The following is a 461,373-nucleotide window of genomic DNA, read 5'->3' on the forward strand; positions in this document are numbered from 1 at the left end:
CAGGCCTGCCCGGGATTGCAGTGTGACACGGTTATTCTGCGCTTTTAACGCTGCAGCCGCCTCGAGCCCCAGGGCGCCGGCACCGATTACGCAGATATGCTGGTTTCCCTCGCGCAGCCGGATCAGGTCTTCGGTATTTCGCAGGCTGCGGAACGGGTAGACGTTTGGGAAATCGGTCCCGGGAATCTGTGGAATAGCCGGGTTGGAGCCCGTGGCAAGGATTAACTTATCGTAAGGCTGGATGTTTCCGGCTGCATCCGTGATGGTCTTGCCTGCCCGGTCGATGGCGACAACCCGCCGGTCGATAAACTCGGCCAGTCTGCTGTCGTATTGGCCCCAAATGGGGTTGCTCAGATCTTCCAGGGACACCTGGTCGGAGAGGTATTGCGAGAGCTTTACCCGGTTATAGGGGGATTCGGCCTCTGCACCGTAGATGACCACCTGTGCATCGTCACTGAGTTCAAGCAGTTTCTGTGCGCAGCGCACACCCACCGGGCCGGTACCCACCACCACATAAATCGGGTAGTCACTCTCAGCCGAACCGGTGCGCTCCCGCAATTGTTGCCGTAGAGGTGCATCCTCGAGTTCAGCCATACCTTCCCCCATATAGCCCGTTCCCCATGCGCAATCCTGTCTTGTACTTCATTATTATTCTGGAGCCCCGCGCCCCTCTTGAGATCTATTGTTCTAATTATTTTGTTTATTGGAGAATTTTAGTGCCACTATATTTAAACAAAATCCAGTGAAGGTCCATAGCCGGCCTGTTTTATAAAACACTGTGAAATAATTTACCCGGGGCTTGTGATGGGGGTATCAACGCAGCCCGTCCGGAGGGGCAGGACGGGCCGGATTGAATGGGAGTCTGAAAGGCAGCTGGGATGTGACACAGCCCGCGCGGCGTGCTGCGGAATTTGCCCGGGCCACTACAGCCCGCGGCGCCGTGCAGGTGCGCCGGGGTGCTGTAGTGTTCCCAGCGAATTCAGGAGGGTTGGTACAGCGTGTAGAGTTCTTTTTCCTCCAGTGTGACCCGTCGGGTCAGGGCCTCGCCGATTTTTTCATAATCGCGTTTGAAGTCCCGCACCATCTCCTGGGTGAAAGCCTCGTGCGAGTAGCGTTTACAGAACTGCACTACTGCGTTGGCGATGTCATTCATGTCCGTGCGGAAATCCTTGACGATCTGGCGCGTGTGGAGGTCCTCTGACAGCGATTGCTCGAGGTATACGTAAAAGCTCACATTTTCCTTGATCAGGTGGGCCTGGAACCTGGACTTGAATGTGGTCAGGTGTTGCGCCAGCTTGCGGAAGTCCTGCCGTTCATACCCCTCTGACCAGATTCGCTGGAAGATGCTGATCAATTCATGATGGTCACCCTTCAGTCTATTGATCAGTGCGGGGTCATAGTTGATTGTCCGTCCCTGCCTGGTCCCGCCAGTGCTGTTCTTTGAATAGCGGTCATCCCGAGTAGCTGACTCGTTGCGGGATTTGCCGGAAAAGATGCGAAACATGAGTCTGGGCCTTTTTTGGTCTTTTTGGAGTGTTGTTGAACCGGAGTGCCACTGATGGCTGTGGACAGCGGATTTTGCCGTGACGGCGTATAGATGAAACAGTTTTTTAGAACAGAGTTCCACTTTTCTGCCTCACATGAGAACCAAGTCACAGAATTTTGGTGCTGTGCCTGATTATGGTGCACTTTTCTGAGTGCCTTCACTCTTAACAGTTGAGAAAGGAGCTTCAGCGGGCCAGTTCGCGACTGGTGGGATCGGGGGGCTGGAAGGTAAGTTGATCAGGGTCGGAGGAGATGGTTGGTACAGTGCTGGCAGCGAGCCTGGCGCCAGCTCTTGCCGCCATAAAAAAACCCGGCCAGGGGCCGGGTTTTTCAATCGTTGCCTGTCGCTATCAGCGCTGGTCCAGCGGCACGTAGTCGCGCTCGGTGTAGCCGGTATACAGCTGGCGCGGACGACCGATCTTGTAGGGATTGGAGATCATCTCGTTCCAGTGTGCGATCCAGCCGGCGGTGCGGCCGGTGGCAAAGATCACGGTAAACATGTCGGTGGGGATACCGATAGCCTTCATGATGATGCCGGAGTAAAAGTCCACGTTCGGGTAGAGCTTCTTCTCGACGAAGTACTCGTCTTCCAGGGCGATCTTCTCCAGCTTCTTGGCGATCCGCAGCAGCGGGTCGTTTTCGGCACCCATTGCACTCAGGACCTCGTCGCAGATTCCCTGCATCACACGGGAACGCGGGTCGAAGTTCTTATAGACGCGGTGGCCAAAGCCCATCAGGCGGAAGGGGTCATTCTTGTCCTTGGCCTTTTTCACGTACTCGTCGATGCGGCTCTCGTCACCAATCTCCTGCAGCATGTTCAGTACCGCCTCGTTGGCGCCACCGTGTGCCGGGCCCCACAGGGCGGCAATGCCGGAGGAGATGCAGGCGAACGGGTTGGCACCGGAAGAGCCGGCCAGGCGCACCGTGGAGGTGGAGGCGTTCTGCTCGTGATCGGCGTGCAGCAGGAAGATCACGTCCATGGCCTTGGCCACAATCGGGTCCACCTTGCTCGGCTCGCACGGGTTGCCGAACATCATATGCAGGAAGTTCTCGGCATAGCCGAGGCTGTTATCCGGGTACATGAAGGGTTGGCCCTTGGAGTGCTTGTAGCACATGGCGGCCAGGGTCGGCATCTTGGCGATCAGGCGATGGGCCGAGATGCGACGGTGTTCGGGGTCATTGATGTCCAGAGAGTCGTGGTAGAAGGAGGCGAGGGCACCGACCACTCCACACATCATGGCCATCGGGTGGGCATCGTAACGGAAGCCCTTGAAGAAGCTGACGATCGACTCGTGCACCATGGTGTGGTTCATGATGGTGTCGACGTACTTCTTCTTCTCTTCTGCTGAGGGGAGCTCGCCGTTCATCAGCAGGTAGCAGGTCTCCAGGTAGTCGGACTGGTCTGCCAGCTGCTCGATGGGATATCCGCGATGCAGCAGCTGACCCTTGGCACCATCAATGTAGGTGATCTTGGACTCGCAGGCGGCGGTCGAGACAAAGCCCGGGTCATAGGTGAACAAGCCCTTGCCGGTCAGGCTGCTGACGTCAACAACATCGGGGCCGAGGGTGCCGGAAAGGACCGGCATATCGATACTGCCGTCGATACCGTCGACCGTGAGATGCGCTTTTTTATCGGACATTGCGGACTCCTAAAACTGTTCTTATGCCGCCTTATTCCCTGTTGCACAGAGGCCTAGCGGTCATTTCGGCGGGGCCAAACTTAAGTGGCGGCCCCCCATTTGTCAAACCAAAACGTGTGGACGGCTGGTCGCTTAACGGCAGGATATTCGGTCTTTCACTGACTAAAGAGAGAATTCGGCTGCTTTTGCAGCGCTGTTTTCCCAGTATCTTCGGTTAGAATGGCGCCGGCTCCCCGGGCATGCTGGCGGGGGATGCTTCCGGCCGGGCCGGTGGGTGCCGCCGGGGCCGGGGCGCAGTTTCATTGTGTTTTGACCATCAAATGCCTATAATCCGCGCGGCTTGCGCCATGGTAAGGCCGTTCTGGACAAGGCTTCACCAGTTTGGATGTGAAACGTCCAGCAAGCAGTTCGCCCCTCCATTGAAAAGCTAACGGGCGCCCGGTCGTTCAGGGCAACAAGGTGTTTTTCCTGTGAACAAAGACAGACCTGTCAATTTAGATATCTCCACTATCAAGCTTCCCGCTGCCGCACTGGTTTCCATTTTGCATCGTGTCTCCGGCGTGGTTCTCTTCGCTGTGGTTGCGCTGCTCCTCTATATGCTGGATGCCAGCCTGGCCTCTGAGCAGGGCTTTGCCGATACGGCAGCGCTGTTCAGCAGTGTTCCCGCCAAGCTCCTGCTGTGGGCATCCCTGGCGGCACTGATCTACCACTCACTGGCGGGTGCGCGTCACCTGCTGATGGACCTGGGGATCGGCGAGAGCCTTGAAGGTGGCCGTCGCGGCGCCGTAGCGGTGCTGGTACTCAGTGTAATCCTTATTCTGCTCACGGGAGTATGGTTATGGTAACTACGGTTACAAGCTTTGGCCGCAGCGGCGTCTTTGACTGGCTGTACCAGCGCGTCACGGCAGTGGTGCTGCTGGCTTATACCCTCTTTATTGTGGGTTTCATCTTTCTCAGCGACGACTTCGGCTACGAGAGCTGGTCGGCGCTCTTCGACCAGCGCTGGATGCGGATCTTCAGTCTGGTCGCGCTTCTCTCCACCGTCGCGCACGCCTGGATCGGCCTCTGGTCCGTGGTTACCGACTACATTACCAACCGCATGATGGGCCCCAAGGCCACCACTCTGCGGGTGCTGGCACAGGTAGTCCTGGGCGCGCTGGCCGTGATCTACGCGGTGTGGGGCATTGAAATTTTGTGGGGTGTGTAATTTATGGCGAACATGCGAACCATTTCCTTTGACGGGATCGTAATCGGCGGTGGCGGCGCGGGTATGCGCGCGGCCCTGCAAATGGCCCAGTCCGGATTCAAGACCGCGGTCATCACCAAGGTGTTCCCGACCCGTTCGCACACTGTATCCGCCCAGGGGGGGATTACCTGCGCGATTGCCAGTGCTGACCCGCAGGACGACTGGCGCTGGCACATGTACGACACCGTGAAGGGGTCTGACTACATCGGCGACCAGGATGCCATCGAGTACATGTGCTCCACCGGTCCCGAGGCCGTGTTTGAGCTCGAGCACATGGGCCTGCCGTTCTCCCGTACCGAGAACGGCCGCATCTACCAGCGTCCCTTCGGCGGCCAGTCCAAGGACTTCGGTCGCGGCGGCCAGGCTGCCCGTACCTGTGCGGCGGCTGACCGTACCGGTCACGCGCTGCTGCACACCCTTTACCAGAACAACGTCAAGAACAACACCGTGTTCCTGAATGAGTGGTTCGCGGTGGACCTGGTGAAGAACCAGGACGGCGTGGTTGTAGGTGTGATCGCCCTGTCCATCGAGGATGGCGAGGTGGTCTTCATCAAGTCCAAGGCTACTGTATTTGCCACCGGTGGCGCCGGCCGCATTTACGCCTCCACCACCAACGCCCACATCAACACCGGCGACGGTGTCGGCATGGCCCTGCGCGCCGGTTTCCCGGTTCAGGACATGGAAATGTGGCAGTTCCACCCCACCGGTATCGCCGGTGCCGGCGTACTGGTGACCGAGGGTTGCCGCGGTGAAGGCGGCTATCTCATTAATAAGGATGGCGAGCGCTTTATGGAGCGTTACGCTCCCAACGCCAAGGACCTCGCTTCCCGTGACGTGGTGGCCCGCTCCATGGTGCTGGAGATCCTGGAGGGTCGTGGTGCCGGTCCCAACAGCGATCACGTATTCCTGAAGCTCGACCACCTGGGCGAGGAAGTGCTGAACAGCCGCCTGCCGGGTATCTGCGAGCTGGCCAAGACCTTTGCCCACGTGGATCCGGTCAAGGCACCGATCCCGGTGGTACCCACCTGTCACTACATGATGGGCGGTATCCCCACCAATGTGCACGGCCAGGCCCTGACCCAGGATGCCGCCGGCAACGACCAGGTGATTGACGGTTTCTTTGCCTGCGGCGAAGTCGCCTGTGTATCCGTGCACGGCGCCAACCGCCTGGGCGGTAACTCCCTGCTCGACCTGGTGGTCTTCGGTCGCGCTTCCGGCCTGTTTATCGAGAAGGCCCTGCGTGAGGGTATCGAGGCACGCGAAGCGTCCGATTCCGATATCGAGGCAGCTATGTCGCGCCTGAATCGCCTGGAAAATACCAACGATGGCGAAAAGGCAGCCGACCTGCGCAATGAGTTGCAGGGCGTCATGCAGAACCACTTCGGTGTATTCCGCCGTGGCGACTACATGGCGGAGGGTGTGGAAAAGCTCAAGGACCTGCGTGAGCGCATCGAGAATGTGCGCCTCGAGGACAAGAGCCACGCCTTCAACACTGCCCGTGTCGAAGCGCTGGAACTGCAAAACCTGCTGGAAGTGGCCGAGGCCACCGCAATCCCGGCAGAAGTGCGCACCGAGAGCCGCGGCGCCCACGCCCGCGAGGACTACCAGGAGCGCGACGACGAAAACTGGCTGTGCCACTCCATGTTCTTCCCGGCGGAAAAACGTGTCGGCAAGCGCGCGGTCAACTTTGCGCCGAACACCATGGAAGCTTTCGAGCCGAAGGCTCGGACTTACTGATTCGGGAGCGGAATAGAGTATGTTGAAAGTAAGCATTTACCGTTACAACCCGGAGACCGACAAAGCTCCCTACATGCAGGACTACGAGTTCGACACCCAGGGCAAGGACCTGATGGTGCTGGACGTACTGGAACTGCTGAAGGCGGAGGACCCGACCCTGGCATTCCGTCGCTCCTGCCGCGAAGGCGTGTGCGGTTCCGACGGCATGAATATCTCCGGTCGCAATGGCCTCGCCTGTACCACCCCGCTGTCAGAGGCGGCGCCCAAGGGCAAGCTGGTACTGCGCCCGCTGCCGGGCCTGCCGGTGATCCGCGACCTGGTGGTGGACATGGAGCAGTTCTACGAGCAGTACAAGAAGATCGAGCCGTACCTGCAGAACGACACCCCGGCACCGGCGATCGAGCGCCTGCAGAGCCCGGAAGACCGCGAAAAGCTCGACGGCCTTTACGAATGCATCCTGTGCGCCTGCTGCTCCTCGGCCTGTCCGTCCTTCTGGTGGAACCCGGACAAGTTCATCGGCCCGGCGGGCCTGCTGCAGGCCTACCGCTTCCTGGCGGACAGCCGCGATACCGCCACCGACGAGCGCCTGGCCGGCCTGGATGACCCGTTCAGTGTATTCCGCTGCCACGGTATCCAGAACTGCGTCAATGTCTGTCCCAAGGGGCTGAACCCGACGCGGGCGATCGGGCATATCCGCAATATGCTGCTGGCCCGCGCTGTGTAAGCGCGGGTGGCCGGCCCGACCGGTTGCCCCCGTACGGGGCTGGCGCCAGAGCAGGCGCCCATCCACTACAAGAAAATCGGCCAGCGAGCCGGTACCAAGATGAAAAGGGGAGGTGACTTTTTGGCGCCTCCCCTTTTGTGAGTGAAAGGAACGCGCAGTGCAAAGGCCCATGCTGAGGCCCCGCTGCAATCGAGGTAGGCATCAACATGCACGAAAGCACCATGGAGCAGCTGTGGCGCACTTCCCATATATCGGGGGGGAACGCCGCTTATGTGGAGGAACTGTACGAGACCTATCTGCACGACCCCAGTGCCGTGCCGGAGGAGTGGCGCAGTTACTTCGACAGCCTGCCCCGGGTCCAGAGCGGTGGCGACGTGTCCCACGCAGCGGTACGCGCCCACTTTGAGCTCCTGGCCAAAAACCGTACCCGCCCGCTGGCCGCACCCGGTGCCGGCGCCGTCAATATCGAACACGAGCGCAAGCAGGTTAAAGTCCTGCAATTGATCAGTTCCTATCGCCACCGCGGCCACAAGAAGGCCACCCTGGACCCGCTGGGACTGATGGCGCGCGAGCAGGTGCCCGACCTGCAGCTGAACTACCACGGCCTGACCGAAGGGGATTTCGATACCACCTTCCAGACTGGCGGCCTGTTCTTCGGCAGCGGCGAGGCGACCCTGCGTGAAATTGTCGAGGGCCTCGAGCGCACCTACTGTGGCAACCTTGGCGCCGAGATCATGCATCTCTCCAACCTGGATGAGCAGCAGTGGTTCCAGCAGCGCCTCGAGCGTAGCCAGAGCAAGCCCAATTTCGGTGCTGAAATCCAGACTGAGATACTGCAGCGCCTGTCCGCCGCTGAGGGCCTGGAGCGCCACCTGGATTCCAAGTACCCGGGCACCAAGCGCTTCGGTGTCGAGGGGGGCGAGAGCCTGATCCCGATGCTGGACGCCCTGATCCGCCGCTCCGGTACCTACGGTGTGAAGGAAGTGGTGATGGGCATGGCCCACCGCGGCCGCCTGAACACCCTGGTCAACATCCTGGGTAAGAACCCGGCCGACCTGTTCGAGGAGTTCGAGGGCAAGAAGACCCTGGACACCTCCGGTGATGTTAAGTACCACCAGGGCTTCTCTTCCAACGTGATGACCCCGGGTGGAGAGGTTCACCTGGCGCTGGCATTTAACCCGTCGCACCTGGAAATCTGTGCACCGGTTGTGGTCGGCTCCGTGCGCGCCCGCCAGGACCGCCGCAGCGACGGTACCGGTGAGAAGGTGATGCCGATCAATATCCATGGTGACGCCGCCTTTGCCGGCCAGGGTGTGGTGCAGGAAACCCTGCAGATGTCCCAGACCCGCGGTTATTACACCGGCGGCAGCATCCATATCGTGCTGAACAACCAGGTGGGCTTCACCACCAGCAAGCGCGAGGATGCCCGCTCCACTGAATACTGTACCGACGTGGCCAAGATGATCGACGCCCCGGTACTGCATGTGAACGGCGACGATCCCGAGGCGGTGGTGCTGGCGGCACTGCTGGCCGTCGATTACCGCTACGAGTTCAAGAAAGATATCGTCATCGACCTGGTGTGCTACCGCCGCCGCGGCCACAACGAGACTGACGACCCGTCCGGCACCCAGCCGCTGATGTACCAGACTATCCGCAAGCACAAGACCACCCGCACCCTGTATGCGGAGAAGCTGGTCAATGAGGGTGTGCTGGACAAATCTGCCGCCGACAAGCTTGCCAGTGATTACCGCGACAAGCTGGACAAGGGTGAGGACGTGGCCACCGGCCTGGTGAAGCAGCCGGATGAAACCATGTTCGTGGACTGGAGCCCTTACCTGAACCACGACTGGACCACCCCGGGTGACACGTCTTTCGAGCTGCCCAAGCTGAAGGACGTGGCCCGTCGCATGACGGATATCCCCGACGGTGTTGTGCTGCAGCGCCAGGTATCCAAGATCTACGAAGACCGCCGCAAGATGGCTGGCGGCGCATCCCCGCTTAACTGGGGCATGGCCGAGACCCTGGCCTACGGCACCCTCCTGGAGCAGGGCTATATGGTCCGGCTGACCGGCGAGGATGTGCGTCGCGGTACCTTCTCCCATCGCCACGCGGTGGTGCACAGCCAGAAAGATGGCTCCTGCTATGTGCCGTTGCAGAATATGTACGACGGCCAGCCGGAGTTCTACATCTATGACTCGCTGCTGTCCGAGGAGGGCGTGCTGGCGTTTGAATACGGCTATGCCACTACCACGCCCAAGTCGCTGATTGTCTGGGAAGCCCAGTTCGGTGACTTTGCCAATGGTGCGCAGGTGGTGATCGACCAGTTCATCACTTCCGGTGAGCACAAGTGGGGCCGGATGTGTGGCCTGGTGATGCTGCTGCCCCACGGCTATGAGGGCCAGGGACCGGAGCACTCCTCCGCGCGCCTCGAGCGCTTTATGCAGCTGTGCGCCGAGCACAATATCCAGGTGTGTAACGCCACCACCCCGGCACAGATCTTCCACCTGCTGCGTCGCCAGGCAATCCGCCCCATGCGCCGCCCGCTGGTGATCATGAGCCCGAAGTGGATCCTGCGCCACAAGCTTGCGACCTCCACCCTGGATGAGCTGGCCAACGGCAAGTTCCACAATGTCATCCAGGATGACAATGTCGACCCGGCCAAGGTCAAGCGCCTGGTCCTGTGCTCCGGCAAGGTCTACTACCATCTGCTGGAAGCGCGCATGGAGCGCGAGCAGGAGGACGTGGCGCTGGTGCGCATCGAGCAGCTGTATCCGTTCCCGGACGAGGAGTTTGTCGACGCGGTGTCCGCGTACAAAAACCTCGAGAGCGTGGCCTGGTGCCAGGAAGAGCCGATGAACCAGGGCGCCTGGTATCACAGCCAGCATCACCTGCGCCGGCTGCTGGCGGAAGAGCATCCCAAGCTGGAACTGGAATACGTGGGCCGTGCGGCTTCCGCCGCGCCGGCTGCGGGCTATATGTCCACGCACCTGGAAGAACAGAACCAGTTCATCAATGAGGCGCTGACCGTCAAGTAAAGGGCGGCAGTAATTAGCAAATAATGGGCGTTCCCCGAAAGGGGCGCCCAAGAGTCAATCTCAGGAAACAGGACCAATGACGATCGAGATTAAAGCGCCAACGTTCCCGGAATCCGTTCAGGATGGCACCGTTGCCACCTGGCATAAAAAGCCCGGCGAGGCTGTATCCCGCGATGAACTGATCGTGGACATCGAAACCGACAAGGTGGTGCTGGAAGTGGTTGCACCCGCGGACGGCGCCCTCAGCGAAATCATCAAGGACGAGGGCGATACCGTCGAGTCCAACGAGGTGATCGCCAAGTTCGAGGAAGGTGCTGGCGGCAGCGCCGGCGGTGAGGCCAAGGAAGAGAAAGCCGAGGAAAAAGCTGAGGAGAAGGAAGAAGAGCCTTCCTCCAAGGGCGGCGACCAGCTGGTAAACCCTGCCGCGCGCAAGCTGGCTGACGAAAAGGGCGTCGACCTGGGCTCCGTCAAGGGCACCGGCAAGGGCGGGCGCATTACCAAGGAAGACGTGCAGAAAGCAGAGAAGGCCCCGGCCGCGGCACCGGCGGCAGCCGCTGCCGAGGCTCCGGTTGCCGAGGGCGAGCGCGTCGAGAAGCGCGTTCCCATGACCCGCATGCGCAAGCGTATCGCCGAGCGCCTGCTGGATGCCTCCCAGTCCACGGCCATGCTCACCACCTTCAACGAGGTGAACATGAAGCCGATCATGGACCTGCGCAAGAACTACAAGGACCTGTTCGAGAAGACCCACAACGGCACCCGCCTGGGCTTTATGGGCTTCTTCGTCAAGGCCGCAGTCGAGGCCCTGAAGCGCTACTCCGCGGTAAACGCCTCCATCGATGGTGACGACATCGTCTACCACGGTTACCAGGATATCGGCGTGGCCGTGTCCTCGCCCAAGGGCCTGGTGGTGCCGATCCTGCGCAATGCCGAGAACATGGGCCTGGCGGATATGGAAAACAATATCCGCGACCTGGGCCTGCGTGCCCGCGACGGCAAGCTGTCCATCGAGGAAATGACCGGCGGTACCTTTACCATCACCAACGGTGGCGTATTCGGATCCCTGCTGTCCACGCCGATCCTGAACCCGCCGCAGACCGCGATCCTGGGCATGCACAAGATCCAGGAGCGCCCGATGGCAGTCGATGGCAAGGTGGAAATCCTGCCGATGATGTACCTGGCGCTGTCCTACGACCACCGCCTGATCGATGGCAAGGAAGCAGTGGGCTTCCTGGTGGCAATCAAGGAAATGATTGAGGATCCGGCGCGCATCCTGCTGGAAGTATAAGAACCGCCTTTGACTGTAGGGGCCTGCAAGCAGGCTCCAACTCATTCACGAATATTTGGAACTGATCATGTCGGACAAATTTGACGTAATCGTAATTGGCTCCGGTCCGGGGGGATACGTAGCTGCAATCCGCGCCGCACAACTGGGCCTGAAAACCGCCTGTGTGGAAAAGTGGACCAACAAGGACGGTAAGGTCGTCAATGGCGGCACCTGCCTGAACGTTGGCTGTATTCCCTCCAAGGCCCTGCTGGACAGCTCCTGGAAGTATCACGAGGCAAAAGACTCCCTCGACGTTCACGGTATCGAGACCAGCAAGGTCAAGATTGACGTGCCGAAAATGCTCGGCCGCAAGGACGATATCGTCAAGAAGCTGACCGGCGGCGTCGCAGGCCTGTTTACTGCCAACAAGGTGACCTCTATTGAAGGTACCGGCAAGCTGCTGGCCAACAAGAAAGTGGAAGTGACCGACAACGATGGCAAGGCCACCACTTACGAAGCCGACAATATCATCCTGGCTTCCGGTTCCGTGCCCATCAATATTCCGCCGGCCCCGGTCGACAACAAGATTATCGTTGACTCCACCGGTGCGCTGGAGTTTGACAAGGTGCCGAAGCGCCTGGGCGTGATTGGCGCCGGTGTTATCGGCCTGGAGCTCGGTTCCGTATGGAGCCGCCTGGGTTCCGATGTGGTGGTTCTGGAAGCGCTGGACAAGTTCCTGTCGGTGATGGACCAGCAGATCGCCAAGGAATCCCAGAAGATCTTCAAGAAGCAGGGCCTGGACATCCGTCTTTCCTGCCGTGTGACCGGCTCCGAGGTTAAGGGCGACGAGGTTGTCGTTACCTACGAGGACAAGGACGGCAATGAACAGCAGGAAACCTTCGACAAGCTGATCGTGTGCGTGGGCCGTCGCCCCTACACCGAGGGCCTGCTGTCCGAAGATGCCGATGTGAAGCTGGACGAGCGCGGCTTCATCTACGTTAATGACCTGTGCATGACTTCTGCACCGGGTGTGTGGGCGGTAGGTGACGTGGTTCGCGGCCCGATGCTGGCACACAAGGCCTCTGAAGAGGGCGTGGTTGTCGCCGAGCGCATCGCCGGCCAGAAGCCGATGATGAACTACGACGTCATCCCCAACGTGATTTACACCCATCCGGAAGTGGCCGCAGTGGGCATGACCGAAGAACAGGTGAAATCCGAGGGCGAGCCCTACAATGTGGGTGTCTTCCCGTTTGCCGCCTCCGGCCGTGCCATGGCTGCCAACGACACCAGCGGCATGGTCAAGATCATCGCCCACGCCGAGACCGACCGTGTCCTCGGCGCGCACATCGTTGGCCCGTCTGCGGCGGACCTGGTGCAGCAGGTGGCAATTGCTATGGAGTTCGGCTCCAGCGCCGAGGACATCGGTATGACCGTATTCGGTCACCCGACCCTGTCCGAGGCGGTGAAGGAAGCGGCACTGGCGGCGAATGGCCACGCCATTCATATCGCCAACCGCAAGAAGCGCAAGTAAGAGCGGCCTCCGGTCGCGAAGGGTGGGGCGGTTTTACCGCCCCACCGTTTTTCTGCCGGGAATATATCTTCCCGGCGGTGCGCGGCAACTCCCGCCGCGCAACATTGCCCCGGCAATGGACCCAGAATTTGAAATTTGCAACGACGGGAATTTCGAATTTTGTTCTTAGGTGCAGAGTGATCTGCAATTGGTAAACACATTTCAAATGTGAATTGGTATTGACTATGAACTTGCATGAGTATCAGGGCAAACAACTGTTTGCGGAATACGGATTGCCGGTTTCCAAAGGTATTGCAGCGGAAACCCCGGCAGAAGCAGTGGCGGCAGCGAAGGAAATTGGCGGCGACAAGTGGGTGGTAAAAGCCCAGGTACACGCCGGTGGCCGCGGCAAGGCCGGCGGTGTAAAGCTGGTGGACTCCACTGCCGAGATCGAGGAGTTTTCCCGCAAGTGGCTGGGTAACAACCTGGTTACCTACCAGACAGACGAGAACGGCCAGCCGGTTTCCCGCATCCTGGTCGAGAGCTGCACAGATATCGACCAGGAACTGTACCTGGGCGCGGTAGTCGATCGCTCCACCCGTCGCATCGTTTTCATGGCCTCCACCGAGGGCGGCGTTGAAATCGAGAAGGTAGCGGAAGAGACTCCGGAAAAAATCCTCAAGGCCACCGTCGACCCGCTGACCGGCGCGCAGCCCTACCAGGCGCGCGAGCTGGCGTTCAAGCTGGGCCTGGAAGGTAACCAGATCAAGCAGTTCACCAAGATTTTCCTGGGCCTCGCCAAGATGTTCGAGGAAAAGGACCTGGCGCTGCTGGAAATCAACCCGCTGGTAATCACTCCCGAGAAGAACCTGCACTGCCTGGACGCCAAGGTTGTGATCGACAGCAACGCGCTGTACCGCCATGCGGACCTGCGCGAAATGCACGATCCGTCCCAGGAAGACGCCCGTGAAGCTCACGCTGCCAAGTGGGACCTGAACTACGTGGCCCTGGACGGCAACATCGGCTGCATGGTGAACGGTGCCGGCCTGGCCATGGGTACCATGGATATCGTTAACCTGCACGGCGGCAGCCCGGCCAACTTCCTCGACGTTGGTGGCGGCGCTACCAAGGAGCGTGTGGTTGAAGCTTTCAAGATCATCCTGTCCGACGAGAACGTCAAGGCCGTCCTGATCAATATCTTCGGCGGTATCGTGCGTTGCGACCTGATCGCCGAAGGCGTGATCGGTGCAGTGGAAGAAGTTGGCGTGAAGGTGCCGGTTGTCGTGCGCCTGGAAGGTAATAACGCCGAGCTGGGCGCCAAGGTTCTGGCGGACAGCGGACTGAACATTATTGCAGCCAAGAGCCTGACTGACGCTGCCGAGCAGGTTGTTAAAGCTGCGGAGGGTAAATAATCATGTCAGTACTGATTAACAAAGACACCAAGGTAATCTGCCAGGGCTTCACCGGCTCCCAGGGCACTTTCCACTCCGAGCAGGCGATCGAGTACGGCACGAAGATGGTCGGCGGCGTGACCCCGGGCAAGGGCGGCCAGGAGCACCTGGGCCTGCCGGTCTTCAACACCGTAAAAGAAGCGGTTGAAGCCACCGGTGCAGAAGCGTCCGTAATCTACGTACCGGCGCCTTTCTGTAAGGACTCCATCCTGGAAGCAGCCAACGGCGGCATCAAGCTGATCGTGTGCATCACCGAAGGCATTCCTACCATGGACATGCTGGATGCCAAGGTTAAGTGCGACGAGCTGGGCGTGCGCCTGATCGGCCCGAACTGCCCGGGTGTGATCACTCCGGGTGAGTGCAAGATCGGCATCATGCCGGGCCATATCCACAAGCCGGGCAAAGTGGGCATCGTGTCCCGTTCCGGTACCCTGACCTACGAAGCGGTCAAGCAGACCACCGACCACGGCTTCGGCCAGTCCACCTGCGTGGGCATCGGTGGCGACCCCATCCCGGGCTCCAACTTTATCGACATCCTGGAGATGTTCGAGAAGGACCCGGCTACCGAGGCTATCGTGATGATCGGTGAGATCGGCGGTACCGCGGAAGAAGAGGCTGCCGCTTACATCAAGGAAAATGTCACCAAGCCGGTGGTTTCCTACATTGCCGGTGTTACTGCTCCTCCCGGCAAGCGCATGGGCCACGCTGGTGCGATCATCTCCGGTGGTAAAGGCACTGCCGACGAGAAGTTCGCCGCCCTGGAAGACGCCGGTGTCAAAACCGTGCGCTCCCTGGCGCAGATCGGTGACGCACTGAAGGAAGTAACCGGCTGGTAACCAGTCGCTGCTTTCGAGCAAAAAAGCCGCCCTCGGGCGGCTTTTTTTATGCCTGTGCAGCATGCTATAAAGTTCTGGATAAAAACTAAGCCGCTGCATAAAGCAGCCAAGAGGACGCCATGAAAACCTTCACTCGTGCCTTACTGCTACTGGGTATCCTGTCATCACAGGCCTTCGCGGGCCCGTTTACTGACGAAATGTCCAAGTGTCTGGTCCATGAAACCAGTGACTCGGATAAGACGCTGTTTATCCAGTGGCTGTATGCGGCCATGTCATCCCATCCGGATGTAAAAAACCTTGCAAACATTTCCCCGGCACAGGCGTCGCAGATGAACAAGGATGCCGCCGGTCTGGTAATGGATCTGCTCGCTGACCGCTGTAAGGACGAGACCGCCCAGGCAATCAAGTACGAGGGAAAGAATGCCTTCGAAACGAGCTTTGCTGTTTTAGGCCAGGTCGCGATGCAGGGCTTGATGGCTAATCCGGATGTACAGGGCTATCTCAGTGGACTGGAGAAGCATTTTGATGGTGAACGCCTTGCCAGTGCCCTCGCTGTCGAGTGACTCGCCGACCTGGAAAATGAAACCGTATTTCTACTGTTCGTAGAGCTCCAGCGGCAGGCCGTCGGGATCACTGAAAAACGTGAAGCGCCTGCCGGTATATTCGTCTGTCCGCACCGGCTCGACCGCGATGCCGCCCCTTTCCAGTTGCGCGATCGCCGGTTCCAGCTCTGACACCCGGAATGCCAGGTGCCTCAGGCCCTGTGCTTCCGGATAGCTTGGGCGCGGGGGCGCGCCCGGGAATGAGAAGAGCTCAACCTGGCTTCCGTCAGGCAGAGCCAGGTCGAGTTTCCAGGAATCACGCTCTGACCGGTAGTTCTCTGCGCGTATTTTGAGGCCCAGGACCTCGGTGTAGAAATGGCGGGACACGCTGTAATCCGAGCAGATAATGGCAGCGTGGTGTATACCTTCCAGCATCTTCCTGTTCCAAGCTTTTGGGATTTTTATTGGTGCCGGGTTCTATCGGCACTTACCCTGAACTGTAAGAATTCCAGAAACCCGGCGACAGATGCAAATCCGGTCCTGTTATGGAAGGATGCCCTGGTGTCGGAAAGGGAAGGGTAATCCCCCTGACTCGATACGACGTACAAGTATTCCTGGCTTTTGATCCCGGTTGGGGAAGCATATTTTGACCAAGAAAATTGTCCTGATTGCATTGCTGCTGCTCCTGGGCATTGGCTTTTTCGCCTTTGACCTGAACCAGTACCTGACGCTGGAAAGCCTGAAACAGGGGCAGGCCCAGTTTGCCCAGTGGCAGCGCCAGTCGCCGCTGCTGGTGGCGCTACTCTTCGCAGCGCTCTACATCCTGGTTACCGCACTTTCCCTGCCCGGGGCGGCTATCATGTCGCTGGCGGCGGGGGCACTGTTTGGCTTGCTGTGGGGCTCTGTCATTACTTCCTTTGCGTCCACGATCGGCGCTACCCTGGCATTCCTGGTCTCCCGTTACCTGCTGCACGACTGGGTGCAGGCACGTTTTGGCGATCGCCTGGAGGCTATCCATCGAGGGATGGCGCGGGAGGGGGCTTTTTACCTGTTTGCCCTGCGCCTGGTGCCGGTGTTTCCTTTCTTCATCATCAATATCGTCATGGGGCTCACGCGGATCCCCACCTGGACTTTCTACTGGGTCAGCCAGCTGGGGATGCTGCCTGCGACGTTCGTATACGTGAATGCCGGTACCCAGCTGGCGCAGGTGGACAGTCCCGGCGATATCCTGTCCCCGGGGCTGGTACTGTCCTTTGTCCTGCTGGGAGTGTTCCCGCTGCTGGCGAAGAAAGTCCTGAACGCAATCGAGCGTTACCGCGCCCGTGAATCCTGAAGCAACCCACTGACAAGTGAGGCAGATGTGGCCAAGCCCAAGAAGTTCGACCGCAACCTGATCGTGATTGGCGCCGGTTCTGCCGGGCTGGTGAGTGCCTACATCGCTGCAGCGATCAAGGCCAGTGTAACCCTGGTGGAGGCCGGTCCCATGGGCGGTGACTGCCTGAATACCGGCTGTGTGCCCAGTAAGGCGCTGATCAAGTGCGCGCGAGTGGCCCATGGTGCCCGGCAGGCAGCGGACTTCGGGGTAAAACTGGCAGAGCCGGAGATCGATTTTCCAGCGGTCATGCGCCATGTACGTTCGTCCATCGAAAGCATCGAGCCCCACGACAGTGTGGAGCGCTACACCGGGCTGGGTGTGGATGTGGTGCAGGGCAGGGCGCAGCTGGTGGACCCCTGGACGGTGAAAATCCGCCTCAATAGTGGTGGTGAGCGAGTACTTACTGCACGTGCGATCGTACTCGCCACTGGTGCCGAACCGCTGGTGCCGCCACTGCCCGGCCTGGACCAGGTGGACTACGTTACCAGCGAGACGCTGTGGCAGCGGTTTGCCAGCCTGGAGCGGGCCCCGGAAAAGCTCGTGGTGCTGGGGGGCGGGGCCATTGGTTGCGAGCTGGCCCAGTCCTTTGCAAGGCTCGGGTCCAGTGTCACCCTGGTGGAGATGGCCCCGCGATTGCTGCCGGCGGAAGACGCGGAGGTCTCCGAGGCGGTAGAGGAATCCCTGTCAACAGAGGGGGTCCGGGTACTGACCGGCTGTGAGGCAACCGGCTTCGCGCCGCTCGAGGGCGGTGGTGGCCGAGTGATGGTCTCAGACCGCAGCGGTGAAACCGGGCTGGAGTTCGACCAGTTGCTGCTGGCGCTGGGGCGCCGGCCAAGGGTCACCGGCCTGGGGCTGGAGGAGCTGGGCCTGGTGAAGGACGGCCATATGCTTACCGATGATTTCCTGCGTACGGAGATCGGCCATATTCTCGCCGCAGGTGACCTGGTGGGCCCCTACCAGTTTACCCATATGGCATCGCACCAGGCCTGGTACGCGGCGGTGAACGGCCTGTTTGGCGACTTGAAGAAATTCCGTGTGGATTACTCCCTGGTACCGCGGGCGGTCTTTGTCGACCCGGAGGTGGCCAGCGTGGGCCTCAGTGAACACCAGGCCAGCGCCGATGGTGTCCCCTACACCGTGACCCGCTACGACCTCAACGACCTGGACCGGGCTATCGTCGACGGTTCCGCCCGGGGCTTTGTCAAAGTCCTCACGGTACCGGGCAAGGACAGGATCCTCGGGGCAACCATCGTGGGTGAAAACGCCGGTGAGCTGATTGCGGAGTTCGTGCTGGCGATGAAGCACGGCCTGGGCCTCAACAAGCTGCTGGGCACTATCCATATCTATCCCACCATGATGGAGGCCAACCGCTTCGTGGCCGGCAACTGGAAACGCGCCCACGCGCCACAGACGATACTGGGCTTGCTGGAGCGATTCCACCGCTGGCGGCGTGGCTAGGAAGAGGGTGAGGCTGGGCGGGCATAGCCCGCCGCCTCGGGTACTGCTTCGGACAGGGGAGGGGATTCAGAAGGCCGGTATGGCACCGCTCTCGAGCGGCCCGTTGTCAGCCAGGGCCTCTTCATTGGCCGCATCATTGGCGGCCTCGGCCAGGCGCTGTTCCTCGATACGGCTGTTCCAGGTCAGCAGTGCCTGGTAGTGGCGGATATTCTGTACGTAGGTCACCGGTTCCCAGCCGCGGGCGTAGCCGTGCCTGGTGCCCTTGTAATACTGGCGCTTGGCCAGCAGCGGCAGGCGCTCGCGGACATCGGTCCACAGGTCCGGGTTGCCGCCCATCTTCTCGGTCAGCACCCGCGCATCCTCCAGGTGGCCGTAGCCCACATTGTAGGCGGCCAGGGCCATCCAGGTGCGGTCCGGTTCGCGGATACGCTCGGGAATCTTGTTGCGAAGCTCGACGATATAGCGGGCGCCACCCTCGATACTCTCGACCGGGTCCATCCGGTCGACGCCCAGCTCCCGCGCGGTGCCGCGGGTCAGCATCATCAGTCCGCGGACGCCGGTGCGGGACCGAGCCTTGGGATTCCAGTGGGATTCCTGGTAGCTGAGGGCGGCCAGCAGGTGCCAGTCCAGCTCGTACTGGTCAGCGACTTTTTCCATGGTCTCGCGCCACTGGGGCAGGCGCTCGCGGGTGCTCTTGGCAAAGGCCTGGGCGCCGCCCACGTTCATCTCGCTGACATGGCCGAAGAACTTCTCCCGCAGCTCCGCCACCGTACCGTTGGTGTTGGCGCGTAGCATGAAATTGCGGGCTGCCCGGTAGAGGCTGTCATCCTCGCCGCGGGGGAATGCCCAGGCCACAGGCTGGAACTGCGTCAGGTTGAAGCCGATATGGGTGTTGGGGTAGAGGCCACGGTGCACGGCATAGGCATTGGAGTCCACCACCGCGTAGGGGTATTTGCCCTCATCGACCATTTCCACCAGTTCCATGGCGTCGACATCGGAGATCTCGTCCCACTGCAGGTCGGGGTAGCGGCCGGATAGCTGGCGCAGTTGCTCGGCGTGGGCGCTGCCGGCGATCACCGCCACCTGCTTGCCCTGCAGGTCGCCCACTGAGCGCGGGCGTTTCTCGCCCAGGCGATAGATCACCTGCTGGCGGATCTCAAAATAGGAGGGGGTAAAGCGCACCTGGTCCCGGCGCATGGGGGTGACAGTCAGGCCTGCCGCCGCCATGTGGGCGCCCTCTGCCGGGGAGTCGAGGCGGGTGAAGATCTCATCCAGGTCGTGAACGTCGCGAATCTCCAGGTCCACGCCCAGGTCTTCGGCGAAGGCCCGCAGCAGGCCATACTCGAACCCGGTATGGGTGCCGGAGGCATCCTCGTAATAAGTAGTGGGACCATTCTGGGACAGGACCACCAGCTTGCCGGCCGCTTTGACCTGCTCGAGCGTGTCCGGGGCCTTGCTCGCCACGATCAGCGAGGCACAGCAGGCCAGCGCCAGGCCCTTGGCCAGGCGGCGGCTGTATCGCAACATGCGGCTTTTCATGATCATAAACAGTCCCCTCTAGTCCCTTAGTTCTTATCGCTTTCATCGGTGCGCTTTCGCGCCAGCGGTTGCCGGTGGAGCTCATCCTGAGCATGGCCGGTCCGGCAAAAGGTCCGCGATTCTAACCCATATGGCGAGAAATTGCTCGCTGGCGGGTTTTTGCTTTGTGATCTGGCTACTTGTACTTACCCAGCAAGTCTAGTAGGGCCAACTGGGTCCCAGCGGCGCGGAGAACCACATCACGTTGAACCCGCCGCCTTTTTCCTGCCCGGCTGCAGCCGGGTGCTTTGGGCGTCCGGGAGCTGGCTCTCGCCGGGCGGATAACCATACTTGGACAGTGTTGGAGTCGCCGCGGTTCGGGTACAATTGCGCCCTTCCCAACCCCGGGCGCTCTCCCGGGGGCGCGGTGCGACACCTGGCGCGCCGATTCTCACATTCAGACAAGAGGCAAACTCCCGCGATGCTAGTTCTGCGTGGTGCTCCCGCACTGTCGAAATTCCGCCACCAAAAGTTACTCAGCCAGCTGCGTTCCCTGCAGCCCGCGATCGAAGATGTCTACGCCGAGTTCGTGCATTTTGCCGATACCGACAAGCTGGACAAAAAGGAAGAGGCGCTGCTGGAGCGCCTGTTGCAGTACGGCCCCACCGAGGAAAAGCACAAGCCCGAAGGCGAGCTGCTGCTGGTGGTGCCGCGCCCCGGCACTATCTCTCCCTGGTCCTCCAAGGCCACCGATATCGCCCATAACGCCGGCCTCGAGCAGATCCACCGGCTGGAACGTGGTGTTGCCTACTACCTTACCGGTATCCAGTTAACCGGCGCTGAACGGGAGGCGCTGGCTGCCCAGTTGCACGACCGTATGGTCGAGAGTGTGCTGTCCGACTTCGACCAGGCCGAGCAGCTGTTCCAGGTCGAGAAGCCGCGCCGGTTGGGCACCGTGGACCTGCTGGACGGCGGTCGCAATGCCCTGGAGGAGGCCAACGTGAGCCTGGGCCTGGCGCTGGCGGACGACGAGATCGATTACCTGCTGAAGAGCTTCGAGGAGCTGGAGCGCAATCCCACCGACGTGGAGCTGATGATGTTCGCCCAGGCGAACTCGGAGCACTGCCGCCACAAGATCTTCAACGCCAGCTGGACCATTGACGGCGAGGACCAGGACCTCTCCCTGTTCGGCATGATCCGCAATACCTACCAGAAGGGGGGTGACAACGTGCTGTCCGCCTACGCGGACAACGCGGCGGTGGTCACCGGCTCTGAAGCCGGCCGCTTCTACCCGGACCCGGAGTCCCGCGAGTACGGCTTCAGCCAGGAGCCGATCCATATGCTGATGAAGGTGGAGACCCACAACCACCCGACTGCCATCGCACCCTTCCCGGGCGCCGGTACCGGTGCCGGTGGCGAGATCCGCGATGAGGGTGCCGTGGGCCGCGGCTCCAAGCCCAAGGTGGGGCTGACCGGCTTTACTGTCTCCAACCTGCAGATCCCCGGTTACCTGCAGCCGTGGGAAGTGGACTATGGCAAGCCCGAGCGCATCGTTACCGCGCTGGACATCATGATTGAGGGGCCCATTGGTGGCGCTGCGTTCAACAATGAGTTCGGCCGCCCGAATATCTGCGGTTACTTCCGTACCTTCGAGGATGATTTCGACGGCGAGCGCCGCGGCTACCACAAGCCCATCATGATCGCCGGCGGCTACGGCAATATCCGCGAAGAGCACATCGACAAGCCGGAATTCGCTCCCGGCGCCAAACTGGTGGTGCTCGGGGGCCCGGCCATGCTGATCGGCCTGGGCGGCGGTGCAGCTTCCAGTATGGCCAGTGGCACCAGTTCCGAGGACCTGGACTTTGCCTCGGTGCAGCGCCAGAACCCGGAAATCGAGCGCCGCTGCCAGGAAGTGATCGACCAGTGCTGGCAGCTGGGCGACAAAAACCCGATTGCATTTATCCACGACGTGGGTGCCGGCGGTCTGTCCAATGCCTTCCCCGAGCTGGTGAAGGACGGCGGCACCGGCGGCAGGTTCGAGCTGCGTAACGTCCCCTGTGATGAACCGGGCATGAGCCCGCTGGAGATCTGGTGTAACGAATCCCAGGAGCGCTACGTGCTGGCGGTGATGCCGGACGACCTGGAGCGTTTTGAGAGTATCTGTGCACGTGAGCGCGCCCCTTACGCGGTGGTGGGCGAAGCCACCGAGGACAAGCACCTGCTGCTCAACGACAAGAAATTCGAGGCCAGGCCCGTCGACCTGCCCATGTCGGTACTGTTCGGCAAGCCGCCGAAGATGCACCGCAAGGCCGACAAGCGCACCGTCAGCACCACCCCGTTCGAGACCGATGGTATTGAGCTGGGCGATGCGGTGGACCGCGTGCTGCGCCTGCCTACCGTGGCCAGCAAGAGCTTCCTGATCACCATCGGCGACCGCACCGTAACCGGGCAGGTGGCCCGCGACCAGATGGTGGGCCCCTGGCAGGTGCCGGTGGCGGATTGCGCCGTTACCACCGTGGCCTATGACAGCTATGCCGGCGAGGCCATGGCCATGGGTGAGCGCACGCCGGTGGCCCTGCTGGATGCACCGGCATCCGGCCGCCTGGCCGTGGGTGAGGCGATCACCAATATCGCCGCCACCCGCATCGAAAAGCTGTCCGATATCAAGCTGTCGGCCAACTGGATGTGCGCCGCCGGCCACCCCGGAGAGGAAGAGAAGCTCTTCCGTACCGTGGAAGCGGTGGGCATGGAACTGTGCCCGGAGCTGGGTATCACCATCCCGGTGGGCAAGGACTCCATGTCCATGCGCACGGCCTGGAACGATGCCGGCCTGGACAAGGCGGTCACCGCACCGCTGTCCCTGGTGATCTCCGCATTCTCGCCGGTAGCGGACGTGCGCAAGACCGTGACCCCGCAGCTCAAGGTCGGGCGCGACAGCGAGTTGGTATTTGTCGACCTGGGAGCGGGCAAGAACCGCCTGGGTGGCTCCTGCCTGGCGCAGGTTTTCAACCAGCTGGGTGACAAGCCCGCGGACCTGGATGACGCGCGGCGCCTGAAAGGTTTCTTTGAAGTGGTCCAGCAGGCGCTGGAAGAAGACATGATCCTCGCCTATCACGACCGTTCTGATGGCGGCCTGTTCGTGACCCTGGCGGAGATGTGCTTCGCGGGCCGCACCGGTGTGGACGTGGATATCTACGAGCTGGGCGAGGACGTGATCGCGGCACTGTTCAGCGAGGAGCTGGGTGCGGTGCTGCAGGTGCCTGCCAACGATGCGGAAATGCTGGTGCAGCGCTTTGGCGCCGTGGGCGTCCCGGCGCACCAGATCGGCTACCTGAACCGCGACGACAAGGTGCGTTTCACCCGCGGTGGCCGTGAGTTTTTCAGCCGCTCCCGCACTGAGCTGCAACAGGCCTGGTCCGAAACCAGCTACCGGATCCAGTCCCTGCGCGACAATGCCGAGTGCGCGGAACAGGAATTTGCCGCGATTGGTAAGGACGATCCCGGCCTGTCCGTGAACCTGACCTATGACATCAACGAGGATATCAGCGCGCCCTATATCAAGAAGGGGGAGCGGCCGCGGGTGGCAATCCTGCGGGAGCAGGGCGTCAACAGCCAGGTGGAGATGGCGCACTCATTCCATCGCGCCGGCTTCAGCGCCGTGGACGTCCACATGAGCGATATCCTCGCCGGTCGGGTCACCCTGGATGACTTCAAGGGCCTGGTGGGCTGTGGCGGTTTCTCTTATGGCGACGTGCTGGGTGCCGGTGAGGGCTGGGCCAAGACCATCCTCTTCAACGACCGCGCCCGCGACCAGTTCGAGGCATTCTTCAATCGCCAGGATACCTTCGGCCTGGGCGTCTGTAACGGCTGCCAGATGTTCTCCGTGATTAAGGAGCTGATCCCGGGCGCCGACCACTGGCCGCGTTTCGTGCGTAATCTCTCCGAGCAGTACGAGGCGCGCTTTGCGCTGGTGGGCATCGAGGACTCCCCGTCGGTACTGTTCAATGGCATGGCCGGCTCCTACATGCCTGTTGCCGTTGCCCACGGTGAGGGACGGGTGGAATTCCCGGACCAGGAGGCGCTGGAAGCCTGCGAAAAATCCGGCACCATCGCCATGCGTTACCTGAACAACCACCGCCAGATCACCGAGACCTACCCGGCCAACCCGAACGGTTCGGCCAACGGTATCACCTCCCTGTGCTCCGAGGATGGCCGCGTCACCATCATGATGCCGCACCCGGAGCGTGTCGCCCGCGCCGTCAGCAACAGCTGGCACCCGGATGACTGGGAAGAGGACTCCGGCTGGATGCGACTGTTCCGCAATGCGCGCGTGTTTGTCGATTAAAACGATCGCCGCATTGGCAACCCGAAAGCCCGCTCAACGAGCGGGCTTTTTTGTGCCCGGCACATGGTTTGTGGATTATTGCGCCGCATGGCCTGGGCCGGAAAGGGTGCAGGTTGTGGGTCGGTTGCCGTCTTCTGGCCAGAAAGTCCCGCGTTGACCGGAAAAATCCATATTTCCTGCTACACTTAGACTGTCACTCCAAAATAATTTTTTACATATGGTGCAATTTCTGCAATCAGTCGCTGAATTCACCAGCCTGCGCTCACCGCCCCGGGAGCCTTGTTGCAGGCAGATATTTCCACTTTTTATCGCTAACCACTGCCTGCTGCAGGTGCCAGCGGGGCATTTACGTGTTGGCGCGGGACCACCGGTGTCCCACCACCTACTAAATCGTTGATTCCGCTTGCGGCAAGAAACTCCGAGGAGGTTGCTATGGCTTACAACGAAGAGCTTGCAGAAAAGGTGCGTGAGCTTTTACAGGAAAACGACGGGCTTACCGAAAAGCAGATGTTTGGTGGCCTGGCATTCATGCTGAACGGCAATATGGCCTGCGGTGTGGTCGGCGAGGAGCTGATGGTGCGTGTGGGCCCCGATAATTACCAGGAGGCCCTGGGCGAGCGCTATACCCGTCCGATGGATTACACCGGTCGGCCGCTGAAAGGCATGGTATACGTGGAGGAAGACGCGATCCTTGCGGACCTGGATGACTGGGTTACCCGCGGTGCCGAGTTCGCCGGCTCCCTGCCTCCGAAATAAATTAGCCGGCTGGGTGAGTAGCGAAATTTGGCCTCGTTACTATTTTCGCTGGCACTGATGGCGGGCAATGCATTTATCATTATTGATGCGGAAGTGCTCGACCAGAGCGGCCGGCAACCTACCTGGATAGGCCTTTGCACAATGGGCCTCTGCACTCATGTCCCAACTGGCCATACCTTGGTGCCAGTGGAGCCGGGAAGCTACTCGGTGGAGCATTTCGATTTCCAGCAATCACCAAAACTTTCGACGGGGACGCTGGTCGCGTCTGGCAAATTTATCCAGGTCAGCCCTGAGGAAGGTAAAATTCTGTTTGTTGGCAGGGTTGAGATTTCCTCAACGTCATCACGCACAACGGCGAGCCTGTCTCCATCCAGTGATCCGCTCGTTCGGGCGTGTCGCGCGAATCCCGCACTGTTTTCAAAGTACCCGGTTCGTTTCCTGTCTGGCCCGCTCGCGGGCAGGGATGTCCGTATTACCTGCTGAATTGGTCGGGGCACATTGCGGAAAGAGGCGGCCCCATGCCATTTCGAGGGCAGCCCGGGGAGCCCTGGCAAGCAAGGCTCCGACCGGGCCTGGACGTCAGCCGATACTGAGGTGCTTTTTCAGTGGCAACTCACGGTAGCGCTTACCGGTGGCCGCAAAAACCGCATTGGCAATACTGGGTGCCACCGGTGGCACGCCTGGCTCACCCACGCCGGCCGGAGCCTCCTGCGAATCCACCAGCTCCACTTCCAGTGGCGGGCTCTGGTGCATCCGCAGCAGCTGGTAGTCATGGAAATTGCTGTTGCTTACCGCACCGTCTTCCATGCGGATTTCCCCCAGCAGGGCCAGGCTCATGCCGAAAATCATCGAGCCTTCCATCTGCGATTTCACCCGGTCCGGGTTCACTGCCAGCCCCACATCGGCGACGGCGTGCATCTCCATTATCTCCAGCCTGTTGTCCTGCACGCGCACTCTGGTGGCAATGCCCACATAGGAGAGGAAGCTGCGGTGCACGGCGATGCCCCAGCCCTCGCCATTACCGCTTTGCTGGTCACCGCGCAGGGTGAGGTCGGCACGGGCCGCCGTACGGCGCAGGACTTCCTTGAGGCGGCCGGTATCGAGCGGGAACTTTTCCAGCGGCTCGCCGTAATTGCCGTACTTGTAGTCGCCCTGGCTGGGATCGACCAGGCGATCGGGGCCGATCAGTTCCAGCAGGAAGCGGTCTGCCGGTTTCCCCGCGGCATGGGCGAGTTCGTCGGCAAAGCTGCAGCGCCCGAAGGCGTTCTGGATATTGGCAACCGAGCGCAGCCAGCCGATACGGGCATGGTATTCCGCCTGCTGGGTTTCCGAGCGGTGGTTATCGACGGCAAAGGGCAGGTCGGCAAACCCCAGGTCCAGTTCGAACCCGGCCGGATGGTCCACGCCTGCGGAAAAGGTACCGCCAATGGAGGGGAAGGCGGCCCGCTGCAGCCAGCCGGTTACCCGGCCATCACTGTCCAGCCCGGCCCGGTAGTACTCGGCACTGGCCGCGTGGTAGTAGTCGTGGCGTATATCATCCTCGCGGCTCCAGACCACTTTTACCGGCCGCTTCATTTTCCGTGATAGCAGCGCCGCCTCAATCACGAAATCCGGCTTGGACTTACGCCCGAAGCCTCCACCCAGCAGGGTCACATTCACCCTTACCTGTTCCGGCTCCAGGCCCAGTGCGTTCCCGACATGCTGCTGCACAGACTGGGGGTCCTGTACGCAGGCCCAGATTTCACAGCTGCTGTCGGTGGTCATGGCAGTGGCACTGGGTGGCTCCATGGTGGCGTGGGCAAGGTACGGCACGGTGTAGACGGCTTCGTGGTCCCGGCTTGCCGAGGCCAGTGCCTTTTGTACGTCACCATGATCGGTGATTGTCTTGCCGGGCTCCCGCACCCGTTGTTGCAGTTTTTCGAGGTAGGCATCGCTGTTGTGCCCCAGGTGGTCGCTGTCACTCCAGTCAATCTGCAGCTTCCTGCGCGCCTTGAGTGCGGTCCAGGTATTGGTGGCCAGTACCGCCACGCCACTCAGGGGGTGGAACAGTGGTGGCTCGGCGCCGCCGTCGAGGCGCTCGATGGCCACCACTCCCCTGACCTTGCGTGCGGCACTGTCATCGAGCTTTTTGATACTGCTGCCGAGGACGGGCGCCCGTTCGATACTGGCGATTAGCATATTGTCGATGCTGACATCCTGGCCAAAGTCCGCGGCGCCGGTGACCATCGCGGGTGTATCGACGGTATTGACCGGCTTGCCGATGTAACGGAAATCGTCGCTGCCTTTCAGTTGCAGGTCCTTGTCACCCGGGACCGGTTGTGAGGCGGCGGGCGCCGCCAGTTCGCCGAACCGGAAGCTGCGTCCAGTGGGGGTATGTACAACCCGGTGGCTGGTCGCCTTGCACTCACCGGCGGGAACCTGCCACTGCTGTGCCGCGGCATTCTCCAGCATGGTGCGGGCGCTGGCGCCCATCCGGCGCATGGTGTCATAGAAGCGCCGGATACTGCGTGAGCCGTCGGTATTCTGGCTGCCGTAGCGCTTGTCGCCGAGTCCCTGCACTACCTGCACTTTCTGCCAGTCGGCCTCCAGTTCATCGGCCACCACCTGGGGCAGTCCGGTGCGAATACCCTGGCCCATCTCAGAGCGGTGGCAGATGATCGATACCGTATCGTCCGGGGCGATGCTGATAAACAGGTTGAGTTCGCTGTTGCCACCGGTCGGCGACGCCCAGGGACGTTGCCAGCCGGGCAGGGCACTGCCAAGCACCAGGCCCCCGGCGGCGAGGCCGGTAAGCTTGAGGAAACTGCGGCGGCTGACATTCCGGATTTGCTTGCTGGAATCAGGCATCCTCGTTTCCTCCGGCTGCATTGACGAACTGGCCGGCGGACTTGATAGCCGCCTTGATCCGGGGGTAGGTGCCGCACCGGCACAGGTTACCGGTCATGGCGCGGTCAATTTCGCTGTCGGTGGGGTTCGGATTGTCCTGCAGTAAAGCTGCGGCGGACATCAACTGGCCACTCTGGCAGTAACCGCATTGGGGCACATTGTGTTTGATCCAGGCCTGTTGCAACGGGTGGTCGCTGTTCTTCGACAGACCCTCGATGGTGGTCACTGCCTTGCCCCGTGCGGCGCTTGCCGGCGTCAGGCAGGCGCGCACCGGCCGCCCGTCCAGGTGTATTGTGCAGGCGCCGCAGAGGCCGCGACCGCAGCCGAACTTGGTGCCGGTCATTTGCAGTTCGTCCCGCAATAGCCACAGCAGTGGCATATCCTCGTCCACGTCTGTTTCGTGCGTTGCGCCGTTAATGATCAGCTGCATTATTCTTCTCCGTACGCTTGCCAGTCTTCCGGGGTATCGATATCGATGGCGCCATTGGCGATGGGTACGCTGACGACATCGGCCTGTTGGTCGCGGAGCAGTCCGCGGGCACCGCGGTCATTGTCCAGGCCTTCCAGGTGGTGGAAGACCCGTCGCGGGAAAATAGCCGGAACGCCGCGGCGACCGGCGTAAAAACTGCAGACGATGCGCCGGTGCTTCCGCCATTCCTCCAGCAGGCACGCAATATCCGCCCCGCTGACGGCAAGCTGGTCCGCCAGTAATACCAGTGCCGCTTCGCATTGCGCCGGCAGCTGGCGTATGCCGAATGCCAGGGAGCTACCCATGCCACCGCGCCAGCCGCGATGCTCGCGCAAGTCCAGCTGCGGGTGAGTCTCTTCCAGTTGTCGGTGCCATGCGCCGCTGACAATAATCGGCTCTGGCAATTGCAGTGAGGCGGCTGTATCGACGCAGTGCTGTAGCAGGCTTTTATTCCGGTACCGCAGGAGGAGCTTGCAGGCCCCGAAACGGTTGGCGGCGCCTGCAGCGAGGATAATGGGCTGGACGTGCTGCATATGTGCGCCCCTGTCTCAGGCCGGGATCCGGGCCCGGTTGGTGCCAGCCACCTGCTCGTCTTCCTCGTCGAGGGTGGTGATAAATTTCCCGCTGCCACCGTGAAGGACGGCGTGTAGCTCGGCGCAGGTGGACAGGGCGATGCTCTCCGGTAGTTCGCCACCAATATCCAGCCCGATCGGAGCCCGCAGGGGAGTGCCCAGGCTGCGGTTCAACTGGTTGAGCGTAGTGCCGGCCAGCTCCAGTACGCGGTCGCGGCGACTGACAGGACCGAGCAGCCCCAGGTAGCGCAGTGGTTGCCCCTGCAGCAACCGCAGCGCCGCAGCGTCCAGCTCCAGGTTGTGGCTCATGGCGACGGCGGCATCAATGTGGGAAAGGTCCAGGTGTTGCCCGAGTTCATCGGGTGGACAGGCGTAGCAGTGGCAGCCGGGAAAGTAGGCGGGCCGTCCATTGGCCGGTCGCGGGTCGCACAGGCTTACCTGCCATCCCTGGGAGCGAAACAGCTGCGCCATTGGCCGGGCATCGACGCCCGCACCGACAATCAGGATATGGAGCACCGGCGTGACAGGGGTCTGTAGCCAGTTCCCGCCGGCGTGCTCGACGACTGTGGCGCGCTCCGACGGGACGTCTTCCCCTGACAGCTTTACATAGGCGCCGACTTCGCCGGAGACCGGGATTTTCTGCAGGAAATAGCAGGGGCGGCGTTGCTGCAGGCACTCCCGTAACTCACCCAGTTGCAGGTGATTGTTGTCGGTACGCACAGGCTGTAGCAGGATATGAACGGTTCCACCACAGCCGATCCCGAGCTGGAAGGCAAAGTCATCCTCATCGCTGCCGTCGTAACACAGGGTTTTGGCTGCGCCGGAATCGGCGACCTGGCGGGCGTGGCGCTGTATGTCCGCCTCCAGGCAGCCGCCACTAAGCAGCCCGTAGTGGCGGCCCAGGTCATCGAGCAGCATCATCGCTCCGGCCTTGCGGTAGCAGGGGCCGGCGGTGCGGTAAATGCTGCCCAGTACCCAGGTCCGGTCATCGCGGTGCTGGTACCAGAGATCGAGCAGGGCTGTCAGCTGGTTGGCCATGAGGTCGCCTGTTTGTCGTTCTGTTGTCGCCGCCTGCTGCCGATACTACCCGATCCCTTTTGTTGCTGCACCGGCGTTCATCGCATCGGCGCCGTCGGCAGGCCCGCATATGGCCGCCGATCCGGGTAGCGATGCTTCCCAGGGGGATAGTCGGGCAGTTTGGCGCGCATTAGCTCTTTTGTGGTGGTGCTTTGAGGCAAGAGGTACAGTTCCCGGCCTGTCACCGCACAATCATCCTTCTGTGCCGTTGAAACCTGTATGCGGCACATCGCTTCCGGATTAAAGTCGGTGTAATGTGTTGTGGTTTCACCCTGTCGAGCAGGGGCGCTATGATCGTCCGCTGCCTGTCCTCACATGATGTGCATGGGCATGGTCGGGTGCACTGTTGGCGCAGGGGAGCGCCGGGTGCGGTTGCCGGACAGTACGATGCAGTAGAAGCCTCCCGGCAGCTGCGGGATTGTGCGGGGAACCAGCTCAATTACTTAGGGAAGAGTATGACTGATGTTGCGGTGATCATCGTAAATTACAATACGGGTCACCTGGTAGCGGAAAATATCGAGCGGATTTTTTCCTCGGTAATCGATACCAGGCTGGGCCTGCGTCTGTTTATTGTCGATAACGCGTCCACTGACGATTCGTTGTCCATCCTGTCCCGGGCCCGGGCGGCGAGTCCCCATGCCGGGTCGATCAACCTGATCGAGAGCAAGCAGAATGGTGGCTTCTCATACGGCAACAATTTAGCCCTGCAATCCGTATCCCGCAGCGGCCTGAATCCCGATTACTACTACTTCCTCAATCCTGATGCCTATCCGGAAAAAGGCGCCATCGATGCGCTGGTGGCGTTTTCCCGTAACCAGGGCGATCTCTGTATTCTCGGGTCCACGTTACTGGATGAAAACCGGGTGCCCAGGCCCTCGGCTTTTCGTTTCCCGTCCCTGGTCTCCGAGCTGCAGCGGGCTGTCTCGCTTGCACTGATTGATCGTCTGTTTCCCCACCGGCGTGTCAGTATGGGAGTTCCGGAGCAACCGATCGAGGCGGATTGGGTGACCGGTGCCGGTTTCTTTTTAAGCGAGCAGGTATTGAGCCGGCTGGGCCATCTGGATAGCGGTTATTTCCTTTACTTCGAGGAAGTGGATTACATGCGTCGTGCACGGCGCATGGATATTACGATTTACTCCCTGCCCGATTCGAGGATTGTCCATCTGGCCGGTGCGGCCACCAAGATTGTCGGCAGCCAGTCAGCCACCCGGCCCATGCCGGACTACTGGTACGAATCCTGGAATCGTTACTTTTATAAGAACCATTCCCGAGGCTACGCCCTTGCCGCCGGCCTTGCCTGGCTGTCGGGGCGCGTGGCCAATCACCTGCTCGCAATATTTGTCCCGCGGCGCCGTCCCGCCGATGGGCACTCCATGGGACGATTCCTGAAAAAAGCCGTATTGGGGAACTGATATGAAAACAGGTCATTGCACCTCTGCCGCACCGTTGCCAAGAGGAGACCGTAACTGTAATCCGGAGGGCATCGGTTTCTGGGCACTGGTACGGGAGGACTTTGTCACCCACGACCGGGACTGGCTGAGCCAGGGGTTCTGGTCGGTTTTCTGCCACCGCTTCGGAAACTGGCGCATGGGGGTGCGGTCGCGGTTTCTGCGGGCACCACTGTCACTCCTCTACCGGGGCTGGAGGATCCTTTGCCAGTGGCTGTGCGGGATCAAGCTGGACTATACCGTCAGGCTGGGGCGGCGGGTGAAGATCGAGCACTTTGGTGGCATCGTGCTGGGCGCGCGCTCCATCGGCGATGATGTGGTGTTTCGCCAGAATACGACACTGGGAATTGCCAGCGCCAGTGACCGCAACGCCAAGCCCACGATCGGCTCACGCGTCAATGTGGGGGCCGGGGCCGTGATTGTGGGGGATATTGTGGTCGGTGATGATGTCTCCATCGGGGCCAATACTGTGGTCAGTTTTGATGTGCCCGACGGGGCCCGGGTGCGAGCGCCAAGGGCAAAGGTCCTGGTGGATCCGGTTTTGGCCCCGCGGGTGGCGGAGCCTGAAGAAAGCTGATCAATACAAGAGCCGGTTTGGGGCGGTACCTCTTTCCTGCCTGCCTTCAGGAAGGCTGGGTTGTTACCGTTGTTTGTTTTGTACTTGCATGGTGCCAACCTGCAAAACCGATTGTCATTCCTTGTGTTACCTGCGTCTAATAAACGGGTAGTCGGTGTCATTGGATGACGGGACCAACCTTATGGATATGGAACGCATTTCGCTGAACCCGGCCGGTTCGCCGGGGCGGTTTGGCCTGCAGCTGGTAAGACTGACCTGGAGCCAGGCGAGAAAGCTCGGCAAGAGCCTGGCAAAATTGTACCTGCCCGTTTTCCTCGGCCTGGTGGCGCTGGTGCTTTTGTCACGCCTGCTGGAAGTGCCATTGCAGAACCTGACCCGGGATCCGCTGGCAGTAGTCCGCGCCCCCTTCTATACAGGCATTTTGTCCAACCTCGGTATTCTGCTCTGGTGTGCCACCGCCGCAATCTGCCTGTTCAGTGCCGTGTTGCTGGGGCCTCTCGGCGGAGCGGGAGAAAAACGCTTGTTCCTGCTCTGGTCCGGCGCATTCACGACCGTGCTGTTGCTGGATGACCTGTTCCTTCTGCACGAAGTGGTGTTTCCCTATTACCTCAACCTGCGCGAACGCTATGTAATACTGCTTTACGGTTTCTGTATGGTGGTTTTCCTGCTGCGATTCTGGCGGCTGATACTGCAGACAGACTTTCTGATTTTCCTGTGTGCCTGCGGATTTTTCACCCTGTCGCTGGGGGTGGATAAATTGCCGGAAGATATTCTGCCGCTGCACCATATTTTCGAGGACGGCAGCAAGTTTATTGGTATCGTCAGTTGGCTGTTTTACCTGGGGCGAATGTCTTTCCTGTTTCTCCTTGAAGCCGTGCCTGCCACTGCGATGCGCGAAGACAGCTGATGCCTGCCCGTTTCCCCATACTGCTTTTTGCCCCCAATGCCTCTACCTCCTTTGGGGGCGAGGCGGCGCGGCCGTTGCGCTATTTTCTCGAGTTGCATCGCCGGGGTATTGCCGCCCACCTGCTGGTGCATGGGCGCAACCAACGTTGGCTGGAAGCGGGCTACCCGTCACTTTCCTGTTATATCCACTATGTTCCGGAAGCCCCGGTCGAGCGCTGGCTGGCAAAACTGGGGGACCGGCTGCCGGAGCGTATCCATACAATAACCACGGGCATGTTGTTGTGGATGGCCACCCAGTGGCGGGCCCGCCCGCTTATTCGCGATCTGGTGCGCAGAAAAGGCCTGCAGTTGATCCACCAGCCAATACCCATTTCACCCCGGGCGCCATCCCTGGTGTACGGGTTTGGTATCCCGGTGATTGTCGGCCCCCTGAACGGCGCCATCGACTATCCCCCGGCATTCCGGCACCGCGAAGCACTCTTGTCACGGTTGCTGGTAAGCGGTGCGCGAATGCTGGCGCGTCCCCTGGGGGCACTCTGCCGCGGTCTCCCGGAGGCCCGGGTTGTGCTGGTTTGCAATGGGCGGACCCGGGCTGCGTTGCCCCCGCGATTGCGGGGCCGGGTCGTTGAGCTGGTTGCCAACGGGGTGGATACACAGGATTACGCGCCGAGGGCGCCCGGGCAGCGGGCAGGTCCGGTGCGACTTTTGTTTTGCGGCCGCCTGGTGAAATTCAAGGGGATCGACCTGCTGTTGCTGGCGCTGGCGCGATTACCGACTGCCGTACCGGTAGCGCTGGAAATTGTCGGTGATGGTGCCGAGCGCAGGGCACTGGAAGCCCAGGCACGGTCGCTGGGATTGCAGGCGCGGGTCTCTTTCTCCGGTTGGGTGGATGCGTCGCGGCTGGCTGACTGCTATCGACGCGCGGATGTGTTCGTCCTGCCGAGCCTGCGTGAGGCTGGCGGTGCCGTGGTCATGGAGGCGATGGCGGTAGGGCTGCCGGTTGTGGCCGCAGCCTGGGGCGGTCCGGCGGACTACCTGCCCGCCGCTGCCGGAATCCGGGTGCCGGTGGGGAGCGAGAGTGGGTTCGTGGAGGGGCTGGCCGCGGCGATATCGCGGCTCGTGACGGATGACAGGCTGCGTGAGCGGATGGGGGCCGCGGGTCGCCGGGCGGCTGTGACCGGTATGGACTGGCGCGCGCGGGGTGATGCCCTGGAGGGGATTTATCGTGGGGTCGTGGCCGGGAACCGCCGGGCGTCAGTGCCGGCCCGCCGCTGCACGGGGTCACAGATGGGCTAGACTCAGGCCACATCATCACGACCATTGCCTGTCACGGAACACTTCCCCGGCCGGGTCCGCTGACGGCGCATCTGTCTCGCCTGAAAGGTAACTCCATGCGCACACTCACTCTCAATAATGGCGTTGAAATCCCCCAGATTGGCTTCGGTACCGCTGCTATCGGTGCCTGGCAGCAGGATGACAGCCGAGTCACCGATACCATCCTCAAGGCCATGGCGGTGGGCTACCGTCACTTCGATACCGCATCCGTATATGGCAATGAGCGTGCACTTGGGCGCGCCATACTGCAATCCGGTATTCCCCGGGACGAGCTGTTTGTTGTCAGTAAGGTATGGGATACAGAGCAGGGCAGCGAAACCCGGGCGGCATTCGAGCGCAGCCTCGAACGGCTCCAGCTTGAGCACCTGGATTTGTATCTGGTGCACTGGCCGGTACCCGCCTATACCCGGGAAACCTGGGAAAACCTAGAGGCGCTGTACGATGACAAGAAAGTCCGCGCCCTGGGCCTGTCCAATTTTCGCCAGTCCGATATCGAGCAGCTTGCCACTTTTGCCCGTATCAAGCCCACGTATAACCAGCTGGAGCTGCATCCCTACTTCACCCAGAAAAAGCTGGTGGAATATTGCCAGTTCCACCAGATGGCGGTGTCCTGCTGGTCCCCCCTGGGTACCGGGGGCTGGAGTGATGTCAAAGCCGAAGAGAAGCCCGTCAGTGACCCGGTGATCAGGGAAATTGCTGAAAAGCACGGCGTCAACACCGGGCAGGTCATCCTCAAATGGGATATCCAGCAGGGGCGGATAGTCATTCCCAAGGCCGAAAGCATCGAGCACATGACCGGTAACCTGGAACTGTGGGGCTTTGAGCTGAGCGATGAGGAGCTGGCGATGATCGATAACCTCAATCGCGGTCAGCGCTTCGGTGGAGATCCGGATACCGCACATGAGGCCAACCGGAAGGTGCAGGTGCCGGAATAGCAAAATACCGGGGGAATGTGATCGTTAACTTATGCGCCAGCGGTGCTAGCGGCGCAGGGCACCGGTTCCCCGCGCCAGGGTTTCCCCCAGCAGCGCGCCGAGTGCAATGCAGAGTGCCGCCACAACCCCGCAGAGCAGTCCCCACAAATGTGCCTCGTGCACCACGGGCGCCCCGATCCATTGCGAGACCAATGAACCCCCAGTGCCGTATTGCTCCGAGTAAACCTTCAGTGCCAGGATGGTCAGTAGCAGTCCTCCCCGCCACCTTGTTTCGCGCTCCAGGATCTCCAGGGTTGCGCTGAGTGCCAGCAGGCCATGAATAAGCCCGGAGAGACCCATATACCAGTGGACCTGCGGCTCGAACAGCACCAGCGCCAGCCCACATAGTGTTGCCAGTACGGCAACCTCTACCAGCAGGCGGGGCAGAGGCAGGCGGTTCGGGAAGAGGACCCAGTAAAGCAGCAGGGCCGCCAGGTTGAGCAACAGGTGGTTGAGGTTGGTATGGGCGAAGTGTCCGCTGGCAATCCGCCAGTATTCGCCCGAGAGGACCAGGCCCCGGTCGTAGCGCAGCAGCATATCGAGGTCCTGGGGGGAGAAGTGCACCACCAGGGCGAGGCCAACAAGGATTGCCGGACCGGTCCAGAGGCTGAGTTTTTCCAGCACCTTTTGCATGGTGGTTCTCCGGGGGGGCTGTTGTCAGGCCCCGCTGGCTGCGGGCTCCTGCTGCGCCTCCAGTTGGCCGCGACGCGCCTGCTCCACCAGGGAGGGTTCGCGCTCTGCCTTCCTGTTCTGGATTCGCAATGCCTCGCGGTAATCGGTATTGGACACGATAAACTCCTCGGCGCGCTGGTTGATATCGGAGTAGAGCGCATTCAGCTCCGCAATCTTTGCCGACAGGTGTTCCAGGTCGAGGATCCGGTCGAAATAAAGGGCGATCAGTCGCTCACACTCCCGCCCGACGGCCAGGTACTCATTACCGATCTCCCGGTGCCCCTCGTAATTCTTCTTGAAATTGAAAAACGTCTGCACGCCGCCAAGCAGCGCAGTGATCAGCGCCAGGGCTGCGCCCACCCACTTGGTCCAGTCCGGTAGTTCAGCGTTAATGAGTGAGAAAAACAGGGAGCCCAGGAACAGGTTGATGACCACGATGGGCACGCCGCACAGTACATGCAGGTTACGCCCGCGCATGGAGGCGCGGAAGTGACTGTGCTTGCACAGGTGGGCGTTCCAGCGGAGTTTTTCCAGGACTTCGACGGTATTGGGGATCGTGGACATGCCGGGACTTCTTTTACTTATCTGCTGGCAGTGTACAGTCTTTGCCGGCGATTTCGAATCGCCGGGCAGCATCAGATCGGTTTGAGGAAGCGCTCGCGTCGTGGCAGGTGGAAGTTGTCGTAATCGAGGGATAGCAACACCCTGTGTGCCCTGCCGACAATCTCGTTGCGGGGCACCAGGCCGATTACCCGGGAATCAGCACTATTGTCCCGGTTGTCGCCGAGCACCAGGTAAAAACCGGCAGGAACGCTGACCGCTGCAAAGCCGGGGCTGTGGCTGCTGTTGAGCAGGCGGATTGGGTGGTCCTGCCCGGGGAGCATCTCGACCAGCTGCTGTGAGGTACGACTGCCGGACTTGTGCAGGTATTGTACGGGGTGCCCGTTGATGGCCAGGCGATTGCCCTGCAGGGCTACGGTATCCCCCGGCACGCCGATCACGCGTTTGACGAGCCGGTTGCCAGTGACTGCCGAATCAAACACCACAATATCGCCCCGTGCGGGGCCGGCGAAGCGCACCAGGGAGTGGTGGGTGAATGGCACGCGCAGGTCATAGGCCATCTTGTCCACGAGAATATAGTCGCCCACCTGGATAGTGGGGCGCATCGACCCTGTGGGAACATGGTTCCAGTCGGCGAGGGCGCTGCGGAAGATGAGCATCAGCGCCACAAAGAGAAGTATTCCGCGGTGGTCCTTCAGCCTGAACCCCAATCCCTGGTCCATCATGCGATCCTTTTGTTTCCTGACCGCTGTTGGAGGCCTGCCGGCCGCTGGAGTTCCCGGCTACTGCCAGGGGCGGTCCGCCGGGAGCGCGCTCCCCACGCCCACTGGTCGCTGATTCCCTGTCAGCACTATACCGGCGACGGCGGCAATCGCCAGCAGCCAGCAGTACTGCACCTGGCCCACCAGGGCCAGCGGCGACACCGAGGCCAGGGAAGAGGCCAGCAGCAGCTGGGCGCCCCAGGGCAGCAGGCCCTGTACCACACAGGAGAATATATCCAGCAGGCTGGCGCTGCGGCGGGGATCGACGCCGTAGCGGTGGCTGATCTCTTTCGCCAGGTCCCCGTTCAGCAGGATCGCGACCGTATTGTTGGCGACACACAGGTTGGTGGCCGCCACCGCCGTGCCGATACCGAGTGCACCGGTACGGGATGAGGGCGGTGTACGACGTCCCAGCCGGCTCAGCCGGTCGATGGTGCGGGCCAGCCACTCCAGGCCGCCCTGCGACTTCATCAGGGCGCCGAGACCACCGATCAGCAGGGACAGGATCAGGATCTCCTGCATATTGACATAGCCCTGGTTAATGTCCTGCACCAGCACCGCCAGGCTGTAGCCGGGCTGTAGGGCCAGGCCAACAACCCCCGCCAGCAGGATGCCGATAAACAGTACCAGCAGCACATTGACCCCGAACACGGCCATGGCGAGCACCGCCACGTAGGGCAGGACGCGCAACAGTTCATAATCCCCGGGCACCTCCACAGCGGCAGAGTCACCCTGGAAATAGAGCCATGCCATGGTGGCCAGGGCTGCAGGCAGGGCGATGCGAAAATTCATGCGGAACTTGTCCCGCATCTCCACACCCTGGGTGCGGGTGGCGGCGATGGTGGTATCGGAAATAATCGAGAGATTGTCCCCGAACATGGCCCCACCCACCACGGTGCCCACGGTCAGCAGCAGCGGCAGGTCGGTGGCCGTGGCCACGCCGACGGCAATCGGCGCAATGGCCGCGACGGTGCCCATGGAGGTGCCCATGGCGGTGGCGACAAAAGCGGTGATTACAAACAGGCCCGGTAACACCAGTGCGGGCGGGATTACGCTCAGGCCGAAATTGACCGTGGCCTCCACCCCGCCCACGGCCCCGGCCACGCTGGCGAAGCCACCGGCCAGCAGGTAGATCAGCACCATGGTGACAATGGTCTGGTCGCCGACGCCACGTACGAAGATCTCGATGCGCTGGTCCAGCGGACCACGGCCCAGCAGCATGGCGAGCGCAATGGCGGGCAGGATCGCGACCGGTGCGGATACCTGGTAAAAGGCCATCCCCACTCCCTGTGACTGGAACCAGAGGCCGCTGCCGACAAACAGGGCAAGGAACAGGGCCAGGGGAAGGAGGGCAAGCGGGGATGCTTTGGTCATGGATACAACTTTGACGAACAGCAGGAAGGCCAGGAATTCCCCTGGCGCTAGCCGGCAGGAAATCCTGGGGCGCGCAGGACGTGTCCCCGCAGCGCGAATTTAATGGATCGCGAATTATAGCGGGCGGTCGGGAGTTGACCAATAACGGTTCTGTGTGGGGTAGGGCAACCTGGTTATAAGCGACGGCTCACTGGCTCGTGGATTTCCGGCATTGCATCGGCTCGGCGCCGGAGCCCCAGGTAATCGTGGCCTCGCCCCCGTGCTCCCGGAAACTTTCATTGCGACCCCGGTACTTCGTCCCGCTGGCGGCGGGCTGCCGATACATCAGCGAGACGCTGTCACCGCGCTCTGCGATCAGCGTTGGCGGTTGCGTCTTAAAATAGGTGACCACCACTTCATTGGCGGGGTTGTCGTCACAGGTGAATGCAACCGGGCCCTTGCCCGGCACCAGGCGGTAGCGCGCCTGCAACTCGGCGATACGCCGGCGGTAACTGTCCTCCACACACTGCCGCTGGTTGTCGGCTTTCCAGCACTCGTCGCGCCCCTTGATCCAGCCGCGCTGGCCGGCCATTAGCACCGGAGGATGCTCGTTGGAGGCTTTTGCAAGCGCCGCTGCGTAAACCCCGGCGAGTTGGCGATCCAGCGACGCCAGTACCTCATCCGCGCAGACCATCGCCTCGGTGCTGCCCTCGCGCACGCCCTCGCAGTCGAATGATGGGCCCCTCTCAGCGCCGGCGGCGGAGGTGGCCTGTAGTAAAAGAATGGTAATGAACGGGAGGGCTGCAAGTTGCCTGGGCGATAGCCGGTGCATGGAAGCTCCGTGATGCAAAGGTTACCTGTAAGCATAGACCTTGCTTTCCTGTTGTTATCCACCCAAGGGCAGTGGCCGGGCAACTTTTGCCGGAATTTGCGGTACCCTTGTCTTTCTCCAGGGAACCCCTGGCTGGGAGAAGCGCCTGGGGGAAAACTGGAAAAACAACAAAAATCATAACGAGCCGGTACAACCGGTAAGGGAGGGGACTCGCGATGGCATTGACGCGGCAGCACTTTATTATCTTCGGGCCAGTGCTGGCGGTGATTTTCTATGGTGTGCTCACCACGCTGGGCATGGCTTACCTGCCAGCGGTTACCGCTGCCATCACCCTCCTTACCGTTATCTGGTGGGTGACCGAGGCATTGCCGATTCCCGCCACCTCTCTGGCCCCGTTTGTGCTGCTGCCGCTGTTCGGGGTGACCGACCACAAGCTGGTGGCGTCTTCCCTCGGCAGCCATGTGATCCTGCTTTTAATGGGCGCCTTTATCCTGTCCAAGGCGCTGGAAAAGAGTGGTGCACACGAGCGCCTGGCCTTGTACATGCTGCAGGTGGTGGGGGTGTCCAGCGGCCGTCGGCTGGTGCTGGGTTTTATGCTGGCGGCGGGGCTGCTCAGTATGTGGATCTCCAATACCGCCACCACGCTGATGATGCTGCCCATCGCCCTGGCCGTGTTGTCACGGGCGGATAATCGCAAGCTTACCGTGGCGCTGGTACTGGGCATCGCTTACGCCGCCAGCCTGGGTGGGGTGGGCAGTCCCATCGGCACTCCGCCCAATGTGATTTTTATGGGCATCTACGAGGAGGTGACCGGCAGCGGCTTCAGTTTCCTGGAATGGATGTCCATCGGCCTGCCGGTGGTGCTGGTGACGCTGCCGCTGATGGCCCTGTGGCTGACCCGCAGCGTACGGCTGGAAAAACCCATCGAGCCGCCGCAGGTGGGCGAGTGGCGCCCGGAAGAGGTGCGGACACTGGCGGTATTCGGCCTGGCCATCCTGGCCTGGGTGACACGCAGCGAGCCATTTGGCGGCTGGAGCGGGCTGTTCGGGGTGGAAGGTGCCGGGGACAGCACGGTGGCGCTGGCCGCGGTGGTCGTGATGTTCATGGTGCCCAATGGCAAGGGCGGCCGCCTGCTGGACTGGCCCACCGCCGAGACCATCCCCTGGGGAATGCTGCTGCTTTTCGCCGGCGGCATCGCCATCGCCAAGGGTTTCTCGGCCTCCGGCCTGAGTGACATGCTGGGCAATGGCCTGTCGTTCCTGACGACACTCCCACTCTGGTTGATGCTGGTACTGCTGTGCCTGTCGGTGACTTTCCTGACCGAAATCACCAGCAACACTGCGACCGCCACGCTGCTGATGCCCATCCTGGCGGTAGCGGCGGAAACTGCCGGTTTCGATCCCAGGGTGCTGATGATTCCCGCGGCCATGTGTGCCAGCTGTGCCTTTATGCTGCCGGTGGCAACGGCCCCCAACGCCATTGCTTATGGCACTGGGGTGCTGCGGATGCAGGATATGGTGCGGGAGGGGGCGGTGCTGAGTGTATTGGCCTCGCTGATTATCGCGGGCATGAGCTGGTTATTGTTGCCGGGGTAGCAGCTGCCGTTGCTGGCGGATTGTTGGACGAGGGCGCCTGTTCCGGAGCGGCACTGTAATGGCCTGTAAGTGTCCTGCGGTTTGTTGCATAAGAACCTGGTATAGGATATCCAGACCCGCGGTATAACGATAATCACGCATCCGGAGCAACCATGAATACAAGAGTCGCCCTCCTGATCACCCTCGCCAGCCTGGCCACTGTCACCGGATGTGGCAAGCCCGAATCCGGGGAATCGCCGGCTGTTGCCAACGCGCTGTCTCCCGACGCCGTTCCTCCGGTGGCCAGGAAAGAACCCCATAAACTGTCGATCCATGGCCATGAGCGCATCGACGATTATTACTGGATGCGCGATGACGCGCGGCAGGATCCCGAGGTCATCGCCCACCTGGAGGCGGAAAACAAATACACCGAGAGCGTGATGGCGCATACCGAGGCGCTGCAGAAGGTGCTCTACGACGAAATGACCGGGCGGCTCGAGCAGGACAAGTCCACGGTACCGGTCAAGGTGCGGGGATACTGGTACTACAGTCGCTACCAGCCGGGCCAGGAATACCCCGTCCATGCCCGCCGCAAGGGTGACCTGGATGCGCCGGAAGAAATCATGCTGGACGTCAATGCCATGGCGGACGGCAAGTCGTATTTCAATGTGGGGGAGACCGCGGTTTCCCCGGACAATCGCCTGCTGGCCTATGCCGAGGACAGTGTCGGCCGGCGTATTTATACCCTCCGCTTCAAGGACCTGGAGACCGGCAAACTGCTGGACGATCGCCTGGAGAATGCAGAGGCCATGGTGGCATGGGCCAACGATAACCAGACCGTTTTCTATATCAACAAAGACCCCCAGACCCTGCTCGGCTATCAGGTGATGCGCCACAAACTGGGTACGCCACAAAGCGCAGACCAGCTGGTGTACGAAGAAAAAGACAAGTCGTTTTATACCGCGATTTCAAACTCCCGCGACGGTGAGCTGATTTATATCCACCACTACTCCACGCTGGTGAAGGGCGTGTCCGTGCTGGATGCAGACCAGCCGGAGGGAGAGTTTCAACCACTGCACCCCTTGGAAGACAAGCACGAGTACTATGCGAAGAAGCTCGGTGACGAGTTCTATATCAAGACCAACTGGGAAGCAGAGAACTTCCGCCTGATGAAGGCCCCCGTGGCAGATGCGGGCGACAAGTCCCGCTGGCAGGAGGTCATTCCCCACCAGGATAATGTGTTCCTTGCAGACTTCACCACCTTCACGGACAGGCTGGCGGTGATTGAACGCCAGGACGGCCAGAAAGCCCTGCGCATCCTCGGCCTCGAGAGCGATGATGATCTCGAAGTGGGTTTCAATGATCCTGTCTACCAGCTGTCTCTCGGCAATAACCCCGATCCGCAAGCCGGCTCGGTGCGTGTTGCCTACTCCAGCCTGACCACGCCGGATACGATATACGATGCCGACCTGGTCTCCGGCGACCTGCAGTTGATGAAGCAGGACCAGGTGCCCGGTGAGTTCGATTCGGCGCGCTACCAGAGCGAGGGCATTACCATCGCCGCACGTGATGGCGAGGAGATCCCGGTTTCCCTCGTCTACCGCAGGGACCGCTTCAATAAAGACGGTACCAACCCGCTCCTGCAATACGGCTACGGTTCCTACGGTTATACGATTGACCCGGCGTTCCGCGCTGACGTTATTTCGCTGCTGGACCGGGGTTTTGTCTTTGCCATTGCCCATGTCCGCGGCAGCCAGAAGCTGGGCCGGGCCTGGTATGAAGACGGCAAGATGTTCAACAAGATCAACACCTTTACCGACTTTATCGATGTAACAAAGGGGCTGACGAAGAAAAAATACGCCGCGCCTGACAAAGTCTTTGCCGCGGGCGGCAGTGCCGGCGGATTACTGATGGGAGCCGTCGTCAATATGGCGCCGGAACTCTACCGCGGGATCACTGCCCAGGTGCCATTTGTGGATGTGGTCACCACCATGCTCGATGAGTCGATCCCGCTGACGGTTAACGAGTATGACGAGTGGGGCAACCCCAATAACAAGGACAGCTACGAGTACATGCTTTCTTACTCCCCGTACGACCAGGTCAGGGCCCAGGACTACCCCAATATGCTGGTGACCACCGGCCTGCACGATTCCCAGGTGCAGTACTTTGAACCCATGAAGTGGGTTGCCAGGCTCCGGGACCTGAAGACCGATGACAACCGGCTGGTATTCCATGTAAACATGGACGCCGGCCATGGCGGTGCATCCGGCCGCTACCGGCGCTACGAGGAGAGGGCGCTGCAATACGCCTTCTACCTCGACCTGCTCGGCAAGACACCGATGGCCGGCAGCGGCGAATAAGCTGCGGCGGCAAACAATTCCTGCCTGTTGTCCCGGCGCCGGGGTTCACTTTCCGGCGCCGGGAGCATCCCCGGTCCAGGCGGCGACGACTAGGATTAGCGGGTAATCGTTACCTGTGCCCAGCCCGGATTACCATTCCCATGGACCTTTTGCGTCGTGTTGGCCGCAATCAGCGGGGAAGAGATTTTGTTGTCGGCGACCTCCACGGCCACCTGCAGCAACTGAAGCTTCAGCTCGAGAACATCGGGTTCGATGGCAACTGTGACCGGCTCTTCTTCGTCGGCGACCTGGTCGACCGTGGCCCGGACAGCGAGCAGCTGCTGGCTATGGTGGACCAGCGCACCTATATCAGCATTGCCGGCAACCACGAGGCGATGATGCTGGCCGGCTTTGCCGACCCGGCCGAGTCTGCCCTGCACCAACTGAATGGTGGCGACTGGTTCTACAGTCTCCCCGGGGATCGGCAGCAGCGTTGCGTGGAAAAAGTGCAGCAGTGGCCCTGGGCGATCGAGATAGACACCGGGGACGGGCGCATCGGCCTGGTTCACGCCAACCTGCCCGACGGAGACTGGAGAAGAATGGCGCGGTCCCTCGCCGCCATTGACGCTGCCTGGCAGGCCGGAAAATCCCCGGCCCGGGAACCGCTGGCGGGAGTCGCGCGGGGGATACTCTGGGAGCGGACCCTGGTGGAGCAGTTCTACGGAGATTTCCTCGCCAGCGAGACCACCGCGCGGGAAATCGCCGCGTTCAAGGATCGTGAGATGCAACGTGCGGGTGATGCAGGGGCCGGGCAGTGTGCGGAATGGGTTGCCGGGGGCTCAAGCGACCGTTTGGCGCCATTCCGGGTGTCCGGAATCGACGCCGTCTATATGGGCCACAGTTTCGTGCCGGTGCCGATCCAGGTCGGCGACTGCCACTTCCTGGATACCTTCCGGGGGGAACCGGGCCAGGCGCTGGGTATTGTGTGTATCAGTGCACCCTGAAGCCCGCCGGCTCAGGCGCCGATCAATCCCTGGCCGCATACGCGAATGGTATTCCCGGTGATCCCGTAGGCACCCGGTGACGACAGGAAGCACACCAGCTCCGCCACGTCCCGCGGTTGTCCCCCCTGCTTCAGGGAGTTGAGGCGACGGCCCGCCTCGCGGGTGAAAAAGGGCATCCTGTCGGTCATGGCGGTCTCGATAAAGCCGGGCGCCACGGCATTGGCACAGATACCGCGCCCTGCCAGTTCCCGCCCCAGTGCGCCGACGTAGCCGATTAACGCAGCCTTGGTGGTGGCATAGTTGGTCTGCCCGAAATTTCCCGCCACCCCGCTCATGGAGGACAGGTACACCTGCCGGCCGCCGTCACGGACCAGCTGCGCCTCATGCAGTGCCCGGTCGACGGCAATGATAGCCTCCAGGTTCACGGCCATGACCTGTTGCCAGTATTTCTCGGGCATCTTGCCCAGGGTCTTGTCACGGGTGATACCGGCGTTATGCACCAGGATATCCAGGCCGCCAAACTCCTGCTGGATAAATGCTGCCAGTTCTCCCGGTGCGTTTTCCGCTGTGATATCAAGAACCAGCGGCGTCGCCCCGATCTCTTTACAGGCTTGCTCCAGCTCCGCAGATGCGCCCGGGATATCCACGCATACCACGGTGGCGCCCTCCTGGCGCAGGCGCTGCGCTGTTGCCAGCCCGATGCCGCGAGCGGCGCCGGTTACCAGCGCCACTTTGTTTTCCAGCACCTGTTCGGCGGGCAGGGTTTCCGGTGCCTGTACTGAGCCCCGGATGGTGATGGCCTGCCCGGACACATAGGCGGTCTGGCGACCGCAGAAAAAGCGCAGGGGCATGTCGAGCCGGTCGCCGGCATCCCGGCCGGTATAGGCCAGGTTCACGGTGATGCCCCTGGCGCCAAGCTCCTTGCCCAGGGAGCGGCTAAAGCCTTCCAGCCCCCGGGCCACCCCGGTGGCCACCGGGCTTTCTGTTTCCTCCGGCAGGGGGGCCAGCAGGAAGACGCGACCATTGCGGGCGACCCGGCGGACCAGGGGGTGCAGCTGTCCGTGCAGGGATGAGTAATCCGTGGGCGAGTCGATACCGGAGGCATCCACCACGAGAATATCAATCCGTTGGTCCCCGGCCAGGTCATCCGGTGCACAGCGATTCGCTCCCCCGCGCTCCAGGATCCCGGCCAGCGGCTGTTCCAGCGGGCCGTAGCCCAGTGTCACCAGGATGGCGGTTTTGCCGGCAAACGGGCGGGCGGCATAGGGACCGTCCGTGCGCGCCAGCGTGACGGGATTGGGCAGGCCGAGCGATCGCACCAGCCAACCGGACAGGGGGTTGCTGTGCAGCTGTTTCAGCAGGTCGGGCATGGTATAGCTTTCTTGAATGTTATTTTTCCAGGATGGCGGTCACCGCCTGGCCGCCGGCGGCACAGACAGAGATCAGGCCGCGGCCGGAACCTTTCTGGTCGAGCATTTTGGCCAGGGAGGCGACAATGCGTCCTCCAGTAGCCGCGAACGGATGGCCGGTAGCAATGGAGCTGCCGTTGACGTTGAGGCGGCTGCGGTCGATGCTGCCCAGCGCCTCCGGCAGGCCCAGTTTATCGCGGCAGAACTCGCTCGATTCCAGCGCTGCCAGGGTGCAGAGCACCACCGCGGCAAAAGCCTCGTGAATTTCATAGAAATCAAAATCCTGCAGCGACAGGCCACGCTGTTGCAGCATATGGGGAATGGCATAGGCGCCGCCCATCAGCAGTCCCTCACCGCCCTTGACGTAATCCACTGCGGCGGCCTGGCCGGCGGTGATATAGGCCAGTACCGGCAGGCCACGTGCCGCTGCCCATTCCTCACTGGCCAGTAGCACCGCCGATGCACCGTCGGTGAATGGCGTGGCATTGCCGGCGGTAATGGTGCCATTGTCCCGGTCGAAGGCCGGCTTGAGCTTGGCCATTTTCTCCATGGTCGAATCGGGGCGCAGGTTGTTGTCCCGCTCGAGGCCGTGGTAGGGCATCACCAGGTCGTCGAAGAAACCCTCGTCATAGGCCCGGGCCAGGTTCTTGTGGCTGGCCAGGGCCAGCTCGTCCTGTGCCTCACGGGTAATCCCCCACTGGGTGGCGGTAACCTGGGCATGCTGCCCCATGCTCATGCCGGTGCGCGGCTCGGCACCGGTGGGGACTTCCGGCAACAGCTGGCGCGGGTCGAGCAACCCGGCGGCGGCCTTCAGGCGATCAACAGTGGTGCGGGCATTATTGATCTTCAGCAGGGTACGGCGCATGCCGGGATGGGCGCCCATGGGGATATCGGAGGTGGTATCGGTGCCACAGGCAATGGCGCAGTCGATCTGGCCCAGGGCAATCTTGTTGGCCACCAGGATCGTGGCCTCCAGGCTGGTGCCGCAGGCCTGCTGGATATCGTATGCAGGCGTGTGGGGATCCAGCCCGCAACCGAGCACCGATTCCCGCACCAGGTTCCAGTCCTTGGCATGTTTCTGTACGGCGCCCCCAGCCACTTCATCGAGCTTCTCGCCAGCGAGGGAGTATTTGTCGACCAGTCCACGGAGAGTATCTGTCAGCATGACCTGGTTGCTGAGCCCGTCATAAGCCGTATGGGAGCGGGCAAACGGGATACGATTGGCGCCGACGATGGCGACCCGGCGGGGACTGCCGATAAGCATGGGATTCTCCCGGATAGGTTGTCAGAAAGTGGTTGGTTACCGAAAAGAAGGCTAGCTGGCGGTAAGGTTACGTTACAACTCCCGTATTGGGGAGGTTAATGTGAGACAGCAGTTATATTCCCTGCACCGGTCCGCTGAGTGGTCCAGGGCAGAAAGGTCCCCCGCCGGCATAATGCCAGTGGCCGCGGGTTGTCACGGGGCCATTCGGGCAGTCCGGTTCCGTAGCCGGAATGGAAGATGCCCTGGAAGCAATGACTGCCCACTGCCGGCAATCCAGTACCGTAAGAATGTCGTGTCCGGCCTCCTTTATTAGCGTATTGGTTCGCAATATTTGAACAAGTGCCTGCCATTGGTGCACTGAAACGTCAGTGCAAGACAAAATATTTAGAGCAACTTTGTGCACTAAAGCTTTCCTCAAAATGCGCAATCGGGCGTGATTTGACCGAATTATTTCCTGTTCGAAGATAAGGTCGAATTAAAGACAGCTTGGACTGTCCTGTCTGGCGCCGTAAGTCGCCTTGACGACTCTCCAGGTGACTGCAAGGATTCAGGGACCGCCAGCAGTTGGCTGCTCCAGCCAGTATTTGGACCGGTGAATCGCGTCCTGTGGTTTTCCGGACAAGCCGTACGCCCGTGAAGCCCCCAGGCGCAACTTTCTATAGCGGTTTGGAATTCTGGAGAGAATAATGAAAAAGCATTTTCTTGCGGTACTGCTAGCCGCGGGCCTGCCTGTTACGGCCTCGGCAGATCACTCCTGGGCTGACTACCACTGGGCGAGGACAACCAGCTCCTTTGACCTGCAGGTAATCAACAGCACCACCACAGACTGGGACCCCTATGTCACCCAGGCCATTGCCGACTGGTCCAAGTCGACCAAGCTCAACATGATCGAGGACCCCAGTGGTGACACCTCATCCCGGACCCGCCGCAAATGCAGCGCCCCGGACGGTATGGTGCGCATCTGTAACCTGGACTATGGCAACAACGGCTGGCTGGGGATCGCCGGTATTTCCCTGGATGCCCAGGGGCATATCGTGACCGGCTATACCAAGTTGAATGATACCTACTTCACCCAGTCTTATTACAATAACTTCAGCTGGAAGCAGAGTGTCACCTGCCAGGAGCTGGGGCACGATGTGGGACTGGGCCACCAGGACGAGGACTTTAATAACGAATCGCTGTTCTCCTGCATGGATTACCAGGACCCGCCCTACGAGTACCCGGATAACCACGATATGGCGCAACTGGACACCATCTACGGGCATGTCGACAGCTATGATTCCTTCGCCAGTGATGGCTCCGGCGGCGGCGGTGGTGGTGGTGACTGCAACTCCCCGCCCGGAAAAGGCTGCAACAAGTCGGATATCGGCTGGGAAAACAGCAACGCCGGCTGGGGTATGTCCCTCGGTCGCCGCGGCCAGCACGAAACCTTTATCCGCATCGACCCGCAGGGTATGCGCCATATCACCCACGTGACCTGGGCAAAAGGCCACTGAACCGGTTGAGCCCTTGATAGAGAGCCCGGTTCGGCCGCTGGCCGGCCCGCAAACCGAAAGACCCGCCACCTGGTGGGTCTTTTTCATTGCCTGCACACTTCCTTGACCCAAACCCGGCCATAGCCCGATGAATAAAACTCCCGCACGGGTTATATTCCCGGAAAACCTGTTGTGAACGGAGGATAGATGGATAAGGAATTCTGGCACCGGAAATGGGAAGAGCGAGAAATCGGCTTCCATGCGCCAAAACCCAATGAACTGCTGGTGCGCTATTTCGCTGAAGTGGCACCTGCCGGTCGGGTTTTCCTGCCGCTTTGTGGCAAGACGCTGGATATTCACTGGTTACTGGCTCAGGGTTACAGCGTTGCCGGTGCCGAGCTGAATGAAAATGCCGTACGGGAATTGTTTGAAGAGCTGGGTGTTGAACCGATGGTGTCCGGCACTGGCAACCTGCTTTGTTACAGTGCCGGGCAAGCCGGGGAGCGCGGCAGGATTGATATTTTTGTGGGGGATATCTTCGAGCTGTCTCCGGAGCAGCTCGGCCCGGTGGATGCGGTCTACGACCGTGCGGCCCTGGTGGCGCTGCCCGAGTCTATGCGGAATGAATATGCCACCCATATTCTGGCGCTTGCGCCCGGGGCTCCGCAGTTACTGATCACCTTCGAGTACGACCAGCAGCTGATGGCCGGACCGCCTTTTTCCATCGGCCCCGGTGAAGTGGAACGACTTTACAGCCCGAGCCATAACCTCAACCTGGCCGAGCGTCGGCTATTGCCCGGCGGTCTGAAAAGTACCCGGGCGGTGGACGAGCTGGCCTGGATTCTTAACCCCCGATAGCCCCCTGCCATCGAGTGCTTCCATGTCCGCAGGAAAACCGGGCGGACCTGGAAGTACCGACCTTTCTTAACACTGTTTAACCCCGCTTAGCCCTCCATTACACCGGTCGCCGGTACCATGCTCACGTCGATGCAAGCCAGACGACAACAGCGCTCACCAACAGTGAGCAACCCTTTGCAGAAGTGAGGTGCTAACCATGAATTACAGGCAGTGGAAAAACGCGATCACCGGAATTGGCCTGGCTGCAGTGATTGCCGTGCCCACCCTCGGTATGGCCGGGGACTTTGGCCACAGGCACGGGGACAAGTCACACAAGATGCAACAGCGCATCGAACGTCTCGCCGAAAAGCTGGAGCTGACTGAAGGCCAGAAAGCGCAGCTGGTCGAAAATCATGACGCCGTCAGTGACGAACGGCGTGAGCTGATGCGCGAGGCCCATAGCCTGCGGAAGGAATTACGCAACGCACTGGCAGATGAGGCCGGCCGGGCTACCCTGGATGCCCTGGCGATGAAAATAGGCCAGCTCAAGATTCGCCGGATGGAGTTGCACCAGAACAGCCGCCAGCAGTTCCTGGCGGTCCTGACCGACGAGCAGAAAGCCGAACTGCGTGAACTCCGGGAAGAGCGACAGGAACGCCGCGCCGAGCGCCGTGAGCGGAAAGGGGCGTAAGGGGATGGAGGAAAGCGCAAGGGGATAGTGCCAGGCAAAGTAGGGCAGTTGACCCTCTGCCGGGCGGGATATCAGTTCCGCCCGGTTTCCCGGTTTTCCTTTCGCCACTGGCGGGGCGACATCCCTGTCCATTGCTTGAAGTTACGGCTGAATACGGCCACGTCTGCATAGCCCAGGTTGAGGGCGAGATCGGTAATGGACTGGCGGCCGAAGCGCAGGTTCAGCTCGGCAATTTCCATACGTGTCTCCTGCAATAGCTCGCGAAATGTCACTCCCTGGGCCTGCAGCTTTTTCTGCAACACCCGCGGATGCAGATCCAGGGTGGCGGCAACCCGGGTGACATCACACTCGCCGCTGGCCAGCAGGTTACTGACGATATGGCGCACCTGGGCCTGCAGGTTATCGGGGTAGAGGGATTCAAGCTGCCTGATACGCTCGCGGAAATGCTCGCGAATCAATGCTTCATCCGGGCACGGCTTACGGGACAGCCAGCTGGCGGGGAAACTGATGCCACAAAAATGGCTGTTGAAAACCAGTCGATCTGCATATCTCTCTGACTGCCACAGGTCTCCTTCCGGCCTGGATTGCAGGAGGTGGATTTTCAGTGATGTGCCAGCACCCTGCACCATTTGCCATACCGTATTGAACGCCTGCCCGGCACTCAGCTGCATCAGCTGTCGCAATCCACTCGAATTACTGAAGTCAAAGGCCAGGTGTAATTCCAGCTGTTCGCCATTGATATGCTGGCTGACGCTGACACCATGGGCGTGCAGCACAATGTGGTGTTCGGCGTAGGACAGGGAATCCTGCAGGGTCTCCTGCTGCGAGGCGGACAGGGCCATCTCTCCCAGCGCCAGCATGGTTTGCCGGGCAGCCAGGCGCAGCCCGAACAGGGGCTCATTACAGGCGTCAGCGGACAGGTCCAGCAAGTCGGCAAGGCGGGGATAGGCGATATAGCTGTTCGGCTGGCGGACCTGGGCAATGGTCAGGCCCACCTGACCAAGTAACTCATTCGGGTTCTGCCCCATTTCACTGACCAGCTGCTCGTACCTTTCAATAGCGCCACTGCGAATCAGGAACATCCACGACCTCGATCCAGTCAATTCCGGGTGTTCGCAAAATATCAAGCTTTGTTCGTAAATAGTCAAGTTGAGCGGATGTCACTGCCCCTAGACTGACCCTGTTATTAAAGGGGCGTTACAGCTCCCAGTGATGAGAGAGACAAGGCGATGAGTGAAGCAAAGACCCCGGTACTGGAAATGCTGGCTGCCATGCAGTCAGGCGGTGTGGTATCCCGTGATGACGCCCGCGAGGCGGTGCTGTTGCAGGAGACCGACCTACCCTGGGTAACCCTGCCCGATGGCTCACTGCTGCAGGTGCTGCATATCGACCTGAACCAGAACCTGTGGGTAATCCGCAGCCGCTTCAAACCCGGTTTCTGTGTCGATACCCACTACCATACGGGGCCCGTGTTTGCCTTTACCAAATCCGGCGAATGGTTCTATAAGGAATATCCGCAAAAAATTAACAATGCGGGCTCCTACCTGTTCGAGCCGGCCCACTCTGTGCACACCCTCACGGTGGCCGACGATGCAACTGAAGACGCAGACGTCTGGTTTGCCATCTTTGGCAGCAACGTCAATATCGATGACGATGGCAATGTCACCAGTGTGCTCGATGCCAGAACTGTCATGAATCTTTACCGCGCCCTGTGTGAAGCGGAGGGCAAGCGCTGCGACCAGATGATCGTCGTGGGCGAATAAGCAGGGCCGGTTGTGAGTGAGTTGAATTCCGCCTTCGTTACCGGGGCCGGTGGGTTTATCGGTCGCCACCTGGTGCAGGCCCTGCTGGCTGAAAAGGTCTCTGTGGTTGCACTGATGATGCCGGGCGAGCCGGTCCCGGCGGACTGGGGTGACCGGGTACGTATTGTCACCGGTGATGTGCGAGCCCTGGCCGGGTTGAAATGGCAGATCGGCAGGGTTGACGCCATCTTTCACCTGGCGGCGGTAGTCAGTGACTGGGGCACGCGCCATGCGCATGTGGATATCACGGTCGGGGGTACCCGCCAGGCTATCGACCTGGCGCTGGCGTGGAATGCGCACTTTATCGTGACCACCAGCGTCTGTGCCTACGCCAGCACCCTGGCCAGAGGCCCTCTCGACGAAGACAGTCCACTCGGCGAGGCCACGTCCCATTATGAGTACTGCAAGCAGGAGCAGGAGCGCGTTACCCGTGAGGCGGTGCAACGACTGGGGCTCAGGGCAACGATCATACGTCCCGCCAATGTCTTTGGTGTCGGCAGTGGGCCCTGGGTAAACCTGATGGTGGACATGCTGCGCAATCACCAGGCCTGCCTGCTTGGCAGCGGTGACTGGGATGCGGGGCTGGTGCATGTAAGGAACCTGGTGGCAATGCTGCTTGTGGCAGCCCGTTCGGAATCTACCCGGGGCGACATTTTTGTGGCCGCGGATGGATATGGAATTACCTGGAAGCAGTATCTCGGCGACCTGGCCCGACTCGCCGGTGCGCCAGCGCCGGCCTCAGTTCCCAACTGGCTGGCAAGGGCACTGGCACCGGTGCTGGAATGGTTCGGTCACCTGCGTGGGCAGAAAGAGCGCCCGCTGGTCACCCGCCAGTCCTACCGGCTGATGGGAGGCCCCAATGAGTTTTCCGTGGATAAGGCAAGGCGCCAGCTGGGTTACCAGCCGGTGGTGACTTACCAGCAGGCAATGTCGGAACTGGCGGACCACCTCGGTAGCGGCGTGCCGGGGACTGTAGTGCCGGGCTGACCTGGCTGCTTGTGCGGCCGGGAATCCATGCCCCCGGTACAGCACGTCATAATTTTCTGAGGTACAGAGCGATGAGTAACTGGAAACACGGCGCGCCCAGGGTGGCATTTATCTCTGGCGGCGGCAGTGGAATTGGCCTTCGCCTCGCCGGAGCCCTGCTGCAGGAAGGGGCCAGGGTGGCGATCTTCGACCTGCACGTTGATGAGTCCGTGCTGGCTGACCTGCGCGGCAAGCAGGCGCATGCCGGTGGCTGGGTGGAAAGCTACACCGTGGATATTACCGATCCCGTGGCAGTTACCACCAGTATGGACCTGGCCACGGCCGAAGTCGGTGTACCGGACTTTGCCATCAATTGTGCCGGGATCCTGCGCACCGCGGAGTTTTCCGAGCTGGCCTTCGAGACCTTTGAGCAGAGCATCCGAGTCAACCTGATCGGCAGTCGCAACTTCGCGGCCGGTGCCTTGCGGCATATGCAGCCCGGTGGCCACCTGGCACTGGTCGCTTCCCTGGCGGGAATCTGCGGCAGCTATACCCACGCTGCCTACTCCGCCTCCAAGTTTGGGGTGGTGGGCCTGGCCGAGGTACTGCGCACCGAGCTCACCCCGGAGGGCATTGATGTCTCCGTGGTCTGCCCGGGGGAAATCCACACACCCATGCTGGAAGAAGAGCGCCGCACAGGACGCCTGGTGACTGAGGTCATCAACGAGTTTGCTGGTGTCATGCCGGTGGACAAGGCAGTCGACGGAATACTCGCGGGCCTGCGCAAGCGGCAATACATGATTACCCCGGGATTCCGTGCCCGCTTGACCCGGGCCATCGCCCGCAAGGCGCCCGGCCTGTTCCACCGCATCATCGATGGCAAGGTCCGGCAGGGACTGGCGCGGGAGCAGCGCCAGGCTGCGGGCAGCAAAGCGAAGAGTTAATAGCAATGGGCGCTGGCGCCTGGACAATGCCTGCCAGTCAATCCCTGGCAGGCCTGATCACAAAGCCGGAGAGCGATAAAATGAAAAAGTCCGGACTCAATATGCAGTTCAATAACCTCGCCGAATTTATCGAGCATGGCCTGGATAAATTCGCCCACCTGCCCGCCTTCAATTGCCTGGGGCAGACGCTGACATTCGCCGAGGTGGAGGAGAAGTCCCGCCACCTGGCGCAGTGGTTGCAGCACGAGGCTGGCCTGGAGCGCGGCGACCGGATTGCCATCCAGTTGCCCAATATCAGCCAGTACCCGATTGCCGCCTATGCCGCGCTACGGGCCGGCCTGGTAATCGTCAACACCAACCCGCTGTACACACCGCGGGAGATGCAGCACCAGTTCTCCGATTCCGGTGCCCGCGCGCTGGTTATCCTCGCCGACTTCCTGGAAAAGTTTGAGGCCATCAAGGCCGATACCGATATCGAGCGGGTTCTGGTTACCGGCGCGGCCGACTTGCTGGGCAATCCCGTCGATGCACCGGGCGGTTACCATGGCCTGGTCGACGCCATTGGGCGCGGTGGCGAATTACCGTCGATCGAAAAATCCACGGCGGTACGCGAGGATATCTCCGTGCTGCAGTACACCGGTGGCACTACCGGTGTCGCCAAGGGGGCCAGCCTGACCCACGCCAACCTGCTCGCCAACGCGGCACAGATGCTGGAGCGTATTTCGCAGCGCGGTAACGAGGGCGAGGAAATTTTTGTGTGCCCGTTGCCGCTTTACCATATCTATGCGTTTACCGTGAACGTGCTGGCCCTGTTCAGTATGGGCACCATGAACGTGCTGATTCCCAATCCCCGCGACCTGGATGGACTGGTTCGGGCCATCAAGCCGTTCCGGTTTACCGGCATGGCGGGCATCAACACCCTGTTTACCGGCCTGTGCCGTCACCAGGAATTCAAGGCGCTGGATTTCAGCAGCCTGAAGATGACCTTCTCCGGCGGTACCGCACTCACAACATCCGCTGCGGAATTGTGGCAGTCGGTCACCGGCTGCACGGTAACCGAGGGCTGGGGACTTTCAGAGACCTCGCCGGTCATCACCCTGAATGAATTCGATCGCGAGGAAATCGGTACCGTGGGTACGCCGCTGGCCGAAACCGAGGTGCAGGTGTGGGATGAGCAGGGCCGCCAGGTGGCCCCGGGTGAGAGTGGCGAGCTGGTGGTTCGTGGTCCCCAGGTGATGGCCGGCTACTGGCAACGCCCGGAGGCGACGGCAGAAGTGCTGCGCGATGGTTTCTTCCGTACCGGCGACGTTGGCCTGGTACAGGACAATGGCAACGTTCGTATCGTCGACCGCCTCAAGGATATGATCATCGTGTCCGGCTTTAATGTTTACCCGAACGAGGTGGAGGACGTGCTCTGCCGCCACCCGCAAATCATCGAGGCGGCAGTGGTGGGCTCCCCCAGTGAGCAGACCGGCGAGGCCGTCAACGCCCATCTGGTGGTGGAAGGGGAGCTGGACCAGGCGGCGATCGTCGATTTTTGCCGTGAGCAGTTGACCGCCTACAAGGTACCGAAGCACATCCATTTTCACAGCGAGCTGCCCAAATCCACCGTGGGCAAGATCCTGCGCCGGGAGCTGCGAAGCACCCCGGCCTGATGATTCCGGCCTGCCCGGGGGCGCGAGCCCCCGGGTGACAGATAGCCTGGATTAGCGGCGATAGTCCAGCGGCGGCTCGCGGTCGCCCAGCAGCGGCGTATATTCGAAGTCATTGCCGCGCTTGCGTTCAAACTCCTCGGTGGCCTGTTCCACCAGCGCGGGTTCCCGCAGCATCTGGATGCCGGCCAGGGCCAGGGTTTCCGCGGCCAGCATCATGCCCTTGTGGCCGATACTGGTGCCCCCGGCCGCTACTGCCTGCCAGGTGTGGGCGGAAGTGCCCGGTACCCAGGTGGCTGTGCCGAAGCCGCCGGTGGGGACATTCCAGCTGACGTCACCCACATCGGTGGAGCCGGGCATGGGGGCCTCGGAAGGATTGTATTCGGCAATCTTTTCCTGGTCGCCGAGCATGCGCCCCGGCTTGCTGGCCAGGCCGTCCAGGCTGCGGGCAAACTTCTCTTCCGCTTTTGTATATTCGATCCCACCGAACTGGCGCATGCTGGCATCCAGCAGGCGGTTGATGGTCTGGTTGGGCAGCAGGCTGTGGTTGCCGTGGATGATCTCCCATTCCACGCTAGTACCGGTGCCCTGCGCCGCGGCCCGGGCAATTTCCTCAACCCGTTTCCAGACCGGTTCCAGTTCTGCCGCAGTGTTATCGCGCACGTAATAGAAGACCTCCGCGTTGGCCGGTACCACATTGGGGGCCAGGCCACCGTCGGTAATCACATAGTGGATGCGGGTGCTGTCCGGTACATGCTCGCGCAGCATGTTCACCATATAGTTCATCGCCTCCACACCATCGAGGGCCGAGCGGCCCCGCTCCGGGGCGCCGGCGGCATGGCTGGCGATCCCCTTGAAGCGAAATTTCGCGGAGCGGTTGGCGAGGCTGGACGTGGGCAGGGCGGCATTCTGGTCACCGGGGTGCCATTGCAGGACCACATCGGTGCCCTCGAAGGCCCCGGCGCGCACCATATAGACCTTGCCGGAACCGCCTTCCTCGGCGGGGGTGCCGTAGAGGCGGATTTCACCGGGGGTGCCCGTTTCCTTCAGCCAGCGGCTCAGCATGATGGCCGCGGCGGTGGAGCCGGCACCGAACAGGTGGTGACCACAGGCGTGGCCGGCGGCCTGGCCCTCGATCGGGCTGTGTTCCGGGACCGCTTCCTGCGCCACCCCGGGCAGGGCATCCATTTCTGCCAGCAGGCCGATCACCGGCCCGCCGCGACCCTGCCGGTAACTGGCGACAAAAGCCGTGGGGATATCGGCGATACCGGTCTCTACCGAGAAACCGGCCTCCTTCAGGTGGTCCTGGATTGCCCCGCTACTGCGGGTCTCCTGGTAACCCATTTCCGCCCAGTTCCACAGGTCATCGGCCAGGCCGGTGGCCTGGGGGGCAATACGCTTTGACTGGGCTTCGACCCAGTTTGCGTCACTACTGAGGGACTGTTCGTCATAGGCATGGGCCGTTGAAATGGCGCAGGCCAGGGTGAGCGCCGAGGCGGTGGCGAATGTGGCAATAGCGGATGTGGTGCGTCGGATCATGGAGTTTCCCCTTCTTATCATTTTCCCGGCGTTGGTGGTGGTCGCGCCGATCTGTCATTCATTGTGCCGAAACTATAGCCGGCTTGCACTTGGCCGGGTGAGTGTAGCGGGGGCGGGCGCCCCCTGTTATAAACGTGCATCGGTAAGGCTGGCATAGCGAGGAGAGTGGAAGTGCGGGATTTCAGGGATATAGAGGCGGGCGTGATCGAGCGTTTTGGTGGTGAAGCGGAACTGGATAAAGAGCTCACCAGGCCAAGGTCAGCGCGGGCGCTGAAAAAGATCCCGGACAGCGAATGGCTCTCCGCGGCATCGCGGGCCGTGTTCCAGGCCGGCTTCAACTGGACCGTGGTGCGCAACAAGTGGCCGCGCATCGAGGAGATTTTCCACGGCTTCGACCTGCACCACTGCAGCTTTATGCCCGACGACGAGCTGGAGAGTGTCATGAAACAGGATGGCATGATCCGTCACTGGGCCAAGACCAGGGCCATCCGCGACAACGCTACCTTCTTTCTCGAACTCTCCCGTGCCCACAATGGCCTGGGCAATTACTTTGCCGGCTGGCAGGCGGCAGATTACGGTGACAACCTGCGCTACCTGCAGAAGGGAGGCTCCCGCCTGGGTGGTCGTACGGGGCAGATTTTCCTGCGCCGCATGGGGGTGGATACGCTGATCTTCTCCCCCGACATGGTGCAGGCGCTGGTGCGTGAAGGGGTGGTGCAGAAGACGCCCTCGTCGAAAAAGGACTGGGCTGCGCTGCAGAAGGCTGTTGCCGGGTGGCAGGGCCAGACCGGGCGCAGCCTGAATGAAATCAGCCAGATCCTGGCCTATTCGGTGGGCTGATCGCTGTCGCGGATCGTATTCCCGGTGAGGTAGAGCCGGGCCTGGCCCGGTCCACGGCAGTGGCCGATCAAATAAACGCCAGCAGGCGAATTTAACCCAAGGGGGCAGGGCATGTGTGACGAGCAGACGAACAGGGATGTGGACGAGTACATAGATAGCCACGGAGACAGTCGCGGCATCAGCCGGCGGGATTTCGGCAGGATCGGACTTGGCGCGGCGCTGGCAGCGATGTTGCCGGTGTCCGCGCGGGCCATGCAGGTGGTGGAATCGAATGTGACGGTCACGACGCCCGATGGCAAAGCCGATTGTTATTTCGTGCACCCTGCCAGTGGCCGATACCCGGCGGTGATCATGTGGCCCGATATCTTTGGCATACGCCCGGCCTTCCGCGAGATGGGCAAGCGACTGGCAGAGTCCGGCTATACGGTCCTGGTGGTCAATCCCTACTACCGGACCATGCAGGGCCAGCTGGTGCCGGACGGTACCCGGTTGATTGATGCGGAGCTGCGCAAGGCAGTCTGGCCGGAGGCGCGGAAACAGGCCGGCACCCTGTCCCCGGAAACCTGCGTGACTGATGGCCGTGCATTTATGCAGTTCCTGGACCGTCAGGCCGCGGTGGATACCGGGAAAAAGGCGGGCACCATGGGTTACTGCATGACGGGCTCCTATACCTTCCGCCTGGCTGCCGATATGCCGGAACGAATCGGGGCCGGAGCCTCCTTCCACGGCGGCCGGCTGGTAACCGATAAAGAGGACAGTCCCCACCGACTGGTGCCGGAAATCCAGGCCGGTTTCCTGGTGGCCATTGCCGAGAACGACGATGAACGGCAGCCGGAAGCCAAGGCCGTGCTGCGTGAGGCGTTTGACGACGCCGGTGTCCAGGCCGAGGTTGAAGTTTATGAGGGCGCCATGCACGGCTGGTGCCCGCCGGACTCCATGGCCCATAACCCGAAACAGGCAGAGCGTGCCTGGGAAAAGATGCTGGCATTGTTCGAGCATCACCTTACCTGACGTTCACCTGTCGGCGGGCAAACCGGAACCCAGTACTGCCGGGGCAGGGGTGCCTGCCCGCTTCTCTACTCCCCAGGGGGAAATCTGCGCTGGAAACTCTCCGCTGTATTCGGTCACTGAGTCCCTAAAAAGGAAACGCTGCCAATATTTTCCCAAAGGCCCGTTCCGGTCGGCATTGGAATAGATTGCCGGGCCGGCGATTGGCACACTAGGGAAAACTGCCAGTCAGCAGAGACTCAAGACCAGTGATGAGGGGGTACCATGAGCGAGCTCTATGGCCAGCCGGGTGTTTTTGTGGACGAAATCCCGGTGCCGTTTCAGCAGGTGCACGCGGTGGAGACCGCAGTGCCCGTATTCATTGGCTACACAGAAAGAATTTTCCACTTCGGCCAGTCACTGCTCAACCGCGTCGTGGAAATCCGCTCGCTGGCCGAGTTCGCAATGATTTTCGGACAGCCACCGGCCATCGGGAATTTCGAAATCCACCTGGACGCCGATGGCAACCCGATCGACGGCATTGCCGATCCCAATAAGGACACGCTGGCGCGGTTCCGGCTGGCCTATGCCCTGAAGCATTACTTCCTGAACGGGGGTGGCCGTTGCTATGTTGTCAGCGTGGGGAGCTTTGACGGCGCTGGTGTCATGTCGGAAGTGGCCGCCGATCACCTTGGGGCCCTCTCCGCACTGGCCCGGACAGAAGGGCCCACGCTGATGGTGATGCCGGACCTCAGCGGCATCCGCCCGGCGGTGCCGGGCGATTTGTCATTGATTCGCTCGATACAGGCCCGCTATTACGATGTGCTGCGCGTCGCACTCGACCAGTGTGCAGAAACCGGTGATCGCTTCCTGATTGCCGACCCCTGGGACGGGGGCGGCCCGGTGGAGGATTGCCTCTCCGCCTTCCGTGACGGCATCAGCTCACCCAGTCTCGAATACGGTGCCGCTTACTTTCCCTCTATCCATACCACGTTGCCATGGCGCTGGGATGAACAGTCGATCCTGGTAATGCAGGATATGGGGCAGCGAGCCGGCAGAGCCCACACACTTGCCGACCTGAAAGGTCGCGGCAGAAATGCCAGGCCGGAGCTTTACCGGAAAGTTCGTGCCGCCCTCGATCGGCACTCGGTAACCCTGCCGCCATCAGCGGCCATGGCCGGAATCTATTGCGCCGTGGATCGCAGTCGCGGGGTCTGGGAGACCCCGGCCAATATTGCGCTGGCGGGAGTCAGGTCCTTGGCCGTGGAGGTTGACTCACGGATGGGCCAGGGGATGACCGTGCACAGCAGTGGTACGGCCATCAATCCATTGCGTTATTTCACGGATAAAGGTAACCGCGTCTGGGGTGCGCGCACGCTGGCGGGAGATAGTAATGAATGGCGCTATATCAATGTAAGGCGCTACTGCAATATGGTGCGGGTAGCTGTGCGGAGGTTTCTCCGGGGCCTGGGGGAGATTACAGACAGTCGGTATGCACGACATATGGTTGAGTCTGCAATAGGGGAGTTCCTTACGGCGCAGTGGCGCGCCGGTGCCCTGCAGGGCACCAAGCCGGAAGACGCTTTTTTTAGCCGGTGCTATATCTCGGAGACCGCCGAGGATGGTGGGCGGATAGAGCCGGCCCTGAAAGTGTCCATCGGCCTGGCCACAATAAGGCCAGCGGAATTCATCATTATCAATCTGTGAGACTCCCGGGTGACCGCTATTGACGATTTACACGCCCCGGCTTTGTTGCTAATTTTTTAACTGATTTACTCCCGGGTATTTCTTTTCGGCAGGCAGTGAGGGGATGTTGCCCTCCTGTGTCGGGGAGGTCCGGGATGAGAAAGGGATCGCGTTGGCTGCGATGTACCCTGCGACCAGCTGCGAACCTGTACCCTGCGATCCTAATAATAAATAGGGGACCCCCACCATGAAGCCTGTAACTTTCAAGCGGGCCCGGCTGCCGCTGGCCATTGCACTGGTGACACCACTCGCCGGCTTTTCACTCTCCATCTCTGCTGCCGAAAGCGCGCTGGAGGAAATCACCGTAACCGCACAGAAGCGCGAGCAGAACAGCCTCGACGTGCCGATTACCGTCGATACCTTCTCCTCGGATGATATCGTCGATACCGGCGCGCTGACGCTCAACGAAATGGATGCGTACATCCCCGGTTTCGATGCCGGTGATGGCCTGACCCAGGCCTCGCTGTCGATACGGGGTATTTCCAGCCCCAATATCAGTGCCGGTGGTGATCCCTCGGTATCGACTTTTTATGACGATGCCTACCTGCCCTCCGCCGCGACGACCATTGCGTTTTCCGATATGGCGCGGGTGGAGGTCCTGAAAGGCCCGCAGGGCACGCTGTTCGGGCGCAACTCGGCGGCCGGTACCCTGAGCCTGGTGCCGCGCCAGCCCTCGGAGGATTTCGAGGCCTTTGTTTCCACCAAGATCGGCAACTACGGCCTGGTCCGCAACGAGGGCATGGTGAATGCCCCGGTTACCGACAGCCTGTACGTGCGGGCCAACCTGCTGACGAACCAGCGCGACGGATATATCGAGAATGCCAGCGGCCGCGACTCCGGTGAGCAGGATGTGGTGACTGGCCGTATTTCCGCACTGTGGGATGTGAGCGAGGCGACCGACCTGCAGCTCTCCTACGACTGGGACCAGGTGGATAACTCCCCCCGCGCGGCCGTGGGCTTCAGCGATTTTGCCCTGAATACCGAGCCGTATTCCCGCAGGGTTGCCAACGACCTGATTCGCGGCGAGGAAACCCGCGATATGTACGCAATCAATGCCAAGCTGTTCCACGATTTCTCCGACACCCTGAGCGTCAAGGCGGTGCACAGCTATCGCGCCTTCGAAACCACCAACCGGGAAGAGGAAGACGGTACCGCCGAGCCCACCGTATACCTGGATACGAACAATCGCTTCGACAACGATATCAGCTATTCCGAGGTACAGTTCAACTACAACACCGACACCCTCAACGCCGTGTTCGGTGCCAACTATTCCTCCGAATCCATTCGCCAGGACACCACCGTCACGGCGCTGGCAGACTCCGCCATCCGCGTCACCACCACGGCCCTGGTAAACGACCCCACATTGCAGGGCATGATTGAGGCCGGCACCATTGCCGCAGCCAATGCGCAAACCGCACCGGCAGTGCAGGCGGGCCTGATCAGCCAGGCGGAAGCCGACGCGATAGCCAGTGCCGCAGCCGCAGATTCACTGGCTGCGCTGGCATCGATCGATCACCTGTGGGCGCCGGGGGACTGGGCCACATTCACCACCTTGCTGGGGCAGGGAGTGCTGCCACAGGACGGTGTCTATTACGATGCCGTCGCCCAGGCTCTCGGCACCAGTATGCTGTTCGGGCCGGAGTACGCCGGCATGACCTGGCAGGAGTCGGTAATCAATGAAGGTGAGTTTGTTAACTATGGTTTCTACGCCGATGCGGAATATGCTTTTACCGATCGCTTCCGCCTGTCGGCAGGCCTGCGCTACAGCCACGACAACAAGGAGTTCAGCTGGCTGGTGCCCGGGGTGGATTTCTCCCGCCCGACGGTTCCCGGTACCGCGCCAATTGAACCGCTGATCTTCCGCACTGACGACGGTTATGTTGTGGGTGACGGGCAGCTGGAAGCAGAGGACAACTGGAGTAAGGTTACCGGTCGCCTGGTGGGCCAGTACGATATCACCGACCAGGCCATGGTGTTCCTGTCCTATGCCACCGGCTATAAATCCGGGGGCTTTGACAGCCTCGACCAGTCCTCGGCGGCAAACCCGATCAAGCCCGAGGAAGTGGAGAATATCGAACTGGGCCTGAAGGGGGACCTGTTCGACAATCGCGCCAGGGTGCAGCTCAGCTACTTCGATATGACTGTGGATAATCGCCAGCGCAGCGTCGAGACCCTGCCTCCCGGCCAGACCAACGCCCTGCCGCGGGTAATCAACGGTGACCAGAGAATCGACGGTATCGAGGTGACGTTTGACTGGTTGCCCGTGGACACTGTGCGCCTGGGCCTGGTGACCACCCTGCGGGATACCGAGTCCGAGTGGGAAAGCTTTTACAATGCCCGCGGCGAGTTGCAGTCCGATCGCGAGAACGATTCTGCCGATACCGCCTATACCCTCACGTTCAACTGGTCACCTGAGGTGAGCTTTGGCTCGGTGGACCTGTACGCGGACTATATCTATGCCGAGAACAGTGCGGAAAGTGATCCCGCTGCTATCTCATCGGTAATGATCGCCGGCGTGGACACGCCTATCCCGGGTTTCGGTGAGGATACCCGGCTGCTCAACACCCGCCTGTCGTGGATGAGTGATAGCGAGCAGTATGAAGTTGCCCTTTGGGGCCGCAACCTGCTGGAAAACGAGGTGACTGGCAGTGTGGGTGGCCGTACGCTGGATGTTTTCGGCACTGGCTTCCTGGGTATCTCAGCACCGCGTACCTACGGCCTGGACCTGCGCTATAACTTCTGATGTATCCCGGGCACGGCGCCGGTGGCGCCGTGCCCGATTCCCCCCGAGTGATTCAGTGTTGGGTGGATGCCGAACTTGCTCTTTCTGCCGCGCGGCGGGCAGTTTCGATCTCGTCACTGAATAGCTGTCGCAGGCCGAACCGATAGGTCGCCGGGCTATCGGCAGCATGCGTGCCACCCTCGATGGTATTGAAGTGAATTTCCCAGGGCGCGTCCCCTTTTTCCTTCCAGTAGTCGTACCACTGGCGTGCACGTTCCCCCCTGGCCTGGAAGCGGTCGGCTGAGCCACTGGAGATTGCCAACACAAGGTCATCCCGGGTTGAAGGCGCCGGAGTGGCAAAGAATTGCTCCATGTCTGGCAGGAAACTCGGGTTGCCGGCAATGCGGCCCCAGAACAGGTCGGGGTGATTGAAGGCAGAGTAAAGCACCATAAAGCCGCCGCGACTCTGGCCGTAGAGAATACGGCGCTGGGGATCCGCCCGGTAGCGACTCTCCACTGCCGGTAATAACTCCCGTTCCAGGAACTGGTGGAACAGTGCCACACCACCGCTTCTCTCCCGATCTTTCGCCGGAGTGGAAAAATCGATGTCTCGCATGTTGATGGCGGGATCAAACGCGCCATAGGCAATGCCCACCACAATGGCTTCGGGAATTTTGTCGTCGTAGTGCAGGAACAGGTGGTTGGCGGCGAGGATGGGGAACATGGAGTCACCGTCCAGCAGGTAAATAACCGGGTACTGTTGCTCCGGGTTGTCCCGGTATCCCCCGGGGTAGCGCACATAGATATGGTAGGAGCGGCCCACGGTATTCGAGTCAAGGCGGAAATAATCCCCCTTGAGTGCCGGGAGGAAATCCAGGGGAACCTGCTGGTCTTGCTTGCCGGCTGGCCCGGATAAATGGTGGTTGTCGCAGGCAGACAGGCCTGTGGTGAGAATTAACGTGAGCAGTGTGGCCAGTAGTCGGTTGGTCAATGCCTGTTCCCCCTGTTCATTGATGGTCCCCATTACGGAAAATATTTAAGTGTCAAAAAAGGCGCTACAGCGGATCGCCGGTCCATTATTGTATTGGTATGTGATTGATTGTACCCGGGCGTACCTGTATAAAAATTATCGGTACCAATTAAAACATAAATTGCCTTGAACCCTCCCGGGCAACGCCGGTTGCCAGAATTGACGCGCACATTTTGTATCCATTGTGTTGGGGCGGACTGCAGTATTCGCAGGGCATCTACAAATGGAGTGACATCAATGACAAGACTGCATCGTTGTACCCACCAGTTTCTTTTTCCTATCGTCGCCGTTGCCGGCTTCTCCTGTGCCGGCCTGTTCAGTCCTGTCATGGCCAGCGCCGCCGACAAGGTGACTATTGTCCAGCCCGGTGCGCCGGGTGATGCGGTGCGGGAACTGAGCGCGAAAGAGGCGATCCAGGTTGCCGTCACCGCCTATTCCCCCGACGACGTCCGGTTTATGCAGGACATGATCCCGCACCATCACCAGGCGCTGCAGATGGCCGAGCTGGTTGCCGAACGCACCAATAACCCGGAAATCGTCGACCTGGCCGGGCGCATCGATGTGTCGCAGGAGGACGAAATCAGCTTTATGCAGGAATGGCTGCGGGAACGGGGTGAAACTGTGCCCGACCCGGAACACCACCACGCCATGGCAACCGACCACAAGATGGCCGGTATGGCCACGCCCGAAGAGATGGCCGAGCTGACAGCTTCCAAAAGCAAGGCATTCGACCGGCTGTTCCTGGAACTGATGATCGCCCACCACGAGGGGGCGGTGACCATGGTGGAGGAGCTGCAGGACAAAGCCGGCTCTGCCTACGACCCGGTACTGTTCGAATTCACTACAGATATTGTCAATGACCAGTCGGCGGAAGTGGAGCGCATGGGCAAGCTGCTGGCCGGCCTGTCGGAGGACCCCCGGGCGGGGCTGGCGGCCGGATACGCCGATGCCGGTGAGGCCATCCTGAACCTGAAGCACGAGGGACGGCTGCCGAAACCGGCCGGTTTCTACGACCCGGACAACGTGGCTGGCCTGCCACCGGAAAAGCCGGAGAAAGAAGGGGGTAAAAAGGCCGGGGACGAAGAAGACAAAGCCAAGTCCGGCAAGGACAAGGAAGAGCGCTGGCCCTTTATGAGCTTTGCCAACACCGATATCGCTTTCTCCGGCGATATCATGGTGGCCGGCAGCTACCACGGCTTCAATATCTACCGGCTGCCGGAGAGCGGCCTGCCGCAACAGGTGAGCTCGGTGGTGTGTCCCGGCGGGCAGGGGGATGTATCGGTGGTTGGCGACCTGCTGATCATGTCGGTGGAGCAGAACCGCGGCCGGCTCGATTGCGGCCTGCAGGGGATCAGTGAGGATGTCAGCCCCGAGCGCTTCCGCGGCCTGCGTATCTTTGATATCAGTGACCTTGAGCGTCCGAAGCAGGTGGGCGCGGTGCAGACCTGTCGCGGTTCACACACCCATTCCGTGGTATCCGGTCCCGGTGAGGACGGCAGGATCGTGGTCTATAACTCGGGTATTGCCCCGGTACGAGAAGAGGACGAGATGCCGGGCTGTGTCGATGATACCCCCGGGGACAAGCGCACCGCGCTGTTCCGCATCGATGTCATCGAAATACCTGTGGCCGACCCGTCAAAGTCACGCATAGTCGACAGCCCGGCGGTCTTTGCCGATCCCGGCTCCGATACGCTGGCGGGTCTGTGGCGGGGTGGCGATCACGGCGACGATACCCAGGAAACCAACCGTACCGACCACTGCCACGATATTACCGTGTTCCCTGAGCGCAAGATCGCGGCGGGCGCCTGCTCCGGCAATGGAATCCTGTTTGATATCTCCGACCCGCTGCAGCCGAAGCGGATCGATGCGGTGAACGACAAGGGGTTTGCCTACTGGCACTCTGCCACCTTCAACAACGATGGCACCAAGGTAATTTTCACTGATGAGTGGGGTGGCGGCTCCCGGCCGCGCTGTCGCGCATACGACCCACTGGACTGGGGCGCAAACGCCATTTACGACATCGTGGATGGCAAGCTGGAATACCGCAGTCATTACAAGCTGCCCGCCCCCCAGAGCGAGCAGGAAAACTGTGTGGCCCACAACGGTTCCATTGTGCCGGTGCCCGGGCGCGATATCTTCGTGCAGGCCTGGTACCAGGGCGGTATTTCCCTGATGGACTTCACCGACTCTGCCAACCCGGTGGAGATCGCTTATTTTGACCGTGGCCCCATCGACGATGAGGATATCGTGCTGGGCGGCTACTGGTCCGCCTACTGGTACAACGGCAGGATCTACGGCACCGAGATCGCCCGCGGCATCGATGTGTTCTCCCTGTTGCCCAGCCAGTACCTGAGCGCCAATGAGGTGGGCGCGGCCACAGTGGCCGACCAGGATGGCCTGTTCAATCCCCAGCAGCAGTTTCCGGTGGAGTGGCCGGCCCGGCCGGTAGTGGCAAGGGCCTACCTGGACCAGCTGCAGCGCAGCCAGTCTGTGCCTGACACCATGGCTGCCGACCTGGTGAAGGTACTGGAGAATTCGGAGTCACTGCTGCAGAAGCGGGCCAAGGACAGCAAGGTTGCGGGCCGGCTGGTGATGCTGGCCTCGCTGGCATCGGTCAATAATGATGATGAGGACGCGGAGAAGAAAACCCGCGCGCTGACGGAGTCCCTGGAGGGCATTGCCCGGGAGTTGCGCTGACCAGTGTGGTTGTGAATGCGCCGGCACTGGCGGGGCATATCCCGCAAGTGCCGGCGCACCGAAAAGGGCCTGGAGCAGGCCCATTGAAATCGCAGGCGTGAGCGGGTTATTTCAGCTCCCAGCTGCCCTGCATATAACCCAGCACCGACATACGACCCTGGTCCAGGAACTGGACACTGCGGACCTGGTAGGGTGCCTGCAGGCCGGAGGCCGCAAGCCGGGCCGTGTCGATGGGTACGGTCATCTCCCGGGCGCCGGCATCCAGCCACTCGGCCTGGTACGCCAGCATCGCCGGCCGGTACTCGCCATCGCTATCCACTCCGAAAACCAGGGCTCGCGCCTCATAGCGCCCCGCCTCCTGTACGTCCACCGACAGGGTCAGGCTTTGCGCATCGCTGCCTCCGACCGTGGCACTCGCGGTCTCGGTAAAAATATCTGCTGCGATCACGGCCACGCGTTCCACGGGCTCATTGCGGGCATTGCGCAGGGTTGAACGCACTTCGATCCGCCACAGCTCACCGGATACCGAGGGGGCATCCACGTTTACCGGCCAGTCCAGGGTATAGCGGTTGCCGGTACGCTGCCCGCCACCCAGCTCGTAGCGGTCGCCGCGCGGGGCGATCAGGGTGGCGGAGACCGATTCCAGCGACGCGCTTGCCTGGCCGGCCGCCTTTGCCTCCAGGGCCAGGGTGCCGGAGCGGCTGAAGCGCTTGCTCGGGGTCTCTACTGCCAGCTCGATATCGCTGCGCTTGTCCAGTACGTAGAGGATGTACTCGGCGTTCGCACTGGCATTGCCGTTGGCTTTCAGGGTAAATCGGCCGCGTCCCATATCTTCGGGGACCTTCATTACATGGGCACGGCCGTAGAAGCCGGGAAACTCCTGCCGCAGGCCCTCGCTTTTACGGTGCAGGGCGATGCTGTCGTCGCTCACCGGGCGGCGCTCGGTGCCATTGGACAGGGTCATGCCGCGCGGAATGTCGGTGTCTACCACCCGCCTGCCATTGCTGGCACGGTCGAGAGGGGAGACCTGGATCACGGCCTGCTTCCCGTCGACAAAAAATTCCGCACCGCGATTGAGTTCGGCACCGGTGACCTTGCGGTAAAAGGCGCGGCTCTGCTCCCGGGCACCGCTGTCGGCCAGTTGTTGTTCCTTACCCTGTTCCACCAGCTGGGAGAAACTGACCCGCTCGCGGCTGTCATTGAGAATCTGCTGGGCACTTGCCATGGTCGCTACCATCGCGGTGGCAGCCATGGCAAAGAACAGTGGAATTGCTTTGGTCTGTAGGTTTTTCATGGCGGCACCTTAAATATCGTTTCTCAGGATTACGTCGAGGTTGAAGCACTTGCGACGGCTCTGGTTGTGGCTCAGCGGCTCGCCCCCGGCGGTGGCGGAGGTGTCGTAAAACCACAGGCTGCCCGCGGCATTCTGCGAACTGCAATTCAGGAACCCATCGGAGCAGCTGTCCAGCCACTCCTGGGTGATCTCCAGCCCGACATTTTCCGTGTAGCCGCCACAGTAACTGTCGGGGTCCCACACGGCGCTCTCCACATCGCTGCCGACCACATTCCAGAAACCTACCGGGAGGGAGGGTCGACCGGCGGTGCCCAGCAGCCAGGTATCGTTGTAGTAATCCATCCAGCTGGTCTGCTGCATGCGTACCGCGTCGTTCTGGTAACCCAGGAGCCAGCCCACCGAGGCCTCGAATACATTGCCGGCCATCACGGCATCGGCCAGTGGTGTGCCGGCACTGGAGGCTGCCAGTACATTTACCCAGCGGGTACTGTTGATAATGGCGGGGTAGCGGCTGTCCCAGGTGGGGTTGGACAGGATCCAGCGCATCACGTTGCCACCATTGGAGTGGGTGATGACAACCAGGTCGTCAATGTTCATCGAGGTAATAAAATTGTGGAGTTGCGTCGCCAGGCAGCCGGCGGCGGCGTCATCCCACATGTACTCCTCGAAATCACAGTTTACCACCAGCAGGTTGCCGCTACTGGGCAGGCCCTGGCGGATCGATTCCACCATGCCGGATTTCCAGTAATCGTTATAGGCGTCGGACTGGTTGCCGGTGCCATGCACCAGAGCCACGCCGGTCACTGCGAACGCAGAAAGTGGCGCACAGAGCACTGCAAGCAATACTGCCAGCAATGGAATATTTCTCGTCTTCATCGATGATTCACCTTTTTATTGCATTGATTTTTAGCGGTGGAATATGAAGCTGCAGGAGAAACGGAATTGCCTTGTTCGCTTCCTTTCACATTCCGGCGGCAGCGGGCTTTTATTATTCGGGTATCCGCTGTCCGCCCGGTAAGTCGGGCACGGCATCTCGCCTGAGCCCGATTTCATACTACAGCTGCGCCTGTTGCCGAAAAGGCTGTTCCGGTTACAGTCACAGGAAATGTTGGATATTTGTGCGCTAGCGCAAAAAATATTTGCATATGGAGGAACCGTCGAAGAGCGGGACTGACGGCTGTGGCGTATTGTTCATTTTGACTGAATAGTCTGGAATCAAGCGCTGATAAAGTGACTGAAAGGTCGGTACATAATTGTGGATGAGCACCGTCCCTGCCCGGGTTGCGACCCCGCTTTTTAGCCCCGTGGTCAGAATCCTCCCATCAAATTTTCCAACCGGCTGTTGTCGCTCGCTGGAAAAAGAAGCCTGTGGTGCTGTAGCTTGAAAAAATATTCAAGAGGGTGATGCTGGTTGTGCTGGACCGCCGCGTTAATAATGCTTGTCGGCGCAAGAGCCGGATTCCGGCTCCTGTTGTGTCGTGAAGAATCGCCGGTTGTAATGAAGTCGGTGTACCTGCGTTGGAGTGTACCGGCTGTAAAGAAGCTCGCTTGTCCAAGGGGGCAAGCTGCAGATCCAGAGACAAACATACTTATCCCATTGTCCTCGCCGGCATGGTGGCGACTTCCGTTACCACGTTGGCGCAAGATAAAGGTGGGAGCAGTCTGGAGATGGAGGAAGAGGGGGTAGCTACTTCCGGGGAATGACAGTGTTTCCCGGTGTTGTGTGCGGGATACGCAGCCACTGACCCCGCTGGCTGCAGTCACAGGGGGCCCGAACTGCTTTGTGCCGGTACACGGCCAAACGCCGGCCAGGCCCGGCGCCTATTCTTTTTCTTCTAGAAGCGGGACAGTTCCTCGCGCAGGTCCTTTTCCAGGTCGGTGGCTTCCATGACCCACACATCCTTGTCCGGACCCGGGAATACACCCACCTCGATGCCATCCCTGTCCAGTCCCGGTAGCCATTTCTTGAGGAACTGGGGCAGGGCGATGCCCCGGGGGGTAAGGTCGCTGTCGTCGTCGGCGTAGGCAGCGGCAAAATCCTCACTGGGCCACACCGGCAGGTATTCGAAGCCACCCTGGTCCTCGGCGTGCAGCTTCAGGAAGTGCTCGTCACTGTTCACCAGGATCCAGACTTCCCGCTCCTCCCCGACCACATCCAGGAAGTAGTCGTAGCGGTCTTCGGTCTCCAGGCCGAGGATGGCCTCCAGCTCTTCTTTGTTCATACTTTGCATCGATTCCGTTTAAAAAAATTCTGCGCCGACTTTTCGGTTGCGCCGGCCAATTGTTCCTGCAGAGGCGGCCGCTTGCGGGCCTGTCAGTGTTCAATAGCACAGAACCGGTCCGCTGTATTGCCGGGACAGCAAGGCCCGCCATTGAGACATCGCGATCAGCTGCGCCAGATGCCGCTCATGATGCATCAAATTCATTCCGGTACCTAGTACTGCCGGCCTCCGGTATTTCCCGGCAGCGGCTGAAAGCAATGCTTGTTTGTGTCGGCCGGGACCATCGGCCCCTTCCCCTTGCACTACCATAAGCTGAAGCCCACAGCCCAGGGAGGGGACCGCAATGGCAGCAGTTTCGGTAAACGGACAGGACGTGACACTCAATGCGGATCCCCGCACCACACTGCTGGATACCCTGCGGGAGCAGCCCGGGCTGACCGGTACCAAGAAAGGCTGCGACCACGGCCAGTGCGGCGCCTGTACGGTGTTACTGGACGGGCGACGGGTGAATGCCTGCCTGGTCCTGGCAGTGCAGTGTGAGGGCTGCGAGGTGACCACGATCGAGGGGTTGGGGCAGGGGGAGCAGCTGCATCCATTGCAGCAGGCCTTTATCCGCCACGATGGTTTCCAGTGTGGTTACTGCACGCCGGGCCAGGTCTGTTCTGCCTACGCCATGCTGGAGGAAGTCGCCAATGGCGAACCCAGCGACGTTACCGGTGATGGGGAAGTCCGCCTTTGCCCGGCGGAGGTCCGCGAGCGCATGAGTGGCAATCTCTGTCGCTGCGGCGCCTACGCCAACATCGTCGATGCCATCCTCGACAGTGCCGGGGAACTGGGGCAGCGCGGGGAGGCGGGCCAATGAGACCTTTCGATTACCAGCGTATCGGCGCGGTGGAAGAGATCGGGGCGCAGGCCAGTGATCGCGCCAGCTTCCTGGCCGGGGGCACCAACCTGGTCGACCTGATGAAGCATGAGATAGAGACCCCGGAGCAGTTGCTGGATATCTCGCGGCTCGACCTGGCGCGGATTGAGGACGGCGAGGACGGCAGCCTGCAGGTGGGTACACTGGTAACCAACACGGCGCTCGCCAGCGATGCCCGCGTGCGGCAACGCTGGCCCCTGCTCTCCGCCGCGTTGCTGGCCGGCGCCACCGCCCAGTTGCGCAATCGCGCCACCACCGGCGGCAACCTGCTGCAGCGTACCCGCTGCTATTACTTTTACGACACCGCCCGCCCCTGCAACAAACGCAATCCCGGTGAGGGTTGCGGTGCCTTTTCCGGCCACAACCGCATCCACGCCATCCTCGGCGCCAGCGAGCAGTGTATCGCCACCCACCCGTCGGATATGGCGGTGGCGATGGTCGCGCTGGATGCCGGGGTCAGGCTGCGCGCGCCCGACGGCAGCGAGCGGGAGCTGCCGGTGGAAGAGCTGCACCGGTTGCCCGGTGACGAGCCGCAGCGTGACACCGTGCTGGCGCCCGGTGAGCTGATCACTTGGGTACACCTGCCGGCGCCACCCCCGGGCCGGCAGGTCTACCGCAAGGTGCGCGATCGCAGTTCCTATGCCTTCGCCCTCGTGTCGGTAGGCGTGATTCTGGCGCTGAAGGACGGCACGGTATCCAGCGTGCGTATCGCTTTCGGCGGCGTGGCCCACAAGCCCTGGCGCGCGCGCAAGGCCGAGGCAGCACTGCAGGGACGGCCGGCCACGGAGGAGGCGTTCCTCAAGGCTGCCAATGCCGAACTCGCGGATGCGAAAGGCTACGGCGGCAACGACTTCAAAATTCCACTGGCGCGGCGCACACTGGTGGCTGTCCTGCGGGACGCCGCGGGTAAGACAGGGGAGGCCAGGGCATGATGAATCCCGCAGCCATCGGCCAGCCATTTGACCGGGTCGACGGTCCCCTCAAGGTAAGTGGCGCGGCCACCTATGCGGCAGAGCACCCGCTCGATCACCAGCCTCTGGTCGGCTGGATCGTGGAGGCGACCATCCCGGCGGGGCGTATCAAGGCCCTGGAGACCAGCGCGGCGGAAGCCAGTGCGGGCGTGGTGGCAGTCCTCACTCACAGGAACAGCCCATCCCAGGTTCCCTTCGGTGAGCCGGATGATGAGGGGCGTTTCACCCAGTCCCGCGCCATGCTGGGCAGCGATCATATCCGCTATCACGGTTTCCCCGTGGCGCTCGTCATCGCCGACACACTGGCGAATGCCCGTCACGCCGCCGGGCTGGTGGAAGTCACCTGTGAGCCGGCAGACGCGGTGACCGCCGCCGGGGAGGAGGCGGACGAGAAACCCGACGAACTCGACGGAGGCTTGGAGGCGGATATCACCCGCGGTGATTTCGAACAGGCCTACAGTAGCGCCGAGGTCACCCTGGATGTCACCTACAGCACCCCGAACCAGGCCGCCGCCGCCATGGAGCCCCATGCCACCATGGCGGTGTATGACGGCAATGAGCTCTGGGTGTATACCTCGGTGCAGCTGATCGGCCCCGCAGTGCAGGTGCTGGCCAATACCCTGAAACTCAACCCGGACAGGATCCGCGTGCTCAGCCCCTATATCGGCGGCGGTTTCGGTTCCAAGCTGGGCCTGCACAATGAGGCCATCCTGGCCTGCCTGGGCGCGATGTACCTGGAGCGACCGGTGAAAGTGGTCCAGCACCGACGCCAGGTCTTCCACAATGCGCCGCACCGCGGTAACTCAGTGCAGCGCATTCGCCTGGGGGCGAGCCGCGACGGCAAACTGCAGGCCATCAGCCATGAGAGCTTTATGCCTACCGCCAGGGGTTACGCCTTTGCCGAGCCCAGTGGCGCGCCGGCCCGCACCACCTACCGCACCGATGCGCTGGTGAGCCGGCACCGGGTGAAGACTGTCGATATGTCACTGATCGATTCCTGCCGGGCGCCGGGGCACGCCATCGGTTCCCTGGCTTTCGAATCGGCGATCGACGAGATGGCCTATCGCTGTGGCCAGGACCCGGTGGAGTTTCGCCTGGCCAATATGCCGGAGAAAGATCCCGGCAGCGGCAAGCCCTTCTCCAGCCACGACCTGGCGGAGTGCCTGCGGGAGGGGGCGGCCAGATTTGGCTGGGGCAAACGCCAGCCACAGGGTGAAGTCCGCGGTCGCCAGCTGGTGGGCTATGGCGTGGCCAGCACCATCCGCATGAATATCCTGGTGAAGTCGAAAACCAGGATCCGCCTGTCCGCCGACGGCACCCTCACCGCCTGGGCCAACATGACCGATATCGGCACCGGCACCTACACCATCCTCACCCAGGTCGCTGCCGACCTGCTGGGCCTGCCGGCAGAGAGGATCGAGATCGAACTGGGGGACAGCGCCTATCCGGCCAGCTGTGGCTCCGGGGGCTCCTTTGGCGCGGGCAGCTCGGGATCGGCCCTGCGCGACGCCTGCCTGCGCTTGCGGGAAAAACTGGTGGAGATTGCGCGCAAGCAGGAATCCCTTAAGGATGCGGATTTCGACGGCGCCCTCTTCGAGGGCGGCAAGCTGGTACTTGGTAGCAAGCAAGTATCTCTCACCGAACTGGTCCGCCAGGGCGGGCCCGATTATCTGGAGGCCGACGGCAAGGTGGCGCCCGGCGAGGACCGCGGCAAGTACTCCCAGCATTCCTACGGTGCCCAGTTTGCCGAGGTGCATGTCGACCGGGACACCGGCGAGGTGCGGGTCCAGCGTCTGCTGGGGGTGTTTTCCGCCGGGCGCATCCTGAACCGCAAGACGGCCCGGTCGCAGTTGCTGGGCGGCATGGTGTGGGGAGTTTCTTACGCCCTGCTGGAGGAATTGATGCTGGATGAGCGCTACGGTGCCTTTATGAACCGGGATTTCGCGGAATACCACCTGGCGGTCAACCGTGACATCCCCGAAGTGGAGATCCACTTCCGCGAACAGCCGGACATGCGCTCCAACCCACTGGGCTCCAAGGGTATCGGTGAACTCAGTATCAGCGGTGCCGGCGCGGCGGTGGCCAATGCCGTCTACCATGCCACCGGCGTGCGCGTGCGGGATTTCCCCATCACCCTGGACAAGCTGCTGGAGCAGCTGCCCTGAGTTGGCCGGGGCCGGGGCGGTAAGAGGGAGGGGGCCAGTGCCGGGCTGGCGGGGCCCTAGCTGTTCAGGTCCAGCCGCCGCGCATGCCAGTAGCGGTCCCGCCAGTAGTAATCGCTCAGCCTGGAAATCTTCACGCCGTGGGAAGTCGAGGCGTGGAAGAACTTGCCATCCTCGATATAGATGCCCACATGCCGGCTCTTGCGGCCGGTCTTGAAGAACACCAGGTCCCCGGCGCGCAGGTCACTGCGCCGGATAGGTACCCCAATCCGGGCCTGGGTACTGGTGGTCCGTGGCAGCTGCAGGCCGAGTTGGTCCCGGAAGGTGGTATAAACCAGCCCGGAACAGTCGATGCCCCTCTTGCTCATACCGCCCAGGGCATAGCGGGTGCCTTTCCACTCCCGGTGCTGGGAATAAATCTTGTCCTTCACATTTCCGGTCTGCCCCGCGGGCTGCTGTCGCGCGCTGGACACTGCCGGCTGGTCCGGGGAGTGACGGTAAGGGGAGAGGCTACAGCCTGTACTGACGATGGCCAGGAACAGGACGGATATCAGCAGCAGCTTCTTGCTCATGGGGCGCTCGCGGTTATTCCGGATTATTGTGCCCGCCGGTCGCCAGCATCCGGATAGTGCCGGTGGGCAGTATCAGGGCGGTGGTGCGCGGCGACAGCCCCGGACAGGCGGGGTACGTGTAAATGGTATCAGGGTACTACTTATTGGGTTTACCTTATGAAAGCCTGAGCGCCAGAATGTTCCCCACTTACCTTCTGGTTGTTTTTTAACCGTTTTCAGGCCGCTCTAATCGGCTTCCCGCCAGACCGGGCCATGCCCAGCCGGGCCCGAATACCCGGGGCCAGCGCCGGGCTGCTTATTTAACCCGGTACCCATGACGGATTACCCGGCCTGGACGGCTTCCAGTTTTCCCGGTGCATATTTCCAGTAGCAGTAGCCGATGCAGGTCCAGGCAGCCAGCAGTGGGAAGACAACTGTCTGTTCGAGGTTCAGGCCAATATTGATGCCCAGCCTCACCACAGCCATTGCGGTAAAGGTAAATGCCAGGATCATGCGCACCATATGCCGGCGAATCCAGAAGGGCCTTTCCCGATCCCGGTTTTTCCACAGGGCCAGGTCCTGGAACAGGATAAAACCAAAGGTGGTTGCCAGCAGGATGGGGCCAGCCTTGGGTGCCCCATCGATCGACAGGAACCGGACAAATTGAATCGAGGTGAACAGGAACAGGAGCAGGGGAATGATGACCAGTAGCCGGTCCCAGAGAAAGGCAAACCTGCCATCGTTATTGATTGAATTGATGGCACTGGGGATGCAGTACAGCACCGCAACGGTCATCACCAGTGCCAGGGGCAGGAATTTATAGGCCATGAAAATGGCGGTTGATATTGCCACCAGGATCATCAGGTAAGAAAAAACCTTTCCCGATGTGACATGAACGGGTGTCCCCTTTTTGGTGGAAAGCGCCACTATCCCGGCGGTAAAAGCGATAGAACCAAGCACCACGTGGATGAAATAGCTGAAGGGATCGAATGGTTCCCAGATCATCTTGTGCTCTCTACTAGATTTTATTTGAGCACTTAAATTAGCGATCCGGGGGCTGGACGGTCAATTGCATCCTTGCACAAACTTTGCGAGACAGTCAGTAAAGTAAGTTGTGGCGATTAAATGGCGTGAAAATCACTCGGTATGGCTGCGGTTGGTCATGCGCCCGGGTTATTTTCTCAAGTTGCGCGCCCCGAGTTCCTGCTGGATACAATCGATAAACCACCGGTAGCGGGAGGGCAGGGTATAGCGCCTGCGTTTTACCAGGAACAGTTCTTCATAGGTATCGTGTGCCAGCCGTGCGGTGACGATTTTCTCGCGCTCGGGAAAGCTGCGCACGGCGGATTCCGGAAGCACCGTAAAGCCGGTGCCCGCCGCAACGGCCACCAGGATCTGGTTGATCTGGTTGATCGAGCCACTGCGCGGAATACTTTGCAGCCCCTCGAATTCTTCCCCGTACGCGGCGGCCAGGACTTTCTGCGCATACTGGATGCCGTCCGGATGCTCCACAAATCCCAGCGCCTGCAGTTCCCCCAGCCGGGGGCGGGCCGGTGCGTCGAGCCTGGCGCTGGCGGGCAGGGTCAGGCACAGCTGCTGGGTGCCGATCGGGTCCTGGCTCAGCTCCGAGTGCTTGTCGGCAATGGTGGTGATACCGATATCCATCTGGTCGGCGCGTATCAATTCGCGGATACGGCGGTTGGGTGTCGCCTCCAGCAGCACCTGCAGGCCCGGGTGCTGGCGCTGGTACTCCAGGAAGCGGGGATATAGCAATAGTGCCAGGCTGCCGGAACAGGCAATGCGGCACTGGCCGCTGTAGGGATCATCGCGCCCGATATGTTCCAGCAGGTCCCGTTCCTGGCGTGCGGCCCGCTCGGCAAATTCCGCCAGGGTGCGGCCGGCCTCGGTGAGCTCGAACTTCCTGCCGCTGCGCTCCAGCAGCTTCTGGCCCAGCTGGTTTTCCAGCTTGCGGATGTGCTGGCTGACCCCGGGCTGGGTCATATGTAGTTGTTCGGCAGTGCGGGTGAACTGGCCGGTGGCCACCAGGGTGCTGAAGGTCCTGAGCCAGTGGTAGTTGAGCAATTCGGTGTCCCCAAAAGTATAACCTGGTGTTATGTGAGAGATTATAAATCATAATTTTTTGCGCATCCTCATCCCGGTTACCATGGCGCTACTTTGAGTAACCGTCCCAGGAGTTGCAGTGAGCAAGACACCCTATCCCAGGAATTTCTCCCATATTGGTATTTCGGTCCCCGATCTCGAGGCGGCAGTGCGCTTCTACACGGAAGTGCTGGGCTGGTACCTGATCATGCCGCCCACCACGATTACTGAGGATGACAGCGCAGTTGGCGTGATGTGCACCGATGTATTCGGCCCGGGCTGGGGCGAATTCCGGATTGCCCACCTGTCCACTGGTGACCGTATCGGCGTTGAGCTGTTCCAGTTCCGCGGCCAGGAGAACCCGGAGGACAATTTCGAGTACTGGAAGACCGGCATCTTCCACTTCTGCGTACAGGACCCGAACCTGGAAGAGCTGGCAGAGAAGATCGAGGCGGCCGGTGGCAGGCGCCGTATGAAGGAGCCGCGCTATTACTACCCGGGGGAAAAGCCCTACCGCATGATCTATATGGAAGATCCCTTCGGCAATATCCTGGAAATCTACAGCCACAGCTATGAACTGACCTACGGCAGTGGCGCGTACCAGTAATCCACCTGAGCAATAAAGAGAGGACGCTGTATATGAAACTTATCAAGACATTTGCGCTGTTATGCGCAGCCCTGTTCCTGTCCGTCACCGCCCAGGCAGAACAGCCGCGGGTACTGATGGTACTGACAAGCCACAGCGCCATGGGCGACACCGGCGAGAAAACCGGTTACTGGCTGGGGGAGTTTACCCACCCCTATTACGTATTCCGCGACGCGGGGCTGCAGGTGGACGTGGCGAGTATTGAAGGTGGCGAGGCACCGATCGATGCGCGCAGCCTGGAGGAGAGCGATGCGGTCAACCAGCGTTTCCATAAAGACGACGAGGCCCAGAAGCTGGTGGCCAATACCCGCAAGCTGTCCTCGGTGGACCCCGCGGGTTACGACGCTATCGTCTTTGTGGGTGGCCACGGCACGGTGTGGGATTTCCCGGGCAACGATGACATAAGCCGGGTAGCCGGTTCCATTTACGCCAATGACGGCGTGGTGGCCGCAGTCTGCCATGGCCCGGCGGCACTGCTGGACCTGGAACTGCCGGATGGCAGCAGCCTGGTGGCCGGCAAGAAAGTGACCGGCTTTACCAACGAGGAAGAAGCGGCCGTCGAACTGACAGAAGTGGTGCCCTTCCTGCTGGAAGACAAGCTGAAAGAGCAGGGCGCGACCTTTAGCGAGGAACAGCCGTTTAGCAGCCATGTGGTTGTCGACGAGCGGCTGGTGACTGGCCAGAACCCGCAATCCGCCGCCGACCTTGGCAAGGCAGTGGTGAAGCTGCTGAAGTAATCGGGTTGATAGGGGCACGGAGGCCCCTTCCGGCGATACTAGTCCCCGTCCGGGCTCCCTTTCGACAGTTCCTCCAGTCTCTCGAGCGCCTTGCGGACATGTGTTTCACCGGTACTGGCGTCGACCACAGACGACGGTTCCTCTGCACCGTAACCACCCAGTGCCGCATCGGCAGCGGTAGGCACATAGCGCAAGTCACCGTTACTCATACCAACGAAGAGTGTGGTTTCCACCGGGCTGCCGCTCTTCAACTGCCTGCCGAGTGCGTCGAAGTATTCACCGGGGAAACTCACCAGCGAAATATCCGGTGTGAGCATTAGCAATCCCAGTTCGGCCTCGGGGTCCCGCATGCGGATGGTGTCAAACCGGAAATGGCCCCGGCCCTTGAACTGCTGCAGGTTCCGCAGTGCCCGCACAGCGTTGCCCGACAGGACCTCGCCCAGCCGCCGGGCCTGCGCCCCGGCTGCGGAAAAGGGTTTGGTATCCGCGTGGTAGGGGTTTACATCGCCCGCGGCACCCAGGAAAAACATGGAGTGGCCACCAAATTCCCGCTTGAAGGCGCTGCGCAGGTAACCCGGATAGTCCGCGGACACCAGTGCGCGCTGCAGGTCCATGGTCACCACCGGGTGGGCGCTGTAGTTGAAAATTGTCAGGAAGGGGTGCCCGTCCCCGTCACGCAGGTGGACAATCCCCAGCGTGTCATCGACCGGGCGATTGGGAATCCTGCCTGGGTTGGTCCATAACATTTCCACCCCGTCTTCCCGGATAATCCTGCGGTTGTAGGCTTCATCGACCTGAACCCGGGTGGCACCGATGGTAACCGGCTGCATTTGTTCTTCCGCTTGTGCAACGCTGGTGAGGATGCTGTCGCGCACCCGGGCCATCGACTCATCCACCAGGTAGCCGCCGTGGGTGTGGGTGGCGGCGATCATCACATGGTCGAATCCCCGCTCCTGCAGTTGCTGTTTCAGCACACGGAAATCCGGTTCTCCCAGCGCCAGCAGGTCCGCCGAAACCAGTGCGACCCTGTGGCTGCCATCCGACAGCGCGGCAGCCTGGATATAGAGGGGATCGCCAATGGACTGGACCTTCCCGGTCCCGCCGCCGACCAACCCCAGGGTATCGCCTACCTGCGTTGTGATTTCTGATTCGGCAAAGCCCGCCATGTAGCCTGCGGAATAAGCCAGGGGCGCGAAGGCCAGGAGTGCGAGTAGCAACAGAAGTGGAACGGGCATGGCCGTCGAGGCCCCCTTCGAGTGTTTGTCTGGTTTCCGAATGACGACCATCACCTTACCCGGGCACGCTGATCCCGGCCACAGTCTCATTGGCTGCCTGCTACCATGGCAGCGTAGGCCAACCCGTTACCCACCATATGCGCCACGATGGGCGGCCACAGGGAGCCGCTGAACCAGTAGAGCGCGCACAGGGCCAGTGCCATCAGCGCGGCGCTGATGGCCTGGGGTGGGATGATATGCATGGCCCCGAAGATCAGTGAGCTGACCAGCATCGCCAGCCATACCGGCCGGTGCCCTGTCATCCAGGTAAACAGGAAGCCGCGGAAGAATGCCTCCTCGGCTACCGGGGTCAGCACCACCGTGCAGAGGCCCAGCGCAATGCCAACCACCAGGCCGCCATCCGGGGTGCCATAGGGGTTGGCCATAAACACTGCCCAGTCCGGCACCGCCACCGCCATCCAGCGGGCCAGGCCCAGCCGCAACAGTAGCCCGGCAATGGCGACCAGTACCGCGAGGAGTATCCAGCCCCAGGTGGTGGGGCGGAAGCCGAGGGTGGCCCAGCCCAGGCCCCTGGTGCGCAACGCCAGCCAGAGTACCCCCAGCAGCAGGGCGGCCTTGGTGAGCTGCATGGTCAGCAGGAGGTGCTGGGGCAGGCCGGGCCCGTCGCCCAGGTAGGCGTTGAAGCCGATGGTGTGTTTGACCAGCAGCATATGGGCGGCACTGGCGGCGGTATAGAGCAGGGCGAAGCTGCCCAGGACCAACAGGCCACCGGGAAATCGCCAGGGAGAGGTGGGTCGTTGCAGCAGCCGGGCTTGTGCCATTCCATGGTCTCTCGGGCTGGGGTGCGCGGTGTTCGCGGGCACCGGTATCGGGATTACCGCATGCAGGGCCGGTCCTGCAGGGTGCTGCCGGCCGCGTCGGGATAGGTGGACGCAACATGGCTGGTGTCAGGCGGTTACCGCCTCCACATGCCGCTTGAGGTTGTCCAGGATAGCCTGCCAGCCCTCCCGCTGCTGCTCGATGGAGTGGCTGCCCTCGCTGTCGAAGGTTACCCGCACAGTGACGGTGTCCCCGTTCTCGATAAACTCCACCTGCGCCTCGCGATCGCCAAATGTGTATTCGATCAGGCTGTTCTCGACAAGACGGGTATAGGTGCCTGCAAAATCGAACCCGATGCTGCCGTCCTTGGCTTCCATGCGCCAGCAGAAGCTGCCGCCCTCGCGCAGGTCCACGGTGGCGCGGGTCGTGTGCCAGTCGGCGGAGGCGGCATTCCACTGGGTGATGTCCGCCGGTGTTGTGTAGGCCTTCCAGGCCCGGGTAACCGGGCAATTCACCTGGGTTTCTACGGATATTTTCATGCTGATTCGTCCTTGAATGTATTTACCCTGGACCGCCCTGCGCGAGGTTTTTCGCGTCAGGCAACATATGGACTACCACCTGATCCCAATGGTGCCAAATTCCTATTGAAACCAGAATACTGCCGATTGCCCGAAAGCGGTCATTGGGATTACGGCGGCAAACAGAATCAGGGATACGAAATAGGCCGCCGAGCCCCACAGGTAAACCGGATGCACCTTGCGGTACTGCACCAGTTCATAGCAGATTGGCGTCAACAGGAGCACCAGCAGGCACAGGAAAGTAAACGCGCCCTCATGGATTGGCTGGCCATCGAAAGCGGCGATACGGCTGGTGGCCGCGGTCATCATGGCGATGGTGGCGAGCAGGACAAATCGCTTGTGCAGTTGCAACTGTTTGCGAAAGGCCATGCCCAGGACAATGAAGGCCGCAAAACTCAGGACCAGGTGAAAATTGGCCCAGACGCCTGAAGCCTGGAGGATCAGTGGGCCGACCTCGTCCGTGGGAGTGAACTCATTGGCAAAATGCGCCGTCATGATACTGCCATTGATGACAATGGCGATGGCCAGGAACAGGCCGATAAAACCCATGGTGCGGTGTGCCCGAAAGCTGAGGCTTTTTGCCGCAATGGCCTGTGCGCAGAACAGCAGGTACCAGGCGGAGAAGGTGAAGCCGTGGATGATACGTGTGGTATCCAGCTTCGGGTTGGGTTCCGTGAGTGGGGTAAAGAAGAATGTGGGACCGAAGCCAACGAGATTGATCAATAGCAGGGCGAATGCCATGCCCAGAAAGAGTGTGAAACCCTCGTTATTGTAATTGTTGGTTTCCATTGTATTTTCTTCCCATTTCTTGGTTGTTTCTATTCTCTGTTGTTATTTTTCCCATGGGCCGGGGCTGACCCTCCAGGAGGGCCAGTAAATATGCATGGATATATCCCAGAATACTATGAAATATAAATAATGCTCAAAGCAAACTCGGCTCCCGGGCACCGGGTGCTTTACCCAACCCGGCCCCGGTGAGACTTACGAAAACGCCTGCTAGACGTTCAGCAACAGGTGCTCCCGTTCCCACGGCGAGATCTCCCGGTGGAACTGACGCAGCTCCTCCATTTTGACTTCCGCATACAGCTGGCAGAAGTTCCTGCCCAGTGTCTCGTGAATATCCTCCGCATCTTCGAAGATGCGCAGTGCCTCATCGAAGGTGGTGGGGATATACGACTGGGCCTGCTGCTCGTCGTCCAGTTCACCCTCGGCCGGTGCGCTCGGTTCGACCCGGTTCACCATGCCCAGGTAACCGCAGGCCAGGCTCGCGGCAATGGCAAGGTATGGATTGGTATCCACCCCGATCACGCGGTTCTCCAGCCGACGGTCCTGCGCGCCGGAATGGGGTACCCGCAGTCCTGTGGCACGATTGTCATAACCCCAGGCGGTATTGGTAGGCGCGCTGGAATTGGCTTCCGACTCGAATCGCCGGTAGGAATTCACATTCGGGGCAATAAACGGCATTACCTCGATCAGGTGCTTCTGGGTGCCGCCAACGAAATAGCGGAACAGGTCCGTCGCATTGCCCTGCTCATCGGAGAAGATATTCTGCCCGCTGGCGATGTCCACCACGCTCTGGTGCACATGCATGGCACTGCCGGGTTGGTCGCGCATGGGCTTGGCCATAAAGGTGGCGAACATGCCGTTTTTCAGCGCCGCCTCCTTGATGATGCGCTTGAAGTAGAATACCTGGTCCGCGAGCAGCAGCGGGTCGCCATGGGTGAGGTTGAACTCCACCTGGCCGGCGCCGTCCTCCTGGATCACCGAGTCGATATGCAGGCCGGCGGCCTCGGCAAAGTCATAGATGTTATCGATCACCGGGCCGTACTCATCCACGGCACTCATCGAATAGGACTGCAGTGCTGTTCCGGAGCGGCCGCTGCGCCCCACGGGGGGCTGGATCGGCTCGTTGGGATCGACATTCGGCTTGGTCAGGTAAAACTCCAGTTCCGGCGCGATGACCGGTTTCCAGCCGTGTTGTTCATACAAACCGATGATGTGCTTGAGTACATTGCGCGGTGCACAGAAGATCGGCTTGCCGTCGAAGTCCCGCAGGTCGTGGATGATCTGCAGCGTGGGCTGCTTCGCCCAGGGGGCCGCCATTGCGGTGGACATGTCGGGCACCAGCACCATATCGCTCTCGGCCCACTGGTTAGCGATATCCATCTCCACATCCTGGCCGGTAATGGTCTGGTAAAAAATGGAGATCGGCAGGAAGATCGGCTTGTCCGGTGAGAAGTTCTTCTGGGGCATCGCCTTGCCCCGGGACATACCGTTCAGGTCGGGGATGATGCATTCCACCTCATCCAGCCTGCGGCCATTGCGATAGGCCTGGAAGGCTGCGGGTAATTCGTCCAGCCAGGAAGGGCTATCAGACTGACTCATGGTGACTCCGGCGCGGAATGAATTGTGCGCACAGTGTAACCGAATTGCTGTTCACGGGCGCGGCCAGGAGGCACGCTGGAAATACGCGCTGGAGTGTCAAGGTGGGGAGGCTGGATGGTAGGCTGAATGGGAAGGCCTGCCGGGGAGGCGCCACAGGGATTGTTGTGCTACCTCTCAATAGGTTAATTCCCTGAATCGGGGTGTGGTTATGGCGGATAAGGCGCTATGGTCAAATAAACGCCAGGAACTGATAGTTACCCACTGGCCTGTTCCAATTTCCCTGTGTTCATCGGTGTAATCGAGCACCCCGGTAACCAGGAGGAGAGCGGCCAGTCGATATCCCGGGGTATCTATTTCGGGCCATTATATTCTCGCACCCAAATACCGTTCGCGATCGGCTGGTCATCACTATGGAACTAATCACCTCGAACCCAATGGCGCTGCTGGTGATGGTGGGAATTGTCTCGATTGCGTGCCAGTACCTTGCGTTTATGCTCAAGTTGCCCGCGATCCTGCCCCTGCTTCTGGCCGGTATCGCACTTGGGCCGCTCACCGGTGTCCTCGATCCCGATGCCCTGTTTGGCGACCTGTTATTTCCGCTCGTTGCACTGGCGGTGGCGATTATCCTGTTTGAAGGCGCCCTGACCCTCAAGTTTTCCGACCTCGCCGGGCACGGTGTCATGGTGCGCAACCTGTGTACGCTGGGTGCCCTGGTGACCTGGTTGATCGCCACACCCGCCGCCTACTATGTGCTCGGCATGCCCATGCAGCTGGCCGCACTGTTTGGCGCCATTGTCACGGTTACCGGGCCCACCGTCATCGTACCCATGTTGCGTACCGTGCGGCCCAATGCCCGGATCTCCAATATCCTGCGCTGGGAAGGTATTGTTATTGATCCCATCGGCGCACTGCTGGCAGTGCTGGTGTATGAGTACGTTGTCGCCGCGCAGGGTGCGTTCGAGCATACCCTGGTCACCTTCCTGAAAGTGGTGGCGATCGGCTTCGGGCTTGGCTCTTTGATGGGATACCTGCTTGGCACCGTGCTCAAGAAGAACTGGATTCCACACTACCTGCGCAATACCGCTGTACTCACCCTGATGCTCGGTGCCTACGCCGCTTCCGACCTGATGACCCACGAATCCGGCCTGCTTACGGTTACCGTGATGGGTATCTGGATGGCCAACATGAAGGGACTGGATGTTGATGACATCCTCGAGTTCAAGGAAACCCTCAGCGTCCTGCTGATCTCGGCGCTGTTTATCCTCCTGGCCGCGCGGGTGGAATTGAGCGCAGTGGTGCAGTTGGGCTGGGGCGCGGTGCTGGTATTGGTGGCGATCATGTTTATCGCCCGGCCGCTATCCGTGTTCCTGTCCTCCCCCGGCTCAGGCCTGAACTGGTGCGAACTTGCGATGCTTAGCTGGATCGCGCCCCGGGGCATTGTTGCCGCCGCGGTTTCCGCCCTGTTTGCCCTGAAACTGGATACGCTGGGGCTGCCAAAATCCGAGCTGCTGGTACCCATGGTGTTCCTGGTGATTATCGTCACGGTCGTGCTGCAGAGCCTGACTTCCAAGCCTATTGCGAAATTACTCGATGTTCGCGCCCCCTATCCGAATGGTTACCTGCTGTTCGGCGGCGGCAAGTTCGCGCGGTTACTGGCCAAAGACCTGCTGGAAAAGGAAATTCCGGTCATTATCGCGGATACCAACTGGGACGCCATACGCGAGGCACGTATGGAAAATATCCCCACCTACTACGGTAACCCGATCTCGGAGCACGCCAGCACCACCATGGATCTTTCCCCCGTGGGCAAGGTCCTGGTGCTGTCCCCCTACAAGCAGCTCAACCCACTGGTGACCTATCACTTTGAGCATGTCCTGGGCAAAGGCTCGGTACTCGGCCTGGGCCAGGGGACCGAGGAGGGGCGGGCCAGCCACCGGGTATCGGAGGAATACGCAAAAAAACTGGAACTGTTTGCGGAGAACGCAACCTACAGCCGCCTTGCCAGCCTGGTGGCGAAGGGTGCAACCATCAGGACCACCAGGCTGACGGAGTCCTTTACCCTTGACGACTACGGGGAAACCTACGGCAACCGCGCCACGCGACTCTATGTGGTAGACCCGCAGGGGCGTGTGCATATCAATACGGTCTCCCATGAATTTGCCCTCAAGGCTGACTGGCAGGTTGTCAGCCTGATCGCCCCGGAGGAGTCCGAGGACAAGCCAGGGGAGAAGTCACCAGGCGCGGCTGGTATTCCAGGGGGCGATGCTCCGGTGGGGTAGGGTTGCAGTAAAGCTGACTCGTGATGATGCCCGCTCAAGACCTTTTAAAGCTGGAACCGAGGCTCAGGGCGGTCACCGTGGACAGTATCAGTACCATGCCGAAAACCTGCGGGCCGGCCAGGCTCTCGTCCAGGACCGCGACACCGAACAGCGCCGCGGTGACCGGTTCGACCATAGCCACAATCGAGGCCACGGTGGGCGCCACGTGACGCAGGCCAATCACATACAGGGCAAACGACAGGCCGGCACCAAAGACGCCGAGGGTGACGAACAGCTGTAAATCCGCTGTATCCAGGACGGTAGTGGCCCGACCGATACCGGCAGGCCAGATCAGCAGCACGGCAACCACCGCGAATGCCACGGACAGGACAGCCTGTGGGCTGCCGTGCGGCGCGGCATACTTGAAGCCGAAGATGAATACCGCATAGGAAACCCCCGCCAACAGGCCGGCCCCCGCACCCAGCAGGGTGATGCCGCTCGCGCTGGCCTTGTAGACCTGTGTCAGCAGGATGATACCGACCATCGCCAGGACAATCGCCGCCAGCTTGAGTGGGGTCGGCCGTTCGAGCCTGCAGGCGAATGAGACGAGGTAGACGAATACCGGGGCGCTGTACATCAGGGTGGCAGCCACCGCGACACTGCCCTGCGCAATGCTGACAAAATAAAACGTAAAGTTACCCGCCACACCCAGGCCGGCGAGCACCGACCAGGACCACAGGCGCGCGTTGCCCAGGCCACTGCCGCGGGGCCGCATCAGCAGCCAGGCGAACACAAACAGGAAGCCGATCGCGCCCCGGCTGAAGGAAACGACAGAAGGTTCCCAGCCGCCGTCGATAAGGACGCCGGCAACGCCGCCGGATAGGCCCCAGCACAGGGCTGCCAGGGCCACCAGCACTGCACCCGTGCCGGCGGGGTGGCTTTTTGTTGGCAGCAAGCTGATGTGCGGCTCCCTCCTCGGTTGCCTGGCACCCTGGGCCAGGAGTGTGACACTGGCGGCGAGCCCCCGTAAATGAGCCGGGGCAGGGCGGGCCAGTTGTGGAGGCCTACTGTATTGCGGCCTGCTCCCTATACCGGGCAATAGCCTCCTCTACTGACGGTGCATCGGCAACAGAGTTACAGGAACCCTGCCGGTAGCCACCGGCCGCCACGGGGCTCACCTCGGTGCCGCCGTCGCTGAACACGCGTACCAAGAAGCCGCCGCCGGAGTTCCTGGCACTGCATCCCTTATCCCCAGCCAGCTTTTCGACAGTACGCTCACCTCCGGTGAAAATCACCTCGGTATGGCACAGCGACGTGCTCTGCTGCTGTGACGGAATCAGCAGGGTTACAGGGTTTGTCGCCGCCCAGGCAATATCCGCGTCACAGTAGAAGCTGAGATCGGATTCACGCAGTCGCAAATCGCCTTTCTCCGCAGCCCACTCTGTGGACTCCTGTGCCACCCGGAATAGTCTCTCCACATCCACCTCGAAGTAGCCATGTGGATGCGTAATAGTGCCATCGCCCCGGGCGATTTCCTGTTCAGAGAACTCCCGGGCCAGGATGGCTTCATGGTGTTGGGCCAACGCGCCGATTTCATCGGGGCTGACATCAATGTCACAGTCGCCGACCCGGCCGGCATCGAAGTCGAAACCAGGGCGGCGGACCTCCGTGGCACCATCCTGGAAGAAATCCACAATGACCGGGCGATAGGTGGTGTCGAACCGGCAGCGACCATTCCTGAGCGCGGAGACCTGCTGGGTAACGCTTGAGCGGACCATCAGGCGAACCGATGCTTTGCATGGCACTGCAACATAGGGGTGTTCGAGGCACTGGCTAGCGGCCTCATTCTGGCGGAGGCGCTTCCTTCCCGGCATGCAGGAAAAACTGATGGCGTCCCGGGCCACTACCAGCCCGGACTCGGCTATGTCTGGATGTTCGGCGTAGACGGCCTCTTCCGCCTGCCGCAGTAGAGCAGGCGTGTCGACAAAAAAGACCGGATTGGCATTACAGAGGGGAGCCATAAGGATACCGAGGACGGGCAGCCAGCGGATATGCGCAGGATTCATCGGGAACCAGCCTGTTGGTTGCGAGGGGGACATGAGTAGCAATAGTTGCGTGCGAGCCCATTGTCCACCAGCGGCAAGGTGTCAGGCCGGATCAGTGGTCGGGGACCGGGGGATGGTGAGTGCCTTATGGAGAAGGAACGGTCAGGCAAGGCCTGCCAGGGCAGGGCGGCGTGGAGGGGGAACTTAACGGCTGCCGACACCCATAACGACGTCCATACTGCCTTCGCCCGCGTCCATAGAGAACGGCACGCTTACCCTGATCCCAGACAGGCCGGCTTCCCTGAAGGTATGGGCGATCTCATCCCTGGAAAACCCGCTGCCGGCGTCCCCGGCTTCCTTCAGCCAGTCCCACTGGACCAGCTGGCCGTTCTCGTTTAGCAGCTGCGTCAACAGCCGCAGCGTCTCCAGGTAATCGGGAACAAAGGCCAGGGCAGAAGATGCGACAATAAGGTCGAATCCTGCCTGGAGGTGCTTATTCTGCTTGATCAGTTCTTCAGTTAACTCGGACTGGATGGTAATGACATTATCCAGCTGCTTGGCGTTCAGTACGGAGATCATCTTCTCCGACGGATCGAGTGCAATGATACTGCCTGCCTGTGCAGACAGCCGTTCTGTCAGTAACCCGGTTCCACAGCCGAAATCCAGGATGCGGGCACCCTTGAAGTCGATGGTGTCCGCAAGCGATTGAAATGCACGCTCTGAATAGGTGACAACGTCACTGTTGCTGTCCCATCCCTCGGCATAGTCATCCCAGCTGTTTGCGCTCATTTCCGGCAGTTTCCCCAGTGTCTGTGCTCGCCCTGAACAGTCGCTCAACAGGAGGGCCAAGCATCATTTGTGTTAGCGGGGAATATATGGGGAGTGCGCCGAATATGCAATTGTATGCCTGGTACCACGTTTAACCTCTTTGCTGGAGCTCACGCGAGCGAGAGCGAAGGGAGTACAGGGGGCACGGGACTTCCGTCAGGTTATGGATGTCAACAGGCCCTTGCATCCTGTTGGGGTGTCGGGAGCGTCAGTCACTGCAGGTGCCGAATTCGTCGCCAGGGCTATTCCCAGGCTTGCGGGGACATGGCCCCTGAAAGAGGCAGGACAGCCGTTGCCACCTGGGCTGACCCGGGTAATCGGGAACTGGTTAACTTACCTGAAGTATGAGTCGCTAGCCCCATTAGTAATATGGTCCTGACTTTCCCGGTTCCTTCCCCAGGATCACAAGCGTTGCTTTAGGGGGATTTTTCACCTTGCCGAAACTGTATTTCCACCATAAGAGGAGGGCGGGGATGCTTGTGGCTACCAGTGGATTTCAGTGCGCAAAGCTCTCGCAGCCGGAGACCTTATAGCCGAGGGCAACCAGGTTGCCTGACTCGGAGAACTGGGTGATGAGCAGGGGCGATTGCGCATTGTAAGTGCCGGTCTTTGACTGCTCCTTAAAGCAGATCTCCACATCCTTGATCCCATCTCGGTTTATGTCCTTAACCCTCACAATGGAAACCTGGTAGCGCCAGGAGTCAGTCTCAATGGTAAAGGCGTCGTCCTTGATCTCTGTAGGTTTCAATCCCAGGTCGGAAAACAGGCGGTCATCCTCTGATCTCCTGGGGCCGAAGGAGTTGCGGAAGGTGGATAAATCCAGTTTTTCATAGATATAGCGGCCCAGGTTGTCACTCGGAAGGTAATCCTCGCGGGAGAAGGCCGGGCTTGCGAGAAGTAAAACGGCAAGGGTCAGTAATAGTTTTTTCATGGCTTCCTCTTCCAGTTCCCATTTTCTTGTTTAAACAACGGCATGAAGGCGTCGGCAAACCGTTCCCAGTCCTCGAACTGTGGCATATGGCCCAGGCCTTCCAGCTCTATCAGCTGGCCATCCTGTAAGGTGCTGGCCACCTTTTTACCCAGCTTCTGGTATTGCCCCAGTGCATAGGTAACCCCGGGCTTTTTAAAGGCCCTGCCCGGGCCGGTACGGTCCCTGGTGCCGATAAGCAGTGCCACCGGCATTTCCAGTTGTGGCAGGTCATACACAATAGGTTCACTGAATACGGGGTTATAAGTGAGGGCGTTATTCAGCGCAACCAGCGGGTAGTCTTCATGCTTTAGCTGGCCAATATGGGTGGCAATCAGCGCTTCATAAGTGTCATTCCACTTTCCGTCATAGTAGTTCTTCTTCTGGTATTGACGGATGGATTCCGGGGTCTTGTTCATTTCAGCGGCCAGGAAAACATTGGTGTCCTGGTAGTCAACATACTTGAGGTAGTCTTCCAGGCCGATGGGGTTGATCAGTATCAGCTTTTGAGTGGCAGGCGAATAATATTTGCTGAACTTGGTCGCCAGCATACCGCCCATTGAGTGACCGACCACAATAGCCTTGTCAATATTCAGGCTCTGCAGAAGGGCGCGCGTATTGTTTGCAAGGCCGGCAAGGGAGTACTGGTAGTATTCCGGGCGGCTGGATTTGCCAAAGCCGACCTGGTCCGGGATAACGACACGATACCCTTGCCCTACCAATGCCCTGGCGACACGTTCCCAGTAATACCCGGAAAAGTTCTTTCCATGGAGCAGCAGTACCACGCCCTGGGGTTCCCCGGCTGGCATGACGTCCATGTAAGCCATCTTCAATGTCTGGCCCTGCGACTTGACCGTGAAGTAATCAACCGGAAACGGATACTCAAACCCATCCAGGGTGGCATTGTAGGGGGGGATGGTCTCGGGCTTGGATTCAGGGGCGCCGAAAGCCGCTGGCGTCACCAGCAAGGCGAGCATCATGGCCAAAGTTATTCGAAGTGTCATATTGCATCCGGAAGTTAAGCAAGCAAGACTGAGCGGGTAACCAATAAACGTTATCAAGCCAGAAAATCCTGACATATCTACCCGGCACAAGCCAATGACCAGATACTGGTCTGCCCGAGCCACTGGCAGTCCTGGTGTTGCATCGTCTTCTGTAACGAGGTTGGGCGTCGTTCCCCAGTTGCTTCACTACCCAACGGGGCGGCGCTTTATGATACATTGCTTGCCCCACCTCCACCTCCACATAGCGAGCACCTCCATGAAACCCTGGATCGAACTCGGCACCGCCCAGATCCCCAACAACGGCGGCACACTCAAGCTGCGCCAGCGCGATCAGGAGTTCTCCATCTCCCTGTCCGGCCCTCGTGGCGAATTAATGAACAGTCGTCGCTTCAACAGTGAGCGGGAGCTTTCGCTGCTGGGCTGCGCCCACCTGAAGACCAGCGAGAATGCCCGGGTGGTGGTGGGGGGCATGGGCATGGGCTACACCCTGGCCGCCGCCCTGGAGGTACTGCCGCCCAGCGCCGAGGTGATCGTCGCCGACCTGATCCCCGAGGTGGTGGAGTGGAACCGCGGCCCCCTGGGCGACTGTGCCGGCCGGCCCCTGGATGACAGCCGCACCAGGGTGCATATCGGCGATGTGCGGGAGCTGCTGGAGAGGGGTGACAGTGAATACGATGCGGTGTTGCTGGATGTGGACAACGGCCCCGAGGGGCTGACCCAGAGCGACAACAACTGGCTGTACTCCCTTGAGGGCACCAGCTGTATCTACGAGAGCCTGACTGCGGGCGGCATGCTGGCAGTATGGTCGGCGGGGCCTGACAGCATGTATGTCAACCGGTTGAAGAAGGCCGGCTTCAGGGTCGAGGTCAAGACCGTGCGTGAGCGCCCCGGGAAGGGGGCGCGGCATACCATTTTTCTGGCAAAGAAAACGACCGCGTAATACGCAAGAGGCGATGGAACTGAAGAATACTCGTGTGGGATTGCCTGGTTGCTTCAGCGTCAGGACTTTTATCTACCAATAGCAGGGTCATCCAGTATTCTTCGTTGGTTGATGCGGGTTCCGTAATGTCGCCATCCCTGGATTGATCCTCGATACAGGCTTCTCACTCCCGCAGCAACTTTCTGATTTGGCGTGGTAGTCACTGACCAGGCCGCCAGTCGTTTCTATATGGCAGCAGGCCGACAGTCTTCTCTTGAGCATGCCACGCGCACGGCTGGCCCGGCTTTTGATTGCGGAGACTGAGACCTGCATTCTCGCGGCGATCGCAGGCATCGTCTCACCTTCTATATCGCTTGCCAGAATAGTCTCCCGGTATAAGGGGGGGAGGTGGGCAACGAATGACATCATGCACTCTGACAGCTCCGCGTGCAGGCTGATATCCTCCTGTTCCAGGTCGGGATAACCCTCCTTGAGCTCCTGCATGTTCTCGCCCCGACTGCGGTAGTAATCCGCCACCGCAGAGCGGGCAGCGGCGTAGAGCCAGCCCACCAGGTTGTTTATCTCCCTGCCATCCCGGTCTGCGGCTAGGGCCTTGACAAGCAGGTCTTGAAGCAGGTCCTCCACCGGCGCATGATCGGGCAGGCGCCGGCGAAGATAGCGACTCAGGCTGTTACGCAGCCCTGAAGAGGCCACGTCTGCAGTTTCCATGGGCTGTTGCGGCATCAAGGTAAACCTCGCCTACAGCACTCTGCCTCGCCTGTGCCCGCCTCATTGGGAAGGCAGCAGTCAACGTGGCCGTCTGCACTATCTCCCGTGGCGCTTAACGGGATACAGCAGGCTTCCTTCTGGGGGGCGGTGCTTTCAGTAAAAGTCTCGAGATCAGCCATGGTGTAGAAGTGCTCCCAGGCAATCCCCTGGGGGTCAAACGTCCAATGTTTCTCGCTCCGTGCATAGCAGCAGGCCGTGTCGCCCTGATCGACAGCCGAAAAGCCAGAAGCGGAATCGGCGAGGGCCCTGAGTTCCGACAGTTCCTCGGTGGAGTCGGCCTGTATACCGAAGTGGTTGATACCAATGGCATGGCCTCGGGAAGACAAAGCGAAGCTAAGTGGCGGGTCCTCCAGCATCCACTTGGCGTAATCCGGTTTCTCTTTGTCCGGGGCCTGTCCAAATAACTTGCTGTAGAAAGTAATATTTCCGGCGAGATTATTGACCGCGATGTGCACGTGAAAACGCTTCATTTCCTGATCCTGTCAAAATTGAAGATAGCAATGCATCCTCTGCGATGCAGCCTTATAGACGGGAGATCTGGAAAAGGTCGCAAAATTCCAGGCTGAGGGGTCTATATTTGCGCCGGCGGGACTGCCTATCCCGGAATTTCCTGCATGGCGTGGGTGACGCCGGCCCCCGCCCTCCAGCCAGCAGGGTCGGGCAATTTCACCGGTCGTTTGGCCCCATGGCGGTGTGAGCCAGACCGTTATCGACCCTGGCTGCAATCATGTGATGGCGCGGCAAGCCGCTGAACAAATTGAGTCGCGTAACGCAAGCGTGATTTACCCCGCGCTCAGATTTCCGGTTGTTGTTTTGTACGGGAGGCGAAGCGCTCCGCCTCGCTGAGCAGTTGCCCTATTGCCGAGGACCCGTAAATTTCGCCGTTGAACAGGACGGTATGGATGTGGCGGGTGTTGGTAATGCTCTCCAGCGGGTTTGCCTCGAGCAGCACCAGGTCTGCGTATTTGCCTGCCTCTACAGTACCCAATTCACTGGAACGGCCGAAGTAGGCGGCCGGGTTGAGGGTGGCCGCGCGCAGTGCTTCCGCCGGCGACAGTCCCGCATCTGCCAACAGTGCCAGCTCTTCGTGCAAGCTGGACCCGGGGTATATCCCCCACCAGTTGGCATCGGTCCCGGCCAGTATGCCCACACCTGCCGCCTGCATCTCGTCAGTAACTCTTGCCAGTGCCGCCTGGAGCCATGCGGAGTCCGGCGATTCACCGAAGAAAGCCAGTTCCCACGCCTGCCAGTCTTTCCATTCCTTCAGGAGGGGAGCGGCGATATAGCGGTTATCAGGGTTGGCGGGCCAGGAGTGGACCCGCTCATGCCTGTACAGCACCAGGGTCGGCACATGCCAGGTCCCTTGCTCGACAAAGGTTTTGAAGAGCTTACGGCACTGTGAGGAATCATAGCGCCGGGCCATCTCCTTCAATGCGCTGTAAGCGGTATCTCCATTCAGCTGTTGCCGCAGGCGATCGCGGATTGCCGGCGATTGGCCGGCGCACTCCTCCAGTATGCCAAAGAGGTGCTCGATCGACTTCTGGCCGGCCCGGGCCGCTTCGGACGCCGTGATCGAGCGGGGCACGTGGCCGACCAGGTCCAGTTGGTGCTCGCGGGCGGCCTCCGCCAGGGCGAAGTATACCGGCCGCGGGACAAGGTTGTGGACCTTGATCATATCCACACCGCGCCCGGCCTCCATTGCCACGAATGACCGGGCTTCCTCGGCCGTGGCGGGCCTCCATGGATCGTGCTCTTCCTGGTCAGGCGCCGAGGCACCGACGGTAAAGCTTGCCGCCGACAGCCGCGGGCCCACCTGGCGGTTGGCCAGAATATCCGCCTGCCACTGCCGAATGGTCGAGATAGGGGCATCGTATCGGGCACAGGGTTCGGGGCAGTCACCGAGCATGATGCGAATCCCGGTGACACCGTGGGCGATAAATACGGGCAGGATCGACTCTCTGCTGATGGTATCCGAGGCTGTATGGGTGTGCATGTCCCACAGCCCGGGGATCAGGTACTTTCCGCTCCCATCTATTATCTGCGCCCCGCGGGGAGTGGCTTGGCTGGATTTCTCCACCGACGCGATCTTGTCACCCTGAATAACTACATCCTTACCCGGCTCCACGATACCTCTTTCAACATTGACCACGGTAACATCGCGGATGACTACCGGTGCGGGCATTGCAACCGCACACCCCGGGGGCGCGAACAGCAGGAAAGTGCTGAGCAAGCTGTAGAAATTGGCTCTCACACTGGTTCTCCGTTTCGGTGCTTCACACCCTGCCTGTGGCAGGAAGAAATCTGGCACGATCAGATTGTGCTGGTCTGCTGCGTGTGGGTGCTACTAACTTCAGTAAGTAGGCCGTTATCCTGGATAACCTGGGGGCTTGGCCATAAAAACTGCGAAGCCCAGCCCGGGCATCCGGTTCCGGGCGTAACAGTGACTCGACGATTTACTTATGGATCCTCCAGATCCTTCACTGACTTCCCTGGTATTATTGCTCCCAGCACTCTACTAACCGGGACTGGTGGACAATATCTTAACCTGGCCTCAACAGTTCTTTATATCGCCTTCCTCTAGTTAGCCTCGGCTTCGAAAAGTGGTCTTCCTCTCAAATATATGATGCTAGAAATCAGTGTCGATACAAGCGTTAATGCCAGGACAGAAATTACAACCCCTATTTTTGGTATCTCACCCTGAGGATAAAGGTCGCCTGGAATCGACGTGTGGGGCTGAGCTAGTATGATGAATGCCGCTAGAGTGCAGGAAGTCGCATGGACGATGAGGACAAAGAAAAATGCTTCCCTATTTATCCTCAGGTTTTTATGCAAGGAGTTGCAGATTGCGAAAACTACAGGCCAAAATATCGTCATCAGCGCCATGGGTACTTGTATATCGAATAATCGATCAATTGGCACCTGGCTTTGACTTTCATCAAATAAGGCGAGCGGGGTGTCGAACACTAGATAATAGACCGACCGTCCCAGTATTATCAGGGCTACACAGAGGATAAGTAGCCGTGCGTTTTTCGGTTGAAGCAAATCCTTTATATTCATTTCATTTCGTCCTTAATGACGGAGCTTCTACTCTGATGATACGGGGAACACTATTGGATAGCGTGGTGCCCCACTTTTAATCAGGGGGGGGGGTGGTTGCTACGTTATCAGGCTCGCTTGAGTAGCCATAGTAAAACGGTATTGTTAACAGTGAAAATACTACATTGATAACCACAGCGGTTTGAATCCCAGAAGTTAATTCTCCCTCTAGAATCTCTGCGAATACTGCGCCAAGGCATAAAACCAGGAGCGAGACAGTCATACCGTATATTAGTGATGAATTAATCGCCAATTCATTAATTTCTTTGTTGTGTGTAAGTCTGATGGTAAGAGCGATGATGCCATTAAAGAAAATGAATGGAATACTCACTGCAAGGCTAATTAAAATGATTTCCAAAGGTGATGAGGCCTGGAGTAGTTCTATATAAAAAACATATAGTGCAAAGGATGCAGGTGCTACCATCAGGACAATGATTATTGTTAAAAACGCGTAATCGCCACGGTTAAGTGATCTTAACTTCTCTTTGATGTCCATTGTGGTGCAGTGGTCGAGCCGGCCGTCTATAACGGCTGCGCTAAAGATCCTGTCAGGTAAAATTTAAGAAGAGGTGCGATACGCTAAAGATTTTGTGCCGTCTTTTCCCATGCTGATTATTGCTTCAGTCATGTTTAAGCCATGTCTTCCGTTTCGGCCATGCGGGGTTTTGGGCATACGATTTTATAGTGCATGGACCATCTTTTGCCGAGGACTATCACCTCCGGATACCTTTGTAATGCCCATTCATACCGTCCTGGAAGTACTCTACCCTGGTTTGCACAATGTGGTCATGAATGCAGCGCTTGTCCGCCCGAAAAATGAACAGTTTGTTGATAACGTCTAAAGGGGAGAAGACCGCAAAAGCCGTCTTGAGCAAAGGCCGGTAGAAAATGAGCGTATCAAAATCGGGCATCTTGCCCTCCATATCCCGAATGGAGATGCCGAGTATTTTCTTGCCTACTGTTTGTCCCCTTTCTAGCAGCAGTGAACTATTGATCAATAGAAAGGCGAGGTAGCCATATGTGAGCAGGAACAGCGGATACATCACCGGGTTATTCTCCGCGTATTTCGTGCCAACAAGGATGGCCACCGGTATGAAGGCGACCATAATGACAAGTCCGTCAAGAAAGGCAGCCAGCAAACGCTCGGTCCGGCCGGCAGTGCCTACTTTCGGGACCGGCACTTCTTCCGGGTGGGAGCGCTTTCTCTGTTCGATCCTGTGCAGTATCTCCCGGGCCCGTTCCGGGTAGATATCCTTGTTCACACCGGAGTAGGCTTCCTGTAGCTGCTGGAAGTTATATTTTTTGAAATCAGGACAGCTATCCATTTCCATTGCCTGTTTAGCTTTTTATTCTTAATTATTCATTATCGTACAACAGTTTTGATATCGGCTGTATATAAACATGTCCGATAAATAGTCTTATCGCCCAGAGCCAGAATGCTGGCCTGGATCGGCAAACTCTACTGTAAAGTCACGCATGTTCTTCTACCTTGGATGTGCTCGTTCGGCGCTTGGCTTTGGGTTTGGTGCGCTTCACTCGATAGGCGATCTGGTTGCCATTGCCTTCCTTTTTCGTGATTTCCAGCTTTCCTTTCAAATTCTCCAATAGCTGCGAGAACTTGGCGGCCCCGTAGGAGCGCGGGTCGAAATCCGGCATCGAGCGCTTCAGGAAGCTCCCTGCCGCAGAGGCGTTGGCCCAGCCGCTATCGTCCTGGAACTGCTCCCAGGCCTTGGTGAGTAGCGGGATCAGCTCTTCCGGATCACTCTGGCCCTTCCTGGCTGCCGGTGCTTTCTGCTTGTCCGCTGCCTTCGACTCTGCGGGCTCGTCATCGCCGCCCAGATTTTCGGTGAAGATAAAGTCATCACAGGAGTTGCGGAAGGAAATAGGCGTCTTGCGTTCGCCGACGCCGAACACGAACATCTCGTCCTCGCGCAGGCGGGCGGCCAGTTTGGTGAAGTCGCTGTCACTGGAGACCAGGGCGAAGGCATCAAAGCGCTTGGAGTAGAGCAGGTCCATGGCATCGATGATCATCGAGGCATCCGTGGAGTTCTTGCCGGTGGTGTAGGCGAATTGCTGCACCGGCTGGATGGCCAGCTCGTTGAGGGATTTCTTCCAGTTCTTCAGGTTGTCGCTGGACCAGTCGCCATAGGCACGCTTGATGACGATATGGCCGTGTGCGGAAATCTCGTCCAGGATCGCCTTGACCTTGGAATACTGGGCATTGTCCGCATCGATCAAAACAGCGATTTTCTTGTGGTCATCGAGGTCTTTCATTGCCTTCCTTGCTCCTGTTATTCCGGGCGCTCAATCAGTAGGGGTTGGTTAATGATTCCTTACCTGCCAAAATCCAACTCTGACCCCAATTATTTTTCTACTTTGAATCCATGGGTGTATCGAGTTTGGCGGAGCTGTGCACGAATTCTCCTGGCCGTGCCTGGAGTTGATTCAAGCTTCTCCATTGGCCCTGGCAATGATCTCGGGCACCAAATCAGCAGGAAACAGCGATTTGGACAAGTACTGCCGGCCGCCGGATTTGGCCACCAGAATCAGTCCCAAATCGGTTTCAATGACGCGCTCTATATCAGGCCACAATAGCGCTGTTTGCGTATGGGCTGTCTGGGTCTGGATACCGTGATCATCTACAGTTAATTGCACTTCGGCGCCCGCACCCTTGCCCCACATCTGCCGTGTCAACCACCAGGCGCGCCGGAATCGAATATGCAGCAGCTCCAGAATCGCTAAAGCGATCAATATGTAACCGGCGACCTTGGGCTGCTCTGTGAACGACAGTATGCCAGCACCGGCAGCAAACAGTAATAGCGGGAACAGGTAGTTGGGTTTGGCACCTTTACCGTGGGGCAAAGACTGATCGAAACACTCGGCAAGGTATTCGCGGGATAGCGTAAATTGGGTATTAAACGGTTGCACGGGAGCCACGGGTTGTATTTGGTTGCCTGTCATGTCTGAAGTTATACCTTGCCCCAGGGATTGTAGAAAGGTGTTTTGGGACTTCTCCAACCCTGGTGGGCGAGGAACACAGCCGCGAGGGACGACATTCCCAGTACGCCGCCAACACCAGCTCGCTGGTGTGCCCTTGCTTGGCCTCGTCAGGAAGATCTCCAGATGCTACTGGCAGAATAAGCATACTTATATAAGCCCCAGAAATAGGGAATCATCAGAGCAGATACCACCAAATATCCGACCAGGGCTTGCACTACGCTTACCTCTTGCGCTGCAGATGCAATATCTTTGTCTAAAAGCGGCATAGCCAGCACACTAATGACAAGCAACACAAAATAGATCTGCCAGAACCTCTGTGATATGTACCTTTTTCCTCTTGCTCGGCCCCAGATCGCATATAGGCCAAAGTATGTCAGAACAATTAAAGGAAGATCTTTTATAAAATCAACTGGTTGATAGGCCCCCGACAGTCCTAAGATAAGTTTATTGCCAATCCCCAGTGCAACTATCAGTAGGGTATAGATGAAAATTATCATGGAAGTTCCTTTTTTCTTGCCTAACGTCTTGGTGGGCCGGCGGTACGGAGCAGTGCACAGTACCGGTGGGCTCAGGATCGGATTCTGGTTGCCTGTGATTCTTTTGTATGTATTTAAGAGCCCCAGGGTTAGTCACATAAGTGTGGCCAGATCAGGCTTAAGGCACGCTCTTATTCTGAGTAATCCAGTGCCAAAATGTTGATCTGACCCCAATTATTATTGGCTTTAATCTGGCGGGTTAGATTGGGTGTCAAAATTTTACTCTGACCCCAATTATTCCGGAGGGTCGCAGGCCCGGAGCAAATTGCCCGGCCTTGTTATGCATTGCCAGCGGACTCCATTTTAGACTCGATGAATTCAATTAAATCTTCTAGGTTTTCGGTATGAGTAGAGATATATACCTTACCATGCTTTCCAGCGCTCGCTACGACTGCCTCTATCCCGTTATTACTGAATGGGTAAAGTTCTTTAATCTCTGAAAGAGGGATGCTATTTGTAAGAAACCAATAGTTCCGTCCAATTAGATTTTCATTTTCGATTCTTATAGATGCAAATCTGAATGCCGCAGCTATTAAAAAACCGAACACAGCAGAGAATGCAAATATACCTAAGAAAAATAAAGGTAGCTGCCATAGTGCGACATGCTCAAATGTCTTTTCTAAATTGAAACCCGAAGCAAAAAGCCTCGCTATGAAAACGAATGTAACAGGTATGGATATTGCCATACTCATAAACTTCGTAAGCTTCTTGCCCAGCCCTATCCAGTCTACTTGGTACTTCACTAAGCCTCCTTTGATGCATAACGCCGCGGTTTGGGGCTGACATGGAGCGCCAGCGGAATGGCAGTCCCAGCCGAAGGCGACAACACCGCCTTGTTATGTGTGTTTTGCCCGAAACTCTCTCTCATCAATCTCCGCCTGTTTTTCGATCTTGCGAACACCTTCAACTACTGCCTCGATCGATTTGGCCCCTTTTAGCAAAAGGCTAAATTGGGAGCATTTCTCCGCTAGATCATCGACTTCGAATAGTGCACCGCTTTCCCAGAACTCTTCGGGAAGAAAACCTCTTCTATATGGGGCATCTATATCTCGGTTGATTGCTTTATTTATTAGGGAAGAAGCCCGACTTAGTATATTTTTGGCCTCTATATATGAGTCAGAGTATTTGACCAATAATGACTTAAATTCCGAGGCAACTTGAGACAGCTCGTTTTTATTAATCTTCTCGCTAAACATCCTGAACTCTCATAGACACATAACGAGCCTGTAGAAAAACAGGATGACAACCTGATATCCCATCGGCTCTCTTTCTTATAAGTTTAATGATCACGATTTAAACACATCCGTTTTACATAATCACTCATTGCACGTATTAAGGGCCTCTTTTGCGCAGACGAGTGTGGATATCCCTGTGAATCAGTGGATCGCCCCGTATCTCATCAACTTCTCAATGTTATGCACCAGGCAGAACATACGCCATTGCCCCTGGACCTTCTCACGACCACGTAAAGAGAAACGGCCTAGCCGTTTATTGGTACCAATATTACCGAACACCGGCTCTACCACCGACATCCGGTGACTATAGATCGTCTTTCCCGCGATACTGTCGACGCGCTTTTTCATCCAGTCGGTCGCCGTGCGGCCATTGGTCCAGGTGGTGGACACCTGCCGGCCGTGGCCGTCGCGGGTATCGGCAGAACCGGGGTTGCGCATGCACTGGTGTTTGAGGTGACAGTGGCGGCAGTCAGTCAGGCGGCCCTCAAAGAACAGCTTGCGCTTGCCCTCACTGACTTGCTCCTCCCTGTAGAGAAGCAGTTCTTTACCGGCTGGGCAGATACAGGTCTTGCGGCGCTTATCGAAGGTGAATTCCCTGGCAGGAATCACCTGCTTGACGCCCACCAGGGTATCGCGATGACGCTTGCCATACTTTTCTTTTTGTTTGGCGAACGCCTTGTCCCGCGAGCGGAACTGGTTGTCGGGGATATAGGCGTTGATGCCTTCCTCTTTCAGATAGGCATTATTGCCCTCGTTGGAGAAACCAGTATCGGCGGTCACGATGGTGCCATCGGCGAGGATGTCCGGATGGATGCCGGCTTTCCGGTAGTGTGCGGTGAGACCATCCAGCATGGGCTTGAGCGTATGGTATTCCTGGCCCTCGCCGAAAGCCTGCGCCTCGACAATGATCTGGTGTTTCTTGTCCACTGCGGCGACACCGTTGTACCCCTGGATGGTGCCCTTGCTGGTGGTCATCTTGGCCGACTCATTGTCGGTGATATTACTTTTGACTTCTTTCGGGGTCTTGCCTTGCCCCATCCTTGGGGCTTGCGTCTTTAGGAACTTGTCTATCTTCTCGAAGTGCTGCTTGAGCGTATCCGTCGCCTGCGCCAGTCGCTGCTTGCGCTCCCGCTCGGCGGGCTTGCGGCCATCCAGCTTCTTGTGTTCCTTGATGCAGTGCCGGATCTTCTTGCGGATCTTGGCCTGCTTTTGCTCGAGTTCCTTGAATGTACCGGAGTGCTCCTTACTGGCATTCGACGGCATCTTGCAACCATCAATCGCAAACAGCTCGTTGCCCAGCAGTCCCTCCTGGTCACATACCATCAGTACCTGCTCAAAGATCGACTCGATCGCATCCGGGTAACTGCTGACAAAGCTGGCGATACTGGTGAAGTGCGGCACTGAATCGCAGGAAAGCGCCTTGAAGATGATATTGTGCTCACATTGCCACTGGATCTCGCGGCTGGAGGTGATGCCCTTGGAGTATGCGAACAGGATGATCTTTAACAGAATGGCGGGATCGTAAGCCGATCGACCACCGGCGTCATTCTGGTACTTTTCGTAGAAGGCAGACAGGTCGATATGGTCATCGATCAGGTGGTGGAGGGTAAATTCGAAGGTATTCGGCTGCAATTGCTCTTCGAAATTGATCACAACCATCGCGTCCTGGTTGTAATTGTACCGCTTGAAGTTTGGCATGGCGGGATTCCCCTTTTCGACCTGCCAATTCTATCAAAAAACACTATATTTTAAGAGTTTTTCTACAGCCAGAACGCCCACAGCAGGGGCGGCTTACCTTGTGCGCATTTTGCGCGAAAATGGGAGCAAAGCGACCGCGCAATATGTGCACAAGGTAAGCCGTCCCGCGGAGGCCCGAAGGGCCATAGCAAACTGCCTGTGTTTGTTAAGGCTCGCTAGCAACCAGGGCCGAAAAACTCAGAAACACTATTGGGAGCCATGTATAACGCCTGCCCACTGTACCAAGCCATGATAAGCAGCACTATAAACACAGTGGTCGCACCCACTCCGATCTTTAAAGAGTTACCTGAAGCCCGATAACTCGTAGCCACAGACAATACAAAATTTGCTCCAGCTACGGCAGTAACAGTTTGCCGAACCGTAATGTAACCACCACACTGGTAGAAACCAAGGAAAACGACGCAGGCCAAAGCTATAGAAATTGAAATTATTGCGAGTAGTTTCAATGAAGTTCTCGTGGTGCCTTAACGCTGCCATCACCGGTGCCAAAGCCGAAGCACAGCGGAGGTTTTGGCATCCGGTGCATGGCCTGGTTATGCCTTGGAGGACACGGCTATGCGCCACTGCCCATTATCAGGATCTTTGACAAAGCTTGCCTCATCACGAGGAAAGCACTGGCCAGAGAGTTCCGAGAAGTCACCCTGACCTCTTGAATGAACTACATATTCGAGAACCTCATTCCCCGTCGCAAACACGATCACATTGTGTCCGTCTGAGTGCAATACATCTGTATGTTCGCCGACATTCCATTCAAAGCCCAAGGCTTCACTTGACCTTTCGTTGTAAGGCCCGAAAAAGCAAACTTGTGACCAGTTGTCGCCAGCGAGCCCGGCGAAGTCAATAGATCTATATTCGCTTTCCCGTAGCTCCTCCGAGATTGCCTTACTCAAATCACTTGCGACGTAGGCTGGATCAGAGCAAGCCACCAGAATACAGGCCGAAATCAAAACTAGCGTTCTAGTCATAGGCATAACGCCCTAATAACCGGCAGCCGAAGCGCAGCGTAGGCTGTCCGGCGCGTGTCTTTCGCGCGCGAAGTTCATTAGCTTGTTAAGCATGGGCTTACTCTGAATCCGGATTATGAACAATTAGCCCTGGGAGAGATTCACCTACATTAAAATGCTCATGCTCCCAAGAGCTACCTTCTTTCTCGATACCATCCGCACAATCAGCTAAAAAGGCAGCCAAAGACCTCAGAACCTCAGGCCCCGCTGAAATGGTCACTTCAGTCAATTCCAAAAGCTGATTATCTGTCGATTTCGAATAGCCGTAAATTTTCATTAGTGATGCTTAACGCCCCGCACAAGGGCAGACAAATAAGCGCAGCGTTTTGGCTGTCCCAGCGACCAAAGGGAGCGATTGCTGCGGCTTGTTAAGTTTACACTTCATGCTCAGCCAGGTACTCACATTTTGGATTAGGGCCAACCAAAATGGTTTTTAACCAAGAGATTGAAAATCCAATGCACGCTAGAACTGCCATTCCCGCCCCGATTGTTCCCGCAAAACTTGCCACGAGAAAAAATGTATCACCGAAATAGCTATTAAAATAGATTCCAAGAATTGCCAAGAGGGAAAAGTAGGCGATGAATTGTACAAGCCAACTAAAAGCATACCTTATTCTTCTCGCTTTGAAGCTAGATAGAGCTTCCCCTTCTTCTGGAAATGGGCCAAACCAACTAAATGCCACAAAAGTGATAATATTTGGCCTCATAAACCTCAAGGTCACTAAGACAACGAAAACAATAAGATAAAATATTGCGATTTTTTCGATCATAGAAACTTAACGCCCGGCTTTGGGGCGGACTTGGAGCTGCGAAGCAGCGGAAAGGCCGTCCCAGCCCCGAAGGGGCAACAACAGCCGCTTGTTAACGTCCGTACCAATGCCCAAGGCTTTCTCCGGCCTTTAGTAGCTCGTCTAACTGCTGACATGCATATTTTGCATATTCCCAGCCAATTCTGGAAATTGGCATAATGTAGACGCCTATGACTTTATTTTCTTCCTTTTTGTATACAGCCATGAACTTAGAGTCATGGGCTAAAGGTATTGCATCACTACAGATTTCATCAAATTTATACTTGTTGTACGTGGCGCATGACTCTCTACAACCGTAAATTTTGATTCGGACTAACGTATCCGGCCATTCATAGAGCGGGCCATCTGACATATTGAAAATCGATTGTAGATCCAACGGTATATCGACTTTATATGCAGTCTCCCACAAGACAAGCTCTCTTGTTGTAGCAGCACTTGGAGATTCGGGCTCTACTATCTTCATGACATTAACGCCGCCAACAGGCGACCATTTGGAGTGGAGCCAAAGGCGGAACGGAAAATGGGTCGCTCTGCTTGGCCTTGTTAACTTTTTACAGGCTACCAAGCGCCACCTCAATTTCACTTAAGATTGCTGATAGTGAGCGGCCTTTAGGTTGATTTGCTAGCTCAAAAGCTACCTCCATAGGTGCGAAAAGAGCATTTGGGTTGCTGAATGAGGAGAATTCACCAACAACATAATGGCCATAATAGCGAGAGCTAGGAGCTTCACACACGCTCCAGCAACCACCGTATTTCTCGACAAACAGCTCTCCAATGAAATAGCCAATTCGAACAATAATCCAGTTCTTCACATCATCTGAGATATCTTGCTCCGATAGCCAGTTGCTTATTGGTTCAAGAAAAGCAACTGGATTGATCAGGATTTCATGTGGATTTTGGAAGCCTAACTTTTGAGAGAAATCGTGAAGCACAGGCATTCGTTCCTCTCGGAATGAATCGAATCTTTCTTTCTGTTTTTCGATGTCTATGGACATTCTCGATCTCTATTGGAAAGTTAACAGTTTATTCAAAAGACGCATCTATATATCCATTCGTCGTCTATCTACAAATAGTGATGCGTGAGTGTTATCAGATAACTCATATTTTTCAATACATTAGAGCCTTTTCGAGGGTGGCAGCTCAGGCAAAAACGTGATGCGTCTTGCTATCCAGCTGAGCCACTAACCCTTTCTTCTCCGAGAATGCGCTTTAAAATCAATAGATTAGAGGGGCTCCTCGGGCAGATACACGACGCGTCTCGTGATCTGGGTCTTTTTCCTGACGTTCCTGACTAATTTTGGGCTCGGCTCGCTATTGTGGGATACAAAAAAAGCGGGCTTTCGCCCGCTTTCAATACCTCTCTTCCTGTGAGCGACTACTTGTTGTAGTTGTCCCTGTTTATTGCTTCTTGGTTGTTCCTACTACCACTGAAGCGCACCGCCGGTCTGGTATTCGATAACCCGCGTCTCGAAGAAGTTCTTCTCTTTCCGCAGGTCCATGATCTCGGACATCCAGGGGAAGGGGTTCTGGGCACCCGGGAACTGCTCTTTCAGGCCCAGCTGGCTCAACCGGCGGTTGGCGATGAAGTGGAGGTATTCCTCCATCATGTTGGCGTTCATGCCCAGTACGCCGCGGGGCATGGTGTCGCGGGCGTAGGCCACTTCCAGTTCCATGCCTTCCAGGATCATCTGCGCCACTTCCTGCTGGAACTCCGGGGTCCACAGGTGCGGGTTTTCCAGCTTGATCTGGTTGATGACGTCGATGCCGAAGTTCAGGTGCATGGACTCGTCGCGCAGGATGTACTGGAACTGCTCGGCAACGCCGGTCATCTTGTTGCGGCGGCCCATGGACAGGATCTGGGTAAAGCCGCAGTAGAAGAAGATGCCCTCGGTCACGGCGTAGAAGGCGATCAGGTTGCGCAGCAGCTCCTGGTCGGTTTCCACGGTGCCGGTCTTGAAGTTGGGGTCGCCGATGGACTGGGTGTGCTTGAGGCTCCAGGCGGCTTTCTTGGCAACGCTGGGCACCTCGCGGTACATGTTGAATACCTCGCCCTCGTCCATGCCCAGGGACTCCACGCAGTACTGGTAGGCGTGGGTGTGGATGGCTTCCTCGAAGGACTGGCGCAGCAGGTACTGGCGGCACTCCGGGTTGGTGATGTGGCGGTAGATGGCCAGCACCAGGTTATTCGCCACCAGGCTGTCGGCGGTGGAGAAGTAGCCCAGGGAGTATTCCACGATGCGGCGCTCGTCCTCGGTCAGACCCTCGGGGTCTTTCCACATGGACACGTCCTTGTTCATGTTCACTTCCTGCGGCATCCAGTGGTTGGCGCAGCCGTCCAGGTATTTCTGCCAGGCCCAGTCGTACTTGAAGGGCACCAGCTGGTTCAGGTCGGCGCGGCAGTTGATGATGCGCTTCTCGTCCACCTCGATACGGGCGGCGCCCATTTCCAGCTCTTCCAGGCCCGGGGCGGGGTCCATGTCGGCTACGGCGGCCCGTGCCGCTGCCACGGCGTCGGAGGCCGGCGCGGTGGTAACGGTGGATTGGGCCGCGGGCGACGCCGGTGCGGCGTGGCTCTCATAGGAGACAGCCGGTTCGGACACCTGCTGTTGCAGTGTTTCCGGCGCCGGTCGCGGTTCAGTGCTTTTCTTTTCTTGTGACGGTGTTTCGAGATCGTCCCAGCTAAGCATATTGGCCTTTCCGTCTTTTCTGCTGCGTGAATTGCTGCGTGTGTTCGATTCTTGTTGCCCCGGTGTGGCCACCGTTCTGCGGGTTAAGTCAGTGCGCCGGGGGCGGGGTTTCGGAACCGTCCGCGCCAGGGAAGGCGCGGCCGGAGCTACAGGGATGTATGTCTGCGTTTCCGAAATCCCGTCCCCGGTGCGCTGACGCCACAGGGGTGGTCCAGGCACCAGGGCAGTATTTGTGTCCGGGTTATTTTTAACCCGGGCTGGTGCAGGGCTTCCTGCGCCAGATCAAGTTTGCGGTGGAATCGGGTTCCCACCATTCGGGTTTCGAGTGCTGCCACTCCCCGGTCCGTTACTTCCCGCGCTTCCCCCATAGAAGGGCAGGGGACCGGGGGCGCAGCTTATGGTCTTAGCCGCAGTGCGGTTAGACGCTCTCCCCCGAGAGACTTTACGGCACCTTCATAAATCTACTGCGCGTGCGCCTGGCGGCGTCCGGCGGTGCTGGTGCGCCAGCCCGGTCGGCATGCTCATGTATTACCTATACACTCCGCTGCCTCCGCTCCGGCGGCCACCACCAGCCACCCGCTCGCTACGATTTCTGAAAGTGCCTTTAAAGGTGCCTTTCAGGTTTCCCCTTGCGGGGAAACTACTACTTCTTACTGGCAGGCCTCGCAGTCCGGGTCGTCCAGGGAACAGGCCTGGGGTACCGGGGCTGCCTGCGGTTCGGCGGCCGGGGCGGCGGCTGGTGCTGCCGCTGCCGCGCCGTTGGTGGCGCCGGCGCTTACCGCGTTCAGGTTGCCACCGTTCACGGTGGATTTTTCCGTGCTGGTGGCGGCCAGGGCGCGCAGGTAGTAAGTGGTCTTCAGGCCACGGTACCAGGCCATGCGATAGGTCAGGTCCAGCTTGCGGCCGTCGGCGCCGGCGATGTACAGGTTCAGGGACTGGGCCTGGTCGATCCACTTCTGGCGACGGCTGGCGGCGTCCACGATCCAGCGCGGCTCCACCTCGAAGGCGGTGGCGTACTTGGCTTTCAGGTCCGCCGGCACGCGCTCGATCTTCTGTACCGAGCCCTCGTAGTATTTCAGGTCGTTGACCATTACCTGGTCCCACAGGCCGCGGTCTTTCAGGTCGTGCACCAGGTACGGGTTCACCACGGTGAACTCGCCGGACAGGTTCGATTTCACGTACAGGTTCTGGTACGTGGGCTCGATGGACTGGGAAACCCCGGTGATGTTGGCGATGGTCGCGGTGGGGGCGATCGCCATCACGTTGGAGTTGCGCATGCCCTGGGTTTTCACCTTGCTGCGCAGGCTGTCCCAGTCGAGGGTGCTGTTGGTGTCCTGCTCGATGTATTTCTCACCGCGTTGCTCCGCCAGTACCTTGATGGAGTCCAGCGGCAGGATGCCCTGGCTCCACAGGGAGCCGTCGTAGCTCTGGTACTTGCCGCGCTCGGCCGCCAGGTCGCTGGAGGCGGAGATGGCCTCGTAGCTGATGGCTTCCATGGTGATGTCCGCGAACTGCACCGCCTCGTCGCTGGCGTAGGAGATGCCGGCGCGGTACAGCGCGTCCTGGAAGCCCATCAGGCCCAGGCCCACCGGGCGGTGACGGAAGTTGGACTGGCGCGCGGTGTCCACGGAGTAGTAGTTGATGTCGATGACGTTATCGAGCATGCGCACGGCGGTGTTGACGGTCTTGGACAGCTTGGCGCGGTCCAGCTGGCCATCTTCACCAATGTGCTGGGCCAGGTTCACGGAGCCCAGGTTGCACACGGCGATCTCGTCGTTCGCCTTGGTGTTCAGGGTGATCTCGGTGCACAGGTTGGAGCTGTGTACCACACCGGCGTGCTGCTGCGGGCTGCGCAGGTTGCAGCTGTCCTTGAAGGTGATCCACGGGTGGCCGGTCTCGAACAGCATGCCCAGCATCTTGCGCCACAGGTCCAGTGCGCGCACTTTCTTGTGCAGCTTCAGCTTGCCCTCGGCGGCCAGCTGCTCGTAGTGCTTGTAGCGCTCCTCGAAGGCGGTGCCCACCAGGTCGTGCAGGTCGGGGCAGGTGGCCGGGGAGAACAGGGTCCACTCCTCGTCCTCGAACACGCGCTTCATGAACAGGTCCGGTACCCAGTTGGCGGTGTTCATGTCGTGGGTGCGGCGACGGTCGTCACCGGTGTTCTTGCGCAGCTCCAGGAATTCCTCGATATCCAGGTGCCAGGTTTCCAGGTAGGCACACACGGCGCCCTTGCGCTTGCCGCCCTGGTTCACCGCCACGGCGGTGTCGTTGGCCACTTTCAGGAACGGCACCACGCCCTGGGACTTGCCGTTGGTGCCCTTGATGTAGGAACCCAGGGAACGCACCGGCGTCCAGTCGTTACCCAGGCCGCCGGCCCACTTGGACAGCATGGCGTTGTCCTGGATGGCGCCGTAGATGCCGTGCAGGTCGTCCGGCACCGTGGTCAGGTAGCAGGAGGACAGCTGCGGGCGCAGGGTGCCGGCGTTGAACAGGGTGGGCGTGGAGCTCATGTAGTCGAAGGAGCTCAGCAGGTCGTAGAACTCGATCGCGCGCTCGTTCGGGTTTTCTTCATTGATGGCCAGGCCCATGGCGACGCGCATGAAGAAGATCTGCGGCAGCTCGAAACGGATGTCGTCGCTGTGCAGGAAGTAGCGGTCGTACAGGGTCTGCAGGCCCAGGTAGGTGAACTGGTGATCGCGCTCGCCCTTGATGGCGAAGCCCAGTTTCTCCAGGTCGAAGGTGGCCAGGGCCGGGTCCAGCAGCTCCAGCTCGATGCCTTTTTCCACGTAGGCGGCCAGGGTCTGGCTGTACAGGTCTTCCATCTCGTGGGCGGTGGCGTCGTTGGCCACACCCAGGAAACGCAGGGCCTCGGCGCGCAGCTTGTCCAGCAGCAGGCAGGCGGTGGCGTAGGTGTAGTTGGGTTCCTGCTCGACCATGGTGCGGGCGGTGATCACCAGCGCGGTGTTGATGTCTTCCTGGGAGACGCCGTCGTACAGGTTGCGCAGCGCCTCGCTCAGGATGGCCTCGCCGTCCACGTCCTTCAGGCCCTCGCAGGCCTCGGCGACGATGGTGCGCAGGCGGTCCAGGTCCAGCGGCAGCATGCTGCCGTCTTCCTGCTTCACGCGGATGCTGGGGTGGGTCTCAGCGGCCTGGGCGGGGGCTTCTGCCTGCTGGCCCTTCTCGGCACGCAGGCGGGCGTGCTCCTCGCGGTAGAGGACGTAGTCGCGGGCGATCTTGTGCTCACCGGCGCGCATCAGGGCCAGTTCCACCTGGTCCTGGATTTCCTCGATGTGGATGGTGCCACCGGAGGGCATGCGGCGCTTGAAGGTGGCGCTGATCTGGCCCACCAGCTCCTGCACTTTCTCGTGGATGCGGCTGGAGGCTGCGGCGGTGCCGCCCTCTACGGCGAGAAACGCCTTGGTGACAGCGACGGAGATCTTGCTGTCGTCATAGGGCACCACGGTGCCGTTGCGCTTGATGACGCGAACCTGTCCCGGCGCGGTGGCGGCGAGGGTGGTGTCGCTACCGGCCTGATCCCTGGAAGTGCCGTTTTCGGAAGGAACGGCCTGAGAGCGCCCTGTCTCTGTGTGCATGTAGATCTCCGCAAGTATTTACTGAGTTATTTCCGCTTGTTATCCGCGTCACCTGCGCGGCCTGTCGCGGGGTCCCCGTCGCCCCGGTTGCCCGTCCGTCACCGGTGGGTGCGGGCGGGGAGGGCGAACAGGCCGTGCCCCCGTCTGTGTCGTATTACCTGTGGCTCCCGGTCACCGACCTGTTACCTCTGGGCGCGACACATCCGGGTGCCGGTGGCGGAACAATGCCGCCCGGGTACCTCTGGATTCATCTGGAAAACTTCTGACTGACTGAGTGGCGCCAAACCGGTTGGCGCAGAGTCTTGACCGGCCCCTGTCAGCTTGGGGCTGTGTTGGGAGTAAAACCCTATATGTTGGGGTTGCCCCTCGACTGCGCAACAAGATAATGCGGTAGAGGCCGATTTTCAAGGCGGATAACTCGGGGGTTATCTGTGGATAAATTGTGGGTAGGCGGTGAAGGTCAGTAGCTACTCTGCCGCCAGCGCCCGCCGTTGCTGGTGGTGTCTAAAAGGTGACCAGCTGTGAAGAAAAGCCGGTGTTTTTAAGAATTTTTTTTAATAGTTTTGGGCCCCTAAATTAACCTGGGCAATAACTGTTTTGACCTGTGTAGTCAGTGAGCAAAGTGGTACTACGGCGTCCATTTTTGCGTGGCATTATGCGCCGATGAAGGGCGCGCCAGTGGCGTAAAAATCACCAGCTGTTTCGCACTGTTGATCATCTATGCCGGTTGTTTTTTGAGCGCCGGGGCGCGTTGGCCAAGGCGGTGGAAAAATAACCGGCCAGCTTCGGCCCGCCGTGCACAAAAAACGAACACCCGGGAATGCCTGCCCGCCGCCGGGGCGCGGCAAGTTACACGGGGCGGTTCACGCTTTCAAACCATTTCTGGCGCCAACATAAAAAAAGCGCCCGGCCGGTGCAACCGGCGCGGGCGCCCTGGGTTCACTACTGTGAAGGGTTACCGCAAAGGAATGTGACGCGGGAAAATCAGTTGCTGTTTTCCTGCAGGAATTCCATCAGCGCCTTCTGGGCGTGCAGGCGGTTTTCCGCCTCGTCCCACACCACGGAAATGTTTTCGTCTTCCAGCAGTTCGGCGCTCACTTCCTCGCCGCGGTGGGCGGGCAGGCAGTGCATGAAGATCGCCTCGCTGTTGGCGTGGCTCATCAGCTCGTGGTCCACCAGGTAGCCCTCGAATGCCTTGAGGCGCTGGTGCTGTTCGGTCTCCTGGCCCATGGAGGCCCACACATCGGTTGCCACCCAGTCGGCGCCGCGCACGGCATCTTCCGGCTTGCGCACGATGGTGACCCGGTCGCCGGCGCTGGCGACGATGGACTGATCCGGGTCGTAGCCCTCGGGGCAGGCGATGCGCAGCTCGAAATCGTACTGGCGCGCGGCGTTGATATAGGAGTGGCACATATTATTGCCGTCCCCGACCCAGGCCACCACGCGGCCGCTGGGGCTGCCGCGATGTTCTACATAGGTCTGGATATCCGCCAGCAGCTGGCAGGGGTGGAAGCTGTCCGACAGGGCGTTGATCACCGGCACCCGCGAGTGGGCGGCAAAGCGCTCCAGCACGTTGTGGCCGAAGGTGCGGATCATCACCATGTCCACCATGCGCGAGATCACCCGGGCGCTGTCCTCGATCGGCTCGCCGCGGCCCAGCTGGGTGTCGCGGGGGGACAGGAACAGGGCGCTGCCGCCCATCTGCGCCATGCCCGCCTCGAAGGAGACGCGGGTACGGGTGGAGGACTTCTCGAAGATCATCCCCAGTACCTTGTCGCGGAACGGCTCGGTGGTGATGCCCTGGGCGCGCAGCGCCTTCAGTTCAATGGCGCGCTCGATCACCGTGTCGAGTTCTTCCCTGTTCAGGTCCATCAGGCTGAGAAAATGTCTGGTCGCCATGGGTCTTGTCTCCCTTCTTTAATACAGGCGGTTTGTTATGTCTGTGCCGGTTGCGTCCCTCAGGCCGCCTGGCGGGCGAATTGCAGGACCAGTGTGCTGACAGTATCGGCCACCTGGCGGCACTCGCTGTCCGTGAGTGTCAGCGGCGGCAACAGGCGCAGCACGTTGCCGGCGGTGACATTGATCAACAGGTCGTGGGCGCGGGCCTGCTGTACCAGTTCGCCGCAGGGGCGGTCCAGCTCGATACCCACCATCAGGCCCAGCCCGCGGATATCGTGCACGGCCTCACAGCCACCCAGCTGCACCCGCAGCTGTTGCAGCAGGCTGGCCCCCAGGGAAGCGGCGCGCTCTACCAGCGCCTCGTTCTCCAGGGTTTCCAGCACCGCCAGGGCGGCGCGGCAGGCCAGCGGGTTGCCGCCGAAGGTGGAGCCGTGGCTGCCGGCGCCGAACAGCTGCGCCGCCACACCGCTGGCCAGGCAGGCACCGATGGGTACGCCATTGCCCAGTCCCTTGGCCGTGGTGACCACATCAGGGAGTATGCCGGCGTGCTGGTAGGCGAACAACTCGCCGGTGCGGCCGTTGCCGGTCTGGATCTCGTCCAGCATCAGCAGCCAGTGGCGGTCGTTGCACAGGTGGCGCAGGCGCAGCAGGTAGTCGCTGTCGGGGACGCGGATGCCGCCCTCGCCCTGCACCGGCTCCACCAGCACCGCGACGATATCGTCGTGCTGCGCCGCCAGTGCCTCGATGGCGGCGACATCGTTGAAGGGCACCCGCAGGAAGCCCTCCGGCAGCGGGGCGAAGCCCTGCTGGGCGGCGGGGTTGCCGGTGGCGGTGAGGGTGGCCAGGGTGCGGCCGTGGAAGGCGTGCTCCATTACCACGATGCGCGGGCAGGCCAGCCCGCGCGCGTTGCCCAGCTTGCGCGCCAGCTTGATGGCGGCCTCGTTGGCCTCGGCACCGGAGTTGGAGAAGAACACATTGTCCATGCCCGACAGGGCCACCAGCTTTTCCGCCAGCTGTTCCTGGGCGGGAATATTGTAGAGGTTGGACACGTGCAGCAGGGTGTGGGCCTGGTCCTGCAGCGCCGCGGTGACCGCCGGGTGGCAGTGCCCCAGGCCGCAAACGGCGATACCGGAGATGGCGTCCAGGTAGCGTCGGCCGCTGTCGTCCCACACGTAGTTGCCTTCGCCCCTGACCAGGGTCAGGGTCCTTTCGCCGTAATTCTGCATCAGTGCGGGGATGGCCACTTTGCTGTCTCCTCCTGTTGATCTGCCTGTAGGCCTGTCGATCCGGTTTCCGCAGGAAATTCGGCATTGCCGCCTTCAATCCGCAGTTTCCCCGGGTTGGCCGGCAATACTACCACAAGGATAGTGGCGGGATAGTCGCGGAGGCCGGGAATTGGCGTTTTTCGTATGCGACTGCACACTAGGGTACAATGCCGGCCAGCGCGCCACTGCCCCCGGCCGGCGCAGCGCCCAATTTATCGACCGGTACCACTACCCGAGGTTAGTTATCCCTATGGACACAATGGAGAACATCAAGCAGCAGATCGCCGACAACGCCATCCTGCTCTACATGAAAGGCAGCCCCAACGCGCCCCAGTGCGGCTTTTCCATGCGCGCCTCCCAGGCGCTGATGGCCTGTGGCAAGCGTTTTGCCTATGTGGATGTGCTGTCCAACCCGGATATCCGCTCTGAACTGCCCAAGTACGCCAACTGGCCCACCTTCCCGCAGCTGTGGGTGAAGGGCGAGCTGGTCGGCGGCTGTGACATCATCATGGAGATGTACGAGAGCGGCGAGCTGAAGACCCTGGTGGAAGAGGCCTCCGCCGAGAGCGAGGACGGCGAGTAAACCTTGCCGGTCCCCGGGACGAAAAAACCGCGGCAATGCCGCGGTTTTTTTATGCCCGCAGATCGGGCCGTGTGTATGCCGGTGGGGCAGGGCGCACACAAGGTGCGCCCCTACGGGGGGAACGAACCGATCCGGGGAATGATGTAGGGGCGCACCTTGTATGCGCCCGAATACCCGTGTCCACGAGGCCTGGTCCCTGGCGTCAAGCCGGCGGAATGATGGAGGGGGTTGGGGTTGCTGGGGGAGGGCGGACACAAGGTCCGCCCCTACGGCCGGGTTTCCAGGCCCGACGCGGGAGCGCATCCCGTCACCTGATACGGTCTGTCGTTGGTATTGGCAACGGGACCGGGATAATTCGGGAAAAGATCGTAGGGGCGCACCTTGTGTGCGCCCGAATGGCCTGGTGCGTGCAATGCCAGTATCAGGCTGGCTTAACCCATGCCCTCGTCATGGCGATCCACCGGGATGATGGAGGGGGCGGGTTGCTGGGGGAGGGCGGACACAAGGTCCGCCCCTACGGCCGGGTTTCCGGGTCCGGCGCGGGGGCGCATCCCGTCACCCGATACGGTCTGTCGTTGGTATCGGCAATGGATCCGGGTAATTCGGGAAAAGATCGTAGGGGCGCACCTTGTGTGCGCCCGGGAAACAGCCCTTATTCGTCGGAGGCTTTTTCCATCTGGGTCTGCAGGTAGTTTTGCAGGCCTACCATGTCGACCAGCTCCAGCTGCTTTTCCAGCCAGTCCACGTGCTCTTCCTCGGACTCGAGGATTTTCTCCAGCAACTCGCGGCTGCCGTAGTCGCGCACGGATTCACAGTAGGCGATACCGTCGCGCAGGTCGGGGATGGCCTTGGATTCCAGCTTCAGGTCGCACTTGAGCATTTCCTGCGGGTCTTCGCCGATCAGCAGCTTGCCCAGGTGTTGCAGGTTGGGGATGCCCTCCAGGAACAGGATCCGCTCGATGAGCCAGTCGGCATGTTTCATTTCATCGATGGATTCTTCGTATTCCTTTTTGCCCAGCTCTTTCAGGCCCCAGTTGTCATACATGCGGGCATGCAGGAAATACTGGTTGATGGCCACCAGCTCGTTGCCCAGTGCTTTGTTGAGGTGTTCGATGACCTTGGGATCGCCTTTCATAGCTTTTGCTCCTGTGCCCGCGATGCCGGGTGTGCACCCGCGGGAATATCCTGTTGTGAGTTGTGTGCTTCCGCGCCGCCAGTCAGTTATCAGTAATTTTATTGTAGGGTCGGTAGCGCATATGCGGTGGAGTTTGCGGTGCTGTCAGCGGCAAGTCAAGGGAAGCGAAAATTCACGCAGACACTGTATATAAAGGGTGAAACACAAATTTGGCCGAAAAGCGGAACGAAAATGATTCCTCTTTAGATGCCCTTCGAAAACCTTGTCGATAGTCATTTTTATTTACTGTGCGCGGAAAAATGCCGGGCGCAGGTTGGCGGGGCAGGCAGCGGGACTTTTATTTGGTCAGCTGCTAGTTGGTGAGCTGCGCGGCGATTTCCTCCACGCGGGATTTGATCGCCTGCAAATCGTTGCTGCTCTCGATAAAGGTTTCGCAGTCCTCTTCCAGCTGCCGCACATAGGCGAGCATGGCGCGGCGGTCCTGCCCGCGGCCGCAGGCACGGCTCAGGCGCAACAGGGAATTCAACAGGTGCCGCATGAATACACCATTGGCGCGGCCGTGCTCACAGATTTCATCGAGTGAGGCATCCAGCAGGTCGGCGAAGGTCAGCTCCCGCGTTACCAGGCGCAGGCGGCCGAGCTCATCGGTAAAGCAGTTTCCCGGTTCCGGTCGTTGCAGCACCGTGCCCAGTCCCTCCACCAGTCGATCGACACAGGTATAGGCGGTGAACGGATCATTGACGCCCGGCGACAGCGCGCGCACGGCAATCTGCGACAGCTGCCGGATGGAAAAGACAATATCCTGTTCGGCGGTTGGCTGGGAGCCGATTTCCACCGCCGAGTGAATGCCGGTGAGCAGCGAATCCATATCGGCGGGTGAGTCGAAGATGCGCCCGATGACACCCCAGTGATTGACGTAGGCTCCCGCGTGGCAGGTGATCTGCAGGCAGCAATCGTATTTCTCCGCCAGGGCCTGCAGGGCCGGGCGGTTGACCAGTTGCACATAGCCGCCGCTGCCGCTGGGGATATTGATCCAGCCCTGGCCCAGTTCCAGGCGGTCCTCGTCGAATTTCTGCCCTTCCATATCTTTCGGGGACTGCGGGTATTCGCGGTCGATCGCGCGATGGAACTCCTGGTTGATCTGGTGGGTGATGTTGTCCACCTGGATGGTGAGCGCCACGTTATGGATGAAGTACACCAGGAACAGGATGCTGGCCAGGGCCAGCAGCATGGCCACATGCACGGCCAGGTCATAGTTGCTGACGTTGTCTTCCAGCGTATCGATGCTGCGGATGGTGACCAGCGCATAGACAAAGGAGGCGAGAAAGATCCCCAGTGCCACCTGGGTGCTGCGGTCGCGGACAAAATTGCGCACCACGCGCGGGCCGAATTGGTTAGAGGCCAGTGTCAGTGCCACCACCGTAATGGAAAAGACGGTACCGGCCACGGTAATGGTGGAAGAGGCAATAGTGGAGAGCAGGGCGCGGGCGCTGTTGGCGTCGCTGATGCTGAGCCAGTCAATCCCGGTAGCGCCGGCGACATCGACGGCGCTGTCCAGTAGCCGCAGGCCGATGGCGAGAAGTATCGCCAGCACAATCATGCTGGCCGGCACCGTCAGGAAACTGGTGCGCAGTTGTTCACCCAGGTGCTGGAGGGAATGCCGCATGCTGTCCCACTGGTGGCCGTGCAGGTTTCCTTAGCTTAGTGCACCGGCAGCGACTGTTGTCGGGGCCATTATCGGCGGCGGCAACCTGGTGTGATGGCTCGTATGCAGTAAAGGATCAGGGCCGGGGGAGCGAGAGGGGAAGGCCTGGGAGCGGGGGAGGGGGCGGGCGACCACGGGGGGTGGCCGCCGGATTACATCAGCTGGCGGAATAGAACAGGCCGCTGTTGGCGTTGGCGATAACACCGCCACTCATGGTTTCTTCGATGATCTCCTGGGTGAGCTCGGCACAGCGGCCGCACTGCGAGGATACGCCCAGCTGGCGACGCAGGGCCTTGACCGAGGTAGAGCCGTCATACACGGCTTCCTTGATCTGGCGGTCGGTAATGCCTTTACAGATACATACGTACATGGCTGCTTCTACCCTGTGGCGCACAATGCCCAAATAAGAACGATGTGTGGATCGTATTGCAATTGAGAATGAGTGTCAATAAGGTTCCATGAATGCATGGTTTTTATTCTAGTTGGCTAAAACATGACCCACAGGGCAATTGTCGCGAAACCCTGACCGATGGGTCGGGCCCCGCCGGGGAGTCCGTCGGCACACCGGCATGAATTCAGGCCCCGGGCATTGAATCCATTGCTATCGACACCATATAAATTTTCTATGGGACTGGCCGGGGTGGCTGTGTATCATTGCGGCCCACTATCAATTCCATGGCAATTTATTACTCCTGTATATAAATTGACCGTTTCGACATTTTAATTACCAATCCAACACTGGAATGAGGAGGCTCTTATGGCAGTTCTGGTAGGCAAACCTGCTCCGGACTTCACCGCTGCCGCGGTACTGGGTAACGGCGAGATCGTTGAAGACTTCAACCTGGCCGAGACCATCAAGGGCAAGAAGGCTGTGATCTTCTTCTACCCGCTGGACTTCACCTTCGTATGCCCGTCCGAGCTGATCGCTTTCGATCACCGTTTCGAGGAGTTCAAGAAGCGTGGCGTCGAGGTGATCGGTGTTTCCATCGACTCCCAGTTCTCCCACAACGCGTGGCGCAACACCTCCGTCAACGATGGCGGCATCGGCCCGGTCAAGTACTCCCTGGTTGCCGACGTGAAGCACGAGATCTGCCAGGCCTACGACGTAGAGTCCGAGGGCGGTGTAGCCTTCCGCGGCTCCTTCCTGATCGACGAGGAAGGTGTGGTACGTCACCAGGTAGTCAACGACCTGCCGCTGGGCCGTAACGTGGACGAAATGCTGCGTATGGTCGACGCCCTGGCGTTCCACCAGGAGCACGGCGAAGTCTGCCCGGCGGGCTGGCAGGAAGGCGACAAGGGCATGAACGCCTCTCCGGAAGGCGTTGCCGCTTACCTGAGCGAGAACGCTGAGAAGCTGTAAGCCTGATGCGTCCTGGCGCCCCGGGGCATCCCGGGGACGCTGCTGAAGGCCAGAAACCGCCCCCGGGCGGTTTTTTTGTGCCTGGGGCACACTTCAGCAGCGATGCGTCGCACGCGATTTGTGATTACAATGTCGCTGTTTTCGTGACAGGCAGCACAGCCGGAGAATTTTTCTGTTCGCTGCTAGTCTTACACTTAAACACTGTGACCTGCCGCGGCGGCCTGAAGTACGGCAATGAAATCCTTGATCCATACCACAATCTGTCTCTGCTGGCGTCGACCGGGTGCGGTCCGCTGGTGCCTGCTCCTGATGCTGGCCGGTCTCTGGCTGCCCGCCACGGCGGCGGATATCGATGCCAGTGCCCGGCAATTCGATCGCTATTTCCATAGCCTGATGAAAAAGAACGGGATCCCCGGTGCCGCCTACGTGATCGTCAGCGGCAACGAGGTGGTGGCCATGGATACCCATGGCGTGCGGGTCAAGGGCAAGCGGGCGAAGGTGGATAACAACACCGTGTTCCGCCTGGCCTCGGTCTCCAAGACCTTCGCCTCCAGCATGGCCGCGGTGCTGGAGCACGAGCAGAAATTCGACTGGGGCGACAAGGTGGTGCGCTATGTGCCGGAGCTGCGCTTCAAGACCCCGTCCCTGTCCAAGCAGTTGCAGGTGGAGCACCTGCTGAGCCACTCCTCGGGCCTGACCCCGAATGCCTATGACAACTACCTGGAAGATGACCAGCCGCTCAGCAAGATCCTGCCCAAGTTCGCCAATATCGACCCGCGCTGCACCCCGGGCAAGTGTTACGGCTACCAGAATGTCCTCTTCAGCCTGATCGAGGATGTGATCCAGAAGGCCACCGGGGTGTCCTACGAGCGCCAGCTGGACAACCGTTTCTTCTCCCCGCTGAAGATGGACAATGCCTCCCTGGGCTGGGAGCGCTTTATGGCGTCGGACAACCGCGCCGCGCCCCATGTGCAGACCGGCCGCGGCTGGCGCCCGGTAAAAGTCGAGAAGGAGTACTACTACGCCGGGCCGGCGGCGGGCGTGAACGCCAGCATCTCCGATATGGCCCAGTGGCTGAAGGCACAGATGGGCTACTACCCCAAGGTGCTGTCGCCGGAGGTGATCGCCGACATCACCACCGAGCGGGTGGAAACCCGCCGTCACATGCGCCACCGCATCTGGCGTGACTACCTGTCCCATGCCGGTTACGGCCTGGGCTGGCGCCTGTATACCATCGGCGACGACCGCATCATCTACCACGGTGGCTGGGTGGCCGGATTCCGCGCCGCCGTGGCCTATTCGGAGAAGCTCAAGATCGGCATTGTTATCCTGATGAACGCCGAGTCGCGCGTCATCTCCGACCTGACCGCCAATTTCGTGGTGGATATCACCGGTAACGGCAACCTGGCCACCGCCCTGGCCGGCGAGTAGCGACTTCCCGGTCTGCTATTCCCCTCTCTTCCCCGGCCCCGCGGCCCTTGAAACCGCGGGCCGCGGCCCAATATAGCCCCCTGTTCAGAATGAAGTGACAGGGGAGACCTATCCATGACCGTCGAGGCCCAGAAAGAGAGCCACGGTTTCCAGACGGAAGCCAAGCAGCTGCTGCACCTGATGATCCACTCGCTGTACTCCAACAAGGAGATTTTCCTGCGCGAGCTGGTATCCAATGCTTCCGACGCCGCCGACAAGTTGCGCTTTGAGGCGCTGGCGAAGCCGGAGCTGCTGGAAGAAGATCCCGACCTGCATATTCGCATCGAGTTCGACAAGGACGCCGGTACCCTCACCATTTCCGATAACGGCATCGGCATGAGCCGCGACGAGGTGATCGAGAACCTGGGTACCATCGCCCGTTCCGGCACGGCCAGCTTCCTGCAGAACCTCACCGGCGACCAGCAGAAGGACGCCCACCTGATCGGCCAGTTCGGGGTGGGTTTCTACTCCGCCTTTATCGTCGCCGACAAGGTGGAGGTGTTCACCCGTCGCGCCGGCGCCGATACCGCCCAGGGCGTGCACTGGGAGTGCCACGGCGAGGCCGAGTACACCGTCGAGAACGTGGAGTGGCCGCAGCGCGGAACCCGCGTGGTGCTGCACCTGAAAGATGACGCCAGCGAATTTGCCGATGGCTGGCGCCTGCGCTCCATCATCAAGAAATACTCCGACCACATCGCCATCCCGGTGGAGATGCTGAAGGAGGAAGCGCCTGCGGCCGGGGACGAGGAAGAGAAACCGGAAGACAAGGCGCCGGAGTTCGAGGCTGTCAACGCCGCCCAGGCCCTGTGGACCCGTCCGCGCAGCGATATCAAGGCCGAGGAGTACCGCGAGTTTTACAAGCATATCGCGCATGACTTCGACGACCCCCTGACCTGGAGCCACAACCGTGTCGAGGGCACGCTGGATTACACCAGCCTGCTGTATATCCCCGGTCGCGCACCGTTCGACCTGTACCAGCGCGATGCCTCCCGCGGCCTGAAACTCTATGTGCAGCGCACCTTTATCATGGATGACGCCGAGCAGTTCCTGCCGCTGTACCTGCGTTTCGTCAAGGGCGTGCTGGATTCCAACGACCTGCCGCTGAACGTGTCCCGCGAGATCCTGCAGAAGGACCGCAACACCGATGCCATCAAGAGCGCACTGACCAAGCGCGTGCTGGACATGCTGTCCAAGCTGGCGAAGAAGGACGCGGATGAATACCAGAAATTCTGGAACCTGTTCGGCAATGTACTGAAAGAGGGTCCGGCGGAAGACTTCGTCAACAAGGAGAAAATCGCCAAGCTGCTGCGTTTCTCCACCACTCACACCGACGAGCCGAAGCAGGACCAGTCCCTGGAGGATTACACCGGCCGCATGCAGGATGGCCAGAAGTACATCTACTACGTGGCCGCCGACAACTTTGCCACTGCCAAGTCCAGCCCCTACCTGGAAGTATTCCGCAAGAAGGGCATCGAGGTGCTGCTGCTCACCGACCAGGTGGATGAGTGGTTTGTGGGCCATATGACCGAGTTCGATGGCAAGCCGTTCCAGGACGTGGCCAAGGGCGCACTGGACCTGGGCGAGGCGGAGACCGACGAGGACAAGGCCGAGCGTGAGAAGGTGGAGAAAGACGCCGGTGCGCTGGTGGAGCGGGTCAAGGAAGTGCTGGAAAACCGCGTTGAGGACGTGCGCGCAACCACCCGCCTGGTGGATTCACCGGCGTGCCTGGTGGTGAGCGAGCAGGACCTGGGGCCGCAGATGCGCCGCATCCTCGAGCAGGCCGGCCAGTCCCTGCCGGAAGCCAAGCCGATTTTCGAGCTGAACCCCTCACATCCGCTGGTGCAGCGGCTGGACCAGGAACAGGATGAGGACCGCTTCGCCGACCTCACCAATATCCTGCTGGACCAGGCCAACCTGGCAGCGGGCAACCAGCTGACGGACCCGGCCGATTATGTGCGCCGCCTGAACGCGCTGCTGCTGGAGCTGAACACTTAAGGCAGCCGCTTCGCCGCTTGCGACCGCCGGTCCCGACTGAAAGGGCCGGCGGTTTTTATTTTCCCGCACCCGCGCCGGCCTGGCGCCGCGCTCCATGTACCCCCGCCCTGTTTGATTTTTGCTCGATTTGCCCGCCAGGTCACACCGCCTGCGCGGAAACTGACCGATAATCACTTTTTTTTCCCGCCCGCGTTGGGCTGGGCCAGCTCGACCTCTATAATCCGCTCGACGACAACAACTACCATTCCCTTACTCAATTCCATCGGACAGGTATGACACAGACGGAAACTTCTAAGCCCTTTTCCATTGCCGTACTGGGCGGCGGCAGTTTCGGTACCGCGATTGCCAATATTGTCGCCGGCAACGGCCACGATACCCGCCAGTGGATGCGCGACCCAGAGCGTGCGGAGAGCTGCCGCAACCTGCGGGAGAACCGTTATTACCTGCCCGGTGTCACCCTGCACCCGGAGCTGAAAGTCACCAGCGACCTGGAGGAAGCACTGGCCGGTTGCCAGATTGTATTCGTGGCGATTCCCAGCAAGTCTTTCCGTGAGGTGGTGCAGCGCGTTGCCCCCATGCTGGACACCGGCACCATGCTGATTTCCACTACCAAGGGTATCGAGCATGACAGCTTCCACCTGATGAGCGATATCCTGCGCGAGGAAACCACGGATATGCGTGTGGGGGTGCTGAGCGGCCCGAATTTTGCGAAAGAGATTGTCGCGGATCACTACACCGCCACCGTGATCGCGAGTGAGGACGAGGAACTTTGCAGCACCATCCAGAAAGTGCTGCATTCCGAGACGTTCCGGGTCTACTCCAGCAACGACGTGTTCGGCGTGGAGCTGGCGGGGGCACTGAAGAATATTTATGCCATCGTCACCGGCATGGCAGTGGCGCTGGATCGCGGGCAGAACACCATCAGCCTGCTGATCACCCGCGCGCTGGCGGAAATGATGCGCTTTGCCGAGGCGATGGGAGCCGATCCCATGACCTTTATCGGGCTGGCCGGGGTAGGGGACCTGATCCTCACCTGTTCCTCGGACCTGAGCCGCAACTACCGGGTGGGTTACCTGGTGGGACGGGGCCGGGCCCTGGAGGAGGCTGTCGCAGAAATCGGTCAGGTCGCCGAGGGCGTGAACACGGTTCGGCTGATTAAGCACAAAGCGGATGAATTGGGCGTCTACATGCCCTTGGTTTCCGCTATTCACGCCATATTATTTGAAGAGCGCCCGATCCCGGAGGTAATACGCGATTTGATGTCGGGCGCGCAAACGTTCGATGTAGCCTATTCGGCTAAACCCTAGGGGCAAAGACAATATGGATAATGAAGAACTGAAAAAAAACATCACCTCCGGCAACCACTGGATGCGCCTGTTGTACATGGTGCTGTTCGTAGTGCTGCTGGAAATCGCCGGCTTCGTCATGCTGGCGGTGGTGATACTGCAGTTCCTGTTCTCGATTCTTTCCGGCGGCCCCAATGACAACCTGCGCCGCCTGGGGGACCAGATCGCGTCTTTCGTGTACCAGACCCTGCAATTCCTGGTGTACAACACCGAAGAGAAACCTTTCCCGTTTGCCGAGTGGCCCGAGTCCGACATCGAGGACCTGTCCGGCTATGAAAGTGCCGAGGAAGTAAACGGCGAAGTGGTCTCCGAAGACGATGAAGAGCCCCAGGGGCAGAGCGTGTACGATCCCATCTCCCTGGGTGCCGGGAAGGACGAGGGCGAAGACAAACCCGCCGCATCCACCAGCAAGGGGGCGGCCAAAAAGAGCGCCTCCGGCGGCACCGGCAAGGGCAGCTCCAGCAAAAGCAGTTCGTCGAAGTCCAGCTCTTCGAAGTCCAGCTCGACCAAGTCCAGTGGATCCGGCAGTTCCACCAAAAGCAGCGACAAGGCCGGCGCCGACAAGGGCAAGGAGCCGGAGAAGGAGACCGGGAAGGACGACGACAGCGACAAGTAGTCCGTAGCCATCCGGCGGGGCTCAGCCCCCGCCAGTGGCGAAACAGGGAGGTTCAGCGTGCAGCTACTGATATTGCGCCACGGCGAGGCCGAGCCGATGGTGGGCGAGGACAGTGAGCGCCAGCTTACCGATCGCGGCCGGGCACAGGTGGCCTGGATCTGCGACCGACGCGCCGAAGAGCTGGCGCAGGTGCGCGCCATCTGGGCCAGCCCGTTTGTGCGTACCCAGCAGACCGCGCAGATTGTCGCCGGCCGCCTGCGGCAGCCTGTGGACACCCAGCCCCTGCTGGTGGGCGATACCGATCCGCGGGAGGTGCTGGAAGCCCTGGGCCGCGCGGCACTCTTCCCGCTGCTGCTGGTGAGCCACCAGCCGCTGGTGGGCTCCCTGGTCAACGGCCTCTGCGGCAGTCCCGGGGCACATCCCATGGGCACCTCCAGCTTGGCCTGCCTGGAAGCCGAGGTCTGGGCCAACGGCTGCGCCGACCTGTCCTGGCTGCAGCACCCGCAGGTCTAGCCGGGACGCCGCACCATTCGTCCTGTCCCCGCGTCCACTCTCGACACCCATGCTGGCCCCGGAGGTCATTGCCGGTCCCGGTCGGGCCCGGCACTATCTGGTGCTGGTTTCTAACGATGTTGCCCCATGACTGAATCCCCGCGCGAAATCACCCTGGAATTCGATCACAAGACTATTGCCGCCCGACGCTGGGGCGATCCCGATGGCGTGCCGGTGCTGGCCCTGCATGGCTGGCTCGACAACTGTGCAAGCTTTGACCGGCTGGCGCCGCTGCTGGGCGGGATCGACCTGGTGGCGATCGATATGGCCGGCCACGGGCAGAGCTACCATCGCTCCCGGGATGCCAATTACAACATCTGGGAGGAAGTGGAAGACGTGATCGGGGTCAGTGAGGCACTCGGCTGGCGCCGGTTCTCCCTGCTCGGCCATTCGCGCGGGGCGGTATCTTCCATGCTCACCGCCGGCACTTTCCCCAACCGCGTGGAGCGGCTGGCCCTTGTGGATGGGCTGGTGCCGCCGCCGGCCAGGGCGGAGGAGGCACCGGAGAATCTTGCCCGTGCCATCGCCCAGCGCGCCCGTTATGGCGCCGTGCGACCGCGGCAGTTCACCAGCCTGGCCGAGGCCACCGAGGCGCGCCGCAACGGTATGTTCAAGTTGAGCCGGGAAGCTGCCCGCGCCATCGTCGAGCGTGGCACGCGCGCCAGTGCTGACGGTTTCACCTGGAGCAGTGACCCGCGCCTCAAGGCCACTTCCACCGGCAAGCTCACCAGCGACCAGGTGCGCGCTTTCCTGGAGAGTATCCAGCAAGCGGAGATTCCCGTGCGGCTGGTGCTGGCAATGGATGGTATCGAGGGGATGCCCGAGAGGATGCGGCCACTGCTACAGCAGTTTCCCAATATTGCCGTGCGCGAGATGCACGGCGGCCACCACCTGCATATGGAAGAGGGCGCGGAAGAAATCGCCGAGTGGTTCGGCCCCTTCCTGCGCGGCGAATGATCCCGCGCCTGTTCTGCCCCTGCGGTCCGTCCGGTTTTGCGATTCGGTAGGTTTGCTGAGGCTGCAGCGAGATAGTCCGTAGGGGCGAACCTTGTGTTCGCCCTCTCAAGCAAGGGGATTCCTTCCTGCCGTCCCGGGCGCACACAAGGTGCGCCCCTACGGTCCCGGCCGTTCGTCCGGCGTCACCATTTTTGTCATCCCGGATGCCGGCAAGGGGGATAGGGGATGATGTTTACACCGTGGGTGTCGTGGCGCCCGGGCGCATTCAGGGGCCGCCCTTAAATTTTTTCCTGTCGTCATTGCCACGAACTGTGTAGGGGCGCACCTTGTGTGCGCCCAGGGCTCGTCAGGATGCTTTTGCGTTGTCCGATCCGGTTTCGGGTTCTCGAGGTGGCCGGGGTTGGGCGAGGGGATGGGGGGCCACCCGGGCGCATACAAGGTGCGCCCCTACGGGCCTGGTTCGGGCAGGTACCCGTAGGAGCGGCCCCTGGCCGCGAGACCACAGGGTTGGATGGCTAGCAGGCGTCCCGGCTCAGAACGGCAGGCGCTTGGAATAGCAGCCCTGGTCCATCTCCCGCACCTCCACCGTGACCGCCGGCACACCGTCGGCGAACTGGCACAGGGCGTTGAAGACCGCGGAGCTGAGCTCTTCCCGCTCGCGCTCGCTGCGCCCATCCAGCAGGCGCACTTCCGCGTGGATAAAGCTGCCTCCCTTCTCCCCGGCGATAAAGTGCCGGTAGGGCAGCGCCCGGGTCTTGATGGTGTGGGGGGCGAACAGGCCGGAGCGGTTCATGGCCTCCTGCGCGGTGCTGACCAGTGCCGGGATGGAAATATGGTCTTCCAGCTTCTCAGCGTACTCGATCACCAGGTGGGGCATGGTTTCTCTCCGTGAATACTGGGGCCGCGCGATATCTCTGTGCGGCCCCCGTGGCACTCTTTACAGGTTCACTGCGCAGCGGTGAGCGCGACAGCTCCATCGCCGCGCTTCCCTGCGCCGCGTTAACGCATTTTAGCGAATCAGGGACAGGAATTCGGTCCGGGTGGCCTGCTGGCTGCGGAAGGAACCCAGCATGGCGGAGGTCTTCATTACCGAATTCTGTTTCTCCACGCCGCGCATCATCATGCACATATGCTTGGCCTCGATGATCACGCCGACGCCCGCCGCGCCGGTGACATCCTGGATGGTCTCGGCGATCTCCACGGTGAGCTGTTCCTGGATCTGCAGGCGCCGGGCGAACATATCGACGATGCGCGCCACCTTGGACAGGCCCAGCACCTTGCCGTTGGGGATATAGGCCACGTGTGCCTTGCCGATAAACGGCAGCAGGTGGTGCTCGCACAGGGAGTAGAGCTCGATATCCTTGACCAGTACCATCTCACTGCAGTCGGAGGGGAAGATGGCCTCGTTGACGATATCGTCCAGCGATTGCTGGTAGCCCTGGGTCAGGTATTGCATCGCCTTGGCGGCGCGCTTGGGGGTGTCCTTCAGGCCCGGGCGTTGCGGATCTTCGCCGATTGCCTCAATAATTCGCGCGTAGTGTTCGTTCATCTGGTCCAGTTCCAATATCTCAGCCCGAGGGGCGGGTGCGCTACCCTAAGCTTTTGTCATGTTTGAGTAAAGAACCGCCGGGCGGCCAGGGATGTTTTACTCTGCGCCAGGGCCAGTGGATCATTGCCGGGGCGTAATTCCGCCCCGGCCCAGTCAGTAAAAAGGATAGAGTGAATGATCGAGAAGCGTGAGGCCTCCCTGCACGAGCTGCAGACCCTGCTGGACTTTGTGCGTTGGGGCGCCAGCCGATTCGGGGAAGCCGGTCTCTGGTTCGGCCACGGCACCGACAATGCCTGGGACGAGGCCCTGCTGCTGGTGATGCATACGCTGCACCTGCCCATGGACAGCAAGCCCGAGGTGCTGCAGGCGCGGTTGGCCATGGAGGAGCGCCGTGAGGTGATGGCGATTCTCGAGCGGCGCGTGCAGGAGCGCCTGCCGGCCCCCTACCTGACCCATGAAGCGCATTTCTGCGGTATGACCTTCTATGTGGACAGCCGCGTACTGGTGCCGCGCTCGCCCATCGGCGAGCTGATCCGCAGTGGCTTCGAGCCCTGGCTGCAGGTCGAGCCGCTGGCGATCCTCGACCTGTGCTGCGGCAGTGGCTGTATTGGTATTGCCTGCGCCGATGCCTTCCCGGAGGCGCGGGTCGACCTCAGCGATATCTCTTCCGGCGCGGTGGAAGTGGCGCAGGTCAATATCAACCGCCACCAGCTGAACGAGCGCGTGCGCGCCGTGCAGTCTGACCTGTTCGACGGGCTGGAGGGCTGCAGTTATGAGCTGATCGTGTGCAACCCGCCGTATGTGGATGCCCGCGACCTGGCGGAGATGCCGGCGGAATACCGCGCTGAACCGGAGATTGCCCTGGGCTCCGGCGACGACGGGCTGGATTTCACCCGTCGCCTGTTGCTGGAGGCGGCCGACCACCTGCAGCCGGACGGGTTGCTGGTGTGCGAGGTGGGCAACAGCTGGGAGGCGCTGGAGCGGGCCTTCCCCGGGGTGCCGTTTATGTGGCCGGAGTTCGCCGATGGCGGCCATGGCGTGTTCGTCATCAGCCGCGAGGACCTGCTGGCCTACCGCCCTCAGTTCGAGGCCAGCTGAGCCGCAGGGGATTGCGCACCGGCACAAGTCGGCGCAATCCTCTATAATGCCCCGCCTTTGCCCGATAAATGCACGTGGAATGCCCGGGCACCGAACAAATCACTGAAGACTGAGCGGAAGTCACGGAAGCGAATCTATGTCCGGCAATACCTTTGGCAAGCTGTTTTGTGTCACCTCCTTTGGCGAGAGCCACGGCCCGGCGCTGGGCTGTATCGTCGACGGCTGCCCGCCGGGGCTGGAGATCAGTGCCGAGGAGATCCAGCTGGAGCTGGACCGCCGCAAGCCGGGCACTTCCCGCTATACCACCCAGCGCCGCGAGGCGGATGCGGTGAAGATCCTGTCCGGCGTGTTCGAGGGCAAGACCACCGGCACGCCCATCGGCCTGCTGATCGAGAATACCGACCAGCGTTCCAAGGACTACTCCAATATCTCCGAACAGGTGCGTCCCGCCCACGCGGATTACACCTACTGGCAGAAATACGGCATCCGCGACTATCGTGGTGGCGGGCGTTCCTCTGCCCGGGAAACCGCCATGCGGGTGGCCGCCGGTGCCATCGCCAAGAAATGGCTGCGCCAGCAGTACGGTATCGAGGTGCGGGGCTACCTGTCCCAGCTGGGCCCGATCCGGGTGGAGAAGCTGGACTGGGAACAGGTGGGACAGAATCCCTTCTTCTGCCCGGACGCCGACAAGGTGCCGGAAATGGAGGAGTACATGCAGGCGCTGATCAAGGAGGGCAATTCCATCGGGGCGCGCATCTCGGTGCACGCCAGCGGCGTGCCCGCCGGGTTGGGGGAGCCGATCTTTGATCGCCTGGACGCGGACCTGGCCCATGCCCTGATGAGCATCAATGCGGTCAAGGGGGTGGAGATCGGGGCCGGCTTCGACAGCGTGGAGCAGAAGGGCACCGAACACCGCGACGAGATCACCCCGGAGGGTTTCCTGTCCAACAACGCCGGCGGCGTGCTGGGTGGCATAACCAGCGGCCAGGACCTGGTGGCCCATATCGCCCTCAAGCCTACCTCCAGCCTGCGGATTCCGGGCAAGAGTATCGATACGCACGGCAACCCGATCGAGGTGGTGACCAAGGGCCGCCACGATCCCTGCGTGGGTATCCGCGCGACACCGATCGCCGAGGCCATGACGGCACTGGTGCTGATCGACCACGTACTGCGCCAGCGGGCCCAGAACGGGGATGTGAACCCCGGCGTGGTAACGGTGGGCAGCCAGGCGTAACCGGGCCCGAGAGCACAGACCATCGGGCACAAAAAAGGCGGCCAGTTGGCCGCCTTTTTTCGTTTGCCCGCTGCCCGGTTACAGGTGCAGGTTCAGGCCGATATAAGGCCCGCTGATATCCAGGTTGCTCTCCAGTTCGTCCAGCTCCTGCAGGTCCAGGGTCATGCTGCGGTAACCGCCTTCGACGGCAAAGTCCAGGGCCGGCGCGAAATCCCAGCGCACCTTGGCAGTGATGTCCGTGTGGGAGTCACCGTTGTAGCCAGTGGCATTGCCCTGGGCAATCACGGACCAGCCGCTGAACGGCAGGTCGAAGCGGGCCATGCCGTAGGCCATCGGCAGTACGCCGGACAGCTCGATGTTCTCGGACTGGAAGGCGCTGTCCAGCTGCAGCTCGCCGCTGTACTGGCGAGCAGTGAAGCCGATGTCCAGGTTCACCCAGTTGTCGAGGATTTCATAGTAAAGGGTGGCGTCGGTATGGGTCAGGTCGAGATTGGAGGAAACCTCGGTACCGGCGATGAAGGTTTCATCGCCAAACTCGACGAAGTCGCTCAACCGGGTTACGCCATCGGTCTCGATGCCGCTGTGGGACAGCATGATGTTGGGCACCAGGGGAATCGGGTGCTCCAGCGCCGCCTGCAGGAAGGTGACATTGTCCTCGGCCGGGCTGAATTCCTCGATATCGAAGTTGTCCTGGCCAACGTCGCCGCTGTAGGACGGCATCCACACGCCGGCAGTGGCGTCAAAGCCGAGGATGGTGTCGGCGCTGGCGGCGCCACTGGCTAGGGCCATGCAGATGGCCAGGCTGGTTTTTTTCATTGCTGCCTCCTTATTGGAATTGGCGCGCAGTTTACTATTTTTTTCCCCTTGCAAACGTGTCAAGGGCACATTTCTGGGCCAATCTGTGACCTTGCTCAATTTTTGCGCCGGTTATTCCTGCTTGTTCGTCGCGGCGGCCTGCAGCAACAGTTGCTGTAGCGCGCTGGCGGCATTGCTGAGGGTGCGTGCGCGATGGCTGATAACGCCCAGGTTGCGGAGGATATTCAGTTTGTCGACGGGTAGTACCGCCAGGCTGTCGTCCACCAGGGTCTGCGGCAGCACGCTCCAGCCCAGGCCGACACCGGCCATCATCTTGATGGTCTCGAGGAAATTGGTGGCCAGCTTGGCGGTCAGTTTCAGGCCCTGGGCGTCGAACTCGCGCTTGATCAGGCGGCCGGTGTAGGTGTTCAGATCCGGCAGGATGGCCGGGTAGCGGGCCAGGTCGGCCAGGTCCAGGGAGGGCAGTTGCGCCAGTGGATGCTCGGGCGCCGCCACCACCACGCAGGGGTCGGGCCAGATGACACGGGCTTCCAGGTTCGGGTATTCCTTCAGTGCCAGGGTGACCACCGCCAGCTCGTACTCGCCCGCCATCAGTGCCTCGTAGGCCTGCTCGGAATCGACAAAGTCGATATCCAGCGCCACGTCCGGGTAGCGGGTACTGAATGCCTTCAGAACCGGTGGCAGGTGGTGCAGCCCCACGTGGTGGCTGGTGGCGATACGCAGGCTGCCGGCCACCTCGCCACCCAGGGCCCGGAGTTCGCGTTCGGCATCACTGACCTCATTGAGGATATGCCGTGCCCGCGGCAGCAGCGCGCGGCCGGCATCGGTCAGCTGCAGTCGCCGCCCGATGCGGTCGAACAGGGGGGTGCCCAGTTGCTGCTCCAGGGCCGCCAGGCGCTTGGAAACGGCGGGTTGGGTCAGGTGCAGCTCTGCGGCGGCCTCGGACACCGAGCCCTGCTCGGCGATGCTCAGGAAGGCTTTCAGCCACTGGATTTCCAAATTGCTTGCTCCACTCGTTGTGAATATCGATATCCCGGGCCGCAATGGTGTTCCCCAGAATCATTCCATATGCGACTTGTTCTTATAATAAATATAAATTGATGTTATGTAACGCCCCGCCTAGACTGCGCCAATCACAAGAAGAGGAGAGACGGCCATGGCCGGGCAGACGCTTTACGACAAACTCTGGCAGGACCACCTGGTCAAGAGCCGCGAAGACGGCACCGCACTGATCTATATCGACCGCCACCTGATCCACGAGGTGACGTCCCCGCAGGCATTTGAAGGCCTGCGGCTCGCCGGTCGCGGTCTCTGGCGCAAGGACTCCCTGGTGGCGACACCGGACCACAATGTGCCCTCCCACGCGGGTGAGCGCGCCGGGGGTGTTGCCGGTATCCGCGATGAAGTGTCGCGCATCCAGGTGCAAACCCTGGACGAGAACTGCAACGACTTCGAGGTGGTCCAGTTCGGCATCAACGAGCCGGGCCAGGGCATCGTGCACGTTATCGGTCCGGAGACCGGTGCCACGCTGCCGGGCATGACCGTGGTCTGCGGTGACTCCCATACCTCCACCCACGGTGCCCTGGGCGCGCTGGCCCATGGCATCGGCACCTCCGAGGTGGAGCATGTGATGGCCACCCAGTGCCTGATCCAGAAGAAAATGAAGAACATGCTGGTGCGCGTGGACGGCGAGCTGGGCCCGGGTGTCACTGCGAAAGACGTGGTGCTGGCCATTATCGGCAAGATCGGCACTGCCGGTGGCACCGGCTATGCCATCGAGTTTGGCGGCTCGGCGATCCGGGGCCTGTCGATGGAAGGTCGTATGACCATCTGCAACATGGCCATCGAGGCCGGTGCCCGCGCCGGCATGGTGGCGGTGGACCAGGTCACCCTGGACTATGTAAAGGACAAGCCCTACGCACCGAAAGGCGAGCAGTGGGATCGGGCGGTGGAAAACTGGAGCCGCCTGCATTCCGATGACGATGCCGTTTTCGATGCCGTGGTGGAGCTGGCGGCGGAAGAGATCGAGCCGCAGGTAAGCTGGGGTACCTCGCCGGAAATGGTGGCTTCGGTGAATGCGCGGGTCCCGGACCCGGCTGTCGAGGCGGACCAGACTCGCCGCGCGGGTATCGAGCGTGCGCTGGAATACATGGGCCTCAGTGCCGGCCAGGCGATTGGCGATATCCAGCTCGACCGCGTGTTTATCGGCTCCTGCACCAACTCCCGTATCGAGGACCTGCGGGCGGCGGCGGCGGTGGCGAAGGGCCGTCGCAAAGCCGACAGCGTCAAGCAGGTGCTGATTGTCCCGGGATCCCAGGCGGTCAAGGCGCAGGCAGAGAAAGAGGGGCTGCACGAAGTGTTTACCGCAGCAGGTTTTGAATGGCGCGAGCCCTCCTGTTCCATGTGCCTGGCGATGAATGCCGACAAGTTGGGCGCGGGTGAGCACTGCGCCTCCACCTCCAACCGCAATTTCGAGGGGCGCCAGGGTTATGGTGGCCGGACCCACCTGGTGAGCCCGGCCATGGCCGCGGCGGCGGCGATTGCCGGCCACTTTGTCGATGTGCGTGAGTTTGTAGCTGTAGGGGAGACTGCCTGATGAAAGCCTTTACCCAACACCAGGGCCTGGTCGCCCCCATGGACCGCGCCAACGTGGACACTGACCTGATCATTCCCAAGCAGTTTCTCAAGTCGATCAAGCGCACCGGCTTCGGCCCCAACCTGTTTGACGAACTGCGTTACCTTGACGAGGGCGCGCCGGGACAGGACTGCTCGAAGCGGCCGCTGAACCCGGAATTCCCGCTCAACTTCGAGCGCTACCAGGGCGCCTCGGTGCTGCTGGCGCGCAAGAATTTCGGCTGTGGTTCCAGCCGCGAACACGCCCCCTGGGCACTGGATGATTACGGTTTCCGCGCGGTGATTGCGCCGAGCTTTGCCGATATCTTTTTCAACAACTGCTTCAAGAACGGCCTGTTGCCGATCGTGCTGGATGAAGCGGTGGTGGAGCAGCTGTTCGAGGAAATGTACGCGCAGGAAGGCTACGCGCTGACCATCGACCTGGAAAAGCAGCAGGTGGTAAAGCCCGACGGCAGCGCCATCCCGTTCGAGGTGGATGAGTTTCGCAAGCACTGCCTGCTGAACGGCCTCGACGATATCGGCCTGACGCTGGAAGATGCGGATGCAATCCGCGCCTACGAGAAGAAGCGCCGCGAGCAGGCGCCGTGGCTGTTTGACGCAGTGAAGTAAAATCTTAAACCGCCGGGCCGGCCGCGGTCGGAATGGCGAGGGAAAAGGGATGCCGCCGATGGTATCCCACACAAGAAAAGGCAGATTCGTGAGCAAGAACATCATGATCCTCCCGGGCGACGGTATCGGCCCGGAAATCACCGAACAGGCGGTGGCGGTGCTGGAAGCCGCAGACAAGAAATTCGGCCTGGGCCTGAACTTCAAGCAGGGCAAGATCGGCGGTGCCGCCATCGATGAATCCGGTGAGCCGCTCACCGACGCCACCCTGGACGAGGCCGGCGCGTGCGACGCTGTGCTGCTGGGTGCAGTGGGTGGACCCAAGTGGGATACCCTGGACCGCGAGATCCGCCCGGAAAAAGGCCTGCTGAAGATCCGCAGCCGCCTGGGCCTGTACGCCAACCTGCGCCCGGCCATCCTGTACCCGCAGCTGGCCGAGGCCTCGTCGCTGAAGCCGGAAGTGGTGTCCGGGCTGGATATCCTGATCGTGCGCGAACTGACCGGGGGTATCTATTTCGGTGAGCCGCGGGGTATTCGCCTGCTCGCGAACGGCGAGCAGCAGGGCTATAACACCTACGTCTACAGCGAGTCGGAAATCGAGCGCATCGGCCGCACCGCCTTCGAGGCGGCTCAGAAGCGCGGCGGCAAGCTCTGTTCAGTGGACAAGGCCAATGTGCTGGAAGTGACCGTGCTTTGGCGCGAGGTGATGGACCGGCTGGCGCCGGAGTACCCGGACGTGGAACTGACCCATATGTATGTCGACAATGCGGCCATGCAGCTGGTGCGTGCGCCCAAGCAGTTCGACGTGATGGTGACCGGCAATATGTTCGGTGACATCCTCTCGGATGCGGCGGCCATGCTTACCGGCTCCATCGGCATGCTGCCGTCGGCGTCCCTGAACGAGACCGGCTTCGGTCTCTACGAACCCTGCCACGGCTCGGCACCGGATATTGCCGGCCAGGGCATTGCCAACCCGCTGGCGACTATCCTGTCAGCGGCAATGATGCTGCGTTACTCGCTCGGAATGGGCGAGGCCGCAGACGCGATCGAACAGGCCGTGAGCAAGGTACTCGACGACGGACTGCGCACCGCTGATATCTACACTGAGGGAAGCAGGAAGGTATCCACCGCGGAAATGGGCGCAGCAGTGGTGGCCGCTTTCTAATTTCAATAACAAGGTCAATCCATCTTTACAGGAGCCTGGTCGCAGGCGAACCGGACACACAGGAATTACAGGATTATTGAAATGAAAAAAGTAGGTTTTATTGGCTGGCGCGGTATGGTCGGCTCCGTCCTTATGGGCCGTATGCTGGAAGAGAACGATTTCACCCATATCGCCGAGCCGGTATTTTTCTCCACCTCCAATGCCGGCGGCAAGGCGCCAAACATCGGTCGCGAAGTGGCCCCTCTGGGTGACGCCTTTGATATCGACGCGCTGGCGGAGCTGGATGCGATCGTCAGCTGCCAGGGCGGTGACTACACCAAGAAGGTCTACCCGCAGCTGCGTGACAAGGGCTGGGACGGTTACTGGATCGACGCCGCCTCCAGCCTGCGCATGGACGACGACGCCCTGATCGTACTGGACCCGGTGAACCGCGGCGTTATCGACCGCGGTATCGACGCAGGTGTAAAGAATTATATCGGCGGCAACTGCACTGTCAGCCTGATGCTGATGGGCCTCGGCGGCCTGTTCAGGGAAGGCCTGGTGGAGTGGGTTTCCGCCCAGACCTACCAGGCTGCCAGTGGCTCCGGCGCGAAGCACATGCGCGAGCTGATCTCCCAGATGGGGGCCATCCGCGACGGCGTTGCCAGCGAGCTGGCGGACCCGGCCAGCGCCATCCTGGAAATTGACCGCAAGGTGGCCGAGAGCATGCGTTCCAGCGCATTCCCCACCGCCGAGTTCGGCGCGCCGCTGGCGGGCAGCCTGCTGCCGTGGATCGATACGCAGATGGAGAGCGGCCAGAGCCGCGAGGAGTGGAAAGCCCAGGTCGAGGCCAACAAGATCCTCGGTACCGACAGCCCCGTGCCGGTGGACGGTACCTGCGTGCGTATCGGTTCCATGCGCTGCCACAGCCAGGCCTTCACCGTGAAGCTGAAGAAAGATGTTCCCATGGGCGACATCGAGCAGCTGATCGGCGGCGCCAATGACTGGGTCAATGTGGTACCCAATGAGCGCGAGGCTACCCTGGAGCAGCTGACCCCGACCGCGGTGACCGGCAAGCTGGATATCCCGGTGGGCCGCCTGCGCAAGCTGAGTATGGGTCCCGAGTACCTGAACGCCTTTACCGTGGGTGACCAGCTGCTGTGGGGCGCCGCCGAGCCGCTGCGCCGCGTGCTGCTGATCCTGTTGGGTAAGCTGTAAACAACCACTGCGCCACCCGCCCGGGTGGCCAGTGATCCCGAAGGGTCGCCGTGGCATTTGACTGCCGCTGCGGCCCTTCGTAGTTTTAGGGGGAGCGCGCTGGCAATGGCGCTTGCTACCAGGAGAATCCCCAATGAAACGCGTTGCCAGGCTTGTCGCTTACTCCCTCGCAGTCATCTGTGCGATTTATGGCGCATTGATCGTCGTCAATTTACGCGATGTGCCGCCGGGGCCAGAGGCTGAGCGACTGCGTGCGCTGTTGGATGAGCGGCCGGAGATCGCCGATGCAGACAATGCGTTTGTGTTTGCCAGTGGTTTCGAGATAGCCCGCGGTTACTCACCGGTAGAATGGGGGCGCAAGCGGCTCAACTGGATTGCCGCCGCGGGCGAAAGAGGTGCCGCGGGTCCGGACCACCCACCCGGGGAGTATTATTCCCGGTCCCGTGATCGCGCTGCGGCCCACGCCGAGATTGCCCAGAGCCATATGGCGGCGATGACATCGCCGGATAGCGAGCTCGCCAGCTGGATAGACTCGGAGCGCTGGCTCCTGGAGCGCTACCGGTTGCTGGTGGCATTACCTGCATGGCGGGGGGTGGTGCCCGAGAATGCATCGATCCCGTTCGTGCCGTTCCAGTCGATCATGGACGGACAGAAAATGCTGATGTCGGAGGCCCGCTTGGCTGCCGGCCGGGGCGATGCCGCGCGGGTACGGGCCATGCTGCAGCAGGACCTTCGTTTCTGGCGTTTGCTGTTGGGCGAATCGGACCTGCTGATTACCAAGATGATCGCCGCCGCTGCGATCCGCCGGCATTTTGAGTCCGGGAACGTGGTGCTGGCACGCCTGGCCCGGGCCGGTGGGGCTGGCGGTGAGGGGGTTCCCGAAAGCTGGCGTGACCCGTTCGGCGACAGTGAACTTTCCATGTCGCGGGTGATGGCTGGCGAGTGGCGGTATGGATCAAACTTGATCACATTGATGCTCAGTGAGCGGGACCTGGCGGATCCCCTGAAGTTACTTGCCCGCCCACTGTTCCAGGTGCAGGACTCGATGAATCGCCATGCGCGGAAGGTGGTGGCCTGGATCGATTACCTGGATGTCCCCCTGTCCCAGTTACCGGGGCGGGTGGCGGCAGGGCCGCTGGAATTGGCAGGGGACGATGGCCTCCGGGCCTATAACCTGACGGGCTGGCTGCTCGAGCATGACTGGGGCTACCCCAACTACACCGATTACCGGGTTCGCGTCGCGGACCTGGAGGGTGCGCGGCGTGCGGTACTCCGGGCGACCTACCTGCGTGATGGCAATGCTGTCCGGGTACCGGGGCTGCGTGACCCCTACACCGGTGCCGCATTGACCGAGGCCGGGGGAGCGGTGGAGTTCGTTGGCCTGGCAGGGGGAGACCGGGGCCGGTTCCGCTTTCCTATCTGAGTCATCCTGTATCCGCGGGCCGCCAGGGATTGCATCGCCGGACCTGCTTCACTGGTCACAGAAAAGCCAATCGGTATAATCGCGGCCTCTCTCAGTGCAATCCATTTCTGGAAGTAAATCCAATGTCCGAGCAAGCCGCAGAAACCGACCGCGAACTGGTAATCGTCGGGGTGGATAACGCCGCCTTCTCTCCACTGCTGGAAATCCTCGAGGAACGCAAGACGGTGCTGCCCGAGCAGCTGCGCCTGCTCGACGAGGAGGACAGCGAGGTGGATCCGCAGGTTTTCGCCAACCGCAACATCACCGTACAGTCGCTGGAGCAGTTTGCCTTCGGCCCGCAGCAGGTGGTGCTGCTGCTCAAGGGCGGTGCCGCCGGGCAGGCGGCGCTGGCTGCGGCAGAAGACGCCGGGGCCTGGGTGCTGGATGCCTCCGACAATACCCGCGGCGACGAGAGTGTGGCGGTGGTGCACCCGCTGCTCAATGCCAATGCCATTGCCGGCGCGGAACGCCATGTACTGGCGCTGCCGGCCGCCGGCGCGGCCATGGTGGCCGAGGCACTGCTGCCACTGCGGGATCGTGTACAGGCGGTGGAAGTACAGCTCAACCAGCCGGTGTCCGCGCTGGGCAAGGCGGCGGTCGATTCCATGGCGGCGCAGACCGCTCGCATGTTCAACGCGCAGGATGTGGAGATTGATCCGGAAGTCGGCCAGCGGCTGGCGTTCAACCAGCTGAGTTCCAGCGATGCCCTGCTGGAAAGTGGCCACAGCCTGCGGGAGCTGGCGCTGGTACACGACCTGCGGCGCCTGCTGGGTGAGGATATTGCGGTGGATGCCTGTATCAATACCGCATCGGTTTTCCACGGGCAGCTGGCCAACCTGCGGGTGGTGCTGAAGGAAGAGGCGGACCTGGACCAGCTGCGTGCGCTGCTGCGCAACGGCACCGGCCTGAAACTGGAGGAGCGGCCCTCGGCACAGGATTCCGTCGGCGGTGATATCACCCTGGTGGGACGGCTGCGGCAGAGCCTGCTCAGCCGGCGGCAGATTAATTTTTGTGCAGCATCCGACAATTTGCGCAAAGACCTGGCAATCAATTGTGTACAGATTGTCCAGTTGTTGCTAAAAAACCACTGATATTTAATACTTAGCCGTTATAGTGAAGGTGTATTCTCAACATTGCTTTGCTTGGGGGTGGCGATTTAATCGCCAGCGGTGAGAGGCAGTCGAAGCGGCAGCCGCTTCATTGGATATTTACTGTACAGTAAACCGGCGTCGAGCGGAATTTACCCGCTGGCGGGCCGGTGATTCTAACAATAAAGGGAATCGGATATGCGTGTGCGAAAGCTGGCGCTTGCTGTGGGTATGGTCAGCGCACTGAGTGGCAACGCGGCTCTGGCGCTCGGCCTGGGTGAAATCAAACTGAATTCGACGCTCAATGAGCCTCTCGAAGCGCAGATTGCACTACTGCAGACTCGCGGTCTCGCCGATGGCGAGATCAAGGTACGCCTGGCCAACCCCGATGATTTCGAGCGGGCCGGCGTCGACCGCACTTACCTGCTTACCGATCTCAAGTTCGAAGTCGATCACTCCGGTGGCCAACCGGTAATCCGGGTTTCCAGTAACCGCCCGATTCGCGAACCCTTCCTGAACTTCCTGGTGGAAACCCGCTGGCCCAGCGGCAGGCTGCTGCGGGAGTACACACTGCTGATGGACCTGCCGGCTTTCTCCAGCAGCGCCGCACAACAACCCGTGCGCGCCGCCGAGCGCGAGCGCCAGCAGGTGCGTCGCCAGCCCGCAGCCCCGCAACCCGCGCCCGCACCACAGCAGCGTCCCCGGGTTGAGGAGCAGGCCCCGCGGCCGACCCGCGAGGCCCCAGCGGAGCCCCGTCCCGAGCCTGAGCCCCAGTCCCAGCCCCAGCAGCCTGCGGCCGAGGAGCCGATGGAGCTCGAGCGGCAGTCGAGCGGTGCTGAGACCGGCGGCAGCCAGGTTTACGGCCCGGTGGCCGCCAACCAGACCCTGTGGGAAATCGCCCGTGATTCCCGCACCCATGGCGATGTCTCGGTGCAGCAGACCATGCTGGCAATCCAGCGCCTCAATCCAGAAGCGTTTATCGATGGCAATATCAACCTGCTGAAAAAAGGCGCGGTCCTGCGGTTGCCGGAAGTGGCTGAAGTGCGCGCGGTCTCCCGCGGTGACGCAGTGTCGCAGGTGGCATCGCAGAACGATGCCTGGCGCCAGCGTATCGGTGCTGCCGAAGAGGCCACCGGCGCACCGCTGGACGCGCGTGCGGCGAGCGATGATGCCGGTAGCAGCGACACCGTCGAGGGTCGCGTGAGCCTGGCCGCGCCGGGTGACAACGAGTCTGTGCAGTCCGGTTCCGGCAGCGGCGCCGAAGACAGTGCGGCACTGCAGGGTGAACTCGCGGTCAGCGAGGAAGAGCTGGACAAGTCCCAGCTCGAAAATGAAGAACTGAAAGAGCGCATCTCCGAGCTCGACGAGCAGATCGACACCATGGAACGCCTGGTGGAGGTCTCCAACGAGGAGATGGCTGCGGTGCAGGCCGCCGCCGGGGAGTCCGCTGGGGACGCTACTGCGGCGACGGAGCCTGATGGTGTAGAGGCTACCGGTGAGGAGCTGGCAGCCGGGGAAACCACAGGTGACGTTGCCGCCAGCGAGGCCGGGGAAACCGAAGCCGAGCCGGAGGAGGCCGCGCAACCGGAGGATGCCCGCAATCGCGTGGTCAGCGTGCAGACCAAGCCGGAGCCGACCCTGGTTGAGCGCCTGATGGAAAACATCCAGCTGATCGGTATCGGTGCCGGCGTTCTCCTGCTGGGTATCGTCGGTTTCGTCAGCTGGCGTCGCCGCAAGGAAGAAGAGGAGGCCATGCGCCAGGTGGAGGCGGAGATGGCGGCCGAGCGCTCCCTCGCCGACGCACCGGAAATCGACGAGAAAGATGAAAGCCTGGCCGCGGTGGAGTCCTTCGAGACCCAGGATAACTTCGACATGGACCAGTTCGACGATGTCGATACCGGTGATCCCGTGTCCGAGGCCGAGATCCACCTGTCACTGGGCCAGTACGGCGATGCCGAGGGCAAGCTGGTGGCGGGCCTGCAGCAGGACCCGAACAATGTCGATGCCCGCCTGATGCTGCTGGAGGTCTACGCGCACCAGCAGGATATCGGCAAATTTGACGATCACTACCGCCAGCTGTTGAGCGTCAGCGATGGCCCCGCCGCCGACCGTGCCGCGCGCCTGCGTGAGAGCATCGACGGCGCCGGCCCCTTCGAGGGGCCCGAGGATGGCTTTACCAGTGAGTCCCTGGAAGCGATGCAGCTCGACGATATGAGCTCCTCATTCGACGGCGACTTCAACAGTGACTTTGGCAGCGCCGAAAGCTCCGGCGGCCAGGAGTCTGGCGGCAGCGACCTGCTGGACGACCTGACCATGGATCTGGGCGATGACAGTGATTTCGCCAGCGGGCCCGATGCCGGCGGCGACGAGGACTTCTCCCTCGACCTGGATCTGGGCGACGACTTCAGCAGTGACAAGGCTGGCAGTGGTGCAGGTGAGAGCGACGATAGCTTTGATTTCGACGACCTGATGTCGGCGGACCTGGGTTCCGGCGATGCCGGGCAGGATGCACCGGCTGAACAGGAATCCCTGGATTCCCTGTCGCTCGACCTGGACGATGATTTCAGCAGTGCCGATACCACTGCCGGCAGCGATGAATTTGGCAGCGCCGAAATCGCCGGGCAGGACGCGGGCCAGGAAGACGGTGGCCTGGATTTCGACCTCGACCTGTCCCCGATGGAGGAGAGCGAGGAAGCCGGTTCAGGTGACCTGGAGTTTGGCTCCACCTCCTCTGGCGCACCTGCGGCAGGCGATACTGCGGGTGACGATTTCGGAACCCTGGAGTTCGAGAGCCCCTCCACCGACACTGCAAGTGCGGACACAGGTGCTGACCTGTCCACCGAATCCGCTGCTGCCGACGACCTGTCCCTGGACGACCTGGAGGGGTTCGGTGACGACATGGGTTCCGGCCTGGACCTGGACTCCATCGACCTGGACGAGTTTGATGGCGAGCTCTCCGCCGGCGCCGACACTGCGGCGAGTGCGGGCAGTGAAGCTGCAAGCACTGGGGAAGCCTCTACACTCGCATTGGAGCCGGAAGTCGAGACGGCCGGCAGCGGTGCAGCTGCGTCCGCTGCGGGTGCTGAAAGCGGCAGTGCCGGATTCGGCGACCTGAATTTCGACCTGGAAGGCGACCTGGACTCGGAACTCAACCTGCTGGAAGGCAGTGACGAGCTGAGCACCAAGCTGGAGCTGGCCCAGGCGTATGTCGACATGGGCGACAAGGATGGTGCCAGGGATATCCTCGCAGAGGTGGCCGAGGAGGGCGGTGACGAGTACAAGTCGCGGGCCCGCGAGATGCTGGAGCGCCTCTCTTAAGCCGCTGCCAGCGAGGCAAAACCCCGCACTGGCTGCGGGGTTTTTTTATGGCATTTTTTTACCGATTGCAGGCCAGAGCCAATGCCTTCCGAGTACCAGTACAAGCCCAATGGCGAAGTGCCCCCCGGCGAGCAGCTGCCCGCGGGCCTGCGGCGTATCGCCGTGGGCGTGGAATACTGCGGCGCCCACCTGCACGGATTCCAGAAGCAGAAATCCGCCGCTGCCACCGTGCAGGCCTACCTGGAAAAAGCCCTGTCGGCGATCGCGGCCGAACCGGTGACGCTGGTCTGCGCCGGGCGCACCGATGCCGGCGTTCACGCCACCAACCAGGTGATTCACTTCGATACCGCGGCGATCCGGCCCGCGCGCGCCTGGGTCCAGGGCGTGAACACCAAGTTGCCGGATGCGGTGCGGGTACGCTGGGCGCAGGAAGTGCCGCCGCAGTTCCATGCGCGTTTCTCCGCGCGCGCGCGCAGCTATCGCTACCTGATCCACAGTGCGCCGACACGCTCGGCCCAGGCCGCGGCCGAGGTCACCTGGACCCAGCACCCGCTGGACCTCGAAGCCATGCGCACCGGCGCCCGGTACCTGCTGGGGCGGCACGATTTCAACAGTTTCCGCGCCAGCCAGTGCCAGGCCAAGAGCCCGGTACGGGAAGTCACCCGGCTGGACCTGGCCAGGGTGGGGCAGCTGATCGTCATTGAAATCAGCGCCAACGCCTTCCTGCACCATATGGTGCGCAATATCACCGGCGTGCTGATGGCGGTGGGGCGGGGCGAGCGGCCGCCGGAATGGGTGGGCGAAGTGCTGGCGGCGCGGGACCGCACCGCCGGCGGCGTTACCGCGCCGCCGTTTGGACTCTACCTGGTGGACGTGCAGTACCCGGCGGAGTTCGGCCTGCCGGCCAGCGAACCCGGTCCAATGCTGGTGCCGCTGCCCCTGGGCGGCCTGGTTTCCGGCTAGTGGCCGCCGGGGCCGCGTTTCGCGGCCGGTGCCGATCTGCTAACATCGCTTCCTCCCTATTTTTTGAACCACCGGTCGGTTGCGTAACGCGATGCAAGTGAAAGTGTGCGGGATTACCCGCGCGGACGATGCGGAGATGGTTGCCCGGGCGGGTGCGGATGCCCTGGGGCTGGTCTTTTATGAGCGCAGCCCGCGCCATGTTACCGCGCCGCAGGCGGTCTCCATTGCGGCGGTGGTACCGCCGTTCCTTACCCTGGTGGGCCTGTTCGTCAACGCCAGTGCCGATGAAGTGAACCAGGTGCTGGCCAGGGTGCCCCTCAACCTGCTGCAGTTCCACGGCGATGAGACCGCAGACTACTGTGAGCAATTCGGTCGTCCGTATATCAAGGCCCTGCGTATGAAAGACGACCTGGATGTTGTGGCCGCCATGGCCGGGCATCCCGGTGCGCGGGGATTCCTGCTGGACGCCTACCGTCCCGGGGTGCCCGGTGGCACGGGCGAGTCCTTCGACTGGCAGCGGGTGCCACAGGACAGTGGCCAGCAGATTGTCCTCGCCGGTGGACTGACACCGGATAATGTGGCCACGGCCATCCGCACTGCGCGCCCCCAGGGCGTGGACGTGAGCGGCGGCGTCGAGTCGGCGCCGGGCATCAAGGATGCCGACAGGGTTTACACCTTTATCACCGCGGCGCGGCAGGCGTTAAACGATTGAGCGGTCCTTCCGGCAAAGCCATTTGCGGGACCAGCGGTAACAGGAGCAGTGAGAGTGAGCGATAAGAAGTCGGTGGATTATTCAGCCTTTCCGGATGCGCAGGGGCATTTCGGTCCCTTTGGTGGCCGTTTCGTGTCCGAGACACTGATCGGTGCCCTGGATGAACTGCGGGAGATGTACAACAGCCTGAAGGATGACCCGGAATTCCGGGCGGCCTTCGACTACGACCTGGCGCACTATGTTGGCCGGCCTTCGCCGCTGTACCTGGCCGAGCGCCTGACCGCCGAGGCGGGCGGCGCGCGAATCTGGCTCAAGCGCGAGGACCTGAACCACACCGGCGCCCACAAGGTGAACAACACCGTGGGCCAGGCGCTGCTGGCCAAGCACAGCGGCAAGCGCCGCGTGATCGCCGAGACCGGCGCCGGCCAGCACGGCGTGGCCACCGCCACGGTAGCGGCGCGGCTGGGTCTGGAGTGTGCGGTGTATATGGGTGCGGAGGATGTGAAACGCCAGTCCCCCAATGTCTACCGCATGAAGCTGCTGGGTGCCGAGGTGATCCCGGTGGAATCGGGCTCCAAGACCCTGAAGGATGCGATGAACGAGGCCATGCGGGACTGGGTCACCAACGTCGATGACACCTTCTACATCATCGGCACCGTGGCCGGCCCGCACCCGTACCCGCAGCTGGTGCGCGATTTCAATTCGGTGATCGGCCGCGAGGCGCGCGCCCAGAGCCTGGAGGAGTTCGGCCAGTTGCCGGACGCGCTGGTGGCCTGTGTGGGCGGTGGCTCCAACGCCATCGGCCTGTTCCACCCGTTCCTGAACGACAGTGACGTGAAAATGTATGGTGTCGAGGCCGGTGGCGAAGGCCTGGCCAGTGGTCGCCATGCGGCCCCGCTGAACGATGGTGTGCCGGGGATCCTGCACGGCAACCGCACCTACCTGATGGAGGATGACGACGGCCAGATTATCGAGACGCACTCGGTTTCCGCCGGCCTCGATTACCCGGGGGTAGGGCCCGAGCACGCCTGGCTGAAAGATATCGGCCGCGTGGACTATGTGGTGGCGGATGACCAGGAGGCGCTCAATGCCTTCCGCATGCTGACCCGCAAGGAGGGTATCCTGCCGGCGCTGGAGTCCAGCCACGCGGTGGCCTATGCCCTCAAGCTGGCCGCCGGTATGTCGCCGGAGCAGAACATTGTCGTGAACCTGTCCGGGCGCGGCGACAAGGATATTTTCACCGTGGCCGCTATCGACGGCATCGAGGTCTAGGGACCTGTGCGGCGCGGGCCGCGAAAAGAATTGCAGAAGTGGCGCCGCGATGGCGCGGATCAACAGGAATTGAGCGAGTGACACAAGACAACCGAATCGACCGCCGTTTTGCCCGCCTGCGGGAAGAGGGCCGCAAGGCCCTGGTGACCTACCTGGTGGCGGGTGACGGCGGCCCGGAAAACACCGTGCCGCTGATGCACCAGCTGGTGGCCTCGGGCGCCGACCTGATCGAGCTGGGGGTGCCTTTCTCGGATCCCATGGCCGAGGGCCCGGTAATCCAGCGCGGGCACGAGCGCGCCCTTGAGTACAAGACCTCCCTGCGCAAGTGCCTGGAGATGGTGCGGGAATTCCGCCGGGAAGACAGCGACACACCCGTGATCCTGATGGGTTATGCCAACCCGATCGAGAAAATGGGCGCGGAGCCGTTTGCCGACGCGGCGCTGGATGCCGGTGTCGACGGCGCCCTGACGGTGGACCTGCCGGCGGAAGAGGCGGGCCCCCTGAGCGAAATGCTGAGCGCGCGCAACCTGCGCAATATCTTCCTGCTGACCCCCACCACCAGCGAGGAGCGTATTCGTGCGATCACCGGCCTGGCCAGCGGGTTTATTTACTATGTATCGCTGAAGGGCGTCACCGGGGCGGGCAACCTGGACCCGGAAGCGGTGCGTGAGAACCTCGAGCATATCCGCGGCTTCACCGACCTGCCGCTGTGTGTGGGTTTCGGTATCCGCGACGGCGCCTCTGCCCGTGCGGTCAGCGAGGCCGGCGACGGTGCCGTGGTGGGCAGTGTACTGGTCTCGGCCATCGGCGAGGCAGCCGACGGTGCGGCGGCCCGGGATGCCGTGGCACAGCTGGTGGGAGGGATTCGCCGGGCGCTGGACGCCTGACCCCCGGGTGGGCGAGGCGAACTGTGACAGAGGTTTGCACATCGCCCGGCAGTTGTGACCGGCTGGCCAGAAAGCCCCTGTGGGCGGCTGAACTGGCTGCACCCGGAAATGGTGTTAGTGTTTTAATTCTCGTCCTCAAAGCCACCGGCCAAGGACATGACTTTGGCCCTCAGAAGCATCGGGATTTGGAAACAAAATGAGCTGGTTAGAAAAAATCGTTCCTGCGGTCATTCGCACCGAGCGCCGTCCCGGCGCCAGCAAGGTCCCGGAGGGAGTGTGGAAAAAGTGCGTCAAGTGCGACGCCATGCTCTACCGGCCGGAGCTCGAGCGCAACCTGGATGTATGTCCCAAGTGCGACCACCATATGCGTATCGGCGCACGGCGCCGGCTGGACATCTTCCTGGATGAGGAGGGGCGCGAGGAGCTGGCTACCGACGTGGTGCCCGTGGATCGCCTCAAGTTCAAGGATGTAAAGAAATACAAGGACCGCCTGACCCAGGCGCAGAAGAATACCGGCGAAAAGGATGCCCTGATCGCCATGCGCGGTACCCTGGAGGGCAAGCCTGTGGTGGCGGTGGCCTTTGAGTTCGCCTTCCACGGTGGCTCCATGGGCTACGTGGTGGGTGAGCGCTTCACCCGTGCTGCCCAGCTGGCGTTGGAAGAGCGCATCCCGCTGGTGTGTTTCTCGGCTACCGGCGGTGCCCGGATGCAGGAGGCCCTGATCTCGCTGATGCAGATGGCCAAGACCTCCGCCGTGCTGGAAAAAATGAAAATGGCCGGCGTGCCCTATATCTCGGTGATGACAGATCCGGTATATGGTGGTGTGTCCGCCTCCCTGGCCCTGCTGGGCGATATCAATGCCGCCGAGCCTGGCGCGCGGGCGGGTTTTGCCGGGCCCAATATCATTGAGCAGACCATCCGCCAGAAGCTGCCCAAGGGCTTCCAGCGAGCCGAGTTCCTGCTCGATCACGGCGCGATCGACATGATCATTCCCCGCAACGACATGCGGACCACCCTCGCGCGCCTGCTGGGCAAGCTGTCCGGCGCCTGATCCTGATCCCGCGGGTGCGTCCGGTCGCACCCGCGTTCTCCCTCCCTGGCCCTTTCCCTGTTACCGTCGCCGCTCTCGCGGCATACTGGGCCCGGCAATATCGTTACGGGGTTTCCCATGAGTGAACTGCAATCCTGGCTCGAGCGGCTGGAACGGCTGCACCCGACCGAAATTGAACTGGGCCTCACCCGGGTCGCCGCTGTGGCCCGGGAACTGGGTGTGGAGAAGCCGGCGCCGCGGGTGATCTCTGTAGCCGGTACCAACGGCAAGGGTTCCTGCGTGGCGACCCTCGAGGCGCTGTTGCTGGCCGGCAACCGGCGCACCGGGGCCTACAGCTCACCGCACCTGCTGCGATTCAATGAGCGGGTGCGCATCGACGGCCGCGAGGCGACCGACACGGAGCTGGTCGAGGCTTTTGAGCAGGTGGAGGCCGCCCGCGGCGACACCAGCCTGACCTATTTCGAATTCACCACACTGGCGGCCCTGTGGCTGTTCCAGCGCGCCGGGGTCGACGTCGCCCTGCTCGAAGTAGGGCTGGGTGGCCGCCTGGATGCGGTGAACCTGGTGGATGCAGACCTGGCCGTCATCACCAGCGTGGCAGTGGACCACGAGGCCTGGCTGGGCAGCGACCGGGAGGTAATTGGCCGCGAGAAGGCCGGTATCCTGCGCCCCGGCAGCCCCTTTGTCTGTGCCGACCCGGAGCCGCCGCTGTCGGTAGTTTCCGCGGGTGCCAGCATGGGGGCCGAAGGCTACTTCCTGGGCTCCGAATACCACCTCGACGATGACTGCTTCCGCTTCGGTGAGCGGGAGATTCGCATACCTGCGGATATTGCGCTGCCGCGTCTCAGTATTGCTGCCGCGCTGGCGGCGCTACTGGTGCTGGACGCCATGCCGGCGGTGGCGGATGAGGAGGTGACCGGTATCCTGGCCGGCCTGCAGCTGCCCGGCCGCTGCCAGCGCCTGCGGTGGCGGGGCCGGGAACTGTTGCTGGACGTGGGCCACAACCCGGCAGCCGCGGCCTACCTGGCCCGATGGCTGGCGGAGCACCCGGTGGCGGGCCAGACCCGGGCGCTGGTGGCGGCAATGGCCGACAAGGACCTGGTGGGCCTGTTTGCGCCGCTGGCGCAGGTGGTGGACGCCTGGTGCCCGTCCCTGCTGCCGGGCAATGACCGGGCCGCCGGCTGCGAGGCGCTGCTGGCGGGGCTGGAAGCGGCCGGGGTGCCTTCCGCGCGGGTCAGTGCCGACTGCCCCGCCGTGGCGGCGGCAATGGACCGCCTGGTCGCCGATACCGGGAGCGATGACAGGTTGCTTGTTTTCGGTTCTTTCTTTACCGTTGCAGAAGTTTTACAACACGTACGAGATGACATCGATGGCGAGTCGTGATCGCGCCCCGGGTAAGCGGGGGCGCCTGGACGATGGCTTCAAGCAGCGTATCGTGGGCGCGCTGGTATTGGCTGCGCTCGCGGTGATATTCCTGCCGTCCCTCTTCGATCGCGAGGGGGCGCGCTATATCGATGTCACCAGCCAGATCCCGCCGGCCCCGGATATCCAGCCGATCCGGATCGCCGAGCCCGAACCAGTGGCCGATGCCGCCCCGGCACCGCATCCCGATGACGCATTCCAGCCCGCCCTGGCCAGTGAACCCGCTGAGCCCGAGCCGGCCCCGGCGGAGCCCGCCGCCGAAGCGGACCAGCAGGCACAGCCGGGGAAGGTGGCCGATGCACCGGTGCTGGATGCCCGCGGCCTGCCAGTGGCCTGGGTGGTGCAGGTAGCTTCCTACAGTCGCGGTGACCGGGCCGAATCCCTCCGCAACCGCCTGATGGACGAGGGTTACAAGGCTTTTACCCGCGAAGTGAGCACGGACAGGGGGCGCTATACCCGCGTGTTCGTGGGTCCCAAAACCAGCAAGGCCGATGCCGGTGTGGTCAAGCGGGAGCTGGACCAGCTGCTGGACGTGCAGACGCTGGTGCTGCGCTTCAAGGCATGATGCGGGACCACGCGGTCAGCATTGTGAAATCCCATTGCCAAATGCCATATACATTGGGCTGCAGCTCCTAATGATCCATGCTTTTGCGAACAGCTTCACGCGCCGGGTCCGGTAAGTTAGAATGCGCGCTTCTCGCGGCAGCTGCCGAGGCAGGTAGGTTGAATGAATTGGGCTGACTGGACCATCCTGGCTATCGTGGCCATTTCCACGCTGATTGGTCTCAGCCGGGGATTCGTACGCGAAATCCTCTCCCTGCTCACCTGGGTTGCCGCCTTTGTGATCGCCATGATGTTCCGCGATGAGCTCGCCCCACTACTCTCTATGGTAGATACCCCTTCCCTGCGGGCGATAGCAGCCTTTGCCATCCTGTTCCTGTTCACGCTGCTGGCCGGTGCCGGCCTGAATATGACGCTGTCGGCTTTTGTCGAGGCCACCGGCCTGTCGGGGACCGACCGCACCCTGGGAATGGTTTTCGGCCTGCTGCGGGGCACCATCATCGTGCTGGCACTGCTGATACTGGCACCGGCGCTGATTCCGGTGGAGGGGGACACCTGGTGGCAGGAGTCGACGCTGATTCCCCATTTCCTCGAGTTTGAGGATCACGCACGGCGGGCCGCCGAGGCGATCCAGGACTTTTTTGTAGAATTGTTTTAACCGGGCGGCGCAGCTGCCCCAAGACGACCAGTAGGGCTAAGACTATGTGTGGTATTGTCGGTATCGTCGGTAAGAGTGACGTCAACCTGCAGTTGTACGATGCACTCACCCTGTTGCAGCATCGCGGCCAGGACGCAGCCGGCATCATGACCTGTGACAAGGACCGCCTGAACCAGCAGAAGGCCAATGGGCTGGTGCGGGATGTGTTCCGCGCGCGGCATATGCAGCGCCTCACCGGCAACTTCGGCATCGGCCATGTGCGGTACCCCACCGCCGGCAGCTCCGGGCCGGCCCTGGCCCAGCCGTTCTACGTCAACTCCCCCTACGGCATTGCCATGGCCCACAATGGCAACCTGACCAACGTCCGCGACGTGGTGGAAGAGATCTACCTGCAGGACCTGCGCCACATCAATACCGATTCCGATTCCGAAGTGCTGCTCAACGTGTTCGCCCACGAGCTGCACAAGCAGCACAAGCTGCAGCCCAAGGCGGAGGACATCTTCACGGCCATGCGCGCGGTCAACAAGCGCGTCCGTGGCGGCTACGCCTGTGTGGCGATGATCGTCGGCTACGGCATCGTCGCATTCCGCGACCCGCACGGTATCCGCCCGCTGGTGTACGGCAAGCGCGAGACCGACAAGGGCACCGAGTACATGGTGGCCTCCGAATCCGTGGCGCTCGACGTGGGCGGCTACACCCTGGTGCGGGATGTGGCACCGGGAGAGGCCATTTACATCGAGCTGGACGGCACCGTGCACTCGGAGATCTGTGCCGACAACACCTCGCTCAATCCCTGTATCTTCGAGCACGTGTACTTTGCCCGTCCCGATTCCATCATGGATGGTGTGTCCGTACACAAGGCGCGCCTGCGCCAGGGTGAACACCTGGCTGAGAAGATCCTGCGCGAGCGCCCCGACCACGATATCGACGTGGTGATCCCGATTCCGGACTCCGCCCGTACCGCCGGGCAGACTGTCGCCCATAACCTGGGGGTGAAATTCCGCGAGGGGATGGTGAAGAACCGCTATATCGGTCGCACGTTCATCATGCCGGGCCAGAAGCAGCGTAAAAAATCCGTACGCCAGAAGCTCAATGCCATCGAGCTGGAATTTCGCGGCAAGAATGTGTTGTTGGTGGACGACTCCATCGTGCGCGGCACCACCTGCAAGCAGATTATCCAGATGGCCCGTGAGGCGGGCGCCGCCAAGGTTTACTTCGCCTCCGCCGCGCCGGCAGTGAAGTACCCGAATGTCTACGGCATCGATATGCCCTCCGCCCAGGAGCTGGTGGCCCACGGTCGCACCACTGAGGAAATCTGCGAGGAGATCGGTGCTGACTGGCTGATCTACCAGGACCTGGAGGACCTGGTGGAGTGTTCGGCCGAGGGCAACGACAAGATCGACGAGTTCGATTGCTCGGTGTTCAACGGCGACTACATCACCGGCGATGTCGACGATGATTACCTGGAGCAGCTGCACGCTTCCCGCAACGACGAGGCGAAGAACGAGAAGGGCAACCAGAGCGCACTCTGAACCGGCTGCTTGCAGCCGGAACCTGGAAGGAGCGGCCGCTGGCCGCGAAAACACCGGGGCAATTGCCAGCTTCGTATCTCCTCCTCCCCTGGCCCGGCGCAGTCCGGGCCAGTCTCTTCCGCCTTCCTCGTGCCCAAGCCGCCCTTACCGGGGATTGGCAGTTTATTATTCTGCCGCCATCGTTCATCATTGACTGTTCACGACTCATCGGTACCCGGGACGGTTTATGTTCGAAGACGACGATTACTCCCTGGAGACCCTGGCGGTTCGCGCCGGGCAGGTGCGCTCACCGGAGGGCGAGCACTCCGAGGCCATGTTCCTCACCTCCAGTTATGTTTTTCCCTCTGCGGCCGAGGCCGCCGCGCGTTTTTCCGGTGAATCCCCCGGCAACGTCTATTCGCGCTATACCAATCCCACCGTGCGTATGTTCGAGGAACGTATCGCCGCGCTAGAGGGCGGCGAAGCCGCGGTGGCCACTTCCAGTGGCATGGCGGCGATCCTGAGCCTGTGTATGGCACTGCTGAAAAGCGGTGACAAGGTGATCTGCTCGCGCAGCGTATTCGGCACCACCACGGCACTGTTTACCCGCTACATGCAAAAATTTGGCGTGCGCGTGGCATTTGTCGATCTCACCGATATGCAGGCCTGGCGCGAGGCGCTGGACGGCGATACGAAGCTGTTGTTTATGGAGACGCCGTCCAACCCCCTGTGCGAGGTGGCGGACATCCGCGAGCTGGCGGAGCTGGCCCACAGCGCCGGCGCCCAGCTGGTGGTGGATAACTGTTTCTGTACCCCGGCACTGCAGCGCCCGCTGGAGCTGGGTGCGGACATCGTGGTGCATTCCGCCACCAAGTACCTGGATGGGCAGGGCCGCTGCGTCGGCGGCGTCGCCGTGGGCAGCAAGGAAGTCATGGACGAACTGGTGATCTTCCTGCGCACCGCCGGCCCCAGCATGAGTCCATTCAATGCCTGGGTATTCCTGAAGGGCCTGGAAACGCTGGGTCTGCGCATGCAGGCGCATTCCAACAACGCGCTGGCGCTGGCCTGGTGGCTGGACGAGCAGGATGCGGTTGAGAAGGTAAATTACACCGGCCTGCCCAAGCACCCGGGTCACCTGCTGGCAGCCAGCCAGCAGCGCGCCTTCGGCGGTGTGCTGAGCTTCCGCGTGCGCGGTGGTCGGGAAGAGGCCTGGAAGGTGATCGACGCCTGCCGGATCTTTTCTGTTACCGCCAACCTCGGTGATGCCAAGAGCACCATCGTGCACCCGGCCACCACCACCCATGGCCGTCTCAGTGAAGAGGACAAGGCCCGCGCCGGGATTACCGAGAACCTGATCCGGGTCTCGGTGGGTCTGGAGAATGTCGACGACTTGCAGCGCGACCTGGCCCGCGGCCTGGCGACGCTGGCGTAACTGGCACTGCCCCAAGAGGGCGGCGGCGCCATTTGTGCGTTGTCGCGCAGAGTCGCGCAGGCATCAACCTATCATTACAGGTTGTTGCCATCGAAAGTCCTGTGCCCCGCGCTGTAAAGCGGCTGGCGGGATCGGCGGGGATGCCCGCCACATGTAGAAAAACCGAGCTGTAATGGATTAGCCGTGCAAAAAATCATTTCCGCAGTCGTCGCCGATATCGGCAAGGTGTTACTGGGCAAGGACCACCAGGTAAAACTGGCCCTGGCCTGCCTGCTCTCCCGCGGGCACCTGTTGATCGAGGACCTGCCCGGCATGGGCAAAACCACCCTGGCCCATGCCCTGGCGCAGGCACTGGGCCTGTCCTACAAGCGGGTGCAGTTCACCAGCGACATGCTGCCGGCGGATATTGTCGGGGTTTCGATCTTTGAGCGCGACAGCGGCAGTTTCCGTTTCCACGAGGGGCCGGTATTCAGCCAGCTGTTGCTGGCCGACGAAATCAACCGCGCCTCGCCCAAGACCCAGAGCGCCCTGCTGGAGGCCATGGAGGAGCGCCAGGTGAGTGTCGATGGCGAGACCCGCCCATTGCCACAGCCGTTCTTCGTCATCGCCACCCAGAACCCCATGCACCAGTCCGGTACTTTTAGCCTGCCGGAGTCCCAGCTGGATCGTTTCCTGATGCGTATCAGCCTGGGCTACCCGACCCGCGAGGCGGAACGGGCCCTGTTCCAGGGCGTGGATCCCCGCGAGCAGCTGCGGCAGCTGCGGCCGCGGCTGGACCGGGCCGGGCTGGCGAAGCTGCAGGCACTGGTGGGGCAGGTTAAAGCCTCGGCCAGCCTGCTCGATTATCTCGAGCGGCTGGTACTGCACACGCGCCAGAGCCAGGAGTGCCCGGTGGGACTGTCGCCGCGCGGGGCGCTGGCGCTATTGCATGCGGCGCGGGCCTGGGCGCTGATTCACGCCCGTGGGCATGTGGTGCCTGAGGATATCCAGGCAGTGCTGCCGGCAGTGGCGGGACACCGCCTGCAAAGTGAAAGTGGTGACGGCGCGCAACTGGTGGAGCGCCTGATTCGCCAGGTCGACGTCATCGCGGCCTGACCGGCATGGCAATTCCCCCCAACGCGCAGGGCGATACGACCGGTTCCTGGCGCAGGCGCTGGCGCCTGCTGATGTCCGACTGGCTGGACCGGCGTGCGCCGCCAGCCTCGCAGGTAGTGCTGGACCACCGACGGCTGTTTATCCTGCCCACCCGCGCCGGGCTGGCGTTCCTGCTGGTAATCGTCCTGTTGTGGCTGCTGGCCACCAACTACGAGAACAACCTGGTGTTCGCCCTCGCATTCCTGCTCGCCAGCCTGTTCGCAGTGCTGCCGCTGCATACCTTTGCCAACCTGGCCGGCCTGGAGATTCGCCTGCTGGATACCGGCACCGCGTATGCCGGGGACTTTGCCACCGCACGACTGGCGGCGGCACGGGGCAAACAGCGCCCGGGAGAGCATATTTCCATCGGCTGGCGGGAGTCCGAGCCGGTAACCCTGCAACTGGAAGCGGGGCAGGAAACCGAGGTGGAGATCACCCTGCCGGTGGTGCGTCGCGGCCTGGTGCGCGCACCCCGCCTGCTAATCGAGAGCCGTTTCCCGCTGGGACTGTTCCGTTGCTGGAGCTGGGTCGACCTGGATGTTGAGTTCCTGGTCTACCCCCAGCCGAAACCGGCCGGCCCCCTGCCGCTGGGTGAGTCACTGGCAGAAGGGGAGGCGGAGCAGAAGCGCCGCGGTGGCGATGATTTTTCCGGGTTGCGTCCCTACCAGCCCGGCCACTCGTTGCGCCAGGTGGCCTGGAAGCAGTTTGCTGCAGGCCGCGACCTGCACAGCAAGGATCATGAGACCGGTGTGGACAGCCGCCTGTGGCTGGACTGGGACCTGCTCGGGGGCCGGGATGTGGAGACCCGGCTGAGTAACCTGTGTCACTGGGTGCTGGAGGCAGACCGCCAGCAGCTGGCTTATGGCCTGCGACTGCCCGGCCGTGTGATAGAGCCCGGTGGCGGCGATGTCCACCGTCGGCAGCTGCTGGCGGCATTGGCGCGCTTTCCGGTGCAGGGGGTCTGATGGCTTATTCCGGACGACTACCGCGCGAAAGCCTGTTGTGGATATTTGCGGCACAGTTCGCCGTCCTGTTGCCGCACTTCGCGCGCCTGCCACTGTGGATTGTCGCTGGCTGGGTACTGGCGGCCTGGTGGCGGGCCGAGGTTTCCCGCGGGCGCCGAGAGCTGCCGGGCAGAATGATCAAGCTGGTGGCAGTTGCCTTGGTGGTCGGCGGCCTGGTGTTGTCCTACGGGCATTGGTTTGCGCTGGAGCCCATGGTGGCGCTGCTGGCCGTATCGTTTACCCTCAAGAACCTGGAACTGGTAACCCGGCGGGATGCGTTCCTCAGCCTGTTGCTGGCGTATTTTGTCGCCGCGACCCTGTTTATTTTCGACCAGGGAATTCCTCACGCCATATACGGGGTGCTGGCGGTCCTGGTGGTCACCGCCGCGCTGGTGGCGCAGGCGGGGGCGGGCAGTGCGAGGCCGCGGCGTGCGCTCGGGTTGTCTGCGCGCCTGCTGGCGCAGTCAGTACCCCTGATGCTGCTGTTGTTCCTGGTCATGCCGCGCCTGGGGCCGCTGTGGGCGGTGCCGCAGGAGGATGCCTCCGCCACCACCGGGGTTTCGGACAGTATGTCGCCGGGGGACTTCGCCAACCTGTCCAAATCCGACAAGCCGGCGCTGCGGATTACCTTTGACGGGCCGGTGCCGCCACCGGAACAGCGCTACTGGCGCGGCCTGGTGTATGCCGATTTCGATGGACGTCGCTGGAGCCAGGGCTTTGGTGTGGACCCCCGCGAGGGCGGCCAGGTGTTCTGGCGCGATAATGAGGTGGCATTACCCGAGGTCGGTCCCCGTTACCGCTACCAGGTGATCCAGGAACCCACCCGCAGCCAGTGGTTGTTCGCCATGGCGCGCCCGCACTCCGCTACCGACGGGGTGGGGGAGACCCGCGACGATCGCCTGGTGCGGTCGGAGCCGGTGTTCAGTCGCCTTGCCTACGAGGTGCGTTCCTGGCCACGTGACAGCATCAATGAAGTGACGCCAATGGGTGATTTTGACCGGCGGCGCAACCTGCAGCTGCCGGACGGCGGAAATCCCCGTGCCCGGGAGTGGGCCGCTCGCCTGCGGGCGCAGGGACTGTCACCCAGCGAAACCTCCGACGCGGTGCTGTCGTTCTTCAATCAGCAATTTACCTATACCCTCGCGCCACCTTCACTGGGTGCGGATACCGTCGATGGATTCCTCTACGATACCCAGCGGGGCTTCTGTGAGCACTTTGCCGGCAGCTACGTGTTCATGATGCGCGCCGCGGGCATTCCGGCGCGTGTAGTGGCCGGCTACCAGGGCGGTGAGTGGGTCGAGGGGGAAGAGTACCTGCTGGTGCGCCAGTACGACGCCCATGCCTGGGCCGAGATCTGGACCGGTGAGCGCGGCTGGCAGCGGGTGGATCCCACTGCTGCAGTGGCGCCGGAGCGGGTACGCAATGGCCTGCAGACAGCCGCGGCGGATGAGTTTATGCGCGATGCGCTGGTGCCCTTACACCGCTTCCCGGTCCTGAAGCGGTTGCAGTTGCAGTGGGATATGATCAATTACCGCTGGTACCGCACGGTGGTGGGCTTTGACAGCCAGCGCCAGCAGGACCTGCTGCGCGAGCTGCTGGGCCAGGTTACCAGTGCGCGCCTGGCACTGCTGGTGGCGCTGCCCGCGGTGGGGGCGCTGCTGGGTATCTGGGCCTGGTTGTGGTTCAGTGGGCGAGGTCGCAGGGCACCGCCGGCGGCCCGGCTCTACCGGCGATTCTGTCGCCGGCTGGCCCGCTACGGTGTGGAGCGCCGCCCGGGGGAGGCACCGGCGGACTTCGCCGCCCGGGTAGGGCGGGAGTTACCGCACCTGGGCCCTATGGCGCGGAGTATCACCACGGCCTACCAGCGGGCCGCCTATGCTGACGACCCGGCCGCGCTGGTACAGTTGCGCCGCCTGTTACGCGGTTTCTGGCCGCGATTGCGTCGTGGACCGGCCCCGGGGCAGGGGTGAGGTAAACCATGTTCGGATTCAAATAATGTCGCTGATCAGCTTGCCGGCCAGGTTACACGCGTTCCTGGCAGGGTACGGATGTACGTCACTGGCCACCGGGCTGCAGGTAATCCTGTTGCCCTGGATCGCGGTGGCGGTGGTGGAGCTTCCGGCACTGCACCTGGGCTGGGTACAGGCCTCGGTGCTGCTGCCCAACCTGCTGTTCCTGCTGCTGGGCGGAGTACTGGCGGATCGCCGCGATGCGGCCTCGGTGGCGGCCATCGCCTGCCTGGGGCTGGCGGCCTGCCACGGCGCCCTGCTGTGGTATTTCAGCCTGCGACTGCCAGACCTGGCGGTGCTGTTGCTCTACGGTGTGGGCCTGGGGGTGTGCACGGCTTTCCTGCAACCGGCGCGGGATAACCTGGTGCAGCGCAGCGCCCACAATGACACCGCGCCGGTTTCCCACGACCGGGTGCAGGCCACGGTAACCTGGATGATGCTGGCCCAGTATGGCGGCCAGGCGGTGGGAATGCTGTTCGCCAGCCGTTTTGACCAGTGGGGCGTCGTCCCCCTGCTGTCCCTGCAGATCGGGGTGCTGCTGGTGGCCGCTGCGCTGCTGTATTCCCTGCGTTTTCGCACCTCGGCGCGGCCCTTCGAGCGGGTGCTGCCACTGGCACTGATCCGCGAGGGCGTTGAGGAGGCGTGGCGCAGCCCGGCCCTGCGCGAACTGATCGCACTGGTGGCCTTCAATGGCTTTGTCCATATCGGTGTGTTCCTGGTGGTACTGCCCCTGCTGGCGGCTGACTACGGTCGCGGTGCCAGCTATTACGCCACCCTGCAGCTGGCGTTTGTGGCCGGCACGGTGCTGGCGACCATCGTGATGTTGCGGCGGGGACAGGGTGATGCGCCGGGGCGGGGCATCCTGATGTGCCTGCTCTACAGCGCGGTGTTGCTCGTGGGGATCAGCATTGGCCCCACGGCCATCGGCCTGCTGTTGTTATGTCTCTGCTGGGGCGCGGTGGCGGCCGCCTCGGCCGCCCTGGGGCGGGCCATTGTACAGCTGCTGGCACCGGCCGAGGTGCGCAGCCGGATTATTTCCATCTACCAGCTGGCCCTGTTCGGCAGCGCCGCCCTGGGCGCCCTGGGCGCGGGAACCCTGAGCGAGTATGCGGCGCCACTGACCACGCTGCTGTGGGCGGGCATCCTCAGTTTTGTCGCCTTCGCCCTGGCTGCCCTGAACGGTTCCCTGCGCCGCCTGCGGGTATCTGCCGATACCGTGCGCTAGCGGCAGCTAAGGCCCCTGGGGTTGCGTCCCCCTTGTTACCAGCGGTTGGTAATCCATAGCGTCTGGTAGGGCGCCAGGGTCACCGTATCCAGCATATCGTCAAACACCTGGTCACTGATCAGGTCTTTCCAGGCATCGGTGCCGATCAGGTTGATGCTCGACAGGTTAATGGTCTGCTCGGTGTCGGAAATATTGTTGATACAGAAAATGCTCTGGCGGCGGTCCATGCTCTGGCGCCAGAAGGCGAAGAGCTGCTCCCCCAGGTGCAGGGTGAACTGGGTGGCATTGGGGTGGAACGCCGGCTGGTCGCGTCGGATTTTGATCAGCCGGCGCAGGTGGTTGAAGACCTGGTGGTGCTTGGATTCCGGATCCGCAAGTTCCCGGTTCAGGTCTTCTTCCCGCCACTGCCGCCGGTTGATGGCGCGGTTGTGGCCATGCTCCTCGACGCGCTGGTAGTCGTTGGTGCTGCCCACCAGGCTGTGCAGGTAAAAGGCCGGGATTCCCTCCAGGGCCAGCATGATGGCGTGGGCACAGACGAAACGCTCCAGCTGCAGGCCATCCTCACCGGCGGTGGTGCCGCGCATGGCGTCGAACAGCGAGATGTTGATCTCGTAGGGCTTGCGGTTACCGTCATCCAGTGCACGCCAGGAAATCTTGCCGCCGAAGTTCTCCATGGTCTGGATCAGAACCTCCTGCTCTTCCTCGCTCAGCAGCCCCTCTACCGGTCGCAGGCCAATGCCGTCGTGTGAGGCGATGAAGTTCAGGTAGGTGGTGCCATTCTGTGCCGGCGGCATACTCATCAGCCAGTTCTTCAGGTGATGGTTGTTGCCTGATACCAGGGTATTGACCAGCAATGGCGGCAGGGAGAAGTTGTAGATGCAGTGCGCCTCGTTGGCATTGCCGAAATAGGACAGGTTCTCGCGGTTGGGAATATTGGTTTCGGTGATGATGACCGCATTCGGGTCCGCGTGTTCGATCAGGGTTCGCAGGAGCCGCACGATCTCATGGGTCTCCTCCAGGTTGATACAGCTGGTGCCGATTTTCTTCCACAGGAAAGCCACGGCATCCAGCCGGAAAATGCGCACACCCATATCCAGGTAGAGCCGGATGACATCAACCATTTCCAGCAATACTTCCGGGTTGCGAAAATTCAGGTCGATCTGGTCGTGCCCGAAAGTACACCAGACACAGCGCATTTCATCCCCGTTACTCACTGCCCGCAACAGCGGTGTGGTGCGTGGGCGCACGACACCGGACAGGTTCTCGTTCGGGTGTACACAGAAAAAGTATTCGCGGCCGGGGGAGATGTCTTCCTGGAAATTCTTGAACCACTGGTGCTCCGCCGAGCAGTGGTTGATGACCAGGTCGGCCATCAGGTGAAAGTCGGTACTGATGCGCAGGATATCGTTCCAGTCCCCCAGGCCCGGTTCCACCTGCTTGTAGTCGATCACCGCGAAGCCGTCGTCACTGGAGTAGGGGAAGAACGGCAGGATATGCACGCTGTTGATCAGCATGGTGAAGTGGGTCTTGAGAAAGTGGTGCAGCGTTTTCAGCGGATGCTGCCCCTTGCGCTGGATCGTATTGCCGTAAGTAATCACGACAATATCCGTCTGGTCCCACAGGTTCTTGTGGGCAATCGGTGTCTGGCATTCCTCGTCCAGGCGCATGACCCTCATCAGTCGCTGCGCCAGTGTGGCCCCGTCCTGGTCGGGATAGATGACCGCCAGGTGTTCGCAGAGTCGTTTCTGCAATACTTCGCGGATGGGCATGTCTTCAGTCAGTGCGTTCATCGGTGCTTCCCGGCCTGTTATGTTCCGTATTCCTCGTAGTCCATCTCCACCGCGGACTTCAGTTCCTGCAGGAACTCCGGTGCGGCGCTGGTGATGCGGCTCCAGCTGGGGATAAAGGGGGTCTCCATCGGGTTTTCCAGGAAGGTCTGCCCGGCCTTCATCAGGTTGCGCGCAAACAGCTCCACAGTCTGTTCCTCGCGGTGGATATCGAAATCGAGCCCGTTGATGATGGCATCGTTGCGATAGGTCTCGACAAAATCCAGCGCAATGCGGAAGTAGGTGGCCTTGATACTGCGAAAAGTCTCGGTGGAGAACACCGTGCCCTGGGTGGCCAGCTTGCGGAACAGTGACTTGGATATATCGATGGACATCTTCGACAGGCCCGCCTCCTGGTCGTCAAAGGAAACCTTCTGGTGCTTGTGGTCGTAGCGGTGGGCGATATCCACCTGGCACAGGCGGTTGGTGGAATAGTTGCGGTGCATCTCTGACAGCACACCGATTTCCAGCCCCCAGTCACTGGGAATCCGCAGGTCGTTGATCACGTCCCGGCGGAATGAGAACTCGCCGGCCAGGGCATAGCGGAAGCTGTCCATATAATCGAGGTACTCGGTGTGGCCATAGATCTTTTTCAGGGTACGGATCAGCGGCGTTACCAGCAGGCGGCAGACCCGGCCGTTGATCTTTCCCGACGCCACGCGCGAGTAATAGCCCTTGCAGAACTCGTAGTTGAAGTTGGGATTGGCGATGGGGTAGAAGAGCCGCGCCAGCAGCAGCCTGTCGTAGGTGACGATATCGCAGTCGTGCAGGGCGATGGCCTCGCCGCGGTTGGAGGCGAGGATATAGCCCAGGCAGTACCAGACATTGCGCCCCTTGCCCGCCTCCCGGGGCGCCAGGCCGCGGGCCTCCAGCTTGGCGTCCAGCTCGCGCAGGCGCGGGCCGTCATTCCACAGTACCCGCACGTGCTGGGGCAGCACACTGAACTGGCGCAGTGCGTCGCGATACTGGGCTTCGTCGGCACGGTCCAGGCCAATCACGATCTCGGACAGGTAGGGTACCTGCTTCAGCTGCTCGAGGATGGCCGGCAGGGCCTCGCCTTCCAGTTCCGAGTAGAGGGAAGGCAGCAGCAGGGACATGGGACGCTGGCGGGAGAATTCCATCAGTTCCCGTTCCATCTCGTCCTGCGTTCGGTTGGAGAGGTTGTGCAGGGTGGTAATGGAGCCGTTCTGGAAAAAGTCGGTCACGGGCGCCTCCTGTAGGGGCTGGTAGATGGCCATGCTGGTGGCCTGGGTATTCTCGTTTTCTGGCGCTGGGTCAAAGCTGTGGTGGTGCTATTTATTCCGTTCATCAGTTGGAGCGAGCAGTGGTGCGATGCACTCGTGCCAGCCCGCCGGGCCCTCCTGCTCACTGGTGAGTACCAGCCGGGATGCTGTCTCCTCCAGCTCCGGTGGCTGGCGGTGGGGGCCGCGCACAATCACGGCAATATTCGCCACCGCGAGCATATCCAGGTCGTTGGGGCTGTCCCCGGCCGCCACCAGCCCATAGTCACCCGGTTGTGCCCGGCGATAACATTCGAGCAGCTGCAGGGTTGCGCGCCCCTTGTCGGTGTCACCCAGCAGGTGCAGGAAGCGGCCACCCTCCAGGGTGGCGAGCCCGGCTTCGCGGGCACGGGCACAGAAAGCCCGTTTTTCCCGATCCGTGCCGCGCCATAGCAGCGGCTCGGAGTAGTGACGTGTCTGTGCCGCCGCAGCCTGCTGCGGCGCCAGGCCGGTGGCGTCCACGATCTCCTGCAGTGTGGCATTGGCAAAGCCCAGGTAGGGTGAGCCGTGCGTTCGTGTATCGCGGTCCAGGTAATCCAGCAGGTCCCGGCGGGGCTTGCCTGGTTCCAGCACCCAGAAGCCGGCCTCTTCGCGGGCCCCGGGCAGGGGTTCCGGGAAGTAACCGACGGGGATAAAGATGGCCGAGCCATTTTCGACAATAAACGGGTGGTGGTTGCCCAGCTCCCGCCGGATCTCGATCATCTCGTCGCGGGTCTTGCTGCTGTTGAGGATGACCGGGACTTCGCGTTGGTCCAGCTCGCGCAGCAGCCCGTCGACCGGTTCATGGGAATAGGTGAAGTGGTCCAGCAGGGTGCCGTCCAGGTCACTGACCACCAGCCAGTGCTTGTCGTGCGTTTTTTCTTGCGCCATTGCCACGTCGATCCGGGTCACTCTGTTACAGCCTGTACGTAAATAGAATCCAAAAATAGTGCCAGTCTGGGATTATGAGCCAACAAAATGCCCGGCAGGCGCCATCGCGGTGCGCTGTGGCACCTGATTGCTTTTGTGTCTGGAGAGTCGCTGATCTTTACTGATCAGGTGCTGCAGTTTGGTGAAAGTCGGCCGCACACGATCAAGCGGTATGCCTTATATTGGCGCATTTTGGCCTGGATGCCGCTATTTGCACCAACTCAGTGCATAGCGACAGCCGGACCAGGTGGAGGGTGATATGGCGGGTAAGCGCAGGGGAAAAAACGATGACAAGGAGAAATGGTCGGACAAGGTAACCCGCACCAGCGATGCGCTGGACCTCCAAGAGGGTGTATTCACCCTCGATGACCCGGCCGAGATTGCCCGCTCCCTGAAACGCTCGGCAGAGGCCAGTGAGCGACGCAAGTCCGATCCCTACCGTTCTGCCATGTCGATGCTGACCTTCTATATCAACCGGGCGGGGAGCAAACTGCCGGAAGAGAGGCGGGCGGTGCTGGAACAGGCCAAGGAGGAGTTGCGTCGGGTGTTTGGCCGCGAGTGACCGGCCGTCGCGCCTATGTGCAGGCTGTGGCAAGGAAAATCACAGATTATCCTTATCCGCCGCAGTGAAATGCGCCATCTGGTCCGAATATGCTTTCATAAACGCGGGCCGGTCGACAGCGCGCGCGACATAGTCACGGCAGGCAGGGAATCCAGCGAGCCCGTCGAACCTGGCCACAAGACGCAGTACATCCGCCATGGCTATATCGGCGACCGAGAAGGTGCCGGCCAGCCATTCGCACCCTGCCAGCACCTGTTCCATATGCCGGAGCCGCGCATCGAGGAACCCATCCAGGTGTTTCCGTCCCGGCGTTTCAGTGTTGTCACCGGAAAAAATGAATATTGACCACGGCAGGCTGGCCGCCTCAACCGAGTTGAGCGCAGCGAATAGCCATTTAATCACCTCGCTGCGGGCGCCTGGCTCAGTTGGCATTAGCGTGTCACTGTGCTCTCCCAGATGGAACAGGATCGCGCCACTCTCGAAAATTGAGGTCTCGCCGATGGTCAGCCAGGGCACCTGCCCGAAAGGCTGGTTCGAGAAATGCCCGGTATCCCTTGCACGAAAGGGCACACTCTCAACACGGTATGGCAAGCCGGCTTCTTCCAGTGCCCAGCGCACGCGAATGTCACGCACGTATCCCCTGGGCATATCGGGGACCCAGTCGAAAGTGGTGAGGATCAGTTCGGTCATTGGGTATCTCCTTTTGCGAACCCCTCTATCCAGAGCGCTCTGGTACCGCAGGAGAAGTTGAAAACGCCGTGTACCGGGGCAGATTATTCAGGTGCCTCGTACAGGTTAAAAGCTATTCAAATGCAATGTCCAGTCAGGGCTGGAGTTCGAACGGGGCCACCTTTGTGCCCTGGTGGTAAACCATCTTCCAGGATCCGTTCTCCAGTCTCCATATGGATGTTCTGTATGAGAAAGTCCCGGTATCACTTCCTGCCTTCTTGATAAAAGCCCTGTGCACTGTTTGTGTGACGCCATCCCCAAGAATACGAAACTCCCTGTCCTGCGTTTGTGCAGACCAATCGGCATCCTGCGGCAGTTGCTCGAGAAGCTCTGCGAGCCCAAAGCAGGCACCGCTGGCGCCGATCTCCCTGAAGTCGCCAGAAATCAATTCCCTTAATTTCGTGCGAGATCGTCGTACGGAAGTATTCAGTAAAGATTTTTCCTTGCTGATGATCTCTTCTTGGAGGGACATGTGCCTGGAACCTGGTTGTTCGGGGTGCCCAACCGGTGTCAGTGAAGTTTGCCCCCAGCTTCCCGTACCGAGAGCGGACCCCCGCAACCCGAAAATAGAGTTATTGGTTCTACGCATATAGCGAACCGCTAGAGCCAGTGTGTCGGGCTAGGACTTCTGCCGGCTGGTATCGTGAAACTGCCACAGTACGTTGATGATTTTCCAGTCGCCGGCTCTGGTCTTGTACAGGTGCATGTAATCGATCCACTCATCTACTGTGAGCTTTACTGAGGCCGTCCTCTGGTCAATATCAAAAATCTCGATTTCGACTTTCGGTTCCTCGGGAAACCGGTCACCGTCCTTGTTGTAGGCCGCCGCCAGCTCCAGCATGTCCTCGTAATCCGTTTCTAGGATGAACTCCTTGCCCTTGTCGTCCAGCCAGTAGGTTCTCTTGGCCAGGTCCCTGTCGAGCCCTCTCTTTGCCAGGCCCGGCTGAACCTTGTGCTGTGACTCGATATAGTCCAGTACGGCTCTCCTGATACTCTCCTCATCGGTGGGCGTGCCTGCGTGGGAAACTGCTGACACCATGAAAGTCAGGGTCAAAAGTACCAATACCTTGAACATAAAAATCCCTTTCAGTGTAAAAAGCTTTTCTTTGATACAGGGAGGGCCCTGTCATTATTCCCGGGCCCTTCACTCGGGCTTATGGCCGTGTTCAGGGGCAGCCCTCGCCACGAATAAATTGTATCTAGCCATAAATGGCCGGCGATGGCTATGACCGGGTGGCGGGTGCAGGAGTGCCGTGGGAGCAGGTTCGCATTATGCGGGTAGGGCCTGCGGGCACGGGGACGCGTTGGTGTCGGGGAGCGGGTGGTTTGGCGGGAGGTCAGGGTGCGGGGAACCGCAGCCGGGCCCTTCCTGAGGAGGGGCCGGCGGTTGTGGCCGGCCCCACCCAGCGGGGAGATTTACAGGGACTGCACCCAGGTGCCGTCCGGGCGGCGGCAGGCGGAGCCCTGGGTTACCACCGGCTCGCCGGAGCCCATCACCTCGGCGGTGAAGGGGCGGCAGTAGCTGTCGCCGCGCTGGTGGACCGGGCCCGGGGTGACCGCGTAGCGTTCATTGCCCTGCTGGCTGTCCCAGGTGATGCGTTCGCCCTCGGGAGCGAATTCCAGTGCCTGGGCCACGCAGGCCTGGTTGCGCTGGTCCATGCGCTCGCCGATCTTGCCGCCGATCAGTACGCCGGCAATGGCGCCGCCGATGGTGGCGGCTGTCCTGCCGCGGCCGTCACCGATCTGGTTACCGATCACGCCGCCGACTATGCCGCCCAGTACGCTGCCCACTTTATCGCTGTTGCAGCGGGTCGCGGTGGCCTGCGGTGCGGGGCGCCATTCCGGGCGGTACTCCGGTTCCGGCGCGCGCTGGTCGAACCAAGGCGGCAATACGGCCACTGCGACGCGGTCATGGTGGTGGTCGTCGTAGTAACGGTCGCCGCGGCACTTGCGCTCTTCCTTGTAGTCGCCGTCGCGCTCCCATTTGCGCTCCACCTTGCAGTTGCCGTCCCAGTACTCTTCCTTGCGGACATAGTGCTCATGTTTGTGCTTGTGCTTGTGGTGCTTCTTCCAACCGCGGCCCTCCGGTGGCTCGGCGAATACGGCAGCGGAAAGGCTGCCGCACAGGATCAGGGAAGTCATTATCGCGAGCTTTTTCATGGGCCCCTCGTTGCTTGAATTTTGATCTAATGGTTTGTCGTCGGTGTGCCTGGTGCTGGGGCACCCGGGGCGCCGGCGTATTGGTGTGTTTTCAGGCGCCGGTCGTAAGTCGCCAATTTTACCAATTGGTTCCATCGTATTGGAGGGTGGGGGGCAGGGGATGCGACCGGGGTCACCCTTTTGGATGACCGGTCAGGGAGAGCAGTGCGTCCGCCGGGGCTGCATACCCCGGCAGAAGATGGGGATCAGGGAGAGCTACAGGCCAGGCAGCGGGCATACAGGGCCCGCGGGTCGCGGAAGTTGCGCAGCTCGGCGAGGGGCTCCAGGGCTGGTTGCAGGCTGCTCAGCCAGGCGCCCAGGGGCAGGTTGGCCTGGAGGCTCGCCGCCACGCTGGCGTCGATATTCTCCGAGAGTGCCTGCATCAGCCGCTGGCCCGGTGTCAGCTGGCGCTTGATCTCCAGTACCTCATAGTCCTCGAGCTCTGCCAACTGCGCGGCTGAGGCGATGGCGTCGTCCAGGTAGCCCAGCTCATCCACCAGGCCCAGCTGCTGGGCAGCGCGACCGGTCCACACCTGGCCCTGGGCGATCTTGTGGACCTCCTCGGGGGTTGAGCCGCGGGCCTCGGCGACGATGCGCAGGAAGCGGGTATAGGTGTTTTCCACCCCCTGCTGGAGGATGTTGGCGGCGGATTCCGACAGGGGGCGGTCGAGTCGCATGGCGCCCGACAGCTCGGTAGTGCCCACGCCGTCGTTGTATATGCCCAGTGACTCGAGGGATTCCTCGAAAGTGGGGAAGGCACCGAATACGCCGATCGAGCCGGTGATAGTGGACGGTGCGGCCCAGATGCGGTCGGCGCCGGTGGCAATCCAGTAGCCGCCGGAAGCGGCCACGCTGCCCATGGAAAGCACCACCGGGATACCGGCTTCGCGGGTGGCGAGGAGCTCCTGGCGGATGGCCTCGGAGGCAAAGGCGGAGCCGCCACCACTGTCGACCCGCAATACCAGTGCCTTCACTTCCTTTTCGCGGGCCTGGCGGATCAGTTTGCCCAGGGAGGCGCTGCCGATCTGCCCGGCGGGGGCCTCGCCATCGACAATGGAGCCGGTGGCAGCGATCAGGCCCACCTTGTTCGCGGTCGGTGTGGGGATATGGGTGAGTTTCTGGTTGCGCAGGTACTTGTTGGCATCGATACCCTTGTAGCCGATCTCATCCTCGCCTTCGCCGATGGCTTTCCGGAGGGCGTCGATGGCCACCCGGCGACCGGCCAGCTCATCCACCAGCTGCTGTTCCAGCGCGGCCTCGGCCCAGCTGCCGTCATTGGCGGACAGGCGCTGGGGCAGTTCATTGATAAAACCGTCAAGGGTCTCTGGCGGCAGGTTGCGCAGGCCGGTTACCTGCTCGGTGTACTCGGTCCACAGCTCGTTCAGCCAGCGCTGGTTGTTGTCCCGCGAGGCCGGCGACATGTCGTCCCGGGTGTAGGGCTCGATAAAGTCCTTGTAGTCGCCCACGCGGAAGACATGGAAGTTTACCTTGAGCTTGTCCAGCGCGCTCTTGAAGTAGTTGCGGTAGCTGCCGAACCCGGTCAGCAGCACCGAGCCCATGGGGTTCAGGTAGATCTTGTCGGCATGGCTGGCGAGGAAGTACTGCGCCTGGGTGTAGTTGTCACCGATGGCGTAGACGGGCTTGTCGGCGGCCTTGAAGCGCTGCAGGGCCGCGCCGATCTCCTCGAGCTTGCTGAGGTTGGCGCCCATCAAGTAGTCCAGCTCCAGTACCACCGAGGAGATGCGCTTGTCCCTGGCGGCGAAATCAATGGCATCCACCACGTCCTTCACCCGGGTCTCCACCGGTCCCGGCGGTCCGCCGAGCAGGCCCGGGAAGCTGCGCGGTGGCGACATCTCATCCACCAGGAAACCGGTGGGGGCCACACGCAGGGCCGCGCCCTGGGGAATGGTGAGCTGCTCTTCCTTGCCGAAAATCACCATGCCGATGAACAGCAGGACCAGCAGGAACAGCAGGTTGGTGAACACCCGGCGCAGCCAGGTGATGGCACCGCCAATGCCACCGAAGAACCGGCGGATGAATCCTTTGTGGTGGGTTGATTCGGTCAAACCTCTTGTCTCCTTGTCTTGAGAGCGGGCCGCACGCGGGCACCGGGCGGTGTGCGCCAATTACACCATACGCTGCCAGCGACTGGTCATCATGGCAGAGAAGAACAGGGTAAGGCTAAGTGCCAGCAGGGCGCCATCCTGCCAGCCGCGCCCGGCCATCATTACGTCGACAATGCTGGCGCAGATGTAGACCAGCAGGATCAAGCACAGCCACAGGTAGCTGCGGTACCGCTGCTTGAGCATACCCGGCAGCACCAGTAGCAGGGGGGCCGTCTGCAGGATCCAGAGCGCGAGTGAGCCCCCTTCCAGGAACAGGTTCCAGACTGCGAACAGGACCAGCAGGCCGATATAGCAGGCCCAGTTCAGGCGCTGCCCCATTTTCAGTTTGCGGGCGACGGATTCGCTCATTGGCCGCGCTCTCCCAGCTTGTTCACCAGTTCCGCGACCCGCGCGCCCTGGGCGCGACAGAGTGCAATTTCGTCTTCAGTCAGTTGCGCGCCTTCGCTGCCACCAGCCCAGTGCGAGGCGCCGTAGGGCGTGCCGCCACTGGTGGTACGCATCAGCCGCGCCTCGGAGTAGGGAATACCGGCTATCAGCATACCGTGGTGCAGCAGTGGCAGCATCATTGACAGCAGGGTGGTCTCCTGGCCGCCGTGGATACTGCCGGTGGAGGTGAACACACCGGCGGGCTTGCCCGCCAGGCTGCCGTCCAGCCACATATCCCCGGTCTGGTCGAGGAAATAGCGCAGCGGTGCAGCCATGTTGCCAAAGCGGGTGGGGCTGCCCATCAGCAGCCCGGCGCAGTCGCGCAGTTCCTCCGGGCGGCAGTAGGGCGCGCCCTCATCGGGTATTGGGGGCGCGCTGGCCTCGGTGTCCGGTGAAACCGGCGGAACTGTGCGCAGCCGTGCCGGGACACCGGCGGATTCCACGCCGCGGGCGATCTCTGCCGCCATGCGCGCGGTAGAGCCACTGCGGCTGTAGTAGAGTACCAGTATGTAGTCGTCGGAACCCGGCGCCATCAGAGCAGCTCCAGTACGTTTTCCGGCGGACGGCCCAGCACAGCGCGGTCGCCTTTCACCACGATCGGGCGCTGGATCAGCTTGGGATGCTCCACCATCGCCTTAACCAGTTTTTCATCGGGCAGCTCTTTGTCCTTCAGGCCAAGTTCCTTATAGGCGTCCTCTCCGGTACGCAGTAACTGGCGCGCGCCAATGCCCAGCTTCTGCAGCAGCGCATTCAGGGTGTCCGCGTCCGGCGGGGTCTCCAGGTAGAGCACTACCTCCGGTTCGACGCCCTTTTCCTGTAATAACTGCAGGGTCTGGCGAGATTTTGAACAACGTGGGTTGTGGTAAATCGTCCACATGGCTTGGGTATCCTGTTATGGTTTGGCGTATTCTATGGCTTGATAAAAGCCCCTGACAAACAATCCCTGTCACTGGCGGCGCGGAGGTATTCGCCGCAGAACGCGAGAAATGGAAATCCCCATGACCGAACAGGTACACCGCTGGCGTCGCTTCCTGGTTTCCCTGTGGACGCTGTTCAACGAGAAGAACTGCCGCCAGAATGCGGCGGCGCTCACTTACATGACCCTGTTCGCCATTGTACCGCTGGTGACCGTGAGCTACGCCATGCTGTCCCTGTTCCCGGATTTTGCCGGGCTGGAAAACCGGTTGCAGCAGCAGATCTTCGAGCACCTGGTGCCGGCCAGCGGCCGTGAAGTCCAGGAATACATCAGCAGCTTCTCGGCCCAGGCGCAGCGGCTTACAGGGCCCGGTGTGGCAATCCTGATGGTTACTGCTGGCCTGATGCTGCGCAATATCGAGGCCACCTTCAACGCCATCTGGGATATCCCGCGCGGCCGTAGCGGCGTATCCAGCTTCCTGCTTTACTGGGCCATCCTCAGCCTGGGTCCCATCCTGCTGGGTGCCGGGCTGGTTATGTCCACCTACCTGATTTCGCAAAAATTGTTCCTGCCGGAAGAGGGCACCCTGGGACTGGTGCCCATGGTACTGCGCCTGCTGCCTTTCCTTTTTACCACGATCGCATTCACCCTGTTGTTCACTGCCGTGCCTAACTGCCGTGTGCCGCTGCGCCACGGCATCGCGGGGGGCGTCATCACTGCCTTCGCCTTTGAACTGGCCAAAGTCCTGTTCGGAATCATGGTAGCCCGCAGCTCGGTACAGGCCATCTACGGGGCCTTCGCTTTCGTGCCATTGTTCCTGATGTGGATTTTCCTGCTGTGGATGATCGTGCTGGCCGGGTGTGTGCTCGTGCGGATGCTCTCGGCATACGATGCGGCGGCACAGGGCAGGAAATATTCTGACGTGATGGCGACCCTGGTGTTGCTGTGGGAAGCCTTCCGCAAGTACCAGCACGGTCTGCCCCTGCGGGACCAGGATATTTCCCGTGCGGGTATCAAGCCGGCGCAGTGGCGACGGATTCGCGAGGTACTGCAACGCCACAAGGTATTTACCCAGAACGATCGCAATGACTTTGTCCTGCAGCGCGACCTGGATTCCATTTCCCTGATGCAGCTGGCCGGCTGGATGAACCCGGCCCCGCTGACTTCGGCCAGCCATGCGGCCTTGCAGGACCAGCCGTGGTTCGGCGAAGTGGAAAAGCGTTTCAGCGCCGTGCGGGAATTTACCGGTGAACAGCTGGCGATGAGTGTCGCCGAGCTGTTTCGTGGTACCAGCGGCGACAGCGACGCCGACAAGTCCGGCGGGGCGGGCGGGTCGCGTGGCAAAAGCGGCGGCACCACTACGAGAAACAGAAAAACCAGGAGCAAGCGCGGGAGTGACAAGAGTGCGACTGAAAGCAGTAAGTCCGCGGCCGGCAAAGCCGGTAAAACGGGTAAAGAGGAAGCCGGCAGCAGTGAAGCCATGGGCAGCCTGTCTTTTTTTGGCCGCCGCAATAAGCGGGTGTGACCGCGACGACCGGGAACAGGCTCTGGCCACTATCGATGGTGAATCTGTCGATACCGGCGGCAAGGTGCTGCTGGTGAATTACTGGGCCGAGTGGTGCGCTCCCTGCCGCGAGGAAATCCCCGAACTCAACCGTTTCGACCGCGCCCATGACAATGTCCTGGTGCTGGGGGTCAATTACGATGCACCGCCGGCGGAACAAGCCCGCGAACAGGCCGGCAAGCTCGGCATCGAGTTCCCGGTGCTGGCGACGGACCCGGCAGCTACGTGGGGCCAGCAGCGCCCGTCGGTATTGCCCAGCACCCTGGTGATCGGCAGCGATGGCCGCTGGGTGACTACCCTGGTGGGCCCGCAGACAGAGGCGGACCTGGGCCGGGCCGTTGACAACCTGGCCGCGGACGATAACGCGCATTGATCCCGGTTCCGGTAATACAGCACTCGCACTGAAGCCTCGCCCTGCGCAATCCAAGGTGATCTGCTTCTAAGGCTATAACGAAAGTAACTATATGTTGGTGCGTCCGGGTTGTTAGCATCCCGCGCGATTTCCATTGGCTGATGTTACCGGGGTGGCAATGCACCTGACTTCTTTTCTGTTCCTCGCGCTGTTTTTCGTCCTGTTGTGGCCGCTGCATCTCTGGCACCGCCGCCACGACAGCCTGGCGCCGGCCGTGTTCGCCGGCCTGGTTCTGGGCCTGCTGTTTGGCGGCTTGCTGCAGCTGGCGCGGGACTGGGGCGCGGTGCCGGCCGAGGTCCTGCCCTGGATCGCGGTGCTGGGCGATGGTTATGTGAACCTGCTGTACGTCCTGGTGATGCCCCTGGTGCTGGTTTCGATCCTGGCGGCGGTGGTGCGGGTGAGCAATTCCCAGTCGCTGGGCAAGATCAGTGTGTCGGTGCTGGCGGTGTTGCTGGGGACCACCGCGGTGGCGGCGCTGGTTGGCGTTGCCATGGCGCAGTTGTTCGGCCTGTCCGCCGAAGGGCTGGTGGAGGGCTCCCGTGAGGCGGCCCGGGCCGAGGTGCTGGGCGAGCGCATGGGCCGCGTCAGTGAACTGGGTGTCCCGGAAATCCTGGTATCCTTTATTCCCGAGAATATTTTTGCGGACCTGGCCGGTACCCGCGATACGTCGGTGATCGCGGTGGTGGTTTTCGCGGTGTTGCTGGGGCTGGCGGCCCTGGGAGTGCGCCGGGAAAACCCTGAGCAAGGGGCAAAGATTGAATCTGCCGTGGCGGTGGCCCAGGTCTGGGTAATGAAACTGGTGCGCCTGGTGATGGCATTCACACCCTACGGCATCATGGCCCTGGTGGCGGAACTGATTGCCAGCTCCAGCTGGGCGGATATCGTCAACCTGCTCAGTTTTGTGGTGGCCTCGTTCGTGGCCATCGGCCTGATGTTCCTGGTGCATGGCCTGCTGCTGCTGGCCAACGGCATTAGTCCGCTGCACTATTTTGCCAAAGTGTGGCCGGTGCTGGTGTTCGCCTTCAGCTCCCGCTCCAGTGCGGCGACTATTCCGCTGAATGTGGAAACCCAGATTGATGAACTGGGGAATTCGCCTGCGATTGCCAACTTCTCTGCCTCCTTCGGGGCGACCATCGGCCAGAATGGTTGCGCGGGTATCTACCCCGCCATGCTGGCGGTGATGGTGGCGGTGCCCATGGGCATCGATGTGCTGGATCCTCTGTGGCTGGCCAGCCTGGTGGCGGTGGTGGTAATCAGCTCGTTCGGTATCGCCGGTGTCGGTGGCGGCGCGACCTTTGCCGCGCTGGTGGTGTTGCCCACCATGGGGTTGCCGGTAACCATTGCCGCGCTGCTGATCTCGGTGGAGCCGCTGATCGACATGGCGCGCACGGCGCTGAACGTGAACGGTGCCATGACCGCGGGTACCCTGTCCCAGCGCTGGCTGGGCGCCAGCCTGCCTGCGGCAGAAGAGGCCCTGCCGGACTGAGCCGGCAGGGTAGTGCGGGAAACTGCAACGCGGTAATGGCCGAGAGTGGCCGCAGGAAAGCAGGGCAGGGAGCGGGTTAGGGGAAGATGCCATGACGTCACAGCCTCCACTGGTAATGATTCCGGGCACCATGTGCGACGAACGCCTGTGGGGATCGCTGTGGCCGCAACTTGCCCCCCTGCAGCCCCGGCACCAGGCCATCCCCGGCGGTGACAGTGTCGCGACACTGGTTCGGGCGCTGGCCGCGGCGCTACCGGACAAGCCGGTAAACCTGCTGGGCTTCTCACTGGGGGGCTACCTGGCGGCGGCACTGGCCTGCGCCCACCCGGAGCGGGTGGCGCGGCTGTTTATCTGTTCCAACACCCCCTGCGCCCTGCCGGACACCGAGCTGAAGCAGCGCCGGCAGCTGCTGAACTGGGTGTCGCGCAATGGCTACGGTGGTATCAGCGACCGCAAAATAGCCGCCATGCTGGCGCCGGAGAACCGGGGCCGGGACGACATTGCGGCTATCATGCGCGCCATGGACGCCAGCCTGGGCGAGAAAGCCCTGGTGGCACAGCTGGGTGCCACCAGTGAGCGGGCGGACCTGGCGCGCGAGCTGGCCGATGTACCAATCCCCGTGACTTTCTGTTTCGGTGAGCATGACGCACTGGTCACGCGCGGGTGGCTCGATGACCTGCAGGAGCGGCGGCCCGATGTGGCGCTGCGGGAGGTGCCCGGCGCAGGCCATATGCTGCCGCTGGAGCAACCGCGCCCCCTGGCCCTTGAGATCCGGCGCTGGCTGGACGCCTGACCACTTTCCCCGGGCCGGGTTCCGCCGGATTCAGGTTCGATTCAGTGATCCCCGCTTAAAGTGCTCCCATCGATGATCAATGGGAGACCGATCATGCTTCTGAACAAGAAATTCCTGTTTGCGGTAGTGGTAGGTGCGCTGGTGGGCTTCAGTGCCACTGTCAGTGCCGGCGGCAGTGGCTATTACGGCGACCGCGGTGAATACGACTTTGCCCGCGTAACCGATGCTATTCCCGTTTACAACGATATCCAGGTACTGGAACCCCGCACCCAGTGCTGGGAAGAGCAGGTTGCCTATCCGGGCCGCGGCTCCGCGGCCGGCACCCTGATCGGCGGCCTGATTGGCGCGGCCGTGGGCAACAAGGCCGGGCACCACCGGCGCGGCCGCAATGCGCGGACACTCGCCGGTGCCGCCATTGGTGCCACTATCGGCCACGGCATCAGCAGCCGCAACAATGCTCGCTACGTGACCGAGCAGCGCTGCCAGACTGTAGACGAATATGTCACCCGCCGCGAGCTGGTCGGGTACGATGTCCGCTATCGTTATAATGGGCGGGAATATTTGACTCGCACGGATCGCCATCCTGGCGATAGAATCAGGGTTCGCGTCGACGTGGCCCCCGCCTGGTGATGCCTGTGCGCGGGGAGACCGTGACGCCCAGCGAAGAAGTAACCAGTACTGCCAGAGAATTCGGTACTGAATGCAAGTACCGCGAACGTGCTACCAGGAGCTGCACCGTGAAATCCATCTGTGCCCTTTGCCGTCAGGCGCGTGTTGTATTGGCACTCTTTATCGCCCTGTGCGCCGCGCCCCTGCAGGCGTCCGTGCCGCCGGTGGTTGCGCCGCAGGCCGCACAGGCGGACCACCTGCAGGTCAGGATCCTCAAGGTCCAGAAGCGCGAGATATCCCGCGAGCAGGCGGCAGCGCTGGTCAAGCGCCGCTACGGCGGCAAGATACTGGCGGTATCGGAGACCAGCCGCAAGGGTCGCCCGGCCTACCGGGTAAAGGGACTCTCGGATAAAAGCCAGGTTTACGTGGTCTACGTGGATAAGCAGAGCGGCCGCATCATGCGCTGAGCCGCCGGTAAAATGAATTTGAGCAGAGGGGGAAGCCATGCGCGCACTGTTGGTGGAAGATGAGGAGCTGCTGCGCAAGCAGCTGGCGAATTCCCTGCGCGATGCGGGCTATACAGTGGATGAGGCCCCGGACGGCAATGAGGCCCTGTACTACGGCCGCGAATTTCCCTACGACGTGGCGGTGATGGACCTGGGCCTGCCGGGCGTCGACGGTATCCAGGTGATCGAGACCCTGCGCCGCGAGGACAAGCATTTTCCCATCCTGATCCTGACCGCCCGTGGCCACTGGCAGGAGCGGGTCAAGGGGCTGGAAGCCGGTGGCGATGATTACCTGGTCAAGCCTTTCCATACCGAGGAATTGCTGGCGCGGCTGAATGCGCTGGTGCGGCGCTCCGCCGGTTTTTCCTCCCCCAGCATCAAGGCCGGGCCCATTGTGATGGATACCTCGTCGCAGCGGGTGCGGGTGGACGATGCGGAGCTGGACCTCACCTCGTTTGAGTACAAGGTTCTGGAATACCTGATGCTGCACCCGGATGAGGTGGTTTCCAAGACGACCCTGACCGAGCATATTTACGAGCAGGACTGCGACCGCGACAGCAACGTGATCGAGGTGTTTATCGGCCGCCTGCGCAAGAAGCTCGATGCCGCCGGGGCTGCCGGCCCCATCCAGACGCTGCGCGGTCGCGGTTATCGCTTCGTGGCTCCCGAATAAACGCTGTAACCGGTTAGACAATCCGTGCTCTCCTCCTGGCTCAATTCCCTCAAGGGACGGCTCTCGCTGGTCACCACGCTCGTGCTGGTGGCCTTTCTCGTATTGATTTCCACGGTACTCCAGCACGCTTACCGCACCTCCCTGGCCGAGGCCAAGAAGCGCGAGCTGCAGTTGCACGTCTATACCCTGCTGGCGGTGGCGGAGCCGGAGGGCGACAGCCTGCGGCTGCCGCCGGCGCTGCCGGAACAGCGCTTTAACCAGCCGGACTCGGGCCTGGTGGGGGTAGTGGCGGACCAGCGCGGGCGCATCATCTGGCGCTCCGAATCGGCGCTGGCGATGGACCAGCTGCCCTCGCACCCGCTGCCACAGGGGCGCGAGGTCTTTGCGCAGATGAGCCTGGGCAAGAGCGGCCTGTACAGCACTTTCCGCCAGGGCATCGCCTGGGGCCTGGACAACGAGCAGCGCTACACCTTTATCGTGCTCGAGGATGCCGCTCCCATGCAGGCGCAGGTGGAACAGTTCCGCTCCACCATCTGGCGCTGGCTGGGCCTGGGCGCGCTGTTGCTGGTGGTGACCCAGTGGCTGGTCATGCGCTGGGGGCTCGCGCCACTGAGGGCGGTGGCGGAATCCTTGCGGGAGATGCAGCGCGGTGGCAGTGACCGGTTGCAGGGCAACTTCCCACGGGAACTGAAACCGCTGACCGACAACCTGAACCTGCTGATCGAGAACGAGCGGCGCCAGCGTGAGAAGACCCGGCATACCCTGGCCGACCTTGCCCACAGCCTGAAGACGCCGCTGGCGGTGCTGAAGGGCCTGAATTTTTCCCGCGACCCGCGCGAGGCCTACTCCAACCTGATCGAGCAGGTGCAGCGCATGGACAGCATCATCAGTTACCAGCTGCAGCGGGCCGTCGCCAGCTCACCCAAGTCGATCCTGCGCGGGGTGGAGATCAGGCCGCTGCTGGGCAAGATCCTCGACGCGCTGGAGAAGGTGTACCGGGACAAGCCGGCCGAGGTGGAAGTGGATTGCGCGGACGGTGCACTCTTCTACGGTGACGAGGGCGACCTGATGGAACTGCTGGGCAACCTGCTGGACAACGCCTACAAATACGGCGACGGCAAGATTGCCGTGCGGGTGGCCAACGGCGATGACAACCGCAGCCTGCAGCTGACGGTGGGTGACAACGGCCCCGGGATCAGCGCCGATTACTGGGAACGGGTTACCGAGCGGGGCGTGCGCGCCGACCAGCAGCAACAGGGGCAGGGCATCGGCCTCGCGGTGGTGGTCGATATCGTCGAGAGCTACAAGGGCGAGATCTCGGTGGGGGAATCGGCCCTGGGCGGGGCGGAAATCCGCGTGGATCTCTGAACCACTATGCTGGGTGCCAGGTCCGGTTCATGGCGTAATGCGCTGCGCTTATTGCACCCCGGCTTCCGGCATAAACCGTGAAGCAGGCGCAGGGTGCAATGAGCAACGGGAATTGCACCATTCCCGCCGAATTCAGAACCACTCTTCCCGCATCTCGAACGGCACCCCGTTACCAGCGTCCAGCAGCGCCAGCTGCGGCACGATTTCCGGCAGCTCCCACTCCATGTAGTAGCGCGCCGCCTGCAGCTTACCGCGGTAGAAGTTGCGCTCTTCCTCGCGGTTGGTGGTGTCCAGCGCCCGGTCGGCAGCCAGTGCCTGGCGCAGCCAGGTCCAGGCCGCCACCACACGCCCGAAGGCATCCAGGTAGACAGTGGCGTTGGCCAGGCCGCGATCGACATCGGCCTGCAGCTGGCCCATCAGTGCCAGTGTGGTGGCGTCCAGGCGCTGCAGGTGCTGTTCCAGTGCTTCGGCCATCGGTGCCAGCGCCTCGCGGTCGCGCGCCTGCATCACGGTCTGGCGGATCTCCTCCTGCAACAGGCGATAGCCCTCCAGCTGGTCCATGGGCAGCTTGCGTCCCAGCAGGTCGAGGCCGTGGATGCCCTCGGTGCCCTCGTGGATCGGGTTGAGGCGGTTGTCCCGGTAGAGTTGTTCCAGCGGGTATTCCCGCGTGTAGCCGGCGCCGCCGAGTACCTGAATGGCCAGCTCGTTGGCTTTCAGGCCATAGCGGGACGGCCAGCTTTTTACCACCGGGGTCAGCAGGTCCAGCAGTTTCGCCGCCCGCTCGCGCTCCCGGCTGGTTTCTGCGGTGCGCTGGTCCTCGAACAGGGAGGAGGCGTACAGGCACAATGCCAGCCCGCCCTCCACATAGGACTTCTGGGCCAGCAGCATGCGCCGCACATCCGCGTGGCGGATGATCGGCACCTGTTTCGATTGCGGGTCGCGAGTGGAGGGCAGTCGGCCCTGGGGGCGCTCGCGGGCGTACTGCAGGGAATGGTTATAGCCCTGGTAACCCAGCACTGCCGCGCCGACACCCACACCGATGCGGGCCTCGTTCATCATCTGGAACATGTAGGCCAGCCCCTTGTGTGGCTCGCCCACCAGGTAGCCCACGGCTCCATCTTCCTCACCGAAACTGAGCACGGTGGAGGTGGTATTGCGGTAGCCCATCTTGTGCAGCAGGCCCGCCAGTTTCACATCGTTGGGCTGTGCGGGGCGGCCGTCTTGACCGGGAAGCACCTTGGGCACAATAAACAATGAGATGCCCTTTACCCCGGCCGGGGCCCCTTTGATCCTGGCCAGCACCATATGCACGATATTGTCTGTCAGGGACTGGTCGCCGCCGGAGATATACATTTTCTGTCCGCGGATACGGTAGGTGCCGTCACCGGCCTCCTCGGCGGTGGTGCGGATATCCGCCAGGGCCGAGCCCTGGTCCGGTTCCGTCAGTGCCATGGTGCCGGCACAGCGGCCGTCCAGCATCGGCGGCAGGAACTGCGCTTTCAGAGCGTCGCTGGCGAAGGCATGCACCAGGTTCGCGGCGCCAATGGTAAGGAAAGGGTAGGCGGCCGAGGCCACATTGGCGGCGCTGATGGTGGCCAGGCAGGTTCGCAACACCACTTCCGGCAACTGCATGCCGCCATCCCCGAAATCGTGGTGGGCGGCCAGGAAACCCGCCTCGGCAAAGGCATCCCAGGCCTGCTGGGTTTCCTCCACCAGGTGCACCCGCTCGCCGTCGAAAGTGGGTTCGTGGGCATCGCCACGGGCATTGTGGTTGGCGAAAAACTTTTCCGCCACGGTGCGCGCGGTCTGCAGGGTGGCTCGGAAGGTGTCTTCGGAGTGCTCGCTGTAGCGGGGGCGCTGGAGCAGTTTCAGTGTGTCGAGAAACTCGTACAGCAGGAAATCGATATCGCGTTCGTTGAGCAATTGCGCGGTCATGACTACCCCGTTGGTCCGTGACTGTGGATCTTGCCAGTCAGTAGACCGTTGCCGGGGAAACGCTGCAATGACCTTTGCGCTAATCCCGGCGGCCTTTATTTACCAGGGGCGGGGCAGGCAGGGACTGTAAAGACTTATTCTGCCAGGTCACCGACCGGCAGGCGCTCGGTTTCGTTGCCGGGCAGAACCTGTCGCCACAGCTCCCCGACCAGCGCCTCCCGGGATTCGCGCCGGCCCTCCGCCAGCCAGCGTGCAATGCTGGCGGCTACGTCCGGCCACTGGATCTGTGCCCCGGCCGGGTTGCTGTCCAGCCAGGCGCGGATCGTTGCCGCGTCGACCCGCTCAACCACGGTGGCCAGCTGCAGTTGCTCCAGCGCCATGGCGTTGGCCTCCTGCTCGAACTGGCCCGCCAGCGGGCGGGTGAGGATCGGCTTGCCCAGGGTCAGCGTTTCGGCGATCAGCTCAAACCCGCTGTTGCAGATTACGGCGCGGGCGCTGGCCACATCCTGCTGGAATTCCTCGATCGCCGGTGCTTTTAACTGGATATTGTCCGCCACTTTCATATCGGTGGGCAGGCCGTAGGCAATGATCGGGTAGGGCAGGCTGCCCAGCTGCTTCACCAGGGGCTCGTGGTGCTCAAACGGCAGGTAGACAAGGATATGCTCACCGCTTTCTTCCTTGCCGTGGGGGCGGGCGATGGGCGGCAGGATCGGGTGACCGAAATGGTGCCAGTGCATCCCCAGGCTTTGCTGCACCGGTGCAAAGGCACGCATGATGCCGCGGGCCATCCAGCCGAAGCGGGGCGCGGGAATGGGGAAATTGAACGCATACTGGTGCCCCATGCCCAGGCTGGGTACGCCGTGGCGCTTTGCCGCCCAGGCGGTAACCGGCTCGAAGTCGCTGATCACCAGGTCAAAATCCTGCACGGGCAGGCTGGCGATATCCTTCCACAGCCGGCGCGGGTGCAACTGGCGCACCGTAGCCAGCTGGTCGATGCGGCCCTTGCGGTTGACAAAGGTCAGTCCCTCGCGCCACCAGAATTCCCCGAATGCTTCCATGCGGAAGAGTTTCTCCGGGGGGCGGCCGGAAAAGAGCCACTGTATTTCCAGCTCGGGATGATTTTCGAAGGCCCTGGCCATGGCGCGGGCGCGGGAAATATGGCCGTTACCGGTGCCCTGGACACCGTAGAGGATTTTCACAGAACAGCTCCGCAGACTAACAGGCCGACACTGGTGCCGAGGGCGGCACCGGCGCAGACATCAGTTGGAAAGTGCACGCCCAGACCCACGCGGGAAGTCCCGACCCCGGCAGCCCAGAAATAGCCCAGTAACCATAGCGGGTTCACCGCCTGGGACAGCACCGTGATAAACAGGAAGGCTCCGGAGGTGTGCCCGGAGGGCAGGCTGAAACGGTCGTGGGCGACGATCACCGAGCGCATGCCGGGAATCGCCTGCGGCGGTCGCAACCGGCGCGTGGTGTTCTTGATGGTCCAGTACAGCGACCGCTCGAGTGCGTAGGCCGTGCCGCAGACGTAGAAAAACTGCAACGCGGCGGCGGTAGTGTTGAAAAGGGCGACCACCAGCGGCGAGACCAGGTAAAGCCAGCCGTCTGCCGAGCGGGATAACCACAGGTAGTTCCTGCGTGAGGCCGGCCTTGTCGCCCGGTCTGCCATATGCAGCACCAGGGACACGTCGATTGTTTTCAGGGTGACAGGTAAGCTTCGCATGCAGCCAAGTTACGAAGGCTGTATTGCGCGGAATTGACCGATTGATGTCAGGACTGTGAAATATGCCGTGGCAGGACGTGAGCGGGCCCCTCTGCAGGGAGAGGGGCCCCGCAGCCGGGCGCGACAGCGGGGCAGGTGTTGCCGCCGGTGGAATCAGTCGATACCGATCTTGATGGTGCCGGATCCCGGCAGCTTCTCCACCAGTTCTGATCCGCAGAGTTTTGACGGGGTGTAATAGCCGCCCGGGCCGTCATAGGAAAGCAGGTGCTCCATCACCGCCAGGGAACCGTGCACGGTGACATCGTAGCCGTTGGCAGTAACCACCCGGCCGATCTTCCGTTCGCCGCGGCGGTCGTTGCGTACCTCGCCCCAGACCCACGTCTGCTGTTCCGCGCGCTTCTCTTCATCGGGGCCCTGCACCGACTTGTCCACCTTGCCCTTGAGCCAGTCCTGCACCCACTCCATGCGCAGCAGCCAGCGCAGCTTGTTCAGGCGCTTGAGCTTCTTGGCCCGGCGCGGGCTCATGGGAATATAGACTTCGATATTGGGTATCTGGGTGGTGTAGTAAGCCGTTACCACGTCGCCCCAGGGGATGGCGACGGCGAATTTCTCGCCGCGGCCAAAATCAATTTTGCGTGTCAGCTCGGCGTGATCGATGATCTCTACCTTGCCCTGGCGCCGCACGGCGCTGCCCACACCCAGGCTCTCGATGGAGGTTTTGGCGGTGCCCGGGCTCAGGCCGGAATCCGAGTCGAATCCCAGGGTGAGGTGGGTGGCGGTGGGGATGGCATGGTGCAATGCTGCCGCCAGGCAGTCGGTGGGGATAACATCGAAACCGGTGCCGGGGCAGAGAACCACACCGGCGGACCGGGCCTCGCCGTGCAGGTCATTGGCCTGCTGGTAAACCTGCATTTCGCCGGTAATATCCTGGTAGTGGGTGCCGGTGGCAATACAGGCGCGCATCATGGGTTCGGCCGTAGTGGAAAAGGGCCCGGCGCAGTGGATAACCACATCGATATCCTGCAGCATGCGCTCCAGGGTATCGCTGTCCTCCAGGCTGACAGCAATTGCCGGCAGGCCCAGCTCTTCCGACAACGGTTGCAGTTTCTTCGCGTTGCGGCCGGCCAGGATCGGCCGATATCCCTTGGCCACGGCGGCGCGGGCGATCAGTTCCCCCGTATAGCCGTTGGCACCATAGATCATTATTTTTTTGTCGTTCACCGAGTGACCTTATTCACTTGCTGGTTGTGTTGTCGTATCAGTTACTGACCCGGAATCCGTGCCGGGGTACTTCGGGGGCGGGAATTGCGCGCATTGGCGCGTGCTGGTCCGTTGCAACCTGACAGCAAGATTGCCGTCACAATACTCCACGAGAGGAACGCAACATTACTGGCGCGGTAACCGACTAGTCAAATGCCCTGACCAGGGCGAAGCGGGGCTGGGACTCGCCGTTCCGGTCGACAGTCTCGGCAAACATGGCCAATGGCCGCACCCAGACCCCGTAATCACCGTACAGGGCCCGGTATACTGCGAGCCGCTCGCCGGTCTCGCTGTGAGTGCCCACTTCCATCAGTTCGTAGAGATTGCCTTTATAGTGGCGATAGATTCCGCGTTGCATGATTCCGTTCCAGTTACTGCTCAGGCGAGGTGGTGGGGTGACAGTTGCAGTTGCTCCACCCGATTGCCGTGCAGCACGGCGATGCCGCTGTAGCGGCGCTCGCCGGTGGAGGTGAACTCGAATTCATACTGCCGTTGCAGCGCCAGGTGGCCGCGCCGGTTGCGCCGCAGCCGTGTGCGTACCAGCATCACGGTGTCGTCCAGCAACTGCACGCCCAGCTGCCGGCAATGGGAGGCCGCAGCCCGGCGCGCCAGCTCCTTGGCCGCCATCCCGGCCCAGAAGTACCAGCCCACCAGCACCAGCAGGAATACCCAGAGTAGATCGCCCAGTGAGTAATACATTTCCGCAAGCTTGTTATGATTGGCGGGCAAGAATAACACGAAGGAGTCGTTATGCCCGGCACCGTACTAATCACTGGCTGCAATCGCGGTATTGGCCTGGAGATGACCCGCCAGTTCTCCGAGGATGGCTGGCGGGTCTTCGCCACCTGCCGCGATAAGGCCTGTGCCGATGAACTGCGCGCCCTGGAGCAGCAGTACCCGCAGCTGGAGGTCCACTGCCTGGATGTCACCGATTACCGGCAGATGGCGCAGCTGGCGGAGACACTGGGAGACCAGCCGATCGATATCCTGGTCAGCAATGCCGGCTACTACGGGCCCAAGGGGAGCCTGTTCGGCCGTGTCGATCGAGACGAGTGGCGCAAGGTACTGGAGGCCAACACCATCGCCCCCTACATGCTGGCAGAGACCTTCTGCGACAATGTCGCCCGGGGCGAGCGCAAGGTGATTGCGGTGCTGTCCAGCAAAGTGGGCAGTATCGCCGACAACAGCTCCGGGGGCGGGTATATCTATCGGACCTCCAAAACCGCAGTCAACCAGGTGGTCAAGAGTCTCTCCGTTGACCTGCGCGAGCGCGGGATCACTGTGCTCGCCCTGCACCCGGGCTGGGTGCAGACGGATATGGGTGGCCCCAATGCCCTGATTTCAGCGGAGGAAAGCGTTGCCGGGTTGAGAAAGGTAATGCTGGGCGCCGGCCCGGAGCAAAGCGGTCACTTCATCAATTACGATGGTACAGAGATACCCTGGTGACGCCGGCAACTGCGACCAGTGCCGGTGGCGGCGTTTGCGGCCGCAAGGTTTCACCGGGTTGTAACAAATCCACCGGCACCTGCGACAGAGTGGTAACTCCGGGGTTGCAGGGCGCCAGCGCATCAGCGTACCGGGCCACAGATTCGGGAGAGAGCAATTGAGCGAGCAGACGGCGCGAGGTCCCGCTCCGGGACAAGCGGGGGAAGATACCGGACCCCTGACCGATCCGGGATACCTGGAGGAGCTGCGCCACCAGATGCAGCGGTTTGCCACCCTGCAGCTGGGAGACCCGCACCTGGCGGAGGACGCGGTGCAGGAAGCCCTGGTCGGGGCGCTTAAGAATGCCCGTTCCTTCGGTGGCCGCGCGGCACTGAAAACCTGGGTGTTCGCGATCCTGAAGAACAAGATTGCCGATGTGCTGCGCCAGCGTAGCCGCTATGTAGAGGCGGACAGCCTGCTGCGTGCGGATGCCGAGGAGAGCGACCTGGACGAGCTGTTCAACAAGCGGGGGCACTGGCGCGCCGAGGAGCGACCGGCGAAGTGGGCGGACCCGGAAGCCGCCGTGGATGACCGCGAGTTCTGGCGTATCTTCGAGGCCTGCCTGGATCACCTGCCGGGACGCCAGGCGCGGGTCTTCATGATGCGGGAGTTTATCGAGCTGGAGAGCCATGAAATCTGCGCGGCGGTGGAGATCACCGTGAGTAACCTGAATGTCACCCTGCACCGGGCCCGCCTGCGGCTGCGCGAGTGCCTGGAGAATAACTGGTTTGCCCGTGGGCAGGACCGGGGAGGAGAAGCGTGAAGAGCTGTCGAGAAGTCACCAGGCTACTTTCGGAAGCACAGGAGAGGCAGCTTGACGGGGGCGAGCGCCTGGCCCTGCGGCTGCACCTGATGATCTGCGGCGCCTGCCGCAACTTCTCCCACCAGATGACCAGCCTGCGCCATATCGCCCGTGCCTATGCGCGCGGCGCCAGTGGTGATGGTGCCGGTAACAAGTCCGGGCGGGATTCGGGGCAGGGCGAAGACAGCTGACGCACTATCCCGAAAGTCCATCCCCGAAAAAGTTATCCCCCGGTAGTTAAACCCGGGTGCTCAACCACCAGTACCGTCCTCCTCTGTCATCTCCGCGCCGGATTCAATCTCCGGCAGGGAACGGTCGCCGCGGATCAACTCCTCCTTCCAGCGTCGCGGCCACTTCTTGATCCGCGCCTCCAGCCGCAGCGCCGCTGACTTGTCCGCGGCGCCACACTGGAAGGCCAGTGACAGCGGCCCGCGCCCCCGCAGGGCCTTGGCCGCCCTGGCTCCACCGGCGTCGTGCTCGGCAAAGCGTCGCTCCACATCGGTGGTGATCCCTGTGTACAGGGTGCCGGCGGCAGTGCGGATCAGGTAGAGGGACCAGTCACTCAAAATACATTTCCACGGGTTAGCTTGCGGCTATTTTCCATCATCGGCCAGCGGAATGGGAGAGGTGCACTGGCCCGGCGGCAGCACCTTATAACCGCCCGCTACTGGCTAAGAAGCTTTTGCTTGCCACAAACACCATACCCATGGAGTTTCAGGCAATGATCGACCACTTATCTGATATCGACTGCGGGCTGGAATCGGCAGAATAGCCTGCATGGACTGACCCGCTGACAGCGGCGGGGTTAGGGAACCTCTGGATACTTCCATGGCCTCTCTGGCATTCAGGCGGGGTCGCAATCAAGGCGCAGTCGCGATGGCGGGCTGGTTGCCCGTCAAGCGGCTGCAACGCAGAGTGCGGGCTCGCCTGAACGCCCCGTAGGGCAGGCCCTGAAGCGAGCATCTGCGGCGTTGCAGCCCTGGCAAATGACTAGGGCCATTCACTGCGAGTTGCGTCTTGCATCTGCACGCTTCAGGACCTGCAGAGAGGCCATGGAAGTATCCAGAGGTTCCCCGATCTCCCCGGCGGCCGCAAGGTTCAGGCAAGGATGGCTGGCTGTCGCGGCCGGGTCAAGAGGGCCGGTGTAACAACCAGGAGAGCTTTCGGGAGTGTTGCCATGAGTAGATTGAAAAAGACCGCCGGTGAATGGATGCGGTTACCGGCAGCCGGGCTGCGGGCCTTCGTGGTGGATGCCAGCCTACACCGGATCTCAGCCACTTACTCGGGCAGCAAGCGTTGCCTGACGGATGACCAGCCCCGGGGTGTAGTGCCGGGGCGCTGACACAGATTTGCCCGCGACCGGACAGCGACCCGGCCTGACGGTGAGGACACGACTATGTGCAAGCGAGTTTTTTTTGCGACGTGCAAGCGAGCTTTGTTTACGACCTTCATCGCCTTCCTTACGGCGCTGGCCTTCACCGGGCCGGCAGTATCTGAGCCGGAAGGTTTTGGCTACGAGATGAGCCAGTGGCGGTAAGCCACGGCAGTTTACAACCAGTTTTCGCGCAGTGGTTATTTAGATTTTTACCCTGGATTTCCCTGTAACCCCTTGGGCCCCGGTTAATTCCCTGCAGGTTCCCACCCCATGCCTGCAGTGATCGGGGCCGCTTTTTTCCCTTTCCCTTTCCCTTCTCTTTACTCTGCTACCCGGCGCCGCACCCTGTCTTCTCTCCATTTACGCTCGCGAATTCAACGTAGCACGTATGCCCGCTGAGCGGCCTGTGGCGTGAACTTGCAGGAAGAGTTTCCGTAGCTCCCGCGGCGTTTTTCCGTCATGCTGGTGGCGCTACCGATTCCTCGCGGCGTCCTTGATATCCAACAGCTCCGCGAGCACCGGCCCCTGCCCGCCACCCACCAGGTCCTCCAGGGTGTATTCCTCGAGCGTAGCGAAAAAGCTCTCGAGTGCCCGGCCGAGAATTACCTTGAGCTGGCAAGCTGGTGTGATTACGCACTGGTTGTTGCTGCCGAAACATTCCACCATCCGGCTTTCGTCCTCGGTTTCGCGCACCAGCTTGCCGATATTGATCTCCACCGGCTCCTGCTTGAGACGCAGGCCACCATTCTTGCCCCGTACCGCCTGTATGTATCCCCTGGCGTTCAACTCCTGAACAATTTTCATCAGGTGATTCTTGGAGATCCCGTAGCTGTCGGCGATTTCCGAGATGGTACACAGGCCCTCCCTGTGCACTGCCAGGTAAATCAGGATGCGCAGCGAATAGTCGGTGTAGCGGGTGATATTCATGCTTCACTCTCCCGGGTTCCGGTGCCCGGCCGGGCGGTGGGAATGCGCCAGATGATTGCCAGTGCCGCGCAGAAACCGGCGGCGAGCGCTGCCAGCAGGGGCAGGCTGGCGTCCAGGACCCACAGCAGCAGCCAGTTTGCCGTGATCATGGTTGTGGCCAGCCACTTGGTGGAGCGCGCCAGGGTCCGCTCGCTCTGCCAGCGACGGATGGGTGGCCCGAAGCGGCGGTGATTCACGAGCCAGTGGGCCAGGCCGGAATCTGCCTTGACGCTGAGCCACACGCAGCACAGCAGAAACGGTGTCGTTGGCAACAGCGGCAGGAAGGCCCCGGCTACTGCAAGTGCCAGGCAGAGCCAGGCACAGAGCAGGTAGAACCTCTTGCGCACCCCCCGTTCCCGGTAACTCATCAACATGGGCGTCATGCGATCACTCAATTCATAAGATGCATACAGTTTACATCTTAATGAGTGGTGGCTACAATCCGCCTTAAAGATGTATTTAAAATGCTTCTTTGCGGGGTAACCCCGCACCTACCAGAAAGAGTTAATGGGTAATGGGAGACTCTGATGAACTTTCTTGACGTGCCCCTCGAGCAGCTGGCCCGGGACATCCCCGGTGCCAGTGCGGTGTTTAACCGACGGGGGCTGAGTTTCTGCTGCGGGGGTGACAGGCCGCTGGGCCAGGCAATCAGGGCGGAGGGGCTGGATGGGGACGCGATCCTCGCCGAGCTGTCCCGCCTTGCGAGCCGGCAGGAAGAATCCCGGGACTGGGGACAGGCCAGCGATGCGGAACTGATCAGCCACCTGCTCGAGCGCTTTCACCAGGTGCATCGCGAGCAGCTGGCCGAGCTGCAGCGGCTCGCCGACCGGGTGGAGGCGGTCCATGGCGACAAGCCGCAGTGCCCGCGAGGGCTGGCGGCGCACCTGCAGCAGATGTCCCGCGAGCTTGAACAGCACATGGCCAAGGAGGAGCAGATCCTGTTTCCCATGCTGGCCCGGGGGCAGGGCGGTATGGCCGCCGGCCCAATCCAGGTGATGTTGCACGAGCACGACGAGCATGCCGCCTCAATCGGGGAGATCGATCGCCTGACTGATGGCATCACCACGCCGGCGGGCGCATGCAATACCTGGCGCGCCCTCTACCGGGGGTTGGAGGCCTTCAAGGCCGACCTGCAGGAGCATATCCGGCTCGAAAACGACATTCTTTTTGCACGCAATTTACAGAGTACACAGAGCACAAGCCCGCGCGCATAAGGGGCTTAGGGGGAAATCATGAAGCAGTATTACAAGCTGTGGTGGACGCTGATTGCGATCCTCGCAGTGACCTTCGGGATCCTGGGCTATTTCGGTAAGGAGGTCTACCGCGCTGCGCCGCCAATCCCGGACCAGGTGGTGTCCGAAGAGGGCACGGTATTGATGACGCGGGAGAGTATCCTTGACGGCCAGACTGCATGGCAGTCGGTGGGGGGGATGCAGCTGGGCTCGGTGTGGGGCCACGGTGCCTACCAGGCGCCGGACTGGACTGCCGACTGGCTGCACCGGGAGCTGGTGAACTGGCTCGACCTGGCGGCGCAGGACAATTACGGCAAGCCTTACGATGAGCTGGACGGCGCGCAGCAGAATGCCCTGCAGTACGAACTGAAGCGGGCCTACCGCAGCAACAGCTTCGACCCGCAGACCGGTAAGCTGGTGCTCTCCGAAAGGCGGGTTGAGGCCATCCGCGCCACTGCGGGGTACTATCACCGCCTGTTCGGCGATGCGCCGGAGCTGCAGCAGACGCGCAGCAGTTACGCCATGAAGGAGGCCACGCTGCCGAGTGCGGAGCGTCGCGAGCGACTGACAGAGTTCTTCTTCTGGACAGCGTGGGCCGCGGCGACCGAGCGGACCCCGGGTGAGGCAACCTATACCAACAACTGGCCCCACGAGCCGCTGATCGACAATGTGCCGACCGCGGAAAATGTCGTCTGGTCCATTGTCAGCGTGGTGCTGCTGATCGCCGGCATCGGCGGCCTGGTGTGGGCCTGGTCTTTTGCCCGCAGCAAGGACGAGGAGAACCCCGTAGCGCCCGCCACCGATCCCCTCACCAGCTTCGCCCTCACGCCTTCGCAACGGGCACTGGGCAAATACCTGTTTATCGTGGTGGCCCTGTTCACTTTCCAGGTTTTCCTGGGCGGCTTTACTGCCCACTACACGGTAGAGGGGCAGGGCTTTTACGGGATAGATACATCGAAGTGGTTCCCCTATAGCCTGGTGCGCACCTGGCACATCCAGTCGGCGCTGTTCTGGATCGCCACGGGCTTTCTCGCCGCGGGCCTGTTCCTGGCGCCAATCATCAATGGCGGGCGCGACCCGAAATACCAGAAGCTTGGTGTGGATATCCTGTTCTGGGCCCTGGTGGCGGTGGTCGCGGGCTCGTTTATCGGCAACTACCTGGCCATCGCCCAGGTGATGCCGCCCGAGTGGAGTTTCTGGCTGGGACACCAGGGCTACGAGTACGTGGACCTTGGCCGCCTGTGGCAGATCGGCAAGTTCACCGGTGTGGCCTTCTGGCTGGTGCTAATGCTCCGCGCCATCGTGCCGGCGCTGCGCCAGCCGGGTGACAAGCACCTGCTTGCCCTGCTGACGGCGTCGGTAATCGCCATCGGCCTCTTCTACGGTGCCGGCTTCTTCTACGGCGAGAAGACCCATATCTCCATCATGGAGTACTGGCGCTGGTGGATCGTGCACCTGTGGGTAGAGGGTTTCTTCGAGGTCTTTGCCACTGCGGCGCTGGCGTTCATCTTCTGCAGCATGGGGCTGGTGTCCAAGCGCATGGCCACTGTTGCTGCATTGGGTTCCGCCTCGCTGTTCATGCTGGGTGGCATACCGGGCACCTTCCACCACCTGTACTTTTCCGGCACCACCACCCCGGTGATGGCGGTAGGGGCGACTTTCAGTGCGCTCGAGGTGGTACCGCTGATCGTGCTGGGTTACGAAGCCTGGGAGCATTACAGCCTCAAGAGCCGCGCGCCCTGGATGCAGCAGCTGAAGTGGCCGCTGATGTTCTTCGTCGCCGTGGCCTTCTGGAACATGCTGGGTGCCGGCGTGCTGGGCTTCTCCATCAACCCGCCGATCGCGCTCTACTATGTGCAGGGCCTGAATACCACCGCCACCCATGCCCACGCGGCACTGTTCGGGGTCTATGGTTTCCTCGCGCTCGGCTTCACCCTGCTGGTGCTGCGCTATATCCGTCCATCCCTGCTATTTGACGAGAAGCTGATGAAAACCGCCTTCTGGTGGCTGAACGGGGGCCTGGTGCTGATGCTGTTCACCAGCCTGCTGCCGGTCGGCATCATCCAGTTTGTTGCCAGCGCCTCCGAGGGACTCTGGTATGCGCGTAGCGAGGGCTTTATGCAGGGCGGCCTGCTGCAGACGCTGCGCTGGGTGCGCACTATCGGCGACGTGGTATTTATCGTCGGCGCGTTGGCGGTGGCCTGGCAGGTGGTCAAGGGGCTGCTGGTGACTGACACCACGGTGCCCGGCGAGAAGGTAGTTTCCGCTCGCGCCGGATTTCCGGAATATGCGGGGGAGACCTCACCGGGATTCAGTGCCGGTGCCGAGATGACAGCCGGTCAACTGGCTGACAGCGGCGAGACGCGCTAGCGCGGTCCCCCTTTAACCTTAACGGGGGAGTTTGACTCCCCGGCCCGATAGGAAAAAGGCGATGCATTGCATCGCCTTTTTCATTCATGGCGGTCGCGGTGCCCGTCGGGTTGCCTCCCCCCTGTACCCATTCTCTGAGATCCTCTGCCCGCCTAGAGACTGAACAGGTCCCCCTGGTCCCCGGGTGCGGCCGGCGGCTGAAAGCGGTTGCAGTCCAGTTTCAGTCTGCGCCGGTTTAGTCCCAGCCTCTTGATTGCCACGCGAAAGCGCTGTTGCAACAGCTGTGCGAAGACTCCGGTACCGGTCTGGCGCTGGGAAAAGTCACTCTGGTAATCCCGGCCGCCGCGGCTCTGCTGCACGATGCTCATCACGTGTGCAGCACGCTGCGGGTAATGTACCTGCAGCCACTGGCGAAACAGTGGCGCCACTTCGTGGGGCAGCCGCAGCAGGATATAAGCAGCCTGTGAGGCTCCCGCATCGACCGCTGCCTGCAGGATTGCCTCCAGTTCGCTGTCGTTCAGTGCCGGAATCATCGGCGCGGCCATGACCGCGGTGGGGATCCCGGCGGCCGACAGTGCCTCCAGTGTGCGCAGGCGTGCTGTCGGGCCGGCGGTGCGCGGCTCCAGCTTTCGCTTCAGTTCCCTGTCCAGGGTAGTTACGCTGATGGCCACATGGCACAGGTTGTCCTGCGCCATTTCCGCCAGCAGCGGCAGGTCGCGCAGGACCAGCTGGCCCTTGGTGACGATGGTGACCGGCTGCTGGAAGCGCTGCATCACTTCAAGCAGCTGCCGGGTGATGCGCTTCTGTTTTTCCAGCGGCTGGTAGGGATCGGTGTTGGAGCCCAGCGCGATGGGTGAGCACCGGTAACTGGGTTTGCGCAGGGCCTGTTCCAGTAACCCGGCAGCATTGGCCTTGAAGAACAGCCGGCTCTCGAAATCCAGCCCTGGTGACAGGTCCACGTAGGCATGGGCCGGACGCGCATAGCAGTAGACACAGCCATGCTCACAGCCCCGGTAGGGGTTGATCGACTGGCTGAAGGGCAGGTCCGGTGAGTTATTGGTGGCAATGATCGACCTGGCCTTTTCCTCGATGGCCTCTGTCAGCAGTCGCTCCAGCGGTTCCGGTTCTATCTCCCAGCCGTCGCTCTCGCGGGTGCTGGCCTGCGGCACAAAGCGGCCAGCCAGGTTGCTGGCTACGCCGCGGCCGGTGCGGACCTGCAAGGGGTTGGAAGGATCTTCGTTTGCCATCTGGGATTCAGGGTTTTGTTTACTGTATAAATGTACAGTTTATGGCGGGCGGGCAGGTACATGCAAGTGTGACCCGCAAGGCATACAATGAAGCGCAAGACAGTCATAACCGGAAGTGGGCCATGGATCTAGACGTAGTCGATGCTATCCGCGCCTTTGTGGTGCAGGTTTTACAGGTTTTTGCGCTGTTGTTCGCGTTCGCACTGGTGGTCCTGCTGCTCTATGTCATCTACGTCTACCTGTCCGATGTCAGCCAGACCAAGCATGCCATCCGGCGCAATTACCCGGTAATCGGGCACCTGCGGTACAAGTTTGAGCACCTGGGCGAATTCTTTCGCCAGTATTTCTTTGCCCTGGACCGGGAGGAGCTGCCCTTCAATCGCGCCCAGCGCAGCTGGGTCTACCGTGCGGCCAAGAACGTGGACTCCACCCTGGCGTTTGGTTCGACCCGGCCGCTGAACCAGCCCGGTGATGTCCTGTTCCTGAACCATCCCTTTCCCACTCTGGAAAAAGACGCCGTGCCCCCGACGCCGGTGACAGTGGGGGAGGGCTACGCCGCCCAGCCTTACACCACCAGTTCCTTCTTCAATATCTCCGGCATGAGCTTTGGTGCCCTGTCGGTACCTGCGGTGAGGGCGCTGTCCCACGGTGCGGCCAGGGCGGGAATCTGGCTCAACACCGGCGAGGGTGGCCTGGCGCCGGAACACCTGGAAGGCGGTTGTGACGTGGTCTTCCAGATCGGCACGGCAAAATACGGCGTGCGCGATGCCGAGGGCTGCCTGTCAGACGAGAAACTGGCAGCTGTGGCTGCCCACGAGCAGGTGCGCATGTTCGAGCTGAAGCTGTCCCAGGGTGCCAAGCCTGGCAAGGGCGGTATCCTCCCGGGGATCAAGGTCACCGCGGAGATCGCGCACATCCGTGGTATTCCCGAGGGGCAGGACTCCATCAGTCCCAATGCGCACCCGGAGTTCGGGGACGTGGACGGCCTGCTGGATATGCTGGTGCATATTCGCGAGGTGAGCGGCAAGCCCACCGGGTTCAAGTGCGTGATCGGTACCAGTGACTGGCTGCACCAGATGTGCGAGGCGATCCAGCGGCGCGGCCCGGAAAGCGCGCCGGATTTTATTACCGTCGACAGCGCCGATGGCGGCAGCGGCGCGGCGCCGCAGAGCCTGATGGATTACATGGGGCTGCCGCTGAACCGCAGCCTGCCACTGGTGGTGGACCTGCTGGACCAGTACGGGTTGCGCGATCGCATCAAGGTGATCTGTGCCGGCAAGTTACTGACTCCGTCCATGGTGGCCTGGGCCCTGGCGATGGGGGCGGATTTCGTCAACTGCGGGCGCGGCTTTATGTTCTCACTGGGCTGTATCCAGGCGATGCAGTGCAACAAGAACACCTGCCCGACAGGGGTAACCACCCACAACCCGGACCTGCAGCAGGGACTGGATCCGGTGGACAAGGCGGAGCGGGTCTATAACTACGCGCGCAATATGGCCTATGAAGTGGGCTATATCGCCCACTCCTGCGGTGTGGCGGAGCCGCGCCAGTTGCGCCGCCACCATGTGGAGGTGATCAACGAACGTGGCGTGGCGGTACCCCTCAGCGAGCTGGTGCCGGCGGTCAAGCCCAAGTCGGTAATTGCCAGCGACCGGGGGGTGGAATAGTGGACGGCGTAACCACCCTGGTGGGGCAGGGACTGTATATGGCGGTGGCCGCGGTGGTGGGCCTGGGGCTGGCGCGGGTGCTGCGCACGGATAACACACTCGGTTGCCTGGTGGCCGGGGTGTTGGCCGGGATGCTGTTGCCGGTGATTGATTTCGATACCGGTATCCGCGCGGACAACCTGCACCAGCTGGTGTTCTTCGTCATACTGCCGGTGCTGATTTTCGAGGCGGCCTGGCGTATCGAGCCATCGCTGCTGAAACGCTGGATTGGCCCAATCCTGCTGCTCGCCACCCTGGGCGCAGTGATCACAGCCCTGCTGGTCGGCCTGCTCCTCTACTACGGGATCGACCACCCCGGTTTTCCCTGGATCGCGGCTTTCCTGACCGGCGCCATCCTGGCCGCGACCGACCCGGTCGCTGTAATCAACCGCCTGCGCCAGTCCGGTGCGGACGAGGAATTGTTGACGCTGGTGGAAGGCGAGAGCCTGTTCAACGACGCCGCCGCCATCGTACTGTTCTCGCTGGTCCTCGGGGTGGCTTCCCACAGTGTCATGGAGGGCGCGACGGCAACCGGCGAGCCACTTGCCGGTGCGGGTACGGTCGCGTTGTATTTTGCGGTGATTTTTTTTGGTGGCCTGGCGCTGGGATTGCTGTGCGGGCTGGTAACCGCGATTGTGGTGCTGTTCCTGCGCTCTGCCGGCGCAGCACTTGTCACCCTGGTACTTTCCGCCTTCGGTACCTTTTACCTGGCGGAGCATGTGGTCCACGTGTCAGGGATCCTGGCGGTGATGGTCTGCGCCATCGTTGCGCGCACATGCCTGCGTGAACAGGAAGAGACCTACCTGTCCGATGCGGGTCCCACCTGGGAGTGGCTGGCGCTGCTGTTCAGCGCACTCATCTTCGTGATTATGGGGCTGGTAATCACCCCTGGCATGTTTGCCAGCCACTGGCTGTCGATGCTGATCGCAATCGCCGCGGCGGTGGGTGCGCGGGCTCTGGCGATCTTCCTGGTGGCACCTTTGAGCGGCTTTGTGGGGCCCCCGATTCCCAAGCCCTGGCGAGTGCTGCTGAGCTGGGGTGGGCTACGCGGCGTCATTGCCCTGGCGCTGGTGTTGTCCCTGCCCACCAACCTGCCCTACTGGTACACGGTGCAGTCGATGGTTTTCGGGGTGGTGCTGTTTTCACTGCTGCTACAGGGCACCACCAGCAGTTTCCTGATCCGCAAGATGTCGGCGGCAGAGGTGGTGCCACCTAGAGCCCGAGGGTAACCACCAGCTCATTGCCCTCGATATTGATGTCCTTCAGGGCCATGCGCGCCAGCCGCTGGCGAGCACTGTTGTCTTTCAGGCGGTAGATGGGATGGTTGCGGTAGTACTCGGTCAGTGCCACCTGTACGGCGTTGCGGGCCCGTGCCAGTTGCTTGTCGTCCATGCCCTCGATTTCCAGGTTTTCCACGACTATCTGCTGAAGGTAGAACTCCCCGTTTTCCGCTACGAATGACGGCACCCCGGACACATCCGCGGCCCCGCGATAGCCTTTACTTCCCTCCCGGGACTTGATGTCGAGCGTGATATCTAGCCCTGCGTTGACCCTGCCGGTTTCGGCATTCAGGGCGATTCGAGGGTTATCCAGCGTCAGGTCAAAAATCACCAGGTAAGTGCGGGTAAGCGGCAGGTTGCTTTCCAGTGTCTCCAGAATCTGCGCCTCGCTGATCCGCAATTCCACTTCCTTGCCGGAAAAATAGATGTATCCCGCCGCGATGAGTAGCAGCAGGGCGATTCCCAGGGAAACAAGAACGCGAGTCATGCGGGAATTCCTGAAATTGCAGAGGTGTATCGTGACAAAGTACGACCTTGGTCGGGTTCCGTTGCAGCTGCCGACGCCCAGAATTGTAGCAGCGAGGGCCCGGTTCCTCTTGTACACCAGTGGGGAACATTGTCGGGTACTGCTTCAAACCACGGCTGTACCGATAGAGGTCTTATCGGGCTGCCCCAGCGAGAGAGAAAACGATAATGACCAAGGTAAAATTATTGCTGGCCTGCATTCCACTGCTGCTCTTTACGGGCAGGGTTGCAGCAGCCTGCGTGGACAATGTGGTGCTTGTGCACGGCAATACGGGTTCGCCACAGGACTGGGATAATACCTACCAGGAATTGCGACAGCAGGGATACGCCGCCACGCAGATTTTCCGCCCGGACTGGGGTTCCAAGTCCTGTGCGGCCTGTAACAATCACAGTGGTTCCGAGGAGACCCCGGTGCGCAATGCCATCGAGTCCGCGCTGGACAGCTCCTGCACCGGCAGGGTCGACATCATTGGCCATTCCATGGGAGTGACCCTGGCAGCACAGCAGGTAATCGAGCTGGGCGTCCAGGCCGGTGTCGATGCTTTCGTGGGGGTGGCGGGCGCCTACCGGGGCCTGTGGAGTTGCGGTACCTATCCCTTCAATGTGTACAACAGCACCTGCGGCACTTATGGACTGTCGGTATCCAGTCCTTTCCTGGACTGGCTCTATGGCAGGGCCATCGCCAGCCGTGTGTATTCCATCAAGAGCTGGTCCGACCAGATTGTCTGTGCAACCGGTGTATGTACCGTGGGCGGCGTCCACTCCAGCCGGATTGCCGGGGAGCGGGCAAGTTACACCTATCCCTACGGGCATTTCGGCCTGCAGGAGTACACCTATGAACGCCAGGTGGCCCTGATTCGCTAGGGGCCTGTGCGCCGGGCCCCGTGAAGCGGCCCGGCGCTCCGGTTACTGGATCACACCACAGGCGACGCGGGCACCGCCGCCGCCCAGGGCTTTGGGCTCGTCGGAGTAATTGTCACCGCCGGCGTGGATCATCAGTGCGCGGCCCTTGAGGTCTGAAAGCTTCAGGCGTGGCGCCAGTACCGGGCTGGTGGCCTTGCCGTCGGCGCCCACAAACAGTGCCGGCAGGTCACCCAGGTGGCCGGTGCCCCAGGGGAAGCTGTGGCGGTTGGTTTGCTTCGGGTCGAAGTGGCCGCCTGCGGACAGGGCGGGCACCATCTTGCCGTCTTTCTCGGCCGGTTCGCAGCTGGGGTTCTGGTGCACATGGAATCCGTGCAGCGTGCCCCGGGCCGGGAGGTTCTCGAGCATTGGCGTGAAGACCACGCCATATTTGGACTGGGTGGCGACCACCTTGCCCACCGGCTTGCCCACGCCATCCTTGGTTACGGCGTGCATTTCAATAACCACGTCGGCGTGCGCGAAAGCCGCAAGCGACAGCGCAGCGGCGCCCAACAGACAACGACAGCTCAGTTTCATGGTTCTCTCCTGCGTGTGCTCCCGTATTCCCGGGATTGCGGTTCCGGTAGTCCCGGCAATGCCGCAAAATGCATTGGCGTGAAATTCAGTGCCAGGGTCCTGTCACCAGAGTCTAGAACCGATTCGACAGAACTGCTCGGTCGGATCATGCCGGGGGCAATGTTGGCGGTGAAGGTTACACCGGGAAAGTGGTGGGCGGATAAGCGGGCGCGGTGCGAGGGGCAGTACGAGACAGTGGGAAGAGGGCGGCCACGGGAGAGAGCCGGGCCGCGGGGTAGCGGCCCGGCTGCGGCAAAGCTTACTGCCAGTCCAGGATAACCTTGCCGGACTCGCCAGAACCCATGGTATCGAAGCCCTGCTGGAACTCGTCCACGGGGAACTGGTGGGTGATGATCGGGCTCAGGTCCAGGCCGGACTGGATCAGGCTGGCCATCTTGTACCAGGTCTCGAACATCTCGCGTCCGTAGATACCCTTCAGGATCAATCCCTTGAAGATCACCTGGCTCCAGTCGATCGCCATTTCACCGGGGGGGATGCCGAGCATGGCGATCTTGCCGCCGTGGTTCATGGCCTCGAGCATATCGCGGAATGCAACTGCCACACCGGACATCTCCAGGCCCACGTCAAAGCCCTCGCTCATGCCCAGCTCGTTCATGACATCGGTGAGTTTTTCCCGGCTGACGTTGACGGTGCGGGTCGCGCCCATCTTGCCGGCCAGCTCCAGGCGATAATCGTTGATGTCGGTGATAACCACATGGCGCGCACCCACGTGCCGGGCCACTGCCGCCGCCATAATACCAATGGGGCCGGCGCCGGTGATCAGCACGTCCTCGCCCACCAGGTCGAACGACAGGGCGGTGTGCACGGCGTTGCCAAACGGATCGAAGATGGAGGCCAGTTCGTCGGAAATGTTATCGGGGATCTTGAAGGCGTTCAGGGCCGGGATCACCAGGTATTCGGCGAATGCGCCCTGGCGGTCCACGCCCACGCCATAGGTATTGCGGCACAGGTGGCGACGGCCGGCGCGGCAGTTGCGGCAGTGACCGCAGGTGATATGCCCCTCGCCGGAGACCCGGTCGCCGATCTCGAAGCCGGCGACCTCCTGGCCCATGCCGACTACTTCACCCACGTACTCGTGTCCCACCACCATGGGCACGGGGATGGTCTTCTGGGACCATTCATCCCAGTTGTAAATATGCATGTCGGTGCCGCAGATCGCGGTCTTGCGGATCCGGATCAGCAGGTCATTGTGGCCCGGCTCCGGGACTTCCTCTTCGGTGAGCCAGATGCCCGGTTCAGATTTCAGTTTGGAAAGTGCTTTCATTGTTCAGTGCCAGAATATGCATGGACGGCGGCCATGGGCCGCTCCAGCATCGGGTGCAGCAGGTCAGTGCACCGCAGGAGCGGCCCATGGCCGCGATCGTAAACAGTTTTAAATGATATTGAGTTCGCGGCCCACTTCCACGAAGGCATCGATGCAGCGGTCGAGCTGCTCGCGCGTGTGGGCGGCGGACATCTGGGTGCGGATCCGGGCCTGGCCCTTGGGCACGACCGGGTAGAAGAAGCCGATCACATAGATACCGCGTTCCAGCATCTTGTCCGCCATCTGCTGGGCCAGGGCGGCATCGCCGATCATCACCGGGATGATCGGGTGGTCGGCGCCAGCCAGGGTAAAGCCGGCTGCGGTCATGCGCTCGCGGAAGTAGGCGGAGTTTTCACGCAGTTTTTCCCGCAGCTCGCCGCCCTCCATCAGCATGTCCAGTACTTTCAGGGACGCGGTCACGATGGACGGCGCTACCGAGTTGGAGAACAGGTAGGGGCGCGAGCGCTGGCGCAGGATGTCGATGACTTCCTTGCGCCCGGAGGTAAAGCCGCCGGAGGCGCCGCCGAGGGCCTTGCCCAGGGTGCCGGTGATGATATCCACCCGGTCGATCACGTCGCAGTACTCGTGGGTGCCGCGCCCGTGCTCGCCGAGGAAGCCCACCGCGTGGGAGTCATCCACCATTACCAGCGCGTTGTATTTGTCTGCCAGGTCGCACAAGGCCTTCAGGTCGGCGATTACGCCGTCCATGGAGAAGACACCGTCGGTGGCGATCAGCTTGGTGCGTGCGCCGGCCGCATCGGCCTCTTTCAGCTTTGATTCCAGGTCCGCCATGTCGTTGTTGGCATAGCGGTAGCGCATGGCCTTGCACAGGCGCACGCCGTCGATGATGGAGGCATGGTTCAGGGCGTCCGAGATGATTGCATCCTCGGGCCCCAGTAGTGTCTCGAACAGGCCGCCGTTGGCGTCGAAGCAGGAGGTATAGAGGATGGTGTCCTCGGTGCGCAGGAATTCGGACAGGCGCGATTCGAGCGCCTTGTGGATGTCCTGGGTGCCACAGATAAAGCGCACCGATGCCACGCCGAAGCCATACTGGTCCAGGCCCTCTTTGGCGGCCTCGATCAGGTCCGGGTGGTTGGCCAGGCCCAGGTAGTTGTTGGCGCAGAAGTTGAGTACCTCGGCCTCGTTGTTCACCTGGATCTGCGCCGCCTGCTGCGAGGTGATGATGCGCTCGCGCTTGTACAGGCCGTCCGCCTCGATCTGCTTGAGCTCGTCACGCAGGTGCTGGAAGAATTGCTCTGGCTTGGACATGGTGTTCTTGTTAGCTCCTCAAACTGGCGCTTTTGGCGCTTAGTCTAGCTGTTAACCGGCCAGTTCGCAGGCCTTGTGGGCCGTGACAGGGGCGCTGCTGGCGCGGCAATGGGTGGCGAATTGTAGTGCCTCTTCCGCGGTGTCGAACAGTAGTTGCCACAGCAGCTGGCGGTCGGCCCGTCGCAGGGCGCGTACAGCGGTGCGGTTGCGCTGGTTGGCAATCTCGATCTCGATGACTTCAGTGCTGTTGTGCGGTAACTCGGACATGGTCCCTCCATAAAAATACTGGAGGGCTGACGTGGAAGCGGCGAAATCGGGTTCGCGTCTCCGGTTGGATTGCTCTTCAGAGCCCCATCTCTCTCGCATGCTCACTGTCACGGGTGACAGTTTCAGTGCGGTGAGAAAACCACCTTGCCCCGGTCGGCAGGTTGGCGTTGGCGTCAGCCACTCTCTTGATGTCGGGAGCAAAGATAGCGGGGCGGGAATAACCAGTCAACAGCCCGGCCCCCGGGCAGGGGCCGGGCAGAGCTTTATGCGGGTAACTGCACGGATTTCAGTTCGATAAACTCATCCAGCCCGGCGTCGCCGAATTCGCGCCCGTTACCGGAACGCTTGTAGCCGCCGAAGGGCGCGTCGTAGTTGAACTCGCCCCCGTTGACGAAGCACAGGCCGGCCTCGATGCGGCGCACTACCGGCAGCGCGCTTTCCGCGTCCCTGGCCCAGACACCGCTGGACAGGCCGTACTCGGAATCGTTGGCAATGGCGATGGCTTCGTCTATATCCCGGTAGGGGATCAGGCAGGTTACCGGACCGAAGATTTCCTCCCGGGCGATGGCCATGTCATTGGTTACATCGGCGAATACCGTGGGCTTGACGTAAAAGCCCCGTTCGAATCCTTCCGGCTGCTCGGCACCGCCAGCCACCAGCCGCGCACCCTCGGCCACGCCTTTCTCGATATAGCCACGCACGATCTCCCGCTGGCGGGAGGAGGACAGCGGGCCCATAAAGTTCTCCGGACCGGTGCCCAGGGAGGTTTCCTCAGCTACCTGTTTCGCGATCTCCACCGCCTCCTCGTAGCGGTCGGCGGGCACCAGCATGCGGGTCAGGGCGGTGCAGGTCTGGCCGGTGTTGATAAACACATCCTCACAGCCCCAGCGCACCGCGGTTTCCAGGTCCGCATCCGGGGTGATGATCAGTGGGCTCTTGCCGCCCAGTTCCTGGGTCACGCGTTTGACGGTGGGGGCTGCTGCCTTCGCCACCTCGATGCCGGCACGGGTGGAACCGGTGAACGACACCATGTCGACATCCGGGTGGGCCGATAGCGCAGCGCCAACCACCGGGCCGGCACCCGGCAGCAAGTTGAAGACGCCGGCGGGCAGGCCCACGGAGTCGATGATTTCCGCCATCACGTAGTCCTGCAGCGGGGTCATCTCCGAGGGCTTGGTGATCATGGTGCATCCGGCGGCCAGGGCCGGGGCCACCTTGCCCACAAACTGGTGCAGTGGGTAGTTCCACGGGGTAATAAAACCGCATACGCCGATCGGCTCGCGCAGCACCAGGGAGTGGGCCGCCTTCTCGGTCTTTTCCATTAGCGCGGTGCGCTCGGCGTAATAGCGCATGGAGTAAATCGGGCCCTCGACGTGCAGCCATTCACTGATATGGGGCGGGCACCCGAGCGCCAGCGATACCGCCTGCACCAGGTCGTCCTTGCGTGCTTCCATGGCATCGGCGATCGCGTTGAGGTAATCGCGGCGCTCGGCGGCGCTGGTATTGCGCCAGGTCTTGAATGCCTCGCGCGCTGCGGCCACGGCGATATCGACGTCCTCGGTGGTACCCTGTACCACCTTGCAGATTTCCTCCTCGGTGGCCGGGTTGATCACCGGGTGCAGGTCGCCACCGCGGGAGGCCTGCCACTGGCCGTTGAGATACAGTTTGTCCATATGCATTTTGCTGAAATCGATCATGATTGAATGTCTCTGCAATCGCTTGTCCGCACTCTCTGCGGTTTTGCTTGAATAGCCGCACTCAGGGCGCGGTGATTTCGATCAGTGTGGGTGTATTGCGCTTGAGTGCCTGCGTTATTGCCTCTCCCAGCTGCCGGGGCTGCTCGATCCGGCAACCTTCAGCACCGAAGGATTTTGCCAGGGCGACGAAGTCCGGGGTAACCAGGTTGACGCCTTCCTGCGGTACTTTTGCCGCGTCCATGAAGTCGCGGATCTCGCCATAGCCGGAATTGTTCCAGACCAGGATCGGCAGGGGCAACCGCTGCTCGACGGCTACCGCGAGTTCGCCCAGGGTAAACATCAGGCCGCCGTCGCCGATCAGTGCAACCACGTCCCGGTCGCCGCCCAGGCGGGCGCCGATGGCCGCGGGCAGGGCGAAACCCAGGGTGCCGTAACCGGTAGTGCAGGTGATATGGCTGCGGGCGCTGTAGAGCGGCAGGGCATGGTTGGTGTTGTAGGCCAGCTGGGTGGAGTCGGTCACCAGCACACCGTCTTCCGGCAGCGCTGCACGCAGGGCCTCTACCCAGGTAAAGCGCTCCTCGGAACCGGGCCACCACTCATCGCGACAGGCCGCCAGCAGTTGGGCGACTTCCTGTTCCGCAGCCGCGCGGCGGTCCTGCTGGCCCTCCGGCAGGTGGTCAGAAAGCAGGCCCAGGGTGGCATCGGCATCGGCGCAGATGGCCAGGTCCGGGGTGGCGTTGCATACCAGCTGGGCCGGGTCGATATCCACGCGAATCAGTTTGCCCCGGAAGTCATAGTCTTCCCGGACCAGGTTGCGGTCGGTCTCCGCCAGTTCGGTGCCCACGGCGAGGACGACATCGGCATTCTCCACCCGCTCGCGTACACAGTTGAAGCTCAGGTTGGCGCCGCCACAGAGAGGATGGCGTTCGTCGACGATGCCCTTGGCGGCGAGCGACAGGAAAACCGGCGCCGCCAGCTGTTCCGCCAGCCGCGTGGCGCTGTCGGTGCACGCCTGGGCGCCACCGCCCAGCAGGATTACCGGGCGCTCGGCCCCGGCCAGGAGATCTGCGGCACTCGCCAGGGCATCTGGACCCGGTGCCGGTGCAGTGGCCGACGGGCAGGCGCGGTAATCCTCCAGGCTGCCGGCCATGGGCGCCGGGAACAGGTCGATGGGAATTTCGATATGCACCGGTCCGGGCCGGCTGGAAGACATCACCTGGAACGCGCGGGCAATGACCTCGGGGAGTTGGCCGGCGTCGGTAAGCGAGTGCTGCCAGATGCAGTAGCCCCGGCTCACATCGCTCTGGCGCGGCAGCTCGTGCAGCCGCCCGCGGCCCATGCCCAGGTCCTCGCGGCGGTTGACCGCGGAAATCACCAGCATGGGGATGGAATCGGAATAGGCTTGCGCCATCGCCGTGGCGGCATTGGTGAGGCCGGGCCCGGTGATCAGGAAGCAGACGCCGGGCCTGCCGGTGGCACGGGCGTAGCCGTCCGCCATAAAGGCGGCGCCCTGCTCGTGGCGCGGGGTCACGTGTTGCAGGTCACTGCCCGGCAGCCCCCGGTACAATTCGATGGTGTGGACACCGGGGATACCGAAGACTTTTTCTACCTGGTATTGACGCAGCAGGCGCATGAGCACCTGGGCACAGGTTGGCGCGGAGGACATATCTGCTCGATTCCTTATTGGTGATTGGTATATGAAGTGGCAAGCAGACTAGCGGCCCCCACCGGGGGGCGCAAGCGCCCGCAGACTCTGCACAAAGCGGGAGAAAATCACCGGATAATTGGGCTTTGCGCCCCGGCGCGAGAAGGAAAATCGCGCAATCGGGAGCAGCCGGGAAAAGGTGGCGCAGACGTTATAGACTAGCAGGGGAACCGCTGGGCAAGTTCACAGCCACTTTGCAGGCCCTGGAGCGTGCAGATCTGCGGAGCAGTGCGCAATGAATGGCGAGGTCCGTTGCAAGTGCTGCAACGCCGGGGCTTGTTCGGGGGTTCCCTACTTGAAGCACACCGGGAAAGGAAGAAAACTGGATGGAAATTGATCAGTGGCGTCGGGAGTATGTCAGTGGCGGCCTGAGCCGTGGGGATCTGCGGGAAACACCGATAGAGCAGTTCGATAAATGGTTGCAGGAGCTGAGCCCGGCGGGTCTCAAGGATCCCAGCTCCATGAGCCTGGCGACGGTGGATGCCAGCGGCCGGCCATCGCAGCGCATCGTATTGCTGAAGGGTTACGGGGAGCACGGCTTTACCTTCTTTACCAACCTGCAGAGCCACAAGGCAAAGGATATCGCCGCCAATCCCCAGGTGTGCCTGCTGTTTCCCTGGCACGCCCTGGATCGCCAGGTGATTGTTTACGGTCGCGCCGAGCAACTGGGCCGGCCCGAGGCCGAGGCCTATTTCAATACCCGCCCGCGGGACAGCCAACTGGCAGCCTGGGCCTCCCACCAGAGTGAACCGGTAGAGTCCCGCGACAAGCTGGAGAACGCGTTCCTGGAGGCCAGGGAGCGTTACCCGGAAGAGGTGCCGTTGCCGGACTACTGGGGCGGTTACCGGGTGGTGCCGGATACCGTGGAATTCTGGCAGGGCCGGGCCAGTCGCCTGCACGATCGCTTTGTCTATCGCCTGCAGGATGATGGCAGCTGGCAGGTGGAGCGGTTGTCACCGTGAACGGCGAGCCGCCTGATGTAGGCGCGCTGCGCGATGATTGGGCGCGGCGCGGATACTCCTTTGACTTGTGGACGGATCCTCCCGGGCAGCGCTGGGAGGATTTTGTCCACGATGTCGACGAATTACTGGTGCTGGCGGAAGGTCAACTGGAAGTGGAAACCGGCGGGCGCACCTGGCAGCCCGCGATCGGCGAGGAAATCCATATCCCCGCCGGTGCCAGCCATTCAGTGCGCAATATTGGGGATACCACCGCCAGGTGGTATTACGGCTACAGGAATAGCTGATACGTCCCGCCCGCCTCTCGCGCTGTCTCTCTCCGGCCCCCTCCTCTCCGGTTGTTGCCGTCCCGGTGGCGACCAGTGACGCGATAATATACGCTTTAGCCCCTGTGCCCGCCCGTGAACCAGGTTGGCGCGGACGATGGACTGAACAAGCGAAAGAATAAAAACGGAAGATTTATCTATGGCGGTAATCGGTATTGACCTGGGCACCACCAACAGCGCCTGCGGCATCCTTACGGACGATGGCGTGACACTGATTCCCAACCGCCTGGGTGATCTGTTGACGCCCTCGGTGGTGGGTTTTGATGATTCCGGTGAGCTGGTGGTGGGCAGGACAGCGAGGGAGCGCCTGATCAACCATAGCGACCGAACCGTTGCCGCCTTCAAGCGGTTGATGGGCACGGATCACAAGGTCAAGCTGGACCGGCAACTGTTCAGTGCCACCGAACTTTCCGCCGTGGTGTTGCGGGCCCTGAAAGAGGATGCCGAGGCTTACCTGGGTGAGCCTGTCACCGAGGCGGTCATCAGTGTGCCGGCCTACTTTAATGACAACCAGCGCCACGCCACCAAGCAGGCCGGCGAGCTCGCCGGGCTCAAGGTGGAACGACTGATCAATGAGCCCACGGCGGCGGCCATTGCCTACGGCCTGCACGATCGGCGGGAGGGGAATTTCCTGATCCTCGACATGGGTGGCGGTACCTTCGATGTTTCCATCCTGGAGTTCTTCGACGGCATTATGGAAGTGCATGCCAGTGCCGGTGACAATTTCCTCGGTGGTGAGGATTTTGTCGAGGCGATGATCGAGAACGTGCTCACGGAGCAGGGGATCGACCGACAGGCCCTGACGGCCCGGCAGCTGCAGAGCCTGTATATGCAGATGGAAACGGCCAAGCGCCGTATCAGCCAGAAGCCGGAGCAGGTGCTGGAGCTGGAACTCGGCAAGGGCAAGCTGGAATGGGTTGTTACCGCTGAGTGGTTCGAGAAACTGAGCGCGCCGTTGCTGTTGCGCTCCAAGCGCCCGATCGAGCGCGCCATGCGCGATGCCAACCTGCCGCCCCAGAAAATCGACGAGGTGGTGCTGGTGGGTGGCTCCACCCGCATGGCCCAGTTCCGCTCCCTGGTGGGCAGGATGTTCGGGCGACTGCCCTCCTGCCACCTGGATCCCGACACGGTCGTGGCGATGGGGGCGGCAATCCAGGCCGGGCTCAAGTCCCGCAGCGCGGCCCTCGAGGATATCGTGCTTACCGATGTATGCCCGTATACGCTGGGCACGGGGGTGCTTAACGAGGACAGCCCGGACCAGGGCGATTATTTCATGCCGATTATCGACCGCAACACGGTGGTGCCCACCAGCGTGGTGCGACGCGTGTGGACGGCCCATGACAACCAGGCCCAGGTAAATGTGAAGGTTTACCAGGGGGAAAACCGCCTGGTGAACAAAAATGTCTACCTGGGTGAAATGCAGATTCCGGTACCCAGGGCCAGCAAGGGCGAGGAGTCCGTGGATATCCGCTACAGCTACGATATGAACGGGTTGCTGGAGGTGGATATCACCGTCACCTCCACCGGCAAGACACACAATAAACTGATCGAGTTTGCCCCCGGCGCCCTGTCCGAAGACGAAATCCAGCGTTCCCGGCAAAAGCTGGCCGGGCTGAAGTTCCATCCCCGGGAGGACGAGGAGAACCGCGCCCTGATTGCCCGCGGCGAGCGCCTCTATGAGTCCAGCCTGGGTGAAAAGCGCGAGCACTTGGCGCGGGTACTGGGGGAATTTGACCGGGTGCTGGACTCCCAGAACCCGGCGGAAATCCGTAAGGCCCAGTTGCAGTTGCGGGAGGTGCTTGATCGCCTGGACGGCGAGGACTGGATCTGATGAATCCCTGGCAGCTACTGGAAATTGCGCCTACCGGGGAAACCCGCACGATCAAGCGCGCCTATGCCAAAAAGCTCAAGCAAACCCGCCCGGACGAAAAACCCCACGAGTTCCAGCGGCTGCACGCAGCCTACAAGCAGGCACTGAGACTTGCCGCCGAACAAAGCCAGACTGATGCCTCTGACGGCAGCGGCCCTGGCGAAGTGGCTGCGGAAATGCAGCCTGAAGTTTCCGCTCCACTGGAGCCGCTGGCCGAGTCGACTGGTTCCGGAATAAATTCCGCTCCGGTGCCGGCCGCTGCCGAGCCAGGGAATCACGCTGGGACAGAACAGCAGGCATCGCATCAGCAGCCTGAATCGGCATCAGCTCAGGAAGAACCGGTTCCTGCGGCAGGATTGTCGCCATCCGTTGACGAACAGGAAGCGGAACAGCGGCGCAATGCCCGTATCGATGAATTTCACCGGGTGCTCGCGCAGGTTGACGCGGTACTGGCCGATCCCGCGCGCATCAACGCCAGGGCCAGCTGGCAGTTCCTGGCCGACAGCCCGTTTATCCTGGAAGAGGAATATAACTGGAACCTGGGCCTGGGGGTTTTCCAGCGTGTTGCCCGGTACTCGGTGGCCGTTGCCGGCTCGCAGCAGTGGTATACGGACAAACCCGAAATCGCCAGCGGGGTACTCCGGTATTGCGATTCCCTGTTCGCCTGGTCCGAGGATCCCGCCGGCCTGCAGGAACAGTTTGATGCCGAATTGTTGAACGCGGTACTGCCCCGGCTCGATGGGGAAGAGACCGTGGCCGGTGATCCCCAGCGGGGATTGCGGGGCGGGCGCAAGCTGGTGCTGGAGTGGGCGACCCCGGAGGAGGAACGCTTCCCCGAATATTATTTTGGCAGCCTGCTCGCGCGGGCTTTTGCTGTATTGCTGGATGTTTTCCTGGTCTATGTTGCGCTAGGCATTATTACTTCTGCCGTCCTGATCAAGAATGGTGCCAGCGAAGGGGAGGCCAGCAGCGTGGCGTTGCTGGTTTCGGTCGCGGGTTACCTGGTGCTGGCCTGGCTGGCCGAAAGTTCCCGCTGGCAGGCTACACCCGGCAAGTTTCTGCTGGGCTATCGCGTCACCAACCGGCAGTTCCGGCGTATGGGCTATGGCCACGGGCTCTGGCGGGTCCTGAGCTTCTCCCTGACTGTGCCCCTGTACTGGCTCGCCTGGCTGGTGAACTGCTTCCTGAACGGCAATCTCCTGCACGACCGCCTCAGCCGCAGTTATGTAATCAACTGGCGCAAAAGCCGGGAGGAAGCCGGCGGATAACCGGCCGATTACCACCTACCAGTCAAAGGTGAACTGGCTCGTTAAGAGGGTTGACCGGTTGGTCCGGTCAGGGCCCGTAACGGCTCCACTTGTGCACCAAGAGCGCCCAGAAACCCCGCTCATCATAGCTCTCGCAAATAGGCGTTATTCACCATCCTGATGCCCGATTGGCCCGTTGCAGCCGGGCAAGCTCCCATTCCATGCAGACAGGACTTATTGCGTTAAATCGCCGTGATTTCTGGACAAAATTGCTTTCTCATCCGAATGACTGGTTGTAAGCTTTTGTCATCGTACGTTGTTGTCCTGGCGTGCGGTTAAAACAATATGCGGTCACTGGTCGAGTTCTCCGAACAATAAAAATAAAGGAGGCATGCAGTACGGTCGCAGTGCATCCGTTGTGGCGATAAAAATAAGTATTGCAATGGAGAGAGAAAATGGGACGTCAGTTCAATTCGAGGAATGTATCCGCACTCGTTAGCGCATGCTCGGTAGCCACCCTGTGGTTTGCCAGCGGTATGTCCGCGCACGCTGCGGAGGGTGCAGTAGGCACCATCATGGAAGAGGTCCAGGTCACTGCCCGCAAGCGTGCCGAGGCCGAGCGCCTGCAGGAAGTGCCGGTGGCTGCGACAGCCTATTCCGGCGACCAGCTGGAGGCCTTGCAGACCAAGGACCTGCAGAGCCTGTCTTTTAAAATGCCCAACGTCCAGCTGGATGATGTGGGCACGGTCAAGAATACTGCCAACTTCACGGTGCGCGGGCTGGGTGTCAACAGCTCGATTCCCTCCATCGATCCCACGGTCGGTGTCTTTGTCGACGGGATGTACATGGGGGTGAACGCGGGCGTCGTGACCGATATGTTTGACCTCGAGGGCATCGAGGTGCTGCGCGGTCCCCAGGGCCTGTTGTTTGGCCGCAACGTGACCGGTGGTGCGGTGGTGATCCGCACAGCTCGTCCCACCGAAGAATTTTCCAGCAAGTTCAAGTTGTCCACCACCGACAACCTGGACACCATTGCCGCAGCCACTGTGAATGGTGCAATTTCCGAGACGGTCAACGGCCGCTTTACCGCCTACTACAACAATGACCAGGGCTGGTTCGAAAATGTCTACACCGGCAATGACAGTGCCGGTGCCTCGGACAGCTGGTTTATCCGCCCGAGCTTCAGTGTCGATATTTCGGAAACTGCCGAGTTGCTGGTGCGTATGGAGCACGGCAAGATGGATTCCGACGGTGTAGTGGCGCAAAACCGGGGTGCACTGGCAACCAATTTCCCGCTCTACCCGCTGTTCGGCGTGGATGTATCCGGCTGGGACAACAGTGATGACTCCTTTGAAGTGGCGCAGAACGAGGAGGGCTTCCAGGAGGATGAGTGGAGCCATGTGATCACCGAGTTCAACCAGGATGTGGCGTTCGGTAACGGCACCATCACCAATATCCTTGCCTGGCGCGAATACGATGCCAACGGCACCGGCGATATCGACTCCCTGCCGATTACCGCCTTCCACGCCAACACCCGTGTCGACCAGAGCCAGCTGAGTAACGAACTGCGCTATGCCGGCCGTTTCGGTGCAACCTCCCTGACCACCGGCCTGTACTGGTTCAACCAGGACCTGGAGTACTACGAAAACCGACTGCTGCCCCTTTCCGGACCTCCGGGGTCCGGCGGCTTCGACTGGACCGGCGGCGGTATCCAGGACCACGAAGCCCTGGGTATCTTTGCCCAGGCGGATGTTGACCTGAACGAGTCCTGGGTCCTGACCCTTGGTGGACGCTACTCGACCGAGGACAAGGACGCGAAGATCGCAACCATTCCCGTGGATCTCTGTAGCCTCGACGGTTGTGTCGCCTACGATTTCGAGGATTCGGAAAGCTGGGATGCCTTTACCCCGAAAGTGGGCCTGCAGTGGAACCTGTCGGACGATGCGCAGATTTACAGCTTCTGGACCAAGGGATTCCGCAGCGGTGGTTACAACATGCGTAACACCGGGCCGGGGGAACTTCCGGGGCCCACGGACCAGGAAGAGCAGACCAGCTTCGAAATCGGCGGCAAGGCCGAGTGGTTCGATGGTCGCCTGCGCACCAATATGGCCCTGTTCCACAACACCATCGATGAGATGCAACGGGAAGAAAACCTGAGCAACCCGGTCGTGGGTGTGGTGCAGATTATCCGCAATACTGCTGATGCCACCATTCGCGGTGCGGAACTGGAGGCGATGGCGGCGGCGACTGATACGCTGCTGTTTACCTTCAATGTCGGTTACGTGGATGGTGATTACGACAGTGTCCGCGGCGATATCAGTGGTGACGGCCAGGTGAACAATGTGGACCTGGGGCTGGATATTCCGCGCCTGGCACCCTGGACCTACGGTATTGGCCTGGTCCACGACCTGGACCTGGGGGCTGCCGGCACGCTGACCTCGCGAGTCAACTTCAACCACCGCGATGAAGCGCCCTACACCGACAATAACCTGGGCATGCTGTCGGCTGCGGATATGCTGGACTTCAGCTTCGGCTACACCCCGGATAGCGGTAACTACCGCCTGGCATTCTTCGGCAAGAATATGCTCGACGAGGTCACCGAGGGTAACAATACCCAGCTGCCCATCAACCTGGGCGGCCCGGGTGCCAGCTTTACCCCGCTGAACAAGGGCCGTGTGATGGGCGTGGAGTTGACCTACGACCTGTAACTTCACCCATCCGCCCCGGATGGCATAAACTGAAAGCCCGGCACCTTGCCGGGCTTTTTTATCGGTGCAATGTTGTTACCGTCATTTCCACCAGAAACATACGGAAAACAGAGGTTCTGATGCGCTATATCGATCTGCCCGAAACCGGTGATCCCGAAGTGATGCAGCTGGCGCAAGGGGAGCGGCCGGAAGCCGGCGCGGGCGAGGTGTTGATCCGGGTGGTGGCAGCGGGCGTCAACCGGCCCGATGTGGCGCAACGCCAGGGGCTCTACCCACCCCCGCCCGGCGCCTCGCCGGTCCTGGGCCTGGAGGTGGCGGGTGAAGTGGTGGCTGTGGGCAGTGGTGTGTCGCGCTGGCAGCCGGGTGACCGGGTCTGTGCACTCACCAACGGTGGCGGGTATGCTGAATACGCAGTGGCTCCGGCGGGGCAGTGCCTGCCGGTGCCAGAGTCGTTGTCGATGACCGAGGCGGCAGCGTTGCCCGAGACTTTTTTTACCGTCTGGAGCAATGTGTTTGACCGCGGCGGCCTGCAGGCCGGCGAGGTACTGCTGGTGCATGGGGGTTCATCGGGCATAGGTACCACCGCCATCCAGCTTGCCAGCAACCTGGGCGCGCGCGTCTTTGCCACCGCCGGCTCGGCGGAAAAATGCAACGTCTGTGAAAAACTCGGTGCCGAGCGGTGTATCAATTACCGCGAGGAAGATTTTGTAGAGGTCGTCCGCGAACTCACCGATGACTACGGCGCTGATGTGATCCTCGATATGGTGGGCGGGGACTATGTAAACCGCAATATTCGCCTGGCAGCGCCCGACGGCCGTATTGTCAATATCGCCTTCCTGCAGGGCGCCGAAGTGAAGCTCAACCTGTGGCCGGTGGCGGCAAAGCGCCTGGTCCTCACCGGCTCCACCCTGCGGCCCCGTTCAGCGGAAACGAAGGCTGCCATTGCCCGTGCCCTGGAAAAAACGGTATGGCCGCTGATCCATGCGGGCAAGGTGCGCCCAGTGGTTGAGGCAACTTTCGCATTGGAGGATGCGGCCCGGGCACACAACCTGATGGAGTCGAGCAAGCATATCGGCAAAATTGTGCTGGAGCTGTAAATGACGGCGCGGTTGCCCCGCCGGAACTGCCCCGGCTGGCGACATCGCCGGTAGCCACGCCCGTGTAGGCCTTGTAAAGCCTGCTGATTTTGCGCACATAGGCAACCGGCTCGGAGCCACGCGCATAACCGTAGCGGGCTTTCTCAAAATAGCGTGGCTCCTCCAGCTTGAGCATTGCCACTTCCACGTTGTCAAACCACTTTTCCGGATCCAGCCCCAGTTCCTCGGCCAGCTTCTGGGCGTCCAGCACATGGCCGAGGCCCGCATTGTAGGAGGCGAGGGAAAACCACAGCTTCTCATCCGTGGGCAGGGGATCCTTGAATCGGTTGCGGATCCATTCCATATATTTGACGCCGGCCTGCAGGTTGCGGTCCGGTTCAAACAGCGGCGGCGGGTAACCCATATCTTCGCCGGTGCGCGGCATCACCTGCAGCAGGCCCTGGGCCCCGACCGGGGAAACGGCCTTGGGGTTGAAGTTGCTCTCCTGCCACATCTGCGCGGTGACCAGGCGCCAGTCGAAGTCGTGATCGAGGGCGGATTTTTTTACCAGCTTGTCATAGGGTGACAGGTCCTCCCCGGGGACTACCCGGGCACTGATCTTCTGCACCAGGTTTTTATTGGGCTTGAAGTAGGCCGCAAACATTCTTTTGTATTCGTCGCTGCCACTAAATTTTTTCATAAAGCGGTTAACCTGTTTCAGCAGGTCCTTGTTGCCCTGCTTGACCATCCAGCCCTGGGGCAGGGGGTCACTGACCTGCAGGCCAATTACCAGGTTCGGGCGCAGGGCTGCCTGGATGTCGGCAATATAGGTGTCCTCGATGGTTGCATCGAACTCGCCTTCCGCGACCTTGTTCAGGATGGTGGCAAACGACATTTCCGGTGGAGCTACCTCGACCTCCACATCGATGCCGTTTTCCTGCAGGGTCCTGGCGGTCCCAATAAAGGCCGAGTAGGCACGCAGTGTCAGGGTCCGCCCGGCGAGGTCGCCGAGTGTCTTGATCGGCGGGCGACTGTTATTGCTGATGACATTCTGTGGGGTCTCCAGGAAAGGCACGCTGAACTCCACGCCCTTGGCGATACGCTCCCGGGTGATGGTTGTGGAGGCGCCGGCGATATCAGCCCGGCCATCGGCCACCCATTCCACCAGGTCCTCTTCATCGGGGACCACAACAATCTTCAGCTGCAGGTCGTGCTTGTCGGCAAAGGCCTTCGCCATTTCATAGTCGAATCCCCGCAGTACCCCTTTCCACAGGTAGTAACTGATGGGGCCGTTGTAGGTGGCGAAACGCAAAACCCGCGACTGCTTGATGGCAAACCAGTGGGAGGTACGCTCCGGGATCTCGGTGACCAGCGTACGAGTCAGGAAATTGTTGACCCGGGTTTTCAGGCGCTTGGCGTCCTTGCGCATGGCCCAGGCGATATCCTCTGGCTCGCCGACGGATGCGCCGATCTTCAGGTCATCGCGGTACTGCAGTGTATCCTCGGCAATGGTCCTGTGCAGGATGGTCACCGCGTTGTCGACCTTGCTGACCATATCAAACAGCGTATCCCGCTCGTCGTTCAGGTAAACCTCCCGCACATGGAGATTGGCATCCGGATGTTCCTCCGCCAGCTGGTAAGCCCGGTCGGCGTAGGTGCTGCCCGCGAGGACTATCAGTTCCGCCCCGCGCAGGTTTTTGATGTCGCTGATATCCGGCCCGTTGACACCGCTTACCAGGACGTCAGAGGCTTGCGCCAGAGGTTGGGTAAAACTGACGATTTCCCTTCTGGCCTCGTTGTCAGTGAAATTATCGACGGCCAGGTCGGCCCGGCCATCACTGACCATCTCCATGGCCTGCTGGGGGGTCTCCGCAATAAGCCAGCGGGCCTGCAGTTTCATTCGCTCGGCCAGCTGGTTGGCGAGCTGGCGGTGGGTCTGGGTGACAATGGCCTTGCGGGGCAGGTAGCTCTGGTTGTCCCCGGTGAGGCTGACAAAACGGATAATGCCGCGCTTCCTCAGCGCCTGCAGGTCGCCGGTTTCAATGTACTCCGGCTGGTTGACTCGCTCGGCTTCCCGGGTTTCCTTTTTTTGTTTCGGTGCGGCCCCGCTGTCGGCCGGTGCCAGCCCGGGTCTCTCGCTGATGGGGGCCGCCCGGTCGCTCCTGGCGGGGGACTCCTGGCGCTCCTCGCAAGCGGTGAGGACCACGCATGCGAACAGGGCGGCCAGGAGAATGGCCCAGTAACGCAACGAGCACTGTGATTTAGCCTTCTCAGTCACCATCGCGGACTCCGATAGACTTCACTGGCCCAAGTTTAGGGTCGTAGCCAGCACGAGACATTTTCCACTCGCTCCCTGCGATCGCGGGGCCGTTGCGTTGTCTGCTGCAGCCCGTTGCAGGCGCCCGGAAACGGCACCATCAACAGGCACTGGGCCACGGGGCCCAATGTGCCAATCGAGCCACGGCTGGGGGGTATCCATTGGCATGGTTCTGCTCCGGCAGCTTGCACTGGCGGAAATGGTAGGGTCGGCCTGGTCTCCTTCACCGCGACCGGCGGGCGCCCGGGCTCGGGCGCATGGGGGGAAATTGGGGAAGCCGGAGAGTCAGAGGATTTCGTCGACAGTGGCGGTGAATTCGCCCTCCGCCAGGCGCGTGTGTACACGCTGGCCCGGCGACAGGGTGCGGGTGCTCTTCTGCACCTGGCCCTGCTCGTCGCGCACAATGGCGTAGCCGCGTTGCAGCACGGCCAGCGGGCTGACGTTGTGCAGCAGCTGGCCGCTGTGCGCCAGTCGCTCCCCGCGCTTTTGCAGCAGGGCCTGCATGGCCTTGCGCAGTCGCTCCGCCGCCGTGTCGGTGAGCTGGCGGCGATGCTCCAGCGCACGCTCAGGGTGATAGTGTGCGAACGCCCGTGAGGCCAGCTGCAACTCACGGTGCCGGTTGTGCAGGTGCTGGCGCACTGCGCCCTGCAGGCGCAGTTCCAGGTGATCCAGTCGCTGGGCGCGATTCTGCAGTTGTTCGCGCGGGTGGCGGATGCGATTGCAGGTGGCCTCCACGCGCTGTTGCAGGTGGCGCAGCTGTATCTGCGTGGCTCGCAGCAGGCGCTGGCGGAGCGCGACCAATCCCTGCCACATCTCCACTGCATTGGCACTGGCGATCTCCGCCGCCGCAGAAGGGGTTGGGGCGCGCAGGTCGGCAACCAGGTCGGAGACGGTGGTGTCGGTCTCGTGGCCGACGGCGGAGATGACCGGGATCGGGCAGGCGGCGATGGCGCGGGCAACGATCTCCTCATTGAATGGCCACAGGTCCTCGATGGAGCCGCCGCCGCGTCCCACGATCAGCAGGTCGTGCCTGCCCGAGTGACCGGCCCGGGCAATAGCATCGGCAATCTGGCCGGCGGCCTCGCGGCCCTGCACCTGGACCGGCCACAAGCCGATCTCCGCCGCCGGGTGGCGCCGGCCGAGCACGTGGATCATGTCGCGCACGGCGGCACCGGTAGGGGAAGTGACAATGCCGATACGCCCGGGCAGGAGGGGCAGGGGTTTCTTGCGCTCCGGGGCAAACAGGCCCTCGGCCTGCAGGCGTGCCTTCAGTTCCTCCAGCTGGCGCATCAGGGCACCCAGTCCGGCCTCCTCCATATGCTCAACGACCAGCTGGTACTCGCCGCGGCCCTCGTAGAGGCCGACCCGCACCCGCAGCAGGACCTCGCGCCCGTTTTCCGGCCGGAAGCGCACCGCCCGGTTGCGACCGCGGAACATGGCGCAGCGCACCTGGGCGCGGGCATCCTTGAGGGTGAAGTACCAGTGCCCGGAGCTCGGGGCGGCGAAATTGGAGATCTCACCACTGACCCACAGCAGCGGTATGCTGCTCTCCAGCAGGTGTTTTACCTCCCGGTTGAGGTCGCTGACTGTCAGGACACTGCGGTTGGGGCGGTTGCCGGATGGGGTGGGGGGGTTGCCTGTGAGCATGAAAATCTCGCCAAAGTCCTCGGGGCGGGCCAATATTGCAGTAAGCTGGTGACAGGTAAAGGTATTTGCCAAAAAAAGCAAATTGTCTTTTGACGTGAGCGATCTTGCCGCTATAATCGCGCCGATACCCAATCCCGCTATCTCGAGGTTTGAGTGTCCATGTCTGATTCTGGTCTGCGCATCGCGCGCGAAGCTCTCACTTTTGACGACGTCCTACTTGTGCCCGGCTATTCCGAGGTCACTGCCAAGGACGTTTCTCTTAAGACCAAACTGTCCCGCAATATCTCCCTGAACATCCCGCTGGTCTCCGCGGCGATGGATACGGTCACGGAATCGCGCCTGGCGATTGCCCTGGCCCAGGAAGGGGGCATTGGTATCATCCATAAAAGTATGTCCATCGAGGACCAGGCGCTGGCAGTGCGCGCGGTCAAGAAGTTCGAGGCCGGCGTGGTCAAGGACCCGATCACTATCGAGTCCAGTGCCACCGTGCGCGAGCTGATCGCGCTGACCACCCACCACAACATCTCCGGCGTGCCGGTGATGGAGAAGGGCAACCTGGTGGGCATTGTCACCAGTCGGGACGTGCGTTTCCAGACTGACCTGGATGCCACTGTCGCCAGCATCATGACCCCCAGCGAGCGCCTGGTGACCGTTCCCGAAGGCGCTGCCCCGGGCAAGGTGCAGGAGCTGCTGCACAAGCACCGCATCGAGAAGGTGCTGGTGGTCAACAACGATTTCGAGCTGCGCGGCCTGATTACCGTCAAGGATTTCAACAAGGCCGAGCAGTATCCCAACTCCTGTAAGGATGCCGATGGCCGCCTGCGTGTCGGTGCCTCAGTGGGTACCAGCCCGGATACCGACGACCGTGTCGCCGCGCTGGTGGAGGCCGGGGTGGACGTGCTGGTGGTGGATACCGCCCACGGGCATTCCCGCAACGTGATCGATCGCGTGCGCCGCATCAAGGAGATGCACCCGCAGGTGGATGTCATCGGCGGCAATATCGCCTCGGCCGAGGCCGCCAGGGCACTGGCGGAGGCCGGTGCCGATGCGGTCAAGGTGGGCATCGGCCCCGGTTCTATCTGTACCACCCGTATCGTTACCGGTATCGGCGTGCCGCAGATTACCGCCATCGCCGAGGTTGCGAAGGCGCTCGAGGGCACCGAGGTGCCGCTGATTGCCGACGGCGGTATCCGCTTCTCCGGTGATATCTCCAAGGCCATCGTTGCCGGTGCCCACTCGGTGATGATGGGCTCCATGCTGGCCGGTACCGAGGAGGCGCCCGGTGAAGTGGAACTGTTCCAGGGGCGCACCTACAAGTCCTACCGCGGCATGGGCTCCATGGGGGCCATGTCCCGCACCCAGGGTTCCTCTGACCGCTACTTCCAGGATGCCAGCAAGGGCGCCGAGAAGCTGGTGCCGGAGGGTATCGAGGGCCGGGTTCCCTACAAGGGGCCGCTGTCCGTAATCGTGCACCAGATGATGGGCGGACTGCGCTCTGCCATGGGCTATACCGGCAGTGTGGATATAGAGACCATGCGCACCCGTCCCGAATTCGTGCGGGTGACCGCGGCGGGCATGGGCGAGTCCCATGTACACGACGTGCAGATCACCAAAGAAGCGCCCAACTATCCCGTCGGTGGTCGTTAATAGCGCTTTGAATTGACCAATTATCATGTTTGATGGCGAGCGGACCCTTGGGAACAAGCGGTCCGTTCGCAGTTTCTGGGCCACCGCCCCGCAACAATCGAGTAAGCCATGTCCCAAGATATCCACGCCAGCCGAATCCTGATTCTCGACTTCGGTTCCCAGTACACCCAGCTGATCGCCCGCCGTGTGCGCGAGCTGGGCGTCTTCTCGGAAATCCGCGCCTTCGATATGACCGAGGAAGAGATCCGCGACTACAACCCGCAGGGCATCATCCTCGCCGGCGGCCCGGAATCCGTGCCGGAGGCCGGCTCGCCCCGCGCGCCGCAAGTGGTGTTCGAGCTGGGCGTGCCGGTACTGGGTATCTGTTACGGCATGCAGACCATGGCCCACCAGCTGGGCGGTGCCGTGCAGGGCAGCGATATCCGCGAATTCGGTTATGCGCAGGTGAAAGTGGAGGGCAGCTCCGCCCTGCTCGACGGCATCAAGGATCACCTCGACGGCGACGGCCACGCACTGCTGGACGTGTGGATGAGCCATGGCGACAAGGTGGTGGAGATGCCCGAGGGGTTCGAGCTGATGGCTTCCACCGGTTCCTGCCCGATTGCCGGCATGTACCACCCGGAGAAGAACTTCTTTGGTGTCCAGTTCCACCCGGAAGTGACCCATACCCTGCAGGGCATGCGGATCTATGAGCACTTCGTGATGGAGCTGTGTGGCTGCGAAAAGCTCTGGACCCCGGCCAATATCATCGAGGACTCGATTGAGAAGGTGCGTGCCCAGGTAGGCAAGGGCAAGGTGCTGCTGGGCCTCTCCGGTGGTGTCGACAGCTCGGTGGTGGCGGCACTGCTGCACAAGGCGATCGGTGACCAGCTTACCTGTGTGTTCGTGGACAACGGCCTGCTGCGCAAGCAGGAGGGCGACCAGGTAATGGAAATGTTCGCCGACAATATGGGCGTCAAAGTGATCCGCGCCGACGCCGAGGATATGTTCCTGTCGCGCCTGGCGGGCGAGGACGATCCCGAGGTGAAGCGCAAGATAATCGGCAACACCTTTATCGAAGTGTTCGACCAGGAGGCGGCCAGGCTGAAGGACGTGAATTTCCTGGCCCAGGGCACTATCTACCCGGATGTGATTGAATCCGCCGCCGCCAAGACCGGCAAGGCACACGTGATCAAGTCACACCACAATGTGGGCGGCCTGCCGGAAGAAATGAAAATGGAGCTGGTGGAGCCCCTGCGCGAGCTGTTCAAGGATGAAGTGCGCAAGATCGGCCTGGAGCTGGGCCTGCCGTACGATATGGTCTATCGCCACCCCTTCCCGGGACCGGGCCTGGGAGTGCGTATCCTCGGTGAAGTCAAAAAGGAATACGCTGAGATCCTGCGTGAAGCTGACGCCATCTTTATCGAGGAGCTGCGCAACGCGGACTGGTACCACAAGACCAGCCAGGCCTTTGTCGTGTTCCTGCCGGTCAAGTCGGTGGGAGTGGTGGGCGATGGTCGCCGCTACGAATATGTGGTGGCACTGCGCGCCGTCGAGACCATCGATTTCATGACTGCGCGCTGGGCGCACCTGCCTTACGAGCTGATCGAGAAGGTGTCCAACCGCATCATCAACGAGATCGAACATATCTCGCGGGTGGTGTACGACGTGTCCAGCAAGCCGCCCGCGACCATCGAGTGGGAATAACCCGGTCAGCCTGGACAGGGCCGGCGATCTTTCGCCGGCCTCATTATCCTCTGGTCGCGGGTGACCGCTGCCATTCTGGCCCAGCTTGCCGCCAGGTGAGGGCGGGCAGGCCGCTCGGTCTCGTTCCTGCTCCCCTCCCTTCTTCTGTAGAGCCGCGGATCCTACTGGTTGGCTGCTTTAAAGCTTTTCACTGCCTGGTTGAACTGGTTGCCGACATTGTGCATGGCGTCCACGGTGGCATTGTGCTCCTGAACCCGCGCTTCGCTCTCGGCTTGTAGCTGCCGGGCTGCCTCGCTGTCCGGTTCGACCCCGGATTCTTTCGCTGTGGCCAGCGCCGCCTTGTTTTCCTGCTCCAGGCATTTCAGGTACGCATCGCCCTCCTGCAGGTACTGCTTGACCGCCTTCTGGCCCTGCAGCATGGATTCCTGGCTGGCTGTGCTGCCATCGGGGATTTCCGGCAACTGGGGTTTATCGCAATCGGCGAATGCGCTGCCGGCGATGAACAAGGCGGTTGCCGCGATGAGAGATTGCTGGAATAGGCGCATGAAAAAAGCTCCTGTTGCAGAGTGTTGGTTCACGGGGCAGGTTCTGGGCGGCGCCGTGCCCGTCCCGGCGGAAGGCTGTCGCCTCCGGGCTGCGGGCAGGCCCCTCAAGATCTGACCGCCGTTCTTATCGGAGACCCAATGAGAGCATCGCAGGGGGGGCGGGTGCAAACCGGATCGGTCCGGGTGGGCACTGAGTCCCGGGATCCCCCTCCTGGCCAGCCTGCATCTGACGGGAGCGACAGGCGGCGGAATGAAACCTTACCGCAATGTGGGCGGCATACCGGAAGTGGTGCCACCTGAGCCTCTGGAGTCGCTGGGCAAGCTGCCACATGGCCGGCGCGCGTTGTGTAATGGTGCTTTATCTCTTCTTTGATAATGAGTATCATTTCCTGAGAGTCACAGAGTGGAAAACTGGAAATTGGGAGTTTCTATGCAGCCTTTATCTGGAGTGCGGAAGTATCGTGGACTGGGCCTGGCACTGGCCTTTTTGACCATGCTGGCCACCAGCCAGGCATCCGCCAACGGTGAGATCGGGGCGCACGTCAACAACCTGAAAGAACACCTGGACCAGTACACCGAAGAAGTGAGCTGGCTGGTGGGCAAGTTCGGGGGCGTCGTCGATACCTATGAGAAGCAGGGGAAGGAGGCCGCGCACTCGGACTCGATGATCGAGTACTGGGAGGAAGTGGATTTCCACGCGGCTATTGAAACCCACTATGTGCCTGTTTATGCCAAAATCTGGCAGGGAATTTTCGGCGTCAAACAGGCGATTGATAACGGCGCATCGATAGCCAAAGTGCGCGAGGAGCAGGCGAAGCTGGACCGGGCTTTGTGGCAGGCGCTGGGTGCTGTGAAGCTGGCGGCCCAGTACCAGCAGAAAGGCTTGCTGGCAAAAGTACAGACCACCGCAGCTGAGCCAACCACCGCGCCGGAAACGTTGGAAGACATCAAGCATCGCCTGGACCGTGTGGTGGCCAAGTACGCCGAGCAGCTCCCGGAGGCCGCAACCACGATCGTCCACGATACCTACCTGCAGCGTTTCGAGGGCGTTGAGGGAGCCCTGATCGAACAGGACGCCGACCTGGTCGAGGACCTGGAGAAAGATTTCAATGTGACCCTGCCCAAGGCGCTGGAGGGGCAAGCCTCTGTCGATGACGTGCGCAAGGTAGTTGAAGCCATGCAGGCCAAGCTGGACCGGGCCAAGGCCCTGCTGGTAAAAGCCGAAAACAATCGCAAGGATGTCTTCTGAGGCAGTAAGGACACCAAGTGCAGCGCAGAACCTTTTTACAGAGCCTGGCCGCGGCCGGCGCGCTCGGTACCTTGCCCCTGGCGGCCAGTGCCGTGGCGAATGGTGGAGTCTCCGTGGAGCAGCTGCCGCCGCTGGAAGGGGATATTACCCTCTACCTGGGCCGCGGTGAGGGGGGGCTCTACGAGAACGTCCTCGATGCCATCCGCAAGCGTAACCCCGGGCTGGACCTGAAGGTGCGACGGGGCTCCACCGCGGCCCTGGCCAACTCGATCGTGGCGGAGGCCAAAGCCGGGGTGCGCCGGGCCGATATTTTCTGGGCGGTGGATTCCGGTGCGATCGGCCTGGTGACGGAGGCTGGCCTGGCGCGGACACTGCCAGCGGACCTGACCGGGCAACTGAAAGCCGGGTTCCAGTATCCGCAGTGGGCGCCGGTCACCGGTCGTATTCGTACCCTCCCGTATAACACCAAGCGACTCAGCCCCGGGCAGATTCCCGACAGTATCATGGCGCTGGCAGACAGCGACCTTTCCATTGGCTGGGCGCCCGCCTATGCCTCTTTCCAGTCGTTCGTGACCGCCATGCGCCTGCTGGAAGGGGAAAGGGCCACCGCCGACTGGTTGCGCGCTGTCAGCAAGCACGCAAAGGGTTACGCCGGAGAGCTGGGCGTGGTCATGGCGGTCGAGCGGGGCGAGGTGGACCTGGGGTTCGCCAACCACTATTACACCCTGCGACTGAAATCCGGCAAGCCCGATGCCAATGTCGACCTGGCGTTTACCCGCAATGATGCCGGCTGCCTGGTCAATGCCTCCGGGATCATGGCGTTGAGCGAAGGGGACCTGCCGATCAATTTCATCCGCTACCTGCTGACCCGGGAAGTACAGTCTTACCTGGCGTCGGAGGCCTACGAGGTTCCCCTGGTCGATGGCGTGGCGCCGCCGCGGGGGCTGCCGTCCCTGGATACGATTTCGCCACCGAAAATTGACCTGACCCAGCTGGCCGATATGCGCCCGACGCTCGACCTGATGCGTAGTGTCGGGGTGCTATGACCCGCTGGCTCCCTGTCCGCTGGCCAACCGTGCGCTGGCCGGTGTCCTACCCACTGGCGCTGGTGATAGCGCTGCTGGCGCTCGCGCCGGTGGGTGTCCTGTTCGGGCTGGCGTCTGACAGTGCGCAGCTGTTTGATGCCCACAACCTGAGGGTCCTGAGCAATACGCTGCTGTTGATGGTGTTTACGGTGCTCGGGTCGATAGTGATCGGTGTGCCACTGGCCCTTGTCACTGCCTATATGCATCTGCGCTGGCGGCGGCTGTGGCTGATCCTGCTGGCAGCGCCACTGGCCATTCCCAGTTATATCGGTGCCTTTACCCTCTACGCCGCCTTTGGTCCCGGGGGGGAAATCGACAGGTTGCTGGGGCTGCCGATGCCGGCCGTGGACGGACTGGCGGGCGCTACCCTGGTGATGACCCTTTATTCCTACCCTTTCGTGATGCTCACCACCCGGGCTTCCCTGTTGAGCCTGGACGCCAGCCTGGTAAACGCTGCCCGCACCCTGGGCATGTCGCTCGGCGCCAGTCTCTGGAGGGTGGTGCTGCCGCGGGCGATTACCGGCATTGCTGCCGGCGCACTGCTGGTGGCCCTGTATACCCTGTCGGACTTTGGTACGCCGGCGATCATGCGCCTGGATACCTTTACCCGGGTTATTTTTGTCGAGTACAACGCTTTCGGCCTGAGCCAGGCGGCAATGCTGTCGCTGCAGCTACTGGTTATTGTTGGCCTGGTGCTGTTCCTGGAATCCCGCATCCGCGGAAGTGTGGAAAAGCCGGGCCGGCACCTGCTGTTATGGCCCGGTCCGGGAATGAAGCTGGGGATTGTGCTGGCGGCTGCACCGGTGACTCTGCTGGCCATTGTCCTGCCGCTCGCGGTTTTCGGGAGCTGGCTGGTGCGCGAGGGGACGGGTGGCTTTGAATTCAGTTACGCCTGGAACTCTGCCCGCGCGTCCTTCCTGGCTGCACTGGTTGCAGTGATACTGGCAGTACCGGTCGCCCATGCAGCCATTGCCGGAAAGGCAGGGCGCTTGATGGAGCGCGTTACCTATTTTGGTTTCGGGGTGCCGGGTATTGTGATGGGGACGGCACTGGTTTACGTGGGCCTGCGATTGCCCTTCCTCTACCAGACCCTGGGCCTGCTGGTGCTTGCCTATGTGCTGCGCTTCCTGCCGCTGGCAGTCGGCTCGGTCCGTTCCACCGCCGAGGGGCTGGACCCGAGCCTGGTGCAGGCGGCGCGGCTGCTTGGTGCCAGTCCGCGGGAAGCCTTCCAGCGCATCACCCTGCCGCTGACGGTACGCGGCATGGTGGCCGGCGCGGCCCTGGTTTTCCTCGAGGCGATGCGCGAGCTCCCGGCAACACTGATGCTGGGTCCCACCGGGTTTGAAACCCTGGCCACCTATTTGTGGCGGGTGTACGAGGCGGGGTACTTTGGCCGGGCAGCCATTCCCGGCCTGCTGCTGGTGCTGATTTCGGCACTGGGGCTGGCCCTGATGTTGTCCGGCGAGCGCCGGACAGAATTCGCAACTGAGACTCATCAAGGATAATGCTGAAGGTTAGCAATCTGTCCGTGAATTACGGCTCCACCCGTGTGGTGGATAACCTGGACCTGGCGCTGGCGGACGACGAAGTCCTGATGCTGGTGGGCCCCACCGGCTGTGGCAAAACCACTATCCTGCAGGCCCTGGCGGGCCTGGTGCCTATTTCCGGGGGGGAAATCCAGTTGGGGCACTGGCGCTCGACCCCTTCGAAAGCGGTGCCGCCGGAGAAGCGCAATGTGGGAATGGTGTTCCAGGACTTCGCGCTGTTTCCCCACCTCACGGTCGAGCAAAATGTGTGTTTCCGTCTCAGGGACACGGCGAAGGCGGACCACTGGCTGCAGCTGCTGGGGCTTGACGATTTTCGCCACGCGCGGCCGAACAGGTTATCCGGTGGCCAGAAGCAGCGTGTTGCCCTGGCCCGCAGCCTCGCTCACGAGCCCGCTTTTATCCTGCTGGATGAGCCGCTGTCCAACCTGGATGCCGCCCTCAAGGACAGCCTGCGCTGGGAGATCCGCGAGGCGTTGAAGGCGGCCGGTGTGCCGGCCATCTGGGTGACCCATGACCAGGAAGAGGCCCTGTCGGTGGGCGATCGTGTGGGGATCCTGAAAGATGGCAGGCTGGAGCAGCTGGATACCCCGGAAAAGTGTTATGCCGAGCCGGCCAGCCGCTTTGTGGCGCGCTTCCTCGGCGAGGCGAGCTTCCTGCCTGGGCGCCTGCAGGGCGAGCAGGTGGCGACCGTGCTTGGTCCCGCGCCAGGTGTCCCGATCAATGGTGCCAGTGGCGATGTGGACCTGCTGTTGCGGCCGGATGACCTGTCGCTTACCCCCATGGAGACGGGTAACGGTGTGATCGACTGGGTGCGCTATGAGGGCTCATCCCGGCTTTACGCGGTGAATATCGACGGCGGCGCGCAGCTCAAGGTGCGTGTCAATCACGAGGTCCGGGCCCAGCCCGGGGAACCTGTGCATATGGCCATTACCACCACGCATCCCCTGGCGGTGTTCCCTCGGCAGCAGTAAGTGTGCACGGGGCCGGCAGGCCCCCGTGGGCCACGACATCCTCCAGGTGGGCTTCCTGCTGTCACGCCGGTTTTGCACATGCCCCGGGGCCTGAATCCCTGGCGCCCAGCTGACAGTTGGGTTTGACGTGCCATTCCCGACTGCCAGAAATGATTTCCACAGCGAAATCAAGTCCTCCCTGGCACTTCAGTTAGATAGTTTTTTTGTCAAGACCGATTTACAGCACCTTGTAACTTATTGATTTATATGGCTTTCTGCCTTTGATTAAATTTTCTTCACAAATGCGTTACAACGGTTTCATGGGGGCTGGCGGGATTTTCCCGGGTGCTATGCACAGAGATATCCACAGATTCTGTGGACTGCGTAGACCCCGGGACAGGATTTGTCCAGTAGGCGCTGGTACCTGGTCGTGAAGGGCGACTATTGCGGACAGGAATGTTGATAAAAGCGGTAGCCGCCGCGCCGGACCCGCACGGCGCGGCGTGGACAGGGATCAGCGGAAGCGCATCTCCACGCGGCGATTCTGCGCGCGACCGGCTTCCGTGTCATTCGGCGCCACCGGCTGCTGCTCGCCGTAACCGTTGGCCGAAATACGGCCGGCATCAATGCCGTTACTGATCAGGAACGCTCGTACTGCATTGGCGCGCTTCTGGGACAGTCGCAGGTTGTAGTTGTCATTGCCCAGGCTGTCGGTGTGCCCGGCAATTTCCACCGCAGATCCGGGCTGGCTGCGCAGCGCCCGGACCGCTGACTGCAGGTCATTGCGTGCAGCCGGGGTGAGCCGGTCGGAATTGAATTCGAAACGCACGTCCTCAAGGGTGATGGTCTGGTTGGCGATCACGCAGCCATCACTATCCACCTGCGCGCCGGGCAGGGTATCGGGGCAGCGATCATCGCGGTCGAGCACACCATCGCCATCCGAGTCTGCCATGTTGACCTCAACCGGGCCGCGTTCGGGGGGCGGCGGGGCCATGGCGATGGTGGGCGGTGGCGGGCAGCGCAGCGGTATGCTGATGCCAAATCCCAGTTGCCAGTCGTCCCGGCCGTTCTTGAAAAAGTCGTGGACGTAGCGCACTTCTGCCCGCAAGCGGATACCGCGGCGGGATATTTCCCCGGTGGTGATGCCGGCAGCCAGGTTCGCAAAGCCGTCTGTATCATCGTCGACGTCGGGAATCACATCGTTGCGCGCAACGCCGACACCGGCGAGCAGGTAGGGGGTGTAGGCCTGCCGGTCACCGAAGTGGTACGACACATCAAAACCCACGCCGTAGTTGTAAAAGTCGGTGAACTCGTTGTCGGTCTCAAAAATTGCGCCGAAAACCTGTACCTCGTTGTACCAGGGCCCCTCGTAGCCCCAGCCATAGGCGGCACGGAGTCCCAGTGCGTCGGGATCTGTATTGCGCTCGCTGTCGACTCGGGAGAAATAAGGCAGCAGGTCCAGGTAGCCGTCGTCGGGGCCAGCGGCGCCCGCGGGCAGGCTGGCGGCGATGGCCAGGGACAATAGCAGGGGGCGTGAAATCTGCATCGGTGACTTCCTTGTTGGAATTATTGGCGTCGTTTCGCGGTGTGCATATTTTCGGCAATATTTTCCCTGCCGCACCGCGCCTCTGAGTTATTTAGTCCAGACGCGTCAGTTATCCAAGAAATTGGCGCAGGACTGATCGTTTTGAATGAGAAAAGCGCTGCGGGGGGCCGTGGGGAGGCTTTGGGATAGGAAGTGGGCCTGGGAGAGGATCGTGACAATAAATCGCCGGCCCCCCCCCATGCCGACGGTTGCGGAATGGCGGGACCGGTCCGGGCCTGGTACGACTAGTGCAGCTGGCGGCGGAAACTGATCAGGGCCGCGGTGACAGCCACGTTGAGGCTCTCGACATCATTGTGCATTGGAATCCGGATGCTGTCGGTGCACTGCTTCGCCACCTGGTCGCTGACGCCATGGGTCTCGTTGCCCAGTACAAAAATATTCGCCTGCCCATCGCCGATGCCGGCGAGGGTCTCGCTGGCGTGGGAGGAGAGCCCATAAATTCGTGCACCCTGATCGCGGAAGCTTGCCAGGGTGGGAGCCAGTTCATCACAGCGTAACAGGCGTGTCTTGAACAGGGTGCCGGTGCTGGCCTTGATAACCAGGGGATCGACCTGCGCGCAGCCCTTGCGTGGCAGGATAATGCCGTCGATCCCCCCCGCGCAGGCAGAGCGGATGATCATGCCCAGGTTCTGCGGGTTGGTAATGCCGTCGAGGGCAAGCAGTTCATAGCGATCTCCCGGTCCCCGCTGCAGGAATTCCGTGGCGCTGCCGTACAGTGGCGGAGCCAGGTCGAGTGCCACGCCCTGGTCCTGGCGGGCGTTCCGGGAAATGCGCGACAGGGCCTTGCGATCGTGGTGAGCCACCTCGATCTTGCGTTCAGTGGCGAGCTGCTCGATACGGGCCATTACCGGGTCGCGCCGGTTGCTCACGGCCAGGTGCAGCTTATGAACCGGCAGGGAGAAATCTTCCAGTGCTTCCAGCACGGGCTTGCGGCCGTAAATCGTCAGCAGGCTGTCGTAGAAGGCGCGTTTGCGCAGGTATTCCGGCGAGTCGTTCAAGGGCCTTGCTCACTCAGCAGTTGTTCCAGTTGGTTGGCGGTATCGCGATCGAGTTCGCGGCGCCGGGCAAGTTCCACACAGGCGCGCCCGAGCTGCCGATAGCATTGTTGCAGCACCGGATCTGTGGCTGGCAGCGCATCCAGGTGGGATTGCACCGTGTCGATATCGCCGCGGGCGATGGGGCCCGTGAGGGCGGCTTCCGGGCCCAGCCGCAGGTTATTGGCCAGGGTCTGCGTAGCGATCGGCCCCAGCATCTCGAGTGCCCGCTGCCGGTCGATTCCGGCCTGCTCATAGGCCCGCAGGCTCAGGTCGAGCAGGGCGGTGAGATAGTTGCACCCCAGCACCGAGGCGGCGTGGTACAGGGACTTGTCAGCGCCGGCCAGTGACAGTGGCTGGCAGTCCAGCGCGATGAATGCCTCGCGCAGCAGCGCCAGGGCTGACTCGTCGCCCTCCAGGGCGACCGTACTCCCGCCCAGCGTCTGCAGTGACCGGGCCGGGTCGGCAAAACTGTGGACAGGGTGGGCACTGGCAAGTGCTGCCGGGCGGCAGGGGGTAAGGGTTGTGGCATCCAGGGCGCCACTGCAATGAAATACCACAGTGTTGCGAGCCCGCCCGGATGCACCCAGTTCCCGGGCCACAGCGGCGATCTGGCTGTCACCGGTCGCCACCAGCCAACAGTCTGCCGCCGGCATGGCCTCGATGGTACTGAACGCCTCGGGTATTTCTCCCGCAGCGCCGGCACCGATAAAAAACGCCGCAGCTTCGCTGCTGGACGGGCTGCGATTGCAGACGGCGCGCACCCGGAAAAAACCCTGCTGCTGCCACAGGCGGCCCAGGGTGCGGCCCAGGTTGCCGGCGCCGACGATATTCAGCGTTTGCATCAGTTGCCGGCGAGACAGTTCAGGTAAGCGTTCACCGCATTGCCCAGGCCCATGGCGATGGCGTCCACCGTCAGCGCATGGCCGATGGAGACTTCCTGCAGGCCGGGCAGGTTGCGGTAACGCGGCAGGTTGATCAGGTTCAGGTCGTGCCCGGCGTTGACCCCCAGCCCCTGCTGCAGGGCGTGCTCGGCGGCAGCGCAGTGGGCGGCGAAAATGCTGTCGAGTTCCGGGCTCTGGCTGGCCACAGCCTCTGCGTACGGGCCGGTGTAAAGCTCGATACGATCCGCGCCCACTTCACGGGCCAGGCCGATCTGCTCCGGATCCGGGTCCATAAACAGGCTGACGCGGATGTTGGCGGCCTTCAGCTGGGCAATGATCGGTTCCAGCCGCTCGCCATCGCGGCGCAGGTCAAAACCGTGGTCGGAGGTCAGCTGGTCGTTGCTGTCGGGGACCAGGGTGCACTGGTCCGGGCGGGTCTCCAGCACCAGCGGCAGCAGGCCCGGGTAGTCCGCAAGGGGCTCGGCAAAGGGATTGCCCTCGACATTGAATTCAACACCCTCCAGCGGCCGGCAGAGCTCGGCCAGGTCGCGCACATCGCCGGGGCGGATATGGCGCTGGTCCGGGCGCGGGTGCACGGTCAGGCCCTGGGCGCCGGCATCCAGGCACACACGGCCGTGGGCGACCACATCCGGGTAGTTGCCCTCGCGGGAGTTGCGGATCAGGGCGATCTTGTTGAGGTTTACACTGAGGTCGATCACCGGTTACTCCTGGTTCTTGCTGGCGACGGTGCTGTCCTTGACGCGCTGCGCCTCGAGAATGCGCACAGGTGTATTGGGCGCGTCGGGGAAGGCGCGATAGAGGCCGCGGGGTTCCTCGCCGATCCTGTCGACCACTTCCATCCCGCTGACGACCTTGCCGAAAACCGTATAGCCGGGTTTGTCTTCGCTGCCGTCGAGTCGGGTGTTGTCCCCGTAGTTGATAAAAAACTGCGAGGTCGCACTGTCGGGATCGTCAGTGCGTGCCATGGAGAGGGTGCCGCGGATGTTCTGCAGCCCGTTGTCAGACTCGTTCACCACCGGATCACGGGTCTCTTTTTCCTGGAAGTCGAAGGTATGCCCGCCTGTCTGGGCCATGAAACCGGGAATTACACGGTGGAAAATCACGCCGTCATAGAAGCCGCTGTCCACGTACTGGAGAAAGTTCTCTACGGTGGCGGGGGCCTTGTCGGCATAGAGTTCGACCCGGACGGTGCCCAGGTCGGTCTTGATGTCTACCTGTGGCCGGTCATCCTCGGCAAATGCCGTGGTGGCGAGCAGGGCGGCGAGCAGGGCGGAGGCAATTGTCTTTATCATTGGAACCAACTCCTTGGCTATAGGCGGGTGCCCGGGGGCTACCCGCCGGGGGTCAGGTCAGTTCGCCCACTCGGAACGGCGCCGGCGGGGGCGCAGGTGCGGGGCGATCATCGCCAGAATAGCACCCAGGCCGACCGACATGGCGCCATACATATACCATTTATGGCTTTCACTGCCCGACAGGCGCTGGATCTCGGCTTCCGCCATGGCCTGTTCCTGTTTCAGCAGCTCATGCTGGTTGAGCAGCTTCTGGTGGCGCTGGTTCAGGGCGACGGCATCGGCGGAAAGCTTCTTCAGGTCCTTGAGCTCTTTTGCCAGCTGTGCCGACCGGGCTTCCTGTTTCTCCAGGGCGGTCTCCAGCTCCTGGTTCTCACCTTCCAGGCGACGCACCTCGCCACCCAGGTTGCCTTCCATCTTCTCAAACCGCTCCAGGTTGGCCTGGGCACGCTGCAGCTTGATGGAGGCTACCGGATCGGTCACCAGGTACTGGCGACGCACCCAGCCCTCTTCGCCGCCGGGAGTGCGCACCCGGGCCCAGCCGGCATCCGGCGCGTCTTCCAGCAGCGTCAGCTTGGTGCCGCTGGGCAGGCCGCTGTTGAGGATGCGGAATTCATTGCCCTTGCCGGAACGCAGGGGCACGTGCAGCTGGTCAGTGATATAGCGGGTACCGCCACTCTGGGCGGAAGCGGGCAGGGTAGTGGCGAGCAGGGCCACGGCGAGCAGGCTGGTCAAGGATTTCATCATTTTGATACAGCTGTTTTTATCGTTGCGTGAATGGAAACGGTTGAATCGGTCAGTTGGTTTGCTCAGGGCAGCACAAGCTTGTATGGCTTGACCGCTACGGAGGCGTATACCCCGGCGGTGACAAAAGGGTCGGCTTCAGCCCAGGCGCGGGCGTCCTCCAGCGAGGGAAATTCTGCGACCACCAGGCTGCCGGTAAAGCCGGCTTCGCCCGGGTCCTCGCTGTCCACCGCCGGGCAGGGGCCGGCGATCAGCAGGCGGCCCTCGTCTTTAAGGCGATTGAGTCGCGCCAGGTGCTCGGGACGCGCACTCTTGCGCTTTTCCAGGCTGTTCTCCACATCTTCGCTAATGATTGCGTACCACATGAATGTGCTCTTCTGTCCGGTGAAAATTATTGGAATTTATGGTTCATTGCTGGGCAACAATGTCTTCCAGCTTCAGGCCGGTCAGCTTGCCGATCCGGCGAAACAGGAAAAACAGCGCCAGCATCAGGATTACAGTGGCCGGCAGGGCGATCACCGGAAAGCTCAGGGCCGTCATCTTGCCCAGCTCGGCATTGAACGCCTCGGTTCCCGGCGGGCTCTGCAACAGCACCTTGGCCAGGATGTAATTGAGTGTCGACGACACGAAGAATGAGCCGGCGATCATCCAGGACGCCTGCTGCAATGTCTTCTCGAATGCAGCCTCATTGCCGTTATCGGCAAGCGCCGCGGCCACCCGGGAGGTGTCGAGGATGCGCTCGTTGTACAGCAGCGTCCTGACCAGGGGCCAGGGAGTATACAGTGAGGCGACAGTGGCGATGCCCAGCAGCCCGGGGATGGCCGCCTCCTTGATGGCAATGTACTTGGCGTCGAGCTCCAGCAGGCTGATACCGCCAGTCAGTACGATACTGATGACGCCGAGCGCCGAGAAAAAGTTGACCTTGCCCGAGCGCATCAGGTCCCGTGCGCCGTAGGCAAGCGGGAATGCCAGGGCCACCACGATTGCCCATTTGGTGCCCAGCCAGTCATCCCCGGACAGCTTGGTCAGGATCAAGGTGGGGATGACTATATTCAGCAGCAGGTTGGCGAGCAGGCTTTCGCGCTGGGGCTGCTGTTGCGCCCCGGCGCTGCGCTCGCGGGTAGCGGCTGAACTGGTCGGATTGGTTTCGGTCATGCTCGGTTCCGGTGATAATGCCACGACAGTCGGGTGCAGGTCCTGCGCACGAAAAGGCCTGTCGACCGGCCGTACCGCCTCGCGGCGATACAATGAATGATGCACGGGTCCCTCCTGCGGGACCACCAAGTCGCTTTGCCAGCCCCGGCTGGAGGGGGCTGTGACTGGGCGCGACTGAATTAAATATGACAACAGGATCGGCCAGAGGTTCCGCTGCGGGCGACCCTGCGCCGGCGCAATCGAGCCGGGGTGAGTTCCCCGGGAGGTCCCAATGGTAACAACATATGACGATCCTGCCGCCCGGGCGCTGTCGGGTCGCGTGGACCTGCACTGCCACAGCACGGCGTCGGACGGTATTTTAAGTCCTGAGGCGCTGGTGTCGAGGGCGAAATCCCACGGAGTGTCGCTCCTGGCGCTCACCGACCACGACACGCTGGCCGGGCTGGCCGCCGCTCGCGCCGCGGGGGCTGCAGAGGGGGTGTCGATATTGCCCGGCATCGAGCTGACTGCCAGCTGGGGACGCCGCCAGGTACATATTGTCGGCCTCAATGTCGACCCGGCGTCCGCGGCGCTGGCAAGCGCCATCCGGGAGCGGGAGCGGCTGCGCCGTGAGCGCGCCGCCCGTATTGCAGCCTGCCTCGAGAAGCGCGGTTTCAGTGGGGCCCTCGAGGGGGCCCGGGAAGTGGCCGCTGAAGGCGTTCTGGGGCGCCCACATTTCGCCCGCTGGCTGGTGAATGCAGGCCATGTGGATAGTGAGCAGCAGGCGTTCAAGCGTTACCTGGGAGCCGGCAAGGCCGGTGACGTGATGGTCGAGTGGCCTTCACTGGAAGAGACTGTGGGGTCGATCCGTGCCAGCGGAGGTACTGCAGTGCTGGCACACCCGCTCAAGTACGGGCTCACCCGCACGCGCCTGGCGCTGTTGCTGGAGGCCTTCCAGGCCTGTGGTGGCGAGGCCGCGGAGTTGCTGTGCGGGCGACAGAACCCGGTGCAGACCACTGACCTGCGGCGCCTGATGGAGCGCCATGCCCCGCAGTTGCGCTGCTCCCTCGGCAGTGACTTCCACCGTCCCGACCAGCCCTGGCGGGAGCTGGGCTGTGTTCACTTGCCGGCGGACGTCGAGCCAGTGTGGAATCTATGGCAAACTAGCGCGGGAGAGCGGGCCTGAGGCCCGTTGCAGCATTGTCAAAGGGGGGAGTAGTGGCGCAGTTTTTCCAGATCCATCCGGAGAATCCACAGGGGCGGCTGGTCAGCCAGGCCGCCGATATTGTCGCGGCCGGGGGCGTGATTGTGTTCCCGACCGACTCGGCGTATGCCATTGGTTGCCGGTTGGGGGAGAAGCTGGCAGTGGAACGTATCCGCGCGTTGCGGCAACTGGATAAACGGCATAACTTCACCCTGATGTGCCGGGACCTGTCGGAACTGGCCAGTTACGCCAAGGTGGACAACCAGATGTTCCGGCTGCTGAAAAACCACACGCCCGGCCCGTACACTTTTATCATGCCGGCCACCGCCGAGGTTCCCCGCCGGTTGATGCACCCGAAGCGCAAGACTATCGGTATGCGGGTTCCGGAAAATGCCATCGTGCAGGCCCTGCTGGAGCGCCTGGGCGAGCCGCTGATGAGCTGTAGCCTGATCATGCCCGGTGATACCCAGCCCCTGACGGACCCATACGATATCCGCGACACCCTCGAGCACCAGGTGGAGCTGGTGATCGACGGTGGCTTCTGCGGACTGGAGGCTACCACGGTGGTGGACCTGACCGGGGATGAGCCGGAACTGGTGCGGCAGGGCTGTGGCCCGGTAGACGAGATTTTCGGTTAACGGAGCCGGTGCAGGCCGCCTTAGCAATGTATAATCCCGCGTTTGCGTTTTTGAAGGGTGGGCAGTGTGTCCAGTGAAGAGTTACTAGCCGAGGCCGAGGAGCAGGTGCTGGCCGAGATTGCCGGGGCTGAAACCGTGGTTGAGGACGGCACCGACGATGACGGCAGTGCCGACGGAGAGACCGGTGCCCATGGCGAAACCCACCCGCGCCAGGACGAAATGCCCTTTGCTATGGTGCAGGGCCAGGCTTTTACCGACCTGCCATCCGACCTGTACATTCCCCCGGATGCCCTGGAAGTGATCCTCGAGGCCTTCGAGGGGCCGCTGGACCTGCTGCTGTACCTGATCCGTCGCCAGAACCTGGATATCCTCGAGATCAATGTCGCCGATATCACGCGGCAGTACATGGCGTATGTGGATATGATGACCGCCATACGCTTTGAGCTGGCGGCGGAATACCTGGTGATGGCGGCCATGCTGGCCGAGATCAAGTCGCGCATGCTGCTGCCGCGGCCACCGGCGGCCGAGGAAGAGGAGGGGGAGGATCCCCGCGCAGCCCTGATCCGGCGGCTGCAGGAGTACGAGCGCTTCAAGACCGCTGCAGAGGATATCGACGAAATGCCCCGCATGGACCGCGATATCCACCAGGCTGCCGCGCAGGCACCGGACCGCAATATCACCCGTCCGGACCCGGATGTGGACCTCAAGGAGGTGATGGTGGCGCTGGCCGAGGTGCTGCGGCGGGCGGACATGTTCGAGAGCCACCAGGTGGAGCGGGAGAAACTGTCCACCCGCGAGCGGATGACCCAGGTGCTGGACCGGATCCGCCACGGCCAGTTTGTGCCTTTTGTCAGCCTGTTTACCGTGGAGGAGGGGCGCCTCGGCGTGGTGGTGACTTTCCTGGCGGTTATGGAGCTGATGAAAGAATCACTGGTCGAGCTGGTGCAGAATGAGTCCTTTGGCCCCATTCATGTCCGCGCGGCCGGCCAGGAGCCGGACCAGGTGACCGAGCCCGCGGACGAGGCACCGGAGATGGCCGGCGAAGAGGCCTTTGCCGGAGCGCTGGACTGAAGAGCCCCGGCCGCTAACCAGCGCGCACAGTAACGCTGACAATACAGACCCAGACATTGGCAGGCCCGCGCCAGGAGCGCGGGCCGGTTGGACCCAGAGAACGAGAGATGACCATCGCCCCCGAATTGCTGCGCCGTATCGTTGAGGGCGCCCTGCTGGCAGCGGGACAACCGCTGAACGAAGACAAGCTGCTGTCCCTGATTGACGAGGGCGAGCGGCCCGAGAAAAGTGAGTTGCGCCAGGTCCTGCAGGACATTGCCGACAGTGGTGCCGAGCGCGGTTTTGAGCTGCGCCAGGTGGCCAGTGGATGGCGTTTCCAGGTGCCGGAAGACCTGGCCCCATGGGTAAACCGCCTGTGGGAAGAAAAACCGCAGAAATACTCGCGCGCCATTCTCGAGACCCTGGCGATCATCGCCTATCGCCAGCCGATCACCCGCGGCGATATCGAGGAGATCCGCGGTGTGGCGGTAAGCTCCCATATCGTCAAGACACTGACAGAGCGCGGCTGGATCAAGGTGGTGGGGCAGCGCGATGTGCCCGGCAAGCCCTCCCTCTACGCCACCACGCGGGAGTTCCTGGACTACTTTAACCTGCGCAGCCTCGACGACCTGCCCACCCTGGCGGAGATCCGCGATATCGAGAGCCTCAACCAGTCGCTCGACCTGGGTGACGGTACACCCGTCAAACAGGCTGGTGGCGAGCCCGGCGTGGAAGCCGAGTCCGCTGAGGGCGAGGTTGCCGACAGCGCGATCGAGGCTGAAACTGCGGCCGGGGAAGAGACCGCGACAGAAGCCACCGAAGCCGGTGTGGATGCTACCGACCTCGATGGCGTGGATCCCGGGAGGGTGAACGTTGAGGGTGAGGAATCCGTTGAAGCAGATGGCGGGGCCGACAGCGGGAATGCGGCTGATCCCGCAGAGAATGATGCTGAACCCGTTGTGGTCGCCGGGGAAAATCCCGCGGGCACGATCGACGACATTGTCGGTGAGGATGGGCCCGATGTGGATGTGAGGCCGGCCAGCATGGAAGATGCTGCCGCCGGGCATGGGCTGGATGAGAACGATGAGACGGTCGGGGAGACGGTCGGCGTCGACGAGGATGCACCCGCAGTGGCCGGGAGTGACGATACTGTCGATGAAGGCATGCCCGAAAGCGCTGGAACCGGTATCGAAACTGTGGCCGATACTGGAACTGCCGCCGCGGAGGAAACCTCCGGCGGGGCGCCCGGGGCAGATGGCCAGTCCATCGCCGCTTCCCTGCCAGCCAGCGCGCTGTTTGGTGGCACTGTGGATGCCGAGCAAGCGGAAGAAGAGCCCGGTGAGGGCGAATCGCAGGAAACTGCGCAACCGGAAAATACGAATACATGAGTGAAGGTACCGCGCCTGCGGGCGAAAAACTGCAGAAAGTCCTGGCACGCGCCGGACAGGGATCGCGGCGCGAGATGGAGCGAGCCATCGAGGCCGGCCGCGTCACAGTCAACGGGCAGGTGGCGAAGCTTGGCGAGCGGGTTAGCGATGAGGACCGGATTGAACTCGATGGTAAGCGTGTGGGACTCCAGGAGGAGGAGCGGTGCCGGGTAATCCTCTACAACAAACCGGTAGGGGAAATCTGCTCACGGCATGACCCGGAGGGGCGACCTACCGTCTACGATCGACTGCCGCGCCTGCGTTCCGGGCGCTGGATTTCCGTTGGTCGCCTGGATTTCAATACCAGCGGCCTGTTGTTGTTTACCAACAGCGGCGAGCTGGCACATCGGTTGATGCACCCCTCGTCGGTGATCGACCGGGAGTACCTGGTGCGCATCCAGGGTCATGTGGACGATGAAATGAAAGAGCGCCTGCGCACCGGCGTATTGCTGGATGATGGTGTGGCCCGCTTTACCGATATCGTGGAGAGCGGCGGTGAGGGGAATAATCGCTGGTTTTACTGCGTGGTGATGGAGGGGCGCAACCGTGAGGTGCGGCGCCTGTGGGAGTCCCAGGGCGTGCGGGTAAGCCGTCTCAAGCGAGTCCGCTATGGCAATGTATTTATTCCGTCCCAGGTGCGTGTTGGCCAGTGGATCGAGATGGAGCCGGCGGATATCGATGATCTCTGTGTTACTGCGGGATTACCCAAGCTGGGCCAGCGCCCGTTGACCCAGGCGGAAAAGCAGAGCCTGCAGCGACAGCGCCGCAAGCTGCGCAAGCCGCCGGCACAACGGCGCCAGCCGGGCAGGGCCGCGAAGCCCGGGAGCAAGGACTGAACTGTTTGCCCGGTTACCCTTGACGTAATAAAAAAGCCCACATGTGTGGGCTTTTTTTCTGCCCTGGCATTCCTGCCTCAGCGACCGTGGCGGTTTTCCTCCACTGCCTCCTCACTCTCTTCCTGGATAATTTCCGTCTCCATATCCCCGTCCATATCGCCCGGGTCGACTTCCATGCCGGAGTCGGGCCCGGACTCGGGCGTGAGGGCCTCGTCCGAACCGCTGTCGACCTCCGCCTCGCTCCCGGCTGCGGCCTCCGGGGTATCGGCAGATGACTCGATATAGTTTTTGAGCTTGTTGAGGCCGCGCTCGTAGGATTCGCCCACCATATTCTTCACGACCAGGCCCATCCAGCGGGCAATGGGGCCGCTGCCCATATCACTGTTGAAGTTCCAGGTCACGTTGGTACCACTGCCCTGTGGTTCCAGCTGCAATTCGGCCATGGCGGTACCCTGGGCGCCGAAGTCCAGGTGGGTGCGCACCATGGAGTTGGTCTGGCTGTCGATAATGGTCTGGCTGCCGCGGCCCACATTGGGGTTTTCGCTGCTCCAGGACATCTTGTTGCCGACGCCCTCACCGGGGCCGCTGTAGATGTAGTCGGTGGTCGGGTCGATGGAATACCACGGCGACCAGTTATTGAAGTTGCGCAGGTTATTCAGCGTCGGGAATATCGCTGCCGGTGGCTTGTTGATATAGACACTGCGTTCGACGGTGACTTCACGGGGGAACAGGAAGCCGGCCAGGACCAGCAACACGAGCAGTCCAATGATGTAGAGAATCCAGCGCATAGCGGGGCCTTTTTCAATTATCGGTTTTCTTCGCGGAGTTTAGCGCCTCGCCGGCCACAGGCCAACGTGTACACGACCGCCGCGTGAACTGGCTACATATCGAACGCGACCAGCGGCAGCATCACTTCCACGCAAAGCCCGCCGCCAGCGGCATTACTGGCGGAGATTTTTCCGCCGTGTTGCTGGATGGTGCGCTGGGCAATCGCAAGGCCCAGGCCGACGCCACCGCTTTCGCGGGTGCGGGCGGTATCGGTGCGGTAGAAGGGCCGGAAAATGGCCGTGAGTTCTTCTTCCGGGACGCCCCTGCCACTGTCCTGCACGCGGATACGGCAGGTCTCGCCGGTGACCTGCACTGTGGCGATTACGCGACTGTCCCGGGGGCTGTACTTGATTCCATTGCGCAGGATATTCTCCAGCGCTGCGGTCAGGCTGCTGCCCCGGGTGGCCACGAGCAGCTCGCCCCCGGAGGGGGTGAGCTCGATGGCAATGCCTTTCTGTTCTGCCTCGTGGCGCAGGTCCTCCTTGAGTGCACTGAGCAGGCCGTTGATCTCCACCACATCGTCCAGCTTGCGCTCTTCGCCACCTGCCACCGGCAGCGAGAGAATATCGGCGATGATTTCCTCCAGGTAATCCGCTGCCTTGCCGATCTTCTCGAGCTCCGGGTCCAGGCCGCGGGTATCCTTCTGCCGGGCGATACCCAGCGCGACCTGCAGGCGCGCCAGCGGCGAGCGTAGCTCGTGGGAGACATCCTTGATCAACCTGCGCTGCTCGGCCATTGATTCCTGTACCTGGGCGGTCATGGAATCAAAGTCCCGTGCCAGGTCCGCCAGTTCGTCGCCGCGTTTTTCCAGGGCGGGGGATACCCGGTAGTCCAGTTCACCGGCGGCGACCCGCCTGGTGGCGGTGCGCAACTTGTCCAGGGGACGGCTCAGGTACCGCGCCAGCCAGTAGCAGACGGCACCGGAGGCGAGCATCGACAGCAGCAGGATGGGCCAGAAGTTGCGCCACAGGAACAGTAACAGGAGTTCCTGCTTGCTCTTGCCGGCGATAAACGCCACGCGCAGGCCACCGCGCTCGCGCAGGGGAATAAAGAACCCCACCGTGGGTTTGTTCTCCACCATCATGCGCAGCTCGCGGTTGCGAAAGTGCAGGTTCTGGAACAGTGGCGCCATATCGGACGGGATCGGGCGCCCGAGGATCTCGGTTCCACCAGGGCCCAGGGCGAATACGCGGTCGCGAAACTCGGGGGGCTGGCGTTCCAGCCAGTGACGGAAGTGCATCGGGCCGTGGCGGCGTGCCCGGCGCATGTTGCGCGTCAGTTCACCCACCATGGCGGAGACTTCCCAGCGGTCTTTCTGCCGGGGGTCGCCAAACTCGCCCATGTGGGTGACGTAGATGGTGGTAACCACCATCACCATGGCAGTCAGCCAGGCGCCGAAAAACATTTTCCAGAACAGGCTGCGCATCAGGCTTCCGCGCTTTCGGTAAGCATGTACCCGGCCCCGCGGATATTGATGATCAGGTCGCGACTGGCGCCGTGCTCCGCCAGCTTCTTGCGGATATTGCTCACGTGGACATCGATGGAGCGATCATAGGGCATCAGCTTGCGGCCCAGTGCACTCTCGGTCAGCGTCTCCTTGTTGACCACTTCCCCGGCACGTTGGACCAGGACTTTCAGCACTGAGAACTCGGCTCCGGTGAGGGACAGGGCGCTCCCGTGCCAGAAGGCCTGGTGCTGTGATGGGCGCAGGCTGAGGGGGCCACTACTCAACTGGTCCTCGTCCGCCGGGCGCTCGGCGCGGCCGCGGCGGAGCACGGCGCGCAGCCGTGCCGCCAGCTCGCGCGGGTTGCAGGGCTTGGGCAGATAGTCGTCCGCGCCCATTTCGAGACCGACGATACGGTCGACGGTGTCTCCCTTGGCGGTAAGCATGAGCACTGGCAGGGACCCCGCTGCACCGCCTTCCTCGCGAAGTTTGCGCAGCAATTCGAAACCGTTGTGCACCGGCAACATGACGTCCAGGACCAGTGCATCGAAGCCTTCGCTGCGGGCCAGCTCCAGCCCGCGACCGCCATCGTTGGCTACGGTTACCCCAAAGCCCTCGCCGGAGAGGTACTCGTCTAGCAGGTCGGTCAGTTCTCGGTCGTCGTCGACCAGCAGGATTCGGTTCATATCGGATTCCATGATCTCAGTGCGGTCATTATATTCATAGCCCGCCCCCGTGGACTGCCGCAGCCGGGGCGTTTTACCGTTCTTAACAGTTGTTTACCCCCCTTTGCCCCCATTTACCCCGTGCGGGCCTACTATGCACCTACCGACACAGAACAACTCACACCAGATTGAGAGGAATCAGTTATGCAGCGGAGCAACTGGAAGAAGTTCGCAGGTAGCCTGGTCCTGGCCTCGGCCGTCGCTGTTCCCGGCATTACGCTGGCGGGTGACCACGGAAATCACCATGGCAAGGGGCATCACCACCAGGAGATGTTTGACCGCATGGCTGACAAGCTGGAGCTTACCGAGGGCCAGAGGGCGCAGCTGGAGGCCAATCGTGAGGCCGGTCGGGAGAAGCGGCGCGAACTCCGCAAGGAGATGCACGAGCTGCGCAGCCAGGTTCGTGAGGCCCTGGATTCGGGGGCAGACCAGGCGACCCTGGACAGCCTGGCGGCAAAACTGGGTGCACTCGAGATCAAGAAGATGCAACAGCGGCACGAGCGCCACGAGCAGTTCCAGGCAATCCTCACTGACGAGCAGAAGGCCAAGCTCGAGCAAATGCATAGTGAGCGCAAGGAGCGCTGGAAGGAGCGTCGCAAGCAGCGCACCGACAGCGAGTAAAGCGCTATCCAATCAGTCAAGTAACCGTCCTGTGCGAAGTGCCGGGCGCGCCCCAACTGCCCGGCCGACGCGCCATCCTTGCCCCCGCCATGCGGGGGTTTTTTATGCCTGGCGGTACGGCCAGGTGACTGTCGGCAGCCGCGCTTGCTGTAGGCAGGTATTGTTGGGAAAATACCGCGCCTCGCCAGGCGGTGCAGCCTGACCATCTGGTCATGGGTGTTCGCATGCGGTGAAAGTCTGTTGATAGGAGTGTTTGTGAGCAAGATCGGCTTGTTTTTTGGCAGTGATGAGGGCAACACCGAGGGTGTGGCCGAGCGTATCCGCGCCCGCCTGGGCGAGGAGCGTGTGGAAGTGCATGATATTGCCGATGTCACGCAGCTTGAAATCGCCGGGTACGAGCAGCTCATTTTCGGTATCCCCACGTGGGACTTCGGCCAGATCCAGTCCGATTGGGAGGAGTTCTGGGAAGATGTCCAGGAGATCGACTTCACCGGTAAGACCGTGGCGCTATTCGGGCTGGGCGACCAGTTTGGCTACGGTGACTATTTCCTCGATGCCATGGGGATGCTGCACGATGTGATCGTTGCCAACGGCGCTGCAATTGTGGGGCACTGGTCGACAGAGGGATACGAATTCGAGGCCTCAAAGGCCGAGATTGAGGGTGAGGGCCGCTTTGTCGGGCTGGGCATCGATGAGGACCAGCAGGAAGAGCTGACCGCGGGCCGCCTGAACCAGTGGTGCCGCCAGATCGCACGGGAATTCGGCCTGCCGGGTGGCGCGGACAGCGTTGCCGCGCTGGATGACTGAGCCCGCCATGCAGACGACACTACCCTTTGACGAGTTCTGGGCATGGCTGGCCGACCACCCCAACTGTATCCTGCGGGCCGGTACCGCCGACTCGGTGGTTTACGATGACGACGATTACCACTGGCGGTTCAGTCGCGAGGATGCGCGCACGCTGCTGGTCCAGGTGGTGCGGGGCAAGCGCCTGGTGGCTGAACTGTTTATCGAGCCGGAGCATGTGAACACCGTGCAGGTGAGCCCTGGCGAAAAGGGCGAATTCAATTTTGACTTGCTGGTAGAGGTGCAGGGGCAGCCACAGGTGGCCTATTACTTTGTCATGACCCACGGCCTGGAAGAGCCGCAGCAACATGTACCCGGTGGTTCGCGCGGACGCCTCCACTGAGGCGCCCGCACCCGGTGCGTAACTAGTCCCTTGCCTTCCGGTTCTTCTCGGTGGCACCCACACCGATGTGCTGGTCGAGGAATGCCAGCAGCTGGCGATACAGTTTCAGGTTGTTCTCTTCGCTGTAAAAGCCGTGTCCCTCATCCGGTACGATCAGGCTTTCCACCTGCCGTCCTTCCTCCTCCAGCCGCTCCAGCAGGGCTTCGGCGTGCTCGACCGGCGCGCGCTCGTCCTGGCCGCCATGGGCAATAAACAGTGGCAGGTCCAGCTCTGCGGTGTTGTGCAGCGGTGAATGGGCCCGCAGGAATGCCTCGTCCTCGCCGAGCTCCTCGGCAAGGTAGGCGATGCCACGGTCCCGCCGCTGTATATCTCCCCGGTCGAACATCATCGCCAGGTCGTAAACGCCCACATAACCTGCTGCGCACTGGTAGAGATCGGGGTAGCGAATGGGGTTCATCATCGCGGAGTAGCCACCAAAGCTGGCGCCAAAGATGCAGATCCGGTCGCCGTCGGCGTAACCCTGTTTCACCGCCCAGCGGGCGGCGTCGGCAATATCCTGCTGGATGTCTTCGCCCCATTCGCGCCGGCCTGCATCAAAGAACGCATCGCCGTAACCTGTGGAGCCGCGGAAGTTGACCTGCAATACCAGGTAGCCATTCTGGGACAGGATCTGCGCCTCGCGATCGTAGCGCCAGTAGTCGCGGGCGTGGGGGCCGCCGTGGGGCATCACCACCATCGGCAGGTTCTCCCCGCGGTCCCGGGGGAAAGTCAGGTAGACGCCGATACGCAGGCCATCCTCGGTGGTAAAGGAGTCCGCCTGCATCGGGTTCAACTGGTCTGGCTGCAGCCATTCGGCCGACGGCAGCAGGAAGTCCGCCTTCCTGGATTCCAGGTTTACCAGGAAGTAATCGCCGGGCAGCCGGTCACCGGACACACGGAGCACGCCCCTGGTGCCGTCTTCGCTGAAGCTGGTGAAGTCGATTCGGTATCCGGCAAAGGCTTTCTTGAGGCCACGGAAGAATGCCGCGAAGCCACCGTTCTCATCGAAGAACTCTGCCTTTGGTTTGCCCGGGTCGAGGTAGATACCCACGGGCCGGCCCGAGCTCGGCTCGTGGATCACCTCGGTGATATCGGTGAATTCGTGACTGTACACCGGGGTGACTTCACCGGTTTCCATCTGCAGCCGCACCAGCTGCTCGGTCTTGCCCGCCCGGTTGATAACCAGGTAGGCAGCGTTTGCCTCGTGATCGAACCCTACCGGTGTGCCGGTTTCCAGCAGCGGGTTCCCGACTTGTTCCCAGCCAACCTCTTTCTTGCGGTACAGCTGGTAATCGCCCGAACGGTTGGTGCCATTGGCAAACAATAATTCGCCGCGGCCATCGGTGAAGGCGCGCCCGCCTACCTGCGGGAGGCCTACAACGCGGTCCTTCACCCCGGAATATATATTGATACGCAGGACTTCGCCGTGGGTCTCCCAGTCCCGGGCCCAGGGATAGGTGGAAACCAGGATTTCCCTGTCGTCATCGGGCAGGGTATCGATCAGGGTTGCGCGTGCCCGGGTGCTTTCTGCCCGCTTTATACGGGAGCCGGCCTGGTTCTCGCCGGCTGCCCAGCCAAAGATATTCTTGCCCCGGGAGCCATCGTAGTTGATTGCATAGAGGGAGCCATAGCTGACAGGCGCCTCCAGGGCGGCCCGCCGGGAAATTACCTCGGCGACCACGCGCTCATCGTTGGCCCAGTAAAAGTCGCCGACCTCTTCCTTGCCGCGAAAGCGCAGGGCGCCGGTCACCTCGAGAGGGGAGAGTGACATAAAAACCAGCACCCGCTCGCCCTCATGCAATTTCTGCACTGCGATATGGCTGCCATCAGGGGAGAGTTTTACCTGCTGGATCTCGGCGTGTTTTACCAGGTCACCAAGGGGCACCCGGGATGCAGCCCAGGTTGGCAGTGACAAAAACAACAGAAAAACCAGCATCAACCGGCGTCCTTGCATAATGGGCTTCCTATTCAGGTATCGGATCCATTATGCAACAGGCCCCGGGCCGGACAAGCCGGCCGGGTGAACTGTGTCACAGCATCAGATTACACAGTATTTCACGGTACATATCCTTAAGGCGATCCAGGTCCTCTGCGCGTACACATTCATCCACCTTGTGAATAGTGGCGTTGACCGGTCCCAGTTCCACCACCTGCGCGCCGGTCGGTGCGATAAAGCGACCGTCCGAGGTGCCGCCGGCGGTGGACAGTTGTGTCTTTTCGCCCGAGACAGACTCGATCGCCGACTGGGCTGCTTCCACCAGCGGGCCGGCAGCAGTCAGGAAAGGTTGGCCGGAGAGCTTGAAGTTGGCCTCGTACCTGAGGCCATGTGAATCGAGAATCGCGCAGGCGCGCTGTTGCAGTTGCTCTGACGTGGTCTCGGTGGAGAAGCGCCAGTTACAGATGACTTTGACTTCGCCGGGGATCACGTTGGTGGCACCGGTACCGCCGTTGATATTGGATACCTGGAAACTGGTGGCCGGAAAAAACTCATTGCCGTTGTCCCACTTTTCCGCAGCCAGCTCCGCCAGTGCCGGGGCCAGCATGTGCACGGGGTTTGCCGCCAGGTGAGGGTAGGCCACATGGCCCTGGGTCCCGAAGACAGTGAGTTCGAGTCCCAGGGAGCCGCGGCGCCCGTTCTTGATCACGTCGCCGACCCGATCGGTGCTGGAGGGCTCCCCCACCAGGCAGCAGTCAATTTTCTCTCCCTGTTCCTGCAGCCACTCGACTACCTTGACGGTACCGTCGGTGGCCGGCCCTTCCTCGTCGCTGGTGATCAGGAAGGCGATGCGTCCATTGTGGTCGGGGTGCGCGGCGATGAACTCTTCGCAGGCGATGACCATTGCCGCCAGCGAGCCTTTCATGTCCGCGGCGCCGCGGCCATAGAGGTAGCCATTTTCAATGACCGGTTCGAACGGAGGGTGTTTCCAGTTGTCCTCGGGGCCGGTGGGTACCACGTCGGTGTGGCCGGCGAAAGCAAATAGCGGTCCCGCGCCGCCGCCGTTGCGCACAGCCCAGAAATTGTCGGTGTCGCCACGGCGGAGGTACGTGGTTGTGAAGCCGATTTTTTCCAGGCGTTCAAGCATCAGCGGCATGCAGCCGGCATCGTCGGGGGTGACGGAACGAAGGCGGATCAGGTCGCTGGCAAGTTTCAGGGTCGGTGTCATGATTCTTCCATAGTGTCTGACGGGGGGCCGGGGCACGAGACTGCCCGCTGGCACCCTAGCTATTTCTCATGCTGTCAGCAAGCTGTTGTTAGCCCGGCCCCGGGGACTCGACGGAAATCCTGGCCGGGTCTTCGGGTAGCGTGGCTGTTGTCTCTATTTCCATAATCGCCCGGACCATTGTGGCGGCGCCTGCGGCGACCAGGCAGGTGACGCCACCGGCCAGGTACCAGAAGCGGACACCCATTACCTCTGCCACAGGTGCTGCCAGCGCGAGTCCAAGGGGGGTCATTGCACCTGCCACGCTTGCCACCAGCGTAAAGATGCGGCCCTGGTAATCGGGCGGAACCGTGGCCTGGAGAATCGCGTGAATGGATCCGTTGACTAAAGACGTGCCTGTGCCAACCAGCAGCATGGAGACCAGGGCCGCAGAAAATATCTCGGCGGGCGCCAGGCCCAGGCTGATCACCGCTATTCCCATCGCGGCGAGCCCGAAAAGTGCGGTAACGATGCGCCGCTCGAATCCACCCCAGATTCCCAGCAGCACGCCCCCGGCGATAGAACCGGCGCCGAAAATCATTTCAAGCCAGCCGAGTTGCAGTGCTGTGCCCTGCAATTCAGAGATGACAAAAAGCGGCAGCAGCACGAACGCGGGCACAGCGACAAGGTTAACGCCGGCGGCCCCGCACAGCAGGTAAAGCTGGCCGCGATGTTTCCCCAGGTACCGGAAGCCCAGGGCCATGTCCCCCAGGAATGAACTGTCTGTGCTCTGGCTCGTAGCCGGCTGTGGAACCCGGATGAAAACGAGGGGCGTGATGGCGACCAGTGCTGTAATGACATCAACCAGCAGGATACTGCTCATTGGCAGGGCCGCCACCAACAGGGCGCCCAGGGGGGCCGAGAGCAGGGGCGCGCCACCCTGCAGGGCCTGGTTGAGGCCCTGGATTCGGCTGAGAAGGGATGCAGGCACCATCAGGGTCGTCGAGCTTGTCATTGCTGCGGAGTGAAAACTGGCCCCGATAGCCCGGAGGCCCAGTGCCACCATGAGGTGGGAGACCCCGATGGCGTCGGTGAAATACAGGTAGGCCAGCCAAGCGGAGACCAGTGCGACGGCGCCGTCGGCGACCAGCATGATGTACTTTCGGTCCCAGCGGTCCACGAAGGTCCCTATGAGAGGGCCGAGCAGGACCTGGGGGAGAAGACCGACAACTGCTGCGGTAGCCAGTGTGGCTGCTGAGCCCGTTTCTGCTGTAAGCCACCAGATCAGGGCAAACTGCACCGCCTGGCTGCCGAGCAATGACAGGGCCTGGCAGCTCCAGAGGAGCCAGAATGGTTTCGCGGGGGGTGTCCTTTTACTCAGGTTGGCGTCTGTCACGGTAACGTCCTCTGTTTTATTCAGTTATGCTTGATTATTAAGCAGGCGGTGATTATTCATTCTTTACTGAATAATAGCAACAGTTTGAATGTGTGTTAGTATCCGCCGGACATGGGTAATGGGGAGAGAAATCTGTGAGTGAGAGTGGCGGCTATATCCTGAACGACCTGGAGCAGGTGCGATTATTGGCGCATCCCCTGCGCAGCCGCATCCTGATGGTCTTCTGTGGTGGCGAGTTCACCACCAAGCAAGTGGCAGAAAACCTGGGAGAGAGACCCACAAAACTCTACCACCATGTGGAGATGCTGGAGAGGGCCGGGCTGATCCGCAAGACCCGCAACCAGCAGAATCGCGGCACCGTCGAGCAGTACTACGAGGCTATCGCCAAATCCTTCCAGGTTGATCCGCAGTTATTCTCCGGGGAGGCCGCCGGTGGGGATGTACCGGGGGTATTGCTGGAAATGTTCGCGGGAACCGGTAGGGAGATGGCTGAGCTGTTTCCGAGCGTGGCGGCGGTCGATGCAGAAGATGAGGCGGTTCTCGGCCATCTGGCTGTTAACGCCGAACAGGAGCATATCGACGAGCTGCGCCGGCGGATTGATGCGGTTTTCGACTACATAAAGTGGCTGGGCGAACATGCCGAGGGGGAGGGGGAAGAGCCGAACCGCTGTTTCCGGCTGGCCCTTGCATTTTATCCCCTGGATAAATCAAGCAGTGAACAGGGGCAGTAGCTGTCCCTGAGGGCAGCCCGGGGAGCGACTGCCTGCAGCGCTCGCCGGGCACCGGTGTCAGTTGCTGTGCAGCGCCTCATTGAGCTCTACTGCGCTCTTGTTGGTCAGGCACTCCACCGCGCCGTTGGTGGAATTGCGGCGGAACAGCAGGTCTGTTTTGCCGGCAAGGTCACGGGCCTTGACGTGCTCAACCAGCTTGCCAGTGTCGTCCAGCAGGGCCACCTTGGTGCCGGCGGTGAGATAGAGTCCTGCCTCCACGGTACAGCGGTCGCCCAGGGGGATACCGATACCGGCATTGGCGCCCAGCAGGCAGTTCTTGCCCACAGAAATCACGATGTTGCCGCCACCAGACAGAGTGCCCATGGTGGAGCAGCCACCGCCGAGGTCAGAACCGGCACCGACGAAGACGCCTGCAGAGATGCGACCCTCGATCATGCCGGGGCCTTCGGTGCCGGCGTTAAAGTTGACGAAGCCCTCATGCATGATGGTGGTTCCCTCCCCCAGGTAGGCGCCCAGGCGCACACGGGCGGTGTGGGCAATGCGCACGCCGCCGGGGACCACGTAGTTGGTCATCTTCGGGAATTTGTCCACACAATCCACGTCCAGCAGCTCGCCCTTGAGGCGCGCTTCCAGCTGGCGCTGGGGCAGCTCTTCCAGGTCGATGGCGCCCTGGTTGGTCCAGGCGACATTGACGAGCTTGCCGAAAATACCATCGAGTTTTGTCTCATGGGGCTTCACCAGGCGGTGGGACAGCAGGTGCAGCTTGAGGTAGGCCTCGGGCACCGACTCCGGCGCGGTGTCGTCCTGCAGGAACACCGCCACCAGCGGCCGCTGGGTGCTGGCAAACTGGCGCAGCACTTCCGCCTGATCTCCGGCGCCGGCCGCTTCCATTCGTTCCGCCAGGGGCTCCAGCTGGGCCGGGTCCAGGGCAGCACTCTGGTTACCGCTGTCTATACCGAGGGTTTCCCTGACAGCCGTTGCCACTGCCGCGTCGGGTTTGAGCATGGGCCGGGGGTAAAAAACCTCGAGCCACTCGCCTTTGCGGTTACAGGTGCCGACGCCGAATCCGATGCTGTATGTATCGCTCATGGGTGAATGCTTCCTTAATTGACCAGTTCTTTGAATGCCGCTTCCCTGAAACCGAAGAGGACGCCCTGGCCGGATACGGTGACCGGCCGCTTGATCAGGGTGGGGGCTTCCCGCGCGGCAGTGAGGGCCGATGGGTTGTCCATGGTCTCCTTCTGCGTATCTTCGAGTGCGCGCCAGCTGGTGGAGCGGCGGTTCAGCACCTGCTCCCAGCCATAGTCTTCCAGCCACTGTTGCAGCGGCACGTTGTCCATACCGTCCTCGCGGAAATCGTGGAAACGGTATTCGACCCCGTTGGTTTCAAGCCATTTGCGGGCTTTTTTCACGGTGTCGCAGTTTTTGATGCCGTAGAGAGTAATCATTCGAATACCACTATGCCTTCTTGGTTTTCTTGGGGTTCTTGCGTGCCGGGTAGCAGGTGGTGCAGATTTCACACACGGTGCCGTCACAGCCCCGCGCGGAGCAATATTCCCGGCCGTAGAAAATGATCTGCAGGTGCAGGCGGTTCCACCGGTCCCGGGGGAACAGGCGCTTAAGGTCCTTCTCGGTCTGCGCCACATTCTTGCCGCTGGTAAGCCCCCAGCGCTGTGCCAGCCGGTGGATATGGGTATCCACCGGGAAAGCCGGGTGGCCGAACGCCTGGGCCATCACCACGCTGGCGGTTTTATGGCCCACGCCAGGCAGGGTTTCCAGTGCGGCCATGTTCTCGGGCACCTTGCCGTGGTACTCGTTAACCAGGATCTGGGACAGCTTGCTGATCGCCCTGGCCTTTTGTGGTGACAGGCCGCAGGGGCGGATTACCTGCTGGATTTTTTCCACTGGAACCCGGGCCATATCCGCAGCGTTGTCGGCCAGCTGCCACAGGGATGGTGTGACCTGGTTGACGCGCTCATCGGTACACTGGGCCGAGAGCAGCACCGCCACCAGTAAAGTGTACGGATCCCTGTGGTCGAGCGGGACCGGGGTTTCCGGGTAGAGCTCCTCGAGCTTGTCCAGGATAAAGTCGACCCGTTCCTGCTTGAGTAAGTTTTTTACTGCCATGAAGTTCTGTCTTCTGCCTGTAAACGGCGCCGGGCCGTCTACTGGTTTTTATGCACCGATGAGGGGCCGATGGCCCCGGCTGCCCGGAGCTGTCCGGGATCAGCCGCAGAATGCGCGAATACGCCGGGCGGCCTCTATGCACTCTTCCAGTGTCGCTACCAGGGCCATGCGTACATATTCCCGGCCCGGGTTGCTACCACCGGACTCGCGCGCCAGGAAGCTGCCCGGTAACACGGTGATGTTCTGCTGCCGGAACAGTTCCCGGGCAAATCCTTCGCCGTCGCCGACGCGGGGCCAGAGGTAGAAGCCTGCCTCGGGTGCTGAAACATCGAGGCAGCCGTCCAGGGTTTCAAGTACTGCGGCGAACTTTTCCCGATATAGCGCCCGGTTTTCCTTCACGTGGGTCTCATCGCGCCAGGCGGCGATGGAGGCGTGCTGGTGCGGCAGTGGCATGGCGCAGCCATGGTAGGTGCGGTAGAGCAGGAATTTTTCCAGTACCTGCGCGTCGCCGGCAACAAACCCCGAGCGCAGGCCCGGGAGGTTGGAGCGCTTCGAGAGGCTGTGAAAGACCACGCAGCGACTGAAGTCATTCCGGCCCATGGCGCGGCAGGCCTGCAGCAGCCCGGGAGGCGGGGCGTCCTCATCGAAATACAGTTCCGAGTAGCACTCGTCGGACGCAATGATGAAATCGTGGCGATCGGCGAGGTCAATCAACTGTCGCAGCGCATCCTCGTCCAGTAGCGCCCCGGTCGGGTTTCCCGGCGTACACAGGTAGAGCAGGTCGCAGTCCCGCCAAACCCCTGCCGGCACTGCGCCGAAGTCGGGACGAAAGCCGGTCTGCGCGGTGCAATTCAGGAAGAAGGGCGAAGCCCCTGCCAGCAGGGCCGCGCCCTCGTAGATCTGGTAGAAAGGGTTGGGCATCAGAACCCTGCTGCCCGGTGAAGCGACAGCCTGGGCAAAGGCGAACAGCGCCTCGCGGGTGCCATTGACCGGTAAAACCTGCGTATCGGGGCAGACATGCTCCAGCCCGAACCGCGCGCGGAGCCAGTCGCCGATGGCGCCACGCAGGTCGTCGAGCCCCTTGGTTGCCGGGTAGGCGGAGAGCTGGTCCAGGTGCGCCACCAGTGTCTCGCGGACAAAATCAGGTGCGGGGTGCTTGGGTTCACCGATCGACAGCGCAATGTGCGGCTGGTCGGCCGGGACCAGGCCGGCTTTCAGCTTCGCCAGCTTGGCAAAGGGGTAGGGTTGTAGCTTTTCCAGGTTAGGGTTCATCAGTCTTTCTTTTTTGTGGCGGCGCATTGCGGTGCGTCGCTTTCGTCTCCGGCAATCTATGCCAGCCTGGCGTCGTGGCGGTGCACGGCGTTGTTTTTCAATGTGGTCAAAGTGCCTGCAGGTTGGCAGTGTAACCGCTTACGGTGCCTGCTGGATTGTCTGGTGCGCATCCAGCTCCCGGCAGATGGCTTCCTCCAGTTGCCGGTTGGCCTCCTCGTCCTGCAATAGGTTCCCGGCCGCGTCGGTGATATGGAAGATATCCTCGACACGCTCACCCAGGGTGGAGATCCGGGCGTTATGCAGTTGCAGGTCGTGGTCGACAAAGATCCGTGCAATGCGTGCCAGCAGGCCCGGCCGGTCGGCACTGGTGATTTCCAGGGTGCTGTAGTGATCGCCAGGCTCGGTAGTCAGGTGGGCGCGGGTCTCCAGCTCGAACATCTTCAGGCGCCGTGGCGTACGGCGCTTGATCACTTTCGAGTAGTCCTCCACCAGCGCCAGCTCCTCCTGCAGTGTGGTGCGGATCTGCTCCAGTTTTGCCGGATCCTCCAGCAGTGGCTGGCCGGATTCGTCCAGCACGTAGAAGGTGTCCAGGGTGTAGCCTGCAGCCGAGCTGTACAGGCGGGCATCGTGGATATTCAGGTTGAGCATGTCGAGGCCGGTAACCACGGCCGCGAACACGTTGGCCCGGTCGGGGGTATAGACAAAGATTTCCGTGGCCCCATCGTGCTCGCCGGGGCCGGAGTTCCGTGTCAGAACCAGGGTGTCACTGGTCTCCCCTTTCTCGTTGGCGCAGATCAGCTGGTGGATCGCTGCCGTGTGCCAGGTGATGTTGTCCGCACTTTCCCGGACGAAATAGTCCTCGCCCATCTGGGACCAGATATTCTCCACCGAGGATTGCGGCAGACCCATGGCCTGCAGCTTTTCGCTGGCCTGTGCCCGGGTCTCTTCAATGATCTCCTCGCGGTCGATCGGGTTTTCCAGCCCGCGGCGCAGGGCGCGGCGGGTGGCCTGGTAGAGCTGGCGCATCAGGCTGGCGCGCCAGCTGTTCCAGAGCTCGGGATTGGTGGCGTTGATGTCGGCCACGGTGAGGGCGTAGAGGTAGTCGAGGTGCTCGCGATCGCCAACCTCGCGGGCAAAGCTGTGCACTATCTCCGGATCACTGATGTCCTGCTTTTGCGAGACGGCACTCATCAGCAGGTGTTTCTCTACCAGCCAGCACACCAGCCGGCGATCGCGGGCGGGCAGGTCGTGGCGACGGCAGAAGGCGTCAGCATCGCGGATTCCCAGGATGGAATGGTCGCCGCCGCGGCCCTTGGCGATATCGTGGTAGAGGCCGGCAATATACAGCAGCTCTGGCCGGCGCAACCGCGCCAGGATCTCGGCGGCGATGGGGTACTTCTCCCAGGCCTCGGGACCGCGGAAACTGCGCATATTACGCACTACCTGCAGGGTGTGGGCGTCCACGGTATAGATATGGAACAGGTCGTGCTGCATCTGGCCGGTGACGCGGCCGAACTCGGGCAGGTAGCGGCCGAGGATGCCGTAGCGGGTCATCCGCGTCAGCTGGGTGGACAGGCCGCGCGGTGAACGCAGCAACTGCATAAACAGTTCCGCATTGTGGGGGTCGGCTCGGAAGTGGTCGTCGATCAGGTGGCGGTGCTCGCGGATCAGGCGGATGGTGGAGGCGCGTACTCCCTCGATCCGTGGGTTTTCCGCTGTAAGCACAAAGATCTCCAGCAATGCGGACGGGTCCTCGGTGAATACCCGGGTCTGGGTCACCTCGATGGTGTTGTCGCGCAGCTGGAAGCGCTCGTTGATGGGGGTGACGCTCTCGCTCTGGCCGCGTTGCAGGATGGCCTCGTCGAGGAACTGCAGCAGTACGTCGTTGAGTTCCCGCAGGGCCATTACGATGCGATAGTAGCTGTGCATGAACTGCTCAACCGCGAGGTGGGTGTCGGTGTCGACGTAGCCGAACTGCCTGGCCAGCTCGCGCTGGTAGTCAAACAGCAGTCGCTCCTCGGCCCGCCCGGCCAGCAAATGCAGGCCGTAGCGCACGCGCCAGAGGAAGTCCTCACCCGACTGCAGGATGCCGAATTCCTCTTCAGTGAAGAATCCCTTGCCCTGCAGCTGCTTGAGTGTACGCACACGGAAATAGCGCTTGGCTACCCAGCCAATGGTCTGGATGTCCCGCAGCCCACCGGGGGCATTCTTGATGTTGGGTTCCAGGTTGTATTCGGAGCCCTGCTGGCGATGGTGGCGCTCGTTCTGCTCTGCGACCTTGGCAGCGAAAAACTCATCGGCTGCCCACAGCCTGTCGGGAGTCATGCGCCCGGCCAGTTGCGCGCGCAGCTGGTCGTCGCCAACCACCGTGCGACATTCCATCAGGTTGGTGGCCACGGTGATATCGCGGCCGGCCATCTCCAGGCATTGCTCGAGGGTGCGTACGGAGTGCCCGATGTCCAGCCCCAGGTCCCAGAGGAAAGCCACCAGGCGTTCGATATTGTCCACCACATGGCCGTCGGGCTGGCCGTCGGTGAGGATCAGCAGGTCGATATCGGAGTGGGGGTGGAGCTCGCCGCGGCCATAGCCGCCCACGGCCAGCAGGCTGATGCCCGCGGGCCACTGGTACTGGTGCCAGGCGTAGTGGAGCAGGCAGTCGACGAACAGTGCCCGCTCGTGCACCAGGGTGCGTACATCCTCGCCCTCGCGGAAGCGCTGTTCCATCTGCGTATCGGCGGCGCCGGCAGCATCCTTGAAAATTTCCAGGGCCGGCTTGTCACCGGCGGCCAGGGCGCGCCGGAAGCGGGCCTGGTCGAAGAAGAACAGGGGGCGGGTGAAGTAGGGGGTGTTCGCCAGCTGCATCGGACAGTTCCTTGGGATCATCGTCGGCGGCAAGTGGCCGGGCAGTGCCCGGCCGGAAATCGTGGCCCCGTGATACTCGCAGGTTTACCGGGAGCGGGGCGGAGGGGGACCGCCGGGCCAAAATTGGTCAGAAATTCTCTTCCCCGCGGGCGGTCAGTACCTCAACCCCGTCGTTGGTCACCGCCATGGTGTGTTCCCACTGGGCGGACAGGCGCCGGTCGACGGTCACCGCAGTCCAGCCGTCGCGCAGTACCTTGGTGCCGGGCTTGCCCGCATTGATCATCGGCTCAATGGTGAAGGTCATGCCTTCCTCGAGCACCAGGCCTGTGCCCGGTTTGCCATAGTGCAGTATCTGCGGGTCCTCGTGGAAAACGTCACCAATACCGTGCCCGCAGAAGTCGCGCACCACGGAGTAGTAATTTTTCTCCGCGTGTTGCTGGATCACGTGGCCGATATCGCCCAACGTGGTGCCCGGCCGGACGATATCGATGGCACGGTAGAGGCACTCCTGGGTGATGCGCACCAACCGCTCGGCATGGGGGGCGGGCTTGCCCACAAAGTACATCTTGCTGGTGTCGCCGTACCAGCCATCCTTGATCACAGTGACATCGATATTAATGATGTCGCCTTTCTTCAGCACCTTGTTGTCTGACGGGATGCCATGGCAGACCACTTCATTGATTGAGGTGCAGATGGATTTGGGGAACCCCCGGTAGCCCAGGCAGGCGGGGATGGCGTCCTGGACATTGACTATATGGTCGTGGCAGCGTCGGTCCAGCTCCTCGGTGGTGACGCCAGGAACCACATATTCGCCGATCATTTCCAGCACTTCTGCGGCCAGGCGGCCTGCGGTGCGCATCTTGGCGATCTGTTCCGGGGTCTTGGTGGCTGCGGTCATACTCTCACTTCCGGGCTGGTTGCTGCGGGTTCGTCAATTCCCGGGTGATCCGGGAGGCGCGCTATTGTAGCGGATTCGGCTGCCCCGGGCACAACCGGGGCCGGCCGGGATGCCAGCTGTCGGCTTTTTGGCTTCCCGGGCCCGGTTGAATATGGTATAAAGCGCGCCGCTCTGGGCCGCCGTGCCCGGGCTTTCACCATTTAAGACTAACGTCTCACATACACCGGCACATGCGCCTGGGTGTTCCCGAGTGGCCTCGCAAGGGGTGCAAGGGGATTGGTGCATGGGGTGTGTGGAGGATATAACCCGGGAAGTGTCCGCCGCAGGATGGCCGCTTCCGTAGATATTGAGGTTTACTATGCCGCAAGTCAGCATGCGCGATATGCTGCAGGCTGGTGTCCATTTTGGCCACCAGACCCGCTACTGGAACCCGAAGATGGGTCAATACATCTTTGGCGCCCGCAACAAGATTCACATCGTCAACCTGGAGCACACTGTGCCGGCCTTCAATGAGGCCCTGCAGGTGATCAAGGGTATGGCGGCCCAGAAAAAGCAGGTACTGTTCGTTGGCACCAAGCGCGCCGCGCAGAAGTCCATCCGCGAGCAGGCTGAGCGCTGTGGCATGCCCTACGTCAGCAACCGCTGGCTGGGTGGCATGCTCACCAACTACAAGACCATCCGCGCCTCCATCAAGCGCTACCGCGACCTCGAAGCCCAGTCCAAAGACGGTACTTTCGACAAGCTGACCAAGAAAGAAGCCCTGATGCGCAGCCGCACTATGGATAAGCTCGAGCGTTCCATCGGTGGTATCAAGGACATGGGTGGCCTGCCGGACGCACTGTTCGTGATCGACGTAGAGCACGAGCGCATTGCCATCCAGGAAGCCAACAAGCTGGGCATCCCGGTTATCGCCGTGGTTGATACCAACAGCGACCCGGAGGGTGTTGACTACGTGATCCCCGGTAACGACGACGCCATCCGTGCGATCAAGCTCTACACCACTGCGGTGGCCGACGCTGTAGTGGCGGGCGTTGCCGAAGCTGGTGGCAGCGCTGCTCAGAATGAGTACGTCGAAGCGAGTGACGACGAGGCCGCTGCGGAGTAATCCGCAGGGCACAGCGGTGTAACACTGAACCGTTACGCTGCCAATCGGAAAGGGGCCCCTCGACTGGCCCCTTTTTTTCAAATCCTATTCATTAGCGAACGAACCCCGAGGATTGAATCATGGCGATTACCGCGTCTATGGTAAAAGAACTGCGCGAGCGCACCGGCCTGCCGATGATGGAGTGCAAGAAAGCACTGAACGAAGCCGATGGCGATATCGAGAAGGCGATCGAAGACCTGCGTAAAGCCTCTGGCCTGAAAGCCGCCAAGAAAGCCGGCCGCACTGCTGCTGACGGTGTTGTGGCTGCAAAGGTAGCCGACGATGGAAGCTACGGCGTGCTGGTTGAAGTCAATTCCGAGACCGACTTCGTTGCCCGCGATGACAACTTCAACGGCTTTGTACAGAAGGTTGTGGAGAAGGCTTTCGCCGAGCGCCAGGAAGATGTCGCTGCCCTGATGGAAGGCGAGCTGGAATCTGCACGCGAAGCACTGGTACAGAAGATCGGTGAGAACATCGGTGTGCGTCGTGTCCAGGTTGTGGAAGCGCCGGTCGTGGGCGCCTACGTGCACTCCAACAACCGCATCGCTACCATCGTGGCCCTGAGCGGTGGCGAAGTTGAGCTGGCTCGCGAAGTGGCCATGCACGTGGCGGCGGTCAACCCGCAGGTCAACAAGCCGGAAGATATGCCGGCCGAGGTCCTGGAAAAGGAAAAGGACATCATCAAGGCCCAGCCCGATATGGAAGGCAAGCCGGCTGAAATCGTCGAGAAGATGATGGGTGGCCGTATCAAGAAGTTCCTGAAGGAAAACAGCCTGGTAGAGCAGCCGTTCGTCAAGAACCCCGACGTAACCGTCGGCAAGCTGGTCAAGGATGCCGGTGCTGATGTTGTTTCCTTTGTCCGCTTCGAAGTGGGCGAGGGCATCGAGAAAGAAGAGGTGGACTTCGCTGCTGAAGTGGCCGCCCAGGTCAAATCTTCTTCCTGATCGATACAATACGGTCGCCCCATGGGGCGACCGGCTGCGGAGGGGTGCCTGCGGTGGGCTCATGGAGCTGCATCGCGGCACCCCTCTGTGTAAATGACCGAAATTGTTGTAATGTTCGGCGGCAATACCTGCCAGCGCTAGTGAGGACCAGAGGATGCCCGGTGTAAAAGACCGCAAGTACAAGCGAATCCTGTTAAAGCTCAGCGGTGAGGAGCTGATGGGGGACCAGGGGTTCGGGATCAGCCCCAAGGTGCTGGACAAGATGGCCCTGGAAATCGGCCAGCTGGTGGGGATCGGGGTCCAGGTGGGCCTGGTGATCGGCGGTGGCAACCTGTTCCGTGGCGCCGCGCTGCACGCCGCCGGGCTCGACCGGGTGACCGGGGATCATATGGGGATGCTGGCCACGGTGATGAATGCCCTGGCCATGCGCGATGCCCTGGAGCGTTCCAATATCTCCTCCCGGGTAATGTCCTCGATCCAGATGAGTGGTATCGTCGACCACTATGACCGCAGGGCCGCTGTTCGTCACCTTGAGCGTGGCGAGGTGTTGATTTTTGCTGCCGGCACCGGCAACCCTTTCTTTACCACCGACTCGGCGGCGTGCCTGCGTGGTATAGAGATTGAGGCCGAGCTGGTGCTCAAGGCCACCAAGGTCGACGGCGTTTACTCAGCCGACCCGGTGCTGGACCCGTCGGCGACCCGCTATGAGCAGCTGACTTTTGACGAGGTCCTCGACAAGAAACTCGGCGTGATGGATTTAACCGCAATCTGCCTGTGCCGCGACAACAACATGCCCGTGCGGGTGTTCCGTATGGACAAGACCGGCGCACTGCTCAATATCGTGGTGGGCGGTGAAGAGGGCACGCTAATCGAAGAGGAAGAGAGACAGTGATTGAAGATATCAAGAAAGATGCCAAGGTGCGCATGAGCAAGGCGCTCGACGCCCTGGGCAGCAATTTCAATAAAATCCGTACCGGCCGTGCGCACCCGAGCATCCTGGACGGTATCCATGTCTCCTATTACGGTGCCGATGCCCCCCTGTCGCAGGTGGCCAACGTCAACGTAGAGGACGCCCGTACCCTGAGCGTCACTCCCTGGGAAAAGAACCTGGTGCCGGAGATCGAGAAAGCGATCATGAAGTCCGACCTGGGCCTGAACCCGAGCACTGCGGGTACCGTAATCCGTATCCCCATGCCGATGCTGACCGAGGAAACACGCAAGAACTTCATCAAGCAGGCCAAGAGCGAGGCGGAGACCGCACGTGTTTCCATCCGCAATATCCGCCGCGATGCGCTGGCGGACGTGAAGGCACTGGTCAAGGACAAGGAAATTTCCGAGGACGATGAGCGCCGCGCCAGTGACGACATCCAGAAGATTACGGACAAATTCGTGAGCGATGTGGATGCGGCCCTCGCGGCCAAAGAAAAGGACCTGATGGAAATCTGATGGCTTCCGGTGGTTCCCCCGAAGTGGTGTCCCGCGAGGGGCCCCGCCATATCGCCATCATCATGGATGGCAATGGCCGCTGGGCCGCCCGGCGCGGCCTGCCGCCCTCCGCCGGCCACAAGGCCGGCGTCGAGCGCATTCGCGACCTGGTCTCGGCCTGCAAGGACCGGGGGGTTGAGGCGCTCACCCTGTTTGCCTTTTCCAGTGAGAACTGGCAGCGCCCGCCCAAAGAGGTGGAGTTGCTGATGAGCCTCTTTTACTCCTACCTGCGCAAAGAAGCCCGGCGGATGGCCGATGAGGGTGTGCGGCTGCGGGTGATCGGCCGTCGCGACCGCCTCTCTCCACGCCTCCAGCGCGCCATCGCCGAAGCCGAGGACATTACCCGCGACGGGACCCAGGGCAACCTGGTGATCGCGGCGGATTACGGCGGCCAGTGGGATATCGCCAACGCTGCACGGCAGCTCGCGGAGCAGGTGGCGGCCGGGGAGCGTACTCCGGATTCCATTAATGAACAGACACTGGCAGAGTATGTCCAGCTGGCTGACCTGCCGCCGGTGGACCTGCTGATTCGCTCCAGTGGCGAGCAGCGTATCAGCAACTTTATCCTGTGGCAGGCCGCGTATAGCGAGTTTTACTTCACAGAGACGCTGTGGCCGGAGTTTGGCGAGGCTGAACTGGACGCGGCGATTGCAGCTTACTCCCGGCGCCACCGGCGCTTCGGTGGGCGCGACGATGATGACGGGCTGAAAGCGCAGGCCTGACATCGGCTATAACCAGGCTACAAAAACAAGGCAATAAAGGGTTTTACGGTGCTAAAACAAAGAATAATTACCGCGCTGGTGTTGGTCGCCCTGTTTCTCGGCGCCCTGTTCCTGCTGCCCATCCAGTGGTTCACCCTGGCCACGGTTGCGGTCATCCTGCTGGGTGGCTGGGAGTGGGCCAACCTCTCGAATCTCAATCGCGCCCTGCGCTTCGTATTCCTGGCGGCCCTGGGCCTGGCCCTGATCGGTACGGCCGAGTACGTCTTTGCGATGGATTTCGCCAGTCCCGACACCGCTCGGGCGCGCCATATCCTGGCGGTGGCCTGCGGCTGGTGGGCGCTGGCGTTCCTGTGGGTGCAGAGCTATCCCGCCAGCGCCATGCTCTGGGGTAACCGCTGGGCGCGCGGCCTGATCGGCCTCGTGGTGCTGGTGCCGGCCTGGCTGTCGATGGTAATCCTGCGCGGCCAGGAACACGGTGCCTGGCTGGTCCTGTTTGTGGTCGCAGTGGTGGTGTCTGCCGACGTTGGTGCCTACTTCGTGGGGCGGCGTTTTGGCAAGCACAAGCTGGCCCGGGAAGTGAGCCCGGGTAAGTCCTGGGAGGGCTTTTTCGGCGGCCTGGCGGCGTGCCTGGTACTGGCGGTTGGCGTTTCCATCCTGCTCGACCTGCCCCTCAAGAACAGTGTGCTGTTCTCTTTCGGTATCCTGGTAACGGCGGTTGCCTCAGTGATTGGCGACCTGGTGGAGAGCATGTTCAAGCGCCACCGGGGGATCAAGGACAGCAGCCATATACTGCCGGGGCACGGCGGTATCCTGGATCGTCTCGACAGCCTCTCGGCGGCGTTGCCGGTATTTACCATGGCGGCGCTGGCGAGCGAATTACCCAAGTACCTGTAGCCGCCAGCATGTTGTCCCTGAAGTGTTTTTCTTCAAGGCAGCAGTGTGTGAACAACAGCAGTATCCCGGATAAAAGGCCCTGGACTGCGGGGCCTCAGAGGTAAACTGAAAGTCTATGTATTCCCCGCAGCAGCAAGCCGTCACCGTCCTGGGCTCCACCGGCTCCATCGGTGTCAGCACCCTCGATGTCCTCGAGCGACACCCGCAGCGCTACAGCATCTTTGCGCTCACCGCCCGCGAGCGGGTGGAGGAGCTGGCCCAGCAGTGCCGCCGCTTTGCGCCCCGCTTCGCGGTGGTGGCCGACGAAGAGAAGGCGGGGCGGTTGCAGTCCATGCTCGCAGCGAGCGATTTGCAGACCGAAGTGCTGTGGGGGGTTGAGGGCCTCTGCCAGGTGGCGGCTGACTCCCGTGTGGATACGGTCATGGCCGCCATTGTCGGTGCGGCGGGGCTGCGTCCCACGCTGGCGGCCGTTGAGGCCGGCAAGCGGGTGCTGCTGGCCAACAAGGAGTCACTGGTCATGGCCGGCCCGGTTTTCACCCGGGCCCTGGCCGCCAGCGGCGCGGAGATGCTGCCCATCGACAGCGAGCACAACGCCATCTTCCAGTGCCTGCCCCAGCCGTGCGGTAGCCTGGAGGGAGCCGGGGTGGAGAAGATCCTGCTGACCGGGTCGGGCGGTCCCTTCCGGCGCCACCAACTGGACGACCTGCACCACGTGACCCCGGATGAGGCCTGCGCTCATCCCAACTGGTCGATGGGGCGTAAGATTTCGGTGGATTCGGCCACCATGATGAACAAGGGCCTGGAGTTTATCGAGGCCTGCCTGCTGTTCAATGCCCGCCCGGAACAGATTGAGGTGGTGGTGCATCCTCAGAGTATCATTCACTCCATGGTGCAGTATCGCGACGGGTCGCTGCTGGCCCAGATGGGTAACCCCGATATGCGTACCCCGATCGCGCACGCGCTGGCATTCCCGGAGCGGATTGACAGCGGCGTGGCGGCGCTGGACCTGATCGCCCAGGGGCGGCTGGATTTCGAGGCGCCGGACCTGCGGCGTTTCCCCTGTCTGCGGCTGGCGCGGGAAGCAATGGCCGCAGGCGGCAGTGCCCCGACGGTGCTCAATGCCGCCAATGAGGTGGCTGTAGATGCCTTCCTTGGTGGAAAACTGCCGTTCACCGGGATTCCGGCGGTGATCGAGCAGGTTATGGATTCTGTGCCAGCGGTTGAACTGACCGGCCTGGATGCAGTCGAAAATGCGGATCGCCAGGCTCGCGCCCTGGCTCTCAAAGTGCTGGAGTCCGCCTGAGGCGGGCCGGTGCGTTGCGGGAGTCACCGGTGGGACTGGCATTAACTGACGGGTAGTTATGGATCTGATTCAGACGGTCCTCTGGGCGCTGGTGGCGCTCGGGGTGCTGGTATCTTTTCACGAGTTCGGGCATTTCCTGGTCGCGCGATTGTGCGGCGTCAGGGTGCTGCGCTTTTCCGTGGGCTTCGGTCGGCGGCTGATCTCGCGCTACGACCGCCATGGCACCGAATTCACTATTTCCGCTATTCCGCTCGGTGGCTACGTGAAGATGCTGGACGAGCGCGAGGGGGCAGTGCCACCCGGGCAGCTGGACCAGGCATTTAACCGCAAGAGCGTCTGGGCCCGCATTGCCATCGCCGCTGCCGGCCCCCTGGCGAACTTCCTGTTGGCGATCGTGCTGTTCTGGGCGGTGTTTATGGGCGGCACCGCCGGGCCGGTCCCGGTAGTGGGGGCAGTGGAGCCCGGCAGTATCGCCGCCCGTGCAGGCCTGGAAGAGGGCCAGGAGATCCTGGCCGTGGACGACCAGCCGACCCCAACCTGGCAGGCGCTCAACTGGCGCCTGGCTAACCGGCTGGGGGATTCCGGTACCATAGAGTTCACCATTCGCTACCCGGATTCTGAACTGGAGTACCACTCAGTGGCGGATATCGACCGCTGGCTGGCCGGACAGGAAGTGCCGGACCCGGTGGCCGAGGCCGGTCTCGAGCTGTGGAGACCCCCGATCACGATGACCCTGGCCCAGGTAACTGCCGACAGCCCGGCCCGTGAGGCGGGAATGCAGGCCGGTGACCGCATCCTGACAACCGACAGTCGTATTTTCGAGACCTGGGAGGCGTGGACAGAGTACGTGCGCGCACGGGCGGGTGAGCCCCTGCAGGTGGAGGTGGAGCGAGACGGCGAGCGTGTCTCGCTGACAGTGACGCCGGCCCCGGTAACACTCGACAGTGGCGAGGAGATCGGCCGGATCGGGGTCCTGCCGGTGGTTGAATCCTGGCCGGAAGACCGGGTTCGCACCTACCACTACGGTATTGCGGGCGCGCTGGCCAAGGGGCTGCAGGAGACCTGGGACAAGACAGTATTTACCCTGAATAGCCTGAAGAAACTGGTGTTCGGGCAGCTATCGACCAAGAACTTGAGCGGCCCTATCACCATTGCTAAAGTGGCCGGCACTTCGGCGGACGCCGGCTGGCAGTCTTTTCTGTCGCTGCTGGCGCTGCTCAGTATCAGTCTCGGGGTCCTAAACCTGCTGCCGATTCCGGTGCTGGACGGTGGCCACCTGCTCTATTACGGCATTGAGGCGGTCAAGGGCTCACCGGTGTCCGAGCGCGTGCAGGTGATTGGCCTGCAGGTGGGTATGGCGCTGGTACTGGGGATTATGGGGCTGGCGCTGTACAACGACATCCTGCGCCTGTAGCGCAGCTGGTTTATTGGTCCCGCCCGGGCTACCGGGAGGGACAGCCCCCCAGGGGGCGCGGAGGGGCCTGCCGGCAAGGCGGCTCCCCGAGAGATCCCCCTGCCATAGGCGGTGCGGGACCAGGCCGGGCAGGGTTGCATTCTCCCGGCCCAGTGGAATTGCGAATAAATACTTTGGAACTGGTTAATGAATGATTTCCTGAAAGCGGCCTCATTGGGGTTGGCACTGCCGATTACCGCTGTTGCCCAGTCGTTTGTGGTCAACGATATTCGCGTGGAGGGCCTGCAGCGGGTATCGGCTGGCACGGTCTTCGCCGCCCTGCCGGTGCGCGTGGGGGATACCATTGAGAGCCTCGAGATCCAGAGCGCGACCCGCGCACTGTTCCGCACCGGTTACTTTCAGGATATCCAGATCGGCCGGGAGAGCGGCGTCCTGGTAATCACGGTTCGCGAGCGGCCCGCCATCTCCAAGATCGAGCTCACCGGTAACAAGGCGATCAAATCCGAGGACCTGCTCAAGGGCATGGAGGAGAACGGTCTCGCCGAGGGCCAGATCTTCAAGCGTGCCACCCTCGAGGGCCTGGCGCAGGAACTGGAGCGACAGTACGTAGCTCAGGGACGTTATGGCGCCAGTGTCACCACCGAGGTCAAGGAGTTGCCCCGCAACCAGGTGGAACTGAAGGTTGTGGTTGATGAGGGCTCGGTCGCTGCGATCAAGCACATCAATATTGTCGGCAATGAAGCTTTCTCTGATGATGAGCTGGCGGATATCTTTGAGTTGCAGACCACCGGCTGGTTGTCCTGGCTCAGCAGTGACGACAAGTATTCCCGTGAGAAGCTGACCGGCGATCTGGAGCGGCTGGAGTCCTTTTACCTGGACCGCGGCTACCTGGAATTCAAGATTGATTCCACCCAGGTATCCCTGAGCCCTGACAAGCAGAGCGTTTTCATCACCGTGAATGTCTCCGAGGGAGACGTGTATAAGGTGAGCGAAGTGGACCTGGCCGGTGACCCGGTGGTGCCCGAGGAGGAGATCCGTCGCCTGCTGCTGGTTCGCGAGGGCCAGACCTTCTCCCAGGTCCTGATGACGACCACTTCCGATTACATTACCAAGCGCCTGGGCAACGAGGGTTATACCTTTGCTGAGGTCAATGGCATGCCCGAGCCCAACGAGGAAGACAAGACGGTAAAAGTCACCTTCTTCATCGACCCGGGCAAGCGCGCTTATGTGCGCCGGATCAATTTCCGCGGCAACACCCGCACCTCCGATGAGGTACTGCGCCGCGAAATGCGCCAGATGGAGTCCGCTTCTGCGTCCTCTGCCCGTATCGAGCAGTCAAAGGTCCGCCTGGAGCGCCTGGGCTACTTCAAGGAAGTGCAGGTGGAAACCACGGAAGTACCCGGTACCTCCGACCAGATCGACGTAGAGTACACGGTAGAGGAGCAGCCTTCCGGCACTATCGGCGGCACAGTGGGTTACGCGCAGGACAGCGGTATCGTGCTGGGTGCCAACGTGCAGGAGAATAACTGGCTGGGTACCGGTAAATCCGTCGGCGTCGCCATCAATACCTCCCGTTACCAGACGGTAGCGAATTTCTCCTACACCGATCCCTATTTCACTCCCGACGGTGTGAGCCGTGGTTTCAATGTGTTCTACCAGGAGCGGGACTACTCGGAAATCAACCTGGCGAGCTATAACACCACCACTTACGGTGCCGGCCTGAATTTTGGTTATCCGATTTCGGAAATCTCCCGGGTGGGCCTGAATTTCGGTTTCAGCCACCTGGAGCTTGGCACCGCCAGTAATTCGGTCAAGGAAATCCGTGAGACCCCCCGCGCGATTGAGGGCGTGGATGGGCAGGTGCTGGATACGGACATCGTGACAATCGATGAAGAGCTGGCTGCCGCTGTGGAGGCGGGCGAGGCTCTTGACCTCAGCCAGCCATTGGATCCGTCGCTGCTGAATACCGACCTGGACGGCTTTGTGGACGTGAACGGTGACGAGTTTGATACATTCTCGGTAACCGGCTCCTATGCCCGCTCCACCCTGAACCGCGGCATCCTGGCGACCCGCGGTACGTCGCAGCGTGCATCCCTGGAAATCGCTGTGCCGGGCGGGGACCTCGAGTACTACAAGTTTATCTACACCGGCCAGTATTTCCGCCCGCTGACCAAGAACCTGACCCTGCGCCTGCGTACCCGCCTCGGTTACGCTGACAGCTTTGGTGATACCTCCGAGCTGCCGTTCTTCGAGAACTTCTACGGTGGTGGCTTCGGCTCGGTACGCGGCTTTGAGCGCAATTCACTCGGCCCGCGCTCTACCCCGCCCACGCCCTATAACACCACCACCTGTGCGGTAACCGCAGAGGGCTTCGCGGCCGAGAGATGTTACGTACTGAACGAGGAGACCGGGGCTCTTGAGGTCGTCTCGAACCCCCGTGAGCCGGATCCGTTCGGTGGCAATATCCTCGTAGAGGGTAGCGCTGAGGTGATTTTCCCGTTGCCGTTCATCAAGGACCAGCGCTCCATGCAGTCCGCGTTCTTTATCGATGCGGGTAATGTCTTTGATACCAGCTGTGGCGAATCTCAGCTGAACTGCTACGATGTCGACGTTGAGCGGCTGAATGTTTCAGCCGGTATCGGCCTCACCTGGATCTCCGGTTTTGGCCCACTGACATTCAGTGTGGCGAAGGCGCTGGAGAAGAACGACGAGGACGAGGTCGAAGTATTCCAGTTCTCCCTGGGTAACAGTTTCTGATTCCCGGGGCAGGGCTTGAACGAGGCGGTCGAAGAGAGCCGCCGTGTAGTATAAATAAGCAAAAATGGAGAAACCGACGTGCTTAAATCTGTAAAAATTATCGCAGTCCTGTTTGTGGGAATTATTTTTTCCGGGGCTGCCGCGGCACAGAGCAAGGTAGCAGTCTTCAACCTGCAGGCCGCCATCATGAGCACCGAGGCGGCCAAGTCCAAGGTTAACGCGCTCAAGACCAGCTCCGAGTACTCGCAGCTGCAGAGCACTGCGGAATCCATTCGTGCCGAAGTGCAGAAACTGGCCGAAGATGCGCAGAAGAATGCGGTTACCTGGTCCGAAGAGCAGAAGGCCGAGCACCAGCGCAAGATGAACTTCAAGCGTTCCGACTTTGAGACTGCGGTCAAGAAGCTGCGTGCAATGGAAGGGCAGGTCGGCCAGGAGATCCAGAAGACCATGGCACCCAAGGCCAAGAGTGCCCTGGAAGCCATTATCAAAGAGCAGAGCCTGGACCTGGTGCTGGACGCAAATTCCGCCTATTTCGCTGGCCCCAATGTCGACCTGACTGCCGCGGTAGTCAAGCGCATGAACGCGGACAAGTAATCCGGCAAGAATTGCGCGCATGACAGATAAACTGACCCTCGCCCAGCTGGCCTCCCGGCTGGGCGCTGAGTTGCGCCTGGCGCCCGGGGCGAGCCCCGATGAGGTGCCGGGTGGGCTGAGCACGCTGCAGGATGCAGCGCCTTCCGATGTAAGTTTCCTTGCCAGTGCAAACTATCGCCGCTTCCTGCGCGATACACGCGCCTGTGCTGTGATACTCACTGCCGAGCTCGCGGACGAATGCCCGGTGTCTGCCCTGGTGGTGGAGGCGCCCTACCATGCCTTCGCCCGGGCGACAGCACTGTACGATACCGCTCCCGCGCCGGCCGCGGGTATTCACCCAGCGGCGACGGTGCACGAGGGAGCCGACATCGATCCATCCGCGAGTATCGGTCCCGGTGCCGTTATCGGCGCTTCCACCCGTATCGGTCGCGATGTCGTTATCGGTGCCAACACCACGGTGGGAGAGGGCTGCATTATTGGCGACGGCACCTGCCTGCACGCCGGTGTCTTCGTCTACCACGGTTGTGCTATCGGGGATCGATGCATCATTCACAGTGGTGCAGTGGTTGGTGCAGACGGCTTCGGCTTTGCCCCTCATGAGAAGCGCTGGACGAAGATCCACCAGCTGGGTGGTGTCGAGATTGGCGATGATGTCGAAATTGGTGCCTGTACCTGTATTGACCGCGGCGCACTGGGCAATACCGTGGTTGGGCAGGGGGTCAAGATCGACAACCAGGTGCAAATCGCGCACAATGTGCAAATTGGTGACTACTCAGCCATTGCCGCCTGTTCGGCGGTCGCCGGCAGCGCTGTGATCGGCAAACACTGTACGATCGCGGGTGGTGCCGGGGTGGTGGGGCATGTCACGGTGGCAGATGGCACACATGTCACTGCGATGACGCTGGTCACCAAGTCCATCGAATCGGCCGGTTCCTATTCAAGCGGCACGCCTTTTTCTGACAGTCGCAGCTGGCGTCGAAATGCAGTGCGTTATGCACAGCTGGACCAGATGTCACGTCGCCTGCGGGAGCTCGAGAAGCAGGTGGCGGTTCTTTCCGCGCGCCGCCCCGAGGCTGGCGACGGAGAGTAAGGCAGCGGGAGTAACCGGGCTTTGCAGGTCCAGGCGTCCGGTGCGATTCGGGCAATAGAATTGTTTTGTTGTTCGGGGCGTAATCACGCCCCGAAGTAGTTTTTGGGGACATTTACCATGATGGACGTGCGCGAGATTCGTCAATACCTGCCTCACCGTTATCCCTTCCTGTTGGTTGACCGCGTGGTGGAGCTGGAAGAGGGAAAATACATCAAGGGCTATAAGAACATCTCCGTCAATGAAGAGGTGTTCAACGGTCATTTTCCGGAAGCGCCCATCTTCCCGGGTGTTATGATCGTCGAGGCAATGGCGCAGGTATCCGGTATCCTGGGGTTCAAGACCCTGGGGCAAAAGCCCGAGGACGGCTTTCTCTACCTGTTTGCCGGTATCGATAATGTGCGTTTCAAGCGACAGGTGGTTCCCGGTGACCAGCTGCAGCTGGAATCCGAGGTGGTGTCGGAACGCCGCGGCATCTGGAAATTTGCCTGTAAATCCAGTGTGGATGGTGAGCTGGCCGCCTCCGCCAATGTATTGTGTGCGGTAAAACAAATCTGACCGATTTATACTTGGTGGTCGAAACCCCAGTTTGGTTTCTTGCAATGCCACCCCGGACAGCAGGGGTGGCGGTCGAGTTTTTCCGGGAGTAAGGCGCAGCATGCAGACGAATATCCACCCCACTGCAATTGTCGATGATTCCGCGGTCATCGGTGCCGGGGTGTCGATCGGCCCGTACACCGTGGTGGGCCCAGGTGTTGAGATCGGCGATGGCTGCGACATCGCTTCGCATGTGGTCCTGAGTGGCCCCACCAGGATGGGAAAGAACAACCGTATCTACCAGTTTTCCTCCGTAGGCCAGGATACCCCGGACAAGAAGTACCAGGGCGAGGATACGACACTGGTGATCGGTGATGATAATGTGATCCGCGAGGGTGTCACCATCCATCGTGGCACAGTCCAGGATCGTGGCGAGACCACGATCGGCAACGACAACCTGATCATGGCCTATGCCCATGTGGGTCATGATAGTGTCATTGGTAATCACACCATCCTCGTCAACAATGTGGCGCTGGCAGGGCACGTTGAAATCCGTGACTGGGCCATTCTCAGCGGCTTCAGCCTTGTGCACCAGCATTGCACGATCGGTGAGCATGCCTTTACCGGGATGGGGGCGGCAATCGGCAAGGATGTGCCCGCCTATGTAATGGTGGCTGGCAATCCCGCCGAGGCCAAGACCATCAATGCCGAGGGGCTGCGGCGAAGGGGCTTCTCGCGTGACGAGATCGCCCTGATCAACAAGGCCTACAAAATCGTTTACCGCCGCGGCCTCACCCTGCAGGAAGCCCTGGAGGCGCTGGCTGAATTGCGGGAACAGTCCGCTGTGGTACAACCCTGGATCGATTCCCTGCAGAATTCCTCTCGAGGTATTACCCGCTGATGCGGGTTGCGGACTGTAGCGCGCCAATATTCTCCCTAGAAAGTTAAGCCCGTGACCAAGCCAGAACATCCATTGCGCGTCGGTATACTCGCCGGGGAGGCATCCGGGGATATCCTCGGTGCTGGCCTGGTGGCAGAGCTGCAGTCGCGATTCCCCGATATCCAGGTGGAGGGTATCGCCGGCCCACGTATGCAGGCCCAGGGGGTCAGGTCGCTGTTTCCCATGGAGCGGCTGTCGGTCATGGGGCTGGTTGAACCCCTCAAGCGGCTGCCTGAGCTGTTGCGGATTCGTCGCAGCCTCCGCGACCACTTCCTGGACAACCCGCCCGATGTATTTATCGGCATAGATTCTCCCGATTTTAATCTCTCCCTGGAGCAGTCGCTGCACGAGGGCGGTATCCCCACCGTGCACTACGTCAGCCCTTCGGTCTGGGCCTGGCGGCGCGGGCGTATCAAGAAGATCGCCAGGGCCGTGGACCATATGCTGACCCTGTTGCCGTTCGAGGCGGATTTCTATCGCGAGCACCAGGTGCCGGTAACCTTTGTGGGGCACCCGCTGGCTGACGAAATCCCGCTCCAGCCGGATACTGAGGCCGCGCGCGTCGAACTTGGCTATGGCCCGGGGGACCGGGTAATCGCGTTGCTGCCAGGCAGTCGTGGTGGCGAAGTGAAATTACTGGGGCCGCTGTTCCTGCAGGTGGCGCACTGGTGTCGCCAGCGCCGGCCGGAACTGAAATTTGTGCTTCCGGCTGCCAATGAGGCGCGGCATGGCGAACTCTCCGCGATGCTGGAGAAATACCCTGATCTCGACGTGCAGCTGCTGCAGGGCCAGTCCCACACGGCACTGGCCGCGGCGGATAATGTCCTGATTGCCTCGGGCACCGCCACCCTGGAGACCATGCTGCTGAAAAAGCCGATGGTTGTGGCGTACAAGATGGCCGGGCTTTCGTATGCAATTTTTTCCCGCATGCTAAAAACTCCCTGGGTTGCCCTGCCCAACCTGCTGGCACAGCGGGAGCTGGTTCCGGAAATACTGCAGGACCAGGCTACCCCGGAGAACCTTGGGGCGGCGCTGTTACAGTATTTTGATGATCCACTTCTGTACGACCAGCTGCAGCGCGAGTTCTCCGAATTGCACCAGATGTTGCGCCGCAATGCGTCATCCCGCGCGGCTGACGCCGTCTGTGACCTACTGGCGCAGGCAAAGAATAATCGGGATAACAAACAGAAATTGGAAGGTTGATCGAGTGGCAGCGGTAAAATCAAAACCCGGGGCTGAACTGGCACCATATCACTGTGCTTATCAGGGGGAGTTGCTGGCGGGCGTTGATGAAGTCGGTCGCGGTCCCCTGGCCGGTGATGTTGTGGCCGCAGCTGTGATTCTGGATCCGGCGGCGCCTATTCCCGGGCTTGCAGATTCCAAGAAGCTGACCGAAAAACGCCGCGAGCAGTTGTTCGATGAGATCCGCGAGCGTGCCCTCAGTTTTGCTGTCGCCAGGGCGTCAGTGGCCGAGATCGATGAACTCAATATCCTGCATGCCAGCCTTCTGGCGATGAAACGGGCGGTAGAGCAGCTGTCGTTGCAGCCGGAGTATGTGCTGGTGGACGGCAATCGCAAACCGGACTGGGATTACCCTTGCGATACCGTGGTCAAGGGGGATGCCAGGGTGCAGGCGATTGCCGCGGCATCGATCCTGGCCAAGGTTACCCGAGATCGGGAGATGGTCGAGTTGGATCAGCGGTACCCGGGTTACGGACTGGCGGGACACAAGGGCTACCCCACCCGCGCTCACCTGATGGCTCTTGAAGAGCATGGGCCGACGCCGATTCATCGCCAGAGTTTCGCGCCGGTCAAACAGCTTTTGATTGAGTTTTAAACCTTCCTTCAGGGGCCAGCCTGGCCTGGCGGCTAGCCGCGGGCAACCTTCCTGACCCGGGCGCGGGTAATCATTTTCTCGGATACCTCCTCGATCTCCACCAGGTAATCGAGGATATAGAAGCTGATATTGCCGTCGGGGATATTCTCCAGGTGCTCCATCGCCAGACCGTTGAATGTCTTCGGTCCGTCGGTGGGTAGCTCCCAGTGCAGGGTGCGGTTGATATCGCGGATCGAGGTGCCTCCCTCGATGGAGTACCAGCCGTCCCCCTGGGCGATGATTTCCTCATCCTCGCTGGGTACCGGGCTGGCAGTGAAGTCCCCCACGATCTCCTCCAGCAGGTCCTCCAGGGTGACGATGCCCATCACCTCGCCGTACTCGTCCACCACCAGGCCCATGCGGCGCTTTCTCTTCTGGAAGTTCATCAGCAGGGTAGGAAGTGGTGTTGCCTCGGGAACAAAGTAGGGCTCGTCGGTAAACGACTTCAATTGCTCGGAATTGAAGGCTGCCGGACCTTCCCGCAGTATCTGCGCGGCCCGGCGCAGGTGCAGGATGCCCACCACCCGGTTGATATCGCCGGTGTATACCGGCAGGCGGGTAAAGCTGCTCTCCGCCAGCTGTTGCAGGATCTCGTCACCGGAGTCCTCCAGGTCGATGCCCACCACCTCGTTGCGGGGGATCATGATGTCCTCCACGGTGGCCTGGTCCAGGTCCAGTACATTGAGCAGCATACCCTTGTGCTTGGTGGGCAGCAGGGCGCCGGATTCGAATACCACTGTGCGCAGCTCTTCCGGGGCCAGGTGCTCGGCTTCTGCCTGTTCCCCGGCCTCTACGCCGACCAGTCGCGCCAGGCCGTTCGAGACGCTGCCCACCAGCCAAACCGCCGGCGCCAGTAGCCACAGCAGCGGGCGCAGGACCAGTGAGGCGGGGAAGGCGACCTTCTCGGGATGCAGGGCGGCGATGGTCTTGGGTGTGACCTCGGCAAAGATCAGGATCACGATGGTGAGCACGGCGGTGGCATAGAAGACGCCGGCATCGCCGTATAGCTTGGTAAAGACTACCCCCGCGAGCACAGAGGCGAGGATGTTCACCAGGTTGTTGCCGATCAGGATAACGCCAATCAGCTTGTCGGGCCGGGTCAGGAGCTCCATCGCCCGCTTGGCCCCGCGGTGGCCGCTCTTGGCCTGGTGGCGCAGGCGGTAGCGGTTCAGCGCCATCATGCTGGTTTCGGAGCTGGAGAAAAACGCGGAAATGACAATCAGCACAGCCAGCAGGCTAAACAGCAGGCCGGGGGGTATCTCGTTCAAGGGAGAGCTCTTGTTATTTGCGAACCGGGATATTGAAACAGAATTTCCCGCGCCGCAAGCACAGCCCGCGGCGTGGGGCACAATTTACCTCAGCTGCGCTGGAGAATGACCTCCAGCACCAGCTTGCTGCCGAAGTAAGCCAGCAGCAGGATGGCGAATGCCGTCAGGGTCCAGCGCACGGCGGTGTTGCCGCGCCAGCCCAGCCGCCAGTGCCCCCACAGCAGGATGCTGTAGAGCACCCAGGCCACCAGCGACAGCGTGGTCTTGTGCATCAGCCCGTGCTCGAACAGGTTATCCAGGAACACGAAGCCGGTGACCAGCGAGGCTGTCAACAGCAGCTGGCCAAAGGCTACCAGTCCGAACAGCAGGGATTCCATGGTCTGCAGCGGTGGCAGGAACCGGCTGACACCGCCGGGACGGTGATTGTGCAGCTGCTGGTTGAGAAAGTGCAGGTAAATCGCCTGCAGGGTGGCCAGGGCAAGCAGGGAGTAGGCGGAAACGGACAGTAGTGCGTGCAGGGCGATTCCGGGAGACAGCTGCTGGCGCGGTGCTACATTGCCCCAGGAGTGCACGGCACTGAGTTCTGCCAGCGCGCCCAGCGGGGCCATGATCAGGATCAGCAGGGTCAGTGGGTGGCGGCAGGCCAGTACCAGGATCAGCAGGTTCACGATCCAGGCGACCAGGGACAACATGGCCAACAGGTCAAAGCGGTAGCCACCGGCGGTGACCAGGTTAAAGGACAGTGACAGGGCGTGCGCTATAAGGGCGCCGGCGAGCAGCACCAGCAGCAGCGGGTTGCGGCTGCGGTGTTGCCGGAAAACCGTCTGTGCGGCCACGACAGTCGTGGCCAGGTAAAGCAGGATTGCCGTCCAGTGGGCGATTGCCGCCATCGATAAATCCGTCTGTCATTATGATAGGGCGGCAGTGTGGCACAGCGCGCCGGTACTGGAAAGCCTGTGTCCCGCTGGCGGTATTTCTGCTGTGGGGGCTCCTGGGCTATACTGCCGCGCCCCAGACATTGTGGAGCTGCCTTCGTTAGGAGGGAGTTCTGGTATATCGCACAGGCCGGTCCGGGTTGACCGGCCGGTCCAGAAAGAGATCGAGACGTACATATGTTCGACAACCTGAGTGATCGCCTCTCGACGGCCCTGAAAAAGGTCACCGGTAAAGCGCGCCTGACGGATGACAATATCCGCGACACACTGCGCGAGGTGCGAAAGGCCCTGCTGGAGGCGGACGTGGCGCTGCCGGTGGTCAAGGCTTTCGTGCAGCAGGTGCGGACCGCTGCCGTGGGCCAGAAGGTCAGCAAGTCGCTGAACCCGGGCCAGCAGTTCGTCAAGATCGTGCAGGACGAGCTGGTCCAGGTCATGGGCGAGGCGGCAACCCCGCTGAACCTGGCCGTGCAGCCCCCGGCCGTTATCCTGATGGCCGGCCTGCAGGGTGCGGGTAAGACCACCAGCGTGGCCAAGCTGGCCAAGTACCTTCAGGAGCGCGAGAAGAAGAAGGTGATGGTGGTCAGTGCGGACGTCTACCGTCCTGCGGCCATCAACCAGCTGGAAACCCTCGCCGGCGAGGTGGGTGCACTGTTTCACCCGTCCGCCCCGGAGGACAAGCCGCTGGATATCGCGCGCAGTGCGATGGACGCGGCGCGGCGCCAGTTTGCCGATGTGCTGATCGTGGATACCGCCGGCCGCCTGCATATTGATGAAGAGCTGATGGGGGAAATCCGTGAGCTGCACGGGGCGCTGGACCCGGCGGAAACCCTGTTCGTGATTGATGCCATGATCGGCCAGGATGCCGTCAATACCGCCAGCGCTTTCAATGACGCACTGCCGCTGACGGGCGTGATCCTGACCAAGGCCGACGGTGATGCCCGTGGCGGTGCGGCACTGTCCGTGCGCCATGTGACCGGCAAGCCGATCAAGTTCATCGGCGTGGGGGAGAAGACCGATGCACTGGAAACCTTCCACCCGGACCGTATTGCCTCCCGTATCCTGGGGATGGGCGATATTCTCTCGCTGATCGAGCAGGCCGAGCAGACCATCGACCGGGGCAAGGCGGAGAAACTGGTCAAGAAAGTGCAGAAGGGCAAGGGCTTCGACCTGGAAGACCTGCGCGACCAGTTGCAGCAGATGCAGAATATGGGTGGTCTGGGCTCACTGATGGAGAAGATGCCGGGAATGGGCAATATGGCCCAGATGGCCCAGCAGGCTGACATGGGCAAGGAGTTCAAGCGTATGGATGCCATCATCAGCTCCATGACCCCTGCCGAGCGTCGCAACCCCGATATCCTCAACGGCTCGCGCAAGCGCCGTATCACCGCCGGTTCCGGCACCCAGGTCCAGGACCTCAACCGCCTGCTCAAGCAGCACAAGCAGATGGGCAAGATGATGAAAAAGCTCAAGGGCGGCGGCATGGGCAAGCTGATGCGTGGCATGGGTGGCATGCCGGGCATGGGCGGTGGTGGCGGCATGGGTGGTATGGGCGGCATGCCCGGCGGCCTGCCTCCGGGCTTCCGCAAGAAGTAGGGTCCGGGCGGTAATCGCGGGACCGCGGAAAAACCTTATCCGACAGCGTGTTAAGCGCTATACAAATATCGGGCGGTACATTAGAATACGCCGCCTTTCAGCCGGGTGAGCTGCCGGCTAGTTGTTGTTGGTGGTCGTGAATCGCGACCGCCCAGTATTGAACTTACAGGAAAGCTACATGGTAACCATTCGTTTGGCTCGTGCCGGTGCTAAGAAGCGCCCGTTTTATCACCTGACTGTGACCGACAGCCGCAAATCCCGCGACGGTCGTTTTATCGAGCGCGTCGGCTTTTTCAACCCGGTCGCCCGTGGTCAGGAAGAGCGCCTGCGCGTTGAGCGCGACCGCGTCGACTACTGGGTTAGCCAGGGCGCCCAGGTTTCCGATCGCGTCAGCAAGCTGCTGAAAGAATCCGCCTGAACCAGGTCGGTAACGTAGAGAGAGCGCCCGTGACGGAGAACAGATCCCATTCCGGTGAACTGGTCACGGTCGGGCGCATTACCTCCGTCTATGGTGTGCGCGGTTGGGTGAAGGTGCATTCCTTTACCGAGCCGATGGACAATATCCTGCAATTCCACGACTGGTGGCTGCAGGATGGCGACGGTTGGGAGCCGCTGCAGATAGATGGCGGTCGCCGCCACGGTAAGGGCCTGGTTGTCCATATCAAGGGTGTGGATGATCGCGACCTCGCCGCCCGTTTCTGCCAGCGCGATATCGCGGTGAGCAGTGCGCAGATGCCATCACTGGCCGAGGGTGAGTACTACTGGCACCAGCTCGAAGGGCTCGCGGTGATCAGCCAGTTTGGCGATGCCGAGCACGATCTGGGTAAGGTGGAGCGCCTGATGGAGACCGGGGCCAACGATGTCCTGGTCGTGCGGGGCGGAAAGGACGGGCGTGAACGCCTGATCCCGTTCCTGCCGGGTGAGTACATTACCGATATCGACCTGGACGCCGGTGTGATTACCGTCGACTGGGATCCGGAATTCTAGCGCCATGAGTGCCCGGCGTATCGCGCTGGTGAGCATCTTCCCGGAGATGTTTGCCGCCCTGACTGAATACGGCATCAGCGGCCGGGCAGTGAGGGATGGCCTGCTGGAGGTGCGCTGCTGGAATCCCCGGGATTTCACCAGCGACCGGCACCGTACCGTGGACGACCGGCCCTATGGCGGTGGCCCGGGCATGGTGATGCTGGCAGAGCCGCTCTACCAGGCGCTGGCTGCCGCGCGAGCGTGGGCAGAAGAGGGCGGCGCAAGTGCCCGCTCCATCTACCTGTCGCCGCAGGGCCGGCCGCTGGACCAGGGCGGTGTCGAGGAGCTCGCCGACGCGGGCAACCTGGTGTTGCTGGCGGGGCGCTATGAGGGTATCGACGAGCGTATCGTCGAGACCCTGATCGACGAAGAGTGGTCGATCGGTGACTATGTTTTAAGTGGTGGCGAGCTGGCCGCCATGGTGATGGTGGATGCTGTCACGCGGCTGATTCCCGGGGCCCTCGGGCACGATCAGTCGGCGGTGGAGGACTCCTTCGCCCAGGGGCTGCTGGACTGTCCGCACTATACCCGTCCCGAGGAATACCGGGGACGGTCGGTGCCGGAGGTGCTGTTGTCCGGCAACCACGAGAAAATTCGGCGCTGGCGCCTCAAGCAGGCCCTGGCGCGCACCAGCCAGAGGCGGCCCGACCTGCTCGAGCGCATCGAGCTGACAGGGGAGCAAGCTGCCCTGCTGGAGCAGATCCGGTGCGAGCAGAATGCCGGCACTGGCACTGAAGAGCATTGAACACGGGTTCGCGACACTGTCGCGGATCGCATTGACAGGTCGAATTCGCCGGGAGGCGAGAGTAATTCGGCAGCCTAGCTGAGAAGCTACATATCTGTATTTGGGAGAAGTCCAAATGACCAATAAAATCATCCAGCAGCTGGAACAGGAACAGCTGAAGAGCGAAGTTCCTCCTTTTGCCCCGGGCGACACCGTCGTTGTCCAGGTAAAAGTAAAGGAAGGTAACCGCGAGCGTCTGCAGGCGTTCGAAGGTGTGGTGATCGGCAAGCGCAATCGCGGCCTGAACTCCTCCTTCACCGTGCGCAAGGTATCCCACGGTGTTGGCGTTGAGCGTACCTTCCAGACCCACAGCCCGCTGGTCGACAGCGTCCAGGTCAAGCGTCGCGGTGACGTGCGCCAGGCCAAGCTGTACTACCTGCGCAACCTGACTGGTAAGGCCGCGCGCATCAAGGAAAAGCTCAACTAAGGGCATTTTCTCGATAAGCGGTTACGCGAAAAACCGGGGCAAAAGCCCCGGTTTTTTTATGCCCGGTATTCGGGTGCGCCTGCGGCGATGGCCGCTGTGGTTTAATACGCCCATGGAAACCTCCCCCGAACAACAGCGGTTGATCGAGTCCTGGCTGGATATGCTCTGGGCCGAGCGCGGTGCCAGTGAGCATACGCGGGCGGCTTACGGCCGCGACCTGAGGGCGTTTGCGGCCGCCTGTCGCACCGGGTTGCTCTCCTGCGGTGGCGCCGAGGTGCTGGCCTACCTCGGGCAGCGCCATCGCGCCGGGCACTCGGCCCGCTCCAGCGCGCGGGCCCTGGCGGCCCTGCGCAGCTTTTACCAGTACTGCCTGCGCCAGGGGCTGGTGCAGGAGGATCCGGTAGCGCTGGTGGAAAACCCGAAATTGCCCAAACCCCTGCCCAAGTCCCTGTCCGAAGCGGACGTGGAGGCCCTGCTGGAAGCGCCAGACCTGGACAGCGATATCGGCCAGCGCGACCGCACCATGCTGGAGCTGTTGTACGCCTGTGGCCTGCGGGTGACCGAACTGGTGGAGCTGCGAGTTAGCCAGGTGAACCTGCGGCAGGGTGTGGTGCGTGTATTCGGCAAGGGGGGCAAGGAGAGGCTGGTCCCGCTGGGAGAGGCCGCGCAGGGCTGGATGCAGCGCTACCTGGCGCAGGTGCGCCCCAACCTCCTGCCCCCGGGAGAGAGTGATACCTGTTTCCCGGGGCGCAAGGGGCGCCCCATGACCCGCCAGACCTTCTGGTACCGGGTAAAGCACTGGGCCGCTGCAGCAGGCATCGAGAAGCCGCTGTCGCCCCACACCCTGCGCCACGCATTCGCCACCCATTTGCTCAATCACGGTGCCGACCTGCGCGTGGTGCAGCTGCTGCTGGGCCACAGCGACCTGTCCACCACCCAGATATACACCCATGTGGCACAGGCGCGGCTCAAGTCCCTGCACCGGGAGCATCATCCCCGCGGGTGATCGGGCCCGGCAGCCCGGTGATTCGGCGTGGAATTTCCGGATTCTGTCGCCGCACGGTGGTATAGATGCGGCGAATATTGTAAAACGCGCCATGGACAACGATTGACGCGGAACCATGCCATACTGGCTGGAACCCGGGAGGGTCCGGTGAGTCGAAGCGAATAAAGAGACTGAGGAAATTGTGAGAATGACGCTGATAAGAAAGCCGCTGATCCTGGTCGGCGCACTGTTGGGCCTGCTGGTGCAGGGTGCCCAGGCCGAGGTGGACGCGAACGTGGCCAAGGCCATCAAGGCGAAGCTGCAGTCAGCCAATCCCAAGGCCAGTTACGGCGAGGTGACCGAAAGCCCCATCGCCGGTCTCTATGAAATCGAGGTCGACGGCAACACCACCCTGTATGTGTCCAAAGATGGCAGTCACTTTGTTTATGGTGATCTTTTCCAGGTCAAGACCGGTGAGCTGGTAAACCTGTCCGAGCAGCGTCGCGGCAAGCAGCGTGCCCAGGTATTGGAGGCATTGGATACCGACGACATGATCGTCTTCTCCCCAAAGGGCGAGACCAAGACCCACGTTTATGTGTTTACCGATGTGGACTGTGGTTACTGCCGCAAGCTGCACCAGGACGTACCGGAACTGAACAAGCGCGGTATCGAGGTGCGCTACCTGGCATTCCCCCGTGGCGGACTGAACTCCCTCGGCTACCGCAAGATTGCGACTGCATGGTGCGCCGACGACCGCAACAAGACCCTGACCGCCCTCAAGAACCGTGAGAACGTCTCCCTCAAGGTCTGCAACGACAACCCGGTCGCCGAGCAGTACAAGCTGGGCAACGAGGTGATCGACGTGCGCGGTACACCGACCATCGTGATGCCGGACGGTACCGTAGTGCCCGGCTATGTGCCGCCGGCCACCATGGCCAAGGCCCTGGGTATCTGATCCGACCGGTCCCTGTCCCGAGAGAAGGGCGCCCCCGGTCGCAGCCGGCGGGCGCCTTTTTTATATCTGCCCGGGGCGGTCAGGCTTGCAGTGGGAGGCCTGTGGGAGCACCCGCTGAAGCGTCTGCGAGACGAGGCGGGGGAGCCTGCCCGTCGCGCAATTTTATTGACAATTTAGCCATTTTCTCGGTAATGTTGTCGTCCTTTTATCGATTTGAGAAACACTTATTGCGCTGTTGCCTGGCCCGGCACCGGCAGCCCGCCAGTCAGTGCGCGGCTCCGGGCGTCACCGCGGGCCGATTGCGCGGAGGGAAGTTGTGAGCGCAACCGTTGAAGAAACCACGTCTGTCACCCCCCTGAAACCTGCCGGCGAGCCTCGCCGCGCGGTGCGTATTGGCATCTGTGGCCTGGGCACTGTGGGCAGCGGCACCGTCAATGTCATGGCGCGTAACCGTGAGGCCATTGCCGCGCGCTGTGGGCGCCCGGTGGAAATCGTGCAGATCGGCGCGCGGCGGGATAATCCCGCCTGTGACATCAGTGGTATCAATATCTCCCGGGAGATATTCGATGTCGCCAGCAACCCGGATGTCGATGTGCTGGTGGAACTGATCGGCGGCACTACCGTGGCCCGCGAGCTGGTGCTGGCGGCGGTTGCCAATGGCAAGCATGTGGTCACGGCCAACAAGGCTCTGATCGCCGAGCACGGCAATGAGCTGTTTGCCGCGGCGGCGGAGCAGGGTGTCACCATCGCCTACGAGGCGGCGGTGGCCGGGGGTATCCCGATCATCAAGTCGCTGCGTGAGGGCCTGGTGGGCAACCGCATCGAGTGGCTGGCGGGAATTATCAATGGCACCGGCAACTACATCCTGACCGAGATGCGGGAGAAGGGCCGCAGCTTCGACGAGGCCCTGCGCCAGGCGCAGGAGCTGGGTTATGCCGAGGCAGACCCAACGTTTGACGTGGAGGGCATCGATGCCGCCCACAAGCTGGTGATCATGGCATCGCTGGCATTCGGCATGCCGCTGGCGTTCGACAAGGTATACACCGAGGGTATCAGCGGGGTTTCCAGTGAGGATATCCGTTACGCCGATGAGCTGGGTTACCGGATCAAGCACCTGGGTATCGCGCGCGGAACCGACAAGGGGGTGGAGCTGCGAGTGCATCCCACCCTGATCCCCCAGCGGCGCCTGATTGCCAATGTGAACGGGGTGATGAACGCCGTGCTCGTGAGCGGCGACGCCGTGGGTCCGACACTTTACTACGGTGCCGGTGCCGGCGATGAGGCCACCGCCTCGGCGGTGATCGCCGATATCGTGGATGTGGCGCGGACACTGGAATCCCGGCCCGAGGAAAGGGTGCCGCTGGCAGGCGTGACCCGCGACAGCCAGGGGAATACCGACGTACTGCCCATGGACGAGGTGGTGACCAGTTACTACCTGCGCATTTCCGCCCACGACAAGCCCGGCGTGATGTCGCAGGTGGCCAGTATCTGCAGTGACCAGGGCATCAGCATCGAGGCCCTGATCCAGCACGAGCCGGCCGAGGGCGAGGCGCTGGTGCCGGTGGTGATCCTCACCAGTCGCGCCCGCGAGGCGCGCCTGCGGGAGGCGGTGGCACAGATTGAAGCCCTGGACACGGTCGAGGGCGCAGTGGTGCGCATCCGCGTGGAACCCCTGGGCTGAAAGGCCATCCCGCGACCCCGGTACCTAACCCGGTACCTGTGGGAGCGGCCCATGGCCGCGATCCGTACTGGCCGTGGCGCTGGCAACCCTGTGGCAAACAGCCTTTTCGGCAATTGTTTGCCACAGGGTCGCCAGCGCCACTCCTTCAATGAATCCTCAAGATTGAATACCGAATAAACCGTGAAATTTATCAGTACCCGTGGCCGCGCGCCCTCCCTGTCCTTTGCCGATACAGTCCTCACCGGCCTCGCCAGCGATGGCGGCCTGTATGTGCCGGAAACCCTGCCAAAATTCTCCCGGGACGAAATCCGTGCGATGGCGGGCCTCGAGTACCCCGAGCTCGCATTCCGGATTATCCAGCCCTTCGCTAATGGTGACCTCGCTGATGATGAGCTGCGGGGCATCATCGACCGCGCCTACAGCACTTTCCGCCACGAGGCGGTGGCGCCACTGGTGCAGACCGCCAGCAGCGAGTGGGTACTGGAACTGTTCCAGGGGCCCACGCTGGCGTTCAAGGATTTTGCCTTGCAGTTCCTCGGCCAGCTGTTTGACCACCTGTTGAAAAAACGGGGCGAGCAGGTGGTGGTCATGGGGGCGACTTCCGGTGATACCGGCTCGGCCGCCATCGAGGGTTGCCGCCACTGCGACAATATCGATATTTTTATCCTGCACCCGCACAACCGGGTGTCCGAAGTGCAGCGCCGGCAGATGACCACCGTGCTGTCCGACAACGTGTTCAACATCGCCCTGGAAGGGAACTTCGACGACTGCCAGAACATGGTCAAGGCGAGTTTTGCCGACCAGTCATTCCTGCCCGACGGCCGTCGCCTGGTGGCGGTTAACTCCATTAACTGGGCGCGGATCATGGCCCAGATCGTTTACTACTTCTACGCGGCCCTGAACCTGGGTGCGCCGGATCGCACGGTCAATTTCTCGGTACCCACGGGCAATTTTGGTGATATTTTCGCTGGTTACCTGGCCCGCAAGATGGGGCTGCCCATCGATCAGCTGGTGATTGCCACCAATGCCAACGATATCCTGCACCGTTGCATCAGCGATAACGACCATTCACCCCGGGAGCTGGTACACAGCCTGTCGCCCAGCATGGACATCATGGTGTCCAGCAACTTCGAACGGCTGTTGTTCGACCTCTACCAGCGCGACGGCGAGTCGGTGGCCAACCTGCTGGCCGACCGCGGCGCGCCCATGTCCCTGGACGAGGGTGCGCTGGCGCGGGCGCGGGAAGTGTTTTCCTCCTGCCGGGTCGACGATGCCCGCACCGTCGAGGTGATCCGTGAGGTGTACCAGGCCAGTGGCTACCTGCTCGACCCCCACACCGCCATCGGCCTCGAGGCGGCCCGCAGGACCCGGCGCTCGCATACGCAGCCGATGGTTTGCCTGGCCACCGCGCATCCGGCAAAATTCCCCGATGCCGTTGCCCGGGCGCTGCCGACGCAACAGATTCCGCTGCCGGCCCATATGCAGGACCTGTTCGAGCGCGAGGAGCGCTACAAGGTACTGCCCAACGACCTGGAGCAGGTCCACAGGTTTATGGCAACGGCGTTATGAATACACCGACAACCAGCTGAGACAGAATGAGCAAAACAATTCAGCGACGGCCAGTGGATCTCTCCACTGGCCGTTTTGCATCTGACGTACCCGAAATCCTGCAGCGCGTGCTGCTGGGGCGCGGTGTGACCAGCGAGGATGCCCTGGAGCACCGCCTGGCACGCCTGCACTCGCCGGACGCCATGCGCGGTGTGCAGGCGGCGGTGGAGCTGCTGGTGGAGGCAGTGAGCGCACAGCAGAAGATCCTGATCGTGGGCGACTTCGACGCCGACGGAGCCACCTCGAGCAGCCTTGCCGTGCTGGCCCTGGGGGCAATGGGGGCGCCCTCGGTGGAGTTCCTGGTGCCGAACCGCTTCGATTTCGGCTACGGCCTGACGCCGGAAATCGTCGAGGTGGCGAAGGACTACCAGCCCGACCTGCTGATTACCGTGGACAACGGCATCAGCAGTATCGATGGTGTCGCCGCGGCCCGCGCGGCGGGTATGCGGGTGATCGTAACCGATCACCACCTGCCGGGCAGTGAGCTGCCCGAGGCGGATGCGATCGTCAACCCGAACCAGCCCGGATGCGATTTCCCCAGCAAGGGCCTGGCCGGGGTGGGGGTGATTTTTTACCTGCTGAGCCGGCTGCGCACCGCCCTGGTACACAGTGGCTGGTTTGCCGAGAGCGGCATTCCAGCACCCAATATGGCGGACTACCTGGACCTGGTGGCCCTGGGCACCGTGGCGGACCTGGTGCCGCTGGACCACAACAACCGTATCCTGGTGCACCAGGGGATCGCGCGTATCCGCGCCGGCCACTGCCGGCCCGGTATCGCGGCGCTGCTACAGGTGGCCGGGCGCGACCAGCGGCGCCTGTCCACCACCGATATTGGCTTTATCCTCGGCCCGCGTATCAACGCGGCGGGGCGCCTGGATGACATCGGCACCGGTATCCGCTGCCTGCTGACGCAGGACCCGGAAGAGGCGCGCGAGCTGGCTTCGGAACTCGATGCCCTGAACCGTGACCGCAAGGCGATCGAGCAGGGGATGCAGCGGGAGGCCCTGGCGGCGCTGGACAAGTTGCACCTGGAAGGCGAGATTCCCTGGAGCCTGTGCCTCTATGACCCGGGCTGGCACCAGGGCGTGGTGGGTATCCTGGCCAGTCGCATCAAGGAAAAATTCCATCGCCCGGTGATTGCCTTCGCCGAGGGTGACAACGGGCTGGTCAAGGGGTCGGCACGCTCGATCCCGGGGCTGCATATCCGCGATGCCCTGAGTGACGTGGCGGCGGCCCACCCGGACCTGATCAGCAAATTCGGCGGCCACGCCATGGCGGCCGGGCTCAGCCTGCCGGCGGAAAAGCTGGATGCCTTTCGCGATGCATTCGAGGCGGCAGTGCGCTCGCGCCTGGACGAATCGCGCCTGCATGCGGTGATCGAGTCCGACGGCGAATTGCAGCCCGGCGACTTCACCCTGCAGACTGCCGCCATGCTGCGCAACTGTGCCCCCTGGGGCCAGTCATTCCCCGAGCCATTGTTCGACGGCGAATTCCTGCTGTTGCAACAGCGGATCGTGGGCGAGCGCCACCTGAAAATGACAGTGGCGCCGCAATCCGACCCGCAGCGGGCCGTTGATGCCATCGCCTTCAATGTGGATACGGACCAGTGGCCGCAACCGGTGGATAAAATCAGGCTGGCCTTCAAGCTGGATATCAACGAGTATCGCGGCCGCGAGTCCCTGCAATTGCTGGTGGACCACCTGGAGCCGGCCTGAATCCGGCAAGTCTTTTATCGAGTTACCGGGCCGCGTCGACCGCGCCCCCTGTGGATGTACCTGAATGAATCGCAAGCAAGCCCGGGCTGAAGTCCTGCTCCTGCTGGCCGCCCTGTTCTGGGGACTCGCCTTTGTGCCACAGAAAATCGCCATGGCACATATCGAGCCCCTGGCGTTCAATGCCTGGCGTTTCTTCCTGGGCGGCCTGCTGTTGATCCCGATTGTTTACTGGCTGTCGTCGCGACGCGACCTGCAGCCGGGTGAGGAGGGCGGTCATCGAGTCCATCATACCTGGCGCCGCTGCCTGCCCGGCGGGGCTGTGCTGGGTTTCTGGCTCTTCCTGGGGGCGGCCCTGCAGCAGGCCAGCCTGCTGTACACCACTGCCGGCCGCGCCGGGTTCATCACCGGCTTCTACCTGTTGCTGGTGCCTGTCATTGGCCTGTCCCTGGGGCATCGCACCAATCGCTGGACCTGGGCCGGGATCGGGCTGGCGTTGCTGGGACTCTACTGGCTGGCTGATTTCAGTGAACAGGCCCAGCTGATCGGCGACCTGATGGTGTTTGCCAGCGCGTTTGTGTTTGCGGTGCAGGTGCTCTCCGCCGATCATTTCGTGCGTCGCTACGATGCCCTGCGCCTGGCCTGTATCCAGTTCCTGGTCTGCGGTGTCCTTTCCGGGGTTGCCGCGCTGGTGGTGGAGCAGCCCAGCCTGCAGTCGGCCGTGGACGCCGCCTGGCCGATCGCCTACATGATGGTCTTCTCCACTGCGATCGCTTTCACCTTCCAGTTGCTGGCCCAGCGCCATGCGGCGCCCTCCCACGCCACCGTCATCATGAGCCTGGAGGCGGTATTCGCGCTGGTGGCCGGCTGGCTGTTCCTGAATGAGGTGCTTTCAGTGCGGGAACTGCTTGGCTGTGGCCTGATGCTGGCTGGTATGCTGGTCAGTCACTATGGCAACCATACGGGAACACATCACTGACTATGGGGTTGATCGACCTGTCGCTGCTGGCACTGTTTGTGCCGACATTCTTTATCGTCTCCATCACGCCGGGCATGTGCATGACCCTGGCGCTGACGCTGGGTATGTCCGTGGGTGTGCGTCGCGCCGGCTGGATGATGCTGGGGGAGCTGGCCGGGGTGGCGCTGGTATCCGTGTCCGCGGTGCTGGGCATCGCCGCCCTGATGCTGAAATACCCGACCGCATTTACCGTATTCAAGTACCTGGGTGGGGCCTACCTGGCCTGGGTCGGGGTGCAGATGTGGCGCTCCCGTGGCCGGATGGTGATGGTGGCGCCCGCAGACAGCGGGGACAAGCCGATACCCGCGCGCCGCGCGCTGGTGACCCAGGGCTTTGTCACCGCCGTGGCCAATCCCAAGGGGTGGGCCTTCACGATCGCCCTGTTGCCCCCGTTTATCAACGACAGCCTGCCCCTGGCGCCGCAGCTGGCGGTGCTGGTTGCTATCATTCTGCTGTTGGAAACCCTGTGCATGCTCATCTATGCCGGCGGAGGACAGACGCTTGGGCGCCTGCTGCAACGCGGTGAAAATGTCACGGTGATCAATCGCATTGCCGGCAGCCTGATGCTGGGCGTGGGGGGCTGGCTGGCGTTCGGCTGAACCGGCGATCCGGCGGTCCGGCGCATCGGTATTCCGCCCACTTGCGGGCAGTAACTTTAAGGAGGAAGAGAGCCCATGAAAAACCTGATACTGGTTGTGAGCCTGCTGCTGTTGGCGTCTGGCTGTGCACCGCGGGAAGAGGAAAAGCCCACCCCGGACGATACCACCGCCGAAAACGGCGGCAATGGCCAGCAGGAAACCGGCGAGGCGGAAGCCGTGCCGGCGGAAGAACTGGTGTGGGTGTTCCGGGCCCGCGGCAACCGCCAGTGCGAGAACGGCGGGACAACCCTGGAACAGAGCAGCAGCAGCCTCACGGCCGCCGGTGTGGACATCCAGGAATCCCGCTGCGGCACCCGCACCGACCGGATGTATGCCAGCGTCTGCGGCGGCCAGACCGGGGATATCCTGCTGCACCTGGTGGAAAAAACCTCCCTGGACACGGTCCTCCAGCAGGGATACGACCCCGTCGACAATATCCAGTACCAGCAGGCCAGCTGCCCCGGCAATGGCACCAGCAACGGTAACGGCAACTGAAGCCGGCCCGGTGTACAATGGCGCCTCCTGGAACTTTGCGGTGATTGACGGGAGGCCAGATGAACATCTCTGCTGCGGCGCAGGTGAGTGGGCTGACCACCAAGGCCCTGCGCTACTACGAATCCAGCGGCCTGGTGGTCCCCGGGCGCTGCGCCAATGGTTACCGTGACTACAGCGACGCCGACCTGGAGGCGCTGCATTTTATCCGTCGCGCCCGCAATGCCGGTTTCTCGGTGGACGAGGTGAGCGACCTGCTGGCACTGCATCGCAATCCCCGGCGCCGCAGCCGCGAGGCCCGGGCCATGGTCGAGGGCAAGCTGGGGCAGCTGGAACGGCAGATAGAGCAGCTGCGTGACATGCGCGCGACCCTGCGGGAGCTGGCGCGGGACTGCCCGGGAGACGATTCCCCCGAGTGTTCAATCCTGGCCGGGCTGGCGGCTCCCGGAGCCCGCTGACAGGGGGCGCACTGGCAAGGGCAGGGCGCGCTGCGGTAGAATGCGCGCCGCTTTCAACTGGCTCGGAATTCTGGAATCCATGGAAATCAATCCCCTGCTGAACAAACTCAATGACCTCGAAGAGCGCACTGGCGTTCTTAGGGGGTATCTTTGACTATGCCAACAAGAAAGAACGCCTGACCGAGGTCGAACTGGAGCTGGCCGAGCCCAGCGTCTGGGACGATCCCAGCCGCGCCCAGGAGCTGGGCCGCGAGCGCTCCTCGCTGGAAACCGTGGTCACCACCATCGAAAACCTCGAGACTGGCATTGCCGACTGCCGCGAGTTGCTGGAGATGGCCGCGGAAGAGGGCGACGAGGATTCCGTGGCCGAGGTGGCGGAAGAAATCGAGAGCCTGCAGGAACAACTGGGTGTGCTCGAATTCCGCCGCATGTTCTCCGGCGAGACCGATGCCAACAATGCCTACCTGGATATCCAGGCCGGCTCCGGGGGCACCGAGGCCCAGGACTGGGCCGAGATGTTATTGCGTATGTACCTGCGCTGGGGCGAGGCCCACGGGTTCAAGACCACCCTGGAAGAGGCTTCCGCCGGCGAAGTGGCCGGCATCAAGAGTGCCACCATCCATTTCCAGGGCGACCATGCCTTCGGCTGGCTGCGCACCGAGACCGGTGTACACCGTCTGGTGCGCAAGTCCCCATTTGACTCCGGCAACCGCCGCCACACGTCTTTCAGCTCGGTATTTGTGTCGCCGGAGATCGACGACAATATCGAGATCGAGGTAGACAAGTCCCAGGTGCGAGAGGACACCTACCGTGCCTCCGGCGCCGGCGGCCAGCACGTCAACAAGACTGATTCAGCGGTTCGCCTGACCCATATCGAGTCCGGCATCGTGGTGGCCTGCCAGAGCGAGCGCTCCCAGCACCAGAACCGCGACAAGGCCTGGAAGATGCTGCGGGCCCGCCTGTACGAGCAGGAGATGCTCAAGCGCAATGCCGAGAAGCAGGCAATGGAAGAGAGCAAGTCCGATATCGGCTGGGGCAGCCAGATCCGCTCCTATGTGCTTGACGACCAGCGCATCAAGGACCTGCGCACCGGTGTGCAGACCAGTAACTGCCAGTCGGTGCTCGACGGCGACCTCGACCAGTTTATCGAGGCGAGCCTCAAGGCCGGCCTGTAAACTTTCCGGATCCCTTGATGTAGGAGCGGCCCATGGCCGCGATTGAACTGGCGGGAACACGCTGAGCCCCGATCGCGGCCATGGGCCGCTCCTACAGTACAGGAAACAAACCCTTAAATAGCCACGATTGACGAATCGCCATGACAGATACCCAGCAAGACGAGAACAAACTGATTGCCGAGCGCCGCGCCAAGCTGTCCGCGCTGCGTGAAAAGGGCAATCCCTTCCCCAATGCCTTCCGCCGCGAAAACCTGGCCGCTGACCTGCAGGCCGAGTTTGGCGATAAATCCAAGGAAGAGCTGGCGGAGCTGGGCAAGACCGCATGCGTGGCCGGGCGGATCCTGGCCAAGCGCGGCCCGTTTATGGTGATCCAGGATGTATCCGGCCGTATCCAGCTGTACGCCGACAAAACGGCGCAGAAGGATATCAAGGAGCGTTACGGTGCCTGGGATATCGGCGATATCGTGGGGGTGCGCGGCACCCTGCAGAAGTCCGGCAAGGGCGACCTCTACGTTACCTGCGAGGACTACCAGCTGCTGACCAAGGCACTGCGGCCGCTGCCGGAGAAATTCCATGGCATTGCCGACCAGGAACTGCGCTATCGCCAGCGTTACGTGGACCTGATCGCCACGCCGGAATCCCGCGACGTATTCCGCATCCGCTCGCAGGTGATCGACTATATCCGCCGCTTCCTGAACGACAACCACTTTATGGAAGTGGAAACGCCGATGCTGCAGGTGATCCCGGGCGGCGCCACCGCGCGGCCGTTTATCACCCACCACAATGCGCTGGATATCGACATGTACCTGCGGGTGGCGCCGGAGCTGTACCTGAAGCGGCTGGTGGTGGGCGGCTTCGAGCGCGTCTACGAGATCAACCGCAACTTCCGCAACGAGGGCCTGTCCACGCGGCACAACCCCGAGTTCACCATGCTGGAGTTCTACCAGGCGTACGCCGATTACAACGACCTGATGGACCTCACCGAGGGCATGCTGCGTGGTATCTGCGAGGACGTGCTCGGTTCCCCCACGGTTGAGTACCAGGGCAACAGCTACGATTTCTCCAAACCGTTCGCGCGCCTGTCGGTGTTCGATTCCATCCTGCGCTATAACCCGGGCCTCAATCCGTCGGATATCGACAACCTGGCTGGGGCACGCAAGGTAGCGGAAAACCTGGGCATCCCGCTGAAGGACACCTGGGGCCTGGGCAAGGTGCAGATCGAGATCTTCGAGAAGACCGTCGAACATCGCCTGGACCAGCCGACCTTTATCACGGAATACCCGACCGAGGTATCGCCGCTGGCGCGCCGCAACGACGAGAACCCGTTCGTTACCGAACGTTTCGAATTCTTTGTCGGCGGCCGCGAGATTGCCAATGGTTTCTCCGAGCTCAATGATGCCGAGGACCAGGCCGAGCGCTTCAAGGCGCAGGTGGCAGAGAAGGATGCCGGCGATGACGAGGCCATGCATTACGACGCGGACTATATCCGTGCGCTGGAATACGGCCTGCCCCCCACCGCCGGTGAGGGTATCGGTATCGACCGCCTGGTGATGCTGCTGACCGATTCCCCGTCGATTCGCGACGTGCTGCTGTTCCCGCATATGCGCCCGGAAACCAGCGCGGAGTAACGTAAGGTCGCGAGCGGCAATTGCCGGTCAAGCCCGCCGCCGGGAGTTCCGCTCCCGGCTGTTCCTGCCTGTCTTTACCCCCGAATGCCCAGCGGTCCACTGGGCAGGTAAATGGTCTCCCGGCTGCCGCTGTCCCGGCGCTGGATTTCCACCGCCACGTTTTCCCCCGGTGCCACTTTGTAGACCTGCGAGCGCAGGTCACCCATATGGAAAATTCGCTCGCCGTTGTAGCTGATGATCCGGTCGCCGGGGCGCAGGCCGGCTGCGGCGGCCGGGGCGCCGCTGATCACGTCGTTGATTTCCATATTCTGGCTGCCGCTGGTGGCCTCCAGGTAGCGCTCGAATTCCTCCGCTGACAGTTCGTGCTCCAGCATCTTGCGGGGGTGGCTGTAGGATTCCAGCTTCTCGCGCAGGGCCATGGCCTCCGGCGACGATTTGTTGGGGGTGTGGCGGTAGGCGTAGGAAATTTTCATGTGCTCGTACTGGAAGCGTTCCTGCCGCTCGAGAATATGGGCGGCCCGTGCGGGATCGATGCCCGCCTCGACCAGCTGTTGCAGCTGCATCTCGTGAAAGTCCTGGCTGTGTGCACGACGCCTGCTGTGCCGCTGCCCATCCCCCTCACTAATTGCTGCCTGGCGGGTGCGGGGCTCGTTGTCGACCTCACCCTCCAGCTGCTGGCGCAGCTCCTCCACCAGGTCCAGCATCTGTGACTGGATTTCATTGGAGCGGGCGAGGGATTCTTCCAGCCTGGCCACGCGGGACTCCAGGTCCCCGTCACCTGTAAAGATTTGTGCCAGGCGGCCGGCCCGGCCGTCAGCCAGGGCGCCGGCCGTACTGTCCGGCGCACCCGCGGCGATCGCCAGGTAGCCGCCGGGTATGGCCACCAGAAGGGCAAGAAGGGCAAGGTTCAGTCTGCGGCTCGCAAATATCATGGTCAGTACCGGGAAGTGACCCGGAGACCAGTGTCAGTGCTCAGTCCAGGATCACCAGGTGATTGGGAAGCTCATTTTTCATCGTTGTGGCCGGCGCCACTTCCCGCAGGAGTTCGCCGCACCGCTCAATACAGTGTACAAACGCTTCGCCGGTTTTGCCTTTCTTGATCTCGTGGATGAACTCCTCGACGATCTCGCGCCAGCTCTCATCGGTAATATGTTCCGCCAGGCCCCGGTCGGCGAGAATCTCCACGTAATGTTCGGCCTCGGCGACAAAGATCAACAGGCCCAGACGTCCGTGAGTGCTGTGCAATTCCTGCTGCAGGAACTGTCGCCGGGCCAGGTTGGCGGCGCGCCAGAATTTCACTTTGCGCGGTACCAGGCGCATGGTCAGGGGGCGCCAGCGGAACAACACCACCAGGGCGATAAACAGGATCCACTGGATCGTGAAGGCCTCGTGGTATTCCAGCCACCAGGGCAGGAACTGCAGCAGTGGCGCCAGCACCAGGGCCAGGAACGCGGCCCACAGGGTGGAGATGTAGACGTAGTTGTCGGCTTCGCGGGTCAGGACGGTCACCACCTCGGCATCGGTCCGTGACTCCACTTCCTTGATTGTCTCGGCCACCTTGCGCCGGTATTCACTGTTGAGCATTACCATCCCCCCGAGGCGCCCCCGCCGCCAAAGCTGCCACCACCGCCACCGAAGCCCCCGCCCAGGCCGCCGCCCCCGAAGCCGCCACCAAAGCCACCGCCGCCGTAATAGCCGCCGTAGCGCCCGCGACGATAGCGGCCACTGTTCAGTGGGGCGCCGAATACCGCACCGCCAAACAGCTGCAGCATCACCAGCAGCAGGAAAAAGCCCACCAGCAGCGCCAGGCGACGGTCGCCGCTGGTTTCCGTGGGTTCAGCCACATATTCGTTGCGGATTGCGGCGATCATTGATTCGACTCCGGCAATGACACCAGCATCGAAATCACCGGAGCGGAACTTCGGCAGTACTTTGGTATGGATGATGTTTGAAGACAGGGCATCGGTGAGTGCACCTTCCAGGCCGTAGCCCACCTCGATACGCACCTGGCGCTCCTGTGGCGCAACAATCAGCAGTGCCCCATTGTCCTTGTCCTTCTGCCCCAGTTTCCACTCGCGACCCAGCTGGTAACCATATTCCTCGATGGTGAGTCCCTGCAGGTCCGGTATGGTTACCACCACCAGCTGGTTACTGGTTTCTTTCTCATGCTGTTGCATCAGCTCGGTGAGTTGGTACTCGGTGTCCTGGCGCAGCAGGTTGGCGCGGTCCACAACCCGCCCGGATAGCATCGGGAACTCGGGCTGGGCCCATGTAGCAGCGCTATACAGGCAGGCCAGCAGGCTGAACAGCAGGGGCAGGTGGCGAAAGTGCATTATCGGTGGTCAGGGTCCGTCACTGGAAATCCACATCCGGGGCTTTTTCTGCATCTTCCGAAGTGGCCTCGAAAGTCTCGCGGATCGGCATGTCGCTGTAGAGCACGCTGTGCCAGATACGTCCCGGAAAGGTGCGGATTTCCCGGTTGTAGCGCTCCACGGCGGATATATAATCCCGCCGGGCCACACTGATGCGGTTTTCGGTGCCTTCCAGCTGTGATTGCAGGGTAAGGAAGTTCTGGTTGGACTTGAGGTCCGGGTAGCGCTCGACCACCACCATCAGGCGCGACAGGGCACCACTGAGCTGTGCCTGTGCCGCCTCGAACTGCTGGAGTTTGGCGGGGTCGTTGATCAGGTTTTCATCAACCTGCATGGAGTTGACCCGGGCGCGGGCCTCGGTGACTGCCTCCAGAGTCTCCCGCTCCTGGTCAGCATAGGCTTTTACGGTCTTGACCAGGTTGGGGATAAGGTCGGCACGTCGCTGGTACTGATTCTGTACCTGGGCCCAGGCGGCTTTTACCTGCTCGTCGTAAGTAGGGATATTATTGATGCCGCACCCGCTCGCCGTTATGGCGAAGAAGGAAACAAACAGTGCCTGCAAAAAGCGTGGCCAGGACCAGGGGCGCACACAGGGGCGGGAATTTAAACAGGAGCGGGTGCCGGGAGTTATCGGTTTCATGCCAATCATCCATGTTTATGCCCAGAGCCCGACAATAATAGCTTCCCGTGACACAGTCACGGCAACAGGTAGGGGCCGGGGAGAGTAATGGCGCTTAAAGCAACAATTTTCAAAGTCCGGCTGCAGGTTGCTGACCTGGACCGGCATCACTATGCGGACTACCCGTTGACCATCGCCCGCCACCCATCGGAAACCGACGAGCGCATGATGGTCCGCTTACTGGCATTCGCACACAATGCCGGCGATTCACTCGAATTCACCCGTGGCCTCTCCAGTGATGAGGAGGCCGACCTGTGGCAGTTGGGCCTCAGCGGGGAAATAGAACGCTGGATCGAGGTGGGGCTGCCAGCGGAAGAGCGGGTGCGCAAGGCCTGCAATCGCGCAGGTAAGGTATTGGTGTACAGTTATGGGCGGCGCACGGCCGGGGTATGGTGGCAGAAGCATGGGCAGGCCCTGGCACGATTCTCCAACCTGCGGGTCTATCAGCTGGATCCTGACCAGACCGAAGCACTGGCATCGCTTGCGCAACGCACTATGGAATTGAACGTCACCATACAGGATGGCCACCTCTGGATTGCCAGCGGGGAGGAGAGCCTGGAGGTGATCCCGGAGCAACTGCAATAATTTTGGAGTATTTATGCCTTCTTTCGATATTGTCTCTGAAGTGGACAAGCACCAGCTGACCAACGCGGTCGACCAGGTAAACCGCACCGTGGGTAACCGCTTTGACTTCAAGGGCGTGGACGCCGAAGTGGAAATGAATGGCTTTGAGCTGACCGTGCGGGCCGAGGCCGATATCCAGGTAACGCAGATGGTGGATATGCTCCGCAGCGCGCTGATCAAGTGTGATATCGATCCCCTCGCCATGGAAGTGGGCGAGCCGGAGCAGTCCGGCAAGGTGGTTAAGGTCAAGATCACACTGAAAAATGGCTTGGACAAAGAGCTGGCCAAGAAAATCACAAAGATTATCAAGGATGAGAAGCTCAAGGTGCAGGCATCCATCCAGGGCGACCAGGTCAGGGTTACCGGCAAGAAGCGCGACGATCTGCAGCAGGTCATCGCAACACTGCGTGGGAAAGAGCTGGAACAACCCTTGCAATTCGAGAACTTCCGCGATTGATAATACCGTGCCCCCGGGCAACGGGATAAAGGTAAAAAATGCAGAAGTTTCTTCGGGGCCTGCTGTTGTCAGGTTTTTTAGGGCAGGTGACTGTTTCTGTGGCGCAGCCGGTTATTCCTGCGGAGCTGCGCGGCAGCTGGTGGCTGGACGGCAGTGCGGGCCTGGATATTTCCGGGCTGAGTTTTTGTGACGGGGAATTGCTGGCGGTATCAGACAAGGATTCCACCGGTATTTACCGGATCCGGCTGGACCAACCGGCAATGGGGCCTGGGCCGCGCACAGATGCAGATAGTGGTGAAGCGGGAGATAACGCTGTTCCAGCGGCGGCGACACAGCTGGAGCCCTACCGACGCATCAACGGGCTGGATTTGCCGTCCGGGCGCTGGGAGGGCTGGAAAGCAGCGCTGCTCAACCTGGTCCAGTCGGGGACAGCGGCGGACTTTGAGGGGATCAGCTGCAGCGGTGGCGATATCTACATGGTCAGCGAGCGTCACCACCGTGTTGCGCAGTTGCCAACTACTGGTGATGCGCGCTGGCTGCCACCGCAGTGGGCCGATGGCGCCCGTGAGCGCGGCTTTATGCTGCAGTTCAATGGTGCCAGCGAGGGACTGGTGCGGGACGGCGAAGATACCTGGATTGCGATGGAGCGGGATGGGCGGGGGCTGGTGCGCCTGTCCGGGGATACAGTCGAGTATTTTCGCGTACCGGGAGTGCCTGGCCTGGATTTCCGCGGTCGTTCGGAAGACCTGACCGGGCTCGATATTTATGACGGGGCCCTTTACACCCTGGAGCGGAATGCGTTTGCCGTTTGCCGCCGCGCACTGCCCGGCCTGCGTGCGCAGTGGTGCATCAACTATCGCGCGGTTGAGGAAAGGCCGGAGTACATCTACCGGGAGACCTATTACGGCAAGGCCGAGGGCCTGGCTGTGCGCGACGACGGGATTTTTGTGGTACTGGATAATAACAATCTCGGCCGCGTTGCAGCCCCGGATGATCGCCGCGGCCTGCTGTTACAGCTGGCGCATCCCCCGGCGGGTGTGGTGGCGGAAGCCGGACCCGAATGAGCCGGCGCATCCCCCTGCAGGACCTGCTGCGCGAGGTGCGTGCCTGCCGCCTGTGCGAGGACGTGCTGCCGCTGGGCCCGAACCCCGTGCTGCGCGCGGCTGAGTCGGCGCGCCTGTTGATTGTCGGCCAGGCACCGGGCACTAAGGTGCACGAGACCGGCATCCCCTGGAATGATCCTTCGGGCGATCGCCTGCGGGACTGGCTGGCAATCGACCGCGATACCTTTTACGACGAATCCCGCATCGCCATTATCCCCATGGGGTTCTGCTATCCCGGGCGCGGCAAGGGCGGCGACCTGCCGCCGCGACCCGAGTGCGCTGCCGCCTGGCATGCGCGATTGCTGGAGCTTCTGCCGGACCTGCAACTGACCCTGCTGGTGGGCCAGTATGCACAGCGCTACTACCTGCCGCACTGGTATGGCAGCATTACCGAGAACGTGCGCCACTACGCCGATGCGCTGCCCGCCGGTTATTTCCCATTGCCGCACCCGAGCCCGCGCAATACCCTCTGGCTGCGCCAGCGCCCCTGGTTCGAGAAAGAAGTGGTGCCGGAACTCCGCCGCCAGGTAAAGAAGGTCTTACCGTAGGGGCGAGCCTGGTGTTCGCCCGTGCACCGCGACAAAAGCACGAAGATAGTATTTTTCAGGAAGCAGCATGACATCCCCCGAAAAAATAAAGATAGAACCCAGCTGGCACCGGGTGCTCGAGAGTGAGTTCCGGAAACCCTATATGGGCCAGCTGCGGGAGTTCCTGCGCACAGAGAAGAGTGCCGGCAAGCAGATCTACCCACCTGGTGGCCAGATTTTCAATGCCTTCAACTCAACACCGTTTGATCGGGTAAAGGTCGTGATCCTGGGGCAGGATCCCTACCATGGGGCGGGCCAGGCCCACGGCCTGTGTTTCTCGGTAATGCCGGGCGTGCGCATTCCCCCGTCACTACAGAATATCTACAAGGAGCTGGAATCCGACCTGGGTATCCCCCGGGCACAGCACGGTTGCCTGCAGCCGTGGGCAGAGCAGGGCGTATTATTGCTGAACGCCACCCTGACGGTGGAGGACAGCAAGGCCGGTGCCCACCAGGGGCGCGGCTGGGAGCAGTTTACCGATGCGGCTATCCACGCCCTGGCAGAGCAGCGCGAGGGGTTGGTATTTATCCTGTGGGGCAGTTACGCGCAGAAAAAGGGGGCCTTTATCGATCGCAATAAACACCTGGTGCTGCGCGCGCCACATCCCTCACCATTGTCGGCACACCGGGGGTTCTTCGGTACCCGGCCATTCTCACAGGCCAATGCCTGGCTAGAGCAGCACGGCCAGGCGCCCATCGACTGGCAGTTACCTGCAGCTGCTGAGCTTCACCGGGTTGCGGTTGAAATCTGATTGCGGGATAGCCGGCCTGGATGCGAATCAGGCCAGCGGGTCTGCTTCCGCGTCGTAGGGTAGTTCCTGCAACTGTAACTGGCGGCCGTCTGCCAGTTTGAGCGAGGCCTCCTCGGCGACCCTGGCAATGGTCAGCACCGCCAGCAGCTCGATGCCTTCTTCACTGCGGCAGGCCTCGACAGTATTGCCAATGGACTTGCCGTCGCCCGTGACGATATCGCTGCCGGGAGCGGGTAGTTCGCCGGACTCGCAGCGCGCCCGGTACATGCGGCGCTTTGCGGCGCCCAGGTACTGCATGCGGGCCACCACTTCCTGGCCGGTGTAACAGCCTTTCTTGAAATTCACCCCGCCCAGCAGGTGCAGGTTCAGCATCTGCGGGATAAACATTTCACTGGTGGCGGCGTGGAGTTGCGGGATTCCTGCCGCCACCTGTTCCGCCACCCAGTGGCAGTAACCTGCCGCTTCGGCGACCGTGGCCAGTTTTTCCCAGAGGGCCCCTGCAGACTCACCGGGAACCTCCAGCGCCAGCTGGTGCTCATTCAGGGCACAGGCGAGGATTGTGGTGTCGTCCAGCTGGCAGTGCGCGGCTTCACCGGGTGCCAGTTGCGGGACCTGCAGCAACTCCGCAGCCTGCCTGATGGCCCCCTTGCCCTGCAGGCCCAGCCAGCGCCGGGATTCCCCGGCCTCGGCCAGTTCGGTCTTGAAAAAGACCGCGTACTTGGCCATGGCGTCCCGGCCGATTGGGGCCAGGTCCCGGGGCAGCAGCAGGGTAAAGTCTTCCTGCGAGTGCTTGATGGCGCGGAAGGCGCTGATCATGCGCCCCTTGGGATTACAGTGGGCACCCAGGGTACTGTGGTTATCGGGCAGGTTGACCAGGTCGCAGGTAAGCTGGCCCTGCAGGAATTTCTGGCTGTCGGGGCCGGTGACGGTGACCGACCCCAGGGGGCTCAGGTCCACCAGGTGCAGGTCCGCCGGGGTATCGGGGAAGTGCGCCTGGTTGCCCTCCCACACGGCGCCCCGTGCGCTGAGGTATTCCTGCCACTGTGCCTGGTCCATGGTGAGTCCCTGTACTGCTCGGTTGGTGTGTGTTGACACCACTATGTGGGGTTGGCGGGGTGGATTTCAACCGGGAGCGCAGGGTCCCGGCGTGGCCGGGGCTACTGTTCGGGCGCCCGCTACAGGTATACTGCCGCAAATTCTCTGGTTGGAATGAAGTATGGATCGCAACCGCCTGTTTTGGGCCAGCCGCCGCGGTATGCTGGAGCTGGACCTGGTACTGCTGCCGTTTCTGGAAAACGTCTACGACACCCTCGACGAGGCTGACAAGCAGCGTTATGTAAAGCTGCTGGACAGCGAGGACCAGGACCTGTTTGCCTGGTTCCTGCGCCGCGAGGATCCGGAGGATCCGGAGTTGCTGCATATTGTGCAGATTATCCGTGACAACACCGGCCTGCAGGAATAGCCCGCACTCCCCCGTCCCCGAGCGCCACGCGCGGTTATCCTGCAGCGTGGCGCCCTCCCGTATTCTTACCTTGATCCTGGCGGCGGCCCTGCTGCAGGGGCTGCTGTTGTTGTGGCTGGCGCCATTGCCCTGGTATATCGCCCTGGCCCTGGTAGTGCCGGTATTGGCCTACGCCATCCTGGAATGGCACCGCATCGTGTCCACCAGCGGAGTCATCAGTACCCGCGAGCGGCGCTGGTTCTGGCGTCCCGATGGTGCTGAGGATGGTGAAATCTTTCTGCACGGTGAGCTGGTGCTGTGGTCCTGGGTGGTAGTGGTGAACAGCCGTGACCCGCGCGGGCGCCGCCTGCGGCTGGTGCTGGCCCGCGACAGTATGAGCGCGGATGACTGGCGGCGCCTGCGGGCGGCACTGCAGTACTCCCGTTGAAACTGGCGGTTTGCGGGCGGGGGCGCGCCCGCCACTTACACAAACTGCCGCTGGTCGGCGAAATTCTCCGGCACCAGGATGGTATCCATGGCCAGTTCACGCAGGCTCGGGTAGTCCACTGAATAGTGCAGCCCGCGGCTCTCGCGGCGGTCCAGTGCTGAGCGGATGATCAGCTCGGCCACCACTGCCAGGTTACGCAGCTCGATCAGGTCGCTGGTAATACGGTAGTTGGCGTAGAACTCACGGATTTCCTGCTGCAGCAGCCTTACCCGGTGTTCCGCTCGCAACAGGCGTTTGCGGGTGCGCACGATACCCACGTAGTCCCACATAAAGCGGCGTAATTCATCCCAGTTGTGGGAGATAACCACATCCTCATCCGAGTCGGTGACCCGGGAGGCGTCCCAGGGCGCCGCCTCCCGGGGCGGCGTTACGCGGTCCAGGTGCGCATCGATATGCAGTGCCGCGGCGCGTCCGTATACCAGGCACTCCAGCAGGGAATTGCTGGCCAGGCGGTTGGCGCCGTGCAGGCCGGTAAAGGTGGTTTCGCCGATGGCATAGAGCTGGTCCAGGTCGGTGCGGCCGTGTTCGTCCACGATCACACCGCCGCAGGTATAGTGGGCTGCGGGGACCACCGGGATCGGTTCCCTGGTGATATCAATGCCGTACTGCAGGCAATTGCTGTAAACAGTGGGGAAATGCCCGCGGATAAAGTCGGCGTCCTTGTGGGAGATATCCAGGTAGAGGCAGTCGGCACCCAGGCGCTTCATTTCATGGTCGATGGCGCGGGCGACGATGTCCCGGGGCGCCAGTTCGCCGCGCTTGTCGAAGCGGTGCATAAAGCGCTGGCCGTCGGGCAGTTTCAGTTGCGCACCCTCGCCGCGCAGGGCTTCCGTCACCAGGGAGGCCTTGGCCCTGGGATGATACAGGCAGGTGGGGTGGAACTGGTTGAATTCCATGTTGGCGACGCGGCAACCGGCGCGCCAGGCCATGGCAATGCCGTCCCCACTGGCGCCGTCGGGGTTGCTGGTGTAGAGGTAAGCCTTGCTGGCGCCACCGGTGGCAAGGACCACGGCGCGGGCCTGGAACAGCTCCACTTCTTCGGTTTCACGGTCCAGTACGTAGGCGCCGGCGCAGCGGAAGCGGCCCTTGGCGGCATCGGGCTGGCGGATCAGGTCCAGCGCGACGTGCTGCTCGAAACAGTCGATGTTGGCGGCTGCACGAACCCGCTCGATCAGGGTGCTGTGCACCGCCCGGCCGGTGGCATCGGCACTGTGGATGATGCGCCGGTGGCTGTGGCCACCCTCCTTGGTGAGGTGGTAATCCTGGTCCTCACGGGTGAAGTCGACCCCCTGGTCAATCAGCCACTGGATCGCTGCGGCGCCGTTTTCCACTGTATGGCGCACCGCATCCGGGTGGCAGAGGCCGGCGCCCGCATCTAAGGTATCAGCGATATGGGACTCCACCGAGTCGGCGCTGTCGAGCACCGCGGCGATGCCGCCCTGCGCGAACCAGGTGGAGCCGTCCCGCAGTCGCTGCTTGGATAGCAGCGCCACCCGGTAACGGGCCGACAGGTGCAGCGCCAGGGTCAGCCCGGCAGCACCGCTGCCAATGACCAGGACGTCGTAATTTGCCTTTGCACTCATAATTTTCATTGTCCAGTGGGGTCGCGTAGTATAGCGCCAACTTTCAATTCGTCGATTTGGCCCGGAACTTATGTCCTACCGCCAGTGTCTTCAACATCACAGAATAAATACCTGCGTTGCCAGCTCCAGACCCATCTGGGAGGCCGCACGCGGTGTGGCTGTATTTGGGAGTAGGGGATGACAGCGCAACAGGCGTCACCAAGTGACCGCCAGCTGGTAGAGCGGGTGCAGAAGGGCGACAAGCGCGCCTTCGACCTGCTGGTGTTGAAATACCAGCACAAGATCGTTGCCGTGGTGAGCCGTTTCATCAAGGATCACAGCGAGGTTCAGGACGTGGTGCAGGAGGCTTTTATCAAGGCCTACCGTGCACTGGCCAATTTCCGTGGGGAAAGTGCCTTCTATACCTGGATGTATCGCATCGCGATCAATACGGCCAAGAATCACCTGGTGTCCCGCGGGCGTCGCCCGCCGTCCTCAGACGTGGACCTGGAAGATGCGGAGTTTTATTCCGGGGCCGACATGCTGCGGGACAATGAGACACCGGAAAACCAGTTGTTCCGCGACCAGCTCGAGCAGGCCGTGCACCAGGCGATCCAGGCACTTCCTGAAGACCTGCGCTCGGCCGTGACGCTGCGCGAGATGGAGGGCCTGAGCTACGAGGATATCGCCGAGGTCATGGGTTGCCCCGTGGGTACCGTGCGCTCGCGCATCTTCCGCGCCAGGGAGGCGATTGACCGCACGGTCAAGGCGGTAATGGCCGGTGAGCCCGAGCCCATGGGGGATCGCGGCTAGGTCCCGCAGGACCGGGACGCTGGAGAATTTTTGCTGCGGTGGTGAAACAATTCCCCGCCCGGCATGTCTGAGAGAATGACCGGCAAGTGGTATCTGCTGGAACTGGCAATTTTGCCGTGGCGCGGGTCTCTGCGCCGGTTCATCAATTGTTTTAGAGAGGGGTTGCCCGTATGTCCCACGGGAGTCATCAGGATCGGCTGAATGAATCGCTGTCTGCGCTGATGGATGGCGAGGCCACGGAGCTGGAGCTGCAGCGCCTGCTGAAGCACGGCGGCGCCGAGGGTGAGCTGGCCGAGCGCTGGTCCCGCTACCAGTTGGCGGCCAGTGTGATGCGGCGCGAGCAGGTGTCGCCGGCAATACCGGGGCTCGCAGCCGGCATTTCCGCGGCGATTGAAGCTGAGGCACCCCTGGATGTGCAGGCCGGGGAGAGTCCTTCGGCTGCCAACGACGGTACCCGTTCCCCCTGGATGCGGACCCTGTCCCGCGGTGCTGTCGCCGCCACTGTGGCTTTCGCAGCCATCCTGGGGGTGCAGCAGCTGTCGCAGCCCCAGCCCGGGGTGTCAGGTAATGAAACTGGTGCCCCACAGCTGGCAGCCGAGCCGGCGCGACCGGTGCAGCAGCCGGTCCAGCAGTCGGCACCGCAGCCCAGTGGTTTCTACGTGCCCGCACCGACAACCCGTTCGGTCAGCACTGCCGGCCCGCGCCTGGTGCCCGAACGGCAATCGGGTGTCCCGGTGCAGGGCGTGATCCAGCAGGCGCCGCCCGCGGAGCTGATTCGTCACCTGAACCGGGTGATGATCCAGCATTCACAGCAGGCGGGCCATGTCAGCACCCAGGGCATGGTGCCGTTTGCGCGCGCCACCTACGGAGAGCAGGACGGACAGTGACCGAATCGCTATTTATCCCGCACTACAAAGCCAACAGCATGCTGTTGGCTTTGCTGTTGATGGCCCCGGCAGTTTTCGCGCAGCAGCCCGTGCCTACAGAACCGGCGGACAATCCCACCGGTACGCAGCAGCCGCAGGCGGTGGTGCCACCAACCGGGCAGGAGCCCCCGGCGCAGGCCGACAGCATCGATTACTGGCTGGGCAAGCTCTCCGATGCAGTGAGCAACCTGGAATACAGTGGCCTGGTGACGTTTGAGCACCAGGGCCTGCTGGAAACATTGCAGGTCTTCCACGCCGTTCGCGATGGCGAGCAGGTGGAGCGGGTCCGCTACCTGAGCGGCGAACCCAGGGAACTGATCAGTCACGGCACCACATCTGCCTGTAACCGGGTGGTGAGCCCGTTTGGACGGGCCAGCCAGTGGACCTCTATCGACGGCCAGCGGGCGGGCAGTTACCACTTTGTCCTGCGCGGCGGCGAGCGTATTGCCGATCGCGATACGGTTGTGATCGAGGCGCGTCCGCGCGACCAGCACCGCCTCGGGGTATTGCTCAATCTCGACCGGGAAACCGGCCTGCCGCTCAAGTCCATGCTTGTGGGCGCCCAGGGCAAGGTACTGGAGCGCTACCAGTTTGTGCAGCTGGACCTGTCCCCGATCAGCGACGCCAACCTGCAGCCCGGATCCCCCAATACGCGACGCATAGATAATCGCCATGCGTGTGAATCCGCCCAGACCCGCTGGCAGCTGGGCTGGCTGCCCGACGGCTACCAGCGGGTAGCGGTGCGCACCCTGGCCGATGGCGACATGCTGGTATTCAGCGATGGCCTGAGCGTGTTCACGGTATTTGTGCAGCGCCTGGGCCCGGAACTGGAGTACAAGGGGCGGGCAATCCGCGGGGCCACTGTGGCCTATATGGACCGCGTCGAGGTGGACGGCACCAATTACACCGTTACCGTTGTCGGTGAGATCCCCGATGCCACCGCGCAGCGCCTGGCGCGTTCCGTGGCGATGGAAGCGGGCTCCTGAGAGCATGCACGAAGAGCGTGGCCGCGTGGTGGCAATCGAATCCGGCGCTATCTGGGTGGAGACAATCCAGCGTAGTGCCTGCGGCGGGTGCGCAGCCAGGTCCGGCTGCGGTACCGGTGCGCTGGGTGACTACCTGTCCAAATCCACCCGTATCAGGGTGGCGCTGAACAGCTGGGACCAGGACCGCATCTCCCTCAACGACACCGCGGTCATCGGCATTCCAGAGCGCGCCCTGAGTACCGGTGCGCTGGTTGTGTACCTGGTGCCCCTCGTTGCGCTGATGCTGGCGGCGATGCTGGGCGAGGCGCTCGGCGGAGAAATCGGTGCCATCAGTGGTGCCGTGGCGGGCCTGCTGGCCGGGGCCGGCGTGGTGCGCTGGTACAGCCGCCGCCATGCTTCCAATCCCTTCTATGCCCCGGTGCTGTTGCGGCTCGAGTCCGCGAGTCCGTCCCACCCCTCTCCCGCCTGACCGCGCAGGCTGTCCCCGAACTAAACTCTTAGGGTCTGACGTTTCGGGAAACCCTTATGCATGCCCGTTGTTATGCCGAGCAGTGGCCCCTGCGCACATCCTTTGTGATCTCCCGTGGTGCGCGAACCGAGGCAGCGGTCGTGGTGGTGGAAGTATCGGACGGCTCGGTCACCGGTGTCGGCGAGTGCACGCCTTATCCCCGCTACGGCGAGAGTGTCGAGACGGTGCTGGCCCAGGTGCGGTCGATACTGCCGGCGGTGGAGGACGGGCTGGACCGCGTTGCGTTGCAGGCACAGATGCCCGCCGGCGCCGCCCGCAATGCAGTGGATTGTGCCCTGATGGACTGGGAGCGCCGTCGCGACCAGGCCGGCCGGCACGGTCCCGGGTCGCTGGCCACCGTCCAGACCCTGATTATAGATACGCCGCGGGCCATGGCAGAGGCTGCGGCGGAGCAGGCGGCCCGAGGGGTGGAAACCCTCAAGCTCAAGCTGGATGACAGCAGCGTGGAGGCCCGGGTGCGCGCAGTGCGGGCCGCGGCACCGGAGACCCAACTGGTGATCGATGCCAATGAATCCTGGCAGCGCGCGACGCTGGTGGAGCGCTGCCAGATGCTTGCCGGTCTCGGGGTGGCCATGCTGGAGCAGCCGCTGCCCGCCGATGATGACAGCTTCCTGTCCTCTTTCCCCCATCCCCTGCCGATCTGCGCCGACGAGAGCTGCCACACCCGCGAAGACCTGCCCCGGCTGCAGGGGCTCTACGAAATGGTCAATATCAAGCTGGACAAGACCGGCGGTATCACCGAGGCACTGGCCCTGGCGGATGAGGCCAGGGCGCAGGGGTTTGCCCTGATGCTGGGCTGCATGCTGTGCACATCCAGGGCCATACGCGCCGCCTGGCCACTGGGCGAGCTGGTGAAGTTGCGCGACCTGGACGGTCCCACCTGGCTGGCGCGGGATGTGCAACCGCCGCTGCGCTTTGAAGCGGGGCGTGTCTACTGGTAATAAGGCAACCTGGTAGCGAGTACTGACACCAGCACCGCGGCTCAGCGCGTGATCAGGTCGATCAGGGCCTGCAGGTAATCCTCACTGGCGGCGTCGGCCGAAACCGGCGGGAATTCCACGGTAATGCAGGGCAGGTCCCGTTCGGCACACCAGGTGCCGAAGGAGCCGGGGGTCAGGTAGCCCACATCGGCCACCAGGGGCAGGCGCAGGGCACTGGCCAGCCACTGTCCCAGGGTGCTGGAGGCCGGGTCCTCGACACAGGCCAGCGGTTCGTGAATGGTCACTAGCCAGGAGGGTTGCAGCCGGTCGATCAACTCGCACAGGGCGCGGGTTTCGGGCTCCGAACCGGCGCTGTCGCCGGTGCTGAGGAGCACGTCGCGCTCGTCCGCGGCACTGTTCCAGCGGTAGACCGTGTCCTCTGCCTGCCAGTTGCTGGTGGCGAAATTGCGATTCAGGTCCACTCCTGCAGCATTGCAGCGCTGGCCCAGCTGGCAGCCATCGGGGTTGACCGCGAGGATCACGTGGTGCCGCAGCGCCGCAGCGGGGATGGCGCGCAGGGCGCAGGACAGGGCCACCACCGCGGCGACTTCGTCACCGTGGGTGCCCGCCATCACCATGCCTGGCCGGTCAGCGCCCTCCGGGACCTGGGCCGGGAAATACAGCAGGGGGCTGCCCAGGCGGGATTCGCCATAGGCCTGGCGGGGATGGTCGAACTTGCCGCGCTGGGTGCGGGGGCGTAAATTGATCATTCTTTACACTGATTTACAGTCGGCGCCAGAACTTTAGGCGTAGGCTTGCCACTAACACTGTAAGCCGGACCCGTTGAATACCGACTTCCCTGACCCTATCTAGGGCTGGGACGGTACCCGGGAAGAACAGACAGTCATTGTTTTCATATTAGAAGGGATAACTAGGGGTAACAAACCGATGGTTAAACGCTGTACGCAGTTCCTTTTCATCCTTAGCCTGATGATCTCGACAGCCGCATGTGCGCGCGGCTTGCCGGATCTGACCGACCTGATCGAGAAAAACTCCCCGGCGGTGGTGAAAATCAACACCATGGAGACCACCCGCCAGGCCAGCCGCGGGGGCCCGCCGCAGTACCGGCAGGATATCCCGGACATCTTCCGTCACCTGCTGGAGCCACGCCGCCGCGAGCAGCGGCCGGTGGCCAGCATGGGCTCCGGCTTCATCATTTCGGAAGATGGCTACGTGGTCACCAACAACCACGTGGTTGACGGCGCCGACCAGGTCCTGGTGACCCTCACCGACCGGCGCGAGTTTGAGGCACAGGTGATCGGCACCGACCCGAGTTCCGACCTGGCACTGCTGAAAGTGGATGCCGATGACCTGCCGGCTATCAGCTGGGGGGAATCCGAGGACCTGAAAGTGGGTGAGTGGGTGGTTGCGATCGGCTCGCCGTTCGGCCTCGACTACTCGGCCAGCGCCGGGATCGTCAGCGCCATGGGGCGCAGCATCCCCAATGAGAGCCGCGAGAACTATGTACCGTTTATCCAGACCGATGTGGCCATTAACCCCGGTAACTCCGGTGGCCCGCTGTTCAACCTGAAGGGCGAGGTAGTGGGCATTAACTCGCAGATTTATACCCGCAGTGGTGGCTCTATCGGCCTGTCCTTTGCAATCCCGGCAGACCTGGCCCGCGATGTGGTCGCCCAGCTGAAAGATAAGGGGCGCGTGGACCGCGGCTGGCTGGGCGTGGGCATCCAGGATGTGGACCGCAACATGGCCCAGGCAATGGGGCTGCGCCGTCCCAGCGGCGCCCTGGTGGCACAGGTTGAGGCTGGTGCCCCGGCTGCTGAAGCCGGCATTATGGCCGGTGACATCATTACCCACTTCGACGGCGAGCGTATCGATGTCTCCGGTGACCTGCCGCACGTGGTTGGCCAGACCCGCCCGGGCGAGGAGGTAACCGTCGAGCTGATGCGCAAAGGCAAGGTCAAGCGCCTGGGCGTGGTGGTCGGCGCTCTCGAGGGTGACGACCAGCAGCGCCAGCAGGCTGCGGTCAGCCCCAGTACCGATGCCGGCGGCCGCCTGGGGTTGATGGTTGACGAGATTCCCGACGCGCTGAAGCAGCGCCTGGGGGTTGAGTCCGGGGTGATGGTGAAAGAGGTTGTTCCGGGCAAGGCCGGGGCCAAGGCGGGACTGCGCAGCGGCGATATCATCGCCCAGCTGGGCTTCGACGAGGTCAATGACCTGGACGATTACCGCCGCGTGGTCAAGGACCTGCCGGGTGACGAGTTGCTGCCGATTCGCTTTTTCCGCGGCGGGCAGCCCACTTTCCGCACCATCCAGATCGAAGAGGACTGACCCGCGCGGGGTCCCGGGGCCGGCGGGTTGCAGGCCCCGGTATTGCTGCCGGGACCCGGTCCCGGCGGGCGCCTGCGGGCCCCGTGTGAATAGCACTGCCCAGTAGCCACTGCCATCTGGTAGACTTGCGCCATCTCTCTGGCGAGGTCGCCAGATAACATTCTGATTTTCAAAGGGTTTCTAATCCGCAGTGGCAACAGATCTCTCCCATATCCGCAACTTCTCCATCATTGCGCACATCGACCACGGTAAATCCACCCTGGCAGACCGTTTTATCCAGGTCTGCGGAGGGCTGAGCGACCGGGAAATGGCCCAGCAGGTGCTCGACAGCATGGATCTGGAGCGGGAGCGCGGTATCACCATCAAGGCCCAGAGCGTGACCCTGGATTACACCGCGCGCGACGGCAAGACCTACCAGCTCAACTTCATCGACACGCCCGGCCACGTGGACTTCTCGTACGAGGTATCGCGCTCCCTGGCGGCCTGTGAGGGTGCGCTGCTGGTAGTGGACGCGGCCCAGGGGGTTGAAGCCCAGTCCGTGGCCAACTGCTATACCGCCATCGAGCAGGGGCTCGAGGTGATCCCGGTACTGAACAAGATGGACCTGCCGCAGGCCGACCCGGACAAGGTGGCGGAGGAAATCGAGGACATTATCGGGATCGATGCCACCGAAGCCACCCGTTGCAGCGCCAAGTCCGGCCTGGGGGTGGAAGAGGTGCTGGAGGACCTGGTGCGGCTGGTGCCGCCGCCGGAGGGCAATGTGGATGCACCCCTGCAGGCACTGATTATCGACTCCTGGTTCGATGCCTACCTGGGTGTGGTCTCCCTGGTGCGGGTGGTGCAGGGCACCCTGAAAACCAAGGAAAAAATTGTTACCAAGTCTATCGGCCGCGCACACGTGGTCGACAGTGTGGGGATTTTTACCCCCAAGCGGAAAGAGACCGGCGTGCTGCGCGCCGGCGAAGTGGGCTTTGTGGTCGCCGGTATCAAGGACATCCACGGCGCGCCGGTGGGGGACACCCTCACCCATGCCAAGGAAGCCGACGATGTGAATATGCTGCCCGGCTTCCAGAAGGTGAAACCGCAGGTATACTCCGGCCTGTTCCCGGTCAGCTCTGACGATTATGAGGCTTTCCGGGATGCACTGGACAAGCTCTCCCTGAACGACGCCTCCCTGTTCTACGAGCCGGAGACCTCCGATGCCCTCGGGTTCGGTTTCCGCTGTGGTTTCCTGGGCATGCTGCACATGGAAATCATCCAGGAGCGCCTGGAGCGTGAGTACGACCTGGACCTGATCACCACCGCACCCACCGTGGTCTATGAGGTGGAGTTGACCGACGGGGAGGTGATCACCGTGGATAACCCGTCCCGCCTCCCCGAGGTGGGCAATATCGAGGAAATGCGTGAGCCTATCGTCGAGGCCAATATCCTGGTGCCACAGGAGCACCTGGGCAACGTTATTACCCTGTGTGTGGAAAAGCGCGGTGTCCAGAGGGATATGCAGTACGTGGGCAGCCAGGTGTCGCTGCGCTACGAGCTGCCGATGAGCGAAGTGGTAATGGACTTCTTTGACCGGCTGAAATCGGTCAGCCGTGGCTTCGCCTCACTCGATTACAGTTTTGTGCGCTTCGACCCGGCAAAGCTGGTGCGGCTGGATATCCTGATCAACGGTGACCGGGTCGATGCGCTGGCGCTGATTGTGCACCGTGATACCGCGCAGCAGAAAGGGCGCGCGATGGCGGAAAAAATGAAGGAACTGATCCCGCGGCAGATGTTTGACGTGGCGATCCAGGCTGCGATCGGGGGGCAGGTGATAGCCCGCACCACGGTCAAGGCCCTGCGCAAGAACGTGACCGCCAAGTGTTACGGCGGCGACGTATCGCGCAAGAAGAAACTGCTGGAGAAACAGAAGGCGGGCAAGCGCCGGATGAAACAGCTCGGGCGTGTCGAGGTGCCGCAGGAGGCCTTCCTGGCGGTTCTGAAAGTGGATCAGTGAGTGGTGGCTGCGGACTGCCATGCCCGGCAGGACCACACGGACTATTGATCGCGTTGGTATAGATCTCTGAGAGCAATATGGACATCAATTTCCCCCTGATCCTGTTGTGGCTGGTAGTGGGCAGTGGCCTGATCTGGCTGGTGGACAGCCTGTTTTTTGCCCGGCGGCGGCGCGAGCTTGCGGCAGCCGGGGTCGATTCAACGCAGGCGCAGCCCGGCAGGCAGGTGGCGCCGGGCGAGGTGCGCGAGCCGGTGCTGGTGGAGTATGCGAAGTCATTCTTCCCGGTGCTGGCGCTGGTGTTTGTATTGCGCTCCTTTATCGTCGAGCCGTTCCAGATCCCCTCCGCATCCATGGTGCCCACCCTGCAGGTGGGCGACTTTATCCTGGTGAACAAATACGCCTACGGACTGCGCCTGCCGGTTTCCCGCACCAAGGTAGTGGACATTGGTGAGCCGGAACGCGGGGATGTGATGGTGTTCTTTCCGCCGCACATGAATGAGACGTATTTTATCAAGCGTGTGATCGGCCTTCCGGGAGACCGGATCCGGGTTGAGGGTAACATGCTGTATATCAATGGTGAGCCGGCACCGCAGGAACTGATCCAGGCGATCCCCCCGGGCGATCCGCAGATGGAGGTCCTGTGGGAGGAGATCTATGGCCGCCGTCACCTGATGGCCAAGAGCGTCTATCCCAGCCGCTTCGCCAATATCCCCGAGGTGGTGGTGCCCGACGGGCATTATTTCATGATGGGCGACAACCGGGACAACAGCCTGGACAGCCGCGAGTGGGGCTTTGTGCCCGAGCAGGATATCGTCGGCAAGGCTTTTGCGATCTGGATGCACTGGGACGCTCTGTTAAGCGTGCCCAGCTTCAAGCGCGTGGGTACCATCGAGTGACAACCTTCGATTTTCATTGAGCATCGACAATAAAAAGACAGAGGATAGCTTTATGGGTGGGCAAATCAGAGCTTCACTGCAGCGCCAGCGCGGCATGAGTTACTGGGGCATCATACTTGTTGTGGCCGGGCTGGGTTTTGTCCTGACCTGTGTCTCCAAGATGGGGCCTGGCTATATCGACGCCTATTATGTTGACCAGGGCCTCAAGAAGCTGGCGGAGCAGGATAACCTGCGCGACATGACACGCTCGGAGATCAAGAAGGAACTCGACAAATTCTTCCTGATCAACAACGTCCGCGGCCAGCCGACCGAATCGGTCAAGATTATCCGCGGTGCGGACAGCATGCTGGTCAGTGTCGACTACGAGGTGCGCCAGCCACTGATGTACAACGTCGATGTGGTTCTGCGTTTCAACAAGCAGCTGAATACCGCCAAGGCGGAGCTGTGCTGCGAGCCACTGGTAGATCTGGAGCAATTCCGCCAACGTGACTGATATTGCACTGGAGCGCCTCTGCCGCAGGCTGGGTCATCACTTCGAACGTCCCGAACTGCTCGAGCTGGCGCTTACCCATCGCTCCCATGGCAGCCGCAACAATGAGCGGCTGGAGTTCCTGGGCGATTCCATTCTTGGCTTCACCATCGGTGCGGCACTCTTCGAGCAGTTCCCGGCCGGCCGCGAGGGCCAGCTTACACGCCTGCGCGCACAACTGGTCAGCGGTGAGATGCTGGCAAAGCTGGCGCGCGAAATGGAACTGGGTGAGTGCCTGCGCCTGGGCGAGGGAGAGATGAAAAGTGGCGGCCACCGGCGCGCCTCGATACTCGCCGATGCGGTCGAGGCCCTGATCGGTGCGATCTACCTGGATGCGGGGCTGGAGGCGGCGCGCGCGCGGGTGCTCGACTGGTATTCCACCCGTTTGCAGGGGCTTTCCCTGGAAACCGCCAAGGATCCCAAGACCCGCCTGCAGGAGTGGCTGCAGGCGCGCCAGCGGCCGCTGCCCGAGTACCGGGTGGTGGATGTGGCCGGCGCCGAGCACGCGCAGCGATTCGTGATAGAGTGCAAGGTGGAAGGGCTGGCGGATGCGGTCAGGGCCGAGGCAAGCAGCCGCCGGGCCGCCGAGAAAGCCGCCGCCGCCGAGGCCTTCCGGCTACTGACCGGTGCGAGCTGAGCCTGCCTGGCGAATTCTGTTACAGTGCCTCCATCCCTCACCCGATCCCCATGCTGGCGATCCCCGGAACGGGCATTGTGCACCCGGCACCAGATACACCCTACAATCAAGTGGAGCGAGCATTGATGCGCGTCCCGCACCCGGAGGTTTTCCTTGAGCGATTCTAACCAGCAGCAGGCCCGCCGTTGCGGCTATGTTGCCATTGTCGGCCGACCCAATGTCGGCAAGTCCACCCTGCTCAACCACATGCTGGGGCAGAAGCTGGCCATTACCTCGCGCAAGCCCCAGACCACCCGCCACAATATGCTCGGTATCAAGACCGAGGGCGATTACCAGATCGTGTTTGTCGATACCCCGGGCCTGCATGGCGAGGCGGACAAGGCCATCAACCGCTATATGAATCGCGCCGCGAGCAGTGCTGCCCGGGATGTGGATGTAGTGGTATTCGTGGTTGAGCGAACCCGCTGGACCGAGGGCGACCAGCTGGTGGCGGACAAGCTGCGGGGGCTCAAGAGCCCGCTGGTAATCGCGGTAAACAAGGTCGACCAGCTGGACAATAAGGGCGACCTGCTGCCACAGCTGCAGGCGCTGGCAGAACAGCACCCGCAGGCCGAGATCGTACCCATCTCCGCGCTGCGCGGGGTCAACCTGGATGCGCTTGAGGAAGTGATCGTCCGGCACCTGCCCGAGGGCGAGCACTACTTCCCCGAGGAGCAGATCACTGACCGAAGCTCCCGCTTCCTCGCCGCAGAGATTGTGCGGGAAAAAGTAATGCGCCAACTGGGGGCGGAGATCCCCTACCAGGTCACCGTCGAGGTGGAAGAGTTTGCCCAGGACGGCAGTGTCCTGCACATCAGCGCGGCGATCCTGGTGGAGCGTAGCGGCCAGAAACGGATCCTGATCGGCAACAAGGGTGAACGCATCAAGCAGATCGGCAGCCAGGCCCGCCAGGATATGGAGCGCCTGTTCGACAGCAAAGTGATGCTGAATCTCTGGGTCAAGGTCAAGTCCGGCTGGTCGGACGATGAGCGCGCCCTGCGCAGCCTCGGCTATCGCGACGACTAAATCCCGGATTGTTGCTCGTGTCAGTTGTCGCTGGAACCGGACGAGAGGATGTGGCGGAGCAATCCGGCGGCCGGCAACCGACTGAGCACCGGGCGTCGTGCAGGTGCGGCCAGCTGCGACTGGCTGCCCATGGCAATCCCGTCAGGGTATCCATCTGCCATTGCCAGGCCTGCCTGCGCCGTGCCGGCAGTGTCTTCGGCGTGCGGGCGCGCTTCCCCGCCGAAGCTGTTGATCTGCACGGTGAATGGCGCGAGTACCTGCGCACCGCCGACAGTGGCAATTGCCTGGCATTTCGTTTTTGTCCCGCCAGAGGGGCAAGCCTGTTCCTGGTCCTGGATATCGAGCCGGGGGCTCATAGGGTTTCCGGTGGGAGCGTTTACGGACCCCGGCTTGCCTGAGCCGACCGCTTCAATCTATGAATCAAGTTGCCATTCATGGGTAAAATTGCCGGATAATATCGAGCATCGTCCCTGAGGCATTAGCCCGGTGCAGCCAGGCTATTCACTACAGAAACTTCCATGTCCCATCGGCAACCACCGCAACCGGCCTATATCCTGCACTCGCGGGCCTATCGCGATACCAGCCTGATCCTGGAATTGCTGACCCCGGATGAGGGGCGGATCAGCTGTGTCGCCCGCGGAGCGCGCCGTGACAAGCAGCGCCGCCAGCAGTCATTGCAGCCGTTCGCCCCGCTGTTGGTGTCGCTGCTGGGTCGCGGTAGCCTGAAAACCCTGGGCCAGGTGGAGAGTGCCGGTGTTGCCACCTGGCTGCGGGGCCGGGCTGTTTATGCCGGCCTGTACGCCAATGAGTTGCTGGTCAGGACGCTGGCGGAGGGAGAAGCCCAATACGCGGTGTTTGCCTGTTACCAGTCGCTGTTGCAGGAGCTGGCGCAGTTGGCGGGTGATACCGCCGGCGCACTGGAGCCGCCGTTGCGCCGGTTTGAATTGCAGCTGCTGCGGGAACTGGGCCAGTGTCCACAACTGGGCTACTGTGCCCACAGTCAGGGGCCGGTCAGTGCGGAAGGGGTTTACCGACTGGAGCCGGAGCACGGCTTCGTGCCGGTGTTCCGTTCGGCCACCGGTGCGAGGTCCGTCGATGAATTCAGCGGCGTTGAGCTGCTGGCGCTGGAGTGCGCTGCGGCGGGCCAGGCGATCGACCCGGCCATGCTGGCCGTAGCCAAGCGCCTGACCCGCCTGTTGTTACAGCCACTTCTGGGCGCCCGGCCGTTGCAGAGCCGCGAGCTGTTTCGCCAGGTCTATGGTGAGCGCTGAACCGTCACCCGGCCTGGGCCCGGCGTAAGTCAGGCGTTGGCCGTCAGGCCGAACAGTGCGTCCAGGTCCTGCTCAGAGGCCCATTCCCGCAACGCGCGGATCTCGCGGGCCACCGCTTCCACTTTCTGGTCGTCGATATCGGCATCATTGCGGTTCTGCAACGGGCGCAGGTGGTCCTGCAGGGCACCGGTGGCCTCCCGCAGGCGCGGGACCCCGCAGTAGCAGCAGCCACCGTGGAGCCGGTGTACCAGCTCAAACAGGTCGCGGTGATTGTCTGCGGCACGGCAGCGGTTGAGTTCCTGCTCGTCGGCGATCAGTCCCTTGACCAGCATCTGCAACATATCCCGGGCCAGGGTGGCGTCGTTGTTACTGAGCGACAGGCTCTCGGATATATCCACCAGGCGTGGCGTGTCCGGCGCCTCCTGGTTGTCCCTGGTTGGGACAAGGATTTTCATCCAGCGCTTGATCATATTGCTCAGCTGGGCTTCGCTTACCGGCTTGCTCAGGTAGTCATCCAGGCCGGCGGAGAGCAGGCGGGCCTTTTCCTCGGCACCGGCATGGGCCGTCAGGGCGATAATCGGCACCCTGCCATCGGTTTCTGCCGCACGGATTTTCTTCGTTGCCTCGATACCGTTCATGCCCGGCATCTGGATATCCATAAAGATCATGTCGAATGTTTCATGCTCCCACAGGGATATCGCTTCCTGGCCGCTGGCCGCAACGGTCACGTCAATACCCTGGGCCCGCAGCAACTCGCCCACCAGGTGGCGATTGGCCTCGTGATCATCCACCGCCAGTACCCGGGGCGGGGATGTCCATGGCAGGGCCGGATGGGTGGTGCCAGTGGGGCGGCTACTGGGCTGGTGGGGGAGCGAGCGCCGCATGGCCCGCAGCAGGTTGTCGCGGGTCACCGGCTTGGCCAGGAATGTGAGTACGCGGGTGCGCAGCTGCTCGTAGCAGCGGCGCAGTTCCACCGGCGAGCCCTGCATGATCACCCGGCACTGGTAAGTGTCCACCAGCTGCTGGATAGTGCCGACGAAACTGCAGAAATCGTCCCCGGCGATGGCGGTATCAATGATCACTGCATCGGGCAGGGCATCGTGGTTCCACATCTGTTGCAGTGCCGGAAGCAGTGTGCCGGTGTCATCCAGCTCGATGGCTTCAACCCGCCAGAGCTGCAGCAGTTGTGATACCTGCATGCGCGTCATGCGGTTGGGGTCGGCAATCAGCACCCGCGCGCCGGGGAACTGGTCCCGTACCGGCTGGCTGCGGTTGCGTTCCAGTTGCAGCGGGATATGCACCCAGAAGGTGGCGCCCCCGCCAGCGGCCTCGTCGATACCAATGCTGCCGCGCATGCGCTCCACCAGGCTGCGGGCGATGGCCAGTCCCAGCCCATTGCTGCTGATCTGCTGCCCGGGACTCTGGGCACTGCTCTCGAGCACCTGGCGCAGCTCCCGGCGACCCTCCTCGTTGATCCGGTTACCGAGATCGGTGACGCTGATGCGCACCGTAATCTCTGCATCCTGGCCACTTTGCACACTGGCGCGCACCGGGATGTTGCCGTCTGCCGAACTGCGCACGGCATTGCCCACCAGGTTGGTGAGTACCTGCTTGATGCGCAGGGGATCGCCAATCATGGTGGGCGGTAGCTGGGCGTCGATCAGCGGTACCAGTTCGACCCGGTTCTCGTGGGCGAAGGGGGCGAGGATCTGCAGGGTTTCCTCGAGCAGCTGCCCTACGTTGAGGGGAATATGGTCCAGCACCAGGTTGCCGGACTCGATCCGGGAAAAGTCCAGGATGTCGTTGATGGTTGTCAGCAGGTTCTCGGAGGAGCGCAGGATTGTCTGCAGGTAATCCTGTTGCAACTCGTCGACCTCGGTTTTCAGCAACAGGTGGGTAAAGCCGATGATACCGTTGAGCGGGGTGCGTATTTCGTGGCTGGTATTGGCGAGGAATGTGGACTTTACGCGGCTGGCTTCCAGTGCCTTCTTGCGGGCCAGGTCCAGCTCGATATTCTGCTCCTCCATGCTGTCCAGGGACTGGCGCAGGTCCTCCATGGATTGCAGCAGGTTTGCGGTGGCGTCCTCCTGGTAGGAGGCAAAGTTGCTCGCCATCTGGTTGATCCGCTCGGCCAGCAGGTTGAGTTCGCGATTTTCCCCGGGGGCAACCCGGCGGTCCAGTTGGCCGTGGCCGATATCCTCGACCGCCTTGCCCATATGCGTCAGGTAGCGCCCCAGCCTCTCGGACAGGAAGATCGACCAGGCCAGCGCGGCCAGGGAGCACAGTATCAGTCCCAGCAGGCCGGCCAGGGCCACCTGGTAGGCACCGATGGTGAAATAGGGGCGATGCAGCTCGATGGCGATCCAGCAGGTCAGCGGTTCGGTCTTGAGGGGATGGAGTACCTGGATACTGCCGGATTTCTCCAGAATAAAGCCATCCGACTGGTCCGCCAGCTGGGTGGCCCTGAGGGGCGAGCGCGGGCGCGGGCCCGCCGACGCCAGTTCCTTCAGCCCCGTGTCCGGGTCGAGGTCGTCCCCGGAAGCGGAGTAGATGTGCACCGACCGCACCATGTCCTTCTCGAGCATCAGGGCCAGCAGGCTCTTGTGCAGCCAGTCGAGGCGCTTCTGCAGCGGCTCCCCATCGCTGAGCTCGATCAGTTCCGCCAGCTGCTCCGCGCTGGCGTGGCCGTGGCTCAGCAGGAGCTGGCGGCGATCGCTCACCTGTTGCTGGGTCAGCAGCCCACCCAGTACCAGGGCCAGGATCAGTGCGGGCCCCAGGGTCAGGCGGAAGATCAGGGCGCGCAGCGAAACCGCGCGGCTGGCGGGGTCCGGGTCTTGTACCGGAGAAGTGGGTACAGTCATAGGAAGGACATGTGTTCGGACGTTATTTTGTCCCGATTCTACTCCCCCCGGGGGCAAATCGCACCACGCCAGTTCGCACTAATTCCACGGCCGCCGGCGGGGCCGGTATATCCCCGGGCCAGGGGCAGTGAGTACCCGGAGCCGTTTCCCGCAGGCAGGCCGTAACGCCGCGTTGCGGAAAAACAGCTTCGTTCCTGCGGTCCGTGCCCGAAAACAGGTGACGCCGTGCCGCTGATTGCGTATTTGCCCTGCGAAACCAGATTTCTCACCGCTGCGCCCCTTGCCTGGTTTTCCGGCAGGGTGGCCGTTGGGTTGACCGTAAACAGGCCACCGGCCGGGCAGATTTCACCAGGGTCGCAGGTGCCGGGCCCGAAGGGTAGAATGGCGCTTCGATTTTTTGCCCGGTTGCGAGCACATTATGCATTACCCGACGATTGCCGACTGCGTGGGGAACACTCCCCTGGTGCGCCTCCAGCGCCTGCAGGGTGATACCAGCAACACGATTCTCCTCAAGCTCGAGGGCAACAATCCTGCCGGCTCGGTCAAGGACCGACCGGCCCTGTCGATGATCAGCCGGGCAGAGGCCCGTGGCCAGATCACGCCCGGCGACACCCTGATCGAGGCGACCAGTGGCAACACGGGAATTGCCCTGGCGATGGCGGCGGCGATCAAGGGCTACCGCATGATCCTGATCATGCCCGAGAGCGCCACCGAGGAGCGCAAGGCGGGAATGACGGCATACGGTGCGGAGCTGGTCCAGGTCAGTGCCGAAGAGGGTATGGAAGGGGCGCGAGACCTGGCACTGCGTATGCAGGCCGAGGGGCGAGGGCTGGTACTGAACCAGTTTGCCAATGATGATAACCCCCGCGCGCACTATGAGGGCACCGGCCCAGAGATCTGGCGCCAGACCGGCGGCGAGATTACCCACTTCGTTTCCTCCATGGGGACCACTGGCACCATCATGGGCTGTGGCCGCTACCTCAAGGAACAGAATCCGGCGGTACAGATTGTGGGCCTGCAGCCCACCGAGGGTTCCAGTATCCCCGGGATCCGCCGCTGGCCGCAGGAATACCTGCCCAGTATTTTTGTGCCCGAAGAGGTGGACCGCGTGGTGGATATGGACCAGCGCGAGGCCGAGGAAATGGCGCGCAAGCTGGCGCGGGTCGAGGGGATTTTCGCCGGGGTGTCTTCCGGCGGTGCTGTGGCGGCAGCCCTGCGGCTCTCCGCGGAAGTGGAGAATGCCACCATCGTCGCCATTGTATGCGACCGGGGTGACCGCTATCTCTCCTCGGGGCTGTTCAGTCAGCCGCAAGCCGGCAATTGATTCGGGAAGTATTCAAGTCCGATGGTACAAGTCAGAAAACATCACTCTTTCGGCGCGAGTGGCGAACTGGACCTGGAGTCCTGGTTACGCCATATCCAGACCCTCGCCAATCTCGATGGCGGCGCCCTGGTTACCCTGCGTCGCGCGGCGGAGCTGAGCAGCGATGCCGAGCAACAGGCCATTGCGGCGGAGAATATCTGGGCCGAGGGGGCCAGCAGCTACCTGACCGGCCTGGAAATGGCCGAGATCCTCGCAGACCTGCAGGTGGACGGCGAAGCGCTCTGTGCCGCAGTGCTGTACCGCGCGGTGCGGGAAAAGCGCCTGCCGGTCAAGAAGGTCGAGGAGGAGTTCGGCAAGCCCGTGGCCAAGCTGATCCGCGGGGTGCTGCGCATGGCGGCGATCCGCAGCCGCAGTGCGGATACGGATACCGAGAGTGCCCGCGGCGCGGTCGAGGAGCACTCGGAAAATATCCGCCGTATGCTGGTGGCGCTGGTGGACGACGTGCGTGTGGCGCTGGTCAAGCTGGCGGAGCGCACCTGTGCCATTCGCGCGGCGAAAAACGCCGACCCGGTGAAGCGCCGGCGGGTGGCCCGGGAAGTGGCGGATGTCTACGCACCGCTGGCCCATCGGCTGGGTATCGGCCATATCAAGTGGGAGCTGGAAGACCTGTCGTTCCGCTACCTGGAGCCGGAAGACTACATGCGGATCGCGCGGCTGCTGGACGAGAAGCGGCTCGATCGACAGAAATATATTGACCAGGTGCTGGAGCTGCTGCGCTCCGAGCTGGGGCGCGCGGATATCGAGGGCGACGTTTTCGGCCGTGCCAAGCATATCTACAGCATCTGGCGCAAAATGCGCCGCAAGAATATCGGCTTCTCGCAGGTTTACGACATCCGCGCGGTGCGCATCCTGGTGCCCACCGTGCGCGACTGTTATGCCGTACTGGGCATCGTGCATAACCTCTGGCGCAATATTCCCAACGAATTCGACGATTACATCGCCTCGCCCAAGGAGAATGGCTATCGCTCTCTCCACACCGCGGTCATCGGCCCGGAGCGGAAGGTGCTGGAGGTGCAGATTCGCACCTTCGCCATGCACGAGGAGGCCGAGTACGGCGTCTGTGCGCACTGGCGCTACAAGGGCACGGACAAGGACTCGCAGGGGCAGGACGGTTACGAACAGAAAATTTCCTGGCTGCGCCAGGTACTCGACTGGCACGAGGAAGTGGGCGGCAACCCCTTGCAGGACGACCTGCAGTCCAGTGAGGTGGATACGCGCATTTACGTGTTCACCCCGGACGGGCATGTGGTGGACCTGCCGAGTGGTGCCACGCCGCTGGACTTTGCCTACAAGATCCACACGGAAATCGGCCATCGCTGTCGCGGTGCGAAGGTCGATGGCCGCATCGTGCCCCTCAACCACGAACTGCAGACCGCCAACCAGGTGGAAATCCTTACCGGCAGGCGCGAGGCACCGAGTCGCGACTGGCTGTCGCCGGGGATGGGCTATATCACCACTTCGCGCGCCCGGGCCAAGATTATCCACTGGTTCAAGCAGCAGGCCCGCGACCAGAATATCGCGGATGGCCGGGCGATCCTCGACGGCGAGTTCAAGCAACTGGCGTTGATCGACTTCGACTTTGCCGCATTGGCCGCCAAGCTCAATATGCACTCACTGGACGACCTCTATGCCGCCGTGGGTGCCGGGGATATCGGGGTAGGGCAGGTGCTCAATTCGGCCCAGCGGATGGTCAAGGTTGAGCAGGCCGAGCCGGTTCCGTCGCTGACTGCGTCAGTGGCGCGCAGCGATGGCCAGGCCGATGTGTATATCGATGGTGTCGGTAACCTGATGACGCATATCGCGCGCTGTTGTAACCCGGTCCCCGGCGACGAGATCATGGGTTACATCACGCTCGGTCGGGGTGTTTCGATCCACCGCAAGGACTGCGCCAACATGCTGCGTATGCAGTCAGAGGAGCACGAGCGTGTGCTGCAGGTGGAATGGGCGCAAAAGCCGCGTGAACTGTATGCGGTGGAAATCATGATCGAGGCCTATGACCGCCACGGGTTGCTGCGGGATATCACCGCGATGCTGGACAGCCAGCGCATCAATATCACCGCCATGCAGACGCGCTCGAATAAGCACAAGCATACGGTGGACATGGTGCTGACCGCGGAGATCCACAACTTCGAGGAGCTGAGCCGTGTACTGCACCGGATCAACCAGCTGCCCAATGTGGCCTCCGCCCAGCGTCGTGTCCTGCATTGAGGCGGCGTAATGCCCTGTAAACCGACCGGAGTTGACCTTGCAAGATCGCTACACCGTTGAGGACCTCCTGCACCTGATGGCGCGCCTGCGCGACCCGGACGGGGGTTGCCCCTGGGACCTGAAGCAGGACTTTGCCAGTATCGTCCCCTCTACTATTGAGGAGGCCTATGAAGTGGCAGAGGCCATCGAGGCGGAGGACTTTGAGCACCTGCATGAGGAGCTCGGTGACCTGCTGTTCCAGGTGATCTTTTACGCCCAGCTGGGGCGGGAGCAGGATCGCTTCGATTTCCCCCGGATAGTCGATACGCTGGTGCGCAAGCTGCTGCGCCGGCACCCACATGTTTTTCCCGATGGCAGGCTCTACGGCCAGCGTCCGCAAGCGACTGTGAATGAGTCCGAGGTCAAGCGCAACTGGGAGGCGATCAAGGCCTCGGAGCGCGGTGCCAGGGGGGACGCCGGGGTGCTTGCCGGTGTCGCGCGGGGACTGCCCGCGAGCACACGTGCGCTGAAGCTGCAGAAGCGTGCGGCCGGGGTCGGTTTTGACTGGCCCGCGCTCGATGGCGTGCTGGAAAAAATAGAAGAGGAAGTAGCGGAATTGCGGGCCGCGGTGGCTGCCGGGGACAGTACCCACATAAGGGAGGAGCTGGGAGACCTGCTGTTCAGTTGTGTGAATGCGGCGCGTCACCTGAAGGTGGATCCGGAGGGCGCCCTGCGGGACTGCAACCGCAAGTTCGAGCGCCGTTTCAATATGGTGGAGGGGGCCCTTGCCGCCGATGGGCGCCGCCCCACCCAGGCCTCGCTTGAGGAGCTGGATGCGCTGTGGGAAAAGGCCAAGCGCGTCGAGCGGGGCGGGGAGTGAACCGATAGCCTGTCAGTCGACGAACAGTGCATTGCTGCATTGCCCATGTGACTCGAACTCTGTCACATTCTGCAACGTGGTCTGCGCGATATTACAGATGGCTTCCCGTGTGAAGTATCCCTGGTGGCCGGTTACCAGTACGTTATTGAACATCAGCAGGCGCGCAAAAACATCGTCATCCAGCACGGTATCCGAGTGGTCCTCGAAAAACAGGCTGTCCTCCTCCTCGTAAACGTCGATGCCCAGGTATCCGAGCTTGCCGCTTTTCAGTGCCTCGATAACTGCGGGAGTATCGATCACCGCACCGCGGGATGTGTTGATCAGGCAGGCACCATCGCGCATCTTCGACAGCATATGCCGGTCAATCATGTGTGTTGTGGCGGGGAGCAGGGGGCAGTGGAGTGAGATGATATCGGAGTTCCTGCACAGGGTGTCGAGGCGCACATAGCGCATTCCCAGGGCGTGGCAGTCAGGGTTCTCCTCCGGGTCATGGCCCAACAGTTCACAACCGAAGCCGTGCATGATGCGGGTGAAAACCGTCCCGATCTTGCCGGTTCCCACCACGCCCACGGTCTTGCCGTGGAGGTCGAAGCCCATCAGGCCATCGAGGGCGAAATTGCCGTCCCGGACCCGCGCCTGGGCGCGGTTGATGTTGCGGATCAGGCACAGCAACAGGGCCGTGGCGTGTTCGGCGACCGCGTAGGGCGAATAGCCTGGTACGTTGGCGACCAGTATCCCGAGCTGGTTGGCCGCCTTGATATCCACATGGTTGAAGCCTGCGGAGCGCAGGGCGAGCATTTTTACCCCGCTCTCCTGCAGTCGCTGGAGCAGGTCACGGTCGACCGTGTTGTTGACAAAAATACAGAAAGCTTCCGCGCCCTTGCCCAGGGCCAGCGTGTCGCGGTCAAGCTGGGTGTCTATATAGTGAAGTTCGTGGCCAAAGCGGCGGTTGTACCGGTCGAGGTAGGTCCGGTCGTAGGAGTGAGTCTGGTAGACGGCAATTTTCATGGACCTGGCTCCTGCGGTACAAATTTTGTACTAGCATAGCGTGTTGGCAGTGACCGACCCGTCATCGGTCGGTCGCGCTCGCCGCTGTACCTTGCCCTGCCTGGGGTCTGCGTGTAAGGTAGCGCTCTTTTGGCGTGGCAGGCATTGACCCGCCGATATAATCTGGAGGCAATCTGACTATGCGAATTATTCTCTTGGGGGCGCCGGGGGCCGGCAAAGGTACCCAGGCTCAGTTCATTACAGAGAAATTCGGCATTCCGCAGATCTCCACCGGCGACATGTTGCGTGCGGCAGTAAAGGAAGGCACCCCGCTGGGGCTGCAGGCCAAGGACATCATGGCGGCCGGTAAGCTGGTTTCGGATGACCTGATCATTGCCCTGGTCAAGGAGCGTATTGCCCAGCCGGACTGTGCCAACGGTTTCCTGTTTGACGGTTTCCCGCGCACCATCCCCCAGGCCCAGGCACTGCTGGATGCCGATGTTGCCATCGATCATGTACTGGAAATCGCTGTGGACGATGAAGAAATCGTCAAGCGCCTGTCTGGCCGCCGTGTCCACGAGGGATCCGGCCGCGTCTATCACGTGATTTACAATCCGCCGAAGGAAGAGGGCAAGGACGATGTCACCGGTGAACCGCTGGTGCAGCGTAGCGACGATACAGAGGAAACTGTCCGCAATCGCCTGGCGGTGTATCACGAGCAGACCGAACCGCTGGTTGGCTTTTACCGCGAGCTGGCGGAGCGTGCACCGGAAACTGCACCCAAGTGCAGCAAGGTTGCAGGCGTGGGCACCATGGATGAGATTCGCGAAAAGGTGAGCGCGGCGCTCACCAGGTGATGCGCCCGGTCCCGGACTGATCCGGGAATGGGTTCGCCACGTAAAACGGCCCCCTGACGGGGGCTTTTTTGTGTCCGGCATATGGGCATCCGGCATACGGTTTGCCGGGTTCGGGGGATTGCCTGTAATTGCTGTTCACATCTGGGGCGCCGATGTATTCCGCTTTATAGTGTTCAGGTATTCCTTGGGGCTTTGCGGCTGCGATGCCAGGGGCGTTGCCGGCGCGACCCTGGGTACAGCCGGGCGGATCTGTTCAATTTCAAATGGGGCCAGCAAATGACTACAGCCGTTATCCTGATGAATCTGGGGACACCGGAAGAACCCACGCCCGCAGCAGTGCGGCAATTCCTTCGCGAATTCCTTGGCGACCCCCGGGTTGTTGAGGTTCCCCGCCCGCTGTGGATGGCCATCCTGCACGGATTCGTGTTGCCCTTCCGGCCGGGCAAGATCGCCCCGGCCTACGCGGAAATCTGGGGCCGTGGACTGGACGGGGAAGCGGTTGAGGGGTCACCGATACACTTCTACACCCGTCGCCAGGTGGAACTGCTGCAGGCGCGCCTCGCTGACCTGCGACCCGATATTACCGTGGATTACGCCATGACCTATGGCAGGCCCGGCCTTCAGTCCACTGTCGAGCGCCTGCGCCGGGAAGGCTTTGATTCATTCCTGGTGCTGCCGCTCTATCCCCAGTACTCAGCGACCACCACCGGCGCTATTTATGACCAGGTGGCGAAAATCTATCGGTCCAACCGTGATATCCCCGATATCAGCCTGGTGCGCGATTATTACCGGCACTCACTCTATATCCAGGCCCTTGCCAGTTCGGTGCGGGAGCACTGGGAAAAACACGGTGCCGCAGAAAAGCTCCTGATGTCTTTTCACGGTATCCCCCGGGCCAATGTCCGCAAGGGCGATCCCTACGAACAGCAATGCCATGAAACCGCCCGGCACCTGGCCAGTGCGCTGGGACTGGCGGAGGACCGCTGGCAGATCTGTTTCCAGTCGCGTTTCGGCAAGGCCGAGTGGTTACAGCCTTACACAGATAAAACCCTGGAGGCATGGGGGCGTGAAGGGTTGGCGAGCGTCGATGTAATCTGCCCGGCATTCGCGGCCGATTGCCTCGAAACCCTGGAGGAAATTGCAGTAGAGAATCGCGCTAATTTCCAGGATAGCGGCGGGGGTGAATACCGGTATATTCCGTCCCTGAATGCTCGGCCGGATCATATCGAAGCGCTCGCGGCCATTATCGAAGAAAAGCTTCCTCTCTCCTGTTAAAAATCCGCTTTGTCGCCCTTGAAAGTGAAAAAATGGATCCGAATGGTTGAAAGCGGGATTTTTTTACCCAAAAAGCTGTTTTTTTGTCCCATTTTTCTTGCAAAGCAGGTTTTTTTTATTAACTTAGATAAAGTTGCATGGAAATAAACCATGCAACTCGCTCCCTGAGCGCAGCCGGCTACCTGCTGACTGAACTTAAAGGGAAGTCGAAAGGCGATGACCGCGGCAATCAAGCCGATACACTTTCAGGTAGGTAGGAAGTACTTCTTCTCATACAAGGAGACAAGGGATGGCACGAGTAGCAAAAAAGCGTACAGCAAAAAAGAAGGCCACGGCCAAGCGTACCGCCCGGGCAAAAGCTCCGGCTTCACAATCACCTGCAGTAACCAAGGCCCAGAAGTCGGTTGATTCCGCGACCAAGGCCCTGGATGCCCAGATGGATCGCGTGGCCAAGGCACGTGAGCGGGCCCAGCGGACCGGAACAGCGGCGGCCAAGAAGTCCCTGACCAGCGCCAACCAGAAGTTAAAGGATTTGCGCGCCAAGTCGGCTTCCGCAAAGCTGGACCTGGCCAAAGCCAAGGCAATGGAAACGGTTCGTCACGCGGAAGAGGCAGCCAAGCAAAAAGTTTCCGAGATGGCGGATAGCCTGTCCAGCAAGGCGGAAAAGGATATGAAGGCGGCAGTCGACGCCTTTGAAAAGCGCTGGAAAAAGTCCCGCGAGAAAGCTGATGCCAAGAAGCTGAAGGCGGCGGAGAAAAAAGCCGAGGCCAAGGTGAAGCAGGCGGCCAAGAAGGCCACCGCCAAGGTGAAGGCGCTGGACAAGAAAGCCGCGGCCAAGGCCAAGGCTGATGCCAAGAAGGCGGCCAAGAAGAAGACGGCTAAGAAAGCTCCCGGCAAAAAAGCCGCACGTAAGAAGGCCACCACCAAGCAAGCCGGCCGGCCGAAGAAGTCTGCAGCAAGGGCCGGTAGCGCCCGCAAGGGACAGAAACGCGGACCCGGTCGTCCCCCCAAGGTGAATGTGGCTGACAGGAAGGCGGCCGCGTCTGGCAAGAAGGCCGCGACCAAAAAGGCCACCAGGAAAAAGGCGGCGAAAAAGTCCACGGCTCGCCGTGGCCGTCCGCCCAAGAAGTCCTGACAACCGGATATCCATTCCGGTTACCCGCAGTATCGAGCAAAAGCCCCGGCCTGGCCGGGGCTTTTGCGTTTGCGGCCAATTCCGGGGCTCCAGGCCATGAACTGCCGCGGCGGATGTGACACAATCTGCTCCTCGCAATTGATGGGACCCCTCTGCAGTGAAAATCCTCGCCCTGGATACCACCTCCGGCTCCTGCTCGGTCGCCCTGAGCGATGGCGACCTGGTCCGGGAGCAGTTTGTCGCCGCTGAACGCGACCACACCCGCCGCCTGCTGCCCATGGTTGACCAGGTACTGGCCGAGGCCGGCCTCAAGCTCAGTGATCTCGACGCCCTGGCCGTCAGCCGCGGCCCGGGCTCGTTTACCGGCCTGCGTATTGCTATCAGTACCACCCAGGGCCTGGCGTACGCCGCGGACCTGCCGGTAATTCCCGTATCCAGCCTCGCTGCACTTGCCGCCGGGGCGAGGCGCCAGCACCGGGACTGGTCGACCGGGAGCATCATCGCGGCACTGGATGCGCGTATGCAGCAGGTCTACTGGGGAGTTTACTCCGCCGCATCACCGGCGCAGAGCCTGCTGCCTGAGGCAGTGCAGGACCCGGAAGCGGTGGCTGCGGTGATCGCCGGTGCGGAACTCGACTCCCCCCTTTATGGAGCTGGCCCGGGCTGGCACTACGAGGGCCTGGCGACGGCACCGGTGACGGCAACGGACCAGAATTGCCCCATCCATGCCCGGGATATCGCTGAGCTGGCCCGTGCGGCCGGCACAGCGGCGGCAGTCACTGCAGAACAGCTGGAGCCCCTTTACCTGCGCAATGAAGTCACCTGGAAGAAGCGGCAGAAAATCCGCTCGGAATAGGAAACCCGGCCTTACATGGAAATTTTTCAGATTGTGATCCTGGCCCTGATCCAGGGGCTGACGGAATTCCTGCCCATCTCCAGCTCTGCCCACCTGATCCTGCCCAAGGAAGTACTGGGGTGGCCGGACCAGGGGCTGGCATTCGATGTTGCGGTCCACTTTGGTTCGCTTTCGGCGGTGATTTTTTATTTTCGGCACGAGGTGTGGGCGCTGCTGCGCGATGGCCTGGGTGGCCTGGTAAAGGGGGAGTTTACCGATGACGGCCGGCTGGCCTGGTTGATCGTCCTGGCGACTGTCCCCGCGGGCATGACCGGTCTGGCGTTCAAGGGGTTTATCGAGCACAACCTGCGCTCTGCGGCGGTGATTGCCGCTGCCACCATTGGCTTTGGTATTCTCCTCTGGTGGGCAGATGTGCGTGCCCGCCGTGAATTGACGCTGGCCCAAATGGACTGGAAAAAGGCCCTGTTGATCGGGGTGGCGCAGGCCGTCGCATTGATCCCGGGCACTTCCCGCTCCGGTATTACCATGACCGCGGGCCTGATGCTGGGAATGAAGCGGGAGGCCGCGGCGAGATTCTCTTTCCTGATGTCGATCCCGGTGATCGCCCTCAGCGCCCTGTTGCTGACGTTCGACCTGCTCGGTGAGCAATCTGTCCCCTGGGGGGATATATTCCTGGGGGCGTTGCTGTCGGGCATCAGTGCCTACCTGTGTATTCACTTTTTCCTGCAATTTATCAGCCGCATCGGTATGGCGCCCTTCGCCATTTACCGTCTCCTGCTGGGGGCGGCTCTTATCTGGATGATCTGGGGGTAACTGCCAATGACAACCGTCGCATTCATTGGGCTCGGGGTAATGGGGTATCCGATGGCGGGGTTCCTCGCCCGGGCCGGCCATACAGTGCGGGTATACAACCGCACTACCAGCCGTGCACAGCAGTGGGCCGGGGACTACCCGGGCACCGTCTGGCCGACACCGGCGGAAGCGGCGCAGGGAGCGGAGTATGTGTTTGCCTGTGTGGGTAACGATGACGACCTGCGCGAGGTAGCCTGCGGGGAGCGGGGCGCGTTTGCAGGTATGTCCCGGGGCAGCCTGTTTGTGGATCACACCACGGCTTCTGCCAATGTGGCGCGGGAACTGGCAGCCCTGGCTGCGGAGCGCGACATCGGATTCCTGGATGCACCGGTCTCCGGGGGCCAGGCCGGGGCCGAGAACGGTGCGCTCACGGTGATGGTGGGCGGAGAACCCGATGACTACGAGCGTGCGCTGCCGCTGATCGATCACTACGCCCGCGCGGTCAACCGACTGGGCCCGGTGGGCAGTGGCCAGCTGTGCAAGATGGTTAACCAGGTCTGTATTGCCGGTGTGGTGCAGGGCCTGGCCGAGGGGCTGCACTTTGCCCGGGCGGCCGGGCTCGATGCGGAGCAGGTTGTCGAGGTGATCTCCAAGGGAGCGGCCCAGAGCTGGCAGATGGAAAACCGCTACCAGACGATGCTGGCGGGCGAATATGAGCACGGGTTCGCAGTCGACTGGATGCGCAAGGACCTGGCCATCGTGCTGGACGAGGCACAGCGCAATGGCGCCCTGCTGCCGGTTACTGCCCTGGTGGACCAGTTCTACAGTGAGGTGCAGGCCCTGGGTGGTGGTCGCTGGGATACCTCCAGCCTGTTCGCCCGCCTGACGAATGTACGCTCTTTCGACTGAGCCGCATCGCGCCATGGAAGCAGTGACTTTAGTCCGGGGCGGGGCTGGGATATGAAAGTCCTGCTGTTGTCCGCCTACGACGCCGGCAGCCACCGCCGCTGGCGCAGGGGCCTGGTCGCTGCATTACCCGAGTGGGACTGGACGGTGCTCACCCTGCCTCCGCGGTATTTCAGCTGGCGTGTGCGCGGCAACAGCCTCAGCTGGGGGCGGGGAGAGGCTGCCAAGATTCTGCAGCAGCCCCATGACCTGGTAGTGGCCACTTCCATGACTGACCTGGCCACGCTGCGCGGCCTGGTACCGTCGCTGGGGGGTATTCCCGCAGCAGTTTATTTTCACGAAAACCAGTTCGCCTACCCTCGCAGCGATCGGGCGTTCCAGTCGGTCGAGCCGCAGCTCCTCAACATCTATACCGCCCTTGCCGGCGACCTGCTGTTGTTCAACTCGGAATTCAATCGCAGCACCCTCCTCGACGGCGCCAGGCAGCTGCTGAAACGCTTCCCCGATCACGTGCCGCCCGCTATTTGCGATGAGATCGAGCAGAAATCACGGGTACTGCCGGTGCCACTCGACGATTCGCTTTTCACCGGGCCAGCCCCAACGGCAACCGGCCCGGACCGCGATGCCCCGCTGGAAGTCTGCTGGGCGGCGCGCTGGGAATATGACAAGGGTGGCGAGCGGCTGCTGGGGATACTGCAAGGGCTGGAGGAGGGGCAGGTGAACTACCGGCTGCACCTGCTGGGGGAATCCTTTCGCAACAGTCCCGGGGAGTTCGCCACTATCCGGCGGGAGTTTGCCCATCGGCTGGGGCGGGTGGGATTCCTGCCCGACCGGCGGCAGTACCTGGAGATCCTGGCGCGCAGCCATGTATTCCTGTCCACCGCCCACCACGAGTTCCAGGGGCTGGCAGTGATGGAGGCCTGCGCGCTGGGGTGCTCGCCCCTGGTACCGGACGAGCAGGCCTACCCCGAGTTTTACCCCGTTACCAGCCGCTACCGGGACGTCCGCGAGGCAGTCGATAAAATAGGCCGTATGGCCGCCGGTACCGCACTGTGCCCGTCACCGGATTTTTCCGGCTATGCATGGCAGCGGCTGGCCCCGGCGTACAGGGATTGTCTGGCCGGTGTTGCAAGTATGTCCTGATTTAACCAGTCGTGGTCCGGTGACTACTGGGTTTGGCTGGTAGCTGCGGCTAGACTGCCCATCGACGGGTTCGCCATCGACGGGTTCGCCCACGATAAGACTCAACAATGCCGGGCCCCGGCGCTGCTGTAGAGACCGTGCCGTGCCGGAATTCGCCGAATTCTCCTTTTTGTCCTCGCTATCGTCGCTGTCCTCCCTGTCGGCGGTGACGCTGGGGCTGCTGCTGGCGGTTTGTGTCGCCAGTGCATTTATATCGGCGGTTACCGGTGGTGCCGGTGGTGTGCTGATGTTTGCCGCACTCAATGTGGCGATCCCGCTGCGGATGCTGGTGCCGATTCACGGTGCGGTACAGCTGATGAATAATCTCGCGCGGATCTACTATGTGCGCGAGCACATCCGCTGGGAGTTCTGCCTGCCCTTTTTTGCCGGCTGTACCCTGGGTGCGGCGGTCATGACCATGGGACTGGCAAGCCTGGACTGGCAGCAGTTGCCGATGGCGCTACTTGCCGTCCTGATTTTTTACACCGTATTGAAACCGAAGAAACTGCCGGAAATCCGCCTGGCCCCGCGCAACTATTTCTGGGTCGGGATCGGAACCGGGACGCTGGGCATACTGGCAGGCGCCGTGGATCCATTGCTGGCGGCCTTTTTTGTGCGCAGGGACCTCTCGCCCAAAGAGGTGGTGGCGAATAAATCGGTCATGCAGGCCTGGTGCCATGCGCTCAAGGTGCCCGCGTTCATCTACCTGGGCTTTGCCTTTTCCGATCACCTGGGGCTGATACTGCTGTTGACCTTGGCAGCGGTGGTGGGAACCCGGATCGGCATCGCCATGCTCAACCGCCTGGACAGCAGGCTGTTCTTCCGGCTGATGCGGTTGGCACTGTTGGTTGCCGGCCTGCGAATCATCTATCAACTGATTGTGAATTAACTGGAGCGCCGCCATGGCCGATTATCGCATCCTCAATCCCTACGACGGTGAGCTGATCGAAGAGTACGATTTTGCTGACCGCGACGATGTCGAGCGAGTTATTGGCCAACTGGTGGCGGGGCGTGCGGTACAGTCAGCCACACCAGCATTCGAGCGTTCCGATATCCTGTTGCGGCTTGCTGGCCTGCTCCGTGAGCACGCCGATCACCTGGCCAGGCTAATTACCGCCGAGACCGGCAAGACCATCAGTGACAGCCGGGTGGAGATCGAGCGCGCGTACAACACAGCCCTGGCGAGTGCCATGGAAGCGCGCGCCATAAACGGCGAGGCACTGGATTCCGATGCCTACCCTCCGCAGCGTGAGCGCATCGGCGTGGTGTTGTGGAAGCCGCTGGGCACGGTACTGTGTATCACTCCGTTTAATTTCCCCATCAATATCGCTGTACACAAGATCGGTCCGGCATTTGCCGCGGGCAACACCATCCTGTTCAAGCCAGGCCCGCAGAACAAGCGTTCGGCGGAATTCCTGGTGGAGCTTTGCTATCGCGCCGGTATGGATCGCAACGTACTGCAGATGCTGGTGCCGGATATTCCCGCCACCAGCTACGCCGTGGCGCACCCGCAGGTGCAGGCAGTCAACTTTACCGGCGGCACGGCGGCGGCCAATGCCATTGCCGCAGCGGCCGGTTACAAGAAACTGCTGCTCGAGCTGGGCGGCAACGATCCCCTGGTGGTGATGGCGGACGGCGACCTGGATGCGGCGGTATCCGCGGCCATCAACCAGCGGTTCGCCACTGCCGGCCAGCGCTGCACTGCGGCCAAGCGTCTGTTTGTGCAGCGCGAGGTTTACGAAGCTTTCACCGGCAAGCTGCTGGATGCTACCGCCCGCCTGGAAGTCGGCGACCCGATGGCGGAAGATACTTTTGTTGGCCCGCTGATCCACACTGCCGCCGCAGACGAGGTGCACGGACGTGTCGAGGATGCGGTGACCCGGGGTGCGCGGGTGCTGTGTGGGCATCGCCGCGAGGGCAACCTGTTGTGGCCCACGGTTATCGACAGGATCCCGGACGACGCGCCCCTGGTGGCAGACGAGACCTTCGGGCCGGTTATCCCGCTGCGCCCGTTCGACAGCATCGACGAGGTGATCAGGCTGGTTAATGACAGTCCCTTTGGGCTGCAGGCCGGGGTTTTCACCCGTGACCTGGGCCTGGCCAAGCAGCTGTTCAACGCTCTCGATGTAGGGCTGCTGGCTGTAAACGACGGCCCGGGCTTCCGCGCGGAGCATTTCCCCTTTGGCGGGGTGAAAGAGAGCGGGGTAGGGCGCGAAGGTGTGCGCTACGCCATTCGCGAGATGAGCTACCAGAAATCCCTGGTAATCTGACCCTCTCTTGGCCCCGGTTCACAATACTGTTGGCCGGCCTTGTCCAGGGCGCGGATCATCCACTATACTCCGGCACAACTTGTCGGAGTGCCTGTGGGCTGAGATCGCTGTTGCGAGATCCGTTGAACCTGATCGGGGTAACCCCCGCGTAGGGAACAAGATCTGAAGTCGCTACATATGTGAGCGCGGGGTTTTCACCATAAATTCCCCGCTACCGAAAAAGTCATTACACGACTTTCCTCTCTGCTGATTCTTCCCCGGGCGCTCGGGCGCCACTCTCCGCGAAAAAGCGCCACGTTGCGCATTTCCGCGCAATACAAAGGGGTCAGCATGTCTCAAGAAACCGATACGCCGGTCGACGCGAACCGAGAGTCCAGCGAACGGGATTCCACGAAAAAAAGTGGACAATCCCGCGCGGAAAGCCGCGAATCTGCCCGGGTTTTCCTCGACAACCTTACCGCCCAGTCCTTTCCCAATTCCCGCAAGATCTACCTGGAGGGTGACAGCGCCGATATCCGTGTTGGCGTACGCGAAATCTGCCTGGGCGACAGTGTGGTGGGTGGTGACGAAAGCAACCCGGTGCTGGAGCCCAACGCGCCACTGCGGGTTTATGATACTGCCGGCCTGTATTCCGATCCGGACTACCGGCCCAATGTGCGCGACGGCCTGCCCCGGTTACGCCAAGCCTGGATCGAGGCCCGCGACGATACCGAGGTACTGACCACCCGGCAGGCGGCCTACAGCCAGCAGCGCATGGCCGACCAGGGCCTGGACCATATCCGCTTTGACAACCTGCCGTCCCCGCGCCGCGCCCGGGCGGGGCAGAATGTCAGCCAGATGCACTATGCCCGCCAGGGCATTGTTACCCCGGAAATGGAGTTTATTGCCGTGCGCGAGAATATGGGCCGCGCCGCGGCCGGCGAAGTGCTGGCGGAATCCGATTACGGCAAAGCCCGCGACGGCATTTTTATCCCGGAACAGATCACCCCGGAATTTGTGCGCCGTGAAGTGGCGGAGGGGCGCGCGATCATCCCCGCCAATATCAATCACCCGGAGCTGGAACCGATGATCATCGGGCGCAATTTCCTGTGCAAGGTGAATGCAAATATCGGCAATTCCGCAGTCACCTCGTCCATCGAGGAGGAGGTGGAGAAACTGGTATGGTCCACGCGCTGGGGCGCGGATACGGTGATGGACCTGTCCACGGGCCAGAATATCCACGAGACGCGCGAATGGATCCTGCGCAATTCACCGGTCCCCATCGGCACGGTACCGATTTACCAGGCCCTGGAAAAAGTGAATGGGGTTGCCGAAGACCTGAACTGGGAAGTGTTCCGCGATACCCTGGTGGAACAGGCGGAGCAGGGGGTGGACTACTTCACCATTCACGCCGGGGTATTGCTGCGCTATGTGCCGCTTACCGCAAAACGCGTCACGGGCATCGTGTCCCGCGGTGGCTCCATCATGGCCAAGTGGTGCCTGGCCCACCACCGGGAGAATTTCCTCTACACCCACTTTGAGGAAATCTGCGAGATCATGAAAGCCTATGATGTGAGCTTCAGCCTCGGCGATGGCCTGCGTCCGGGTTGTATTGCCGACGCCAATGACGAGGCCCAGTTCGGTGAGTTGCACACCCTGGGTGAGCTGACTGAAATTGCCTGGCGCCACGACGTGCAGACTATGATCGAGGGGCCGGGCCACGTGGCCATCCACAAAATCCGCGAAAACATGGATGAGCAGCTCAAGCACTGCCACGGCGCGCCGTTCTATACCCTCGGTCCGCTGACCACTGATATCGCGCCGGGCTATGACCATATCACTTCCGGTATCGGGGCTGCACTGATCGGTACCTACGGCTGCGCCATGCTCTGTTACGTGACGCCCAAGGAACACCTGGGCCTGCCCAACAAGGAAGACGTAAAAGAGGGGCTGATGGCCTACAAGATCGCCGCCCACGCCGCGGACCTGGCCAAGGGCCACCCCCGCGCGCAGCAGCGCGACGATGCATTGTCCAAAGCCCGCTTCGAGTTCCGCTGGGAAGACCAGTTCAACCTGGGCCTGGATCCGGAGCGTGCACGCACTTACCACGATGAAACCTTGCCGAAGGAATCCGGTAAGGTGGCGCATTTCTGTTCCATGTGTGGTCCCAAGTTCTGCTCCATGAAAATTTCCCAGGATGTGCGGGACTATTCCCGCAAGCTTGAGGCGGAACAGGGCATGGAGGAAATGGCGCTCAAGTTCAAGGACATGGGCAGCGAGTTGTATCACAAGGGCTGATGCAGCGCGCCGCAACTTCGGCATTCGAGAGCTCCCGGCACAGGAAAACCGATGACCCTGACTGTCTCCAACCAATGTCCCCGCGTCGCCATCGCCGGCGGCGGCCTGATGGGGCGCCTGCTGGCCTGGCGCCTGGCATTGCGCGGGCTGGATATCACCCTGTTCGAGGCGGGCAGCCTGGCGCGCCCGAGTGGTGCCTGCTGGACCGCTGCGGGAATGATTTCACCGCTTTCAGAACTGGTGCACAGCGAACGCTCGGTATACGAGCTGGGCCTACGCAGCCTGGTGCTATGGCGGGAATGGAGCGGGTGCCTGCAGCTCCTCTGCGGTTCCCCGGTGGGGTTTCGCCAGGCCGGTAGTGTGCTGGTGGCACACGGCCGTGACCGCAGCGAGTTGCTGCAATTCCAGCGCGAACTACAGGGCAAGCTCGAGGCCGGGGAGCTGGGGCAGCTGCGGGCCGTTGCCGCCACTGAGCTGTGGGAGCTGGAGCCGGCGCTGGCCGGCTTTGAGCGGGGGTTGTTCCTGGCCCCGGAGGGCGATATCGACAACCGGCGCCTGTTGCCGGCCCTGCTGGAGGTACTCCGTCGGCAGCGGGTTTCCCTGCGCGAGGAATGCCCGGTGGACTGCGAGCCGTTCACAATTTTCGAGGGCGGTCGCCGGCAGGAGTTTGAGTTGGTGGTGGATTGCCGTGGGCTTGGTGCGAGGGATCGGGTGCCGGGCCTGCGCGGCGTGCGCGGCGAGGTACTGGTGGTGGAAACGCCCGAGGTGCAGTTGCGGCGCCCGGTGCGCCTGCTGCATCCCCGCTACCAGTTATACGCGGTACCAAGAGAAAACGGCCAGACGGTGATTGGCGCCACTGAAATCGAGAGCGAGGATATGTCGCCGACCAGCCTGCGTTCCTGCATGGAATTATCCTCGGCCCTGTACTCCCTGAACCCGGCATTTGCCGAGGCGCGGATTATCGAGACCCGCGTCAACTGCCGTCCGGCCACTATGGATAACCTGCCCGTGGTGGAGGGGGAGCCGGGGCTGGTCAGTGTCAATGGATTGTACCGGCATGGCTACCTGCTGGCGCCGGCACTGGCCGAACGGGTGGAGCAGTTGGCGATAGGGCAGGTGCAGCAGTTGGCATGAAGGACGGCCGGGATGCAGCTATCCACCGCCCCGGATATACAGCAATAACTTACTGCTGAACAGGCAGCCATAAAGCGAGGTGAAATGCGAATCCCATGAGCAAGCCGATAAAAATCCAGGTCAACGGGGAAACACAGCCGCTCCCGGAAGAGAGGAACCTCGACCATTTCCTACTGTGGCTGGGCTATGAGGGCGATACCTTTGCCGTGGCCCTCAACGGTAACTTTGTGCCGCGGGGCCGCTATGCGGAAACAATACTCAATGACGGCGATGCACTGGATGTAGTGGCGCCGGTGGTCGGAGGCTGATATGAGCGATGAGCTGGCACTGTACGGCAAATCTTTTTCCTCACGCCTGCTGGTGGGCACGGCCATGTACCCGTCGCCGGCAATCATGCGCCAGTCCGTGGTTGAGGCGGGAGCCGAGATCATCACCCTGTCGCTGCGCCGGCAGAACCCGGCCCAGCAGCAGGGCAAGATGCTGTGGGATTATATCCAGGAGTCCGGTTGCTCGTTATTACCCAACACCGCCGGTTGCAAGTCACCCGCGGAGGCAATCGCCCTGGCGGAAATGTCGCGGGAAATCTTCCGTACCGACTGGCTGAAGCTCGAGGTGGTGGGGGATGATTACAACCTGCAGCCCGATCCGTACGGCCTGGTGGAAGCGGCAAGGGAACTGGTGCAGCGCGGCTTCAGGGTATTGCCTTACTGCACTGACGACCTGCTGGTTTGCCGCAAGCTGCTGGACGTGGGCTGTGAGGTGCTGATGCCCTGGGGCGCGCCGATTGGGACCGGGCTGGGCCTGATGAATAAATACAACCTGCAGACATTGCGCGACCGTCTGCCGGATATCCCGCTGATTATTGATGCGGGCATAGGAGCGCCCTCCCAGGCAGCAGAAGCCATGGAAATGGGTTTCGATGCCATCCTGCTGAACACCGCCATCGCCAGGGCACAGGACCCGGCCGCTATGGCCCGGGCTTTCCGGCTGGCGGTGGAGAGTGGACGCGCGGCACACCGGGCCGGCCTGATGGTCCAGCGCCAGACCGCCAGCCCCAGTACCCCGACGCTGGATATGCCGTTCTGGCAGCAGGCGGAAACCGCGGGCCGGAATTGACAGCGCACAACGCTTTCGGCGACGGAGGATTTCCGTGTGGATAGCCAGCAGTGCTGAGCTCGCTGGTGCCACCGTTGGACGGCCGCCGCAAGCATCGAGTTGCCGGGCAGGTGAATTCCTGAGTCGAAACCCGGTCATACACGGCGTGAATAATAAGATGTGAAGCACGGCAAAGCGGGAGCCGCGGTAATCCCCTGTGCCAGGAACAAGTTGTAAATAGTTTATGCAAATGCAAACAAAACCGATTGTCTGGACCATCGCCGGCAGTGATTCCGGCGGTGGCGCCGGTATCCAGGCGGACCTGCTTACCTTTGCCGATCTCGGTTGCCACGGTTGCACTGCCATCACCGCCAATACTGCACAGAACACCGTGGAAGTTGCGGCCGTCAATGCGGTCCCCCTGGATGTACTGAGCGGGCAGCTGGAGGCGCTGCAGCGTGACCTTTTCCCCGACGCGATCAAGATTGGCCTGGTGGCCAATGCCGGGCAGGTGCTCGCCCTGGCGGAGTTCCTGCACCGTCTCAAGGCGGTGACGCCGGTGCCGGTAATCTACGACCCGGTGGCTGTTGCTACCAGTGGCGACAACCTGGCCGAGGAAGGCATCGGTGAACTGGTGATGCGCGAGCTGTTCCCGCTGTGTGACCTGGTGACCCCGAACCTGCACGAACTGGAGTGGCTGGCACGTGCGCCTGTGGGCAGCGCGGAGCAGATTCAGCACGCGGCGCGCCTGTTGCATGCCGGTGGCTGTCGCGCGGTGCTGGTCACCGGTGGCCACGCGGAAATCCAGCCCGGGGAGGTTGCCGACCTGCTCTGGGACGGGGCGCGGAGTGACTGGCTAATTGGCGATAAGCAGCCTTCGGTCAACACCCATGGCACCGGCTGTACCCTGTCTTCCGCAATTGCCGCCTGTACCGCACTTGGTTATCCGCTGCGGGATGCCTGTGTGGTGGCCAAGGCCTATGTCCAGAGGGGCCTGCGCCTGGGGGATGGCGATACCGTGGGCAGTGGCCCGGGCCCGGTGGGGCATTGTGGCTGGCCGGTTGAAATGGTGGATTTCCCCCGGGTGCTGCTGCCGCAGGAAGAATCGGCCAGCCTTTATGGTACATTCGACGCATCCGGCAGCCGCCTTTTTACCAGCGACTTCGCCGCCACGGATAGTGGGACGCTGGGGCTTTACCCAGTTGTCGATTCGGTCGAGTGGCTGGAAAAACTGGCGGCGGAAGGGGTTAAGACCCTGCAACTGCGGATCAAGGAGGCCGGCACAAACCTGCGAGGGCAGGTTGAGCGGGCGGTCGTTATTGGCCGGCAGTATCGCCTGCGCCTCTTTATCAATGATCACTGGCAGCTTGCCATTGAGTGCGGTGCCTACGGGGTACACCTGGGACAGGAGGACCTGCAGGCCGCCGACCTGAAGGCGATCAGGGCTGCGGGGCTGAAGCTGGGTATCAGCACCCATGGTTTTTATGAATTGCTGCGCGCCTATCGCTATCGCCCCAGCTACCTGGCCATCGGGGCCATCTTTGCCACCGATACCAAGGATATGAGTGACCAGTTGCAGGGGGTGGCCAAGCTTGCGCGGATGGCGGCACTGGTGACAGATATCCCGCTGGTGGCAATCGGTGGCATCAATATCGAGCGGGCCCCGGCGGTGGCGGCCACTGGCGTGGGCAGTATTGCCGTGGTCAGCGCCATTACCCGGGCGGCGGATTACCGACAGGCCGTGCGCGAGCTGCGGGCCATTTGCGGGAATTGAATCATGCTCAGTAACAGGCAATACCAGCGCTACAGTCGCCAGATCATGCTGCCCGAAGTGGGCGAGGGCGGCCAGGAAAAACTCGGTCGCGCTCGGGTGATGATCGTCGGTATGGGCGGACTCGGCAGCCCGGCGGCGCTCTACCTGGCGGCGGCCGGGATCGGCGAATTACACCTGGTGGATGGCGACCGACTGGAAATATCCAACCTGCAGCGACAGATTCTCTACAAGACCAATCACCGGGACAAACCCAAGGCGGAGGTGGCGGCGCAGCAGCTGGTGGCGGCGAACCCGGAAATCCGGGTGCAGGGACACGTGCGCATGGCCGATGCCGCCTGGTTGCGTGACCAGGTTCCGCAAATGGACCTGGTGCTCGACTGCACGGATAACCTGGACAGCCGCTATGCCATCAACAGTGCCTGCCGTGAGGCCCGCAGGCCGGTGGTGATGGCATCGGCGCGGGGTTTTTCCGGCCAGCTGGTGAGCTTTGATTTTGCCACCGGGCTGAGCCCCTGCTATGCCTGCCTTTTCCCCCCCGGCGGGGAGCGGGAGGCGGCTAACTGTGCCAGTGCGGGAGTGCTGGGGCCGGCCCTGGGGGTGATGGGGAGCCTGCAGGCGATCGAGGCGATCAAGTTTTTGCTGGGACTGCCGGTGCCGAGCCTGGGCCGGTTACAACTGTTCGAGGCGCAGACACTGGAGTTGCGGTCGCTGCAGCTGCAGGGTAATAATCAATGTCCCGAATGTTTCCCGGGCCAGTGAGCGGACTTTTGCAGCCACCCGTCCGGATTCGTGCGGGAATCTGTACGGGCCCGGGTTACCCTCCGGCGTGCAGCCGGAGTCCTGCCGGGGACTGTGCGCCGACAATGCATACGGAAATAACAACAATGAAACGATTGCTCCCCATCCTGACAGCCACCCTGGTACTGGTCGCCTGTGCCCCCGGGGACGATCCAGCGGTTTCATCGCAGGCTGCAGCCTCGCAGCCGGCGGGAATACAGGCCGCAAGCGGGGCGGCGCCGGAGGACATTCGTGAAACCTACCTGCGCAGTTGCCACAGTTGCCACGGGCCCGGTGTCACCGGCGCGCCCCGTACCGGCGACGTGGCGGCCTGGAAACCCCGTGCCGCAAAGGGGTTGGATGTGCTGGTGACCAACGCCATGGAGGGTTACAGGGCCATGCCTCCCCGGGGGCTGTGCTTCGATTGCACTGAATCCGAATTCGCCGGCCTGATCCGCTATATGGCAGGTGCCGCGCTGGATGATACGGCAGGGGCCGAGGCGGGCCGTGACACCACCAGTGCAGGGCACTGATCGCAAGCGCCCCGGGAGCAGCTGGCCTGGCGATAAAAACCATTCGCAGTGGCGAGTGGTTTACCACACGGACTGATCGACAGGAGTCGGCCTATGCGTGCTGTTGAACCCCGGAATCCCTCTTCCCGGGATTTATCCTTACTTCACAGGCTTTTCCCATCCGCCATTTCCTGGCCGGTTGTTTTACTCTTCACCGCTTTTCTCACTCTCTCCCTGTGGATTACCCCTGTTGCGGCACAAAAGCTGGACGGCCCGGAGGATAAAAGCGGAGCGGACGGCAACGCGGCAGGCAAGGCATTTCAGGATACGGATACCTCGCTGCCGGACCAGCTGGAAATCCGGGTATGGCGAATACCCTGGGGTGGTCGCCCACGGGACCCATTTGTGGATAGCCGCGGTTCGGTCTGGTTCTGCGGCCAGGCCGGCAATTATATTGGCCGCCTCGATCCGTCAACGGGGGACCTCAAACAGTTCGAGGTGCCGGAGAACTCCCACCCGCACAACCTGGTTGTCGATCCTGAAGGCCATATCTGGTACGCCGGTAACCGCAATGCCCATATTGGCCGGCTGGATCCGTCGAACGGTGGTATCCGGCGCTTTTCCATGCCCGAAGGTGTCGACGATCCGCACACGCTGGTATTGAATGGCGAGGGCAATATCTGGTTTACCGCACAGCACAGCAACCGCATCGGGCTACTCGATACAGGCAGCGGCAGGGTGCGGTCGGTGCAGCCCAGCGTTGCCGGTGCGCGCCCTTACGGCATCAAACTGGACAGTGACGATCACCCGTGGGTGGCACTGTTCGGTACCAACCGCCTCGCCAGGGTAGATCCGGATACCATGCAGCTGACCGAGTTTGAGCTGCCGCGTCCCGACGGGCGGCCGCGCCGGCTGGAGATCGATGAGCGTGGCGATATCTGGTATGTGGACTATGTCGGCGGTTTCCTCGGCCGCTACCAGCCTGAGAGCGACCGGTTTGCCGAGTGGCGGCTGCCGGGAGACTCCCCGCGCCCTTATGGCACCGCCCTCGACAACAGGGGGCATCTCTGGGTTGTCGATACCGGCGTGATGCCCAACCGGGTGCTGGGGTTCGACCTTGGCCGGCAGGAATTTTTCAGCAGTTCGCCGGTACCCGGCGGTGGCAATGTGCGGCATATGTACTTTGACCCCGCGGAGAGTGCGTTCTGGTTCGGCGTTGATGCCGGTTATCTCGCCCGCGGGCGGCCAAAGGCGGGGACCGGGCGCTGATAGCAGGGATTGCCGGATTTCTGGCGCTGCGGGGCCGCGAAACCTGTAATCGCGGCTAAGCTTGCAATATTGTCGCGCCGGCACCAGATAGCTTTTCCTTATCGAACCTATTCCCCAAATAAATTTTTAATTTCTGACTGCGGCGTTACTATGGGGTCAATTCGATAAGTCATTCGGCTTTCGGGAAGTTTTTTCAAGACAGCAACAAGAGGTGGATTATGACCAAGATCGACATCGGTATTAACGAGCAGGATCGTGAAAAAGTCGCCCACGGCCTGAAGCGCCTGTTGGCGGACAGTTATACGCTCTACCTGCAGACACACAATTTCCACTGGAATGTCACCGGCCCGCTGTTTCGTGAACTGCACCTGATGTTCGAGGAGCATTACACCGAGCTGGCCGAGGCTGTCGACGACATCGCCGAGCGTATCCGCACCCTGGATGTTGAGGCCCCTGGCACCTACAAGGCGTTTGCCGAGCTCAGCTCCATCAAGGAAGTGGATTCCATTCCCGCGGCGGAGAAAATGGTGGAAATTCTCACGCAGGGCCACGAGCAGGTGGTCAAGACCTGTCGCGAAGTGTTGAAGGCCGCGCAGGACGCGGATGACGAATCCACCATGGCGCTGGTCTCCGACCGCATGAGCGTGCACGAAAAAACCGCCTGGATGCTACGGGCTACTACCAAGAAATAATCCTCCACAAGCAAGGCGCCCGGGTAGGGCGCCCCTGCCGGGAGTCAGTCTCCTGCACCCGTTCCCCCCGCGGGGAACGGGCGCCCCGGCAGGTGATACCCGTCAGGCGGTGGGTACTATTACCGCGGCTTCCCGCTTTTGATTCCTCCCTGGTTTTCCCCTCCCTCACTCCGCAACAGGCCCGTTGAGTCATCCTCTCCCGGGCAATTGGTACAACTTGGGTAATTTCTGCGGCCGGGTTTCGCGCTTGCATTCCTATGCTGTGTGTTACACAGTATATGCTGTGCATCACACAGTATGTGGAGGAGCGACATGACGCTGGATGCGGAGCGGCTCAACAAACTGGCGATGGAAATGCGCCGGGGGATGCTGGTACTGGCGGTGCTGCGGGCCCTGGGTAAGCCGCACTACGGCTATTCCCTACGCAAGCGTCTCGCCGCCATCGGCCTGGAAATCGACGAGGGCACGCTCTACCCGCTGCTCCGGCGGCTCGAGGGACAGGGGCTGCTCAGCAGCACCTGGCAGGTCCACGATGGCCGCAAACGGCGCTTTTATGTCATCGCGGAAGATGGCAGGGCGGCATTGGAGCTGATGACAGGGGAGTGGCGCAAACTTAATCACGCTATCGATAAGCTTGGGGAGGAGTGGTAATGGAACTACTGCAGCGATATGTGGATAACGTCAAGACTTACCTGCCGGGCGGCCTGCGGGATGATATCGGCAGCGAACTCTATTCGGGCCTGCAGGACCAGTACGACGATTTAAGCGAGGCGCTGGGCCGTGATCCCACCGAGTCCGAGCTGTCGGAATTGCTCAAGCGCAGGGGGCATCCGATGGAAGTGGCTGCGGCCTACCAGCCGCGCAGGGCGCTGGTGAGTGAGGCGCTGTTACCACTGTATATGCAGGTCCTGAAGTGGGTCTTCCTGGCGATCCTGATCGGTAACGGTGCGGTGCTACTGGTCGAGTTGCTCAACCAGTCGCAGCCGCAGTTCCTGGCCGCCGCTCTGGGGTGGTTGAAGGGCAGTTTCGATGCAGGCCTATACAGTTTTGCACTGGTGACACTGGGCTTTTTCCTGGCCGGTGAAAGCATCAGTTTCAGCGATGCATTCGGCAAGTGGGATCCCCGGAAACTGCCCAGGATTGCCGCAGCGGGCCAGCGTATCAGCGCTTTTGACAGCGCGGTGGAGCTGGTGGCCATGGTCCTGCTCGCGGGCTGGCTCAACGACCTGTTTCCCGCGATTCAGGCGACCGGCCCCGGGGGTATTGAGGTCACGATATCCAGCGAATTGCGCGCACTGCTCCCGTGGTTGAACATGGCTATTGCCCTGAACCTGTTGATGGCACTGGACAAGCTCTTCCTGCCATTCTGGACCCGGGCCAAGCTGGCACTGGATAGTGCCATCAACCTGTTGTGGCTGTTTCTCTTTGCGCAGCTGTTCGGCCTGGAGCAGGTATTCAGCTTGCAGTGGGAAGGCGCCGGGGTTAATTCATGGGAAATGCCGGCAGCCAAGTGGCAGCTGGTGGTTATCGTTGCCGCGCTGGTTACCGGGTGGGACCTGCTGCAGAACCTGCGACGCTACTTCCGCACGATCGCCGACCGGCCGGCCTGAGTGCTTAAGAGGAGGCGGCTTCAGTGGCTGCCGGATGGCTCTGTCACCAGCTGCAAAAGTGCACTGGCCGGTGCCGACAGCGCACCGCGGCTGCGCAGCAGCACACCGACTTCCTGCTCAACCACTGGTGCCTGCAGGGGGAGGCAGGGCAGGCCGTAGTCGCGCATCTGCGGTCGACAAAGCTCAGGGACCACGCTGGCGCCGATGCCGGCCCGCACCAGCTGGCCGATAGTGCTGAGTTGGTTGGCTTCGCATAATAACCTGCCACTGTAGCCGCTCTCTGCCATCGCCGCATCGGTCCAGCGCCTCACTGCCGAGCCCCGGTTCATGGCGATAAACGGCTCCGCGGCGAGCGCCTGCCAGGTCACAGAGTCCCGGTCCGCCAGCGGGTGTTCCGGTGGCACTACTGCGATAAAGCGATCTCTCGCAAATCCGTGAAATTCGAGTCCGGCCAGGTCATCGGGGCGGAATGCAATGCCAATTTCCGCCCGGCCTTCCTGGACAGCCCGCTGCACCCGCTCCATTACGATATCCTCGATCACGATGTTGATGGATGGATGCCGGCGATTGAATTCTGCCAACAAGCCCGGCAACCGGTTAAGGGCAAAGGCGGGTATCACCGCCAGGTTCAGTTGTCCCTGTTCCAGCCTGAAGCGTTGCTGGATCGCCTCCATGGACTGGTCCCAGTTATTCAGGAGTTGTTCCGCCCGGCCGAGAAACTCGCTCCCTTCCGGCGTGAGTGCCAGCTGGCGACTGTCGCGGTTGAACAATGGGCCGCCCGCTGCCTCCTCCAGGTTGCGGATGGCCACCGACAGGGCCGGTTGCGAGATATGCAGCAGGGCGCTGGCCTCGGCCAGGCTGCGGCTTCTGGCGACCGCGACAAAAGCGCGCAATTGCTTGAGAGTGGCACTCATTAGACTGTTAACCGTAACCTGGTCATAATTTAACTTAAAGTTAACAATTATAAATATATTTTAAATTTTATTAAGAGTAAGACCAAGGCATGATTGTGACATGCCTGTGATGCCCGTATTTTTCCGGGCCCGGAAGACAATAAACACAGAAGGTCAGACGAGATGAGTAAAACCGCACAGCCCCTGTGGCAGCCGACGCCGGAGGCCGTAGCCGCCACCCAGATGGACCGGTTCCGCCGGCTGGTCAACGAGCGCTTCTCCACCAAACTGGAGGATTACCACGCGCTGCACCAGTGGTCGGTGGATCACCGGGAGGAGTTCTGGAAGCTGTTGTGGGACGAGACCGGGGTCATAGCCAGCGAGCGGGGCGACACCGTGCTGGAGAATGACGAGATGCCAGGAGCGCGCTGGTTTCCCGGCGCGCGGCTGAATTTCGCCGAGAACCTCCTGCGTTACCGCGACGATCGCACGGCCCTGGTGGAGCGACTGGAAAATGGCAGCCGCCGCCAGCTCACCTACGCTGAACTGTTTGCCCGGGTGGAGCGCCTGGCCGCGGCACTGGCGGAACAGGGCGTCGTCGAGGGCGACCGTGTCGCCGGTTTCATGCCCAATGTTATGGATACTGTGGTCGCGATGCTGGCTACCGCCAGCCTGGGCGCCATCTGGACCTCCTGTTCACCGGATTTCGGGATCAACGGGGTGCTTGACCGCTTCGGCCAGGTGGCGCCGAAAATACTGTTCGCCTGTGAAGGCTACTTCTACAACGGCAAGACCATCGATTCCCTGCCGCGGATCCGTGAGATAGCCGCGCGAATCGACTCGCTGGAGAAGATAGTGGTGGTGCCGGTGGCGCGCTCCGCCGACGATACGGCTGCAGCCGTGGCCGACCTGCCGGGCAGCACCACTGTGGAGGCCTTTATCAAAGGCGCTCCCGAACAGCCGCTGACTTTCGTGCAGACGGAGTTCAACCACCCGCTGTATATCATGTATTCCTCCGGAACCACCGGGGTGCCCAAGTGCATCGTGCACGGTGCCGGCGGCACCCTGCTGCAGCACCTCAAGGAGCACCGCCTGCACTGTGACCTGGACCGGGACGATACCCTGTTCTACTTCACCACCTGTGGTTGGATGATGTGGAACTGGCTGGTGAGTGGCCTCGCCTGCGGTGCTACCCTGGTGCTGTTCGACGGTTCCCCGTTCTACCCGGCGGCGGAGAGCCTGTGGGATATGGCGGACGAGGAAGGCATCAGTGTTTTCGGCACCAGCGCCAAGTACATCGCCGCGCTGGAAAAGGCCGGCCGCAAGCCCCGCGAGACCCATAAACTGGAGAACCTGCGCGCAGTGCTGTCGACTGGTTCACCGTTGGCCCACGAGGGTTTCCGCTATGTCTACCGGGATATCAAGGCCGACCTGTGCCTGTCTTCCATCTCCGGTGGCACTGACATCATCTCCTGTTTTGCCCTGGGCAACCCGGCCCTGCCGGTCTATGCCGGTGAGCTGCAGTGCCGTGGGCTGGGCATGGCCGTGGAGGTATGGAACGACGACGGCGAGCCGGTGGTCGGTGAGAAAGGTGAGCTGGTATGCGCGAAATCCTTTCCGTGTATGCCGATCGGGTTCTGGAATGATGAAGATGGTTCCAGGTACCACAGCGCGTACTTCGAGAACTGGCCTGGCGTATGGGCCCATGGTGATTACGCGGAAATCACCGGACATGGCGGGGTGATCATTTACGGCCGCTCCGATGCGGTACTCAACCCCGGCGGGGTGCGTATCGGTACCGCCGAGATCTATCGCCAGGTGGAAAAAGTCGAGGAGGTGCTGGACAGTATCTGTATCGGCCAGGAATGGCAGGATGATGTTCGGGTGGTGTTGTTCGTGGTTCTGCGCGACGGTGTCACCCTGGACGATGAGCTGGTGCAGAAGATCCGTACCACCATCCGCGCCAACACCACGCCGCGCCATGTGCCGGCCAAGGTGATCCAGGTCACCGATATCCCACGTACCATCAGCGGTAAAATCGTTGAACTGGCGGTACGCAATGTGGTGCACGGCAAGCCGGTGAAGAACCAGGAAGCGCTGGCCAACCCCGAGGCCCTGGCACTTTATAAAAACCTGCCGGAACTGGGATCCAACTGATCGATTCCGGCAAAGGGCGGCGGCCGGTATAAACCGGCAGCCGCCCGGTCCCTTCTCCGCGTCGCCCCATCCCCTGGCGCTGTACCATTCCTGCCAAACTGCGCTACCCTGAAGTCGCAAGAAACGCTTTTATAACCTCCAATAATCTTCACGGAAGAGCACTGATGATCACGTATCTCTATTGGGCAGCAGTGATTGCCCTTGTCGTTTTTTCGCTCCTGGCGGGTAGTCGCATGGGTAGCCTGAAAGTGGGGGGCATTTTTGCTGTCATTATCTTTCTGGTGGGTTGGCTCGCTTACTATTTCCATTTCGAACAGGTCTTCGTCAAGCGGTTTGGCGGGGTGATGCGTATTTCCGTGCCTGAGGGGCAGCGCCATATCGGTGCCACCTGGAAAGAAGACAACCTGTGGATCGAGAATTACGATCCGCAAACGAACCAGTGTATTTTCTCCGAATATTCCAAGGGCAACCTGCTGGAAGGCCGGGTGATAATCCGCGACTGCAACCCGCTGCTCGGCACCGGCGCCGGCAGCACCCGCTGACCCGGGACACGCAACTTCCGGCGCAAACCAGGATCGAAGGGTAAATGGACATTCTTCCCGCCCGCCCGGGCGGGATCGGCTGCGCGGCGATTCCCCACAGCCGTAATTCAATAATGGATGAGTTCTTTGCGCGTACTAATCGGTATTCTCCTGGCGGCAGTGCTGTTCGGCCCCATGCAGGCTGCGCGCGCCATTCCCTTCTTCGATCAACTGCCCGATTTCCGGGTGCGGGTAGCGGGTGACCGTGACCTGGAAGAGTGGCTGGGCGACCAGCTCAAGGACCTGCGCAAGGGCAGCAGTGTGCTGGAGAACTATGAGGACCCGCGGGATGTGGCGCGCTACGAACGGGGTAACCTGGAGAAACTGCTGCGCTCGCGCGGCTACTACGACAGCCGTGTGCGCGAATCGGTTAGTGACGGCAAGATTGTCTATCGCGTCGAGCCGGGCCCCCGCTACCTGATCAAGGATATCTCGGTGGAGATGCCGCCCCAGTTGCGTCGTGGCCTCGGCGCGCTGCCCCTGCAGATTGGCGATCCACTCAACGCCGAGAAGGTCAAGGAAGGCGTGACAGTGATCGAGAAGTACCTCAATGACAATGCCTGCCTGTTGAATGTGGATGTGAGTTATGAGGCCACGGTCATACACAGCGAGGCTGCTGCGCGACTGGTTTACCGTGTGGCCCCCAGTCCCGAGGTTGTTGTGGGCCAGGTCTATATCGAGGGTGTTACCACAATCGATGGCGATTACCTGCGCGATAAAGTCGGCATCACGTCCGGTGAGTGTTTCAAGCGCAGCCGGCTGGACGCTGCCCAGTTGCGATTGCTGCGTACCAACCTGGTGGCCGGGGTGGGCAGCGAGGTTTCCGAGCCCTACGGCGGTGTTGTGGATATTACTTTCCGGATCCAGGAGCGCAAGCATCGCACCGTCAAGTTGGGTGTCGGCTACACCTCCAGCGAGGGCGCCGGTGTGTCGGCGGGCTGGGAGCACCGCAATGTTTTCCATCGCGGCGAGAAAATTGATATCGAGAGCAAGGCCAATCCCGTGCAGCAGAGCCTGAAGGCGCGACTGCTGGTGCCACGCTTCCTGCGCGATGACCAGGACCTGACCGGCAAGGTGGAACTCTCCAATGAGGAGCGCGATGCCTACCAGGCGGAATCGTTCACCGTGGGTGCAACCATCTCCCGCAAGCTCAGTGAGCATCGGACGGCGAGTGTCGGCAGCGAGCTGAAATTCAGTGATATCGAGGAAGAGGGCGGTATCACCGAGAACTACCAGTTGCTGGCTTTCCCGCTGGGCCTGAAATGGGATACGACCGACAGCCCGCTCGATGCGCGCAAGGGTGCGACTGCGGCGCTGGAGGTGAAGCCCTATGTGGACCTCGGCACCAGCGGCAGCAATTTTGTGAAAAGCCTGGTGGTAGGGACCGGTTACCACACGCTTGCAGATACCCGCTGGGAGCCAACCCTGGCGCTGCGCCTCAAGGCCGGGGTGATATCCGGTGCCGACAATGCCGATGTGCCGGCGGACGAGCGCTTCTACGCCGGCGGCGGTGGCTCCGTGCGCGGCTACGGTTACCAGGCGCTGGGCCCGCGCCGGGTGATCGAGCCGGAAGAGCCGGGCGAGCAACCGCGCCTGAGTGACCCGATTGGCGGTCGCGCCCTCAGTGAGATATCCCTGGAAGGACGTCTGCGTTTTACGGAAAAATGGGGCGGGGTGATATTCGTCGATGGTGGCAATGCCTACCTGGATCCTGAACCGCGCTTCGATTCGCTGTTGTGGGGGGCGGGTATCGGTGTGCGCTATTTCACCTCCTTCGCGCCCGTGCGCTTCGACATTGCAGTGCCCCTGGATAAGCGGGAAGGGCTCGATGACGACTTCCAGGTATACGTGAGCCTGGGGCAGGCGTTCTGATATGGCACGGTCGCTCTCTGCCCTGGCATCTGGTTTCGTGCGCGCCATTGGCACGGTGCTCCGCAGTCTCTGGCACTCCCTGGGCGGTCGCGGTGCACTGGTGTCCAGTGTGCTGCTGGTGCTTCTGCTGGCGTTGCTTTATTTCGTTGGCACCGGCCCGGGGCGCGTATCCCTGACGCACGGCGCGCTCGCCCTCTCCGAGCGCCTTGTGCCGGGGCTACGCATCCAGGCGGGCGAGGTGGCCAGTGAACGCCTGGGCGCCTGGTCGTTTTCCTCCCTGAAAGTGGATTACGAGGGCGAGGTGCTGTTACAGGCCCGTGGGCTGGCGCTGGGCATCGACCTGCCGGGGCTTGTCGCCGGCAGGGTGGATATCCAGCGGGTGGGTGCCGCCGACCTGTTGCTGGACCTGGATGTGTTGCAGTCGCTGCTGGAGGCCGGCGCCGAGCAGGCCGAGGCAGAGGTGGAGGAGCAGCCGGCGGCGGCGCTCAATATTCCCTCCATCAGGCTCGGCCGGCTGGACATCGATCGCCTGCGGGTGATCGACCGGCGCTACCCGGATTTGCCCCCGGTGGCCGTGGACGGGGACGGCTACTTTCGCTGGCAGGGCGAGACAACCCGCGGGGGGCTGGAAATACGCGAGCTGGACGGGGCGGGGCTGTTGGTAAGCCTGGCTGCCCGCGAGACCAGTGAAGGGCGTTACCGGGTGGAATTCCTGGCGCGCGAGGACAGCGGCGGATTTGCCGGCCAGCTGCTGCAGCTCCCCTCCGGGCAGGCGCTGGATGCCAGTGGCCGGATTGCAGTGCGCGAGTCCGGTGACCGGCTGGCAGTCACCATCGAGGAATTTTCCCTGCCGCTGGTGTCCCACCGCTTCGGGCTTGCCGGGCCCCTGGAAATCGCACTGTCGCCCTGGCTGGTGGAGACCGGCGGCCTTTCGCTGACTGTCGATGATACAAAACACGCGATTTCAGGCTCTGTCAGCGGCGAACGGGTGGATGCGGAAATTCGGCTCAATCGCCTGCCGCTGGCCATTTCACAGCCCTGGCAGGATTACCTGCAGGGCGGCTGGCTCAGCGCCGACCTGTCACTGCAGGGCCCGCTGTCGCTGCCGGCGGTCTCAGGGATGGTGGAGCTGCGCAGCAGTTACCGCCAGCAGCCGGTACACCTGGAGGGCCGGGTGCAGACCCGGGATGAGGTGATCGAGCTGGCGGGTGCGACGCTGGAATTTGCCGGCGCCCGCCTGGACCTGGCCGGCGAAGTGGACATTCCCGCAGAGTCCATCGATCTTCAGGGCGAGCTGGCGCGCCTGGAACTGGACGATATCCGCGCGCTGCTGGCGGTGCTGCCGGAAGAGAGCCGGGTGGAGTTGCCGCCGGAGCTTTCCGGTGCCATCGACGGCCTGCAGCTTAGCGCCCGTGGCCCCTGGGGCAACCCGGACTTTACCGCCACGCTCCTCGCCAGCCCGGTTTATGGCGAGCTGCAGGGTGATCTCCGCGCCGTGGTTGCGGGGGGCCCGAAAAAGATTCGCGTGCGGGAATTCAGCCTCAGCGGCGAACATTTCCAGCTGGGGGGGAATGGCGACGTCTCGCTGGAAAAGGAAACCCTGCAGCTGCAACTCACGGCGAGGGCAGATGAATTCCCGCCGCGGTTGCTGCTCGATATCCCCGAGCTGGCCGGCATTGCCGTCAACCTGGATGCGGAATTGTCCGTGCGCGGGCCCTGGAGCAAGCCACAGCTCCAGGCCAGTATTAACTCGGACGGCAAGTACCGAGACTATCGCTATAGCCTGGAGGGGGCTGTGGCCGGGGATATGGACCGGATCCAGCTGGACGGAGTGCGGCTGGAACTCTCCAGTCTCGATCCCGGCCGCGGTTTTGGTGTGACCGCCCTGGCGGGACAACAGTCCCCGGTCACCAATGGCGATGAGGGAGGCAAAGGTTCACTTGCGCCGCAGCAGAGCCCCAGTCGCGTGCGCGAGCTGGCCCGGGAATCCGCCCAGCTGGCCTGGCAGGGTGAGGCCTGGCTGCAGCTGGACGGGATCGTCGAGCCGGGCAAGCAGCGTGCCCGGGGAACAGTGGCGGGGCGCAATATCCCGGTATCCCTGGCAGAGTTGGCGGGCGTGTCCTTGCCCGCCACACTGGAGGGTCAGGTGAGCCTCGACGGGGAATTCTCCGGGCCTTTCGCCAGTCCCGAGGCCCAGGTCAATATCCTCGCCCAGGGCAGCTTCCGCGAGGAGCCCTGGCGCCTGCAGGGCGACGTGGGTTACCGCCAGGGCAGTATTTCCCTGTCCGGTGTCGACCTGCAGTGGGCGGGCCGCAACCGACTTCTGGCCGAAGGCAGCCTGAATGAAAAAGAGCTCGACCTGGAGCTGCGGGGCAATGCCATGCTGGCCGACCTGGAGCTGGGCCTGCCGGCGGAACTGAACGAACGTGGTGAGATTACCCTGCAGGCGACCGCCGCCGGCAGTCCGCGCAAACCGCAGTTGCAGGGGGAGCTGGGCCTCACCAGCGTCACTGATGGCAAACCGTTGTCCGGCGCGATCCGCTGGCAGACCCGGGGGCCCACACTGGAACTGGAATTGGAGATGGACCATGGCACGCGCCGGGCGGCGGAGGCCAGTGCACAGCTGGAGGTGGGGCCAATCCTGGAAATACTGCTGGCCGAGCGCCCGGCCGGCAGTGCGCGGCCGCCATTGCCCCTGGCCCTGGACAGCGGGGGCAGCGCGGACCTGTCCGTGCTTGAGGCTTTTCTCGATCCCGGGATTCACACCATGCAGGGGCAGCTGCAATTTACCCTGACCGCGGATGGCACCGTGGAGAAGCCCCGGATGCTGGGGGAGGTGCGCCTTGAAGGGGGCTCCTACGAACATCGCCCGAGCAATACCCGCCTGCGACGTATTGCCCTGCTGGCGCGCCTGACCCCGGATCGCTGGGTGATCGAGGAGGCGCGGGCGGAGGACCGGGAGGATGGCCGCATTGATATCGGTGGTGCAGTGACCTTCCCGGCAGTGGGGCCACCGCAGCTGGCGTTCGAGGTGCGTGCACAGCGGTTGCACCTGCTCAATTCCCCCGCCGTGCGCGGCGCTGTATCCGGCACGCTGGGACTGAGCGGGACCACCGAGGACGCGCGCCTGGAGGGGCGCCTGACCCTGCGGCCGCTGGAAGTACAGGTAGAGCAACTGTTCGGCAGCAGTGTGCCGGAAATCGAGGTGGTTGAAGTCGAGGTGGACGGCCCGGTGCAGCAGCGCGGCCCGCCCATCCTGGAGAACATCGCGCTGGCGATCCAGGTTGTGCTGGACCAGCAATCCTACGTGCGTGGCCTGGGGTTGAACTCGGAGCTGCAGGGGCAGGTAAATGTCGCCGGCACCGCGGCCAACCCGAACGCATCCGGGGAACTCACCATCGTGCGGGGTAATTTCGACCTGCTGGGCAAGCGCTTCGAGCTGCTGGAAGGTCGGGTGCTGTTCGAGAACAGCGAGGCTGCCATTTTCGTCAAGGGGCGTCACGAGTACAGTGACGGTGAAATTATTGCCGAGATTTCCGGCACCGCCGACGACCTGGATATCGAATTCAGCTCCACGCCCGAGGCGGCCCAGGATGAGATCTTCGCCCAGCTGCTGTTTGGCAAGTCACTGCAGGATATATCGCCACTGCAGGCAGTAAGGCTGGTGACGGTAGTGCGCACCCTGCAGGGCGGCGGGGCCGGCTTCGACCCGGTGGCCAAAACCCGGGAGTTACTCGGGGTCGATACGCTGGATATCAAGAGCGAGGAGGGCGAGGAAGGCCAGGATCGCTATGCGCTCAGCCTGGGCAAGTACATTACCAGCCGCATCTTTATCGAACTGCAGCGCAGTACTGATCCCCTCAACCCCTGGGAGGCCCAGATGCAGATTGAATTGCGGCGCAACCTGAACCTGGAGCTGAAATCCGCCGGTAGCAATGAAAGTGGCGCCGGCAGCGTGGAGCTTCAGTGGAAGAGGGACTATTAGTTTGGGGAAACCCGGACAGCCGCGTTGGCATGAAAGACGCCGGGGCAGGGAGCCACTGATGGAATACGCCGCTATCCTTCTCGCCGCCGGCTACTCGCACCGGTTCGGCAGTGACAAGCGCCTGGCGGATATCGACGGGGAGCCCATGCTACTGGCAACACTGGCCGGTATTCGCGCGGCCCTGGATACCCTGGGGCCGGGCCCCGCCGAGCCGGGCCGGCTGCAGGTGGTGGTTCGTTCCCGGGACGGGCTGGTGGGCCGCCTGCTGGCGGGGCAGGGTGGGGAGTTGGTGCGTGCCCCCGCCTGGCCGGTAGGGATCGGTGCCAGTATCTCCGCTGCCGCCGCGAAACTGGCGTCGCTGGATGAGCCGCCACGGGCCCTGGCGATCTGCCCGGCAGATATGCCGTTTGTAAGGCCCGAGTCATTGTGCGAGCTCTTGCGCCACTGCGCGGCGGACAAGATCTGTGCGCCGGTATTCGCGGGGCAGCGGGGCAAGCCGGTGGTGTTCGGCCGGTGCTTCCTGGGGCAACTGGCCCAGTTGCGGGCCCGGAAGGACTGGGAGCGGGTAATCCGTGCCAATCCCGCCGCACTGTGCGACGTGCCGGTGGATGATATAGGCGTTACGCTTGATGTTGACTGCCCCGCAGATTTTCATCGTGCCAAGCGGCGGGGTCCAGGTGATAGAAGGCCCGCAGCTCTGCATACAGCTTCCCATGGTGGTCCCTGAGCTCCACCGGGATCGAGAAAAAAGACTCTGATGCCACGGCGAAAAACTCCGCCGGTGACTGGGCGCCATAGGGGTCGAGAATGGAAGCCTGTCCCCCGGCAGCCTCGTCGCTCCCGGTATTGCCTGTCCCTGTTTTCTTCTCCTGCCTAATCACCTGGTGTCGAAGTCGCTCATATTCCTCCCGAAAGACCGGCGCCCAGTTACGTCCCGATTCATTATCGGTGAACAGGGGGCGGCCGTCATAGACACCGTCCTCTTCGTCCAGCTTGTGGGCAAATTCGTGCACGATCACATTGCGGCCCTGTTGTGGGTGGAGCAGGTCTTCCTCGATGTCAGCCCAGGACAGCACCACCGGCCCGAGATAGTGGGACTCCCCCTCCCGCGCGCTGGCGGCGGTCATCTCGATGGCGCCCTCGAAATGGGTTTCCCGCGCCACATAGGTATCGGGGTAAAGCAGCACGGTTCGCAGTGCGGGGTAGCAGCGGTTTTGCCGGCCGGTCAGCAGCAGGCAGGCCCAGGCGGCCACGCAGAGCCGCATTTCATCGGTTATCCGCAGGCCGTCACAGCCGACAAACTCCTTGTCATGCAGGAACAGGCTGACATTGGCGCACAATTCCCGCTGGGCTTCCGGCGCCAGGGCCGAGTAAAAGGGCAGGGCGGATTGCAGGTGCCGGTAGGCCGACGGTGTGAGGGGACGCGCTCGCAGGTAGCGCCGCCGCCATTTCTGCCAGTAGACCGGCAGCACCCAGACCAGGATTGCCAGCGCGATAACGGCCAGGAATGTGTTCATGACTGCCCCTCACCGGGCGCGCCCACCGGCAGAGCGGGACCGGTGTAGTCGGTGGATGTGGCGCGTTTCACTGGCCGGTATTGCAGGACCCGGTCAGCGTAGTCGACCCGCGGTACCAGGTAGGGGCTGAAGGGCGTGGTATCGGTATCGCCTGACAGCCACTGGCGGATAAATCCGCTGCTTGGTGGGGCGATCATGGGCAGGCTCTTGTCGTGGAAGCGTTCCGTTAGCGGGTGCGCGGGCAGCGTAATGATCGAGCAGCTCAGCAGCCTGCCGTCGTCCCAGCTTTTGTACAGGCCGCAGAAGAAAAAAGGTAGTCCAAACGAAAATTCCACCGGGTTGTCGCCGTGCTGGCTCTCAACCCAGGCATTGGCCGGAATCAGGCAGCGGGAGTGCCGGTACTCCGGACGCTTGGGTAACTTGCGCCAGTTACTGTTGATGGACCAGTATTTTTTATGGGGGCTGTAGTGGTCACCCTCTTTCTGCAGGTACAGGTGCCAGATTGCCGTCTCCAGTTCGGGCGTCCCGTGGCGGCCGGTGACAATGCTGACCTGTGAGGTCGGCCGGCGCCGGCGGCCATAAATCATTCTCTGCGGGTAGCCGACGCCCACCTGCTCGAGAAATCGCTCTATGCCGGCATGGTCGTCTGCATCGAACAGGCTGCACATGGGTGTTTGGGCCCTTGCTGTAAAAGCGGTGACAGGCAGGAGTGTACCAGCTGGGTGACAGCTGTCGCGCACCCGTTGCAGGGGCCTGCTACTGGCCCGCAGCAGTCAGCCGCGATAGTGCCATATAGCGCTGGATGTATGGCTTGTGTGTGTAGAGGATATCCTCCGGCAGGTCATCCGGGGCGAAGAAGCGGGTCTCCACCACCTCGCTGTCATTGAATACCATATCCCCTTCCGCGATTTCACACTGGACCGCGATATCAACCACCGGTGTATAGGCGGGTTTGCGCACGTCGAGTACCCGGGTGGACAGCACCTCGGCCCCTATTTCTTCCTGTAGTTCACGCCGCACCGCCTGCTCCACGGTTTCACCGTGCTCGAGCCATCCCCCGGGCAGGCCCCAGGCATCCTGGTAGCGGTGGCGGACCAGCAACAGGGAGTCTTCCCTCTTAATCAGGAACACCATGCCGACCAGGAACTTGTCCGAGGTGATATATGAAATTTTCCAGCGCAGGTCGACCGGAAGCTCGCGGTAGATCGTGTATTTGAGCCCGGGAAAGGCGAGGAGGGCGGCTGCAGCCCCGCAGCAAGCCAGGAGGATAAGGGCTAGGGTCTTCTTGATCATGGGGCGCTTGGCTACCTCGATTCGCTCGCCATGGCGATATTACTGGCAAGCATTCGCCGCATAGCGGCTTTATTACTGCATGGATCTGTCATTGGGCTCCCGGTTACCAGTCACAATACGGGGTGTCGACCAGGTTCGCATTGTAATAGCGGGGATCGCCGGTAACCTCTGCTGTGACCCAGTCCGGGCGCTCGAATTCCTCGGCCTCCGACTCCAGCTCAATTTCGGCCACTACCAGTCCCCGGTTACGCCCCGAGAAAATGTCGATCTCCCACTTGTGCTGTCCCACGGTTACGATGTGGCGGGTTTTCTCGATGACCTGGCCCCCACACAGGGTGTCGATAATTTCCTGTGCATCCGCCACGGGAATTTCGTATTCGAACTCGCTGCGGGAAATACCCCTGGTGGCCCCCTTGAGGGTGAGAAAGCCGCGGTCGCCATAGATTCGCGCCCGGACTGTGGATGTGCCGGACACCGGCAGGTAGCCCTGGGATACGGCGGTGCCCCCCTCCCGGGTGGCCAGGGTAGCGGCAAAGCCGGGCTCCACCAGGAATTTTCTCTCGATTTCTTTGGCCATCGATGTCTCTGCCAAGTCTCCATAACAGGGGCCCGGGCCAGCCGGCCGGGTTACGCGGGTGGTGGTGCCCGGGCTCAGTAGAGCTCGCCCAGCGGGACGGCGCGCGCCGCGCGCCTGAACAGCCGTCGTCCCAGTTCATACTCGGGCCCTGACTGCGGCGACCATACACTGCTGGAATGGTACTCCCCTACCCATTGAACTTCTATCTTCCAGGCCGCGCCGTCCAGGCCATGGCGTTCCGGCGGTGGGCGCGCGCCCAGGTAGCTTCCGGTTACCAGCCGCCGTATCCGGTCGACGAATGAGGCCTCGACCTCCAGTGATACCGGCCCCGTGCGGGCTTTGCCCCAGGGCGTGCTTTCCGCAATACAGAGTCTACCCGGTACCGGGTCCAGCCGGATGGTTAGCGGAAAGTCAAAAGCGCGCTCCAGGGTGAAGCGCACGTAGTCCCCCGGGCGTGGGGTCAGGTGCTGGTGGCTTTGGGCTGGTAGTGGTAACCGGTTCAACCCGGCTCCCTGGAGAGATATGGCCTGGTTGAATTTTGAGCGGCCGGGCCGGTTGGCCCGGCATACAACCGCGCCGCTGAAACGGGTATCATGTCGCTCAGATTTGTACCAGTATGTAGCACGGAAACCCAAGGATCTATGAGCAAGCAGCGTGTCCTGACCGGCATCACCACCACCGGCACTCCCCACCTGGGCAATTACGTGGGCGCCATCCGCCCGGCGATTGCCGCCAGCCAGGAGGAAAACAACCAGTCCTTCTACTTCCTCGCCGACTACCATGCGCTGATCAAGTGCCAGGACCCGGAGCAGGTACACCAGTCCACCCGGGAAATTGCCGCCACCTGGCTGGCCCTGGGACTCAATACCGACAATGTGGTGTTCTACCGCCAGTCCGATATCCATGAGATCCCGGAACTCACCTGGCTGCTGACCTGCATGACCGCCAAGGGCCTGATGAACCGTGCACACGCCTACAAGGCGGCGGTGGATGCCAACCGGGCCGACGGCGAGGACTCCGACTTCGGCATCAACATGGGCCTGTACAGCTACCCGATCCTGATGGCCGCCGATATCCTGATGTTCAACGCCAACAAGGTGCCTGTGGGCAAGGACCAGGTCCAGCACATCGAAATGGCCCGTGATATCGCCCAGCGCTTCAACCACCATTACGGCGAGCACTTTGCGCTGCCGGAGGCGGTCGTGGATGATCATGTAGCGGTGCTGCAGGGCCTGGACGGCCGTAAGATGAGTAAAAGCTACGGCAATACCATCCCGCTGTTCCTGACGGAAAAGCAGCTGAAAAAGCACATCAACAAGATCAAGACCAACCTGCTGGAACCGGGCGAGCCCAAGGACCCGGATACCTCTACCGTGTTCCAGGTCTGGCAGGCGTTTGCCACCCCGGAGCAGACCGCCGAGATGCGCAAGGCTTTCGAGGAGGGCATCGCCTGGGGCGAGGCCAAGAAGCAACTGTTCGAGCTGGTCAATGGCCAGATCGGCGATGCCCGCGAGCGTTACCATGAGCTGCTGGCCAACCCGGCGGATATCGAGGCAGAGCTGGAAAAGGGCGCCGAAAAGGCCCGGGCTTATTCCGCCCCGTTTATCGAGAAGCTGCGCGCGGCGGTGGGTATCCGCAAGATCGGCTGATTGCGTTGCCGGCTCGCCGGCGCATTCGCTCAATGTAGTCATCCGCGGGCCATGGCCCGCGGATGGATGTATAAGAACAACAAACAAGCACAATAACTACTAATTACAGGGAGCCCTGTTATGAGTGATGTCGAGGTGAGTCCTGCCGCCGGTGTAGAAGGTGGCAAGGGCATTGAAAAAAACAGCTGGGTCAACCGGGCGCTGAACCGGGTAGAAGTGATCGGCAACCGCCTGCCGGACCCGGCGGTACTCTTCCTGATCCTGATGGTCACCGTATGGGTCTTCTCCTGGCTGTTGTCCGGGGTCAGCTTTGACGCGCAGCACCCGGCCACCGGTGAGGCGATCCGCATCAACAATCTCCTCTCGGGGGAGTCACTCGCATACTTTCTCTCCAACATGGTCACGACCTTTACCGGCTTTGCCCCCCTGGGGGTGGTGCTGGTGGCCATGCTCGGCGTGGGTGTCGCAGAGCAGAGCGGGTTTATCAATGCGGTGCTGAAAAAGCTGCTGGGAGTAACCCCGCAGATGCTGCTGACCCCAATGGTGATCCTCGTCGCCATCGTCAGCCACACGGCAGTGGATGCGGGCTACGTGCTGGTGATACCGCTGGGTGGGGTGATCTTCTATGCGGCCGGACGCCATCCGCTGGCCGGTATTGCGGCGGCGTTTGCCGGCGTCTCCGGTGGTTTCTCTGCCAACTTCGTGCCCTCGGCGATCGATCCCCTGTTACAGGGCTTTACCCAGTCGGCGGCGCAGATCGTGGATGCACAGGTACAGCTCAACCCACTGAACAACTGGGCCTTTACCTCGGCTTCCTGCCTGGTGATCGTGCTGCTGGGCTGGTGGCTCACCGATCGGGTCATCGAACCGCGCCTCAGGGACGTGGAGATCGACGGGGACGAGAATGAGATGCCGGTGATGCAGGACATGGGCGAGCGCGAGCGCCGGGCGCTGCGCTGGTCCCTGCTGGTGATGGCTGCCGGCATTGCCGGGCTGGTGGCCTGGATGCTGCCGGAGTCTTCGGCCCTGCGCGATGGTGCGGGCCAGCTGGCATCCTTCGGTGCACCGGCGATGAAGTCGATCGTGCCGCTGATCTTCCTGCTGTTTATCATCCCGGGAGTGGTGTTCGGCTACCTGACCGGCACCTTTGGCAAGTCGAAGGATGTTATCGACTCCATGTCGAAGACCACCGGCTCCATGTCCTACTACATCGTGATGGCGTTCTTCTGTGCCCTCTTTATTGCCGAATTCGGCCGCTCCGGGCTCGGTACATTGCTGGCAGTGGAGGGAGGCGGCCTGCTGGCGGCGATGAACCTGCCGGGACCCGTGACCCTGATGGGCATTATCCTGCTGGTGGGCTCGGTAAACCTGTTCGTGGGTTCCGCCTCCGCCAAATGGGCACTGCTGGCCCCGATCTTTGTACCCATGCTGATGCAGGTGGGTTTCTCCCCGGACCTGACCCAGGCCGCCTACCGGGTGGGGGATTCCTCCACCAACATCATCACCCCGCTGATGCCGTATTTCCCACTGGTGGTGGTGTATTGCCAGCGCTACGTGAAGGGTACCGGTATCGGCACCCTGGTATCGTTGATGCTGCCCTATTCAGTGGCCTTCCTGTTGTGCTGGTCGATCTTCCTGGTGATCTACTGGTCCATCGGCCTGCCCCTGGGGCTGCAGTCCAGCTATACCTATCCCTGACATTGACCGGGAAACTGCCGGCGGGGCCATAGGGGCACCGCCAGGCTCTTCCCGCCTGGTTGAGTGAGAATATGGCTTACCTGTACCTGGCCATTGCCATTGTTGCCGAGGTCGCCGGTACCACTGCACTGAAGGCCTCAGAGCAGTTCACCCGGCCACTGCCGTCGCTGGTTGTGGTGGTGTGCTACGGACTGGCGTTCTATATGCTGGCGCTGGTACTGCGCACTATTCCGGTGGGCATCGCCTACGCCATCTGGGCCGGGGTAGGGATCCTGTTGGTGGCCCTGGCGGGCGCGGTTATCTACCGCGAGGTGCCGGACTGGCCGGCGGTGATCGGCATGACGCTGATTGTCGCCGGTGTGGTGATCATCAACCTCTTCTCTGAAAGCAAGGTGCACTGACCTGCGGCCCGCCCTGTGGCTATACCCGGACGTTTTCCTTTCTTTGTTGCAAATAAGAATCTATCGCATTATTGTTTGCTGCGGTTGTGCTGGTCCCGCGCGGCAATCCCCTGCCATCTGGACCGGTATGCAATTCCAGGGACATAAAAACAGGAGCCGGGCCTCTCTCGCCGGGAATACCAATGATGGAATCGCCGCTTGTTGCCGGCCTGGTGGCTGGACTCTGTATTTTCTCCGGTGTCACTTGCCTGTATTTCGCATGGCAGCGTAGCGGGCCGCAGCGCCTGTTTACGCTCGCGGGATGGGGGTTGCTTGTCGCGTCAGTCTGGAGCTGGTCGGGCGCCTACAGCCTGGAGTTCGGCATCTGCTTCAGTGTAATTCTCACGGCGCTGGTGGCCTGGCTGGTAGTGATCCTGGGTGGGGCATTGCCGCGGCGCCGGGACCTCTTGTCACAACGACCGGCCCGCGCGCGCCGTTCAGAACCGACGGTCGCCGGGCGTGTCAGGTGGCGCAGGAGCATACGCTTCCTGGCCGCTTTGGTGCTGCCGCTTACCTGCGCCGTGGTATTTGCCCTGTCGTTTTTTGGCTGGAGCGACGCGGAGGAGAGTACCCGCCTGGTGAGTGCGGTGTTTGTCGGGCTGCTGGCCTGGAAGGCCGGGGTGGTCTGGGTAAGTGCCGACCGGAATCTGGCGCGGGCGGTGCTGGGCCTGCTGCTGGTCAACGCCGGCAGCGGCCTGCTGCTGGCCGTGCAATGACCGGGGGAGAAGAGCGATGAAACTGTCATTCAGGCCCAGCCCGGCCTTTGTGCGCGATATGACCGGTGGGCATTCAGCGCTGGGGCTCTTTCTGTCCACCCTGCTGTATATCGTCTGTGTGAGCGGTACCCTCGCGGTCTTCTACCCGGAGTTTGAACGCTGGGAGCAGGCATCCGCGGGGGAAATGCTGACAGTCGAAGCGGATGTATACCGGCGCGCTGCCCGCGAGGCCCTTGCCGGGATTCCTGCCGATGGCGAGCAGCCGGGCGTGATCCGCTTTACGGCACCCACCGCCGAGATGCCCCGCATGCTGGTCGAAGTGGGGGAGAGAGAGCATTTCGTCGGCGGTAACGGGACTCTGCGGGAACAGGTAACGCATGAGTGGACGGATTTTCTCGTCTATCTCCATTTTGCCCTTAACCTCCCTGTGGGCCTGGGTGTCCCGGTAGTGGGCCTGATCGGCGTGCTGATGGCGGCGCTGATTATTTCCGGATTGCTGGCCCACCCCAATATCGTGCGTGAGGCATTCTCCCTCCGTGGTCGTGGTTCAGCGCGTCGACGCCAGGTGGACCTGCATAACCGCCTGGGCGTATGGGCGGCGCCATTTCACCTGATGATCGCGCTGACGGGTGCATTTATCGGCCTCGCAACGGTGTTCGCCTTTGCGATTGCACAGGTTTTTTATTCCGGCGATGTGGAGAGGGTGCACCACCTGCTGTTTCGGGATGTGCCGGAGGCGAAGGCGGAAGCCAGCGCTGTACCGGTGCCGGATTTTGCCCCGGCACTCGCGTCGCTGGCCCGCATCGCTCCAGGAAGAGAGCCGTTTCGGATCAGCCTTCACAACCCCGGCAGGGTGGGTCAGTTGTTTGAAATTACCACCCGCGTACCGGGGCGACTGGTCTGGGGAGAACGATTTTACTTCAATGCCGATGGCGCTTCCCTGGGGCGGGATGGCTGGTCCGATGGCAGTGCGGGCAAGCAGGTTTACGCCTCTAGTTTTCGCCTGCATTTTGGTCACTACGGCGGTTTCGCCGTGAAAGTGGCCTACTTCCTGCTGGGCCTTGGAATGTGTGCACTGGTGGTTTCAGGAATCAATATCTGGCTGCTGCGCAAACGACAGCGGGGTTTCCCCCGGGAAAGGCTGGAGCGCATATGGGTGGCGCAGGTGTGGGGGGTGCCCCTGTTGATTGCAGCGGCCGCCCTCGGCCAGCTGGTCCTGGGCTTGCCTCCCCTGCCGGTATTCTGGGGCGGGATTTTGGGGCTCAGCCTGGTGGCTGCGTTCCGGGGGAGTTGTGCCGGATGGTCCTGGTACTTGCGCCTGGCTGTTGCCCTGGTCGCGATGGGCGTGGTCGGGGCACACCTTGGCCGGTTTGGTGCCGGTGCCATCCATGGCGGCGCGCTGGTGGGCAACCTTGTCTGGTTGCTCTGCGCCCTCGGTTTCGGCCTGTCCTGCTGGTTCCGGGATGGTCGCCAGCGCGTTGCCCGCCCGGGGGAAGCGGTTTCCGGAGAGCCGGCAGCTACCCCCGATTCGGGCTGAAAGGCTTTATTGGACCGGGCGTAGCATTTCGATATGCGGGATACCATCCTCGTCGTAGGGCTCTGATACCTGCTCAAAGCCGAAATCGCGATAAAAACCGGCAAGGTGGAGCTGGGCGGAAATACGGATGGCGGCGCCGGGGTGGACGTCATCAGATAGCAGCACTGCACGGCGCACCAGCTCGCGCCCGAGCCCGGTGCCCCGCGCCGACAGGGCGGTTAGCACACGGCCTATGGCCGGTTCGCGATACTTCTTCCCCGGGTCCACCACGCGCAGGTAGGCGAGCAGGTGTGGTTCCGGGGTGCGCGTATCCCAGCCACACAGGTGCCAGGAATCCCAGTCCCTGCCATCGGCGTCCTGGTAGGCACAGTCCTGTTCCACCGTGAAGACCTCCTGGCGCACCCGCAGGATTTCATACAGTTGCCGGTTGTCCAGCCCCTCGAGGCGCGCCCACTGCCACTCCACCATGAACAATCTCTCTCCTTAGCGGGTTGAGCGCAGAGAATAGCGGTTTCCGCCGGGGGTGAGAACGGCCGGGTGGCCCGCTGCCATCAGTCCCGCTCCAGCTGGGCACGCCAGCGGGGCCGGGTTTCTCCCGCCGAGGGCGCCGGCCAGCCCTCCCGCTGCCGGCTGCGATCGCCGTCATTCTCCTCTGTCTGGTCGTGGAAAAGCTGCACCCGGGTCTCGAACGGCATATCGATCTGCGCCTCATCCAGGGCCAGCTTGATGGCCCTGACCACGGCAGCGCCGATATGGTTGGCATCGGTCTGGCGGCTGTGGGTCCACCAGCGTACACGGATGGTCACCCAGCTGGCGGCCAGCTCCCAGGGCAGGGCCTCTACCGGAACCTTGTCCTGCACGCCCTCGACCTTGCTGACCGCTTCTACCAATACCTCGCAGGCTCGGTCGATACCGTCGCCGTAGCCGATGCCGACATCGTATTCACTGCGACGCAGTGGGTGGGCGGTCTTCACCACCACTGCGGTGGTGTAGATGTCGGCGTTGGGAATGACCACTCGCTGGCCGTCATAGGTGCGGATAAATGTGGCGCGGTTCTCGATTTTCTTGACCGTGCCCTCGAATTCCCCGACACGGATCTGGTCGTTCAGGTGAAAGGGCTCCTTGAGCAGGATCAGCAGGCCTGCCAGCCAGTTCTGCAGGATATCCTTGAAGGCGAAGCCAAAAGCCACTGAGCCCACGCCGAGCCCGGCGACAAGGTCGCCCGGCTTCAGGGTGGGCATGACAATGGTTGCTGCCAGCAGGCAACCAACGCCGAACAGTATCCACTTCACCAGGCCGCCCAGGACTTCCCCGAGGTTTTCCCGCTTGCGTCGCGCCAGGTGTTTGCGGGTGAGGAAACCGAACAGCGTGCCGAGCAGGTACAGCAGTATGACTACCACCAGCGCTGCCACAAAGTTGGGGATATGCTGGATACCATCGGCAATCCAGCCATCGACTTTGCCCAGTGCGGTTTCCAGGCCGCGATCTACCTGCTCCGGAAGTTCCCGGAGCGCTTCCGAACTTTCTTCCTGGCCGGCGAGTAGGCGTTGTGCCGTCATCCAATTCATCCCCGAGACCCCTGGCCGGGTCGAGTTTTCCCTGCTGTATCGCGCAGTTTAGTCGTAGCCGCGGCCGGGCGGCGTATCCTCCGGGACTTTCCGGCGTCGGGTAGAAGTATCGCGTCTCAGAGGATGATCGCTATCGGGATGTTGTGGCCACGCATGGCATCACGCAGCTGCCGGGAGATTGAGGCGCCCATCTCAATCACTGCACGGGACGGTCGGGGGGAGGAACCGGGCTAGAGAAAGAATGTCCTGGTAGCAGCCATGAAAGCAGGCAACACGATTGGCCGGCACGCTGGTGTCAGTCGCCGGGGATCAGCGCTCACCACTGGAAGACCGATCCGCGACAGGGGAGAGCGTGCCGCAAGTCAATCCCGGCCAGTGCGATCCTGTTGCGGCCGCTTGAACTGGCCCTGTTGCAGGTAGTGGATTACCTGGGCGATGACTTCGTCATTTTTCATCATGAATACATGGGTTGCAGGCACGGTGATATGGTCGTTCATGCCCTCCAGCTTTGTCCTCTCTACTGAGACCTTGCCGTCATCGGTGGCCGGGATCATCCGGGAAAGTATCGGGTTGATGCTGCGGCTACCGGCAATGATCCCCAGGTCGAACTCGGCCGCCCCCAGCCGGTTGGGAACGCTCATGTCGCCGGTGCCAAGCTGTAGTCCCGCGTCGCCGAACATGAAATGAAAGCCCGGGAAGCTCCCCAATCGGTCGACCACCTCACTGCCCCGGTTGGGCGGCCCCAGCATAACGACCCGTTTCAGGTTCTTGATCGGCACCCGGCTGAGGTACTGTCGTACCAGTATTCCGCCCATGGAGTGGGTAACAAAATTTACCTCGCTATCTTCCGGGCACCGGTCCAGGGCCGGTGCTATTGCGGGCCCGGCGAGTTGGTCGATGGGCCGTTCGGTGGAGGGGTAATCGACATTCACTGTGTGGTAACCGGCTTCCCCGATGGCACGTTCCAGCTTTGCCATGGAACGGTCGGATTTGGCCAGGCCGTGCAGGAGAATCACGCAGGCTTCAGTGGCGCTGGATAGCGGAGAGTAGGGCAGTGCCAGTACTGCCAGTAGCAATGCGTATGCCCGTTTCCGGGAGCCTATGTACATGGTTTTCGATAAGTCCGGGTCGTTGGCGGCTGGCTGCCCAATCTACCGCGAGCTGTGGCGCTTGCCAAGTGTACGCCCGGTATACAGCCTTCCCCGTTTGGGCCGGCGCACCGGGGAGTTGGTCCCCCGGGTATCAATAGGCCACATCAAACCCCAGCAGGATATAGGATTCCTTATCCAGGTGGCCGGTGAAGTACAGTCCCTGCTGGTCATTTGCTCCGAGAAAATCGGCATTGATCTCGATGATTCCCTTGGCATTGCGCATAAAGTAATAGCTCGCAGTGAAGGTGAGGGTATCAATTTCAATGCCCTCGTAGATCGTATCGGTATGGGCCAGGTCATTGGCGTCGGCGCTGTTGTACAGGAGTGAAAATGCCCAGCGATCGCTGGCGATATAGTCCAGGCCCAGGAAACCCCCGTGCCAGTCATACTGTCGGTTGGGCCAGAGGATCGTATCGCCGATTTCCGGCTGCAGGAAATCATCCCAGCTGGTCCAGAGATACTGGGCATACCAGTGCGCCCTGTTGCCGATACTGCCGGAAAAGTCGACCCCGAGCATGGTTACATCCGAGTCTCGCTCGCCCCTGAACAGGCCCGCTGGACCGGTGGCGCTATCCCGTTTTCCCGAAAGCGCAAACAGTCCCGCGGACAGCGGCTCCTCATCAACACCCAGGCGGGCAAAGGCACTTTTTGAGTTGTTGTCATCAAAGAGGTTGTCCGGGCGGCGATAGCCGGGACTGTTCACATTGAAGTTATCCGTGATGCCATTGCCATTGACCAGCCCCAGGGCCAGGTCAACCGGGCCAAATGACCGATCGAGTATCATGCCCCGCTCATAGGTGATACTGGCCATGCGGTACACCATAAAGTCTTGGAACGTGAGACGTACTTCCCGCGGAAACATCAGGTCTGATATCTGGAACTGGCCCAGCTGCAGGCCGACACCGGAGCTGAACAGGTCACTGTGGCGGATCCATGCGTCCTCGATGATCACTTCGCCGTTTTCTCCCTTTTCGGCGAAGATCGCGTAAAAGTAGTAGGTGAGGTTTTCACTGAGGGGCGCGCTGGAGAGCAGCTTTACCAGATAGGGCGCCTGGAAATCAGTATCCGCCTCTACACGCTTGCCGTTCAGTGGATCGATCGATTCACCCTCGCGCCCCTGGAAATACGCCTGGGCGCGCACGGCAAAAGGAACCTTCTCCGGCAGGGCCAGCAGGTTGTCCCCGGTATCGACTGTTTTGTCGCGCCATGAGGGCAGGCGGTAGTTATTACCGGCGAACTCTTCACCGAAGGCATTCAGGCGGGGAAAAGCCGAGTGGCAGGCGGCGCAACTCATCTCGTACTGGCGGGCAAATACCGGAATTGCCCAGGCTCCGAGGGACTGCAGTAAACAGGCAAGCGCGACCGCGGGAACCAGTAGCCGCGCAGGGAGCAAAGGCATGCGTGTTCTCCGAATAGTATTTAACTTCTGGAATCTAGTGCACCAGCGCCTCTTGTAAAGCGCGAGGGAAGAACTGTTTGCACTCCCGGGTAATCCACAGGGTGATTGCGCGCGTATGACGTCATTTGGGTTAAAGGGGGTGTCACCATGTCTGAGCTGGTTAGGCTGATCTACGCCAGTCGCGCAGAGTTCGCGCCGGCTGATCCTGTACAGGGGGTTGAACCCAATGTCGGTCGCATACTTATGCAGAGTCGTCGCAACAACAAGCGTAGTGGAATTGGCGGTGTGTTGTACTTCGGCGACGGGCATTTCTTCCAGGTTCTTGAAGGAGAGCGCGAGGCGGTCAACAGGACTTATCAGCGCATCAGCGGCGATTCCCGCCACCGGCAGCTGACCATCCTGTCGGTGAACACAGCGGAAACGCGCCTGTTTGCCGACTGGTCGATGAAATATGTTCCCGCCGAGCAGTCGGTGCGGGAATTCCTGGCGGCCCGGGATTACCTGCGTTTTGCGCCGCTGCAATTCAGTGAGTCCGAGGCAAAGGAGCTGGCTCGCCTGTTCCACCGTGAGCACACGGGGCGGGAGCGCGCTGGCAGGTTCAGCTGGCGCAGGTTATTTGATTTCTGAACCGGTGTATCCCGGTGCCCGACATAACTGCGGCGTGCCGCGCTAGGGGGTGTGCTGTGCGGAAGCGCGGGCAATAAACCCCTGGTTTACCAGGCTGTCCGGTTTCAGTGCCAGTCGCTCATTGGCGAAGGCTTCCGCCAGTTCCCGGTTGCCACTGCGGATGGCTGCCTCGGTGAGCGTCCAGTCGATGATATCCCGCTGTGCGTGGCTGCCACCGAAGGTATTGGCTATATAGCGGGCGCTGTGCAGGTGTTCCGTGGCCCGGTGATAGTCACCGTGCCAGAAGGCGATAAACCCTTCCACCAGGGGCAGGCCGGTCTGCCAGCCCCAGTGTGATACCTCCGCTTCGTTGTCCCTGCCGGCACGGAGGCTGTTGGTGATGTCTTCCGCCCTGCTGTCCTCCCCGGCACCGAGGTAAGCCATCACTGCATGCCAGTCGTTGAAGGGGTAGAGCCGGCCATCCGCATGTTGTTCCCAGGCTTTCGCCAGCTCTTGCCAGCGGTCACCGACGTCGCAGCCACTGATGGACAGGCGCCATAGCAGGGCCGAGGCATCCACCATATCCAGCGCCATATTACTTTTTTCACTGCGCACCGGGCCGTCATAGAGCGCCAGAGCCTCGTCCTGCTCGCCCAGGTCCAGGTGGTACAGTGCCCGGTGCCACCAGTTGTGCACCTTGAAGAAGTTTTCCTCCCCGGCCCAGAACGCTTCGCGGCTTTTCATCCATTCGATGCCGACTTCGGGACGGCCGGTCATTTCCAGTACATGGGCCACTGCGTGGTGGGCCCAGCAGTCGAAAGGTTCCAGCTCGATGGCGCTGTGGCCATATTCCTCCGCACGCAGGTAGTCGCCGGTTTCCTCGAGCCCGAAGGCATACATGCCCAGGAGGAGCGAGTAGCCCGGGATTTCCGCCGACCACAGGGGCAGGGCGCGGGCGAGCCGGTCGCGCAGGTCGCGGCTGTTGGCCCGGTAGAAGTCCACCAGGTGCCCACATTGCAGTGCCACCAGGTCGTGGGGGAAGCGCGCGCAGTGGTAATCCAGTGCCTCTGCGGCAGTGGTCCAGTAGCCCATCACCAGTTTTTCCAGGGCACTGAACAGGGATTCTTCACGGTCATTTATTGGCAGGTCGCGGGCGGCCAGCAGGGATTTCTGTGCCGCGAGATTGGCCGCCGGCTCAGTGGCCACAGCACAGAGGCCCGCCTGCAACAGGTGGGCCATGGCAAACTCCGGTGCCGCATGGATCGCCTTCTGCAACGGCTCCAGGGGGTCGCCATGATAGAGATTGAATGCGCGCAGTCCGGCCAGGTAATGTGGCATGGCCTCGTCTGTCGCACCGGAAACCGGGTATCCCTGTTCGTCGCTGGGCATGTTGCGCTCCGTCCTGTTCTGGATAATGTCGCGTATGGGGGCGGCGGGGCTCAGTGGTCATCCTGCCGGTGTTTACTGCGGCCTTTCCGCTGCTGGATCCAGCTGCCCAGGAGCCCGCCAATAAAACCGGCCACGGGGTACATGATGTAGGGCAGTACTCCCTTTCCCGCCCCCAGCAGGTCGACCAGGAGTGCAACGACCAGGCCGCCGGCGGCACCGCCGAGGGCCAGTCGCAATGGTCGCGGCATCACTCTCATGCAATCAGTCTCCCTGTATCACGGCGTCGGGGACCAGGTAGGACTCCTGTTCACCAATATCCACGCGCCAGTTGTCTCCCTGTCGCTGCCACTGGACCTTTGCGGCGCCATTGGTGGAAAACCGGTTCTTGCGAAAGTACAGGATGCGCAGCACTGACGGATCCGCAGGGGAAATGGTCCAGATGGTTGCCTCGGGCCGGTGGCGGCGCACCCGGAATGGGCATGCGAGGCTGAACTCGGCGTCGCCAACGGCACAGGTAAGCTTGCCGGCCGTATCGTATTCAAGCGGCCACTGGACGTCGCCCGTGGTGGGCGTGGCGGGAGTGCCCGCAGTGAGTGAAATGTCCAGGCTGAAGTTGGCAGTTTCGTCCCGCCGTGCGGCACTGGGCATCAGGTAAGCCTGGATGGTGTAGACACCGGATGAGGGCAGTACCTGGGAAAAACGATTGCCATGGGTGGAGCCGATAAACCTGGCGGCGTCCCCGGGACCCTTGCCCGGGGCGAAGATATTGAAGTAGTTGGCGGCATTATCGGTTTGCATTTCCACCGTCATGCGCTGCCCGGCACTCGCCTGTACGGTATAGAGCTCATAGGCCCGGCCCTTGATCGTCCCCTCTATGGTGGCGCCACTGTGGCCGGATTTGAACTGGATTGCATTGTCCGGCTGTTCTTCTGCCTGCACACATGGCAACAGTGTCCCGGCCAGGAAGCCAAACAGCAATGAAACAAATGTATGCCAACGTGCCCCGCTACTGGCAGGGAAACAGGTCGGCCAGCAGGATTTGCAATGCATTCCGTTATGCCCGAGTGAAGCTATTCCCTCAGTCTAATTCATGTGCAGCGGCTGGTGATCTCCCAGCACATAGCGGACGAGATCCGCAGCATCCGTGAGCAGGCTGGCGCCCGCGATTACCAGGTAGATAAAGGCGTAAATGCGGAAAGGGCCGGAATATTCATCCCGCCAGAATTTTCCCAGCAGCCAGAAGTACACGGGTGTCCAGAAAAGCAGGTGCGTCACCCCGAGGAGCCGGACATAACCGACCCAGTCATAGAGCCAGTTCATGGTCACGGCGGAAGCCACAAACGCCGCCAGGATTGCCAGGGCTTCGGGCCTGGCAGTGACGCCGCCTGTCGGCTTTTTCTTCAGGACAAAGAAAACCGCTGCCAGGTTGGTCAGTATCATCACCCGGAACCACCAGCGCAGCCATTCGGCTTCTGTTGCCGCGGCAGCGATCAGGTCCGGGGGCATGGTTTCATTCATGGGCCGTTACCGTGGTGTTTACCGCAGTAAAGCACACTGGCTGCTATCGTGACCTGCCAAGGCGGTCAGGCGCCTGATCGGTTCCCGCCTGTCCCGGGCGGATTACTATCCCGGCGCTGTGGCGGTGGCGATTACCCGGCGTATGGCGGCAGCCAGCTCGCCGGGCACTTCCTCCTGGAGGAAGTGCCCGGCCTGTGTCTCGGTCACACGGGCATCGGGGAACAGCTCCAGGTTGCCGTGCAGGGCGCGACCGAGAATGGGATCGCGACAACCCCATACCAGCTCCACCGGGCCGCGGAAGTCCCGCGCCCAGCGGTCCACCAGTGCCAGCTGCGCGATTGTCGGGTGCTCGAGCCGGGTGGGCACCATGCGCGCCAGTGCCAGTGGCGCGGTCCGGTCGCGGAAGTGGCGGAGGGGATACCTGTAGGCGCGCATTTCCGCTGGCCCCAGGCTGGCGGGATTGCCCTGTACCTTCGGCAGCATGGGCATCGGGAAATTGAACAGGCGGAAGGCCAGGTCGGAGATCACCGGGCGGTTGGCAAAGCGGTGAAAGGGCGTCACCCGTGGTTGTTTCGTCGGCAGCCGCAGGGAGGTGTTGGCAAAAACCGCTCCGGCAATACGTTCCGGGTTCAGCGCCGCCGCCAGGCCGCTAACTGGCCCGCCCCAGTCCTGGCCGACGATTGTGATTTCCCGCAGGTCCAGTGCACGGATCAGTGCCGAGAGCTGGTGCCCGTGAAATTCCAGGGTGTGGATGGCTGGATCGCGGGGCTTGTCACTGAAGCCCATGCCGATCAGGTCAGGCGCGATCACCCGCACCGGCTGCTGCAGTAGTTCCTCAATCACCTTGCGCCACAGGAAACACCACATGGGATTGCCGTGCTGCATCAGCACCACAGGGCCGGAACCTTGATCGACAAAGTGCATGCGATAGCCACCGCTGCTGAACATGCGGCGGCGGTAGGGAAGTTGCTCCGCCAGCCAGGCGGGCAGGGGCGGCGCTTCCGAAAACGGGAACTGTTCCATCACCGGACTCCTCGGGGGCTCGTTGTCATTATTGTGCCGTCAGTGAGTCAAGCTAGCACGGTGCAGGCAACGGGGAATTGACCGAATCGACTCCAGCGATAGACAAACAGGAACGCTTCACGGGCGTCGGCCTGCAACCCCGTATTGGGCTCGAGGGTCCGCGAGCGCGCCGGTTATTGTCGGTCAATGCGCTCCTGCAGCAGCGCTACCAGCTTTTCCGGTCGGCCGGGGGTCACCACCAGGGTGCGCTCGGGAAAGCGCAATATCACCGCTTTTGCCTGGTCCGTGGCGAACGCCCGGTAGCGGCCGATGTGCTTGTTCTGGAACAGGCCGATGTAGCCGAACAGTCCGCCGTTGCCAAATATCCGGATAGAACCCTGCATGGCGCCGGGATCGGCAACCACCTGCTGCAGTCCGTCGAGCGGCAGGCGCGTTTTCCACAATGGGCGAATTACGTAGATGGCATCGCCTTTCAGGGTGAAGCCGCGGATGGCGAACAGTGTCGAGAGCGCCAGGATCGCCACCGGCAACCAGATGGAGACCCTGTAGAGGACGGGTGGGTCGGCCGGCGCCCGCGCCATCAGGATCAGTGGGATAGCCAGTAGCAACAGCACGGCGAGAGCGGTGAGCCATTTCAGCTGCCGGCTCCAGGGAGCATTGAATTGGTAGGGAATAGCCATTTCAGTCAATTGTTAGAGTCAGGGTAATCAGCGTCCGGATGGTAAGCGCAAACAGCACCAGCGTCGACAGGGTGAAAATCATAAAGCGCACCTCGATTTTGTTGATCAGGGCCTGGAACAGGCTGTGGGCGACTCGCAACCCGACATATCCCCAGGCAAGCCAGAGGTCGGCGCCGTTACCCTGTCCCAGTAATGCCTGGGTCAGGCAGATGGCGTAGAAGAGCGTCGGTTGCTCCATCAGGTGGTTGTAATTATCGGCCTTCCAGCGCACCCGGGCTGGCAGCCGGCCCATCAGTTCGGGCGGGGGGACAGTCGGGTCCAGGTCGATTCCCGCCCTCGAGATGGCGGGCAGGCGGGTCGCATACATCCACAGCCACATCAGCAGGGACCAGGCAACCAGGACCGTGACGGGGAAAAGGATCGGGCTGGCAATGACTGTCATAAAGATTCCTTATTGTTATGGCCTGCGTGACGCGAATAACCTTGTACCATAGGTGTCCCATTCCAGTGACCCCGACAATTCGTGCAGGTAGAAAAGCATGCCAGCTCGCCGGGGGATGATGGCCGCGGGGTCCGGATCTTCGCTGGTGTTACGCTGTGCGCAGATTGTACTATTGTGACTGTGTTTTATTTTTTGGTTTCAAGGCAGAGGGCGCTGAAGTGAGCAGCAAAGTCGGTAATCGTGCGCTGGTTGTTGAGGGTGGTGCGATGCGCGGGATTTTTGCCGCCGGCGTCCTCGACGCATTTATTGAGTCCGACTTCCTGCCCTACGACTTTGCCATCGGTGTGTCGGCGGGCTCCACCAACCTGATCGGTTACTTGGCGGGGGACCGGGGACGCAGCCGCAGGATCCTGCTCGACCACGCGCGGCGCTCGGACTTCATCAACTGGCGCCGCTACCTGAAAGGCGGCCACTTCTGCGATGTAAGCTGGCTCTGGCATGCGTCATTCGACGAGGTGCCGCTGAACGTCCAGCGCTACTACGACAATGCGATACCGCTCTACGCCGTGACTACCAACGTCAATACGGGCGAGGCCTGCTACCTGGAAGTATCGGCGGAGAATATGCACGAGGTGTTCCCTGCGTCCTGTGCCATCCCGTTTGTATACCGGGAATTCCCGCAGGTAAACGGTGAGCCCATGACCGATGGCGGCCTGGCCGATTCCATTCCCGTGATCCGGGCCTACGAGATGGGCGCAACCGATATCACCGTGGTGCTGTCGCGGCCACTCGGATATCGCAAGCGCCTGACGCCCGCCCCGCAAATGCTAAAGCAGGTATTTCACGAGCACTCGCGGCTGTTCGAGTCGGTTCTGGAGCGCGCCGGACGCTACAACCGGGCGCTGGAGTTTATCGTCAACCCGCCGCAGGGGTGCCGGGTGTCAGTTATCGCACCACCGGAGGACTTCCCGGTGAAGCGTTTTACCCGCGAACCCGACCTGCTGGAACAGGGCTACCAGATGGGGCGCCTGCAGGCGCTCCAGCACCTGGGGCTGGCCTCGGCGTGTTCGTCCGTGGGAGATCAGCGCGACGTCGGCGGATCGCGGTAGAAGAGGTAGGGGAACAGCCTGCGTTTCTGCTCCGGCGACAGCCCGCTGACCCTGCGGATATTCTGCTCGGGGATCGACTCCGGATCGGGATAGTTGGCCAGCACCCGCTCGATCGATTCTTCCCGGATCAGGTGCAGGATCGGGTAGGGGGCTCGATTGGTCAGGTTTTCTGCATCACCGGGGGCAGTGCCGGCGAACTGGTAATGGGGATGGAAAGTGGCCAGCTGGTAAATCCCGCTGTAGCCGTGCCGCTCGACCAGCCACTCTGCCAGGTCCAGGAACTGGTTGAAATCGGTAAACTCCTGCAAGTGGTGCGGGATGACCAGGAGGGTGGTCTCCAGCTCCGCGGGCGACAGGGAATCCAGCCGTTCCATTTCCGCCAGCAGCTCCTGCATCAGGGCCTCGTCGGTCTCCGCCGCGCTGACTGCAAAGCGGACCTGGCCCGCGCGCATGGGCCTGCGTGCGAAAGGGCAGAGGTTCAGGCCTACCACTACGTCGGCAAGCCATTTCTCCACTGCCGCGATCACCGCCTCGCGATCGTCCAAGCCGCTTACCACATCAGGTCGTCGGGGATCTGGAACTCCGCGTAGGGATCGTCCTCGTCCACGGCACTGCTGTCTTCCGGCGGCTGCACCACCGCATCCGGGTTACGCTCGGCAATCTTCTCGGCTATCACCCGCGGTACCAGCTCGAACTTGTCGTCCAGGCCGACGATCATCAGGCGCCCGGCAGCGAGGTGGTCGCGCGCCGCCTCGCTGACATGGATGGTCTTGATCTTGCGCTCAAAGGTGAAGTTGTAAGCCACGTCCTCGCGGCCACGGGGCTGGCGGTTGCCCGCCACCATCTGGCGGATCTGGGCGGCAATGGCCTTTTCGTGGGCGGCTGCTTCGCGCTCGGCATTCAGCGCCCGGTCACGGGCCGCTTTCTCGGCCCGGGCCTGTTCCGCCGCTGCCCGGGCCTCGTTTTCCACCTGCTGGCCGGACTTCTTGGCCACTTTCTGTTGCTTGCGCTTTTCCTTGCTGACCTGTTTCGCTTTCTTGCTGTCGACGAGGCCGGCCTTGAGTAACTGGTCCTGGAGAGAGCTCATGTGAATTCCGTGAGTGGTCCTGGGGATTTTCGGGGACTTTAAACTGATTCGGGCGCTAATGGCACCCTCTTGGGCGGCACCGCGCGGGTGCCACCCAGTGGATTTCTGGCTTGGCCTAGCTTGAATAGTAGGTCGCGGCGCCGGGACCGACCGGCAGGCCCAGTGCGAATACCCAGATAAAGAACAGCAGCGACCACCCCACGAAGAAGAAAATCGAGTAGGGGATCATGGTGGAGATCAGTGTACCGATACCCAGGTCCTTCTTGTAGCGGGTGGCAAACGACACGATCAGGCCGAAATAGCTCATCATCGGGGTGATGATATTGGTGACCGAGTCGCCGATCCGGTAGGCCGCCTGGATCACTTCCGGGGCATAGCCCAGCAACATCAGCATGGGCACGAAGATTGGTGCGGTGACCGCCCACTGGGCGGAGGCACTGCCCAGCATCAGGTTCACGAAGCCGCACATCATGATAAAGAACAGGAACAGCAGCGGGCCAGTCAGGCCAATACTTTGCAGGGTGTCGGCGCCCACCACGGCGAAGATGGTGCCCAGGTTGGTGACCTTGAAGAAGGCCACAAACTGGGCGGCGAAGAACACCAGGACGATGTACATGCCCATGGTCCCCATGCTCTTGGACATGGCGTTGATTACGTCACGGTCGTTGCGCATGGTGCCGGTGACGCGGCCGAAGACAAATCCGGGGATCGCAAAGAACACCACGATCAGCGCCACGATACCCTTCAGGAACGGGGAGCCGGCGACCGCACCGGTCTCAGGATCCCGCAGCACGCCCCACTCCGGCACAATGGACAGCGCGAACAGTGCGCAGACTGCCAGAACCGCCAGGCCCGCGTACTTGAGGCCGCGTTTCTCATCGGCGGTGAGCTCGCCCATCTTGTCCTGGGACAGGTCCACAGAGGCCTCGGAATCATCGTATTTACCCAGCTTGGGCTCGACGATGGCGATGGTCACCCAGCTGCCCACCAGGGTGATCAGCACGGTGCTGACCATCATGAAGAACCAGTTCACTTCCGGGCCCACGGCGTAGGTGGGGTCGATCATATGGGCGGCGGACTCGGTGATACCGGACAGCAGCGGATCCACGGTGCCGATCAGCAGGTTGGCGCTGTAGCCGCCGGATACACCGGCAAAGGCCGCGGCCAGGCCCGCCAGTGGGTGGCGCCCCAGGGAGTGGAAGATCATTGCCGCCAGCGGGATCAGCACCACATAGCCAAGCTCCGAGGCGGTGTTGGAGAGAATGCCGGCGAAGACCACAATCACGGTCACGGTGCGCCTGGAGGCCTGCATCACCAGGCCCCGCACTGCGGCGCTCAGCAGCCCGGAGTGCTCTGCCACACCCACACCCAGCAGGGCCACCAACACGGTGCCCAGCGGCGCAAAGCCGGTGAAGTTGGTCACCAGGCTGGTCACGATCATCCGCAACCCGTCCCCGGACAGCAGGTTGAACACCTCGATAATACCGTCCGGGTCCCGGCCAGCGGCACCCACCGGGCGCGGGTCCGGCACTGCCAGGCCGAACCAGGACGCGATACCGCTGATAAACACCACGCCCACGGCAAACAGGGCGAACAGGGTGATCGGGTGGGGCAGCAGGTTACCCAGCCACTCGACGGTATCGAGGAAGCGGGTGAACGCGGTCTTCTTTCCCGTGGCCTGGGAGCTTTCCGCACTGGGGGAAGTGGTTGAGGTCATGGCTGTTCTCTGGTTCTGTAAGAATTCTGTGTTAGTGCCAGCACCGGTTACCGGTTAAAAATTGGTCAAAATTTGTGCTAAAGCCGTCGATGATACACAAAACGGGGTCGCGGCTGAACGGCCGTGCTGAAATTCGCTGGGGGTGACCGGGATGTCATGCAGCGGAGCGGGCCGGCTGTAATGCCGGGGGCGCTGTGGACGCGGGTTTAGTCGGGCCGTGAGAGCAGTTGCACGGCAATGGGTGACCCAGAGTCCAGGTGAACATCCCGCTGGGGGAAGGCGATCTCGATATCGCGCCCGGCAAAGGCCTCCACGATGGTGTGGCGCAGGTCGGTGAGCACGGTGCGGAAATCCGGCTGCGCAGCCAGGTCGAGCCAGAAATAGATGCAGAAATTCAGCGCACTGTCCCCGAAGTCCTCGAATACCACCACCGGTTCCGGTACCTGCACCACCAGTGGGTGGTCGCGGGCAATGGACTCGAGCAGTTCCTGCACCTCGCGGGTGGGCGAGCCGTAGGCCACACCGACAGTGATGCTGGTCCGCATACGCTGGTCTGAAAGGGTGATATTGGTGACGGTGTTCTCCAGCAGCATACTGTTGGGGATCAGGATTTCCACACCATCGAACCGCCGGACCCGTGTGCAGCGGTCGCCGATCTTGTCCACGATCCCGCGCACTCCCTCGATCTCTATCTGGTCGCCGGCACGGATCGGCTTTTCCCCCAGCAGGATAAAGCCGCTGATCAGGTTATTGATCAGGTTCTGGGCCCCGAAGCCGATGCCGATGGCGATGGCGCCGCCGAGGAAGGCGAATACGGTCAGGGGGATCTTTACAGTGATCAGTGCCAGCGCGACTACCACCAGGACCAGCCCGATGCGCAGCAGCCGCTGCAGCAACAGCCGGTTCTGCCATTTGCCGGCCGAAAAGGGCAGGACGATACGGCTGATCAGCCTGGAGATCTGCGAGGCGAGTAGCAGGCCAATGGCCAGGATCAGTAATGCCTGTATTACCTTGCCCAGGGTAATCGGGCGCTGCTCGACAACGCGCTCACCGTCCACCACCAGCGTGTCTTCCACCGATGCCAGTTCATAGTCCCAGATGCGTAGGGCTTCCTGTAGCATCAGGTCCCACCAGCCGCGAATTTCCTCCACAGTGGTGGCGTTGCCGATACGGGTTTCCAGTTCCAGTTGCCAGAGTTGCAGGAAGTCCCGCAGCCGCCGGGCAGCAACCAGGGTGGTTTCCAGTTGCTGTGTGCGGTCTTCCAGGCTGGCCAGCAGGTCGTGCCGGGCAGGCTCCAGTGCGGACACGGAGAAACGCGGCTCGAGTGCGAAATCCTCAACTTCGGCCCGCGCCTGTTCTAGGCCGGAGATGCTGTCACCGATCACCTTCCCGAAGGTGGGCAATTCCTGCAACAGGGTTTTGGCCCGGGCCACCTGCCACTCCTGTTGCAGGCGGTATCGCTCCTCCCAGAGGTCCCGTCGCAGTTGCAGGTAAGTGATCTCCAGGTTGATGTCGTCGCCGGTGTTCCTGAGTACATTCATCTGCCGCTGGCGCAGCTCCAGTTCCGCTTCCTGTCCGGTCGGCTGCCCCGGGGTGGCGGAACCCGTCCCGTCTCCGGGCGGACCCGGTTCCGGGTCTTTCACCTGGTCGGTATTACCTGCTTCGCCGGGCTGCGCTGGCGGGTCGGCCCGGTAAGCGGGATCCGGGTGCAGGGATTCGATTCTCGCTGCCAGTTCCGCCTGGCGCGGGTCGAGAGCCTGGCGTTTCTCCCGTGCGTCCTGGAGTTGCGCAGCCAGCGTGGCTTTACGCTCCTCGAATTCACTTTCGCTGACGCGTGTATCGGCCAGGGCGGTCGCCAGTTTCTGCCGGATAAAGTCAGCCCTGGCCTGCTGGTAGGCGATACGTTCCTGCAGGTGTTTTTCCGCGGAGCGCAGGTAGGCCACGGTCTCGCCGTCGAATCGCAGTTCAAGTTGCGCCAGTTCATTATCGCGGCGAGCCTGCGCCCGCTTCGGGCCCGTAGGCGCGGCCTCGAGTGCCTCCATTGCCTGTCGTGCACTCCTCTCCGCGTCGCCATAGGCGTCGAACACGAGGTTTTTCCCGTATTCGATTGATGCCAGGCGGGTCTCCGCGGTTTGCCTGGCAGCGCGCGCAGCCTTTAACTGGTGAAACAGCTTGTCCGCCAGCGCTGCGGGGTAGGGACCCGGTTCGGGAAAGCCGGTCCAGTTGGCGATTTCGCGTCGCAGGTCCTCGCGCTCCTGCTGCAGGCTGGTTTCGTCCTCGATGATGCTCAGGTGCCGCCGCGCTGTCTGGACCCTTCCCGAGAGAAGACCTACCCGGCGCTCCAGTGGCGCGGTGTCCTGTCCTGACCCCTGCAGCGGCTCGAGGGTTTTCCTGGCTTCGCGCAGCTGGTCACTGGCTGACTGGAGGTTGTCCTCTACCCGGGCTCGCTCGGCCTCAATGTCTTCCAGTGGCGCCTGGGCCTCCGGCAATTGTGGTTCGGTCGCGGGCTCTGAACCGGGCAGTGAGAACTGCGCGAATGCGGGGGTGGGAAAGCAGGATATGACGATGCAGGGTACGACGATGGAGAGCCAATGCCTGATCAACCCGCCGGACTCTGCAATGGGATTGGGGGCGGGGAAATGCCGGCGCCAAAAACCGGTTCTCTGTCTGATGCCAATCCTCATCCCGGGGGTTCCAATCGTTGCGGGCCGATTTCCCAGTCCAGAGCATAGTCAAAGGCGCCTGGTTGTTTACGGGTGGGGGAGCCGCTGTTGATCCCTGCGTCGATATGGGTTGGCCGGGGAAGTGAGGAAAGAGGGGCACTGTGGGATGGCGGGCCCGGGGGCCCGCCTTTTTACTTCCAGCCTGTGAGAGTCAGAAGCCGGCCGACTGGCTGGAGTCGGATGTACCGGTATTGAAGCCATTGTTGGAGCCCGGTTGCCACTCGATTCCGGCGCCGGAATTATTTTCCTCGCGCTTGAGGCATTTCCACTCCACGTCGGTAGAGGCGGGCAATTCAATAGTGGCACTCCAGGTGGGATAAGCGGAGGCGTCCAGGACTCGCGCACCGGCCGGGTCCCAGTTGCCCAGTTCATCCTGGTTTCCTACCACGTAGACACTCTGGCCCCAGTAGGTGTAGCCGTTGGCGCAGCTGAATGACACATTTACCGGGCCACCGGCACTGCCGCCCGTAGAGCCACCACCGCCGGACTCGCCACCGGTGTTGCCACCGCAGTCGGGGCAGGGGACACCCACGCGGGCGCCCACGTGAATCGCAGAGGCGTTGCGGTAGTAAACGTTGAAGTTTGCATTGCCATTGCCGTCCACGGAAATAGTGGGGCCACTGCAGGTGCCGGCGTCGTAATCGAATTCGCCCTGGATGATGTCGCAGTAGGTGCCGGCGGGCATACCCGTCTGGAAGCTGCGGTTCAGGTCACTTCCTTCCATATTGATGGCCACGAAACCGAGCCCGCCGCGACCCCAGGCCAGCTGGTGGTTGCCGTTATCCCAGTAGTTGGTCACCCCGAAGTAATCGGCGGTATTGTTGCGGAAGGCCACCATATTGGCGATGGCACGATTGCGGTGTTCACACAGCCAGCCGTTGCTGCAGTCACCCGCGGCCGAGGCGGGAGGGCCCTGGTCATGGTCGCTCCAGTCGTAACTGGACATGACCTTCGGGTAACCATAGGGCCAGCCCAGCAGGAATACATGCGCCATATTATTGGCGTTGTTGCCGTCCTTGTGGGTGATCGTGTTATCGGTATTCTGCCGCTGGTTATCGTGGTTGGCCACGAAGGTGATGGCATCATCAGTGGGCAACCAGCCCTGCCAGTTGCCGATATTGCTGATTTCCTTCAGTGGCCCGCGCAGCTTGAAGTAATAGCCCATGGTATTGGTGAAGTTGAACTCCGTTACATCACCAACCCAGGTATAGTCACCGGCCTGTACCGGCTCGCCGGCCGCGCCGATCACTTCCTGGTAGATGTACGGGTCGCCATTGAGGCGTTGCACAATCGCATTGATATCCGCCGCAGGCATATGCTTTGCTGCGTCGATACGGAAACCTGCCACGCCCATCGAGATCAGGTCATTGAGGTAATCGGCAATTTTACCCTGGACGTAGGCGGATTCGGTCTTCAGGTCGTTCAGGCCCACCAGGTCACAATTCTGTATCGACCACTTGTTCGAATAGTCGATGTCGTCGGTGCAATTATGGAAATTATTGGGACCGTAGGGGACTTCGGGAAAGTTCCGGTCCCAGGCCGCCATATGGTTGATTACGGCATCGACATAGATGTCCACGCCAGCCGCGTTGCAACGGCTGACCATGTCGGCGAATTGCTGGCGGCTGCCGGAGCGACCCTCGATCGCGTAGCTTACCGGCTGGTAGCGGGTCCACCACTGGCTGCCGTTGATGGATTTCTGCGGCGGTGAAACCTGGACGGCTGAGAACCCCTTGGGGCCGAGGAAGTTTTCACATTCGGCAGCCACCTGGTCCCATTGCCATTCGAACAGGTGCACAAATGCTGTGCGGGGTACGGCGTGTGCTGTTGTGCTTGCCGTAGTGAGGGCCAGTGAAAGGAACATCATCGCACTGAAGTATCTCATCGGAGTACCTCGATTGGTTGGTTATTATAATGACTGTTTGCTTTTATCCGGGGAGGTCTCCTGCAGCAACCGGCTGAAGCCCCTGGGCTAAATCACACGGATACTGCGCTGCAGGTTTTCTCTTGCTACTGGTCCCCGGTGCTTGCTCCCGGAGCTTACCGGGTGAATACACAATCAAGGTTATGGCGGTGTCCCGAAACAGTGCATCAACCCTGTCGGGGGCGTAGTGCCGGGATGAGAATAAAACCATGCCACAGGGTTCATTTATGGAACCGGGAGCAAGCGTGTACTGCATGGGGGTTGGCCGATAGGTGGAGGGCATCTTCGAAGATTATTGATTTCGACCCGTCTTTCTACTGCTCAATAGGGAACGGGCGCGGGTTGTTGGCAAAAGAAATTTGACGAAGGGCGGGAGTCAATCGACAGTCATCACAGCGCCGGCAAGTTAACGGACCCTGATCTCACCTGGAGAAATTTCCGTGGTGCCCGGCACTGTGGTCGGCCTGGGCGATGATTTCCTCCGGGTCCCCGCCTTCGGCCAGGTCCCGGGCGGCTCCCTTGATGACCAGGGCCGAAGCAGTTGCCATGGCCACGCGCTTGCCATCGGCTGTATCAATATTGCAGGTAACCACCCGCAATTGCCGGCCGTAATGCCGGACCTGGGCAATACAGGTCAGGTCGCCACTGTTGATTTTTGCCGGCCGCGTGAAGCGGATATGCATATCCAGGGTGGCGAACAGGTCGCCGGCCGGCAGCGTGGAATAGATCGCGGCACCCATGGTGAAGTCTGCAGCCCAGGCCAGCATCCCGCCATATATCGCGAGGCTGCCATTGGAGAACCACTCCGAGGTGGGCAGTGTGCCGTGGAAGCAGCCTTCCTCCACTTCCCGGGGGCGGTAGCCGGTGAGTTGCCAGATTGGCTGTGTGCGGCCCTCGGCGATGGTCGCCTGCTGCAGTTCCAGTGGCTTGAGCTCGGCAAATTCCTTGAGGTCACATAGCTCTGCATCCGGTGGATCACGGCGATAGGGGTCGGGCGTATCGTCTGGCCCCAGGTCCGGCTCGGGCAGATCCTCGTCCGGGTCCACACTCAAATCGGTGATCATGCAGCGACTGCTGCCAAACGCCAGCAGGCGCCCGTCCTGGTCCGTGATCTCGACCATCGACAGCCCCACCTGCCGGCCGGAATGCACCGTTTCTGCGCGACCAACCAGATTCCTGGTGGCATTGGTAATCGGGCGCACAAAACTGATGGTCAGTTCCGAGGTGGAGAGTACCTTGCCGGCGGGGAGCGTGGTCCAGATGGCCGAGGCGAGGGGCGCGTCAGCCAGCAGTGCGCAGATGCCTCCCCAGTAGATGCCGCTGCCGTCCGCCAGCCAGGTGGTTACTGGCATGGAGAAAGTCGCCTTTCCCAGGGTGACCTCGGTGGGCTTCATTCCGGTCAGGCGCCAGATGGGCGGGCCCGGCAGTTCTCCCCGGACAAAACGGCGGAAGGTTTGCAGGCCCGATTGCTGCAGTGCGCGCAGGTCCCCAATAGCGCCGCGACGGGGCTCGTCGGGAACCGCCTGCCAGCCTGTCTCCGGCGATTCGCGGCCCTGTTGGTCCTGCGAGCGTGCCTTGCCCATCGTTACCGGGGTGCGGCGCGGGCGCCCAACACCTGTCCGATACTCAGAAGTCAAATAGCTCGGTGATCAGGTTGCGCTTCTGCTTGTGGGGCTCCTGCGGGTGACCCGCATCGCTGAGCCCGGCGGCATGGGACTTCTCGATGATCTTTTCGAGCTCGCCGTGATCGAGCCAGATTCCCCTGCAATTGGGACAGTAATCGATCTGCACGCCATTGCGATCCATGGCCATCAATCCGGACTCTTTACAGGATGGGCAGTTCATCTATTTCCTCCAGTATTTCTGGCGGCGTGACCCGAAACACGGCCACGCCCGTTCGGGGCCGCCGAAAACGGTGGTCTTCTTATATGAGCCTATACCAATCCGCGCGGGCCGGGGGCACTGACCGACAGTCGCCACAATTTGCGGGGAATCCGGGTTGATAATGTGGATTTAGCTGCCGTGATTCAGGCCTGCCAGTGATTCCTGGCGCGATTCCAGTGGTAGAGGAGCCGGGCAAAGCCGTTGTAGGAGAGGCCCAGTAACGGCCGGAGTAGGGGGAGGCTCGCTAGCCGGGCCTTCCACACCTCCCCGGGGGCGTTGCGCCAGATGGCGATAAACGCACCCAGCCCCACCTGCAGGTCGCCGTTTTCATCAATGACGTGCAACCGTTCGCGGACAAACTCCAGGTCGGCGCCAAGGTCCCTGACCCGGTCGTGGTCCAGGTGGACATCCTCCCAGTCCACCGGGCAGCCGGCCATGCGCCGCTTCTGGTGCCCGATGCCGGCACGGCAAACGGGGCAGGCGGAGTTGTAATAGACCCTGATGGTCGGCTTGTCTCTCATACCCTGTTGCTCCGGCCTTTCACTGTCATTATTCAGAGAGCATGGGGAATAGCCCGCGCGGGCACTCCGCCCACGACCGCATTGGCGGCGATATCCCGGGTGACCACTGCCCCCGAGGCGATTACAGCATTATCACCGATGGTAACGCCCGGATTGATAATGGCCCCGGCCCCAATCCACACATTGTCGCCGATGGTAACCGGCGCGCCGTACTCCAGCCCGGTTGCACGTTCCACAGGATCCCTCGGGTGGGTGGCGGTGAGGATACTGACCCTGGGGCCGCAAAGGCAATTTGCCCCGATGCGGACGCTGCAGACGTCCAGTATTACCAGCTCGAAGTTGGCAAAAAAGCCGTCGCCCAGGTGAATGTTGTAGCCATAGTCACACTGGAAAGACTGTTCGATCGTGCAGGCTTCGCCGCGGCTTCCCAGCAGCCGCGTCAACAGCTGGTTGCGCAGTACGTCGTGATGCGGTTCTGAATGGTTGTACTCCCAGCACAGCTGCCGGGCCAGAAGGCGCTCCTGCGCGAGTTCGGCATCGGAGGCCCGGTACAGCTCACCGCGGAGCATCTTTTCCTTTTCAGTAGTCGTCATCGCATTCCCTGTATCTGCGTGCCAACCCGCCATCCGGGCAGCTCATCGCAGCGGCTGGCATGGCCATGTTAAATAGGGTACAACCGGGTATCAGTTTTTGAGCCCCGGGGCGTAGTTCAGCTTCCCAATTGCTATCGGACCCGCACAGGAGAAGGAATGTACCGTAAAACCAACAACAGGAAATCCCTGATGGCCATCCTGGTGGGCGTCGGCAGTGCAATCCTGGCCCAGGCCTCGGTGGCGGTCACCTATATCAGTGCGGATCGCCTGATCGATGTGGAGACAGGAAAGGTTATTGAATCGCCGTTGGTTACTGTCGATGGCAACCGAATCGTGTCAGTCGAGGCCGATGTCCCGGCCCCGGAGGGAGCACTGGCGTTGGCTGGCATGACCCTGGTGCCGGGCCTGATGGATATGCATGTGCACCTGACAGGATCCTCGGACCAGCACGGTTACCGGCGCCTGGCAGTGACATCCGAGCGTGCGGCGATTACCGGGGTGAAGAGCGCGCGCGCTTCGCTCAAGGCCGGATTTACCACCATGCGCAACCTGGGCGCGTCCGGATACGCGGATATTGCGCTGCGCGATGCCATCAATGATGGCGATGTGCCCGGGCCGCGACTGTTTGTATCCGGCCCGGCCATCGGGATTACCGGGGGGCATTGTGACAACAACCTGTTGACCCACGAGTACGAGGCCCGCGGGCAGGGCGTCGCCGACGGTCCCTGGGCCGTGCGGGCAAAGGTGCGTGAAAACTTCAAGTATGGCGCTGACCTGATCAAGATGTGCGCCACCGGTGGCGTCATGTCCAGGAACACCGAACCCGGCGTCCAGCAGCTGGCGGAAGAGGAGATGCGGGCGGCTGTGGTCGAGGCCCACCGGCGCGGTGCCATTGTCGCGGCCCATGCCCACGGCACCGAGGGTATCAAGGCGGCCATCCGTGCCGGTGTGGATTCCATCGAGCACGCCAGTTTCCTCGACCGCGAGGCAATCCGGCTGGCGAAGAAAAACGACACCGTCCTGTCGATGGACATTTATGTCACTGAGTACATTCTCTCGGAGGGTGAGAAGGCCGGAATCATGCCCGAGAGCCTGGAGAAAGAACGCAAAGTCGGTGGGCGCCAGCGGGAGAGCTTCCGTGCAGCGGTGGATGCCGGGGTGAAGATGGTGTTCGGGTCCGATGCTTCCATCTATCCCCATGGCCAGAATGCACGCCAGTTCTCGCGCATGGTGGAATTCGGCATGACACCGTTACAGGCACTGCAGGCGGCAACCATCAATTCCGCCAGGCTGCTGGGGCAGGATACCCGGCTGGGCAGTATTCGCGCGGGTAAGCTGGCAGATATCGTCGCGGTGCCGGGTAATCTGCTGGAGGACATCAGCGTGATGGAGCGGGTCAGTTTTGTAATGAAGGACGGACAGGTATTCAGGAACGATAATCGCGATTTCTGACCTGTTATGCGAGGGCGAACCCGGGCCCTGGTTCAGGTGCCATAGGGCCAGGTTTCAGGCGGCTCCCGCTCCTGCCAGCCCTCGGTCATATCCAGAGGCTCCAGTGCCGTCGTTTCATCGAGGTGTATCACTGCATCGAACTGGTGCTGCAAGCGGGTGCGGAAATAGTGGCTCTGGCGCTCGGTTTCGGGCCGGTAGATGACGCCGATGGCCCGTTCCAGTAACGGATGGCCGAGGGTATCCGGAGGCAGTGAAGCCATGTCGAGGTAAAACCGTTTCCGGTCGGCCCGGTGGAACAGTTCCTCGACACTCCCATCCAGTGCCGGTCGCACCCAGCGATGCTCCACCGGCTGGTCCCAGTCGGTGGCCGCTGTCACATGGCCGGTGTAGGTAGTGAACCCCAGCAGCAGCGCGTCGTCACCCAGTTTCTCGCGAACCAGCTGGCCGACGTTTACCTCTTCGTGTAGCGCTGCGTCGGTTGCGCGGGCGTCGCCCAGGTGCGAATTGTGGGCCCAGACCGCAATCCGCGCCTGGCGATCGCGCTGCTGGCTGAGGTGCTGGCGCAGGTCCAGCAGGGTGTCCACCATATGCCGGTCACGCAGGTTCCAGGTGTTTACGCCGGAGAAGAACATGCCCCGGTAATAGGCCTCGGCATGGTGTACCACCCGCGCGTTGCGCTCGGCGTAAAAGAGCTCATCCTCCCCATACAGCCCGCTCCGCTGCAGCCACTGGCTATGCGCCTGCAGCATTTCCAGCAACTGCTCGACGGCCGCTTTCTGGCAGGATTCACTCAGCCCCATGGCCGCCTGGTAACCATAACGCTGCGGATCTCCATGCCGGTCCAGGCAGGCATAGCGCTGTCGCGCTCGCTCTGCTGCGGAAGGGTCAACCTTTTCCAGGTAACCGATTACGGCGTCGGCAGAGCGATACATGCTGTACAGGTCCATGCCGTAGACACCCACCCGGTCTGCCGGGGCACGTGTACTGTTCCACTCACGCAGCCAGTGCACGAATGATTCCATCACGGTGTTGCGCCACATCCACAGCGGAAAACGCTCGAAGTCGCCGAGGGCGGCGCGGGCATTCGCGTCGCCATCCAGCCCCCGGACAAAGCGGTTGATGCGGTAAACATCCGGCCAGTCACCCTCCAGCACAATTGCGTCGAGGCCCTGTTCCTCGACCAGGGACCGGGTGATCTCCGCGCGCATCGAGTAGAAGTCGTGGGTGCCATGGCTGGCCTCACCCAGCAGTATGACACTGCGATCGGCGGCCCTGCGCAGCAGAGGATCGAGATCGGTATCGTTGCCTGCCAGCGGCTCGGATACCCTGTTTACCTGCTCGAGTATATTCCCAGCATTGTTCATGGCTATGGTCGCGGCGCAACCGGGCCGCACTCTAAAAGGTTTGTTACCGGGGGATTGTAGGCTCCCCCCCGCGGCGTCACAGCGCTGGTCTGGGACGTATATCCCGGCCTCCGGGCGGTATAAGATGGACCGGGAGTCAGTACTCGAGGAGGGAGCATGAAGGGAGAAAAGTCCGCTGGAGCCCCGGTCAGCACCAGTGTCGATGGCGATATATTCATTATCACTATCTGTCGCCCGGAGAAGCGCAATGCGGTGGACAGGAAAACAGCCACCGCATTGCGCGACGCGTTTGTGCGTTTTGCCGCTGATGAGCGGCTGCGTGTCGCAGTACTGACCGGCAGTGGTGACAACTTCTGTTCCGGCGCGGATCTGTCGGCAATGGCCGACCCGGAAAGTCGCAATGAAATCGAGCCCGGGGGCACTGGCCCGGGCCCCATGGGACCCACGCGCATGCAGTTTGACAAGCCGGTGATCGCTGCGGTTCGCGGTTATGCGGTGGCTGGTGGCCTTGAACTGGCGTTGATGTGTGACCTGCGCGTGGTCGGGAGGTCCGCGATTTTCGGGGTATTCTGTCGCCGCTGGGGCGTGCCCCTGATTGACGGTGGTACCGTGCGGCTGCCGCGAGTGGTCGGCCATGGCCGGGCCATGGATATGATTCTCACCGGTCGCCCGGTCGGTGCCGACGAGGCACTGCAGGCGGGGCTGGCCAACCGGGTGGTCGAAGACGACCAGGTGCTGGTGACGGCACTGGAACTGGCCGGGGACATTGCGCGCTTTCCCCAGCGATGCCTGCGAGCGGACCGCGACTCCGCCTACCGGCAATGGGACCTGACACTGGAAGAGGCCCTGGCCAATGAGGGACGTGGGGGGTATCCGGTGGTGTCCGAGGAGGCGATCAGCGGAGCAGGTCGGTTTACTGCGGGCGCGGGCCGGCACGGGGAGTTCGGCCAGGACTGATCCGGATCCCCGCTCAAGCCGGGTGTCGCTCCTCTGCTTGCCCGACAGTCATTCCGGGGGTTCAGTCAAACAGCATCGACCATCCCGCTTGCAGTAACAGGCTTGCCTTGCGCCAGCTCCAGCGGGGTGGATCGACACGCTCTCCGCCAATATAGGTGGCTGTGACCTGCACCCGATCCCACTGTTGCGGCGACACCTCCAGGAGGTTTTCCGACAGCACGGTAAAGTCTGCCAGCTTGCCCACCTCGATACTGCCCCGCGACTGCTCCTGGTGGATCTGCCAGGCCGCATTGATGGTCAGCGCACGAATTGCATCGTCTGCGCTGATACGCTCGCGTTTCCCGAAAATGTTTTTCTCCCCTCGACTCTCGCGCAGTACGGCAGTCCGCATGGCGCGGATGGGCCCCAGCGGCGAGGAGGGGGAATCTGTATGGATGGTAAACCGGTGGCCTGCGCGCGCTGCGGAGCCGGCTGGCATAAACCGGTTCGCGCGCTCGGGGCCGACGATCAATTCTTGCAAGGTGTCGCCGTAGTAGTAAATATGGTCCATATAGAAGCTGGGGGTAACGCCGAGTTGTGCCGCCCGTTGCAGCTGCACGGGAGTAATCAGGGCACCATGCTCGATCCGGTGGCGGTGGTCTTCCCGCGGAAATTGCCGTTGGGCTGCGTCCACTGCATCGAGGAACTGATCGATTGCCCGCTCGCCCTGGGCGTGTGCGGAGATCTGCCAGCCCTGCCGGTGGTAGCGTAGTACCAGGGCTTGCAGTTGTTCATTGTTAAAGGTCAGGTGCCCGCGACTGCCGGCCTCGATTCCCAGCCGTTGCCGGGTAAATTCATTATCGAGATAGGGGGCGTCCACAGCCATGCCGCCGGCATAGGGTGAGCCGTCAATCCAGAGTTTGGGCCCACGCACCTCGAACGACAGGTTACCCGAACCGGGGGCGATGCCGGATTCATCCAGCTGGTCAAACAATGGGTAGGTGTAGGTCCGCACCGGGGCGCCGGGGTGGCTGGCGACAGACTTCAGGGCGCGGATATGCTCCGGGATTATCGGTTGCAGCCCCGGGGCGACAATGGTGGTGTAGCCGTGGGCCGCATAAGTCTCCAGCTGGTTGGTCAGCAGGTAGAGGTAGGCGGGCAGGGGGTACCCGGGGGTGGAGCCGGTGAACTTTGCCATCGCGCCCACCTCCACTACCAACCCGGTCAGCTCGCCATTCGCGTTGCGCTCGAAGTGGCCGCCGTCCGGGTCGGGACTGTTCCTGTCGATACCGGCTTCCGCGAAGGCGCGGCTGTTGGCAAAACCCGAATGTAATGTCTGGGCGATGATAAACAGCGGGTTATCCGGTGCCAGCAGGTCCAGTTCGGCCAGGGTTGGAGGCTCCAGGTCCCGCAGGAGTGCCGGGTCCCAGCCATAGGCCAGCACCCATTCGCCGGGGTCTTTCCCGGCAATGCGCCGCTTCAGCGTGTCCAGCACATCTTCGCGACTGCGATGGGTGAAGCCGGAGATATCGATGACTTCCCCCATCATGGCCGACAGGATCGGGTGGGTATGGATATCGATAAAACCGGGCATCAGCACCTGGCCATGGAGGTCGACCATTTCTGTCCCCGGGCCGCGCATATCGAGCACCGCATTGTCTGTTCCCACCGCCAGGACCTTCCCATTCAGCACTGCCACGGCCTCGGCAAGGGGCTGGCGCGGGTCCATGGTGACAATGGAGCCACCGTGGAAGATCCGGTCAGCCGTGAGTGGGGTGGCGTTGGCGATGGAAGTAGCCAGGAAGCACAGGAATAACAGGATTCGTCCCTGCGTGGGTCGCGGGGTTGGAAGTTGCTTAAGGGCAGGCCCCATTATTGTTATCCGCAAATCTATAGAAGGCTCAGCCGGTGAGTCTACCAACAAACCTGGTTGGGTCTACGCTTCAGAGAAAACATGGCCGATTTTCACCAGTGCGGTTTGCGCCTGGCTGTATTGAAGCCACTGCATGAGCCTCCGGGAGTAAACGCTCCCCGCAACATCACTCCCGTAGCGTCTTTGGCCCGAGTTCCGGTAAAGGAATGACAATCCGGTCGCCCTGCGCAGGCTCTCCCGCCATAAAGCGGTTGATTGCAAGCTGGATCTGCTCGGAAGACATAAACAGGTTGTGACCGGCATTCTCGACGGTAATGGCGGTCAAGTTTTCCAGGCCAGATACTGCAGCGCGCTGTTCATTGATATCGGTGCGACCATCCAGGGTCCCGCTGAAAAGGAGTACAGGCACTTTGCTCCGGGGCGCCTGGCGAAATTCGTCTCCCAGGTCAAGCTCCGGGGCAAGCCCCTGCAAATGATAGGAAAAGTTCAGGTAGTCGTGCAGAAGGGAGTGTTTTGCTTCGCGGGCAACCACCCGGGAGCGGTCTTTGCCAATACCCGAGGCTATATCCATTGCAGTGGGCATGGCGTTCAGTGAGATTGGCTCGCCGGGATGGAGTATCGCGTCCGGGAAGTAACGGCGTGGCACCGAGTCAAATGCCGGTTGCTCTCCCTGGTCCAGGGCGCGATAGAAATCGAGTAATCGTGCGGCGCTGCGGGGATCCGCGATAAAGCTTGAGGCGATCAGTTGCATATCCCGCCGTTCAAGCAGGTAATCCACTGTGGTGCCATTGTCTTTAGTGAGCTGCATTGGCACCGGGTTGAGGTCGAGCTTCCCATGAACCCGCTCTATCAGTCCCTTGATATCGGGGTAGGCGGCCCTGGCCCGAGGTTGTGAGTCTACAGCTGCCTGCAGTCTGTCGAGGTAACCAGCGGTACTGGAGGGGAGCTTGACAGTCTGGTCCAGTCCCTCGGCACTGGACAGGACAATACGTGCAATCCGGTTTTCCATTTCCCCCAGCGCAGCCAGGGCCAGGTGACTGCCGTATGATGTGCCCCACAGCACAACCGCTTCCGCACCCAGATGCGCCCTGAGCGCATCGAGGTCGCGGGCACTTTCCCGGGTATTGTAACCGGCAAGGTCGATACCCCTGTCCTGCCAGAACTTCATGCACTCGCGCACAGCCTCGCGGTACCTCTCGATATATTCACGGTCAGAGACTGCGCCGGAGGCGGGGTATCTTTGTCCGGAGTGGCATTCCGGCAGGATGCTGGACTGGCCTGTGCCACGCTGGTCCAGGGCGATGACGTCGCCAAACTGGCGCAGGGCCATAAACATCCCGAACCGGTAATTGACTGCCATGATGCCGGAGCCGCCGGGGCCACCTGCAAGGTAGATAATGGGTGGTCCCGAGCTTTCACCGGTTGCCGGAAAACGAACATAACGGAGGGGGATCATACGGCTGTCAGGCCGCTGGCGGTTCTCAGGTACCTTGATCTCCCCCCGGTACCCACTGGCGGTCTGCTTGCTCCAGGTCTCGAATACAAAGGCTTCTTCACTGGCAGTTGACACTGCGTGCGTTGAGTAGGTGCCGCAAAGCAGAGCTGCTGGAATTGATAATAACTTAAGCTTGAAGGTGAGGCGTTCTCTCAATCGAATCATTATCATTCCCTTTCTTCAGGCCCTGCCGACCCGTTCCCTTGTGTAACACCCGGGTGTTCAGCCCCGGGCTGAAGTATTTCTCTACCGGTGCTAGAAGAGCCGGTCTTTGTAGCCAGATGAACCCGGTAAACAGGTACGCTTGCCCGGTAATATGGAATTGATTACTTTCCACATGGCCGCTGCGTTGTGCCGGCACACTTTTATGGCCGCCTGGAGTCCCCGTAAAGGTAGTCGGCCGCAGCCTTGCCCATCGCCGGGTAATCGTGCCCCACACCGGGAACCACTTCCAGTTGCCACTGCAGTTCCGTTCCCAACTCCCGGGCCCGCTCCTGTGCCTGGGCGAAAAAATATTTTCCGCGCGACAGGCGGTGGTCGCCCTGCCAGTTGACGTCGGGGGTGCGTACCAGGTGGCCTCGGGTTTCGTCGGCGTTGTCCAGTTCGCCGAGGAATACCACCAGCTCACGCTTGAATGCCTTTTTCAACCCGTCCCTGTCCAGCATGTCGCTGCCTGTGCCGAAGGGGAATGGCTTGTCGAAGCGGGGTACCGTGTACCAGCCGGAATTCCCGGCGAGGATGCGCCGTGCTTTGCTATCGCCGGCAAAGAGAGTATAGCGATGCAGGACCTGGCCACCGGCGGAGTGGCCGAACAGGTCGTATGTCGCCGTGGTCATGCCAAGTTCCGCGACAGCGGTTTCAAATATCCGGTCGAAGTCGCTGAACAGCCAGGTTTCGGCCCGGCGATTGATGTCGTAACCGCTTACCCGGGTGCGCTCTTTATTGATGCGCACGTTCTCGATCATGCCGGCAATATTGTAACTCCAGAACTCCGGGTAATATTTTTCGGAATAGTGGGGTGAGAGTACCAGCACGCCGTATTTCTCCGAGGGGTCAACCCAGGTATCCCGGTAGCGCCAGGCATTGCGGCCGGCACCGGGGAGCACAATCACCACCGGCGCATCCTTGCGGAGATTTTCGGGTCGGTGATAGAAAACTGCCAGCGGGTTACTGTCGGGGGTATTACTATCCACCAGGAAGCTGCCGGAGCCCTCCCGGATAGAGCCCTCCGCGGTATCCAGTCGCAGCGGCTTCTCCACCAGTTCCATACCACACACATGGCAGGAGCCTCGGGCCCTGACGGCACTGGCCTGGAACAGGTCCTGTTCATGATTGCACGGCGGGCAGATGTACCGGGGAGGCTGGACCTGACCCGGTAGCGTTGCCGCCACCGAAGTCGCGGGTAGGCCGGCGGAGACGACCAGGTAAAGGGTGCAGGCGATACCGCCAATAACAGCGCGTGAAATGGCCCGGAGGGAAATTCGGGGTGAGAGTGTCATTGTCTGTTCCAGTGGTGCTCTGCTCGAATGAAGAACGCAGTTATTGGCCGGTTGCGTTATGCCAGCAAGTGCCCCCTGATTCCCAGGTTGCTGGGACCAGTCTACCGCCGTGATGTGGTGGTTTATACCGCGCTGGATTACAGCGCCTTACAGGACGGCGAGGGCTGGAAATGTGGGCGGAAGAGAGGGACGCGTAGTTCGGGTGCCGAGCGAGGTTGCCAGGCAAGCGGCCGGGTTGCGCGAACTGGACAGCCCGGCTCTTGGTGCAGGGAAGTCATCCCCGGTGATGGGGTCAGGCAAAGAGCCAGATCAAGAGTAGAAGAACCAGTGCCCCCAGCACCATTGCCAGGCCCCGCAGCATGAGCGTCCGGGCATATTCCGCCCGGCCCGGGTAGAGCAGGGCGTAGGGCAGGCCGGTAAACGGGCCCAGGATGATTGTGGGTATGCCCCACAGCCATTGCCTGTTGCCCAGGGCCACGAGGGCCGCGACCAGCCCGCCAAACCAGAGCAGGGCCACCCCGATGACAAGGACAATAAACACTGGCAGTACCAGCCACTGGTGTGCAAGGTAAAATTCAATCAGTGCCTGTTGATTCATGGTTCCTGTACTGCTCCTGCCTGTCTCCGGCGAGCCCGGCATAATCCTGGCTCGGCCGTCCCGGTTTTGCTGTCTGTTGAGTCAGCGTATGGTACCTGAATACGCAACATCATGAGAGCCAATGACTGTACCTTGCTATCTTTTTAGCAGAATGCTCTGTCCGGCGGTCACGTCGGTATACGCGCCGCTCCGGGCTGGCTCCTGGCCTCCCGGTAGCGTCGGCGTATTGCTATACTTCGCGCCCAATCTGGCGCCCGCCAGGCTTCATTTCACGATTTCCGGAGCGATCCATGGCTGATACCGACTCACTGTGCGACATTGGTTTTATTGGCGCGGGGGTGATGGGTAAGAACCTGATCCTGAACCTGGCCGATAACGGTTTCCGGGTCTGCGCCTTTGACCTGGACCACAGTCGCCTGGAGGCTTTGCTGGAGCAGGACCGTCAGGAGCGCGGTGACCAGCCGGCGCGGATTGAGACCTGTAATTCCTATACCGAGCTGCTGGCGCGGGTAAAAGCTCCCCACCTGGTGATCCTGTCGGTGCCTGCGGGCGCTCCCGTCGATGATGTCTGCAACAAGTTGCTGGATGCCGGTCTCAAGGCCGACGATATCGTGGTCGATACCGGCAACAGCCTGTGGACCGACTCCGTCGAGCGCTGCAAGCGCTACGAGGGGCGCCTGATCTTCTTTACCACTGCCGTGTCTGGCGGCGAGGTGGGGGCCCGGTTCGGGCCGTCCCTGATGCCCAGTGGCGATCCCTATGCCTGGGCCCGTATCGAGCCGGTCTGGCATGCCATGGCCGCCAAGGTGGATCCGCAAAGCGGCCAGCCGATCGAACGCTTCGAGCCGGGTAACCCGGTCAAGGAAGGTGAGCCCTGCGCTGCCTATATCGGCCCGATCGGCTCGGGCCACTATGTGAAAATGGTGCACAACGGCATCGAGTACGCCGATATGCAGTTGATCTGCGAGGCGTACGACGTGATGCGCAGTGCGCTGGAGATGAGCCCTACCGAGATTGCGGCGGTATTCCGGGAATGGAACAGGGGGCCGCTGAACAGCTACCTGATCGATATCAGTGCCGAGGTGCTGGCTACCGTGGATGCAGACACCGACCAGCCGCTGGTGGACGTGATCCTGGACCGCGCCGGGCAGAAGGGCACCGGCCTGTGGACTGCGGTAAGCAGCCTGGAAGTGGGTTGTCCTGCTCCCAGTATCGCCGAGGCGGTGTTTGCCCGCTCCCTGTCCACACGCAAGGTATTGCGCTCCCGCGCCGCGAAAAAGTTGCTGGGGCCGGATGTGGAGGCGGTGCCCGCGGAGCAGCGGGACACCGTGATCGCCCAGCTGCATGACGCCATGTACTGCGCGAAGATCTGTATTTACGCGCAGGGCTTCGACCTGATGAAGCTGGCGGCGCGGGAACAGGGCTGGCAGCTGAACTTTGCCGAGATCGCGCGCATCTGGCGCGCCGGCTGCATTATCCGTGCGGTTTTCCTGCAGTCCATCAGCGCTGCCTACGAGCGCGACCACAAGCTCTCGAACCTGCTGCTGGATGATTACTTTATCGAGCAGATCGCGGCCAACCAGGGCAACTGGCGCCAGGCGGTGGCGGACGCCAGCCTGCGCGGGATTCCGGTGCCGGCGCTCTCGTCAGCGCTCAATTATTATGATGCCTTCCGCCGCGAATCACTGCCCGCCAACCTGCTGCAGGCGCAGCGGGACTTCTTCGGCGCGCATACTTTCTCCCGCAATGACCGGCCGGAAAACGAGAAATATCACGTGCTGTGGAGTCGGGAAGGCCGGCCGATCGTCCGGGTCTGACCTGGCAGGGTGGCCGGTCCGCCGGCCGCCGGTCCGCCGGCCGCCGGGGCGCCGGCCGCCGGTCTATCCAGCATTTATTTCCCTGGGTTATCCCCCAGCTTTCGGGAATTTCTGGAATACCTCGTTTACCGCACTGGCCAGCGCTGCCTGCGGGTCGGCCATCATTGCCGGGGTAATGCGCCCCCGGGTACGACCGCGCCAGACCATCTCCCGTTGCCTGACGTCCAGCACGTCGATGGTCAGCCTGCCCTCCGTCTGCTCATCGATATCGGTTAAGTGCTTCTCCCCGAGGTCACGGTAGTACTCCTGCAAAAAGGGATAGCGTGCCGCGGCAAAGCCTGTGGTGCGTGAAATCCGTGTCTTGGGCAACTTCTCGGTGTAGGCGGCGATATTCACCAGGATATCCGGACTGGTGCTGCGGGTCATGCCACGGGCATTCAGTTGCCGGGTGACCTCTGCCTGCAGGATGGATTCCACGCGGCTGTTGGCGCCACCTGACTGTACAAAACCGAAGGTGCGGTAGTCTCCCCAGCGTGAGTCATCGTCGGCTGACGAGAAAACCGAAGCCCCTGAACATCCAGCCAGGAACAGGGAGAGGAAGAGGGCGGTGAAAGTATTGTGACTCATGCGCAGGTTCCGATCCGTCGGTGGAGCTGTCGCCAGCCCGGAGCTTGCTCTATGTGGCTGGCAGGTATTCAGTGACAGAGCTTAGACCAGGAAATGGCGAACGGGCTCCCTGCGTGGCACTGAGAGCTGTGTCTGCTGGCAGTTTGATCCGGCTGCCCTAGGGCTTGCCGAGCCGGGTAAAATCGTGCCAGAGATCCGCGGCAATTGCGCGGACGGCTTCCAGTTGGCCGGCATCCAGTAGTGCCAGTGTGGTACCGATAAGCAGGTAAATCACAGGTAGTACCAACCCGGATGGAAGCAGGTAGGCACGAGCGGGGTTTGCGGGATTGAAAAAGACGTCCACGGTTGAACCGGCAACGACCGGCAGCAGGTCCCGCGGGCGGATGGGTAGCAGGTTGACCGAGAAAAGTTTGCACCCGATATATTCGCGCCCCCGGACCTGGTAGCGGTATCGCAGTACCGGCGTATAACTGATGGAGCGGCTTTTACCGATGGTTACCTGGTATTCACTGGCACTGATACCGGGTCCCTCATGTATTTCCGCATCCAGTTTGCTCTGTTCAACCCTGCCGCGGACCTTTGGCCATGCGCGGCGTGCCCTGGCAATAACCAGGTAGGTGATGGCGGAGACGGCGACAAACAGGCCTGACAAGTTGACCAGGTTAATCTCACTGAGTGTGGTCATCGCCTCTCCTTGCCGGGGCACACTGTCACCAGTTAAAACTGGTAGCCAATCTGGAGGCCCCAGGTAATGCCGTTCTCGAACTCCTGGTAGCTATCGGAATGAGTGTATTCCTTGCCGATATTGATCCCAGCCGATAATCCACTATTTTTTGCGCTGTCGAAATAATAGGTGTAGGAGCCACCCACAAAGGTTTCGTAAAAGGTGCCGGCGCGCTCTATGACGAGAGTGTCCTGGATCGCGTCGTACCTGGTGATGGCTACATGATTCAGGTCGCGGTGGCTGGTACGGACAAAAGCACCGAGTGCATGCTGGTCCGTCATCAGCCGCTCCCATGCGAGGGCAATACCGTAAGCGTCCTCTGTGTCCCAGTCTGAATTTGCTATCCCGGCGCCGGCTGAAAACCTGTCACCTCCGTTGCCGAGGGTAAACTTGAAACCTGCCAGGCCACCGTATTGCGTTCCCAGGCCCAGCCCAAAGTGGGTATCCACCTTTGCAACCGTAAGGCCGGGCATAAGACATAATAAAAATAAAATCTTTTTCATTAGTTGAATCCTGGTAAAACTTTTTAACAAGCGGTCTGGCGTGAATATAATTTCCGGTTGCAGTCGTGTCTACCCGCTGTTTTTGTTCCGGGGCAGGACGGTATGGCTCGTCGATTAGTTGATGGTTGGAATGGCCATGAAGGAGGCAAAGAGGTTTAGGGGCGGGGACTGGAGCAGGATCCAGTGCCCGCGATGGCCTGCCAGGCTCTGCGGTATAGGCTGAACAGGCAGGGTAGGGAACAGTGCTCGGGAACGGGCTTATACCGGGCAGTTACGCGTGTTGTAACGGGCCGTATTTAAATTTTGCCTTGTTGCAGGAAAGTAGGGGCTGTCAGTGAGAGCCCCCTCCTCTTTTCCTGCCGGGGTTGTCCCCGGGGCTAATTTCCTGTTCGCGGTGACGGTCAGAAGACGACCTCGTCTACCTCCGCCGCTGCATGTTCGGATTCGGCACGGGACGCCCGCGCGACGATTTCCTCCACGCTTGCTGTTTCCGTGTTGGCACCGCCGAAAGCTGCCAGCAGGTCCGTGAGCAGGGCGGAGATCTCGATGGTCATCACTGAGAAATCGGCGTCGAATCGCTGTGCCGCATTGTCGGCGTCGGCACTGTCCGCTTTTTCGATCAGCTCATCACTGAACTTCACCCGTTTCAGGGACAGCTGGTCGTCAACGAGAAACTCCACGCCGCCACGCCAGGTCAGGCCCAGCTTGTGCACCTGCATTCCCGCCACCAGGTGGTTGTGGATTTCCTCGGCACACAGGTCCTGGTTCTTGCAGCGGATCACGCTGCCGCTGTCTTTCGGGTCGCGCAGCTCACACTCATGGCCGAACTCAAACTGCGCCGGTGCCTCGGGGGCATGCAGCCAGTGTGTCATGGTTTGCTGCGGCAGGTTTTTGGCCGCCAGAGGGACCACCGCCAGGCTGCTGATCGCCTCGCGCAGGTTTTCCAGCAGTTCCTCTGCGGCGGACGCCGAAGAGGCATCCACCACCACCCAGCCGTCGCGGGGCGCGATATAGGCGTAATGCAGGCGGGAACGGGCAAAGGCTTTGGGGCGCATCTCCATCAGGACCTCGTCCTTCAGGTTCTGGCGCTCCTTGCGGCCCACCTGGCGGCCTTCCTTCTGGGAGATGGCCTGGGCCATTTCGTCCACCTTCTCATTGATCACGCCGGCGGGCAGGACTTTCTCCTGTTTCTTGGCGCAGACCATCAGGTAGCCATTGGTGCTGTGGACCAGCACGGAGCCGTGGCGTCCCAGTGGCGGCACCCAGCCGTAGCGGGCCGCGTCCTGGCTGCCGCAGGGCACGAACTGCCCCGGCTCCAGTAATTCGTTCAATTTTTCGGCAGTGAGATCGAATTCTTTGGTGAGGCGGTATACACGCAGGTTCTTGAACCACATACAACGGGCCATTCATTCTGTTTTCGGAAGCGGCCGGCAATTATGCGTGAAGCGGCCGGTCACAGCCAGTGCCCCGTCCGCAGTTTTGTCTTTGGAGAGGGCGGCCCTGGTTAAATCCTGAACAGCCAGTAAAGCCCCTGGATGGCCGTCGTGGGGAAGGCCGTCTCGTGGTCAGCCCCCTCAATGACCCGGTATTCCAGCTCCAGGCCGGGGTATTGCCTGGCGGACAGGGTTCGGTGGAAACGGTCCGCGTCAGCCACCAGGTCGTGGGGCCAGCTCTTATAGTGCCCCGGATGCTCCAGGCTACCGATGGACAGGTAGACCCTGGCCCTGAGGTCCTGGCGCTTTCGCGCGTATTCTGCCTCCAGGTCGAAAATAATCCGCTCGTCGAACCAGAGTGATGGGCTCCCCAGAACGTAATTCCGGAACATCCCGGTATGTTTCAGTAACGCATAGGCACCCAGCAGGCCACCCAGGGAATTGCCCACATAGGTACGGCCCGCCGGATCCGCCGGATAGTGTTCCTCGACGGTGGGGAACACCGTATCGCGCAGGAATCGCAGGTGCGCCTCGGCGCCCCCGGTTTCGAGCTTCCATTCGGTGTCGATCGATGGGGTATAGTCGCGGACGCGGCTTGGGGTCGAGTGAATAGCTTTATCCCATGACACACCCACGAGTATGGCTTCTTCCGTTTTCTTGATGGCCATGGGGTAGCGGGTGGCGCCGGAAACAACCTGGAAGGTATACATGGCATCGGTCATGTAAATTACCGGGTAGCGCCTGTCGCCCATGCCCTGCTTTTTATAACTGCGGGGCAATTTGATAAACAGCTCGTAGTTTCGCTGTGTTTCCGGGTCGGTTACTGCGATCGTCTCCGTGCGGGGAATGGTAAAGGGGGAGGATGAAGAGGTTGCCGTGCCAGCAATGGCCGGCCCTGCGCCCAAAAGAAAAATAAGCAGGGATTTAAATATTAACTGCACAGTTGTCCTTTGCATCGCGATAGTGGGCCGGCGGGATTCCCGGAAATAAAACTAGCGAGGCACATCGAGCCGCAGGTTGCCGTCCTTATTCTGTGAGTAAATAGTGAAGGGCAGCACAACCGTGTCGGTTACTGACGACAGCACTGTATCGAAGACATAGAAGCCGGCAATTGGCAGGATTACGGTGGAGCTCCGCTTCGAATTCAACTTGCAGACATTGTAAGAGACACCGCTGTATACCCGTGGCAGGGATTCACAATAGGTATTCTGGCGGCGGAGTTCTGCGGCAACTTCCCGGTCGGGCTGTCCCAGGGTGGTGGCAGTCCCGCAGCCGGCAAGCAGGGACGCGAGGGCGGCGAACACTGCCGTTCTGTATAAAGTTGCGGACACTGGAGCCTCTCCTTGAATCAATGGACGGACAGTCGTGACGAATATACCCCGTCACGACCTGAGAAGGAAATACCCGCCAGGTGACGGTTGTTTGCAATTGGCGTCTCTATCGGGCACCTGGTCAGCCGGCGCGACAGCGAGTGGCGGGAATTAGCTGCCCCAGAGTGAAACTGGCGCAGAAACAATCTCGCTTGCGTCGCTTTCATCTTGACGGAAAAAGCCTGCTGGTTTCACCGATAAAATTCGAATAGTCTCTTTGCCTTCGAATCCGCCGGGTACTGGGCTCAGATGAGCGAAAATAATAACTCCCAGCGTTACCGGGCATTTATCAGCTACAGCCACACCGATGAGCGCCACGCCAGGTGGCTGCAGCGTGCGCTGGAGTCTTACCGGTTGCCCCGTCACCTGGTCGGCCGCCGGACCCCGGAGGGGATTCTCCAGGCTCGCCCGGGAAAAATATTCCGTGACCGAACTGATCTTTCCGTGGGGCCGGACCTGACAGAGCACTTGCGGCAACCGCTGCTGGAGAGTCGTTACCTGCTGGTGGTGTGCTCGCCGGCAGCTGCCGCCTCCCGTTGGGTCAATGATGAAATCCTGTTTTTCAAGCGACAGCATGGTGAGGGCCGTATCCTCGCCCTGGTTGTCGATGGCGAGCCCCTTGCCTCTCTGTCGGGACGGCCCGAACAGGAGTGCCTGCCGCCGGCATTGCGATTCCGGATAGACCGCAGCGGAAACCTTAGCGATAAGCCGGCAGAGCCCCTTGCCTCGGATATCCGGTCCCGGGGTGATGGCAAGCGCATGGCGCTCCTCAAACTGCTGGCAACCATGCTGGGGCTGGGACTGGACGAACTGGCCCGGCGCGACCACCAGCGGCGGATGCAGCTGCAGAAACTGATTTCGGCGACGGCCCTGGTCGCGGTGACGATACTGGCGGCGCTATCCTACGCCGCCATCAATGCCCGCGATATCGCCGAAAAGAGGCGCCTGGCAGCCGAGGACCTGGTTAACTTCATGCTGACGGACCTGCGGGACCGGCTGGAGCCTATCGGCAGGCTCGATGCGCTTGACCTGGTGGGGGAGAAAGTCCTCAGTTTCTATCGCGCCCAGCGCCACAGTGCACTGAACGCCGATGCGCTGGCCAGGCAGGCCTCTGCGATGCACCTGCTGGGAGAGATCCGCGACCTGTCCGGGGATACGGACGCAGCCATCGAATTGTTCTCCCGGGCAGCCGTTACCACCGGCGAATTGCTCGCACGGGACCCCGCCAACGCCGATCGCATCTTTGACCACGCGCAGAGCGTCTTCTGGGTAGGCTATCCCGATTACCAGCGCGGTCACTACCGAGAGGCCCAGAGGTGGTTCGACGAGTATCTCCAGCTGGCGCGGCAACTGGTCCGGCTGGAGCCTGCCAGGCCTGCATGGCAGATGGAGCTGTTCTATGCACTCAATACCCAGGCAGTGCTGAAATTCCGGGATGCGCAGTATCGCGAGGGCCTGGAATTGTTCCAGGAGGCGGGGACCATCCTCGCCGGTCTGCCAGATAATAATGATAACCGGGAGGCGCGGATCAATAACCTCGCCTGGATCGGTTCGGCGTATTTCATGCTGGGGGAATTCGACTCCGCCATCGACAGCCGGCAACAAGAGCTGCGCCTGATCGATGACTGGCTGGCCCGGGAACCGGATCGCAACAACCTGCTCGATTACACCATGACCGCGCAGAACGCGCTGGTACGGCTGTATCACCGCACTGGCGATACCGTCGCGCTAACACGCTACCGTGCCCTGGCCGGGGAAACTGCCCGGGAGCTTGTGCAACAGGATCCGGAGAACCGCGACTACCGCCTGCGCGCCTACAAGTTCCACCTGAATGATGCGCTTATCGGGCATATCGGAACCGCAGAAGCAGACCGGTTACTGGCCGATATACGTTCGCTGGCCAGGGAAATGCCGGAGCGCTTTGAGGTCCGGCAGCTGCGGTGGCAGGCCGAATTCAAGCTGGCACTTAAATATTTTGGCAGTGCCCGCCGGGACGTCCTGGTGGGCTCCGTCGGAGATTTTTCCCGATGGGCTGCAGGGCTTGATGCGACAGGCCAGCAGCGCCTGCTGGAGCCGCTCCGGGTACTTTCCGGCCTGTTGCAAGCCATGGATAGCAGTGCCGGGGCAGAAGAATGGCGAGCCGGGCTCCTCGAAGGGCAGCGGCTGCTGGCCGGCACTGACAACCGCATGGATTTTAACCTGTACTGTGGCGAGGATTCGTTCGTGCCATTGCTCGGCCCGGGAAGGCCGACAGACTCACAAGTGATTGCAGTAGCCAGGCAGTGTATCGGCCTGGAAGCCAACCCCGAGGTACTAAACCTGTCTCAAGGAGAGAGTTATGAGTAATGCAAAGTTTCGCATCAACATTATCAAGAATCCCGCTTTTGATCCCGATGATCCCGCTTCCTGTGAGGTCGAGTTTGTAAAGGATCCCGGCCAGGATAGTAACCCTGCCTCCATCGACCAGGCTGGCACTATCACCATCAGCAAAAAGAAGGGCACCGCTGTGGATATTGCCTTCCGTCTCGCCGATGATGTCTACAGTGACTACAGCTTCACAAAAGGCTCCTTCCTGGCGAGCAGTATTACCTCCAACACAAAGGGCGAGTTCTCCATCAAGAACGTAAAAAGTGGAGACCGCACCCTGGTTGTCACTGATGAAAATGATGACGGTGATACCTGGAGCTACACCCTGACCCTGTTTGATACCAGTGATGCCTCGCAGCCGCCTGTTGTACTGGATCCCATGATCAAGAACACCACGATGGCGTAAACCATCAGTTTGCGGGCTGAATCCGTGCCCCGTCTTGCGGGCACGGTCTTTTGACTGGTGACAAGAGGGCATTGGCGATGAGCGTGTTTTCGCAGCGTAAACGGGTCCGCGGTTGGGCCCTGCGAAATGAATGGCTGATAGTCTCCTTTCTGGTCAGTGTGCTGTTTGTATTTGGTTACCTGGGCTACTACCAGGTCCTCAGTGGATCCGGCCCGGGGCTGGAGCGCCACTGGGATGCCCTGTATAGCGCGATCAAGCTATTCATCTTCAATGGCCCGGATACCACCGAGGGCTGGCCGCTCTCACTGCAACTGGTGCGGATTCTGGCACCATTCCTGCTCGTTTACACGGCAATCAAGACCATCTGGTTGAGAACTGGCGAGCACCTGGCGCTGTTTCTGCTGCGATTCCGCCCTCACCGCTATGTGATCATCTGCGGCATCGGCGAGACAGGGCTTCGCCTGGCCAGGCAGTACCTGGCCGAGAGTCCCCATGCCGTGGTGGTAATCGACCATAACCCGGTTAATCCCAGGGTTGCGGCACTGTCCGCGCAAGGGGCTATCCCGGTGATTGGGGATGCAATGGATCCGGCAACCTTTATCCGGGCAAAAGTCACTGCGGCGCGCGAGGTCTTTGTATTTACCGGTGACGACGAGGCCAATATCGCCGTAGCCAAGGTGGTACACCGGCTGGTACGTGTGCAGGGTAAAAAGAGCGGGGGGCGAGCCGTAAGGGGCGTAAAAAAGCCGACCCCGAGGCTTCGCTGCCATATCCAGGTCAACTCCCCCGAGATCTGTGAAATCTTCCAGAACCACAGTTTTTTCAGCCTGGTGGATGAGAAACTGGAGTTGAAAATTTTTAACCGGGATATCTATATTGCCCGGAATATTTTTGATTACTGTGCTCCCGACCTTTATTACCTGCCCCGGGGAGCGGATTCCAGGAGGATGAATATACTTATCCTGGGTTTTGGCTCCCTGGCCCGTTCGCTGCTGGTGCAGTATGCACTCACTGCTCATTACGCTGATTTTCGCAAGCCCCGTGTGGTCGTCATGTGCGAAGAGGAATGCCGAAGGGAAGTGGCGCGCTTCTACCATCGTTGCGCCAATATTGAGCAGGTTGTCGACCTGGAGTTTATTTACCAGGACCCGGTTGCGATCAAGTTGGAGCAGTGGGGTGAGCTCATGCAGGCCGAGCAGTTTGTGGCCTGTTACTGCGCCTTGCCCCATGATGCCGATGGCATCCTCGCTGTAAGGCGCCTGAACCGCATGCGTAATGCCCTGGGAACCGACGCTGTCAATTTTGTGGTTTGCCTGAACCAGCAGTCCTGGATTGCAGACGTCGTGGACGATGATTTCCTGCCCATTTCCCGGGACAAGTCCCGCATTGACCCGGCTGAGCCGATCGAGCACTTTGAGTGCCTGGACGAAACCATCACGATTGATGTGGTGGTCAACGATGCCCTCGATCGGGTCGCAATGGCGATCCATGCGTATTATCTGGAAGGCCAGCGTAGTGCCGGGATGTCACAGAGGGATAATCCCTCGATAGTAAACTGGCAGGGACTGCCCCTTTACAAAAAACTTGCCAATCAGCGGGCAGCTTCGCACCTGGACGTAAAGCTGCGGATTGCCGGCTTCAGGCGCGTCGACGGAGCCGGCAACGGCGTACCCGGGACCGCCTTCCCCGGGGATGGGCCGATGCTGGAAACCCTAGCCCGGGTGGAGCATCAGCGCTGGGTAGCGGACAAGTTACTGGCCGGGTACAGCGTCGGGCCCGAGCGGGACGACAGCCGCTTCCTACACCCGGACCTGAAGCCGTGGGAAGCTCTGGCGGAAACGGACCGGGACAAGGACCGCGCAATCATCCGGCAGATGCCTGCATTGGTGGCGCTGCTGGGCCAGAGGCTGGAGCGAGCGACCGGGGATGCGGCGAGAAGCACTGCCCCGGCGCTGGAAACCGAACCCTAGCGTTCTCCATTGGGGAATGCTACCGGGATACCTGGACGTCACTGGCGATAATGCGGGTGATTGGCTTGCCAATCTCGGTGCTGTAGGTCCTCGCAAATGCTTCCGGGTTTTCACCCAGCAGTAACAGGGAAGTCGCTGCTACCTGGTCCAGGTAAAGCGTTACACCGCCGGCAAGTTCACCAGCGGCCCGAATATCCGGTCCGAGGGCGGCGATCCAGGTCTCACTGGCACCCTCAACCCCTGTTTCCCGGAACTCCCCGAGGTTATCGAAGTAGCTGAGCACGGCGCGCCGACTGGCATGGTGCGGCCAGGCGCCGGGTGTACGGCCACGACCGTGGTCGACGGTGATTACCAGGTTGGTGTTGTCCTTGTAAGCCGGTATCGATTGCAGTGTCCGCCAGAGATCGGCCAGGAAGCTGTCGCTGCGATGGGCGGCATTGAGGTATTGGTAATAGTCGCCATCGTGGGCAAAGTCGTCCGTTTCCCCCAGTGCCAGGTAGAGCACCCTCGGTTTGCGCTGCTGTAGGAACTCCCGGGCAAAGCCGTAGGTAAATGCATCCAGCCGCACATTGGTCCAGGGGCTCGGAGTACTGGCCTGCAGCTCATTCAGGAAGCGGGCGCGCGCGGACATGCCGGCCCAGCTGGCATCCTGGAAACCCGCATTGACATGAATGCCGCTGCGATCGCGGTTCAGGATCGCCGGGAATACTTCCCAGCTACCGAACGCAGCCACGCGGTCCCGGTAGGCCGGCCTGCTATGCAGCCACTCGAGGAAGGTATGGTTTTTGTTGGGCACGGCCCGGTTGGAACTGATCTCTGGGTCGGCACGGCCTGTCAGGATCTCATTGTAGCCCGGGTACGAAAACCACCAGGGATTCGCCACCTCCACGCGGGATTCTTTGGCCCGGTTGCCCGCCAGCAGTCCCTGCCTGGCGATAGTGCCCCACAGGAAGGGCATCAGTTTCTGCCGCCGGCTTTCTGGCGTGTTGGCCCCGAACTGTTCCAGCAAAAGTTCCCGGTGTTCAGTGAACTGTTCATTATCCATCAGTGCCGGGTCGTAGCCGGAGAAAACCTCCTGCCAGCGCAGTCCGTCAATTGTGACGAGCACCAGGTTGTCTGCGGCCTGGACCCTGGCGGCCAATGCCAGTATGACAATGATCAGGGATACTTTTGATTTACACATTGTACTCTCTGCTATGGGGCGGACCGACATGGGCCGGCCCGCCAATTGCTGCAATAAGCGGTCAGAAATCCACGGTGGCGGAGAGTGAGGCGGTGCGGGGTGCCCCGATCCAGGCGCCGCCGGAGACCACGGTGCCGAGGTAGTCCTCGTCCGTCAGGTTATTGACCACCAGGTTGAGGCTGATCCCCTGCAGTGCCGGGCTGACGTCCGCCAGGTTGAGGCCCAGGTAGGCGTCGGCCACGACGTAGGACTCCGCCTCCCAGGTGTTTGCCAGGTCCACGTAGCGGTCGCCGGTGAGTTTGGCTGACAGGCCGCCGTAGAGCAGCGATGAACGCCAGTCCAGCCCGGCTACGAACAGCTGGTCGGCAATGCCCACTGCATTATTGCCCGGTACCAGTCCCTGGGCAGCGTCCACAGCGGCATCACCGGTACCGATATAGCTGGCATCAAGGAATGTGTAGGAAGCGTAGAGATTGAGGCCCGGGTTCAGGTCATAGTCCAGCAGCAGTTCCAGGCCATCGGACTCGATACCGCCGGCATTGAAGTAGGAGCCGTTGGTACCGATCAGGTAGTTGGGGCCCGCCGCGGTGTTGTTGTCCAGGAAGATGATGCGGTTATCGAACTCATTGCGGAACAGGGTGGCAGTGGCGGCCAGCGCTTCGCCCGTGTACCGCAGGCCCAGTTCGATGGTCTCGGAAGTTTCCGGGTCGAGGTTGTCCAGGTTGGATTCGGGCCGTTCCAGGACACTGTCACCGATGGCCTTGAAGTTTTCGGCATAGCCGGCAAATACCTCGGTGCCATCCATGGGAGCTTCCCAGACCAGGCCGGCCGACAGCAGTACATCGGAATCGGACTCGAGGTCTGCGTCCAGGCTCTCGGAGAACAGGTCCTCGCGCTCCACGTCGACCAGGAACTGCTTGGCGCCGAGGCTCAGGGTGACGCTGTCGATTGTCAGGGCATCCTGCAGGTACCACTTGTTGGTCTGCTGCGGATAGCTGCGGCGATACTGCTCCCAGTAGGGGGTACCGTCGAACTCCGGGCCACTGGTGGCATCGGTGATCCGGTGCCAGTCCCGGTGTTCGTCACGGGTGGCGTCCTCGTACCAGAAGCCACCGCGGAACTCATTTTGCAGGCCGGCAATTTCACCGTTGTGGGCGAAGTCGAGGCTGAAGCCGCTGCGCTCCTTTTCATAGTGCGTATGACGGTAGGACATCACCGGGATGGCACCGGCCTCATAACATGCCGGGTCGTACTGTGCGCCGGCCTGGCCATAGATGGTGACAATATTGGAAGTGCAGCCTTCGATCGGTGCCAGCGCATTGCCGCCGGCGTCCACATAGAAAAACTGGCCGGCACTGCGACCGGTCATGGCGGTGGTGCCACCGAGGAACTCGGACTGGCCGCTGTCGCCGTCATCGGTGACATCCACCAGGTAGGGCGGTACCCAGTCGCCACGCCCATCATTAGTGTGGTAGTAGACACTGCCTTTCAGGTTGAGGCTCTCTGCCAGGTCCAGGTCGAACTGCGCATAGCCGAGCAGGTTCTCCCGCAGTGTGGACCAGCCGCGACGGTATAGCTGGTCGATATAGGGCACACCGCTCCATTCACTGCTGAGGAAGTCATTTTCCGGGAACTGCTCGAACTGGGCGGCGGAATAGATACGCTGGTAGTTATCCTCGTGAATGTCATCGTAGGAAACATAACCCGAGAGGGTGCCAGCCGGGACTGTGGTTACCACCTTGGCCGCGACATGCTCGCGTTCGTTTTCGGCGGTCTCGGTAATCCAGTCGGTTGCCTCCTGGTTTGAGTAGGAGATCCAGGCCCGGGTGCTGCCTTCTGCAAAGCTGCCGGTGTCATAGCGGAGGTAGTAGCGCTGAGCATCGAACTCGCCGCCGGACATCTCGACGCGCATACGGCGATCTTCGGTGGGGTCATCGGTGCGATAGTTGATGGTGCCGCCCAGGGCCTCGTTGGAACGGGAGGCAATGTCCGCAGTACCCTGGGACACGGCGACACCGCCGATATTGGCCGGGTCAATAAAGCGGTTGGCCTTGGAACCCCCGCCATAGTTGGAACCGCCGTTGGGGATGCCGTCGATGGTGGTGCCGATCTGCTGCTCATCCAGGCTGGTGGTGAAGCCGCGCACAGAGATATTGGTTGACCAGTCGTCAAAGCCGTAAGTATCCCCCTCGTTGACGGATACCCCGGGCAGGTTGTCGATCAGGGCGTTGACGCTGGTTATCGTAGACTGCTGTTTGCGCATCGCATCGGTAACAGCACTGCTGTTGAACGTCTCGCCGCTACCGAGTACTACCACTTCCTCGATATTTTCACTGCTGTTGTCCTGTGCAACGGTGCCAGCTGAAGCCATGGCGGTAACCATGGAGATAGCTGTGGAAAGTAATCTTTTTGAACTGTTCATTCCTTTGTTCCCTCTTTAACAGGTGGTTATTCAACCCGGCCACTTCGTTGTTGCCATCCATCGGGCAGTAGCGCTCGTCGGCGCTTCATCTCCGCGGCTCTTGTCTGGCGCGGCTACAATGGCGCCACCTGATGAATCGGGATTTACAGGAGTATGAAATTAATCTTGCTGAAATGTTATAGGGTCCGGTTAACCGGTTGTTGCAGGTCGTGTTGTCCTGAAAAAGTGAACAACTTGTAGTGGCATCAGAGCTTCGAAAGAAAAAAGGCCGCTGCGTGAGCGGCCCAACAGGTGGGGGAGGGAGTTACTTCAGAGAGTTCTTTTTACAGTAGCTTTCCGCCCAAGGGTGTGGTGCGGAAAGGAGCGTTGATAATGCTGCAACTGCCTGGGAAAAAAGTTGCACTATTCGGCGGAACGATGATCCCGGCTATTCTGGTTTCACAGAATGTGCGGTTGATCTCAATCCTGGTGATTCTGCAGGTTGCGAATACCTCAGGGGGAGGAGCTGCATCTAAAAAAGACGGCTGGCGCAATCCTCCATTCAGCTCGAAATACTACCCCTGGTTATAGTGATCTCTGGCTTCATGAGGCCACGCTGAAAACAGATTGGTATGGAAGTGCCAGTTGGGGGTGCATATTGTCTGGGGTGTCTCACCGGGGCAATGTCCAGCCTAGCGGATAAACCGCAACCATCGCCACAGGCTGAGCATTTCTGTCAGGGCACCGGCAAAGTAGGTGAGCGCCGCTGCCTTGAGCACCGACCTGACCGCGGGCATGTGCTCCGCAGGTACATATCCCTCTTCCAGGATCGGCAGCGCTTTGTTGAAACTGGCGTCATACTCCTCTGGCAGGATGGCGGCATACATCAGCGCGGATGCCATCATGGTCAGCACACCGATTGCCACGGCAACAGCGAAGATATGGGGAACCCTGGCGACCAGGGCCAGGGAAGAGATTGCCAGCATCAGCCCGGTGCCCAGCCTCCGGATAAAGAAGGCTTTGCCCATATGTTTCTGCCGCAGGTGGCTGACGGGCTCGTTGCGGGTAAACTGGATCGCGTGCCCGACTTCGTGGGCGGCCACGGCGACAGCCGTCAGGGACTTGCCGTCGTGGACCCGGGGGCTCAGTGAGACTATTTTCTTCGCCGGGTCGTAGTGGTCACCATTCGGCCGTCCCCGTTCCACGGTGACGCCGTCGAGGCCGAAACGCTCGACCAGGTGGCGGGCCAGCTCGCCTCCGGTGCCCGGCATGGCCTCCCGCTGTTTCGAGTGGCGCCACATCACCAGCTGGACCCAGAGCGAGGGGCCGTATACCAGCAATATGACGAGCAGAGCTCCAAGTCCGTAAATCATGTCCGGTTCCCTGTTATCTGCTTACCCCGCACCCGGAGGGAAATCTCTCCTGCTGCGGGGGACCAGTCTATCGGAATTGCGCGCTGGCGAGCCACATCGGTCGTGCTTTAGTGGTGCTTTGCCGGGATCGCCTGCACCACCTTCAGGAAGTACTCCCAGAAATTCGCCACGCTCTCGATATGTACCCGCTCTTCCGGCGAATGCGCGCGGCGGATCGTGGGTCCGAAGGAAACCATATCCCAGTGGGGGTAGGGCTTGGCCAGCAGGCCGCACTCCAGGCCGGCATGGATGACCTTTACTTCCGGCTCGGCGCCGGTCATATCCTTGTAGACATCTTTCATCAATGCAAGCAGGGGTGACTTCACATTGGGCGTCCAGCCCGGGTAGGCGTTATCCAGCGACACAGTTGCGCCGGCCAGCTCAAATGCGGCGGCGACATTGAGACCGTGCTGGTCGCGGGCGCTGTCGGAGAGGCTGCGTACCAGGCACTGCACACGCACCCGGTATTCGCCGTCATTTTCTTCAGTAACCACGCGGGCCAGGTTGTTGGAGGTTTCGGCGATGCCCTCCAGGGTGGTGCTCATGCGCTCCACGCCACTGGGGCAGGCGCGCAGCATGCGGATAACCCTGCGCTCGCTCTCCCGGTCCATGACAGATGCCGGGGCTTCGGTTTCCTCTACCGCGATATCCAGTTTCGGTTCGTTGTCGAGTTCGGCTTTGCTCACTGCGCGTTCCTGCAGGACAATTTCCATCAGCCGGGCGGCATTGTCCGCAGGTACCGTGAGGGTGCTGAAGGATTCGCGCGGGATGGCATTGCGCAGGGTGCCGCCATCGAGCGCGGCAATGCGCAGCCCTTCGATCTCCCGGATGGCGGTATCGATAATACGGTTGGCGATCTTGTTGGCGTTGCCGCGGCCCTTGTCGATATCCAGCCCGGAGTGGCCGCCGCGCAGGCCGCGCACACTCAGGCGGAAGGCCTTGTGGCCCGCCGGCAGTGGTTCGGCGGAGTAGGGTAGTGCCACGTTGATATCCACGCCGCCGGCGCAGCCCACGTACAGCTCGCCCTCGTCCTCGGTATCCAGGTTCAACAGCAGCTCGGCCTCAAAATGGCCCGGCTGCAGGTGCTTGGCGCCGGTCATTCCTGCTTCCTCATCGATCGTCAGCAGGGCTTCCAGCGGCGGGTGCGGTATATCCGTGCTCTCCAGCAGCGCCAGGATGGCCGCTACGCCGATGCCGTTATCCGCGCCCAGGGTCGTGCCAGTGGCGGTGACCCAGTCGCCGTCGATCTGCGGGCGGATTGGATCCCTGAGGAAGTCGTGGTCAGTGTCGGCGTTCTTCTGCGGCACCATATCCACGTGGCTCTGCATGGCGAGGATCTTGCGGTCCTCCATGCCGGGAGTGGCCGGTTTCTTGATGATGATATTGCCGATCTGGTCCAGCCTGGCTTCCAGTCCACGTTCTTTGCAGAAGTCGAGGATGTAGGCCACCACCTTTTCCTCGTGCTTTGAGGGCCGGGGAATCTCGCACAGCCTGGAGAAATGTTTCCACAGCGGGGTCGGGTTCAGTTCGGCAATGGATGACATATTGCGTCCTTCTTCCTTTATTTATTTCTGGCGCGGTCCCGGCCGGATGGGCTGGCCGCGGGTATGAGCCGGCCGGGCTTGTGGCCCGGCCCGGGAAATTGCGGTGGCAATTATAGGATTGGGGGCGGGGGAGTGACAGGTGGGCGCGGCCCGGAAGGGCCGCGCCAGTGCATTACTCGTCCGCAGCGGAGGTGGCAGCCTCTGTGGCCACGGGGATACCGCCGCCGACCACCTCAAAGGCGATGCGGCGCTTGTCCACGTCGACACTGCCTACCTTTACGGTCACCGGTTGCTCCAGCTGGTAGGAGAGATCGTCGTGGGCCAGGGTCAGGTGCTTGCCGTCGAAATCCGGCAGGTTCTTCTTGTCGCTGTTCAGGCGTACGAAGCCATCGATGCCGAAGTCATCCAGGCGAACGCCCAGGCCGGCGCCATTGACCAGTGTCACCCTACCGGTAAATTCCTGTCCCACCTTGTCCTGCATAAACTGGCAGTAGAGCCACTGTTCCAGGGCGCGATTCGCCTGGCGACCGCGGAGCAGGCTGTCCTGCAGTCCCTCGATCTTCCCGTCGTCGAGGTCCACTGTCTGCTGTCCAGCAGCGGCTGCCTGCAGCACCCGGTGATTGTGCAGGTCGTTGTACTTGCGGATCGGTGAGGTAACGGTGGCGTAAGCCTCCAGGCCCAGGCCCAGGTGGGCGCCGGGTTTGTTGGCCAGCTGGCCAGGGCGCAGCATGCGCTTGAGCACTGCCAGCAGGTTCTGCATCCGGGGCTCGTCGTGGGTCTCCAGGTACTTCACCAGCGCCAGGTAGTTGTCCAGCTGGTGCAGGTCCTTTTCCGCGTGCTCGGGCAGCAGTTCCTTGAGCAGGCTCTTGACCTCCCCCATGCGCTCGTCACGGAATCCAAGGTGGACCGAGAAGCAGCCCTGCTGCAGGCTTGCCAGTTTCGCACCCATGGCGATGTTGGTGGCCAGCATGGCTTCCTCAACCATGCGCTGGGCCACGTTGCGCTCGCGTTTCTCGATGCGGGCGATCTTGCGTTTCTCATCCAGCAGGATGTCGTAATCCGGGCGGTCCTCCATGATCAGGGAGTGGCTCGCGCGGTAGGTGGCGCGCGTCTTGCTCAGGGCTTCCAGGTTGCGGAGGCTTTCCTGCTGGTCTTCCGGTACGGCACTGAGGTCGCCATCGATAAACCCGCTGACGTTGTCATAGCTCAGCTTGTGCCGGGAGCGAATCGCCGCGAATTCGTAGCGGCTGCCGCCGATGCGGCCATCACTGTCAATGTCGATGTGCAGTACCAGCGCCGGGCGCAATTCCCCTGGCAGCAGGGAGAAGGCCTCCTCGCAGAGCTCGCGCGGCAGCATGGGCAGCGTCTCGCCGGGCAGGTACTGGCTGTGGGCGCGCTCGAAAGCTTCCCGGTCCAGAGGGGTACCGGGCTCGATCAGGCTGGAGGGATCGGCGACCGCGATGTGCAGGGTCCAGCCGCCGTCGCGCGCAGTGACGGCAATGGCATCGTCCATGTCGCGGGTGGACTCGGCGTCAATGGTGGCGAAGCCGGTGTCCGTGAGATCCTCGCGCCCGGCAGCCACTTCGGCGATTTTTTGCTTGATGTCCGCAGCCTGCTTCAGGGCTGCGTCACTGAACTTCTCCGGCAGCTGGTGCTGGGCGACGACAAAGGCATGCTCGATACCCGGCATTTCCGGTGCGCCGATTACTTCCAGTACCTTGGCCTGGGCCTTGCCATCCTTGAACGGGTGACGGATCACCTTGCAGGCGATGAATTCGCCTGGCTGTGCCTTGCCACGGGCCTTGGGGGGCAGGAAGATCCAGCGGTTCAGGCCGTTCTGGCTGGGCTGGATAAAGTGCCCCTGGCCCCGCTGGACATACTGGCCCACCAGGTGATTGAGGTCGCTCTCGAGCAGGGCATCCAGTTCAGCGGACAGTTTGCCCTTGTTTTCCTCGGTGAGGCTGACCCGCACCCGGTCACCGGGAAATACGCGTTCCATTTCGGGGGGAGGGAGAAAGGCCTCGCGTCCATCGTCGAGCATGACGAAGCCGAATTTGCCGTTGCTGCCGCGGACCCGGCCCTCGGCAAACTCCTTGGTGGAGCGGATATCGGTTTTCAGTTGGTTCAGTTGCTTGAGGGCATCCGGGTTCAGCATGCGTGAGGTCTCTACACGGGTCGATTTGGGCGCGGATTCTACCAGACAGAGATTGCGGAACCAGTTTAAACCCTCCCCCGGGGCAGGTGGTGAATGACCGATAAGCCATTTCCGGGTCACAGTGACCCTTCATCCTAAAAATAATGTGCCTGTGTGATAAATTAACCCGTTGGACGCTTGTTTGTGCAAAGATTGCAAACTTTATATCCTGATCATGGATATAATCTTATTCTCGAATAAAAATGCACAAAGGGCTGTGGTTGTTCCCCAGCTGTAGAACCGGTCTCCGGAGAGGAACACAAAATGAGTATATTTTCCCATCACGCCTACGATAAGCACGAACAAGTGGCTTTTTACCAGGACGCCAAAAGCGGACTGAAGGCGATTATTGCGGTGCACAACACCAATCTGGGACCCTCACTGGGCGGTTGCCGTATGTGGCCCTACGCCGATGATGGCGAGGCGCTGGAGGACGTACTGCGGCTGTCCCGCGGCATGACCTACAAGTCCGCCATGGCGGGTCTCAAGCTGGGTGGCGGCAAATCCGTGATTATCGGTGACCCGCGCAAGGAGAAGACTCCGGAACTGCTGCGTGCCATGGGCGAATTCATCAATACCCTGGGTGGCCGTTACATCACTGCTGAGGATTCCGGCACCAGTGTTGCCGACATGAAGGTGATCGGCGAGACCACCGAGTTTGTTTCCGGCCTGATCGAGGGCTCCGAGACCGGTGGCGATCCGTCCCCTTCTACCGCATATGGCGTCTTTGTGGGCCTGAAGGCCACCGCAAAGCACCGCTGGGGCCGCGATGACCTCAAGGGCCTGAAGGTGTCCATCCAGGGCGTGGGTAATGTAGGCTTCCGCCTGGCCAAACTGCTGAAAGAGGCAGGTGCCGAGATTTTTGTCACCGATATCTTCCAGGACAACATCGACCGCGCCGTCAACGAACTGGGTGCCACTGCAGTGGGCTCCGACGAAATTTTTGACCTGGATGTGGACCTGTTCGCGCCCTGCGCCATGGGGGCCATCCTCAATGACGACACCATCGCGCGACTGAAAGTGGGTGCCATCGCCGGTGCGGCCAACAACCAGCTGGCCGAGGAGCGCCACGCTCAGGTACTGCGCGAGAAGGGCATCCTTTATGCCCCGGATTACGTGATCAATGCCGGTGGCATTATCGATGTGTATTACCAGCAGCAGGGTAACTACGATCCCGCGCAGGTCCAGGAGCACATCGAGCGTATCGCCGACACCATGCAGGAAATCTTCCAGCGTGCCGAAGAGACCGGCGAGACTACCGCGCATGTGGCGGACCGTATTGCCGAAGAGCGTTTCGGGCACGAGGACGCAGTAAAAAAAACTGATTCTGCCGCGGCCTGATGTGAAGACCCGCACCGGGTCACGTTGAACGCGGCGCGCCGGCCCCGCCGATAACCTGATCGGCGGGGAAGGCGCCAGGCAGCTTTCTCCCTCTGGCGATATATTGTCGCGAAGTCCAACTGAAGTAGTTTCCCGGGCGCATCTGCGCCCGTTTTTTTATTCCTCCCATTTCTCCCCGCTGGCCACCTGGCCCGTTGGCGCTGGCAGTCGACCGATTTGCCCGGCGCGCACCGAAGTTTGTTGCCTAAACTATCTTTCCCGGTATGTGCCACCCGCAATGCCACGAGCGCACTGGCGGGACCGCAAAGCCGGCTCGGTAACGGGGAATTCATCCATGCTCACGCGTTTTGTGCTTATCACCATACTTTTCACCGCGGTGCTGCAGGCTGGCTGCGGCGCACCCGAGGAGTCCCGGCGGAAGAACGGGGAGGGTGAGCACCGCGCGCTGACGGTTGACCGGGAAGCTGCCGCCAGTAGCCGCGCCGCAGCGGCCAAGCAGGAAGCCTACGTTGAAGTGCCGGATATCGAGATCCCGTTCCACCGGGAAACCCTCGACAATGGCCTGACCGTGATTGTGCACGAGGACCGCAAGGCGCCGGTTGTGGCGATCAATATCTGGTACAAGGTGGGATCCAAGGATGAAAAGCCCGGCAAAACCGGCTTTGCACACCTCTTCGAGCACCTGATGTTCAATGGCTCGGAAAACTATCCCGGTGAATACTTCGAACCGTTCCAGCGCTCCGGAGCCACCGATATGAACGGTACCACCAATAATGACCGTACCAATTACTTCGAAACCGTCCCCAGGGGCGCACTGGATATGGCGCTGTGGATGGAGTCCGACCGTATGGGCCACTTCCAGGGTGCCATCAGCCAGGAGAAGCTCGATGAACAGCGCGGTGTGGTAAAGAACGAGAAGCGCCAGGGTGAGAATGCCCCCTATGGCAGGGCGTTTGAAGTCATCGCAGAGAGTACCTTTCCCCCGCATCACCCTTACTCCTGGACCACCATTGGCTCCATGGAAGACCTGGACAATGCCAGCCTGGAGGACGTCAAGCAGTGGTTTGCCGAGTACTACCAGCCCGCCAATGCCATCCTGGTGATCGCCGGTGATATCGGCGTCGAGGAAGCCATGGCCAAGGCGCGAAAGTACTTCGGCGACATACCCAGCACCTCGGTACCCCCGCGGCTGGAAAGCTGGGAGCTGCCCGTGCAGCCGGACAAGCGCGAAGTGCTCACCGACCAGGTGCCGCAGACGCGTATTTACAAGGTATGGAATGTCCCCGGCCTGGACAGCGAGGAAGAAAATGCCCTGGACCTGATGACTTCGTTGCTGGCGAACCGCAACAACTCCCTGCTTTACCGGCGACTGGTGCGGGAGGAGCAGGTTGCTACCAGTGTCAGTGCCTATTACTTCGGCCGCCAGCTGGCGGGGCAGCTGTTCATCATGGTGGACGTAAAACCCGGCCAGCCGGTGGAGAAAGTGGAGCGGCTGCTGGACGAGGAGCTGCGCCAGTTTGCCAGGGACGGGGTCAGTGTCGAGGAATTGCGGCGTATCAAGCAGAGCGAGTTCGCCGGCCTGGTCAAGGGGCTGGAGAAAATCGGCGGTTTCGGCGGCAAGAGCGATATCCTGGCGCGATCAGAGTTTTACTACGGTGACCCCGGCGCGCTGATCACCGGGCTCGAGGAGTACTCCCGCGTGTCGGCGCTGGAAGTCCAGGACGTTGCGGAGCGCTGGCTGACCCCGGAGAGTTACACACTCATTATCAAGCCCGCGGAAGAGTACCAGGCGGCCGATGAGGGGGCCGATCGCAGCAGCCTGCCGTCGGTGGACAAGACGGTTGAGCTGGAACTGCCATCGCAGAAAGAGTTTACCCTCGATAACGGCCTGCGGGTGGTGCTGGCCGAGCGCCACGATACACCGGCAGTTTTCATGAACCTTCAGTTTCGCAGTGGCGCCGCTGCCGATGGTGACAAGCCGGGCCTGGCATCCCTGGCCGCGCGTATGCTCAGTGAGGGGGCCGGGAAGTACGACAGCCTGGCCTTCAGCAGCAGGCAGGAAGAACTGGGGGCCAGTGTTACCGCCGGCAGTGGGCTTGACTACAACAGCATCAACTTCAGTGCGTTGACCACGCAGCTGGAACCCTCCCTGGAATTACTGGCAGAGGTGGTCGAGAACCCACTGTTCCCGGAGGAGGACCTGGCCCGGGTAAAATCCAATCGCATCGATGCCATCGGCCAGGAGAAGGCACAACCACAGGGGCTTGCCCTGCGTGAGTTGCCGCCATTGCTCTATGGCGATGGCCACCCCTATGGTGCGCCGCTGACCGGCTCGGGTACAGAGGCGGGCATCAGGGCCGTCACTCGCGACGACCTGGTGGACTTCCACAATACCTGGCTGCGCCCGGACAATGCCGTGCTGACCGTAGTGGGGGATGTAAAAGCTGAAGACCTGAAGGCCCGGCTGAATAATGCCCTGGGCGGCTGGAAGGCCCCCGATACCCAGCTGCCGGAGATCCCTATTCCAACGGTGGAGCGCCCCCCGGAGCCGCGCGTTTTCCTGCTGGACCGGCCGGGGGCCCAGCAGAGCTATATCCTTGCGGGGCTGGTGATCCCGTCATGGGAACCAGAGGGTGCCGAAGCTTTCGACGCCATGAGCAGTGTCATCGCCGGGAAATTTACCTCACGGGTGAACATGAACCTGCGCGAGGACAAGCACTGGTCCTACGGGGCCCGGGCGGTCTCACTGGATACCGAGGGGCAGCGTCCCTATGTCCTGTTTGCCCCGGTGCAGACCGACAAGACCGCCCAGGCCGTCACCGAGTTGCTGAAGGAATACACCCAGTTCCTGGGCGACAAACCGGTTACGGAGGAAGAACTCGCGGACTACCGCGATGATGAGGTGCTCAAGCAGAGTGCCCGCTTCCAGACCAAGGAGCAGCTGCTTTCCAGTATTGCCTGGCAGGTGGAGAAGGGGTTACCGCCGGAATATATTGCCGAGTACCCGCAGCGGGTATCTGCGCTTACGCGCGAGGATGTGAAGCTGGCCGCAGACAAATTCCTCGACCCGGGCCAGTTTACCTGGGTGATTGTGGGGGACCTGGACAAGATCCGGGAGGATATCGAGGCCCTGGATATCGGGCCGGTGACGGTATTGCCCGGGGAGTCCTGAACCCGGCGCGAAAGAAATCGCAATTGGCGTTTTCTGCATTTTCTACTAGTCTGGGTACTGTTGCCTGCCGCGCGCCAGCTGAGAGGCGCCGAGCGCCCGGCGGGCAACACGGGAATCCAATAACGAGATCCAGAATAGAACTGTTGTTGTCACCGCGCGGGGCCCCCCGCCGCATCTGAACAGGGCACTCGCCCCATTTCGTCCAGAGCCGCCGGGTGACTCCGCCGGAGATACAATAAAAGGTAATCACCATGAAACTCGCGATCCTGTCCCGCTCTCCCAAGTGCTACAGCTCCATGCGCCTGCAGGAAGCGGCGCAGAAGCGTGGGCATGAGGTGGAGGTGCTGGATACCATCAAGTTTGCCATCGACCTGCAGCGCGGGGCCCCGGACCTCTATTACCGGCAGAAACAGATCGGGGACTTCGACGCGGTACTACCGCGCATCGGCGCCTCGATCACCTACTACGGTACAGCGGTAGTGCGGCAGTTCCAGGAAATGGATGTTTTCTGTGCCAATACCGCCCATGGTATCAACAATTCCCGTGACAAGCTCCGCAGCCTGCAGCTGCTCAGCCGCCACCATGTGGGCATTCCCCGCACGACCTTCGTGCACCACAAGAAAGATGTGCTGCCCGCGATCGAGCGCGTGGGCGGGGCGCCGGTGGTGATCAAGCTGATCGAGGGCACCCAGGGGATCGGCGTGCTGCTGGCCGAGACGGTCAAGCAGGCAGAGGCCATTATCGAACTGTTGCAGGCCCAGAAACAGAATGTGCTGATCCAGAAATTTGTCGCCGAGAGCAAGGGCCGGGATATCCGCGCCTTCGTGGTAGGCGATCGTGTGGTCGCCGCCATGCGCCGGGTCGCGCAGGGACAGGAGTTCCGCAGTAACGTGCATCGCGGTGGCGTTGCCGAACCGGTCGAATTGCCGGACGAATACATGGAAACCGCGGTGCGGGCCACCCAGATCATGGGGTTGCAGGTTGCGGGTGTCGATATGCTCGAGGGCAAGAACGGGCCGCAGATCATGGAGGTGAACTCCTCGCCGGGGCTGGAGGGTATCGAGACCTGTACCGGGCTCGATGTGGCCGGCGCGGTGATTGAATATATTGCCGCGCAGGTGGACTTCCCGGAAATCGATGTGCGACAGCGCCTGACAGTGAGTAAGGGCTACGGTGTCACTGAAATCTATATTCCGGAAGGTTCCAGGTTTGTGGGCAAGACCATTCGCGATACCCAGCTCTATGAGCACGATATCAATGTGCTCACTCTATACCGGGGCGCCAAGGTAATACCGAATCCCAAGCCCGAACGGGAGCTGGAGGCGGGTGACAAGTTACTTTGCTTTGGTAAGCTGGAAGCCATGCGGGGCATGGTGCCGGCCAAGACCCGTCGACGCCGGCGGCCGGACATTTCTGACTTGCCTTCCGACCTGGCCATCGCGGGAGAGGTGTCAGACCTGGAGTTGTGACAGTCACTCGACTGCCGGCACGGGCAATAAAAAACCGAGACAGCGCAGCACTGTATTCCGGGTGGTGGGGCTTTCTGCCCCGGTGTGCCGCCCGACTTGTGGGAAAAATACGTGGAAACACAAGAGCTGCTTGAAGAGTTAAAACAGAATGCCAGCCAGGCACTGACCTCCACTGACCGGATGGAAATCCTGGGGCAGCTGGGCGTCATACTGGCAATCTACGCGCTCGCCTACGTAATTGCCCACCGCCTGGTCAAGCTGGTCCCGTGGTTCAGGCGTCCTCCCGAGCGGCCGGAGCAGTCACCAATCCAGCTGCTCGTCTATCGTTGTGGCAGGTTGCTGTTCCCCCTGCTGGCCCTTGTGTTCCTGCGTATCGACCTGGCATTTATCCCGCAGGTCCTGGGGGAAAGCTGGGTTGTGCAGGCAGCTTTTGCCATCGCAATTATCCTGCTGTTCAATGATTTTGTGAAACTGGTGATCACCCGGGCGTCGGTTGCCACCGTATTCCGCTGGGTGGGAATGCCGATCCTGTTCCTGTATGTGATTGGCGCACTGGATGACATCGTCCGGGTGCTGGATTCCATGGCGGTAGAACTCGGCAATATCCGTATCTCCGCTTACGGGATCACCCGGGCCGTGATCTTTGGCTCACTGCTTTTCTGGCTGGGCCGCGTGTCCAATTCCACCGGGCAGACCATCATCCGCAACCAGCAGGCCCTGGATTACCGCACCCGGGAAGTCGCGGCCAAGCTGTTCGAGATCGCGCTGTTCACGCTGGTCTTTATCCTGATTCTCAACCTGATGGGGATCAACCTGACCGCACTGGCAGTGTTTGGCGGGGCCGTGGGCGTGGGTATTGGTTTCGGCCTGCAGAGCACTGCCTCCAATTTTATCTCGGGGCTGATCATTATCCTGGATCGCTCGATCACCCTTGGCGACTACGTTGCGCTGGACGAGGAGCGCCGCGGAACCGTGACCAAGCTGAGCATGCGGGCGGTCACCCTGGAAACCTTTGATGGCAAGGATATCGTTGTACCCAATGAGAAGTTCGTTTCTGAATCGTTCGTCAACTGGACACAAAAAAACCGGAAACAGCGCTACCGGGTAGACTTTTCCGTCAGCTACAGCACCAATGTGCGTGAAATGGTGGAAATCGTAAAAGATGCGGTAGCGCGGCATCCACAGGTCCTGAGCGGCGATGACCTGCCCATCGAGGAGCGGCCCGACTGTGAGATCGACAGCTTCGGTGACAACGGCGTTAACATGTTTGTGGAATTCTGGATGGAGGGGGTCGACGATGGCCGCAATCGTGTTGGCGGTGACCTGCTGCTGATTATCTTCGAGACGTTACAACAGCACGGAATCGAGATTCCGTTCCCGCAACGGGATGTACGCGTCCTCAGTACCCCGGAGAAAAAGACCCTGGATCCCTTTACCTAGTTTCCGGGCAATTCGCCAGCGAACGGGAGAGCCGGCTGTTACGGTGCTGCGCCGGTCTCCCGCAAGCGGGGTCGTCAGGCCCGGGCGCTGGGTCGCTCGCTCAATTCATCCCGCCAGCGTTTCAGGTGCGGGTGCTCTTCCGCCGACGGGCGCAGGTTGACCACCTTGCCGAAATCCAGCGCGCACAGCATGCTGATATCTGCCACCGAGAAATAGTCCCCGGCCAGATAGCGGTTATCTGCCAGGTGGCGATTCAGCTGGCCAAAAAAAGCCCGGGCCTTACCGGCGCAATCTTCACCGTAGTCCGGGAAGGTGTTCATGCGGTCGGAAAAGAAGCCGGTGGTGTGCTGGAATGCCATGCCCACATTGAACATCAGGTTGAACTCCGCTCGCCGGACCCACATTTCCACCACAGCCTTTTCCTGTGCGTCCCGGCCGAACAGCGGGTTCTCCGGGTATTGCTCTTCAAAATAGCGCTTGATCGCCACTGACTCGGCGATGCTGGTGCCATCCTCCAGCTCCATCACCGGCACCTTGCCGTTGAAGTCCCTGCGCCGGTAATCGTCGCTGAGGTTTTCGCCGCGGGCGATATCCACCGGCACGAAAGCCACATCTTCGATACCTTTCTCGGCCAGGAACATGCGTACCCGGCGACAATTGGGGGCCTGGGAATACTCATAGATCTTCATGGGGCATTTCTCTCCACTTGGCGAATAGGGTAGATTGTGGGGTTACACAGTCACTCGACACAACAACAAGACTAAGCCAGTCATAAAAGGTGTAACAATGACCACTTTGACCAATCGGGGAGTCTTCCGTATTCGCGCGGCCGCCCTGGCCGCGGCGCTGCTGGCGTTGGCGGGCGCCTCCCAGGCCATGGCAGAATCGCTGGCGATCTACGCCGGCCAGATGTTCGACAGCGAATCCGGTGAAATGCTTGAGAACCGCACCATCCATGTTGTCGACGGCCGCATAGAATCCGTCCAGAAGGGCTTTGCCAAGCGCGACCGCGAACAGCTGGTGGACCTGCGGGGCTACACCGTGTTGCCGGGGCTGATGGATATGCACACGCACCTGGTGACGGAGTTTGGCCCTCGCACCTATGTCGAGCGGTTTACCTGGAATCCGGCTGATTATGCCCTGCGGGGTGTGGATACCGCCCGTCGCACGCTGATGGCTGGCTTTACCACCGTCCGCGACCTGGGGGATACCGACAATGTCACCGTGAGCCTGCGCAAGGCCATCGACCAGGGCACCATCGACGGTCCCCGTATCTTCACTGCCGGCAAGTCCATTGCCACCACCGGCGGCCACGCGGATCCCACCAACGGGTACCGTATGGCGCTGATGGGGCAGCCGGGGCCTGTTGATGGCGTGGTCAATGGTGTGGCGAGCGCGCGCGAGGCGGTCCGCCAGCGCTACAAGGACGGCGCCGACCTGATCAAGATTACCGCGACCGGCGGCGTGCTCAGTGTCGCCAAGAGCGGCCAGAACCCCCAGTTTATGAAGGATGAGCTGGAGGCCATCGTCGCCACTGCGAAGGACTATGGCTTTACCGTGGCGGTCCATGCGCACGGCAAGGAGGGTATGCAGCGGGCGATTCGCGCCGGTGTGGACTCGATCGAGCACGGCACTTATATGGATGGCGAGACCATCGAGCTGATGAAGCGAAACAACACCTGGTATGTCCCCACGTTGCTGGCGGGAGCCTGGGTCACAGAGAAGTCGCGGGTGGAGGGTTTCTTCCCCGAGATCGTCCGCACCAAGGCGGCGACTATCGGCCCGCTGATCAAGGAGACCTTTGCCGAGGCCTATCGCCGCGGGGTCAAGATCGCTTTCGGCACCGACAGTGGCGTCAGCCGCCATGGTGACAATGCGCAGGAGTTTGCGTTGATGGTTGCCGCGGGCATGAATCCCGCCGACGCCCTGCGCAGTGCAACCTGGAATGCCGCCGGGCTGCTGCAGGTGCAGGACCAGCTGGGCAGTATCAGTGCCGGCAAGCATGCGGATATCATCGCCGTCGCCGGTAACCCGCTGGAGGACATCACCCAGCTGCAACGGGTCCGGTTTATCATGAAAGGTGGCAAGATCTACCGGCAGCCGCCTCAGGCCCGTTAAGCAGGGGCCGCTTACGCAGGGAAGGGAAAGGAGGAGCCGGGCAGGCGGGGACACCGGGCCGGGTGCGCGCCGCCTGCACGCCACCCGGCCGGCCTGTTGTCAGTCCTTCAGTTCAAATACCAGTTCCAGGTTGACGGACATGGTGGTCTCGCCGGGCGCGACCGGGGTGCGGGCATCGGCCGAGGCCATTTCCGCGCGCATCATCGGGCGCGGTGCGCCGCCATTGCCGCCCTCGGAAATGCTCACGATGCGGGCCACTTTCATTCCCAGTGAGTCTGCGTAGGTTTCCGCGCGTTCCCGGGCCAGGTCCAGGGCCTTGCCGCGGGCCTCGGCCAGCAGGGGCTCGGGCTCGCCAATGGAAAAGTTCGGGCCATAGATATTGTTTGCCCCGGCCTCGGCCATCTTGTCCAGTACTTCCCCCAGTTCATCAATCTCACGTACGGTGATCCGCACGGTATTGCGGGCCATATAGCCGGTGATCTGTCGATTCGGTCCCTCGCTGTTGGGGCGGGAGCTGTAACGCGGTGTCAGGCTGATGCCGCTGGTCTGTACGTCTTTCTTGTCGATGCCGGCTTTTTCGATTGCCTTGATCAGTTTCTCCATCTGTTCGGCGTTGGCCTGCATGGCCTGCTGGCTTTCCTCTGCCTCGGTGACCACACCAGCGGAGATATCGGCCACATCCGGGACCTTGCTGGCCTCACCTGTAGACGAGATGGATACCAGGGTGCCGGTGGGCTTGCCCTCAGTGCCGTTGCCGCAGCCGGCGCCGAAGAGGACAAGGCCCGCAACCAGGCTGCCGGAGATCAACTTCATCATTTTCTGCATGGCGTTTTCCTTAATTCTCCATGAACTCTTGTAATAACGATCAGTTTTGATTGTCTTGCCTGTTAGCTGAATACACGCTGAAACGTTTCGTCTTCTGCATGATAGATGGCAAAACCGAGGCGCAGCAGTTGTTGCCGGCGGTCGCACAGGACACCGCGTGAACCCAGCTCTTCCTGCAGTTTCTCCGCATGCTGTGCGGTGGTGCAGTTGAAGGTGAAAAAATGTCCATGCCCGTTTTCCAGGTCGTGGTGCACCAGCCTGTCGCGATTTAGCAATGGGTGGCCGGCGCTGTCCATGGTGTCCAGGAAGCGCCGCTGGCGGTCCAGCACATAATCATGGATTTTTTCCACCGTGACACCGTCGCGCTCGAACAGCTCGAGGATCGCCAGGGCCTTGTAAAGGGTGGAATAGTCCATGGTCGAGCCGGCGAAACGCAGCCAGTTATCCGCATAGCCAACCCGGTCGGCACGGTTTTCCAGTTCCGCCATATCCGCAAACCAGCCGGTATACAGCGGCCGCAGCGTGCATCCCGCGGGGATACTCATAAAGCAGAGGCCCTCGCCGGCGCCCTGGTACTTGTAGGAACCGGCCGTATAGAAAACCTTGTCGGCGATTGCCCCCAGGTCTGTGGGCCGGGCGAAGTAGCCGTGATAGCCGTCGATAACGAACTCGGTACGCTCCGGCTTGCGCCCGGCGATGCCGTCCAGGTCGGGGAAGGCCACGCCGGAGTCGAAAAACACCTGGCTGGCGTAGGCCAGGTCATAGTGGCCGCGGTGCAGTTCCTGCTCGAAGCGTTCGGCCAGGGTGTCGTAGGGCTCCTTGTGGATGCGGGTCACCTCGACACTGGACTCCTCCTCCAGGCGCTGCAGCTGGCGGGTAAAGCTGTAAAACTCGCCATCGGTGGTCAGGATGCGCAGGGGGCGGGAGAGGTCGAAAGCGCTGATCAGGCGGAATACCAGTTCGTGGGTATTGGGCGCCATGGCGATCCGGTCCGGGCTGGGCAGGTTGAGCACGCGGGCAACCGCCGCCTGCCAGGCGGGAATCTTCTGTTCAAAAATTGGTCCCCACTTGCTGTCCGCGAGGGTGGCGGAATCCGTCCAGTACTGCTGCGCCGCCTCGCAGGTGACGTCTGGCCAGTAATGATGGGAGTGGCAGGCCATATGCAGCGGAGGCTGTGCCCCGCTGGCGGCGCTTTCTGCAGCGCCCTGCAGGAATTGTCGATAATACTTCTGATACATTTGGCTCTGGCGTCCGTAATAAACAACCTTTATTTTACCGCCCGATTGTAGCCGGTTTGGCCTGGCGCAGATATGTGCCGGGCCGGACAGGGCCAGCGACGTAAGCGGTACAGTGACGCTATTGATACGCACAATTGGCATCGCGGTCGCTGCGGCACTTGCATGTGGTCGATATTTGAACGGCGTGCTCGCCTGCCAGGGGAGCCCCGGCCCGTGTCATGGTCGCCGGGGAAAGCTCTCACAGTGGCCCTGCATGCGTTTACCGGTTCCCAAATATACCGTCAGAGGAGTTACACGATGGAATACCTGCATACCATGGTCCGGGTCGCGGACCTCGAGGAGTCGCTCAAGTTCTACTGTGAGAAGCTGGGCCTGCAGGAGATCAGCCGCGTCGACAACGACAAGGGGCGCTTTACCCTGGTATTCCTTGCCGCCCCGGGCGACGCGGAAAGCGCGCGGGAGAACAAGGCCCCGCTGGTGGAGCTGACCTATAACTGGGATCCGGAAACCTACTCCGGCGGCCGTAATTTTGGCCACCTGGCTTACCGGGTAGATAATATCTACGCCATCTGCCAGCGGCTGATGGACGAGGGCGTCACCATCAACCGGCCGCCCCGGGATGGCCATATGGCGTTTGTACGCTCTCCGGATGGTATCTCGATTGAGTTGCTGCAGAAGGGGGAGTCCCTGGAGCCGGAGGAGCCCTGGGCGTCAATGGAAAACACCGGCACCTGGTAAGAGTGAACGGGAAGCTATTGCGCTTGGCATCTCGGTCGGTGGCAGTGCTCGGAATCCTCATGTGCTTTATGCACACTCCGGTTCCTGCGCGCTGGCACCGACCAACCTGCCGGCGCTCATGACGCTTCCCGCGTCACTCTCCGCCTCGAAGGAGGCAGGTGGGTGACTGCGTCGCCAGCGGGCAGTGCTCGGAATGCTCATGTGCTCGTGTACATTCCGCTTCCTGCGCGCTGGCACAGCGAGCCTGAAGGCGCAGGGGAGCTGCACTTTTAAAGCGCCGACGCAGCGCGTGATTGGGGCCGGAAGATTGGCCCGACCTGAAATTGGATGAATTTGTGAAGAAAAGATCCTGCGTAATACTGGCGGGGGCGGAAGCTGCCCGGCGGGTCCGGGAAGAGGGCCTGCGCCAGGAACAGATTTCGACCCTGGTGGGCGCTTCCGGAGGGCCCAAGTGGCTGGTGATCAGCCAGCTCGACCGGGTACTGATGGGGGATTTTTTCCGCGACCGGCAGCAGCCGATTGCCACGGTGGGTTCCTCGATCGGCAGCTTTCGCAATATGTGTTACGCCATGGAGCGACCGCTGGAGGCCCTGGAGGCACTGGAACATGGCTACATCAACCAGGCTTACGATTCCGGCAAGCCCACCCCGGCAGAGATCACCACGGCCGCCGAGCGGATCCTGCAGGGGGTTCTCGGGGATGAGGGCGCGGCACAGGTAGCGGCCAACCGGACCTGGCAGAGCCATTTTGTTACCGTGCGTGGCCGCGGGCCCCTGGCCAGCGAGCGGCGCGCGGTACTGGCGCCGGCCCTGCTGGCATCGGCCCTGGCCAATGCCTTCTCCCGACGCAGCCTGAGCGCCTTCTGGGACCGGGTTGTGTTCCATGCGGGCGACACCCCGGCGGTGCAGTTTGACAGCCTGCGCACGGTCAATATCACCCTGTCACCGGACAATGTCCGCTCCTCGGTGCTGGCCAGTGGTTCCATCCCTCTGGTAATGGCCGGGGTGCAGAATCCCCGGGGGGCGCCCCTGGGCAACTATCGGGACGGGGGCATCACCGATTATCATTTCGACCTGCGTTTCCGGCACCCGGACGGGCTGGCACTGTACCCGCACTTTTTCCCCTACATGGTGCCCGGCTGGTTTGACAAGAGCCTGAGCTGGCGCTGGGTGCGGGGCGGGGCATTGCAGAATACACTGTTGCTGGCGCCTTCCCCCGGCTTCGTTGCCAGCCTGCCTTATGGCAAGATCCCTGATCGCAACGATTTCTACCAGTTCACCACGGCTGAGCGGCTCAAGTACTGGAATGCTGTGGTGGATGCCAGCTGGCGTGTGGCCGAGGATTTCTATGAGATGTGGCAGCGGGGTACAATTGTCGATCACATAATTGAAGTTGGGCACGACGATGTCCTGCACAAGCTGGAAAGGGTAAGTGCCGCATGAGTGAACAGCAGGATTTCAGCGCGCCCCAGGAGGAGTACCGCACTACCCAGGAGCGCGTCTACTTCCAGGTGCGCGATGCCATCCTGCGCGGCCGCTTCCTCCCGGGCCATGCCATTACCATCCGCGGCCTGGCCGCAGAGCTGGACTGCAGCCCGATGCCTGTGCGCGAGGCTCTTCGCCGCCTGACTTCAGAGCGCGCGCTGGAGCTCTCGGATACCCGCCGGGTAACCGTGCCCACCATGACCCCGGAAAAACTGGCAGAAATCTGCGCGGCGCGCGTCGCACTGGAATGCCAGGCGGCCGAGCAGGCACTGCCGTATGTGGGGACCGAGGAGCTGGAGCAGTTGCGCAGGCTGGATGGCCGGGTGACCGACGCACTGGCAGAAAAAGACATTGAAGAGTACGTCACGGCCAACCTGGAATTTCACTTTACCCTTTACCGGCTCGGGCGGCCGCATATCATCCTCTCCCTGATCGAGAGCCTCTGGTTGCAGACTGCCCCTCTACAGCACCTGGTGTTCCAGCGCTTTGGTGTCCAGGAGCTGCCCGATCGCCACCAGGACCTGCTGGAGGCCATAGCGTCCAAAGACCCGGAACGGGTGCGCACCGCCATCCGCCAGGATATCGAGGAAGGCCTCGGCTCTCTCTCCGCAGAAGAATTAACCTAGGATTCCATGTACGGTTTTATCCATATTTCCCTCCACGTCGTGGTGCCCATTGCACTGGCCTGGTTCCTGTTCCGTGACGACTGGCTGAAAGCGGCCCTGATCATGCTGGCGGCAAACCTGGTCGACCTGGATCACCTGTTTGTGGAGGCCACATCTGAACCGGTGCAATGTGCCATCAACACCTATCCACTACACACCATGTTCCCGATCTCCTTCTTCGGGGCGTTGCTGTTCCTGCCCTGGAAGCCTGTGCGTATGCTCGGGGTAGGGCTGGTGGCGCATATGCTGATCGATGCGGCGGGTTGCGGTCTATGATATCCGCAGCCCACAATTGAGCTGTTCACCGGGCGGGAATATTCCGCATGCACGGTTTAGGAAAAAGTCAGCTTGAGTGCACCGAAATATTGCGCATCGTTGCTTGCAAATGTTCGCATTGCGCCCGGACTTGACGTTTTTGGCCGTTGCGAAGCGCCTTCACAAATCGCGGATGACAAAGCCGTTACTCTTTGACGACATAACAATAACTGCCCGGCTTTTCGCGGGCACAACACGTCAAGGAGATCACAATGCCCAGCAAGCTCGCGTTGCTCTTTCCAACCCTGTTCCTGAGTCATGGGGCCCTGGCCTGTATCACACAGGAATCCGAATCCAACGATGCCGAGTCCAATGCAGATGGCCCGGTCTGCTCCAGCCAGCAGGTGGCCGGCGAGATCGACAGCCGGCGCGACCAGGATTGGTATTACTTCAATATTGACGAGGCCGCCACACTCGATATCACCCTGGGTCACGCCAGTGGCGACGACTTTGACTGGTACCTATACGATCCACAACAGCAGCTCTATGCCGCCGAAACTGCGGACACCCCGGAGAGCGCGTCTGTTTCTGTGGGTGGGGCAGGCATGTACACACTTAAGGTCACCCGGTATAGCGGCACTGGCTCCTACTCCCTTTCCGTTGCCGGAATTCCCTCTTCCGGGGGCAGTGGCGATGGCGGTGATGGTGGCACCGGTGGCTGTAACCTCGGTGCACGGCCGAGCAAGCCCGGGGGGCTTACTACCTACCTGGCCGGTAATCCGGACGATGCCTGCCTGGAGCTGGCTCCCAATGGGGGCGGGCTGCTGGTCATGGGGGGCGGCACCGACGTGGATATGGCGTTTGAGCGACGCGTCAAGCCCATTTCAGGCGGTGGCGATGTGGTGGTCCTGCGTACTTCCGGCGGCGATGGTTACAACGAGTACTTCCTTAACCTGCTCGGGGCCGATTCGGTTGAAACCCTGATGGTCGACCGGTCTCAGCATGCGGACAGCGACTATGTTCTCTGGGCGCTGCAGTCCGCCGAGTTTATCTGGCTGGCCGGTGGTGACCAGTCCGACTACCTCAACCAGTGGCAGGGAACCCCGGTACAGCAGGCGCTGGATGAGGCCCTTGCCCGGGGTGCCGTGCTGGGTGGTACCTCCGCCGGAGCGGCGGTGCAATCCGAGTATATCTACGATCCCGACGGCACTTACGGCGCCTACTCCCCGGAGGCTGTGACCGACCTCTGCCACGAGTACACCAACATCTCGACGGATTTCCTGACCACCGCAATGATGGAGAATGTGCTGGTGGATACCCATTTTGCAGAGCGGGATCGTATGGGGCGCCTGATGGCCTTTATGGCCGGCCTGCCAGTGGGTATCCGTGGCATGGGCGTGGACGAGCAGACCTCGATCTTCTTTACCAGCGATGGTACAGGGGTGGTCGATGGCAGCGGCAATGTCTACGTGCTGGCCGAGGACGGCTCGACCTCCCGCACCCTGGCAGCCTGTGGACTGCCGGTCATCTATGAGAATGTGCTGCGCTACCAGCTCTCCGAGTCCGACCAGTACAACATACTGACTGGGGCGACATCGGTTGCGCCCACCCGGATTGGCATCGACGGCAGCAAGACCAACTTCTATATCAACCAGCCATACCAGTAACCGGGGTATCCCCTGGGTTGTGGGGCCGGGGCGGGGAGAAATTCCCGCCCCGGCTTTTTTATGGGAAATTTTCCCCTGCCCGCATCGATTGAGGGGTGCCTGTTTTGTAATCGATGGCTGCAGAAAATTCTGTTTGCCACGGGTTCCACGCCGGTCTTCCCTGCATGTCAAGAAACGCTTTACAGCATTTTTTCACCGTGATAAAAAATCGGTGAAGTTCGTTGGATAACAACAAGCAAACACCTCCAAAGAAAAGCACTATGAACTCAAGCAACGTGGTATCCATTGCTGCCATCGAGTGCTGCTCCGCCAACTACCACCTCAGCGAGTGGTTTGACGAGTAGCTTCCACGCATCGGCCTGACCGTGCGCTTGACCCTGTTTTGATAGGACAAAGTTGAGCGTGCCGCCGAGCACAGGGAAGCTATAAGTCGGTTCTCTTTTCCCCGCCTTATATCGCCAACAATATCCAGCAGTATCGGTGTGTCTCCGGCATGCTGACCTGTGTGCGCAACCGGGCCGCCGGCGTTTGCCTGTGGGCATTGCTTGCCCTCAAAAAGCACATTGCAAATCCAAGATAAGAAGGGCCCTGGAGCCTGAACACAGAGGGAATCCAAATGAATAAGAGAACCCATCTTTACAAAGCCATTCGCCTGGCCGTCGGTTGTTCTCTGGTCGCCGGCAGCGCATTTGCGCAGGACTTACCGAACCCCGCTGGTGAGGCGGTGGAGGAGATCACCGTCACCGGTAGCCACATCAAGGGGCTCGATACCGAGGGCGCGGTGCAGGTTGTGCAGATCAACCGCGACGATATCGAGGCATCCGGCGCGACCTCCGCAATTGAAATCCTGCAGGAGCTGACGCAGACCGGTGGTGGCTCCGGCACCTTCTCCACAGCAACCGGTGGGCCACTTTCCAGCAACACCCCGGTGGGGGCTGCAGGTGTCTCCCTGCGCGGCCTGGGCAGCTCGGCAACACTGGTACTGGTTAACGGCCGCCGCGTATCTGTCAGTTCCTTCGCCAAGGGGCAGGAATCCTTTGTCGATGTAAACTCCATTCCCCTGTCAGCCATTGAGCGCGTTGAAGTCCTGCCCAGCGGTGCGGCTGCAACATACGGCGCCGATGCGGTTGCCGGCGTGGTTAACTTCGTGCTCCGTGATGATTTTGAAGGCAGTGAAGTCAGCATCACCCACGGTAACTCCACTGCCAGTTCAGATGAGGGCAAGTACAACCTGAACTGGATCTGGGGGCGCACCGGCGAGCGCAGCCACAGCATGGTGGTGGTGGACCTGTTCAAGCGCAATGCGCTCTACGACCGCGACCGGGATATTTCTGCCAACTCTGTTCGCCCCAGCCAGCAGGGGGTTTACCCCAGCTTCAATGACCTGGCCTTTATGCTCTACGACCAGACGCAGACCCCCACAGCCGGTGGCTGTCCGGAAGACCAGTTCAAGTTTGGGCGGCTGGGTGATTATTGTGAATTCAACACCAATGCGGTAGCTGCCACCCGGGATGACTACCAGAGCGGCAGTGTGGTAGCGACGTTTAATTACGACCTGAGTGATAACCTGGAATGGTTCAACAATGTCATGTTCCAGACCAGCGAATCCCGGGGAACCAGCTCCCCGGCCAATTTCAGCTATGCGCCTTTTGATCCCGAGAGCCCCCTGTGGCCTGCGGCCCTGGTCGAGGACATCGTCGAGGAGGGTTCGTTTGAGGGCACCACGGATATCAGTGATTTTTACGGCTACCCGATCTATGCCTGGGGCAAATTCCCCGATCCCCGGGCTGTCGAAGTCGAGAGCCAGTCGGTTCGCCTTTTGACCGGGCTTCGCGGCGAGCTGAATAACTGGGATTGGGAAGTGGCTGCCAATGTTGGCCGCAACGAAAATGAACAGCGTGGTATTTCTGGGCTGTATAACTCCGAGGCCTTCTACAATGCATCGCTGGGCAATCTCTGTGCCGATGGCACGGTGGTCAATCGATGGGATGTTGATCTTGACCCGGTGGATGCGTTTTACGCGGGAGAGACCTGTGAATCGATCGGTAAGACAACAGCCTGGTACAACCCATTCGACGGGCAGGCCGACCAGGTTGATGCGATTGACCAGTTCGTAAGAACTGATGCCAGGCGCAGTGGTGTTTCCAACCTCTATGCCATTGACGGTAATATCTCTGGTGACCTCTTTGACCTGCCGGCGGGCACAGTAAAAGTTGCCATTGGTGCAGAAGTGCGTCGCGAAAGTGTGGAGGACACGCCGGCAGCAGATGCGGTTTCGACCACTTTCAACCCCGAGCCGATCCTCGGCTTCAGCTCCACATCAGCCGACGCAGAGCGTGACCAGTGGGCAGTGTACATGGAGCAGGCGATTCCGGTAACACTCGATACTGAAATGCAGCTGGCGCTGCGCTATGACTATTACGATAGCTTTGGCGGCGATTTCAATCCCAAGGTTTCCCTGCGCCATGCCTTCAATGATGCCGTCATCGCCCGGGGTAACTGGTCCACTTCCTTCCGTGCGCCCTCACTGGCCCAGGTCGGTGCAGGTACCCTGCTCAGCAGCTACCGCGTCGACTGTGAAGTGACGCCCGGCGCCTGCGATGGCCTGAATGATGTCGACGGCGAGTCCCTGCTCTCTGAAGAGGTCAGTAACGATAACCTGCAACCAGAAGAGGCCACTACCTGGGGCGCGGGCTTGCTGCTAAAGCCGACGGCCGATACCGAGATCAGCATCGATTACTGGAATATCGAGCATGAAAACCTGATTGGCGTTGAGGAAGATGACTTTATCCTGCGTGCGCTAGCGGGTGAGTTTGACGTGGTCGGTGAGGGTGAGCTGCCTACCGGAAGGCCGGGCCTGGAAGTGGATGCCGGTGGGTTTGTAGTGGATGCCCATTTCCAGCTGACCAACCTGGGCCTGCAGAAAACCAGCGGCGTGGACCTGGCGTTCACCCAGTACCTGGATACCGACAACCTGGGCAGTTTCCGCTTCACCCTGGATACCACATACCTGGCTGAGTTTGACCGTTACCCGTCAGATGCGCTGGGTGAGGTGAGTGAGGCCGGTGAATACCAGTACCCGCGTTGGCTGGCCAATGCCAAGATGCGCTGGACCTATGAGCAGTGGTCGGCCTCCCTGGGTGCGCGTTACACCCACAGCTATGCGGACGACCCGACCCTGCGTGTCCTGGACGCTGTTGGCCTGCCGGAGACCGCTGAGGTTGAGGTAGACGCCTGGGAAGTTCTCGATATGAACATCAGCCGAGACTTCGACAATGGCAGCTGGCTGAGCCTGCGGGTCGATAACCTCCTGGACGAGGAGCCGCCCCTGGTTCTGGGCACTGGTGCCAATGTGGATCACGTCAACCACAGTTCCATGGGCCGCTTCGTCACCCTGAGCTACGGCCACGCGTTTTAATCGAGCCGGATACCACCGCCCCCACAGGGGTGCGGTGGCTGTTAACCAGTATAAAAACCAACTTGGTGTACCCCTATGCAAGCTTCTGCCCCTGAAGTCGAACGGCAAGGCGCCGGTGAGGTGGTCGCAGAGCCCAAATGGGCAATGCCGGATACCTACCTGATCTTGTTGTGTGTGGCACTGGTCGCATTTGCCCTCAACTTCCTGATCCCGGCCGGCACTTACGAGACCATTGTGCAGACGGTCAACGGTGTCGAACGCAAGGTGATCGACCCGGCCACTTACCAGCAGGCGACGGATGCGCCACAGGGTATGGCCGTATTTGCGGAAGGCGGAGACATCGGCCTGCTGAATTTCGCCTTCGAGGGGATGGTCTCGGGCAGCAAGTGGGGCGCCTCGATCGGGGTTTTCGCCTTTATCCTGCTGACCGGCGGTGCTTTCGGGCTGATTTTTGCCAGTGGCTCGGTGGAGCGCGGGTTGTTCCAGGTCATCGCCCGCAACCGCGAGGCCGGGCATCTCTACCTGGCCATCCTGTGTGTGCTCTTTTCCCTGGGCGGGGCAGTATTTGGCATGGGGGAAGAGGTGATTCCCTTTACCCTGATCGTGGTGCCACTGCTGGTGACCATGGGGTATGACAGTATCACCGCACTGCTGGTGACATACGTCGCCACCCAGGTGGGCTTCGCTACCTCGTGGATGAATCCCTTCGGTGTCAGTATTGCCCAGGGTATTGCCGATGTGCCGCTGATGTCCGGCAGTGGGCCCCGCATGGCGATCTGGTTTGTCGCCACCTGCCTGCTTGCGGGCTACACGCTCTTCTACGCACGCCGTATCCAGCGCGACCCGGAGTCGTCCCTGGCACATGATTCGGATGCGGTATTCCGCCAGAAGCAGCAGTCGGTGGAATCCCTGCAGACCATGGTCCGCGGTGACGGCTGGATCCTGTTGCTGTTCGCGGCGGGTATCGCCTGGATGATCTGGGGCGTGGTGGAGCGCAGTTATTTCCTGCCGGAAATCGCCAGCCAGTTTTTCACCATGGGGATTGTGATTGCGATTGTCGCCATCGCCTTCGGGCTCAATGGCCTGACGGCGAATAAGGCGGCGGCTGCATTCAAGGAGGGTGCCCAGCAGCTATTGCCGGCAGCCATGGTGGTAGCGCTGGCCAAGGGCATCGTGTTGCTGCTGGGGGGAGACGATCCCAACGGGGCCAGTGTCCTCAATACCCTGCTGCACTGGGCGGGCCAGGGGCTAGCCGATGTCTCCGGCGCGGTTTCCGCCTGGTTCATGCTGGTTTTCCAGACGGTTTTTAACTTCTTTATTACATCTGGTTCAGGGCAGGCAGCCCTGACTATGCCGATCATGGCGCCGCTGGCGGACGTGGTGGGGGTTACCCGCCAGACCGCGGTACTGGCTTTCCAGCTGGGTGACGGTTTCACCAATATTATCGTGCCGACTTCGGCCGCCCTGATGGGTTGCCTGGGGGCGGCCCGGCTGGACTGGGGCATCTGGCTTCGCTTCGTGTTGCCGTTGTGGACGGGCCTGTTCCTGTTCGCCTCCCTGTCAGTACTTGTCGCCGCCCTGGCCGGCTTCTGAGCAGTAAAAAATTGATATGTCACAAATAACACTGATAAAAAACGCCCATGTTTTCGCCCCGCGGGATTTTGGAATCTGCGATGTGCTGGTGGCCGGGGACAGGATTGCGAAGATCGACCACAACCTCACCCTGCCGGAAAATATCGGCCAGGTGGTGGATGCGGACGGGGCCTGGTTGTTGCCGGGGCTGGTCGATTCCCTGGTCCATATCAGCGGCGGTGGCGGGGAGGGCGGCTTTGCTTCCCGCACGCCAGAACTGGACCCGCGTGAGGCCTTTGCCTCCGGGGTGACCACCGTGATCGGCGTGCTGGGTACCGATGCCACCACGCGCACCCTGAATGAACTTTACGGCAAGGCCCGGGCCCTGGATGCCCAGGGACTGTCCTGCTATATGCACAGTGGTTCATACCAGTTCCCGGTAAATACCCTTACCGGCAGTGTCCGTACCGACATCATGCTGGTGGACAATATTATTGGCGTGGGTGAGCTGGCCATTTCCGATCATCGCTCTTCTCACCCGTCGACGGCTGAGCTGTTGAGGGTCGCCTCCGATGCCCGGGTCGCGGGCCTGCTGAGCGGCAAGAGCGGGGTCATCAGCATCCATGTGGGTGGCTGTGACGGCCGCCTGCAGCCGCTCTTCGATGCGGTCAACAATTCGGATATCCCGATCAGCCAGTTTTATCCCACCCATATCAATCGCAACGAGCACCTGCTGCAGCACGGCGTCGAGTTTGCGCAGGCGGGTGGCTTTATCGATTTCACCACATCCACTACGCCGGAAATCCTGGCGTCGGGCGAGCTGCGCGCCAGCCGTGCACTGCGGGTGGCGCTGGAGTCCGGTGCACCGGAGGACCGCCTGACATTCTCTTCCGATGCCCAGGGCTCGATGACCAACTTCTGTGACAACGGCACCCTGCAGGATATTGAAGTGGGATCGGTGGCGAGCCTGTTTGACGAATTCCGCCGGGCGGTGCGCGAAGAGCAGGTGGACTTTGTCAAGGCGCTGCGGGCGGTTACCGCCAATCCGGCAAAAGTGCTCGGATTGCGTCGCAAGGGTGGTATCGGCGAGGGTCTCGATGCGGACCTGAGCCTGGTGGACCCTGACAGTTTCACCATCCGCCATGTGATGGCGAGGGGGCGCTGGCAGTACTTCGACAGCCAACTGCAATTCCGCGGGGCTTTCTCCTGACATGAGTACCCCGGTCGCCGGCAATGTTGCAGTGATACTGCTTCCCGGTTTCCCGATGGGGGCGCTGGGGGTATTGATGGAACGCTTTGCGTTAGCTGACCAGTCCCCACAGGTCTACAGCCTCGGCGGCACTGCAGTAGCGGCCCGGCACGGTGTAAGGATCCAGGCCGAGGTGCTGCCCGCCGTGCCGGGTTCCCGGCAGGCCCTGTTTATCTGCGGTGGACGCCAGTATTCAGGCGAGCCGCTATCGGCAGCCATGCACGAGCGGCTCGCGGCACATGCCGGGCGGGCAGGTAATTGTATTGGTGTCGGCTCGGGCGTTCTTTTACTGGCACAACTTGGCCTCCTGGCGGGGCGGGCCTGCAGTGCCCCGGCAGAGCTGCACTCACAGCTACGGGCCCAGGAGCCGAGGCTGGCCCTGGCCTCACAGGGGGTGTCACAGGACCGGAATATCTGGACGTGCGCCGACGGGGACATGCTGACCTCGATACTCGACTCGTTGCTGGCGGGTTGGCGGGCCCCTGGCAGTGGCCCGGGCGATGCCCCGCGCGGTGAGGTCGGCGACCGGGCACTACTCACCGAGGCCCAGGCGCTGATGCGCAGCAACCTGTCCGAGCCGCTGACCACCGGCGAGATTGCCGATTACCTGCAGGTTACCAGTAAGAAACTCGAGCGGGTGTTCAAGCGCCTGTCTGGCCAGCTGCCGGCACGATTCTATATCGGCCTGCGACTGGCCCTTGCCCGCGACCTGTTGCACCACAGTGACCTCAGCATCGAGGAAATTGGCAAGCGCTGCGGGTTTGGCTCGCCATCACATTTCAGCCGTGCCTTTCGCAATTATTTCGGCTGCACGCCCCGTGAGGAGCGGCAGCATCCTGTTCATCCCGGTTTTAGCCGGGGCCGCAGTGGGGGCAACCCCGGCTGCGGCCCGACAACGGGAACCACTTACCGCGAGTGTTTACGATGATAAAAAGACTGTACCGAACTCTTCTGATTACCGCCGCTGTCGCTGTTTCCGCCTGTGGCGATGCCCGCGGCGGGGCCAGTGAGATGGCGCCTGCACAGGGGCAGGCCCGTGAAGGCCGGTTGTTGATTGTGGGCGGCGCGCTGCGCAGTGATAACGCCGCCGTGTACCGGGCGTTTATCGACTCGATCCCGGCCGGCTACCCGGAAGTAGCCATCGTGCCGGCGGCCTCCGGGCGCCCGGCGCACTATGCCGGGCAGTTCCTGAAGGACCTGCGCGACCACGGGTACAAGGGGCCCGTGCATGTGCTCCCGGTAGCGGTGCGCGACGACCCCGACAGCGAGGAGGATGAAAGCACCTGGGCCCGCGGGGCCTTTGATGAGAAGGTGGTCGCCACCATGAGCAGGGTTGGCGGTATCTGGTTCGTGGGTGGTGACCAGACCCGCATTACCCAGACCCTGGTGGGCCCGGGTGGTGACGATTCCCCGCTCCTGGCCGCGATCCGGGAACAGCTCGCCAGGGGTGCTGTGGTGGGCGGTACCAGCGCTGGTGCCGCAATCATGAGTAACCCGATGATTGCCGCCGGGGACTCCCTGAGCGCGCTGACCCGGCCGGGGACCGACGAATACGCGGGTATGGAGGCACAGGAATCCGGCCTGCTGGTGGTCAAGCCCGGGCTGGGTTTTTTCCCCGGCGGTATTGTCGACCAGCACTTCGATCGCAAGAGCCGGCTGGGTCGGCTGATCCGGGCGCTGGCACCGGCGCACAGTGAGGACCTCCGCCTGGGTTATGGTATCGATGAGGATACCGCGGCGATGGTGCACCTGGATTCCGGGGAGCTGGAGGTGATCGGCAGCGGCAATATGATCCTGGTGGATGCACGCGATGCGCGGTTTGCCGACGAAGGTCGCTTCGCCGTGGACGGGCTGTTGCTGTCGGTGTTCAGCCACGGCGACAGCTATAACTGGCAAACCGGTGAAAAGCACATGGATGGCGCCCAGACCCGTGACCGGGAGGCATTCTCCTACGAGGCGCAGCAGGGCGCTGGCCTGGCGCTGCCCAACAGCCGCCTGGATCACCTGCTGGGATTCTCCCTGCTGGACAACGACAAAAGCCGCGAGCTGCGCCGCTATGCCTTCAGTGAGGCCGGCGACGGGGTACGATTCCGCTTCGAGCAGACCGATGACAGCCGGGGCTACTGGCGTTACGGTTCCGGTACCAAGGACCAGTACTCGATCAGCGATGTCAGGCTGTCGGTGGAGCCGGTGGCGGTGGAGATTCACCGGGGAAGCCCTGAATAAATCCATGGCCCCGCTGGCTTCCAGGCCCGGCCACTGAATTCTCGCCACCGGGCCGGCGAGAATCGCCAGCCCCGATTGCCGGTTAGTCCGCGGGCGTTACTATGCTCCCGCCCGGAACCCGGGCACTGATTCTTTCCCGTTTTATTCCCGGGCCGGGCGCGACCGCGTGCGGGCCGGATCTCTTTGTGGAAAACGACATGAGCGACACCGCCAACTTTCGTGTGGAAAAAGACCTGCTGGGCGAGCGGTCGGTACCGGCAGCGGCCTACTACGGGGTGCAGACCCTGCGGGCACTGGAGAACTTCAGTATCAGCGGTATTCCCCTGAACCACTTTCCCGACCTGGTAACCGCGCTGGCCATGGTCAAGCGTGCCTGTGCCCTGGCCAATAGCGACCTGGGCAAGCTGGACGAGGAACAGCTCGGGGCGATTGTGCACGCCTGTGATGAGCTGATCGGGGGGCAGCACCACGAGCATTTCTGTGTGGATATGATCCAGGGGGGCGCCGGCACCTCGACCAATATGAATGCAAACGAAGTGATCGCCAACCGGGCCCTGGAAATCCTGGGGCGCGAGCGCGGGGATTATGATGCCCTGCATCCCAATATCCACGTCAACATGTCCCAGTCCACCAATGATGTTTATCCCACGGCACTGCGCCTGTCGATGGTCTTTGGGTTGCGCGGGCTCACTGCCGCCGCGGCCCGGTTGCAGCAGGCGCTGGCGGAGAAGGGGAGGGAATTCGCCCCGGTCCTGAAAATGGGGCGCACCCAGCTGCAGGATGCGGTACCCATGTCGCTGGGCCAGGAGTTCAATGCCTTCGCCACCAATATCGGTGAGGAGGTGGCGCGCCTCAATGAAATGGCCGAGTTGCTGACCGAGGTCAACCTGGGCGGCACCGCCATTGGCACCGGGCTGAATACCGAGGCGGATTACCGCGACCTGGCCATCGGCCACCTGCGGAGTATCAGCGGTGTACCGGTGAAGGCCGCCGCCGACCTGGTGGAGGCCACTTCGGACATGGGGGCATTTGTCCTCTTGTCGGGCATGCTCAAGCGCTGCGCGATCAAACTGTCGAAGATATGTAACGACCTGCGGCTGTTGTCCTCCGGTCCCCGCGCCGGACTCAACGAAATCAACCTGCCGCAGAAGCAGCCGGGCTCATCGATCATGCCGGGCAAGGTCAACCCGGTAATCCCGGAAGCGGTCAACCAGGTGGCCTTTACCGTGGTCGGCAACGACACCGCCATCACCATGGCCGCCGAGGCCGGGCAGCTGCAGCTGAACGTGATGGAACCGCTGATCGGCTTCAAGCTGCTGGAGTCCATCCGCTACCTGGACGCCGCGATGGGATCGCTACAGCGCGACTGCATCCAGGGCATTACCGCCAACGAGGCGGTCTGCCGGGGATACCTGGAGCAGGGCATCGGGCTGGTGACGGCGCTCAACCCCTATCTCGGCTACGGCAAGACCTCGGCCATCGCCCAGCGCGCGCTGGCGACCGGGCGCGGCGTGGCGGAGCTGGTGATCGAGGAAAAGCTGATGAGCCCGGAGCAACTGGAGGCCCTGCTGAGCCCCGAGGCCATGCTGGCCCCACTGGCCAGCAGGCGCGACCAGCCGGTCTGAATGCGCACCGGGGCATTCTTACCCTAGAGTGACTGCAGTCAGCTCTTGCGCTATTCCCGCGGCTGGCACTAAAATGTGATCACAAATTGAGGCGGCCGAGCCGCGGGCCCTGCTTTCCGGCGGGGCCTGGTCGCGCTGTAACCAGTCAGGAGTGAGAATATGAACAAGAGCGAGCTGCAACAACACGACCGCGAGCACCTGCTGCACCCGTTTACCGATTTCAATGACCTGGGTAAACAGGGCACCCGCGTGATCACCAATGCCGATGGCGCGTATATCACCGACATTGACGGCAATCGCATGCTCGACGGCATGTCCGGCCTGTGGTGCTGTAACCTGGGCTACAGCCGCAATGAGATCGCCGACGCCATTTACGAGCAGCTGCGCACGCTGCCGTTCTACAACAGCTTCTTCCAGTGCACCACCGTGCCCTCCATCCAGCTGGCGGACGCCCTGGCAGAGGTGACCCCGGCGCACATGAACAACGTCTTCTTTACCGGTTCCGGTTCCGAGGCCAACGATACCAACCTGCGTATCATCCGCCGCTACTGGGACCTGAAAGAGCAGCCGGAAAAGCGCATCGTGATCTCGCGCAAGAACGCCTATCACGGTTCCACCATCGGCGGCGCCAGCCTGGGCGGCATGAACGGCATGCACAAGCAGTTCCAGGCGCTGGATTACATCGAGCATATCCAGCAGCCTTACTGGTTCGGCGAAGGTGCCGATATGTCCCCGGAAGAGTTCGGTGTCCAGGCGGCGCGCAGCCTGGACGAGAAAATCCAGGAACTGGGCCCGGAAAAGGTGGCGGCATTTATTGCCGAGCCGATCCAGGGCGCTGGCGGTGTGATCATCCCGCCGGAGACCTACTGGCCGGAAGTGAAAAAGGTACTCGACCAGTACGATATCCTGCTGGTGATGGACGAGGTGATCTTTGGTTTCGGCCGTACCGGTGAATGGTTTGGCGCCGACTACTACGGTATGAAGCCGGACCTGATGACTTTCGCCAAGGCGGTGACCAATGGCTACTTCCCCCTGGGCGGCACCATGGTCAGCGACCGCGTTGCCGAGGTAATCAAGTCGAAGGGCGGGGAATTCACCCACGGCTACACTTACTCCGCACACCCGGCAGCCTGTATGGCCGGCCTGGCCACCATCAATATCCTGCGCAATGAGAACATCATCGGCAATGTGCGCGATGTGACCGGTCCCTACCTGGCCAAGCGCTGGGCAGAGCTGGCGGATCACCCGATTGTCGGTGAGGCCCGCAGCCTGGGTATGGTGGGTGCGCTGGAACTGGTGAAGGACAAGTCCAGCCGTGCGCGATTCGATGAGGATTGCACTGCCGGCGGTGTCTGCCGCGACATGAGCATCAAAAATGGCCTGGTCATGCGCGCAACCGGTGACACGATGATTATCGCGCCGCCGCTGATTATCACCACCGAGCAGGTTGACGAGCTGGTGGATAAGGCGCACCGCGCGCTGGATGATACTGCCAAGGCTCTGGCGTAAACTCTGTCCCAGCGGGCGCCGCCGGCGCCCGCTTCGCTTTTTGGCCACCTTTTTATTGCCAGGCTATTTATGTCAGAAGAACAACGATTCTCCCCGTCCCCGGAGATTCTCGACGCATCGGAAACCTTCCTGCGCGAGCATCCCGACCTGAAGTGGATCGAGGGCTTTGCCTTTGATATCAACGGTATCCCCCGCGGCAAGTGGCTGCCGGCCGAGGCTGCAGACAAGCTGCTGAAGGGCGGCCTGCAGATGCCGCGCAGTGCCGTCAGCCTGGATGTCTGGGGCCGGGATATCGAGAACAGCCCGCTGGTGTTTGCCAGCGGCGACAGTGATGGGGTCTGTGTGCCCGTGTCGCCAATTTCCATGGCGCCCTGGCACCGGGAGAAAACCGCACAACTGCACATGCAGCTGCACGAGGCAGACGGTTCACCGCTGTACGCGGATCCCCGCACCCAGTTGCAGCGGGTAGTCGAGCGGCTGGGTGAGCTGGGTTACCGCGCTGTCTGCGCCACCGAGCTTGAGTTTTACCTGCTGCGTGAAGATGCAGACCACCTGGCCCGGCCGCGACCGGTCAGCGACAACGACGCCGACCTGGTGCCATCCACCGACGTCTATGACCTGTCAGAGCTGGATGCCCAGCGGCATTTCTTTGCCGACGTGCGCGCGGCCTGCGAGGAGCAGGGGATCCCCGCGGATTCGATCCTGTCGGAATGCGCACCGGGCCAGTTCGAGATCAACCTGCTGCACAGCGCCGACCCGGTGAAAGTGGCGGACCAGACCCTGCTGTTCAAGCGGTTGTTGAAAGGTGTGGCCCGGAGCCACGGCCTGAGGGTCAGCACCATGGCCAAGCCCTTCGGGGACCAGGCCGGTAATGGCATGCATGTCCACATGAGCCTGATCGACCAGGACGGCAAGAATGTCTTCAACGATGGTTCTGACCAGGGTACGGACCTGCTGCGTTACGCCGCCGCGGGGATGCTGGCGACGGCGAACGACGCCATGGCGGTGTTCGCCCCCCATGCAAACTCCTATCGGCGCTTCCAGGAGAGTTCCCACGCCCCGCTGAATCTGTGCTGGGGGTACGACAACCGCACCACCACACTGCGGGTGCCGGCAAGTGACCCGGAAGCGCGCCGCATCGAGCACCGGATCGCAGGTGCCGATGTGAATCCCTACCTGGTGCTGGCGGCTATCCTGGCGGGTGTCTGTCACGGAATCGAGCAGCAGCTGGAGGCCCCTGCGCCTGTTGAGGGGGACGCCTACCAGGTGGAAAGCGAGCAGCTGGTCAATACGTGGGGCGCTGCACTCCAGCGTTTTGAGCAGAGTGCCCTGTGGCAGAAATACCTCGACCCGCGGTTTGTGGAGCTGTTTGTGTTGCTCAAGCGGCAGGAGCTTGCGGAGATCGACGCCCGGGTTACCGATGTGGAATACCAGAGTTACCTGCATCGCGTGTGATGCGTCACAGCTCAAGTGCCGGCGCCGGCCTGTTGTGAGCAGAAAAAGATGGGATTCGCGACTGCCACTGGCTGCGGCAAAAATTCCTCTGCTATACCTAGAGTCAGACAGGCAAACAGCGTGTCTTAAGCTCTCCTCCTGAAAGTGTGTTCGAGAAAACTGGCCCGCCAATTGGCGGGCATTTTTTTTGCGATGACGAGTAAGTGGAAAATTAATTTCTTTGATTTATTCCTGTTTTAGGCGAGCCTTTCTGCAGCCCGCAAAACCCCACCTATACTGTTTGTAACCGCACATGCGGCGAAGGAGCTTTTTAGCGTTACAAGGAGTTACCCCATGAGACTGAAGCCCCTCCTCATTCCCCTGGCAGTGGCGGTTAATGCCGGCCTCGCCGCACAGTCGGCTCTCGCGGGCCCCTCAGGTTACCCGGTACAGGCACCCCCGCCCCCCTCCGGCTACATTGCCGGTACCACCATTGTGCGAGTGGGCGCCGCCTGGGTGGACCCGGATGACGATTATTCGACAACCCAGTCATTTATCGCCGAGAACCTCCTGTTTGACGAGCTGGGCGAGCCCCTCCCGAACCCGGAGCAGGTCCCGATTGATGTGGGCGTAGGGCTTGATATCGATGATGAGACTACCTGGTTTATCAGCGGTACCTACATCTTCATGGATCACTGGGCGATCGAGCTTTACTGGGAGAGCGAGGCCAGCCTCGACGCGACCCTGCGCTCCGATGCGGTAGTGGCCGATACCGGCGAGTTTATCGGTGAGTTTTCCGAGGGGCTGGGTGACTTTGATTACAGCACGGTAAGCCTGTACCTCGACTGGTTCTTCCTCGACCCGTCCTGCCTCTGGCAACCCTATGTGGGGCTCGGTGTGGCCTACACCAATATCGACGAGGACTTTGTGCGCGGGGTTACACGGGTTGATGGCGCTCGTGACCATGGCCTGATCAGCTTCGGCAGCGATTTCAGCTGGACCGCCCAGGTCGGTGTGGATTTCGCGTTCGGTCGTGATAACACCTGGATCATCAATGCTTCTGCCATGTATGTGGACTCGGAGCCGGATCTGGACCTGGGGTTCAATACCTTCACCCGGCCGGCGGATTTTGCAGCGCCTGTAGAGCTGCCGGTACGGATTCGTGACGAGCTGCAGCTGGATCCGTGGATCTTCAACCTGGGTGTAGGTTACAAGTTCAGTTTCTGAACAGTTAGTATCACTCCCGCGGGAGGGCAGGGTGCTGCCCTCCCGTTTTTATATCAGTCCAGCCAACCCCGGAGTGGACGCCATTGCGGTGGCAGTCACATTCATGCCGGTGTATTCTTCTCCTGAATCTGCCAGTACCAATAATACGAATTGAATGGGGAATCCATGACGGCCCTGGAGAATTGTGCCGACGGTCCTGCTGTCTCGAGTTCGCGTCCACTCAAAATCTGTCTCCTCGGCTATCGCAGTCATCCGCATTGCGGTGGACAGGGAGTTTACCTCTACTACCTGAGCAAGGCGCTGGTTGAGGCGGGGCACCAGGTGGACGTTATTTCCGGCCAGCCGTATCCGGAACTGGATCCGCGGGTTCGCCTGATCAAAATGCCGGGACTGAACCTCTACGAGGTCGAGAACCCCACCCGTGCCCTGCGCTGGCGGCACCTGCTCAGCTGGGCGGATTTCTTCGAATGGTGGAGTAAGCTCACCGGGGGATTCGCCGAGCCCTACACCTTTGGCCGCCGGGCGGCAAAATACCTGCGCCGGCACGGTAAGCATTACGATATCGTGCATGACAACCAGTCGCTCTGTGACGGGCTGCTGGAGATCGAGAGCAATGGGCTGCCGGTTGTCGCCACCATCCATCACCCGATCACACGGGATCGGGACCTTGCCGTGCAGGCGGCACCGGACTGGCGTTATCGCCTGCTGGTGCGCCGCTGGCACAGTTTCCTGCGCATGCAGAAGCGGGTGTCGCGCAAGCTGGCCCATATCGTGACGGTCTCTGCCCAGTCGCGGCGGGATATTATCGAGCAGTTCGGTGTGCACGAGCGGCAGATCCAGGTAATCCACAACGGTATCGATACGTCGGTATTCCGCCCGCAGCCGCATATCCAGAAGGTGCCGCACCGCATCATGACAACCGCGTCCGCAGACCAGCCCCTCAAGGGCCTGCGAGTATTGCTGCTGGCCCTGGCGCAGGTGCGTCGCCAATACCCGGAGCTGGAGCTGCTGGTGATTGGCCGGCTGAAAGAGGGCGGTCCCACGGCAGAACTGTTGCAGGAATTGCAGTTGCAGGATGCAGTGCGCTTCGAATCCGGTATTTCCAATGAGCAAATGGCCGGTTATTACGCCTCTGCTTCACTGGTGGTCTGCCCCTCTCTCTACGAGGGTTTCGGCCTGCCTGCCGGCGAGGCAATGGCCTGTGGCACCCCGGTGATTTCCAGTGACGGTGGTGCGCTGCCCGAAGTAGTGGGCGACGCCGGGCTACTGGTACCCGCCGGTGACAATAAGGCCCTCGCTACAGCAATAGCAAGCTTGCTCGGTGATGCATCACTGCGGGCCGAGCTGGCAACCCGGGGCCGGGCGCGCATCGAGCGCGAATTCTCCTGGCGGCATGTGGCCGAACAGCTGGTGGACTACTACCGGGGAATTATTTCCACCGGAAGGCAACCGGGTGCGCTGTTGCCGCTCTCGGTGCGGGTAGCCAATGACAAGGCGGAGGCCGCCTGATGATTACAGTCGAGCCGCAGCGGCTGAAACTGCAGCCGGGCCAGACAGTCCTCGACCTGGGCTGCGGGGAGGGACGCCATGCCATTCACCTCGCGCTGTCGGACAATGTCGATGTCTACGGCTTCGACCTGGATTTTACCGATATCTCCACCGCAAGGGACCGGGCGGTACCCTTCCTGCAGGAGGGGGAGGCGGCCGGCAGGTTGCTGCTGGGTGTGGGTAACGGCCTGAGCCTGCCATTTGCCGACAACAGTTTTGACGTGGTGATCTGTTCCGAGGTGCTCGAGCATATCCATGACTACCGCGGCATGCTTGCTGAAATCGACCGGGTCCTGAAGCCCGCCGGCACCTTCGCGGCCAGCGTGCCAACCTTCCTGCCCGAGTGGGTCTGCTGGAAACTGAGCGACGAATACCACCAGGTGGAAGGTGGCCATATCCGCATTTTCCGCGAGCGCCAGCTGCGTCGCAGTATCGAATCACTTGGCCATCGTTGCTATGCGAGGCATAAAGCCCACGCGCTGCACGCGCCCTACTGGTGGCTGAAATGCCTGCTGTGGGAGCGCCCGGAGTCCCGCCTGTTGCAGCTCTATCACCGCTTCCTGGTCTGGGACCTGATGCAGCGGCCATTGTTGACGCGTGTGCTGGAGAAACTGCTGGCACCAATCCTGGGGAAAAGTATTGTGTTGTACTTTGTAAAGCCGCCCTGCGAGGCGGAACAGGCGGTTCCCGCGCTGGAGGCGCACGCATGACCAATCCGGTGACGGCACAGGTGGTCGCGCCTGAGGATGAGCCACTGTTTCCGCGGGATTTCCTGCGCAAAAGTGCCGATTACATCCTTTCCCAGCAACAGCCCGATGGCTGCATCCCCTGGTTTACCGGCGGTTATGCCGACCCCTGGGATCACATCGAGGCGGCGATGGGATTGAGCATCGCCGGGGAGCATGGCGCCGCCGAGAGGGCCTATACGTGGCTGGCCCGATTGCAGTTGCCGGACGGTAGCTGGTGGGCCGCGTACCGGGACAATGCTGTGCATAACAGCGAACGCCGGGAGACGAATTTTGTTGCCTATATCGCCACCGGTATCTGGCACCACTACCTGGTGAGCGGCGACCGGGACTTCCTGTTGCGTCACTGGGCAATGGTGGACAGGGCGCTGGCATTCGTACTGCGGCTGCAGACGGAATACGGTGAGATCCACTGGGCAGTCGATGCCGACGGAAAGCCGATGGAGGATGCGCTGATTACCGGTTGCGCATCGATTTACAAAAGTCTCGAGTGTGGTATCGCCATTGCGCACACACTCGGCCATGCGCGCCCGCAGTGGATCCATGGGCGCCGCAAGCTCGGCGATGCACTGCGGCTGGCGCCGGAGCGCTTCGACCGCACCTGGGAAAGCAAGGCCCGCTTTTCCATGGACTGGTTCTACCCGGTTCTCACTGGGGTGTTTCGTGGCGATGCAGCCCGCGCGAGACTGGAGCGGAAGTGGGATGAGTTTGTCGTGGAGGGCCTGGGTTGCCGCTGTGTTAACGATGAGCCCTGGGTAACGGTGGCGGAGAGTTGTGAGCTCACCATGTCACTGGTGGCGGCGGGAGAGAGGGGGCGCGCCGCTGAAATCTACCGCTACCTGCATCGCTGGCAGGACCGGGACGGCGGTTACTGGACCGGTTATGTCTACCGTGACGATGCCGTGTGGCCGGAAGAGAAAACCACCTGGACAGTTGGGGCCATGCTGCTTGCTGCGGATGCACTGGCTTCGTTGACCGGAGCCTGTACGCTTTTCACAGCGGTGACCCACTCATCAGACGCGGCGCAGTATACCGAGGGTGTCGACCAGTTCGACCAGCTCGAACTGGGCTGAGGCCAGCGCCAGCTTGTATATTTCGTAGGGCGCCTGGCCGCCGTCGTTGGGGTCGGGGAAGATATCGTGGATCGCCAGGTAGCCGCCGGGCACAATATGCCGGGACCAGCTGCGGTAATCGGTCATGGCGGCCTCGAGGGAGTGGCCGCCGTCAATAAAGACCAGGCTCAGTGGGGTATTCCAGAAGCGCGCGGCCACGGCTGAACTCGCTACAATCGGCACCACCCAGTTTTCCAGGTTGGCCGCGCGGATATTGCCGCGGAAAGTACGGAAGCTGTCCATCAACTGCGCGCCCTGGTCAAAAAGGGACGGGTCGTGGTATTCCTCGCCCGGCTGGTGCTCTTCGGAGCCGCGGTGGTGATCCACTGCGTAGAGCACACCATTCATCAGCTTGCAGGCGGAAGCCATGTAAATGGTGGATTTGCCGCAGTAACTCCCGACTTCCAGGCACGCGCCGAAACCGCTCGCCTCGGCGGCGAGGTGGTACAGGGCCTCGCCCTCGTGGGCGGCCAGGAAACCCTTGATGGAGTGGATGTCGACGGGCAGGTTGATGGACATGGTCGATCGTTCTTGTTCTGGATTTCGGGCAACAGTAAACCGACCCCCCTGGAAAAGCAATTGGCACATTCGCCTATAGCGGGCTCCAGGATTTGTTCGCAAGGTAACTCTTTTATATGCGCAAGGACCACCGCCCATACTGGCTCAAGCGATTGCAGGTGCGCCTGCGCAACTGGCGTGCGCGTCGCTTCCTGTGGCCGCAGTTTGACGCTATTGGCCGGGAGCCGGAAATCATGGACCCCGGTTCGGTGCAGGTCTTTGGTGACCGCATCCAGCTGGGTGACTTCCCCCACCTGATTTCCACACCGGATAACCCGATTCGCCTGACCACCCTGGGCCACCGGGGCAAGAAGGCGGAAATCCACATTGGCGATTACGTCCTTATTTCACCCGGCGTGCGCATTTCTGCCGAGCAGTCCATACACATCGGCAATGCCTGCATGATAGCGGCGAATACGTATATCAGCGATTCGGACTGGCACGGCCTGTATAACCGTACGCGTCCGTTTCGCTGTACCTCGCCGGTACGGTTGGGGAACAATGTCTGGCTGGGGGACAGTGTCATTGTCTGCAAGGGCGTGACGATCGGGGATAACTCCGTTGTCGGGGCCGGCAGTGTGGTGACCAGGGATGTCCCGGAAAATACCGTGGTAGCCGGCAACCCGGCCCGGGAAATTCGCAAGATCAACCCCGGTCGTCGCATGATCACGCGGGAGGCCCTGTTTGCCGATGCTTTCCGCCAGGCGCACAATATGGATGAACTGGACCGGATGCTGCTGGGGGAAAATACCCTGCGCGGCTGGTTGCGTGCCCTGGTCTCTCCGCGGCGCGGGGATTGAGAACCAGGGTGGGGCAGGGTAATGTCCAGGCCGGTGCGGGTGCGGGACCGCTGCAAGGCAGTGCCGTCAGGATAATTTAGCAGTCACAATAAATTCATGAAGAAACAGAAAAGTATCGTACTGGTCGGGATGCCCGGCGCGGGCAAAAGCACGCTCGGGGTGCTGCTGGCCAAGGAGCTCGCGCTGGATTTCGTCGATACCGATGTGCTTATCCAGCTGCGGGAAAACAAGACCCTCCAGGAAATCCTCGACGAAACGGATTATATGAACCTGCGGCGGATCGAGGGGGAGGTCATCAGGGCGGCTAACCTGCCGAAGCACGTGATCGCCACCGGCGGAAGTGTCGTGTACAGCGACGAGGGCATGAAAAACCTGTCCGGTTTCGGGCCGGTGGTGTTCCTCAATTGCTCTGCCGAAGAGTTGCGCCGCCGTATCCACAACTATGACAGTCGCGGCATTGCCAAGGCGCCGGGCCAGTCCTTTGCCGAACTGTTCGAGGAGCGCCAGGCGCTCTACCGCCAGTACGCGGATATCACTGTGGACTGCGACGGCCGGAACCTGCAGCAGGTGCTGGACCGGGTGCTCGAGCAGCTGCGGGAGCTGGACTGAGACGCACGTCACTTTACCGCTTCCCGGGGCCGCGGCAGGCAGGGGCCTGCCGCGCGGCCTAGAGCGGCAGCTGGGTGGTGTACTTCACCTGTTTGAGGGCGAAGGTTGAATTAACCGACGCGACATTGGGCAGGTGCACCAGAGTCCGCTTGAGTAGCTGTTCGTAGTGCTCTACGCTGTCCACCACCACGCGCAGCACATAGTCTTTATCGCCGCTGGTGGAGTAGCATTCAACCACTTCCTGGACATCGTGAACGGCGGACTCAAAGCTGTTCAGTGACTCCTCGTCGTGGTTTTGGATGGTTACATAGCAGTATACTGTGACTCCCAGGTCGAGTTTACGGGGGTCGAGCAGGGTGACCCGTCCACGGATGATGCCCTCTGCCTCGAGGCGTTTGATCCGGCGCCAGCAGGGCGTGTGGGAAAGACCCACTTTATCTCCGAGTTCCGCCATGGAATAGTCGGCGTTCTCCTGCAGCGCTCGCAGAATCTTGCGGTCAAAATCGTCCAGGTCTGTCGAACGCTTCATATAAACTCCTGTCCTACAATTTTTGCTTTAATCGAGACGGTCATCATAATTTTACGCCCAATGGTGTAAATAAAGCAATGATTCATTGCGCTTTAAGCACTAGTATGACCTGACCAGCTCGTCGTAGCCCTCCCGCCAGTCCCGGGCGGGGCCGCGCAACGGGCTACCGGCCCCGGAATTGGCCGCAACCCCCCGGAAAAGGGGGGCGGCAGGGGGACCTGGATTGCCGGAACAATAATGATCAGCACGAAACGGGCTTTTAGCAGAAGTTCGAGCGAAGAGAGAACCGGAAGTAGGCGTATGAGTGAAGCAGTCAAGAGCCCGCAGAACGCGGCGCAACCCCAGCCCCAGAAGATTTCCCTGGACGATCGCTATACCACCCTCAGGGGCAGGGTACTGCTGTCGGGCATCCAGGCACTGGTGCGCCTGCCCATCGACCAGATGCGCATGGACCGGGCCCGCGGTCTCAATACCGCCACTTTTATCTCCGGTTACCGCGGCTCGCCCCTGGGCGGCTACGACCAGCAGCTGAGCCGCGCCGGCAAGCTGCTGCAGGAGCACAACATCCGCTTTGTCCCCGGTGTGAACGAGGAACTGGCGGCGACTTCCGTCTGGGGATCGCAGCAGGTAGGCCTGTTCGAAGGCGCCCAGGTGGATGGCGTCTGTGGTATCTGGTACGGCAAGACACCGGGTGTCGACCGCTCCGGTGATGCGTTCCGTCACGCCAACGCGGCCGGCTCCTCCCCCAAGGGTGGTGCCCTGATCATTGCCGGCGACGACCACGGCTGCAAGTCGTCGTCCTATCCCGGGCAGTCCGAATTCGCCTTTGTGGATATGCATATCCCGGTGCTCAACCCATCCACCGTGCAGGAAGTGCTGGACTATGGCCACTACGGCCTGGAGCTGTCGCGCTTCAGCGGCTGCTGGGTGGCGATGATTACCCTGGCGGAAAACATGGACAGCTCTTCCACCGTGGAGGTGGATCCCGAGCGGGTGCAATTCAGTTACCCGGAAGTGGAGCGCCCGGAAGGTGGCCTGAACATCCGCAAGCAGGATAACCCGCTGGAACAGGAAGAGCGCCTGTGGCGCTACAAGCGCCCGGCTGCGCTGGCGTTTGCCCGCGCTAACAAACTGAACAAAGTGGTGCTCGACAACCCGCAGGCGACCCTGGGGATTGTCAGCACCGGCAAGGCCCACCTGGACCTGATGCAGGCCCTGGAAGACCTGGGCATTGACGAACAGCAGGCCCGCGACCTGGGTATCCGCATCCTCAAGGTGGGCATGACCTACCCGCTGGATGTCCCCGGTATCCAGGAGTTCGCCCGCGGGCTCGACCACCTGCTGGTACTCGAGGAAAAGCGTAGCCTGATGGAAGTGCAGCTGAAAGAGGAGCTGTACAACGTCCACCTCAAGGACCCGAATTTCCCCCGCATCCTGGGCAAGGTGGACGAGCACGATCAGCCGCTGATGCCAATGTACGGCGAGCTGTCGCCGGCGGTGGTGGCCCAGGTGCTGGGCCGGGTACTTGGTGACAGGGACCTTAGCGAGCGCGCGAAACACCGGCTGATGCGCCTGGACACCCTGGCCGAGCGTATTTCCCGGCAGGCCGGCTCCAGTGTGTCGCGCCTGCCGATGTTCTGTGCCGGTTGTCCCCATAACCGCTCCACCAAGGTACCTGAGGGTAGCCGTGCACTGGCGGGTATCGGCTGTCACTACATGGCCCAGTGGCTTGACCGCGAAACCTACACCTTTACCCAGATGGGCGCCGAGGGCGTCAACTGGGTTGGCCAGGCGCCATTCACCAGCGAGGAGCACGTATTCGTCAACCTCGGTGACGGTACCTATTTCCACTCCGGGATCCTCGCCATCCGCGCCTCCGTGGCGGCGAAGGTCAACATCACTTACAAGATCCTGTTCAATGATGCCGTGGCCATGACCGGCGGGCAGCCGCACGATGGCGAGCTGCACCCGGACATGATCTGCCGCCAGGTGCTGGCGGAGAACGTGGAAAAGGTTGTCCTGGTGATGGACAACCCGGACAAGTACCGGGGCATGCTGACTTTCCCGAAAGAAGTCGAAATCCGCCACCGCGACCACATGCCGGTGGTGATGGAAGAGCTGCGCGAGACCGCTGGCTGTACCGTGATCATTTATGACCAGACCTGCGCCACCGAGCTGCGCCGCAAGCGCAAGCGCGGCCTGCTGCCGCAGGCTGAGGGGCGCCCGTTCATCAACGAACTGGTCTGTGAGGGCTGCGGTGACTGCGTCAAGCAGTCCAGTTGTATCGCGGTGGAGAAAGTGGACACCGCCTTTGGGGACAAGCGCCGCATCAACCAGACCGGCTGTAACCAGGACATGTCCTGTGTGAACGGCTTCTGCCCCTCCTTCGTGACCGTGAAGGGTGGCAAGCTGAACAAACAGGCTGGTGTGGGCGACGTACTGCGCACCGAGGCCGGCAAACTGGAAATGCCGCAACTGCCGTCACTGGAGGAGCCCTATAACCTGCTGGTCACCGGTGTTGGTGGAACCGGCGTGGTGACCATCGGCGCGCTGCTGGCGATGGCGGCGCATATTGAGGGCAAGGCCACCAGCACCCTGGACCAGACCGGCCTGGCGCAGAAGGGCGGGGCGGTCTACTCCCACGTGCGGTTCGCCGCGGCGCCGGAGGCACTGAAAGCGGTGCGTATCTCTGACGGTCGCGCGGACTCCCTGCTGGCCTGCGACCTGATCGCCGCGGGTAACCTGCAGGCCTGCCTGGCCAAGCTGGACGAAACCCATTCCCGGGCTGTCGTGAACACACACCTGAGCCCCACGGCAGCCTCGGTGCTCGGGCGTGAGGATGCGCATTCGCCCCAGGCGGTGCTGGACACCATCAGTGACACTGTGCGCGAGCTGGAAGCGGTGGAGGGCCACAAGCTCACCGAAGCCGCGCTCGGTGACACCCTGACCGCCAACATTTTTATGCTGGGCTTTGCCTGGCAGAAGGGCATGCTGCCGCTGGGCCTGGATGCCCTGCAGCAGGCTATCGAGCTGAACGGCGTGGCGGTGGAGGCCAACCTGCAGGGGTTCGCCGCCGGGCGCCTGGCGGCGGCCGACCGGGCCCGCCTTGACCAGCTGCTGACAGGCACTCGCCGCACGGCGCAGCTGCCCCGCACGCTGGAAGAGATCGTTGCCCACCGGGTGGGGCACCTGACCGGCTACCAGAACGCCGAGCTGGCGCGTCGTTACCAGGCGCTGGTGGACAGGGTCAGGGATGCCGAGATCCTGCGGGTGCCGGCGAGCGAGGCCCTGGCGGAAGTAGTTGCGCGTTATTACGCCAAGCTGCTGGCCTACAAGGATGAGTACGAGGTGGCCCGGCTCTACACTGACGGTCGCTTCACCAGTGCGCTGGAAGAGAATTTCGCCGGCGATTTCGAACTGGAGTTCAACCTGGCACCGCCGCTGCTGGCACCGTTCGACAAGGCGCTGGGACGCCCGCGGAAGATGAAATTCGGCGGCTGGATGCACAAGGCGTTTGGCGTGCTGGCACGCTTCAAGTTCCTGCGCGGCACGGCGTTTGATATTTTCGGTTACACCGCCGAGCGCCGCATGGAGCGCCAGCTGATCGGTGAGTACGAGCAGCTGGTGGACCGGGTTATCGGTTCCCTCAATGCCGATAACCATGCCGCCGCGATCGAGCTGCTCAGTTATCCAGACCGTATCCGCGGTTATGGCCCGGTGAAAGAGGCCAGCGTCGAGGAGGCTCAAAAGTTCCGTAACGATGCGTTGGAGCGCTTCCAGAACCCCTCCAGTGGTACCGGTGCGAGCCGACCGGTCGAGGTGTTTGACCCCGCGACTGCGCAGCAGGTGGGATAACCAGGCACGGCAACAGGAAAGGGCCCTTCCGGGGCCCTTTTTTTTGTGCCGGGTTCCGTGCTGTGCTGCCGGCTACCAGCTCATCTGTGCGCGGATGCCCAGCTGGTCAGTACCGTCGCCGGTGAAGTCATCGTCACCGAAACGGAGGTTGAGCATAAAGCGCACTTTGGGGTTGTGGTAATAATTGACGCCCACAATCCAGCTGTCCGCTTCCAGGTCGGGTATCTCATCGTTCTGGATCGACTCATAGCGGGCCGTAAGCTCCCAGGCCCCCCAGGGGCTGCTGGGCTTGGCTGACTTGAAGACGCCTTTCTTGCTGTTATAGGGCTTGTGCTCACCGGTGATCAGCCAGCTGCCCTGGATATACCAGGCGTGGACGTCCTGGTCGCCGATAAAGCAGCCGAAATCCGGATCGCATTCAAACGTTGGCGGTGCGTCAAACAGGTCCTCGAAGAAGATCTCGGAAACCGAGTATTCGCCCTCGTAGTCGCCATAGGCGTATTCCATCTGGGCGTAAAACGGTCCCCAGGTGCCGGCCAGCTCCAGGCCGGTGATGTGTACGGCGCCGCCCTGGGAGCCGAGAAAGAATTCGTCGTCACCGAAATCGCCAAAGAAGAATTCCTCGTCACCGGGAGTCAGGGCAATCAGCTGGCTGGGTCCGCGTCGGCCGGCATAGTCGGCGTCGGCCTCAAACGGCTCCGTCTCCCGGTTGGCGTTTTCATAGCTGTATGAAGCGCCCAGGTGGATGGTGCTCAGCTCGTTGTTGATCGGTGCCCAGGTGAAGCGGCCTGCCGCACCGACGCCCTCATTGCGGGGAGTATCGGCGTTGCGCAGGTTAAACGCCATGATCCCGGCGGTGTAGCAGTCCCAGTAATTGTTCCAGCCAATGCCCTGCTGGAACTGGCGCCCGTCATAAATGCCCGTGGCGGTGGTAAAGGGTCGCTCCAGCATCAGGATTTCATTGGAACTGGTGAGCTCCTCCATCGCCCGGAACGGTTTGAACTGGCCGACCCTGATCTGCCCACCGTAAAAATCGTGGCCGATCCAGACCTCGCGGAAGCCGGCCAGGGTGTCGCCGGCGGCAAAATCCTGCTCAAGCTTGTATTCCCAGTTGTAAGCCTCGCCGGTCAGGGTGATCCGGGCGCGGCGGAATTCGGTGGTGCTGACAGGGTCGTCGATATCGGTATCGAAAAGGTAGGTATCAAAGTGAATGCGGCCACCCAGCTCGGCGGAAAAGTTTCCATCATCGGAAACGATTTCCAGGCCGCCACTGGTCTTGGCCGTGTCCGCGTGGGCGGGGATGAAAGAAAGCCCCAGCCATGCGGGTGTGAGCAGTGGGAGGATAAGCTTGCGGGTGTCCATACCAGGCTCCGGGATGCCGTTGCGTTCCGCACCGGGCACGGTGCCTCCAGAGTCTAGACAATGGCGTGTAGGGCGCTGCAATAATGGCGCGCGGGATCGCCTGTAAGGCGCAATATTACCGGCCTGTGAGTGTCCGGTTACAATGGAATCCAACCGCCGGCGAGGGCGTTGCGGTATTGCCGCGCGCCAGTTATCAGTTTGCCGGCGGTTGTTTCTTTCGGGAGGGAGTCCCGGGCCGTCCCTCGCCCGGGTTTGTTTGGCGGGGCTGTGGTCAGCTCAGAGCTGCTTCAGGCGGAATCCCTGCTGTTCCAGTCCCTCGAGCACGCTTCTTTCGCCGGCGAGATGCCCGGCGCCGACAATAACAAACAGGCTGCCATGCCGGTTGCTGAACTCAGCGATCTTTTCCGTCATGGTGTGGTTGCGGTCGAAGAAAATCACATCGTAAAGGGAGGCGTATTCGGGGTGTTCCCGCAGCCCCTCGGCGATTACCAGTTCGTACAGCTCGTCCATGTCACCGGACTTCCAGGCCGAAGTCATGCGCGGGACAAAGGACTGCACTTCCTCGAGTTGTTCCAGGGTCTGCTCCAGCAGCAGGTCCGGGTTTTCCAGGTTATTGAGCATCTCCAGCTGCGCCACGATTCCCTCAAGCTCCAGCACCGGCTTGTCTGACTTGTGCGCCTTGAGCAGGAAGTGGCGGTCGATACCCAGTCCGGGCTCCAGTCCCTGTGCCCGCAGCTCCACCATACTCATGCTGACCATGGCAATAGCCGGGCGCTGGCGCATGAACATGGCCTCGGGGATCTTGCGCCGCTCTAGCCACGCCTGCAATTGTCCGTAAACATCTGCCGACAGGTCATCTTTCAACGTCCGTTGCCCCTGGTAGACAGAGGCCTGCATGATTTGCTGTTGCAGCGCCAGGTCGGATTCAGCGGCCAGGACATCGGCCTCGACCACCAGTGCGTCACTTTCCCCGTAGGCCTGTTCAATTTCCTCGCGCAGTGGGTAGAAACCACTGTTGGCCAGGTGTACCGAGCCCAGCAGGTAGACAGTCTGGTTATCTTTCTGGGCAACCCAGAATACCCCCTTGTCGTTGGCCGCGAAGGCCAGCGCAGAGAAGGCCAGGAACAGCAGTGCGGTCCATGCACGAGCGAGATTTGCGTATGAGAGGAGCCTGGTGTGTTTCATCAAGATTTTCCTTATGAATTTTCCCTGTGAAAATTCCATTACCTTGGCGGGCCATGCTAGCACGCCAGGAATCTGTGATTCGAGCTGGCTAACCTGCCTGAACGCACGGATTGTAAAAAATGTGTTGTGCACCTCGGCAGAAGTTCCCTGTTTCCGGACAATAGCCGAAAAAAACATAGTACGGGTTTTGACGTTACATGCGAGTAGTTCAAATATTGCCCGATTTTGACGGGGGAGAGCTGGCGCGGTCCACCCTGGACCTGGCCCAGGAACTGATGCGACGAGGCCACGAGTGTATCGTCATTTCCAGTGGCGGCGAGCTGGTGCCACGTCTCACCATGCGGGGCGGCAGGCATTTCCAGTTGCCGGTCAGCAAGCGTTCCCTCTTGAGCCTGCGGGTTGTGGGGCGGTTACGAAGGCTTTTGCGCGACCTGGACGCTGACGTACTGCATGTCAGTGGCGCTGTACCCGCACGGCTTGCGTGGCAAGCCTGGCGGCGTATGCCTGCGGCTGCTCGTCCCCGCCTGGTTACCAGTGCGCACGATGAGAGTGGCAATGGCTTTTTTACCCGGGCACAGGTTTATGGGGAGCGGGTTATCGCCGTGTCAGAGTGGCTGGCCAAATCCCTGCACGAACGCAATCCCAGGCGCCTGGCAGGTTCCCCGAATGTAATCTGGCGCGGCGTGAATACCCGGGAATTCGATCGCTCGGCAGTTGTGTCCGGCCAGTGGCAGTTGCGTTTGCTGAACGAGTATCCCCAGCTGGAGGGCAAGAACTGGTTACTGATTCCGGCCCCCCTCGCACCCGGCAACGGGCAGCAGGTTTTCCTGCAGTTGCTGTCCGCGCTGGGCCGGGAGCGCGGGGACGTTTTCGGGCTGGTGGTGGGTGACCCACCCGTGGGGCAGGAAAAGTTTGCCCGCAAGCTGGAAAAACTCGCCCTGGACCTGGGCCTCGAGGATAAGGTGCTTTTCCTCGGGGCCCGCCGGGATATGCGCGAGCTGTATGCCAGTTCGCAGATTACCTATCACCTGGCAGAGCAACCGGGGCCGCATTCAGCCAGGGTCAGTGAGGCATTGGCAATGAACTGCCCGGTGATGTGTTACAGCGACGATGGTGCGGCGGAAACCGTGCAGCGCTGTTTTTCCCGGGGCCTGGTGGAGCGGGGCGATTTTGATGGGCTGGTACAGAAAAGCCTGTCAATTCTCGATCGGCGGGGTGAGCTGAATTTCGCCGGGCTCAGTGTCGATGAGACTGCTGCGCAGGTCTTGCAGATTTACGAAGAGCTCTGTCAGTCCCCCACAGCCTGATCGCGGGCCAGCAGCTTGCAGTAAACTTCCCAGGTCGCAGAGGCCATGGAGTCCAGGGTGAGCTGCTGTGCCGCCCGGGAAAATACGGGTGCAAAAACACTGTCCAGCTCATCTCTTTCCCCGAGTGCTGCCCGGATTCGCTCTGCCAGGTGTTCGGGGTCATCTGTTCCCAGCAGGAAACGTGGCGGCACGAACTCCTCCGCGACGCCGACCTGGCGGCACAACACGGGCCTCCGCTGCAACAGCGCATCGATTAACAGGTAGGTAGATTCCTCGCTGCGTGATGGGATTACGGTGATTGCCGTTGTCGGTTGGGCTGCCCCATCCCGGGCGGCGGTAAAGTGGACCCGGTCATCGATTCCCAGTATCTCGCAGGTTTTTCTCAGGTTTCCCTGCTCGGGTCCTGAGCCCGCAACTGTCAGGGAAACCCCGGGCAATCCCGCTACTGCCTGGAGTAACTGTTCTGACCGGTTCGTTTTGGTGAGCCGGCATGGCAGCAGCAGGTCAGTTGCGCCCGCCGGTGGCTGCTGGTTGCCGGGATCACCTGGCGGCTGGGGTTCAATGCCGTTGGGAATCACATGCCAGGACAGCCGGGAGTTGGCAACCGCAGACTGGCTCACGGCGATGCGGGCATCGAAGGCGCTGGCAAGCTTGTCCCGTGGGTGGCGGACATTGTGCCGGGTAATGATGTGCTTCAGGTTTGTATAGGGCTGGACTGCAGCCAGCAGTTGCGCTGACTTGCTGCCGTGTCCGTGGACGATCTGGAAGTTGCCGGCGCGCAGCTGGTTGGCCAGTCGCCAGACCAGGTTGGGGTGGTGGCGGCTCCGGTCAGTGTTCAGGGGAATAAAATCAACGGCCCCGTCCAGCACCTCCCGGTAACGGGGGTGGGCGATAACCGTAACCGTCGCGCCGGTATTGTGGGCCTGCCAGCGACTCAGGTCGACCACATGTCTTTCAATACTGCCATGCTCGCGGCTGGCAATCAGGTGGCAAATATTCTGGATCATTATTAATTCAGCTCTGCGCCCGTTCCGGGGCCGTTCACTGTAAGTTCGCACTGTTATGCCCGCCGGAAATTATTCCTGGCTGTTTCCGGGTAATGCAAGACCTGTGCGCAGGGCACAGCGACCCCGCGGCAAATGCTCAAAGGCACAGGGCGGAATTGCTGCTTCATCCTTCAGTTGTTAAATATTCTCGGTGGTCGCGGTGACAATACGGTGATCGGCGGATGACGCTTTTGTTACCGCAGTGTTGGTGCCTGGGGGAGGGCGTGTCGGGCGATTACCGGCAATCGCCGGGATTGCTGGTCAGAAAGAAAAATGCCAGTTGATGGAGGCGAAATCGAAGCCCGGGTTGGGGGTGTTGGTGTAGGCGTTGGAGAAGTGGCTGTAGCGCAAGGACACAGAGCAGCCACCGGGCAGGCGGTAACCGCCGACAAAGTGCAGGGCAAAGTTGGGTTTCGTGGTCAACTCGATGTCACCGAAACTCTTGTGCGTCAGGTAGGCGGCGCCGACGCCGGCCTCGGCAAAGAGACCATGGTGGTTGCCGCCGGGATACCAGCGCAACACCGGTTTCAGCTCGAGGACCTCCTGGTGCTGGTCTTCCCCCAGGTGCTGCTCCCAGAGCCGGGAATAACTGCCCTGTACCCACCATTGCCACAGACCCGAGCGAAACTGGAACCCGGCAAAGTCATGGGCGTAACTGAAACCGGCCATCTCAGCGCTGGAAATCGACTCACTCTGGATGAGTGTATTATCCAGGCCCTTGCCCGCACTGATGATAAATTCCTGGTCGGCCATGACCGGGGCGGCGTTGATCAGGGTGCCGAGAAAAAGGGCGGGCGGGATTCCGCGCATGAAACTCACTTGATTGGTCGATTTACGTGGTGGCCCGATGACGGTTGCTGGCCCGGGTCAGGGAAAAGCCTAGCCAGATATTCAGCGATGGCAAGTGGCGCGTCAAACGCAGAGTGCCGCCACGGTGCAAAAAGGCACGGTGGCGGCAGTCGGGGGGCTGGTGCGTTGCGGTGGCGCGTCAGCGCCACTGCCGTTTGAGCTGTCGCAAGGCGTCGGAATGCAATTGGCGCGCGCGTTCCTGGCTGAGCCCAAGCTGTTCACCGATGACCCGGAAAGAGCAGTCGCGGTCAGAGAGCAGGCCATAGCGCAGGTTGAGAACGGTGCGCTGTCGTGCCGGCAGGCGCGCCACTGCCTCGCGCAACCTCTCCGCCAGTTCCTGGTTGGTGACCAGTTCATCGGTGTTGTAGAGCTCGTCCGCCGGCGCGTAGTCGAGGCGCGTACTGCTCTGGTCCTCGGCCACCGGCTCATCGAGGGAGCCCGTGGGGCCGGGTAGCTTGAGCAGGCTCTGGACGCGCTCCAGGTCGAGCCCGGTGTGTTGCGCCAGGTTCTCGTCCGATGCCGGGAGGCCCTCAGCCCGCACTTCGGCGATGGCCCGGTAGATAGCGCGCAGGTCATCCTGCACATTGGCCGGTTGGCGCACTAGGTCATCGTTGCGGCGCAGGGCGAGCTGGATTTCCTGCTGGATCCACCAGTACGCATAGGTGGAAAAGCGGTAGCCCATCTGCGGCTTGAAGCGCTCGATGGCTTTCATCAGCCCGACGTTGCCCTCCTGGATCAGGTCAATAAAAGGCACTGCCGGGTTGCGGAAGCGTTTGGCGATGGCGATGACCAGCCGCAGGTTGCACTGGATGAGTTTCTTGCGCTGTTCCTGGAATCGCCGCAGCAGGCTTTGCAGGGAACTGCGGTCGCGCCGGGACAGTTTGCCGGTATCGAGCAGCTCGCGGGCGCGGGCGATAATCAGCCCATGGTCGTAGGCCCCGGTGCTGCCGCGCTGTTCGACCCCTTCGCTGCGTAACTCCACCAGTTCCGTGCCGCGTTTTTGCAGCAGGGCAATCAACTTGTCCTCCAGCTCGCGGAGCAGGGACGTGGTGGTGTTTTCCTCCTCGGGGGTCAGGAGCTGCAGCCGATACAGGTGCTTGAGGTAATTCTGCATCGGTGAGCCGCCGCTCTCCGCCGTGCGATCCTCCCGGGCAGGTTCGTCTTTCCCTGCCGGCGCGGCAGATTCGACGGGGCTTTCGGTACCTTCCGCGTCAGCATCGCGGGAGAATGACTCGTCTGTGTCCTTCAGCCATGCTTCATCCCTTGAGTGAAAGTTTTCGCGGGACAAGTGACTACACCTTCTGTTGGCCTTGTGACTGACAGCACGCCGGCCCGCGAAGGGCGATGGCGCCTGTTTCTTCATTGAATATAGAAGAGTGTTGAATGGTGCGCCGGACTATTGGTGACCGAAAGGTTTTGTTTCACTCCCGCCGGGAATGGGCTGGGCGTGGTCCCTGCGCCTGGATATCGAAAGTGAAATCGATGCGCTCCGCGACCCGCAGCGCCCCCATGGCGGCGCTGAATGGCCGCAGTCCCAGCTGGCGGTGAGTGAGGCTGAAGTTCCCCCGGGCTCGCAGGCCCCGGCCTGTGCGCTGCACGGTGGCCGGCACCAGCACGCGGACCTGCCGGCCGGCGATGGTAATGTCCACGGGTATGGTGAGCTGGTGCGGGCCTCGGCCGGTGGGAATGCTGGCGCTGCCGCTGAGGCGGATCTGTCCGAAGCGCGCGCTGTTGAGTAGTGCGGGGCCGAGCATATTGGCCCGGGTGGCGGCCCTGTCGCGGGCAGAGAGGCCGGAATCGAAGTCGGGCCCATAGCGGCGGCGCAGTACGGGATTATCGACCTCCAGGCGGGATACCGGGAATGCCAGGTTAAAGCGGGCGCTGCCGTCCGGGGCGAGGCCCACCTGGCCGGAGAGGCCGTGGGCGGCGATGACGTGGTTGTGGCCCAGCCGGCCCAGCGGGCCGCTGCGGTAGACGCGCCAGTGCAGGTCGGATTGGCCCGGGTCGATGGTATAGGCTTGCGTGGCCGCCCAGGCGCTGCCGGGGATCAACCACAGCAGGCACAGGCCGATCAGCGGGACAGGGAAGCTCCCCGGCATCTGGACACCATTTTCTTCCTGCTCTGCAGGAAGCGTAGCCTGCTGCCCGCCCCTTGCCGGAGTTGGTGCCGGCGGTCGTTACCGGGTGGCCCAGGCGGGAGTTCAGCGAACGCGCTTTACGCGGATAGAGCGGCCTCCATCGGCATCGCGCATGAAGAAAGAGCCAAACAGGCCGCGATCCACTTCCACCTGCTGGCCCGCTTCCCAGCTGACAAACTTGCTGTCATTCTGTCGCCAGACCTGGCCGTTCTCCAGGTAGAAAATGTGTTTGCCGTACGCCCCTTCCTCGACCTTCTCTATGGTCGCGACAATGGACTCGGGCGCCTCTCTGGTGGCGGCCTCCTGCTCTTTGCCGAAGTTCTTCCTGGCCAGTTCATCCAGGGAGCCGGCCACCCGGTCAAAGCAGGCAAGTCGCTCTGCGTCCGCCTCAATCCCGGCGCAGTCGCGCAACTGTTGTGGCAGGGGATCTGCCTGGGCGAGGGCGGGGCACAGGGCCAGGAGGGCGAGGAGGGTGATCTTGCGCATGGGTACCGTCATTCCATTCATTTGGCGGAAATTCTGCCGATAAAGTGTGTCCCTGACAAATGAAAATGTGCTTTGAGTCACGTCCCGAGCCCGGGTGACATGGAACAATAAGCCACTCAATAACCATAAATTCACGCTATTCAGGGGTCGGAAAATGAAAAAGCTCATTATTCCAGCAATCGTAATTGCCGCGGTCGGTGGCTATCTCTACTACCAGAACCAGCAGGCGGCGCCCGAGGCCGATATCGCGCAGGAAGTTGAATCTGCGGTTGAAGAGGCCGGGGCTGCGGTTGAGGAAACCGCCGAAAAGGCAGAGGAAGGCGTAATGGCCTCCAATGACATGGCGGGCGCCGAAGGCGACGTTTTTGCTGACCCGGCAAATATGGCCGAGGAAGCTGAAGAAATGGCCGAGGAAACCATGGATGCCGCCGAGGAAATGGCGGAAGAGTCCATGGACGCCGCCGAGGAAGCCGCGGACACCGTGGCTGATGAAGCGGAAGAGGCTGCTGAAGAGGTGATGGACGAAATGCCCGAGGAGTGATGGCATATCGCGGGATATCCCTCCCTCACCGAGAATACCCGGGCCAGGCCCGGGTATTTTTTTGTCCGGCGAAAACCCGCCACCGGCAAACTGGAGCCACCTCCATGAATCTCAACCAGGTAACACTCCCGGCTTCCGACATGGCCGTGTCCTGCCTCTTCTATCGCCGCCTGGGATTTACCCAGATCGTCGATACCCCGCACTATGCGCGCTTCGAGTGCCCGCATGGCGGCGCGACATTCTCACTCGCCCTGGCGGAGGGGGAGTTTTGTAATGGCGCGGTCATCTATTTTGAGTTGGAAGACCTGGACGAGCGGGTGGCCGTGCTGCGGGAGCGGGGAATAGAGTTTACCCAGTTGCCACAGGACATGCCCTGGTTGTGGCGGGAGGCTGTGTTGTTTGACCCGGCTGGCAACAAGGTCAAGTTATACCGGGCCGGTGATAACCGGCGCTACCCGCCCTGGCGGGTAGCGCCCGGGTCTCCCGGAAGCGCTTAGCCTTAGCCCTGGGCGTTGAACTGCCGCCCGTTGACGTCGCTGCTGTCGTCCCCCATCAGGTACAGGTAGGTGGGCATAAGGTCTTCCGGCGCGGTCACGCCCTTGGGATCCTCGGCAGGGTAGGCTGCCGCCCGCATATTGGTGCGGGTGGCACCGGGGTTGATGCTGTTGACGCGGATGCTGGAAACCCCGTCCATCTCATCGGCCAGCACCTCCATCAGGCCCTCGGTGGCGAACTTGGACACCGCGTAGGCTCCCCAGAAGGCGCGCCCCTTGCGGCCCACGCTGGAGCTGGTGAATACGATGGAGCCGGCTTCGGATTTTTCCAGCATGGGCAACAGGGTCTTGGTGAGGCCGAACGCCGCATTCACGTTGACCTGCATGACCTGTTCCCAGGTGCCGTAGTGGTAGTTGGCGATGGGCGTGCGTTGTCCCAGCAGGCTGGCATTGTGCAGCAGCCCGTCCAGGCGCCCGAATTCCTGGTCTACCGCTTCGGCGAAATGCTCGAAGTTCTCGATCCGGGCCTGTGCCAGGTCCATGGGGAAGATCGCCGGTTGCGGCCCGCCGGCGGCCTCGATTTCGTCGTACACCTGCTCCAGCTTCTGGGTCGTGCGTCCCAGCAGGATCACCGTGGCGCCGTGGGCGGCAAAGGTCCTGGCGGCGGTGCGGCCGATGCCATCACCGGCGCCGGTGACCAGGATAACCTTGTCCCGGAGCAGGTCCGGGGCGGGGGAGTAGTCGCCGATAGTTTCGGGCATGGGGAGTCCTGTCTCCTGTCCTTTCGTTGTTAGGGGCGCCGGGGCGAATCAGGCCCGGAGGTAGCTTTCCTTCAGCAGGGGCCAGATATCACCGGCCGACTCCACCAGGTGGTCCGCATTCCAGTTGGCGGCACTGTCGCCGGCATCGATATAGCCGTAGCTGCAGGCGATGGTAGGCATGCCGGCGGCGCGTCCAGCCTCGATATCCCGCACGTGGTCCCCCACGTAAATGGCTTCGGTGGGTTCGCAGCCGATCTGCGAGCAGGCCAGCAGGATGGGCTCGGGATGCGGCTTGCGGTTGGTCACATGGTCGGGGCAGACCACTGCGCCGGGTTCCGGCAGGTGGGAGAAGGCTTCCATCAGCGGCACCGTGTAGGTGGCCGGCTTATTGGTCACGACGCCCCAGGCGATATCGTTGGCTGCCAGCTGTCCCAGCAGTTCTTCAATACCCGGGAAAAGCACGGTCTCCACCGCCAGGTGGGTCAGGTAGAGGTCGAGGAAACGCTGGCGCAGGACCTCAAACGCCGGGTCACTGGCATCCCGGCCAAAGCCCAGGGACACCATGGCGCCGGCACCGTTGGAAACCACGGCGCGGATCTGGTCCGCCGGCAGTGGCGGCATCTTTTCCTGCTGGCGCAGCTGGTTCAACACCACGATAAAGTCGGGTGCGGTGTCAAAAAGGGTGCCGTCGAGGTCAAACAATACTGCTTTCATGGTACTTCCGGGGGAGTTACTGCATTTTCGTGGCGTGAACCAGGTAGTTCACGTCCACATCCCGAGGATTCAGCCTGTAGTTGCGGGTGACGGGATTGTAGGTCATGCCGGTGATGTCGCGCAGCTCCAGGTCCGCGTCACGCAGCCAGGCGCCCAGCTCCGAGGGGCGGATGAACTTGCCGTACTCGTGGGTGCCCTTGGGCAGCAGCCGCAATACGTATTCCGCGCCCACCACGGCAAAGAGCCAGCCCTTGGGGGTGCGGTTGATGGTGGAGAAGAACAGCTGGCCGCCGGGTTTTACCAGCCTGGCGCAGGCCCGTACCACCGAGGCGGGATCGGGGACATGCTCCAGCATCTCCAGGCAGGTCACGATATCGAAACTTTCCGGCTGCTTTTCCGCCAGCTCTTCCACCGGGATGCGCTGGTAATCCACCTCTGCGCCGCTTTCCAGGGCGTGGAGCCGGGCCACCTTCAGGGGTGCCTCGCCCATATCGATGCCCGTGACTGCCGCACCGCGTTGGGCCATGGCCTCGGTGAGGATGCCACCGCCGCAGCCCACGTCCAGCAGTGACCGGCCGGCCACCGGGGCCCGGCTGTCAATGTAATTGGCGCGCAGGGGGTTGATCTCGTGCAGGGGCTTGAACTCGCCCTCGCGGTCCCACCAGCGGCTGGCCAGTTGCTCGAATTTGGCGATTTCCGCCGGATCAACGTTGGTCATTCACTCTTCCAGTCATGGCCCGGTGCCCTGGGCCCGGGTTTCAGACAACTTGCAACGCGATTTGCTCCCGGCCGGCGCCGGTGCTTCAGCGTATCTCGCCCGCGATTCTATCACGCCAGTAGCGTGTCCGGAGAATCACATCGGTCTCGTTGAGACTCAGCAGTTCCCGCCGGCGAATCAGCGGCCGGCCGCTGACCCACACGTCACTGACATTGTGGCCGTTGCCGGTGTACACCAGCTGGGATACCGGGTCGTGCAGGGGTTGCTGCTCCAGGCCGCCGAGGTCGACCGCGGCCAGGTCGGCGGACTTGCCCGGCTCCAGGCTGCCGATGACGTGGTCGATGCCCAGCGCGCGGGCGCCGTTGATGGTGGCCATTGCCAGCGCCTGCTGGGCGGGCAGCGCCTCCGCGCGGCCGCTGACCGCCTTGGCCAGCAGCGCCGCGGTGTTGGCCTCGGCCAGCAGGTCGAGGCTGTTGTTACTGGCCGCGCCGTCCGTACCCAGGGCCACATTGATACCGCTGTCGAGCAGCTGCGCGGCCGGGCAGAAGCCCGAGGCCAGCTTCAGGTTGGACCTGGGGCAGTGCGCCACATGGGCGCCACTCTCCTGCAGCAGCTCGATGTCCCGGTCGCTGGTGGCGGTCATGTGCACGCAGAGTGTCTGGGGAGTCAGCAGCCCCAGGCGGGCCAGGCGCTCGGTGGGGCGCTCACCGGACTCCGCCAGCGCGCGTTCCACCTCGCCGGTGGTCTCGTGCAGGTGCATCTGTACCGGTACCTGCGCCTCGGCGGCGTAGACGGCGATCTTTTCCAGGGTCGCATCGCCCACGGTATACGGGGCGTGGGGGGCGAATACCACATCGATGCGCTCGTGGGAGCGATAATCGTCCCGCAGTGCCAGGCCTTTCTGCACGGCATCCTCGCCATCGCGGCTCCAGGGGGTGGGAAAGTCGATCACGGGGAAGGCAATCTGGGCCCGGATGCCGGCTTCCCGCGCCACCTCGGCGGTGGACTCGGGGAAGAAATACTGGTCGGAGAAGGTGGTGGTGCCCGAGCGCAGCATCTCGGCGATGGCCAGGCGGCTGCCATCGGCGACAAAGCCGGGCTCCACCCACTTCTGCTCGGTGGGCCAGATATGCTGCTGCAGCCATTCCATCAGCGGGCGGTCGTCGGCGAAGCCCCGCAGCAGGCTCATGGCGGCGTGAGTGTGGGTGTTGACCAGCCCCGGGATCAGCGCGTGCTGCCCCAGGTGGACTTCCTCGGCGGCGCTGTAGCGACTGCTCGCCTCGGCGGCGGGCAGCAGGGCGGCGATCCGGCCGCCATCCACAGCCAGTGCGCAGTCCTCGTAGACCCGCCCAGCGGGTATCACCGGGATGATCCAGCGGGCGTATATCAGGGTGTCAATCTGCTGGTGCTGGGGCCTGGAGGGTTGCATTGCGGTGCCTTTTTGCGGGATTGGGGGCGGTTGGTCAGGCCGTAGACTCTAGCCGCGGCCGGGGGCGCGGACAAGCCCGTGACCGGTGGTTACAGGGAACGTCCTACAGGGCGCCAATTGTGATAACATTGCGCGCTTGATCGATTCCCGGGCTCCCGGTGATGGGGCGGCTTGTGCGCCCGCTGGCGGATGCCTGTTGGCAGTCAGGCCCCGGGAGCTGTGGCGGCGGTGATAACTATTTAAGGAATGCCGGAAAAATATGGGCGAGCTAGCCAAAGAAATCTCTCCGATCAATATCGAAGAAGAACTCAAGCAGTCCTATCTCGACTATGCGATGAGCGTTATCGTGGGCCGCGCGCTACCGGACGTGCGCGATGGCCTGAAGCCGGTCCACCGGCGCGTACTCTTCGCCATGAACGAGCTCAAGAACGACTGGAACAAGCCGTACAAGAAGTCGGCGCGTGTAGTCGGTGATGTCATCGGTAAATACCACCCGCACGGTGACTCCGCGGTGTACGACACCATCGTGCGCATGGCGCAGCCCTTTTCCATGCGCTACACGCTGGTGGACGGCCAGGGCAACTTCGGCTCCATCGATGGCGACAGCCCGGCCGCCATGCGTTACACCGAGATCCGCATGGACAAGCTCGCCCACGAGCTGCTGTCCGACCTGGACAAGGAAACCGTCAATTTCATCGACAACTACGACGGTTCCGAGCAGATGCCGGAAGTGTTGCCGTCGCGGGTGCCCAACCTGCTGGTCAACGGTTCCTCCGGTATCGCCGTGGGTATGGCAACCAATATCCCGCCCCACAACATGGGCGAAGTGGTCAAGGCCTGCCTGGCCCTGATCGATAACCCGGATGTCACCATCGACGAGCTGATGGAGCACATCCCCGGTCCTGACCTGCCCACCGGCGCCATCATCAATGGCCGCGCCGGTATCCTGCAGGCCTACCGCACCGGTCGCGGGCGTATCTATGTGCGCGCCAAGGCCGAGGTGGTCCGCGACGACAAGGCCAACAAAGAAACCATCATAATTCACGAGATCCCCTACCAGCTGAACAAGGCGCGCCTGATCGAGCGCATTGCCGAGCTGGTGAAAGACAAGAAGATCGAGGGTATTTCCGAGCTGCGCGACGAGTCCGACAAGGACGGCCTGCGGGTGGTGATCGAGCTCAAGCGCGGCGAGCTGGGCGACGTGGTCCTGAACAACCTCTATTCCCAGACCCAGCTGGAAAGCGTGTTCGGCATCAACATGGTTGCGCTGGTGGACGGCCAGCCGAAGGTGCTGGACCTGAAGCAGCTGCTCGAGCACTTTGTCCGCCACCGCCAGGAAGTGGTTACCCGCCGCACCGTGTACCTGCTGCGCAAGGCGCGCGAGCGCGGGCATATCCTCGAGGGCCTGGCGATCGCCATCGCCAACATCGACCCGGTGATCGAACTGATCAAGTCCTCGGCTACCCCGGCGGACGCCCGTGAGGCGCTGCTGGCCAAGGGCTGGGCTGTGGGCGAGGTACAGCAGTTCCTGGAGCGCGCCGGCGCCGATGCCTGCCGCCCGGATGACCTGCCGACAGAGTTTGGCATGCGCGACGACGGCTCCTATTACCTGTCGCCGGCCCAGGCCCAGGCGATCCTGGAGCTGCGCCTGCACCGCCTGACCGGCATGGAGCACGACAAGCTGCTGGCCGAGTACAAGGAGCGACTGGAGCAGATC

Annotated in this window: 417 protein-coding genes, 2 pseudogenes and 2 riboswitches (2 of these 421 running past the window's edge); of the genes and pseudogenes, 235 read left to right on the top strand and 184 right to left on the bottom strand. The window is 61.6% G+C overall.

What is annotated here, in order from left to right; all coding sequences use genetic code 11:
* The 3 genes from LVE68_RS15490 to gltA form a co-directional block, all read right to left on the bottom strand.
* On the bottom strand, positions 1-594 hold the start of the coding sequence (locus LVE68_RS15490) for an FAD-dependent oxidoreductase (protein ID WP_232941340.1). The gene continues 1,413 nt to the left of window position 1, outside the view; 594 of the gene's 2,007 nt are visible here — the first part of the coding sequence; its start codon is at positions 592-594; its stop codon lies off the left edge, out of view.
* Positions 595-979: 385 nt separating this feature from the next.
* The gene (locus tag LVE68_RS15495; protein ID WP_232941341.1) at positions 980-1,504 is read right to left on the bottom strand and encodes a hemerythrin domain-containing protein; all 525 of its coding nucleotides are present in this window, start codon (positions 1,502-1,504) and stop codon (positions 980-982) included.
* A 391-nt stretch (positions 1,505-1,895) separates the two neighbouring features.
* Entirely contained in the window at positions 1,896-3,185 is a 1,290-nt protein-coding gene (gene gltA, locus LVE68_RS15500; protein ID WP_232941342.1) for a citrate synthase, read from the bottom strand.
* A gap of 470 nt (positions 3,186-3,655) precedes the next feature.
* On the opposite strand from gltA, the gene sdhC reads away from it, so the two are divergent.
* From sdhC to LVE68_RS15550, 10 genes are all read left to right on the top strand, one after another.
* The gene (gene sdhC, locus LVE68_RS15505) at positions 3,656-4,030 is read left to right on the top strand and encodes a succinate dehydrogenase, cytochrome b556 subunit (protein ID WP_232941343.1); all 375 of its coding nucleotides are present in this window, start codon (positions 3,656-3,658) and stop codon (positions 4,028-4,030) included.
* The gene (gene sdhD / locus LVE68_RS15510) at positions 4,024-4,392 is read left to right on the top strand and encodes a succinate dehydrogenase, hydrophobic membrane anchor protein (RefSeq protein ID WP_232941344.1); all 369 of its coding nucleotides are present in this window, start codon (positions 4,024-4,026) and stop codon (positions 4,390-4,392) included. Before sdhC ends, sdhD begins: the two co-directional genes overlap by 7 nt.
* Before the next feature lie 3 nt (positions 4,393-4,395).
* Positions 4,396-6,168 carry a succinate dehydrogenase flavoprotein subunit gene (sdhA, locus tag LVE68_RS15515; protein WP_232941345.1) on the top strand — a complete coding sequence of 591 codons (1,773 nt, stop codon included), beginning with the start codon at positions 4,396-4,398 and terminating at the stop codon, positions 6,166-6,168.
* A gap of 19 nt (positions 6,169-6,187) precedes the next feature.
* Positions 6,188-6,892 carry a succinate dehydrogenase iron-sulfur subunit gene (locus tag LVE68_RS15520; RefSeq protein WP_232941346.1) on the top strand — a complete coding sequence of 235 codons (705 nt, stop codon included), beginning with the start codon at positions 6,188-6,190 and terminating at the stop codon, positions 6,890-6,892.
* 206 nt (positions 6,893-7,098) lie between these two features.
* A complete protein-coding gene (locus LVE68_RS15525) occupies positions 7,099-9,927 on the top strand; it encodes a 2-oxoglutarate dehydrogenase E1 component (protein WP_232941347.1) in 2,829 nt (942 codons plus the stop codon).
* Between the two features lie 76 nt (positions 9,928-10,003).
* Entirely contained in the window at positions 10,004-11,212 is a 1,209-nt protein-coding gene (gene odhB, locus LVE68_RS15530) for a 2-oxoglutarate dehydrogenase complex dihydrolipoyllysine-residue succinyltransferase (RefSeq protein ID WP_232941348.1), read from the top strand.
* Between the two features lie 67 nt (positions 11,213-11,279).
* On the top strand, positions 11,280-12,722 hold the full coding sequence (gene lpdA / locus LVE68_RS15535; protein ID WP_232941349.1) for a dihydrolipoyl dehydrogenase: 1,443 nt from the start codon (positions 11,280-11,282) through the stop codon (positions 12,720-12,722).
* A gap of 224 nt (positions 12,723-12,946) precedes the next feature.
* Positions 12,947-14,113, top strand: coding sequence for an ADP-forming succinate--CoA ligase subunit beta (sucC, locus tag LVE68_RS15540; RefSeq protein ID WP_232941350.1), 1,167 nt, complete (start codon positions 12,947-12,949; stop codon positions 14,111-14,113).
* Positions 14,114-14,115: 2 nt separating this feature from the next.
* Positions 14,116-14,988: a succinate--CoA ligase subunit alpha gene (gene sucD, locus LVE68_RS15545; RefSeq protein WP_232941351.1), complete on the top strand. Its 873-nt coding sequence runs from the start codon at positions 14,116-14,118 to the stop codon at positions 14,986-14,988.
* 119 nt (positions 14,989-15,107) lie between these two features.
* On the top strand, positions 15,108-15,551 hold the full coding sequence (locus LVE68_RS15550; RefSeq protein WP_232941352.1) for a hypothetical protein: 444 nt from the start codon (positions 15,108-15,110) through the stop codon (positions 15,549-15,551).
* A 30-nt stretch (positions 15,552-15,581) separates the two neighbouring features.
* Here the strand turns inward: LVE68_RS15550 and gloA2 are convergent, their stop codons facing one another.
* Positions 15,582-15,965: an SMU1112c/YaeR family gloxylase I-like metalloprotein gene (gloA2, locus tag LVE68_RS15555; RefSeq protein ID WP_232941353.1), complete on the bottom strand. Its 384-nt coding sequence runs from the start codon at positions 15,963-15,965 to the stop codon at positions 15,582-15,584.
* Between the two features lie 211 nt (positions 15,966-16,176).
* Between gloA2 and LVE68_RS15560 the strand changes: the two genes are divergently transcribed.
* The gene (locus LVE68_RS15560; RefSeq protein WP_232941354.1) at positions 16,177-16,863 is read left to right on the top strand and encodes a TVP38/TMEM64 family protein; all 687 of its coding nucleotides are present in this window, start codon (positions 16,177-16,179) and stop codon (positions 16,861-16,863) included.
* Between the two features lie 27 nt (positions 16,864-16,890).
* Positions 16,891-18,363 (top strand): dihydrolipoyl dehydrogenase family protein, encoded by a 1,473-nt coding sequence (locus LVE68_RS15565; protein ID WP_232941355.1) that lies wholly within the window; start codon positions 16,891-16,893, stop codon positions 18,361-18,363.
* 66 nt (positions 18,364-18,429) lie between these two features.
* On the opposite strand, the gene mltF is transcribed toward LVE68_RS15565, so the two are convergent.
* Entirely contained in the window at positions 18,430-19,908 is a 1,479-nt protein-coding gene (mltF, locus tag LVE68_RS15570) for a membrane-bound lytic murein transglycosylase MltF (RefSeq protein ID WP_232941356.1), read from the bottom strand.
* Between the two features lie 454 nt (positions 19,909-20,362).
* Here mltF and purL point away from each other — a divergent pair, with 454 nt between their 5' ends.
* The 3 genes from purL to LVE68_RS15585 all read left to right on the top strand — a co-directional run bounded on the left by purL (position 20,363) and on the right by LVE68_RS15585 (position 25,465).
* On the top strand, positions 20,363-24,226 hold the full coding sequence (gene purL / locus LVE68_RS15575; RefSeq protein ID WP_232941357.1) for a phosphoribosylformylglycinamidine synthase: 3,864 nt from the start codon (positions 20,363-20,365) through the stop codon (positions 24,224-24,226).
* 432 nt (positions 24,227-24,658) lie between these two features.
* On the top strand, positions 24,659-24,982 hold the full coding sequence (locus LVE68_RS15580) for a TfoX/Sxy family protein (RefSeq protein ID WP_232941358.1): 324 nt from the start codon (positions 24,659-24,661) through the stop codon (positions 24,980-24,982).
* A gap of 27 nt (positions 24,983-25,009) precedes the next feature.
* The gene (locus LVE68_RS15585; RefSeq protein ID WP_232941359.1) at positions 25,010-25,465 is read left to right on the top strand and encodes a hypothetical protein; all 456 of its coding nucleotides are present in this window, start codon (positions 25,010-25,012) and stop codon (positions 25,463-25,465) included.
* Between the two features lie 96 nt (positions 25,466-25,561).
* On the opposite strand, the gene LVE68_RS15590 is transcribed toward LVE68_RS15585, so the two are convergent.
* From LVE68_RS15590 to LVE68_RS15605, 4 genes are read right to left on the bottom strand one after another with little or no spacing between them, the layout of a single operon-like run.
* Positions 25,562-27,829, bottom strand: a complete 2,268-nt coding sequence (locus tag LVE68_RS15590) for a xanthine dehydrogenase family protein molybdopterin-binding subunit (protein ID WP_232941360.1) — start codon at positions 27,827-27,829, stop codon at positions 25,562-25,564.
* Positions 27,822-28,301: a (2Fe-2S)-binding protein gene (locus LVE68_RS15595; RefSeq protein ID WP_233006732.1), complete on the bottom strand. Its 480-nt coding sequence runs from the start codon at positions 28,299-28,301 to the stop codon at positions 27,822-27,824. The genes LVE68_RS15590 and LVE68_RS15595 overlap by 8 nt, the downstream gene beginning before the upstream one ends.
* The gene (locus tag LVE68_RS15600; RefSeq protein WP_232941361.1) at positions 28,298-28,870 is read right to left on the bottom strand and encodes a nucleotidyltransferase family protein; all 573 of its coding nucleotides are present in this window, start codon (positions 28,868-28,870) and stop codon (positions 28,298-28,300) included. The genes LVE68_RS15595 and LVE68_RS15600 overlap by 4 nt, the downstream gene beginning before the upstream one ends.
* Positions 28,871-28,885: 15 nt before the next feature.
* The gene (locus tag LVE68_RS15605) at positions 28,886-29,947 is read right to left on the bottom strand and encodes an XdhC family protein (RefSeq protein ID WP_232941362.1); all 1,062 of its coding nucleotides are present in this window, start codon (positions 29,945-29,947) and stop codon (positions 28,886-28,888) included.
* A gap of 494 nt (positions 29,948-30,441) precedes the next feature.
* Here LVE68_RS15605 and LVE68_RS15610 point away from each other — a divergent pair, with 494 nt between their 5' ends.
* From LVE68_RS15610 to LVE68_RS15630, 5 genes are all read left to right on the top strand, one after another.
* Positions 30,442-31,398 (top strand): glycosyltransferase family 2 protein, encoded by a 957-nt coding sequence (locus LVE68_RS15610; RefSeq protein WP_232941363.1) that lies wholly within the window; start codon positions 30,442-30,444, stop codon positions 31,396-31,398.
* A gap of 1 nt (position 31,399) precedes the next feature.
* Positions 31,400-32,011 (top strand): serine O-acetyltransferase, encoded by a 612-nt coding sequence (locus tag LVE68_RS15615; protein WP_232941364.1) that lies wholly within the window; start codon positions 31,400-31,402, stop codon positions 32,009-32,011.
* 181 nt (positions 32,012-32,192) lie between these two features.
* Entirely contained in the window at positions 32,193-32,918 is a 726-nt protein-coding gene (locus tag LVE68_RS15620; protein WP_232941365.1) for a hypothetical protein, read from the top strand.
* Complete coding sequence (locus tag LVE68_RS15625; protein WP_232941366.1) at positions 32,918-34,213, top strand: glycosyltransferase family 4 protein; 1,296 nt, start codon at positions 32,918-32,920, stop codon at positions 34,211-34,213. The genes LVE68_RS15620 and LVE68_RS15625 overlap by 1 nt, the downstream gene beginning before the upstream one ends.
* A 95-nt stretch (positions 34,214-34,308) precedes the next feature.
* Entirely contained in the window at positions 34,309-35,187 is an 879-nt protein-coding gene (locus LVE68_RS15630; protein ID WP_232941367.1) for an aldo/keto reductase, read from the top strand.
* Between the two features lie 45 nt (positions 35,188-35,232).
* Here LVE68_RS15630 and rrtA read toward each other — a convergent pair whose 3' ends face one another.
* The 5 genes from rrtA to LVE68_RS15655 all read right to left on the bottom strand — a co-directional run bounded on the left by rrtA (position 35,233) and on the right by LVE68_RS15655 (position 39,405).
* The gene (gene rrtA, locus LVE68_RS15635; protein WP_232941368.1) at positions 35,233-35,859 is read right to left on the bottom strand and encodes a rhombosortase; all 627 of its coding nucleotides are present in this window, start codon (positions 35,857-35,859) and stop codon (positions 35,233-35,235) included.
* 24 nt (positions 35,860-35,883) lie between these two features.
* Complete coding sequence (locus tag LVE68_RS15640; protein ID WP_232941369.1) at positions 35,884-36,462, bottom strand: SLATT domain-containing protein; 579 nt, start codon at positions 36,460-36,462, stop codon at positions 35,884-35,886.
* Positions 36,463-36,533: 71 nt separating this feature from the next.
* Positions 36,534-37,127, bottom strand: a complete 594-nt coding sequence (gene lepB, locus LVE68_RS15645) for a signal peptidase I (protein ID WP_255701143.1) — start codon at positions 37,125-37,127, stop codon at positions 36,534-36,536.
* A 114-nt stretch (positions 37,128-37,241) separates the two neighbouring features.
* A complete protein-coding gene (locus tag LVE68_RS15650) occupies positions 37,242-38,594 on the bottom strand; it encodes a Na+/H+ antiporter NhaC family protein (protein WP_232941370.1) in 1,353 nt (450 codons plus the stop codon).
* Between the two features lie 187 nt (positions 38,595-38,781).
* A complete protein-coding gene (locus LVE68_RS15655; protein WP_232941371.1) occupies positions 38,782-39,405 on the bottom strand; it encodes an MliC family protein in 624 nt (207 codons plus the stop codon).
* Positions 39,406-39,620: 215 nt separating this feature from the next.
* On the opposite strand from LVE68_RS15655, the gene LVE68_RS15660 reads away from it, so the two are divergent.
* The 3 genes from LVE68_RS15660 to LVE68_RS15670 all read left to right on the top strand — a co-directional run bounded on the left by LVE68_RS15660 (position 39,621) and on the right by LVE68_RS15670 (position 44,322).
* Complete coding sequence (locus LVE68_RS15660; RefSeq protein ID WP_232941372.1) at positions 39,621-41,000, top strand: SLC13 family permease; 1,380 nt, start codon at positions 39,621-39,623, stop codon at positions 40,998-41,000.
* Positions 41,001-41,152: 152 nt separating this feature from the next.
* A complete protein-coding gene (locus LVE68_RS15665) occupies positions 41,153-43,339 on the top strand; it encodes a S9 family peptidase (protein WP_232941373.1) in 2,187 nt (728 codons plus the stop codon).
* A 140-nt stretch (positions 43,340-43,479) separates the two neighbouring features.
* Positions 43,480-44,322 (top strand): metallophosphoesterase, encoded by an 843-nt coding sequence (locus tag LVE68_RS15670; protein ID WP_232941374.1) that lies wholly within the window; start codon positions 43,480-43,482, stop codon positions 44,320-44,322.
* A gap of 11 nt (positions 44,323-44,333) precedes the next feature.
* Here LVE68_RS15670 and LVE68_RS15675 read toward each other — a convergent pair whose 3' ends face one another.
* Positions 44,334-45,692, bottom strand: coding sequence for a 3-oxoacyl-ACP reductase (locus tag LVE68_RS15675; RefSeq protein WP_232941375.1), 1,359 nt, complete (start codon positions 45,690-45,692; stop codon positions 44,334-44,336).
* Between the two features lie 19 nt (positions 45,693-45,711).
* Positions 45,712-46,995: an acetyl-CoA C-acetyltransferase gene (locus LVE68_RS15680; RefSeq protein ID WP_232941376.1), complete on the bottom strand. Its 1,284-nt coding sequence runs from the start codon at positions 46,993-46,995 to the stop codon at positions 45,712-45,714.
* Positions 46,996-47,681: 686 nt separating this feature from the next.
* Here LVE68_RS15680 and LVE68_RS15685 point away from each other — a divergent pair.
* The 3 genes from LVE68_RS15685 to LVE68_RS15695 all read left to right on the top strand — a co-directional run bounded on the left by LVE68_RS15685 (position 47,682) and on the right by LVE68_RS15695 (position 49,998).
* The gene (locus LVE68_RS15685) at positions 47,682-48,491 is read left to right on the top strand and encodes a hypothetical protein (RefSeq protein WP_232941377.1); all 810 of its coding nucleotides are present in this window, start codon (positions 47,682-47,684) and stop codon (positions 48,489-48,491) included.
* A gap of 186 nt (positions 48,492-48,677) precedes the next feature.
* A complete protein-coding gene (tmpT, locus tag LVE68_RS15690) occupies positions 48,678-49,328 on the top strand; it encodes a thiopurine S-methyltransferase (protein WP_232941378.1) in 651 nt (216 codons plus the stop codon).
* Positions 49,329-49,524: 196 nt separating this feature from the next.
* A complete protein-coding gene (locus LVE68_RS15695) occupies positions 49,525-49,998 on the top strand; it encodes a Spy/CpxP family protein refolding chaperone (RefSeq protein ID WP_232941379.1) in 474 nt (157 codons plus the stop codon).
* A 71-nt stretch (positions 49,999-50,069) separates the two neighbouring features.
* Here LVE68_RS15695 and LVE68_RS15700 read toward each other — a convergent pair whose 3' ends face one another.
* The gene (locus LVE68_RS15700; protein WP_232941380.1) at positions 50,070-51,080 is read right to left on the bottom strand and encodes a helix-turn-helix transcriptional regulator; all 1,011 of its coding nucleotides are present in this window, start codon (positions 51,078-51,080) and stop codon (positions 50,070-50,072) included.
* Positions 51,081-51,227: 147 nt separating this feature from the next.
* On the opposite strand from LVE68_RS15700, the gene LVE68_RS15705 reads away from it, so the two are divergent.
* The 4 genes from LVE68_RS15705 (at position 51,228) to LVE68_RS15720 (ending at position 55,365) form a co-directional block, all read left to right on the top strand.
* Positions 51,228-51,761 carry a 2,4'-dihydroxyacetophenone dioxygenase family protein gene (locus LVE68_RS15705; RefSeq protein WP_232941381.1) on the top strand — a complete coding sequence of 178 codons (534 nt, stop codon included), beginning with the start codon at positions 51,228-51,230 and terminating at the stop codon, positions 51,759-51,761.
* A gap of 12 nt (positions 51,762-51,773) precedes the next feature.
* Complete coding sequence (locus LVE68_RS15710; RefSeq protein WP_232941382.1) at positions 51,774-52,787, top strand: NAD-dependent epimerase/dehydratase family protein; 1,014 nt, start codon at positions 51,774-51,776, stop codon at positions 52,785-52,787.
* 71 nt (positions 52,788-52,858) lie between these two features.
* A complete protein-coding gene (locus tag LVE68_RS15715) occupies positions 52,859-53,710 on the top strand; it encodes an SDR family NAD(P)-dependent oxidoreductase (RefSeq protein WP_232941383.1) in 852 nt (283 codons plus the stop codon).
* Positions 53,711-53,790: 80 nt separating this feature from the next.
* On the top strand, positions 53,791-55,365 hold the full coding sequence (locus LVE68_RS15720) for an AMP-binding protein (protein ID WP_232941384.1): 1,575 nt from the start codon (positions 53,791-53,793) through the stop codon (positions 55,363-55,365).
* Positions 55,366-55,416: 51 nt separating this feature from the next.
* Here the strand turns inward: LVE68_RS15720 and LVE68_RS15725 are convergent, their stop codons facing one another.
* On the bottom strand, positions 55,417-56,901 hold the full coding sequence (locus LVE68_RS15725; protein ID WP_232941385.1) for an amidohydrolase: 1,485 nt from the start codon (positions 56,899-56,901) through the stop codon (positions 55,417-55,419).
* Between the two features lie 171 nt (positions 56,902-57,072).
* Between LVE68_RS15725 and LVE68_RS15730 the strand changes: the two genes are divergently transcribed.
* From LVE68_RS15730 to LVE68_RS15745, 4 genes are all read left to right on the top strand, one after another.
* Positions 57,073-57,741 (top strand): DNA-3-methyladenine glycosylase I, encoded by a 669-nt coding sequence (locus LVE68_RS15730; RefSeq protein WP_232941386.1) that lies wholly within the window; start codon positions 57,073-57,075, stop codon positions 57,739-57,741.
* 111 nt (positions 57,742-57,852) lie between these two features.
* On the top strand, positions 57,853-58,752 hold the full coding sequence (locus tag LVE68_RS15735; RefSeq protein ID WP_232941387.1) for a dienelactone hydrolase family protein: 900 nt from the start codon (positions 57,853-57,855) through the stop codon (positions 58,750-58,752).
* Between the two features lie 261 nt (positions 58,753-59,013).
* Entirely contained in the window at positions 59,014-60,435 is a 1,422-nt protein-coding gene (locus LVE68_RS15740; RefSeq protein ID WP_232941388.1) for a hypothetical protein, read from the top strand.
* A gap of 226 nt (positions 60,436-60,661) precedes the next feature.
* Positions 60,662-63,217, top strand: coding sequence for a TonB-dependent receptor (locus LVE68_RS15745; protein ID WP_232941389.1), 2,556 nt, complete (start codon positions 60,662-60,664; stop codon positions 63,215-63,217).
* A gap of 52 nt (positions 63,218-63,269) precedes the next feature.
* Here LVE68_RS15745 and LVE68_RS15750 read toward each other — a convergent pair whose 3' ends face one another.
* Positions 63,270-64,187 carry an alpha/beta hydrolase gene (locus LVE68_RS15750; protein WP_232941390.1) on the bottom strand — a complete coding sequence of 306 codons (918 nt, stop codon included), beginning with the start codon at positions 64,185-64,187 and terminating at the stop codon, positions 63,270-63,272.
* A 276-nt stretch (positions 64,188-64,463) separates the two neighbouring features.
* Here LVE68_RS15750 and LVE68_RS15755 point away from each other — a divergent pair, with 276 nt between their 5' ends.
* Complete coding sequence (locus LVE68_RS15755; protein WP_232941391.1) at positions 64,464-66,923, top strand: DUF305 domain-containing protein; 2,460 nt, start codon at positions 64,464-64,466, stop codon at positions 66,921-66,923.
* A gap of 106 nt (positions 66,924-67,029) precedes the next feature.
* Here LVE68_RS15755 and LVE68_RS15760 read toward each other — a convergent pair whose 3' ends face one another.
* The 3 genes from LVE68_RS15760 to LVE68_RS15770 form a co-directional block, all read right to left on the bottom strand.
* Positions 67,030-68,217 carry a DUF4785 domain-containing protein gene (locus LVE68_RS15760; RefSeq protein ID WP_232941392.1) on the bottom strand — a complete coding sequence of 396 codons (1,188 nt, stop codon included), beginning with the start codon at positions 68,215-68,217 and terminating at the stop codon, positions 67,030-67,032.
* Between the two features lie 9 nt (positions 68,218-68,226).
* Entirely contained in the window at positions 68,227-69,093 is an 867-nt protein-coding gene (locus LVE68_RS15765; protein ID WP_232941393.1) for a hypothetical protein, read from the bottom strand.
* Between the two features lie 959 nt (positions 69,094-70,052).
* Complete coding sequence (locus tag LVE68_RS15770) at positions 70,053-70,439, bottom strand: DUF2750 domain-containing protein (protein ID WP_232941394.1); 387 nt, start codon at positions 70,437-70,439, stop codon at positions 70,053-70,055.
* Between the two features lie 343 nt (positions 70,440-70,782).
* On the opposite strand from LVE68_RS15770, the gene LVE68_RS15775 reads away from it, so the two are divergent.
* The 3 genes from LVE68_RS15775 to LVE68_RS15785 are packed head-to-tail and all read left to right on the top strand — an operon-like array spanning position 70,783 to position 74,497.
* On the top strand, positions 70,783-71,301 hold the full coding sequence (locus tag LVE68_RS15775; protein WP_232941395.1) for a 2Fe-2S iron-sulfur cluster-binding protein: 519 nt from the start codon (positions 70,783-70,785) through the stop codon (positions 71,299-71,301).
* Entirely contained in the window at positions 71,298-72,293 is a 996-nt protein-coding gene (locus tag LVE68_RS15780) for an FAD binding domain-containing protein (protein WP_232941396.1), read from the top strand. The genes LVE68_RS15775 and LVE68_RS15780 overlap by 4 nt, the downstream gene beginning before the upstream one ends.
* Positions 72,290-74,497: a xanthine dehydrogenase family protein molybdopterin-binding subunit gene (locus LVE68_RS15785; RefSeq protein ID WP_232941397.1), complete on the top strand. Its 2,208-nt coding sequence runs from the start codon at positions 72,290-72,292 to the stop codon at positions 74,495-74,497. Before LVE68_RS15780 ends, LVE68_RS15785 begins: the two co-directional genes overlap by 4 nt.
* A gap of 56 nt (positions 74,498-74,553) precedes the next feature.
* On the opposite strand, the gene LVE68_RS15790 is transcribed toward LVE68_RS15785, so the two are convergent.
* The 3 genes from LVE68_RS15790 to LVE68_RS15800 all read right to left on the bottom strand — a co-directional run bounded on the left by LVE68_RS15790 (position 74,554) and on the right by LVE68_RS15800 (position 77,127).
* Positions 74,554-75,066 (bottom strand): NlpC/P60 family protein, encoded by a 513-nt coding sequence (locus LVE68_RS15790; protein ID WP_232941398.1) that lies wholly within the window; start codon positions 75,064-75,066, stop codon positions 74,554-74,556.
* A 321-nt stretch (positions 75,067-75,387) separates the two neighbouring features.
* Positions 75,388-76,050 carry a hypothetical protein gene (locus tag LVE68_RS15795; RefSeq protein WP_232941399.1) on the bottom strand — a complete coding sequence of 221 codons (663 nt, stop codon included), beginning with the start codon at positions 76,048-76,050 and terminating at the stop codon, positions 75,388-75,390.
* Between the two features lie 168 nt (positions 76,051-76,218).
* Complete coding sequence (locus LVE68_RS15800) at positions 76,219-77,127, bottom strand: LysR family transcriptional regulator (protein ID WP_232941400.1); 909 nt, start codon at positions 77,125-77,127, stop codon at positions 76,219-76,221.
* A 118-nt stretch (positions 77,128-77,245) separates the two neighbouring features.
* Between LVE68_RS15800 and LVE68_RS15805 the strand changes: the two genes are divergently transcribed.
* The gene (locus LVE68_RS15805) at positions 77,246-77,752 is read left to right on the top strand and encodes a lactoylglutathione lyase family protein (protein ID WP_232941401.1); all 507 of its coding nucleotides are present in this window, start codon (positions 77,246-77,248) and stop codon (positions 77,750-77,752) included.
* Between the two features lie 32 nt (positions 77,753-77,784).
* Positions 77,785-78,528 carry a type 1 glutamine amidotransferase domain-containing protein gene (locus LVE68_RS15810; protein ID WP_232941402.1) on the top strand — a complete coding sequence of 248 codons (744 nt, stop codon included), beginning with the start codon at positions 77,785-77,787 and terminating at the stop codon, positions 78,526-78,528.
* A 38-nt stretch (positions 78,529-78,566) separates the two neighbouring features.
* Here the strand turns inward: LVE68_RS15810 and LVE68_RS15815 are convergent, their stop codons facing one another.
* The 5 genes from LVE68_RS15815 to LVE68_RS15835 all read right to left on the bottom strand — a co-directional run bounded on the left by LVE68_RS15815 (position 78,567) and on the right by LVE68_RS15835 (position 83,545).
* Positions 78,567-79,763 carry a hypothetical protein gene (locus tag LVE68_RS15815; protein WP_232941403.1) on the bottom strand — a complete coding sequence of 399 codons (1,197 nt, stop codon included), beginning with the start codon at positions 79,761-79,763 and terminating at the stop codon, positions 78,567-78,569.
* Between the two features lie 86 nt (positions 79,764-79,849).
* A complete protein-coding gene (locus LVE68_RS15820; protein ID WP_232941404.1) occupies positions 79,850-80,584 on the bottom strand; it encodes a CPBP family intramembrane glutamic endopeptidase in 735 nt (244 codons plus the stop codon).
* 126 nt (positions 80,585-80,710) lie between these two features.
* Positions 80,711-81,121 (bottom strand): SRPBCC domain-containing protein, encoded by a 411-nt coding sequence (locus tag LVE68_RS15825; protein ID WP_232941405.1) that lies wholly within the window; start codon positions 81,119-81,121, stop codon positions 80,711-80,713.
* Between the two features lie 102 nt (positions 81,122-81,223).
* The gene (locus tag LVE68_RS15830) at positions 81,224-81,949 is read right to left on the bottom strand and encodes a hypothetical protein (protein WP_232941406.1); all 726 of its coding nucleotides are present in this window, start codon (positions 81,947-81,949) and stop codon (positions 81,224-81,226) included.
* 207 nt (positions 81,950-82,156) lie between these two features.
* The gene (locus LVE68_RS15835; RefSeq protein ID WP_232941407.1) at positions 82,157-83,545 is read right to left on the bottom strand and encodes a glutamine synthetase family protein; all 1,389 of its coding nucleotides are present in this window, start codon (positions 83,543-83,545) and stop codon (positions 82,157-82,159) included.
* Between the two features lie 410 nt (positions 83,546-83,955).
* Between LVE68_RS15835 and LVE68_RS15840 the strand changes: the two genes are divergently transcribed.
* On the top strand, positions 83,956-85,824 hold the full coding sequence (locus LVE68_RS15840) for a cation:proton antiporter (RefSeq protein ID WP_232941408.1): 1,869 nt from the start codon (positions 83,956-83,958) through the stop codon (positions 85,822-85,824).
* Between the two features lie 34 nt (positions 85,825-85,858).
* Here LVE68_RS15840 and LVE68_RS15845 read toward each other — a convergent pair whose 3' ends face one another.
* The 5 genes from LVE68_RS15845 to LVE68_RS15865 form a co-directional block, all read right to left on the bottom strand.
* Positions 85,859-86,758 carry a DMT family transporter gene (locus LVE68_RS15845; RefSeq protein ID WP_232941409.1) on the bottom strand — a complete coding sequence of 300 codons (900 nt, stop codon included), beginning with the start codon at positions 86,756-86,758 and terminating at the stop codon, positions 85,859-85,861.
* A 109-nt stretch (positions 86,759-86,867) separates the two neighbouring features.
* Complete coding sequence (locus tag LVE68_RS15850) at positions 86,868-87,824, bottom strand: hypothetical protein (RefSeq protein WP_232941410.1); 957 nt, start codon at positions 87,822-87,824, stop codon at positions 86,868-86,870.
* A 228-nt stretch (positions 87,825-88,052) separates the two neighbouring features.
* The gene (locus LVE68_RS15855; protein ID WP_232941411.1) at positions 88,053-88,637 is read right to left on the bottom strand and encodes a class I SAM-dependent DNA methyltransferase; all 585 of its coding nucleotides are present in this window, start codon (positions 88,635-88,637) and stop codon (positions 88,053-88,055) included.
* A gap of 535 nt (positions 88,638-89,172) precedes the next feature.
* Positions 89,173-89,607 (bottom strand): hypothetical protein, encoded by a 435-nt coding sequence (locus tag LVE68_RS15860; protein WP_232941412.1) that lies wholly within the window; start codon positions 89,605-89,607, stop codon positions 89,173-89,175.
* Entirely contained in the window at positions 89,604-90,770 is a 1,167-nt protein-coding gene (locus LVE68_RS15865; protein ID WP_232941413.1) for an alpha/beta fold hydrolase, read from the bottom strand. The genes LVE68_RS15860 and LVE68_RS15865 overlap by 4 nt, the downstream gene beginning before the upstream one ends.
* A 133-nt stretch (positions 90,771-90,903) precedes the next feature.
* Between LVE68_RS15865 and LVE68_RS15870 the strand changes: the two genes are divergently transcribed.
* Positions 90,904-91,587, top strand: a complete 684-nt coding sequence (locus tag LVE68_RS15870) for an MnmC family methyltransferase (protein ID WP_232941414.1) — start codon at positions 90,904-90,906, stop codon at positions 91,585-91,587.
* 87 nt (positions 91,588-91,674) lie between these two features.
* On the opposite strand, the gene LVE68_RS15875 is transcribed toward LVE68_RS15870, so the two are convergent.
* The 21 genes from LVE68_RS15875 to LVE68_RS15975 all read right to left on the bottom strand — a co-directional run bounded on the left by LVE68_RS15875 (position 91,675) and on the right by LVE68_RS15975 (position 113,213).
* A complete protein-coding gene (locus tag LVE68_RS15875) occupies positions 91,675-92,295 on the bottom strand; it encodes a sigma-70 family RNA polymerase sigma factor (protein ID WP_232941415.1) in 621 nt (206 codons plus the stop codon).
* Between the two features lie 14 nt (positions 92,296-92,309).
* Positions 92,310-92,825 (bottom strand): ArsI/CadI family heavy metal resistance metalloenzyme, encoded by a 516-nt coding sequence (locus LVE68_RS15880; protein ID WP_232941416.1) that lies wholly within the window; start codon positions 92,823-92,825, stop codon positions 92,310-92,312.
* Positions 92,826-93,148: 323 nt separating this feature from the next.
* Complete coding sequence (locus LVE68_RS15885; RefSeq protein ID WP_232941417.1) at positions 93,149-94,606, bottom strand: amidohydrolase family protein; 1,458 nt, start codon at positions 94,604-94,606, stop codon at positions 93,149-93,151.
* A gap of 326 nt (positions 94,607-94,932) precedes the next feature.
* Complete coding sequence (locus LVE68_RS15890) at positions 94,933-95,412, bottom strand: hypothetical protein (protein ID WP_232941418.1); 480 nt, start codon at positions 95,410-95,412, stop codon at positions 94,933-94,935.
* Positions 95,413-95,488: 76 nt separating this feature from the next.
* Positions 95,489-95,947: a hypothetical protein gene (locus tag LVE68_RS15895; RefSeq protein WP_232941419.1), complete on the bottom strand. Its 459-nt coding sequence runs from the start codon at positions 95,945-95,947 to the stop codon at positions 95,489-95,491.
* Positions 95,948-96,164: 217 nt separating this feature from the next.
* Positions 96,165-96,782, bottom strand: a complete 618-nt coding sequence (locus tag LVE68_RS15900; protein ID WP_232941420.1) for an RDD family protein — start codon at positions 96,780-96,782, stop codon at positions 96,165-96,167.
* Between the two features lie 139 nt (positions 96,783-96,921).
* Entirely contained in the window at positions 96,922-97,725 is an 804-nt protein-coding gene (locus LVE68_RS15905; protein WP_232941421.1) for an NYN domain-containing protein, read from the bottom strand.
* A 171-nt stretch (positions 97,726-97,896) separates the two neighbouring features.
* The gene (locus LVE68_RS15910) at positions 97,897-98,412 is read right to left on the bottom strand and encodes a YcxB family protein (protein WP_232941422.1); all 516 of its coding nucleotides are present in this window, start codon (positions 98,410-98,412) and stop codon (positions 97,897-97,899) included.
* A 146-nt stretch (positions 98,413-98,558) separates the two neighbouring features.
* Positions 98,559-98,948, bottom strand: a complete 390-nt coding sequence (locus tag LVE68_RS15915) for a hypothetical protein (RefSeq protein WP_232941423.1) — start codon at positions 98,946-98,948, stop codon at positions 98,559-98,561.
* A 317-nt stretch (positions 98,949-99,265) separates the two neighbouring features.
* The gene (locus LVE68_RS15920; RefSeq protein ID WP_232941424.1) at positions 99,266-99,730 is read right to left on the bottom strand and encodes a hypothetical protein; all 465 of its coding nucleotides are present in this window, start codon (positions 99,728-99,730) and stop codon (positions 99,266-99,268) included.
* 93 nt (positions 99,731-99,823) lie between these two features.
* A complete protein-coding gene (locus LVE68_RS15925) occupies positions 99,824-100,183 on the bottom strand; it encodes a hypothetical protein (protein WP_232941425.1) in 360 nt (119 codons plus the stop codon).
* 180 nt (positions 100,184-100,363) lie between these two features.
* A complete protein-coding gene (locus LVE68_RS15930; RefSeq protein ID WP_232940126.1) occupies positions 100,364-101,920 on the bottom strand; it encodes a transposase in 1,557 nt (518 codons plus the stop codon).
* Between the two features lie 593 nt (positions 101,921-102,513).
* On the bottom strand, positions 102,514-102,945 hold the full coding sequence (locus LVE68_RS15935) for a hypothetical protein (protein WP_232941426.1): 432 nt from the start codon (positions 102,943-102,945) through the stop codon (positions 102,514-102,516).
* A 97-nt stretch (positions 102,946-103,042) separates the two neighbouring features.
* Entirely contained in the window at positions 103,043-103,261 is a 219-nt protein-coding gene (locus tag LVE68_RS15940; protein WP_232941427.1) for an Imm32 family immunity protein, read from the bottom strand.
* Positions 103,262-103,358: 97 nt separating this feature from the next.
* Positions 103,359-103,754 carry a hypothetical protein gene (locus tag LVE68_RS15945; protein ID WP_232941428.1) on the bottom strand — a complete coding sequence of 132 codons (396 nt, stop codon included), beginning with the start codon at positions 103,752-103,754 and terminating at the stop codon, positions 103,359-103,361.
* A gap of 91 nt (positions 103,755-103,845) precedes the next feature.
* Complete coding sequence (locus tag LVE68_RS15950) at positions 103,846-104,256, bottom strand: hypothetical protein (RefSeq protein WP_232941429.1); 411 nt, start codon at positions 104,254-104,256, stop codon at positions 103,846-103,848.
* Between the two features lie 88 nt (positions 104,257-104,344).
* Complete coding sequence (locus tag LVE68_RS15955; RefSeq protein ID WP_232941430.1) at positions 104,345-104,788, bottom strand: hypothetical protein; 444 nt, start codon at positions 104,786-104,788, stop codon at positions 104,345-104,347.
* A gap of 426 nt (positions 104,789-105,214) precedes the next feature.
* On the bottom strand, positions 105,215-106,480 hold the full coding sequence (locus LVE68_RS15960) for a ribonucleotide-diphosphate reductase subunit beta (RefSeq protein ID WP_232941431.1): 1,266 nt from the start codon (positions 106,478-106,480) through the stop codon (positions 105,215-105,217).
* Positions 106,481-107,130: 650 nt separating this feature from the next.
* Positions 107,131-110,070 (bottom strand): ribonucleoside-diphosphate reductase subunit alpha, encoded by a 2,940-nt coding sequence (locus LVE68_RS15965; RefSeq protein WP_232941432.1) that lies wholly within the window; start codon positions 110,068-110,070, stop codon positions 107,131-107,133.
* 984 nt (positions 110,071-111,054) lie between these two features.
* Complete coding sequence (argF, locus tag LVE68_RS15970) at positions 111,055-111,969, bottom strand: ornithine carbamoyltransferase (RefSeq protein ID WP_232941433.1); 915 nt, start codon at positions 111,967-111,969, stop codon at positions 111,055-111,057.
* A gap of 59 nt (positions 111,970-112,028) precedes the next feature.
* Entirely contained in the window at positions 112,029-113,213 is a 1,185-nt protein-coding gene (locus tag LVE68_RS15975) for an aspartate aminotransferase family protein (RefSeq protein WP_232941434.1), read from the bottom strand.
* Between the two features lie 271 nt (positions 113,214-113,484).
* Here LVE68_RS15975 and grxD point away from each other — a divergent pair, with 271 nt between their 5' ends.
* Positions 113,485-113,817, top strand: a complete 333-nt coding sequence (gene grxD / locus LVE68_RS15980; RefSeq protein WP_232941435.1) for a Grx4 family monothiol glutaredoxin — start codon at positions 113,485-113,487, stop codon at positions 113,815-113,817.
* Positions 113,818-114,469: 652 nt separating this feature from the next.
* Here grxD and bfr read toward each other — a convergent pair.
* From bfr to LVE68_RS15995, 3 genes are all read right to left on the bottom strand, one after another.
* Positions 114,470-114,952 carry a bacterioferritin gene (bfr, locus tag LVE68_RS15985; RefSeq protein WP_232941436.1) on the bottom strand — a complete coding sequence of 161 codons (483 nt, stop codon included), beginning with the start codon at positions 114,950-114,952 and terminating at the stop codon, positions 114,470-114,472.
* Positions 114,953-115,304: 352 nt separating this feature from the next.
* Positions 115,305-116,618: a DUF2254 domain-containing protein gene (locus tag LVE68_RS15990; RefSeq protein ID WP_232941437.1), complete on the bottom strand. Its 1,314-nt coding sequence runs from the start codon at positions 116,616-116,618 to the stop codon at positions 115,305-115,307.
* A gap of 196 nt (positions 116,619-116,814) precedes the next feature.
* Positions 116,815-117,027, bottom strand: a complete 213-nt coding sequence (locus LVE68_RS15995) for a bacterioferritin-associated ferredoxin (protein ID WP_232941438.1) — start codon at positions 117,025-117,027, stop codon at positions 116,815-116,817.
* A 387-nt stretch (positions 117,028-117,414) separates the two neighbouring features.
* On the opposite strand from LVE68_RS15995, the gene LVE68_RS16000 reads away from it, so the two are divergent.
* The 7 genes from LVE68_RS16000 (at position 117,415) to LVE68_RS16030 (ending at position 124,953) form a co-directional block, all read left to right on the top strand.
* The gene (locus tag LVE68_RS16000) at positions 117,415-118,017 is read left to right on the top strand and encodes a peroxiredoxin (protein ID WP_232941439.1); all 603 of its coding nucleotides are present in this window, start codon (positions 117,415-117,417) and stop codon (positions 118,015-118,017) included.
* A gap of 234 nt (positions 118,018-118,251) precedes the next feature.
* A complete protein-coding gene (locus LVE68_RS16005) occupies positions 118,252-119,448 on the top strand; it encodes a serine hydrolase domain-containing protein (RefSeq protein ID WP_232941440.1) in 1,197 nt (398 codons plus the stop codon).
* A 114-nt stretch (positions 119,449-119,562) separates the two neighbouring features.
* Entirely contained in the window at positions 119,563-121,482 is a 1,920-nt protein-coding gene (htpG, locus tag LVE68_RS16010) for a molecular chaperone HtpG (protein WP_232941441.1), read from the top strand.
* Between the two features lie 272 nt (positions 121,483-121,754).
* Positions 121,755-122,789 (top strand): NAD(P)H-dependent glycerol-3-phosphate dehydrogenase, encoded by a 1,035-nt coding sequence (locus LVE68_RS16015; RefSeq protein ID WP_232941442.1) that lies wholly within the window; start codon positions 121,755-121,757, stop codon positions 122,787-122,789.
* Between the two features lie 13 nt (positions 122,790-122,802).
* A complete protein-coding gene (locus LVE68_RS16020) occupies positions 122,803-123,444 on the top strand; it encodes a DUF4389 domain-containing protein (RefSeq protein ID WP_232941443.1) in 642 nt (213 codons plus the stop codon).
* 57 nt (positions 123,445-123,501) lie between these two features.
* Entirely contained in the window at positions 123,502-123,957 is a 456-nt protein-coding gene (sixA, locus tag LVE68_RS16025) for a phosphohistidine phosphatase SixA (RefSeq protein WP_232941444.1), read from the top strand.
* Positions 123,958-124,083: 126 nt separating this feature from the next.
* On the top strand, positions 124,084-124,953 hold the full coding sequence (locus LVE68_RS16030) for an alpha/beta fold hydrolase (protein ID WP_232941445.1): 870 nt from the start codon (positions 124,084-124,086) through the stop codon (positions 124,951-124,953).
* Between the two features lie 532 nt (positions 124,954-125,485).
* Here the strand turns inward: LVE68_RS16030 and LVE68_RS16035 are convergent.
* Both LVE68_RS16035 and folE read right to left on the bottom strand, forming a co-directional pair.
* Positions 125,486-125,830 carry a 5-carboxymethyl-2-hydroxymuconate Delta-isomerase gene (locus LVE68_RS16035; RefSeq protein ID WP_232941446.1) on the bottom strand — a complete coding sequence of 115 codons (345 nt, stop codon included), beginning with the start codon at positions 125,828-125,830 and terminating at the stop codon, positions 125,486-125,488.
* 132 nt (positions 125,831-125,962) lie between these two features.
* Positions 125,963-126,502 carry a GTP cyclohydrolase I FolE gene (gene folE / locus LVE68_RS16040; protein ID WP_232941447.1) on the bottom strand — a complete coding sequence of 180 codons (540 nt, stop codon included), beginning with the start codon at positions 126,500-126,502 and terminating at the stop codon, positions 125,963-125,965.
* Positions 126,503-126,676: 174 nt separating this feature from the next.
* Between folE and prmB the strand changes: the two genes are divergently transcribed.
* Positions 126,677-127,600, top strand: coding sequence for a 50S ribosomal protein L3 N(5)-glutamine methyltransferase (gene prmB, locus LVE68_RS16045; protein ID WP_232941448.1), 924 nt, complete (start codon positions 126,677-126,679; stop codon positions 127,598-127,600).
* Between the two features lie 136 nt (positions 127,601-127,736).
* Complete coding sequence (aroC, locus tag LVE68_RS16050) at positions 127,737-128,834, top strand: chorismate synthase (RefSeq protein WP_232941449.1); 1,098 nt, start codon at positions 127,737-127,739, stop codon at positions 128,832-128,834.
* 78 nt (positions 128,835-128,912) lie between these two features.
* Here aroC and LVE68_RS16055 read toward each other — a convergent pair whose 3' ends face one another.
* Together LVE68_RS16055 and LVE68_RS16060 are read right to left on the bottom strand one after the other, a co-directional pair.
* A complete protein-coding gene (locus tag LVE68_RS16055) occupies positions 128,913-129,650 on the bottom strand; it encodes a TIGR04219 family outer membrane beta-barrel protein (protein ID WP_232941450.1) in 738 nt (245 codons plus the stop codon).
* Between the two features lie 111 nt (positions 129,651-129,761).
* Complete coding sequence (locus tag LVE68_RS16060; RefSeq protein WP_232941451.1) at positions 129,762-130,649, bottom strand: LysR family transcriptional regulator; 888 nt, start codon at positions 130,647-130,649, stop codon at positions 129,762-129,764.
* 157 nt (positions 130,650-130,806) lie between these two features.
* On the opposite strand from LVE68_RS16060, the gene leuC reads away from it, so the two are divergent.
* The 21 genes from leuC to LVE68_RS16165 all read left to right on the top strand — a co-directional run bounded on the left by leuC (position 130,807) and on the right by LVE68_RS16165 (position 156,961).
* On the top strand, positions 130,807-132,246 hold the full coding sequence (leuC, locus tag LVE68_RS16065; RefSeq protein ID WP_232941452.1) for a 3-isopropylmalate dehydratase large subunit: 1,440 nt from the start codon (positions 130,807-130,809) through the stop codon (positions 132,244-132,246).
* Complete coding sequence (gene leuD / locus LVE68_RS16070; protein WP_232941453.1) at positions 132,246-132,893, top strand: 3-isopropylmalate dehydratase small subunit; 648 nt, start codon at positions 132,246-132,248, stop codon at positions 132,891-132,893. The genes leuC and leuD overlap by 1 nt, the downstream gene beginning before the upstream one ends.
* Positions 132,894-132,981: 88 nt before the next feature.
* Positions 132,982-134,055 carry a 3-isopropylmalate dehydrogenase gene (leuB, locus tag LVE68_RS16075; protein WP_232941454.1) on the top strand — a complete coding sequence of 358 codons (1,074 nt, stop codon included), beginning with the start codon at positions 132,982-132,984 and terminating at the stop codon, positions 134,053-134,055.
* Between the two features lie 81 nt (positions 134,056-134,136).
* A complete protein-coding gene (gene asd / locus LVE68_RS16080) occupies positions 134,137-135,252 on the top strand; it encodes an aspartate-semialdehyde dehydrogenase (RefSeq protein ID WP_232941455.1) in 1,116 nt (371 codons plus the stop codon).
* 133 nt (positions 135,253-135,385) lie between these two features.
* The gene (locus LVE68_RS16085; protein WP_232941456.1) at positions 135,386-136,675 is read left to right on the top strand and encodes a hypothetical protein; all 1,290 of its coding nucleotides are present in this window, start codon (positions 135,386-135,388) and stop codon (positions 136,673-136,675) included.
* Positions 136,676-136,797: 122 nt separating this feature from the next.
* On the top strand, positions 136,798-137,805 hold the full coding sequence (locus tag LVE68_RS16090; RefSeq protein ID WP_232941457.1) for an Asd/ArgC dimerization domain-containing protein: 1,008 nt from the start codon (positions 136,798-136,800) through the stop codon (positions 137,803-137,805).
* 195 nt (positions 137,806-138,000) lie between these two features.
* Positions 138,001-141,120 carry a FimV/HubP family polar landmark protein gene (locus LVE68_RS16095; protein WP_232941458.1) on the top strand — a complete coding sequence of 1,040 codons (3,120 nt, stop codon included), beginning with the start codon at positions 138,001-138,003 and terminating at the stop codon, positions 141,118-141,120.
* 81 nt (positions 141,121-141,201) lie between these two features.
* Entirely contained in the window at positions 141,202-142,083 is an 882-nt protein-coding gene (gene truA, locus LVE68_RS16100; RefSeq protein ID WP_232941459.1) for a tRNA pseudouridine(38-40) synthase TruA, read from the top strand.
* A gap of 91 nt (positions 142,084-142,174) precedes the next feature.
* Positions 142,175-142,795 carry a phosphoribosylanthranilate isomerase gene (locus LVE68_RS16105; protein ID WP_232941460.1) on the top strand — a complete coding sequence of 207 codons (621 nt, stop codon included), beginning with the start codon at positions 142,175-142,177 and terminating at the stop codon, positions 142,793-142,795.
* Between the two features lie 54 nt (positions 142,796-142,849).
* Entirely contained in the window at positions 142,850-144,067 is a 1,218-nt protein-coding gene (gene trpB, locus LVE68_RS16110; protein ID WP_370636692.1) for a tryptophan synthase subunit beta, read from the top strand.
* Between the two features lie 77 nt (positions 144,068-144,144).
* Positions 144,145-144,954, top strand: a complete 810-nt coding sequence (trpA, locus tag LVE68_RS16115) for a tryptophan synthase subunit alpha (protein ID WP_232941462.1) — start codon at positions 144,145-144,147, stop codon at positions 144,952-144,954.
* 196 nt (positions 144,955-145,150) lie between these two features.
* A complete protein-coding gene (gene accD, locus LVE68_RS16120; protein ID WP_232941463.1) occupies positions 145,151-146,005 on the top strand; it encodes an acetyl-CoA carboxylase, carboxyltransferase subunit beta in 855 nt (284 codons plus the stop codon).
* 117 nt (positions 146,006-146,122) lie between these two features.
* On the top strand, positions 146,123-147,388 hold the full coding sequence (gene folC / locus LVE68_RS16125; protein ID WP_232941464.1) for a bifunctional tetrahydrofolate synthase/dihydrofolate synthase: 1,266 nt from the start codon (positions 146,123-146,125) through the stop codon (positions 147,386-147,388).
* Positions 147,375-147,992: an SPOR domain-containing protein gene (locus LVE68_RS16130; RefSeq protein ID WP_232941465.1), complete on the top strand. Its 618-nt coding sequence runs from the start codon at positions 147,375-147,377 to the stop codon at positions 147,990-147,992. Before folC ends, LVE68_RS16130 begins: the two co-directional genes overlap by 14 nt.
* Before the next feature lie 162 nt (positions 147,993-148,154).
* Positions 148,155-148,646, top strand: a complete 492-nt coding sequence (locus LVE68_RS16135) for a CvpA family protein (RefSeq protein ID WP_232941466.1) — start codon at positions 148,155-148,157, stop codon at positions 148,644-148,646.
* A gap of 44 nt (positions 148,647-148,690) precedes the next feature.
* Positions 148,691-150,178: an amidophosphoribosyltransferase gene (gene purF, locus LVE68_RS16140; RefSeq protein WP_232941467.1), complete on the top strand. Its 1,488-nt coding sequence runs from the start codon at positions 148,691-148,693 to the stop codon at positions 150,176-150,178.
* Between the two features lie 226 nt (positions 150,179-150,404).
* Positions 150,405-151,589 carry an O-succinylhomoserine sulfhydrylase gene (locus LVE68_RS16145; protein ID WP_232941468.1) on the top strand — a complete coding sequence of 395 codons (1,185 nt, stop codon included), beginning with the start codon at positions 150,405-150,407 and terminating at the stop codon, positions 151,587-151,589.
* A 183-nt stretch (positions 151,590-151,772) separates the two neighbouring features.
* Positions 151,773-152,684: an AAA family ATPase gene (locus LVE68_RS16150; protein WP_232941469.1), complete on the top strand. Its 912-nt coding sequence runs from the start codon at positions 151,773-151,775 to the stop codon at positions 152,682-152,684.
* A 5-nt stretch (positions 152,685-152,689) separates the two neighbouring features.
* A complete protein-coding gene (locus LVE68_RS16155; protein WP_232941470.1) occupies positions 152,690-153,688 on the top strand; it encodes a DUF58 domain-containing protein in 999 nt (332 codons plus the stop codon).
* Positions 153,688-155,697 (top strand): transglutaminase TgpA family protein, encoded by a 2,010-nt coding sequence (locus LVE68_RS16160; RefSeq protein ID WP_232941471.1) that lies wholly within the window; start codon positions 153,688-153,690, stop codon positions 155,695-155,697. Before LVE68_RS16155 ends, LVE68_RS16160 begins: the two co-directional genes overlap by 1 nt.
* A gap of 25 nt (positions 155,698-155,722) precedes the next feature.
* Positions 155,723-156,961: an MFS transporter gene (locus tag LVE68_RS16165; protein WP_232941472.1), complete on the top strand. Its 1,239-nt coding sequence runs from the start codon at positions 155,723-155,725 to the stop codon at positions 156,959-156,961.
* A gap of 35 nt (positions 156,962-156,996) precedes the next feature.
* Here the strand turns inward: LVE68_RS16165 and LVE68_RS16170 are convergent, their stop codons facing one another.
* The 3 genes from LVE68_RS16170 to LVE68_RS16180 form a co-directional block, all read right to left on the bottom strand.
* Positions 156,997-158,751 (bottom strand): sugar phosphorylase, encoded by a 1,755-nt coding sequence (locus tag LVE68_RS16170; protein ID WP_232941473.1) that lies wholly within the window; start codon positions 158,749-158,751, stop codon positions 156,997-156,999.
* A gap of 17 nt (positions 158,752-158,768) precedes the next feature.
* Positions 158,769-159,992: a glycosyl transferase gene (locus LVE68_RS16175; RefSeq protein WP_232941474.1), complete on the bottom strand. Its 1,224-nt coding sequence runs from the start codon at positions 159,990-159,992 to the stop codon at positions 158,769-158,771.
* Between the two features lie 87 nt (positions 159,993-160,079).
* Positions 160,080-160,937 carry an HAD-IIB family hydrolase gene (locus LVE68_RS16180; protein WP_232941475.1) on the bottom strand — a complete coding sequence of 286 codons (858 nt, stop codon included), beginning with the start codon at positions 160,935-160,937 and terminating at the stop codon, positions 160,080-160,082.
* 298 nt (positions 160,938-161,235) lie between these two features.
* Here LVE68_RS16180 and LVE68_RS16185 point away from each other — a divergent pair, with 298 nt between their 5' ends.
* Positions 161,236-161,538 (top strand): DUF3175 domain-containing protein, encoded by a 303-nt coding sequence (locus LVE68_RS16185; protein WP_232941476.1) that lies wholly within the window; start codon positions 161,236-161,238, stop codon positions 161,536-161,538.
* A gap of 39 nt (positions 161,539-161,577) precedes the next feature.
* On the opposite strand, the gene LVE68_RS16190 is transcribed toward LVE68_RS16185, so the two are convergent.
* The 8 genes from LVE68_RS16190 to arsC all read right to left on the bottom strand — a co-directional run bounded on the left by LVE68_RS16190 (position 161,578) and on the right by arsC (position 167,895).
* On the bottom strand, positions 161,578-162,228 hold the full coding sequence (locus tag LVE68_RS16190) for a glutathione S-transferase family protein (protein WP_232941477.1): 651 nt from the start codon (positions 162,226-162,228) through the stop codon (positions 161,578-161,580).
* A 133-nt stretch (positions 162,229-162,361) separates the two neighbouring features.
* Positions 162,362-162,739: a nuclear transport factor 2 family protein gene (locus LVE68_RS16195; RefSeq protein ID WP_232941478.1), complete on the bottom strand. Its 378-nt coding sequence runs from the start codon at positions 162,737-162,739 to the stop codon at positions 162,362-162,364.
* A 147-nt stretch (positions 162,740-162,886) separates the two neighbouring features.
* Entirely contained in the window at positions 162,887-163,342 is a 456-nt protein-coding gene (locus tag LVE68_RS16200) for a nuclear transport factor 2 family protein (RefSeq protein WP_232941479.1), read from the bottom strand.
* Between the two features lie 341 nt (positions 163,343-163,683).
* Positions 163,684-164,427, bottom strand: a complete 744-nt coding sequence (locus LVE68_RS16205) for a glycine zipper 2TM domain-containing protein (RefSeq protein ID WP_232941480.1) — start codon at positions 164,425-164,427, stop codon at positions 163,684-163,686.
* 245 nt (positions 164,428-164,672) lie between these two features.
* Positions 164,673-166,532 carry a signal peptide peptidase SppA gene (gene sppA, locus LVE68_RS16210; protein ID WP_232941481.1) on the bottom strand — a complete coding sequence of 620 codons (1,860 nt, stop codon included), beginning with the start codon at positions 166,530-166,532 and terminating at the stop codon, positions 164,673-164,675.
* A gap of 60 nt (positions 166,533-166,592) precedes the next feature.
* On the bottom strand, positions 166,593-166,940 hold the full coding sequence (locus LVE68_RS16215) for a DUF2069 domain-containing protein (RefSeq protein WP_232941482.1): 348 nt from the start codon (positions 166,938-166,940) through the stop codon (positions 166,593-166,595).
* Positions 166,937-167,551: an NAD(P)H:quinone oxidoreductase gene (wrbA, locus tag LVE68_RS16220; protein ID WP_232941483.1), complete on the bottom strand. Its 615-nt coding sequence runs from the start codon at positions 167,549-167,551 to the stop codon at positions 166,937-166,939. Before wrbA ends, LVE68_RS16215 begins: the two co-directional genes overlap by 4 nt.
* Positions 167,551-167,895, bottom strand: a complete 345-nt coding sequence (gene arsC, locus LVE68_RS16225; RefSeq protein WP_232941484.1) for an arsenate reductase (glutaredoxin) — start codon at positions 167,893-167,895, stop codon at positions 167,551-167,553. The genes wrbA and arsC overlap by 1 nt, the downstream gene beginning before the upstream one ends.
* Before the next feature lie 121 nt (positions 167,896-168,016).
* Between arsC and LVE68_RS16230 the strand changes: the two genes are divergently transcribed.
* The 8 genes from LVE68_RS16230 (at position 168,017) to LVE68_RS16265 (ending at position 175,345) form a co-directional block, all read left to right on the top strand.
* Complete coding sequence (locus LVE68_RS16230) at positions 168,017-169,459, top strand: YihY family inner membrane protein (RefSeq protein WP_232941485.1); 1,443 nt, start codon at positions 168,017-168,019, stop codon at positions 169,457-169,459.
* Positions 169,434-169,871 (top strand): TlpA family protein disulfide reductase, encoded by a 438-nt coding sequence (locus LVE68_RS16235; protein WP_232941486.1) that lies wholly within the window; start codon positions 169,434-169,436, stop codon positions 169,869-169,871. Before LVE68_RS16230 ends, LVE68_RS16235 begins: the two co-directional genes overlap by 26 nt.
* 157 nt (positions 169,872-170,028) lie before the next feature.
* Complete coding sequence (locus LVE68_RS16240) at positions 170,029-171,396, top strand: L-cystine transporter (protein WP_232941487.1); 1,368 nt, start codon at positions 170,029-170,031, stop codon at positions 171,394-171,396.
* Positions 171,397-171,487: 91 nt separating this feature from the next.
* Positions 171,488-172,189: an alpha/beta fold hydrolase gene (locus LVE68_RS16245; protein ID WP_232941488.1), complete on the top strand. Its 702-nt coding sequence runs from the start codon at positions 171,488-171,490 to the stop codon at positions 172,187-172,189.
* Positions 172,190-172,282: 93 nt separating this feature from the next.
* A complete protein-coding gene (locus LVE68_RS16250) occupies positions 172,283-172,819 on the top strand; it encodes a glycine zipper 2TM domain-containing protein (RefSeq protein ID WP_232941489.1) in 537 nt (178 codons plus the stop codon).
* A 107-nt stretch (positions 172,820-172,926) separates the two neighbouring features.
* A complete protein-coding gene (locus LVE68_RS16255) occupies positions 172,927-173,265 on the top strand; it encodes a PepSY domain-containing protein (RefSeq protein ID WP_232941490.1) in 339 nt (112 codons plus the stop codon).
* A 37-nt stretch (positions 173,266-173,302) separates the two neighbouring features.
* On the top strand, positions 173,303-173,977 hold the full coding sequence (locus LVE68_RS16260) for a response regulator transcription factor (RefSeq protein ID WP_232941491.1): 675 nt from the start codon (positions 173,303-173,305) through the stop codon (positions 173,975-173,977).
* Between the two features lie 24 nt (positions 173,978-174,001).
* Positions 174,002-175,345: an ATP-binding protein gene (locus tag LVE68_RS16265; RefSeq protein WP_232941492.1), complete on the top strand. Its 1,344-nt coding sequence runs from the start codon at positions 174,002-174,004 to the stop codon at positions 175,343-175,345.
* Positions 175,346-175,477: 132 nt separating this feature from the next.
* Here LVE68_RS16265 and LVE68_RS16270 read toward each other — a convergent pair whose 3' ends face one another.
* The 6 genes from LVE68_RS16270 to LVE68_RS16295 form a co-directional block, all read right to left on the bottom strand.
* Complete coding sequence (locus LVE68_RS16270; RefSeq protein WP_232941493.1) at positions 175,478-177,280, bottom strand: acyl-CoA dehydrogenase; 1,803 nt, start codon at positions 177,278-177,280, stop codon at positions 175,478-175,480.
* Between the two features lie 134 nt (positions 177,281-177,414).
* Positions 177,415-178,479, bottom strand: a complete 1,065-nt coding sequence (locus LVE68_RS16275) for an MJ1255/VC2487 family glycosyltransferase (protein WP_232941494.1) — start codon at positions 178,477-178,479, stop codon at positions 177,415-177,417.
* Positions 178,476-179,006: a phosphatase PAP2 family protein gene (locus LVE68_RS16280; RefSeq protein WP_232941495.1), complete on the bottom strand. Its 531-nt coding sequence runs from the start codon at positions 179,004-179,006 to the stop codon at positions 178,476-178,478. Before LVE68_RS16280 ends, LVE68_RS16275 begins: the two co-directional genes overlap by 4 nt.
* Positions 179,007-179,159: 153 nt before the next feature.
* Positions 179,160-180,227, bottom strand: coding sequence for a saccharopine dehydrogenase family protein (locus tag LVE68_RS16285; RefSeq protein ID WP_232941496.1), 1,068 nt, complete (start codon positions 180,225-180,227; stop codon positions 179,160-179,162).
* A 184-nt stretch (positions 180,228-180,411) separates the two neighbouring features.
* Positions 180,412-180,624 carry a DUF1653 domain-containing protein gene (locus LVE68_RS16290; RefSeq protein ID WP_232941497.1) on the bottom strand — a complete coding sequence of 71 codons (213 nt, stop codon included), beginning with the start codon at positions 180,622-180,624 and terminating at the stop codon, positions 180,412-180,414.
* Positions 180,625-180,644: 20 nt separating this feature from the next.
* Positions 180,645-180,965 (bottom strand): DUF3301 domain-containing protein, encoded by a 321-nt coding sequence (locus LVE68_RS16295; RefSeq protein WP_232941498.1) that lies wholly within the window; start codon positions 180,963-180,965, stop codon positions 180,645-180,647.
* 51 nt (positions 180,966-181,016) lie between these two features.
* On the opposite strand from LVE68_RS16295, the gene LVE68_RS16300 reads away from it, so the two are divergent.
* From LVE68_RS16300 to LVE68_RS16310, 3 genes are all read left to right on the top strand, one after another.
* A complete protein-coding gene (locus tag LVE68_RS16300; protein ID WP_232941499.1) occupies positions 181,017-181,712 on the top strand; it encodes an SDR family oxidoreductase in 696 nt (231 codons plus the stop codon).
* Positions 181,713-181,869: 157 nt separating this feature from the next.
* On the top strand, positions 181,870-182,514 hold the full coding sequence (locus tag LVE68_RS16305; RefSeq protein ID WP_232941500.1) for an RNA polymerase factor sigma-70: 645 nt from the start codon (positions 181,870-181,872) through the stop codon (positions 182,512-182,514).
* Positions 182,511-182,744 (top strand): zf-HC2 domain-containing protein, encoded by a 234-nt coding sequence (locus LVE68_RS16310; protein ID WP_232941501.1) that lies wholly within the window; start codon positions 182,511-182,513, stop codon positions 182,742-182,744. Before LVE68_RS16305 ends, LVE68_RS16310 begins: the two co-directional genes overlap by 4 nt.
* A 60-nt stretch (positions 182,745-182,804) precedes the next feature.
* Here the strand turns inward: LVE68_RS16310 and LVE68_RS16315 are convergent, their stop codons facing one another.
* The gene (locus tag LVE68_RS16315) at positions 182,805-183,119 is read right to left on the bottom strand and encodes a GIY-YIG nuclease family protein (RefSeq protein ID WP_232941502.1); all 315 of its coding nucleotides are present in this window, start codon (positions 183,117-183,119) and stop codon (positions 182,805-182,807) included.
* Between the two features lie 611 nt (positions 183,120-183,730).
* On the opposite strand from LVE68_RS16315, the gene LVE68_RS16320 reads away from it, so the two are divergent.
* The gene (locus LVE68_RS16320) at positions 183,731-183,895 is read left to right on the top strand and encodes a hypothetical protein (RefSeq protein ID WP_232941503.1); all 165 of its coding nucleotides are present in this window, start codon (positions 183,731-183,733) and stop codon (positions 183,893-183,895) included.
* Positions 183,896-184,399: 504 nt separating this feature from the next.
* Here LVE68_RS16320 and LVE68_RS16325 read toward each other — a convergent pair.
* Together LVE68_RS16325 and LVE68_RS16330 are read right to left on the bottom strand one after the other, a co-directional pair.
* Entirely contained in the window at positions 184,400-184,855 is a 456-nt protein-coding gene (locus LVE68_RS16325; protein WP_232941504.1) for an Rrf2 family transcriptional regulator, read from the bottom strand.
* Positions 184,852-185,277, bottom strand: coding sequence for a YbaN family protein (locus LVE68_RS16330; RefSeq protein WP_232941505.1), 426 nt, complete (start codon positions 185,275-185,277; stop codon positions 184,852-184,854). Before LVE68_RS16330 ends, LVE68_RS16325 begins: the two co-directional genes overlap by 4 nt.
* Positions 185,278-185,421: 144 nt before the next feature.
* Between LVE68_RS16330 and ytfE the strand changes: the two genes are divergently transcribed.
* The gene (ytfE, locus tag LVE68_RS16335; RefSeq protein WP_232941506.1) at positions 185,422-186,108 is read left to right on the top strand and encodes an iron-sulfur cluster repair protein YtfE; all 687 of its coding nucleotides are present in this window, start codon (positions 185,422-185,424) and stop codon (positions 186,106-186,108) included.
* Positions 186,109-186,126: 18 nt separating this feature from the next.
* Positions 186,127-188,496 carry a nitric-oxide reductase large subunit gene (locus LVE68_RS16340; protein WP_232941507.1) on the top strand — a complete coding sequence of 790 codons (2,370 nt, stop codon included), beginning with the start codon at positions 186,127-186,129 and terminating at the stop codon, positions 188,494-188,496.
* A 152-nt stretch (positions 188,497-188,648) separates the two neighbouring features.
* On the opposite strand, the gene LVE68_RS16345 is transcribed toward LVE68_RS16340, so the two are convergent.
* The gene (locus LVE68_RS16345; RefSeq protein ID WP_232941508.1) at positions 188,649-189,743 is read right to left on the bottom strand and encodes a PA0069 family radical SAM protein; all 1,095 of its coding nucleotides are present in this window, start codon (positions 189,741-189,743) and stop codon (positions 188,649-188,651) included.
* Between the two features lie 122 nt (positions 189,744-189,865).
* Here LVE68_RS16345 and LVE68_RS16350 point away from each other — a divergent pair, with 122 nt between their 5' ends.
* Both LVE68_RS16350 and LVE68_RS16355 read left to right on the top strand, forming a co-directional pair.
* Positions 189,866-191,410 (top strand): FMN-binding glutamate synthase family protein, encoded by a 1,545-nt coding sequence (locus LVE68_RS16350; protein ID WP_232941509.1) that lies wholly within the window; start codon positions 189,866-189,868, stop codon positions 191,408-191,410.
* Positions 191,410-192,678, top strand: coding sequence for a cation:proton antiporter (locus tag LVE68_RS16355; protein WP_232941510.1), 1,269 nt, complete (start codon positions 191,410-191,412; stop codon positions 192,676-192,678). Before LVE68_RS16350 ends, LVE68_RS16355 begins: the two co-directional genes overlap by 1 nt.
* On the opposite strand, the gene LVE68_RS16360 is transcribed toward LVE68_RS16355, so the two are convergent.
* Positions 192,662-193,216 (bottom strand): DUF1439 domain-containing protein, encoded by a 555-nt coding sequence (locus tag LVE68_RS16360; RefSeq protein WP_232941511.1) that lies wholly within the window; start codon positions 193,214-193,216, stop codon positions 192,662-192,664. The two genes, LVE68_RS16355 and LVE68_RS16360, sit on opposite strands and share 17 nt — an antisense overlap.
* A gap of 206 nt (positions 193,217-193,422) precedes the next feature.
* On the opposite strand from LVE68_RS16360, the gene LVE68_RS16365 reads away from it, so the two are divergent.
* Positions 193,423-194,118 (top strand): alpha/beta fold hydrolase, encoded by a 696-nt coding sequence (locus tag LVE68_RS16365; protein ID WP_232941512.1) that lies wholly within the window; start codon positions 193,423-193,425, stop codon positions 194,116-194,118.
* A 42-nt stretch (positions 194,119-194,160) separates the two neighbouring features.
* Here the strand turns inward: LVE68_RS16365 and sodC are convergent, their stop codons facing one another.
* The 6 genes from sodC to LVE68_RS16395 form a co-directional block, all read right to left on the bottom strand.
* Positions 194,161-194,691, bottom strand: coding sequence for a superoxide dismutase family protein (sodC, locus tag LVE68_RS16370; RefSeq protein ID WP_232941513.1), 531 nt, complete (start codon positions 194,689-194,691; stop codon positions 194,161-194,163).
* A gap of 298 nt (positions 194,692-194,989) precedes the next feature.
* Positions 194,990-196,015, bottom strand: coding sequence for an L-threonine 3-dehydrogenase (tdh, locus tag LVE68_RS16375; protein WP_232941514.1), 1,026 nt, complete (start codon positions 196,013-196,015; stop codon positions 194,990-194,992).
* A gap of 108 nt (positions 196,016-196,123) precedes the next feature.
* Positions 196,124-197,323, bottom strand: a complete 1,200-nt coding sequence (kbl, locus tag LVE68_RS16380; protein ID WP_232941515.1) for a glycine C-acetyltransferase — start codon at positions 197,321-197,323, stop codon at positions 196,124-196,126.
* Positions 197,324-197,374: 51 nt separating this feature from the next.
* Positions 197,375-197,590: a hypothetical protein gene (locus tag LVE68_RS16385; protein WP_232941516.1), complete on the bottom strand. Its 216-nt coding sequence runs from the start codon at positions 197,588-197,590 to the stop codon at positions 197,375-197,377.
* Between the two features lie 55 nt (positions 197,591-197,645).
* Positions 197,646-197,787, bottom strand: a riboswitch (SAM-I-IV-variant riboswitch).
* Between the two features lie 66 nt (positions 197,788-197,853).
* Positions 197,854-199,263, bottom strand: coding sequence for an aldehyde dehydrogenase family protein (locus LVE68_RS16390; protein ID WP_232941517.1), 1,410 nt, complete (start codon positions 199,261-199,263; stop codon positions 197,854-197,856).
* A gap of 85 nt (positions 199,264-199,348) precedes the next feature.
* Positions 199,349-200,953 carry a 5-guanidino-2-oxopentanoate decarboxylase gene (locus LVE68_RS16395; protein WP_232941518.1) on the bottom strand — a complete coding sequence of 535 codons (1,605 nt, stop codon included), beginning with the start codon at positions 200,951-200,953 and terminating at the stop codon, positions 199,349-199,351.
* Positions 200,954-201,318: 365 nt separating this feature from the next.
* Here LVE68_RS16395 and pdxH point away from each other — a divergent pair, with 365 nt between their 5' ends.
* The 6 genes from pdxH (at position 201,319) to LVE68_RS16425 (ending at position 209,199) form a co-directional block, all read left to right on the top strand.
* Complete coding sequence (pdxH, locus tag LVE68_RS16400; RefSeq protein WP_232941519.1) at positions 201,319-201,954, top strand: pyridoxamine 5'-phosphate oxidase; 636 nt, start codon at positions 201,319-201,321, stop codon at positions 201,952-201,954.
* Between the two features lie 65 nt (positions 201,955-202,019).
* On the top strand, positions 202,020-202,238 hold the full coding sequence (locus LVE68_RS16405; RefSeq protein ID WP_232941520.1) for a cupin domain-containing protein: 219 nt from the start codon (positions 202,020-202,022) through the stop codon (positions 202,236-202,238).
* A gap of 178 nt (positions 202,239-202,416) precedes the next feature.
* Complete coding sequence (locus LVE68_RS16410; protein ID WP_232941521.1) at positions 202,417-204,108, top strand: Hsp70 family protein; 1,692 nt, start codon at positions 202,417-202,419, stop codon at positions 204,106-204,108.
* On the top strand, positions 204,108-205,415 hold the full coding sequence (locus LVE68_RS16415; protein WP_232941522.1) for an RDD family protein: 1,308 nt from the start codon (positions 204,108-204,110) through the stop codon (positions 205,413-205,415). The genes LVE68_RS16410 and LVE68_RS16415 overlap by 1 nt, the downstream gene beginning before the upstream one ends.
* Before the next feature lie 434 nt (positions 205,416-205,849).
* Entirely contained in the window at positions 205,850-208,102 is a 2,253-nt protein-coding gene (locus LVE68_RS16420) for a TonB-dependent receptor (protein WP_232941523.1), read from the top strand.
* Between the two features lie 119 nt (positions 208,103-208,221).
* Complete coding sequence (locus LVE68_RS16425; RefSeq protein ID WP_232941524.1) at positions 208,222-209,199, top strand: NAD(P)H-quinone oxidoreductase; 978 nt, start codon at positions 208,222-208,224, stop codon at positions 209,197-209,199.
* A gap of 232 nt (positions 209,200-209,431) precedes the next feature.
* Here LVE68_RS16425 and LVE68_RS16430 read toward each other — a convergent pair.
* Together LVE68_RS16430 and xseA are read right to left on the bottom strand one after the other, a co-directional pair.
* Positions 209,432-211,459, bottom strand: a pseudogene (locus LVE68_RS16430) (transporter substrate-binding domain-containing protein); the annotation flags it as partial.
* 321 nt (positions 211,460-211,780) lie between these two features.
* Positions 211,781-213,142, bottom strand: a complete 1,362-nt coding sequence (xseA, locus tag LVE68_RS16435; RefSeq protein ID WP_232941525.1) for an exodeoxyribonuclease VII large subunit — start codon at positions 213,140-213,142, stop codon at positions 211,781-211,783.
* 159 nt (positions 213,143-213,301) lie between these two features.
* Here xseA and guaB point away from each other — a divergent pair, with 159 nt between their 5' ends.
* Both guaB and guaA read left to right on the top strand, forming a co-directional pair.
* Entirely contained in the window at positions 213,302-214,789 is a 1,488-nt protein-coding gene (gene guaB, locus LVE68_RS16440) for an IMP dehydrogenase (protein WP_232941526.1), read from the top strand.
* Positions 214,790-214,897: 108 nt separating this feature from the next.
* A complete protein-coding gene (gene guaA, locus LVE68_RS16445; protein ID WP_232941527.1) occupies positions 214,898-216,475 on the top strand; it encodes a glutamine-hydrolyzing GMP synthase in 1,578 nt (525 codons plus the stop codon).
* Between the two features lie 161 nt (positions 216,476-216,636).
* On the opposite strand, the gene LVE68_RS16450 is transcribed toward guaA, so the two are convergent.
* Positions 216,637-217,020 carry a hypothetical protein gene (locus LVE68_RS16450; protein WP_232941528.1) on the bottom strand — a complete coding sequence of 128 codons (384 nt, stop codon included), beginning with the start codon at positions 217,018-217,020 and terminating at the stop codon, positions 216,637-216,639.
* Between the two features lie 430 nt (positions 217,021-217,450).
* On the opposite strand from LVE68_RS16450, the gene LVE68_RS16455 reads away from it, so the two are divergent.
* From LVE68_RS16455 to LVE68_RS16470, 4 genes are read left to right on the top strand one after another with little or no spacing between them, the layout of a single operon-like run.
* Positions 217,451-218,269 (top strand): hypothetical protein, encoded by an 819-nt coding sequence (locus LVE68_RS16455; RefSeq protein WP_232941529.1) that lies wholly within the window; start codon positions 217,451-217,453, stop codon positions 218,267-218,269.
* A gap of 17 nt (positions 218,270-218,286) precedes the next feature.
* Entirely contained in the window at positions 218,287-219,315 is a 1,029-nt protein-coding gene (locus tag LVE68_RS16460; protein ID WP_232941530.1) for a substrate-binding domain-containing protein, read from the top strand.
* Positions 219,312-220,859, top strand: coding sequence for an ABC transporter permease (locus LVE68_RS16465; RefSeq protein ID WP_232941531.1), 1,548 nt, complete (start codon positions 219,312-219,314; stop codon positions 220,857-220,859). The genes LVE68_RS16460 and LVE68_RS16465 overlap by 4 nt, the downstream gene beginning before the upstream one ends.
* A 23-nt stretch (positions 220,860-220,882) precedes the next feature.
* Positions 220,883-221,872, top strand: a complete 990-nt coding sequence (locus tag LVE68_RS16470; protein ID WP_232941532.1) for an ABC transporter ATP-binding protein — start codon at positions 220,883-220,885, stop codon at positions 221,870-221,872.
* A gap of 493 nt (positions 221,873-222,365) precedes the next feature.
* On the opposite strand, the gene LVE68_RS16475 is transcribed toward LVE68_RS16470, so the two are convergent.
* The 8 genes from LVE68_RS16475 to LVE68_RS16510 all read right to left on the bottom strand — a co-directional run bounded on the left by LVE68_RS16475 (position 222,366) and on the right by LVE68_RS16510 (position 228,584).
* Entirely contained in the window at positions 222,366-223,397 is a 1,032-nt protein-coding gene (locus tag LVE68_RS16475) for an OmpA family protein (RefSeq protein WP_232941533.1), read from the bottom strand.
* Positions 223,398-223,681: 284 nt separating this feature from the next.
* Positions 223,682-224,455, bottom strand: coding sequence for a TrmH family RNA methyltransferase (locus tag LVE68_RS16480; protein ID WP_232941534.1), 774 nt, complete (start codon positions 224,453-224,455; stop codon positions 223,682-223,684).
* Positions 224,452-225,336 carry a Rossmann-like and DUF2520 domain-containing protein gene (locus tag LVE68_RS16485; protein WP_232941535.1) on the bottom strand — a complete coding sequence of 295 codons (885 nt, stop codon included), beginning with the start codon at positions 225,334-225,336 and terminating at the stop codon, positions 224,452-224,454. Before LVE68_RS16485 ends, LVE68_RS16480 begins: the two co-directional genes overlap by 4 nt.
* A complete protein-coding gene (locus LVE68_RS16490) occupies positions 225,336-226,094 on the bottom strand; it encodes a pyridoxine 5'-phosphate synthase (RefSeq protein ID WP_232941536.1) in 759 nt (252 codons plus the stop codon). The genes LVE68_RS16485 and LVE68_RS16490 overlap by 1 nt, the downstream gene beginning before the upstream one ends.
* A gap of 3 nt (positions 226,095-226,097) precedes the next feature.
* On the bottom strand, positions 226,098-226,688 hold the full coding sequence (locus LVE68_RS16495) for a peptidylprolyl isomerase (RefSeq protein ID WP_232941537.1): 591 nt from the start codon (positions 226,686-226,688) through the stop codon (positions 226,098-226,100).
* A 57-nt stretch (positions 226,689-226,745) separates the two neighbouring features.
* On the bottom strand, positions 226,746-227,432 hold the full coding sequence (locus LVE68_RS16500; protein WP_232941538.1) for a TIGR04211 family SH3 domain-containing protein: 687 nt from the start codon (positions 227,430-227,432) through the stop codon (positions 226,746-226,748).
* A gap of 62 nt (positions 227,433-227,494) precedes the next feature.
* Entirely contained in the window at positions 227,495-227,794 is a 300-nt protein-coding gene (locus LVE68_RS16505) for a YciI family protein (RefSeq protein ID WP_232941539.1), read from the bottom strand.
* A 43-nt stretch (positions 227,795-227,837) separates the two neighbouring features.
* Entirely contained in the window at positions 227,838-228,584 is a 747-nt protein-coding gene (locus tag LVE68_RS16510; protein ID WP_232941540.1) for a VC0807 family protein, read from the bottom strand.
* A 271-nt stretch (positions 228,585-228,855) separates the two neighbouring features.
* On the opposite strand from LVE68_RS16510, the gene LVE68_RS16515 reads away from it, so the two are divergent.
* The 5 genes from LVE68_RS16515 to rluB all read left to right on the top strand — a co-directional run bounded on the left by LVE68_RS16515 (position 228,856) and on the right by rluB (position 233,718).
* Positions 228,856-229,749: a PHP domain-containing protein gene (locus LVE68_RS16515; protein ID WP_232941541.1), complete on the top strand. Its 894-nt coding sequence runs from the start codon at positions 228,856-228,858 to the stop codon at positions 229,747-229,749.
* A 32-nt stretch (positions 229,750-229,781) separates the two neighbouring features.
* A complete protein-coding gene (locus LVE68_RS16520) occupies positions 229,782-230,405 on the top strand; it encodes an L-threonylcarbamoyladenylate synthase (RefSeq protein WP_232941542.1) in 624 nt (207 codons plus the stop codon).
* Positions 230,406-230,540: 135 nt separating this feature from the next.
* Entirely contained in the window at positions 230,541-231,476 is a 936-nt protein-coding gene (locus tag LVE68_RS16525) for a segregation and condensation protein A (protein WP_233006734.1), read from the top strand.
* Between the two features lie 107 nt (positions 231,477-231,583).
* Entirely contained in the window at positions 231,584-232,843 is a 1,260-nt protein-coding gene (gene scpB, locus LVE68_RS16530; RefSeq protein WP_232941543.1) for an SMC-Scp complex subunit ScpB, read from the top strand.
* Positions 232,840-233,718 carry a 23S rRNA pseudouridine(2605) synthase RluB gene (gene rluB / locus LVE68_RS16535; RefSeq protein ID WP_232941544.1) on the top strand — a complete coding sequence of 293 codons (879 nt, stop codon included), beginning with the start codon at positions 232,840-232,842 and terminating at the stop codon, positions 233,716-233,718. The genes scpB and rluB overlap by 4 nt, the downstream gene beginning before the upstream one ends.
* Positions 233,719-233,795: 77 nt before the next feature.
* Here the strand turns inward: rluB and LVE68_RS16540 are convergent, their stop codons facing one another.
* The 3 genes from LVE68_RS16540 to LVE68_RS16550 all read right to left on the bottom strand — a co-directional run bounded on the left by LVE68_RS16540 (position 233,796) and on the right by LVE68_RS16550 (position 236,676).
* The gene (locus LVE68_RS16540; RefSeq protein WP_232941545.1) at positions 233,796-234,506 is read right to left on the bottom strand and encodes an SRPBCC family protein; all 711 of its coding nucleotides are present in this window, start codon (positions 234,504-234,506) and stop codon (positions 233,796-233,798) included.
* Between the two features lie 92 nt (positions 234,507-234,598).
* Positions 234,599-235,972: an ATP-binding protein gene (locus LVE68_RS16545; RefSeq protein ID WP_232941546.1), complete on the bottom strand. Its 1,374-nt coding sequence runs from the start codon at positions 235,970-235,972 to the stop codon at positions 234,599-234,601.
* The gene (locus tag LVE68_RS16550; RefSeq protein WP_232941547.1) at positions 235,972-236,676 is read right to left on the bottom strand and encodes a response regulator transcription factor; all 705 of its coding nucleotides are present in this window, start codon (positions 236,674-236,676) and stop codon (positions 235,972-235,974) included. Before LVE68_RS16550 ends, LVE68_RS16545 begins: the two co-directional genes overlap by 1 nt.
* A 183-nt stretch (positions 236,677-236,859) precedes the next feature.
* Between LVE68_RS16550 and LVE68_RS16555 the strand changes: the two genes are divergently transcribed.
* The 3 genes from LVE68_RS16555 to LVE68_RS16565 all read left to right on the top strand — a co-directional run bounded on the left by LVE68_RS16555 (position 236,860) and on the right by LVE68_RS16565 (position 238,522).
* The gene (locus LVE68_RS16555) at positions 236,860-237,336 is read left to right on the top strand and encodes a Spy/CpxP family protein refolding chaperone (protein ID WP_232941548.1); all 477 of its coding nucleotides are present in this window, start codon (positions 236,860-236,862) and stop codon (positions 237,334-237,336) included.
* A gap of 255 nt (positions 237,337-237,591) precedes the next feature.
* On the top strand, positions 237,592-238,143 hold the full coding sequence (locus LVE68_RS16560; RefSeq protein ID WP_232941549.1) for a flavodoxin: 552 nt from the start codon (positions 237,592-237,594) through the stop codon (positions 238,141-238,143).
* Between the two features lie 7 nt (positions 238,144-238,150).
* Complete coding sequence (locus LVE68_RS16565; RefSeq protein WP_232941550.1) at positions 238,151-238,522, top strand: hypothetical protein; 372 nt, start codon at positions 238,151-238,153, stop codon at positions 238,520-238,522.
* A 22-nt stretch (positions 238,523-238,544) separates the two neighbouring features.
* Here LVE68_RS16565 and LVE68_RS16570 read toward each other — a convergent pair whose 3' ends face one another.
* From LVE68_RS16570 to LVE68_RS16580, 3 genes are all read right to left on the bottom strand, one after another.
* Entirely contained in the window at positions 238,545-240,497 is a 1,953-nt protein-coding gene (locus tag LVE68_RS16570) for an alpha/beta hydrolase family protein (RefSeq protein WP_232941551.1), read from the bottom strand.
* A gap of 94 nt (positions 240,498-240,591) precedes the next feature.
* On the bottom strand, positions 240,592-241,725 hold the full coding sequence (dapE, locus tag LVE68_RS16575; RefSeq protein WP_232941552.1) for a succinyl-diaminopimelate desuccinylase: 1,134 nt from the start codon (positions 241,723-241,725) through the stop codon (positions 240,592-240,594).
* Between the two features lie 88 nt (positions 241,726-241,813).
* Positions 241,814-243,097, bottom strand: a complete 1,284-nt coding sequence (locus LVE68_RS16580; protein WP_255701144.1) for an MFS transporter — start codon at positions 243,095-243,097, stop codon at positions 241,814-241,816.
* A 134-nt stretch (positions 243,098-243,231) separates the two neighbouring features.
* Here LVE68_RS16580 and LVE68_RS16585 point away from each other — a divergent pair, with 134 nt between their 5' ends.
* Positions 243,232-243,828, top strand: a complete 597-nt coding sequence (locus tag LVE68_RS16585; protein ID WP_232941553.1) for a winged helix-turn-helix domain-containing protein — start codon at positions 243,232-243,234, stop codon at positions 243,826-243,828.
* 57 nt (positions 243,829-243,885) lie between these two features.
* Here LVE68_RS16585 and dapD read toward each other — a convergent pair whose 3' ends face one another.
* The 6 genes from dapD to map form a co-directional block, all read right to left on the bottom strand.
* Positions 243,886-244,917 carry a 2,3,4,5-tetrahydropyridine-2,6-dicarboxylate N-succinyltransferase gene (dapD, locus tag LVE68_RS16590; RefSeq protein ID WP_232941554.1) on the bottom strand — a complete coding sequence of 344 codons (1,032 nt, stop codon included), beginning with the start codon at positions 244,915-244,917 and terminating at the stop codon, positions 243,886-243,888.
* Between the two features lie 14 nt (positions 244,918-244,931).
* Entirely contained in the window at positions 244,932-245,276 is a 345-nt protein-coding gene (locus tag LVE68_RS16595) for an ArsC family reductase (protein ID WP_232941555.1), read from the bottom strand.
* A 10-nt stretch (positions 245,277-245,286) separates the two neighbouring features.
* A complete protein-coding gene (nth, locus tag LVE68_RS16600; protein WP_232941556.1) occupies positions 245,287-245,955 on the bottom strand; it encodes an endonuclease III in 669 nt (222 codons plus the stop codon).
* A 99-nt stretch (positions 245,956-246,054) separates the two neighbouring features.
* On the bottom strand, positions 246,055-247,227 hold the full coding sequence (gene dapC / locus LVE68_RS16605; RefSeq protein ID WP_232941557.1) for a succinyldiaminopimelate transaminase: 1,173 nt from the start codon (positions 247,225-247,227) through the stop codon (positions 246,055-246,057).
* Positions 247,228-247,365: 138 nt separating this feature from the next.
* On the bottom strand, positions 247,366-250,089 hold the full coding sequence (locus LVE68_RS16610; protein ID WP_232941558.1) for a [protein-PII] uridylyltransferase: 2,724 nt from the start codon (positions 250,087-250,089) through the stop codon (positions 247,366-247,368).
* 127 nt (positions 250,090-250,216) lie between these two features.
* Complete coding sequence (gene map / locus LVE68_RS16615) at positions 250,217-250,987, bottom strand: type I methionyl aminopeptidase (protein WP_232941559.1); 771 nt, start codon at positions 250,985-250,987, stop codon at positions 250,217-250,219.
* A 358-nt stretch (positions 250,988-251,345) separates the two neighbouring features.
* Between map and rpsB the strand changes: the two genes are divergently transcribed.
* From rpsB to rnhB, 15 genes are all read left to right on the top strand, one after another.
* Entirely contained in the window at positions 251,346-252,092 is a 747-nt protein-coding gene (gene rpsB, locus LVE68_RS16620; protein ID WP_232941560.1) for a 30S ribosomal protein S2, read from the top strand.
* A 119-nt stretch (positions 252,093-252,211) separates the two neighbouring features.
* The gene (tsf, locus tag LVE68_RS16625) at positions 252,212-253,075 is read left to right on the top strand and encodes a translation elongation factor Ts (RefSeq protein ID WP_232941561.1); all 864 of its coding nucleotides are present in this window, start codon (positions 252,212-252,214) and stop codon (positions 253,073-253,075) included.
* A gap of 154 nt (positions 253,076-253,229) precedes the next feature.
* The gene (gene pyrH / locus LVE68_RS16630) at positions 253,230-253,967 is read left to right on the top strand and encodes a UMP kinase (protein ID WP_232941562.1); all 738 of its coding nucleotides are present in this window, start codon (positions 253,230-253,232) and stop codon (positions 253,965-253,967) included.
* The gene (gene frr / locus LVE68_RS16635) at positions 253,964-254,521 is read left to right on the top strand and encodes a ribosome recycling factor (protein WP_232941563.1); all 558 of its coding nucleotides are present in this window, start codon (positions 253,964-253,966) and stop codon (positions 254,519-254,521) included. The genes pyrH and frr overlap by 4 nt, the downstream gene beginning before the upstream one ends.
* Positions 254,521-255,282, top strand: coding sequence for a polyprenyl diphosphate synthase (gene uppS, locus LVE68_RS16640; protein WP_232941564.1), 762 nt, complete (start codon positions 254,521-254,523; stop codon positions 255,280-255,282). Before frr ends, uppS begins: the two co-directional genes overlap by 1 nt.
* Before the next feature lie 48 nt (positions 255,283-255,330).
* Positions 255,331-256,176, top strand: coding sequence for a phosphatidate cytidylyltransferase (locus LVE68_RS16645; protein ID WP_232941565.1), 846 nt, complete (start codon positions 255,331-255,333; stop codon positions 256,174-256,176).
* A 115-nt stretch (positions 256,177-256,291) separates the two neighbouring features.
* Positions 256,292-257,479, top strand: coding sequence for a 1-deoxy-D-xylulose-5-phosphate reductoisomerase (ispC, locus tag LVE68_RS16650; protein WP_232941566.1), 1,188 nt, complete (start codon positions 256,292-256,294; stop codon positions 257,477-257,479).
* A gap of 58 nt (positions 257,480-257,537) precedes the next feature.
* A complete protein-coding gene (gene rseP, locus LVE68_RS16655) occupies positions 257,538-258,893 on the top strand; it encodes an RIP metalloprotease RseP (protein ID WP_232941567.1) in 1,356 nt (451 codons plus the stop codon).
* Between the two features lie 186 nt (positions 258,894-259,079).
* Positions 259,080-261,650, top strand: a complete 2,571-nt coding sequence (bamA, locus tag LVE68_RS16660; protein WP_232941568.1) for an outer membrane protein assembly factor BamA — start codon at positions 259,080-259,082, stop codon at positions 261,648-261,650.
* 78 nt (positions 261,651-261,728) lie between these two features.
* Positions 261,729-262,244: an OmpH family outer membrane protein gene (locus tag LVE68_RS16665; RefSeq protein ID WP_232941569.1), complete on the top strand. Its 516-nt coding sequence runs from the start codon at positions 261,729-261,731 to the stop codon at positions 262,242-262,244.
* Between the two features lie 19 nt (positions 262,245-262,263).
* A complete protein-coding gene (gene lpxD, locus LVE68_RS16670; protein WP_232941570.1) occupies positions 262,264-263,334 on the top strand; it encodes a UDP-3-O-(3-hydroxymyristoyl)glucosamine N-acyltransferase in 1,071 nt (356 codons plus the stop codon).
* Positions 263,335-263,451: 117 nt separating this feature from the next.
* Positions 263,452-263,889 carry a 3-hydroxyacyl-ACP dehydratase FabZ gene (fabZ, locus tag LVE68_RS16675; RefSeq protein ID WP_232941571.1) on the top strand — a complete coding sequence of 146 codons (438 nt, stop codon included), beginning with the start codon at positions 263,452-263,454 and terminating at the stop codon, positions 263,887-263,889.
* 100 nt (positions 263,890-263,989) lie between these two features.
* Positions 263,990-264,769, top strand: coding sequence for an acyl-ACP--UDP-N-acetylglucosamine O-acyltransferase (gene lpxA, locus LVE68_RS16680; RefSeq protein WP_232941572.1), 780 nt, complete (start codon positions 263,990-263,992; stop codon positions 264,767-264,769).
* A gap of 51 nt (positions 264,770-264,820) precedes the next feature.
* Entirely contained in the window at positions 264,821-266,011 is a 1,191-nt protein-coding gene (lpxB, locus tag LVE68_RS16685) for a lipid-A-disaccharide synthase (RefSeq protein ID WP_232941573.1), read from the top strand.
* A gap of 37 nt (positions 266,012-266,048) precedes the next feature.
* Positions 266,049-266,645 carry a ribonuclease HII gene (gene rnhB / locus LVE68_RS16690; RefSeq protein ID WP_233006736.1) on the top strand — a complete coding sequence of 199 codons (597 nt, stop codon included), beginning with the start codon at positions 266,049-266,051 and terminating at the stop codon, positions 266,643-266,645.
* Positions 266,646-266,677: 32 nt separating this feature from the next.
* Here rnhB and LVE68_RS16695 read toward each other — a convergent pair whose 3' ends face one another.
* Together LVE68_RS16695 and LVE68_RS16700 are read right to left on the bottom strand one after the other, a co-directional pair.
* Complete coding sequence (locus LVE68_RS16695; protein ID WP_232941574.1) at positions 266,678-267,952, bottom strand: HlyC/CorC family transporter; 1,275 nt, start codon at positions 267,950-267,952, stop codon at positions 266,678-266,680.
* Positions 267,953-268,041: 89 nt separating this feature from the next.
* Positions 268,042-268,842 (bottom strand): cytochrome C assembly family protein, encoded by an 801-nt coding sequence (locus LVE68_RS16700; RefSeq protein WP_232941575.1) that lies wholly within the window; start codon positions 268,840-268,842, stop codon positions 268,042-268,044.
* A 222-nt stretch (positions 268,843-269,064) separates the two neighbouring features.
* Here LVE68_RS16700 and ffh point away from each other — a divergent pair, with 222 nt between their 5' ends.
* The 16 genes from ffh to lysS all read left to right on the top strand — a co-directional run bounded on the left by ffh (position 269,065) and on the right by lysS (position 285,067).
* Positions 269,065-270,480, top strand: coding sequence for a signal recognition particle protein (gene ffh, locus LVE68_RS16705; RefSeq protein WP_232941576.1), 1,416 nt, complete (start codon positions 269,065-269,067; stop codon positions 270,478-270,480).
* A gap of 178 nt (positions 270,481-270,658) precedes the next feature.
* The gene (gene rpsP / locus LVE68_RS16710; protein ID WP_232941577.1) at positions 270,659-270,898 is read left to right on the top strand and encodes a 30S ribosomal protein S16; all 240 of its coding nucleotides are present in this window, start codon (positions 270,659-270,661) and stop codon (positions 270,896-270,898) included.
* A 29-nt stretch (positions 270,899-270,927) separates the two neighbouring features.
* A complete protein-coding gene (gene rimM, locus LVE68_RS16715) occupies positions 270,928-271,467 on the top strand; it encodes a ribosome maturation factor RimM (RefSeq protein ID WP_232941578.1) in 540 nt (179 codons plus the stop codon).
* A 4-nt stretch (positions 271,468-271,471) separates the two neighbouring features.
* A complete protein-coding gene (gene trmD / locus LVE68_RS16720; RefSeq protein WP_232941579.1) occupies positions 271,472-272,251 on the top strand; it encodes a tRNA (guanosine(37)-N1)-methyltransferase TrmD in 780 nt (259 codons plus the stop codon).
* A gap of 115 nt (positions 272,252-272,366) precedes the next feature.
* The gene (gene rplS / locus LVE68_RS16725) at positions 272,367-272,717 is read left to right on the top strand and encodes a 50S ribosomal protein L19 (protein WP_232941580.1); all 351 of its coding nucleotides are present in this window, start codon (positions 272,367-272,369) and stop codon (positions 272,715-272,717) included.
* Between the two features lie 112 nt (positions 272,718-272,829).
* Positions 272,830-273,723 (top strand): site-specific tyrosine recombinase XerD, encoded by an 894-nt coding sequence (gene xerD / locus LVE68_RS16730; protein ID WP_232941581.1) that lies wholly within the window; start codon positions 272,830-272,832, stop codon positions 273,721-273,723.
* A 187-nt stretch (positions 273,724-273,910) separates the two neighbouring features.
* On the top strand, positions 273,911-274,657 hold the full coding sequence (locus LVE68_RS16735; RefSeq protein WP_232941582.1) for a DsbC family protein: 747 nt from the start codon (positions 273,911-273,913) through the stop codon (positions 274,655-274,657).
* Positions 274,658-275,012: 355 nt separating this feature from the next.
* On the top strand, positions 275,013-276,338 hold the full coding sequence (locus tag LVE68_RS16740; protein WP_233006737.1) for a homoserine dehydrogenase: 1,326 nt from the start codon (positions 275,013-275,015) through the stop codon (positions 276,336-276,338).
* A 180-nt stretch (positions 276,339-276,518) separates the two neighbouring features.
* Complete coding sequence (thrC, locus tag LVE68_RS16745) at positions 276,519-277,907, top strand: threonine synthase (RefSeq protein WP_232941583.1); 1,389 nt, start codon at positions 276,519-276,521, stop codon at positions 277,905-277,907.
* Between the two features lie 26 nt (positions 277,908-277,933).
* Positions 277,934-279,661, top strand: coding sequence for a single-stranded-DNA-specific exonuclease RecJ (recJ, locus tag LVE68_RS16750; protein ID WP_232941584.1), 1,728 nt, complete (start codon positions 277,934-277,936; stop codon positions 279,659-279,661).
* A 64-nt stretch (positions 279,662-279,725) separates the two neighbouring features.
* Positions 279,726-280,637 (top strand): DMT family transporter, encoded by a 912-nt coding sequence (locus LVE68_RS16755; protein ID WP_232941585.1) that lies wholly within the window; start codon positions 279,726-279,728, stop codon positions 280,635-280,637.
* A 2-nt stretch (positions 280,638-280,639) separates the two neighbouring features.
* Positions 280,640-281,275 (top strand): LysE family translocator, encoded by a 636-nt coding sequence (locus LVE68_RS16760; RefSeq protein WP_232941586.1) that lies wholly within the window; start codon positions 280,640-280,642, stop codon positions 281,273-281,275.
* Between the two features lie 75 nt (positions 281,276-281,350).
* Positions 281,351-281,809 carry a hypothetical protein gene (locus tag LVE68_RS16765; RefSeq protein WP_232941587.1) on the top strand — a complete coding sequence of 153 codons (459 nt, stop codon included), beginning with the start codon at positions 281,351-281,353 and terminating at the stop codon, positions 281,807-281,809.
* A gap of 59 nt (positions 281,810-281,868) precedes the next feature.
* Positions 281,869-282,264, top strand: coding sequence for a MerR family DNA-binding protein (locus LVE68_RS16770; RefSeq protein ID WP_232941588.1), 396 nt, complete (start codon positions 281,869-281,871; stop codon positions 282,262-282,264).
* Positions 282,265-282,343: 79 nt separating this feature from the next.
* A protein-coding gene (prfB, locus tag LVE68_RS16775) for a peptide chain release factor 2 (RefSeq protein ID WP_232941589.1) occupies positions 282,344-283,439 on the top strand; the annotation gives its coding sequence in 2 pieces (ribosomal slippage) (positions 282,344-282,415 and positions 282,417-283,439; 1,095 coding nt in all).
* Positions 283,440-283,579: 140 nt separating this feature from the next.
* Positions 283,580-285,067, top strand: a complete 1,488-nt coding sequence (lysS, locus tag LVE68_RS16780; RefSeq protein WP_232941590.1) for a lysine--tRNA ligase — start codon at positions 283,580-283,582, stop codon at positions 285,065-285,067.
* Positions 285,068-285,141: 74 nt separating this feature from the next.
* On the opposite strand, the gene LVE68_RS16785 is transcribed toward lysS, so the two are convergent.
* From LVE68_RS16785 to LVE68_RS16800, 4 genes are read right to left on the bottom strand one after another with little or no spacing between them, the layout of a single operon-like run.
* Positions 285,142-285,999, bottom strand: coding sequence for a PDZ domain-containing protein (locus LVE68_RS16785; protein ID WP_232941591.1), 858 nt, complete (start codon positions 285,997-285,999; stop codon positions 285,142-285,144).
* Positions 286,000-286,039: 40 nt separating this feature from the next.
* Positions 286,040-286,651 carry a TPM domain-containing protein gene (locus LVE68_RS16790; RefSeq protein WP_232941592.1) on the bottom strand — a complete coding sequence of 204 codons (612 nt, stop codon included), beginning with the start codon at positions 286,649-286,651 and terminating at the stop codon, positions 286,040-286,042.
* Positions 286,651-287,400: a TPM domain-containing protein gene (locus tag LVE68_RS16795; RefSeq protein ID WP_232941593.1), complete on the bottom strand. Its 750-nt coding sequence runs from the start codon at positions 287,398-287,400 to the stop codon at positions 286,651-286,653. The genes LVE68_RS16790 and LVE68_RS16795 overlap by 1 nt, the downstream gene beginning before the upstream one ends.
* Positions 287,401-287,419: 19 nt before the next feature.
* Entirely contained in the window at positions 287,420-288,079 is a 660-nt protein-coding gene (locus LVE68_RS16800; protein WP_232941594.1) for a LemA family protein, read from the bottom strand.
* 87 nt (positions 288,080-288,166) lie between these two features.
* Here LVE68_RS16800 and LVE68_RS16805 point away from each other — a divergent pair, with 87 nt between their 5' ends.
* The 5 genes from LVE68_RS16805 to ung all read left to right on the top strand — a co-directional run bounded on the left by LVE68_RS16805 (position 288,167) and on the right by ung (position 291,640).
* Entirely contained in the window at positions 288,167-288,703 is a 537-nt protein-coding gene (locus LVE68_RS16805; protein ID WP_232941595.1) for a YaeQ family protein, read from the top strand.
* Positions 288,704-288,716: 13 nt separating this feature from the next.
* Positions 288,717-289,199, top strand: coding sequence for a YajQ family cyclic di-GMP-binding protein (locus tag LVE68_RS16810; RefSeq protein WP_232941596.1), 483 nt, complete (start codon positions 288,717-288,719; stop codon positions 289,197-289,199).
* 38 nt (positions 289,200-289,237) lie between these two features.
* Positions 289,238-290,263, top strand: coding sequence for an esterase-like activity of phytase family protein (locus tag LVE68_RS16815; protein ID WP_232941597.1), 1,026 nt, complete (start codon positions 289,238-289,240; stop codon positions 290,261-290,263).
* The gene (locus LVE68_RS16820) at positions 290,260-290,850 is read left to right on the top strand and encodes a uracil-DNA glycosylase family protein (RefSeq protein WP_232941598.1); all 591 of its coding nucleotides are present in this window, start codon (positions 290,260-290,262) and stop codon (positions 290,848-290,850) included. Before LVE68_RS16815 ends, LVE68_RS16820 begins: the two co-directional genes overlap by 4 nt.
* Before the next feature lie 67 nt (positions 290,851-290,917).
* On the top strand, positions 290,918-291,640 hold the full coding sequence (ung, locus tag LVE68_RS16825) for a uracil-DNA glycosylase (protein ID WP_232941599.1): 723 nt from the start codon (positions 290,918-290,920) through the stop codon (positions 291,638-291,640).
* Between the two features lie 27 nt (positions 291,641-291,667).
* Here the strand turns inward: ung and ygfZ are convergent, their stop codons facing one another.
* Complete coding sequence (ygfZ, locus tag LVE68_RS16830; protein ID WP_232941600.1) at positions 291,668-292,696, bottom strand: CAF17-like 4Fe-4S cluster assembly/insertion protein YgfZ; 1,029 nt, start codon at positions 292,694-292,696, stop codon at positions 291,668-291,670.
* A 160-nt stretch (positions 292,697-292,856) separates the two neighbouring features.
* Between ygfZ and LVE68_RS16835 the strand changes: the two genes are divergently transcribed.
* The gene (locus LVE68_RS16835) at positions 292,857-293,102 is read left to right on the top strand and encodes an FAD assembly factor SdhE (RefSeq protein WP_232941601.1); all 246 of its coding nucleotides are present in this window, start codon (positions 292,857-292,859) and stop codon (positions 293,100-293,102) included.
* Complete coding sequence (locus tag LVE68_RS16840; RefSeq protein WP_370636695.1) at positions 293,077-293,529, top strand: protein YgfX; 453 nt, start codon at positions 293,077-293,079, stop codon at positions 293,527-293,529. The genes LVE68_RS16835 and LVE68_RS16840 overlap by 26 nt, the downstream gene beginning before the upstream one ends.
* Before the next feature lie 35 nt (positions 293,530-293,564).
* Here LVE68_RS16840 and nadB read toward each other — a convergent pair whose 3' ends face one another.
* Entirely contained in the window at positions 293,565-295,181 is a 1,617-nt protein-coding gene (gene nadB, locus LVE68_RS16845; RefSeq protein WP_232941603.1) for an L-aspartate oxidase, read from the bottom strand.
* Between the two features lie 168 nt (positions 295,182-295,349).
* Between nadB and rpoE the strand changes: the two genes are divergently transcribed.
* The 5 genes from rpoE (at position 295,350) to ycjG (ending at position 299,346) form a co-directional block, all read left to right on the top strand.
* Positions 295,350-295,964 carry an RNA polymerase sigma factor RpoE gene (gene rpoE, locus LVE68_RS16850; RefSeq protein ID WP_232941604.1) on the top strand — a complete coding sequence of 205 codons (615 nt, stop codon included), beginning with the start codon at positions 295,350-295,352 and terminating at the stop codon, positions 295,962-295,964.
* Between the two features lie 170 nt (positions 295,965-296,134).
* A complete protein-coding gene (locus LVE68_RS16855) occupies positions 296,135-296,851 on the top strand; it encodes a sigma-E factor negative regulatory protein (protein WP_232941605.1) in 717 nt (238 codons plus the stop codon).
* The gene (locus LVE68_RS16860) at positions 296,848-297,876 is read left to right on the top strand and encodes a MucB/RseB C-terminal domain-containing protein (protein WP_232941606.1); all 1,029 of its coding nucleotides are present in this window, start codon (positions 296,848-296,850) and stop codon (positions 297,874-297,876) included. Before LVE68_RS16855 ends, LVE68_RS16860 begins: the two co-directional genes overlap by 4 nt.
* Positions 297,877-297,880: 4 nt before the next feature.
* On the top strand, positions 297,881-298,345 hold the full coding sequence (locus LVE68_RS16865) for a SoxR reducing system RseC family protein (RefSeq protein ID WP_232941607.1): 465 nt from the start codon (positions 297,881-297,883) through the stop codon (positions 298,343-298,345).
* A gap of 56 nt (positions 298,346-298,401) precedes the next feature.
* Complete coding sequence (gene ycjG, locus LVE68_RS16870) at positions 298,402-299,346, top strand: L-Ala-D/L-Glu epimerase (protein WP_232941608.1); 945 nt, start codon at positions 298,402-298,404, stop codon at positions 299,344-299,346.
* Between the two features lie 41 nt (positions 299,347-299,387).
* On the opposite strand, the gene mpaA is transcribed toward ycjG, so the two are convergent.
* A complete protein-coding gene (gene mpaA, locus LVE68_RS16875) occupies positions 299,388-300,095 on the bottom strand; it encodes a murein tripeptide amidase MpaA (protein ID WP_232941609.1) in 708 nt (235 codons plus the stop codon).
* 178 nt (positions 300,096-300,273) lie between these two features.
* Between mpaA and LVE68_RS16880 the strand changes: the two genes are divergently transcribed.
* The 8 genes from LVE68_RS16880 (at position 300,274) to recO (ending at position 308,068) form a co-directional block, all read left to right on the top strand.
* Positions 300,274-301,674 (top strand): Do family serine endopeptidase, encoded by a 1,401-nt coding sequence (locus tag LVE68_RS16880; RefSeq protein ID WP_232941610.1) that lies wholly within the window; start codon positions 300,274-300,276, stop codon positions 301,672-301,674.
* A 190-nt stretch (positions 301,675-301,864) separates the two neighbouring features.
* Positions 301,865-303,670 carry a translation elongation factor 4 gene (gene lepA / locus LVE68_RS16885; protein ID WP_232941611.1) on the top strand — a complete coding sequence of 602 codons (1,806 nt, stop codon included), beginning with the start codon at positions 301,865-301,867 and terminating at the stop codon, positions 303,668-303,670.
* Between the two features lie 77 nt (positions 303,671-303,747).
* A complete protein-coding gene (lepB, locus tag LVE68_RS16890) occupies positions 303,748-304,566 on the top strand; it encodes a signal peptidase I (protein WP_232941612.1) in 819 nt (272 codons plus the stop codon).
* Between the two features lie 52 nt (positions 304,567-304,618).
* Positions 304,619-305,059, top strand: coding sequence for a DUF4845 domain-containing protein (locus LVE68_RS16895; RefSeq protein ID WP_232941613.1), 441 nt, complete (start codon positions 304,619-304,621; stop codon positions 305,057-305,059).
* Positions 305,052-305,732: a ribonuclease III gene (rnc, locus tag LVE68_RS16900; protein ID WP_232941614.1), complete on the top strand. Its 681-nt coding sequence runs from the start codon at positions 305,052-305,054 to the stop codon at positions 305,730-305,732. Before LVE68_RS16895 ends, rnc begins: the two co-directional genes overlap by 8 nt.
* 153 nt (positions 305,733-305,885) lie before the next feature.
* Positions 305,886-306,797: a GTPase Era gene (gene era / locus LVE68_RS16905; protein ID WP_232941615.1), complete on the top strand. Its 912-nt coding sequence runs from the start codon at positions 305,886-305,888 to the stop codon at positions 306,795-306,797.
* Positions 306,798-306,847: 50 nt separating this feature from the next.
* Positions 306,848-307,195: a GFA family protein gene (locus tag LVE68_RS18240; protein WP_441338251.1), complete on the top strand. Its 348-nt coding sequence runs from the start codon at positions 306,848-306,850 to the stop codon at positions 307,193-307,195.
* Between the two features lie 120 nt (positions 307,196-307,315).
* Positions 307,316-308,068: a DNA repair protein RecO gene (gene recO, locus LVE68_RS16915; RefSeq protein ID WP_232941617.1), complete on the top strand. Its 753-nt coding sequence runs from the start codon at positions 307,316-307,318 to the stop codon at positions 308,066-308,068.
* Positions 308,069-308,097: 29 nt separating this feature from the next.
* Here the strand turns inward: recO and LVE68_RS16920 are convergent, their stop codons facing one another.
* Positions 308,098-310,929 carry a response regulator gene (locus LVE68_RS16920; protein ID WP_232941618.1) on the bottom strand — a complete coding sequence of 944 codons (2,832 nt, stop codon included), beginning with the start codon at positions 310,927-310,929 and terminating at the stop codon, positions 308,098-308,100.
* A 418-nt stretch (positions 310,930-311,347) separates the two neighbouring features.
* Here LVE68_RS16920 and cysM point away from each other — a divergent pair, with 418 nt between their 5' ends.
* From cysM to mazG, 3 genes are read left to right on the top strand one after another with little or no spacing between them, the layout of a single operon-like run.
* The gene (gene cysM, locus LVE68_RS16925; RefSeq protein ID WP_232941619.1) at positions 311,348-312,253 is read left to right on the top strand and encodes a cysteine synthase CysM; all 906 of its coding nucleotides are present in this window, start codon (positions 311,348-311,350) and stop codon (positions 312,251-312,253) included.
* Positions 312,254-312,274: 21 nt separating this feature from the next.
* On the top strand, positions 312,275-314,521 hold the full coding sequence (relA, locus tag LVE68_RS16930; RefSeq protein WP_232941620.1) for a GTP diphosphokinase: 2,247 nt from the start codon (positions 312,275-312,277) through the stop codon (positions 314,519-314,521).
* Positions 314,522-314,558: 37 nt separating this feature from the next.
* A complete protein-coding gene (mazG, locus tag LVE68_RS16935; RefSeq protein ID WP_232941621.1) occupies positions 314,559-315,380 on the top strand; it encodes a nucleoside triphosphate pyrophosphohydrolase in 822 nt (273 codons plus the stop codon).
* A gap of 12 nt (positions 315,381-315,392) precedes the next feature.
* Here the strand turns inward: mazG and LVE68_RS16940 are convergent, their stop codons facing one another.
* Positions 315,393-316,388, bottom strand: a complete 996-nt coding sequence (locus LVE68_RS16940) for a 2-hydroxyacid dehydrogenase (RefSeq protein WP_232941622.1) — start codon at positions 316,386-316,388, stop codon at positions 315,393-315,395.
* A 179-nt stretch (positions 316,389-316,567) separates the two neighbouring features.
* Here LVE68_RS16940 and adk point away from each other — a divergent pair, with 179 nt between their 5' ends.
* The 20 genes from adk to LVE68_RS17040 all read left to right on the top strand — a co-directional run bounded on the left by adk (position 316,568) and on the right by LVE68_RS17040 (position 336,780).
* A complete protein-coding gene (gene adk / locus LVE68_RS16945; RefSeq protein ID WP_232941623.1) occupies positions 316,568-317,224 on the top strand; it encodes an adenylate kinase in 657 nt (218 codons plus the stop codon).
* 276 nt (positions 317,225-317,500) lie between these two features.
* On the top strand, positions 317,501-318,499 hold the full coding sequence (gene hemH, locus LVE68_RS16950; protein ID WP_232941624.1) for a ferrochelatase: 999 nt from the start codon (positions 317,501-317,503) through the stop codon (positions 318,497-318,499).
* A 289-nt stretch (positions 318,500-318,788) separates the two neighbouring features.
* Positions 318,789-319,634, top strand: coding sequence for a hypothetical protein (locus LVE68_RS16955; protein ID WP_232941625.1), 846 nt, complete (start codon positions 318,789-318,791; stop codon positions 319,632-319,634).
* A 157-nt stretch (positions 319,635-319,791) separates the two neighbouring features.
* Positions 319,792-320,490: a tRNA (adenosine(37)-N6)-threonylcarbamoyltransferase complex dimerization subunit type 1 TsaB gene (gene tsaB, locus LVE68_RS16960; protein ID WP_232941626.1), complete on the top strand. Its 699-nt coding sequence runs from the start codon at positions 319,792-319,794 to the stop codon at positions 320,488-320,490.
* Positions 320,491-320,505: 15 nt separating this feature from the next.
* A complete protein-coding gene (locus tag LVE68_RS16965) occupies positions 320,506-321,303 on the top strand; it encodes an undecaprenyl-diphosphate phosphatase (RefSeq protein WP_232941627.1) in 798 nt (265 codons plus the stop codon).
* A gap of 6 nt (positions 321,304-321,309) precedes the next feature.
* Positions 321,310-322,191 carry an NAD(P)-dependent oxidoreductase gene (locus LVE68_RS16970; RefSeq protein WP_232941628.1) on the top strand — a complete coding sequence of 294 codons (882 nt, stop codon included), beginning with the start codon at positions 321,310-321,312 and terminating at the stop codon, positions 322,189-322,191.
* A gap of 51 nt (positions 322,192-322,242) precedes the next feature.
* Positions 322,243-323,331, top strand: coding sequence for a tRNA-queuosine alpha-mannosyltransferase domain-containing protein (locus tag LVE68_RS16975; protein WP_232941629.1), 1,089 nt, complete (start codon positions 322,243-322,245; stop codon positions 323,329-323,331).
* A 142-nt stretch (positions 323,332-323,473) separates the two neighbouring features.
* Positions 323,474-324,259 (top strand): sulfite exporter TauE/SafE family protein, encoded by a 786-nt coding sequence (locus LVE68_RS16980; RefSeq protein ID WP_232941630.1) that lies wholly within the window; start codon positions 323,474-323,476, stop codon positions 324,257-324,259.
* Between the two features lie 13 nt (positions 324,260-324,272).
* Positions 324,273-325,640, top strand: coding sequence for a sulfoacetaldehyde dehydrogenase SafD (gene safD, locus LVE68_RS16985; protein ID WP_232941631.1), 1,368 nt, complete (start codon positions 324,273-324,275; stop codon positions 325,638-325,640).
* A gap of 73 nt (positions 325,641-325,713) precedes the next feature.
* Positions 325,714-325,812, top strand: a riboswitch (TPP riboswitch).
* A gap of 158 nt (positions 325,813-325,970) precedes the next feature.
* Positions 325,971-327,917 carry a phosphomethylpyrimidine synthase ThiC gene (thiC, locus tag LVE68_RS16990; RefSeq protein ID WP_232941632.1) on the top strand — a complete coding sequence of 649 codons (1,947 nt, stop codon included), beginning with the start codon at positions 325,971-325,973 and terminating at the stop codon, positions 327,915-327,917.
* Positions 327,918-327,968: 51 nt separating this feature from the next.
* On the top strand, positions 327,969-329,051 hold the full coding sequence (gene thiO / locus LVE68_RS16995; RefSeq protein ID WP_232941633.1) for a glycine oxidase ThiO: 1,083 nt from the start codon (positions 327,969-327,971) through the stop codon (positions 329,049-329,051).
* 95 nt (positions 329,052-329,146) lie between these two features.
* On the top strand, positions 329,147-329,359 hold the full coding sequence (thiS, locus tag LVE68_RS17000) for a sulfur carrier protein ThiS (protein ID WP_232941634.1): 213 nt from the start codon (positions 329,147-329,149) through the stop codon (positions 329,357-329,359).
* Between the two features lies 1 nt (position 329,360).
* A complete protein-coding gene (locus tag LVE68_RS17005) occupies positions 329,361-330,167 on the top strand; it encodes a thiazole synthase (RefSeq protein ID WP_232941635.1) in 807 nt (268 codons plus the stop codon).
* Positions 330,168-330,396: 229 nt separating this feature from the next.
* Positions 330,397-331,920, top strand: a complete 1,524-nt coding sequence (gene thiE / locus LVE68_RS17010) for a thiamine phosphate synthase (RefSeq protein ID WP_232941636.1) — start codon at positions 330,397-330,399, stop codon at positions 331,918-331,920.
* A gap of 3 nt (positions 331,921-331,923) precedes the next feature.
* Positions 331,924-332,679 (top strand): HesA/MoeB/ThiF family protein, encoded by a 756-nt coding sequence (locus LVE68_RS17015; RefSeq protein ID WP_232941637.1) that lies wholly within the window; start codon positions 331,924-331,926, stop codon positions 332,677-332,679.
* Between the two features lie 125 nt (positions 332,680-332,804).
* Complete coding sequence (locus LVE68_RS17020; RefSeq protein WP_232941638.1) at positions 332,805-333,230, top strand: c-type cytochrome; 426 nt, start codon at positions 332,805-332,807, stop codon at positions 333,228-333,230.
* Positions 333,231-333,614: 384 nt separating this feature from the next.
* The gene (locus LVE68_RS17025) at positions 333,615-334,478 is read left to right on the top strand and encodes a Vgb family protein (protein ID WP_232941639.1); all 864 of its coding nucleotides are present in this window, start codon (positions 333,615-333,617) and stop codon (positions 334,476-334,478) included.
* A 218-nt stretch (positions 334,479-334,696) separates the two neighbouring features.
* Positions 334,697-335,170 carry a Dps family protein gene (locus LVE68_RS17030; protein WP_232941640.1) on the top strand — a complete coding sequence of 158 codons (474 nt, stop codon included), beginning with the start codon at positions 334,697-334,699 and terminating at the stop codon, positions 335,168-335,170.
* A 312-nt stretch (positions 335,171-335,482) separates the two neighbouring features.
* Positions 335,483-335,821: a PadR family transcriptional regulator gene (locus LVE68_RS17035; protein WP_232941641.1), complete on the top strand. Its 339-nt coding sequence runs from the start codon at positions 335,483-335,485 to the stop codon at positions 335,819-335,821.
* Entirely contained in the window at positions 335,821-336,780 is a 960-nt protein-coding gene (locus LVE68_RS17040) for a hypothetical protein (protein ID WP_232941642.1), read from the top strand. Before LVE68_RS17035 ends, LVE68_RS17040 begins: the two co-directional genes overlap by 1 nt.
* 20 nt (positions 336,781-336,800) lie before the next feature.
* Here the strand turns inward: LVE68_RS17040 and LVE68_RS17045 are convergent, their stop codons facing one another.
* Complete coding sequence (locus LVE68_RS17045) at positions 336,801-337,694, bottom strand: LysR family transcriptional regulator (RefSeq protein WP_232941643.1); 894 nt, start codon at positions 337,692-337,694, stop codon at positions 336,801-336,803.
* Between the two features lie 162 nt (positions 337,695-337,856).
* Between LVE68_RS17045 and LVE68_RS17050 the strand changes: the two genes are divergently transcribed.
* The 5 genes from LVE68_RS17050 to LVE68_RS17070 all read left to right on the top strand — a co-directional run bounded on the left by LVE68_RS17050 (position 337,857) and on the right by LVE68_RS17070 (position 346,995).
* Positions 337,857-339,830 carry an acetoacetate--CoA ligase gene (locus LVE68_RS17050; protein ID WP_255701145.1) on the top strand — a complete coding sequence of 658 codons (1,974 nt, stop codon included), beginning with the start codon at positions 337,857-337,859 and terminating at the stop codon, positions 339,828-339,830.
* A 233-nt stretch (positions 339,831-340,063) separates the two neighbouring features.
* Positions 340,064-340,372, top strand: coding sequence for a hypothetical protein (locus tag LVE68_RS17055; protein ID WP_334078513.1), 309 nt, complete (start codon positions 340,064-340,066; stop codon positions 340,370-340,372).
* A gap of 117 nt (positions 340,373-340,489) precedes the next feature.
* Positions 340,490-342,283 (top strand): autotransporter assembly complex protein TamA, encoded by a 1,794-nt coding sequence (locus LVE68_RS17060; RefSeq protein ID WP_370636696.1) that lies wholly within the window; start codon positions 340,490-340,492, stop codon positions 342,281-342,283.
* 1 nt (position 342,284) lies between these two features.
* Positions 342,285-346,268, top strand: a complete 3,984-nt coding sequence (locus tag LVE68_RS17065; RefSeq protein WP_232941646.1) for a translocation/assembly module TamB domain-containing protein — start codon at positions 342,285-342,287, stop codon at positions 346,266-346,268.
* 58 nt (positions 346,269-346,326) lie between these two features.
* On the top strand, positions 346,327-346,995 hold the full coding sequence (locus LVE68_RS17070) for a nucleotidyltransferase family protein (RefSeq protein ID WP_232941647.1): 669 nt from the start codon (positions 346,327-346,329) through the stop codon (positions 346,993-346,995).
* On the opposite strand, the gene LVE68_RS17075 is transcribed toward LVE68_RS17070, so the two are convergent.
* The 5 genes from LVE68_RS17075 to LVE68_RS17095 all read right to left on the bottom strand — a co-directional run bounded on the left by LVE68_RS17075 (position 346,889) and on the right by LVE68_RS17095 (position 350,158).
* Positions 346,889-347,785 (bottom strand): zinc-dependent peptidase, encoded by an 897-nt coding sequence (locus tag LVE68_RS17075; RefSeq protein ID WP_232941648.1) that lies wholly within the window; start codon positions 347,783-347,785, stop codon positions 346,889-346,891. The two genes, LVE68_RS17070 and LVE68_RS17075, sit on opposite strands and share 107 nt — an antisense overlap.
* Entirely contained in the window at positions 347,782-348,453 is a 672-nt protein-coding gene (locus LVE68_RS17080) for an SOS response-associated peptidase family protein (RefSeq protein ID WP_232941649.1), read from the bottom strand. The genes LVE68_RS17075 and LVE68_RS17080 overlap by 4 nt, the downstream gene beginning before the upstream one ends.
* An 88-nt stretch (positions 348,454-348,541) precedes the next feature.
* Entirely contained in the window at positions 348,542-349,078 is a 537-nt protein-coding gene (locus tag LVE68_RS17085) for an NUDIX domain-containing protein (protein ID WP_232941650.1), read from the bottom strand.
* Between the two features lie 103 nt (positions 349,079-349,181).
* Complete coding sequence (locus LVE68_RS17090; RefSeq protein WP_232941651.1) at positions 349,182-349,655, bottom strand: CYTH domain-containing protein; 474 nt, start codon at positions 349,653-349,655, stop codon at positions 349,182-349,184.
* Between the two features lie 74 nt (positions 349,656-349,729).
* Positions 349,730-350,158: a hypothetical protein gene (locus LVE68_RS17095; RefSeq protein ID WP_232941652.1), complete on the bottom strand. Its 429-nt coding sequence runs from the start codon at positions 350,156-350,158 to the stop codon at positions 349,730-349,732.
* Positions 350,159-350,296: 138 nt separating this feature from the next.
* On the opposite strand from LVE68_RS17095, the gene LVE68_RS17100 reads away from it, so the two are divergent.
* From LVE68_RS17100 to LVE68_RS17120, 5 genes are all read left to right on the top strand, one after another.
* Positions 350,297-351,304, top strand: coding sequence for a tryptophan--tRNA ligase (locus LVE68_RS17100; protein WP_232941653.1), 1,008 nt, complete (start codon positions 350,297-350,299; stop codon positions 351,302-351,304).
* 120 nt (positions 351,305-351,424) lie between these two features.
* Positions 351,425-353,002 carry an AbgT family transporter gene (locus tag LVE68_RS17105; RefSeq protein WP_232941654.1) on the top strand — a complete coding sequence of 526 codons (1,578 nt, stop codon included), beginning with the start codon at positions 351,425-351,427 and terminating at the stop codon, positions 353,000-353,002.
* Positions 353,003-353,073: 71 nt separating this feature from the next.
* Positions 353,074-353,403, top strand: a complete 330-nt coding sequence (locus LVE68_RS17110) for a DMT family transporter (RefSeq protein WP_232941655.1) — start codon at positions 353,074-353,076, stop codon at positions 353,401-353,403.
* A 182-nt stretch (positions 353,404-353,585) separates the two neighbouring features.
* Positions 353,586-354,158, top strand: coding sequence for a hypothetical protein (locus LVE68_RS17115; RefSeq protein ID WP_232941656.1), 573 nt, complete (start codon positions 353,586-353,588; stop codon positions 354,156-354,158).
* Positions 354,159-354,174: 16 nt separating this feature from the next.
* Positions 354,175-355,695, top strand: a complete 1,521-nt coding sequence (locus LVE68_RS17120; RefSeq protein WP_232941657.1) for a PepSY-associated TM helix domain-containing protein — start codon at positions 354,175-354,177, stop codon at positions 355,693-355,695.
* Positions 355,696-355,701: 6 nt separating this feature from the next.
* On the opposite strand, the gene LVE68_RS17125 is transcribed toward LVE68_RS17120, so the two are convergent.
* From LVE68_RS17125 to LVE68_RS17140, 4 genes are all read right to left on the bottom strand, one after another.
* On the bottom strand, positions 355,702-356,163 hold the full coding sequence (locus LVE68_RS17125; RefSeq protein ID WP_232941658.1) for a GNAT family N-acetyltransferase: 462 nt from the start codon (positions 356,161-356,163) through the stop codon (positions 355,702-355,704).
* A gap of 83 nt (positions 356,164-356,246) precedes the next feature.
* Complete coding sequence (locus LVE68_RS17130; RefSeq protein WP_232941659.1) at positions 356,247-357,254, bottom strand: mechanosensitive ion channel family protein; 1,008 nt, start codon at positions 357,252-357,254, stop codon at positions 356,247-356,249.
* A 371-nt stretch (positions 357,255-357,625) separates the two neighbouring features.
* Positions 357,626-358,372 carry an esterase/lipase family protein gene (locus LVE68_RS17135; RefSeq protein WP_232941660.1) on the bottom strand — a complete coding sequence of 249 codons (747 nt, stop codon included), beginning with the start codon at positions 358,370-358,372 and terminating at the stop codon, positions 357,626-357,628.
* 133 nt (positions 358,373-358,505) lie between these two features.
* Positions 358,506-359,813: a hypothetical protein gene (locus LVE68_RS17140; RefSeq protein ID WP_232941661.1), complete on the bottom strand. Its 1,308-nt coding sequence runs from the start codon at positions 359,811-359,813 to the stop codon at positions 358,506-358,508.
* A 147-nt stretch (positions 359,814-359,960) separates the two neighbouring features.
* On the opposite strand from LVE68_RS17140, the gene LVE68_RS17145 reads away from it, so the two are divergent.
* On the top strand, positions 359,961-360,440 hold the full coding sequence (locus LVE68_RS17145; protein ID WP_232941662.1) for a BLUF domain-containing protein: 480 nt from the start codon (positions 359,961-359,963) through the stop codon (positions 360,438-360,440).
* A gap of 42 nt (positions 360,441-360,482) precedes the next feature.
* Here the strand turns inward: LVE68_RS17145 and LVE68_RS17150 are convergent, their stop codons facing one another.
* The 7 genes from LVE68_RS17150 to LVE68_RS17180 form a co-directional block, all read right to left on the bottom strand.
* Positions 360,483-361,808 (bottom strand): tetratricopeptide repeat protein, encoded by a 1,326-nt coding sequence (locus LVE68_RS17150; protein WP_232941663.1) that lies wholly within the window; start codon positions 361,806-361,808, stop codon positions 360,483-360,485.
* Positions 361,809-361,858: 50 nt separating this feature from the next.
* On the bottom strand, positions 361,859-362,065 hold the full coding sequence (locus LVE68_RS17155) for a hypothetical protein (protein ID WP_232941664.1): 207 nt from the start codon (positions 362,063-362,065) through the stop codon (positions 361,859-361,861).
* A 4-nt stretch (positions 362,066-362,069) separates the two neighbouring features.
* Positions 362,070-362,747 (bottom strand): hypothetical protein, encoded by a 678-nt coding sequence (locus LVE68_RS17160; RefSeq protein ID WP_232941665.1) that lies wholly within the window; start codon positions 362,745-362,747, stop codon positions 362,070-362,072.
* Between the two features lie 144 nt (positions 362,748-362,891).
* The gene (locus LVE68_RS17165) at positions 362,892-363,326 is read right to left on the bottom strand and encodes a hypothetical protein (protein WP_232941666.1); all 435 of its coding nucleotides are present in this window, start codon (positions 363,324-363,326) and stop codon (positions 362,892-362,894) included.
* A gap of 105 nt (positions 363,327-363,431) precedes the next feature.
* Positions 363,432-364,349 (bottom strand): alpha/beta fold hydrolase, encoded by a 918-nt coding sequence (locus LVE68_RS17170; RefSeq protein WP_232941667.1) that lies wholly within the window; start codon positions 364,347-364,349, stop codon positions 363,432-363,434.
* Between the two features lie 173 nt (positions 364,350-364,522).
* Complete coding sequence (locus LVE68_RS17175) at positions 364,523-365,029, bottom strand: PH domain-containing protein (protein ID WP_232941668.1); 507 nt, start codon at positions 365,027-365,029, stop codon at positions 364,523-364,525.
* Position 365,030: 1 nt separating this feature from the next.
* Positions 365,031-365,471: an MAPEG family protein gene (locus LVE68_RS17180; protein WP_232941669.1), complete on the bottom strand. Its 441-nt coding sequence runs from the start codon at positions 365,469-365,471 to the stop codon at positions 365,031-365,033.
* Between the two features lie 218 nt (positions 365,472-365,689).
* Here LVE68_RS17180 and LVE68_RS17185 point away from each other — a divergent pair, with 218 nt between their 5' ends.
* Entirely contained in the window at positions 365,690-366,580 is an 891-nt protein-coding gene (locus tag LVE68_RS17185; RefSeq protein ID WP_232941670.1) for a patatin-like phospholipase family protein, read from the top strand.
* Here the strand turns inward: LVE68_RS17185 and LVE68_RS17190 are convergent.
* The 9 genes from LVE68_RS17190 to LVE68_RS17230 all read right to left on the bottom strand — a co-directional run bounded on the left by LVE68_RS17190 (position 366,553) and on the right by LVE68_RS17230 (position 377,029).
* Complete coding sequence (locus LVE68_RS17190; protein ID WP_232941671.1) at positions 366,553-367,125, bottom strand: DUF1415 domain-containing protein; 573 nt, start codon at positions 367,123-367,125, stop codon at positions 366,553-366,555. The genes LVE68_RS17185 and LVE68_RS17190 overlap by 28 nt on opposite strands.
* 5 nt (positions 367,126-367,130) lie before the next feature.
* A complete protein-coding gene (locus tag LVE68_RS17195) occupies positions 367,131-367,667 on the bottom strand; it encodes a DUF2058 domain-containing protein (RefSeq protein WP_232941672.1) in 537 nt (178 codons plus the stop codon).
* Positions 367,668-367,782: 115 nt separating this feature from the next.
* Entirely contained in the window at positions 367,783-369,384 is a 1,602-nt protein-coding gene (locus tag LVE68_RS17200) for an AbgT family transporter (RefSeq protein ID WP_232941673.1), read from the bottom strand.
* A gap of 206 nt (positions 369,385-369,590) precedes the next feature.
* Positions 369,591-371,987, bottom strand: a complete 2,397-nt coding sequence (locus tag LVE68_RS17205) for a mechanosensitive ion channel domain-containing protein (protein WP_232941674.1) — start codon at positions 371,985-371,987, stop codon at positions 369,591-369,593.
* Between the two features lie 271 nt (positions 371,988-372,258).
* Positions 372,259-373,992, bottom strand: a complete 1,734-nt coding sequence (locus tag LVE68_RS17210) for a carbohydrate-binding module family 20 domain-containing protein (RefSeq protein WP_232941675.1) — start codon at positions 373,990-373,992, stop codon at positions 372,259-372,261.
* A gap of 461 nt (positions 373,993-374,453) precedes the next feature.
* Positions 374,454-375,614 carry a PaaI family thioesterase gene (locus LVE68_RS17215; protein ID WP_232941676.1) on the bottom strand — a complete coding sequence of 387 codons (1,161 nt, stop codon included), beginning with the start codon at positions 375,612-375,614 and terminating at the stop codon, positions 374,454-374,456.
* A 43-nt stretch (positions 375,615-375,657) separates the two neighbouring features.
* Positions 375,658-375,876 (bottom strand): TFIIB-type zinc ribbon-containing protein, encoded by a 219-nt coding sequence (locus LVE68_RS17220; protein ID WP_232941677.1) that lies wholly within the window; start codon positions 375,874-375,876, stop codon positions 375,658-375,660.
* A 182-nt stretch (positions 375,877-376,058) separates the two neighbouring features.
* Positions 376,059-376,436 (bottom strand): thiol-disulfide oxidoreductase DCC family protein, encoded by a 378-nt coding sequence (locus LVE68_RS17225; protein ID WP_232941678.1) that lies wholly within the window; start codon positions 376,434-376,436, stop codon positions 376,059-376,061.
* Positions 376,437-376,468: 32 nt separating this feature from the next.
* Complete coding sequence (locus LVE68_RS17230; RefSeq protein ID WP_232941679.1) at positions 376,469-377,029, bottom strand: sugar O-acetyltransferase; 561 nt, start codon at positions 377,027-377,029, stop codon at positions 376,469-376,471.
* Between the two features lie 156 nt (positions 377,030-377,185).
* Between LVE68_RS17230 and LVE68_RS17235 the strand changes: the two genes are divergently transcribed.
* Positions 377,186-378,481 carry a Xaa-Pro dipeptidase gene (locus LVE68_RS17235; RefSeq protein ID WP_232941680.1) on the top strand — a complete coding sequence of 432 codons (1,296 nt, stop codon included), beginning with the start codon at positions 377,186-377,188 and terminating at the stop codon, positions 378,479-378,481.
* A 32-nt stretch (positions 378,482-378,513) separates the two neighbouring features.
* On the opposite strand, the gene LVE68_RS17240 is transcribed toward LVE68_RS17235, so the two are convergent.
* Entirely contained in the window at positions 378,514-379,845 is a 1,332-nt protein-coding gene (locus LVE68_RS17240; RefSeq protein WP_232941681.1) for an erythromycin esterase family protein, read from the bottom strand.
* Between the two features lie 156 nt (positions 379,846-380,001).
* Between LVE68_RS17240 and LVE68_RS17245 the strand changes: the two genes are divergently transcribed.
* The gene (locus LVE68_RS17245) at positions 380,002-380,802 is read left to right on the top strand and encodes a crotonase/enoyl-CoA hydratase family protein (RefSeq protein ID WP_232941682.1); all 801 of its coding nucleotides are present in this window, start codon (positions 380,002-380,004) and stop codon (positions 380,800-380,802) included.
* A gap of 61 nt (positions 380,803-380,863) precedes the next feature.
* On the opposite strand, the gene LVE68_RS17250 is transcribed toward LVE68_RS17245, so the two are convergent.
* From LVE68_RS17250 to LVE68_RS17265, 4 genes are all read right to left on the bottom strand, one after another.
* Complete coding sequence (locus LVE68_RS17250; protein ID WP_232941683.1) at positions 380,864-382,654, bottom strand: amidohydrolase; 1,791 nt, start codon at positions 382,652-382,654, stop codon at positions 380,864-380,866.
* A gap of 166 nt (positions 382,655-382,820) precedes the next feature.
* On the bottom strand, positions 382,821-384,314 hold the full coding sequence (locus LVE68_RS17255; RefSeq protein ID WP_232941684.1) for an alpha/beta fold hydrolase: 1,494 nt from the start codon (positions 384,312-384,314) through the stop codon (positions 382,821-382,823).
* A gap of 200 nt (positions 384,315-384,514) precedes the next feature.
* Positions 384,515-385,648 carry a hypothetical protein gene (locus LVE68_RS17260; RefSeq protein WP_232941685.1) on the bottom strand — a complete coding sequence of 378 codons (1,134 nt, stop codon included), beginning with the start codon at positions 385,646-385,648 and terminating at the stop codon, positions 384,515-384,517.
* A 292-nt stretch (positions 385,649-385,940) separates the two neighbouring features.
* Positions 385,941-386,246 carry a hypothetical protein gene (locus tag LVE68_RS17265; RefSeq protein WP_232941686.1) on the bottom strand — a complete coding sequence of 102 codons (306 nt, stop codon included), beginning with the start codon at positions 386,244-386,246 and terminating at the stop codon, positions 385,941-385,943.
* Between the two features lie 290 nt (positions 386,247-386,536).
* Between LVE68_RS17265 and gndA the strand changes: the two genes are divergently transcribed.
* Entirely contained in the window at positions 386,537-388,063 is a 1,527-nt protein-coding gene (gene gndA, locus LVE68_RS17270) for an NADP-dependent phosphogluconate dehydrogenase (RefSeq protein ID WP_232941687.1), read from the top strand.
* Positions 388,064-388,150: 87 nt separating this feature from the next.
* Here the strand turns inward: gndA and LVE68_RS17275 are convergent, their stop codons facing one another.
* From LVE68_RS17275 to LVE68_RS17300, 6 genes are all read right to left on the bottom strand, one after another.
* Positions 388,151-388,690, bottom strand: a complete 540-nt coding sequence (locus LVE68_RS17275; RefSeq protein WP_232941688.1) for a DUF4136 domain-containing protein — start codon at positions 388,688-388,690, stop codon at positions 388,151-388,153.
* Between the two features lie 157 nt (positions 388,691-388,847).
* Positions 388,848-389,375: a DUF3592 domain-containing protein gene (locus LVE68_RS17280; RefSeq protein WP_232941689.1), complete on the bottom strand. Its 528-nt coding sequence runs from the start codon at positions 389,373-389,375 to the stop codon at positions 388,848-388,850.
* 32 nt (positions 389,376-389,407) lie between these two features.
* The gene (locus LVE68_RS17285; RefSeq protein ID WP_232941690.1) at positions 389,408-389,917 is read right to left on the bottom strand and encodes a hypothetical protein; all 510 of its coding nucleotides are present in this window, start codon (positions 389,915-389,917) and stop codon (positions 389,408-389,410) included.
* Positions 389,918-390,318: 401 nt separating this feature from the next.
* Positions 390,319-391,311, bottom strand: a complete 993-nt coding sequence (gene rdgC, locus LVE68_RS17290) for a recombination-associated protein RdgC (RefSeq protein WP_233006739.1) — start codon at positions 391,309-391,311, stop codon at positions 390,319-390,321.
* A gap of 110 nt (positions 391,312-391,421) precedes the next feature.
* The gene (locus tag LVE68_RS17295) at positions 391,422-392,306 is read right to left on the bottom strand and encodes an alpha/beta hydrolase (protein WP_255701146.1); all 885 of its coding nucleotides are present in this window, start codon (positions 392,304-392,306) and stop codon (positions 391,422-391,424) included.
* Between the two features lie 36 nt (positions 392,307-392,342).
* Entirely contained in the window at positions 392,343-392,681 is a 339-nt protein-coding gene (locus LVE68_RS17300) for a YceK/YidQ family lipoprotein (RefSeq protein ID WP_232941692.1), read from the bottom strand.
* A 288-nt stretch (positions 392,682-392,969) separates the two neighbouring features.
* On the opposite strand from LVE68_RS17300, the gene LVE68_RS17305 reads away from it, so the two are divergent.
* The 3 genes from LVE68_RS17305 to LVE68_RS17315 all read left to right on the top strand — a co-directional run bounded on the left by LVE68_RS17305 (position 392,970) and on the right by LVE68_RS17315 (position 397,463).
* Complete coding sequence (locus LVE68_RS17305; protein ID WP_232941693.1) at positions 392,970-395,066, top strand: toll/interleukin-1 receptor domain-containing protein; 2,097 nt, start codon at positions 392,970-392,972, stop codon at positions 395,064-395,066.
* The gene (locus tag LVE68_RS17310; protein ID WP_232941694.1) at positions 395,059-395,493 is read left to right on the top strand and encodes a hypothetical protein; all 435 of its coding nucleotides are present in this window, start codon (positions 395,059-395,061) and stop codon (positions 395,491-395,493) included. The genes LVE68_RS17305 and LVE68_RS17310 overlap by 8 nt, the downstream gene beginning before the upstream one ends.
* A gap of 77 nt (positions 395,494-395,570) precedes the next feature.
* Entirely contained in the window at positions 395,571-397,463 is a 1,893-nt protein-coding gene (locus LVE68_RS17315) for an NAD-binding protein (RefSeq protein WP_232941695.1), read from the top strand.
* A 19-nt stretch (positions 397,464-397,482) separates the two neighbouring features.
* On the opposite strand, the gene LVE68_RS17320 is transcribed toward LVE68_RS17315, so the two are convergent.
* Positions 397,483-398,646: an alkaline phosphatase family protein gene (locus tag LVE68_RS17320; RefSeq protein ID WP_232941696.1), complete on the bottom strand. Its 1,164-nt coding sequence runs from the start codon at positions 398,644-398,646 to the stop codon at positions 397,483-397,485.
* Between the two features lie 61 nt (positions 398,647-398,707).
* Positions 398,708-401,068 carry a TonB-dependent receptor domain-containing protein gene (locus LVE68_RS17325; RefSeq protein WP_232941697.1) on the bottom strand — a complete coding sequence of 787 codons (2,361 nt, stop codon included), beginning with the start codon at positions 401,066-401,068 and terminating at the stop codon, positions 398,708-398,710.
* Between the two features lie 372 nt (positions 401,069-401,440).
* On the opposite strand from LVE68_RS17325, the gene LVE68_RS17330 reads away from it, so the two are divergent.
* Complete coding sequence (locus LVE68_RS17330; protein ID WP_232941698.1) at positions 401,441-401,638, top strand: hypothetical protein; 198 nt, start codon at positions 401,441-401,443, stop codon at positions 401,636-401,638.
* A gap of 101 nt (positions 401,639-401,739) precedes the next feature.
* On the opposite strand, the gene LVE68_RS17335 is transcribed toward LVE68_RS17330, so the two are convergent.
* The 3 genes from LVE68_RS17335 to LVE68_RS17345 all read right to left on the bottom strand — a co-directional run bounded on the left by LVE68_RS17335 (position 401,740) and on the right by LVE68_RS17345 (position 406,158).
* Positions 401,740-402,420 (bottom strand): zinc metallopeptidase, encoded by a 681-nt coding sequence (locus LVE68_RS17335; RefSeq protein WP_232941699.1) that lies wholly within the window; start codon positions 402,418-402,420, stop codon positions 401,740-401,742.
* A gap of 107 nt (positions 402,421-402,527) precedes the next feature.
* Positions 402,528-404,003 carry an aminoacyl-histidine dipeptidase gene (locus LVE68_RS17340; RefSeq protein WP_232941700.1) on the bottom strand — a complete coding sequence of 492 codons (1,476 nt, stop codon included), beginning with the start codon at positions 404,001-404,003 and terminating at the stop codon, positions 402,528-402,530.
* Positions 404,004-404,175: 172 nt separating this feature from the next.
* A complete protein-coding gene (locus tag LVE68_RS17345) occupies positions 404,176-406,158 on the bottom strand; it encodes a VacB/RNase II family 3'-5' exoribonuclease (protein ID WP_232941701.1) in 1,983 nt (660 codons plus the stop codon).
* Positions 406,159-406,461: 303 nt separating this feature from the next.
* On the opposite strand from LVE68_RS17345, the gene LVE68_RS17350 reads away from it, so the two are divergent.
* The 5 genes and pseudogenes from LVE68_RS17350 to LVE68_RS17370 all read left to right on the top strand — a co-directional run bounded on the left by LVE68_RS17350 (position 406,462) and on the right by LVE68_RS17370 (position 413,619).
* Positions 406,462-407,538 (top strand): Glu/Leu/Phe/Val dehydrogenase dimerization domain-containing protein, encoded by a 1,077-nt coding sequence (locus LVE68_RS17350; protein WP_232941702.1) that lies wholly within the window; start codon positions 406,462-406,464, stop codon positions 407,536-407,538.
* Between the two features lie 334 nt (positions 407,539-407,872).
* Positions 407,873-410,710, top strand: coding sequence for a M16 family metallopeptidase (locus LVE68_RS17355; protein WP_232941703.1), 2,838 nt, complete (start codon positions 407,873-407,875; stop codon positions 410,708-410,710).
* 251 nt (positions 410,711-410,961) lie between these two features.
* Positions 410,962-411,885 (top strand): annotated as a pseudogene (gene rimK / locus LVE68_RS17360) (30S ribosomal protein S6--L-glutamate ligase); the annotation flags it as partial.
* Positions 411,868-412,179: a cation:proton antiporter regulatory subunit gene (locus tag LVE68_RS17365; RefSeq protein WP_255701186.1), complete on the top strand. Its 312-nt coding sequence runs from the start codon at positions 411,868-411,870 to the stop codon at positions 412,177-412,179. The pseudogene rimK and the gene LVE68_RS17365, both read left to right, overlap by 18 nt.
* Positions 412,180-412,290: 111 nt before the next feature.
* Positions 412,291-413,619, top strand: coding sequence for a mechanosensitive ion channel family protein (locus tag LVE68_RS17370; RefSeq protein ID WP_232941704.1), 1,329 nt, complete (start codon positions 412,291-412,293; stop codon positions 413,617-413,619).
* Between the two features lie 74 nt (positions 413,620-413,693).
* Here LVE68_RS17370 and LVE68_RS17375 read toward each other — a convergent pair whose 3' ends face one another.
* On the bottom strand, positions 413,694-414,308 hold the full coding sequence (locus tag LVE68_RS17375; protein ID WP_232941705.1) for a glutathione S-transferase family protein: 615 nt from the start codon (positions 414,306-414,308) through the stop codon (positions 413,694-413,696).
* Positions 414,309-414,405: 97 nt separating this feature from the next.
* On the opposite strand from LVE68_RS17375, the gene LVE68_RS17380 reads away from it, so the two are divergent.
* Positions 414,406-415,737, top strand: a complete 1,332-nt coding sequence (locus tag LVE68_RS17380; protein WP_232941706.1) for a metal-dependent hydrolase family protein — start codon at positions 414,406-414,408, stop codon at positions 415,735-415,737.
* 99 nt (positions 415,738-415,836) lie between these two features.
* Here the strand turns inward: LVE68_RS17380 and LVE68_RS17385 are convergent, their stop codons facing one another.
* Together LVE68_RS17385 and LVE68_RS17390 are read right to left on the bottom strand one after the other, a co-directional pair.
* Positions 415,837-416,562 (bottom strand): SIMPL domain-containing protein, encoded by a 726-nt coding sequence (locus LVE68_RS17385; RefSeq protein ID WP_232941707.1) that lies wholly within the window; start codon positions 416,560-416,562, stop codon positions 415,837-415,839.
* 62 nt (positions 416,563-416,624) lie between these two features.
* Positions 416,625-417,800 (bottom strand): aminotransferase class V-fold PLP-dependent enzyme, encoded by a 1,176-nt coding sequence (locus LVE68_RS17390; protein ID WP_232941708.1) that lies wholly within the window; start codon positions 417,798-417,800, stop codon positions 416,625-416,627.
* Positions 417,801-418,097: 297 nt separating this feature from the next.
* Between LVE68_RS17390 and LVE68_RS17395 the strand changes: the two genes are divergently transcribed.
* The 5 genes from LVE68_RS17395 to LVE68_RS17415 all read left to right on the top strand — a co-directional run bounded on the left by LVE68_RS17395 (position 418,098) and on the right by LVE68_RS17415 (position 422,609).
* Positions 418,098-418,538 carry a VOC family protein gene (locus LVE68_RS17395; RefSeq protein ID WP_232941709.1) on the top strand — a complete coding sequence of 147 codons (441 nt, stop codon included), beginning with the start codon at positions 418,098-418,100 and terminating at the stop codon, positions 418,536-418,538.
* A 335-nt stretch (positions 418,539-418,873) separates the two neighbouring features.
* Positions 418,874-419,980, top strand: a complete 1,107-nt coding sequence (locus LVE68_RS17400; RefSeq protein ID WP_232941710.1) for a hypothetical protein — start codon at positions 418,874-418,876, stop codon at positions 419,978-419,980.
* On the top strand, positions 419,977-420,648 hold the full coding sequence (locus tag LVE68_RS17405; protein ID WP_232941711.1) for a GntR family transcriptional regulator: 672 nt from the start codon (positions 419,977-419,979) through the stop codon (positions 420,646-420,648). Before LVE68_RS17400 ends, LVE68_RS17405 begins: the two co-directional genes overlap by 4 nt.
* Positions 420,649-420,654: 6 nt before the next feature.
* The gene (locus LVE68_RS17410) at positions 420,655-420,963 is read left to right on the top strand and encodes a DUF6122 family protein (RefSeq protein WP_232941712.1); all 309 of its coding nucleotides are present in this window, start codon (positions 420,655-420,657) and stop codon (positions 420,961-420,963) included.
* A gap of 251 nt (positions 420,964-421,214) precedes the next feature.
* Positions 421,215-422,609: a Type 1 glutamine amidotransferase-like domain-containing protein gene (locus tag LVE68_RS17415; RefSeq protein WP_232941713.1), complete on the top strand. Its 1,395-nt coding sequence runs from the start codon at positions 421,215-421,217 to the stop codon at positions 422,607-422,609.
* A 58-nt stretch (positions 422,610-422,667) separates the two neighbouring features.
* On the opposite strand, the gene LVE68_RS17420 is transcribed toward LVE68_RS17415, so the two are convergent.
* Positions 422,668-422,904 carry a hypothetical protein gene (locus tag LVE68_RS17420; protein ID WP_232941714.1) on the bottom strand — a complete coding sequence of 79 codons (237 nt, stop codon included), beginning with the start codon at positions 422,902-422,904 and terminating at the stop codon, positions 422,668-422,670.
* A gap of 321 nt (positions 422,905-423,225) precedes the next feature.
* Between LVE68_RS17420 and LVE68_RS17425 the strand changes: the two genes are divergently transcribed.
* The 12 genes from LVE68_RS17425 to LVE68_RS17480 all read left to right on the top strand — a co-directional run bounded on the left by LVE68_RS17425 (position 423,226) and on the right by LVE68_RS17480 (position 440,236).
* Positions 423,226-426,027, top strand: coding sequence for a TonB-dependent receptor plug domain-containing protein (locus LVE68_RS17425; protein WP_232941715.1), 2,802 nt, complete (start codon positions 423,226-423,228; stop codon positions 426,025-426,027).
* Between the two features lie 75 nt (positions 426,028-426,102).
* Entirely contained in the window at positions 426,103-427,620 is a 1,518-nt protein-coding gene (yfcC, locus tag LVE68_RS17430; RefSeq protein WP_232941716.1) for a putative basic amino acid antiporter YfcC, read from the top strand.
* A gap of 16 nt (positions 427,621-427,636) precedes the next feature.
* Positions 427,637-428,809, top strand: a complete 1,173-nt coding sequence (iadA, locus tag LVE68_RS17435; RefSeq protein WP_232941717.1) for a beta-aspartyl-peptidase — start codon at positions 427,637-427,639, stop codon at positions 428,807-428,809.
* A gap of 1 nt (position 428,810) precedes the next feature.
* Positions 428,811-429,776, top strand: a complete 966-nt coding sequence (locus LVE68_RS17440) for a helix-turn-helix domain-containing protein (RefSeq protein WP_232941718.1) — start codon at positions 428,811-428,813, stop codon at positions 429,774-429,776.
* A complete protein-coding gene (locus LVE68_RS17445) occupies positions 429,773-431,074 on the top strand; it encodes a cyanophycinase (RefSeq protein ID WP_232941719.1) in 1,302 nt (433 codons plus the stop codon). The genes LVE68_RS17440 and LVE68_RS17445 overlap by 4 nt, the downstream gene beginning before the upstream one ends.
* Before the next feature lie 197 nt (positions 431,075-431,271).
* On the top strand, positions 431,272-432,699 hold the full coding sequence (locus LVE68_RS17450) for an aspartate ammonia-lyase (RefSeq protein WP_232941720.1): 1,428 nt from the start codon (positions 431,272-431,274) through the stop codon (positions 432,697-432,699).
* 159 nt (positions 432,700-432,858) lie between these two features.
* The gene (locus LVE68_RS17455) at positions 432,859-434,208 is read left to right on the top strand and encodes an aspartate aminotransferase family protein (protein ID WP_232941721.1); all 1,350 of its coding nucleotides are present in this window, start codon (positions 432,859-432,861) and stop codon (positions 434,206-434,208) included.
* A 69-nt stretch (positions 434,209-434,277) separates the two neighbouring features.
* A complete protein-coding gene (locus tag LVE68_RS17460) occupies positions 434,278-435,663 on the top strand; it encodes a glutamine synthetase family protein (RefSeq protein ID WP_232941722.1) in 1,386 nt (461 codons plus the stop codon).
* Positions 435,664-435,996: 333 nt separating this feature from the next.
* Positions 435,997-436,869, top strand: coding sequence for an OmpW/AlkL family protein (locus LVE68_RS17465; RefSeq protein ID WP_232941723.1), 873 nt, complete (start codon positions 435,997-435,999; stop codon positions 436,867-436,869).
* A 165-nt stretch (positions 436,870-437,034) separates the two neighbouring features.
* On the top strand, positions 437,035-438,378 hold the full coding sequence (locus LVE68_RS17470; RefSeq protein ID WP_232941724.1) for a glycosyltransferase family 4 protein: 1,344 nt from the start codon (positions 437,035-437,037) through the stop codon (positions 438,376-438,378).
* Entirely contained in the window at positions 438,378-439,127 is a 750-nt protein-coding gene (locus tag LVE68_RS17475; RefSeq protein ID WP_232941725.1) for a class I SAM-dependent methyltransferase, read from the top strand. The genes LVE68_RS17470 and LVE68_RS17475 overlap by 1 nt, the downstream gene beginning before the upstream one ends.
* Positions 439,124-440,236: a prenyltransferase/squalene oxidase repeat-containing protein gene (locus LVE68_RS17480; RefSeq protein ID WP_232941726.1), complete on the top strand. Its 1,113-nt coding sequence runs from the start codon at positions 439,124-439,126 to the stop codon at positions 440,234-440,236. Before LVE68_RS17475 ends, LVE68_RS17480 begins: the two co-directional genes overlap by 4 nt.
* On the opposite strand, the gene LVE68_RS17485 is transcribed toward LVE68_RS17480, so the two are convergent.
* Positions 440,177-440,794 carry a class I SAM-dependent methyltransferase gene (locus LVE68_RS17485; RefSeq protein ID WP_232941727.1) on the bottom strand — a complete coding sequence of 206 codons (618 nt, stop codon included), beginning with the start codon at positions 440,792-440,794 and terminating at the stop codon, positions 440,177-440,179. The genes LVE68_RS17480 and LVE68_RS17485 overlap by 60 nt on opposite strands.
* Before the next feature lie 116 nt (positions 440,795-440,910).
* On the opposite strand from LVE68_RS17485, the gene LVE68_RS17490 reads away from it, so the two are divergent.
* Positions 440,911-441,633, top strand: a complete 723-nt coding sequence (locus LVE68_RS17490) for an acyltransferase (protein ID WP_232941728.1) — start codon at positions 440,911-440,913, stop codon at positions 441,631-441,633.
* A 96-nt stretch (positions 441,634-441,729) separates the two neighbouring features.
* On the top strand, positions 441,730-442,242 hold the full coding sequence (locus tag LVE68_RS17495) for a shikimate kinase (RefSeq protein ID WP_232941729.1): 513 nt from the start codon (positions 441,730-441,732) through the stop codon (positions 442,240-442,242).
* Positions 442,243-442,300: 58 nt separating this feature from the next.
* Here the strand turns inward: LVE68_RS17495 and LVE68_RS17500 are convergent, their stop codons facing one another.
* The gene (locus tag LVE68_RS17500; protein WP_232941730.1) at positions 442,301-442,771 is read right to left on the bottom strand and encodes an Lrp/AsnC family transcriptional regulator; all 471 of its coding nucleotides are present in this window, start codon (positions 442,769-442,771) and stop codon (positions 442,301-442,303) included.
* A 300-nt stretch (positions 442,772-443,071) separates the two neighbouring features.
* On the opposite strand from LVE68_RS17500, the gene LVE68_RS17505 reads away from it, so the two are divergent.
* Positions 443,072-446,626, top strand: coding sequence for an indolepyruvate ferredoxin oxidoreductase family protein (locus LVE68_RS17505; RefSeq protein ID WP_232941731.1), 3,555 nt, complete (start codon positions 443,072-443,074; stop codon positions 446,624-446,626).
* Positions 446,627-446,698: 72 nt separating this feature from the next.
* Here the strand turns inward: LVE68_RS17505 and LVE68_RS17510 are convergent, their stop codons facing one another.
* Both LVE68_RS17510 and LVE68_RS17515 read right to left on the bottom strand, forming a co-directional pair.
* On the bottom strand, positions 446,699-447,988 hold the full coding sequence (locus LVE68_RS17510; RefSeq protein WP_232941732.1) for an OprO/OprP family phosphate-selective porin: 1,290 nt from the start codon (positions 447,986-447,988) through the stop codon (positions 446,699-446,701).
* Between the two features lie 276 nt (positions 447,989-448,264).
* Entirely contained in the window at positions 448,265-449,173 is a 909-nt protein-coding gene (locus LVE68_RS17515; protein ID WP_232941733.1) for a TraB/GumN family protein, read from the bottom strand.
* 197 nt (positions 449,174-449,370) lie between these two features.
* Between LVE68_RS17515 and LVE68_RS17520 the strand changes: the two genes are divergently transcribed.
* Positions 449,371-450,480, top strand: coding sequence for a glycosyltransferase (locus LVE68_RS17520; RefSeq protein ID WP_232941734.1), 1,110 nt, complete (start codon positions 449,371-449,373; stop codon positions 450,478-450,480).
* Here the strand turns inward: LVE68_RS17520 and LVE68_RS17525 are convergent.
* From LVE68_RS17525 to LVE68_RS17545, 5 genes are all read right to left on the bottom strand, one after another.
* On the bottom strand, positions 450,462-451,487 hold the full coding sequence (locus LVE68_RS17525; RefSeq protein WP_232941735.1) for a glycosyltransferase family 4 protein: 1,026 nt from the start codon (positions 451,485-451,487) through the stop codon (positions 450,462-450,464). The genes LVE68_RS17520 and LVE68_RS17525 overlap by 19 nt on opposite strands.
* Before the next feature lie 300 nt (positions 451,488-451,787).
* Positions 451,788-452,336 (bottom strand): acyloxyacyl hydrolase, encoded by a 549-nt coding sequence (locus LVE68_RS17530; RefSeq protein WP_232941736.1) that lies wholly within the window; start codon positions 452,334-452,336, stop codon positions 451,788-451,790.
* Positions 452,337-452,514: 178 nt separating this feature from the next.
* A complete protein-coding gene (locus LVE68_RS17535) occupies positions 452,515-453,663 on the bottom strand; it encodes a sigma-70 family RNA polymerase sigma factor (RefSeq protein ID WP_232941737.1) in 1,149 nt (382 codons plus the stop codon).
* Between the two features lie 133 nt (positions 453,664-453,796).
* The gene (locus tag LVE68_RS17540) at positions 453,797-454,474 is read right to left on the bottom strand and encodes a YceI family protein (RefSeq protein ID WP_232941738.1); all 678 of its coding nucleotides are present in this window, start codon (positions 454,472-454,474) and stop codon (positions 453,797-453,799) included.
* 102 nt (positions 454,475-454,576) lie between these two features.
* Complete coding sequence (locus LVE68_RS17545; protein WP_232941739.1) at positions 454,577-454,999, bottom strand: hypothetical protein; 423 nt, start codon at positions 454,997-454,999, stop codon at positions 454,577-454,579.
* A 154-nt stretch (positions 455,000-455,153) separates the two neighbouring features.
* Between LVE68_RS17545 and LVE68_RS17550 the strand changes: the two genes are divergently transcribed.
* Positions 455,154-455,540, top strand: a complete 387-nt coding sequence (locus LVE68_RS17550; protein ID WP_232941740.1) for a hypothetical protein — start codon at positions 455,154-455,156, stop codon at positions 455,538-455,540.
* Positions 455,541-455,644: 104 nt separating this feature from the next.
* Entirely contained in the window at positions 455,645-456,037 is a 393-nt protein-coding gene (locus tag LVE68_RS17555; protein ID WP_232941741.1) for a VOC family protein, read from the top strand.
* A gap of 2 nt (positions 456,038-456,039) precedes the next feature.
* Here LVE68_RS17555 and LVE68_RS17560 read toward each other — a convergent pair whose 3' ends face one another.
* The 4 genes from LVE68_RS17560 to LVE68_RS17575 form a co-directional block, all read right to left on the bottom strand.
* The gene (locus LVE68_RS17560; protein WP_232941742.1) at positions 456,040-456,795 is read right to left on the bottom strand and encodes a YciK family oxidoreductase; all 756 of its coding nucleotides are present in this window, start codon (positions 456,793-456,795) and stop codon (positions 456,040-456,042) included.
* Positions 456,796-456,843: 48 nt separating this feature from the next.
* A complete protein-coding gene (locus tag LVE68_RS17565) occupies positions 456,844-457,509 on the bottom strand; it encodes an HAD-IA family hydrolase (protein WP_232941743.1) in 666 nt (221 codons plus the stop codon).
* 16 nt (positions 457,510-457,525) lie between these two features.
* Positions 457,526-458,227 carry a bifunctional 2-polyprenyl-6-hydroxyphenol methylase/3-demethylubiquinol 3-O-methyltransferase UbiG gene (ubiG, locus tag LVE68_RS17570; protein WP_232941744.1) on the bottom strand — a complete coding sequence of 234 codons (702 nt, stop codon included), beginning with the start codon at positions 458,225-458,227 and terminating at the stop codon, positions 457,526-457,528.
* Between the two features lie 85 nt (positions 458,228-458,312).
* Complete coding sequence (locus LVE68_RS17575; protein WP_232941745.1) at positions 458,313-459,656, bottom strand: TRZ/ATZ family hydrolase; 1,344 nt, start codon at positions 459,654-459,656, stop codon at positions 458,313-458,315.
* Positions 459,657-459,915: 259 nt separating this feature from the next.
* Here LVE68_RS17575 and gyrA point away from each other — a divergent pair, with 259 nt between their 5' ends.
* Positions 459,916-461,373: the 5' portion of a DNA gyrase subunit A gene (gene gyrA, locus LVE68_RS17580; RefSeq protein WP_232941746.1), read on the top strand. 1,113 nt of this gene lie beyond the right edge of the window; only the first 1,458 of its 2,571 coding nucleotides appear in the window; it begins with the start codon at positions 459,916-459,918; its stop codon lies beyond the right edge, outside the window.

Origin of the sequence: Microbulbifer sp. YPW16 (genome assembly GCF_021290385.1) — a bacterium.
GTDB lineage: Bacteria > Pseudomonadota > Gammaproteobacteria > Pseudomonadales > Cellvibrionaceae > Microbulbifer > Microbulbifer zhoushanensis.

Excerpts from the sequence above, each read along its gene's own strand:
- LVE68_RS15495 (WP_232941341.1), bottom strand. The coding sequence starts at position 1,504 with ATGTTTCGCATCTTTTCCGGCAAATCCCGCAACGAGTCAGCTACTCGG.
- gltA (WP_232941342.1), bottom strand. The coding sequence starts at position 3,185 with ATGTCCGATAAAAAAGCGCATCTCACGGTCGACGGTATCGACGGCAGT.
- sdhD (WP_232941344.1), top strand. The coding sequence starts at position 4,024 with ATGGTAACTACGGTTACAAGCTTTGGCCGCAGCGGCGTCTTTGACTGG.
- sdhA (WP_232941345.1), top strand. The coding sequence starts at position 4,396 with ATGGCGAACATGCGAACCATTTCCTTTGACGGGATCGTAATCGGCGGT.
- LVE68_RS15520 (WP_232941346.1), top strand. The coding sequence starts at position 6,188 with ATGTTGAAAGTAAGCATTTACCGTTACAACCCGGAGACCGACAAAGCT.
- LVE68_RS15525 (WP_232941347.1), top strand. The coding sequence starts at position 7,099 with ATGCACGAAAGCACCATGGAGCAGCTGTGGCGCACTTCCCATATATCG.
- odhB (WP_232941348.1), top strand. The coding sequence starts at position 10,004 with ATGACGATCGAGATTAAAGCGCCAACGTTCCCGGAATCCGTTCAGGAT.
- lpdA (WP_232941349.1), top strand. The coding sequence starts at position 11,280 with ATGTCGGACAAATTTGACGTAATCGTAATTGGCTCCGGTCCGGGGGGA.
- sucC (WP_232941350.1), top strand. The coding sequence starts at position 12,947 with ATGAACTTGCATGAGTATCAGGGCAAACAACTGTTTGCGGAATACGGA.
- sucD (WP_232941351.1), top strand. The coding sequence starts at position 14,116 with ATGTCAGTACTGATTAACAAAGACACCAAGGTAATCTGCCAGGGCTTC.
- LVE68_RS15550 (WP_232941352.1), top strand. The coding sequence starts at position 15,108 with ATGAAAACCTTCACTCGTGCCTTACTGCTACTGGGTATCCTGTCATCA.
- gloA2 (WP_232941353.1), bottom strand. The coding sequence starts at position 15,965 with ATGCTGGAAGGTATACACCACGCTGCCATTATCTGCTCGGATTACAGC.
- mltF (WP_232941356.1), bottom strand. The coding sequence starts at position 19,908 with ATGATCATGAAAAGCCGCATGTTGCGATACAGCCGCCGCCTGGCCAAG.
- purL (WP_232941357.1), top strand. The coding sequence starts at position 20,363 with ATGCTAGTTCTGCGTGGTGCTCCCGCACTGTCGAAATTCCGCCACCAA.
- LVE68_RS15580 (WP_232941358.1), top strand. The coding sequence starts at position 24,659 with ATGGCTTACAACGAAGAGCTTGCAGAAAAGGTGCGTGAGCTTTTACAG.
- LVE68_RS15590 (WP_232941360.1), bottom strand. The coding sequence starts at position 27,829 with ATGCCTGATTCCAGCAAGCAAATCCGGAATGTCAGCCGCCGCAGTTTC.
- LVE68_RS15600 (WP_232941361.1), bottom strand. The coding sequence starts at position 28,870 with ATGCAGCACGTCCAGCCCATTATCCTCGCTGCAGGCGCCGCCAACCGT.
- LVE68_RS15605 (WP_232941362.1), bottom strand. The coding sequence starts at position 29,947 with ATGGCCAACCAGCTGACAGCCCTGCTCGATCTCTGGTACCAGCACCGC.
- LVE68_RS15610 (WP_232941363.1), top strand. The coding sequence starts at position 30,442 with ATGACTGATGTTGCGGTGATCATCGTAAATTACAATACGGGTCACCTG.
- LVE68_RS15615 (WP_232941364.1), top strand. The coding sequence starts at position 31,400 with ATGAAAACAGGTCATTGCACCTCTGCCGCACCGTTGCCAAGAGGAGAC.
- LVE68_RS15620 (WP_232941365.1), top strand. The coding sequence starts at position 32,193 with ATGGATATGGAACGCATTTCGCTGAACCCGGCCGGTTCGCCGGGGCGG.
- LVE68_RS15625 (WP_232941366.1), top strand. The coding sequence starts at position 32,918 with ATGCCTGCCCGTTTCCCCATACTGCTTTTTGCCCCCAATGCCTCTACC.
- LVE68_RS15630 (WP_232941367.1), top strand. The coding sequence starts at position 34,309 with ATGCGCACACTCACTCTCAATAATGGCGTTGAAATCCCCCAGATTGGC.
- rrtA (WP_232941368.1), bottom strand. The coding sequence starts at position 35,859 with ATGCAAAAGGTGCTGGAAAAACTCAGCCTCTGGACCGGTCCGGCAATC.
- LVE68_RS15640 (WP_232941369.1), bottom strand. The coding sequence starts at position 36,462 with ATGTCCACGATCCCCAATACCGTCGAAGTCCTGGAAAAACTCCGCTGG.
- LVE68_RS15650 (WP_232941370.1), bottom strand. The coding sequence starts at position 38,594 with ATGACCAAAGCATCCCCGCTTGCCCTCCTTCCCCTGGCCCTGTTCCTT.
- LVE68_RS15655 (WP_232941371.1), bottom strand. The coding sequence starts at position 39,405 with ATGCACCGGCTATCGCCCAGGCAACTTGCAGCCCTCCCGTTCATTACC.
- LVE68_RS15660 (WP_232941372.1), top strand. The coding sequence starts at position 39,621 with ATGGCATTGACGCGGCAGCACTTTATTATCTTCGGGCCAGTGCTGGCG.
- LVE68_RS15665 (WP_232941373.1), top strand. The coding sequence starts at position 41,153 with ATGAATACAAGAGTCGCCCTCCTGATCACCCTCGCCAGCCTGGCCACT.
- LVE68_RS15670 (WP_232941374.1), top strand. The coding sequence starts at position 43,480 with ATGGACCTTTTGCGTCGTGTTGGCCGCAATCAGCGGGGAAGAGATTTT.
- LVE68_RS15675 (WP_232941375.1), bottom strand. The coding sequence starts at position 45,692 with ATGCCCGACCTGCTGAAACAGCTGCACAGCAACCCCCTGTCCGGTTGG.
- LVE68_RS15680 (WP_232941376.1), bottom strand. The coding sequence starts at position 46,995 with ATGCTTATCGGCAGTCCCCGCCGGGTCGCCATCGTCGGCGCCAATCGT.
- LVE68_RS15685 (WP_232941377.1), top strand. The coding sequence starts at position 47,682 with ATGAAAAAGCATTTTCTTGCGGTACTGCTAGCCGCGGGCCTGCCTGTT.
- tmpT (WP_232941378.1), top strand. The coding sequence starts at position 48,678 with ATGGATAAGGAATTCTGGCACCGGAAATGGGAAGAGCGAGAAATCGGC.
- LVE68_RS15695 (WP_232941379.1), top strand. The coding sequence starts at position 49,525 with ATGAATTACAGGCAGTGGAAAAACGCGATCACCGGAATTGGCCTGGCT.
- LVE68_RS15700 (WP_232941380.1), bottom strand. The coding sequence starts at position 51,080 with ATGTTCCTGATTCGCAGTGGCGCTATTGAAAGGTACGAGCAGCTGGTC.
- LVE68_RS15705 (WP_232941381.1), top strand. The coding sequence starts at position 51,228 with ATGAGTGAAGCAAAGACCCCGGTACTGGAAATGCTGGCTGCCATGCAG.
- LVE68_RS15715 (WP_232941383.1), top strand. The coding sequence starts at position 52,859 with ATGAGTAACTGGAAACACGGCGCGCCCAGGGTGGCATTTATCTCTGGC.
- LVE68_RS15720 (WP_232941384.1), top strand. The coding sequence starts at position 53,791 with ATGAAAAAGTCCGGACTCAATATGCAGTTCAATAACCTCGCCGAATTT.
- LVE68_RS15725 (WP_232941385.1), bottom strand. The coding sequence starts at position 56,901 with ATGATCCGACGCACCACATCCGCTATTGCCACATTCGCCACCGCCTCG.
- LVE68_RS15735 (WP_232941387.1), top strand. The coding sequence starts at position 57,853 with ATGTGTGACGAGCAGACGAACAGGGATGTGGACGAGTACATAGATAGC.
- LVE68_RS15740 (WP_232941388.1), top strand. The coding sequence starts at position 59,014 with ATGAGCGAGCTCTATGGCCAGCCGGGTGTTTTTGTGGACGAAATCCCG.
- LVE68_RS15745 (WP_232941389.1), top strand. The coding sequence starts at position 60,662 with ATGAAGCCTGTAACTTTCAAGCGGGCCCGGCTGCCGCTGGCCATTGCA.
- LVE68_RS15755 (WP_232941391.1), top strand. The coding sequence starts at position 64,464 with ATGACAAGACTGCATCGTTGTACCCACCAGTTTCTTTTTCCTATCGTC.
- LVE68_RS15760 (WP_232941392.1), bottom strand. The coding sequence starts at position 68,217 with ATGAAAAACCTACAGACCAAAGCAATTCCACTGTTCTTTGCCATGGCT.
- LVE68_RS15765 (WP_232941393.1), bottom strand. The coding sequence starts at position 69,093 with ATGAAGACGAGAAATATTCCATTGCTGGCAGTATTGCTTGCAGTGCTC.
- LVE68_RS15770 (WP_232941394.1), bottom strand. The coding sequence starts at position 70,439 with ATGAACAAAGAAGAGCTGGAGGCCATCCTCGGCCTGGAGACCGAAGAC.
- LVE68_RS15775 (WP_232941395.1), top strand. The coding sequence starts at position 70,783 with ATGGCAGCAGTTTCGGTAAACGGACAGGACGTGACACTCAATGCGGAT.
- LVE68_RS15780 (WP_232941396.1), top strand. The coding sequence starts at position 71,298 with ATGAGACCTTTCGATTACCAGCGTATCGGCGCGGTGGAAGAGATCGGG.
- LVE68_RS15785 (WP_232941397.1), top strand. The coding sequence starts at position 72,290 with ATGATGAATCCCGCAGCCATCGGCCAGCCATTTGACCGGGTCGACGGT.
- LVE68_RS15790 (WP_232941398.1), bottom strand. The coding sequence starts at position 75,066 with ATGAGCAAGAAGCTGCTGCTGATATCCGTCCTGTTCCTGGCCATCGTC.
- LVE68_RS15795 (WP_232941399.1), bottom strand. The coding sequence starts at position 76,050 with ATGATCTGGGAACCATTCGATCCCTTCAGCTATTTCATCCACGTGGTG.
- LVE68_RS15810 (WP_232941402.1), top strand. The coding sequence starts at position 77,785 with ATGAAACTTATCAAGACATTTGCGCTGTTATGCGCAGCCCTGTTCCTG.
- LVE68_RS15815 (WP_232941403.1), bottom strand. The coding sequence starts at position 79,763 with ATGCCCGTTCCACTTCTGTTGCTACTCGCACTCCTGGCCTTCGCGCCC.
- LVE68_RS15820 (WP_232941404.1), bottom strand. The coding sequence starts at position 80,584 with ATGGCACAAGCCCGGCTGCTGCAACGACCCACCTCTCCCTGGCGATTT.
- LVE68_RS15825 (WP_232941405.1), bottom strand. The coding sequence starts at position 81,121 with ATGAAAATATCCGTAGAAACCCAGGTGAATTGCCCGGTTACCCGGGCC.
- LVE68_RS15830 (WP_232941406.1), bottom strand. The coding sequence starts at position 81,949 with ATGGAAACCAACAATTACAATAACGAGGGTTTCACACTCTTTCTGGGC.
- LVE68_RS15835 (WP_232941407.1), bottom strand. The coding sequence starts at position 83,545 with ATGAGTCAGTCTGATAGCCCTTCCTGGCTGGACGAATTACCCGCAGCC.
- LVE68_RS15840 (WP_232941408.1), top strand. The coding sequence starts at position 83,956 with ATGGAACTAATCACCTCGAACCCAATGGCGCTGCTGGTGATGGTGGGA.
- LVE68_RS15850 (WP_232941410.1), bottom strand. The coding sequence starts at position 87,824 with ATGGCTCCCCTCTGTAATGCCAATCCGGTCTTTTTTGTCGACACGCCT.
- LVE68_RS15855 (WP_232941411.1), bottom strand. The coding sequence starts at position 88,637 with ATGAGCGCAAACAGCTGGGATGACTATGCCGAGGGATGGGACAGCAAC.
- LVE68_RS15860 (WP_232941412.1), bottom strand. The coding sequence starts at position 89,607 with ATGAAAAAACTATTACTGACCCTTGCCGTTTTACTTCTCGCAAGCCCG.
- LVE68_RS15870 (WP_232941414.1), top strand. The coding sequence starts at position 90,904 with ATGAAACCCTGGATCGAACTCGGCACCGCCCAGATCCCCAACAACGGC.
- LVE68_RS15875 (WP_232941415.1), bottom strand. The coding sequence starts at position 92,295 with ATGGAAACTGCAGACGTGGCCTCTTCAGGGCTGCGTAACAGCCTGAGT.
- LVE68_RS15880 (WP_232941416.1), bottom strand. The coding sequence starts at position 92,825 with ATGAAGCGTTTTCACGTGCACATCGCGGTCAATAATCTCGCCGGAAAT.
- LVE68_RS15890 (WP_232941418.1), bottom strand. The coding sequence starts at position 95,412 with ATGAATATAAAGGATTTGCTTCAACCGAAAAACGCACGGCTACTTATC.
- LVE68_RS15895 (WP_232941419.1), bottom strand. The coding sequence starts at position 95,947 with ATGGACATCAAAGAGAAGTTAAGATCACTTAACCGTGGCGATTACGCG.
- LVE68_RS15900 (WP_232941420.1), bottom strand. The coding sequence starts at position 96,782 with ATGGAAATGGATAGCTGTCCTGATTTCAAAAAATATAACTTCCAGCAG.
- LVE68_RS15905 (WP_232941421.1), bottom strand. The coding sequence starts at position 97,725 with ATGAAAGACCTCGATGACCACAAGAAAATCGCTGTTTTGATCGATGCG.
- LVE68_RS15910 (WP_232941422.1), bottom strand. The coding sequence starts at position 98,412 with ATGACAGGCAACCAAATACAACCCGTGGCTCCCGTGCAACCGTTTAAT.
- LVE68_RS15915 (WP_232941423.1), bottom strand. The coding sequence starts at position 98,948 with ATGATAATTTTCATCTATACCCTACTGATAGTTGCACTGGGGATTGGC.
- LVE68_RS15925 (WP_232941425.1), bottom strand. The coding sequence starts at position 100,183 with ATGTTTAGCGAGAAGATTAATAAAAACGAGCTGTCTCAAGTTGCCTCG.
- LVE68_RS15930 (WP_232940126.1), bottom strand. The coding sequence starts at position 101,920 with ATGCCAAACTTCAAGCGGTACAATTACAACCAGGACGCGATGGTTGTG.
- LVE68_RS15935 (WP_232941426.1), bottom strand. The coding sequence starts at position 102,945 with ATGACTAGAACGCTAGTTTTGATTTCGGCCTGTATTCTGGTGGCTTGC.
- LVE68_RS15940 (WP_232941427.1), bottom strand. The coding sequence starts at position 103,261 with ATGAAAATTTACGGCTATTCGAAATCGACAGATAATCAGCTTTTGGAA.
- LVE68_RS15945 (WP_232941428.1), bottom strand. The coding sequence starts at position 103,754 with ATGATCGAAAAAATCGCAATATTTTATCTTATTGTTTTCGTTGTCTTA.
- LVE68_RS15950 (WP_232941429.1), bottom strand. The coding sequence starts at position 104,256 with ATGAAGATAGTAGAGCCCGAATCTCCAAGTGCTGCTACAACAAGAGAG.
- LVE68_RS15955 (WP_232941430.1), bottom strand. The coding sequence starts at position 104,788 with ATGTCCATAGACATCGAAAAACAGAAAGAAAGATTCGATTCATTCCGA.
- LVE68_RS15960 (WP_232941431.1), bottom strand. The coding sequence starts at position 106,480 with ATGCTTAGCTGGGACGATCTCGAAACACCGTCACAAGAAAAGAAAAGC.
- LVE68_RS15965 (WP_232941432.1), bottom strand. The coding sequence starts at position 110,070 with ATGCACACAGAGACAGGGCGCTCTCAGGCCGTTCCTTCCGAAAACGGC.
- argF (WP_232941433.1), bottom strand. The coding sequence starts at position 111,969 with ATGGCGACCAGACATTTTCTCAGCCTGATGGACCTGAACAGGGAAGAA.
- grxD (WP_232941435.1), top strand. The coding sequence starts at position 113,485 with ATGGACACAATGGAGAACATCAAGCAGCAGATCGCCGACAACGCCATC.
- bfr (WP_232941436.1), bottom strand. The coding sequence starts at position 114,952 with ATGAAAGGCGATCCCAAGGTCATCGAACACCTCAACAAAGCACTGGGC.
- LVE68_RS15990 (WP_232941437.1), bottom strand. The coding sequence starts at position 116,618 with ATGCGGCATTCCCTCCAGCACCTGGGTGAACAACTGCGCACCAGTTTC.
- LVE68_RS15995 (WP_232941438.1), bottom strand. The coding sequence starts at position 117,027 with ATGTACGTATGTATCTGTAAAGGCATTACCGACCGCCAGATCAAGGAA.
- LVE68_RS16000 (WP_232941439.1), top strand. The coding sequence starts at position 117,415 with ATGGCAGTTCTGGTAGGCAAACCTGCTCCGGACTTCACCGCTGCCGCG.
- LVE68_RS16005 (WP_232941440.1), top strand. The coding sequence starts at position 118,252 with ATGAAATCCTTGATCCATACCACAATCTGTCTCTGCTGGCGTCGACCG.
- htpG (WP_232941441.1), top strand. The coding sequence starts at position 119,563 with ATGACCGTCGAGGCCCAGAAAGAGAGCCACGGTTTCCAGACGGAAGCC.
- LVE68_RS16015 (WP_232941442.1), top strand. The coding sequence starts at position 121,755 with ATGACACAGACGGAAACTTCTAAGCCCTTTTCCATTGCCGTACTGGGC.
- LVE68_RS16020 (WP_232941443.1), top strand. The coding sequence starts at position 122,803 with ATGGATAATGAAGAACTGAAAAAAAACATCACCTCCGGCAACCACTGG.
- LVE68_RS16030 (WP_232941445.1), top strand. The coding sequence starts at position 124,084 with ATGACTGAATCCCCGCGCGAAATCACCCTGGAATTCGATCACAAGACT.
- LVE68_RS16035 (WP_232941446.1), bottom strand. The coding sequence starts at position 125,830 with ATGCCCCACCTGGTGATCGAGTACGCTGAGAAGCTGGAAGACCATATT.
- folE (WP_232941447.1), bottom strand. The coding sequence starts at position 126,502 with ATGAACGAACACTACGCGCGAATTATTGAGGCAATCGGCGAAGATCCG.
- prmB (WP_232941448.1), top strand. The coding sequence starts at position 126,677 with ATGATCGAGAAGCGTGAGGCCTCCCTGCACGAGCTGCAGACCCTGCTG.
- aroC (WP_232941449.1), top strand. The coding sequence starts at position 127,737 with ATGTCCGGCAATACCTTTGGCAAGCTGTTTTGTGTCACCTCCTTTGGC.
- LVE68_RS16055 (WP_232941450.1), bottom strand. The coding sequence starts at position 129,650 with ATGAAAAAAACCAGCCTGGCCATCTGCATGGCCCTAGCCAGTGGCGCC.
- leuC (WP_232941452.1), top strand. The coding sequence starts at position 130,807 with ATGGCCGGGCAGACGCTTTACGACAAACTCTGGCAGGACCACCTGGTC.
- leuD (WP_232941453.1), top strand. The coding sequence starts at position 132,246 with ATGAAAGCCTTTACCCAACACCAGGGCCTGGTCGCCCCCATGGACCGC.
- asd (WP_232941455.1), top strand. The coding sequence starts at position 134,137 with ATGAAAAAAGTAGGTTTTATTGGCTGGCGCGGTATGGTCGGCTCCGTC.
- LVE68_RS16085 (WP_232941456.1), top strand. The coding sequence starts at position 135,386 with ATGAAACGCGTTGCCAGGCTTGTCGCTTACTCCCTCGCAGTCATCTGT.
- LVE68_RS16090 (WP_232941457.1), top strand. The coding sequence starts at position 136,798 with ATGTCCGAGCAAGCCGCAGAAACCGACCGCGAACTGGTAATCGTCGGG.
- LVE68_RS16095 (WP_232941458.1), top strand. The coding sequence starts at position 138,001 with ATGCGTGTGCGAAAGCTGGCGCTTGCTGTGGGTATGGTCAGCGCACTG.
- truA (WP_232941459.1), top strand. The coding sequence starts at position 141,202 with ATGCCTTCCGAGTACCAGTACAAGCCCAATGGCGAAGTGCCCCCCGGC.
- LVE68_RS16105 (WP_232941460.1), top strand. The coding sequence starts at position 142,175 with ATGCAAGTGAAAGTGTGCGGGATTACCCGCGCGGACGATGCGGAGATG.
- accD (WP_232941463.1), top strand. The coding sequence starts at position 145,151 with ATGAGCTGGTTAGAAAAAATCGTTCCTGCGGTCATTCGCACCGAGCGC.
- folC (WP_232941464.1), top strand. The coding sequence starts at position 146,123 with ATGAGTGAACTGCAATCCTGGCTCGAGCGGCTGGAACGGCTGCACCCG.
- LVE68_RS16130 (WP_232941465.1), top strand. The coding sequence starts at position 147,375 with ATGGCGAGTCGTGATCGCGCCCCGGGTAAGCGGGGGCGCCTGGACGAT.
- LVE68_RS16135 (WP_232941466.1), top strand. The coding sequence starts at position 148,155 with ATGAATTGGGCTGACTGGACCATCCTGGCTATCGTGGCCATTTCCACG.
- purF (WP_232941467.1), top strand. The coding sequence starts at position 148,691 with ATGTGTGGTATTGTCGGTATCGTCGGTAAGAGTGACGTCAACCTGCAG.
- LVE68_RS16145 (WP_232941468.1), top strand. The coding sequence starts at position 150,405 with ATGTTCGAAGACGACGATTACTCCCTGGAGACCCTGGCGGTTCGCGCC.
- LVE68_RS16155 (WP_232941470.1), top strand. The coding sequence starts at position 152,690 with ATGGCAATTCCCCCCAACGCGCAGGGCGATACGACCGGTTCCTGGCGC.
- LVE68_RS16160 (WP_232941471.1), top strand. The coding sequence starts at position 153,688 with ATGGCTTATTCCGGACGACTACCGCGCGAAAGCCTGTTGTGGATATTT.
- LVE68_RS16165 (WP_232941472.1), top strand. The coding sequence starts at position 155,723 with ATGTCGCTGATCAGCTTGCCGGCCAGGTTACACGCGTTCCTGGCAGGG.
- LVE68_RS16170 (WP_232941473.1), bottom strand. The coding sequence starts at position 158,751 with ATGAACGCACTGACTGAAGACATGCCCATCCGCGAAGTATTGCAGAAA.
- LVE68_RS16180 (WP_232941475.1), bottom strand. The coding sequence starts at position 160,937 with ATGGCGCAAGAAAAAACGCACGACAAGCACTGGCTGGTGGTCAGTGAC.
- LVE68_RS16185 (WP_232941476.1), top strand. The coding sequence starts at position 161,236 with ATGGCGGGTAAGCGCAGGGGAAAAAACGATGACAAGGAGAAATGGTCG.
- LVE68_RS16190 (WP_232941477.1), bottom strand. The coding sequence starts at position 162,228 with ATGACCGAACTGATCCTCACCACTTTCGACTGGGTCCCCGATATGCCC.
- LVE68_RS16195 (WP_232941478.1), bottom strand. The coding sequence starts at position 162,739 with ATGTCCCTCCAAGAAGAGATCATCAGCAAGGAAAAATCTTTACTGAAT.
- LVE68_RS16200 (WP_232941479.1), bottom strand. The coding sequence starts at position 163,342 with ATGTTCAAGGTATTGGTACTTTTGACCCTGACTTTCATGGTGTCAGCA.
- LVE68_RS16205 (WP_232941480.1), bottom strand. The coding sequence starts at position 164,427 with ATGAAAAAGCTCGCGATAATGACTTCCCTGATCCTGTGCGGCAGCCTT.
- LVE68_RS16215 (WP_232941482.1), bottom strand. The coding sequence starts at position 166,940 with ATGAGCGAATCCGTCGCCCGCAAACTGAAAATGGGGCAGCGCCTGAAC.
- wrbA (WP_232941483.1), bottom strand. The coding sequence starts at position 167,551 with ATGGCGCCGGGTTCCGACGACTACATACTGGTACTCTACTACAGCCGC.
- arsC (WP_232941484.1), bottom strand. The coding sequence starts at position 167,895 with ATGTGGACGATTTACCACAACCCACGTTGTTCAAAATCTCGCCAGACC.
- LVE68_RS16230 (WP_232941485.1), top strand. The coding sequence starts at position 168,017 with ATGACCGAACAGGTACACCGCTGGCGTCGCTTCCTGGTTTCCCTGTGG.
- LVE68_RS16240 (WP_232941487.1), top strand. The coding sequence starts at position 170,029 with ATGCACCTGACTTCTTTTCTGTTCCTCGCGCTGTTTTTCGTCCTGTTG.
- LVE68_RS16245 (WP_232941488.1), top strand. The coding sequence starts at position 171,488 with ATGACGTCACAGCCTCCACTGGTAATGATTCCGGGCACCATGTGCGAC.
- LVE68_RS16250 (WP_232941489.1), top strand. The coding sequence starts at position 172,283 with ATGCTTCTGAACAAGAAATTCCTGTTTGCGGTAGTGGTAGGTGCGCTG.
- LVE68_RS16260 (WP_232941491.1), top strand. The coding sequence starts at position 173,303 with ATGCGCGCACTGTTGGTGGAAGATGAGGAGCTGCTGCGCAAGCAGCTG.
- LVE68_RS16270 (WP_232941493.1), bottom strand. The coding sequence starts at position 177,280 with ATGACCGCGCAATTGCTCAACGAACGCGATATCGATTTCCTGCTGTAC.
- LVE68_RS16280 (WP_232941495.1), bottom strand. The coding sequence starts at position 179,006 with ATGCGAAGCTTACCTGTCACCCTGAAAACAATCGACGTGTCCCTGGTG.
- LVE68_RS16290 (WP_232941497.1), bottom strand. The coding sequence starts at position 180,624 with ATGCAACGCGGAATCTATCGCCACTATAAAGGCAATCTCTACGAACTG.
- LVE68_RS16295 (WP_232941498.1), bottom strand. The coding sequence starts at position 180,965 with ATGTATTACTCACTGGGCGATCTACTCTGGGTATTCCTGCTGGTGCTG.
- LVE68_RS16300 (WP_232941499.1), top strand. The coding sequence starts at position 181,017 with ATGCCCGGCACCGTACTAATCACTGGCTGCAATCGCGGTATTGGCCTG.
- LVE68_RS16320 (WP_232941503.1), top strand. The coding sequence starts at position 183,731 with ATGAGTAGATTGAAAAAGACCGCCGGTGAATGGATGCGGTTACCGGCA.
- LVE68_RS16325 (WP_232941504.1), bottom strand. The coding sequence starts at position 184,855 with ATGAATATCACCCGCTACACCGACTATTCGCTGCGCATCCTGATTTAC.
- LVE68_RS16330 (WP_232941505.1), bottom strand. The coding sequence starts at position 185,277 with ATGACGCCCATGTTGATGAGTTACCGGGAACGGGGGGTGCGCAAGAGG.
- ytfE (WP_232941506.1), top strand. The coding sequence starts at position 185,422 with ATGAACTTTCTTGACGTGCCCCTCGAGCAGCTGGCCCGGGACATCCCC.
- LVE68_RS16340 (WP_232941507.1), top strand. The coding sequence starts at position 186,127 with ATGAAGCAGTATTACAAGCTGTGGTGGACGCTGATTGCGATCCTCGCA.
- LVE68_RS16345 (WP_232941508.1), bottom strand. The coding sequence starts at position 189,743 with ATGGCAAACGAAGATCCTTCCAACCCCTTGCAGGTCCGCACCGGCCGC.
- LVE68_RS16350 (WP_232941509.1), top strand. The coding sequence starts at position 189,866 with ATGGATCTAGACGTAGTCGATGCTATCCGCGCCTTTGTGGTGCAGGTT.
- LVE68_RS16360 (WP_232941511.1), bottom strand. The coding sequence starts at position 193,216 with ATGACTCGCGTTCTTGTTTCCCTGGGAATCGCCCTGCTGCTACTCATC.
- LVE68_RS16365 (WP_232941512.1), top strand. The coding sequence starts at position 193,423 with ATGACCAAGGTAAAATTATTGCTGGCCTGCATTCCACTGCTGCTCTTT.
- sodC (WP_232941513.1), bottom strand. The coding sequence starts at position 194,691 with ATGAAACTGAGCTGTCGTTGTCTGTTGGGCGCCGCTGCGCTGTCGCTT.
- tdh (WP_232941514.1), bottom strand. The coding sequence starts at position 196,015 with ATGAAAGCACTTTCCAAACTGAAATCTGAACCGGGCATCTGGCTCACC.
- kbl (WP_232941515.1), bottom strand. The coding sequence starts at position 197,323 with ATGTCCAAGCCAGAGCAATTCTTCCAGCACCTGCGTGACGAGCTCAAG.
- LVE68_RS16385 (WP_232941516.1), bottom strand. The coding sequence starts at position 197,590 with ATGTCCGAGTTACCGCACAACAGCACTGAAGTCATCGAGATCGAGATT.
- LVE68_RS16390 (WP_232941517.1), bottom strand. The coding sequence starts at position 199,263 with ATGGACAAACTGTATCTCAACGGCCAGTGGCAGGCCTCCCGCGGTGGC.
- LVE68_RS16395 (WP_232941518.1), bottom strand. The coding sequence starts at position 200,953 with ATGTCCTCCGCGCCAACCTGTGCCCAGGTGCTCATGCGCCTGCTGCGT.
- pdxH (WP_232941519.1), top strand. The coding sequence starts at position 201,319 with ATGGAAATTGATCAGTGGCGTCGGGAGTATGTCAGTGGCGGCCTGAGC.
- LVE68_RS16410 (WP_232941521.1), top strand. The coding sequence starts at position 202,417 with ATGGCGGTAATCGGTATTGACCTGGGCACCACCAACAGCGCCTGCGGC.
- LVE68_RS16415 (WP_232941522.1), top strand. The coding sequence starts at position 204,108 with ATGAATCCCTGGCAGCTACTGGAAATTGCGCCTACCGGGGAAACCCGC.
- LVE68_RS16420 (WP_232941523.1), top strand. The coding sequence starts at position 205,850 with ATGGGACGTCAGTTCAATTCGAGGAATGTATCCGCACTCGTTAGCGCA.
- LVE68_RS16425 (WP_232941524.1), top strand. The coding sequence starts at position 208,222 with ATGCGCTATATCGATCTGCCCGAAACCGGTGATCCCGAAGTGATGCAG.
- xseA (WP_232941525.1), bottom strand. The coding sequence starts at position 213,142 with ATGCTCACAGGCAACCCCCCCACCCCATCCGGCAACCGCCCCAACCGC.
- guaB (WP_232941526.1), top strand. The coding sequence starts at position 213,302 with ATGTCTGATTCTGGTCTGCGCATCGCGCGCGAAGCTCTCACTTTTGAC.
- guaA (WP_232941527.1), top strand. The coding sequence starts at position 214,898 with ATGTCCCAAGATATCCACGCCAGCCGAATCCTGATTCTCGACTTCGGT.
- LVE68_RS16450 (WP_232941528.1), bottom strand. The coding sequence starts at position 217,020 with ATGCGCCTATTCCAGCAATCTCTCATCGCGGCAACCGCCTTGTTCATC.
- LVE68_RS16455 (WP_232941529.1), top strand. The coding sequence starts at position 217,451 with ATGCAGCCTTTATCTGGAGTGCGGAAGTATCGTGGACTGGGCCTGGCA.
- LVE68_RS16465 (WP_232941531.1), top strand. The coding sequence starts at position 219,312 with ATGACCCGCTGGCTCCCTGTCCGCTGGCCAACCGTGCGCTGGCCGGTG.
- LVE68_RS16475 (WP_232941533.1), bottom strand. The coding sequence starts at position 223,397 with ATGCAGATTTCACGCCCCCTGCTATTGTCCCTGGCCATCGCCGCCAGC.
- LVE68_RS16485 (WP_232941535.1), bottom strand. The coding sequence starts at position 225,336 with ATGCAAACGCTGAATATCGTCGGCGCCGGCAACCTGGGCCGCACCCTG.
- LVE68_RS16495 (WP_232941537.1), bottom strand. The coding sequence starts at position 226,688 with ATGATAAAGACAATTGCCTCCGCCCTGCTCGCCGCCCTGCTCGCCACC.
- LVE68_RS16500 (WP_232941538.1), bottom strand. The coding sequence starts at position 227,432 with ATGATGAAATCCTTGACCAGCCTGCTCGCCGTGGCCCTGCTCGCCACT.
- LVE68_RS16505 (WP_232941539.1), bottom strand. The coding sequence starts at position 227,794 with ATGTGGTACGCAATCATTAGCGAAGATGTGGAGAACAGCCTGGAAAAG.
- LVE68_RS16510 (WP_232941540.1), bottom strand. The coding sequence starts at position 228,584 with ATGACCGAAACCAATCCGACCAGTTCAGCCGCTACCCGCGAGCGCAGC.
- LVE68_RS16515 (WP_232941541.1), top strand. The coding sequence starts at position 228,856 with ATGGTAACAACATATGACGATCCTGCCGCCCGGGCGCTGTCGGGTCGC.
- scpB (WP_232941543.1), top strand. The coding sequence starts at position 231,584 with ATGACCATCGCCCCCGAATTGCTGCGCCGTATCGTTGAGGGCGCCCTG.
- rluB (WP_232941544.1), top strand. The coding sequence starts at position 232,840 with ATGAGTGAAGGTACCGCGCCTGCGGGCGAAAAACTGCAGAAAGTCCTG.
- LVE68_RS16540 (WP_232941545.1), bottom strand. The coding sequence starts at position 234,506 with ATGCGCTGGATTCTCTACATCATTGGACTGCTCGTGTTGCTGGTCCTG.
- LVE68_RS16545 (WP_232941546.1), bottom strand. The coding sequence starts at position 235,972 with ATGCGCAGCCTGTTCTGGAAAATGTTTTTCGGCGCCTGGCTGACTGCC.
- LVE68_RS16550 (WP_232941547.1), bottom strand. The coding sequence starts at position 236,676 with ATGAACCGAATCCTGCTGGTCGACGACGACCGAGAACTGACCGACCTG.
- LVE68_RS16555 (WP_232941548.1), top strand. The coding sequence starts at position 236,860 with ATGCAGCGGAGCAACTGGAAGAAGTTCGCAGGTAGCCTGGTCCTGGCC.
- LVE68_RS16565 (WP_232941550.1), top strand. The coding sequence starts at position 238,151 with ATGCAGACGACACTACCCTTTGACGAGTTCTGGGCATGGCTGGCCGAC.
- LVE68_RS16570 (WP_232941551.1), bottom strand. The coding sequence starts at position 240,497 with ATGCTGGTTTTTCTGTTGTTTTTGTCACTGCCAACCTGGGCTGCATCC.
- dapE (WP_232941552.1), bottom strand. The coding sequence starts at position 241,725 with ATGACACCGACCCTGAAACTTGCCAGCGACCTGATCCGCCTTCGTTCC.
- dapD (WP_232941554.1), bottom strand. The coding sequence starts at position 244,917 with ATGAGCGATACATACAGCATCGGATTCGGCGTCGGCACCTGTAACCGC.
- LVE68_RS16595 (WP_232941555.1), bottom strand. The coding sequence starts at position 245,276 with ATGATTACTCTCTACGGCATCAAAAACTGCGACACCGTGAAAAAAGCC.
- nth (WP_232941556.1), bottom strand. The coding sequence starts at position 245,955 with ATGGCAGTAAAAAACTTACTCAAGCAGGAACGGGTCGACTTTATCCTG.
- dapC (WP_232941557.1), bottom strand. The coding sequence starts at position 247,227 with ATGAACCCTAACCTGGAAAAGCTACAACCCTACCCCTTTGCCAAGCTG.
- LVE68_RS16610 (WP_232941558.1), bottom strand. The coding sequence starts at position 250,089 with ATGCAGCTGGCGAACACCCCCTACTTCACCCGCCCCCTGTTCTTCTTC.
- map (WP_232941559.1), bottom strand. The coding sequence starts at position 250,987 with ATGACCGCAGCCACCAAGACCCCGGAACAGATCGCCAAGATGCGCACC.
- rpsB (WP_232941560.1), top strand. The coding sequence starts at position 251,346 with ATGCCGCAAGTCAGCATGCGCGATATGCTGCAGGCTGGTGTCCATTTT.
- tsf (WP_232941561.1), top strand. The coding sequence starts at position 252,212 with ATGGCGATTACCGCGTCTATGGTAAAAGAACTGCGCGAGCGCACCGGC.
- pyrH (WP_232941562.1), top strand. The coding sequence starts at position 253,230 with ATGCCCGGTGTAAAAGACCGCAAGTACAAGCGAATCCTGTTAAAGCTC.
- uppS (WP_232941564.1), top strand. The coding sequence starts at position 254,521 with ATGGCTTCCGGTGGTTCCCCCGAAGTGGTGTCCCGCGAGGGGCCCCGC.
- ispC (WP_232941566.1), top strand. The coding sequence starts at position 256,292 with ATGTATTCCCCGCAGCAGCAAGCCGTCACCGTCCTGGGCTCCACCGGC.
- rseP (WP_232941567.1), top strand. The coding sequence starts at position 257,538 with ATGGATCTGATTCAGACGGTCCTCTGGGCGCTGGTGGCGCTCGGGGTG.
- bamA (WP_232941568.1), top strand. The coding sequence starts at position 259,080 with ATGAATGATTTCCTGAAAGCGGCCTCATTGGGGTTGGCACTGCCGATT.
- lpxD (WP_232941570.1), top strand. The coding sequence starts at position 262,264 with ATGACAGATAAACTGACCCTCGCCCAGCTGGCCTCCCGGCTGGGCGCT.
- fabZ (WP_232941571.1), top strand. The coding sequence starts at position 263,452 with ATGATGGACGTGCGCGAGATTCGTCAATACCTGCCTCACCGTTATCCC.
- lpxA (WP_232941572.1), top strand. The coding sequence starts at position 263,990 with ATGCAGACGAATATCCACCCCACTGCAATTGTCGATGATTCCGCGGTC.
- LVE68_RS16700 (WP_232941575.1), bottom strand. The coding sequence starts at position 268,842 with ATGGCGGCAATCGCCCACTGGACGGCAATCCTGCTTTACCTGGCCACG.
- ffh (WP_232941576.1), top strand. The coding sequence starts at position 269,065 with ATGTTCGACAACCTGAGTGATCGCCTCTCGACGGCCCTGAAAAAGGTC.
- rpsP (WP_232941577.1), top strand. The coding sequence starts at position 270,659 with ATGGTAACCATTCGTTTGGCTCGTGCCGGTGCTAAGAAGCGCCCGTTT.
- trmD (WP_232941579.1), top strand. The coding sequence starts at position 271,472 with ATGAGTGCCCGGCGTATCGCGCTGGTGAGCATCTTCCCGGAGATGTTT.
- rplS (WP_232941580.1), top strand. The coding sequence starts at position 272,367 with ATGACCAATAAAATCATCCAGCAGCTGGAACAGGAACAGCTGAAGAGC.
- xerD (WP_232941581.1), top strand. The coding sequence starts at position 272,830 with ATGGAAACCTCCCCCGAACAACAGCGGTTGATCGAGTCCTGGCTGGAT.
- LVE68_RS16735 (WP_232941582.1), top strand. The coding sequence starts at position 273,911 with ATGACGCTGATAAGAAAGCCGCTGATCCTGGTCGGCGCACTGTTGGGC.
- recJ (WP_232941584.1), top strand. The coding sequence starts at position 277,934 with ATGAGCAAAACAATTCAGCGACGGCCAGTGGATCTCTCCACTGGCCGT.
- LVE68_RS16755 (WP_232941585.1), top strand. The coding sequence starts at position 279,726 with ATGAATCGCAAGCAAGCCCGGGCTGAAGTCCTGCTCCTGCTGGCCGCC.
- LVE68_RS16760 (WP_232941586.1), top strand. The coding sequence starts at position 280,640 with ATGGGGTTGATCGACCTGTCGCTGCTGGCACTGTTTGTGCCGACATTC.
- LVE68_RS16765 (WP_232941587.1), top strand. The coding sequence starts at position 281,351 with ATGAAAAACCTGATACTGGTTGTGAGCCTGCTGCTGTTGGCGTCTGGC.
- LVE68_RS16770 (WP_232941588.1), top strand. The coding sequence starts at position 281,869 with ATGAACATCTCTGCTGCGGCGCAGGTGAGTGGGCTGACCACCAAGGCC.
- lysS (WP_232941590.1), top strand. The coding sequence starts at position 283,580 with ATGACAGATACCCAGCAAGACGAGAACAAACTGATTGCCGAGCGCCGC.
- LVE68_RS16785 (WP_232941591.1), bottom strand. The coding sequence starts at position 285,999 with ATGATATTTGCGAGCCGCAGACTGAACCTTGCCCTTCTTGCCCTTCTG.
- LVE68_RS16790 (WP_232941592.1), bottom strand. The coding sequence starts at position 286,651 with ATGCTCAACAGTGAATACCGGCGCAAGGTGGCCGAGACAATCAAGGAA.
- LVE68_RS16795 (WP_232941593.1), bottom strand. The coding sequence starts at position 287,400 with ATGCACTTTCGCCACCTGCCCCTGCTGTTCAGCCTGCTGGCCTGCCTG.
- LVE68_RS16800 (WP_232941594.1), bottom strand. The coding sequence starts at position 288,079 with ATGAAACCGATAACTCCCGGCACCCGCTCCTGTTTAAATTCCCGCCCC.
- LVE68_RS16805 (WP_232941595.1), top strand. The coding sequence starts at position 288,167 with ATGGCGCTTAAAGCAACAATTTTCAAAGTCCGGCTGCAGGTTGCTGAC.
- LVE68_RS16810 (WP_232941596.1), top strand. The coding sequence starts at position 288,717 with ATGCCTTCTTTCGATATTGTCTCTGAAGTGGACAAGCACCAGCTGACC.
- LVE68_RS16815 (WP_232941597.1), top strand. The coding sequence starts at position 289,238 with ATGCAGAAGTTTCTTCGGGGCCTGCTGTTGTCAGGTTTTTTAGGGCAG.
- LVE68_RS16820 (WP_232941598.1), top strand. The coding sequence starts at position 290,260 with ATGAGCCGGCGCATCCCCCTGCAGGACCTGCTGCGCGAGGTGCGTGCC.
- ung (WP_232941599.1), top strand. The coding sequence starts at position 290,918 with ATGACATCCCCCGAAAAAATAAAGATAGAACCCAGCTGGCACCGGGTG.
- ygfZ (WP_232941600.1), bottom strand. The coding sequence starts at position 292,696 with ATGGACCAGGCACAGTGGCAGGAATACCTCAGCGCACGGGGCGCCGTG.
- LVE68_RS16835 (WP_232941601.1), top strand. The coding sequence starts at position 292,857 with ATGGATCGCAACCGCCTGTTTTGGGCCAGCCGCCGCGGTATGCTGGAG.
- nadB (WP_232941603.1), bottom strand. The coding sequence starts at position 295,181 with ATGAAAATTATGAGTGCAAAGGCAAATTACGACGTCCTGGTCATTGGC.
- rpoE (WP_232941604.1), top strand. The coding sequence starts at position 295,350 with ATGACAGCGCAACAGGCGTCACCAAGTGACCGCCAGCTGGTAGAGCGG.
- LVE68_RS16855 (WP_232941605.1), top strand. The coding sequence starts at position 296,135 with ATGTCCCACGGGAGTCATCAGGATCGGCTGAATGAATCGCTGTCTGCG.
- LVE68_RS16865 (WP_232941607.1), top strand. The coding sequence starts at position 297,881 with ATGCACGAAGAGCGTGGCCGCGTGGTGGCAATCGAATCCGGCGCTATC.
- ycjG (WP_232941608.1), top strand. The coding sequence starts at position 298,402 with ATGCATGCCCGTTGTTATGCCGAGCAGTGGCCCCTGCGCACATCCTTT.
- mpaA (WP_232941609.1), bottom strand. The coding sequence starts at position 300,095 with ATGATCAATTTACGCCCCCGCACCCAGCGCGGCAAGTTCGACCATCCC.
- LVE68_RS16880 (WP_232941610.1), top strand. The coding sequence starts at position 300,274 with ATGGTTAAACGCTGTACGCAGTTCCTTTTCATCCTTAGCCTGATGATC.
- lepB (WP_232941612.1), top strand. The coding sequence starts at position 303,748 with ATGGACATCAATTTCCCCCTGATCCTGTTGTGGCTGGTAGTGGGCAGT.
- LVE68_RS16895 (WP_232941613.1), top strand. The coding sequence starts at position 304,619 with ATGGGTGGGCAAATCAGAGCTTCACTGCAGCGCCAGCGCGGCATGAGT.
- recO (WP_232941617.1), top strand. The coding sequence starts at position 307,316 with ATGTCCCATCGGCAACCACCGCAACCGGCCTATATCCTGCACTCGCGG.
- LVE68_RS16920 (WP_232941618.1), bottom strand. The coding sequence starts at position 310,929 with ATGACTGTACCCACTTCTCCGGTACAAGACCCGGACCCCGCCAGCCGC.
- cysM (WP_232941619.1), top strand. The coding sequence starts at position 311,348 with ATGCATTACCCGACGATTGCCGACTGCGTGGGGAACACTCCCCTGGTG.
- relA (WP_232941620.1), top strand. The coding sequence starts at position 312,275 with ATGGTACAAGTCAGAAAACATCACTCTTTCGGCGCGAGTGGCGAACTG.
- LVE68_RS16940 (WP_232941622.1), bottom strand. The coding sequence starts at position 316,388 with ATGAAAATTGCCGTCTACCAGACTCACTCCTACGACCGGACCTACCTC.
- adk (WP_232941623.1), top strand. The coding sequence starts at position 316,568 with ATGCGAATTATTCTCTTGGGGGCGCCGGGGGCCGGCAAAGGTACCCAG.
- hemH (WP_232941624.1), top strand. The coding sequence starts at position 317,501 with ATGACTACAGCCGTTATCCTGATGAATCTGGGGACACCGGAAGAACCC.
- LVE68_RS16955 (WP_232941625.1), top strand. The coding sequence starts at position 318,789 with ATGGCACGAGTAGCAAAAAAGCGTACAGCAAAAAAGAAGGCCACGGCC.
- LVE68_RS16965 (WP_232941627.1), top strand. The coding sequence starts at position 320,506 with ATGGAAATTTTTCAGATTGTGATCCTGGCCCTGATCCAGGGGCTGACG.
- LVE68_RS16970 (WP_232941628.1), top strand. The coding sequence starts at position 321,310 with ATGACAACCGTCGCATTCATTGGGCTCGGGGTAATGGGGTATCCGATG.
- LVE68_RS16975 (WP_232941629.1), top strand. The coding sequence starts at position 322,243 with ATGAAAGTCCTGCTGTTGTCCGCCTACGACGCCGGCAGCCACCGCCGC.
- safD (WP_232941631.1), top strand. The coding sequence starts at position 324,273 with ATGGCCGATTATCGCATCCTCAATCCCTACGACGGTGAGCTGATCGAA.
- thiC (WP_232941632.1), top strand. The coding sequence starts at position 325,971 with ATGTCTCAAGAAACCGATACGCCGGTCGACGCGAACCGAGAGTCCAGC.
- thiO (WP_232941633.1), top strand. The coding sequence starts at position 327,969 with ATGACCCTGACTGTCTCCAACCAATGTCCCCGCGTCGCCATCGCCGGC.
- thiS (WP_232941634.1), top strand. The coding sequence starts at position 329,147 with ATGAGCAAGCCGATAAAAATCCAGGTCAACGGGGAAACACAGCCGCTC.
- LVE68_RS17005 (WP_232941635.1), top strand. The coding sequence starts at position 329,361 with ATGAGCGATGAGCTGGCACTGTACGGCAAATCTTTTTCCTCACGCCTG.
- thiE (WP_232941636.1), top strand. The coding sequence starts at position 330,397 with ATGCAAACAAAACCGATTGTCTGGACCATCGCCGGCAGTGATTCCGGC.
- LVE68_RS17015 (WP_232941637.1), top strand. The coding sequence starts at position 331,924 with ATGCTCAGTAACAGGCAATACCAGCGCTACAGTCGCCAGATCATGCTG.
- LVE68_RS17020 (WP_232941638.1), top strand. The coding sequence starts at position 332,805 with ATGAAACGATTGCTCCCCATCCTGACAGCCACCCTGGTACTGGTCGCC.
- LVE68_RS17030 (WP_232941640.1), top strand. The coding sequence starts at position 334,697 with ATGACCAAGATCGACATCGGTATTAACGAGCAGGATCGTGAAAAAGTC.
- LVE68_RS17035 (WP_232941641.1), top strand. The coding sequence starts at position 335,483 with ATGACGCTGGATGCGGAGCGGCTCAACAAACTGGCGATGGAAATGCGC.
- LVE68_RS17040 (WP_232941642.1), top strand. The coding sequence starts at position 335,821 with ATGGAACTACTGCAGCGATATGTGGATAACGTCAAGACTTACCTGCCG.
- LVE68_RS17045 (WP_232941643.1), bottom strand. The coding sequence starts at position 337,694 with ATGAGTGCCACTCTCAAGCAATTGCGCGCTTTTGTCGCGGTCGCCAGA.
- LVE68_RS17050 (WP_255701145.1), top strand. The coding sequence starts at position 337,857 with ATGAGTAAAACCGCACAGCCCCTGTGGCAGCCGACGCCGGAGGCCGTA.
- LVE68_RS17055 (WP_334078513.1), top strand. The coding sequence starts at position 340,064 with ATGGGTAGCCTGAAAGTGGGGGGCATTTTTGCTGTCATTATCTTTCTG.
- LVE68_RS17060 (WP_370636696.1), top strand. The coding sequence starts at position 340,490 with ATGAGTTCTTTGCGCGTACTAATCGGTATTCTCCTGGCGGCAGTGCTG.
- LVE68_RS17065 (WP_232941646.1), top strand. The coding sequence starts at position 342,285 with ATGGCACGGTCGCTCTCTGCCCTGGCATCTGGTTTCGTGCGCGCCATT.
- LVE68_RS17070 (WP_232941647.1), top strand. The coding sequence starts at position 346,327 with ATGGAATACGCCGCTATCCTTCTCGCCGCCGGCTACTCGCACCGGTTC.
- LVE68_RS17075 (WP_232941648.1), bottom strand. The coding sequence starts at position 347,785 with ATGAACACATTCCTGGCCGTTATCGCGCTGGCAATCCTGGTCTGGGTG.
- LVE68_RS17080 (WP_232941649.1), bottom strand. The coding sequence starts at position 348,453 with ATGTGCAGCCTGTTCGATGCAGACGACCATGCCGGCATAGAGCGATTT.
- LVE68_RS17085 (WP_232941650.1), bottom strand. The coding sequence starts at position 349,078 with ATGATCAAGAAGACCCTAGCCCTTATCCTCCTGGCTTGCTGCGGGGCT.
- LVE68_RS17090 (WP_232941651.1), bottom strand. The coding sequence starts at position 349,655 with ATGGCCAAAGAAATCGAGAGAAAATTCCTGGTGGAGCCCGGCTTTGCC.
- LVE68_RS17100 (WP_232941653.1), top strand. The coding sequence starts at position 350,297 with ATGAGCAAGCAGCGTGTCCTGACCGGCATCACCACCACCGGCACTCCC.
- LVE68_RS17105 (WP_232941654.1), top strand. The coding sequence starts at position 351,425 with ATGAGTGATGTCGAGGTGAGTCCTGCCGCCGGTGTAGAAGGTGGCAAG.
- LVE68_RS17110 (WP_232941655.1), top strand. The coding sequence starts at position 353,074 with ATGGCTTACCTGTACCTGGCCATTGCCATTGTTGCCGAGGTCGCCGGT.
- LVE68_RS17115 (WP_232941656.1), top strand. The coding sequence starts at position 353,586 with ATGATGGAATCGCCGCTTGTTGCCGGCCTGGTGGCTGGACTCTGTATT.
- LVE68_RS17120 (WP_232941657.1), top strand. The coding sequence starts at position 354,175 with ATGAAACTGTCATTCAGGCCCAGCCCGGCCTTTGTGCGCGATATGACC.
- LVE68_RS17125 (WP_232941658.1), bottom strand. The coding sequence starts at position 356,163 with ATGGTGGAGTGGCAGTGGGCGCGCCTCGAGGGGCTGGACAACCGGCAA.
- LVE68_RS17130 (WP_232941659.1), bottom strand. The coding sequence starts at position 357,254 with ATGACGGCACAACGCCTACTCGCCGGCCAGGAAGAAAGTTCGGAAGCG.
- LVE68_RS17135 (WP_232941660.1), bottom strand. The coding sequence starts at position 358,372 with ATGTACATAGGCTCCCGGAAACGGGCATACGCATTGCTACTGGCAGTA.
- LVE68_RS17140 (WP_232941661.1), bottom strand. The coding sequence starts at position 359,813 with ATGCCTTTGCTCCCTGCGCGGCTACTGGTTCCCGCGGTCGCGCTTGCC.
- LVE68_RS17145 (WP_232941662.1), top strand. The coding sequence starts at position 359,961 with ATGTCTGAGCTGGTTAGGCTGATCTACGCCAGTCGCGCAGAGTTCGCG.
- LVE68_RS17150 (WP_232941663.1), bottom strand. The coding sequence starts at position 361,808 with ATGCCCAGCGACGAACAGGGATACCCGGTTTCCGGTGCGACAGACGAG.
- LVE68_RS17155 (WP_232941664.1), bottom strand. The coding sequence starts at position 362,065 with ATGAGAGTGATGCCGCGACCATTGCGACTGGCCCTCGGCGGTGCCGCC.
- LVE68_RS17165 (WP_232941666.1), bottom strand. The coding sequence starts at position 363,326 with ATGAATGAAACCATGCCCCCGGACCTGATCGCTGCCGCGGCAACAGAA.
- LVE68_RS17170 (WP_232941667.1), bottom strand. The coding sequence starts at position 364,349 with ATGGAACAGTTCCCGTTTTCGGAAGCGCCGCCCCTGCCCGCCTGGCTG.
- LVE68_RS17175 (WP_232941668.1), bottom strand. The coding sequence starts at position 365,029 with ATGGCTATTCCCTACCAATTCAATGCTCCCTGGAGCCGGCAGCTGAAA.
- LVE68_RS17180 (WP_232941669.1), bottom strand. The coding sequence starts at position 365,471 with ATGACAGTCATTGCCAGCCCGATCCTTTTCCCCGTCACGGTCCTGGTT.
- LVE68_RS17195 (WP_232941672.1), bottom strand. The coding sequence starts at position 367,667 with ATGAGCTCTCTCCAGGACCAGTTACTCAAGGCCGGCCTCGTCGACAGC.
- LVE68_RS17200 (WP_232941673.1), bottom strand. The coding sequence starts at position 369,384 with ATGACCTCAACCACTTCCCCCAGTGCGGAAAGCTCCCAGGCCACGGGA.
- LVE68_RS17210 (WP_232941675.1), bottom strand. The coding sequence starts at position 373,992 with ATGAGATACTTCAGTGCGATGATGTTCCTTTCACTGGCCCTCACTACG.
- LVE68_RS17215 (WP_232941676.1), bottom strand. The coding sequence starts at position 375,614 with ATGGGCAAGGCACGCTCGCAGGACCAACAGGGCCGCGAATCGCCGGAG.
- LVE68_RS17220 (WP_232941677.1), bottom strand. The coding sequence starts at position 375,876 with ATGAACTGCCCATCCTGTAAAGAGTCCGGATTGATGGCCATGGATCGC.
- LVE68_RS17225 (WP_232941678.1), bottom strand. The coding sequence starts at position 376,436 with ATGAGAGACAAGCCGACCATCAGGGTCTATTACAACTCCGCCTGCCCC.
- LVE68_RS17230 (WP_232941679.1), bottom strand. The coding sequence starts at position 377,029 with ATGACGACTACTGAAAAGGAAAAGATGCTCCGCGGTGAGCTGTACCGG.
- LVE68_RS17235 (WP_232941680.1), top strand. The coding sequence starts at position 377,186 with ATGTACCGTAAAACCAACAACAGGAAATCCCTGATGGCCATCCTGGTG.
- LVE68_RS17240 (WP_232941681.1), bottom strand. The coding sequence starts at position 379,845 with ATGAACAATGCTGGGAATATACTCGAGCAGGTAAACAGGGTATCCGAG.
- LVE68_RS17245 (WP_232941682.1), top strand. The coding sequence starts at position 380,002 with ATGAAGGGAGAAAAGTCCGCTGGAGCCCCGGTCAGCACCAGTGTCGAT.
- LVE68_RS17250 (WP_232941683.1), bottom strand. The coding sequence starts at position 382,654 with ATGGGGCCTGCCCTTAAGCAACTTCCAACCCCGCGACCCACGCAGGGA.
- LVE68_RS17255 (WP_232941684.1), bottom strand. The coding sequence starts at position 384,314 with ATGATTCGATTGAGAGAACGCCTCACCTTCAAGCTTAAGTTATTATCA.
- LVE68_RS17260 (WP_232941685.1), bottom strand. The coding sequence starts at position 385,648 with ATGACACTCTCACCCCGAATTTCCCTCCGGGCCATTTCACGCGCTGTT.
- LVE68_RS17265 (WP_232941686.1), bottom strand. The coding sequence starts at position 386,246 with ATGAATCAACAGGCACTGATTGAATTTTACCTTGCACACCAGTGGCTG.
- gndA (WP_232941687.1), top strand. The coding sequence starts at position 386,537 with ATGGCTGATACCGACTCACTGTGCGACATTGGTTTTATTGGCGCGGGG.
- LVE68_RS17275 (WP_232941688.1), bottom strand. The coding sequence starts at position 388,690 with ATGAGTCACAATACTTTCACCGCCCTCTTCCTCTCCCTGTTCCTGGCT.
- LVE68_RS17280 (WP_232941689.1), bottom strand. The coding sequence starts at position 389,375 with ATGACCACACTCAGTGAGATTAACCTGGTCAACTTGTCAGGCCTGTTT.
- LVE68_RS17285 (WP_232941690.1), bottom strand. The coding sequence starts at position 389,917 with ATGAAAAAGATTTTATTTTTATTATGTCTTATGCCCGGCCTTACGGTT.
- rdgC (WP_233006739.1), bottom strand. The coding sequence starts at position 391,311 with ATGTGGTTCAAGAACCTGCGTGTATACCGCCTCACCAAAGAATTCGAT.
- LVE68_RS17295 (WP_255701146.1), bottom strand. The coding sequence starts at position 392,306 with ATGCAAAGGACAACTGTGCAGTTAATATTTAAATCCCTGCTTATTTTT.
- LVE68_RS17305 (WP_232941693.1), top strand. The coding sequence starts at position 392,970 with ATGAGCGAAAATAATAACTCCCAGCGTTACCGGGCATTTATCAGCTAC.
- LVE68_RS17310 (WP_232941694.1), top strand. The coding sequence starts at position 395,059 with ATGAGTAATGCAAAGTTTCGCATCAACATTATCAAGAATCCCGCTTTT.
- LVE68_RS17315 (WP_232941695.1), top strand. The coding sequence starts at position 395,571 with ATGAGCGTGTTTTCGCAGCGTAAACGGGTCCGCGGTTGGGCCCTGCGA.
- LVE68_RS17320 (WP_232941696.1), bottom strand. The coding sequence starts at position 398,646 with ATGTGTAAATCAAAAGTATCCCTGATCATTGTCATACTGGCATTGGCC.
- LVE68_RS17325 (WP_232941697.1), bottom strand. The coding sequence starts at position 401,068 with ATGAACAGTTCAAAAAGATTACTTTCCACAGCTATCTCCATGGTTACC.
- LVE68_RS17330 (WP_232941698.1), top strand. The coding sequence starts at position 401,441 with ATGCTGCAACTGCCTGGGAAAAAAGTTGCACTATTCGGCGGAACGATG.
- LVE68_RS17335 (WP_232941699.1), bottom strand. The coding sequence starts at position 402,420 with ATGATTTACGGACTTGGAGCTCTGCTCGTCATATTGCTGGTATACGGC.
- LVE68_RS17340 (WP_232941700.1), bottom strand. The coding sequence starts at position 404,003 with ATGTCATCCATTGCCGAACTGAACCCGACCCCGCTGTGGAAACATTTC.
- LVE68_RS17345 (WP_232941701.1), bottom strand. The coding sequence starts at position 406,158 with ATGCTGAACCCGGATGCCCTCAAGCAACTGAACCAACTGAAAACCGAT.
- LVE68_RS17350 (WP_232941702.1), top strand. The coding sequence starts at position 406,462 with ATGAGTATATTTTCCCATCACGCCTACGATAAGCACGAACAAGTGGCT.
- LVE68_RS17355 (WP_232941703.1), top strand. The coding sequence starts at position 407,873 with ATGCTCACGCGTTTTGTGCTTATCACCATACTTTTCACCGCGGTGCTG.
- LVE68_RS17375 (WP_232941705.1), bottom strand. The coding sequence starts at position 414,308 with ATGAAGATCTATGAGTATTCCCAGGCCCCCAATTGTCGCCGGGTACGC.
- LVE68_RS17380 (WP_232941706.1), top strand. The coding sequence starts at position 414,406 with ATGACCACTTTGACCAATCGGGGAGTCTTCCGTATTCGCGCGGCCGCC.
- LVE68_RS17385 (WP_232941707.1), bottom strand. The coding sequence starts at position 416,562 with ATGCAGAAAATGATGAAGTTGATCTCCGGCAGCCTGGTTGCGGGCCTT.
- LVE68_RS17390 (WP_232941708.1), bottom strand. The coding sequence starts at position 417,800 with ATGTATCAGAAGTATTATCGACAATTCCTGCAGGGCGCTGCAGAAAGC.
- LVE68_RS17395 (WP_232941709.1), top strand. The coding sequence starts at position 418,098 with ATGGAATACCTGCATACCATGGTCCGGGTCGCGGACCTCGAGGAGTCG.
- LVE68_RS17405 (WP_232941711.1), top strand. The coding sequence starts at position 419,977 with ATGAGTGAACAGCAGGATTTCAGCGCGCCCCAGGAGGAGTACCGCACT.
- LVE68_RS17410 (WP_232941712.1), top strand. The coding sequence starts at position 420,655 with ATGTACGGTTTTATCCATATTTCCCTCCACGTCGTGGTGCCCATTGCA.
- LVE68_RS17415 (WP_232941713.1), top strand. The coding sequence starts at position 421,215 with ATGCCCAGCAAGCTCGCGTTGCTCTTTCCAACCCTGTTCCTGAGTCAT.
- LVE68_RS17420 (WP_232941714.1), bottom strand. The coding sequence starts at position 422,904 with ATGGCAGCAATGGATACCACGTTGCTTGAGTTCATAGTGCTTTTCTTT.
- LVE68_RS17425 (WP_232941715.1), top strand. The coding sequence starts at position 423,226 with ATGAATAAGAGAACCCATCTTTACAAAGCCATTCGCCTGGCCGTCGGT.
- yfcC (WP_232941716.1), top strand. The coding sequence starts at position 426,103 with ATGCAAGCTTCTGCCCCTGAAGTCGAACGGCAAGGCGCCGGTGAGGTG.
- iadA (WP_232941717.1), top strand. The coding sequence starts at position 427,637 with ATGTCACAAATAACACTGATAAAAAACGCCCATGTTTTCGCCCCGCGG.
- LVE68_RS17440 (WP_232941718.1), top strand. The coding sequence starts at position 428,811 with ATGAGTACCCCGGTCGCCGGCAATGTTGCAGTGATACTGCTTCCCGGT.
- LVE68_RS17445 (WP_232941719.1), top strand. The coding sequence starts at position 429,773 with ATGATAAAAAGACTGTACCGAACTCTTCTGATTACCGCCGCTGTCGCT.
- LVE68_RS17450 (WP_232941720.1), top strand. The coding sequence starts at position 431,272 with ATGAGCGACACCGCCAACTTTCGTGTGGAAAAAGACCTGCTGGGCGAG.
- LVE68_RS17455 (WP_232941721.1), top strand. The coding sequence starts at position 432,859 with ATGAACAAGAGCGAGCTGCAACAACACGACCGCGAGCACCTGCTGCAC.
- LVE68_RS17460 (WP_232941722.1), top strand. The coding sequence starts at position 434,278 with ATGTCAGAAGAACAACGATTCTCCCCGTCCCCGGAGATTCTCGACGCA.
- LVE68_RS17465 (WP_232941723.1), top strand. The coding sequence starts at position 435,997 with ATGAGACTGAAGCCCCTCCTCATTCCCCTGGCAGTGGCGGTTAATGCC.
- LVE68_RS17470 (WP_232941724.1), top strand. The coding sequence starts at position 437,035 with ATGACGGCCCTGGAGAATTGTGCCGACGGTCCTGCTGTCTCGAGTTCG.
- LVE68_RS17475 (WP_232941725.1), top strand. The coding sequence starts at position 438,378 with ATGATTACAGTCGAGCCGCAGCGGCTGAAACTGCAGCCGGGCCAGACA.
- LVE68_RS17480 (WP_232941726.1), top strand. The coding sequence starts at position 439,124 with ATGACCAATCCGGTGACGGCACAGGTGGTCGCGCCTGAGGATGAGCCA.
- LVE68_RS17485 (WP_232941727.1), bottom strand. The coding sequence starts at position 440,794 with ATGTCCATCAACCTGCCCGTCGACATCCACTCCATCAAGGGTTTCCTG.
- LVE68_RS17490 (WP_232941728.1), top strand. The coding sequence starts at position 440,911 with ATGCGCAAGGACCACCGCCCATACTGGCTCAAGCGATTGCAGGTGCGC.
- LVE68_RS17495 (WP_232941729.1), top strand. The coding sequence starts at position 441,730 with ATGAAGAAACAGAAAAGTATCGTACTGGTCGGGATGCCCGGCGCGGGC.
- LVE68_RS17500 (WP_232941730.1), bottom strand. The coding sequence starts at position 442,771 with ATGAAGCGTTCGACAGACCTGGACGATTTTGACCGCAAGATTCTGCGA.
- LVE68_RS17505 (WP_232941731.1), top strand. The coding sequence starts at position 443,072 with ATGAGTGAAGCAGTCAAGAGCCCGCAGAACGCGGCGCAACCCCAGCCC.
- LVE68_RS17510 (WP_232941732.1), bottom strand. The coding sequence starts at position 447,988 with ATGGACACCCGCAAGCTTATCCTCCCACTGCTCACACCCGCATGGCTG.
- LVE68_RS17515 (WP_232941733.1), bottom strand. The coding sequence starts at position 449,173 with ATGAAACACACCAGGCTCCTCTCATACGCAAATCTCGCTCGTGCATGG.
- LVE68_RS17520 (WP_232941734.1), top strand. The coding sequence starts at position 449,371 with ATGCGAGTAGTTCAAATATTGCCCGATTTTGACGGGGGAGAGCTGGCG.
- LVE68_RS17525 (WP_232941735.1), bottom strand. The coding sequence starts at position 451,487 with ATGATCCAGAATATTTGCCACCTGATTGCCAGCCGCGAGCATGGCAGT.
- LVE68_RS17530 (WP_232941736.1), bottom strand. The coding sequence starts at position 452,336 with ATGCGCGGAATCCCGCCCGCCCTTTTTCTCGGCACCCTGATCAACGCC.
- LVE68_RS17540 (WP_232941738.1), bottom strand. The coding sequence starts at position 454,474 with ATGCCGGGGAGCTTCCCTGTCCCGCTGATCGGCCTGTGCCTGCTGTGG.
- LVE68_RS17545 (WP_232941739.1), bottom strand. The coding sequence starts at position 454,999 with ATGCGCAAGATCACCCTCCTCGCCCTCCTGGCCCTGTGCCCCGCCCTC.
- LVE68_RS17550 (WP_232941740.1), top strand. The coding sequence starts at position 455,154 with ATGAAAAAGCTCATTATTCCAGCAATCGTAATTGCCGCGGTCGGTGGC.
- LVE68_RS17555 (WP_232941741.1), top strand. The coding sequence starts at position 455,645 with ATGAATCTCAACCAGGTAACACTCCCGGCTTCCGACATGGCCGTGTCC.
- LVE68_RS17560 (WP_232941742.1), bottom strand. The coding sequence starts at position 456,795 with ATGCCCGAAACTATCGGCGACTACTCCCCCGCCCCGGACCTGCTCCGG.
- LVE68_RS17565 (WP_232941743.1), bottom strand. The coding sequence starts at position 457,509 with ATGAAAGCAGTATTGTTTGACCTCGACGGCACCCTTTTTGACACCGCA.
- ubiG (WP_232941744.1), bottom strand. The coding sequence starts at position 458,227 with ATGACCAACGTTGATCCGGCGGAAATCGCCAAATTCGAGCAACTGGCC.
- LVE68_RS17575 (WP_232941745.1), bottom strand. The coding sequence starts at position 459,656 with ATGCAACCCTCCAGGCCCCAGCACCAGCAGATTGACACCCTGATATAC.